The sequence below is a fragment of the Microbacterium testaceum genome (genome assembly GCF_029761935.1).
In the GTDB taxonomy this organism is placed as follows: domain Bacteria; phylum Actinomycetota; class Actinomycetes; order Actinomycetales; family Microbacteriaceae; genus Microbacterium; species Microbacterium testaceum_A.
The window spans coordinates 1,524,296-1,978,418 of sequence record NZ_CP121699.1 but is presented as its reverse complement, the minus strand read 5'-3'; the positions used below and the strand labels follow the sequence as shown (position 1 = coordinate 1,978,418).

The window sequence follows — 454,123 nt, the reverse complement described above, 5'->3', positions numbered from 1 at the left end:
AGGTGAACCTCGAGACCTACGACGTCCCCACCTACGGCCAGAAGGTCATCGGCAACGCGACCGTGCCGGCGACCGAGATCACCCGCAGCTTCGTCGACGTCGGAACCGTCGCCGGTGTCCTCACCTCACAGAAGAGGGGCGACGAGGACTGGTTCCGACTCGGCACCTCGGACGCGACGCTGAACGACCTCTCCACCCGCATCGCGACCGCGACCGATCGAGAGGCCCGGGCGAAGGTCGCCGACGAGCTGCAGGGATACGTCCTCGATCAGGCGTACTTCGTTCCGCTGACCCAGATCGTGCAGCGGGTCTACGTCCAGGCCCCCGAGGTGAGCGGTGTCACCTACAACGGCCTCGCGTACGCCTCCTACTTGAACGCGTGGCTCAACGGCTGACGCGGCCCGTCACCGGAAAAGACCGACACGAGAGGAGGAGGACATGCTGCGCACCTACGGCCGCTTCGCGCTGCGGCGCACCGGACAGGCTGTCGTCGTCGTGCTGCTGGCGTACCTGTTCACGTTCGTCGTGATCAGCATCCTGCCCGGCGATCCCGTCACGAGCACGCTGCGCAATCCCGACAACGGTTTCACCGAAGACGACATCGCGCGCATCGTGGCGTACTACGGGCTCGACCAGCCGTGGTGGGTGCAGCTGGGGTCTTCGCTAGGGCGATTCGTCGTGGGTGACCTGGGCGTCTCACTCCGCTCGAATCTGCCCGTCAGTGGGCTGGTGCTCGACGCACTCGGGTCGACCCTGAGCCTGGCCGCGGCGGCCCTCCTGGTCGCCGTGGTGCTGGCCGTGGCCATCGCGTACGGCACGCAGTTCCTGCCCCCGCGCTGGGGCCAGGGAGTGCTCCGCTCGCTGCCGTCGCTGTTCCTGTCCGTGCCGAACTTCGTGATCGGACTGCTGCTGATCCACGTCTTCGCGTTCGGACTCGGGCTGTTCAGCATGATCGACACCGAGACGCCGTGGGGCACCTTCTTCGCGGCGGTGGCTCTCGGCATTCCGGTCTCGGCGCAGCTGGCCGAGGTGCTCATCGCCTCGCTCGATCACGAGTCACGGCAGGAGTACGTCGCGGTGGCACGGTCGCGGGGACTGCGGTCGGGGGCGCTGTTCCTGCGCCACCTGGTCAAGCCCTCGGCGCTGCCGACGGTCACCGTGCTGGCGCTCATCGTGGGCGAACTGCTCGGGGGAGCTCTCATCACCGAGGCGATCTTCGGGCGCGTGGGCATCGGCACCCTGGTCGAATCCGCCGTGGCGAGCCAGGACCTCCCGGTGCTGCAGGCCGTGGTCTCGCTCGCCGCGATCGTCTTCGTGGTGGTGAACCTGCTCGCCGACCTCGCCTATCCCCTTCTCGACCCGCGGGTCGCCGTCGGCCGCAGCGGCCGGCCCGTCTCGGTCGCGCCCCGCGACGAGCCGACAACGCCCCTGCGCGAAGAAGTGAGCATCGTATGACCGCCGCACCCTTGCTCGCGCAACGGTCCGCGACCGCCCGGGTTCGTGGCATCCGCCTCTCCGTCCCTGTCAGCGTGCTCGTGTCGTTCGTCGTCGTGGCCTTCGTGCTGGCTTTCTCGCTCGCTCCCGCGCTTTTCACCTCGCAGAACCCGGCACAGGGGGTGCCCGCAAACAAGCTTCAGGCGCCGAGCGCCGCGCACCTGCTCGGCACCGATCACCTCGGCCGCGACCTGTTCACCCGCATCGTCTATGGCGCGCAGTCCTCGGTCACCAGCGCCCTCGTGGCCGTCGCGATCGGCGTCGTCGTTGGCGGGCTCATCGGGCTGCTCGCGGGCTTCCTGGGGTCGTGGACCGATGTCGTCCTCGCGCGCTTCGTCGACGTCCTACTCGCCATTCCGGCGTTCCTGCTCGCGGTCGTGATCGTCAGCTCCCTCGGGTTCCAGACCATCAACGCCGCCATCGCGACCGGCGTCTCTGCGGTGGCGGTCTTCGCTCGTGTCATGCGCTCCGAGGTGTTGCGCGTGCGCTCGTCGGTGTTCGTCGAGGCCGCGCGGCTCCAGGGCGGGTCGAACCTGCACGTGCTTTTCCGGCACGTGCTGCCGAACGCCTCGCGATCGCTGGTCCCCCTGGCCGTGCTGCAGTTCGGGCTCTCGATACTCGTGATCGCGGGGCTGGCGTTCCTGGGCTACGGCGATCCGCCCCCGGCATCCGACTGGGGTCTGCTCATCTCTGCGGGCAAGGACTACCCGCGCGCGCCCTGGCTCGTCGTCTGGCCGGCCCTGGTCACGGTGGCGACCGTGCTCTCGATCAACCGCATCAGCCGCTGGCTTCGGAGGACGTCATGACCCTCGCCCTGTCCCGTGCGGACGACGTTCCGCTGACGACCCCCGCGCTGCTGAACGTCAGCGGCCTGTCGGTCTCGTACGGTCGCACCCCCGTGGTGCACGACGTGTCGTTCGCGATACCCCGGGGCGGCAGTCTCGCGCTCATCGGAGAGTCGGGCTCGGGCAAGTCCACGATCGCCCGTTCCGTGCTACGGCTGCTCCCGCGAGGTACGGGGCGTGCCAGCGGGCGCGTCGAGCTCGACGGCACCGAGGTGCTGGGGCTCGCCGAGGCGCGATTCCGACCGTTCCGGGGCCGGCGTATCGGCTTCGTCCCGCAGGACCCCGCGCACGCCCTCAACCCCGTTCGCACCGTGGGCTCGCAAGCGCACGAGGCGGCGGCTCTCTCGGGCCTCGCCGATGCCGGCGAGCAGCGCCGCGCGGTGCTCGACGTGTTCGCCCGCGTCGGGCTTCCCGACCCGCGTCGCGTGTACGAGTCCTACCCGCACCAGCTGTCGGGCGGCATGCTGCAACGCGTGCTCATCGGATTGGCGGTGCTGCCGCGGCCCGAGCTGCTGGTCGCGGACGAACCCACGAGCGCCCTCGACGTCACGATCCAGAAACGCATCCTCGATCTCCTTGACGAGCTGCGCCGCGATCTGGGCATCGGGCTGCTGCTGATCACGCACGATCTCGCGATCGCCGCCGAGCGCACCGACGAGATCGTCGTGCTCAAGGACGGGCGCGTGCAAGAGGCCGGCCCGACTCACGAGGTCTTCACGGCGCCGACCTCGCCGTACACGGTGCAGTTGCAGGCCGACGCGCCGGCCCTGAACCCCGACCGCTATCGCCGCGGCGACGGTGATCGCGGCGTCGACGCGTGGATCCCCGACACCGCCTCCGCCCGCATCGACGTGCGTGCGGTGTCGAAGAGTTTCGACCGTGCGGCCCGCCCCGCGGTGTCGGAGGTGTCCTTCCGCATCCCCGCCGGAACGACGCACGCGCTCGTGGGGGAGTCGGGCTCGGGGAAGACGACGACCGTGCGCCTGCTCCTCGGGCTCGAAGACCTCGACGCCGGCGAGGTGCTCATCGACGGGGCGGCGGTGACGGGCCGTACGGCGGCCGAGCTCCGCGGCATCCGTCGGCACCTGCAGCTCGTCTATCAGAACCCCTTCACCTCGCTCGATCCCACGTGGAGCGTCGGACGCATCGTGCGCGAGCCGCTCGAGCGCTACCGCGTCGGCACGCGCGCCGCACGGACGGCGAAGGTGGCGGAGGCCCTGGATGCCGTGGGCCTGCCGCCCCACCTCGCCCGCCGCCGCCCGGACGCGCTGTCGGGCGGCCAGCGCCAACGCGTGGCGATCGCGCGCGCCCTGGTGCTCGAGCCCGACGTCATCGTGCTCGACGAACCGACCTCGGCCCTGGACGTGACCGTCCAGGCGGGCGTGTTCGACGTGCTCCGCCGCCTGCAGCGCGAGCGCGGCCTCACCTACCTCTTCGTCTCGCACGACCTGGCGCTGGTCCGCCAAATCGCCGACACCGTTTCGGTGCTCAAGGACGGCCGTGTCGTCGAGGCCGGCCGCGTCGCCGACGTGCTCTCGCACCCGCGTGAGGACTACACGCGCGCGCTGGTCGACGCCATCCCGTCCCCCCACCCCCGGAGCCCCCGATGACCCTGCTCTCCCCGACCCGTGCCCGCCCCGCGCTGATCGAGGCGTTCACCGCCCCGAGCGGATTCGGCGACCAGACCCTGCGCGATCGCCGACCCGACGCGATCGAGCTGCTCGGTGGCATCCCGGATCCTTCCGTCCTGCCCACCGCGGAACTCGCCGAGGCGACCGCCCGCGTGCTCGCGCAGCCGGGGGCGCCCGCGCTGCAGTACTCGCGGACCGAGGGCATTCCGGCGCTGCGCGAGTGGATCGCCGCGCGCGAGGGGGTCGCCGTCGAGCGGGTGCTCATCACCAACGGCGGCTTCCACGGTCTGGCGATCGCCGTGCAGGCGGTGCTCGAGCGGGGGGACCTCGTCGCGGTCGACAATCCCGTGTTCCCGCTGTTCCTGCGCGGTCTGCAGTTGGCCGATGCGCGGGTGCTGCCCATTCCCGTCGGTGCCGAGGGTCTCGACGTCGACGCGCTGGCCGCCGAGCTGCGCGCCGGTGCGCGCCCGGCCGCGGTCTACACGGTGCCCGAGTTCCACAACCCTTCGCAGTCGTCGCTGCCCACCGCGCGTCGGCGCCAGCTGGTCGACCTTGCCGAGCGGTACGGGTTCGTCGTGTTCGCCGATGACCCGTACCGCGAGCTCCGCTTCGCCGGCGAGCCCGAATCGCTCACGCCGTTCCACGAGTCGGATCACGTCATCCACGTCAACACCTTCACCAAGACCCTCGGCCCCGGCCTGCGGTTGGGCTGGGTCGTGCTGCCGGAGCGTTTGATCCCGGATGCCGTGGCCCTCCGCAGTCGTCAGGATTCGCACTCATCGACGTTCGTGCAGGCCGTCATCGCCGAGGTGCTGACCAGCGACGCGGGGCTCTTCGACCGCGTGCTCGGGCGCGCACGGTCGCTGTACGGGACCCGCGCCGGCGCATTGGCCGAGGCGCTCGAGGCCGAAGCCCCCGGGGAGTTCGAGGTCACCGTGCCCGAGGGCGGGTTGTTCCTCTGGCCACGCCTGCGCGACGACCGCATCGACCCCGACCGCCTGGCCGCCGACGCGAGCGCTGAGGGCGTGGAGTATCAAAGGGGCTCGTTCTTCCCCTCCGGCCCCGGCACCGATGCCAACCGCCACCTGCGCCTGGCATACGGCGACACATCCGAGGAGCGGCTGCGCGAGGCGGCAGCGCGGCTGGGGCGGGCGGTGGCGCGGCAGCGCTGACGCCGGGCGCGTCTCTCGTCCGCGGTTCGCGCAACCTCCGCGATTCGCGCAACCTCAGTCGAGTCGGGGCCTTGGTGACTGAGGTTGTGCAGATGACTGAGCTTGTGCGCGCGAACCCTGCCGCCGCGCCCGCCGCCCCATACCCTCCGCGTTCCTCACCCCGTCAGCCCCGTCGAACGGTGCCGACGGAGCCGGCGCAGATCGCTGAGTTTATGACGCGGCCGCCGGCGACCACCCCAACAGCGGCCCGAGGCGCCCCGCGATGTCCTCGAGGATCTGCTCGTAGTCAGCCGCAGCGAAATCGAACGGCAGCGCGAACGCGACCTCGTCGACCTGCGGAAAGGACCGCGACGACAGCAGCCGCTCAGCGATCTGCTCCGACGTGCCGATGAGGTCCTCCGCGAACAGCAGCCCGCGCGGCCCCTGAGGGATGCCGACCCTCCCGCGCCGCGACTCGGCGTACGCCTCATAGCGTCGGCGCTGTTCGGGCGTGGCGGTGTCGGTCGGTACCACGACGAGCCCCTGCGACACCCGCGCGTTCTCCCCGTGGGGGTGCGTCTCGCGGTAGAGGCGGATCTGCGCGTCCTGCTCGGCGTCGAAGTCGGTCGAGTGCACCGACTGGATGACGCTGCTGGTGAGCAGGTGGAAGCCGTTCGCGGCCGCCCAGGTCGTCGAGGTGGGACTTCCTGCGCCGTACCAGAGCCGATCGGCAAGACCCGCGGAGTGCGGCTCGACCCGCTCGGAGTACTCCTCGATCCCCTCTCTGCCGGCGAAGGGACTGACTCGCTCTCCGGCGAGAAGACGGCGCAGTCGGGCCAGCCGCTCGTACCCGAAGTCCTCGTGGTCGGCGGTGTCGGGGTAGAGCGCGGGGGCGATCTCGTCGAGACGTCGGGGCGGTCCGACCGAGAAGCCGGGCTCGAGGCGCCCGCCCGAGAGCACGTCGACGGTCGCGAGGTCTTCCGCGAGTCGCAGCGGGTTCTCCCATCCGAGCGGGATCACCGCGGTCCCCAAACGGATGCGGCTCGTACGTTGCGAGGCCGCGGAGAGCACCGCGACGGGGGAGGAGATGCCGTACTGCAGGTGCCGATCGCGCAGCCACGCGCTGTCGAAGCCGAGCCGCTCGCCGCGCTCGATGATCGACAGCGTCGTCTCGTGGCCGGTGCGCGGGTCGTCGCGATCGAAGAGGCCGATGGTGAGGAAGCCGAGGGAGCGCAGCGGGCGAGTCACACCGTCACGCTAGACCCGCGGGCCACGCCGGGCGCGACCGCGACGAAGCGTGACAGCGGGTGACGCCGCGTTTCCCCCCGCGCGCCCGAGACGGGCGTCGCGATGCATGCTGGAGGGGACCCGTCCTCGAGGGAGAACGATGACCGAGAACTTCGCCGAGCAGTGGACCGCTTGGCACGAGGCGCACGAGCGTCGCCGTGCCGACCCCCACGGATTCCTGGCCATCACGGGCCTGTACTGGCTGGGCGAGCGGCCCGCCGGCATCCCGGGCCTTCCGGGCATCTGGCACACCGGGGAAGACGGGCCCGTCGTCGATCTCGCGGAGGGGGAATCCCTCGAGGTCGAGGGTGGGACGCTGCGCGGCCGGTTCGCGTTCGGTCCCCTGGACGAGCGCGGCGACGTGACCGTCGGCTTCGATGGCGGGGTGATCGAGGTGGCCCGCCGGGGTGGCCGCGACCTCCTCCGACCCCGCCGGCCGGACGCGGACTACCTGTCGCGGTACGCGGGGACTCCCGCCTATCCGGCCGATCCCCGCTGGCGTATCGACGTGCGGTTCGAGGCGTACGCCCACCCACGGGCGTACGAAGTCGGAGCGGCCGTCGACGGTCTGACGCACGTCTACGACGCGCCGGGAGAGCTCGCCTTCGAGTTCGACGGCGTCTCTCATCGCCTCGTCGCCTTTCCCGGTCATCGACCGGGCGAGCTCCTCGTCCTCTTCACCGACGCCACCAGCGGCGTCACGACGTACGCGGCGAACCGGTCGGTCACGGTCACCGCACCGGACGCCGAGGGCCGCACCGTCATCGACTTCACCCGCGCGACGAACCTCCCCTGCGCCTACACCGACTTCGCGACCTGCCCCCTGCCGCCGGCCGAGAACCGTCTGCCGTTCGCCGTCGAGGCGGGCGAGAAGACGCCGCTGTCCCGCGCTGAGGGAGTGGCGACGGATGCCGGCATCCAGGCGGCCCGCTCATGACGGGTCGAACGACGATCGGCGCATGGGCGATCGAGAACGTCCCGTGGGAGGACGAGCGGGCCGTGGCCCTGCGCGCGGCGATGGACGAAGAGATCAGCCCGCGCTACGCCGAGGTGTACGCGGCCTTCGACGACGAGACGCGCGCCCTGCTGGCCGAGGACTTCGCCGTCGACCCGGTCACGATGGTCGAGGTGATCCTCGTCCGGGATGCCGAGGGCGTCGCGGTCGGTCATGCCGCGCTGCGTCAGCTCGGCGACGAGCTCGAGGTCAAGCGCGTCTTCGTCGACCCCCGCGCGCGCGGTCGCGGTGCGAGCCAGGTGCTCATGGGCGAGCTCGAACGCCTCGGTCGGGAGCGCGGCGCGGCGCGGCTCATCCTGCAGACGGGCAACCGGCAGCCCGAGGCCATCGCCCTGTACGTGAGGCTCGGGTACCGCCCGATCGACATCTACCCGCCATATCTGCGGTTCCCGGCCTCTCGGTGCTTCGAGAAGGTGCTGACGGACTGAGCCGCGCGCGCTCGCTCAGCGATCCGCGCAACCTCAGCCCGATCGGGGGGATGGCGGCGGAGTCTGTGCAGATCGCGGAGGTTGTGCGCCGCGCTCTACAGGTCGAACCCGAACGCCCGCAGGTCGAGGAACCGCCCGGGCTCCACCTCGACCGGATACTCGCGCTCGCTCAAGCGACGGAAGCCGAGCTTCGCGTAGAGCGCGTGCGCGCCGAGCATCTCGGGGCCGCTGTTCATCACCACGCGGGTCGCGCCGCGCTCGCGCGCGAGGTCGAGCACGTGCCGCGTGAGCAGCTCGCCGACGCCGCGGCCGCGCGCCGACGGTGCCACCGCGAGCTGGCGGAAGTCGAGCTCACCCTCGCGGGCCAGGGGCGAGAGCCGCTCGCCGGGCCGCGGGGTCCACACCGTGCCGACGATCCCGTCCCCGTCGAGCGCGACCCATACCTCGCCCTGCTCCACCCGGCCGGAGACGTCGGCGAGCGAGGCGAGGTACGCCTCCGACAGCCCGTCGTAGCTGGCACGGTAGGCCTCGGCGGTGATCCGCCCGGCCTCCGCGTACTCGTGCGGGGCCACGAGTCGGACGGTGAGGGTTGTTGTCATGGCATCCATTCCATCAGGCGTGCGAGGGGCCCGGCCTCGAAAGACCGGGCCCCGGCGAGTCAGGACTTCGGGAGTCCCGGCGGGTTGATCTGCGAGGTCGAGATGCCCTCGGAGTCGAGGTTCCAGGCCGTCAGCACCTCGGCGTACTTCCCGTCGGCGATGAGGTCGTTCAGCACGATCTGCACGGGCTCGACGAGGCCGTTGCCCTTTTTGGTACCCGCGGCGATGTCGGCCTGCAGCGGGTACCCGCCCGGAACCACGCCGACGACCCTCGTCTCACCGGTGTCGCGCGCCGCCCACGCGGCGGTCGCGTTCGGCCCGAACGTCGCGTCGACGCGGCCCGAGAGCAGGGCGAGGGTCGCTGCGGCGGTGTCGTCGTAGTACTGCAGGTCGGCGGGGGCCTTGCCGGCGGCGGCGAGCTCTTCGTTCCAGCTGAGCAGCACCTTCTCTTGGTTGGTACCCGAGCCGACGACGATCTTCAGCCCCGAGATGTCGTCGGCGGTCTCGATCTTCGCGATCGAGCTGTCGGCGCGCACGGCGAAGCCCAGCAGATCCTGCCGGTAGCTCGCGAAGTCGTACAGCTCTTTGCGCTCCTCGGTCACGGTGACGTTGGCGGTGATCAGGTCGTACTTTCCCGACTGGATGCCGAGGGGCCAGTCCGCCCACGCCACCACGACCGGGTTGTACTCGAGGCCGAGTCCTTCGGCGATGAGCGAACCGATGTTGGGTTCGGTGCCCGACGGCAGCGTCTCGCCCTCGGGCACGTAGCTGAGCGGGGGGACGAACGCGCCGACGGCGACCGTCAGCTTGCCCGGCTCGATGGGGGTGAAGCCGCTCGCCTTGAGGGCCGCCACGGCGTCGGGCACGGCGTCGGTGTGCACCCACTCCGCGGGGGTGTTCGTGGCGGATGCCGAGGGCTCGGGCGCCGCGACCGCATCGACCGGTCGGTTGAGGCCGACGGTGACGCCGACGCCGACGACGGCGACGAGGGCTGCGGCGATCACGCCGAGCGCGATCCCCTGCTTCTTGCTGAGTGCCATGCTGTGTCTCCTTGTGAGGGTGTGGAAGCCGCGGCGTCGGTGTCGCGCCGCGGGGTCGGGTGGGTCGGTGCGCTGAGGGTTCCGGTCCCTTCGACGGCTCAGGGACCGGGGTGGCGAGGTGGCCGAGCCTGCCGAAGCCACCGGGACGGCCGACGCGTCAGCCGAGCACCTTCGCGAGGAACTCGCGCGTGCGCGGGTGCTGCGGTCGGGTGAGCACCTCGTCGGGCGTGCCCTGCTCGACGATGCGGCCCTCGTCGAGGAAGACCACGCGGTCGGCGACCTCGCGGGCGAAGCCGATCTCGTGCGTGACGATCACGAGCGTGGTGCCGAGCTTCGCGAGGTCGCGGATGACATCGAGCACCTCGCCCACCAGCTCGGGGTCGAGGGCGCTCGTCGGTTCGTCGAACAGCAGCACCTTCGGCTGCAGCGCGAGGGCGCGGGCGATCGCGACGCGCTGTTGCTGGCCGCCCGACAACTGGCGGGGGTAGGCGTCGGCCTTCGCGGCGAGGCCCACCCGGTCGAGCAGACCGAGGGCGAGTTCGCGCGCCTCGCTCTTGTTCACACGCTTGAGAGCGAGTGGCGCCTCGGTGATGTTCTCGAGGGCGGTGAGGTGCGGAAAGAGGTGGAAGTTCTGGAACACGATCCCCACCTGGGTCCGCCGCTGCAGGATCTCGCGCTCGCGCAGCTCGTGCAGCTTCCCGTGGCGCAACTCGTACCCGATGAATTCGCCGTCGACCGTGACCGAGCCGGCATCCACGGTCTCGAGGTGATTGATGGTGCGCAGCAGCGTCGACTTGCCCGAACCGCTCGGGCCCAGCAGGGCCACGACTTCGCCGGGCTCGACGGTGAGGTCGATGCCCTTCAGCACCTCGACCCCGTGGAAGCTCTTGCGCACGCCATGCACCTCGACGAGTCCGCGGGTGGCGGTGACCGCGCTCATGCCCGGCCTCCCTTCGGGGCGGCGGGGGTCTCGGCATCCGGCCCTCTCGGGGGAGCGGGGGAGTCGCCGAGCCGCGCCCACTGCGTGCTCGCCCACGAACGGGCGCGCTGCGCCGGCGTCGGGGGGAGCGCGCGAGCCGACCCGCGGGCGTAATACCGTTCGATGTAGTACTGCGCGACGCTGAGGATCGTCGTGATGAGCGTGTACCAGACCACCGCGACCAGCAGCAGCGGGATCACGCGGCTGTTGCGGTTGTAGATGACCTGCACGGCGTAGAACAGCTCGGGGATCGCGATGACGAACACGACCGACGCGCCCTTCACGAGCCCGATGATCTCGTTCGTGGCGTTGGGCACGATCGAGCGCATCGCCTGCGGCAGGATGATGCGGAAAAGTCGACGGGATGCCGGGATCCCGAGCGCCGCAGCCGCCTCGTGCTGACCGGGGTCGACCGAGACGATCCCGCCGCGGATGATCTCGGCCGAGTACGCCGCCCGGTGCAGCCCGAGTCCGAGGATCGCGGCGGCGAAGGCGCTGACGAGCTGGACCGTGGGGAACTCCACGATCCAGAAATCGGTGGTGAAGGGGGTGCCGAGTCCCAGCGTCGGGTAGAGGTAGCCGAGGTTGTACCAGACGATGATCTGCACGACGAGGGGCACCGAGCGGAAGAACCAGATGTAGCCCCACGCCACCGCGCTCAGCAGCGGAGAAGCCGACAGTCGACCGAGGGCGAGCAGCGTGCCGAGCGAGAAGCCGACGACGGCCGAGATCGCGGTGAGCGAGAGCGTGTAGCCGATGCCGATCAGCACCGGCTCCGAGAAGAAGTACTGCGCGAACGTCCCCCACATGTAGCGGTCGTTCGTCACGAGGCTCCAGGCGAACTGGGCGACGACGAACAGCAGCAGGGCGCTAAGGATCCAGCGCCACCAGTGACGGGTGGGCACGACGGCGATGGTGCCGAGATCGACCTTGGCGGTCGACCGTGGCGCCGTCGCGGGCGCTGTCGAGCGGTCGGCGGGGGCCGGCGCGGTGGTGGTCATGACGTGCTCCTCGGGCTGTCCGAAACGGCACGGGGTGCCGGTGGGTGACCGAAACGCTATGACGGGGTCGAACGGCCCGCGAGGCGCCGATTCACACGTCGAAACGCCCCGCCACGCGCCGAAACCCACCGCCACGCGGGGTAACACGTCGGCGGTCGACGCCCTCGGGGCGGTACCGTCGCCGGTTGCGGACGCCGGCCGGTGCGAAACTCCGGAGAAATGGAGCGCGCGGGCGGCATGCAGCCCGAAAAACGACCCTCCCGCGCAGTTTTTCAGGAGTTTCGGCGCGCCCGGGATCGAGCATGTCGAAGGGACCGCGACCCGGGCGGACCGGTGGCTTCGACAGGCGTAGTCACCTCCGCGCCCAGGTCCCCGAGCCCGTCGGCGGGACCGGCCCCCGGCCCTACGCGTTGCGCAGGATCCGCGCCGTCACGCGCGTCCCGAAGAACAGGGCCTCCACCGGCACGCACTCGTCGGCCGTGTGGAACTGCCCGAATACGTCGAAGTCGGCCGGCACGCGCAGCGGCACGAAGCCGTAGCCCCGGATGCCGAGACGACTGAGGTGCTTGTTGTCGGTGCTGGCGGGCAGCAGGTACGGCACGACGGTGCCGTCGGGGTCTTCGGCGGTCACGGCATCCTGCAACACGTCCATCAGCCGCCCCTCGGCCGGAGCCTCGATCGCGGGGATGTACCGCGACCACGCGATCTCGATGTCGTCGCCGACGACGGCCGCAAGCTCGTCGCGCAGCGCGTCCGCCTGCCCGGGCACCACGCGCACGTCGAGCGTTGCGCTCGCAGAGGCGGGGATGACGTTGATCTTGCCGCCGGCCGTGAGCACGGTCGGCGAGACCGTGTTGCGCGCCCCCGCATCGATGACGGATGCCGAGAACCCCAGGCGAGAGAGATCTTCACCGTCGAGGGGCTCACCGCTGGTGCGTCCGTAGACCTCGAAGAAGCGGTCGAGTGTCGCGGTCCGCACGACGGGGAAGCGATGCGCGCCGACCGCGGCCACGGCCCGCGCGAGGCGCACGACCGCGTTGTCGGCGGTGGGGCGGGAGCCGTGCGACGCGACCCCGCGGGCGGTCAGCGTGGCGACCGTCACGCCCTTCTCCGCGGTGGCGACGAGGTACGCGCGGCGGTCGTCGGGCAGGGGGATCGAGAAGCCGCCGACCTCGCTGAGCGCCTCGGTGGCTCCGGCGAAGAGCTCGGGGCGGTTCTCGACGAGCCATCGCGCGCCCCACACGCCCCCGGCCTCTTCGTCGGCGAAGAACGCGAAGATCAGGTCGCGCCGCGGAACGACCCCGTCGCGGCGGAACGCCCTGGCGATGGCCAGCAGCATTCCGGCGAAGTCCTTCATGTCGACGGCCCCGCGACCGTAGAGCAGGCCGTCGTGGATCTCGGCGCCGAAGGGCGGGTGCGTCCAGTCCCCGGCGTCGACCGGTACGACGTCGAGGTGCGCGTGGGCGACAAGGGCGCCGGCATCCGGATCCGAACCGGCCAGCCGGGCGACCACGCTTGCGCGCCCCGGGCGGGGCTCGACCAGAACCGTCTCGTAGCCGACCTCGTCGAGGTGCTCCTTGACGTAGAGCGCGGCGCGCGTCTCGCCGTCGCCGATGGTCGCCGCCTCGCCCGTGTTGACGCTGTCGATCCGGATGAGCGCGCGGATGTGCTCCAGTGCCTCGGTCTCGAGCGTTCCGGGCTGCGAAGCTCCGGCCCCGGCAACCTGCGGCGTGGGCGCGTCGGTCACAGGATCGGTGCTCGTGCGGGCGGGCGTCGTCGGCGAGCTTGAACGCGAGGCGTCCGTGCGCGTAGCCGCCGCCCGCGCGGATGGCGGTCGCGACCCAGGCCGCCTCGGCGAGCTCGGCCTCGGTGGCGCCGGCCTTGACGGCGTTCTGCGAGTGGCCGTCGATGCAGTAGACGCACTGCGTCGTGATGCCCACGGCCAGGGCGATCAGCTCGCGGTACTTCAGCGGGATCGCGCGACCCTCGGGCGCGAACACGGCCTGGTCGAACGCGGCGAATGCGGCGAGGATGTCAGGCGTCTCGGCCTTGTAGACCTTGGTGTAGGTCTTATCGGCGGTGCGGTCGAAGTATTCGGACATGGTGCCTCCCGGCGGCGTGAGCGGTACGGATGCGTCGCCTCCACGGTGCCACGCGGGGTCGCCGGGGAAGGCGGGGGCGCGTCACACGGTGACATACCGTCGCGCTCAGGGTGGCGGTTTCGCCGAGGTGACGGACGGGGAGGGCAGCCCGCACGGTCGTCATGCTCATCCCCAGAGGCGAGTAACCAAGGCTTCCGCGGTCTCAAACGCCGAGCGCGCCGCGTCCATACCCGACGCGGCATCGTCTAGGTTCGCATTCATGCGCTCGAGCGCTTGCGACCATTGTCGATGGGCGGTGTCGTACGCCGTCCTCGCGTCCCCGGTCCACTCGTCTCTTCCCGCCGCGACAATTGCGTCGAGATTCTCGAGGTGACGTCCGATGGACTCGGTCGCGTCGCGAAGCACCTCGACGAGTTGGGCATGGCGGTCGCCATCGAATCGGATGGTCATGGCTGTGGTTTCGGCCAGGTGAGGTCGTACCAGCGCAGCTCGTAGCCGGACGGGATCTCACCGGTCTCGTAGTAGTGGAAGAAGATGTCGGTCGCTTCGTCGAGTGCGAAGACCTCGTCGGGGTACACGGTGGCCTTGCGTGTGCCGTCGAAGAAGGGGATGTCGACGGAGGGCTCTCCGGAGTGGTCGCCGCCGTGGCCAACGATGTAGTGCCGGTCTTGGCCGTCTTCGTCGATTTTGTGCCATTCGATCGTCATAGCGTCGGAGGTTCCCGCGCACTGCAGGTAGACGGGACTGCCGCCCTGCTTATGCAAATACGTGAGAAAGTCATTCCCGTCAGGGATTGGGGCTAAGAGGAGTGTCGATCGCCCCCCGGGTTTCATCAAGCTCAGCAACCGCTCGAGCATCGCTCTCGGAGGCCTGACGTCCGCGACGAATTCGCCCGAGCGTTGACCATCCACTGTGTAGTAAAAGCCCATCGTATTCACTCCACTTTCTGCACGCGCACGTTTGTGATTGAGACTCGTTCGCCATTCAACGTCACGCTCGCCGGGTTCTCCGGGGAGATTGCCTCGTCAAATGCTTTCTGATTCCCCTCGTTTCGCGGATATTTATCCAACGCGCTGCCGCTCTTGACTTCGACGGCCGTATAGCTGCCGTCAGCGTTCTTGTAGTAGCCGTCAAAGTATCGCTGCTGGGGAGACCCCTCGAGAGAACTGCGAGCCTTCAACCTGACAATTTTCTCGCCAAGCTCGTTCTCGATCTCGTCCAGCCCCTGCTTCTCCTTATCCACCCACGGCTTATTGCCTTGCCCGGGCGCGAAGTGCCCGTAATCGTCGCGCCCATCGCCACGGTCGACCCCACGCTGCTTCTCCATCAGCATGACACCGGCGCTGCCGGTTGCCTCACCGGCCAGCTTCGAGGCGCCCGCGGCCGCCAACGCGCCGCCGGTCCCCGCGACGGCGACGCCACCGACGACCGCAGCCCCGCCCGGAACGCTTCCCACCCCGGTCGCGGCCAGCCCTCCACCACCGAGAGCCGCCGCGCCGCCGCTGATCAACATCGCCCCGCCCCCCAGGAGCGCCAGGAGTGCGTCTGGGTTCCGCAAGATGGCGTTACCGACCGAGGCGGTACCGTTCACCAGATTCGCCAGAGTGTCCCAGTGGATCTGGCCTTGAACGACGAGCGCTCCCAGGAAGAGCGCGCCGGCCCCTTCCCAGGTGAGTGCTTCCGGCGGCGTGATGGCGGTCAGCGCGTGCGCCGCGGTCTCGCCCGCGTCTCGAACCTCCGACCGGGCGTAGGCGAGCAGACTCTGCGCGTCATTTCGGGTCGCTGCGCCTGCGTCTGTATAGAAGGGCACGATGCCTGTCGCGCCCGCCTGGCGTTCCGCCTGCCGGTAGCTCTCGATTCCCTCGGCCGTTTGCGCTTGCGCGGCCTGCCACATGGCGATGGCATCGCCCGCCTTCTGCTGTGCCCACCCGAGTACGGTTGCGTATTCATCCAGCGCGTCGGCTGCCGTGTTCAATGACTCCGCGAGTTGTTGCCATTGACTGCTGACGTCGGGGAGGCGGGCTGCAAAGCCCTCCGCGGCAGCCCCTTCCCAGCCTTCCGGCGCGGGGAGTTCCGTAAGCTGGGCGGCTATCTCGCCAGCAGTACGAGCGCGCTCACGCCACTGCCACACGAACTCATCGAGACCGCTCACCGATCCGGGGATGAGGTCGACGGGGTCGGACGTCTGCCCGAGTTCACTCACTTCGGGACCGCCCCGCCGGGCACGACGACATCTCGATCCGTCCTTTCGTAGAGATCGGCGCTCTGTCGGAGCCGCTCGACGAGATGAGCGAGATCTTCGACCGCGCTTTTCCACGAATCCGCCGTGTCCACCGCAAGACTCGAGACCGACCGTGCCACGTCGGCGTGGCCCACGTTTGCCGGACACGTCTCCGTGAACGCGCCAGCGGAGTCGCGCACGACCTCGAGGCGTGCGGCGGTCGTCCGCAGCGACTCGGGATCGACGGAGAGTTTCGACACGAGAGCCCCCTCTCGCCGATGAGGGTAGCGCCGTCAGCGGGCGTGCTTCGACTCTTCGTTCCGAAATTCACCCGGGTGAAATGCACCCCCTCCCCTCCCGCCCGGGGCAGCCTCATCCCAGGCCCGCCATCGGAACGGCAGCGCGGCCCCGGCGGCCGTCAGCGCAGCACGCTCGCGCCCAGCTCGACCGGGCTGCCCTCGATGTTGCCGACGATGCCGCGGATCACGCCCGTCCCGTCCTCGCGGCGCAGGCCGTCGTACCAGGCCTGGGTCGCGGCGACGTCGAAGGCGTGCGTCTCGTGCGCGCGCTTGCGGGCGCGCAGCACCAGGTCGCCCGCCCGCTCGGTGCGGATGCGCTCGTAGCGCTTCAGCGAGTCCTCGACGCCGAGGGTCGAGGTCGCGAACACGATGCCGAGCGCGAAGCTGTCCTCGAGCGCGGAGCACGCGCCCTGCCCGATGTCGGGGGCGGTGTTGTGCGCCGCATCTCCCAGGATCGCCACGCGCCCCCGCACCCAGGTGTCGAAGGGGTCGATGTCCCAGATCTCGACGCGGTTCAGCGACTCGTCGGGGTCGATGCCGTCGAGCAGCGCACGCACCCCGGGAGCGCCCCACGACCCGAACGCGTGCTCGAGAGCCGCCATGCGGTCCTCGACCACCCCCGATGGTCCGGGCACGTCGACGAAGAAGTAGAAACGGTTGCCCGCGACGGGCATGACGGCGCAGCGCTTGCCGTCGCCGACGTAGGTGGTCCACTGATCGAGCGGTCCGATCCGCTCGTCGGCAGCCACCAGGCCGTTGTAGTTGACGTATCCCGAGTAGGAGCGTTCGGGACGGATGCCGGTGGGCTCGGTGACGTAATCCCGCACGAGCGACCGGGCGCCGTCGGCTCCGATCAGCAGGTCGGCGGTGTTGACGGACCCGTCGGCGAAGGTGGCGGTGACCACCCCGTCGGTCTCGGACACCGAGGTCAGCGGCATCCCGAGCCTGAGGTTCTCGGTGCCCACGGCATCCATCATGAGCTCCTGCAGGTCGGCGCGCGCCACGGGGTAGGGACGCTGGCCGGTCTGCTCGGTGACGGGGCCGAGGCTGAAGCGGCAGAGCTCGTCGCCGGTGTGGCCGTCGTAGTAGGCCATGTCGTCCATGCGCCCGCCGAGGGCGGCGACCTGCGGCCCCAGGCCGAGCCAGTTGAGCACCTTCACGCCGTTCGACCACAGCGACAGGGCTGCACCGACCGGACGGTTCTCGCGCATGCGGTCGTACACGACGACCTCGTGCCCGAGCTTCTGCAGGGCGAGGGCGGCGGAGGTGCCGCCGACTCCCGCGCCGATGACGATGACCTTCATGTCGCTCCTCAGCTGCCGCGGTAGGTCGAATAGGCGAAGGGGCTCAGCAGCAGCGGCACGTGCAGGTGCGCCTCGCCCGAGACGGTGAAGGCGATCATCGCGATCGGGTGGAACGACGCGATGCCGCGCGAGCGGAAGTAGGCGCCCGTCGCGAACGTCAGGGCGTAGTCGCCGTCGGCGAGGACGTCGGGGCCGAGCGAGAGCCGCCCGTCGGCATCGGTGGTGGAGGAGTCGATGGTCGCGCCGTCGAGGTGCGACAGCGTCACGGCGACCCCGGTCGCGGGCGCGCCGGCCGTGGCATCCAGGACGTGGGTGGTGAGGTGCGTCATTCCGCGGCCTCCGGTTCGGCGGGAGAGTCGTCGGCGAAGGTCGTACGCAGGCGCAGCAGCGCGATCTCGGCGAGCTGGCGGGTGGCCTCGATGGTCTCGCTGTCGGGGTCGTTCGACAGGCGCCGTTCGAGCTCGGCGCGCATCTCGCCGGGTGTGCGGCCCGCCGCGCGGATGAGGAAGACGCGGCCGAACCGCTCCTCGTAGGCGGCGTTGCCGGCCGCGATGGCCGCCACGTCGTCGTCCGCGGCGGAGGCCATCGATCCCTGCTCACGACGGGATGCCGCAGCCTCGGCGCCGTCTCCCGCCACCTTCGCCCCGATGCGCGGGTGCGCGTGCAGGGCGGCCTCGAGGTCGTCCGGCGACCAGGCCGAGGCGAGGTCTCCCGCGTACGCGGCGAGGGCGTCGACGTCGGCGTAGGGCCGGCCGGCGACGACCGCGTCGACCCAGCCGGGGACGTCGGCCCACACGCGGGCGACCGCCCCAGAATCCGCCGTCGAGGCCGCGTTGAAGTCGTACAGGTGCATGCCGGTCAGGCTAAGCGCACCGCGTTACGGGGCTGTGGCGGGATGTGTCGGCGGTGTTGCTGTGGGGAACATTCGGCGGCGCCGGTTTCGGCGCCGGGCTCGACTGCCGACGGGATCTGCGACACAACGCAGGAGAACCCCGCGCCTGTGGGGCGGCGCGGACGGGGTGACGGGGGCGACGCCGAGCGGAGCCGCTTTTGTCCTGCGCGGTGTCTGGGCCGCTTCGGCCACGCGCGGGAGGGCCGAGCTGGGCCGGGCGCGCAGCGGGGTGTCCCGCCACCACTTCCGCCACCGGCGGAGGACACAACGCAGGAGACATCCCGGCGCTGGCGCCGGAAAAGGCGCGAGCAAGCCGATTGCGCACAGAGCTCCTGCGTCGTGTCCGCCGATCGCGCGGAACCGCTGCGCGTCAGGCGTGCACGATCAGCCAGTGCGCGACGGCATCCGCCTCGCCCGTGTTGTGCAGGCGGTGGGGCACCGAGCAGGGGTAGCTGATCGCGTCGCCCGCCCGCAGGATCACCCGCTCGGCCTCGAAGTCGATCGTGAGCTCGCCCGCGACGACCGTGCCGACCTCGTAGCCCTCGTGGTGGAACAGCCCGTCGGCGCCGTGGGCCGAGGCCCCGGGCGGGTAGATCGACTCGAAGTAGTCGACGCCGGGAGAGGTACCGGGGGTGAGCCGGCGGAACGACACCCCGCTGTCGAGCACGATGTCGGGCGATTGCCCGGCGCGCTGCAGCGTGAAGCCCGAGGGCCCGACGGGTTCGATCGGACGGTCGGATGCCGGGTCGAAGGCCGCCACGAGCGGGACGCCCAGGGCGTCGGTGATGGCGATCAGGCGCGAGACGCTCGGCTGCATCACTCCGCGCTCGATCTGCGACACGGCGCTGGGGGAGATGCCGAGCGATTTCGCGAGCGCCCGGGCGGAGATGCCGCGCGCCTGGCGTAGGTCGCGAATCCGAGCCCCGACCCCGACCGACCCCGGCTCGACGGCGGTGGCTTCGGCGACGGGCGGCTGCGACATGTCCCGAGTCTAGGGAGGCGGAAAGCGTGAAGGAGCGACTTCACACGCTCGTTACACGAGCGAAACCAGCGACGTTGTGTGAACCCATAACTTCACATCAGAGCTCCACTCCGGCCGCGGACTCCACGTCGTGGCATCCATCGTCCTGAGAGGAATGACATGACTTCCACCCCGCTCACCGGTCCCCACGATCTCGTGGAGGCCGCCGGCCACCCGCACGGGGGCGGCAACATGAAGCCGCACTACGACGACCGTCTCGCCAACGAAGACCTGGCTCCCCTGCGGAAGCAGAAGTGGTCGAGCTACAACATCTTCGCGTTCTGGATGAGCGACGTGCACTCCGTCGGCGGCTACGTCACGGCCGGATCGCTCTTCGCTCTGGGCCTGCAGTCGTGGCAGGTGCTCGTGGCGCTGATCGCCGGCATCGTCATCGTGCAGGTCTTCGCCAACATGGTCGCCAAGCCGAGCCAGAAGACGGGCGTACCCTTCCCTGTCATCAACCGCGTGGTCTTCGGCATCCGAGGCGCGAACATCCCCGCGATCATCCGCGGGCTCATCGCGATCGCCTGGTACGGGGTGCAGACCTTCCTCGCGGCCGAGTCGCTGAACATCGTGTTCCTGAAGTTCATCCCGGGTTCCGCAGCTCTCCTCGACGTGTCGTTCGCCGGGCTATCGGCGCTGGGCTGGATCTCGTACGCCATCCTGTGGACCGCGCAGTTCCTGCTCTTCTGGAACGGCATGGAGGTCATCCGCCGCTTCATCGACTGGGCCGGCCCCGCCGTCTACCTCGTCATGATCGTGCTCGCCGTGTACCTCGTGTCTCAGGCCGGTATCCAGAACATCTCGTTCACCCTGTCGACGGTGCAGCTCGACTTCTGGGCCTCGATCCCGGTGATGTTCGCCGCGATCGCCCTGGTCGTGTCGTACTTCTCGGGACCGATGCTGAACTTCGGCGACTTCGCCCGCTACGGCAAGAGCTTCGCCGCGGTCAAGAAGGGCAACCTCTGGGGCCTGCCGATCAACTTCGTCTTCTTCTCGCTGCTGACCGTCATCACCGCCTCGGCCACGGTCCCCGTGTTCGGATCCCTCATCACCGACCCGATCAAGACGGTCGAGCAGATCGACACGCCCTTCGCGATCCTGTTGGGCGGGCTCACCTTCGTCACGGCCACCGTCGGCATCAACATCGTCGCCAACTTCATCTCGCCGGCGTTCGACTTCTCCAATGTCGCCCCGAAGAAGATCTCGTGGCGCGCGGGCGGCATGATCGCCGCCGTCGGCTCCACCTTCCTCATGCCCTGGAACTGGTACTCCAACAGCGACGCCATCCACTACTCGCTGGGCGTGCTGGGTGCGCTGATCGGCCCGCTCTTCGGCATCCTGATCGCCGGCTACTACATCGCGGCCCGCCAGCGCGTGAAGGTCGACGCGATGTTCACGATGGATGCCGCCGGGCCCTACTGGTACCGCAACGGTTTCAACCCGAACGCGGTCAAGGCCGTCATCGCCGCGGGGGTTCCGACGGTACTGATCGCGGTGTTCCCGAAGCTCTTCGCCGACCTGGGGCTGTTCAACGTCTCGTGGGTCAGCGACTACAGCTGGTTCATCGGGTGCGGTCTGGGTTACGTGCTCTTCCTGCTCTTCGAGCGTCTCGATCCCCGCGTTCCGACCTTCGACGGTGAGACCGAGGGCATCTCCGACGGCACGGTCGACGCGGTCGCCGAGGCCCCGGTCGTCGAAGAGGTTCCCGTGCTCGCCCAGAAGGTTCGGGATGCCGAGACCCCGGCCGCACCCCCGCGCGAGGCGCTCGCGTGAGGATCCTGCTCATCAACCCCAACACCTCCCGGGCGATGACCGCGAAGATCGCGGACGCCGCCCGGGGGGTGGCGGGGCCCGACGTCGTCATCGACGCCGTATGCCCTTCTGCCGGTGCTGCCGCGATCGAGAGCCACGTCGACGAGATCGCGGCCGCCGCGGCCGTGGTCGAGCTGATCGCCGCCGATCGTGACGGCTCCGACCCGGCGGACGCCTACGTGATCGCGTGCTTCGGCGACCCGGGGCTCGATGCGGCCCGCGAGCTGGTGGACGCCCCGGTGGTGGGCATCGCCGAGGCGGCGATGCACCTGGCGGCGGTGTCGGGGCGGTGCTTCGGGGTCGTCACGACGCTCAGCCGCACGCTCGGGCGGGCGCACGACCTCGTCGCGCGGTACGGCATGGAGCGGGCCTGCGTGTCGCTCGCGGCGACCGGCATTCCGGTGCTCGACCTCGAGGACACGGCATCCGCCGCCGTCACCACCATCGCCGAACTCAGTGCGGAAGCTGCGGCCTCCGGCGCGGACGTCATCGTGCTCGGCTGCGCGGGCATGGCCGACCTGTGCGCGGAGCTCACGGCACGCGTCGGGGTGCCGGTCGTCGACGGGGTCGCGGCTGCGGTGGGCATGGCATCCGGAATGGTGCGCATGGGCCTGGGCACGAGCAAACGCGACGAGTACGCGCGGCCGCCGCGGGACTTCGCGGGCGCGGCCGCCGGTCACGCCCTCCACCGCGACGACGTAACTCGCGGCGCCGAGGTGTTCGCATGAATGTTGATGACGGTTACATTCGCGAAACGCGAGCGTCCTACCGTGACGCCATGACCACCCGGATCGCCGCCCGCCGCGTCTTCATCGGCGGGGCCTTCGCTCCCGCCACGGTCGTCATCGAGGAGGGGGTGATCGCCGCGCTCGAGCCGTTCGACGCCTTGGCCGACACGGTGCTCCCCGCCGACGCGGTGCTGCTTCCGGGCCTCGTGGATTCGCACGTGCACCTCGACGAGCCCGGGCGCACCGAGTGGGAGGGCTTCGCCACGGGCACGGCCGCGGCGGCCGCGGGGGGCGTGACGACCGTCGTCGACATGCCCCTGAACAGCCTCCCGGTCACGACGAGCGTCGAGGCTCTGGACGCCAAACGCCGGGCCTCCGTGGGAAAGCTCGCCGTCGACGTCGCCTACTGGGGCGGCGCGGTGCCCGAGAACCTCGGCTCGCTGCGAGAGCTCGCCGACGCGGGGGTCGTGGGGTTCAAGTGCTTCCTGTCGCCGAGCGGGATCGACGAGTTCGGCCACCTCGACGCCGAGCAGCTGGAGCGATGCCTCTCCGAGCTCGCGGCGTTCGACGGACTGCTCATTGTCCATGCCGAAGATCCGGCCCATCTGCACACCGACGGTGCGCTCGGCCCGCGCTACCGCGACTTCGAGGCCAGCCGTCCGCCGCTGAGCGAGCGCGCCGCGATCGAACGGGTCATCGACACGGCTCGCCGCACGGGCGCTCGGGCGCACATCGTCCACGTGTCCGACGGGGGAGCGCTCGACGCGGTGCGCGCAGCCAAGGCCGAGGGCGTCCGCCTCACGGTCGAGACGTGCCCGCACTACCTGACGCTCGACGCCTCGGCGGTGCCGGATGGCGCAGGGGCGTTCAAGTGCTGCCCCCCGATCCGCGGGGGAGACAACCGTGATCTGTTGTGGGCCGGGATCGTCGACGGCACGATCGATGCGATCGTCAGCGACCACTCGCCCGCGACCGTCGAGTTGAAGGGCAACCCCGACTTCGGTCTCGCGTGGGGCGGAATCGCGGGGCTGCAGACCGGTCTCTCGGCGATCCACTCCACGGCCCGAGGGAGGGGCCTCGCGTTCGAGTCGCTGCTGCCCCTGATGACGACCGGCCCCGCTCGCGTCGCGGGTCTCGAGGGGCTCGGTGTGGTCGAGGTGGGGGCTCCCGCGCACCTGGTGGCCTTCGCCCCCGACGAGCAGTTCACGGTGGATGCGGCGGCGCTCGAGTACCGCAATCCCGTATCCCCGTGGCACGGGCAGACGCTCACCGGCGTCGTCCGTGAGACGTGGCTCCGCGGAGAATCCGTCTACCGACGCGGAGCCCCGGTCACCGAGCGCGAGGGTCGAGAGCTGCTGCGCGCGACAGCGGTGGTGGAGGCGTGAGCGTGGTCGAGCCCGTCGAGGTTCCTGAGCCCATCGAAGGGGCCGACACCCGCCCGTTCCCGATCCTGCAGCCCCACGCCGGGCCGATCCCCGGGGATCGCTACGTCGCCGCGACCCTCGACACCGTCCTGTGGGGGCGCCTCCCGTGCGCGGCCGACACCCCCGTGCTCGAGATCTCCTCGGGCGAGAGCGTCACCTTCGATACCGTGAGTCACGAGGGCATCCTCGACGACCAGGGCAAGGATCCGCGCGCGTTCTTCGCGGGCCACGGCGTGCCCGCCGAGCAGGTGCTCGACGACGCGGTCGAAATCGCGGCATCCGCCCCCCGAGACCCCTTCGCCGACGGCCCCCACGTGGTCGTCGGACCCGTGCACGTGCGCGGAGCGCACCCCGGCGACCTGCTCAAGATCACGGTCGAGACCCTCGTGCCGCGCGTGCCATACGGCGTGATCTCGAACCGCCACGGCAAGGGCGCCCTGGTCGGCGAACTGCCGCGGGGCGAGCACAACGTCAGCGTGTTCTCGGCCGTCGTCGAGCGCGACGGCATCCTGCACGGCTCTCTGCCCGTGGTCGAGGGCGGTGATCCCGTGGTGTCGTTCCCGCTCGCGCCGTTCCTGGGCACGATGGGCGTCGCGGTCGCGGGGGAGGAGCGCCCGCACTCGGTGCCGCCGGGGGTGCACGGCGGCAACATCGACATCAACCTGCTCGTCGAGGGGACGACGCTCTTCCTCCCCGTGCAGGTCGAGGGCGCTCTGGCTTACGTCGGCGACCCGCACTTCGCACAGGGCGACGGCGAGGTGGCGCTCACCGCTCTCGAGGCCTCGCTGCGAGCGACCCTGCGCTTCGAGGTGATCCCCGCGGATGCCGCACGCGCGGCGTTCGGCGAGGTCACCGGGCCGCTCCTGCGCACGCCCGACTACCTCGTCCCGACCGGCATGGACCCCGACCTCGACGCCGCGATGCGCGCGTGCGTGCGCTCGTCGCTGGAGCTGCTGAACGGGCGCTGGGGCATGGACGAGCACCTCGCTTACGCCTATCTATCCGCCGCGACGGACTTCGACATCTCGCAGGTCGTCGACATCGTCTCGGGGGTGCACGCGCGCATCCGCGAGGCCGACTTCGCGGGGGTCGCAGCCATGGAGCCCGTGCCGCTGGCATCCGGAGTCGACGCCGTCGAGGCGCCCGAGCCCGTCAACACGGCGTCCCACGATGAAGGAGACGCCTCATGAGCCCCATCCTCGCCGCCGCACTGGCCCGTAACGAGGCGGCCGATGCCCTGCCCTTCGACGCCGACTTCGCGTCGGGCTTCGCCGCAGACGCGGCCGCCCCTCCCCGTCGAGTGTCCAGAACGCCCGGACGATTGTTCGGATCGTTCGGGTGGTTCGGGCACTCAGCGCGGCGCGGAGAGGGGCGGAGATCATGACGGATACCACCACGTCGGCGAACGAGACGGACACGCCCGTGCCCGCGACGCCCGAGCCCGCCGTGACCGTGCCCGCGACGCCCGAGCCCGCCTCGCCCACCGGCGCCCCGGCGATCCCCGCCGACCTGCGCGCGGCCTTCGACGCGTACGAGCGGGCGATCGTGGCGAACGACCTCGACGTGCTCGACGACTTCTTCGCTCCCGGGCCCGAGACGCTGCGCGGCGACACCGCGGGACTGCTCGTCGGGCACGACGCGATCAGCGGGTTCCGGGCCCTGCGCGGGGGAGTGCCCCCGCGCGAGATCGCCGAGATCCATTACCGCCCGCTCAGTCCCGACAGCGCCCTGCTCATGTCGGTGTCGCAGTTCGTCGGCGGAGGCCGGGGCCTCCAGACCCAGGTGTGGCAGCGCTTCGACGGCCGGTGGCTCATCACCGCCGCGCACGTCACGCCCCGCACTCCGGCGCTCGATCGCACGATCTGGCGCAGCGTCGGCGACCCCTTCCTCCAGGGATCGTGGGAGGGACCGCTGGCAGGGCTCACCGTCGCCGTGAAGGACCTCTTCGCGATCGCCGGGTTCCGCGTCGGCGCGGGCAATCCGACCTACCTCGAAGAGGCGCGGCCCGAGAAGGCCACGGCCCCGGCCGTCGCCGACCTGCTGCGAGCGGGAGCGTCGCTGCGCGGCATCGCGCGGACCGACGAGTTCGCCTATTCGATCGCCGGCGACAACGTGCACTACGGCACCCCGCCCAACGGCGCGGTGGTGGGTGCCCTCCCCGGCGGATCATCCAGCGGACCCGCCTCCGCCGTCGCCCTCGGCCACGCCGACATCGGCCTCGCCACCGACACCGCCGGTTCCATCCGCGTGCCTGCGTCGTACCAAGGACTCTGGGGCCTGCGCACGACCCACGACCTCGTACCGCGGCAGGGCATGCTGCCGCTCGCGCAGTCGTTCGACACGATCGGCTGGCTCACGCGCGACGGCGAGACCCTGCAGCGCGTGGCTGACTGGTGCCTCAGCTACGACGGCTCGAGCTCGACCGAGAACGTCTACGGAGCCTCGGGCGACGACCTGCCCTGGCGGTTCGTCGTGCCCGAAGAGGTGCTCGACTGCGTGGAATCTGCGACCCGTGAGGCGTTCAGCCGACTGCTCGCCGCGCTCGCGGCATCCGACGATCCTCCCTCGTTCCGCGCGGTGCACACGGGCGATCTGGATGCCACGTTCTCGGCCTTCCGCACCGTGCAGGGCGCCGAGGCGTGGCGCAACGACGGCGAGTGGCTGCGCGCGCACCCCGGCGCCGTGGGGCCGGCCGTGGCCGAGCGCTTCCGCATCGCGTCGCAGATCACCGCGAGCGACGAGGCCGCCGCGCGCGCCGAGCTCGAGCCGATCGCCGCCCATCTCGCCGAGGTCGTCGACGGGGCCGCGATGGTGTTCCCGACCGTGCCCGGACCCGCGCCACTGCGCACTGCCCACGTCGACGCGGTTCGCGCCGCGACTCTGCGTATGACCGCGCCGGCCGCCGCGGCAGGGCTCCCCGCCGTGACGATCCCGCTGCTGCGCGTCGGCGGCGCCCCGGTCGGCGTCTGCCTCGTCTCGCGCGCCGGCACCGACATCGCCCTCGTCCGCCTGGCTCGGCGGTTCGCCGCGCTCGCCCGGGCGGGGGTCGCCCGGTGAGCCGCGTCGTCCCGCCGTCGGGCCGTGCGAAACTCCTGACTTTCTCCCCCGCGACGGCGACGGCCCTCCCCGTGTCGGCGGCCGCCGCCGGTTCTTCAGGAGTTCGGCCCGCAGCAGGCCGTGGGTGGCCCCGCGGCCGGCGCCGCCCATCCGCGCCCCTCGGCAACCCGTCCCGAGCGAAACTCCTGAAACCTCGGCGCCGTCGCGCCGCGACACCGGTGCCGGGGGCTGTCGCCGCCGGTCTTTCAGGAGTTCGGCCCACTCCGCCGCCCGCACCGTGTCCTCCAGCCCGCCCGAAGTCCCGCCACCGCACCACGGAGTCCTGATGTCCCACCTCCCCGGCCCGATCGACCCGCCCGCGCGCCTGCTGATGGGCCCCGGCCCCATCTCGGCCTACCCGAGCGTGCTGCGCGCGATGGGGGCGCCGCTGGTCGGCCAGTACGACCCGTTCATGACGGCGACAATGACCGAGACGCAAGAGCTGTACCGGCAGGTCTGGGGCACGTCCAACGACGCCACGCTGCTGATCGACGGTACGAGCCGCGCCGGCATCGAGGCGGCGATGGTCTCGCTGATCCGCCCGGGCGATCGGGTGCTCGTGCCGGTGTTCGGCCGCTTCGGGCACCTGCTGGCCGAGATCGCCGAGCGCGCGCTCGCCGAGGTGCACACGATCGAGGTGCCGTGGGGGCAGGTGTTCCCGGTGTCGACGATCCGCGAGGCGATCGAGCGGGTGAAGCCGCACCTCGTCGCGTGCGTGCAGGGTGACACCTCGACCACGATGCTCCAGCCGCTGGAGGAGATCGGCGAGATCTGCCGCGCCCACGGCGCCCTGTTCTACACCGACGCCACCGCCTCGCTCGGCGGCAACCCCTTCGAGATGGACGCCTGGGGTCTGGATGCCGCGACCGCCGGCCTGCAGAAATGCCTCGGCGGGCCGTCGGGATCCGCGCCGCTGAGCCTCTCGGACCGCGCCGTCGAGGTGGTGCGTTCGCGCGCCCGCGTCGAGGCCGGGATCCGCGAAGAGGGCGACGCCTCGGCATCCGACTTCATCCGCTCGAACTACTTCGACCTCGCGATGATTCTCGACTACTGGGGGCCTCGCCGCCTCAACCACCACACCGAGGCGACGACCATGCTCTACGGCGCGCGCGAGTGCGCCCGAGTGCTGCTGCTCGAGGGTCGCGACGAGGTCATCGCGCGTCACCGGCTGCACGGCGACGCGATGCTCGCGGGGGTCGAGGGCCTCGGCCTGACCGTGTTCGGCGATGTCGCGCACAAGATGACCAACGTTGTGGCGGTGGAGATTCCGGATGCCGTCGTGGGCGACGCCGTGCGCAGCGAGCTGCTGAGCGACTTCGGCATCGAGATCGGCACGTCGTTCGGACCGCTGCACGGCCGCGTGTGGCGCATCGGCACGATGGGCTACAACGCGCGGAAAGACGCGGTGGTCACCACCCTCGCCGCCCTCGAGGCGGTGCTGCGCCGCCACGGTGCCGCGGTCGCGTCCGGCGGCGGGGTCGAGGCCGCGCAGGGCGTGTACGCGGGGGCGAGGGCGTGAGGGCGACCGGCACCGGGCTCGGCGCGCGCGATCCCGCGGCGGGTTGCGGCGGCCGCGGGGCCCGCGCGTGACGGCATCCACCCGCCTCCAGGCCGCCCCCGAGCGCATCGCCTCGGCGGCGCGCCGCGTCATGGGACGCTGCGAGGAGCTCGCGCGCGTCACCTCGACGCCAGGCTCGATCACCCGCGTCTACCTCTCGCCCGAGCACGCGCGGGTGAACCGCCTGGCGGCCGAATGGATGCGCGAGCTCGGCATGACCACCCGGCAGGACGCCGCGGGCAATCAGGTCGGCCGCCTCGTTCCGGCCGGGATGCCCGATGCTCCCGCCCTGCTGCTCGGCTCGCATCTCGACACGGTGCCCGACGCGGGACGCTTCGACGGCATCGTCGGGGTGCTCATGGCGCTCGAGGTCGTGCGGCTGCTGCGCCGCGTCGACGATGAGGGCACGGCGTCCAGCCCCTTTCCCTTCGCCCTCGAGGTCATCGCCTTCAGCGACGAAGAGGGCACACGGTTCGGCAAGGCCCTGCTGGGCTCGTCGGCCGTGGCCGGTCAGTGGGATCCCGAGTGGTGGGATCTGACGGATGCCGACGGGCTCACCCTGCGCGAGGCGTTCCGCGACTTCGGGCTCGACCCGGGCCGCGTGGGCGAGGCCGCGCGTCGCTCCGACGAGCTCGTGGCCTACCTCGAGGCGCACATCGAGCAAGGCCCCGAGCTGCACCGCAGCGGACAGGCTCTCGCCGCGGTGTCGTCGATCGCGTCGGCGCGGCGGTTCCAGCTCGTCGTCGAGGGCGAGGCGCGGCACGCGGGCGGCACGCCCTACGACATGCGGCGCGACGCCCTGCTCGGCGCGAGCGAGGCCGCGCTGTCGGTCGAGCGCATCTGCCGCGGCGAGCACCACATCGTCGGCACCGTCGGTCAGCTCGAGGCCTTCCCCGGCGCGGTCAACGTCGTGCCCGGCGAGGCGCACCTCTCGCTCGACCTGCGCGGAGAGTTCGACGCCACGCGCGACCACGTGTGGGACGAGATCTCGCGCGAACTCGACGCGATCATGGGGCGCCGGAGTCTGCGCTGGCACGCTCGCGAAGTGCACAGCGCGCCCGCCGTGTTCTGCGCTCCGCTGCTGCAGGACGTGGTGCGCGCGGGCATCGGCGGCGACGCCCCCACCCTCTTCAGTCGCGCCGGACACGACGCTATGGCGATCGGCGCGATCACCGACGTGGGCATGCTGTTCCTGCGCAACCCCGACGGCATCAGCCACCACCCCGCGGAGGCCGTCGCCGGGGCGGATGTAGCCGCGGGCATCCGCGCCCTGGCCGAGGCCGTGCTGCACCTGGGCGCCGAGCCGCGCTGAGGCGCGGGCGCGGAGTTGACGCTGACGCCGCCGCCCGGTGCGCGGCGTTTCGGGGCGCCGGTCGTGGCCCCGGGGCGCGGTGCGCGCGGGCGCGGTCGGTGGTGGGGCGTCGGACGTGGCCCCGGGGCGAGCTTCGTGACCCCGGGGCCACGAACGGTCAGGGACTGACGCACCGCCCGAACCGCGACCGTGACAGCGACGAACCGGCGCCGCCCGGGCCGCGCCTCACATGATCCAGATGCGCTCGCCGTGGTGCACGTCGAAGCACTCGTACGGGCCGAGGTCGTCGATCGCGCGGACGACCGTCCCGTTCTCGAACTCCAGCGCGAGGCTCGAGGGCGCGTCGACCCGCACCGCCGTCACGGTCAGCGAGAGCAGGTCGAGGAGCGGCGCGGCGAGGTCGCGGGCATCTTCGGCCGATTTCTCGTCGCCTCCCGCGACGGTCACGGCGAGCACCCCCTCGACGTCGAGACCCACGCCCTCGTCGAAGAACAGCGACACCTTGTAGCGGCCGAAGGTCACGGCATCCAGGCGCCGTCCCTCGAAGAAGCCGAACGTCTCGCCCGCGGTGATCCCGTACACGGCGGTCAGCCTACGCGGCACCCCCGCCGGCGAGCCTCCATACGCGGTCGCGCGAGAACGGCAGCTCGTACCCGCGGCGGCCGAGTGCGCGCGAGACGGCGTTGCCGATCGCGGCTCCGACCGGGTTGTACGGCGACTCGCTCATCGACTTGGCGCCGAAGGGTCCGAGGGTGTCGTCGGTCTCGGCGAAGTACACCTCGGTGTCGGGAACGTCGGCGAACTGTGGCACGCGGTACGTGCGGAACACCGGGTTCTGCACGACGCCGTCCTCGAGGTACACCTCTTCGTACAGCGCACCGCCGAGCGCCTGCGCGGCGCCGCCCTCGATCTGGCCGCGGCACTGGGCGGGGTTGATGACGACGCCCGCGTCGGCCGACTGGATCGACTGCAGCACCTTCACCGTCCCGGTCTCGGGGTCGACGGCCACGCGCACCGCGTGCACGTTGAACGCGAGTGAGCGGACCTCGCCGAACTCCGCCCCGTCGGCGGTGAGGCCGTCGGCGCCCCCGGCCTCGACGATGCGCGCCCACGCCACGGTCTCGCCCGCGAACGAGATTCCGGATGCCGTGACCTCGGCCTCCGCGGCATCCGCCCGCGACAGCTCGGCGGCGATGGCGATCATGCGGCGCTTCAGCGAGAGGCAGGCGCCGTACAGCGCCTTGCCGGCGACGACCGTCCCCGCGGAGGCGAACGCGCCGGTGTCGTGGCGCACCGCGTCGGTGTCGGCGGCCCACAGCTCGAGACGGTCGGGGGTGGCGTCGAGGACCGTCGCCGCGATCTGGCGGTGCACGGTCGCGGTGCCGTTGCCGAACTCGGCGGTGCCGACGCGCAGGAGGTACGTGCCGTCGGACCGAAGCGTCGCGCTGGTGTGGGCGATGTGTCCGCGCGGGGCCATGGTCGCGATCATCGCGGCGGCCATGCCCTCGCCCACGAGCCAGCCCGCCGGGGCCTCGGTGCCGTTGCCGCGCCGGAGCGCGTCCTGCGCGAGGTCGAGGCACTGGTCGAGGCCGTAGCTGCCCCAGATGAGGTCTTCCTCGTGCGACTCCTCGCCGTCGTCGGGGTGGAGCGAGTCGCCCTCGCGCACGGCGTTGATGCGGCGCAGGTCGAAGGGGTCGATGTCGAGCTCCTGCGCGAGGGCGTCCATCGCCGACTCGACGGCGAAGACCACCTGCCCGAGCCCGTATCCGCGGAACGCCCCAGAGGGCGGGTTGTTCGTATAGACCGCCTCGGCGTCGATCCACTTCGTGGGCACGCGGTACAGCGTCGTCGACTCGGCGCACGAGTGGAACAGCACGCCGATCGCGTGATTGCCGTAGGCGCCGGTGTCGCTCAACACGTCGAGCTTCATCGCGGTGAGGGTGCCGTCGGCATCCGCCCCCAGCGTCGTGCGGACGCGCATCGGGTGCCGCAGAGAAGCCCGGACGAACTGGTCGGTGCGTGAGAACTCGTAGGCGACGGGCCGGCCGAGGCGCAGCACCGCGAGCGCGGTGAGGTCTTCGGTGAAGAGCTCCTGCTTGCCGCCGAAGCCGCCGCCCACGCGGGCCGCGTACACCCGCACGCGATCTCGTTCGAGGTCGAACACGTGCGCGAGCTCGTTGCGCACGAGGAAGGGCACTTGCGTCGACGAGCGGATCACGAGGCGACCGCCCTCGTCGATCCAGCCGACGGCCCCGTGCGTCTCGAGCGCCGCGTGGGTCACGCGCGACGAACGCCACTCGCCCGTCACGGTGGTGTGGCTCGCGGCGAGGGCCGCGTCGATGTCGCCGCCGTGGCCGACGTGGAAGCCCGCCACGACGTTGCGGCCGGCGTCCATCACGCGCTCGTCGGGCGTGCGGTCGGGGTGCAGCAGCGGGGCTCCGGGCCGGCGTGCCTCTTCGGGGTCGAACACCGCGGGCAGCACGTCGTACTCGACCTGCACGGCACGACATCCGGCATCCGCCGCCTCGGCCGTCTCGGCGACGACCGCGGCGACCCGCTGACCGACGTGACGCACGACGTCATCCAGCATGCGCGTGTCGTCGGGGTCGTCGGTGCGGTGCTCGTGGCGGCCGGTCGAATAGCGCACGTCGGGCACGTCGTCGTGGGTGAACACGGCCACGACGCCCGGGACTGCCCGCGCGGCCGTCGTGTCGATCGAGACCACCCGGGCGTGGGCGTGCGGCGAGGTCACGACGCGCAGCACGAGCGGCGGGCCGCCGGGCACGGGCTCGTCGAAGGTGAACGGTTCGCGCCCCTGGACGATGCGGCGGGCCGCCTCGGGGATGACCGAGGTGCCGACGCGGCCGGTGACGGATGCCGCCGCCCCGGTCGGTGTGCACACCTCCTGCAGATCGGCAGGCGTGGGCGTCGAGGCAGCCGTGAGAGACGGATCTGCAGGAGGTGTGTCGTGCCCCGCGCAGGCACCGCCGCAGCCGGCGGAGGCCGCGGCCGGCGCTGCCGACCCGGTCTCACGCACGGGCCCCAGCACCGACGCCCGGATCGCCTCGCGGATCGGGCGGTACCCCGTGCACCGGCAGAGGTTGCCCTTCATGCGCCGGTCGAGGTCGCCGAGGTCGTCGGGGGTCAGGGTCGAGGCCGTCACGCTCATGCCGGGCGTGCAGAACCCGCACTGGAAGCCGAAGCCGGTCGCGAGGGCTTCCTGCACGGGGTGGAGGTCGTCGCCGGGAGCGAGACCCGCGGCGGTCGTGATCGCACGGCCCTCGAGCCGCATCGCGGGGATGAGGCACGAGTGCGTCGGCGTGCCGTCGAGCAGCACCGAGCACGCGCCGCAGTCGCCCGCGTCGCACCCCTTCTTCACCTCGGCGTGGCCCGCCTCGCGCAGCAGCGTGCGCGCACTCTGACCGGGGCGGGGGTCGGCCTCGACGGCGGTTCCGTTGACCTCGAACCTCACGCCGCGCCTTCCTGCAGTTCCCGGACGAAGCGCGTCCGCAGGCGCTCCGCGAGCACGACACTCACACCCCGACGCCAGTCGGCGCTTCCGAGCGGGTCGGTGTAGAAGTCGCTGGCGGCGGCCACGGCATCCCGCAGCTCTCCCGCCCCCGGCACGTGCGGAAAGCGCAGCACGCGGGGCCGACGCACCGCGGCCGTCACGACGAACACCGCGGTGCCGTCGGGATCGACCCGTGCCGTGACCACGGCGCCGGAACGGCCGAGTTCGGCCAGGGCGATCTTCTGCAGCCCGACCCGCGCCTCCAGGGCCCGCGCGGGAATGTCGAGGGCGCGCACGACCTCGCCCGGCGCCAGGGAGGTCGCGGCGTTGTCGACGACGAGCTCGGCGACTGCGATGCGCCGTTCGCCGCCATCGGGCGTCCACACGAGGGCCGTGGCATCCAGGGTCGACAGCAGGGCGATCATCGCGCCGGCCGCGAAGGCCTGGCAGACGTTGCCGCCGACGGTGGCGGTGTTCCAGATCTTGAACGACGCGAGCAGGGCGTCGGCCGAGGGGCGGGCGAGAGCGAGCGAGGTCCACGCGGACGGAGCCTCGGTCTCGACCCACGCGAGCAGGCGCGCGATCGTGCAGGTGGCGCCGATCCGCAGGCCCTCGTCGGTGATCTCGAGGTCGGGCCACCCGAGCGTGGTCAGGTCGACGAAGCCGGTTGTGCTGGGCTGCGGCTCGCTCATGATCCAGGTGCCGCCGGCGATGACGACCTCACCGGGCGCGAGCGCCAGGTCGGAGCGCGTCCGCGCGGCGCGGTACGAGGTGACGGTGGTGATGTCCACGACTCAGCCCGCCAGGACCCGGCCCGACCAGCGGCCGTCGGCGAGCGTGTAGTGCTGGCGCGTGCTCTGCCCGATCGGGTCGCCGCGCCAGAACGTCAGGGTGAGGGGGCGCAGGCGGAACCCCGCCCACCGCTCCGGCGGTTCCAGCTCGGGGTGGGCGTCGCCGAACTCCGCCCAGAGATGGTGCCGCGCCTCGACGGGCAGGTGGGCGTTCTCGTGCGTGTTGAGCCACGCGAGCATCTGCAGATACCGGGACCGCTGGCGGTACACCGCGGCGGCCTCCGCTGCGCCGACCCGCTCCACGATCCCGCGCACGACGAGCTGTCGACCGATCTCGGGCCACGCCACCGCCATCGCGGCGACCGGGTTCGCGGCGATCTCGGCAACCTTCGCGCTGGCCGAATCGGTGTGGAACGTGAGGCCCGCGGCATCCCTGTCGCTGATGAGCACGTGACGGAGCGAGGGGATGCCGTCCAGCCCGATGGTCGACAGGGCCGCGAGGGGCCGCAGTTCGCCGTCGTGGGGAGGGAGCCAGCGTTGCATCAGCGCGAGCGGGTCGTCGACGAGCACGTCGATGTCGGCGACGTCGGAACCGAACGTGGTGCCGGCCGTGATCATGGCCACCTCCGGGGGCTGCAGCGGGTAGGGCCGAGCGTAGGGACGGCGCGTTTCGGCGATGTTGCCGTCATGAACATTCGCTGAAACACGCGCTTTCTACACTCCGGTCATGACCCCGCTGCCGCTGATCGACGCCTGCCCCAAACGAATGGAGTACGGACCCTGCGGCGGGGTCGGCTTCGACGGGTCGTGCGAGATCGACGCGACGCACCGCTGCGCGTTCCTGCACCGACCGACCGTGCCGTGGAGGGGGATCGACCGTGCGGCGGTTCCGGCGCCGTTGCCGCGGACGACCGCGGCAGCGCAGACCCTCGCGGCCCTCGACACCCGGCCCTGGGTGGTGGCGGACCTGCCCGCGCGCGCCCTCAGCGTCTCGTCGATCGACACGTGCGCGGAGATCCTCGCCGGAGAAGTGGATGCCGTCCTCGCCGGCGACGCGGGAAGCTCGCGGGTGCAGTTCCCGCCGGCGTATCGCGCGCACCTGCTGCAGCGGCGGGGGCTGCGCGTGTGGACCGGCCTGAACATGCGCGACCGCAACCGTGTCGCGATCGAGGGGGAGCTCGCCGCTCTCGCTGTCGAGGGGGTGGCGGGCGTGCACTGCGTCACCGGTGACCACACGCGCACCGGTCACCGCCCCGACGCCGCGCCCGTCTTCGACCTGGACTCGACCGAGGCCACAGCCCTCGCCCGCGCCGCCGGGCACGTCGTCTCGGTCGCCGCCTCACCGGCGGCGCCGCCGGTCGACCGCCGCGCCGCGCGCCTGCGCGAGAAGGTGCGGGCCGGGGCCGACGTCTGCTTCGTGAACCACGCCGGGGGTGCGGAGCCCGTTCGGCGTTTCGTCGAGGACGTGGGAGGCGGCCTCCGGTTCATCCCGTGCGTCCCCGTCGTCGTCGACCACGCCTCGGCCGACCTGCTGGAGTCGTTCACCACGCTGGCGCTGCCCGAGGGGTTCCTCGAGCGCGTGCGCGGCGCCCGAGACCCACGGGCCGAGGGGATCGCCCTCGCCGTCGCTCTCGCCGAGGAGATGCTCGCGCTGCCCGGGGTCGTCGGCGTCAACCTCTCGGGCGGGCGCGACGGCGCCGAGGAGTCGTTCGCCGAGGCGATGGCGGAGGTGGCGCGGCGCCTGCGGTGACGGTCCGGCCGTGGGTCTCGGGCGGGCCGAACTCCTGAGATTCCGCCGCTCGGGTGCCTCGGCACGCCGAGTCTTGCGGCTCGAGCCGGCATCGCCGACGATTCTCAGGAGTTTCGCGCGCCCCGGGTGGATCACGGTGCGCGCCTCAGTGCATGATCATCCCGCCGGTGACGTTGATCGCCTGACCGGTCAGGTACCCGCCCGCGGGCGACGCGAGGAAGTGGGTCACCCCCGCCACGTCCTCCGGCGCGCCCAGTCGCCCGAGCGGCGACTTCGCGCTCCACGTGCGCACGTCGTCCTCGGATCGGGTGTCGGCGCCCATGTCGGTGAGCACGTACCCGGGGCACACGGCGTTGACGCGGACACCGTGGCATCCCCATTCCTGCGCCCCGGCGCGCGTGAGCGCGACGACAGCGGCCTTCGACGCGGCGTAGTGCCCCTCGCCGCCGCCTCCCTGTTTGGCGGCCATGCTGGCGATGTTGACGATCGAGCCCGCGCGCGCCTCGAGCATGACCGGGGCGACGGCCTGCATCGTCACGAGCGTCGCGCGCGCGTTGATGTCGAGCACGAGATCCCAGTCGTCGACCGAGATGTCGAGCAGCGAGACGTGCTGGAACACCCCCGCGCAATTCACGAGCACGTCGACGCCCCCGAGTGCCTCGATTGCCTCTCCGACCGCCCGACGCGTGTCGAGGGGGTCGCGCAGGTCGACGGAGAAGAAGAGGGATGCCGTATCCCCGGCGGGCGCACGACGATCGAGCACCGCGACCCGGGCGCCGTCCGAGACGAACCGCTGGACGATGGCGGCGCCGATGCCGCCGGACCCGCCCGTGACGATCACGCGCTGAGACATAAGGCTCCTTCCGCGGGGCGTCGGGTCGCCCTCAGCGGCACGGTACGCCCGTCGGTGACCGAGACGACGACGCCGCTGTTTCGGCGACGTAACGGGGCGGGCGGACGACGCCCGTGTTTCGGCGGCGTGAAAGATGGTCGTCCGCGCCGGGTCGGCGGCATCCCTCGCTCTACGCTCGACTCACCGCCGCCCACCGCCTTCCCGTCGAGTGTCCAGAACACGCCGCCACGGAAGAGCCCGCGCGGCGTGTTCTGGACACTCGACAGAAGGGCACCCGTGGCCGACGCCGTGCACCCCGCGATCACCGACCTCGCCGTGCGCGCTCATCTCGAGCGCCTCGCCGCCCGGGCGGGCTCGCTCCCCTCCGGAGCGACGGATGCCGAGGGCGACGACGCCGCGCGCCTCTCGGAGCTGCGGGCGAATCCGTCGTGGGTCCGCGTGCCCGACGACGACGGCCTCGAATCGATCGACCTCGAGGCCGAGGGCCTGGCCCTGCGCCTGTACCGCCCGCGCGCCGAACACCGCGGAACCCTGGTGTTCGCCCACGGCGGCGGATGGGTCGCCGGGAACCTCGACAACAACGACGCCCTGTGCCGCGCGCTCGCGGTCGCCACCGGCACGCAGGTGCTCAGCGTCGACTACCGCCTCGCGCCCGAGCATCCCTTCCCGGCCGGCCTCGACGACCTCGACCGCGCGCTGCGCTTCGCCGCGACGGGGGCGGACGGACTCATCGACCCCGCGCTCCTCGGCGTCGCCGGGCACAGCGCGGGCGGCAACCTCGCGGCCGCGCTCGCATTGCGTGCGCGGGACGGGCGGGCTCCCGGCATCCGGTGTCAGGTGCTGCTGTGCCCGGTGCTCGACGCGCCCGATCCGTCACGCCCCAGCTATCGCGCGCACACCGACGATCTGCCGCTGACCGCGCGCGGAATGGAGTGGTACTGGGGGCTCTACGTTCCGGATGCCGCGGGTGCGGTGCCCCTCGAGGCGGCGCCGCTGCGCGCCCCCGAGGTGGCGGGATCGGCCCCCGCCGTGATCGTCGCCGCGGCGGTGGACCCGCTGTCGGACGAGGCGGAGGAGTACGCGGAACGACTCGTGGCCTCCGACGTCCCGACGACGTTCCTGCGCCGCGAGGGCGTGCCGCACCTCTTCCTGGTGTTCCCCTCGACGCCCGCGCGCGACGAGGTGCTCGCGCAGATCGGGCCGGCCGTGCGGGCGGCGTTCGTGTGACCCCCGGAGACGCCGGATGCCACGAACCCGGCGGGGTCCGTGGCATCCGGCGTCTCGAAGGGGTCAGGCTCCGACGAGCTCGCGCTTGGCCTCCGCCTCGGCGACGTCGTCGGCCTCTCGGCGGCGGCGGCCGTTGGTCTCGGGAGTGAGGACGGCGGCGATGAGGCCGACCAGGCCGTAGAAGCTGAAGAGCACCGCCGGGCCCACCCACCCGAAGGCCTGGAAGAGGCTCACGGCCCAGAAGGCCGTGAAGCCCGACACGACCGCGGAGAGCTGATAGGCCAGCGAGGCACCCGAGGAACGCGTGCCGGTGTTGAACAGCTCGGGGAACCAGGACGCCTGCGTTCCGGCGAGGGAGTTCTGGCAGATCGCGAAGCTGAAGACGAACACCGCGACGATGAGCGGGAACACCCCGGTATTGGCGAGGAGGAACAGGGGGATGCCGGACAGCAGGATCATCGTCGTGCCGAAGACGTAGACGGGCTTGCGGCCGATGCGATCGGTGAGCCATCCCCAGAACAGTGTCGCGGGGAAGCCGACGAGTGCGGCGACGACGATCGCGAGGATGGTCTGCGACGGGTCGGCGAGCTGGTTGCTCTTGAGGTACGACGACATGTAGGTGATGGCGATCGCGTACCCGGCGGTCTCGGCGATGCGCATGCAGAAGGCGCGCAGCAGGTTCTGCCAGTCGGAGCGCAGGACGCTGAGGAGGGGGTTCTTCTCGATCTTGCCCTCCTCCTTGATCTCCTCGAATTCGGGCGACTCCTCCACCTTCAAGCGGATGTAGAGACCGGCGAACACCAGCAGGGCGGAGAGCAGGAAGGGCGTGCGCCACTTCCAGTCGTCGGGCAGTCCCGAGCTGGCGAAGAACGCCAGGTTGGCCAGCAGCAGCCCCAGCGGGAAGCCCGCCTGCGGCAGAGCGCCGAACGCACCCTTGCGTCGCCAGGGGGCGTGCTCGTACGTCATGAGGATCGCGCCGCCCCACTCGGCGCCGAACGCGAGGCCCTGGATGATGCGGGTCACCACGAGCAGGATGGGAGCGGCGACACCGACCGTGGCGTAGGTGGGCAGGATGCCGATCGCGAACGTCGCGAGGCCCATGATGAGAAGCGAGGCGATCAGCACCGGCTTGCGGCCGATCTTGTCGCCGAGGTAGCCGCCGATGATGCCGCCGATGGGGCGGGCGGCGAAGCCGACGCCGAGCGTCGCGAACGACAGCAGGGTGCCCGTAAGGGGATCGGCGTCGGGGAAGAACGCCGTTCCGAAGTACAGGGCTGCGGCGGTGCCGTAACCGATGAAGTCGTAGTTCTCGATGGTCGTGCCGACGGTGCTGCCGGCGGCAACGCGCCAGCGGTGGGGAGTGCCGAGCACCGGGGTCGACGTCGTGGCCTGTGCCATGGGTCTTCCTATCTTCTTCGATAGCCTCCGCGTGCTCCAGCGATGGAGACCGGCGGGCTGAACGCTCTGGGTTCGATTGTTAACAATGCAACAGTAGGACCCTGAGCGCAACACCTCAGCGGACATTTTTTTCCGGATGCCACTGGCCGCGGTCGCCGCGGGCGGGTTATCGTGCGCTCCGCTGGACGGCGTGCCGCAGAGACGCCCGAGGGCCCCCGCCCCGCCGGATGCCGCGCACCGCACTCCGCAGGACGGCGGGCCGACGAGGGGCAGGGGTGATCGCTTCGACGATCGCGCGATCGTCGGGTCAGCGTGAGAGGATCAGGCCTCGACGCGGTCGAGCAGGCGCTCGACAGCGGCATCCATGTGTCCGCGCAGGAATCGTCGCGCGGCGTCGGGGTCGCCCTCGACGAGGATGTCGACGAGGGGCATGTGCCGGTCGATCGACATGTTCGCCACCGCCACGTCGAGTCCGCCGCTGGTCAGCGCCGCGCGGGCGAGCCCGGCGACCCGCTGCCACGACTGCAGCAGCGTGGCGTTGCCGCTGAGCTCGCACAGGGTCTCGTGGAAGGCGAGGTCGGCGCGAACGCGCGCGGCGAACTCCTCGGCGGCGTTCAGCGTGTCGAGGCGTTCGCGCAGCACGGACGCCGCGTCGGAGCGGTCGTCGAACGCGCAGATCTCCTCGCACGCGAGCGACTCGAGCGCGTAGCGCACGTCGAAGATCTCGCGGATGTCGGCGGCCGACACCACCCGCACCGACAGGCGTCCGCGCGAGTCGGCGGCGAGCAGGCCCTCCTGCTGCAGATGGCGCAGGGCCTCACGCAGCGTGCCGCGCGACACCCCGAGCGAGTCGGCCAGCTCGATCTCGCCCAGGTGCGTGCCGGGGGCCAGCTCTCCCGACGACACCGCGTCGCGCAGGCGCGTGAGGATCTGCTCTCGCAGCGTGTTGCGACTCACACTGCCGAGACCGCGCAGAGCGCTCGAGGGGGAGGTCGGCATGGAGACCAACCTAGTCGCCGCTGCCGCGAGGGGCGTCACCAGGCGCCCGTCGCCCGCAGCCAGGACCGACGGGCGCGGCTCCTCACGCGGCTCCGGGTGCTTCGTACCCGCAGATCGCCGCGACCTTCTCGGCCGACGCCGACGACGGGTCGAAGCGGTACGTGAGCCACTCCCGCACGAGACGGCGCGCGAGTTCGAGTCCGATCACGCGCTGGCCCATGCACAGCACCTGCGCGTCGTTGGAGAGCACCGCGCGCTCGACCGAGAAGGAATCGTGTGCAGTCACGGCGCGGATACCGGGCACCTTGTTCGCCGCGATCGCGACCCCCAGGCCCGTTCCGCAGATGAGCAGCGCGCGGTCGGCGCGGCCGTCGGCGACCATGCGGGCCGCGTCCACCGCGATGTGCGGATACGCGGTGTGGCCGTCGGCGTCCACTCCCACGTCGACCACGTCGACGACGAGAGCGGATGCCGCGAGGTCGGCCTTCAGGGCCTCTTTGTAGTCGTAGCCGGCGTCGTCGCAGCCGATGACGAGGCGGAGGGGTTCGAGCGCGGTCATGAGCGTCCTTCCTGGATGAGCGGAAGCGCCGGGGTGGAGTCCCCGAGCGCGAGATCGGTGAGGGCGGCGATCGCCAGGGCGAGGGAGACGGCGCCGGCGTCGGGTGTGCCGACGCTGCGTTCGGCGAGCGGCCGGGCGCGGCCGAGGCGCGGGGTGAGGCCCGCCGTCTCCCGGGCCGCCGCGATGGCGGTGTCCCGCGCGGATCGGAGGGCAGTGGCATCCGCGGTCCCGCTCGACAGCACGCCGGACCAGGGCAGCAGCACGTCGACCATGGTCTTGTCGCCGAGGGTCGCGCCGCCGGTTCCGGTGATGGCGTCGCGTCCGGCGAGGAGGGCGGTGACGAGGCGCGCGGTATCGGCGGACGCGCTGTCGCCGAGAGACGCGCCGACGGCACGCAGGGCTCCCCCCCACAGGGCTCCCGACGTACCGCCGGCGACGTCCGACCAGGCGGTGCCGGCGCGCGAGAGCAGGGTTCCGGCCCCGGCTCCGCGCTCGGCGGCGGCTCGCGCGGCGTCGAGCGCCGCGCGGGTGCCGCGCTCCATGCCGATCCCGTGATCGCCGTCTCCGGCGACCGCGTCGATCCGGCCGAGCTCCGCGGCATGGGTGACCATCGTGGAGTGCAGCGTCTCGAGCGCGCGCAGCACCCCCGCGGCCAGGTTCTGGGACGCGGGGGTCCCGGGCTCGATCTCCGCGCCCGAGACGACGGCGCGCCGGCGCAGCTCGTCGCGTGCGGCGGCGTCCAGCTGCGCGGTGGGCCGGGCGCTGCCCTTGCGGTAGCCGGGCGTGAGGCTGGGCGAGGTCCACCGGCGCTCGAGTTCGTCGTCGAGCCAGACGAGCGTGAGCGAGATGCCCGCCATGTCCAGGCTCGTGCACAGTTCGCCGATGTCGGGGCTCACGACGGTGACGCCCGCGGCATCCAGGAGCTGCGAGACGCGGCGCCACACGACGAAGAGCTCTTCGTACTTGACCGTGCCGAGACCGTTCAGCAGCGCGGTGACGCGCTGGCCGCGGGCCTGATCGACGCCGTCGGGGAGCTCGTCGAGAAGCCGATCGACGAGCATCGCGGCGAGGTCGTCGGCCGAGGCGATGGGCACGTCCTTCACGCCCGGTTCACCGTGGATGCCGAGACCCAGCGACATCATCCCCTCGGGGACGCGGAAGAGCGGCGCATCGGCGCCGGGCAGCGTGCAGCCGTCGAAGGCGACGCCGAAGGTCCGGGTGCGATCGTTCGCGTGGCGCCCGGCGGCGACGACCTCGTCGAGGGGGAGTCCTTCGTCGGCGGCCGCGCCGAGCACCTTGAAGACGATGAGATCGCCGGCGATGCCGCGGCGTTTCTCGATCTGGTCGCGCGGGGCGCTGGCGACGTCGTCGGTGACGAGGACGATGCGCGCGTCAATGCCCTCGTCCGCGAGGCGGGTGGCGGCTTCGCCGAAGTGCAGGACGTCGCCGGCGTAGTTGCCGAAGGTGAAGATGACGCCCTGGCCGCGGTCCGCGGCGCGGCCGACCGACACCGCCTGCGACGCCGAGGGCGACGAGAAGATGTTGCCCACGACGGCGCCGTGCGCGAGGCCGGTCCCGACGAGGCCGCAGAACGCGGGGTAGTGGCCGGAGCCGCCGCCGGCCAGCACGGCGACGCTCTCGTAGGAGGTGCTGCGCACGACCCCGCCGGGGACGGGGGCGACCATGTCGGGGTAGGCGGCGGCGAATCCCTCGAGCATCTCGGCGGGGAAATCGGCCGGGTCATTGAACAGTCGGGTCATCGTCGACCTCCGGTGAGGAGCGGGTGGAACACGTTCAGTGTTTGAATGTTAACAATAGAACAGATAGTCTCGCCGTCAAGCCCGAACGGGCCGTCACACTCGAGGAGGAGAACCGTGGCCGCCACCGACCCCCGCATCACGTGCTCGACCATCACGCTGCGCCACCTGCCGCTCGCCGAGGCGCTCGCCGAGATCCGCGCCCGCGGCTTCGAGGGCATCGACCTCGGTGCCCTTCCGGGCGTCTGCGACCACGTGCCCTACGACCTCGACGACGCGGCCGTGACCGCCGTGGCCGCCACCGTCGTGGCATCCGGACTCCGCGTCCGCTCGGTGAACGCCGACGTGGGCGATCTCAACCGCCCCGACTCCGAGGGTTCGGCCGTCAGCCGTGCCGCGCACGTCGACCGCCTGCTCGACCTGTGCGTCGCGATCGGATCCGACGCCCTCGTGCTGCCCAACGGCGCGCAGGAGCACGCCCCCGTCGTCGACCTCGACGCCGACCTCGACCTCGTCGCCGCGCGGCTCGTCGAGATCTCCGCCGCCGCCCGTGCCCGCGGCATCGAGCTGTGGGTCGAGGCTCCGCACTTCTTCCGCCTCACGTACGACCTCGACCGCGCGGGGGCGCTGCTGTCGCGCCTGCCGGCCGAGATCGGCGTCGTGCTCGACACCAGCCACATCGTCGCCGGTGGGGGAGATCCTCGCGACTTCCTCTCCGCGCACGCCGCGCGCACCCGTCACGTGCACCTGAGGGATGCCGAGCCCGGGTACATCCACCACTCGATCGGCCGCGGGCGGGTGGACTTCGCCGACCTCGCCGCGGCGCTCGCCGAGGTCGGCTACACCGGCGACCTCGCTCTCGAGCTCGAGACCCGCGACACCGCCGACGCCGACCGGGCGGATGCCGCCCGCGCCGCCGCCGAGTATCTCAGCGCCCTGCTCGCCGCAGCGATCGTCCCCGTGTGACCAACGCCACCCGTTTCGAAGGAGAACACCCCATGTCCCAGCCCACCACCGCCGTCGTCACCGGCGCCGGCTCGCCCCGCGGTATCGGCCGCGCCACCGCTCGCGCGCTCGCCGCGACCGGCGCTCCCGTCGCCGTCATCGATCTGGATGCCGCCGCGGCCGAGGCCGTCGCTGCGGAACTCCGCGAGGAGTTCGCCGTCGAGGCGTTCGGCTACGGCGCCGACGTCACCGACGAGGCCGCGGTCGACGCCGTGGTCGCGCGCATCGAGAACGACCTCCCGCCCGTGGCATCCCTCGCCAACATCGCCGGGATCACCTCGCCCACCCGCTTCCTGCAGACGACGCTCGCCGAGTGGAACCGTGTCATGTCGATCAACGCCACGGGCACGTACATCGTGACCAAGCGGATCGCGGCGGGCATGGTCGAGCGCGGGTACGGCCGCATCGTGAACATGTCGTCGGTGTCGGCCATCCGCGGGGGCGGCGTCTTCGGCGGCGTCCCCTACTCGGCCGCCAAGGCCGCGATCCTCGGCTTCACCCGCGCCGTCGCGCGCGAGCTCGGACCGTCGGGCGTCACGGTGAACTCCGTCACCCCCGGCGTCGTCGCCACCGACATCCGCGCCGGTGCGACGAACGACGAGCTCGAGGCGAAGCTCGCCGCCGACGTGCCCCTCGGGCGCCAGGCGACGGCCGAGGACATCGCGAACCTCTTCGAGTTCCTCATGAGCGACCGGTCCGCCTACATCACCGGCGCGACCTACGACATCAACGGCGGCTCGCACATCTCCTGAGCCGCCCTGCCACGACGCCGCGCCCGCCCCTCGGGGCGGACGCGGCGTTCAGCGTGTGGGCGGTGCGCCGTCGTGCTCCGCCGGCACTCCGGTGCGCGCGGTCGGTCAGCCCGGGCCCACGCACTGCGCATAAGGGGGACGACGCTCTGCTCTGGCGCTGTGTTCGAGCACCCTCGTCCCACTTGTGGCGGGTTGAGGGGCGCTCCGTCGGCCATTTGTGGGACATACACCGGCGTAAAGGGGACGAGGGTCCCCGCAAACAACCCGCCCCACGCCCGGAACACCGCGGAAACACGCCATTGTTACCGTCATCAACATGTCGCTCCTGGTCACGAACGCACGTCTCATCACGGTCCCCGCGGGCACCGACGACCCCGGCTACATCGAGCGCGGCTACATGCTGGTCGAGGGCGGACGCATCACCGCGATCGGCGTCGGCGACCCCGCGCCGGGCACGACGGCCGACGAGATCCTCGACGTCGACGGCAAGTTCGTCGCCCCGGGCTTCGTCTCCTCCCACAGCCACCTCTTCACGAGCGGCTCGCGCGGACTCGGCGTCGACCAGACGCTCTACGGCTGGTGCACATCGATGTTCAGCGTGCTCAACAACGCCTCGCCCGACCAGATCTACTGGGCGACGCTGCACGGCTCGCTCGACTTCCTCGCGAACGGCGTGACGACGGCGTACAACTTCACCGACCCGCTCCTGCCCTGGGAGCCGATGGTTGACGGCAAACGCGCCGACGGCGGCGGCATCCTGCGCGATCACGCCTGGCACACCCGCCAGGCCGATGGATGCCATGACGCGGGGCTCCGCTTCGTCGACTCGATCGCCCTCGATGCCACCGTCGGCACCGACGAAGAGATCTTCGCGCGCTTCGAGGCCTCGCTCGATCACGTGCTCGCGATGGATCCCGACATCGCCCTCGGGGCCTCGATCATGGGCCAGGTGCAGTGGTCGACGCGTCCGGATGCCGCCGAGATCGAGGTCGCGGTCATGGACCGCTTCGGCGTCACCAACCAGGCGCACTTCCTCGAGACGTACGAGGCGATCGAGCACCAGCAGACCAAGTTCCAGCTGTACAAGAACGCCGGAGCGCTCCGCCCGGGCATGATGTTCGGCCACTTCATTCAGACGACGCCCGAGATCATCGCGGATGCCGCCGCCGGCGGCGCATCCATGTCGTGGCAGCCCGCGTCGAACGGGCGTCTGGCGTCGGGCATCGCCCACGTGCCCGAGATGCTCGAGCAGGGCATGAAGGTCGGCATGGGCCTCGATGACCAGGCCTGCACCGACGTGGCCGACCCGTGGCAGAACATGCGCATGGGCATGTTCATGCAGCGCGCCCGCACCCACGACCCGCTGTCGATGATGCCCGAGCGCGTCCTGCGCCTCCACACCCTCGGCGGGGCCGAGATCATGGGCGTCGACGACCGCGTCGGCAGCCTCGAGGTGGGCAAGTTCGCCGACTTCGTGGTCGTCGATCCGCGCACGCCCGACATCGGACCGCTGTGGAACCCCGTGCGCAGCTACGTGCTCGCGTGCGGCCTGCGCAATCTGCAGCAGGTCTACGTCGGTGGAATGCTCGTCAACGACCGGGGCGTCTCGACCAACCCGCTCGCGGTCGAGGCCTCGCGCGTGCTGCACGAGGAGCTCCCGGCGTTGGCCGAGGAGTTCGGCGTCATCCTCTGACCCCGCGTCTTTCCTGCTGAGCGTCCACTCCGCGTCCCGCGCGCCGGGGTGGCGTCTTCCGGACGCTCAACCTGCGCGGCCCCATCCCAATTGAGTGTCCAAAACACCCGGACGGGATGCCGCGATCATCCGGGTTTCTTGGACGCTCACGGACTCGAGAGCGCCCGCTATCCCGGCCCGCCCTCGCGCGCGACGGGACTCCGTGACAGCGTGGGGACATGCGCAGACGCATCGCGGAACTCGACGTCCACACCTCCGTCGACGAGGTCGCGGGGCGCGACGTACTGTTGTGGCACCACGGGTCGCCGCAGACCGGGGCGATCCTTGCTCCGGTCCAGAGTGCGGCCGATGCCCACGGTCTCGCCGTGGTCTCCGTCGCCCGCCCCGCCTACGCCGGGTCGCCGCGTCAGCCGGGCCGCACCGTCGCGGACGTCGCCGAGGGGCTCGTTGCGGTGCTCGACGCCCTTGGCGCGGCATCCGTCGTCTCGGTCGGCGCCTCTGGCGGCGGGCCTCACGCTCTCGCGTGCGCGGCGGAGATGCCGGAGCTGGTCCGCAGCGTCGTGACCTTCGCGAGCCCCGCGCCGTTCACCGGCGACGACGCCTGGTTCACCGGAATGCAGGCGCCGGGCGGGCTGCGGTCGGCCGTCGACGGAGAAGTGTCACGTCGCCGCTTCGCCGAGACCGACGAGTTCGATCCCGAGCAGTTCACGGATGCCGACTTCGCGACGCTCGAGGGCGAGTGGGCGTCTCTCGGAGCCGATGCCGGCGCGGCCGGAGTCGACGGACCCGAGGGGCTCATCGACGACGACCTCGCCTTCACCCGCCCCTGGGGTTTCGCGCTCGGCGAGGTGTCGGCATCCGTTCTGCTCGTCCAGGGCGAGCGCGATCGCGTCATCCCTCCCGCTCACGCTCGGATGCTCGAGGCCGGCCTCCCGCACGCGACGCTCGACCTGCACGCCGACGACGGCCACATCTCGGCGCTGCGCCACCTGGGTGCAGCGCTCTCCCGTTGACCGACGCGCGAGACGTCAGCGACGCCGCGTGATCCGCAGCAGCGCTTCGCCGACCGCGGCGATCGCCGCCGCGCACGCCAGCGAGACCGCGATGGTGACGAGAGCTGCCGCGGGGCCGGTGGAGTCCAAGGCGGCTCCGGCGATCACTCCGCCGATCGGCACGCCGAGTGACATCGCCGCGGTCGGGTAGGCGAGGGTCTCGGTTACGCGCCCCTCGGGGGCGCGGGCGGATGCCACCAGGATGCCCGACACCATCACCGGTGACAGCGCGAGCCCGAGGATGAGGATCACCCCGAACAGGAGGGGAGCGGACCCCTGCGCGAACGGCAGGGCGAGGGCGACCGCGCAGGCGAGCGCGGCGAAGAGGATGTACCGCGCGGCGGGGGAGAGCTTCCACGTCCGCGCTCCGGTGATGACCGAGCCGATCGCGATGGCCACGGCCAAGGCGCTGAACGCCGGGCCCGCGAGCCACGGCCGCTCGCTCAGCTCGGCCCAGCCGACGAGGCTCACGTCGAAGGCGCCGAACACTCCGCCGAAGGCGATGCAGGCCACCGCGATGGGGATCACCCCGGCGGGAGGCAGGACGAGGCCTCGGCGCGGCCCGCGCGGTGTCGGAGCGGGCTGCGTCGCGCGCTGCGATGCGAGCCACACGCCGCCGATCACTCCGAGCCCGAGCGAGCCGAGGACCGCCACCGCGGGGTCGAGGGCAGCGGCCACCGCGGTGATGGCGGGCGGCCCCGAGATGAACACCATCTGGTCGGCGATCGTTTCGAGGGCCAGAGCGGGGGTGCGCTGCGCCGGCGGTGCCAGCACCGTCCACCGCGCGCGGACGGCCGAGGTGAGGTCGGGGGTCGCCGCCCCCGTGACGAACGCGGCCACGAGCCACGTCCAGAACGGTGCACCCGTGAGCACGAGGGCGAGCAGTCCGGATGCCGCGAGCACGAGGCATCCGAGCGAGATCAGGATGACGCGGGCCTGGCCGTGCCGGTCCATGCGCGACGACCACAGGGGGGCCGCCACCGCCATGCCGACGACGAGGGGGGCGACGACGAGCCCGGCCGAGGCGAAGCTGCCGGTCGCGGCCGACACGAGCAGGATGATGCCGAGCGACAGGGTCGCCCGGGGGAAGCGCGCGAGGATCCCCGCGGCGACGAAGCTGCGGGCCCCGGGCAGGCGCAGCACCTGGCCGTAGGCGCGGACGCCCTGGCCCGTCTCGGCGGCGACGCTCACGCGGTGACCGCCGAGACCGCGGCATCCGGGATCGGAGCCGAGCCGGGTGCGGCACACCTCCTGCAGAACGGGCCGATCGAGCCGTACGGCTCGCGAAACCGCCACGTTTGCAGGAGTTGTGCCCGCCCCGAGCGGCTCACGCGGTGTAGTCGAATCGGCTGATCTCTTCGAGCGCCTCGACGACGAACGACACGCTGTCCTCGAACAGCTGCGCGCCGTGCGCGGCGTTCGCTCCGGTCGGATCGCCCAGCACCCCCGTAGGGCCGAAGTCGTTCGACAGCCAGCCGAAGGTCACGGGTTTGCCGTTGAAGCCGATGTGGCGGAAGTCGCCGATGTGCGCCGGAACGGTGGCCTCGAACTGCGTCGCGTCGACCAGCTCGGGGCGCAGGTGCATGATCATGCTCGTCTCGCCGTGGCCGGCGTGGATGCCGGTGCCGTGCTCATCGGGTCCGCCGTCGGTGCCGTCGAACGAGGGCACGCGCGCCGCGGGCATGAAGAACGTGCGCAGGCCGAAGCGGCGCCGCAGCTCGCGGTTGGCGACGTTCAGCAGGGCGACGTTTCCGCCGTGGCCGTTGAGGAACACGAGGGTGCGGGCCCGGGTGGTCAAGAGCGACCGGCCGATGTCGACGATCGTCTGCATCATCGTCTCGGGGGTGAGCCACAGGGTTCCCGGCGCCCACGAGTGCTCGTCGGACTTCGTGATCGACAGGGTCGGCAGCTGCCACACGTCGAGGCCCAGCGCGGCGGCGCGCGCGACCGCGACGGTGGCGGAGGCCTCGGCGACGATCGCGTCGGTCGCGAGGGGCAGGTGCGGGCCGTGGTGCTCGATCGCGCCGGTGGGCAGCACGACGATGGAGGTCTCGGTGAGGGCCTCGGCGGCCGCGGGGCCGCTCAGTTCTGCCAGCAGACGGGTCATGAGATGATCGCTCCCTTGCGCGCTCCGGTGTAGTCGGGGTTGAGCTTTCCGGGGTTCAACAGGCCGTTCGGGTCGGTGACGGCGGCGGTCTCGGCGGTCTGCTCGACGTTGAAGTCGACGTTCCACTGGTGCGGGTTGTGCACGCCGACACCGATCGCGTTGAGCTCGGCGATGCCGCGGTACACGTCCTCTTCGCTCACGTACGGCGCGGCGAGCATGCCGATCGGGAACGCCTTCGTCGACTCGATGTGGAGCTTGCCGCCCGCGAACACCGACTCGACGGCTTCGATGTCGTCGGCCAGCGGGGCGCCCGCGACCTCGAGGTGGAACACCTCGTACGCCTGGCTCTTCTGGTACCACTCGATCGGGTGGTTGTAGCTGAGCATCGACAGGCGGATGCTCGCCTGCGGGCCCTCCCGCACCGCTTCGACGCGGCCGCCCGCACCCTCGATGACCGCGGTGACCTCGTCGATGAGCGAGGCGTCGATGATCGCGCGCAGGCTCGAGCGCCCCTCGGGGATCGCCTCGTCGGAGGGGAGGGCCGCCGAGATCTCGACGCCGTCGCCCGAAACCAGGCGCGGGGTGGGGGTGAGGTTGCCGATCGTCTGCACGACGGAGAGGGTCCCGGCGAAGTCGGGGAAGCTCGCCCAGAGTCCCCGCCACTCGCGCAGCGGTTCGAGGCGCACGGTCGCGCGCACGATCACGCCCGCGGTGCCGTAGTTGTGCACGTACTTCTGGGCCTCGTCGCCCTCGACGTGGAGGATCTCGGCGCTGCCGTCGGCGTGGACGACGTCGAGGGCGGCGACGAAACCGCGGTCGTTCGAGCCGTGCTCGATCGATCCGGTGCCCCCGGACCCGCCCGAGAGGAAGCCGCCGATCGTCGACTGCGCGGTCGAGGGATACATCCACAGCGCCTGGCCGCTCGCCCACGCGGCCTGCTCGAGCATGACCATGGGGGTGCCGGCCTCGGCGGTGATGAAGCCGTCGCCGACCTCGACGATCGCCTTGGCCCGCGTGGTGTCGATGACGAGACCGCCCTGCATCGGGATGCCCTGTCCGTAGTTGCCGGTGCCCTTGCCGCGAACCGTGATCGGAACACCGTGACGGGATGCCGCGGCGACGGCCGTGGCGATCTGCTCGGCATCCGCGGCGAAGACGACGAGGTCGGCCAGGCCCAGCGGGAGCTTCGCGGCGATGATCGGCGACATCGGCGAGCCGTCGACGCTGGCGCGTTCGCGCACGCGCGGTTCGGTGCTGACGGCGGCGGGGCCGAGCAGGTCGAGCAGTTCGTCCTCGAGGGAGAGGACGCGGGTGGCGGTGTCGCTCATGGGGTGTGTCTCCTGGTGGAACGGGCGGGGGTGGGTGCCGCTGGGGGCGCCGAGCAGCGGTGCACAACGCAGGAGTGCTCCGACCGGCTGGCCCGGTTTCGCGCGTCAGTCGGCGCGGGGCAGCGGATCTCCTGCGTTGTGCACGCGACGGAGCGGTGACCGGGTTTCGGGGCGCGGGCGCGGCCGGACCGCCCCCCAGCGGCCCGGCCCGCACGAGGCGGACCGGGCCGGTCGGTCAGAACGAGATGCTCTTGTCGATGAACTCGTTCGTGTAGAGGTCGGCCGGGGTGTAGCCCGACGCGGGCGGGGTGCCCAGGTCGGTGTAGACCTTGCTCGCCTTGGTGAAGAAGTCCGAGAAGCGGCTGTCGTCGAAGTTGCCGTAGGTCGAGTCGGGGCCGTTGCCCACCAGGCCGAGGTCGACCTGCGTCTTGTCGGAGTAGTCCGCCACGCCCTGCGTGTAGGTCCAGCCGGTGGCGTACTCGTCGACGAGCTTGAGGATCAGGTCGTTCGCGGCCTTCGGGTCCTTGTAGTACGCGACGCCGGCCTTCTGCAGCACAGGTACCAGCTTCGACAGGCAGGGCGAGAGCTCGTCGAACTTGTCCGCCTTGACCGACACCGACGACTGGTAGGTCTGCCATCCGGAGTCGTGGATGAGGGCGAACTTCACCGGCTTGCCCCAGGCCGAGACCTCGTTCTGGTAGACGTACGGCTCGGCCGAGGCGAAGCCCTGCTGCATGTCCTTGCCGCCGGCGGCGACGAAGTTCGACGGGGTGCCGTCGTACGAACCGTCGAGCACGTCCGACGACGCGAGGCCGGAGCTCTTGAGGTACTCGATGTAGGCCGAGCCGTCGAAGTAGCGCCACACGCCCTTGTTCTTCTCGAGGGCGGGCTTGACGTCCTGGATGGTCTTGACGTCGGGGTAGGTCGCCGGGTCCCACATGACCATGGTCGGGCTGATGTCCAGCGGGGCGAAGACGGCCTTGGTGGGCGTCGTTCCCGAGAGCTGGATCGCCTCATCGGTGCTGACGTAGCCGAGGGTGATCTTGTCGTCCTGGTACATCTGCGCCGAGACCGTCTGGAAGCCGATCGCGGGGCCGCCCGCGCGGATCTCGAGATTCACGCCCGTGTACTCGCCGTCCGACATCAGCGGCCCGGTGACCGCCTTGGTGTTGGCGTCGATCGTGTAGTCGTCCTTGATCATCTCGTACAGGTGACCGTGTTCGGCCTCGGGGTTCCAGTCGGTCTGGACGACGACCGTCGAGGGGCAGTCGGCCGAGAGGTCGACGGAGCCGATCTTCAGGTCGGCCGAGGGAGCGGTCTCCGCGGCGCTGCCGGCGCAGGAGCTGAGCGTGAGGGCGATCGCGACGGCGCCGGTGACGGCGGTGCCGCGAAGGAGGGTGGAGCGCTGCATGCTGGTTCGCTTTCTGTGACGGGTGGAGCTCTCGGGTGCGGGGTGTTTCGGGTACGCCGGATGCCGCCACCCGCGCGGTGGCGCGAGCGGAGGGCGTGGCATCCGGAGGTCGGAGGGTCTGGGTCGGGTCAGAGGGTGCTGTCGTACCAGCGACCGACGGCCACCTTCGACAACCAGCCGAAGAAGGCGAAGATCGCAACTCCCAGCAGGCAGGCGGCCAGGATCGCCGCGAACAGTTCCGCGCTCTGCAGGCGCGACTGGTAGTTGGCGATGAGCGAGCCGATGCCCGGCTCGCCGCGGCGGAAGAAGTAGTCGCCGACGATCGCGCCGATGACCGACAGCCCCGCGGAGGTGCGCATGCCGACGAAGATCGAGGGGAGCGCGGCCGGGAGGGTGAGCTTGGTGAGCACGGTCCACTTGTCGGCCTTCTGCAGGCGGAAGAGTTCGCGCTGCGACTTGTCGACCGACTGCAGACCGAAGAGCGTGTTCGAGACCATCGGGAACAGGGCGATCAGGACGCAGACGATCACGCGGGCGAGGAACTCGTAGCCGAACCAGAAGCCCACCAGGGGCACGAGCGCGAGGATCGGGATGCACTGGAGCACCACCGCGTAGGCGTACGTGGAGCGCTCGACCCAGCGGGCGAGCGACATCGCGATGGCCCATCCGATGCCGATGATCATCGCGATCCCGAGGCCGGCGAGGGCGACCCCCGTGGTGCGGAACAGGGCGACCCAGATGTCGCTGCTCACCTGCGGGTCGAAGAAGCCCGAGGTGAACATCTCGTGCGGCATGGGCATGAGGAAGCCCTTGCCCGAGGCGCTCAGGGTGAGCGAGATCGCGTACCAGATGCCCAGCAGTACGACGAGGACGCCGAGGGGCGGGCCCAGGAGCGCGGCCCGGGCCCCGAACCCGCGTCGGGTCTTCGCCACGCGCGGGCGGGGCGGCTCGACGGGGGGAACGGATGCCGAGGACTCGGCCGTGTCGGAGACGACGGGCTCTGCGGAGGTGGTGCTCATGAGTGTCCTTCCCGGAGGGCGTGGGAGACCTCGCCGACGAGCTTCGCGAATTCGCCGGTGTAGCGGATCTCGGGATCGCGGGGCATGTCGAAGGGGACCTCGAAGGTGTCGACGAGGTGACCGGGGCGGCCCGACATCACGACGACCTTGGTGGAGAGGTAGACGGCCTCGGAGACCGAGTGGGTGATGAACAGCCCCCCGAACTTCTGCGCGACGAAGATCTTCAGCAGTTCGTCGTTCAGGCGTTCGCGGGTGATCTCGTCGAGCGCGCCGAACGGCTCGTCGAAGAGGAACAGCTCGGGGTCGAGCGTCAGGGAGCGGGCGAGCGAGGTGCGCATCTTCATGCCGCCCGACATCTGCTTGGGCAGGTGCTTCTCGAAGCCGTTGAGGCCGACGAGGTCGATCGCCCACTGCGCTTTCGGCGCGCGGACGCGCTTGGGCTGCCAGTTGAGCTCGGCGAGCAGCTCGACGTTGGAGCGCACATCGCGCCACGGCAGCAGGGTCGCGTCCTGGAAGACGTAGCCGATGCGGTCGGTGGCGACGGTGGCGGTGCCTTCGCTCGCCGTCTCGAGGCCGGAGGCGATGCGCAGCAGGGTCGACTTGCCGCAGCCGGAGGGGCCGACGACGCTGACGAACTCGCCGCGCTGGACGGTGAGGTCGACGCCGGAGAGGGCGGTGGTGCCGTTGGGGAACGTCATGGCGACGTTGCGGAAGTCCAGCAGCGGGGCGGTGGATGCCGCGACGTCTGCGGGAGCGGGAGAGGCCAAGGTCACGGGGGCGCTCGCTTTCCGTTCGGGTGGTCAGGAGGCCGTCGCGGGCGCGGCGGTCGGGGTGGGGACGGCGGTTCGGGTCGATACCGTGGTGCGGCTGACGAGCCGGCCCCGGTGCAGCACCACGCGGTCGGCGCTGGCGAAGGCCACGGTGTCGCCGAGCGAGTCGGCCTTCACCGCGACGAGGTCGGCGCGGGCGCCGGCGACGGGTCCGGCGAAGGGGAGGTTCATCACGTCTCGGGCGCCGACGGTCACGGCGTCGAGGGCGTCCGCGGGGGCGAGGTGACCGGCGCTGACCAGCAGGGAGGCGGTCTCGAGGTGGTCGCACCGGCCGACGGGGTTGAAGGGGTCGCGCACGTTGTCGGCACCGGCGGCGACGCGCACTCCCGCGTCCTTGAGGCGGCGGATCGGTGCGATACCGCGGGGGGTGGCGTGGTCGGCGCCCCAGCCCTGGAGGTAGAGGTTCGTGATGGGGAGGGCGATGATGCCGATGTCGGCGGCCCTGACGGCGGCCGCGAGGGGTTCGAGGTCGGTCGCGGGCATCATGCTCAGGCGCACGCAGTGCCCGGCGGTGCGAGGGCGATGCCACCCGGTGACCGCGCTCGCGTAGGCGGCGAGGGTGTCGGCTCCGGCGAGGCTCTCGTCGGTGTGCAGGTCGAGCCCGACGTCGCGACGGCGAGCCAGGGCGATGAGTCGTTCGAGATCGGCGATCGGGTCCTCGGCGAGGTGCGGAGCTCCGCCCACCAGGTCGATTCCCGCGTCCAGGGCGGCGTCGAAGACCTCGTCGGCCACCGTCGGTCCGCCGAGGGCGACGAGTTCGAGATCCATGATCCCGTCGAGCTCGGCGCGCAGGCGGACGAGCGCGCGCACGCCGGTCAGCGCGTCTTCTCCGCGCAGCAGATCGACGTGCGTCCGGATCGCGGTGATGCCCGATGCCAGCATCCGCGACGCCGTGGCGCGCGCCCGCTCGAGGGTGTCGTCCTCGTCGAGGGTCAGGGCGAAGGCGTGCCAGCTCTCGATCGCGCGCTCGAGGTCGCCGAACGGGGGGTCGATGGCATCCCAGGACTGGGACTTGTCGAGGTGCGCGTGCGGTTCCGCTCCCGCGGCCGTGACGACGTACCCGTCGAGGTCGAGGATCTCTCCGTCGGTCTCGGGGAGGGGGCTGCCGGCCGGCACCACGGCGAGCACCTCGTCGCCGTCGAGCGCGATGTCGACGAGGGCGCCCGAGGCCAGGCGCACGCCGCGCAGGGCGGCGATCGAGACGGGTGGAGCGGCAGACACGAGGGCCTCCGGAGGAGTCGAGAAGACAGGCGTCGAGACGGGAGCCACAGCAGCGGGGCGAGCCGCTCGAGGCGGCGGCGTCAGTGTTGGTGTGACCAACATCCGGCGATGTTCCGATGCTAGGAACCGCGCGTTTCCGCTGTATTTCCCCCGCGTGACCCTCTCGACAAAGTTGTCGGACAGGCGGTGGCATCCGTCGCGTCGGGTGCGACGAGAACAGGGGATGCCACGACGACAGGCTGTTTTTCGCTCGATCAACCTGTTCTCGTCGCCGCCCTCGCCCGCCCCGTGACCGCCGCCGCCGCCCCGCGTTCGCGAGTGGGAGGGACGGGATGGCAGGATCGTCCGGGCGGTCACCGCCCCCACCCCCGGAGATCGCCGTGCCCGTCATTCCCGCCCCGCCCCGTGCCGCCCGCATGCCGGTGCTGCTGGGAACACAGCTGCTGTTCAACGTGGGCTTCTTCGCCGTCGTCCCGTTCCTCGCGCTCGTGCTCACCGATGATTTCGGCCTGACCGCCGCCGCGATCGGTCTGATCCTCGGGGTGCGCACCTTCGCGCAGCAGGGCATGTTCCTGGTCGGCGGGGTGCTCGCCGACCGCTTCGGTGCGCGGCGGACGATCCTCGCCGGGTGTGCCGTGCGCGTGCTCGGCTTCGCCACGCTCGCCCTGTCGCTGCTGGCTCCGACCCCTCACCTCGCCCTCTTCATCGGGGGGACCGTGCTCACGGGTCTCGGCGGCGCGCTCTTCTCGCCGGGGGTCAACATCCTCGTGGCGGATGCCGAGCAGCGCCGTGCCCCCGCGAGTGCGAGGTCCCGCGCCTCGCTGTTCGCGTGGCTGAGCGTCGCGGGTGAGTTCGGGGCGGTGCTCGGCCCGCTGCTGGGAGCCGCTCTGCTCGGGTGGGGGTTCGTGGTGGTGGCTCTGGCCGGGGCCGCCCTCTTCGTGCTGATCGCCGTGTTCCTCGCCCTCGCTCTGCCGCGTCGGACGCCCGCGGCGACGGAGCGGGGGATCCGCGGACGGTGGTGGTCGCTCCGCGACCGACGGTTCGTGGCCTTTTCGGCCCTGCACGCGGCGGACCTGCTGGCCTTCAACCAGCTCTACCTCGCGCTTCCCCTCCAGCTCGCGCGTGCCGGCGCGGGCCCGGGGGTCGTCGCGGCGGTGTTCGCGTGGGTCTCGGCGCTCACGCTCGTGCTGCAGCTGCCGGTGTCGCGCTGGTGCCACCGGGTGGGCGCGGCCCGTGCTCTGCGGGCGGGGTACGGGCTCTCGTCCGCTGGATTCGTCGTGGTCGCCGCGAGTGTCGTCGTTCCGCTCGACGCCTCGGGGCGCGTGGTGGCCGTGTTCGTCGCCGCGGGGCTCGTCGTCGTCGGCCACCTGACGACGAATCCCACGGCGCAGGGACTCGTCCCGCGGTTCGCCGCGATGCTGCCGACCGGATCGTTCTTCGGTCTGCTCTCGACGTGCGGCGGCGTGGCCGTGCTCATCGGCAACGTCGCGGTCGGCGCGCTGCTCGGCTGGACCGCGGTTCCGGCCGCGGCCTGGCTACTGCTCGCCGTCCCGCTCGTGGTCGCCGCCGTCTGGGCCCCTCCGGTCGCGGCCTCCGCGGGGCGGGCCGACGTCGGAGCGCCTACAGCTCGAGCGTGATCCGCGGGCAGGCGGCGCGCGAGACGCACGGCATCATCGAGCGGTTGGCATCCTGCTCCTCGGGGGAGAGCACCGAATCGCGGTGCTCGATGTCGCCGTCGATCACGGCGACCTCGCACGTGCCGCAGGTGCCCACGCGGCAGCTCGAGGGGACGACGATGCCCTGCTCCTCGATCACGTCGAGCACCGACCGCTCGGGCGGCACCGTCACCGTCAGTCCCGACATCATGAGGTCGACCTCGAACGGTTCCTGCCACACGGGAGGGCCGAGCACCTTCGCCTCGAACCGCTCGACGTGGAGGCTCCCGCGGGGCCAGCCCGACATCGCGGCATCCAGTCCCTCGAGAAGGCGCGCGGGTCCGCACGCGTATACGACGGTGCGTGTCACGGGCGTCTCGAAACGGGCGGCGAGGTCGAGGCGGCGGCCCTCGTCCGCGGCGTACACCTCGACCCGCGGGCCGCACTGCGCCTCGAGCTCGTCGACGAAGGCCATGGTGGAGCGCGACCGCCCGACGTAGAGCAGGGTCCACTCGGCGCCCGCGGCCTCGGCGGCCTCGATCATCGGCACGATCGGGGTGATGCCGATGCCTCCCGCGACGAAGACGTACGAGCGCCCCGCGGTGGGGGCGAACAGGAAGTGGTTGGCGGGCCCGCGCACGCGCAGGGCCGACCCGACGTGGGCGTTCTCGTGCAACCAGACCGATCCCTCGCGCTCCCGCAGGACGCCGATCCGCCAGGTGCCGCGCTCGGTCGGCGAGCCGCACAACGAGTACTGCCGTTCGATCCCGCCGGGCAGGACGACGTCGATGTGCGCCCCGGGCGACCAGTGCGGCAGGGCGCCGGTCGACCGCTCGAGATCGAGGACGACGACACCGTCCGCGGCATCGCGCCGCCGGCGCACGACGGCTTCGAAGGTGACGCCTGCGCTCACGTGTTCTCCTGTTCGATCAGGTCGTCGGCCCCGCCGTGCACGAGCTCTTTCACGATGAGCAGTCGGTACGTCGAACCGTCGGGCGAGTGCCAGCGGTGCGGGGTGCCCGAGCGGCAGTAGACCGAGTCGCCGACGCGCAGAATGCGCTCGCCGAAGCCGCCGAACGAGATGACGATCGACCCCTCGAGGACCGTGAGGAACTCGTCTTCGTCGTGCACGTAATGGTCGCCGGCCGCGGCGTTCGATCCGGTGAACTCGAGGGGTTCGAAACGGCGCGGCCCCTCGGCGAGGAGCCGGGCGGTGCCCTCGGCGTACGGTCCGATGACGCCCTCGTCGGCGGCGACGAACGAGGGTTCGGCGTCGTGGTCGGCGCGCGGCGGCTCCGATCCCGCGAGCAGCTCGACGCGGCTGGTCCCGAGCGCCCGGGCGAGCCGTTCCAGGCTGGCCATGCTGGGCCGGGCCAGGCCCCGCTCCAACTGGCTGAGGAAGGGGTGCGACAGGGTCGCCGCCTCGGCGAGCTGGGTGAGGGTGAGTCCGCGCGCCTTGCGCAGACCGCGCAGGTGCGCGCCCAGGCGTTCGTCGCTGCTCGGGGTGTCCATCACGGGAGCCATGGTCGTCATCGTCCCACCCTCTCGAACAGTGCGCCGACGATCTCGCGCTCGTCGGCGCGCACGAGTCGCCCGTCGTCGACGACCGTGCGTCCACCGACGACGACCGTGCGAGGGCGACGACCGGGTGACGCCCAGAGCAGCCCCGCGACCGGATCGGCTACGCCGGCGTCGGCGACACCCGACACGTCCCACACGCAGAGGTCTGCGGCCGAGCCCGCGACGAGGCGGCCGAGCTCAGGTCGCCCGAGCCCGTCGGCCGAGCCCGCGCCGGCCATGGCCAGGACGTCGGATGCCGCGAGCTGCGGACCGACGAGGGCCGACACCTGCATCGCCAGGCGCGCGTCGGCGAGCAGGTGCCCCGCATCGTTGCTGCCCCCTCCGCTCGTCCCGAGTCCGACGGCGACGCCGGCGTCGAGGAGACGCCGCACCGGCGCGACCCCCCACCCCATGGGCACGTCGCAGCCGGGCGCATGGGTGGCGGAGGCTCCGGATGCCGCGACCCGGGCGATCTCGTCATCCGAGATGTCGCACAGGTGGGCGAGGGTGACGTCGGGGGCGAGCCAGCCCCAGTCGTCGAGCAGATCGAGGGGACGCCTGCCGTAGCGCTCGAGGGCGATCTCGACGTCGACGACCTCGTTGGCCTGCGTGCGCCGACGGAGCCCGTGGCGCCGGGCGACCTCGCCGAGCAGGGCGAAGGTCTCGCGGGGGTCGCTGTGCACACCGGCCGGGCCCACGGCGACCTGGAGCATGCCGTCGGCCGAGATCCCGCCGGGGCGGTCGGGGACGAGGGTCGAGACGATCGCCTCGGCCGACGCGGCCGCGGTCTGCGGGTCGTCGCGCGCCGCTCCTCGCACGAACACCAGGCGGGCGCCGAGGTCGGTCGCCGCGCGAGCCGCCGCTCGGGCCATCCCGACGCCATCCGCCTCGGCGGGCCAGGTCAGGTGGTGGTCGGCGACGGTCGTCACCCCGCTCAGCAGCGCTTCGGCGAGGCCGGCGCGGGCGGCGAGCCCGGTCAGTTCGGGATCGACTCGCGCCTCGGCGTAGGCCCCGGCCATGGCCGGGAGCCATTCGCGCATCGGGATGCCGCGGGTTCCCGGCAACGTCCGGAACGCGGTCTGCAGGAGGTGATGGTGGGCGTTGACCAGACCCGGTGTGACGACGCAGTCGGTGGCGTCGATGATCTCGGCATCCGTCGTGTCCGCTGCATCGGCGACCATCCCGTCGACGAGGACGACGTCGCCCCTGCGCACGCGACCGGGTCCCTCCACGACGGCGACCGCTCCGCGGACGACGACGACGCTCACGCGCTCCTCACCGCGCAGGACGCGCTGCCGCCCGCGATCGCGTGCAGGCGGCGTTCGCCGGCGTCGCGGAGCGGGCGGGCGTCGGCCGCGTTCCGGGATGCCACGATCTCGGCGATCACCGACAGGGCCGTCTCTTCGGGGGAGCGTCCACCCAGGTCGAGCCCCAGGGGGGAGTGGAGGCGCGAGAGCTCGGCATCCGTCACTCCGGCGGCGCGGAGCAGGGCGCCGCGGCGCGAGACGGTGGCTCGGGCTCCCATCGCGCCGACGAAGCCCACCGGCAGGCGCAGCGCCACGCGGATCGCGGGGACGTCGAGGCGTTCGTCGTGGGTGAGGACGCACACCGCCGTCCGTTCGTCGGGGGCGGGGAGAGCGGCGAGGACCTCGTGGGGTGCTCCGACGACGAGGTCGGCGGCGTCGGGGAAGCGGTCCCGCGTCACGAGCAACGCCCAGTCGTCGCATACGGTCACCGCGAAGCCGGCGGCGGCGCCCACTCGGCACAGGGCCGCGGCGTGCTCGCCGGCGCCGAGGATGATCAGCCGCGGGGGAGCGGGGCGGTGGAGCACCAGCGGCTCGCCGTCGAGCTCGAGGCGCAGCGACGCCTCGCGACCCTCTCTCGCCGCGATGAGCGCATCGCGGTGCGCGGCGTCGACCCGGTAGGCGACGACGTCGACGGCCCCGCCGCACGCGAGCCCGGCGGCGATCGGCGCGATCGCGTCGTCGTCGCCGAAACCGAAACGCGCTCGGCGCACGGTCCCGGTGCGCAGCGCGTCGAGACCGAGCATGACCGCGTCGCTCTCGACGCAGCCGCCCGAGATCGATCCGATCACCCGCGCGTCCCGCGTGACGGCAAGCGTCGCTCCCACTCCGCGGGGGGCGCTGCGCACGACGGCCGTGACGGTGACGGCCGCCACGGGTACGCCCGCGTCGATCAGCGGCACCAGGTCGGCGGCCAGTTCGAGCATGGATGCGACCGTAATCGGGGCGTGTTTCGCGCACGCTACGCTGTCGTGACCATGCCCGCCGCCCTTCCCGGAACCGTGTCGGGACTCGTGCTGGCCGCGGGCGCGGGGCGTCGGTTCGGGGGGCCCAAGGCCCTCGCGCGCACCTCCGCAGGCACCCCGTGGCTCGCCCTCGCCGTTCGGGCCCTGCGGGAGGGGGGATGCCGCGACGTCGCGGTCGCGCTCGGCGCCGGCTTCGACGAGGCCGCGGGTCTCGTCCCTGCGGGTACGGCGATCGTGCGCGTCGACGAGTGGGCCACCGGCGTGGCCGCGTCGCTGCGCGCGGGGCTCGAGGTCGTGGCATCCGGGTCCTCCGACGCCGTCGTGGTGCTGCCCGTCGACACCCCCGACGTCCCGGCGACAGCGGTCGCCCGCCTCGCCCGCCGAGTGGAGCCCGGCGCCCTCGCGCAGGCCACCTACGACGGCGCGCCCGGTCACCCGGTGCTGCTCGGCCGCGCGCACTGGGCGGGGATCTCAGCGGCGGTGACGGGTGAAATCGGGGCCCGCCCGTACCTCATCGCCCAGGAGGCCGACCTCGTGGAGTGCGGCGACCTCTGGTCGGGAGCCGACCGCGACACGCGCTGACGCGTGCTCAGCCGGGCGGCGACGGGGCCAGACGGTAGAGGATGCGCGGGCGCCCGCGGGCGCCGTACCGGTGCGCGAGGTCGATGACCCCGGTCGACACCAGGTGCTCGAGGTAGCGCTGAGCCGTGGCCCGCGACAGGCCGCAGGCGGAGGCGACGTCGGATGACGAGACGAAGGCGACCGGGTCGAGACTCGCCCGCACCCGGTCGAGGGTGACCTGGGCGAGGCCCTTCGGCAGCGGCGCCGGAGACGAGCGTTCGGGCACGCGCACCGTGCCCGTTCCGAGCAGGCGATCGATGTCACCCTGCGTCAGAGCGCGATCGCGATCGGCCTCGGCGCGCGCCTGCCGCTCGCGGCGGTACGTGTCGAGGCGACGCTGCAGCATCTCCTGCGTGAACGGCTTCACGAGGTAGCCCACGACGTGTGCGGCGAGCGCCTGCCGCACGGTCACCTGGTCCTGCGACGAGCTGATGACGAGCACGTCGAGCCCCTCGGCCCCCCGCGTCCGCAGGCGGTGCAGCACCTCGACCCCGCTGATGTCGGGCAGTCGCATGTCGAGCAGCACCAGGTCGACGTCCTGTCGCGCGCGTTCGACGGCCGCGATCCCGGTCGCCGCCGACCCGATCACCCGGAAGCCCGGTGTCTCATCGACGAAGCGGCCGTGCAGCGCGCGCGCCGCGGCGTCGTCGTCGACGACGAGCACCCGCACCGGATCGTCAGTCATCGCGGGACCGCCATCTCGAACGAGAAGCTCGCGCCGCCCCACGCCGATCGGCTGACGGTGACCTCGCCCCCGCGCTCGGCGACGGCGCGACGGACGAGCCCGAGTCCGAGTCCGCGCCCGGTGCCGGTGACGTCGGGCTTCGAGGAGTGGCCCACCGAGAACGCGCGCTCGACGTCGTTCGCATCAAGCCCCGGACCGTCGTCGTCGACCGCTCCGTGCAGCCGGTCGCCGATCTGCGAGAGCGTGCAGCGCACGCGCGAGGCACCCGCCTCGGCGGCGTTGCGACACAGGTTGGCGAGGACGACCAGCACCGTCTCGTCGACGGGCAGGTCGCGGTCGACCTGCACCTCGAGGTGCGCCCCGAGGGCGGCGACCTCCGCGCGCAGCGCCTCGAGACTCGCCCCCACGACCGACGGGCCGAGCCGGGTGTCCGAGGCCGGGCGGGCGGTGAGCGTCGGGGCGGCGTCGGCGATGTAGGCCAGTGCGTCGCGCGTGTCTCCGTGCGAGACCAGACCGTGCAGCACGTGCAGCCGCGTGCCGAACTCGTGCGCCTGCTCGCGCAGGGCCGCCATCGTCCGCGTGCTCTGCTCCTGCGCCGCCGCGAGCGCGTCGGCCTGCCGGAAGCGCCGTTCGATCGCGGCGGCCAGCAGCGACGACGCCAGGGTGCCGACCACGAGCGCCCCCAGCGCCCAGGGCAGCAGGGCGCCGAGGGCCTCGTCACGGTCCGCCAGCATGCGCGATTCGAGCACCCCCACCGCGACCATGCCGACGATCGTGCCGTCGGAGCTGATGGGGACCTTCGCGCGCACCGTGCTGCCCGAGGGCCCCGTCTCGATGCCGACGAACGGCGTCCCCGCCAGCACGCTCGCGTTGGCGGTCTCGACGAGCACGCCGCGTTGCGTGACCTCGGGGTGGGTGATGCGCACGCCCTCGTCATCGGTGATGACGACGTAGAACACCCCGGTCGTGCGCTCGACGAGGTCGGCCAGCGGTTGCAGCACCGCCGTCGCGGGCGAGAGGTCTCCGGCATCCGCGAGATCATCCGCCGTTCCGGCGCGCGACACGGATGCCGCGGCCAGGCGCACGTCGTCGAGCTCGGCGAGCCCGGAGGCCACGTCGTACACGCGCTCCACGGTGTCGTCGCGGATGCGGCGCTCCTGCACCGAGGCGGCGATCACGGTGGTCAGCCCCACGGCGAACAGAACGATGACGCTCGGCAGTACCACGAGCACGCGCCTCACCGCTCGCGGGGTGAGCGCCGGGGAGTACTCGCGCATGGTGGGCTTCCTGTCGCACGCAATATGAGCACAAAGCGCGCGGGGGCTGCGCCGTGCCACCCCTCCTGGGAGCGTCTTCACATTCCGCGGAACGACGACGTCCGCGAGGAGGAGCTGTGATGACGGAGCCTACGCCTTCATCTGTCCCCGACCATCCGCCGGCCGGCAGCGCCCGGACCGACAGCGCACCGGTCGACCGGCCGCGGCGCCGTTGGATCGGCCGCCTCGCGGGGGGAGCGGTCGCCGTAACCGCGATCGCCGTCGCTTCGTACGGCTCGATCACCTCGGCATCCGCCGGCGACGACATCCACGCGTCGATGACGATCATCGCGCCCGCCGCCGCCGGCGGCGGCTGGGACGGCGTCGCCCGCGAGCTGCAGCAGGCGCAGAAGGCCAACGGCCTGGTCAACAACGTGCAGGTGGTCAACATGCCCGGCGCCGGCGGCACCATCGCCCTCGGCAATGTCTCGGTGCTCAACGGGCAGGCCGGAAACCTCCTGGTCGGCGGCACGGGGCTCCTCGCCGCGACCGTGCAGTTCAACTCGGCCGCGACCCTCGACGACGTCACTCCGCTGGCCGTCATGGTCGAGGAGTACGACGTCATCGTGGTCCCGGCCGACTCGCCCTACCAGAGCCTCGACGACCTCGTGCAGGCCTGGAAGCAGGACCCGCGCGCCCTGCCCTGGACCGGCGGCGGCTCGTTCGACCAGCTCGTCGTGGCCGAGCTCGCGCTCGCCGCGGGCATCGCGCCGGTCGACATGACCTACATCTCGTCCGACGGTGGTGGCGAGGCCATCCAGGCCCTGCTCAACGGCACCGCCCGGGCGGCGGCCGGCGGCTACCCCGACAACATCGACCAGATCGAGTCGGGGCGCCTGCGCGCCCTCGCCCTCGTCGCGGCCGAGCCGATCGAGGGCATCGACATCCCCACCGCGGTCGACCAGGGCTACCAGGTGGGCCTGACCAACTGGCGCATGCTGGCCGCCCCGAGCGGGCTCGACGACGAGCAGGTCGACGGGCTGACCGAGCTCGTCCTCGACTCGATCGCGACGCCCGAGTGGGCCGACGCCCGCGCCCGCTACCACTGGACCGAGCGCGTCATCACCGGCGATGAGCTCGACGTCTTCCTCGCCGACGAGCGCGAGCGCATCGAGCGCCTGTACGAGGAGATGGGCCTGTGATGCCGTCGAACAACAACCCCACCTCCGTCTCGGCGACCGTCGGCAACCGCCTGCGGTTCCAGCGGGGGAGCGGCCCCCGCGGCATCGCGAAGGCGCTGATCATGCCCGCGATCCTCGCCGCCTTCGCGACGTACCTGCTGTACGGCATCGTCGTGATGAAGGTGCCGCCGAGCGCGGCCTTCCCGGGCCCGCAGTTCTTCCCCGGCATCATCGCGGCAGGGCTCTACACGTTCGCCATCATCCTCGGCATCCAGGCGGTGCGCGCGGCGCTGGTCACCCCCTCGATCGAAGAGGAGGAGGCCGGCGAGCGCGCGGTCGGCGTCGACTGGCGCTCGTTCGCATGGGTCGCGGGCTCATTCCTCGCGTTCGCGTTCCTGCTCGGCATCCTGGGCTGGATCATCGCCGCCGCCCTGCTGTTCACGGGCATCGCCCGCGGGTTCGGCCAGCGCAAGGTGCTGTTCGCCCTCCTGGTCGGGCTGACCATCAGCTCGCTCAGCTACATCGCCTTCGACATGGGGTTGGGTCTGTCCCTGCCCTCCGGAATCCTCGGATGGGCCTTCTGACATGGACGTTCTCGTTCTCCTCGGCGAGGGATTCGCCGGCGCCCTGACCCCCCAGAACCTCATCTGGGTGCTCGTGGGCTGCGTGCTCGGAACCGCGGTCGGCGTCATGCCCGGCCTCGGCTCCTCGATGGCGGTCGCACTGCTTCTGCCGGTGACCTTCTCGCTCGACCCGACCGCCGCGTTCATCATGTTCTCGGGTGTGTACTTCGGCGGGCTGTTCGGCGACTCGATCACCGGCATCCTGCTGAACACGCCCGGCCAGGCCTCGGCGATCGCGTCGACCTTCGAGGGCCACAAGATGGCGCTCAACGGACGCGCCGCGCAGGCGCTCGCCACCGCGGCGATCGGCGCCTTCATCGGCGGCATCATCGCCGCCATCCTGCTGGTGTTCTTCGCGCCCGTGCTCGCGGGGCTGTCGAGCAGCTTCGGACCGGCGGAGTTCTTCGCGCTCGCGATCTTCGCGTTCGCGGCGACCTCGTCGGTCGTGACCGACAACGCCGGCAAGGGCCTCGCGTCCCTGCTGCTGGGTCTCGGCATCGCGGTGATCGGCATCGACGGCGTCACCGGCGCCCCGCGCTTCACGATGGACTCGCCCAACCTGTTCGACGGCATCTCGTTGATCACCGTGACCGTCGGCATCCTGGCCCTCGGCGAGGTCATCTACGTCGCGTGCCTGGAGCGGCACATCAGCAACAAGCAGATGATCCGTCCGACTGGCCGACCGTGGCTGACCCGCCGCGAGTTCGTCGAGGCCACCCCGGCGTGGCTACGCGGAACGGCGATCGGTCTGCCGTTCGGTGTGATCCCCGCCGGCGGCTCCGAGATCCCCACGTTCCTCGCCTACGGCATCGAGAAGCGCCTCGACGGGCGGCGCAAGAAGCCGCGCTTCGGCACCGGCGCCATCCGGGGCCTCGCCGCCCCCGAGGCCGCGGGCAACTCGACCACGGGCATGGCGATGGGGTCGCTTTTGGCGCTGGGGCTCCCGGTGTCGGCGACGGCGGCCATCATGCTCGCCGCCTTCCGCCAGTACGGTCTGCAGCCCGGACCCCTGCTGTTCGAGCGGGCACCCGATCTGGTCTGGGCCCTCATCGCGAGCTTCTTCATCGCGATGGTCGTGCTGCTGATCCTCAACCTGCCGTTCGCGATGCTGTGGGCCAAGCTCCTGGTCATCCCGCGCCCGTACCTGTACGCCGCGATCGCGGTGTTCTGCGGGCTCGGCATCTACGCCACCTCGGGTGCGACGTTCGATCTCGTGCTGCTGCTCGCGGTCGGTCTGCTCGGCTTCGTGATGCGGGCGCACGACTACCCGCTGGCACCGCTCATCATCGGCATGGTGCTCGGGCCGCTGGCCGAGACCAGCCTGCGCGATGCCGCGATGAGCGCGAACGGCGACCTGACGACGCTCTTCCAGGGGCCGATCGTCATCGCCATCTACGCGGTGCTGCTCGTGGTGCTGGTCGCGGCCGGGCGCAATCGCGTGGTGGCGCGTCGCCGGGCGAAGGCGACGCAGAGAGAGACCGTCGGGGTCTGATCGACGGGGTCGGTGACGGGCGGGGCGCTTCGGCGGCCCGCCCGTTCTCGTGCGCCCGGGGGGTGGAAAATCACGCTCCGGTCACGGTGTGCGTAATTTTGACGCGGCTATAGACAAAACCCTCTCGGGTGGATATTTTTTCGGAGCCGTCATAATTCGACGGACCAGAGTGCCGGGAACGAAGACGTACCCGATCCGACGCCGGGGAGGGCGCGGGTACGGATCCGAGGATCCCTGCTGTTCAGAGAGGAACGCAGATCACATGCTGAAGAAAATCCTGACCGGTGCGGCCATCGCCGCACTCGCCGTCGGTCTCGGGGCGTGCAGCTCCACGCGTCCGGCAGACGGCGGTGGAGACGCCGCGGGCGGTGGCTCGACCGAGTGCAACGTCGGCATCGCGATGCCCACCCGCAGCCTCGAGCGCTGGATCAACGACGGCGAGCAGCTGCAGAAGAAGCTCCAGGATGCCGGGTGCACCGTCGACCTGCAGTACGCCGACAACAAGACCGACCAGCAGATCAGCCAGATCCAGAACCAGATCTCGGGTGGCGCGAAGATCCTCGTCATCGCCGCGATCGACGGTTCGACCCTCGGCCCGGTGCTGCAGGAGGCCAAGGCGCAGAACGCCAAGGTCATCGCCTACGACCGCCTCATCAACGGCAGCGAGAACGTCGACTACTACGCCACGTTCGACAACTACAAGGTCGGCACCCTGCAGGGTCAGTACATCGAGTCGCAGCTCGGCCTGAAGGACGGCAAGGGTCCCTTCAACCTCGAGCCCTTCGCCGGCAGCCCCGACGACAACAACGCGAAGTTCTTCTTCGCCGGTGCCTGGGACGTGCTCAAGCCCTACGTCGACAGCGGCAAGCTGGTCGTCCCCAGCGGCAAGTCGCCCGCCAACGACGACGCATGGGCGTCGATCGGCATCCAGGGCTGGGCGTCCGACAAGGCACAGTCCGAGATGGACAACCGCCTCTCGTCGTTCTACGGCGACGGTAAGAAGGTCAACGTGGTGCTCTCGCCCAACGACAGCCTCGCCATCGGTATCGAGGCGTCGCTGAAGTCGGCCGGCTACACCCCCGGCGCCGACTACCCGATCATCACGGGTCAGGACGCCGACAAGGCCAACGTCAAGGCGATCCTCGACGGCGCCCAGGCGATGACGGTCTGGAAGGACACCCGTGCCCTCGGTGACCGCGTCTTCACGATGATCCAGGAGATCAAGGACGGCAAGGACGTCGAGGTCAACGACACGAAGACCTACGACAACGGCAAGAAGGTCGTCCCCTCGTACCTGCTGACCCCCGAGGTGGTCACCAAGGGCGACGTGCAGTCGAAGCTCATCGACTCGGGCTTCCTGAAGGCGTCCGACGTCGGACTCTGATCCACCCTGCGGCGGGGCGGGTTCGCCCGCCCCGCCGCTCCACGTGCCGCCCCGGGCGGCCGAGCCGAAATGCCGCCCGGCGGGCGGCGGAGCCACAATGCCGCCCCGCGGGCGGCGGAGGGACAAGCACACATGACCGAACCGATCCTGCGCATGTCGGGGATCTCGAAGTCGTTCAACGGGGTTCCCGCTCTGGCTGACGTGTCGATCGACGTCTACCGCGGCGAGGTCCACGCGATCTGCGGCGAGAACGGCGCCGGCAAGTCGACCTTGATGAAGGTCCTCAGCGGCGTCTATCCCGCCGGGAGCTTCGAGGGGAGCATCACCCTCGAGGGCGAGCAGATGGCGTTCCGTTCGATCAACGACAGCGAGGCCGCCGGCATCGTCATCATCCACCAGGAGTTGGCGCTGAGCCCGTACCTCTCGATCGCGGAGAACATCTTCCTCGGCAACGAGAAGTCGCGTCGCGGCGTCATCGACTGGAATGCCACCAACACCGCGGCAGCCGAGCTGCTCAAGCGGGTGGGGCTGCGCGAGAACCCCGCGACGAAGATCTTCGAGCTCGGCGTCGGCAAGCAGCAGCTCGTCGAGATCGCCAAGGCCCTCGCGAAAGAGGTGAAGCTCCTCATCCTCGACGAGCCCACGGCCGCGCTGAACGACGACGACTCCGCCCACCTGCTCGACCTCATCGACCAGCTGCGCACCCAGGGCATCACCTGCATCATCATCAGCCACAAGCTCAAAGAGGTGCTGCGCATCTCGGACCGCATCACGATCATCCGCGACGGTCGCACGATCGAGACGATGCACCGCTCCGACGCCGACACCGACGAAGGGCGCATCATTCGCGCCATGGTCGGTCGCGATCTCAACAGCCTCTTCCCGCCGCGCGAACCCGACATCGGCGAAGAACTCTTCCGCGTCGAGAACTGGACCGTGCATCACCCCGTCGACACTGAGCGCGTGGTCATCGACGACGCCTCGTTCATGGTGCGCGCCGGCGAGATCGTCGGCTTCGCCGGTCTCATGGGTGCCGGTCGCACCGAGCTCGCGATGAGCATCTTCGGCCGCATGTACGGCACCGGCATCTCGGGCGAGGTCTACAAGAACGGGCAGCAGATCGACGTCCGCACCGTCGACGCCGCCATCAAGCACGGCATCGCGTACGCCACCGAGGACCGCAAGAAATACGGTCTGAACCTCATCGGCGACATCCAGGTCAACGTCTCGGCGTCCGCCCTCGCCCGTCTCGCGCGGCTGGGCGTGGTCGACCGCTACCGCGAGTACAAGGTCGCCGACTCGTACCGCTACAAGATGAACATCAAGGCGCCCAGCGTCGCCGCGATCACCGGGCGACTGTCCGGGGGCAACCAGCAGAAGGTCGTCCTGTCGAAGTGGATGTTCACCGGACCCGACGTGCTGATCCTCGACGAGCCGACCCGCGGCATCGACGTGGGGGCGAAGTACGAGATCTACGGCATCATCAACGAACTCGCGGCCCAGGGTAAGGCCGTCATCGTCATCTCGTCGGAGCTGCCCGAGGTCATCGGCCTCTCCGACCGTATCTACACGATCTCCGAGGGACGCATCACGGCCGAGGTCAGCCGCGACGACGCCACGCAGGAGAACCTCATGCGGCACATGACCGCCGGAAGGAACTGACAGCAATGGCCACCGCATCCACCCAGACGGTCGAGGCGCCGACCCAGCCGGGGCCGCGACGTCGCGGCATCCTGTCGCGCATCAACTTCCGGCAGTTCGGCATCCTCGCCGCCCTGGTCATCATCATCGTGCTGTTCCAGGTGCTCACCGGCGGTCGCCTGTTGATGCCCGGAAACGTCAACAACCTCATCCAGCAGAACGCGTACGTGCTGATCCTCGCGATCGGCATGGTCATGGTCATCATCGCCGGACACATCGACCTGTCGGTCGGTTCGGTGGTGGCGATGGTGGGCGCGATCGCGGCGATCGCCATGAACCAGTGGGGTCTGCCCTGGTACGTGGCGGTCCTGCTGTCGCTCGTCGTCGGCGCCGTGGTCGGTGCCTGGCAGGGCTTCTGGGTCGCCTTCGTCGGAATACCCGCGTTCATCGTGACGCTGGCGGGCATGCTGCTGTTCCGCGGTCTCACGCTCGTTCTGCTCACCGGCGGCACCATCAGCGGTCTGCCCGACGGCTTCACCGCGATCGGCGCGGGCTGGCTGCCGCCGTTCCTCGGCTACCTCGGCAACTGGGACGCCCTGACGCTCGCGCTCGGTGCCATCGCCAGCGTGCTGCTGGTCGTGCAGCAGCTGCGCACCCGCGCGACGCTGCGCCGCCTCGAGCTGCCGCGCGAGGTCGCCTGGTCGTTCTGGGCCAAGAACCTCGTCGCGGTCATCGCGATCATGGCCACCGCGTTCACGATCGCCGCGTACAACGGCACGCCGATCGTGCTGATCATCCTCGCGGTGCTCGTGCTGGCCTACACGTTCGTGCTGAATCGCACGACGTTCGGTCGTCACATCTACGCCATGGGCGGCAACCTCTTCGCGGCCGTGATGAGCGGCGTGAAGACGAAGTGGGTCAACTTCTTCATCTTCGTCAACATGGGTGCTCTCGCCGGTCTCGCCGCCGTGGTCAGCACCGCCCGCGCCGGTGGCGCGGTGGCCTCGGCCGGCCAGAACTACGAGCTGGATGCCATCGCGGCGGTGTTCATCGGCGGTGCGGCGGTCCAGGGTGGCATCGGAACCGTCGTCGGCGCGGTCGTCGGTGGTCTGGTCATGGGCGTGCTGAACATGGGTCTGTCGATCCTCAGCGTCGATGCCGCTTGGCAGATGGCCATCAAGGGCATCGTGCTGCTCCTGGCGGTCGCGTTCGACATCTTCAACAAGAGGCGCAACGGCGGTGCGTGATCGGATGGGGAGCGCGGCCCCGGGGCCCGCTCCCCATCCGCTCCGCTTCTTCACCCGCGATCCACGCTTTCGGCCCCGCCGCGTCGTGATGCGATGATGGGGGAGGTGCGCCTCTCATGACCCCTGCCGTGTTCGAGCCTGCAACCCCGCTCGCGCCGCCGGCTGGCCGTACGACGAACGATCTGATCCGTCAGCAGAACCTCTCGTCCGTCCTGTCGCTCCTCCACTCCCGGGGTGCCCTCTCGCGCGCGCAATTGGGCGCGACGACGGGACTGAACCGCTCCACCGTCACGGGTCTCGTGATGGAGCTGACCGAGCTCGGCCTCGTCCGCGAAGCGCCGAGCGGGGAGCGCACGGGCAAGGTCGGCCGCCCCACCCTCGACCTCGAGCCCGAAGACCACGTGGCCGCGCTCAGCGTCCGCGCCGAACCGCACGCGGTCACGGTGGCTCTCGTGGGTCTCGGCGGGGTGGTGCACGCGCGACTCCGCCACGACACCGCGACCGCCCCCTCGCCGAAGCGTTTCGTGCAGATCGTCGCCTCGTCCGTCGAGGCGATGCGCGCCGACATCGATCGGCACTACCGCGTGGTCGGGGCGGGCCTCGCGGTCCCCGGTCTCGTCAACGCCAACGGTTCCGTCCTCGTCTCGCCGACCCTCGGCTGGAAGCGCGATCCCGTCGCCGCGCGCTTGAGTGACGAGCTCGGGATGCCGGTGGCCGCGGGCAACGACGCCAGCATCGGCGCTCTCGCGGAGTCGCGGTTCGGCGTGGGGGTCGGCGTGGGCAACCTGCTGTACCTCGGCGGCGCGATGCACAGCATCGGCGGGGGACTGATCATCGACGGCACGCTCCTGCGCGGGACGTCGGGCTACGCCGGCGAGCTCGGCCACACCGTCGTCGATCCCCGCGGCCGGCCGTGCGTGTGCGGGCGGCGCGGGTGTCTCGAAGCCGAGGTCAGCCTCGACCTGATCGAACCGCTCCTGGGGCGGCGCAAGCTCGACGAGGACGAACTCGACGTCGAGCTCGGTGTCGCCCGCAACCCGCGGGTCATGACCGAGGTGACCCGCCAGGTCGAGATGCTCTCGCTCGCCCTGACGAACTTCGTCAACGCCTTCGCGCCCGAGACCGTGGTGCTCTCGGGCTATCTCGGAGCCCTGCTGTCGGTGAGTCGCGAGCGCCTCGCCGACGCGGTGCGCGTGCACCCGCTCGGTGCCGAGGGGCGCACGATCCGCCTCGAGAGGGCGCATCTGCGCTCGCGCCTCATGCTCGTGGGCCCGGCCGAGCTCGCGTTCGCCGACCTGCTGGCGAACCCCGCCGGCTTCCGCGGCTGACGCGGCGCCCCGCGTCGTATCCCGCCCGTTCACCGCGACGTCGCCGCGCGCGTCTACCGTCGCGGGGTGCGCTCGACCCGACGGGCGTCGGGAGGTGTCCGTGGACCTCGATCAGGCTCCGCGCCGGCCGTTCTGGCCGTGGGTGCTCGCCCTGCTCGTGGCGCTGGTGGCCGTCGGCGTCCTGTTCACTCAGGCGCAGGCGATGGCGCGCGTCGCCGAGCGCGGCGGCGTGGCGGCACCGTGGCCGGCTCCCGCGTCCCTCTCGTCGAGCGAGGCCGACGCGGCTCCGGCGGTTCCTGCGCAGACCGAGCGACGGACGCCGACCGCGGTCGCGGTCGACGCGCAGTGGAGCATCACGGTCGCGGGGCGCATCGGCATCCCGGAACGGGCTCTGCGGGCGTACGCGTCGGCGGCCCTCACCGTCCAGCGGGAGCAGCCCTCGTGCGGTCTGGGCTGGAACACCCTCGCCGGGCTCGGGGCGATCGAGTCGGGCCACGGCACCCATTCCGGCGGGACTCTGGATGCGGAGGGCTACCCGGATCCCCCGATCCGCGGGATCGCGCTCGACGGATCGCAGAGCGCGGTGATCCCCGACACCGACGGCGGCCGTTTCGACGGCGACGCGACCTGGGACCGGGCCGTCGGACCGCTGCAGTTCATCCCGGCGACCTGGGAACGATGGGGTGCCGACGCGAACGGCGACGGAATCGCCGATCCGAACCAGATCGACGACGCGGCCCTCGCGGCCGGTCGCTACCTGTGCGCCGCGGGCGAGATGACGAGCCCCGCGGGGTGGCGGCGGGCCGTCTTCTCGTACAACCACCTCGACAGCTACGTCGACGACGTCGCCGCCACCGCGAACGCCTACGCGCGCCTCGCCGGCTGACGTCGGGTCGCGGCGCGCGGGCGGAAAGCGGGGGCGATCAGCCGCCCAGCACCACGTTCAGCGGCTCCTCGCCGCGGTGCACGCGCTCGATCTGCCGCCGCACGAGTCGGGCGATGCGCGGGCGCATGGCATCCGTCGCCCCTCCCACGTGCGGAGCGATGAGCACCCCGTCGAGAGCCCACAGCGGGTGGTCCGCGGGGAGGGGCTCGGGGTCGGTGACGTCGAGGGCCGCGCGGATGCGGCCACGGCGCACGTGATCGACGAGGGCGTCGGTGTCGATGAGCGGACCCCGGCCGACGTTCACGACGAGCGCGCCGTCGGGGAGCGCCGAGAGCGCGCGGTCATCGATGAGGTGGCGGGTCGCGTCGCCGCCGGGAAGGGACGCGATCAGGATGTCGGTGTCGGCGAGCACCTCCTCGAGCTTGCCGAGGGGGAACACCTCCACGTCGTCCTGCAGTCGTCCGTGCGAGGCGACGGCGCGCAGCGTCACCTCGAACGGCGCGAGGCGGGCGGCGATCGCGCGGCCGACGCCGCCGAAACCGAGAAGGGTCACGCGGGCGTCGGCGAGCCCGGGGGTCATGCCGCCCGTCCACTCGCCGCGATCCTGCGCGCGGACGAAGTCCGGCAGGTGCCGCTGCGCCGCGAGGGCCAGGGCCACGGCGAGCTCCGAGGTGGCGGTCTCGTGGACGCTCGAGGCGTTGGAGAAGACGATCCCCTCGGGCAGGCGCCCCTCGACGTTGTCGTAGCCGATCGACTGGCCCTGCACGAGGCCGACCTCGATCTCGGAGAGGCGCCCGATGACGTCGTTCATCGACATGTACGGCGGGACGATCATGTCGAACCTGTCGCGCGGGGCCGGTCCCGTCATATCCCAGACGACCACCTCGACGCCCTCGGGCAGATCGCCGAGGTCGTCACGGAGTTCGTCGGTGGGCACGGACACGATGAGGGGGGTCGGGGTGGTCACCGGAGAGACGCTACTCCGGTCGCCTCGGCGGGCTGCGGAGGTTGCGGGCGGCGCCCGATGTGCACCCCGACGGGCACGTCGTAGGCGAGGTACTCCCGCAGCAGTTCGTCGGAACCGTGCTCGAACAGTCGCCGAGAGAGGGCGGCGGCCAGCTTGGTCGCTCCGCCGACGAGCCCGGGGATCTGGTGGCTCAGCATCCCCTGGCTGAGGCGCGCGCCGTGGTTGAACATGTGGATCCGCGACAGCGCCGAGGCGTCGGGAGCGCTCCGGCTGACGAGACCGAAGTCGTCGTCGAGATAGGGGAACGCGGCGAGCCCGGGGTTCTGCGCCGCGGCCTCCGGAGTGAGGCGGTCGCTCCACAGCGTGGCATCCGCGGCGATGGCCGACAGCTCCGGCCTCCGCTCCAGGTCGGCCACGATCCCGGTCGCCGACAGGACGACGTCGTAGTGATGGATGCCGTGCGGCGTTGTCACCGCGATGTCGCTGCCCGTCCACTGCACGTGCTGCCACGGCGACGACGTGAAGAAGCGGAAGGCGTCGAACGCGTGGGCGCGCCAGAGGGCGTTCTGCGTGGCGGGCTGGTCGACCGCCGACAGGTGCACGTTGAAGGCCCACTTCTGCGTGTCGCTGAAGGCGCCGTAGTTCTCGATGAGACCGGCGAACTCCATCCAGCGGTAGGGGCTGACCTGGGGCATGGCGGGGCGCCGCATGTGCACCTCGACGCTCGCGGCGCCGTGCTCGAGCGCGGTGGCGGCGTTGTCGAACGCCCCCGTCCCCGCGCCCAGCACGCCGATGCGCAGACCCGCGAGGGAGGAGAAGTCGATGTCGTCGTGCGTGTGGTGCACGCGGCCGGCGGGGAGCCCCTGCAGAAGGGCGGGGACATGCCGCCCCCCGGCTCCCTCGATCCCGGTGGCGAGGACGACGTGCCGAGCGGGCAGCATCCATTCACCGTCCGGGCCCTCGAGGTGCACCTCGATCGGCCCGTCCCCTCCGGTCGGGGTGAGCGACCGCACGCGCGTGGAGGGGACGACCGTGAGGGCGGACACCTCGCGGTACCACCGCAGGAAGCCCTGCCAGGCGACGGTGGGGAAGTACTCGATCGCGTCCCACGCGTCGGTTCCGTAGACGGCCTCGAACCAGGCGCGCGGGCTCACCGCGGGCGTTCCCCAGGTCGGCCAGGCGATGTCCTTGGGTGTGCGCAGCGTGTGCATGCGCGCGTAGGTGCTCCAGGGGCCGGTCGCATCGGCGGGCGCGGCGTCGATCACCACGACGTCGTCGATTCCGCGCCGACGCAGTCCGCGCGCCAGGACGAGTCCGGCCTGACCGGCCCCGACGATGACCACGGGACGGATGCCGACTCGCTGGCCGACCCACGAGCGTCCGTCGCCGGCGCTGAGGGCGCTCTGGTGCGCGGCCTCCCGTTCGAGCGCGGCGAGTCGGGCCGCCGCGTCGGGGAGCGGGGTCAGCACGGTCATTCCCCGTCGACCACGACGCGGACGCCGAGGGTGTCGTCGAAGCGGTGGTTGTGGTGGTCGGTGACGTTGGTGTCGTCGAGCTCGAGGTTGACGAAGTCCATGCTCGGCTCGGCGAAGAAGGGACCGGCGTGCCACGTGCCCTTGCGCATCGTGATGGCGGTGCGCGGCGGGATGCGGAACGCGCGCAGGTCGTCGAGAGCGGGGGCGTCGATGCCCGGGGCGGCCACGGCGATGGTCCACTCGACGTCGCCGACCGCCATGAGGGTCTGGGTGGTCTCGAGGTGGCGCGTCACGCGCACGAACTCGGGGGCCTTGTCGTCGAGGTGCATGAGGTAGAAGCGGGGGATGCCGTTCGACACGTCGAGTACGGCCTCTTCGGCCGTGAACGGGGTGCCGTCCTCCATGGGGGTCAGGATGACCCCGAAGGGGTCGAAGGTCGCGGGGGTGACGGTTTCGGCGGTGAGGCGGTGGACGGTGAGGGTGTCGGACACGGGAGCTCGCTTTCGTCGGCTCCCTCGACCGTACGCTTGTCCAACAAGCGGTGATGTCACTTGTCCGACATGTTCACCACGCTGTTACGCGGGGGAAACGCTCACGATCGCACCCGACGGATCAGCGCGTTGCGCAGGCCCGTCGGGGCGGCCAGCTGCACCTCGCGCGACCAGTACCCGATCGCGTCGTCGGCGCCGTACCCGCAGTAGGTCATCTCGATCACGGGCGTACCGGGTGCGCTCGACAGGATCCCCGCCCTCTCGGCGTCCAATCCGACCGCCTCCATCCACAGCGTCTCCCAGGCCACGCGGACGCCGTTCGCCGCCTCGGCGAGATCGAAGACCGGGCGATGAGGGTCGAGCGCGGCGTCACGTGCCACGGGGACGAGATCTTCCGCCAGGGCGTAGGGGGCGCCGTCCGCGCGCCACATCTTCACCGTCCGCAGTACGCGGGTGCCGTCGGGGAGATCGTCGAAGCGGTGCGCACCCGGGGCGAGGTCGAGGCGCTCGGACGAGACGAGGTCGAGGGACGCCTCGTACCCCGCGGAGCGGATCGAGAGCGAATGATCGAACTGCTGGTCGATGCGGCGGCCGACGCCCGCGAGTCGACGGTTCGACGTGGTCCGCGCCCCCTGGGTGCGGTGGACGTAACCCCGCTCCTCGAGTCGGATCAGCGCCTCGCGCACCGAGTTGCGGCTCGCCCCGAGCATCTCGGCGAGACGCGGTTCGGAGGGGAGGGGCGCTCCCTCGCTGCTCCAGAGGGCCAGGATGCCCTCGATGATCGGGTCGGGATCGGGTACGCGCACGGACTCATCCTCCCTGATCGACCCCGAGTCCATCACTCCCCGCGCGTCGCGGGAGTCCGAGGGGGCGCCGTCCTCCGGCGACGATCCCCGGCCCCCGTGCGGGGGGCGAGGTCGCGGGTGACGTCAGGCCGCGGCGCCCACCACGGCGGCGATCGCCGAGGTGAAGAAGCCCAGGCCGTCGACACCCGAACGCATGGCCGCGGTTGTTCCCGGGCCGAAGCCGGGCTCGACGGCGTGCTCGGGGTGCGGCATGAGGCCCACGACGTTGCCCCGCTCGTTGGTCAGCCCCGCGATGTCGTCGAGCGAACCGTTCGGGTTCACGCCGACGTACCGGAAGGTCACGAGCCCCTCGCCGTTCACGCGCGCCAGGGTCTCGGCATCCGCGATGTATCCGCCGTCGGCGTTCTTCAGCGGGATGACGATCTCGTCACCCTCGGCGAAGTCGCTCGTCCACGCGGTCGAGGCGTTCTCGACGCGCAGGCGCTGGTCGCGACGGATGAACTGCTGGTGGGCGTTGCGGATGAGGCCGCCGGGCAGCAGGTGCGCCTCGACGAGCATCTGGAAGCCGTTGCAGATGCCGAGGACCGGCATGCCCTTGTCCGCGGCGTCCTTGACCTCGGCCATGATCGGCGCGAAGGCCGCGATGGCGCCGGCGCGCAGGTAATCCCCGTAGCTGAAGCCGCCGGGCAGGACCAGAGCGTCGACGCCCTTCAGATCGTGCTCGCCGTGCCAGAGGGCGACGGGCTCGCCGCCGGCGAGACGGATGGCGCGCTGGGCGTCGCGGTCGTCGAGGGAACCGGGGAAGGTGATGACCCCGATGCGAGCGGTCACTCGACCACCTCGATGTTGACGACGTCCTCGATGACGGCGTTCGAGAGCATCTCGTCCGCGAGCTCGCGGACGCGGGCGAGAGTCGCCTCGTCGACCTCGCCCTCGACGGTGAGCTCGAAGCGCTTGCCGATGCGCACGTCGGAGAAGCGGTGCTCACCCAGGCGCGAGAGGGCGCCGGCCACGGCCTTTCCCTGGGGGTCGAGGAGCTCGGCCTTGGGCATGACGTCGACGACGATGGTGGGCATTGCAGCTCCAGGAGTCGGGTGGCGTGGTGAAGGCCAGTCTACGGGAGGCCCGCCTCCGTCTCCGCCCGGTCTGTCGGGGCTCTGGCGATGCCCCGGGTGACGTGAGGTAACGATCCGGATGCTTTTCCTTGACCTCGTGGGAGCGATCCCATAGCGTCTACCCCGATCGGTGAGAGCGCTCCCACGCCATGTTGGTGGAGTTCTCCGCAGCGCCGGTCAGCACCCACCACAAAGGAGTGATCTGTGAAAAACCGCGCCCTGCGTCGTGTGGCCCTTGTCGCCGCCGTCGCCTCCACCTCCGCCCTCGTGCTCGCCGGCTGCTCCGGCGGCGGGGGCTCCGCCTCGGGCGGTGACGGACCGGTGACGCTCACCGTCGCCACCTTCAACGACTTCGGGTACACCGACGCACTCCTCAAGGAGTACATGGACGCGCACCCGAACGTGAAGATCGTGCACAACAAAGCCGCGACGAGCAACGACGCCCGTGCCAACTACTTCCAGAAGCTCGGGAAGACCGGCCTCGCCGACATCGAGGCCATCGAGGTCGACTGGCTCCCCGAGGTCATGGAGTACGCCGACCTGCTCGCCCCCGTCCCCGACGACCTGAAGAGCCGCTGGCTCGACTACAAGGTCAAGGCCGCGACGAGCTCCGAAGGCAACCTCATCGGCTACGGCACGGACATCGGCCCCGAGGGCGTCTGCTACCGCTCCGACCTGTTCGCCGCCGCGGGCCTGCCCACCGACCGCGAAGAGGTCGCCAAGATGCTCCAGGGCGACTGGTCGACGTACTTCGCCGCGGGCGACAAGTACGTCGCCGCGACCGGCAAGCCGTTCTTCGACTCGGCCGGAGGCACCTACCAGGGGGCCATCAACCAGGTCGAGGACGCCTACGAGAACCCCGACACCGGCGAGATCACCGCCACCAAGAACCCCGAGGTCAAGAAGATCTACGACCAGGTTCTCAAGGCCAGCGCCACGCAGTCGGCGCACCTCGGCCAGTGGTCCGACGACTGGATGGCGGGACTGTCCAACGGCGCCTTCGCGACCATGCTCTGCCCGGGCTGGATGCTCGGCGTCATCGAGGGCAACGCGCCCGAGGTCAAGGGCTGGGACATCGCCAACGCCTTCCCCGGCGGCGGCGGCAACTGGGGCGGCTCGTATCTGACCGTCCCCTCGAACGGCAAGAACGTCGCCGCGGCGCAGGAGCTCGCGGACTGGCTGACCAGCCCCGACACCCAGATCAAGGCGTTCGAGAACGCGGGGACCTTCCCCAGCCAGACCGACGCGCTCAAGAACGACACGCTCTTGAGCAACACCAACGCCTACTTCAACAACGCCCCGGTCGGTCAGATCCTCACCGATCGCGCCGAGGCCGTGAAGGTGTCGCCGTACAAGGGCGCGTTCTACTTCCAGATCAACGACGCCATGCAGAAGGCGCTCACACGAGTGGAAGACGGAACCCAGGATGCCGCCACCTCGTGGCAGCAGTGGGTGACCGAGGTCGACGCCCTGAAGTGACCGACGCGGGCGGATACCGGGGGTCGCAGCACCGGCCCCCGGCATCCGCCCCTCGTCTCGAGGAGGAGACACCACCGTGACAAGCACACTCGAACGGCCCACTCGGTCGGCGCCGGCGCCCGCCGGCGCGCGGCAGCCGCGACGCATCGGCTTCGGCCAGCGCCGCAGCGCGTGGGACCTGAAGTTCTCGCCGTACCTCTACATCTCGCCGTTCTTCATCCTGTTCGCGATCACGGGCCTCTTCCCCATCGCGTACACGGCCGTGATCTCGTTCATGGACTGGGACCTGGTCCGCAATTCCGGCCACTTCATCGGCTTCGACCAGTACGCGTGGGTGCTCTCGCAGCCCAAGTTCTGGGTCGCTCTGCGCAACACCTTCAGCATCTTCCTGCTCTCGAGCGTTCCGCAGCTGATCCTCGCGATCTTCATCGCGGCGATGCTCGACCAGAACATCCGCGCCAAGACGTTCTGGCGCATGAGCGTGCTCATCCCCTACGTGATGGCCCCTGTCGCCGTCGCCCTCATCTTCAGCAACATGTTCGGCGACCAGTACGGCGTCGTGAACACCACCCTGCAGAACCTCGGTCTTCCCGCGGTGCCCTGGCACTCCGACGCGCTCGCGAGTCACGTCGCGATCGCGACGATGGTGAACTTCCGCTGGACCGGGTACAACACCCTGATCCTCCTCGCGGCGATGCAGGCCATTCCTCGGGAGTTCTACGAGGCGGCCACCGTCGACGGTGCCGGCAAGGTTCGTCAGTTCTTCTCGATCACCCTGCCCAGCCTCAAGCCGACGCTCATCTTCGTCATCATCACCTCCACCATCGGCGGACTGCAGATCTTCGACGAGCCCCGCATGTACGACCAGTACGGCACGGGCGGCGCCGACAACCAATGGCTGACCGTGACGCTCTGGCTCTACAACATCGGGTGGGGCGAGTGGAACTTCGGCCGGGCGGCTGCGCTCGCGTGGATCCTCTTCCTGATCATCCTCGTCATCGGCGCGATCAACATGCTCGTGACCCGCTCGCTCGTCCGCGACGAAGGCGGCCGCGACCAGCGGTCCCGTCGAGAGCGACGCGCACAGGCGCGCGCCGCACAGCAACGTCTCGAGGCGGACGCCGCCCGCCTGTCCACCCCCACGAAGGAGGCGCGTCGATGACCGCCGTGACCCCGGCCCCCGTGCCCGTGATCGATCGCGACCCGCCCGCCCGTGGGCGCCGCCGTCCGCGTGCCGTGCGCGGATCGCGCCCCGGCTGGTTCGTCTACGCCGCCCTCGGCGCCGTGCTGCTAGCCAGCGTGTTCCCGTTCTACTGGTCGCTGCTGATCGGCTCGGGCGACGCCTCCACCGTCCGCGACCCGAACATGTCGTGGATCCCGGGTGGGAACTTCCTCGCCAACGCCGCGGCCGTCATGGGCGACCCGGCGGTCAACTTCTGGCCCGCGCTGATGAACTCGGTGATCAGTTCCGGGATCATCGCGGCATCCGTCGTCTTCTTCTCGACGCTGGCCGGGTGGGCCTTCGCGAAGCTGACCTTCCGCGGCGGCCCGTGGCTGCTGCTGTTCGTGGTCGGCACGATGGCGGTGCCCATGCAGCTGGGCGTGGTGCCGCTGTACATCCTCTTCAGCGAGCTCGGGTGGACCGGTCAGCTCGGGGCCATCATCGTTCCGGCGCTCACGAGCGCGTTCGGGGTGTTCTGGATGACGCAGTACCTGCGCCAGGCCGTCCCCGACGAGCTCATCGAGGCCGCGCGCGTCGACGGGGCGACCTCGTTCCGCACGTTCCTCACGGTGGGCGTGCCCGCCGCGCGCCCGGCCGCCGCGATGCTCGGACTGTTCACCTTCGTGAGCGCGTGGAACAACTTCTTCTGGCCGTTCATCGTGCTCGATCGCCAGAATCCGACGCTGCCGGTGGCCCTGTCGCTCCTGCAGTCCAACTACTTCGTCGACTACTCGAAGGTCCTCGCGGGCGTGCTGTTGTCGACGATCCCGCTGCTGGTGCTGTTCGTCTTCGCGGGCAAGCAGCTGGTCAGTGGCATCATGCAAGGGGCGGTCAAGGGATGACCCTCGCGCCCACGGAAGGAACCCGATCCATGTCCCACTCCCGTTCGTTCCCCGAAGGCTTCCTCTTCGGCGCCGCCACCGCGGCCTACCAGATCGAGGGGGCGGCCTTCGAAGACGGCCGCACGACCTCGATCTGGGACGCGTTCAGCCGCGTGCCCGATGCGGTGATCAACGCCGACAACGGTGATGTCGCGTGCGATCACTATCACCGCTACGCCGGTGACGTGCAGCTGATGAAGAAGCTCGGCCTGCAGACGTACCGCTTCTCGACCTCGTGGTCGCGCGTGCGCCCCGACGGGGGAGAGCTCAACGCGAAGGGCGTCGACTTCTACAAGCGCCTCGTCGACGAGCTGCTGGATGCCGGCATCCTGCCCTGGCTCACCCTGTATCACTGGGACCTTCCGCAGGCGCTGCAGGACAGGGGTGGGTGGACCGTCCGCGAGACGAGCGACCGCTTCACGGAGTACGCGCTCGACATGCACGACGCCCTCGGCGACCGCGTCGACGTGTGGACCACCCTGAACGAGCCGTGGTGCTCGTCGTTCCTCAGCTACACCGCGGGGATCCACGCCCCGGGCCACTACTCGCAGGCCGAGGGCATGCTCGCCGCTCACCACCTGCTGCTCGGCCACGGCCAGACCGTGCGCGAGCTGCGCGCGCGCGACTCGTCGCTCAACCTCGGACTCACCCTGAACCTCACGGTCGCGGATCCCGTCGACCCGGCGAATCCCGCCGACCTCGACGCCGCGCGTCGCATCGACGGGCAGTTCAACCGGTGGTTCCTCGACCCGGTGTTCCGCGGGGAGTACCCGGCCGACATCATCAAGGACTTCCGCAAGACGGATGCCGAGGCGGTGGCGCGCTGGCAGGAGGCCGTGCAGCCCGGCGACCTCGACGTCATCTCGACTCCCATCGACTCGCTCGGCGTGAACTACTACCACGGCGAGTTCGTCGGCGGCACGGCGCCCGAGGTCGACCCGCCCGCGGGGGATGCGCCCACCCCGCGCCCGGTCGGCAAGCCCTTCCCGGCCCACGAGAACCTGTACTGGCACGACCGCGGCCTCGCCCGCACCAACATGCACTGGGAGGTGCAGCCCGAGGGGCTGACCCGCCTTCTCGAGCGGGTGAGCGAGGACTACTCGGCCGACGCGGGCGTGGCGCTGTACGTCACCGAGAACGGCGCGTCGTACGACGATGAGCTGGTCACCGACGGCGGCGAGGCCCGCGTGCACGACGTCGAGCGCGTGGAGTTCGTCGAAGCGCACCTCGGAGCGGTTCTGGATGCCGTGGACGAGGGCGTCGACGTGCGCGGCTACTTCTACTGGTCGCTCATGGACAACTTCGAGTGGGCCTGGGGCTACGAGAAGCGCTTCGGCATCGTCTACGTCGACTACGCCACGCAGGAGCGGACGATCAAGGACTCGGGGCTCGCGTACGCGCGGGTCATCGCCGACCGCGCACTGGAGTCGGCGACCGTCGGCTGACGGTCATCTCTCCGGGGCCGGTCACGCAACGGCCCAAACGCGACGCATAACGCGCCCCAGAAGCCGCATGCCCCCTTGCCGGGCATGCGGCTTCTGCTGCGCGCGCCCTGGCGGGTGAAACGGGACGGTGGAGCATGAGCGGGGCTGCACCGCGCTGTGTTCGACGGCGGGACAGGCGATGGGGTCGAACAGCGTCTCGAACGTTGCCGAGCCGGGGATAACGGCTCGACCATGCGGGGTGTCGGCGAACAGCTGGCCCTCGATATCGCCCCGATCCAATGTCGGAGGTCGGCGATAGCGTTCTGCCATGACCCGCCCCGCACCCTCCGCGCACCGGCCGATGCCAGCGCTTCGGGAGTGCGATGGAGCGCCGTGGCCGAGCGACGACGAGCTGGAGTTCGAAGCGGAGTGGGCGGCGTTTCGTGAGAGCGGCGATGTCGAGTGGGGGACGGATGCCGGCACCCCGGCGCCCGGCGACGGATTGGCCTCTCCTGTGCCGAGCGAGCCGCGCGGGTATGTGCCGCCCGACGGTCCCGGCGACGTCGATGCGTGGGAGGGGGACGGCTTTGTGCGCCCGCTCGACAGCACGGTTCTGGCGATGTCAGATGTCGATGCGCGGGTGGGGCACTTGGAGAATGTGGTCGCCGAGCGGCCGCGGGCCACTGCTGAGGAGTGCCGCCTGATCCTGGCGATCCTCGACGACGCCGCATTCGACCCCACCCCCTGGGTCGGGCCCGACCCCACGCTCGACCGTGCCTGGGTTGATTCCCGGGGCCGCACCCCGGGTGCGGTGCGCCCGGACCGCGTCGATCTCGCCGAGCGGGCCGCGGTCGCGGAGATTGCGGTGCGGCTTCACCTGTCCGAGCAGACGGTCCGCACGCGCGCGGCGCACGCGCAGACCTTGGCGGTGGGGTGCCCGAAGCTGTGGGCCGCGTTCGGTGAGGGGCGTCTCTCCGAGAAGCACGCGGTCGACGCGGCCCGGTTGGCGTCGACGCTTCCCGCCGGTGACGCCGACGCGTTCGAGCGTTTCGACGACGAGGCGTGCCCGCCGGCGCTGGTGCTGACCCCGGCGAAGTTCGCTGTCGCGGCGCGCGCGATCCGCGAACGCGTGCACGCTGAATCGATCGAGGCCCGCCATCGCCGCGCCGCGGTGGATCGGGGGGTGTGGATGAGAGCGGAGCTGGATGGCATGGCCTCCCTCCACGCGCTGCTCCCCGCTGACCGGGCTCGGGCCGTCATGTCGCGTCTCGACAAAGCCGCCCAGCACCTGCGCGCCGCGCCCGACGAAGAACGCACCCTCGCCCAACTCCGCGCTGACGCGTTTGCCGACCTCATCACGATGACGGTCGCCCCGGCTGTCTCGTCCACCACTTCCGCCCCGAACGCGACCGCGGACGCCCCGCCCATGGGGGACCGACCGCTGACGCCTCGGCCGAGAACGCAGCCACCCCATCCGCGGCACCAACCGGATTGGCCCCGGACGCCCCACGCACGTTCCGCTCCGCCCCGCCGGCGGCGGTCATCGTCACGGTTCCCGCGCTGACCCTCCTCGGCCACGACGCCGAACCCGCCACCCTCGAGGGCTACGGACCGATCGACCTCGACACCGCCCGACGCCTGGCTGGCACCGCGAGGTCGTGGATCCGGCTGCTCACCCACCCCGTCACCGGCGCACCGCTCGTGCTCGACCGCAGAACGTATCGGGTGCCCGTCGCCCTGCGGCGGTGGCTGGGCATCACCTCACCCATCTGCGTCTTCCCCGGTTGCGCTCGCGCCGCACGAGACTGCGACATCGATCACCTCACCGCCTGGGCCGACGGCGGCACCACCGACGACGACAACCTCGACCCCGAATGCCGCCATCACCACCGCGTCCGGCATGAGAGTCGCTGGGACATCGACGATCACCCGGACGGCGACACCGCCTGGATATCTCCTCTCGGCGGCACCTATAACACCGACCCACCACCCTTCTGAAGCGCAGCCCTCCCCGCTCCGCACGTGAGGGACCGACTCGTCCCTTTCCCTCCCCGCCACCGGGCGGGAACGGGTGCGCGGCCGCTCTTGGCCCCCATCGAAAGACGCAGTGGGCTCCTGGAATTCACCCGCCGATGCACCTGGTCGGGCGACGATGAACTCGTGCGCCCGCAGCGCCCGCAGTACGCTCGCAGCAGCGCTCAGCGCACCTGGCCACCCGAAGCGCGGTGCAACACCGCCGTCCCGAAGGAGGGAAGCGATGGATCTCGCATCCGTGCGGGGTGCCGCCACGATCGAAGAGGTCGCGGCGCGTGCCGGAGTATCGCGATCGACGGTGTCGCGTGTCGTCAACGGCTCCACCGCCGTCTCGCCCTCCGCCCTGGAGTCCGTGCGCCGGGCGATCGACGAGCTGCAGTACGTGCCCAACCGTGCGGCACGCTCTCTCGCCAGCAGGCAGACCCGCGCCATCGCCCTGGTGATTCCGGAGCAGACCGATCGCTTCTTCGGCGACCCGTTCTTCGCCTCGATCGTCGCGGGCATCGGCGAGGTGATCGGGGAGTCCGACTACATCATGAACATGCTCATCGCGAGCGACGACGCCAGCGCCAAGGCGCTCGGCTACCTTCGCGGCGGGAGCGTCGACGGGGCGATCGTCGCTTCGCACCACACGAGCGACACCTTCCTCGACCGGGTGGCCGACGTCGTCCCCGTCGTCTACGGCGGTCGGCCCGCCCGTATCCGCGCCGACGACTACTACGTCGACGTCGACAACGTCGAAGGCGGGCGCGTGGCCACGGCGTACCTGCTCGCGCGCGGTCATCGGCGCGTGGCGACGGTCTCGGGCCCGTCCGACATGCCCGCGGGCATCGACCGCCTGCAGGGGTTCCGCAACGCGATGGCGGAGGCGGGCATCGAACCGGCGGCCGTGGAGAACGGCGACTTCACCGAGATGGGAGGCGCCCTCGCGATGACGCGGATCCTGTCGAGCGGGGTCGTCCCCGAGGCGGTCTTCGTCGCGAGCGACCTCATGGCACGCGGCGTCTACGGCGTCCTGCGCGACAACGGCCTCGAACCCGGCCGCGACGTCGCCGTCGTCGGCTTCGACGACTCCGCGGTGTCGACCGCCGTCACCCCGGCGCTGACCACGGTCCGGCAGCCCTCTCTGACGCAGGGCCGGCACATGGCATCCGTTCTGCTCGACATCCTCGCCGGGCGTCCCGCGGCTCACGCGACGATCCTTCCGATCGAGGTCGTGGAGCGCGCCTCGGCCTGAGGACGTGATCAGGGCGCGGCGGGCAGGCGCAGGTCGATCTCGTACCCGCCGTCGGCGAGGGGGCCCGCGCGGAAGGACCCGCCGAGCATGTGCGCGCGCTCGGAGAGCCCTAGGTGTCCGAGCCGCGCCGTCGGAGCCGGGTCGGGGCGCGGACCCGGGGAGGCGGCGTTGCGGAGGGCGACGTGCACGGCACCCGTGTCCGTGCTGGTGGCCGTGACCTCGACGCGCGCCCCGGGGGCGTGCTTTCGCACGTTCGTGAGGCCCTCCTGGATCGTGCGGTAGACCGCGCGCTGCGTCGCCGGAGGCAGACCCTCGCGCAGGTCGATGCGTGCGTCGACCTCGAGATCGACGGGATGCAGGATCTCGTCGAGGTGACGCAGCGTCGGCTGCGGCCCGAGCGGGGCGGCCTCGGGGCCGTCGGCGCGGAGCACGAGCAGCATCTGGCGCAACTCCGCGAGGGTCGTGGAGGCGAGGGTGCGGATCGTGTCGGCCGTCTCGGCCACCTCGGGATCGTCGGCGCGCACCATCAGAGCGCCCGCCTGCACGGTGATCAGGCTCACCTGGTGCGAGACGACGTCGTGCATCTCGCGCGCGAGGTGTGCGCGCTCCTCAGCGACCGCCTCGCGGGCGACGCGCCGGTTCTCGTCGGCCCGAGCGCGGCGGAGTTCGTCGAGGCTGGCGGAAAGCCGACTCTGGTTCCGACGCAGTCGGCCGAGCGCCACGGCGCCGCCCGACGTCATCGTGGCGTAGACGATCGCGAGGACGTGGTCGTTGACCGAGGTGAAGGTGTCCCACGACAGACCCAGGCCCAAGAAGGTGATCGCGGTCGCGGCGACGAGCCAGATCATCCCCGTCGCCGCGCTGGCGACGGTGTACAGGGCGATGACCGAGGCGATCGGCCCTCCGGTGAGGAAGAGGGCGGGCAGGGCCAGGGCGAGCGAGAGCAGCGGCAGCCGCCGGCGCAGCAGCAGGCCCGCGGCCCCCACGAGCGTCAGCACCAGCTCGAGCATGTCGGTGGTGTAGAGCCCGAGCACCCCGTCGAGCGCGGCGACGGCGACGAGCCCCAGGTCGATCAGCACATCGCGGCGCTTCATCGCGCCTCCTCGTCGCGGAGCAGCCCCGCGCGCTCCGCCACGAGGGCCGCCTGCACGCGACCGTCGACGTCGAGCTTGCCCAGGATCGTGCTGATGTGCGCCTTGACGGTGGCGGGGCTGAGGAACATCGCCGCCCCGATCTGGATGTTCGACAGCCCCCGACCCAGCTGCACGAGGATCTGACGCTCGCGCGGACTCAGCGCGTCGATCAGGTGGGTGTCGGCGGCGGGCTCGGGGCGCAGATACCCGGCCACCACCGCGCGACTCACGGTGGGCGAGAACACCACGCCGCCGCCGTGGAGGGTGCGCACGAGCTGGGGGAGCTGACGCGGATCGGTGTCCTTCACCAGGAACCCGGCCGCGCCCGCGTCGAGAGCCGAGGCGATGTGGTCGTCGGAGTCGAAGGTGGTCAGGATCGCCACCGTCATGTCCCACCCGGCCGAGCGGATGTCGCGGAGCACGTCGAGGCCGTTGCGTCCCGGCATCCGGATGTCGAGCAGGACCACATCGGGGCGGGCCTCGGCGAGGACCGCCATGGCGTGGACGCCGTCGGCGGTCGCCACGACCTCGATGTCGCCGGCGGCGCTGAGGATGTGCGAGAAGCCCGAGCGGATGAGCGCCTCGTCGTCGATGACGACGACGCGGATGACCGGAAAGGCGGTGGATGCCATGCGACCAGGCTAGGCACTCCGGGGGCCGCCCGGATCACCCGATCGGCCCGCCGCCGGGGCCGACCGGCTGATGTGCGGGACGCGGGGTCTCGCGAGCATGGAGAGGATGCCGGTGGTCGGCGTGCGCACGCTCGGGGAGGACCGATGGTCGCGGTGATGGACAAGGTGCAGACGGCGCCAGAGGCGGCTCGGGCCCCGCGGCCGGAGCGCGGCGCGCCTCGGTGGGACATCCCCGGGCTCCTGCGCCGTCGTGTCGGAACGCTCGGAGTCGCCATGGCGATCCTCGTCGTCAGCGTGATCACCATCGTCACGCAGAGCACGTTCGAGGCGGGCCCGTTCGACCTGCGCGACATGCTGCTCGCCCTGGTGCGCGTCGACGACCCGCTCGTGCTCCTCGCGACCGTCGTGCTGACCCTCGTCGTCTGCGGTCTGGCCGAGGGGCTGATGGGCACGCGTCGACTGCTCGCCGCCTTCGTGGGCGGCGGCCTTCTCGTCTGCGCGATCGGCGAGGTCATCGGGTGGTTCGAAGAAACTGTCATCCCCGAGGTCTCGCTGAACGTCACCCCCGACACCGGAGCGCCGCCCATCGCGGCGCTGCTGTGCGTCGCGATCGCCGCGAGCTGCTTCGCCTCGCCGCTGTGGCGCCGTCGCATCCGCATCGGCGGGGCCGTCCTCGCCGTGACGATGTTCCTCTACGCCGCGTCGGCGTCGGACCTGTACACGCTCATCGCCCTGCCCGTGGGCATGGCGACCGGCCTCGTGCTCGGCGGGACGCGGGCCGTCGGCGTCCCGCGCAGCTCTCTCCGCGAGAAGCGCGTGCTGCTCGCCGCGCTCACCGCCATCACCGCGATCGGACCGGTCGTCGCGACCCTCTGGGGTTCGGGGGCCGGCGTGCTGTCGGTCTACAGCTGGCTGTCGTACGACCCTCTGAACGTGGCCGACGGGCTCGTGTGCGCGATCGGTTCGACGGGCGCCCCGTGCCCGAGCTTCGTCGCGACGTACACCGAGCTCCAGCCCGCCTCGGGGTGGATCGCCGCGCTTCCCCAGCTGGTGCTGCTGATCGCGGCCTGGGGGATCCTGCGGGGGCGGCGGGGTGCCCTCCACCTGGCCGTGGCGGTCAACGCCCTCACCTTCGTCGCGATGAGCATCCTGCTGATGCTGAGCGAGACCGACACGCTCGAGCAGCTCGCGACCGTGCGCGCCGCCTACGACGTCGCCGACGTCTGGCAGACGGTCGTCGGCATGGTCGTGGGCGCCGCCCTCCCGCTCCTCGTCGCCGCGCTGCTCATCCGGTTCCGCTCGGCCGTGCAGGTGCGCTCGACGCCCGCCGTGCGTCGGGCGTTCGTGCGGACGGTCGTGATCGCCGGCCTCGGGGCCCTGGCCCTGGCGCTGGTCGGGATCCTCGTGGCATCCGCCGACTTCCGTCCGTGGCCGAACGTGACGACGGTCCTCGCGACGCTGCCCCTGCGCCTCGTTCCGCCCTCGCTCCTTCCGCCCGAGGCGCTCGTGTTCGTGCCCATGACCGGGTTCGCGCAGGCCGTCTGGTACCTGCCGCCGCTGCTGTTCTGGGGGAGCGTGGTCGCCGCGACCGCCCGCTTCATCGTGCGCTCGGGGGCTGCCGAGGCCGCTCCGGATCGCGAGCGCGCGCGCTCGCTCCTCGCCGCGGGCTCAGGTGACACCCTCGGTCACATGACCCTCTGGCAGGGCAACGTGTACTGGTTCGCGGCCGAGGTCGAGGCGGCGATCGCCTACCGGGTGCGCGGAGGGTTCGCCGTGACCCTCGGCGGAGCCTTCGGACCGGATCGGGACGACCCCTCCGTCGGAGCGGGGTTCGTCGCCTTCTGCGAGGAGCACGGGTGGACGCCGGTCTTCTACAGCGTCGACGACGCCGAGCGCGAGCGGCTCGCCCCCTTCGGCTGGTCGGCGCTGCAGGTGGCCGAGGAGGCTTTCCTCGACCCGCAGACGTGGACGCCCGCCGGCAAGAAGCGTCAGGACGTGCGCACCGCGACCAACCGCGCCGCGCGTGAGGGACTGACCGCGAGATGGGCGCGGTGGAGCGAGCTGTCGTTCTTCGACCGCGGGCAGATCCGCGCGATCTCCGAGGCATGGGTCTCGGACAAGACGATCCCCGAGATGGGCTTCACCCTCGGCTCGACGGACCAGCTCGACGACCCCGAGGTGCGCCTGCTGGTCGCGCGAGACGGATCGGGGCGCATCACGGCGTTCACGAGCTGGATCCCGATCCACCGCGACGGGGCGATCGCCGGATACGCCCTCGACGTCATGCGCCGGCGCGACGACGCCATGCCCGGGGTCATGGAATTCCTCATCGGCGACGCCGTCGAACGGCTGCGCGAAGACGGGATGACCGTGATGAGCCTGTCGGGCTCGCCTCTCGCTCGACACTCGGTCGCCGACGAGGGTGCGCTCGGTCCCCTCGACCGCGGGTTGGACGTGATCAGCGGCCTTCTCGAGCCGGCCTACGGGTTCCGCTCGCTCGCGAACTTCAAGAAGAAGTTCCAGCCCGACTTCGCGCCGCTGTGGATGATCTATCCGGATGCCACGCAGATCCCCGCCATCGCCATCGCGCTGGTGCGCTGCTACATCCCGGGGCTCACCCTCCGCTCCGCCGCCTCGTTCGCCGCGCAGCTGCGTCGGCCGCGGGAGGCCGCCTCGCGATGACCCTGTCCGTCTCGTCACGAGGACACAGGGATGCCACGAGAGCATGCCGCGCGGTGGGGGCCGCGCCGGGGCGTGAGGCGACGCGCGAGCGGCGATACATTGAGGGCGGAATGAACGGGCGGCGCGGGGGTGCCGTCGCTTCCCAGAGGGGGGACTCGCCGTGCACAGAGCATCGATGCCGACCAGAGGGCGCGCGCCGATCAGAGGGGCGCTCGCCGCGGTGCTCGCCGCGACGATCGCCGTCGTGATGTCGGGTTGCTTCATGATCCCCCTCGTCGACGGGCGATCCCCATTCGACGACCCCTTCGGCTCGAGCGAGAGCGACATCGAGAAGGCGATCCCCCCGATTCAGGCGGCGCTCGACGAGAGCGGTGCCGGTGGTGACCGCTGGCACCTGGTGGCGGAGTCCGCGAGCGAGAACTGCGAGGGCCCGTGCAATCTCTACGTCGCGGTGCGCGTCGAGCCCGCCGACGTCGACGATCCCGACCGATGGGTGTCCGAGGAGGTGCTGCGCGAGACGCTGATCGCCGTGGTTCCGGTCGCGGAGAGTCAGCGCGTGGACGTTGCCGTGGTCTCCGGGTATCGAAAGAACGAGTACGGAGGCCCGATCAGCGCTGAGCTCTCGACCGCTGTCGAGTCGCTCTTCGGCGAACGAGTGCGTAGCGACCAGTTCTCTGCCACCTCGGACGAGAGCTACGGCGATGCGGAGGTGCACGCGTTCACGCGGACGCACACGAACGTCCTCGCGAGCATGGGCCTGGGCTGACCGGCTCCGTCGACGGCGGTCACGCCCACTCGGCGGTGGCGGGAACGACGCCGTGAGCGCGGTCGCTCGCCTCGGTCGCGTCGCGCAGCCATGCGGCCCCGCCGGGACGCACGCGGGCGTCCTCGGCGGTGAGACACTCGTCGGTGACGTCCATGCGCCCGAGGTGCACGTTCGTCTGCCGCGGAATCGGGTAGAGCGCCGATAGGGCCTCGCGGGGACGCTCGAGGGTCGAGTCACCGGTCGCAAGAACGGGCCGTTCCTGCGGAAATCGTCCTGTCCCGGTCGCGAAGCCTGGCCTCGTGACGTCGTCCGGCGCGCTCCGCTCAGCGGGCGTCGGGCCGCTGGTACACGTCGGGGACGTCGTCGCCATCGGCATCCACCGCTTCGTCCTGCGCGAGCTGCATGTAGCGGCGGTTGCGCACCAGCAGCACGGCGGAGGCGAAGACGGATGCCAGGATCGAGGCCGCCATGATCGCGATCTTCGCGTCGTCGGTGTGCGGGGAGCCCTCGGGGAAGCTCAGCTCGGCGATCAGCAGCGACACGGTGAATCCGATGCCGGCGAGCAGGCCGACGCCGGCGAGGTCGATCCACTTCAGCGCCGGGTCGAGCCGAACCTTCGTCACGAGGGTCAGGATGCGCACGCCGAGCAGGATGCCGATCGGCTTACCGAGAACGAGACCGGCCACCACACCGATGGTCACGGGGTCGGTGAGCGCCCGCATGACGCCCTCGCCCCCGCCGACCGCGACCCCCGCGGCGAAGAATGCGAAGATCGGCACCGCGATGCCGCTCGACAGCGGCCGGAAACGGTGCTCGAACTGCTCGGCGAGATCCATGCCGTGGTGCTCGGGCTGTCGGCGCGAGGCGGCGACGGGAATGGTGAAGGCGAGGGCGACACCGGCGATCGTGGCGTGCACGCCCGACGCGTGCAGGAAGGCCCACGCGGCGAAGCCGATCGGCAGCAGCACGACCCACGCCCCCCACGCGTGGCGCGAGAACCACGCCCGCGCCCGGTGGGCGATGACGCCGTAGATCACGACGAGCACCGCGAAGACGGCCAAAGGAAGCAGCGAGATGTCGCTGGTGTAGAAGATCGCGATGATCGCGATGGCGATGAGGTCGTCGACCACCGCGAGGGTCAGCAGGAAGATGCGCAGGGGCCCGGGCAGGTGCGAGCCGACGAGTGCGAGCACGGCGACGGCGAACGCGATGTCGGTCGCGGTCGGGATCGCCCATCCGGCCAGCAGGCTCGGCTGCGTGTGCACGATGGCGACGTAGATCAGGGCCGGAACGGCGACGCCCGCGAACGCCGCCGTGACCGGAACGATCGCGGTGCCGAAGCGACGCAGGCTGCCGCTGACGATCTCGCGCTTGAGCTCGAGGCCGACCATGAAGAAGAAGACCGCGAGCAGGCCGTCGGCCGCCCACGTGCCGAGGCTCAGGTCGAGGTGCCACGGCTCGTAGCCGAAGCGGAAGTCGCGCAGCGCGAAGTAGGCGTCGGAGGCCGGCGAGTTCGCCCAGACGATCGCGACGATCGCGGCGACGACCAGCAGCATGCCGCCGACGGATTCGCGGCGGAGCAGCGTCGTGACGCGGTGGACTTCGGCGTAGCCGGGCCAGCTCGGCGCGCGGGTGGTGTCGTGGCTCATGAGGCCTCCTGAGGGGTCGATCGACGAAATGTCGACCAGACTTCCCGACGCACCGGGAGCCAGTTTACCGTGCCGCCGCTGTCGCTTGCCGTGCGCCGAGATCACCGGCGATCGTCGAGATCACCCGCATGGCGGGTCGCCTCGCGAAACGCGGGTGACCTCCGCGCCGCGGCGGGCGACGAGGGGAGGGGATGCCGGGACCCCGGCGGCTCAGCTCGGGTCGCCGCCCAGGGGACCCACCGCGGGGATGGGGCCGCCGTCGTCGGCGCCGGTCTTGCGGGCGCGGGCGATCGCGTTGCCGAGGTGGTAGATCAGCAGGGCCGCGACCGATCCCAGCACGATGGCACCGAGCTGGAAGTCGCCCCATTGCATGGTGAACCCGGCGATCGCGAGCACCAGCGCGACCGCGCCGGTGTACTGGTTGACCGGGCGCGAGAAGTCGACGCGGTTGTCGACCCAGATCTTGATGCCGATGATGCCGATCAGGCCGTAGAGCGCCGTCGTGACGCCGCCGAGGACACCCGCGGGGATGGTGTTGAACACCGCGCCCACCTTGGGGGAGAGGCTCAGCACGATCGCGGTGATGCCGGCGACCCAGTACACCGCGGTCGAGTAGACGCGGGTCGCGGCCATGACGCCGATGTTCTCGCCGTAGGTCGTGGTTCCCGAGCCGCCGAAGGTTCCCGCGAGGGTCGTGGCGACACCGTCGGCGATGAGGGCGCGACCGGTGGAGCGGTTGGCCGTGGCATCCGTCATCGCCGCCACACCCCGCACGTGACCGACGTTCTCGGCCACGAGCACCAGCACGACGGGGAGGAACATCGCGATGACCGACCAGGTCGCCGGCGTCGTGAAGTCGGCGATCTCGAAGGTCGGCAGGCCCACCCACGGGGCCTGCGCCACGGCGTCGAAGTCGATGAGCGTCTCGCCCGAGACCGCCTGGATGATCACGGTCGCGACGTAGCCCACGATCACGCCGAGGAAGATCGAGATGCGACCGAGGAAGCCCCGGAACAGCACGCTGAACAGGATCACCGCGACGAGCGTGATCGTGCCCGGCAGGGGCTGCAGCTGAAAGTTCGACCATGCGACGGGGGCGAGGTTGAAGCCGATGAGGGCGACGATCGCGCCCGCGACCACCGGCGGCATGACCTTGTCGACCCAGCCGAGACCGACGAACTGCACGATGAAGCCGATGACGGCCAGCAGCACGCCGACGGCGACGATGCCCGCCAGGGCCGAGCCCGTCCCGGCCGTCGCCGTGGCGGCGGTGATCGGCGCGATGAACGCGAACGACGAGCCGAGGTAGCTGGGGAGGCGGTTCTTCGTGATGAGCAGGAACAGCAGGGTGCCCACACCCGAGAACAGCAGCGTCGTCGACACCGGGAAGCCGGTGAGCACCGGCACGAGGAACGTCGCGCCGAACATCGCGATGACGTGCTGGAGGCCGATCGCGATCGTCGCGCCCCAGTTCAAGCGCTCGCCGGGGGCGACGACGGCCCCGGGCTCGACCGTGCGGCCGTTGCCGTGCAGCTTCCAGCGGAACATGTGTCTCCTCAGGTGGGGGTGTGGCCGAGACCGTACGCGCTCGGCGAGAACGCACCGTTTCGTCGAGGATGCGATGCGGTTTCGGCGAACGGATGCGGTTTCGAGAGAGGGCGGGTCAGACGCCGGTCAGCAGACGCAGCAGCGTCGCGTAGCGCTCGCGCGTGCGCTCGACGATCTCGTCGGGAAGGACGGGCGGCTCGCCCTGCTTGTCCCAGTTCGCGGCGAGCCAGTTGCGCACGATCTGCTTGTCGAAGCTCGCCATGCGCTCGGCGGGCGTGGATCCGGTGCGCCAGGCCTCGGCGTCCCAGTATCGCGAGGAATCCGACGTGAGCACCTCGTCGGCGAGCGTCAGCACGCCGTCGGAGTCGTAGCCGAACTCGAACTTCGTGTCGGCGAGGATCAGCCCACGGGCCTCCGCCGTCGCGGACGCACGACGGTAGATCTCGAGCGACAGGTCGCGCAGGGCGGTGGCCGTCTCGACCCCGACGAGCTCGACCGAGCGCTCGAAGGTGATGTTCTCGTCGTGCTCGCCCATCGGCGCCTTGAAGGCGGGGGTGTAGAGCGGTTCCGGCAGGCGATCGCCGTCGGTCAGGCCTTCGGGCAGAGGGATGCCGCAGACCGTGCCCTCCGCCTGATACTCGGCCCAGCCCGAGCCGGTGAGGTAGCCGCGCACGACGCACTCGATCGGCTGCATGTCGAGGGACCGGACGAGCATCGAGCGCCCCTGCACGGCATCCGGGATCAAGGACACCGGGTCGTCGCCCCGCAGTGCGTGGTCGGCCGCCAGGTGGTTGGGGAGGGAACGGCCGCCATCGGCGCCGGCGAGCTGGTCGAACCACCACAGGCTGAGGGTGGTCAGCAGTTCGCCCTTGTCCGGGATGCCGGGGGAGAGGACCTGGTCGAAGGCGCTCACGCGGTCGCTGGCGACGACGAGGAGGTGCGCGGGGGCCTCGCCCTCGACGGTGTCCGAGGGTACGTAGAGGTCGCGCACCTTGCCGGAATAGACGTGGCGGAAGCCCGGGAGCTCGAGCGGGGGAGCGGAGGTCACCCGCTCATTATTGCGGGTGCGCGCGCCCCGCATCGGCGCGGATTGTGGCACACAGCCCGCGCGAGCGCCTGCCCCCCGGCCGCGACGACCCGCCTGACTACCCTCGGGAAAATGACCGATGACACCCCCGGACCCGCGGTCGCCATCGACCCCCACGCGGGCAGCAGCCACAAGACGATTCGCGGCTGGGTCTTCTGGCCTGCCGCGGGCATCGCCCTCGCGTTCATCGCCTTCGCGTTGTTCTTCCCCGCGGCCGCCGAAGCCACCTTCGCCTCGGTGCAGACCTTCATCGTGTCGACCTTCAACTGGTACTACGTGCTGATCGCGGCGTTCTTCGTCGCCTTCGCGCTCGCGATGGGCTTCAGCCGCTTCGGCAATATCACGCTCGGGCAGGACGACGACGAGCCGGAGTTCTCGACGATCTCGTGGTTCTCTCTCTTGTTCGCCGCCGGCATGGGTATCGGCCTGGTCTTCTACGGGGTGAGTGAGCCGCTGAGCCACTTCGTCTCGCCCCGCCCCGGTGTCGAGGGCACTCCCGCCGAGCTCGCGCAGCAGGCGATGTCGCAGACCTTCCTGCACTGGGGCGTGCACGCGTGGTCGATCTACGTCGTGCTCGGTCTCGCGCTCGCCTACGCCTTCCACCGCCGTCGTCGGCCGCGCACGATCCGCTGGGCTCTCGAGCCGATCCTGGGTGCGCGTCTGGTCCAGGGCGGGTGGGGCAACGCGATCGATGTCGCCGCCCTCGTCGGCACGCTGTTCGGTGTCGCCACCTCGCTCGGCCTGGGCGTCATCCAGATCAGCGCGGGCCTCGACTTCCTCGGCGTCGTCCCGCCCAGCATCATCAGCCAGGCGATCATCATCGGCATCATCACCGGGTTCGTCCTCTTCTCACTCCTGTCCGGCGTCGGCAAGGGCATGAAGTGGCTCTCGAACATCAACCTCGTGCTCGCGGGTCTCCTCATGCTGTTCCTGCTGTTCACCGGTCCGACGGAGTTCCTGCTGCGCGACGTGGTGCAGTCGATCGGCAACTACATCCAGAGCTTCGTCGGGCTCTCTTTCACCGTCAGCGCCTACGCGGGCGATGACGGTGTCGCCTGGCAGGGCGCGTGGACGGCGTTCTACTGGGGCTGGTGGATCTCGTGGGCGCCCTTCGTCGGCATCTTCATCGCGCGCATCTCGCGGGGTCGTACCGTGCGCGAGTTCGTGGTCGGCGTCATCCTCGTTCCGACCCTCGTCGGCATCCTGTGGTTCACGGTGCTCGGTGGCACCGCGATCTACGGCGAGCTCACGGGCACAGCGACCTACACCGGGCCCGACGGGTCGGTCGATGTGTCGACGGCTCTCTTCCAGATGCTCGAGAACGTCCCGGCATCCGGGATCTTGATCGTCGGCTTCCTCATCCTCATCGCGGTGTTCTTCGTGACGTCCGCCGACTCCGGTGCCCTGGTGATGAGCATGATCGCCACCGGCGGCGAAGAGGAGCCCAAGAACTGGGTGCGCGTGTTCTTCGCCCTCGCCACCGCGGTGATCGCGTTCGCCCTGCTCATCGCGGGTGGTCTGAACGCGCTGCAGACCGCGGCGATCAGCATCGCTCTGCCCTTCAGTGTCGTGCTGCTCGCGATCTGCTGGGCCACGGTGGTGGCGTTCCGCCGCGAGATGAAGGCGTACGACAAGGCCGAGCGGGCGCAGCTGCGCGACTCGATCGGCGAGCACTACGGCCTCGAGGTCGAGGAGCCCAACCAGCGGGGAATCTTCGGCATCCCGGTGCGCTGGCGTCAGCGTCGCGCGGTGACGGCACCGGCAGAGAGCCGGACGGAAGCGGACGCGCCTGCCGAGGTCGCGAACGATTCCTCGTCGGCCTGAGTCCCGGCATTCGGAACCTGTCCCGAGCACGCCGCGCCCCGACCGGGTGCGGCGTGCTCTGCGTCGGGCGCACGCCCTCGCCGCCGGCGGGCGTCCGCGGGATGACCGACCCCGCGCGGCGAGGCGGAGGTGCGTCGGACACCCGATGTTCATCCGCGCGGGTTCGCGAGGCGTGGCGAGACCGCGTATAGTCCATGTGGACTAGTCGACACGGACCATGAGGAGGATGGATGCTGCAGACCAGCCGCCTCACCCCCGTCGCCGTCATGATCCTGGCCACGCTCCGCGAGGCCGACATGCACACGTACGAGCTCGTGCGTTTGTTGAAGGAACGTCGCGACGACCGGCTCATCCCGCTGCAGAAGGGCACGATCTACCACACGGTCGCCCGCCTCGAACGCGACGGACTCCTCGCCGAAGCCGGCGTCGATCGCGACGGCAACCGCCCCGAGCGGACCACCTACACGCTCCGGGATGCCGGCCATCGGGCCCTCGAAGAGTGGGTGCGCGCCGAACTGCCCCGCATCGACAGGCCGAGTGAGTTCCGCGTCGCCCTCTCCGAAGCCCACAATCTCGACCGCGCCGAAGTCATCGACCTGCTCGACCAGCGTCGCGCCGAGCTCGTCGCCTCGGTCGAGGACCATCACGACGGGTTGACCGCCGCGGCCGAGCGCGAAACCCCCGAACAATTCCTCATCGAGCTGCGGCGCCAGTCCGCTCTGCTCGACGCCGAACTCGCGTGGCAGGACTCCCTGCGTGCGCGCCTCGCCGATCGCTCCCTCGCCTGGGGCATCGCCGAAATCCCCGAACACATCAAGAAGAAGCACCGCGTCTCAAAGGAGACCACCCCATGACCGACTCCCGCGCCGCCTCGGCATCCACCACCGGGTCTCACAAGACCCACGAACGCAGCCCCTGGCCGGCCCTCTGGGCCCTGGTCATCGGGTTCTTCATGATCCTGGTCGACACCACGATCGTCTCGGTCGCGAACCCCGCCATCAAGGCCGCCCTCGACCCCGACACCAACAACCTCGACAACGTCGTGTGGGTCACCAGCGCCTACCTGCTGACGTACGCGGTCCCGCTGCTGATCACCGGCCGTCTCGGCGACCGCTTCGGCCCGAAGAACATCTACCTCACGGGCCTCGCGCTCTTCACGCTCGCCTCGCTCGCGTGCGGTCTGGCGCCCTCCCTCGAGGTGCTGATCGTCGCCCGCGCCGTGCAGGGTCTCGGTGCCGCGCTGATGACGCCGCAGACCATGGCCGTCATCACCCGCACCTTCCCGCCGCAGAACCGTGGGGCGGCCATGGGCCTGTGGGGCGCCACCGCCGGTGTCGCGACCCTCGTCGGCCCTCTCGCCGGCGGCCTGCTCGTCGACGGCCTCGGGTGGGAGTGGATCTTCTTCATCAACATCCCCGTCGGCATCATCGGCTTCGTCGCCGCCGTCATCCTCGTGCCGCAGCTGCCGCGCACTGCGCACAAGTTCGACATCCTCGGCGTCGTGCTCAGTGCCGTCGGACTCTTCCTCATCGTGTTCGGCCTGCAAGAGGGCGAGCACTACTCGTGGGCCGCGTGGATCTGGGCGATGGTGGCCGCGGGTGTCGTCGTCATGGCGCTGTTCGTCTGGACGCAGGCGCGCAGCAAGGGCGAGCCGCTCGTTCCGCTCGCGCTGTTCCGCGACCGCAACTTCTCGATCGCCAACCTCGCGATCGCCGCGGTCGGCTTCACCGTGACGAGCATGGCGCTGCCGCAGATGTTCTACCTGCAGCTCGCCCGCGGTCTCACCCCGACCGAGTCGGCGCTGCTGCTCGTGCCGCTCGCGATCCTGTCGGGCGTGCTCGCCCCCTTCGCGGGCAAGCTTCTCGACCGCACCGACCCGCGCTTCCTGCTCGTGCCGGGACTCCTGCTGGTCGGCGGCTCGCTGGGGCTGTACGTGGCGCTCATCCTGAACGACGCCCCGATCTGGATGTTCCTGATCCCCTCCGTCTTCATGGGCATCGGAAACGCCGGCATGTGGGGGCCGCTCGCCACCACTGCGACGCGCAACCTGCCGCCGCGTCAGGCGGGCGCGGGCGCCGGCATCTACAACACGACCCGCACGGTCGGATCGGTCATCGGCTCGGCATCCATCGCCGCGTTCATGCAGGCCCGTCTCGAAGCGAACCTGCCCGGTGCTGCCGACGCATCGGCCAGCTTCGGCGGGGGCGCGCTTCCGCCCCAGGTCGTCACCGGCTTCTCGCAGGCCATGGGCGAGTCGCTCACCCTGCCGATCATTGTGATCGCCCTGGGCCTCGTCGCGGTGCTGTTCATGCGTCGGCCGTCGATGATCCGGCCGCACGGCGCTCCGCGCGACGCGGTTCCGGCCCAGGCGGCCCAGGCGGCTCCCGCCGCGGCGGGGGAGTAGCCCGCGCGATCGAACGCCGTCGTCCCTCCGCGGGGCGGCGGCGTTCGGCGTTTCATCGGGAGGGATGATGCGCGGATGCCGCGGACTCGGTCCTGCGCCCGGGGAGGGGCTTCTGCTCGCGATGCGAGGATGCGCGGCAGGATGGGGGGATGGCCCGGCAGCGCGCTTTTCCTCACCGTCCGCGCACGACCGTGACGATGCACGAGGGCGATGTCGTCGCGGTTCCGCTCGACGACTCCGCGTGGGGCGCGCTGCACGTCGTGTCGCTTCGGCGCTCGGGTCCGGTGAGTCGGTCGGCGTTCGTCGCCGGTGTACTGCCGTGGCGCGGGGAGGCTCCGCCGCGTGCGGACCAGGTGGAGGGGCTCGCCGTCGTCACTCAGGCCCTCGTGGGGAAGGAGCTGTTCACCGACGGTCTGCTCGAGATCGTGGCGAACACCCCCGTCGTTCCGACGTCGTTGCCGAACAACTTCCGCGACAACGGGATCGGTGTGCGGGTCAATGTCTGGGGGTGGCGCGCCGCGATCGATCAGGTGCGGGCCTGGCGACCTTCGCCGGACTGAGCGAACCGCACCGGGCGGTGCGCGGGAGGCGCCGCAACGGATTCTCGCCCACACCGCTTCCCCGGCACCCACGACACCCGACCGGTGCGGAGTTGGGGGGGGGGGGGGGCACCGGCCGGGCGGCCTCGAGGTCCGCATCGCGGAACACGACGAAGACGAGGCGGCGGGGCGTTTCGTCACGCCGCGGGGGGAAGTTACTCGGTGATCCGGCGTCCGCGCTGTCGGGACCCCGCGTCACGTACGCCGTTGAGGCGTCGAACGAGGACGAAGCTGGCAGTTGGTCGCCAATGTCTGCGCATCCGCCTAGGGAAAATGTGAGAGGCGCATACTTCGAAGACCGGAGATCATGTGCACGTCGTCGACGTTCGCTTAGTGCCTCTTCGTCATCAGACAGGGGCCACTCATGGCCACGTCCCGTTTTCTCCGCCCCCTCACTCTCTCCGCCACCGGTGTCGGCCTCGCAGCAGTCATGGGGGTCGCGTTGATCTCCCCCGCCTCGGCCGCGACCGTCATCGACGGCCCGGTCGATCTCGGTACCGCCAGCACCTACGGAGTGCTCGGTGCCAGCGCCGTCACCAACACCGGCCCCACACTCGTCAACGGCGACCTGGGGCTCTCTCCCGGGACGTCCATCACCGGCTTCGGTGGCCCGACGGACGGCGTGGTCAACGGCACCGTCCACCAGACCGATGCCGCGGCCGCCCAGGCGCAGCAGGACGCTCTGACGGCGTACGGCACCGCGGCCTCGCTGACGCCGACCCGCACAGGACTCGATGAGCTCAACGGGCTCTCGCTGTCGCCCGGCGTCTACTCAGGTGGCGCTCTGGCCCTCGCCGACACGGGCGCTCTGACCCTCGCCGGAGACGCCGACTCGGTGTGGGTGTTCCAGGCGGCATCCACTCTCACGATCGGATCCGGGAGCCGGATCACGATCACCGGCGGAGCGACCTCGTGCAACGTGTTCTGGCAGGTGGGCAGTTCGGCTACCCTCGGTACCGCCGCAGACTTCCAGGGAACGGTACTTGCACAGCAGTCCGTCACCGCGACCACCGGCGCAACCGTCCAGGGCCGACTCATCGCTCAGAACGGTGCGGTGACCCTCGACACCAACACGATCAACGCATCCACCGGTTGCCCTCCTCCCGGCACGGTGTCGGAGACGACCGCTCCGACCATCACCTCGCCCCCGCCGGGCGACGCCACCGTCGGTGAGGGCTACACCGCGACCATCACCGCCGCGGGGAACCCCACACCGACCGTCACCGTGACCGGGCTGCCTGGGGGTCTCGTCTTCGACGGCAGCACCGGCGTCATCTCGGGCACGCCCACGACCCCCGGCGACTACGTCGTGGTCATCACCGCGTCGAACGGCACCTCGCCCGACGCGACGCAGACCGTCACCCTCGTCGTCGGTCAGCCGGCCCCCGCGCCCAGCCCGTCTCCGTCGTCGCCCGGCGCGAGTCCGGCACCGTCGGCATCCACTCCGGCGGCTGGAAACGCGACTCCGCCCCCGGGAACGCGTGCGAACACTCCCGGTGGACTCGCCGTCACGGGTACCGATCCGACGATGGCGATGGCTCTCGCCGGCGGGTTGCTCGCCGCAGGGCTCGTGGTCGTCGTCATCGCCCGCCGCCGCGCGCGGCGCTCCTGATCGATTCCCCACGAACGCGAGGCCGGTGATCCCTGAGGGGTTACCGGCCTCGAGCCTTTTGCGCAGGGTGAGAGGACGTCCATCACGCATCTCCCGCCGTCCTCAGCGGGACGCCGGGGTGATCCAGCTTGACCGCGACGTGTCCTGCCACGTGATCGAGACGCGGTGGGAGTCCGCGTTCGACTTTGCCGAAGCCCGCGAGACGTGTCCGCCGGCCGAGAAGCGCATCTGTGGTCGCCGTTGTCGTCGTGGGCTCAGCCGTCGAACGCGTCGCGCCGGACGAAGGCCGCGTCGTCGGGCAGTTGCTCGACGAGATCCGGCGGGCACTCGGTGCCCAGTTCGCGGGTCGTCGTCGCGGGCGTCCGGCCGAACGTCGCGGTCACGTCCCAGCAGCTGTAGACCTCACTCGGACCGTTGTAGAGCCCGCCGCCATCGCGGGGGAGGTCCGGCCGGGGACCCGACGAAAGGAAGACGGAGAAGGTAGCGGTGGGCCCGACGATGTGCAGGTCGTAGACGACCATCGCGCCTTCGCGGACATCGGGTGGTGTCTGTCCCATGCGATCCCACGCGGCATTCCGGAGCCCCGTGAGCACGGTCCCGGTCTCGCGCTGCGAGACATCGAGGAGCGCCCCCACCTTCTCGTGCGCCATCGTCTGCCGCCAGAGCACCGCGTCGACGTCCTGGCGCCCCCTCTCCGAGGAGCACCCCGCGAGCCCCAGGACCACGGCGCTCAGCCCGAGCGCGACAACACTCCGCGCCCGCATCACGCCCGCCGCTCGCAAAGCAGCGCCCCCACCGGCCGGGCGCCGAGGGTCGCGCGCGTGTGGGTCTCGACGACGTCGAAGCCCGCGGCATCCGCTCTCCGCCCCAGCTCCGCGGCGGGCCAGCGATAGGCGCGGGTCACAGCGTGATCGAACGCCTCGATGCTCTCTCCGACGAAGAAGCCGAGCAGCAGCCGCCCGCCCGGACGGAGCGTTCGGGCGAACTCCCGCAGCGGGACAGCGATACGAGCGGACTCGTGGTGGATCGTCGAGAACCACGACAGGATGCCGCCGAGTGCCCCGTCCCCCACCTCGAGCTCGTCGATCGAGCCGAGATCGAACCGGATGCCGGCATGGGTCGCCCGCGCGTGCGAGATGAACCGCGGCGCGAGGTCGACGCCCCGCACGTCGAGGCCGCGCTGGGACAGATGGCCCGTCCAGTGGCCGGGGCCGCAGCCAGCGTCGAGGACCGGGCCGGTGACCGCGGTGGCCCAGGCGTCGACGACGCTCCGGTCGACCGGGTGGACGGCATCCATCGTCCCGAGGGTGGCGATGTACTCGGTCGCCCGGGCGTCGTAGGCGGTCGGACTCATTCGTCCGAGGGTACGGCGGTCGCGCCGAGCGCACGACGATCACCGCCGGCCCGTCACGTTGCGAGGTCCAGGCGCGAGAGCACCCGCGGCGGACGTCGCGCAGCGTGTCCCCCATATGGGGGACAAGCTGATAGTTTGAACGTCGGCTTCACCGTCCGGGTGTGCCCCCACGCATTCCGCCCGGGCGGTGAAGTCCTCCGACCGCCTCACGTTCGCGGCTCGCGGTCGGCAACCGTCGTCACGCCGACGCCCACGGCGAAGAGAGGGGGTGCGCGCTTTGTCAAGCACCCTCACCCCGAGCACGTCGTCACACCGCCGGGCGTACTGTCGAGAGTTCTGTATGGGATCGCGAGAACGAGAGAACCGGTGAGGGCATTCATGACCCCAGTTGCGGAGGCCGCATCGCCCATCGCGACGGCCCTCGAACGGTACATGCGCGAGCGTGACCGCTGTCTCACGCAAGCGCGACGCCTCCTCGATCTGAACAACGTAGACGTCCTCGCCATCGTTCACATCGCCGAGAACCCCGGTATCCGACCGGGGCAGCTACGCACTCATCTGAACCTCACCTCCGGCGGCATCACCACCCTCGTCGACCGACTCGAGCAGCGAGACATCCTGCGTCGAGAATTCGACCGCCACGACCGGCGGGTGGTCCGCCTCCACGCGCAGATCGACCTCTCCGTCGACCCGTGGAAGTGCCTCGTCCGCTTCGACTCCGCCTTCGAAGCCGCCCTCGCGGACATCGATCCGGACCTCGAGCGTGACATCGTCGCCGTGCTCACCGCCGCGACCGACTCGGCCGAGCTCAAATAGCCCGGCCCGAGGGGCGTCGCGCCCTCGTGAACGACGACGACGGCGCGCCGTCCCGTGCGCGCCAGCCGGAGCGGACCGCCGGGCTCAGCCCCGGGTCACCCGCGCCGCGATGTCGGTGCGGTACTGCCCGCCCTGGAGACCGATCCGCTCCAGGCCGGCGTAGGCCGCCGCGCGCGCCTCGGTGAACGTCGTGCCGGTGGCGACGACGCTGAGCACTCGCCCACCCGTCGCGACGAGGTCACCGTCGCGCAGCGCCGTCGCGGCGTGGGCGACGTGGACGCCGTCGACCTCTTCGGCCTCGTCGATCCCGGTCAGCACGCGACCGGTGAGAGGGGCCTCGGGGTATCCCTCGCTCGCGAGCACGACCGTGACCGCGGTCGCCTCGGCGAAAGCGGGACGCGCCAGGTCCTCGAGCGTGCCCGAAGCCGCCGCCAGCAGAAGGCGGGACAGGGGGTCGATCAGACGCGGCAGGACGACCTGCGTCTCGGGGTCGCCGAAGCGGGCGTTGAACTCGATGACCTTCACGCCCTGCTCGGTCAGGATGAGTCCCGCGTAGAGGAGTCCGATGAAGGGGGTGCCCTCGGCATCCATCTGGCGGATCACGGGCTCGGCGATGTCGCGCGTGACCTGCGCCACGAACTCGTCCTCGCCGCCGAAGCGCTCCGTCAGCCAGGGGAGGGGCGAGTACGCCCCCATGCCGCCGGTGTTGGGGCCCTCGTCGCCGTCGCGCAGGCGCTTGAAGTCCTGAGCGGGGCTGAGGGGGGCGACGTGGTCGCCGTCGCTCAGGAAGAAGAGCGAGACCTCGGGGCCCGAGAGGAACTCCTCGATCAGCACGGCGCCGCTCGGCAGGTAGCTCTCGGCGTGAGCCAGGGCCGCCGCGCGGTCGGAGGTCACGATGACGCCCTTGCCCGCGGCCAGACCGTCCGCCTTGACGACGTACGGGGAGCCGAACCGGTCGAGGGCGGCCTCGACGGCGGCGGTGTCGTGCGCGCGGACCGATCCGCCGGTGGGGACGCCCGCGGCATCCATGATCCGCTTCGCGTAGGTCTTCGAGCCCTCGAGCTGGGCCGCGGCCTTGCCCGGGCCGAACACGGGGATTCCGTGCGCGCGCAGCGGGTCGGCGACGCCCGCGACGAGGGGCGCCTCGGGGCCGACGACGACGAGGTCGATCGCCTCGTTCTTCGCGAAGGTCAGGACGGCGGTGGGGTCCATCGGGTCGACATCGACGAGGTGCGCTTCGCGGGCGATTCCGGCGTTGCCGGGGGCGGCGAAGATCGCGTGCGACTCCTCTTCGGAGCGCAGCGCGAGGATGATGGCGTGCTCGCGCGCGCCCGAACCGAGGACCAGGATTCTCACGCGGACAGCCTACCGAGAGCGGGATCGCACCCTCGCGCCGCGGGCGCTACGCAGGACGCGCGACCGGCCGGCCGCATCGGGCGGGCACGCTTGGCTTCGCAGGCGTACGTTCTCCTGCGTTGTGTCGCGGTGGGTCCCGAGGGGGCGTCCCGACACCACGCAGGAGACCCGGCGACAGGGCGCGCCCGGGCCGGCGGTTCTCCCGTGTTCGCGCGCCGATCTCCTGCGTCGTGCCGCCACGCTCCGCGCGGCGCCCCCGCCACTGGCCCGCGGGTAGCGTGGATGCCATGCCTCCCCGCCGCATCGAGACCGGAGACGGCCGTGCCGCGCTCGCCGCGGTCGCTGCCGGAGACGCGCCGCGCCCGGCGACCGCCACGGCCGTGCGCTACCTGCTGCAGCTGCTCGTCGAGAAGGCCCCGGGCAACTCGGTCGAGATGCGCGTGCCGCCCTTCGGCGCGGTGCAGGTGATCGAGGGCCCCCGGCACACGCGCGGCACTCCGCCCAACGTGGTCGAGACCGATGCCGCAACCTGGATCGCCGTCGCGACCGGTCAAGAGAAGTGGGCGGATGCCGTGACCGCCGGCCGCATCGTCGCCTCGGGCGTGCGCGCCGACCTCAGCGCGTTGCTGCCGCTGCGGCCGTAGCCCGGGTCGCGGCATCCGCGGCTCTTCATCGAGGGCACGCGATCCGCGCGAGATCACACGAACGATCCGTGCACCGTCGCGCGGAACGCGTGACCTCGGTCGGCGCCCACGTCAGCGCCGCACCGGATCCCCGCCGCCGGCGAGGAAACGCTCGAGGTCCCGGCGCGTGGGCGCGGCCTCCCAGTCGCCGGGCACGAGGCAGGCCATCGCGCCGCAGGCGTTGGCGCGCACCAGCGTGTCGGCCACGTCGAGGCCCTCGAGGTGGGCGCTGAGGTAGCCCGCGACGAACGCGTCGCCCGCGCCGACCGTGTCGAGCGGATCGATGACGAAGCCGAGGGCCTCGGTGTCGCCCGCCGTGGTCAAGGCGGTGGCTCCATCCGGGCCGCGCTTGACCACCACGTGCTGCACGCCGGAATCGAGCAGCGACTCGGCGGCATCCGGGCTCATCAGGGCGAACTCCTCGACCCCGCCGAACACGAGGGTCGACATCGCCGCGATCTCGCGGAGGATCGGACCCGCGACCGCGGAGGACGCCAGGGCGGAGCGGTAGTTGACGTCGAAGCTGACGGGAACGCCGGCGGCGCGGGCGCGCTCGACGGCTGAGAACACGGCGGCGCGAGCGGTGTCGGACAGAAGGGGAGTGATCCCCGTCACGTGCAGCAGATCGGCGTTCTCGATCCATCCCGCCGGAACGTCGTCGGGCGCGAGGCGTGAGCCCGCCGAACCGCGGCGGTAGTAGTGCACGGCGGTGGATACCGCGGACGGGCGCTCCTTGAGCATCAGGCCCGTCGGGGCCTCGGCGTCGACGATCGCGTGCACGTCGAGTCCTTCTCCGCGCAGCTCCCGCGCGATGCGCTCGCCGAGCGGGTCGTCGCCGACGCGGCCGAGCCACGCGGCGTCGACGCCCAGACGGCGCAGGCCCACGGCGACGTTGGTCTCGGCACCCCCGATGCCGAGGGCGAGGCCCGCGGCGTGGCGGAGCGAGCCGACCTCGGTCGTCCGGGCGAGCGCCATCGTCTCGCCGAGGGTGACGACGCGGGTCACGCGGGTACGTCCGATCCCGCGCACACCGCGACGAACCGCTCGGCCCGCTCGCGGAGCGCGCCCAGGTCGCCGCCGCGGAACGCGTCACCGAGAAGCGGACCGCCGACGCTGACCGCCACGGCGCCCGCCGCGAGCCAGGCGGCCGCGCTGTCGGCATCCACCCCTCCCGAGGGGACGACGGCGATGTCGGGGAACGGTCCGCGCAGGTCCTTCAGGTAGCCGGGGCCGACCTGACCGGCCGGGAACACCTTCACCGCCGAGGCGCCCACCGCCCACGAGGCGAAGAGTTCGGTGGGGGTGAGGCCGCCGGGGACGATCGGCATGCCCGCGGCGACCGCGCGTTCGACCAGCACGGTCGAGGTGATCGGGGTGACGACGTAGTCCGCGCCGACGGCGATTGCGCGTTCGAGCTGGTCGAGGTTCGTGACCGTGCCGATGCCCAGGTCGCCGTCGAACGACGAGCGCAGATCCGCGAAGGCGTCGAAGGTGCCGGGGGTCGTGAGCGTCAGCTCGACGCTGCGCACGCCCGCCTCGGCGAGCGAGGCCAGCACGGGCGCGTAGTCCGACGCGGCGGATGCCCGCGCGACGACGACGAGCTTCGACGAGACAGTGCGGGAGGGAAGCTCACCAGTCATGGACGGTCCCGTCGAGCAGGCGGTTCACGGGCAGGTACGCCTTCGTGTACTCGAACGCGCCGGCGGCCTCTTCGTCGAGCTCGACGCCGAGACCGGGCTGGTCGCCCGGGTGCAGGAAGCCCTTGTCGAAGGTGAACGACGTTCGGAACACCTCGAGCGTCTGCTCGTTGTGCGGCATGTACTCCTGAATGCCGAAGTTGTGGATCGCGAGATCCAGGTGCAGCGCCGCCGCCATACCGACGGGCGAGATGTCGGTCGGACCGTGGATGCCGGAGCGGATGCCGTAAATCGCGGCGAAGTCGAGCAGCTTCTTCATCGCGGTGATGCCGCCGGTGTGGGTCACGGCCGAGCGCACGTAGTCGATCAGGCGCTCGGTGATGAGCGTCTGGTAGTCGTACACGGTGTTGAACACCTCGCCGATCGCGAGCGGGGTCGTCGAGTGCTGGCGGATGAGGCGCAGCGCCGTCTGGTCTTCGCCGGGGGTGGCGTCTTCGAGCCAGAACAGGTCGTAGGGCTCGACGTCCTTGGCAAAGCGCGCCGCCTCGATCGGCGACATGCGGTGGTGACCGTCGTGCAGGATGCGCAGGTCGGTGCCGAACTCCTCGCGGATCTTCGAGAAGACCCCGGGCATGTGGTTGAGGTACTGGCGCGTGTCCCAGGTCTCTTCGGCGGGGCGGTCGCCCGAGCGCTTAGCGGGCTCGTAGTCGTAGCGCACGCCCGGGCCGGCGGCCGAGACGCCGTAGATCTGTCCGAGGCCGGGGACGCCGGTCTGCACGCGCACGGCGGTGAAACCGAGCTCGCGGTATCCGGTGATCGCGTTAGAGAGGGCCTCGAAGTCGGTGCCCGAGGCGTGGGCGTAGACGCGCACGCCGTCGCGGCTCGCACCTCCGAGCAGTTGGTACAGCGGCATCCCGGCCTTCTTGGCCTTGATGTCCCAGAGCGCCATGTCGACCGCGGCGATCGCGGCCATGGTCACCGGTCCTCGGCGCCAGTACGCCCCGCGGTACAGGTACTGCCAGGTGTCTTCGATGCGGTCCTCGTCGCGGCCGATGAGCATCGAGGCGAGGTGGTCGGAGAGGTACGCCGCCACCGACAGCTCGCGGCCGTTCAGGGTGGCATCGCCCCAGCCGACGATGCCGTCGCTCGTGGTGATCTTCAGGGTGACGAAGTTGCGGCCGGGGCTGGTGACGATGACGTCGGCGGAGGCGATGCTCATATGCGGACTTTCTGGCGAAGGGAGGCGGCGGGTCGGAGCGGGGCACGATTCGTGGCCCCGGGGCGCTGGAGGGGGCAGCGCCCCACACGCGGGGGCGTCGGAGCTGGCCCCGGGGCGTCGAACGTGGACCCGGGGCCACGCCGGACGCCCCGGGAGGACGCGCGAGGGGAGAGGGATGCCGGGCGGGCCCGCCGTGACGAACCCGCCCGGGTGCGGGGCCGCCCGAGAGGGGCCCCGCGGGAATCACATCGCGGGGCGGGGATCCCGCAGATCGCGACCGGTCCACTCGGGGGCGACGATCGCGGCGACCAGGGCCGACGCGGTGAAGACGCCCATGAGCACCATGATCGGCACGATGCTGCCGGTGGCAGCGGCCACCCACGCGGCGGCGATGACCGGGCCGATGCCGGTGGCGACGATCGCGGCGACCTCGCGCACGACGGCGGTGAGGGTGTAGCGGTTGCGGGCGCCGAAGATCTCGGGGATCGAGATGTTCTCCATCGACGCCAGGCCCAGCACCGAGATGTTGTGGATGAGCGCGTAGCCGACGAAGATCGCACCGACCTCGCGGGAGTTGATCATCAGCAGCGTCGGCACGATCAGCACGAGCGACAGCGCCGACATCACGATGTACATGCGGCGGCGGCCGAACTTGTCGCCGAGGAAGCCGACGAGCGGAATCGTGAGGAACCCGATCAGCGACGAGACGATGACGATCTCGGGGCCGACCTCCTTCGAGATCGCGAGGGTGATCGTGATGAACGAGATGAGGTAGGTCTGCACGATGCCGGAGTTGCCGGCCTGGCCGAAGCGCAGGAAGAACGACACGAGCACGGCCTTGAGGGGCTTCTTCTGCAGCGACTCGAGCGTGCGGATGTCGTTGGTCTCGGTGGCGACCTTGCGCAGCTCGGTGCGCGAGAGCGCCTTGCCGTCGACGACGTCGGTGCGCTCTTCGAAGACGGGGCTCTCCTTGAGGTTGAAGCGCACCCAGAGAGCGAAGAGCATGATGATCGCGCTGCCGATGAAGGGGATGCGCCAGCCCCACGCGATGACGTCGCTCTCCATCATCACGGCGAGCAGGATCGCCCAGATGCCCGAGGCGAACAGCGTTCCGCAGTTGGTGCCGAGCGCGACGAGCGAAGCGACGACGCCGCGGCGGTTGTCGGGGGCGTACTCGGCGAGCATGACGCCCGCGCCCGAGATCTCGGCTCCGGCGCCGAAGCCTTGGGCGAGGCGGAGGACCACGAGGAGGATCGGAGCCAGGATGCCGACCTGCTCGTAGGTGGGCAGTATGCCGATCAGGGTGGTCGCGGCGCCCATGAGCAGGATCGTGTAGAACAGCACCTGCTTACGGCCGATCTTGTCGCCGATGCGGGCGAAGAAGAAGGCGCCGACCGGGCGGGCCACGTAGCCCACGCCGTAGGTGGCCATCGCCAGAACGACCGCCATCGCGGCGTCGCCCCCGGCGAAGAAGATCTGGCTGAACACGAGGGCCGCGGCGAGCGAGTAGAGCTGGAAGTCCATGAACTCCAGCGCGGTGCCGAGCCAGCCCGAGACGGCGGCGCGGGCGAGGTCGCCGACGGACCGTTTGGCGACGGGCGGCGACGTCGAGGCGTCGACGCCGGGGGCGGATGAGCTGCTCATCGGATTACTCCTTCGTAGGTGATGCGTAGCGGGATCGCTGGGTGTCGGGGGATGTTCGAGGGGCCCGCTCAGAGAGCGAGCAGGACTTTGGCGGATGCCGAGGAGTCCCGCGCCACGGCGAACGCGCTGACCGCGTCGGCGGCGGGGACGACGTGCGACACGACGGTGTCGAGCGCGTCGGTCGAGGCGAGCATCGCGATGGCATCGTCGATCTCGGTCGAGAAGCGGAAGGCTCCGCGCAGCGTCAGCTCCTTCGCGAGCATCGGGGCGAGGTTCACCCCGAGTTCGGCATCCGGCAGCATGCCGACCTGCACGACGGTGCCGGCGCGGCGGACGGCGCGGACCGCCTGGGTGAGGGCCACTCCGACGCCGGAGCACTCGAAGACGACGTCGAACGACTCGTTCTCGATCGCGTCGGTGCCCACGAGGAAGGTCTCGGCCGCACCGAGGGCGCGGGCGCGCTCGAGCGGTTCGGGGCGCACGTCGCTCGCGCCGACCAGCTCGGCTCCCGCGTGCACGGCGGCCGCCGCGACCAGCAGGCCGATAGGGCCGGACCCGATGACGAGCGCCCGCTTGCCGGAGAGGTCGCCCGCGAGGCTCACCGCATGGATGGCGACGGCGAGGGGCTCGGCGAGGGCGGCGCGCTCGAGCGACAGCCCCTCGGGCAGGACGCGGATCATCTGTTCCTCGACCACGAGCAGCTCGGCGGCTCCGCCCTGTCGGTGGGGGAAGCCCGCGGCGCTGCCGAGGTAGTCGCCGCCCGCGCGCAGGTGCGGGCGCTCCTCGAGGCCCGGCACCGAGGGGCCGAAGCGCGCGGGGTGCACGGTGACGGGCGTGCCCGGCGCGAGGCGACCCGAGGGGTCGAGGTCGACCTCGGCCGACAGCTCGTGACCGGGGGTCAGGGGCTCTCGCACCGCGTACTCGCCGTTCTTGCCGTGGAAGTAGTAGTGCAGGTCCGACCCGCAGATGCCGACGTAACGCACGCGCAGCCGCACCTCGCCGTCGCCGGGTTCGGGGGCGGGGCGGTCTTCCCAGCGGATGTCCTCCGCGGCGTGGATCGCGAGAAGCTTCATCGCGTCTCCTTCGGGTCTGTGCGCCCGGGCGGGCGCGGGTGGGTTCAGGGGGCGGTGGGGGAGAGGGTGCCGGATGCCGAGAGACTCTCGGCGATCGCGCTGTCGACGCCCCGCTCGACGATCGTGTCGAGCAGGTCGCCGACGCGGTCGACGAAGGCGGTGCGGTGCGCGAGGTCTTCGCCGAACAGCTGGAGTTCGACGATGGCGCGGGCGGCGAGGTCGCGCCCGCCGCGGGTCGCAGCGGCGGCGAGGCGCTCGCGAGCCGGGTCGGTCATCGCCGCGGCGTGGGGGCCGGGGTCGAAGCCCGTGGGCGGAGCGATGCAGGCGAGGTACGCGGCCACCGTGAGGGCGATCAGGTGCGGGAACTCTCCCCGCTCGAACGCCTGGGCGACCGGGCCGGGGATGCGCTGACCGAGCTTGACCGACCCGTCGGAGCCGACCTGGCTCGTACGGTGTCCGAGCGCGCTGTTGCCCCAGCGGGCGAACAGGTCGCGCTCGTACGCGGCGATGTCGACCCCGCGCGGGGCGGTGACCGAGGGCTCGTACTCGCTGCGCAGGATCGCGGTGGCGGCGGCTTCGACGTCGGTCAGGCCGATGGCATCCGGGATCGTGGGTACCCCGCGCAGAGCGCCGAGGTAGGCGATCAGCGAGTGCGTGCCGTTGAGCAGGCGCACCTTGAGCAGTTCGTACGCGCCCACCTCGTCGGTGAACACCGCGCCGCCGGCCTCCCACGCGGGGCGACCACCCGCGAAGCGGTCCTCGATCGCCCACATCGTGAAGGGCTCGGCGGGCACGGGCACGTCGTCGCGGACGCCGAGGAGAGCGGCGACGCGCTCCGTGAGCTCGGGGGTGGTCGACGGCACGATGCGGTCGACCATGCTCGAGGGGAAGGTCACCGCGCGGTCGAGGTACGCCAGGGCATCGGCCGATTCGGCATCCGGGAGCTCCTGCAGGAACGCGCGCACCAGCTTCTCGGTGTGCGAGCCGTTCGACAGCAGGTTGTCGCAGCTGAGGATCGCGATCGGTTCACCGCCCGCCGCGGCCCGGCGCTGCAGGCCGCGGGCGAGCTGGCCGATGGTCGAGCGGGGGGCGCCGCCGCGCAGGTCGGCGGCGACGATCGGGTCGGCGACGTCGAGGCGCTGGGTGGCGTTGGAGTAGCTGTAGCCGTTCTCGGTCACCGTGAGCGTCGCGATGCGGATGCGCGGATCGGCGAGGTCGGCGACCACGCGGGCCGGGTCGTCGGCGGCGACGTACGAGTCGGTGTGGACCCCCGGGATGTCGAGGGTCGTGCCCGCGGGTGAGACCGTCGCGACGGAGTACAGGTGGTCCTGCGCGTGCAGGGCGCCGACGACTCGGCGCGAGCGCGAGGCGACGCCGACGATGCCCCAGTCGCCGCCCTCGGCGCGCAGAGCGGCGGCGGTGTAGACGGCCTGGTGGGCGCGGTGGAAGCTGCCGAGTCCGAGGTGCAGGATGCCGGCGCCCGAGGGGGCGGCGGGGACGGCCGCGGGGAGAGTGGCGCCACGGCTCAGGATCGCGCTCATGCGTGGGCTCCCGTCGCAGCGGCGGGGCTCGACCGGGGGAGATCGTCGATGATCGGCATGAAAGCAGTGTGCAGTGTTTGTACAAACTTGTCAACAGTTTTCAGGTCGGCATGCACGATGATGGAACGACGGCAGAGAGACGGTGGTGATGGCGGCGAACCTGACCGAGGTGGCACGGCACGCGGGGGTGTCGATCGCCACGGCGTCCCGCGCCTTCGGCGAGCCCGACCGGCTCGCCCCCGCGACCCTCGAACGCGTGCGCCGCGCTGCGGCCGAACTCGGCTACGCCACGCCGCAGGCCGCCGTCGGCACGCGCACGATCGCGGTGGTCGTCCCGGATGCCGCGAACCCCGTCTATGCGACCCTGCTCAAGGCGATCCAGGGGCAGGCGTGGCACGGCCGCCATCGCATCGTGCTGTTCGACGCCGACGAAGACCTGCGCCGCGAGCGCGAGGCGATCGAACTCGGATGCCGAACCGACGGGGTGCTGCTGTGCTCGCCGCGCCTCCCCGAACGGGAGGTGCTCGATCTCGTCGGCGAGACGCCGCACGTCATCGTGAACCGCGTCATCGACGGCGCCGTGTGCGTGGTGATGGACGCCGAGCGCGGACCGACCCAGGCGGTCGAGCACCTCTCGGCCCTGGGTCACGACCACATCGCGTACGCGTCCGGACCGCACGGCTCGTGGGCCGACGAACAGCGCGCCGACGCCGTGGCGCGCGCATGTGAGAGCTTCGGCATCCGGCTCACCCGCCTGAGCAACCACGCGGCGTCCATTCAGGGCGGGCGAGCGGGAGCCGCCGCGGCCGTCGCCAGCGGCGCCACCGCGGTCATCGCCTACAACGACCTCGTCGCTCTCGGGCTCGAGGCCGGCATGGCCGAGCTCGGGCGCGTGTGTCCCGACGACGTCAGCCTCGTGGGCATCGACGACATCGAGCTCGCCGGAGCGGTGACGCCGAGCCTCACGACCGTGCGGATGCCGATCGCCCGCTCGGGGGCGCTCGCCGTCGATCTGCTGCTGCAGGCGATGGGCGGCTCCCCCTCGCCGCACGAGACGGTCCTGCCCTCCCAGCTCATCGTGCGCAGCTCGACGGCGCCGCCGCGCGCCCCGCGGTGACGCACCCCGCCCCGCACCGCACGCGATAAACGCCTGCGGCGCCGACAAACGCCCGCGGAGGGCGTTTCCCGGTGCAGTGAGCGTTTATCGCCATCAGGGCCCCGGCTCGCGTCCCGGCCCCGTCCCGCCCCCGCCCCGCACGCCCGCCGCCCCGCCCTCTCGACGCCGAGACAGAGCGACCCCGAAACGGTGCGGCGGTGGGACAATAGGCGTATGGCCGAGCAGCCCGCCCCCGAACGACCGTCCGCCGCGCGCGATGAGCGTCAGACGCTGACGGTCCGTCGCGCCCCGAAGTACGGCGTGTTCCTGGCGGCCGGCGCGTTCCTCGGCATCCTCGTCGCTCTCCTGCTCACCGTCTTCATCGACGGTTCCGACATCAGCCCGTACACGCAGGTCGTCTACTCGCAGATGCAGGTCTTCGGCTTCACCGCCCTGATCTTCGTCGTGCTGGGCGTCGCGGTGGGCGCGATCGTCGCCCTGATCTTCGAGCGCACCGTCGGCGGCCGGACCCGCCAGGTCACCGTCGAGCACGAGCAGCACGGCATCTGACCGGCACAGCGCCCCTCACGCCAGTTCGGCGATGATCGGGTGGATCGCGGTGTCGAAGGCGGCCACGTCGCCGCGCAGACCGTCGGTCACCGCCACCGTCAGAGAACCGATCCACCACACGCCCCGCTGGGCCAGCGGGAGCACCTGCACGTTCAGCTCGAACGAGTGCGCGCGCCGCCCCACGGCCCGCTCGTGCGCGGCGATCGCGCTCGCGTAGGCGCGGTACGAGACCCCGGGTCGGGCGGCGGCCTCGCGGGCGTAGCGGTCGTGAGCGAGCCGGGCGAAGTCCACCGCGTCGTCGGCGTGCGCCCCGATGGCCGCACGCAGGGTCTCGGATCCTTCGACCGGCAGGGTGACGAGCGTGTCGAAACCGTCGATCAACTCGAGGGGAACGGGCGAGGGGTGCGCCTGCGGCTCCACCGTCATCGCCCAGTACTCGCGCCACTCGCGTTCGAGCTGGGCGTGCCGGGCATCCGTCCGCTCGTCCACCCACGGGGGCGGCACGCGACGCAGGGCGGGGAGCTCGTCGGGAGACCGGATGCCGAGGACCTGGCGCAGATAGAGCGCCACGAGAACCGTTTGCGCCGCGTCTTCGCGGATCACCCACTCCGGCTGACCGCCCGTCATGGCGTCATTGTAGGGACGGGGAGAGGCCTCGGGGTGGGCCTTGCGTCGCGGGCGCGGTGCCCGCGCGTGTTCGCCCCGGGTAGTCTGTTGCGGTGGCCTCCGCTCCCCACGAAAACCCGTACTCCGCCGCAGGCGTCGATACCGCCGCCGGAGATCTCGCCGTCGAACTGATGAAGTCGGCCGTGCGTCGCACGCACGGGCCCGAGGTGCTCGGCGGGGTCGGCGGTTTCGCCGGTCTCTTCGACGCCTCCGCGCTCCGCGACTACGCGCGCCCCCTGCTCGCGACCAGCACCGACGGCGTCGGCACGAAGGTCGCGATCGCGCAGGCGATCGACAAGCACGACACGATCGGCGAAGACCTCGTCGGCATGGTCGTCGACGACATCGTCGTGGTCGGTGCGCGTCCGCTGTTCATGACCGACTACATCGCGTGCGGCAAGGTCGTGCCCCAGCGCATCGCCGACATCGTCGCGGGCATCGCGCGCGGCTGCGCGATGACCGGCACGGCGCTGGTCGGCGGCGAGACCGCCGAACACCCCGGCCTGCTGGGCATCGACGACTACGACGTCGCGGGAGCGGCGACCGGCGTGGTCGAGGCCGATCGTATCCTCGGCGCCGATCGCGTGCGCAGCGGCGACGTCGTACTGGCGCTGGCCTCGAGTGGCCTGCACTCCAACGGCTACTCGCTCGTGCGCCACATCATCACCGGCGCCGGCATCGCCTACGGCTCCGCCTCGGCCGAGCTCGGCGGCACGTGGGGCGAGGCGCTGCTCGAGCCCACGCGCCTGTACACCTCGCCGCTGCTGCGCCTGTTCGACGACGGGGCCGTGGGAACCGGCATCCACTCGCTCAGCCACGTCACGGGCGGCGGCATCGCGGCGAACCTCGCGCGCGTCCTGCCCCAGAACACGTGGGTCGACGTGGACCGCTCGACCTGGAGCCCGTCTCCGGTGTTCCGCGTGCTCGCCGACATGGGCGGTCTCGAGCTCACGGCGACCGAGGGCACCTGGAACCTCGGCATCGGCTTCCTCGCGGTCGTCGCCCCCGAGGTCGCCGACGCTGCGATCGCGGCGTTGCAGGCCGAGGGCATCGCCACGTGGCAGGTCGGCGTCGTGCGCGACGGAGCCCGCCCCGAAGGCGAGTACGAACAGGGCGCCAAGGGCGTCGACGGCGGCGCCGTGCGCCTGGTCGGAACCTACGCGGATGCCGGCACGCCGGCGAACGGAGCGAGCTAACTCCTCATGTGCGGCATCGTCGGCATGGCCGGGCAGGGCCCGGTCAACCAGGAGATCTACGACGCGCTCCTCCTCCTCCAGCACCGAGGCCAGGACTCGACGGGCATGGCCACGGCCGAGTCCAGCGGCGTCTTCCACATCCACAAGGCCCGCGGCCAGGTGCGCGAGGCCTTCCGCACGCGCGACATGCGCGCCCTGCTCGGCGACATCGGCCTCGGTCACGTGCGCTACGCCACCAAGGGCACCGCGTCGAACGAAGAAGAGGCCCAGCCCTTCTACGTCAACGCGCCTTACGGCATCGTGCTCGTGCACAACGGCAACCTCACGAACACGCGAGAGCTGACCACCGAGCTCTTCCACAAGGACCGTCGGCACCTGAACACCAGCAGCGACACCGAACTGCTCGTGAACATCCTCGGCTCCGAGCTGCAGTCCGAGATCACCGGTCCCGACCTCGACCCCGCCCAGGTGTTCCGCGCGGTCGCCCGCGTGCACGAGCGCGTCGAGGGCTCGTACGCCTCGATCGCCCTCATCGCCGGCTACGGTCTGCTCGCGTTCCGCGACCCCTTCGGCATCCGTCCCCTCATCCTCGGCAAGCGGCCCGCAGCTCACGTGCCGGGCGGCGAGCCGCGCGACGAGTACATCGTGGCGTCCGAGTCGCTGGTGCTCGAGAACGCCGGCTTCGAGGTCGTGCGCGACGTGCTCCCCGGCGAAGCGGTGTTCATCAGCCTCGACGGGACGCTGCACTCCCAGCAGTGCGCCGAGAACCCGACGCTCGCGCCGTGCTCGTTCGAGTACGTCTACCTCGCGCGCCCCGACTCGGTCATGAACGGCGTCTCGGTGTACGAGACGCGCCTGCGCATGGGCGAGCGCCTGGCCGACACGGTGGCGAAATACACCCCCGCGGGGACGATCGACGTGGTCATGCCGATCCCCGACTCCGCTCGTCCGGCCGCGATGCAGGTGGCCCGCAAGCTCGGCATCGAGTACCGCGAGGGCTTCTACAAGAACCGCTACGTCGGCCGCACCTTCATCATGCCGGGGCAGGCGGTGCGCAAGAAGAGCGTGCGCCAGAAGCTCAACGCCATGTCGACCGAGTTCCAGGGCAAGAACGTCCTGCTCGTCGACGACTCGATCGTCCGCGGCACGACGAGCCGCGAGATCATCCAGATGGCACGGGATGCCGGGGCCAAGAGCGTGACGTTCGCTTCGGCGGCCCCGCCGGTGCGCTACCCCCACGTGTACGGCATCAACATGCCCTCGCGCCACGAGCTCGTCGCCCACGGCCGCACGATCCCCGAGATCGCCGAAGAGCTCGGCTGCGACTACCTCGTGTACCAAGAGGTCGACGATCTCAAGGCGGCGATCATGGAGGGGACCGACCTGGTCGATCTCGACATGAGCTGCTTCGACGGCCGCTACGTCACGGGAACCGTGTCGGAGGAGTATCTCGCCTGGGTCGAGGGCAGCCAGGAGTCTTGACCCGCCGCAGCGCGGGAACCATCGCCCTCGCCGCCGCGGCGATCGTGCTGCTGGCGTTGACCCTGCGCATCGCGGTGGCCTCGCTGTCGCCACTCCTGACGCGCATCGGCGAGGAGTTCCCGCTCCCGGCGGTGGTGGTGGGCCTGATCGGCATGGCTCCTCCGGTGGCGTTCGCGCTCGCCGGAACGGTGACGCCGGCCATCGAGCGGCGTTGGGGTCTCGAGCGCTCGGTGCTGATCGCCGCGATCACGGCCGCGGTCATGCTGGGGCTTCGTGCGGCGTCGGTGGACGCGTGGGCGCTCCTCGGGGCGACGGCCGGGGTGTTCGCGGCGGTGGGCGTCGCGAACGTGCTCATCCCGACCGTGGTGAAGAAGTACTTCCCCGAGCGCATCGGTCTCATGACGACCGTCTACAGCACCGCGATGGCGGTGGCGACGTTCACGCCCCCGCTCGTCGCCGTGCCCCTCGCCGATGCCGTGGGATGGCGCGGCTCGTTCGTGACGTGGGCCGTCGTCGCACTGGCCGCGGTCGCCCCCTGGGTTGCTCTGAACCTGCGCGCGCGGGCGTCGCGACGCGACGCGCTCGACGAGCCGCGCACGGCCGTGCTGTCGCGGCTCGTGCGTGTGCCGCAGACGTGGGCCCTCGTGATCACGTTCGGCGTGAACTCCTCGGTCGCCTACGGGATGTTCGCGTGGATGCCGCCCCTGCTCATCGACGTCGCCGGAGTGGATGCCGCGGAGGCGGGCGGACTGCTCGCGCTCTTCTCCTTCATGGGCCTACCGGTGTCGCTCCTCGTACCCCTGCTGGTGGCGCGGCTCGGCCGCACCACCCCGTTCTACGTGGTGGCGGTGGGGTGCGGGGTGACGGGGGTGCTGGGGCTGATCGTGGCTCCGGCGACCGCGACCGTGCTGTGGGTCGTGCTCATCGGCATCCCGCCCCTGATGTTCCCCCTCGCACTGGTGCTGTTCGGGCTGCGCACGCGCTCGCACGAGACGACGGTCGCCCTGAGCGGGTTCGTGCAGAGCGTGGGGTACGCCTTCGCCGCCCTGATGCCGCTGGCCATCGGGCTCACGCACGAGGTGACCGGGGGCTGGATCGCGGGTCTCTCTCTTCTCGGCGTCGCTCTGCTGCTCGTCGTTCCCGCCGCGATCGTCATGGTGCGCCGCGAGAGCGTCGAAGAGGCGTGGGAACGTCGCACGGGCCTCACCTGGTGACGACGCGACGCGAACGCGAGCGAAGGGCGGCGACGGAAACGTCGCCGCCCTTCGGCGTTCTGGCTTCTGCGGGTACGACGATCAGACGACCGCGGCACCGAGGTACGAGCGGTACGAGAACGAGCGGGAAGGCGTCAGGCCTTCTCGTTGTCGTATTCGTCGCTGTACTGGTCGGCCCACTTGTCGACGTACGCGTCTTCACCCGGAGCGGGTGCACCCAGTTCGCGCTCGAGAGCCGAGTAGTTCACCGAATAGGTGTCGTACTTCAGCTCACGGGCGATCTTGGTGTTCTTCGCCTTCTGACGGCCACGCCCCATGCGAGACCCCCTCACGATCGACGTCGAGGGCCGACTGTAGGCCCTGCGTATTGCGGTTCCGGACCGAGCCGGTAAGAGTAACAGCCAGGATATCACGGCGCATTCCGGCCGAGCCGTCGAGGGGCGGCGACCGGGCCGCGGCCGTCGTCGAGAGGAGACTCCATGACCGATCAGCCCCGCGCGAGCGTCGGTGCCGGAAAGGTGATCGCCGCGGTCGTACCCGGGCAGTCGAGCCGGATCGTGCGCGAGGCGGCCCACTACGCGGCCCTCTCGCACGCCGAGTTGATCGTCGCCCACGTCGACACCACGCGATTCGTGGCCTTCGAAGACCCCGACGGATACGTGCACTCCTCCACGGTGGACGTGGCCGGGGCGGCGGCGAAGGCCGCCCTCGACGAGGTGCGCCGCGCGACGGCCGAAGCTCTCGGCGAGAGCACCGTCACCTGGAGCGTGCGCCAGATCATCGGAGACCCCGCCCTGGCACTGATCCAACTCGCCGACGAGATCGACGCGTCGCTCATCGTGGTCGGTACGCGCAAACGCGGCCTCGGCGAATCGCTGCGCGAGTTCCTCACGGGTTCCGTGGCGGCACGGCTGAGCCATCGGCAACGCCGACCGGTCCTCATCGTCCCGCAGGGAGAACCGGTCGGCGCCGAGGATGATCTGCCGTGGGAGTGACGTCCTAGCCGCGCATCGCCCGCGTGACGGCCTCGGACGCCTGGCGCAGTGCTGCCTCGATGTCGTCGACTCCGGATGCCGCGAGCTCTCCGCCGCGCGCCACGTGCGCCCGCAGTTCGGAGCGCACCCGCCCGCGGAACTCGTTGATGGCGGCATCGGCCCGGGATAGCTGTTCCCGGCTGCGGGATCGCGGGTCATGGGCGGGGGCCGGTTGCGCCTGCTCGCGCTCCTCGCGCGAGGCGGCGGCCAGATCGGCGCGGAGGCTGCGCATCGCGTCCCGGACGCTGCCCCGCACCTCGTCCGCGATGAGACGCACGCTGTCGGCGAGGCCGGCCTGGATCCCCTCGAGGTCGCCCGTGCGCGCGGCGACCTCGGCGCGACCGGCATCCGTGATCTCGTAGACGGTCTTGCGGCCGTCGACGGTCTTGGTGACCAGGCCCTCCTCTTCGAGCTTCGAGAGTCGGGGGTAGATCGTGCCGGCGGAGGGCGAGTAGGTGCCGCCCGTGCGCTCGGAGAGGGCCTGCATGAGGTCGTAGCCGTGGCGCGGGGCCTCGTCGAGCAGGCTCAGGATGTACAGGCGCAGATCGCCGTGCGAGAAGACGGGGCTCATCACCACTCCTCCTCTCCGGCGAGTTCCTCGGGACGCAGGCCCGAGATGCCACGGCGCAGCACCGTGATCTCGCCCGAGACGGTGTTGGCGCGCACGTCGACGAACTGGCCCGCGAGCGCGCCGGTCGACCCGGTGAAGTTGGTCGGGCCCTTGCCGGAGCGCACCTGGCCGTCGATCTGCACGCGGCCGCTGACCGACCGCGACACGTAGTTGGCGGGCAGCGAGCGGTCGAGGCGGATGGTGGCGGTGCCGCTGACCGAGTTGAGCGAGACGGACTGCGTCGGTCCCGTCGAGTCGACGAGCATGGCGCCCGAGACGGTGTCGATCGAGGCCTTCGTGATGCGGCCGGTCGCGGCGACGTCGCCCGAGACGCTGTTGGCGCTCAGGGCGCCATCGAGCTCGCGCACCTGCACGTCGCCCGAGACGGCGTTGAGATCCACGTCCCCCGTGAGGCCGTCGACGATGATGTCGCCCGAGACGGTGTTCAAGCGCACATCGGTGTGAAGCCCCGAGACGAGCGCGCTGGCGCTGACCACGCCGAGGGTGAGGGCGACGGTGCGCGGCACCGCGACGCTGACCTCGGCCTTCGGGCCACCCGCGCCGAAGTTGCGGAACACCTCGAGGAAGTTGTCCCACCGCAGCTGGGGGTGGTTGATCTCGAGGCGGCCGTCGACCATCTCGATGCGCAGGTCCTTCACGGTGACGCCGTGCACCTCGATGCGGGCGTCGGGTTCGTTGTGGGCGATCACGTCGACCTGGCCGCCGACGAGTCCGATCTTCAGCTCGCGCAGGGCGTCGACGTCGATGACGCGGGTCTCGCCGGGGTGGACGATCCATTTCTCCATGGCTGTTTCTCCTCACTCGCGATATATCGCGTTGTTCAAGTATCGCGATATATCGCGAGTTGGTCAACCCCGGTTCGACGAGACGGTGCGAACCGGTTGTCAAGCCAAGTGCGGCGGGAGTCGCTCCCCCCTAGCGTCGGGATTCCCGACGGAAGGAGACGGCCATGCCGCAAGGGCGAGGATCGAACAGCCTGAAGGACCCCGACCTGTACGAGGAGCTGCGGAAGCAGGGCGACTCGAAAGAGAAGGCCGCGCGCATCTCCAACGCCGCAGCCGCTCGAGGCCGCGAGGCGGTCGGCGAGAAGGGCGGGCACGCCGAGAACTACGAGGACCGCACGGTCGCCGAGCTGAAGAAGCGCGCGAAGGAGCTCGGGCTGACCGGGTACTCGGGCAAGAAGAAGGCGGAGCTCATCGACATGCTCCGCACGCACTGACGCGATGGCCCGTCTCGTCCGGGTCCGCCCCTACGAAGACCCCGGGTACCGCCGGGTACGCTCCGGCTCGGGTTTCCGATTCGTCGATCACACCGGGGCCTCCGTGCCCGAACGCGAGGCCGAACGCGCGCGCGGGCTGGTCATCCCTCCCGCCTGGCGCGAGGTGTGGATCGCCCGCGAGCCCAACGCGCACATCCAGGCCGTCGGCACCGACGAGGCCGGGCGGCGGCAGTACACGTACCACGCGGATTGGTCGAAGCGTCAGGACAAGGGCAAGTTCGCCCGTGCCCTGCAGCTCGCCGAGACCCTGCCCCGAGCGCGCGCCCGCGTCACGCAGTCGCTTCGCCGCGCCGAGGTCGACCGCGAGCGGGTGCTGGCGGTGTCGTTCCGCTTCCTCGACCTGGTCGCCCCGCGCGTGGGCAATGCCCGATACTTCGTCACGAACGGGAGCAGGGGGCTCACGACTCTGCAGAGACGCGATGCCACGGTCGACGGCGACCTGATCCGTCTGTCGTTCCCCGCCAAGAGCGGCAAGCGCGCCGAGCTCTCGCTGCGCGATGCGGAGCTGGCATCCATCGTCGAAGAGCTCGCCCTTGGACGCTCGCGGGCGGCGCTGTTGAGCTACAAACGCGGGCGACGACGCGTTCCCCTGACCCCGGGCGACGTGAACGCGTACGTCCGCTCCCTGACGGGCGGCCCGTTCAGCGCCAAGGACTTCCGCACCCTGCGCGGCACGATCCTCGCGGCGGAGTCGCTCGCGAACGCGGGCACGACGGGCGGGAAGAACGAGCGCAAGAAGGCCGAGGTCGCCGCGGTGCGCGCCACAGCCGAAGCGCTCGGCAACACGCCGGCCGTGGCGAAGGCGAGCTACATCGACCCGCGCGTGTTCTCGCTGTACCGCAAGGGCCGCACGATGGAGCTGGGCGGCTCGAAGGACGCCGCGATCAGGCGGCTGATCCTGGGCGAGTGACTCCGGCTCGCGGCATCCCGGCGGGTCGATCCGGCTGGTCGCCCGATAGCGTGAAGGCGTGCGAGACGAGACCCCCGACGACGGTCGCCGCTCGGCCCGTCGCGCCACACCCCGCTCGACCGGGGCCGCCCCCACCATCCATGACGTGGCCGCGGCCGCGGGGGTGTCGAAGTCGGTGGTCTCGCGGGCGCTCTCGGGGGCGTCCGGGGTCGCCGCGCACACCATCGATCGCGTTCGGCAGGCGGCGGCCGAGCTCGGGTACGTCGCCAACGCGCACGCGCGGGGGATGTCGGCCCACCGCAGTCACACGCTCGGCGTCTTCGTCCGCGACGCGTCGACCCCGTTCTACGGTCATCTGCTGACCGCGTTCCAGGAGCAGGCGGCGGCTCGCGGGTACCGGGTCGTCACCGCGACCGGGGCCGGATCCTTTTCGGTCGACGACGAGCGCCGCGCTCTGGAGACCCTCGTGGCGCTGCGGGTGGAGGGGCTGATCGTCTGCAGTGGCGCCCTCCCCGTCGAGGACATCACGCCCTTCGCGCGGCGCATTCCCGCCGTCGTCGCGGGGCGCCCGGAAGAGGACCCGACGATCAGCAGCGTGTACTGCGACGAGGTGGGGGGTGGTCGTGCCCTCGCCGACCACGTGGCCGACCTCGGGCATCGCCGGGTCGCGGTGATGACGTTCACCCCGGTCTTCTCGATCACTCAGTCGAGGCGCACGCACGCGATGGCGGAGCGCCTGCGCGAGCGGGGTATCGACGTCGTGACCTTCAGCGGCGACGATGCCGGGCCGGGCTTCGACGGCGCCGACGCGATCGTCGCGGCGGTGCTCGCGGCCGGCGGGGTGACCGCCTTCATGGCGCCGAGCGACGCCTGGGCGGTGGCGGCCCTCGAGGCGCTGCGCGTGCGCGGGGTCGCCGTTCCCTCCGAGATGTCGGTGACGGGTTACGACGGCGTCACGCCGTTCATGACGTCGCTGCTGGGCCTGACGTCGTGGCGTCAGCCGCTGTGGACGATCGGCCGGTTGTCGGTCGACGCGGTCGTCGATCAGATCGATGGACTCGCCACCATGGTGACGCACCACGCGATCGACGGCGAACTGGTCCCCGGGCGCACGGCCGTCGCCCGCTGACGTCGTCACCGTCCGTTCACCCACCGGATGCCGCGGCGTCGATCGCGTCGCACCCGTTCCGCGCACAATAGGGAACGTTCCCTATCGGCACCACGGAGAGACCGCATGAACGACCACATCGCCCACAAGCTGCCCCGAGACGACAGCGATCCCTTCCGCTACGGCATCTACCTGCGCCCCGACGCGCAGACCTGCCGCGCGGTGACCGCGGTGACCGACCAGCTGCGCGCGCAGTACGGCTTGCTCTCCGCGGGCGCGTTCCCGCCGCACGCCACCCTCGTGGGCAGCCAGCCGTTCGGGTTCTCGGAGCCCGCGGTCGTCGGCGCGCTGACCGACCTGCTCGATGGCCGCGCGGCCTTTCCCGTGCACAATGCCGGCGTCCGGGCGCAGGGTCGGGGCTACGTCTACGACGTGAGCGAGAACCCCGACGGCTCGGTCAACGACGACCTGGTGGGCCTGGCCCGTGACATCGAGGCGACGGTCGCCCCGTTCCGCTCCCCGATGAACAATCCCCTGCCCAACGACTTCGTCCCCGAGCTCTACCGCGGGCACCTCTCGCTCGCCTCGCACGACCTGTACGTGCGTCCCGATCTCTACGAGGAGGTGGGGGAGTTCATCCGAGAGCTCGCCGTCCCCGTGCCCGGCGGCTTCTCGGGACGCACGGTGGTGATGTACCGCACCTCGAGCCCCGACTGGTCGGGACGCTGGTGGCAGACGATGACGTGGGAGCACGTGCGCACCTGGGCTCTCGCCGGCGCGTAGCCCGATCCGAAGAGTCCGGATGCCGCACGGTCGCGGCATCCGGACTCTCTCACTGCCCGGCCGGCATCCACTGCCCGGAGAGGGCCCGCAGGTGCCGGATGAGCACTCCGTGCTCTCCGCCCGCTCCCTCGGCGACGTAGTCGAGGCTCTCGTGGGCGCGGGCGACCTCGACGCCGGAGCGGAATCCCGTGTACGTGCCGCCGGCCCGCTGGAGGATGTGGGCTCCGGCGGCCACGTCCCAGGGGTGGGTGTCGAAGCCCATCGTGGCATCCGCCCATCCGGCTGCGACATGAGCGAGGTTCAGGGCTCCGCTGCCCGTGCTGTGGTGGTGCTGGTACGTGCGCGTGATCTCGGCGAGCAGGTCGAAGGCGCCCTCGCCGAGCAGGTCGACGTCGTGTTGCCCGGGGAAGCTCGTGAGCAGGGTCGAGAGCTCGGCGGGGCCGGACGTCGATCGAATCGGTGCTCCGTTCAGGCGGGCGAGCTCGGCGCCCGCCGAGAACATGTTGTCGGCGACGGGGTCGAACACGACGCCCGCGACGACTTCTCCGTCGAGCTCGGCGGCGATCGAGATGCACCAGTAGGCGAGACCGCGTGCGAAGTTGGCGGTGCCGTCGATCGGGTCGATGATCCAGCGCAGGGGGGCCTCGCCCGAGCTGCCGGTCTCTTCGCCCAGGATGACCGAGCCGGGTGCGCCCTTCTGGAGGATCCCGGCGATGGTGGCCTCGGCTGCTCGGTCGTGGATCGTCACGACGTCGTGCACGTCGCGCTTGAACGACACGCTCATGTCGGAGCGGAAAGCGGCGAGCAGGGCCGGCGCGGCGGTTCGCGCGGCCGTCTCGGCCAGGGAGCGAAGGTCGTCGGGGGAGGGGTGCGTGGTCATGGTTCTCCTCGGGGTCAGGGGGATTGATTCAGGTGCTCGTGAACGCCGCGTGAACGCTCGGCGACCGCTCGCCGGTCGCCTTGACCCCGTCTCTCGTGGTGTCGCAGAGTGAGTCCGTCATCAGAAAAGGGAACGTTCCCTATGACGGAAAGGTAGCCGATGTCGCTCTCGACACTCGACCGCCGGCCGACGCTCGCCGACCGCCGTCGGCCGGCCTCGACCCTGGCCTGGCGGCGCGCCGACCGACGCGTGGGCGCCACCCTGATGGTCCCCGCGCTCGCGGTCTTCGCCGTCTTCGTCTTCTACCCCCTCGGCAAGGTCGTCTGGCTCAGCACGCAGGGGACCGACATCTTCGGCCAGGCCGCCGGGTTCGTGGGAACGAAGAACTTCGCGACGATCTTCACCGACCCGCAGTTCGCCGACACGCTGTGGCGCACGGCCGTCTTCTGCGTCGCGGTCGTCGTCGGTCGGATCGTCGTCGGGCTGCTCATCGTCATCCCGCTGACCGCGAAGCTCCGCGGCATCCGCATCTTCCGTGCCCTGCTGACCTCACCCCTCGTGGCCTCGGTCTCGGTGGCCTCGGTCGCGTTCGCCGCGATGCTCGCTCCGGCCGGCGGACTGGTGAACTCCGTCATCGCGCGCTTCGGGGGGATTCCCGTGCCGTGGTTGACCAGCACCCAGTGGGCCATGCCGAGCGTGATCGCCGTCACGGTGTGGGGCTCGCTCGGCTTCACGGTGCTGCTGCTGCTCGGGGCGTTCGGCGCCATCGATCCCGACGTGATCGAGGCGGCGCACCTCGACGGGGCGGGGCCGTTGCGCACGCTGTGGTCGATCTCGCTGCCGTTGATCACGCCGACCCTGTTCTTCATCGTGGTAACCGGTGCCGTCGAGGCGCTCACGACGTTCGGGCAGATCCAGATCCTCACCGGCGGAGGCCCGGCGAACTCGACGACGACGCTGGTCTACACGATCTATCAAGCGGCGTTCGGGGCGGGGAGCGCCAACTTCGGCATCGCCGCGGCGGTGGGAGTCGTGCTGTTCCTGCTCGTGCTCGGCCTCTCGCTCGTGCAGTTCGGCGTGCTCGAGAAGCGGGTGAATTACTGATGGCGCGGTCCCTGTCCGCCCGGGCTCGCGTGCGAAGCGCCCTGCTCTACCTCTGGCTCGTCATCGCGGTGATCGTCGTGTGCTTCCCGCTCTATTACATCTTCGAGGGCGCGCTCACGCCGACCGCCTGGCTCGACGAGGGTCTCGAAGGTCTCCTGCCCATCCACCTGACGCTCGACAACGTGATCCGCGCCACTCAGGTCATCCCGCTCGGCCACCAGTTCCTCAACAGCGTCGTGGTGACGCTGGTGCAGACCTTCTTCCAGGTCGCCATCGGCGTCGCCACCGCCTACGCTCTCGTCTTCTGCGGGCTGCGGGGCACGCGTGCCCTCTTCCTGCTGATCCTGTCGAGCATGATGGTGCCGGGCGAGACGATCCTCATCGCCAACTATCTGACGATCTCGTCGTGGCGACTGATCGACACCCTGCCGGCGGTGTTCCTGCCGTTCCTGGCCTCGGCGCTGAGCATCTTCCTGTTCCGGCAGGCGTTCCTCAGCTTCCCGGGAGAGCTGCGCGACGCCGCCCTCCTGGACGGTGCCGGGCATGTCCGCTTCATCCGGTCGATGCTGCTGCCGATCGTGCAGCCGACCCTCATCTCGGTGACCCTCGTGAGCGCGACCGCCGCGTGGAACGGGTTCTTCTGGCCGCTGCTCGTGACCAACTCGCCCGAGAACCGCACGGTGCAGGTCGGCATCGCCCAGCTGTCCAGCGCCGAGGCCGCCGACGTCGGCGTCATCCTCGCCGGTGCGGCCATGGTCACCCTCCCCGTTCTTGTCCTGGTGCTGCTCGCGCAGCGCTTCCTCGCCGGTGGGATCACCGCCGGCGCCCTCAAATAAGACCCGACAGAAAGAAACCCGAGCCCATGTCTCTGCGCCCCCGCACCACGATCGCGGCGACCGCCGCGGGAGCCGCCCTCCTCCTCGCCCTCGCCGGGTGCACGGCATCCGGATCCTCTCCCGGAGCCGACTCCGGCCCCGTGACCCTGCAGTTCTGGCACGAGATGAGCGGACCGGCGGCGACCGAGCTCGACGCCCTCGTGTCGCAGTTCAACAGCGAACATGACGGCGAGATCACCGTCGAGTCCTCGTTCCAGGGGTCGTACGCTGACGCCCAGACGAAATACACCGCCGCCGTGCAGTCGGGCACGACGCCCGACCTGCTGATGATGAACGACATCTCGACGGGCTTCATGGTCGACTCGAAGAAGACCGTCCCCCTCTCGACCTTCACCGCGAGCGACACCTCGTTCTCGCTCGACAGCTTCCCCCCGGCGGTCAGTGCCTACTACGGCGATGGCGCGGGCGGGCTCGCCGCCATGCCGTTCGCCGTGTCGCAGCCGGTCATGTACCTCGACCGCGACCTCGTGACGCGCTCGGGGCTGGATCCCGACTCCCCGCCGCGCACGCTCGCCGAGGTGGCCTCGTGGGCCGAGAAGATCCACGCGGCGACCGGCGCCTCGGGCCTGACGATGAACATGTCGGACTCGTGGATGATCGAGCAGATGTCGGCCGCGGGCGGGGTGGACTTCTGCACCCCCGACAACGGTCGCGGCTCCGACCGCGTCACCGGACTGCAGCTCACCTCGCCGACGCAGGTGGGCTTCATGGAGCGACTGCAGAAGCTGTTCCAGGACGGCTCGATGCTCAACCCCGGCACCGACAACAGCGCGATGGTCTCGGCCTTCGCGAGCGGCAAGGTGGGCATCATGCTCACCTCCACCGGCGCCTACACGACGGCCGATCCGAAGAAGGCCGCGTCGACGGTCGCTGCCTTCCCCTCCACCGCCGAGTCCGACGACGCGGGCGTGGTCATCGGCGGCAACGCGCTCTGGATCTCGGGTGACGGGCACTCCGACGCGCAGCAGCGCGCGGCCTACGCCTTCGTGAGCTTCCTGCACTCGGCCGAGGTGCAGGCGGCGTGGGCGAATGCCACCGGGTACCTCGCGTCGAACACGGAGGCGGCCTCCACCGCGACCGGCGCGGCCTCGCTCGCCGATCCGAACGTCAAGGCCATGGCCGACCAGCTCGCGAACACTCCGGCGTCGAACGCCGCGGCGGGCTGCCGCACGGGCGCTTTCCCCTCGCTGCGATCGACCGTCATCGGGGCGTTCACCCAGGTCGCCGAGGGTGCCGACGTGACCTCGACCATGTCGGATGCCGAGACGAAGGCCGCGTCGCAGATCGCCGCCTACAACACGGCGGCGGGCTGAGCCGGGAGCTCTCCGCCCGCGCTCCCGGTCTGTCAAGGCGGCCGGGAGCGCGGGCGATCGCGACGACGGACTGAGAGGATCGACGCGTGACGGACGACCTCTCGCCCTCGGACGCGTCCCGCGGATCCCTCCGGAAGACCGGCGTCGGTGACCCTGGCGAATCCCCCACGCGTCTGTACGGGCTTCTCTCGCCCGAAGCTCGCGCGCTGTACGAGCTGGTCCCCGGCGCGCAGGAGCTGTTCCGCCCGACGGTCGCATCGCGGGGGGCACTCCGGCGGGGGTTCCGGCAGGACGACGCCTTCCGCAACCTGCTCCGCGCGGCGATGGATGAATCCGCTCGTCCACGCGGATGGCGCCGCGACGAGTGGTCCGACGAAGAGGTCGCCCGAGCGGCCGCGGACCCGCAGCTGCTCGAGACCGCCCGGACGATGTCGAAGAGCGCGGCTCCGAACGGCTGGAAAGCGACGTGGAAGAGACGTCGGCAGCGCGAGACGGCGATCCTGGCGGTCTTCACGTACTCGCTGTTGTCCATCCCGACGGCCTTCGTGCTGAACATGGCGTGGCTCGCGGTCGTGGGAGCCGTGGGCGTGCTCGCCGCGGTGGGGTACCTGATCTTCCGTCGGCGCATCGAGAACCGGCCGGCGCTCGCGCCCCACCCCCTTCCCGCCGAGAGCGATCCCCCCGCGGACGACGGCGCCCCTCGGCCTCTCTTCGTCGTCGAACGCGCCCCCTCGCAGCATCTGATCGCGCGCGGCACCGGTCTGGTCTTCCTGGCGGGCGCCATCGTCCTCGCGATCGGAGAGGTCATCGAGGGCGGCCCGCTCGCCGCCGTCGGGGTCACCGTGTGGCTGAGCACCCTCGGCGTTCTCGGTGCGGTCATCTTCGTGTGGGCTCTTTCGGTCGGGCGCGCGCGCATCGTCGGCTTCGACGATCACCTGGTCGTCCGCCCGGGGCTCCGTCGGTCGCGGGTGGTCGCGGCATCCGAGATCGTGTCGCTCTCGTGGCTGTCGGGCGGACGGCTCCGGGGCGCGGACGCGCGGGGCCGCACGCTGTTCACGGTGATGAGCGTCTACGACGACTTCCCCGATCTCGTCGCCTGGCTCGAGGCGAGGGTCCCGCAGGGGTGGGTCGACCGCGCGTGACCTCGCCGAGTCGGCGGGGGCCGCGGGCGTAAGGTGGCGCGGTGAGCATGTGGCGGGATGTGGGCCTCGTCGCCGTCGGCGGCGCGATCGGTACGGCCGTACGCGCCGGTCTCACCCTGGCGCTCGGCGAAGACCTGGGCCCGGCCCTCGTGCCGCTGATCAACGTCGTCGGGGCGTTCGCGATCGGCATCCTGTACGGCTGGAGAGCACGGATGCCGGAATCCTCGCGTGCGCAGCGCGTGCAGCTGTTCATCGGGACCGGCATCCTGGGCGGGTTCACCACCTACAGCTCGCTCGCCGTCGAGTCGGCCGACCTCGGCCTGCTCTGGTGGGGGGTGGCGACGGTCGTCGTCGGGACGGCGGCGGCCTGGGGCGGCGTACTCCTCGGCCGTGGTGGGCGGGCTTCGCGCTGACGCTTGTCGAACCCGGCGAGAAAGTGGTACAAATGTGCCACTTACCGTCGTGGGTTCGCCGCGCCGGTCACCCGACCCGGAGGTTCGACGATGAACGCCGCCCCCTCGATCGTCACGCTCGGAGCCCACGTGCTCGACACGATCGTCCAGCCCGTCGATGAGATCCCCGAGGGGCAGGGCTCGCTCCTCGTCGACGAGATCGTGATGTCCGCAGCGGGACCCGCCGGCGGCACCGCGCTCGTGCTCAACAAGCTCGGCGCGCGCGTGGTCACGAGCGGGGCCGTGGGCGACGACGTCGCCGGACGCGTGCTGGTCGGCCTGCTCGGCGACGCCGGCATCGACGTGTCGAACCTGCGCACCGACGAACTGCCGACCTCGGCATCCGTCCTCCCCATCCGCTCCGACGGGTCGCGACCGGCGCTCCACGTGGTCGGGGCCAACGCGCTCGCCGCCGACGTCGTGCCCTGGGACGCGCTCGCCGCCGCCGACCACGTCCACGTCGGAGCGCCCGAGCTGCTCGGTCCCGAGAACGTCATCGAGATCCTGGAGTACGCCCGTCGGCACGGAGCGACGACGTCGCTCGACTTCCTCATCGGCGGCGACCCCGCGTTCTACGCGCTCATCGAGCCCCTGCTCGCGCACACCGACTACGTGCTCCCCAACGCCGAGCAGGCCATCGGCTGGACCGGCGCCGACGACCTGCCCGCCGCCGCCCGCGCCCTGCACGCGGCGGGAGCAGCGGTCGTCGCGTGCACCAACGGCGGCGACGACATCGTGGTGGTCGACGGCGGCGACCTCGAGTTCGTCCCCATCGTGCCCGCGGAACCGGTCGACACCAGCGGCGGCGGAGACGCCTTCTCGGCCGGCTTCGTCTTCGCCAAACTCCGCGGGTGGTCCTCGCGCGACGCCGCGCGCTTCGGATCGGCCACCGCCGCACAGGTCGTCGCCGGCGTGGGTACCGATCACGGCGCGTACGACGCGGCATCCATCGATGCTCTGCTCTCGGCGGGAGTGCTGTGATCGCGAGCGGTGTGCGAGAAGCCGTGGCGGACGCCTGCCGTTCTCTCGCCGCGCAGGGCCTGGTCAAGGGGACAGCGGGCAACGTCAGCGTGCGCGTGGACGGGGGCATCGCGATCACGGCGACCGGAGTGGTCTTCGCCGAGGCGGTCGCCGACGACGTCGTGATCGTCGACGGCGAGAAGAGAGTCGTCGAGGGGGCGCTCGCCCCGAGCTCCGAGCTCGACCTGCACCGCGCGGCCTACGCCGACGAGGCCGTCGGGGCCGTCGTGCACACGCACGCCCCCGCGGCGATCGCCCTCTCACTCGTCTCGGACCGACTGCCCTGCGTGCACTACCAACAGCTCGCCCTCGGGGGCGAGATCGAGGTGGTGCCCTTCTCGGTCTTCGGCTCGGCCGAGCTCGCCGCGGCCACGGGCGACGCCCTCGCCGCAGCCAATGCCGCGATTCTCGCCCACCACGGCGCCGTCACCACGGGCCGAGACCTCGCCGACGCGGTGACGAACACCGCCCTGCTCGAGTGGGCGTGCGACATCTACCTGCGCGCGCGAGCGGTGGCGGTGCCCGCCGAACTCAGCCCCGAGCAGCAGGCCGCGGTGCTCACCGCCGCGGTCTCGACCGGGTACGGACAGAAGCACGGAGCGTGACATGGATGCCGTGACCACCGACACCTTCGACTCGCTGAGCCCTCTCGATGGGCGGGTCGTCGACACCTTCCCGGTGCGGGGCCCCGCCGAGGTGGTGTCGGCGGTGGACCGCGCGCGGCGCGCGGCGCGCGAGTGGCGGTCCCTCGGTTTCGAGGGGCGGCGGCGCGCGCTGCAGGCCTGGCGGCGCGACATCGTGGCGCACCTCGACGACCTCATCGCCGTGGTGCGCGCCGAGACCGGCAAGCCCCGTGGCGACGCCCGGCTCGAGATCATGCTCGCCCTCGACCATCTGGCCTGGGCGGCGACCCACGCGCGCCCGGTCCTGCGTCGGCGTCGCGTGGGCGCGGGGGTACTGATGCTCAACCAGTCGGCGAGCGTCGGCTACACCCCGTACGGCGTGGTCGGGGTCATCGGCCCGTGGAACTACCCGGTCTTCACGCCCATGGGCTCGATCGCGTACGCGCTCGCCGCGGGCAACGCCGTGGTGTTCAAGCCCAGCGAGTACACCCCCGGCGTGGGCGTGTGGCTGCAGCGCTCCTTCGTGCGCGCGGGCGGGTCGGCCGATGTCTTCGCCGTGGTGACCGGTCTCGGGCCCACCGGCGCCGCCCTCTGTCGCGCGGGTGTCGACAAGGTGGCCTTCACCGGATCGACCGCGACGGGCAAGGCCGTCATGGCCGCGTGCGCCGAGAGCCTCACCCCGGTCGTGATCGAGGCGGGCGGCAAAGACGCCCTCCTCGTCGACGAGGACGCCGATCTCGCGGCCGCGGCCGAGGCGGCCGTCTGGGGCGCGTACTCGAACGCGGGTCAGACCTGCATCGGCATCGAGCGCGTCTACGCGCACGCGAAGATCTACGACCGCTTCGTCGAGGCCGTCGCCGAGCGCACGCGCGAGCTCCGCGCCGGCGCCGACGACGCCGCGACGCTCGGTCCGCTCACCATGCCGCGCCAGGCCGACGTGGTCCGGGCGCACGTCGCCGACGCGCTCGCGCGGGGCGCGAGGGCGCGCGTCGGATCGGCCCCGGCGCCCGGGGTCACCCTGCAACCCGTCCTCCTCACCGACGTCGACGAGAAGGCGGACGCCGTGCGCGAAGAGACCTTCGGCCCGACCCTGGTCGTCAACCGCGTGGCATCCATGGACGAGGCCGTCGAGAAGGCCAACGCCGTGCGGTACGGACTGTCGGGCTCGGTGTTCTCTCGGAGGCGGGGGAGCGAGCTCGCCCTGCGCCTGCGCGGAGGCATGATCGCGATCAACTCGGTCATCTCGTTCGCCGCGGTCCCCGCCCTCCCCTTCGGCGGGGTGGGCGATTCCGGATTCGGGCGCATCCACGGGGCGGACGGTCTGCGTGAGTTCGCGTACCCGAAGGCGCTGACCCGTCAGCGCTTCCCGCTGCTGACGTTGACCACGATGCGGCGCACCGCGAAGGTCGACCGTCTCGTCGAGCGCATCATCCGGCTGCTCTACGGCTGAGCCGGAACGGCGCGGATGCCGCGGGCTCCCGGCATCCGTCGACGATCACCGCACCGAGCGCACCCGCATGATGATGACCGAGCCGAGCAGGCCCGCCAGCCCGCTCGCGAGGAACAGCCCCGAGAACCCGCCGAACAGCACCACGGCCCCCGCCCCGAGCAGGGGACCGAACGCCTGCGGGCCGGCGAGGGCGATATTCATGATCCCGACGTCCTTGCCGCGCGTCTCGGCCGAGGGCAGCACCTGCGTGGCCAGGGCCTGGTCGACGGCGAAGAAGCACCCCTGACCGAGCCCGAGCAGCACGGCGCCGATCACCGCGGTCGACTCGGCCGGGGCGACGGCGAGGAGCAGGGCCGAGACGGCTTGGGCGACCCCCGAGGCGAGGACGAACACGCGACGGCGCTGAACCACGTCGCTGAGTTTGCCGAGGGCGACGGATGCCACGATCGTCACGACCATGTAGATCACCGTCGTGAAGACGAGGAAGCCGGTCGGATCGGCCACCCTCAGCGCGAAGGTGAAGAAGTACAGCAGCATCGTCGTGGCGATCGCGTTGCCGAGGTTGATGAGCACACGGCTCGCGACGGTCCACGCGAAGTCGGGGTGACGCCGGGGGTCGACCCAGATCGACGAGAGGATCGTGCGGACGGTGAGCGGACCCAGCAGCGCCGCCTCGGACGTCGTCAGCGGAACGTCGCGCAGAACGAGCAGGAACGGCACGGCCAGGCCTACGCAGCACACGGCCAGCGCGAGGTAGCCCGAAGCCGTCGTGGTGAACACCGCGGTGACCAGCACGATCCCCAGCAGGATGCCGATCGCGTTCGGTGCCGAGATCCAGCCCGACACGAGCCCCCGCTGCCCCGCGGGCACGCGGTCGGCCATGACGGCGGTGAGGGCGGCGGAGGCCATGCAGAAGCCCATCATCACCGCGGTCCACATCGTCACCGTGCCGAGCGACTCGGTCTGGACGCCGAGCAGCGCGAGACCGACGGCCGCGAGCACGACACCGCCGAGGATCCAGGGGCGACGGCGTCCGAACCGAGACCGGGTCCGGTCGCTCAGCGCACCGACGATCGGGTAGGCGATGACCACGAACGTCCCCGCCACGGCGCTGACCAGGCCGTAGGTGAGGAGCGAGACGAGCCAGTCGTCCGAGGCGTGCTGCGCGGCGATCTGCAGGGGCAGCAGCACCTGCACCGGGACGAGCTGCGCCATCCACAGTCCGAGCCACACCCCGGCGAAGGCCGCGATCCAGCCCGCACGAACGGGGCGGGTGGGTTCGGCGTAGGCGGTGAGGGTGGCGGGCGTCGCGTCAGCGGTCACCGGATGCCGCCCGTCCGCGTCGCCGCGAGCGTCGTCACGGCCCACCGGCCGGCATCCGCCACGGCGTCGCGCGCGTCACGCAGCGCTCCGCAGGCGTTGAAGAACCCGTGGATCTGGCCGGTGTGGGTCACGAGGTGCGTGGCGACGCCGGCGGCCTCGAGACGCTCGGCGTAGGCGACGCCCTCGTCGCGGAGCACGTCGAAACCCGACACCGCGACGTACGCCGGGGCCAGGCCCGAGAGGTCCTCGGCCCGCAGGGGCGATACCAGCGGATCATCGGCGCTTCCGCCGCCGCTCAGGTAGTGCGCGGCGTACCAGTCCATCTGCGCCTCCGTGAGGAAGAAGCCGTCGGCGAACAGCTCGTACGAGCGGTGCTTGCGCGAGAGGTCGGTGACGGGACAGAACAGGATCTGGAACGCCGGTGCGCCCTCGGCATCGTCGCGCGTGACCGAGGCCACGACCGCCGAGAGGTTGCCGCCCGCGCTCTCGCCGCCGACACCGACCGCGTCAGCGGTCCCGCCGAACCGCGAGGCGTTGTCGCGGACCCACCGGAAGGCGTCGACGCTGTCGTGGAGCCCCGCCGGGAACGGCGCTTCGGGGGCCAGCCGGTAGCCGACCGACACCACCGTCATGCCCGAGGTCTTCGCGAGGGTGCGGCACATGGCATCCGCGCTGTCGACCGATCCGAGTACCCAGCCGCCGCCGTGGAAGCAGACGATGATCCCGGATGCCGCACGGTCGAGGTCCGCGCGGTACACGCGTCCCGGAACCCGCCCGGCGCGCGTGGGGATCTCGATGTCGTCCCTCTGCGCGAGCTTCGTGTTCCCGGCGAACGTCCACGCCTCGAGTTCGATGTGCGCGCGGGCCTCGTCGAGGGGGAGCCGCTCGAAGTGTGCGCCGGGCGCGTCATTCATCACGCGCAGAGACGTCTGCACGGCGGGGTGCAGGGTGTTGCCGTCGATCACGACGGGGCGGCCGTTCACCGCGCGGAGGGCCGCGGGCGGAAGCGACCCGAGGGCGCGCGCGCCCCAGCGGAGCAGGTGGTCCTGGGGACGGGGACGGAGCATCGCGGAACCCTTCTGTCGATCACGGCAATGGGATCGACTATCGGGTCACTTTATTGCACACACGTACCGTTTTGTGTGACAAAGATGTGAATTCAACTCTGCGAGGAGGCGACGGGCGCAAGAAACCTGTACGTTTGTGCCAACTAAGCGGGGGAGTGATCCCCCTCGCCCAGCGAAGAGGTCGCGGCGAGGGTCACGAACCCCACGATGGCGGCACGCAGGGCGTGCGCCAGCGACTGGAACTGGACCTCCTCGGAACGGGCGATGCGATGCAGGGCGAAACCGTCGATCAGGGCGACGACCGCAGCGGCGGCGTGCGGATCGGTCACGCCGTTCGTCTGCAGCACGGCCGCCGCGAGCGCCCGCGTCTCGTCGAGGATCTTCTCGACGTGAACACGCAGGGCCGGATGACGCGAGGCGAAGAGGTAGATCTCGAACTGCGCGACCGTGTGGTCCTGCGATTGGCTGCGCACGATCTCGACGAACTCGTCGATCGCCGCCCCGGGGCTGTTCGCGCCCGAGACGAGGACGGAGCGGAACTGCTCGAGCCGCTCGAGCTCGGCCGCCATCGCGTGCGCGACGGCCTCGCCGATCATGTCGTCGAGCGAGTCGAAGAAGTACGTCGTCGACGAGTGCGGCACCCCCGCCGCGGCGGCCACCGACCTGTGCGTGACGGCCGCGATGCCCCCCTCGGCGATGATCGCGATCGTGGCGTCCAACAGCAGCTCGCGACGCGCGCGACCGCGCGCCCGCATCGGCCGGCTCGTCGTCTCGCTCACGCTGTCCTCCTCGCCGACCGGGGTGGTCGGTGTCGCCTTCGGAACGGAGTAAGCCTATGACCGCCTCCCCGCCCTCTGCGGACCGGGCCCCGGCCCCCGACGTCGACGTGGTCGTGGTCGGCGCAGGTCTCTCGGGCCTGACCGCCGCTCACCGGCTTCGCCAGTTCGGCGCGACGGTGACGGTGTTCGAAGCGGCGCCCCGCGTGGGCGGACGCGTGTCGTCGGCGGAGGTGGCGGGGGTGCACGTCGACCTCGGCGGGACGTTCGTCGGCCCCGGCCAGGATCGCATCCTGGCGCTCGCCGACGAAGTGGGCGTCTCGCGCTATCGGACCTACGCCGCGGGTCGCAACGTCATCCGGTGGCGCGGCGAGCATCGGCGCTACCGGGGCACGGTGCCTCCGGTCGGCGCGAGCCTGCTCGACGTGGGACGGATCCAGCTCACTCTCGACCGCCTGGCGCGCACCGTCCCCCGGGGGAACCCCGCCGCCGCCCCGCAGGCCGCGAACCTGGATGCCGAGAGCCTCGGCTCGTGGCTGCGCCGCTCGCACGCTTCTCCCGCGGCGCGAGAGCTCATCGCGATCGCCGGCCGGACGACGTGGGGGTGCGAGCCCGACGAGATCTCGTTCCTGCACGCTCTGCACTACATCCACCAGGCGGGTGGACTGTCGTCGATGCTCGACACCGAGGGCGGCGCGCAAGAGGAGCACTTCGTCGAGGGCTCGCACGCGATCGCCGTGCGTCTCGCCGACGCGCTCGGGGCTGCTCTGCGGGTGAGCGCTCCGGTGCGACGCATCGAGACCGCCGCCCAGGGGGTGCGCGTGTCGACGGCCGACGAGACGGTGACCGCTCGCGCCGTCGTCGTCGCCGTGCCACCGGCGCTGCGCGGCAGGATCGACTTCGCGCCGGCCCTTCCCCCCTCTCACGCCCAGATGGCCCAGCGCTGGCCGGCGGGGGTGCTGTCGAAGGCCTACGCCGTGTACGAGCGGCCGTTCTGGCGCGACCACGACCTGTCGGGGCAGGGGCTCTCCGACACCGGCCCGGTCTTCATCACCTTCGACGCCGGTCCCGCTCACGCCGGCGCCCCCGGCGTGCTCCTCGGCTTCGTCGGCGGGGTCTACGCCCGCGAGTGGGACGAGCTGGCACCCGCCGAGCGCGCAACGCGGGCGCTGTCGTCCTTCGCCGACCTTTTCGGCCCCCGGGCGCTGGATGCCATCGGCTACATCGACCAGCGCTGGGGCGCCGAGCCCTGGGTCGGCGGCGGCCCCACGGCCGCCCCGGGGCCGGGAGCGGTCGTGCCCTACGCCGGTGCCCTGGCCGCCCCCGTCGGGTCGATCCTCTGGGCAGGGACCGAGACGGCCGATCGCTGGACGGGATTCATGGACGGCGCCGTCCGCGCCGGTGAGCGCGCGGCGCTCCAGGCCCGCGGCATCCTGAGCTCCTCCTCGACCGACCACGAACAGACAGGAGTCGTCCGATGACCTGGCGCCGCGAGTACACGCACCTCACCACCGCCACCGCCGACGCGGTGTGGAAGAGGTGGACCACGCCCGAGGAGTGGGCCGTCGACGATCCCGATCTGCGCGAGGCCACCTTCCCCGTGCCCCCGCGCGTCGGTGCATCGGGCCGCGTGGTCAACCACGGAACCCCCGCGCAGCGCTTCACCTTCACCGAGCTGCAGCCGGGGGTCGCGATGAACTTCCGGATCGGCTTGCCGGGGGCGGTGCTGTCGTTCCCGCACCGCATGCGCCAGACGCCGAACGGGCTGTCGGTGACGCACGCCGTCGAGATCTCCGGTCCTCTCGCGCTGGTGTTCGGCCCCCTTGTGGGGCGCAAGATCGCCGCGGGCCTGCCGGCTGTCGTCCGCTTGGTGACGACGAACGCGCTCGCCGACATGGCCGCCGACGCGCGCGGGGAGTAGTCGGTGTCGCTGTCGATGACGCTCACGACCGCGGCGATGTGGGTGAGCGCGCGGCCGATCCGCCTCGCGCTGGCTCGTGACGACTACCTCGAGACGCTCGACCCGGGCCGCCGTCCGGCCGATCCGCCGGCGCGCCTGCGACGCTCGGGCCGTGTCGTCGTCTCGCGTGAGGGCGGGCTGCCCGTCTACCGCTACGAGCCGGCGGCGCGCACCGCGGGCCTCGAGCTGATGTACCTGCCCGGTGGGGGATTGGTGAATCCCCTCGTCGCCGAGCACTGGTGGATCGTCGAGCGTCTCGCCCGGGCGACCGGGGCGGCGATCACGGTGGTCTGCTACCCCCTGGCGCCCGAGCATCGGGCCGACGACACCCTCGCCGTGATCGACGCCCAGTACGAACGTCTCGCCGCGCGGGCGGGGACCTCCCGCCTCCTCGTGGCGGGCGACTCGGCCGGAGGGGCCGTGGCGGTGGGGCTCGCCCTGCGCGCCGCGCGTCGACCGGACGGGCTCGTGCTGTTCTCGCCGTGGCTCGACCTCGCTCTCGTCGACCCGGGGATCGCGCGTCGGATGCCGCGGGATCCCTCGCTGCGCGTCCCCGGCCTTCGAGCGGGCGCGCAGGCGTGGGTGGGCGATCGGGGGCTCGACGACCCGGAGCTCAATCCCGCGCGGATGGAGCTCGCCGGGCTGCCGCCGACCCTCGTGTTCCAGGGGGGTCGCGACATCTTCTTCGACGACGCCGTCGCCTTCGCTCGACGGGCGCGCGCCGAGCGGGCGTCGGTGCGTCTGGTGACCGCTCGGGCGGGATTCCACGTCTACGTCGGGGCGTTCTGGACGCCCGAGGCGCGCGCGGCCTACGCGCTCGTGGGGGCTTTCTCGCGCGATCCCGAGCGATCGATGACATAACGGGACATATGTGCAACAATCTGCCGAGGGCGCGACGGTGCGCCCCGTTCAAGGAGGACCGATGACCGCTCGCTACGACCTGGCAAAGATCAAGCTCGGCAAGCTCATGACCGACCCCGATGCCGAGGGCATCATCCTCGACGTCATCCCCGACCTCAAGGCGAGCCCCACCTACCTCGTGGCCCGCACGCTCACCGCGAGCGCCGCGCTCAAGCTCGCCGAAGCGCAGATCGGCGCCGAGAAGGCATCCGAACTGCGTCGTCGCGTCGAGGCGCTCGAGGCGTGAGGGGCTCGCGCGGCGAGGGGTAGATTGGCGGCGTGATACCGCTCGTCTTCCTCGCCGTGGCCCTCGCCGGCGGCGTGGGGGCGGCGCTGCGCTATCTGCTCGATGTGGCTGTGCGGCGCCGCACGGGGGAGCGGTTCCCGTGGGGCATCCTGGTCGTGAATCTCACCGGGGCGCTGGTGCTCGGCATCCTGACCCCCCTTCCCGCCGACGAGTCGTGGCGGTGGGTCCTCGGGACGGGTCTGCTCGGCGGGTACACGACATTCAGCGCGGTGGCTGTGACCACGGCGCTGCTCGCCGAAGAGGGGCGCTCGCGCGCGGCGGTGTCGTACGCGGTGGTGTCGTTCGTCGGGTCCGTCGTCGCGGCGGCACTGGGTCTGTCGCTCGGATCGGCGCTCTGAGGCAGCCGCCCGCCGGGCGGTCCGAGGGGCGGGTGCGCATGGGATACTGAGCTTCGATACATTCCTGTATCGGACTTACCCGGAGGGTCCCCCCGTGTCGTACCTGGCCGTCCTGAGCCTGAAGAACCGCGCCCTCATCGCCCTCGTCACGATCGTCGCGGCGGTCTTCGGCGGGCTCGCGCTCACCAGCCTCAAGCAGGAGCTCATCCCCTCGATCGAGTTCCCCCAGCTCGCCGTTGTCACGACCTACCCGGGCGCCTCGCCCGAGGTTGTCGAGACCGATGTCTCGACCCCGATCGAGAACGCCATCCGCGGTGTCGAGGGACTCGAGTCCACGACCGCGACGAGCACGACGAACTCCTCGATCGTCTCGGCGGAGTTCACCTACGGCACCGACCTGGCGGGGGCGCAGCAGAAGATCCTCGCCGCGATCGCGCGCATCAAGGACCAGCTCCCCGACTCCGCCGACACCACCGTCGCGTCGGCGAGCATCGACGACTTCCCCGTCATCCAGCTCGCCGTCACGGGATTCACCGACGCCGAGGCGACGCAGTCGATCCTGCAGACGAGCGTGGTCCCCGACCTCGAGGACGTCGCGGGGGTCAACGGCGCGCAGATCGTGGGCGGCACCGCCCAACGCGTGACGATCACCCCCGACACCGCCAAGCTCGCCGAGCGCGGCTTCAGCCAGCAGGCGATCACCGACGCCCTCGATGCCAACGGCGTGCTCTTCCCGGGTGGCTCCCTGACCGAGGGCGACCAGACCCTCACCGTGCAGACCGGGTCGAAGCTCACCAGCGTCGACGAGATCTCGGCCCTCCCGCTCGTGCCCACCGACGCCGCCCAGTTCCAGGCGGGGCGGACGAAGATCAGCGATGTCGCCACGGTCGCCCTCGAGCCCGACCCCGTGACCACGCTGTCGCGTGTCGACGGGCAGCCGGCCCTGACCATCGCGGTCACCAAGCTCCCGGCCGCCAATACCGTCGACGTCTCGCGCGGCGTCCTCGATGCGCTCCCGGGGCTCGAATCGCAGCTCGGTCAGGGCGCCAAATTCACCGTCGTCTTCGACCAGGCGCCGTTCGTCCAGCAGTCGATCGAGGCCCTGGCGCAGGAGGGGCTCCTCGGTCTGGTCTTCGCGGTCGTGGTGATCCTCGTCTTCCTCATGTCGGTGCGCTCGACGCTCGTGACGGCGATCTCGATCCCCACCAGCGTCCTCATCACCTTCGTGGGGCTCCAGGCCTTCGGGTACTCGCTGAACATCCTGACCCTCGGCGCGCTGACGATCGCAATCGGCCGCGTCGTCGACGACTCGATCGTGGTGATCGAGAACATCAAGCGCCACTACGTCGGTGACGCCGACAAGATCCCCACGATCGTGCGTGCGGTGCGCGAGGTGGCGGCCGCCATCACGGCATCCACCATCACCTCCGTCGCGGTGTTCCTCCCGATCGCCTTCGTGGGTGACGTGACGGGAGAACTCTTCCGACCGTTCTCACTGACCGTGACGATCGCCATGGCGGCCTCGCTGCTCGTGTCGCTCACGATCGTGCCCGTGCTGGCGTCGTGGTTCCTGAAGCCCGGGAAGGTCATCCGCGATGCCGAGGGGAATCCGATCGACCCCGAGTCGCCGACCGCGCCGCCCTCGCGCCTGCAGAAGGCCTACGTCCCGGTCCTTCGCTGGACGCTGAAGCACTCGTGGGTCACCCTCACCCTGGCCGTGCTCGTGCTCGGCGGGACGCTCGCGTCCGTCCCCCTGCTCAAGACGGACTTCCTCGGCGACTCCGGTCAGAACACCTTCACCGTCACTCAGAAGATCGGCTCCGCCCCGAGCCTGGATGCCGAGGACGCGGCGGCCCAGAAGGTCGAGGCCGTGCTGCTCGACACCGACGGCGTGCAGACGGTGCAGACCTCGATCGGCTCGAGCGGGTCGGCGCTGCGCGACGCCTTCTCGGGCGGCGGCTCGGGCATCACGTACTCGATCACCTCCGCCTCCGGCGTCGACCAGGTCGAGCTCCGCGACCGCGTCCGCACCGAGCTCGAGGCGCTTCCCGACGCGGGCGAGATCGAGGTCGCGGCCTCCGGCGGCGGACTCGGCTCGGCCGGCATCACCGTCGACGTCACCGCCGCCGACGGACAGTCGCTGCAGCAGGCGAGCGACGCCGTGGTCGCGGGCCTGCAGGGGCGCGACGGCATCGGTCAGGTCACCAGCAGCCTCTCGGCATCCCTCCCCTTCATCTCCGTGCGCGTCGATCGCGATGCGGCCTCCGAGCGCGGACTGTCCGAACGTGCCGTGGGTGCGCTCGTCTCGGCGACGCAGCAGCCGCGGCAGGCGGGCACGGTGGAACTCGACGGACGCGGGGTGACCGTGTACGTCGCCACCGCCAACCCGCCGAAGACCATCGACGACCTGCGCGCCCTCGAGATCCCGAGCGCGCGCGGCAACGTCCGCCTCGACCAGATCGCCACGGTCGAGCAGAGCGAGACCCCGCCGTCGATCTCGACCTCGCGCGGGCTGCGCACGGCCACGATCACGGTGACGCCGACGACCGACGACCTGGGCAGTTCGTCGGCCAGCGTCACCTCGGCCCTCGCCGACACCTCGCTGCCGCAGGGGGCCACCGCGAAGGTGGGCGGTTCGGTGACCGACCAGCGCGACGCGTTCAGCCAGCTCGGCCTCGCGTTGCTCGCGGCGATCCTCATCGTCTACGTCGTGATGGTCGCGACCTTCAAGTCGCTGCGCCAGCCGCTCGAGCTGCTCGTATCGGTGCCGTTCGCGGCGACCGGAGCGATCCTCATGCTGCTGATCACCGGTGTGCCGCTCGGTGTCGCGGGCATGATCGGTGCGCTGATGCTCGTCGGCATCGTGGTGACCAACGCGATCGTGCTCATCGACCTCGTGAACCAGTACCGCGCCCGCGGTCTGAGCGTCTTCGAAGCGACGGTCGTCGGAGGCGCGCGACGCCTGCGTCCCATCCTGATGACGGCCCTCGCGGCGATCTTCGCCCTCGTGCCGATGGCCCTGGGGATCACCGGCCACGGCGGATTCATCTCGCAGCCGCTGGCGGTCGTCGTGATCGGCGGGCTCGTGTCGTCGACGTTCCTGACGCTGCTGGTGCTGCCGACGCTCTACAACCTCATCGAAGGAGCGAGCGAGAGGCGCCGTGAGCGGCGGGCGGCGCGAGAGGCAGGGCACGTCGAGCCGACGGCCGACGACGGGCACCCCCTGAGCCGCCGAGAACTGCGCGAGAAGCACTGACGCGGAACGGGCGGGATGCCGACACCCGGCGTCCCGTCCCTCTCGTGGTGCTCATCCCGAAGTGTCGGCGGTCACCGGTCGGGGTGAGCGTCGATGCGCGATCGGGGCGAGGCGACGAGCCCTCGACGGGGTGACCGGGCGCGACGCGCGGGGCGCGCTGCGCCGCCGAGCGGGCGGGTCGGCGGGTGGCCGTCGGCCGGGCGAGCGGGAGGCGGGGGCGTCGACGGGGGGCGTGGTGCGCCGCGGCGGGAGTCTGGGCGGTCGGGTGCGAGGTGGCCGCAGTCGCCGCCGACGCGAGGATCTGCGTGAACATCCCCGACCACGCGAACATCGCCGCGCACGAGATGGTCTCGAACAGTGCCAGGTTGATGGTCGCCGAAACGAACAGCGTGATCGAGACGATCAGCCAGACGGTCGCGATTCCCGTGCCGATCGCCATCCGCTTGCCGAGGCGGTGGAAGAGGAACGGCGCGCTCAGCAGCAGGGCGAGGAACCCCAGGACCATCGAGCCGGCGACCTTGTCGTGAAGGTCCTTGTCGGTGTTCAGGGGAATGCAGCCCACCAGAGCGAGATTCACGCCCACGACGTTCAGGCAGATGAAGGCCACCGTCGCGGCGCCGCGACGGACGGGACCGCGACCCACGCGTCGCACATCGCGCCGGACGCGGAAGGCGAAGACCACGACGATCATCCCGCTGATCTTGAGCGTGGTGTTGAAGAACGCGCTCGAGAGGTCGCCGAAGATCCCCAGCTGGCTGAAGTGCAGCTGCCACCACAGCGGGTCGCTCGTGGTCGCGATCGACAGCAGCAGCCCGCTGACCAGGACGATCAGGGCCGCCGCGCCGACGTGCATCGTCGGGACGGCGTTCAGGCGGCGCGCGAGGGCGCCCAGACGCGGCACCGGGAGCGAAAAGGGGACAGCGGAGCGGAGCGCGGTGCTCATGTGGGGGATCTTTCCTCAGGACGGAACGAGGATCCCCCCACACCGCGGGACCCTCGGCCCCCGTCGGCTCATTCGGGCAATGAGCCAGGAGAAACCTTGGTCCTTTGCCTCCCCCGGCCTTGACGGAAACCGTCAGGGCACATGGTATCGTTCGCGCCGCCTTTTCAGGTAAGGGCTTGTCTGAGAAATCCCCAGATCATATGCGCATTTTCTTGTCCCCCATTTGGGGGACAAGAAAGCCTCATGCCCCGTAGGAAACACCCCATTCCCTGGTCATTTCTGCGCCCGGTTCGAGTCGCTCCAGGTCCATTCCGGTTGCGAAAGCGTTCGCCGGAGCCGTCATCGGCTCGATTGCCACCGCGAGGGATTGCCCGGGGTAGCGGTCGGTCGTGAACACCTGCGCCCAGCGGAACCCGGCATCCTGCCACAGCTGCACACGCCGACCGTCGGGAGCGGTAAGGGTGTGGTGCGCTCGGCCGTCGGCATCCCGCTCCAATCCGCGGTAGCCGTTGTCGAGCGAGGCATCGCCGAGACGGCGACCCTCGCGCAGGTCGGTGGCGGCGTCGACCGGCACCTCGTCGACGGGGATGTTGCGGTCGTCGAGGACGAGCGTGGTCGTGCCGGTCGAGTGCACCACCAGATCCTCGGTCGGCACCCCGCCGATCTGGAGATAGGGGTGCACGCCCAGGGCGACGGGGGCGGCCTTCGCCCCGATGTTCTCGATGGTGTGGGTCACGTGCAGACCGTCGGCGCGGAGGGCGTACGTGACCCGCGTGCGCAGGTGAAAGGGGTAGCCGGTCTGCGGCACCACGTCGGCGCCGAGTACGAGGCGATCGTCGGTGTGCTCGATGGCCTGGTAGGTCCCGAAGCGCAGCAGGCCGTGGCTGGCGTTGCCGAACTTCGGCTCGCTGATCGCGAGCTGCAGATCCTCGCCGTCGAAGCAGTACCGGCCGTCGCGGATGCGGTTCGGCCAGGGGACGAGGACGACCCCGGATGCCGCGGGCGTGGGCAGGTCGTCGGGGTAGCGCGGTACGAGGTCGACGCCGTCGACCGTCAGCGCGCGAAGGGCGGCACCCACCTGGGCGATCTCGGCGGAGGAGTGCTCGCCGCGGAGGTGGAAGCGGGATCCGGTGGGGTCGGCGGTCATGGCGTGGCCTTTCGCGATCGGCGCGGGCGCTGCAGCCAGGGCTGCAGCATGCGGGTGACCCACGGGAGGACCGCGTAGGTCATGACGGGGGTGAGCATGAGGGTGGTCGCGAGCACGCGCAGCACGAGGGGGATCTCGGCGAACCCGGGGACGAAGCCCAGCAGCCATGACGCCGCGAGGTTCGTCGGGAAGAACCCGACCCAGATCGTCACGGCCTGCTTCCACCGCGGGGGAGCCGCCGGGACCGGCTGTTGGATCGGCTGGGTGCCGGCCTCCGTCACCGTCGCAGCTTCCAGGATCGAGCCGTGCGGGGCGTCGAACCAGCCCTCGATCCCGGTGCGGCGCTCGCTGCGCTCCTCGCGCGCGAAGGGGCGGCCGGAGTCGAGCCACCACTGGCGCTGCGTGGAGCTCTCCCACTCCTCGAGCGTCGTGATGTCGCGAAAGCGGTACAGCATGTACCAGAGGTCGCTGTCTTCGCCCGCGCGCACCCACCCCGAGCCGAGGAAGCCCGGGAAGGCGGTCGCGAGGTCGGTGCCGGCCTGCATCCAGGAGGTCGCTTCGGCGGTGCGCGTCGGGTCGATGCGCCGCTCGATCGCCACCGTGATGGGGTGGGCGTCGGTGTCTGCCATGCGTCTATCTTCCGTCACGGCGACCCTGGGTCCTTCTCCGTGGAACCCGTCCCGCTCTCGACCGCCTCTGTCCCTCTCTCGACGAACCTCGTCCCACTTTCGGCGGGGTGATGTCCCAGGTATGGCTGTCTGATGCGCCGCGAAAGCGCCATAAGCGGGACACGGGTCATCGGAGGGGCATGGATGCCATTCCCAGGCGCGACCTGTAGCGTGGTGCGGTCGGCTCTGGACACCGTGCGTGATGCGCGGATGGGTTTGTGAGTCCAAGGGGCCGATGGACAGGACACGATCGCGGCCTCGACCATCACTAGTGAATTGGCCCCCGGCCCACGAGCGTCCGGGTATCGCACCGCCACGAGCGGTGTCGCTGTTTCGCGCGAACAGAACCCAGGAAGTTTCTCCATGCCCAAGAACAAGAAGCCCGCCGGCGGCCGCGCCGCCAAGAATTTCGAGCCCCGCTACGGCGCCAAGACCTCGTTCCAGGACCGCAAGCGTCGCCCCGGCACCGAGGCGCCCGCCAAGCCCGGCAGCAAGAGCCCCAGCCACCGCGGTTACCGCCCCGAGGCCGAGGCCACAGCCGACAAGGGTCGCTGGAACGCCGCCGATCGCGCCGGCCGTACTGAAGCCCGCAGCATCCGCACCTCCGCCCGTGACGACCGTCCGGCCCGTTCGTTCGACGACCGCCCTGCGCGTTCGTTCGATCGTGACGAGCGTTCCCGTCGCGATGCCGGTGAGCGTTCCGCGCGTTCGTTCGACCGCAGCGACCGTCCTGCTCGTTCGTTCGACCGCAACGAGCGCCCGGCGCGTTCTTTCGACGACCGCCCCGCGCGTTCGTTCGACCGGAACGACCGTCCGGCTCGATCGTTCGACCGCAGCGACCGTCCTGCCCGTTCGTTCGACCGCAACGAGCGCCCGGCGCGTTCGTTCGATCGTGACGAGCGTCCCCGTCGCGATGCCGGTGAGCGTCCCGCGCGTTCGTTCGAGCGCAGCGACCGTCCGGCTCGTTCGTTCGACCGTAACGACCGTCCCGCGCGTTCGTTCGATCGTGACGAGCGTCCCCGTCGCGATGCCGGTGATCGTCCTGCCCGGTCCTTCGACCGCAGCGACCGTCCGGCTCGTTCGTTCGACCGCAACGAGCGCCCGGCTCGTTCGTTCGATCGTGACGAGCGTCCCCGTCGCGATGCCGGTGAGCGTCCCGCGCGGTCCTTCGACCGCAGCGACCGTCCGGCTCGTTCCTTCGACGACCGCCCGCGCCGCAACGACGGCCCGAGCCGGAGCGATTGGACCAACACCCCGCAGCGCTCCGCCGAGCACGAGCAGCGCGTCGACGTCGTGCACGAGCGCCTGCAGGCCGAGGCCGTGGACGCCGCGACCGTGACCGGTGCCGGTTTCGCCGAGCTGGGTCTGGGCGACAACCTCGTCCGCGCGCTGGCCGGTCTGGGCGCGGCGAGCCCGTTCCCCATTCAGGCGGCCACGGTCGCCCCGATCCTCGAGGGACGCGACGTCCTCGCTCGCGGCCGCACCGGCTCGGGCAAGACCATCGCCTTCGGTGCGCCGCTGGTCGAGAGCATCCTGCGCTCGCAGGCGGGTCAGCGCCGCGAGTTCGGTCGCGCCCCCAAGGCGATCATCCTCGCCCCCACGCGCGAGCTCGCCCTGCAGATCGACCGCACGGTACAGGTGCTCGCGCGCAGCGTGGGCCTGTTCACCACCCAGGTCTACGGCGGTGTGCCCCAGGCGCGCCAGGTCGGTGCGCTCAAGAAGGGCGTCGACATCGTCATCGGCACCCCCGGACGCATCGAAGACCTGCTGAACCAGGGCAAGCTCGACCTCTCGCAGGTGCAGGTCGCCGTCCTCGATGAGGCCGATCACATGTGCGAGCTCGGCTTCCTCGAGCCCGTGCAGCGCATCCTCCGCGCGACCAAGAAGGACAGCCAGAAGCTCCTCTTCTCGGCCACGCTCGACCGCGAGGTCGCGGCCCTCGTCGATGAGTTCCTCGTCGAGCCGGCTGTCTACGAGGTCGCCGGCGAGGATCAGGACTCGAGCACCATCGAGCACCGCGTTCTCGTCATCGAGCACCGTGACAAGGCGCAGATCCTCGACTCGCTCGTCGACCGCGAAGGCAAGACCCTCGTCTTCGCCCGCACCCGCGCGTACGCCGAGATGCTCGCCGAGCAGTTCGACGACGCCGGTATCGCGGCGGTGGCGCTGCACGGCGACCTGAACCAGCAGAAGCGCACGCGCAACCTCGAGAAGCTGACCTCGGGTCGCGTCAACGTGCTCGTCGCCACCGACGTCGCCGCCCGTGGCATCCACGTCGACGACATCGACCTGGTCATCCAGGCCGACGCCCCCGACGAGTACAAGACGTACCTGCACCGCTCCGGCCGCACCGGCCGCGCCGGCCGCGCCGGCACCGTGGTCACCCTGATCACGCGCCAGCGTCGCCGTCGCATGACCGAGCTGCTCGACCGCGCCGAGATCCAGGCTCCCTTCGAAGAGACCGCGCTCGGCGACGACGTGCTCGAAGAGCTCTCGGGTCGTCAGCTGTCGAACGTCGACGCCTAATCCCCCTCGAAACCCCCGTCGCGACCGCGGCGGGGGTTTCGTGCATCGCGGGCGCGGAGACGCGACGCTCGCGCGAGCAGAGCGGGCACGATGCTGAGCGGGCTGCTCCTAGCTGACATGTCGGGGCGCGAGGCCTCAGAACAGCGTCGGCTCGCTCGCGGGCGCGACGCGCGGACGAGTGGATGCCGAGACCCCGACCGTTCGCACGGGTCCGAGGCTGCTCGTCGGCGCAGTGCGCGCCGCGAGGCCGGGCTGGGGTCGTCCGCGCGGGTGGTCGTCCTCATCCCATCCGTCCAGCCGGTGCATGCGCAGGAGGGGGCGCATGCGTTTGCCGAGCCACGTGCGGTACGCCTTCGGCGCCGAGGTCGAGACACCCGGGTACAGCCCGCGGTACGACGAGACCAGGTGCGGATGCTCGCGCTCGAGCCACTCGAAGAACCACTGCTTCGCCCCGGGCCGCAGGTGAAGCGCTCCGTAGACGACGCGCGCCGCGCCGGCGGCGCGAATGCGGGCCAGGGCGTCGTCGAGCGCCGCGACCGAGTCGGTGAGGTGCGGCATGACGGGCATGAGGAACACCGTCACGCGGAAGCCCGCGGCGGTAGCCGCGCGAACGGTCTCGAGCCGCGCCTCGGCGCTCGGGGTCCCGGGCTCGATCGAACGCTGGAGCGCGTCGTCGAAGACCGCGATCGACGTGGCCAACGACACCGTGACCTGTTGTGCCGCCTCGGTCAGCAGCGGGAGGTCGCGCCGCAGCAGCGTTCCTTTGGTGAGGATCGAGAACGGTGTGCCGTTGTCGGTGAGAGCCCCGACGATGTCGGGCATGAGGCGGTACCGTCCCTCGGCGCGCTGGTAGGGGTCGGTGTTCGTCCCGAGCATCACGGGTTCGCGCGCCCACGATCCCCGGCGCAGCTCGGTGCGCAGCACCTCGGCGACGTTCACCTTCACCACGATCTGCGAGTCGAAGTCGGCCCCGTAATCCAGGTCGAGGTACTCGTGCGTTTTCCGAGCGAAGCAGTTGTGGCTGATGACCCCGTTCGCGACGAAGTCTTCGGTACCCGTCGTTATGTCGATCATGTCGATGTCATAGCCGATGTCTTCGACTTTGACGACCCTCAGGTCCGAGCTGGTCTTGACCGCTGTTCCTGAGACGTCGACCTTGCGGGTGATAGACGGCCGGGCGATATCGAAGAAGCGCTGTCGCGAGGCTAGCCCCCCGCGAAGACGGATGGAGGACACGCCGTTCGGGCGGGCGGGTTCGCGAACAGCATCGAAGTGGAACGCGGCGAGAGCCTCTTCCGTCAGCGAGAGGAGCTCCTCATTCGCATTGCTGATTCGCACGATCCCGCGCGAACTCGAGCCCTCCGCGTCGAAGATGCCCCCGAGGAAGCCCGCCATCCAATCCCGACTTCGCGTGCTCGGTATCGCTGTGTAGTCCTCGATGCGCGCAACATCCCGCATCTTGGCCGTGTGCAGAGCCGTCATGGGTCGGCGATGCGCGGGCACGGGGAAGGGCCGGACCATCGTGACGATGCCGATCTGCTCGAGAAGCTCCTTCGAGAGGTCGAGCGCTTCGCGATCGGCGAGGGCGAGTCGGAATCGATGAATCGCGCGGACTCGGTTTCCGTCGTCGTAGGTCTTGTGAAGGATCATCGCGTCACCGCGCACCATGCCCGTCAGATACCCCTGGCGCCAGTCGGGACCCATCGCCTGTGCGTAGGGGCGGGCGCCCGTTCCGAAACCTTGCAGACGGTTCGACACCGTGAGGTGAGGGCGCTGTTCGCCCGCGAGGGGCGAGTCGGTGACATGCTTCCACCCGCGTTCCGTCAGGAACCGGTGTTCTGCGCTGCCCTCGATCTCGGTTCCATCAGCGAGGGTGACGCGATGGAGGCGTTTGCGAGTGGTCCACTTCGCGCGAACCGTTGTTCGGACATAGTGGCGATATCGCGCTCCCTGCTCGGTGCCGATGATCTCGTCTCCGACGCGGATCTCGGACAGCGGGACCTGGCGGCCGTCCGCTTTCAGAATGAGGGTGTCCGGGGAGAGGCAGTACGAACAAGCATGGCTGCACCCCCGGTAAGGATTCACCGTCCAGTCGAACGGCATGGCCGAGACACCGGGAACGCGGTTCAACGCGCTCTTGCACAGCACCTCGTGGAATGTCATTCCGGCGAATTCCGGCGTGGTCACCGACCGCACGAGGCCGTCCATGCGCTCCATGCCCGGGAGTGCCGCGGTGTCCTCCACGCCCAGCTGCTGTCCCTGCCATCTCATGCGAACAGTCGAACACATGTTCGACGAATCGGCAACACTGCGCCCGAGTCATTCGCGGAGAGGGCCGAGCGCCCTCGCCCCCGCCCCCGCCTCCACCCGGGTCGACCGTTCAGGATGCACCCGCGAGAATGGAAGCGTGACCAGCCACGACCCCGAGACCTCGCCCCGCCGCGCCGCGCGCGCGGAGGCCGAGCGACTCGCGACCGCGGCCCTCACCCTTCCCGTCGTTCCCGGCGGCGACGACTCCGCCGCAGCGCCTCCGACCCGTCGCGCTCTGCGGCGCGACGCGGACGCCCCTGAGGCAGGGGAGTCCGGGGCCCGTGGCATCCGTCGACTCGCCCCCGTCCTCCTGCGCCGCCGCCTGGCGGTGGTCGCCGCGGCGGTCGTCGTGGTGGCCGGTTGCGTGGTGGCGATCGGGGCCGCCGCCTCGGGAGGCGGGCCCGACGGGTCCACCGACGCCGTCGCGCAGATCGTCGGCCCCCCGGCGGTCGCCGACGACGGAATCCCCGTGCCGCAGCTCGCGGCCGTCGCCGCCACGGCGACCCCGTGCGACGACCCCGCCTTCACCTCCGCGCTGGCCGCGGGAGACGACGCCGCCGTCATCGACGCGGCGGGGGGCGGGCAAGCGTTCCGCGCAGCGGTGGCATCCGGGATCGCCCCCTGCGTCTCGCTCTCCGACCCGAACCGCGAGTGGCTCGTGGTCAACAAGCAACGTCCCTACGACCCGGTCGACTACCAGCCCGGCGACCTGGTCATGCCCGCAGACGTCCGCGCCCTCGAGGATTCCGCTCTGCGCGCCCCCGCCGCGCGCGCGCTCACCTCGCTCGTGAAGGCCGCATCCGCCGCCGGCGTCGGCGAGATCGGCTACCTCAGCGCCTACCGCTCGTACACGACGCAGAAGTCGACCTACGCCGGGCGCGTGGCGGTCGGGGGTGTCGCCGAGGCCGATCGCGAGAGCGCGCGGCCCGGCTTCAGCGAGCATCAGTCGGGCATGGCCGTCGACATCGTCCCCTGCAACGGTTCGTGCAAGACGCTCGACGACGTGGCGGCGTCTCCGCAGGGCGCGTGGGTGCGCGATCACGCGTGGGAGTTCGGCTTCATCACGCGGTACGCCGAGGGGCGCGAGAGCGTCAGCGGGTACGAGCCCGAGGCGTGGCACCTGCGCTACATCGGTCCCGAGCTCGCCCGGGCCTACCACGAGGGCGGTTTCACGACCCTCGAGGAGTTCTTCGGGCTGCCTGCGGCGCCGACCTACTGACTCAGTTCACGACGCCCGCGCTGCAGGTCTGCTGCGCGGCGCTCGATCCGGTGATGGCGGGCGGGAGGGCGACGGCTCCCGTGTTCGGATCGACCTCGCCGGGCTCCGGCGCGGGGCCCTCCGTCGGCGCCGGCTGTTCTCCGGGGGCCGGCTCGGCGATCACCGTGCCGTCGTTGACCGCCACGCCTCCGGTCACCTCGATCGACCGGTTCTCTCGCAATGCGTCCCAGAGCACCTCGGCCGCGGCGTAGTCGGGCGCCACACGGTTGATATCCGAGCGGGCCTCGACGGTCGGGTACTGCACGAAGACGATGTCTTCGAAGGGCACGTCCTTCACCGCGGAGGCGACCTGGACGAGGGTCAGGGGGTTCGTGAGGCTCTGCGTCGGCGTGACGTTCCGAAGGCCCGTCGAAGCCAAGCGCAGCACCGTCGAGGGGTTCGACAGCACCTCCTCGCTGACGAGCTTGCGCGCGAGGCGGGACATGTACTGCTGCTGGTTGCTCACGCGCGCCAGGTCGCTGCCGCCCACTCCGTATCGGGTGCGCAGGAACTGCAGCGCCTCGAGGCCCTGGATGCTCCGCGGTCCCGCTTCCCAGTCGATGCCCGTGTTCGCATCGCGCATGTCGCTCGCGAGGCAGATCTCGACGCCGCCGATCGCGTTGGTGATCTCGATGACGCCGCCGAAGGTGACCATGGCGCCGAATTGGATCTGCTGGCCGCTCATGTCGGCGATGGCGGTGATCACGCACGAGAGTCCGCCGTACGTGTAGAGCTCGTTGATTTGCAGGGTGCCGCCGCCGAAGCGGCCCCCGTCGGCGGTGTCGCACGCGGGGGCGTCGAAGATGAGGTCGCGCGGGAACGAGACGACCGTGACCTTCCGGGGTTCCTCCGAGATGTGCACGAGGATGTTCACGTCGTTCAGGCGTCCGCCCGCGTCCGCACCCTCGCACCGGTCGCCCAGGAGGGCGATGAGCTCTTCTTCGCACTCGTCGATGCCGACGAGCATCATGTTCACGCCGCCCGAGAGCGCCCCGAGGTCGGGCGGGACGGCCGGCTGATTCTCGACGACCACGGCTTCTTCGACGAAGTCGGCGGTGAGGTCGTACGCCGTGTAGGACACGACTCCGATCACCGCGACGGCGCCGACCACCGCGGCGACGGCGAGGAGCTTCGCGAGCTGGCCGAACGGGTTCGGCAAAGGCAAGCGGGCGTGCTGCGCGACGGTGCGACGGCGCCGGGGCATGGCTCCTCCTCGGGTTTCGTCGAGTCTAGGGGGACCGGATGCCGGGACCCCGGCGCGACGACAGGGGGGGGGCGAAGCGAGGGTCGCCGTTTTCGGACCCCGTCCAAACTGAACGTTGGTGATGAAACCTCTCTGAGTTATGTTTGTGCAACGCGCGCCACCGATGTCGCGCAGATCGCTCAATTCATCCCCCCGTTTGGAGCGCACGATGGGTCGAACCCTGCGTTCGGTCGCGGCCATTTCCCTGGCCGGACTGTTCACCGTTGCCGGAGCCACAGCCGTTCAGGCTGCCGACGTGGGCGAGGAGGTGACGCCTCCCACACCCATCGAATCCGCGACGGGCCGGTACATCGTGGTCCTCGACGAGGCCCCCGTCGCCACGTACCAGGGCGGCGAGCCGGGCCTCGACGCCACGAAGTCCGACGAGGCGCGGCTCGATGCCGACTCCCCGCAGGCGCGGAAGTACTCCGCCTTCCTCGAGGAGCGTCAGCAGAACGTCGCCGACGAGGCGGGCGTCCGCCCCGATGCCACCTACACGATCGCCGTTAACGGCTTCAGCGCGAGCATGGACCCGAACCAGGCCGCCAAGCTCGCCGCGACCAAGGGCGTGCAGAAGGTCGTCCCCGACGAGATTCGCCACCCGGTCGCCGTCCCCTCGACCGAGTTCCTCGGCCTCGAGGGCGACAACGGCGTCTGGCAGAAGATCGGTGGCGTCGGTTCGGCCGGCGAGGGCGTCGTCGTCGGTGTCGTCGACACCGGCATCGCGCCCGAGAACCCCGCCTTCGCGGGCGAGCCGCTGGGCACCACCGCCGGTTCAGAGCCGTACCTCGACGGCAACGACGTGGTCTTCCGCAAGGGCGACGGCACCGACTTCCGCTCCCCGCGCGTGGCCGAGGGCAACGGGTGGTCGCTGTCGGACTACTCGACCAAGCTCGTCGGCGCCCGGTACTTCGACCAGGGTGCCGCCGCCACGGGCTTCACCTTCGAGGCGGACTACCGCTCGCCCCGCGACGGCGACGCGCACGGCTCCCACACCGCCAGCACCGCGGCGGGCAACAACGGAGTCGACGCGAGCGTCGAGGGCATCGATTTCGGTGCGATCTCGGGCGTCGCCCCGGCGGCCAAGGTCGCCGCCTACAAGGCGTGCTGGGCGGGTCCCGACCCGCTCGTCACCACCGACGACGTCTGCGCTCTGAGCGACCTGCTCGGCGCGATCAACGCCGCGGTGTCCGACGGCGTCGACGTCATCAACTACTCGATCGGCGGAGGCGCGGCCACCACCACGCTCTCCCTCGAGGACCAGGCGTTCTTCAACGCCGCCGCAGCCGGCGTCTTCGTCTCGGTCTCGGCCGGCAACTCCGGCCCCGGCGCTTCGACCGCCGACCACGCCTCGCCCTGGTACACCACCGTCGCGGCATCCACGATCCCGACCTACGAGGGAACCGTGAAGCTGGCCGACGGGTTCCAGGCCGCGGGGGCATCGGTGTCGGTGCGCGAGGGTCAGGACGTGACGGCACCCGTCGTCTACGCCGGCGACATCGCGGCATCCGGAGCCGATCCCGCGAACGCCGCGCTGTGCCTGATCGGGTCGCTCGATCCCGCGAAGGCTGCCGGCAAGATCGTCGTGTGCGATCGCGGTCAGAACGCGCGCATCGAGAAGTCGCAGGCGGTGAAGGATGCCGGTGGCGTGGGCATGATCCTCGTCAACGTCACGCCGGCCTCGGTCGACAACGACTTCCACTCCGTGCCCACCGTGCACATCGACGCGCGCTACCGCGACGCGCTGCTCGCCTACGTGCGCGGCACGGCGGACGCCACCGCGACCCTCGTCGGCGAGAACGTCACGGGCGAGACGACGCCGACTCCCCAGGTCGCGGGCTTCTCGAGCCGCGGACCGATGCTCGCCGACGGCAGCGACATCCTGAAGCCCGACGTCTCGGCTCCGGGTGTCGCGATCCTCGCGGCGGCGGCCAACGCGCCCGGCGCCACCCCGACGTTCGAGTTCCTCTCGGGCACGTCGATGTCGTCGCCGCACGTGGCGGGACTCGGGGCCCTCTACCTGGGCGAGCGCCCGCTGGCCACTCCTGCCGAGGTGAAGTCCGCGATGATGACCACCGCGTACGACACCGTCGACGTCGAGGGCGCTCCGGCTCAGGACCCGTTCGCGCAGGGCGCGGGCCACGTCGATCCGACGAAGTACTTCGATCCGGGTCTGCTGTACCTGAACGGTCCGGCGGACTGGGCGGCGTTCCTCCAGGGCAAGGGCCTCGAGGACTTCGGCGTCGCCCCGATCGACGGCAGCGATCTGAACCTCGCGTCGATCTCGATCGGCTCGCTCGCGAAGCCGCAGACCATCACGCGCACGGTCACCTCGACGAGGGCCGGATCGTTCTCGGCATCCATCGACGTCCCCGGAGTGGATGCCACGGTCGAGCCGGCCACGCTCGAGTTCGCCGCGGCGGGCGAGCAGAAGACGTTCACCGTGACCTTCTCGCGGACGGACGCGGCTGCGGAGCAGTGGACGAGCGGGTTCCTCACCTGGACCGGCGACGGTACGCAGGTGCGCTCGCCGATCGCGATCCGTCCGGCCACCGCCGAGGCTCCGGCCGAGGTCTCGGGCACCGGTCTGTCGGGATCGACGTCGGTCGAGATCCTTCCGGGCGTGGGCGGCGAGCTGCCGCTGAGCGTGTCGGGTCTCGCGGCCCAGACGCTGCTGGCCGATCCGGACAACCCGGTCGCCGGTCACAGCGGTAACCAGGACTCGGGCGACGCCGACGGATACGTGCGGTGGACCGTCCAGGTGCCCGAGGGGACGACCCTCTCGCGCTTCGACCTGGACTCGTCGGACGACACCGGCAGCGACCTCGACTTGTTCGTATCGCGCGTGGTCAGCCCCGACGACCTGCGGTACTACGAGCGGTTCACCTCCGCGACGGCCTCGGCCGACGAGCGGGTGACACTGACGAACCCCACCGCCGGCACGTACCTGATCGAGGCGAACCTCTACTCCTCGACCGGACCGTTCACGTGGGACATGACCTACGCGAACGTCACCCCCGGCGGCGAGGGGCAGCTGACGGCGACGCCGAACCCGATCCCCGTGCAGCAGGGCGCCGCCGTCTCGTACGACCTGTCGTGGCAGGGGCTCGCGCCCCAGACGCGTTACCTCGGTGTCGTGCGGTACGGCGACTCGGACGTGCAGACGGTGCTGACCGTCGACTCGGGCGAGGCTGCTCCGGCCGTGGTCGAGGCTCCGACGGTGTCGGGCACGGCCAAGCTCGGTCGCACCCTGACCGCGACTCCCGGCACGTGGAACCCGGCCGATGTGACCACCGCGTACCAGTGGCTGCGGGACGGTGAGCCCGTGAACGGCGCCACCTCGGCGACGTATCGTGTGCAGCGCGCCGACCTCGGCCGGGTGCTCAGCGTGCGCGTGACGGCGACGGCACCCGCCAACGGTCTGACGGGCACCGCCGACAGCGCCGGCGTGCCGGTCGTCGTGGGCTCGTTCACGACGGTGAGCGTCGACCCGTGGGTCGGTCGCACCGGTGACGCGTACACGCTCACCGTCAAGGTGCGGCCGCTGAGCGGACCCGCGCCCCAGGGAGACGTGACCGTCACGGTGGCGGGCAAGGAGTACGTCGCCACCCTGCAGGACGGGAAGGCCACCATCGTCCTCGACCCGCAGACGCGCGGCGTGAAGCTGGTCAAGGCCGTCTACGGCGGCAGCGCGACGGTGGAGGCCTCGCGCGCCAGCAGCGCGTTCATCGTGTTGCGTTAGTCGTCGCCGAACCATCGCGGCGCTCGGGCTTCGGCCCGGGCGCCGCGAGTGGTCTTGTCAGCCCCGCCGCTTCCGCGGCGTGAGCCGCACCGCCGGTAGGGGAGGAGCGGGAATCCGCTCGGGGCCGTGGTCGATCACGGCCCCGAAGCGCGGCGCCTGGGCTTCCCACGCCTCGCGTGCCTCGACGATCTCGTCGTGAGACCGCCCCACGAAGTTCCACCACATGACGATGTCGGCCTCGAACGGCTCCCCGCCCAGCAAGAACACGCGGGCGCCCTCTGCACTCCGCAGCTCCAGGTGGTCGCGCCCCTTGCCGAGATAGACCAGCCGCGAAGGGTCCAGGGATGCCGTGGGCCCGGCTTCGGGCGTGGAACCCGGGCGTCGCGCGGCGTCGGCATCGGTGGCATCCATCCCCGTCACCGCCTCGGCGGTACCCGTCATGCCGGAGACCGCGTACTCCCAGTCGGGGTGCAGGGGGATGCGCACGGCGACACCCGGCGGCAGGCGCAGCTCGGCCCCGACGATGGGCGTGTGGACGGTCGCGGGCGAGGCGACTCCGTCGAGCTCGCCCATCACCACGATCGCGTCGGCCCCGTGGCCCAGATCGAGGACGGGGAGGTCCTCGTGGCGCTCGAAGGCCGGAGCTCCGTGCCGCCGGGTCTCGGGCAGCGCCACCCAGAGCTGCAGGGCGTCGAGGGGGATGGGCCCCTCACCGACCGAGTACTCGGAGTGCGCGATGCCCGCGCCACTCGTCATGAGGTTCAGGGCGCCGGGACGCACGATGACGTCGCTGCCCACGGCATCCCGGTGTCTGACCTCACCGATGATCGGCCACGTCACCGTCTGCAGCCCGATGTGCGGGTGCGGTTCGACGCGCATGAGCGTGTCCTGTGGGCCGAAGCGGTCGAGGAAGCACCACGCGCCGACCATCGGCAGGGCACGGTGAGGGAGGGTGCGGTGGACCTCCATTCCGCGGACGCCTCCCAACGGCACCTCGCGCGCTGCCACGATGAGCGCGCGCGGACCGTCGCACGCGACCGGACCCTCCGCCTCGGGAGGCTCGACGTCGAGTCGCGTCACGAGGGTTCGCCGGGGCCCGCCGAGTCGGCGGCGTCGTTGTCGTTCGGCCACTCCACGACAAGGCCGGGCACATCGTGCTCGCGCAGGTAGTGCGCGACGAAGGGGCAGGAGGGAATGACGCTGCCGCCACGACGAGCCAGGTCGGAGAGCGCCTCGCTCGCAAGAGCGGAGCCGAGCCCGCGCCCCTTGTAGGAGGGGTCGATCTCGGTGTGGGGGAGCACGGTGCGGTCGTCGTCGATCGCGCGGAACTCGAGGAAGCCGCCGAGCTCGTCGCCCACGTGGATCTCGTAGCGGCGGGCGTCGTCGTTGCGGGTCACGGTCAGTTCGTCGGCCATGGGGTCTCCTGTCGTCGGTAACGACAGCAACGTACGTGTGAGGGCGGATGTTCCGCCATCCCCGCGGTGCCTCGGCCGTCGTTTGCTAGGACGCCTCGCGCGCTCGATGGCGGCGCACGGCGGCGCGGTTGGCGCAGCGCACCGAGCAGTACCGCTGCCGGCCGTTGCGCGTGACGTCGACGACGACGTTCGTGCACGGTTCAGCGGCGCATCGGCCGAGCCGGGTCATCCCGCGCGTGACGAGGTGCAGAGAGGTGCCCACCGAAATGACGGCGGCGAGCACGCGGGGGAGCGCCTCGTCGCTGTCGCGGTAATGCAGGTGCCACCCCTCCCCGTCGTGGTCGGTGAGGCGGGGGTATGCCGTCACGGCCGCCATCTGCGCGTTGAGGAGAGCCGCGCGGGCGTCGGGGTCGGTCTCGTCGACCACGCGGAGCCACTCGTCGATGACGGCGCGGGTGCGCGGATGATCGTCGGATGCCGCGGGGAAGGTCATCGTCATCCCCATCTCGATCGTGCGCGCTTCGATGCCCGCGCGGTCGGCGGGCCAGTCGTTCGCCAGCGATGCCGCGAGCAGGACGGCGTACTCCCCGTAAGGGTTGAGATGCATAACGGCATTACATCACGCTGGATCCATGACCGCCCCGCACACGATCCCCCTGGCCCCCTCGGCATCCGTCCACGAACACGCGTGGGTCACGGAGTCGATCCACCTCACCAGCGACGGGCGCGTGCGGTACGTGCTGTGTGCCGGGTGTTCCGTGCGACGCGTCGACGTCGACGCGGCCGCGGTCGTTCCCCCGACCGCACTGACGCGTGAAATCGGCTGACGGCACACCGCGCCGCACGGTAGCGTCGAAGCAGACTGCTGACGGGGGACGCATGCTTGTTCTGAGCCTGATCGCGGCGATCGCGGGTGCGATCCTCGTGCCGGTGATCGCGCTGCACGTCTGGTACGCCATCGGGTTGTCGCGTGTCTTCGCCACGCACGGGGGAGAACCCTGGCGCGCCTGGATCCCGCTGGTCAACGAGGCCGAGCTGTTCCGCTTGGGGCGGCTGGACCCGGTCCGCGCCGTCCTGCTCGTGGTTCCCGGCGTCAACATCTACGGTCTCGTGCTCAAGGCCACCGCCGCTCACCGCCTCGGCCAGACCGCGGGGCGCGGCGCCGGCACGACCGCTCTCGCGGTGATCTTCCCGCCCGTGTGGGCGACGATCCTCTCGGCACGCCCGCGAACGGATGCCGCGCCTGCCGGCGACGTCGCCGACGAGAGCCCGATCGTTCTGAGCGAGACGGCATCCGGCCCGATCACCACCATCCCCGGTACGAGCGCGGCCGAGGTCGCGACCGCGGGACGGCGACGTTCGACCGCCGTCGCGGCTGAGCCCGTCGCGGTGCCGGTGCTACCCGGTCCGGTCGACATCGATGACGACGTCGAGCACACGTCCCTTCACCCGTCGCGGCGTGCCGCTGCGGAGGCGGCCGCCGTGGACGCCGCGGAGTCGGGTGCCATCCCCGCGGGGCCTCAGGTGCCCGCGGCTGCTCCGGGCGGCGAGCCGCCGCTGACGCGCGCCCCCGCGATGCCGATCGCAGCCGCGGCCCTCGACACCGGCGCTGCGGGGGTGGTTCCTCCCGCCGCCTCGCGGGCCTCGGCGCCCGTGAGCGCGTCGGCGGAGGTGGCGACGGGCGCACCGGCGGAGACCCCTGCTCCCGAGCCGGACGCGGCTCCCGGTTCGACGGTGACGGCTCCGCCGTCCCCCGCGGCCGCCTCCGCCGTGCCGCCGGTCGACGCCGGACAGCGGACTTCCTCGGCTCCGAATACGACCCCCGCCGTCGACGACACCGGCATCGATCGGGTGGGCGAGACGACGGATGCCACGGCCGCTCCCCGAACAGACGGTGACTCCGCCCCCGCTGCCCCCATCGACGAGTTGACGCAGACGGCGCGCCCGCGCTCGCGGCGACGCGGGGAATGGACCCTGGCCCTTCCCGACGGCAACCAGGTCGCGTTGACCAGCCGCACCGTGATCCTCGGACGGAAGCCCGGCAGCGGAGAAGACGCGGTGCAGTACATCGCGGTCGCCGACGACACGCGCACCATGTCGAAGCAGCATGCACGCCTCGAGTGGACCGTCACCGGCTGGAGCATCACCGACCTCGACTCGACGAACGGCGTGACACTCATCCACGACGACGGGCGCACCGAACGGGTCGGCGGCGGGGCGACCGCGATCGCGACCTCGCGCTTCCGCCTCGGTGACGCGAACATCGAGCTGCGGCCGGCATCGGTGGCCTGAGCGCTGGGTCCGCGACGGTGTCGCAATTCGCAGTACCGCTCCGCTGTTCGCGCTGACGACCGGCGCCGGATCTCCACGCTGACGGGCTGCCGGCGCGGCGCGGGCGCCGGCTACTCCTGCTCTTCTGGCCCGTAGAGGCCACGGCCCGTGGGTGCTGCGCGCCGGGGAGCTGTCTCTTCGCGGCGACGGCTGACGTAGATCGCCAGAGCCCCGATCGCGCCGAGGGCGATCAACCCGGCGACACCGATCCCGGTCGCGGTCGTGATGGCCGCGGCATCCGGTCCGGGTCCGATGACCACGGCGACGGGCTCCGGCGTGGCGCTCGGCGAGGCGGAGGGGCTCGCGGCGACGAAGGGGCTCTTCGGACCGCGCAGGCCGGTACCCGGAACCAAGACAATCGCGTCGTAGGGCTGCACGACGCCCCACCCCGAGATGTTGGAGCGGATGTCGGGCTGCGCGCGGACGGCGGTCGCTTCGAGCCGGTACGCCCACTGCACGGGGGTTTCGGAGGGATGGGCGGATGCCACGAGAGCCGCGGCCGCAGAGACGTACGCCGTCGCCCAACTGGTCGCCGGCTCGTCAGCGCCGACGACGCAGTCGCCTCCGAGCGGCCACGACGAGGCGATGGCCTGGCCGGGCGCGGACAGGCTCACGTGGGGGCCGTGGATGCTCGCCGTGGTGACGACTCCCTCCGACCCGACCGCGGCGACGCCGATGACTCCGGAGAAGCCCGCCGGGTAGCGCGCTCCGTCCTTGTCATCCTGCTCGGGGGAGTCGTTGTTCGACCGGTTGCCCGCGCTGGCGACCACCAGACTGCCGCGTTGCTGCGCGTAGGCCACGGCATCCGCGAGGGTGGCGTTCTTCTCGCTCGTGCTGATCGAGACGTTGATGATTTGCGCGCCCTGGTCGGCGGCGTACCGGATTCCCTCGGCCAACCGTTCGGTGTTCGGTCCGAAGCCCGCCTCGACGAGCTGCTTCTCGATACCGGCGTAGACACGAACGGGCAGGATCTTCGCGTCGGGGGCCAGGCCTTCTACGCCGGAGCCGGAAATCAGCTGGGCTGCGATCTGGCCGGCGATCACCGTGCCGTGCGCGTAGTTGTCGGTGCGGCCCGCCCCATCGGTGCCGTCGGGCACGAGGTTGACGCCCGGGAGCACGATCCCGTCGAGGTGGGGATTCGCGGCGACACCCGAGTCGACGATGGCGACGGTGACACCCGCCCCCCGGGTGAGCGGCCAGGCCGACGAGCTCTGCAGCGAGGAGAGAGCCGCCGGGGTCTCGGGGACCCGCGTGGAGGCCGTGCACTGGCTCTGCGTGGTCGCCGCCACGACGGTTTTCGAGGGTCCGGCGGCGGACGCGGGGGAGGGGATTCCGATCAGCAGGATCCCCGCGGCAGCCGCGACGGCGGCCACTCGCGCGGCGCGTGAGCGCAGGGTCACTTCGTCTCCGGCGTCTGCTGCGCGGCGCTCTCACTGAGTGAGGGACCGGTACGCAGAAGCGCGGTCCACCCGTCGGGGATCGAGCCGACGTCGTTCGTCGAGTAGCCGAGGCGGGCGATGGTGTCGTCGGTCGCTCCCGGGAGCGGGAAGGCCGTGCCCGTGGCATCCACCAGCGTCAGGATGCTCGTGTTGTCGTCACCGCGGCCTCCCGCTCGCACGAGTGCCCCGTGACTGGGGTCGACGCGCACGCCCGCGGTGACGGCCGTGGACGACGGTTGCGTGGCGAGGGTGGTCGTGGCCTGGCCCTCGCCGCCGGTGAGCACGGCACAGGGGCGCTGGCCGGCGGCGACGGTTTCGAAGCCGACGGGGGGCCACTCGTCGCCGAGACCCTGCTTGGCTGTGGCGAGCCCGCGGATCTCGTCGGCCGTCACCTCGGTGACCTTGCCCTTCAGCGCTTCGCCGCTGCCGAGCTGGTAGAGCTGCCACGCGAGGGGCGAGAGCGATTCGAGCACTCCGCCCGTCTGAACGAGGAAGCGCTCGTCTTCGGGGGCACCCGCCTGACGGATGACCTGGCCGACGCGCAGGGACGTGTTCGCCACGGGCTGGCCGTAGTTCTTCAGGGTGATCGGGGTGAGCGCCGTGCCGGCGGTGAAGAGGTCGAGCCAGGATGCCGGGACGGTCACGGGCGACAGCGAAGAGATCCCGGCGGCGCGCAGCACCGCGTCGGCGACCTCGCTCGACACGGCGAAGCTGCGGCCGCCCTGCACGACGTGGAGGATGCCGTCCACCGACACGACGACGGCGCGGTCGGTGGCGGGGGTCGGGCCCGCGGCGGACGAGATGCGCACATCGAGACCGGCGTCGTCGGACACGCAGGCGCTCCAGCCGGTGTTGATGAGGCCCGACACCGGGGGCAGCTCGTCGGGCGCCCCGGTGATGCCGAGGGTGTCGCCCACGGGGGTCCCGCCGAGGGTGGACGAGTCGGTCGAGATCACGCCGTACTCGTTCGCCGGAAGCAGCAGGCGGGCGCTGGCGGTGTTGATCACGGGGTGGAGCACGCCGTCGACCGTGACGAAGCGGGCGCCCGTATCGGAGACGAGGACGAGCTTGCCGTTCTCCCAGCCGGTGGGCAGGCCGGGGCGGATGAGGCCGTAGAAGACGCCGACGAGCACCACGATGACCGTGAGCGCGATCGCGGCGATGACCGCCCGCAGGGGCGAACTCGGCTGAAGCTCTTTTCCTCCCGGGGCGCCGCTGACGAACGCGGTGAGGAGGCGTCGGCGCGAGAAGTTCTGCGCCTCGATCAGGTCGCCTTTGGTGGCCATGCGTCAGGCCAGACCGGACGAGATGACCGCGAGGGGCAGGAGAGCGGCCAGCACGAGGAGCTCGGCCGTGTCGGCGAGACGGATCAGCCGCAGCCGCGTCTTGGGGGCGAGCAGCGTGACGGTGACGACGCAGACGGTGGCCACCGCGAGCACGACCAGGATGCCGACGCGCAGGCCCGGTTGCGCGAGCGAGGCCACGACCCCGGCGACGACGAGCCCGATGATGCCGGTCGCCATGACGGTCAGTACTCCGGAACGAGCGAAGGTCTGGCGCGAGGGGAACATCATGCCCGCGAAGGCGAGAGCGCACACGAGGGCGCCGGTCGCGTTCTGCGCTGCGACGAGAGGCGTCGCCACGAGGACCGCCGCGGCGAGGGCGAGGCGCAGGCCGATCAGGATGCGCTTGCCCTGGGCGACGCGGGCGGCGATGTCGTCGGCGTCGATCGGCTGGGGGTCGGCGAACATCTCGGCGTCGCTCTGGGGGGAGACGACCCGCAGTCGCGTCGTTCCGAGAGCGAGCCACGGCAGCGCGCCGCCGAGGGTGGCGATGACGCCGACCATGAGCGTCCAGACGGCGGCCGCCGGGAAGAACGCGGCGAGGGTTCCGGTAACTCCGATCGCGCCCCCAGCGACGAGGGGCGCGAGCTGGAGCTCGGCACGGTCGCGGGTGAGGGCGAGCGAGACGCCCGCGATGAGGAATGCGCCGCCGCCGGCCGCGGCCATCGGCCATCCCCACATGGTGAGCGAGGCCGGGACGGCGATGAAGCCCGCGACGGCAGCGAAAATGGATGCCGCCATCCCCAGCCCCTGACCGGCTTCACGCTGGCCGAGTCGCGACACGACGGCCGAGACGACGAGCAGGACGACGGCCCCGCCGCCCGCGACGAGGGCGCCGAAGGGAAGGGCGCGGCCGGCGGCGAGGAGGAGGACCGCGCAGACGCCGAGGAGCGCCAGGCTGACCGCCAGGGCCGTGCGCGCGTTGTCGCGCGTGGTCCACGGGCGATTCTGCTGGGTGGTGGCGTCGATCACGGCCTCGACGATGTCGTCGTAGACGCGCGGTTGCGCGACGAGCCCGCCGCGGACGAGGGTGAGGACTTCGCCGTCGACGATGCCCTGCGCGGCGGCCCCGCGCGAGGGGTCGACGCTGGTTCCGTCGGAGCGCTGGAGCGCGTAACCCGCCGAGGTCATCGACGGGTCGAGCACACCGAGAGACCGTGCGAAGCCCGGTAGGAACTCGATGACCGGCACCTGCGCGGGAATCGCGATGTCGAGTCGGCGTCCCTCGCTCTGCACCGACAGCCGCAGCAACGCTCGTGTCGCATTCATGACGTCAGCCATCTGCGGCCCCCTCTTTCCGGACCGAAGCCCCCTGCGGTCAGACCCCGAAATCCTATCGGTGGGTCAGGGGTCGGATGTCAGTGGAAACGCGCCGCCGACGCGCGATCGGCGGAAACGTAGTCGTCCGCGATCGAGTCGGTGGCGTTCGAAATGCGCTGGAGCACGTCGCGCATCTGCTCGAGCGTGGCGCTCCACTGCTGCTGGGCGTTGTTGTACGCCGCCTGCGCCGCGCCCTCCCACTGTCCCCGCAGACGAGTGACCTCGCTGTCGAGACCGCTCAGGGTCGAGTCGATTCGCGCACTCTCGGAGCGGAGTCGAGCAGCCGCAGCGTGCAGCGACTCAGGGGTGACGCGGAAGTCGCTCATGACTGGCCTCCCAGCATCGTTCCGAGACCATGGATGGTCGTGCGGTGTTCTTCTTCGACGGCTTCTTGGTCGCGGGCCGTGGCCTGAAGCGCGGCGCTGAGGGTGATGAGCACGTCGTTCAGCTTCCGGGCTCCCGCCGTCCACTCCTCGACGAGGACGCCGTAGGAGCTTGCTGCGTCGCCCGACCAGTTGCCGCGCAACTCGTCGAGTTCCGCGAGCACCCGCCTGGTGCTGTCGGCGATGTCGGCGTGAGCGCCGTTCACCACCTCGGAGCCCCGGGCAAGGGCTCCCTCTTCCGCGGAAATGCGGTCAGACATGTCGTCTTCTCCTGTCGGAACCGTTCGATGTGTCGATAGCCGGATCACTCGTCGCGTCCGCCAGCCTGGGCGTTCTGGGAGCGGGGGCCGATCTCTTCATCGTCCTCCATGCGAGGAGCGATGGGACCGCCGAGCCCGCGGGATGCGTCGTCGCGACGGTCGGAGCGAGAGCCGGGCCCGCCCATTCCCCCGACGCCACGGCTACCGGCACCGGCGCTGCGAGCCCCACCGCCAGCGGCTGCGCCGCCCGCCGAGCCTCCGCCACCGACGCCACCGGCTCGCATACCCGCGCCCTTCGCCGTCGATTGTGCGGGCGCGCCGCCTCCGGCAGCACCGCCCATTCCGCCGACGCCACGAGTACCGAGACCAGATCCGGCAGCAGCAGTCTTACCGAGCAAGCCACCTGAGCGACCGGCTGCACCGGAAGCTGCCGTTCCGCCGGCGCCGCTGAACAGGCTGCCGCCCGGAGCGCCCGCGCCACGCGCAATGCTGCCGAGTGCGGCCGCACCGCCACCGCCGGCGATCAGACCCGCGCCGAGACCCGAGCCGATGCCCGCTCCCGCGCCGCCGGAACCCCCGAGAAGGCCTCCTCCGGGCGCCGAGGGGATGGCCCCGGGCAAAGTCGGAGTGCCGATGATCGAGCCGTCCGGAGTGGGCTCGGGCTTGATGTTGTCGAGATCGATGATGGGAATGTCGCCGTGAATAGGGCCATGCGGTCGCGGCCCGATCTCGATCGGCAGCGGCATCGTGTGGTACTCGGGCTGCGGCTCCCCGCTGTCGACACCACCGGGGTCCGTCACGGTGGGGTTCGGGTTCCACTGGGGGTACTGCTCGATGCTGCGGCCACCCGAGCGGCCGCCGCCACCGCCGCCGCCACCGCTGCTGCCGCCCTGGCCGCCGCCGTCATCTACCTCGTCCTCGAATGATTCCGGTCGGAATATGGGGGGAGTAGTGATCTCAACCTTGTCCAGGTCGTCTGCGGCCGTCATCATCGCCGCCTGGGCTGCGTCTTCGCGGCGCTGCGCCAAGTACGAATTCGCTAGTCCGACAGCACCCTCCCCGGCCAAGAAAGAAATCGGCCCCAGCATGAAAGTCGTCCCCATGGCGGCCCCGCGAACGACCATCTCCTGCTGACCGTTCATACTCCCCGCGGGGAGCGCCGCCAGAGCCTCCCGGGCATTGTCCCGAATGCGGTTTGCATCCTCGATGCCCTCGGTCAGGGGACCAGTGATGTAGTCGATCTGCTTCTGAATTTCGCTGGCATTGTGCGTGAACGCGCCTGCGGCGGCGTCTCCCGCAAGACCCGCAATACCGGGTTCTTGAGCGACTCGTCCGACGACGTCTTTCAGTGTCGACAGCGCGCTATTCAATTCGGCATACGAGGTGAGACCCCACGGGATGGTGGGCTCGACCAACTCACGGAGACTCTCTTCCCAGGGGCCGGTCATGCCGCTTGCTCCTTCCGCGCCTTCCGACGCTGACTGCTGATGATGAGAACGGTGACGACGATCGCGACGACGACGATCGCCACCAGACCGACGACCACCCAGAGGACAATCGTCGACACGTCGAGCAAAGACGTTCCGGATGCTGCGGAACCGTTCTGCTCGAGAAGCTGATCCGCGGAGCTCGGGCGCTTTTCGGGGCTGTAACCGTTGGCTTGCGCGGTGGCGATCTGCTCCGCGGTGGGCGCTCCGAACCCGAACGCCTTATCCATGAGGGGGTTCGAGTCCGGGAGAGTGAGCGGATCGACGGCCAGAAGAGTCGACAGCCACGCGGCCCCGTAGCCGTAGCCATCATCCGTACGGGAGGGAGTGTGCTGCCCGCCATTCGTCGTGGAGATCAAGGCCTGAAGAAGCTGGTTCGCCGAGGCATCCGGGGTCTTCTGCGACGCAAGCGCCAGCATCCCCGCGACGATCGGGGACGCGAATGACGATCCCGTTCCGGTGCCTCCCGTCTGCCAATCCCCCGACTTGCCGACAGCCGGGAGGCGGAAACCCGCCGCTACCACGGTGGTTTGCGGGATGACGAACGGGGCGCCGTCAAGCTGTTGCAGGTTGCCGTCGCGGTCGACGGCGGCTGTGGACACCACGCCGTTGTACGCCCCCTGGTCACCTTCTCGCGCCCCAAGCTGGCGCGGATTGATGGAGGCGGAGACGATGACCGCTCCGCGCGCAAGGGCATAGGCGATCGCCGGGGCATCGTCTTTTCTCGCCGAGCCGCCGATGGCCGTGTAGATGATCTTCGCGCCGTCGTCGACGGCCATCTTCACCCCGGCGCCGAACGCTGTCAGCTTGTTTCCGTCAGCGGTCTCGCACTGAGGTCCATCGTCCGGACCGTAGCCATAGAAGGTCAGGTCCGCATCGGGAGCAATTCCTCGCACGGCCCCCGCGCCGGTGCCGTTTCCGACGATATATGCAGCCATCGTCGTCCCGTGAATGGATGCATCGTTGGCGTCTGTCGTTGTCACAGCCGGCTTGTTTACGCACACCGGACTCGCCGACACGTGAAGGTTGGTTCCCTGAAAGACGGGCAGATCAGGATTGATCTGTTTCTCCAGCACAGCGACTTTCACACCTTTACCCGTCAGCCCCGCAGTGTGCGCCTGATCGATCCCGTACTCCCCCCACCAAAATTCAAAATTCTGTTGACTAGTCGCCTCTCCGGTGGAGGCGGCGACCGCAGGTGCCACTGAACCGCCGATGAGGCAGAGGAGCAGGGTGGAAGCTGCGACGAGGCGCGCCAAAACGGGCTTCATCACTGGGGCGCTCCCAGTGCGGAGCGCACGCCAGCCGCGCCCCCGTTCGATGGGGTATCAGTCGCGAGTGTGGAGGCGGCCTCAATCAAAGATGCCGTTTGATCCGCCACCGCTGCACTCAGCTCGTCCCGTTCGCGAAGGGTCGCGACCGCGGTCGCGAGAGCCTGCGCGTTCTTCCGGACGTATTCCTGCACCGACGCGACCTCGGCTGCCAACTCCTGCGCGCGCGTACGGACATGAGCCACGAAACTCTCGGCTGCCGAGCCTTGAGAAGGGCCATCCACCTGACATATGTCACTCTGCGACGGGATGTCGTCGGCCACCGAGGTGACCAACTGCGCGTTGTAGTTGGCGAGGTCGCCGTCGAGGCGGATCACGTTGCTCATGAGGATCACTCGTTTCTTCGCGATCGAGAGGGTGCTGTCCGACGGCTGACGCCGCCGAAAAATGTGGAGCGGCCCGAACCGGCCGCAAGAGCCGGCGGCCGCCTCAGCGACCGCCGGCTCGAGGCGACTCAGACGAAGCGGCCGGCTGCGGACTTGTCGGTCGAGGTGTAGCCCTGGGCGATCTCGTCGGTCTTGCCGGCGATCTGCTGCAGGAGCTCGTTCAGGCGGGTGATGGACTGGGTCCACTGGGCCTGAGCCTGGTCGTAGGCGGTCTGCGCCTCACCATCCCACGAGGAGCGGAGGGCGTTGACCTGCGACTCGAGCTCGTCGAGGCGGGTGCGGATGCCGGAGGCACCATTGCGGATCTGACCCGAGAGCGCGATGACCTGCTCGGGACGAACGGACATGGACTGCATGAGAGTTCCTTCTTTCGTGTCGAGCGGGGTCAGCCGAGCAGGGAGCCCAGGTTGCCGATGGTCTGCTGGTGCGACTCTTCGGACGCGGCCTGGTCGCGCTCGGTGCCGCGGAGGGCATCCTCGAGCGTGACGAGCACGTTGTTGAGCTTGGTGGTCTCTTCGTTCCACCGCTGCATGAGCTGCGTGTACGAGCCGGCTGCGGCGCCGGTCCAGAAACCGGCCACCTGGTCGAGCTCGGTGCGAACCTTGCGCACCTGCTCGTCGATGCCCGACTTCGCGGTGTTGACCGCTTCGGCCCCTCGACGAAGCGCACCCTCCTGGGCTGCGATGAGATCTGCCACTGTGTCTCCTCGATGTTCCTCCGGGCGCGCCCGGGCGTTGCGGATCGAATACGCGCACGGGAATAGATGACCCGCGCACGGCGTCGATGGAGGAACCGGAGCCCCCCACCGGACTTCGAACTTACGTAAAGCATCCCCCCGGTTCAAGCCTCTTGCGCATTTTGAAAGATGACAAAACTCTCATCTTTATCCCCGGTGAACGGTGGAAAGGCGAACACGGCTCCGCGCGGGACGGATACGCTGGTGCGGTTGCGGCCTGCGGGTCGGAGAGCGCGAGAACGAGGGGGACCGTTGAGCGCAGAGGTGATGCAGGGGCGTCGTGTGGCGCTCATCGATGGCGAATCCCGGTTCGACCTGGTCGTTCCTCTTCGCGCCCGCGTCGACGACGTCCTCCGCGCGGCCGGGTCCGACACCGCCCGCGGCACCCGCGTCGTGGGGATCTCGGGCCGCGAGATCGACCGGTCGACGGCGATGACCTCTCTGGAAGACGGAGTGGTCCTCGTGCTGGTCGACCCCGGTGCCTCTCTTCCCGACGCTGTCGCCCGCGCCGCTGCGGCGCCGAGCGCGATGCGCGTCTCGGCCGCGTGGTGGGTACTCGCCGCGGGCGGTGGCATCCTGGCCCTCCTCCGTCTTGTCGGAGGCGATGGCCTTCCGGCCTCTGTGCGCGGGCCCGTCGCGGTGCTCGCGCTCCTCGCCGCCCTGTCCGCGGGCGCGGTGTTCGCGCTGCGCGCCCGTTCGCGCACGCCGATCCTCGCTCCCGTGGTGGGGGTGATCGGTCTGGCTTTCGGCGGCGGTGTCGCGGTGGTCCCCGGCCTCCCCGCCTCCGCCCCGCTCGTCGCGATTTTCACGGGTCTTCTGTCGGGGGCCGTCGTCGCCGGCGTCGTCGGGGTGCTCGGCGCCACCGAGACCTTGCGGGCGCAGAGTCGCACGGCGACGATCGTGCTCGCCGTTCTAGCCGCCGTCTGGGGCCTCTCGCTGCTGATGCACCTCGACCCGTCGGCGCCGGCCGCCGTGACCCTCGGTCTGGTCCCGGTGGCGCAGCGCGTACTGCAGTCGAGCCTCGTCGACGTGGCCCCCGGTACGTTCATCGACTACGGCCGTTTCCAGAGCACGCGCTGGACGGTCCGCCAGAACCTCCCCGACGAGGTCCGCACCATCGAAGCCGACGACGCCGACGCGCTGGTCGAACGCTCCACCGCCCGCCTCACGATCGGTGTGGTCTTGCTGATCGCCGCCGGCGCGGCCAGCGCGTTCACCGCGCTGCCGACCTTCGACACCGACAATCCGGTCGTCCTCGGTGGGCGCATCGCTCTGGCGACGACCGTCGTCCTCGCCCTCCTGCTCAGCTCCCGCCGCAGCACGGTGCCGTTCCTGCGGTGGGTGGAGCGGCTGGGGGCGGCCGCCGTGGTGGTCGCCGTGCTGATGGCGTTGCTGCCGAGGGTCTCTCCCGACATGCTGGTCGTCTTCGCCGGCATCCTCCTGGTGGCCGGTCTGGGGTCGGCTCTGCTGGTCGTCCCCGTCGGTCGCGGATTGCGTTCTCTGGGCTGGTCGCGCACCGGCGACATCTTCGAGGCGCTGGCGACGGCGCTGTCTCTTCCGGCGGGCATGCTCGCCGCCGGAGCGGTGGAGATCGCGCGTGCGATGATGGCGACATGACGCAGCTGACGCCGTTTGGCGCGCCCGCGACGGTGGGGGTGCGCGTAGGAGCCTTCAGTGTCGACGCGGCCCTCGTGGTCATCGCCTCGGGCGTGGCATCCCTTCTCGCTTCTCCCGTGCTGGGAGCGGTGATCGCCGCTGAGGCCCTGCTCGGCCTGTGGATCCTCCAGGCGCGACGTGGCGTCACGCCGGGGGCCCTGCTTTTCGGGCTGCGCACCGCGCGCGCCGAGGAGCCCGTCGTGCCCGGTGCCGGTCGCGCCTTCGTCCGGGGCCTTCTCGTGCTGTTGGGCGGCTTCGTCCTCCTCGCCGGCGCGTGGGTCGTCGTCGCTTCGGCGGCGTTCGACAAATCGGGCCGTCGGCGCTCCTGGGCCGATCGCGCCGCGGGAACCGTTCTGCTGTCCGTGCCCCGCGGAAAGCAGACTCCGGATGCCGACGAGCCCCGCAGTCTGTCGGAGCCCACCGTCCAGCGCACCGGCGCAGCCCGCGAGCCGCTGCGCATGGATTCGTCGGCGGCGGCCCTTCCGCTCGCGCAGGCGTGGGACGCCCCCATCATCGCGATCGAGGCGCCGAGCGTCGCGGGTGAGCGGCCCGCGACCATCGCCCCCGAGCCCGTCGCCCCGTCGCCGGCTGCCCCCGCGCGCAGCCCGGGCGTCGGCCGCGCGCAACTGCTCGTCGTCTTCGACACCGGCCAGCGCGAACAATTCGACCTCCCCGCCGCCGTCAACTTCGGTCGCGCTCCCGTCGCGGATCAGCCGAACGACGTGCTCATCTCGGTCGACGACCCCGACCGCCTCATCTCGAAGACCCACCTGCGTCTCGAGCACGACGGCGAGACCGCGTGGGTCACCGACGCCGGATCCACGAACGGATCGGAGCTGATCGACGACGACGGCACCGTCCACGTGCTGCGCCCCGGTTCCCGCACCCTGCTCGAGGAGGGCACCCGCGTGCGCCTCAGCGAACGCGTCTTCACCTTGAGTCGTCTGATCGGAGGTCCGGTGTGAGCACGGGTCCGCGCATCGCCCCGCCGTCCTTGCCCAACGGGCGGATCGTGCTCCAGCCGCCACCCGAACTCGTGCCGAACGAGGGGGGCAGCGGCATCCTGACCTCCCTCCTGCCGATGCTCGGCAGCGTGGGCGCCATCGTGATGGTGACCATCTCGAACAGCGGGCCGACGGGCTTCCTCATCGGTGGCATGTTCCTGCTGTCGTCCCTCGGCTTCGTGGCGGTCAACGGGTGGCGTCAGCGCGCCCAGCGCAATGCGCAGGTGCTCGGCAATCGCCGCGAGTACCTCGCCTACCTGTCCGACCTGCGTGACACCGTGCGCGTCGCGGCTCGCAAGCAGCGCCGCCATGGCGGGTGGATCATGCCGGCCCCGGCCGCTCTGCCGTTCATTGCCGAGGAGCGCTCGCGCGTGTGGGAGCGCCAGCCCGGCGACGAGACGTTCCTCCTCGCCCGCATCGGCGTCACCGACCAGCCGCTCAGCCTCACGCTCGAGGCGCCCGAGCTCCCGCCCCTGGCCCAGCTCGACCCGGTGGCCGCCTCGGCCGCGCACCGCTTCATGCTGACTCACGAGATGCAGCGCGATCTGCCGCTGGGGTTCCCCCTCGGCGACTACTCGCGCATCGAGCTCGTGGGCTCCGACGAAGACGCCGTCCGCAGTCTTGCGCGCTCGCTGGTGGCCTCCGCCGCGACCCTGCACGACCCCGAGGACGTCATCATCGCGATCCTCGCCGGTCCCGCGCAGATGCCCGCGTGGGACTGGGCCAAGTGGCTCCCGCACGCGATGTCGTCGCGTGTGCAGGACCGGCTCGGCCCCGCGCGCATGATCTCGGCATCGCTCGACGAGCTCGTCGACATGCTGCCCCCGCAGCTCTCCACTCGTCCCCGCTTCACTCCGGGCGGGGGAGTGACCCCGCACGTGGTGCTCATCGTGGACGGGGTCGAGATCCCCACGAACAGCCCGCTCGTCGGCCTCGAGGGTGCGCAGGGCGTGACCGTGATCGACCTGCCCCCGCGCTGGGACGAACTCGACGACCCCCACGTCGCGCGCGTCGCGCTCGCAGAGGCGCCCGTTGTCGCGCGGGGCCGTCGCTCCGCGTCGAAGCCGGTCGTCGCCCCCGCCGAGTTCATCGACGGAGCGGGTCGGGCCCAGACCTTCATTCCGGATGCCATGACCATCGCCGAGGCGGAGGCGACCGCCCGTCGGCTCATGCCGCTGCGGCCGGCGCCCATGGTCGTCGTCGACGCGCCGACCACACAGGGGCAGCTGGAGCTCACCGAGCTGCTCGGACTGCCGGACGTTCGCACGGTGAACTTCGATCAGGCGTGGGCGCGCCGCCTCGAGCGCGACCGCCTGCGCGTGCCGATCGGTCAGGAGCCCTCGGGTACCCCGCTCATCCTCGACCTCAAGGAGTCCGCGTCGCAGGGCATGGGCCCGCACGGCGTCATGGTCGGCGCGACCGGTTCGGGTAAGTCCGAGGTGTTGCGCACGCTCGTGCTCGCGCTGGCGATGACGCACTCGCCCGAGCAGCTGAACTTCGTGCTCGTCGACTTCAAGGGTGGCGCGACGTTCGCCGGCATGGCCGAGATGCCGCACGTGTCGGCGGTCATCACCAACCTCGGCAGCGAGCTCGCGCTCGTCGACCGCTTCCAGGACGCCCTGCAGGGAGAGGTCGTGCGGCGCCAGGAGCTGCTGCGCGCCGCGGGCAACTTCGCGAACGTCGGCGAGTACGAGACCGCGCGCCTCGGCGGTCGGTCCGACCTGGCCCCGTTGCCGGCCCTGCTCGTCGTCGTCGATGAGTTCTCGGAGCTGCTGACGGCCAAGCCCGAATTCGTCGACAGCTTCCTCAACATCGGTCGCGTCGGTCGATCCCTGCACGTGCACCTGCTGCTGGCTTCCCAGCGCCTCGAAGAGGGAAAGCTGCGCGGTCTCGACACGTACCTGTCGTACCGGATCGGTCTGCGCACCTTCTCGGCCGCCGAATCGCGCACGATCATCGGAACCCCCGACGCATACACGTTGCCGCAGGAGCCCGGAGTCGGATTCCTCAAGAGCGACACCGAGAATCTCGTGCAGTTCCGCGCGGCGTACGTCTCGGGCCGCCCGAAGGGCAACGCCCGTCTGAACGTGGACGACCTGGAGTCCGGGTCGACGGGCCCGGCCCGCGTCGAGGTGTTCACCGCCCTCGCCCAGCCCGACGACGAGCCGGTCGAAGAGAATACGGATGCCACGCCCGCGGCGCTCGCCACCCCGGCCACCGACAAGCGCTCGACCTTCCAGATCGCCGTCGACCGCATGAAGGACCGCGGACCCGAGGCGCACCAGGTGTGGCTGCCGCCGCTGGCCGATCCCGCCCCGCTCGACGAGCTCATGCCCGACCTCGCGGAGGACCCGGCCCTCGGACTCGTCTCGCGTCGTTGGCGCGAAGCGGGAGCGCTCACCGTGCCGATCGGCGTCGTCGACATCCCCCTCGAACAGCGTCGCGATCACCTCACGGTGTCGCTCGGAGGCGCCGCCGGTCACGTGGCGATCGTCGGCTCCCCGCTGAGCGGAAAGTCGACCCTCGCGCGCACCCTCGTCTCGGCCCTGGCATTGACCGGAACCCCGCAGGAGTTCCAGTTCTTCGTGCTCGACTTCGGCGGCGGTGGCTTCACCGCGATGCAGAAGCACCCGCACATCTCGGGCGTTGCCACCCGCACCGAGCCCGAGGCCGTCCGCCGTGCGATCGCCGAGGTCGAGGCCGTGCTCGACGCGCGCGAGCAGTATTTCCGCCGCAACGCCGTCGACTCGATCGAGACCTATCGCTCGCGGCGGCGCGACGGGCGTCTCGACGACGGGTTCGGCGACGTGTTCCTCATCATCGACGGCTGGTCGACGCTCCGGTCGGAGTTCGAGCCGCTCGAGGCGCGAGTGCAGACGATCGCCGCTCGAGGCCTCAGCTTCGGCGTGCACGTCGTCGTCACCGCGAACCGGTGGCTCGAGATCCGCGCGAACCTCAAGGACCTCATTCAGACGCGCCTCGAGCTGCGCTTGGGCGACCCCACCGACTCGGACGTCGACCGCAAGCAGGCGGCCAACGTCCCGGTCGGCCAGCCCGGCCGCGGTCTCGCCGTGTCGAAGTTGCAGATGCTCACGTCCGTCCCGCGCATCGACGGTTCGGACGACCCCTCGACGATCGCCGACGGTGTCGCCGACATGATCGGCAGGATCACGAACGCCTGGCACGGGGAGCCGGGGCCGAAGCTCCGCCTCCTGCCCGAGAACATCTCGCTCGACGAGGTGCGCGCCCTCGCCGAGCCGGGCGATCGCCGGATGCTGCTCGGCATCGAAGAAGCGCAGCTGTCGCCCTTCGGCATCGACCCCCGCGTCGAACCGCACCTGTTCGTCTACGGCGACTCGGGGATGGGCAAGTCGTCGTTCCTGCGCGGCGTGGCCAAAGAGATCCAGCGGCTGTACACGCCCGCCGAGGCGAAGATCTTCGTCGTCGACTACCGCCGCGCGTTGCTGGGCGAGATCCCCGACGAGTACCTCGGCGCGTATCTCACCTCGCACGATCTGGCCACGGGTGGGATGAACGACCTGTCGCAGTATTTCTCGACGCGCATCCCCGGGCCCGACGTCACACCGACCCAGCTGCGGGAACGCAGCTGGTGGAAGGGCGCCGAGGGGTTCATCCTCATCGACGACTACGACCTGGTCGCCACCAGCCAGGGCAACCCGATCGCGGTGCTGCAACCCCTGCTGGCCCAGGCCGGCGACCTCGGTCTGCACGTCATCCTTACCCGCCGTTCCGGCGGTGCCAGCCGTGCCGCGTACGACCCGATCATCCAGCGCTTCACCGACCTGGGCGTCACCGGCATCCTGCTCGGTGGAAACCCCGAGGAGGGGGCGCTCATCGGTCGAGTGAAGCCGGAGCGAGCGGCCCCCGGCCGTGCGCAGATCGTCAGCCGCGAGCAGGGCCTCCTCGCCTCGCAGCTGGTGTTCGCGCCGCCCACGCACTGATCCGACGATCCTTCACAGGAGCGTCTTCCGCCCCGGCCTCCCCCGATGGATGCCGGGGCGGTGTGCGTGTCGGTGGCCCGGGTTACCGTTGGGGGGTGACTTATCCCGGCGCCGCATCCGAGTCGTACGCCGACGCGCCGCCCGAGCCGTACGACCTCCCCGACGACCCCTACGCCGGCGCCGACTGGGACCCCGACCAGTTCGCTCCGCCCGAGGACTTCGACGCGCCGCCGCCGCCGGTCGACCCGTCGTCCCCGTTCGCGCGCGCGGTGGCCGTCACCGGCACCGCGCGAGAGCTCCCGGCCGTTCGCGACTTCACGGGCCGGGACCCGCGCGAGGTCCTGCACGAGGTGTACGGGTACGACGCCTTCCGCGGCGACCAAGCCGAGATCGTGCAGCACGTCGTGAACGGCGGAGACGCCGTCGTGCTCATGCCCACCGGTGGCGGAAAGAGCGTCACCTACCAGGTGCCCGCGCTCGTACGCCCGGGCACGGGTCTGGTCGTCAGCCCCCTCATAGCCCTGATGCACGACCAGGTCGAGGCCCTCATCTCCAACGGCGTGCGCGCGGGCTACCTCAACTCCACGCAAGCGCCCTCCCATCGGCAGGCCGTCGAGCAGGCGTATCTCGCGGGTGAGCTCGACCTTCTCTACGTCGCGCCCGAGCGGCTCAACGGCGCGCAGACCCTGGCCTTCCTCGCGCGCGGTCGGCTCAGCGTCATCGCCATCGATGAGGCGCACTGCGTGTCGCAATGGGGCCACGACTTCCGGCCCGATTACCTCGCCCTCGGCGACCTCGCCGACCGGTTCCCCGATGTCCCGCGCATGGCCCTCACCGCCACGGCCACCCCCGCGACCGCGCAGGAAATCGTCGAGCGGCTGCGCCTGCGCGACGCGCGCGGGTTCGTCGCGAGCTTCGATCGCCCCAACATCCAGTACCGCATCGACGCCAAAGTCGACCCGCGGCGGCAGCTCGTGCAGTTCATCCGCTCGCAGCCCGAGGGCTCCGCCGGCATTGTCTACGCGTTGAGTCGCAAAAGTGTGGAGCAGACGGCGGCCTATCTCAGCGCTCAGGGCCTCGACGCTCTGCCGTACCACGCGGGTCTCGACGCCTCCGTGCGCGCAACCAATCAGTCGCGCTTCCTCCGCGACGACGGCGTGATCATGGTCGCCACGATCGCGTTCGGCATGGGGATCGACAAGCCCGACGTGCGTTTCGTCGCGCACATCGACCTGCCCAAATCGGTCGAGGGGTACTACCAAGAGACCGGCCGCGCCGGGCGCGACGGCGATCCCTCGACCGTATGGATGGCGTACGGTCTGGGCGACGTGGTCCAGCAGCGTCGGATGATCGACCAGTCGCCGGGCGATCGGTCGTACAAGGTGCGTCTCGGCCAGCACCTCGACGCGATGCTCGCCCTCTGCGAGACGGTCGGATGCCGTCGGCAGAACCTCCTCGACTACTTCGGGCAGCGATCCGAGCCGTGCGGCAATTGCGACACGTGTCTGACGCCGCCCGACACCTGGGACGGCCTCGTCGCGGCGCAGAAGCTTCTCTCCACGATCGTGCGGCTGCAGCGCGAGCGCGGCCAGGCGTTCGGCGCGGGACATCTCATCGACATCCTGCGCGGAGCGAAGACCGAACGCATCGCGCAGCAGGGCCACGACCGGCTCAGCACCTACGGCCTCGGCGCCGATCTGTCCGATCAGGACTGGCGCAGCGTCATCCGCCAGCTCCTCGCTCGCGGCATCATCGTCGCGCAGGGCGACTACGGCACGCTCGCCCTCAGCGAGGCCTCGGCCGGCGTCCTGCGCGGCGAGACGCCCGTGCCGTTGCGCCGCGACGCTCTCGGACGCACCGGGGGAGGCGGGGGTGGCAGCCGTCAGCGCACGTCCAGCGCCGACGACGTCGCCGCTGGTGACCGCGACCTGTTCGAGGCGCTCCGCGCGTGGCGCGCCGAGAAGGCTCGCGAGCAGGGCGTACCGGCCTACATCGTGTTCGGCGACGCGACTCTGCGAGCGATCGCGGCCGCGCGCCCGAGCTCGGTCGGCGACCTCGACGGGATCACCGGCATCGGCGCGAAGAAGCGAGAAGCGTACGGCGACGGGATCCTGACCGTCGTCGCCGCGAACTGACGCGACCCGCCGCGCGCCAACAGGCGCGCCGCACGGGGCTCGCCGCCGACCGCGCCCACGGCATCCACTCGGCGCTCAGCGCGCACTCGGGAATGTTGACCACCCACAACGACCCGTCGAGACGAGACGCGGCGTTGTTGTCGGTATCGCACAGGGCGTTTGGGCTCGCGTTGTGGGACATCTACCGTAGTGAGAGTCCTTTGCAACGTCGAAAGGTGCCGAAATGACCGACGCCGCCGTCCGTCCCACCACGCCCGCCACGAGCACGCGTACGCCCGTCGGGGGTGCCCCGACCGCACCGCACAGTGCCGCGGAGGCCTCCGAAGCCCGCATCGACACCGAGCGTGTCACCGACCTGCTTCTCGGCACCTGGGGCGACACCCGTCGCCAGGCGCGCGAGATGATCAAGGATCCCGCCCTGTGGCGCGACGACAGTCTCGGGATGGACGCGCACCGCGAGCGCACCCTCAGCCAGCTGCACCTGCTCGTCCAGAACAAGGCCGTGCACCGCGCGTTCCCCAAGCGTCTGGGCGGCGAAGAGAACAACGGTGCCAACATCGCCGGCTTCGAGGAGCTCGTCGCCGCCGACCCGAGCCTCCAGATCAAGTCGGGGGTTCAGTGGGGCCTGTTCGGCTCGGCGGTCCTCCAGCTCGGAACCCGGGAGCACCACGACAAGTGGCTGCCGGGCATCATGAGCCTTGAGATCCCCGGCGCCTTCGCGATGACCGAGACCGGCCACGGATCCGACGTCTCGGCGATCGGCACGACGGCGACCTACGACCCCGAGACCGAGGAGTTCGTCATCCACACGCCGTTCCGCGGCGCCTGGAAGGACTATCTCGGCAACGCCGCCGTGCACGGCAAGGCGGCAACGGTATTCGCCCAGCTCATCACCCAGGGCGTGAACCACGGAGTGCACTGCTTCTACGTGCCCCTCCGCGACGACGACGGCAACTTCCTTCCCGGTATCGGCGGCGAAGACGACGGGCTCAAGGGCGGCCTGAACGGCATCGACAACGGGCGCCTGCACTTCGACCAGGTGCGCGTGCCCCGCACGAACCTGCTCAACCGCTACGGCGACGTCGCCGCCGACGGCACCTACTCGAGCGACATCGCGAGCCCGGGTCGTCGCTTCTTCACCATGCTCGGCACCCTCGTGCAGGGTCGCGTCTCGCTCGACGGCGCCGCCGCGTGGGCCTCGGCCATCGGCCTCATCATCGCGATCACGTATGGCAATCAGCGGCGCCAGTTCGACTCCGGCAACGGCACCCCCGAGGTGACCCTGCTCGACTACGGCAAGCACCAGCGTCGTCTGCTCCCGCGTCTGGCGACCACGTACGCGCAGATCTTCGCGCACGACGAGTTCCTGCAGAAGTTCGACGGCGTCTTCAGCGGCCGCCTCGACACGGATGCCGACCGCGAAGACCTCGAGACCCTCGCCGCCGCGCTCAAGCCGCTGTCGACCTGGCACGCCCTCGACACCCTGCAGGAGTCGCGCGAGGCATGCGGTGGACAGGGCTTCCTGTTCGAGAACCGCCTCGTGGGCCTGCGCGCCGACCTCGACATCTACGTCACCTTCGAGGGTGACAACAACATCCTGCTGCAGCTGGTCGGCAAGCGACTTCTCGCCGACTACGCCAAGCAGTTCAAGGGCAAGGATGCCAAGCAGCTCGCCGCCTTCGCCGTCGGTCAGACCGCCGGCAAGCTGTTCCACGGTGCCGGGATGCGTCAGCTCGGGCAGGCGGTCAGCGACTTCGGGTCGACGGCGCGCTCCGTCGAGAAGGGGCTCCGCGCCGAGCAGCAGCACGAGCTGCTGGCGGGACGCGTCCAGCAGATGATCGCCGACATCGCCGGGCGTCTCCGTCCGGCATCCAAGCTCTCCCGTGAAGATGCCGCCGCGCTCTTCAACGAGAACCAGGCGCAGCTGATCGAGGCCGCGCGAGCTCACGGCGAGCTGCTCCAGTGGGAGGCGTTCACCGATGCGATCAACCGCATCACGGACCGCGACACCCTGGCGGTGCTCACCTGGCTGCGCGACCTGTTCGGCCTGCAGCTCATCGAGAAGCACCTCGCCTGGTACCTGATCAACGGACGCCTGTCGACGCAGCGCGGCGCGGCCGTATCGAGCTACATCGACCGCCTCTGCACGCGGCTCCGTCCGCACGCGCAGGACCTCGTCGACGCGTTCGGCTACGGCCCCGAGCACATCCGTGCCTCGATCGCGTCGGGCGTCGAAGACGACCGTCAGAACGAAGCCGCGTCGTACTACGCGGCGCAGAAGGCCGCGGGCACCGCTCCGATCCCGGAGAAGAAGCCCGCCAAGTGACGCGCGAAGCGGGCGGCGGTCGGAAGGGGGGCGCCGCCGTCCGCTTCGCGTCTCTTCGCGCTGCCGCGCCGTGTCGGTGGTCGCCTCTAGCCTGAGGTGATGAGCGACGTCCTGATCGGTCTCGACGGCACCGCCCGCTGCGCGTGGGCCGGCGCCGACGCCGAGTACCAGCGGTATCACGACGAGGAGTGGGGTACCGCTCTGCACGGCGACCGTCCGCTGTTCGAGAAGATGAGCCTCGAGGGCTTCCAAGCGGGGCTGTCGTGGATCACGATCCTGCGCAAGCGTCCGCGCTTCCGCGAGGTGTTCGACGGGTTCGACCCCGCCGCGGTGGCGGCGTTCGGCCCCGACGACGTCGAGCGGTTGATGCAGGATGCCGGCATCGTCCGCAACCGTGCGAAGATCGAGGCCGTGATCGGGAACGCCGGCATCGTCGCGGAGATGGCCGAGGGTGAGCTCGACGCGCTCATGTGGTCGTTCGCGCCGGCCGCGCACACCCCGCCCCGCGTGTTCGCCGATGTCCCCGCCGTCACCCCCGAATCGGCAGCCCTCAGCAAGGAGCTCCGCCGCCGCGGTTTCCGCTTCGTCGGCCCGACCACGATGTACGCGCTCATGCAGTCATCGGGCATGGTCGACGACCACGTGGCCGGCTGCTGGCGCGCGGCCGCGTGACGCACCGCTAGACTGGGCTCATCGGGAGCATTCGCTCCCTGCGTCGTCGAACGCACCGGCCCCCTTTACGTTGGGCCTTTGACCTTCACGGCGAACGGATGCGCCACCCGGCGCCTTCGCCCCCTGCAGCCGCAGCATCGCGGCATCCCGAACCGCCGTGCGCGCGTGCGCCGCGGCTGGAGTATTCATGACGTCCCAGACTTTCGCCGACCTCGGCGTGCCCGCCCCCCTCGTCGACGTTCTCGCCTCGCAGGGCAAGAACGACGCGTTCCCCATCCAGGCAGACACCCTGCCCGACACCCTCGCCGGCCGTGACGTGCTCGGCCGCGGTAAGACCGGCTCGGGCAAGACCCTCGCCTTTTCTCTTCCCCTCGTCGCGCGCCTCGCCGGCAAGAACGACCGCCGTCGCGGCCGCAAGCCCCGCGCCCTCGTGCTCGCTCCCACCCGCGAGCTCGCCAACCAGATCGACGAGGTCATCAAGCCCCTCGCCGCGGCCTACGGCCTGGTCACCACCACCGTGTACGGCGGCGTGAACCAGAAGCGCCAGGTCGACGCGTTCAACGGCGGCGTCGACATCCTCGTCGCGTGCCCCGGTCGCCTCGAAGACCTCATCGGTCAGGGCCACGCGAGCCTCGACGACGTCGAGATCACCGTGCTCGACGAGGCCGACCACATGGCCGACCTCGGCTTCCTCCCCGGTGTCACGCGTCTGCTGTCGCGCACGCCCGCCAACGGCCAGCGCATGCTGTTCTCGGCCACCCTCGACAACGGTGTGGACAAGCTCGTCAAGCGCTTCCTGCGCAACGAGGTGCTGCACTCGGTCGACGAGGCGCACTCGCACGTCGCCGCCATGACCCACCACGTGTTCGCCCCCGCCGACGCCGACGCCAAGAAGGAGCTCGTGCAGACGCTCGCCTCGGGCACCGCGCGCCGCATCCTGTTCATGCGCACCAAGCACCAGGCCAAGAAGCTGGCGAAGGCCCTGACGGCCGCGGGTATCCCCTCGGTCGACCTGCACGGAAACCTGTCGCAGCCGCAGCGCGACCGCAACCTCGCCGCCTTCGGCGACGGCCGCGCCAAGGTGCTCGTCGCGACCGACGTCGCCGCCCGCGGCGTCCACGTCGACGGTGTCGAGCTCGTCGTGCACGTCGACCCGCCCGTCGAGCACAAGGCGTACCTGCACCGCTCGGGCCGTACCGCCCGTGCCGGCACCGCCGGTGACGTCGTCACGATCATGCTCCCCGAGCAGCGTCGCGACACCCTCGACATCCTGCGCAAGGCCAAGATCTCGGCCACGCCCACGGCCGTGACGCCGACCTCTCCCGAGGTCGTCGCCCTGGTCGGCGAGGTCGCTCCGTACGTCAAGCCCGAGCCGATCGTCGCGCAGCCTCAGGGCGGCGGACGCTCGCAGGGCGCGAACGCCCAGCGCAAGCGCGCCGAGCGCGCCCAGGGTGCGGACGCCGCATCCGCCGGCGGCGGACGTCGTCGCCGCGGCCGTGGCGCCGGCGGTCCCTCGGCCGATGCCCCCGCCGCTGCGGGCCACGCGCCCCAGGGCGGGCGTAGCCAGGGCCAGCGCTCCGGTGCCGGTCGCGGCCAGGGCACCGGTGGCGGACAGCGCGCCGGAGCGGGCGCCTCGCGTTCGCAGGGCGCGGGCCGTTCGGCATCCGGAACCCCCACGACCGGGATGGTCGTCGGCGCGCGCAGCCCCCGCACGAACCGTCGCGCCCAGGGCTGATCCACGTCACGAGGCCCCCGCAGATCCGTCTGCGGGGGCCTCGTCGTTTCTCTGGTCGTTCACGGGGTTTCGTCGGCGCACGCGGACGGGATCATCGACCCCGGTCCCGGTGCGGGCCGCGACGGCGGTACGGTCGTTTCGCGGGTACTCCGCCCGACCTGGTCGCGGCGGGCTCGAGGTCGACCGTCGAGCATCTTGCGCGGTACGTCGGATTGTGACGTCATCGCCGGGACCTGCGGCCGTTGTGAAGAAAGGAACCGCCCCAGATGACTCCCGGTGAACTCGTCGATCGCTATCTCGCCGCTCTGCAGAACGCCGACCTTGAGGCGGTGTTGGCGCTGTTCGCGCCGCAGGCCCGAGTGAACTCGCCGCTGTACGGGACGCTCGCACCCGAGAACTTCTACCCCGTCCTCTTCGCCGACACGCAATCGTCGAAGCTCACGCTGCGCAGCGTGATGGGAGATCTTTCGGGCGCGCCGATCCTCAGCTTCTGGTTCCGGTTCGACTGGGTGCTGGCCGACGGTTCCCCCGCGCCGTTCACGGTCGTCGATGTGGCTGAACTCGCCCCCGACGGACGCATCGAGACGCTGCACATCGTCTACGACACCGCCGAGGTACGCCAGACGTTCGAGGCGGGGCGCGTCAGCGATCCCTCCTGATCACCGCCCACTCCATCGGGCGGAGACGGCGGCCTCAGCCGCGCGGCGGAAGGGTCGCGTCGTGCAGGTGGCGATCGCCGTGAGAGAGGACTTTGACCATCACGCCGCGTCGACGGAGGTCCGCGACGGCACGCGTCTCGTCCTCGCGCGTCAGGCCGAGAGCGTGCACGCTCGCGACGACGAGAACGTCACCGCGCGTCAGCGTTCCGAAGAACCGGTCGAGTCTCTTCGACCATCCCTCGAGGGTCTCGGGCGCGGGGTGGCGGAAGCCCTCGATCGGCACGCCGAAGCGAGTGAGATCGTCGCGTTGCTGCTTGACGGTCTCCATGTCGGGGCGCGAGACCACGAGGCCGACCAGCCGCGAGCCGGCGGGGCGTGCACGCCACCAGTCGCGATCGCTCTGCAGCTCGGTGAAGCACTTCGGGCACTCGGCCGCCGCGTGCACGAGTGGCACGGGGCGGGTCCCGGCGGCATCCGCAGATGACGGCATCGTCGGGATCGGATCGCTCATGGAAACCTCCGCGTCCATTGTGCCGCACGAGCCTGCGAAACGTCCCCTCTCGCCCGGCGTCCCGCGTGTGACGGGGCATCTCTCGAGAGCGATGTCCGACGCGCTCGCACACTGCCCGAGGCTCGCGCAGCACCGGGCCCGCCGCGGCGGGCCCGGTGGGTTCGGCTCAGTGGGCGGAGTATCCGCCGTCGACGAGGTGGTAACTCCCCGAGATGAACGACGCGTCGTCGCTCAGCAGGAACAGCGTGAGGGCGGCGACTTCGTCGTCCGTGCCGAGGCGGCCGGCGGCGTGCTCGTTCTCGAGGTGGGTCAGAGCCTCGGGCGACAGGCTCGCGCGCACCAGGGGCGTGTCGATGAATCCGGGGCCGACGGCGTTCGTGCGCACGCCCTGGGCGGTGTACTCCAGCGCGGCGACCTTGGTCAGCCCGACGAGGGCGTGCTTGGCCGCCACATAGGCGGAGCTCTGGGCGATGCCCACCGAGCCGAGGACGGATGCCATGTTCACGATCGCTCCGCCACCGGAGGCGACGATCGCGGGCAGCTGGAACTTCAGCCCGTAGAACACGCCGTCGAGGTTGATCGCGCGCACGCGGTCCCACGACTCGATGTCGTAGTCGCCGATGGTCGCGGCCTGACCGCCGATGCCGGCGTTGTTCACCGCCACGTGGAGTCCGCCGTAGGTCTTCTTCGCGAATTCGACGGCCGACTCGGAGTCCTGCCACTTCGCGGTGTTCTGGGCGAACGCGGTGGCGGTGCCGCCGACGACGGTGATCTCCTGGGCGACGCGTTCGGCGGCCTCGAGGTTGATGTCGGTGACGATCACCGAGGCGCCTTCTTTGCCGAGCTGCCGCGCGATGGCGGCTCCGATTCCGCTTCCTCCGCCGGTGACAAGGGCGACTTTCCGGGCGAACCTGCTCATGGGGTACTTCTCTCCCGCAGTCGAGTCACCCCGGCTCTCGCGGTGACCGCATGCGCGTGGATGGAAACCGAAACACCGGTCGCGGTATTCCGCGTCAATCGTCCGCGCCGTCGTCGATGCGCAGCTCGAGACTCAGCTGGTCGGCGTCCAGCTCGGCGAGGGCGTGACGCAGCGCCGCCGTGCTGAAACGCCCGTCGCGGCTCAGCTCGCCCAGGCGCTTGCGCATCGCCTCGATGGAGGCCAGACGCAGCTCCAGCAGGTCTCGCACCCGTGCGTTCGCGTCGTCGTCGTCGTCCGGCGGCTGCACGAGCCGGGCGCCGGCGCGCTCGACCAGGTCGGCGGGGAAGGGCTCGCCGTCGCGCCGCGCGAGCGAGCCCGACTGAACGGCCGTGATCGCGGCATCCCGAAGCTCCGAACTCAGGGCTCGCTGCTCGTCGCGCGTGGGGCCTTCGCCGCCGTCGCCGCTCAGGCCCACGCCGCGCACGACCGGCGACAGCGTCAGCCCCTGCAGGACCAAGCTGAACAGTGCGACGAGGAAGGCGACGAAGATCAGGAGCGGACGTTGCGGGGTGTCCACCGGGAGCGTCTGAGCCGCCGCGAGGGTCACGACCCCGCGCATCCCCGCCCAGACGATCACGGTCCCGTGACGCGCGGTCAAGGGCGAGTCGCGGTAGTAGTCGAGATCGGCCATCGTGCGCGAGATCCGCGCGCGCATCCACCCGATGCGGCGCTCGGTGCGGGCGGGGTCGGCACGCCCCTCGCCGAACTGCTCGGGTGCCTCCCGGTACGCCTCTTCGAAGCGGTCGAGGCGCTGCTGCGCACCCTCGATCCGGTCCTGGTGGCGAACGTGTCGTCGGCTGCGCCGAGCCTGCACCGCGATCAGCCCGGTCACGTACAGCGCGCGCACGAGCAGCACGATCCCGAGCGCGGAGAGGGCGAGCCACGTTCCGTGCCAGAGCCCCTCGTGCTCCCTGAGGTTGGCGACGACGATGTCCTTCAGCTCGAGGCCGAAGACGAGGAAGACTCCGCCCTCGAGGATCAGCTCGACCGTGCGCCAGTTGAGCCTGTCGCTGATGCGTTGCTCCGGGGTGAAGCGCCGCGCCGCGCCCTGGCCGGTGACGATGCCCGCGACCACCGCGGCGACCAGACCGGATCCGCCGAGGTGCTCGGTCGGGAGGTAGGCGAGGAAGGGGATGGTGAAACTCAGCGCGGTGTTCGCGGCGGAGTTCGAGACGCGCTCGCGCACGCGCAGGTTGGCCCAGCCGACGACCGCGCCGAACACGAGGGCGATCATGACGGCCCACGCGAAGTCGGCGAGGGCGTCGCCGAACGCGAATCCCGAAGCCACGGCCGCCACAGCCGTGCGCAGCAGCACGAGAGCGGTGGCGTCGTTGAGCAGGCTCTCGCCCTCGAGCATCGTCACCACGCGCGGCGAGATCCCCAGGCGTTTGGCGATCGAGGTGGCCACGGCATCCGTGGGGCTGAGGATCGCGCCCAGGGCGATGGCGAGAGCGAGGCCGAGACCGGGGATGACGGCCCAGAAGAACAGACCGAGGACGAGCGAGCTGAAGACGACGAGAAGCACAGAGAGCCCCGCGATGGGGGCGAAGTCGCGACGGAACTCGATGGCCGGAAGCTGCACGGCCGCCGAATAGAGCAGCGGGGGCAGAACCCCGACGAGGATGACCTCGGGGTTCACCGAGAACGGTTCGACGAAGGGGAGCAGGCTCACCCCCGCGCCCACCGCCAGAAGGACGAGCGGGCCGGCGACGTTGAAGCGCGGCCCGATCACCGTGGCGAGGGCGACGACCACCACTCCGGCGAGGACGAGGAGGAGGGGATCGATCACCCTTCGAGGCTATCCCTCGGGCTTCGCTCGGCGGAGCGGCACCGGGCCGACGAGACGAGCGGGGTCCTCGATGCCGTCCGGCCCTCAGCTCTCCGCGCGCACGGCGGCGGCCACGGCCTGCAGTCCCGCCAGGGTCTCGGCGAAGCTCGTCGAGAGGGGCGCGAGTCCGATGCGCAGCCCGCGCGGGTCGCGGTAGTCGGGGATGACGTCGTCGCTCCACAGGCGGGCCGTCACCGCCCTCATCGCGGGGTGCGAGAGCGTCACGTGTCCGCCGCGTTCCGCCGGGTCGCGCGGAGAGGCGAGCCGCACGCCGAGCGGACTCAGGATGCCGTCGGCCACCCGCACCGCGAACTCGGTGAGAGCGATCGATTTCGCCCGCACCGCCTCGATGCCGGCAACGTCGAGAAGGTCGAGGGTGTCCTGCATGGCGACCATGGCCAGCACCGGGGGTGTGCCGGAGAGGAAGCGGCGCATGCCCTCGGCGGGGCGGTACTGCGGCCCCATCGAGAAGACGTCGGCGGCCCCCATCCATCCCTGGACCGGCTGGGTCAGGGTCGCGTGATGACGAGACGCGACGTACGCGAACGCGGGGGAGCCGGGCCCGCCGTTGAGGTACTTGTAGGTGCAGCCGACCGCGAGGTCGGCGTTCCACGCGTCGAGCTCGACCGGCACGGACCCGGCCGAGTGGCAGAGGTCCCACAGCACGAGCGCTCCGGCCCGGTGCGCGATCGCGGTCAGCTCGGGTCCGTCGGCGAGGAAGCCCGACCGGTACGAGACGTGGCTCAAGAGCACCACCGCGGTGCGCGGTCCGACCGCGGCGCGGAGGGAGTCGGCATCCACTCCGCGTGCGGTGTCGACCTCGACCCAGACCACGCGCGCTCCCCGTTCTGCCGCGATCCCCTCGACGAGGTAACGGTCGGTGGGGAAGTCGTCGCGCCCGACGACGATCTCGACGCGTTCGGGATCGCGTGCCGTCTGGGCGTCGAGGGCGGCGCGCAGCATCTTGTAGAGCAAGACGGTGGTCGAGTCGCCGATCACCGTCTGACCGGATGCCGCGCCCAGCGCCAGGGCACCGATCCGGTCGCCGATCACGAAGGGCAGTTCCATCCACGTCTCGTCCCACCCGCGGATGAGACGTCCACCCCACTCGTCGGTGACGAAGCGTGCGAGCCGATCGGCGGTGGCGCGGGGAGGCCGCCCGAGCGAGTTGCCGTCGAAGTAGATCAGCGACGTCTCGCTGCCGACGAAGGCGTCGCGGTGGTGCGCGAGGGGATCGGCCTCGTCGAGGTGCCGCGCCTCGGCGGCGAAGGAGTGGGCCGGGACCTCGAGCCGGTCCACGGAGCCGGAGTCGGGAGAGGGGTCAGTCGACACGGGTGAGCTCCTCGGTCGGAACGACGGTCGCCCGGCTGAGCCAGCTCGCGACCTCGTCGTCGTCGGTGGGGGCGGCGCCGGCGACGAAGGTCGAGACGGCGTCGAGAGGCCGGGCACGGGGCCAGGGGTCGGTGAGGGCGGTCACGAGAGCGTCGCCGCGCACGCCCGCCTCGGTCAGGGCGAGCAGCTCGCGTCGATTGACGCCCGCGGGCAACGAGCCGTTGCCGAGGTCCGTGCCGTAGAGCACGCGGCCGCCGCGCGCGGCGAACGCGCGGAGATTCGAGATCGCGCGCTCGCGATCGGCGCCGCGGTGGATGTCGAGCGTCGAGATCCACGCGTGGCCCGCGGCGACGGCGCGCGCCACCTGGCGTCGAGAGACGAGGGCGTCGAAGGGGGCGTGAGCGAGGGCGGTCACGCCCGCATCGATCGCCCGGTCGACCTGACCGGGGCCTTGGGCGTGCGCGACGACGGGGAGGCCCCGCTCGGACGCCGAGGCGACCACGGCGGCGAGGGCGGCGTCGGACAGCACCGGACCGGCGTCGGCGTGGAGCGCGACCTTGATGAGTGACGCTCCGGCATCCGCCTGCTCATCCACCACGGTGCGGGCTCCGCCCTCGACTCCCGGATGCCGCGAAGGATCGGTGACGAACCGGACGATCGACGGCGGAGCCCACGAGCGACCGTCGGGGTACCCGCCGGGGACGGTGAGGAAGGCCCCGGCGAACGCGGTCCGAGGCAGACCGGACGGCCGGCGCGCGAGGGCGAAGGGATCGCCGCCGAGGTCGACCACGGCGGCGATCCCTCGACGCCCGAGGGCCGCGGGATCGATCAGGTGCAGGTGCACGTGGTGATCGACGAGCGCGGGCAACGCGCTTCCCGTTTCAGCGGTGAGCGCGCGCCGCACGGGCCACGCGGCGGAGAGGATCACGCCGTCGCGATCAGATCAGCGACAGCTCGCGGAGCTTGCTCTCGACGTCGGCGTTCGACGGCTCGACGTGGTGGCTGGAGTCGGGGTAGACGACCACCGGGATGCTGGTGCGCCCGGAGATCTCTTTGGCGACGTCGGCCGCGGCGGGGTCGGCCACGAGGTCGATGTACTCGTAGTCGATGCCGAGCTCGTCGAGTTGCTTCTTGGTACGGATGCAATCGCGGCACCAGTCGGCGCCGAACATACGGATGGTTGCGTCGGAGGACATGCCTCCAGCGTACGCCGCAGCGCGACGGTGAGCGCCGGGGGTCAGGCGGTGACTTCGTCCTCGAGGGGCTCGATCGCACGGACGGCCTTGCCGACGCGGCTCTTCTTGGGCGCGTAGACCACGAGGGCGTGGAAGACGAAGCGCACCACGAAGGCGGCGATGAGCGTAAGGGCCGCGGCGATGACGCTGGGCATGTGGGCCTGGCTCACGAGAACCCAGATCACCGGGATGCGCACGATGGCCTCGACGCCGTTGAACGTGAACGACTTGATGAAGCGATGCCGCATGAGGCCGGACTCGGCGCGCATGTCGGCGAACACGAGGTACTCGAGCGCGATGAAGTTCGCGACGATCGTGACGATGCTGGCGATGACCGCGGCGACGAGGTACTGAACGCCGAAGGCCTGCAGGGCCCACATGATCGCGAGGTTGGCCACGGCTCCCAGCCCGCCGACGAGGGCGAACGCCGACATACGTCCGAAGCGGAGCATGGTCAGCTGGGTGAGGAAGCGCATGCCCTGACTGAAGGTCGCCTTGGACTCACCGGCGAACCGGGGGGCGAACGAGAACGGCACCTCGGCCACGCGCATCTGCTTGCGCGCGAGGATCTCGAGCAGGATCTTGAAGCCGCGCGGCTGCAGGGTCTCGATCTCGAGCGTGCGGCGGTCCACGAGGAAGAAGCCCGTCATCGGGTCGGTGCAGTTGTTGAGCTTCTTGGGGAACATCGCCTTGGTCAGCAGCGTCGACGCGCGCGACACGGTGGTGCGCACCGCATTGGCGAGACCGTCGGAGGTACCGCCGGCGACGTAACGCGAGGCGACGACGACGTCGGCGTCGCCGACCTCGGCGCGCGCGAGCATGTCGGCGATGACCTCGGGCGGGTGCTGCAGATCGCCGTCCATGACGACGCAGCGGTCGGACTCCGCGGCACGGATGCCCTCAACCACGGCGCCGCCGAGACCGCCCACCGGGTTGTCGCGGTGGATGAGGCGGACGGGGACCTCGGATGCCGCGGCGACGGCCCGGATGATGTCAGGGGTGTCGTCGGTGGAGTCGTCGACGAAGATCACTTCGACCGTACGACCGAGCAGCGCGTGTGTCGTCCGTCGGACGAGCTCGGCGACGTTCGGACCTTCGTTGAAGGTCGGAACGATGACGGAAAGGTCCATAGCAGCTCGCGTTTTCTCGGTAAGACAGAAGTGAACAGCGCAGAGCGGTCGGCGCGTGCCCGATCTGAAAGTCTGGCGTACTTACCTGAGAGATCACGGATGCCCACCTCGGTGGGCCATGAGCGACTGCTCGTGAGCGGGTGTTCCCGCCGATTCTCTCCGGCAGGGGGAGGTCAGCCGATCTCCTTCTTGAGATCGTCGACCGTCATTCCGTAATTCACGCGGATGACGGGCAGGGCGAGTTTATCGGTTCCGACGCGCACGTATCCGTGTTCGATCGTGCGACCCAGCTCGAAGCCGGCGCGACGCAGTCCCTCCTTCGTCGTGTCGTTGTAGTGCCCGAAGGGGTAGGCGACGACCTCTTTCGCTCCGAGGATCTGCGCCGACCGTTCCAGATCGGCGGCGATCGTGTCGGCGTCCTCGTTGACCATGCGCCCCTTCCCGTTCGCTCCGGCGCGGTGCATGTCGTGGGTGTGCGACCGTTGCAGGACGAAGGGGTTGGGTGTGCCTTCCGTCCGTGCCGAGGTGATGACGAACGAGGTGGTCAGGAGCTTCCGGTCGCCGACGATCGGGGCGGCCATCTCGAGCCAGGTGCTGTCGGCGTCGTCGTCGGTGATGACCACGGAGTGCTTCGGCAGGAAGAGCTTTCCGTCGATGAACGCGCTCAGCTCGTCCCAGGTGGGCAGGTAGAAGGCGGACTGCTGGATGTGGGCCATCTGCGCGTCGAAGTCGCCGACGTAGGTGTAGTTCAGCCGCAGCCAGTTGTCTTCGCCGTTCGGGTTCCGCGTGAACTGGTGGTACATGAGGATGGGGATGCCGGCGGCCTCGGCTGCGTTCGCCTCGGGGGTCGTCCACCCGGCGTGGAGCGTCCGCTGCCGGTCGATGCAGGCGACGAGGTCGGCGCCGTTCAGGCGCGCGGTCTGCGTCATCGCCGAGGCCGCGGTCGCGTCGTCGTACCACCCGGCGAAGACGCGGCCGTCGGCGCGCGGGATGGGCAGGTTCTGGTATCGAGCGCCCTGCGTCTGCAGCTGCGGGTCGAGGGCGATGCCGTCCCCGGCGAACGAGACGGCGCAGGCGTGCGGGTCGGTCGAGCCGGCGAGTAGCGCTTGCGCGGGCGTCAGGGGCGTCGCCGTCGGGGTCGGTGTCTCTGTGGGTGCGGCGCTCACGGAGGTGTCGTCGGCGACGAGGGGAGCCTCGGGGGTGCGGGTCAGGGCGATCGCGACGACGCCCGCGCCGATCAGGGCGACGGCGATGACGGCGCTGATCGTGCGGCGCCGACGGGTACGGCGGGCGGCGCGGCGACGATGCTCGGCTCGGGTGGTGTTCATGGTGCCTCGGGCTTCGGACGGGTGATTCGGCGCGATCCTATCGACGTGAAAAGCCACACCCGTGAACGAGGGGACCGTGCGGCGCGGCGTTCGCGGGAGGATGAGGGCATGATTCGCATCGGCATCGTCGGGACCAGTTCCATCTCCGAACGCTTCGCGGACGCGGTCGCCGTCGTCGCGGGCGTCGAGGTCTCGCGGGTGGCGTCTCGAGACGCGGAGCGCGCCCGGGCCTTCGCCGACGCGATCGGGGCGCCACGCACCGCGGTTGGCCTCGCGGACCTCCTCGCGGCTCCCGACGTCGACGCCGTCTATCTCGCCAGCCCCAACGCGGTGCACGCGGAGCAGGTGCGCGAGGCGGTGGATGCCGGCATCCCGGTGCTCGTCGAGAAGCCCGCGGTGCTGTCGGCGGAGGCATGGGATGCCGCGGTGTCGCACGCTCGCGAGCGCGGCGTCGTCCTGCTCGAGGCGATGCGCTCGGGGTACGACCCGGGACTCGACGCGGTCCGCGGGCTGATGCCGCGGTTAGGCGTGGTGCGCCGCGTCTCGCTGCGATACGAGAAGCGCTCGGCGCGGTACGACCACGTGCTCGCGGGCGAGCAGACGAACATCTTCGATCCGGCGCTGGGTGGGAGCGCCCTGCGCGACCTGGGGGTCTACCCGCTCCACGCGTTCGTGCGGCTCTTCGGCGCGCCCCGCTCGATCGACGGCGTGCGCGTCGGGATCGCCTCGGGGACGGACGGGCTCGGGAGCGCGATCGCCGCATACGACGGGTTCGTCGCCGACGTCGCCTGGTCGAAGATCACCGATAGCGCCCTGCCCAGCGAGATCCAGGGGGAGGACGCGTCGCTCTCGATCGACGCGATCGACGCTCCCCGCCGGTTGGTGCTGACTCCGCGCTCGGGGCCGGCCGAGGTCATCGAGGTGGACGCTCCGGCCAACCCGATGGTCGGAGAGGTCGAACGTTTCCGCGACGCGGTGGCGGGGGCCGACATCGCCGACGATCAGCGCGTGACCGGCGTCACCCTGGCGCTGGTAGACGCGCTGCTCCGTCCCCGTCTGGTGTGACGATTCACCCGTCGTTTCCCCCGCTGCGCCAGGATGGGGCGGTGCAGCGGCCCGGTTCCGTTCGCGAGGTGTTCCTCGCCTTCCTTCGTCTTGGCGTCACCTCGTTCGGTGGGCCCGTCGCGCACCTCGGGTACTTCCGCGACGACCTCGTCGTGCGCCGGAAGTGGATGGACGACCGGGCGTACGCCGATCTCGTGGCGCTCTGCCAGTTCCTCCCCGGTCCGGCGTCGAGCCAGGTGGGCTTCGCGATGGGGCTCCAGCGGGCCGGAGTGTTCGGCGCGCTCGCCGCCTTCCTCGCTTTCACCCTTCCCTCCGCCGTCCTTCTCGTCGCGTTCGCCGGGGGAGCCGCCGTGCTCGGCGGCCCCGTCGCCGCTGGCGTGATCTCGGGTCTGCAGGTCGTGGCGGTGGCGATCGTCGCCCAGGCCGTGTGGGGGATGACCCGCACGCTCGCGCCCGACGCCCCGCGGGCGGGTATCGCCGTCGTCGGCCTCGCCCTCGCGCTGCTCCTTCCGGGGGCTCCGGGGCAGCTGTGCGCTCTCGCCGTCGGGGTGCTCGGTGGGCTCGCGCTCCTGCGCGGTGTCGTCGAGCCCTCTGCGCCGGCGCTGCCGTCGTTCGGCGTGCCCCGCGTCGTCGCCGTGACCTGTCTGGTCCTCTTCGTGGGCGGGCTCGTGGGCCTTCCCGTGCTCGCGGCGGCGACCGGGTCGGGGGTGGCCGCCCTGATCGACGCGTTCTTCCGTTCGGGTGCCCTGGTGTTCGGCGGCGGCCACGTGGTGCTGCCCCTGCTGCAGGCGGGGGTGGTCGAGACCGGGTGGGTCTCCCCCGAGGCGTTCCTCTCGGGGTACGGCGCCGCCCAGGCGGTGCCCGGCCCGCTCTTCACGTTCTCCGCCTATCTCGGTGCGGTGTCCTCCATCGGTCCCGGGGGGATCGCGGGTGCGGCCGTCGCGCTCGCCGCGATCTTCGTGCCGGGCTTCCTCGTGCTCACCGGCGTCCTGCCGTTCTGGGATGCGATGCGCTCGAAGCCCCGCGTGCGCGCCGCGATGCGCGGGGCCAACGCCGCCGTGGTCGGCATCCTCGGTGCCGCTCTCTACGCTCCCGTCTTCACGACCGCCGTCACCGGTGCGGGATCGTTCCTGCTCGCGGTGGTGGGATTCGTGCTCCTCACCGCGTTCCGCGTTCCGGCGTGGGCGGTCGTCATCGTCGGGGCCGTCGGGGGCGTGGTGCTCGCCTTCACCTGAGCGGGCGCCGAGAGCCGGTCCCGTCCGGGATGACACCGCGTCCCACGGATGCCAGGATGAGCGCACGGCACCGTCGCCGCGGCAGTTTTCGAGGGAGAGAACCGTGTTCCAGAGCCCGTACCCGAGCATCGAGATCCCCGACCAGAGCATCTACGACTATCTCTTCGCATCGCTCGAGGAGTCCGATCTCGATCGCGCCGCGCTGGTGGATCCCGCCGGGGGTGCCGAGACCACCTACCGCGCCCTCCGCGCCCAGGTCGACGCGTTCGCCGGGGCCCTGGCCGCCCGCGGTGCCGACACCGAGACCGTCGTCGCGATGCTGTGCCCGAACGTCCCCGCGTTCGCGACGGTGTTCCACGGCATCCTGCGTGCGGGGTCGATCATCACCACGATCAACTCCCTGTACACGGCGAACGAGATCGAGAAACAGCTGAGGGATGCCGCGGCCACCTGGCTCGTGACCGTGTCGCCGTTGCTGCCTCAGGCGCATCAGGCCGCGCGCGCCGTCGGCATCCCGGACGAGCGCGTCATCGTGCTCGACGGCGCGGAGGGGCATCCCGATCTGCGCTCGCTGGTGGGCGAGGGCCGCACCCCGCCGGAGGTGTGCTTCGACCCCGCGACCCACATCGCGGTGCTGCCGTACTCGTCCGGCACCACCGGGGTCCCCAAGGGCGTCATGCTCTCGCACCGCAACCTCGTCGCGAACGTGCACCAGTGCCGGGCCGTCATCGAGATCGCCCGCGACGATCGGGTGCTCGCCGTGCTGCCCTTCTTCCACATCTACGGGATGACGGTGCTGTTGAACCTCGCGCTGCGCCAGCGCGCGACGCTCGTCACCATGCCGAGGTTCGACCTGATGGAGTTCCTGCGCACCGTGCAGGATCACCGGTGCACGTTCCTCTTCATCGCCCCGCCGATCGCCGTCGCCCTGGCCAAACACCCCGCCGTCGACCAGTTCGACCTCTCGAGCGTGCACAGCGTCTTCTCGGGAGCGGCTCCGCTCGACGGCGAGACAGCCGAGACCGCCGGGCGGCGCATCGGCGCGCGTTTCTATCAGGGCTACGGCATGAGCGAGTTGAGCCCGGTGTCGCATGCCATCCCGGCGGGTACCGACATGCCGGTCAGCTCGGTCGGCGTGCTCATACCGAACTGCGAGGGGCGGCTCGTCGACCCCGAGACCGGAGCCGACCTCGAGGAGCACGGCGACGACGGCCTCACGGCACCCGGGGAGATCTGGGTGCGCGGCCCCAACGTCATGCTCGGTTACCTCAACCGTCCGGACGCCACCGCCGAGACGCTGGATGCCGACGGCTTCCTGCACACCGGAGACATCGGCGTCCACCACGTCGACGGGTACTTCACGATCGTCGACCGGCTCAAAGAGCTCATCAAATATCACGGTTACCAGATCGCCCCGGCGGAGCTCGAGGCCCTGCTGCTGTCGCACCCGAAGATCCAGGATGCCGCCGTCATCGGCGTCCGCGGCGACGACGGCGAGGAGATCCCGAAGGCGTTCGTGGTGGCCGCCCCCGGGGCCGGTCTGAGCGCCGACGACGTGATGGCCTTCGTCGCCGGCGAGGTGGCCCCGCACAAGAAGGTGCGCCGCGTCGAGTTCATCGACGTCATCCCCAAGTCGACCTCGGGGAAGATCCTGCGCAAGGACCTGCGGGCCCGCGAGATCGTGTGAGGTCATCTCGTCCCGTGGCGGATGCGAGAAGGGCGGGGGCGTCTCACGACGACCCCGCCCTTCTTCTGCGGAGTGATCGCCGCTCAGGGAGCGATCAGCGCGCCGGTCTGGGCGGCAGCCTCTTCGGCGCGCTCGTCCTCCTTGTCCTTGCCGCGGCGCTCGTCGGCGGCCTCCTGCAGGGCCGACTTCGACCGCAGCGGCGGGGTGCGGAAGAACAGCGACAGCACGAAGGCCAGCAGCACGACGCCCATCGCGGTCCAGTACACCGTCGTCGCCGAGGAGTTGAAGCCGACGAGGAACGGCTTGGTCAGCCGCGCGTCGGCTCCCACGAGGAACGAGGTGTCGTCGAGCGTCGAACCGCCGATCGAGGTGTTCTCATCCCCCGCGGTGAACTGGTCCTCGATCGTCGTGGCCGCGGTGTCCACGAAGGCCGCACGCTGCGCGGCATCCGAGAAGTCCAGGCTGACCGTGCCGTCGGACGAGACGCGCGCGACCGGCACCTGCTGCTGGATCTGCGTCGTGGCCGCGGTGAGGGCCTGGGCGACGGCCGTCTGCGTGGCGGCGGCCTGCGCCGACGCCGGGATGCGACCAGCCGCGACCTGCTCCGCGACGGCCTGGGTCGCGGCATCCTGAGCCTGCTTCACTCCGGCCTGCAGCTGCGTCGTGGTCCCCTCGACGATCTGCGACACGATCGGGGTGTAGATGCCCGACATGATCTTCTCGTTCGCGGGGGCCGAGGCCACGGTGGGGTCGAGGGCCGCGTCGAGAGCATCGGTGAGCGTCGCGCGGTCGGCGAAGGAACCGATGATGTTCGTCGGCATGAGCGTGAACAGCAGCGACAGCAGCACCGCGGTGCCGAGCGTTCCACCGATCTGGCGGAAGAACGTCGATCCGCTCGTGGCCACGCCCATGTCGCGCAGGCCCACCGAGTTCTGGCTGGCGATGGTCAGCGTCTGCATCAGCTGGCCGAGGCCGAGGCCGATGACGAGCATCGCGATCGCGACGTGCCAGTAGGGGCTGTCGTACTTCAGGAACGTCAGCAGGAAGAAGCCGACCGACATCAGCGCCGTACCCAGGATCGGGAACATGCGGTAGCGACCGGTGCGCGCGATGATCTGACCGCTCGCGATCGAGGCGATCATCAGGCCGAGGATCATCGGCAGCATCTCGAAGCCGCTCTGCGTCGGCGAGGAGCCGAGCACGAGCTGGAGGTACAGCGGCAGGGTCAGCATCGCTCCGAACATGCCGAAGCCGACGAGCACGCCGATGATGGTCGCCATCGAGAACGTCGGCGAGCGGAAGAGCTTCAGCGGGATGAGCGCGTCGTCCTTCATCGCGGTCTCGGCGATGACGAAGGCCAGGATGCCGAGCGCGCCGATGACGTAGCAGGCGATCGCGATCGGCGAGCCCCAGCCCCACTCGCGACCCTGCTCGGCCACGAGGAGCAGCGGGACGAGCGCGACGATGACCGTCGTGGCGCCCCACCAGTCGATGCGCACCGAGTGCCGCGGCTGCTTGGGGATGTGGAGGAAGCGCCAGACGATCGCGAGCGCGACGATGCCGATCGGCACGTTGATGAGGAACACCCAGCGCCATCCGGTGATGAAGAGGATCTGGCTGGCTCCGGCGAACAGACCGCCCACGAGCGGGCCGATGACGCTGGAGATGCCAAAGACGGCGAGGAAGTAGCCCTGGTACTTCGCGCGCTCGCGCGGGGCGAGGATGTCGCCCATGATCGCCAGCGGCATCGACATCAGACCACCGGCGCCGAGGCCCTGGATGGCGCGGAAGGCGGCGAGCTCGACCATCGAGGTCGAGAAGCTCGCGAGCACCGATCCGATGATGAAGATGAGGATGGCGATGAGGAACAGCGGGCGCCGACCGAAGATGTCGGAGAGCTTGCCGTAGATCGGCGTCGAGATGGTCGACACGATCAGGTAGGCCGTCGTGACCCAGGCTTGAAGGCTCAGACCCTGCAGGTCGTCGCCGATCGTGCGGATCGAGGTGCCGACCACGGTCTGGTCGAGGGCGGAGAGGAACATGCCGGCCATGAGGCCGAAGATCACGAACATGATCATGCGGTGGGTCATGACGGTGTTCGTGCCGCCCGTGGCGGGGGGCGGAGTATGGGCGCGCCTGGTTCGAGTGGTGATGTCTGACATCGGGGCCTCTTCGTGAGAAGGCCTGGCGGACGGCTCGGGAAAGCTCAGTCGAGCGCCAGGTGTTTGCTAAAAGTCAACTAATAGTAGCGCTGTCTGACCGCGTCCGGAACCACTCGCGGCTGTGGGGGCACTATGCGGGCGGCGCCGCGCGGCACGCGGTGGGCGCGGCGCCGGGGCCGGTCGCGGGGAGCGGGGCCGTCACGAAAACAGGGGATGCCACGAGAGCGGGGCGTCATCGCGAAGAACGGCCTGTTCTCGACGCGTGTCCTGTTCTCGGTGCGGCGTGAGACGCCGGCTCGCGAGGCGGAAGCGAGTGAGGGATGCCGACGCAGAGCGGCATCCGGGAAAAGCAAAACCCCCGCCATGTAGAAGCTAGGCGAGGGTTTCTGGGATGACTGTAATGATCATCCGTGTGGCTCCGACGGGCGTCGATCCCGTGACCTCACGATTTTCAGTCGTGCGCTCTACCAACTGAGCTACAGAGCCGAGCGGCATGTCTGCCGCTTCCTAGACGAAAGGCCTCCTCGAAAGAAGGCCCGTCGCTGTGGAGCGACCCTGACGGGACTTGAACCCGCGACCTCCGCCGTGACAGGGCGGCACGCTAACCAACTGCGCTACAGGGCCATGCATTTTCAATTGTACTTCACCGGAAAGTGACCCCAACGGGATTCGAACCCGTGCTACCGCCGTGAAAGGGCGGCGTCCTAGGCCGCTAAACGATGGGGCCGGATGAGCCTGAAACCTTGCGATTTCATCCTCGCTTGCCGACGACCGAGCCTACTTCACATCTTCGGAGATTGCCAATTCGGGGCGTGGCGTGCGGCTCCCGCGCGTGTCGAGGGCGCAGGATGGGCCGCGGCAGCGGGAACTCGCCCTGTTGTGCGTGTGACTCGTGTTGCTACTGTTAGCCGAGTTGCGACCCGGTGAGATGAGGTAGTCCCGTGACGCTCGTGCCCCCTGATAAGACTGACGACTGCGGCTGCGCCCCCACGGCGAGCGAGCAGCGGCGTTTGTGGCCCACCTTCGACCGGCGCAGTGCGCTGAAGTACGGCGCCCTCGGTGCTGTCGCTCTGGGCGCCTTCGGCGCGGCGACGTCCGGCTTCTCCTCTCCCGCCGTCGCGGCCGATTACCCCTCGTGGGACGACGTGCAGGCCGCCAAGGCCAACGAAGCAGCCAAGGCCGGCGAGATCTCGCGCATCCAGGGGCTGATCCAGGGCTTGCAGTCCGAGGTCGCCCGCACGCAGGCAGAGGTCCAGGCCCGCTCCGACGAGTACTACGCCGCACAGCAGGCCTTCCAGGATGCCGACTACCGGGCCCAGCTGATTCAGCAGCAGGCCGATGCCGAAGCGGCGAAGGCGATGGATGCCGCCAGCAAGGCCGGGAAGGTCGCGGCGCAGCTGTACCGCTCCGGCGGCGACGACACCTCGCTCGACCTCTTCTTCTCAGGCTCGGCCGCATCCGCGGACGACCTGCTCGCCAAGCTCGGCACGATGGACAAGCTGCTCGAGCGGAACAAGTCGGTGTACGCCGCGGCCGTCTCGGCGCGCGACAACGCGAAGAACCTCAGCAACCAGGCCAACGACGCCCGGGCCGAGCGCGACCGTCTGCAGAAGATCGCCGAAGAGAAGATGGCGGCTGCTCAGCAGGCGGCCCAGGCGGCCCAGGAGGCCCTCGCCGCACAGCAGGCCAACCAGGCTGTGCTCGAGGCGCAGCTCGCCGCCCTCCAGGACACGACCGCCAAGACCGTGGCTGATTACCAGGCCGGCGTCGAAGCCGAGCGCAATGCACGCGAAGAGCGCGAGCGCAAGGCCCGCGAAGAGGCCGCAGCCCGTGACGCGGCCGAGCGCGCCCGCCGCGAGCAGGAAGCCCGCGACAACCAGAACAGTGGTGGTGGCGGAGGCGGCGGCGGTGGAGGCGGCGGCGGCGGTGGCGGTGGCGGCGGAAGCGTCGGCGGATCCGGCTGGGCTCGTCCCTCGTCGGCCTACACGTCGTCGGGCTACGGCCCCCGCTCCGGCCAGTGCAATTCCAGTTACTGCGCCAGCACGTGGCACCTCGGACTGGACTTCGGCGCGAGCTGCTGGTCGCCCATCTACGCCGCGGCCTCAGGTCGAGTGACCTACGCCGGCGTCAACGGTGGTTTCGGAAACTACATCCGCATCCAGCACGACGACGGCTCGGGAACGGGCTACGGCCACATCGTCAACGGCGGCATCTACGTGTCGTACGGTCAGCGCGTCTCGGCCGGCCAGCAGATCGCCGCGACCGGTCAGACCGGCAACTCCTTCGGCTGCCACCTGCACTTCGAGGTCTACCCTCCCGGGGGCGGCACCACCGACCCCGCGCCCTGGTTGCGCGCCCGCGGCGTCTCGGTCTGACCGAGCCCACGAGAAAACCCCCGGTCGATGGACCGGGGGTTTTCTCGTCTGGAGAAGATCAGAGGGTGTTCGGCGCCTCGCCCGATCCCTGCGTCTTGGTCTGAGCGTCGTGCTCGTCGAAACGCGTGAAGGCCTCGGCCACGAGACGCTCGGCCTCAGCGGCATCCGCCCACTCGTCGACCTTGACCCACTTGTTGGGCTCGAGGTCCTTGTAGTGCTCGAAGAAGTGCGAGATCTCCTTCTTGGTCCACTCGTCGATGTCGCCGACGTCCTGGATGTGGTCCCAACGCGGGTCCTTCGCGAGCACGGCCACGACCTTGTCGTCGCCGCCGGCCTCGTCGCTCATCTTGAGCACGCCGACCGGGCGCACCTTGGCGAGGATGCCGGGGTGCAGGTCGCGGTCGAGCAGCACGAGCACGTCGAGCGGGTCGCCGTCTTCGCCGAGGGTGTTCTCGAAGAAGCCGTAGTTGGCGGGGTAGCCGAACACCGTGTAGAGGATGCGGTCGAGGTAGACACGGCCGGTGCCGTGGTCGACTTCGTACTTCACGCGGCTTCCGCGGGGGATCTCGATGACGGCGTCGAAAGCGCCCATACTCGTGCTCCTTAGATCTGTGGATTTCCGCGGCCCAGCCTAGTCCGGCGGGCGCGTGCCGCCCACGCGGAACCACACGGCAGGAGTTCGCGGTCGACGGGCGGTGACGAGGCGCAGCGGCGAGGCATCGCCGCGGGAAACTCCTGCGTCGTGTCCGGGGCCGCGCAGGCGGCGGCGTCGCGGCCCGGCGATAGCGTGGAGGCATGGATCACCGCCCCGGCCTGGACCCCTCCGTCGCCGAGGTGCGCCGCGCCGTCCGCGCCGCGCTCCCGCGGGCCGGCGGCCCCGTCGTCATCGCCCTGTCGGGCGGCCCGGATTCGCTGGCGCTGGCGGCGGCGACCGCCTTCGAGGCGTCGCGTGCCGGCATCCGTGCCGTCGCCATCGTGATCGACCACGGCTTGCAGGAGGGATCGGATGCCATCGCCACGGCCGCCGCGAACGCGGCGCGTGGTCTCGGTCTCGAGGCGCGGGTCGTGCGGGTCGAGGTGGGCTCGGCCGACGGGCCCGAGGCCGCGGCGCGTGCGGCTCGATACGCCGGCTTGGCCGAAGCGGCGGCCGACCTCGGCGCCGAGATCGTCCTGCTCGGACACACCCTCGACGACCAGGCCGAGACCGTCCTCCTCGGGCTCGCGCGCGGCTCCGGCGCGCTCAGCCTGGCGGGCATGCCCGCGCAGCGGAGGGATGCCACGGGCCCGGTGTGGGTGCGCCCCCTGCTGACGGTCCGCCGACGCGCCACGGTCGCGGCGTGCGCGGCCGCGGGGCTCGACCCCTGGACCGACCCCCACAACGCCGACCCGGGGTTCGCGCGCGTGCGGGTACGCGATCGCGTGCTGCCGGTGCTCGAGGCCGAGCTCGGACCGGGCGTCACCGAGGCGCTCGCGCGCACCGCCGAGCAACTGCGCGAAGACGCCGACGCCTTCCAGGACATGATCGACGAGACGATCGAAGACATCGTCGAGCACGCTGAGGCGGGGATCTCGATCTCGGTCGCCGCCCTCGCCGCGAACCCCGCCGCTCTGCGCAACCGGATCATCCGCTACGTCGTCGACAGCGAGTTCGGCGTCTCGCTCTCGCGCACCCAGACCCTCGAGGTCGCCCGTCTGGCGACCGACTGGACGGGGCAGGGGCCCATCGACCTGCCCGGGTGCCTCGCTCGACGCGTCGGCGCCCGGATCGAGGTCGTCGCGCGCACGGCATCCTGATCCGCCGACGTAGACTTTCCGAATGCGCGCGGCCGACATCTCCGACGACATCAGCGAAGTCCTCCTCACCGAGGAGCAGATCCACGAGAAGCTCGCCGAACTGGCGACGCGGGTGGCCGCCGACTACGAGGGACGCGACGTCGTCCTCGTGGGCGTGCTGAAGGGCGCGGTCATGGTCATGGCCGATTTCGCCCGGCACTTGCCGATGCACGTGTCGATGGACTGGATGGCCGTGTCGTCCTACGGCGCGTCGACCCGCTCGAGCGGCGTCGTGCAGATCCGCAAAGACCTCGACACCGACATCACCGGAAAGCACGTGCTGATCGTCGAGGACATCATCGACTCCGGCCTGACCCTCAGCTGGCTGCTCGAGAACTTCGCCTCGCGCGGAGCCGAGTCGGTCGAGGTGCTGGCGCTGTTGCGCAAGCCCGACGCGATGAAGGTCGAGGTCGACTGCCGCTACGTGGGCTTCGACATCCCCAACGACTTCGTCATCGGATACGGCCTCGACTACGCAGAGCGCTACCGCAACCTGCGCGACGTCGCGGTGCTCGCACCCCACGTCTACTCCTGACGACACACCGTCTCCACGGCGGACGGGCCGGTGGCATCCGGAGCCTTGTACGCCCATGACGAACGCACAGGCCCGGCATAGTCCGTGGGCGTTAGCCTGATGCGACCGCATTTCTGCGGAGGATCACGAAAGGGCTGGGCTCGCCCACCATGAATTTCAAGAAGATCACGCGAAATCCGATCATCTACGTTCTGCTGGTCGGTCTGCTTCTCGTCATCGGTTTCTCCCTCATCACGAACCTGAGCGGTGCCCGTCAGGTCTCCACCAAAGAGGGTCTCGACCTGCTCAAGGGCGGCACCGTGACGCAGGTGGTCACCAACGACCCCGATCAGCGCGTGGACCTGAAGCTGTCGCAGCCCTTCGAGGGCGCCAACGACGTGCAGTTCTACTTCAGCCAGGCCCGTGCGAACGAGGTGGCCAGCGCGATCGACTCCGCGAACCCCTCCGACGGCTTCAACGATGTCGTGCCCAAGCCCAGCTGGTTCGACGGTCTTCTCGGACTCCTGCTCCCGCTCGTGCTGCTCGGTCTGCTCTTCTGGTGGCTGCTCTCGAGCGCCCAGGGCGGCGGCAGCAAGGTCATGCAGTTCGGCAAGTCGCGCGCCAAGCTCGTGACCAAAGAGACTCCCACCGTCACATTCCAGGACGTCGCGGGCTCCGACGAGGCCATCGAGGAGCTCGACGAGATCAAGGAATTCCTCAAGGACCCGAAGAAGTTCGAAGAGGTCGGCGCCCGCATCCCCAAGGGCGTGCTGCTGTACGGCCCTCCGGGAACCGGTAAGACCCTGCTCGCCCGCGCTGTCGCCGGCGAGGCCGGCGTGCCGTTCTACTCGATCTCGGGTTCGGACTTCGTCGAGATGTTCGTCGGTGTCGGTGCGAGCCGCGTGCGCGACCTGTTCAACCAGGCCAAAGAGAGCTCCCCGGCCATCATCTTCATCGACGAGATCGACGCCGTCGGACGCCACCGCGGCGCCGGCATGGGCGGCGGTCACGACGAGCGCGAGCAGACGCTGAACCAGATGCTCGTCGAGATGGACGGCTTCGACCCCAAGGTCAACGTGATCGTCATCGCGGCGACCAACCGTCCCGACATCCTCGACCCCGCTCTACTGCGCCCGGGCCGCTTCGACCGTCAGATCGGCGTCGACGCCCCCGACCTCAAGGGCCGCCAGCGCATCCTCGAGGTGCACGGGCGCGGCAAGCCGCTGTCTGACTCGGTCGACCTCGAGGTCGTCGCGCGCAAGACGCCCGGCTTCACCGGTGCCGACCTGGCGAACGTGCTCAACGAGGCCGCTCTGCTGACCGCGCGCTCGAACGCCCAGCTCATCGACAACCGCGCCCTCGACGAGGCCATCGACCGCGTGATCGCTGGCCCCCAGCGCCGCACCCGCGTGATGAAGGACAAAGAGAAGCTCATCACCGCGTACCACGAGGGCGGCCACGCCCTCGCTGCCGCGGCGATGAACCACACCGACCCCGTCACGAAGGTCACGATCCTCCCGCGCGGCAAGGCCCTCGGCTACACGATGGTTCTCCCGCTCGACGACAAGTACTCCGTCACCCGCAACGAGCTGCAGGACCAGCTGACCTACGCGATGGGCGGACGCGTCGCTGAAGAGATCGTCTTCCACGACCCCACCACCGGCGCCTCGAACGACATCGAGAAGGCCACGAGCATCGCCCGCAAGATGGTCACCGAGTACGGCATGACCAACGAGGTCGGTCCGGTCAAGCTCGGCGGATCGTCGGGCGAGGTCTTCATGGGCCGCGACATGGGCCACGGCCGTGACTTCTCGGAGCGCATCGCCGAGCGCGTCGACGCGCAGGTGCGCGCGCTCATCGAGCAGGCGCACAACGAGGCCTACCAGGTCATCAACGACAACCGCGAGGTGCTCGACCGCCTCGCGCTGGCGCTGCTCGAGAAAGAGACCCTCGACCACAACGAGCTGGCCGAGATCTTCACCGACGTCAAGCGTCTGACGCCGCGCCCGCAGTGGCTGTCGTCGGGAGACCGCCCCGTGTCGACCCAGCCGCCCGTCGAGGTCCCGCGTCGTCAGCAGCCCGCCGGCATCGCGGCGTCCACCGAAGCGGAGTCGCAGGCCGCGGCCAAGGCGCAGCCCCGTCCGAGCGGACAGACGCGCCCGGCCACCGCCTGAGGCGCCGTGGCCGTCGATCGTGAACGCGTCGCCGTCCTGGTGCGCGAGCTCCTGGAGGCGATCGGGGAAGACCCCGATCGCCCCGGGCTCCGCCAGACCCCGACGCGCGTGGCAGACTCCTGGGCCGAGTTCTTCGGCGGAGTGAATCAGGATGCCGGCGCCCCGCTGCAGCACACCATCTCGGTGTCGCGTGGCCCGGCGCCGGACACCCTCCCCTCGGGTGCCGTGATGCTGCGCGACATCGCGTTCCGGTCGATGTGCGAGCATCACCTGCTGCCCTTCCGCGGCCGGGCGCACGTGGCGTACCTCCCGGGTGAGGAGGTCGTCGGACTCGGCGCCCTGCCGCGGGTGATCGACGTCCTCGCCGCCCGCCCGCAGGTGCAGGAGCGTCTCGGCGAACAGGTGGCCGACACCATCGCCTCGGCCCTGGACGCGCGGGGCGTTCTCGTCGTCCTCGATGCCGTGCACGAGTGCGTGACCATGCGCGGGGGCCGACAGCCCGACGCCTCGACCGTGACGATCGCCGCCCGCGGCGTCTACGGCGACCCGGTCGCTCGTGCCGAGCTCGTGGCCCTGATCGGAGCGCAGGCGTGACCCTCATCATGGGGATCGTCAACGTCACCCCCGATTCGTTCAGCGACGGCGGCCGATACCTCGATCCCGACGTCGCACTGGCCCACGCTCGACACCTCCGCGCCCAGGGGGCGGAGATCCTCGACGTCGGCGGCGAGTCCACCCGGCCCGGGGCCCAGCGTGTAGCGCCCCGCGTCGAGCAGCAGCGCGTGCTGCCGGTCGTCGAGGCCCTGGCATCCGAAGGCTCCTTCGTGAGCATCGACACCATGAACGCCGCCACGGCGGTCGCCGCCGTCCGCGCGGGCGCACGGCTCGTGAACGACGTCTCCGGTGGGCTGGCCGACCCCGACATGCTCGCCGCCGTCGCCGAGACCGACGCCGACATCGCCCTCGGGCACTGGCGCGGTCCGTCGACGGAGATGTACGCCCGCGCCGACTACGTCGACGTGGGGCGCGAGGTGTCCGCCGAGCTCGCCGAAAGGGTCGAGTCCGCCCTCTCCGCGGGTATCGATCGGTCGCGCCTCGTCGTCGACCCGGGCATCGGGTTCGGCAAGCGCGGAGCGCAGAACTGGCAGACGTTGAGCGCGCTCCCCGCGATCTCGGCACTCGGACTGCGGGTGCTCGTGGGCACGAGTCGCAAGAGGTTCCTCGCGGACGCGATCGGCGAAGACGCCGACCTGGCTCGCCGTGACTTGGCGACGGCCGTCACGAGCGCCCTGTCCGCCCGCGCCGGCGCGTGGGCCGTGCGCGTGCACGACGTACCGTCCACCCGCGACGCACTCGCCGTCGCCCGCGCTTGGGAGACCTGATGGATGCCGACACGATCACTCTGACGGGGGTGCGTGCCGTGGGTCACCACGGGGTCTACCCCGACGAGAAGCGCGACGGGCAGGAATTCGTGGTCGACGCGACCCTCTCGCTCTCACTGCGGCGCGCGGCCGAGACCGACGACGTGGTCGACACCGTGCACTACGGCGAACTCGCCGAGCGCCTCGTGCGGATCGTCGGAGGCGAGGCGGTCGACCTGCTCGAGACCCTCGCCCAGCGACTGGCCGACGCCGTGCTCGCCGACCGCCGCGTGGACGCGGTGACGATCACCGTGCACAAGCCGCAGGCTCCCATCCCCGTTCCCTTCGGCGATGTCGCCGTGACCATCTCGAGGTCGCGCCCGTGAACGTGCGGCTGGCGCACGGGATGGACGCTGCTCCGCGCCCCACGCCCGTCCACGCGGTCGTGGCCCTGGGAGCCAACCTCGGCGAGCGTTTCGAGACCCTCGCCGCCGCGGTCGACGAACTGCGGCGGCTCCCGCTCACCAGCGGGGTCCGGGTGTCCGCTCCGATCGAGACGGTGGCCGTGACGCTTCAGGGTGAGGACGAGGAAGCGCCGCGCTATCTGAACGCCGTCGCTGTTCTCGAGACGCGCCTGGCGCCGGGGGAGCTGCTCGCCTCGCTCCACCGCATCGAAGCTCGACACGGGCGCGTGCGCCGGGAACGGTGGGGTGACCGCACCCTCGATCTCGACCTGCTCGCGTACGGCGACGAACGCATCGATCGCGACGACCTCGTCGTCCCGCACCCCCGCGCGCACGAGCGGGAGTTCGTCCTGGCGCCGTGGCTCGACGTGGATCCGAATGCCGTGATCCCCGGGGTGGGCCGTGTGGCCGACTTGCTCGTCGCGCTGCGGGGAGGACTCTCGTGAGGCGCACGGGCGCGGGCATCCTCACGGTCGCCGTCGTCGCGGGCCTGGTGATCGGGTTCCTCCTGGACACCGTCCTCACCGCGATGGGCCGACCGACCTTCGCGCCCGCGGCGAGTCTGCCGACGATCCTCGCTCTGCTGGGGGTCGTGGTGGTGGCACTCGCCATCCCGATCCACCGGGCGACGCGCGGGCGGAGCCCGCGACGGATCGATCCGTTCCGTGCTGTGCGCATCGCGATGCTGGCGAGAGCGTCGTCGATCCTCGGGGCCGCTGCGGCGGGATTCGCGGGCGGACTGCTCGCCTTCCTGTTGAGCCGGCCGGTGGTGCCCTCGGTAGGCTCGATGGGATCGATCATCGCGACGCTCGTCTGCGCGGTCATCCTCGTCGTCGCGGGACTCGTGGCCGAGCAGCTCTGCACCCTCCGGAAGGACGACGATGACGACGCCCCAGGGAACACCCCCGCAGGACCCGTCGGAATCTGAGGCCCGCAACGTCGACGACGCCGACCGGACGGTGCTCGACGACACCACCTACGACCGCATCCTCGAACCGCGCTCGTCCCGCCGGCTCCCCCTCGGCGACGGCACCTGGCATCAGCTCGCCCGCGCGTACGTCCGCGTGCAGCTGATCTCGCAGGGGGCGGTCTTCGTGCTCGTGCTCGCGGCCGCCGTGATCGCCCAGATCATCACGGGCGTGCAGTGGCAGTGGATCCCGGCTGGGATCATCCTGCTGATCACCGCCGTCGGCCTCTTCATCACCCCGCGGCAAGCGCGGTCCTTCGGGTACCAGTTGCGTCGCGATGACCTCGTGTTCCGCCGGGGCATCCTGTGGCAGCGGGTCGTGGCGGTTCCCTACGGCCGGATGCAGCTCGTGGACATCACGCACGGCCCCCTCGACCGGGGCTTCGGCATCGCCCAGCTCAAGCTCGTGACCGCCGCGGCCTCCACCGGAGTGACCATCCCCGGATTGACGCAGGAGGCGGCCGAACACCTGCGCGACACGCTCGTGGCCGTCGCCGAGACCCGTCGGACAGGGCTGTGACCGACCCGCACGCGGCGGGACCGCCCCTCGACCCGCAGCCCCGGCCGCAGCGAGCGGTCGTCCGTTCGCCCTACAGCGACGGCGAGTGGCATCGCCTGCACCCCCTGACGCCGCTCCTGCGCGGTGGACTGACCCTCCTCGTGATCATCGGCGTGATCGTCGCGAATCTGCGGGAACGTCTCGTCGAGTGGATCTTCCCGGTCTTCACCGAGATCCCCCCGGGGGAGCTCCCGCCCGACCCGGTCGACTTCCTCTTCGCGAACAACCTGATCCTCGTGGCGGGGGGAGCGACCCTGGTCGTCCTCATCGTGCTGCTGGTCCTCTTCCGTCTGTCGTGGCGTTTTCACACCCTGCGCATCAGTGATGACGACGTCGAGGTGCGTTCGGGCGTGCTGTTCCGCACTCATCGTCGTGCTCCCCTCGACCGGGTCCAGGGCGTCAACCTGACTCGTCCGATGATCGCCCGCCTGCTGGGGCTCGCGAAGCTCGAGGTGGTCGGAGCGGGACTGGATGCCAACGTCAAACTCGAGTACCTGTCGGGGAAGGACGCCGAGGCCATCCGCGGCGACATCCTCCGTCTCGCCTCGGGCCGGCGTCTCGCCGAGGGGCGGACCGAATCGGGCGCCCGCGCCTCGCTCGCCCGGCAGGCGGCCGAGGCCGTGGGGTCGGGGCTGCAGGGCATCGTCGACGGGGAGGACTTCTCCGACGCCGAGCCGGAGAGCATCGTGCGCATCCCGATCGGTCGGCTCGTGGCATCCCGTGTCCTGAGCGGATCGAGCCTCGTCCTCGTCGCCCTGGTCGTGGGGATCGTCGTCGCGGCGTCGCTGTCGACACTGTGGCTGCTGTTCACCGTGGTCCCGATGTTCCTCGCCTTCGGCGCGTACTACGTGCGCTCGATCGCCCAGGGACTGCGGTACTCGATCGCCCCGACGGCCGACGGGGTGCGCGTGACCTTCGGCTTGTTCACGACGGTGTCGGAGGTCGTGCCGCCGGGTCGCGTGCACGCGATTGAGGTGCGCCAGCCCCTGATGTGGCGTCCGTTCGGATGGTGGACCGTCTCGGTGAACCGACTTTCGGGGCGGTCGTCCACCGACACGAGCAACGATCAGTTGGCGGCGGTGCTGCCGATCGGGACACGAGCCGATGTCGAGCGCGTCCTGCGGATCCTCGTCCCCGACCTGTCGAGCGACGAATGGACACTCGTGTTCCGCGACGGCATCCTGGGTCCGGTGGAGAACGACCCCTACGTGACGACCCCGAAGAGCGCCCGGTGGCTTCGCCCGCTGTCGTGGCGGCGGAATGGCGCGCTTCTGACCTCGGACGCCCTGCTTTTGCGCCGCGGGTGGGTGTGGCGGTCCTTGAGTGTGGTTCCGCTCGCCCGCTTGCAGTCGGTCGGCCTGCATCAGGGCCCGTTGGCACGCGCCACGGGGACGGCGACCCTGGTGGCCCACGTGATCGCGGGCACCGTCCAGACCTCGATCGGCGTCCTTGGCCGCGACGACGCCCTCGGGCTGTTCGAGCGGACCGCGCGAGCCGGCGTCGATGCGGCGGCGATCGACCGCACGCACCGGTGGGCCGGATGAGTGCCGGTCGCGACGGGCGCCTCGGCGTCGGGGTGATCGGCGCGGGACGTGTCGGCCCGGTCGTCGCGGCGGCGCTCGCCGGTGCGGGCCACGCCCTGACCGGGATCACCTCCGGCTCGGACGACGATCGCGTGGAGGCGATCCTGCCGGGCCTGCCGGTCCTGACGGCCGACGAGGTCGCTCGACGCAGCGAGCTCGTGGTCGTCGCGGTTCCGCACGACCAGCTCCCGGGCCTCGTCTCGGGCCTCGCCGAGGTCGGAGCGTGGCAGCCCGGCCAGCTGGTGCTGCACACCGACGCCGCGTACGGATCGCGCGTCCTGGATCCCGCCGCGAGGAGCGGCGCCATCCCGCTCGCCATCCACCCCGCCATGGCCTTCACAGGGGTGTCGTCCATCGACCTGCGCCAATTGGCCCAGTCGTATGCCGCCGTGACCGCACCGGCCCCTGTCCTCCCCATCGCCCAGGCTCTCGCGGTCGAGCTGGGGTGCGAGCCCCTCGTGGTCGCCGAGGACGACCGGGCGACGTACGCCGAAGCCATCGCGACGGCCACGGAGTTCTCTCGTTCGATCGTCCGGCAGTCATCGGCGCTGCTCGAGCGCATCGGTATCGACAACCCCGGCGCATACCTCTCGGCCCTCGTGCGTTCGAGTGTCGACCAGGCGCTCGTCGAGGGCGGGCGCCGTGACCACCTCGACGGCACCGCTACGATCGACGGATGATCCGCTCCCTCGAGGATCTGCGCACCCGACTCGGCGAGATCCGAGGCGCAGATCGATCGGACGCCGGCCCGCGCGTCGCCCTCGTGTCCACCCTCGGTGCCCTGCACGACGGCCACGTCGACCTCATCCGCGAGGCGCGCGAACGCGCGGACGTCGTGGTGGTGTCGACCTTCGTCAACCCGCTGCGCTTCCGCTCCGCCGACGACACCGCGGCCTACCCCCGGTCGCCCGAGTCCGACGCGCGCGTGCTCGGTGAGCTGGGCGTCGACGTCGTCTTCGCGCCGTCGGCGGCGGAGTTCCTCCCCGCGGGAACGGCGACGACCCGCGTCTCGGCAGGCGATGTGGGTCTCCGCTACGAGGGGCGTGTGCGCCCCTTCTACTTCGACGGGGTGCTGACCGTCGAGGCGAAGCTCTTCCACCTCGTTCGACCCGACGTGGCCGTCTACGGGGAGCGCGATCGGCAGCGCATCTTCCTCGTGCGCCGCATGGTGCGAGACCTCGACTTCGGCATCGACGTCGCGACGGTTCCGACGGTGCGCACCGACGACGGGCTGCCCGTGTCGAGCCGCGTCGCGCTGCTCGACGATGCCAATCGCCGCGCCGCCGCAGCCCTTCCGCGAGCCCTCGAGGCGGCGGCATCGAACGCCGATCTGGGGGTCGACGCCTGCATCGCCGCCGCGCAGTCGGCGTTGATGGGCGAGCAGCGCATCACGCTGGAGTACCTGAGCGTGGTCGATCCCGAGACGTTCCTGCCCGTCGACGACGGGCACCGCGGGCGCGCGTTCGCGCTCATCGCCGCCACGGTCGGCGGTCACCGCTTCATCGACAACGCCGAGATCTCGCTGCGCTGAGGGCCCTCGGGCGGCCGGTGACTCCGGGGCGGCCGAGGACGACGAATAGACTGGGGGAGACCCCGAGGAGCCTTCCTGATGACCGACGCGCCCGCGAACGACGCCGCCGAACCGACCGAAGACGAGGTCTTCGAACAGAAGGCGGTGCGTCTGGCCAAGCGCGAGCGTCTGCTCGCGGAACGCTCCGACGCCGCCGGCGGTCCCTACCCGGTGGCCGTGCCCATCACGACGACGATCCCCGAGCTGCGTGCGCGCTTCGGTGATCTCGAGGCCGGGGCCGAGACCGGTGAGACGGCCGGGGTCGCTGGGCGCGTGGTGTTCAGCCGCAACACCGGCAAGCTCTGCTTCGCGTCGCTGCAGTCCGGCGACGGAAGCCGCATCCAGGCCATGGTCTCGCTCGCGAGCGTCGGGGAGGAGTCGCTCCAGGCGTGGAAGGAGCTCGTCGACCTGGGCGACCACGTCTTCGTCTCGGGTGAGGTCATCTCGAGCCGCCGCGGCGAACTGTCGATCATGGTCGCCGAGTGGACCATCGCGGCGAAGGCCGTCCTGCCCCTTCCCAACCTCCACACCGAGCTCAGCGAAGAGAGCCGCGTCCGCAGCCGCTTCCTCGACCTCATCGTGCGCGATCGCGCCCGCGAGACCGTGCTGGCCCGCGCGAAGGTCAACGCGAGCCTGCGCCGCACCTTCACCGAGCGCGACTTCGTCGAGGTCGAGACGCCGATGCTGCAGGTGCAGCACGGCGGCGCGAGCGCCCGCCCCTTCACCACGCACTCGAACGCCTTCGACACCGAGCTCTTCCTGCGCATCGCGCCCGAGCTGTACCTGAAGCGCGCCGTGGTCGGCGGTATCGACCGGGTCTACGAGATCAACCGCAACTTCCGCAACGAGGGCGCCGACACCACCCACAGCCCCGAGTTCGCGATGCTCGAGGCCTACCAGGCCTACACCGACTACAACGGCATCGCCGACCTCACGCAGACCCTCATCCAGGACGCCGCCGTCGCGGTGGCCGGGTCGACCACGGTCACGTGGGCGGACGGCACCGAGTACGACCTCGGCGGCGAGTGGGACCGCATCTCGATGTACGACTCTCTGTCCGCCGCCTGCGGCCGGTCAATCACCCCCGACACCTCGGTCGAGGACCTCCGCGCGCTCGGAGCAGAAGAGGGAGTCGACGCCCCGCCCCAGGAGACCCACGGCAAGTGGGTCGAGGAGCTGTGGGAGCACTTCGTGAAGGGCGGTCTCACCCGCCCCACCTTCGTCATGGACTTCCCCGTCGACACCAGCCCGCTCGTGCGCGAGCACCGCTCGATCCCGGGCGTCGTCGAGAAGTGGGATCTCTACGTGCGCGGATTCGAGCTCGCCACGGGCTACTCCGAGCTGGTCGACCCCGTGATTCAGCGTCACCGCTTCACCGAGCAGGCGAAGCTCGCCGCGCGCGGAGACGTCGAGGCCATGCCGATCGACGAGGAGTTCCTGCGCGCGCTCGAGCACGGGATGCCGCCCACCGGTGGCATGGGGATGGGAATCGACCGTCTGCTCATGGCCATCACGGGCCTGGGTATTCGCGAGACGATCCTGTTCCCGCTCGTGAAGTAGACCGCTCGAACACCCACTCCGGGAGGCGCCCGGCGTCGATGATGTCGAGCATGAGGGCGCCGAGCCCGTGGTCGGGGTCGATCTCGAGAGCCGTCTCGGCGTACAGGAGGGCGTGAGAGGAGCGACCGGTCGCCCACGCGAGCCACGCGCACGCCGACAGCGGGCCAGGGCGACGCTCCCGGGGGAGGACGGACGCGACTCGGCGGCACAGTTCGAGCGCTCGTCGAAGGCGGTCAGGGTCGGGCAGGGCGCCTTCTCCCCACATCGGCCGGGCGAGGTCGTCGGGGAACGGCTTGCCGCGGTGGAAGGCGGTCTGCGCCTGCAGAACCGCATCACCCGTGGCGAGATCCGCCACCCACTGCATCAACGCGACATCGCGCAGCGACGGTCGGGCGAGGCAGAAGGCCAGGGCGGCGAGCTGCGCGGGGTCGAGTTCTTCGGGCGGCGTGGCCAGGGCGTCCTCGATCAAGACCGGCGGATCCGCGAGCGCCACGGTGGCCGGATCTCCGGTCGCCGCGCGCTTCAGCAGGGGGAGCTTACGGCGTTCCTGCGGGCCTCCGAGCACACGCTCGATCGCGCGGAGGTCGGTCATCACCCGCCGAGAGACGGCGGCGTCGAGCGGCGGCAGCTCGGCGGCGGCGAACTGGTCGTCGACGACCGGGCCGGTCGGCTCCGCGAGCGTGTGCGTCGCGAGGTCGCTCAACGGGTGCGGCATCGACGACGAGGGGGACACGTAGCTGTCCCATCCGTCCGAGCCGACGACGAGGGCGTCGACGACGCGGAGGCCGCAGATCTCCGCTCGCCCCATCGCCGCATCGACGAGCGCGCGGTGGGGCGCCGCCGGAAGGTCGGCGAGGACCTCGTCGGCATAGACGACGATCGCCACGGCATCGGTCCGGGCGACCTTGCAGGCCATACCGATCACGGTCGAGGCGACGCTCTCGTTCGCGGAGGCGTCGTCGGCGGCCGGGAGGTCGACGCGCATGGCGCCGAGGGAACGCGACTCGGCGAACGGGACGAGCACGAGACTCTCGCGCGGGGTGCATTCGAGCAGGTGCGGGACGAGAGCGAGGAACGCGGAGGACGAGGTGGCGGAGACGACGGTGGGTGTCATGCCTCGAGAGTGGCCGGGCGGGCGGGGCTCGCGCCGGGCGGGATAGCTCGACGGTGGATGAATCCCCATATCCACTGCCTGTGGAGGAGCCCGCGCGAACCGCGCGCCCAGGCAGCGCGGGTATTCTCGGAGCATGGACGAAACCTGGACCGCGATGCTGTGGGCGATCCTGCCGACCCTCGTGGTGTCCGTGGTGTTCTTCTTCATCCTCCGCAACGTCATCCGGATGGACCGGACCGAGCGCAAGGCCTACGCCCGTATCGAGGCCGAGGAGCGCGCCAAGCGCGGCCTCCCGCCGGTCGTCCGCACCGGCGACGGTCCCGCGAACTGACGATCGCACGGCCTCCGTCGGAGGCCGTCGCTACGCTGGGTCCACAACCCGCCCAGGAGGACCCGTGATCAACGCCACGTTCGACGCGAGCTGGCTCGTCATCACGCTCTTCATCGTCGACCTGGTCGTGCGCATCGCCGCGATCATCATCGTTCCGCGAAACCGTCGCCCGACCGCGGCGATGGCGTGGTTGCTCGCGATCTACTTCATCCCCTTTGTCGGGGTCTTCCTGTTCCTGCTCATCGGCAATCCGCGCCTGCCCCGCAAGCGTCGGCGCAAGCAGGCCGCGATCAACGAGTACATCCACGACACGAGCGCGTCGCTCGAGTTCGGCACACTCCGGCCCAACGCTCCGCAGTGGTTCCGCGCCCTCGTGCAGCTCAACCGCAACCTCGGTGCCATGCCGATCGCGGGAGACAACGCCGCGACCCTCATCGCCGATTACCAGCAGAGCCTGGATGCCATGGCCGAGGCGATCCGTCGGGCTCAGCGCTACATCCACGTCGAGTTCTACATCCTGCAGTCCGACGACTCGACGGACAACTTCTTCCGCGCCCTCGAAGAGGCCGCGGAGCGCGGCGTCGTGGTCCGTGTGCTCCTCGACCACTGGGCGAACCGCGGAAAGCCCTTCTACAAGCAGACGCTGCGCCGGCTCGACGCGATGGGGGCGCACTGGCACCTCATGCTCCCCGTGCAGCCGCTGCGAGGGCGTTACCAGCGACCCGATCTCCGCAACCACCGCAAGCTGCTCGTGATCGACGGCGACGTGGCGTACATGGGATCGCAGAACGTCACCGACTCGTCGTACAACCTCCGCAAGAACATCCGCCGCGGCCTGCACTGGGTCGATCTGATGGTGCGCGTCGAGGGCCCGGTCGTCGCGAGCATCAACGCCGTCTTCCTGTCGGACTGGTACAGCGAGACCGACGAGACGCTGCGCGACGAGATCGATCTGTTCAGCGTCACGTCGGGTCCGGGAGACCTCGACTGCCAGGTGGTGCCCTCCGGCCCCGGCTTCGATTTCCAGAACAACCTCAAGCTCTTCCTGGGCCTGCTCTTCGCGGCCAAAGAGCGCATCATCATCGTCAGCCCCTACTTCGTGCCCGACGAGGCCCTGCTGCTCGCGATCACCACCGCCTGCCAGCGTGGCGTGCACGTCGAGCTCTTCGTCTCGGAAGAGGGTGACCAGGCGATGGTGTACCACGCGCAGCGGAGCTATTACGAGGCTCTCCTGCACGCGGGCGTCACGATCTGGATGTACCGCAAGCCGTACATCCTGCACAGCAAGAGCGTCACGATCGACGAAGAGGTCGCGGTCATCGGCTCGAGCAACATGGACATGCGCTCCTTCGGTCTGAACCTCGAGGTGTCGCTCTTGGTCCGCGGCGAAGAGTTCGTCCGCGACATGCGCGAAGTCGAGGGCGCGTACCGCACCCTGAGCCGCCAGCTCACGATCGAGGAGTGGCGTCGGCAGCCCCTGCGCTCGACGATCCTCGACAACCTGGCGCGCCTCACCTCCGCGTTGCAGTGACGCGCCGCCCCCCTCGCCGCCGGCATCCAGGTATCTCCGACATCATGGGCTCAACTCGCCCCCGGAGGTCCGCATGTCACGTCACCGTCTCGCCGTCATCGGAATGATCGGCGCGTCCCTCATCGCCGCTGGAGCCCTCACCGGCTGCGCCACCGGTGCCCCGGCTCCCGAGGGGATGGCTCCGACTCCGGATGCCACCGCCTCCGCGCCCGCGAGCGAGCTCGGCGCCGCGTGGGTCAGCGGTGGCCGTGCCATCGCTCTAGTCACCACCGGCAGCTCTTCGTGCCCGCCGGTGCTGAGCGGCGAGCCGACCGTCAGCGGATCCACGGTGACGGTCGACCTCACCGAGTCGCCGCGACAGGACTGCACGCGCGACCGGGCTCCGCGTGCGACCCTCATGAACGTGCCCGCGGGCGTCGACCCGAGTGCGGGCCTCGCCCTCACGGTGACGGGTGTCGCCCAGGGCAAGGTGATGCTCGCCGGGCTGGGCTCCGTTCCCGCCGCCCCCGCGGAATTCACCCCGTCGGCGGGCTGGGTGAACGACTCCCTGGTCGCCATCGTCACGTACGGCAGCTCGACCTGCGTGCCCTCGGTCGAGGCGGTCACCGCGGCCGGCCCGAACGTCGAGATCCAGTTCGCGACGCCGCCGTCCGACCAGGTTTGCACGATGGATCTCGCGCCCCGCGTCACTCTCGCCGACATCGGTCGAGAGGCCGGGTCGGGCGCGGTGTCGCTCGTCCTCACCGGCGGGAACGTCGACGCCGGCGACCCCATCCCCGTGCTCGGCTCCCGCTGACGGTCGTACCCCCGCTCGTGGGGCGGGGCGAACGTGGTCAGCGCTCGGCGACGAGAAGCTCGCCCACCTCGCACTCGAGCACGCGGCAGATCGCGGACAGCGTCGAATAGCGGATCGCCCGGGCTCGATCGTTCTTCAGCACCGACAGGTTCACCACCGAGACTCCGACGAGTTCGCTCAGGCGGGTCAGCGTCATGCCGCGCGCTTCCAGAAGCTCGTCGAGACGACAGTGGATGCCGGTGGGCCCGTCATCCGTCGCCGCCGGGGTCATACGAGACCCTCGGTGTCGCGCTGCAGGCGGTCACCGACCGCGAAGGCGGTCCCGGCGAGAGCCGCGACGAAGGCGACACCGATGAGGGAGGGCAGGTCGATCAGCTGTACATCTCCGCGGTCGTAGGTGCGCTCGGACAGCCAGGCGATCGCTCCGTTCGCCACCATGTTCTGGAAGAACGGCACTCCGGCGATCCCGACCAGGGCCGCGATTCCTGCGGCCGATACCAGGGCGGTGTTGCGACGGCTGAAGATGCGCCCGCGCAGGATGTCGGCGGTGAGGAGGAGGAGCAGGGTCACGACGGTGATCACGACCGCAGCGAAGAGGCCCTCCGCGATGAACAGCGACCACAGTGAGGCCGGCGGAAGGGAAGGGGCGGTCACCACGCCTCCGGTGAGCTCGATCGCGACGGGTGCACCGTTGGGGCCGAGTGGCGCCTCGGCGGGTGAATCGAGGAAGGGCACCGCGACGCGGACGTCGCGGTTCGGCGCGGCGGCGATGATGTTCGCGATGCTGCGGACGACCGCCCAGATCGCGATGGCGGCGCCGGCGACGATGAAGAACCAGAGGGAGGCAGTGTCGCCGCGGGAGAGGACGCGGGGAGGTCGGGGGGAAGCCATTATCGCTCCTTATCGATGATCGTTGTTATCGGTTGTCGATAAGGTAACGACTATCGATGTGTTCCGCAAGGTCGAGCGCGCAGGCGGTATGCCCACGGCGAACACGGGGCTCTGGCATCCGGCCGCTGGTTACTCTCGATGTACGGCGCGCGGAGGCGTGCCTGTCAGCCCATTTTTGGAGGGACTGAGGATGTTCGAAAGATTCACCGATCGTGCTCGTCGTGTGGTGGTGCTCGCCCAAGAAGAGGCGAAGATGCTGAACCACAACTACATCGGCACCGAGCACATCCTTCTGGGCCTCATCCACGAGGGTGAGGGCGTGGCTGCCAAGGCGCTGGAGTCGCTGGGCATCTCGCTCGATGCCGTCCGCGAGCAGGTGCAGGACATCATCGGCCAGGGGCAGCAGCAGCCGACCGGCCACATCCCCTTCACGCCGCGTGCGAAGAAGGTCCTCGAGCTGTCTCTGCGCGAGGCGCTGCAGCTCGGCCACAACTACATTGGCACCGAGCACATCCTGCTCGGCCTCATCCGCGAGGGTGAGGGCGTTGCCGCCCAGGTGCTCGTCAAGCTCGGCGCCGACCTCAACAAGGTCCGCCAGCAGGTCATCCAGTTGCTCTCGGGCTACCAGGGCAAGGAGCCCGCGGGCGTCGCCTCGGGTGCCGGTGAGCAGACCCAGGGCGCTGCCCAGGGTGGATCGGCCGTGCTCGACCAGTTCGGGCGCAACCTCACGCAGGCCGCGCGAGACAACAAGCTCGACCCCGTCATCGGGCGCGAGAAAGAGATCGAGCGCGTGATGCAGATCCTCTCGCGCCGCTCGAAGAACAACCCCGTCCTCATCGGCGAGCCCGGCGTCGGCAAGACCGCTGTCGTCGAGGGCCTCGCCCAGGCCATCGTCAAGGGCGATGTGCCCGAGACGCTGAAGGACAAGCAGGTCTACTCGCTCGACCTCGGTTCGCTCATCGCCGGATCCCGCTACCGCGGTGACTTCGAAGAGCGTCTGAAGAAGGTCACGAAAGAGATCCGCACGCGCGGCGACATCATCGTCTTCATCGACGAGATCCACACCCTCGTGGGTGCGGGTGCCGCCGAGGGTGCGATCGACGCCGCGTCGATCCTCAAGCCCCTCCTCGCCCGCGGTGAGCTCCAGACCATCGGTGCCACCACGCTCGACGAGTACCGCAAGCACTTCGAGAAGGACGCCGCTCTCGAGCGCCGCTTCCAGCCGATCCAGGTGGCCGAGCCGAGCCTCCCCCACGCGATCAACATCCTGAAGGGCCTGCGCGACCGCTACGAGGCTCACCACAAGGTGCAGATCACCGACGGTGCGATCGTGGCCGCGGCGAACCTCGCCGACCGCTACATCAGCGACCGCTTCCTGCCCGACAAGGCCATCGACCTGATCGACGAGGCCGGCGCCCGCCTGCGCCTGTCGATCCTGTCGTCGCCGCCGGAGCTGCGCGAGTTCGACGAGAAGATCGCCAAGGTCCGCGAGCAGAAGGAGCAGGCCTCCGAGGAGCAGGACTTCGAGAAGGCCGCCGCCCTGCGTGACGAAGAGAAGTCGCTCCTCGCCGAGCGTCTGCGCCTCGAAAAGCAGTGGCGCTCGGGCGACGTCGCCTCCCACGCGGTCGTCGACGAGGGTCTGATCGCCGAGGTGCTCGCCCAGGCGACCGGCATCCCGGTGTTCAAGCTCACCGAGGAGGAGTCCAGCCGCCTCATGTTCATGGAGAAGGCCCTGCACCAGCGGGTCATCGGCCAGGAAGAGGCGATCGCGGCCCTCTCGCGCACGATCCGTCGTCAGCGCGCGGGCCTCAAGGACCCCAAGCGCCCCTCGGGCTCGTTCATCTTCGCCGGCCCCACGGGCGTCGGAAAGACCGAGCTCGCCAAGGCGCTCGCCGAGTTCCTCTTCGACGACGAGGGCGCGCTGATCTCGCTCGACATGTCGGAGTTCGGCGAGAAGCACACGGTCTCGCGTCTGTTCGGTGCCCCTCCCGGGTTCGTCGGGTTCGAAGAGGGCGGCCAGCTCACCGAGAAGGTGCGTCGCAAGCCGTTCTCGGTCGTGCTCTTCGACGAGATCGAGAAGGCCCACCCCGACATCTTCAACTCGCTGCTGCAGATCCTCGAAGAGGGTCGCCTGACCGATGGTCAGGGTCGCGTCATCGACTTCAAGAACACCGTGATCATCATGACCACGAACCTCGGTTCGTCGGCGATCGCCGGTGGTCCCGTCGGTTTCCAGGTTGAGGGCAGCGCCCAGACCTCGTACGAGCGGATGAAGGGCAAGGTCGACGAAGAGCTGAAGCGTCACTTCAAGCCCGAGTTTCTCAACCGCGTCGACGACGTCATCGTCTTCCCGCAGCTGAACAAGGACGAGCTCCGTCAGATCGTCGGCCTGTTCGTGAAGCGTCTGGCCGATCGCCTGCTGGATCGCGACATGACCGTCGAGCTGTCGGACGACGCGAAGGACAAGCTCATCGAGATCGGGTTCGACCCGACGCTCGGAGCGCGCCCCCTGCGCCGCGCCATGCAGCGCGAGGTCGAGGACCGTCTCAGCGAGAAGATCCTGCACGGCGAGCTCGAGTCGGGCGACCACGTCAAGGTCGGCGTCGAGAACGGCCAGTTTTCGTTCGAGACCAGCCCCCGTGGCGAGAAGGTCGCGATCGGTGTCGGAACGGCCGGCGAGATCGCCGCGACCCCCGACACGCTCGCCGGCAACTGATCGCATAGCGAACGAAGGGCCCGGATGCCACGGCATCCGGGCCCTTCGTCGTTGCGGCGTACGCTTGTCGAATGACCTCATCCGCGCCGTTCGTCGTCCGCCCCGCCGGAACCGCCGACGTCCGCCGCATCCACGAATTGCTCGAGCCGTACGTGCAGAAGCGCATCCTGCTCGGCAAAGACCTGGTCGTGCTGTACGGATCGGTGCAGCAGTTCGTCGTCGCCGAGGCCGATGGCGTGGTCATCGGGTGCGGGGCCCTGCACGTCATGTGGGAAGACCTGGGCGAGATCCGCACCCTGATCGTCCACGATGACTGGCTGCACCACGGCGTCGGACGGGCCATCGTCGAGACCCTCGAGGAGCGCGCGCGGGAGGTCGGGGTCTCGCGCCTGTTCTGCCTGACCTTCGAAGTGGACTTCTTCACGCGCCGGGGCTTCTCCGAGATCGGTGAGCAGGTCGTCGATCCCGACGTGTACTCCCAGCTCGTGCGCAGCCCCGATGAGGGCGTCGCCGAGTTCCTCGATCTGGCGCACGTGAAGCCGAACACGCTGGGCAACACCCGGATGCTGAAGCAGCTGTGAGCCCGCGCTCCTGAGCGTGCCGTGGCGCGAGCGCACAGCCGCGCCGCCTACCCTGGATGTATGACCGATGCCCCCCGTAGGCGGAGGCAGTCCCCGGCGGTCTACCGTCGTCGTCGTCTCGCCGCAGGGCTTCTGGCCCTGCTGGTGATCGGCCTCGTCGTGTGGCTCGTGGCGGCTCCTCCGTGGCGTGCCGCCCCCACCGCCGAGGCGCCCCCCGCTCCCGCTGCGAGCACTCCGCCCGCCGCTGCGTCCGCGTCCGCGCCGGCGGCATCCGAGACCCCCTCCGCCGCGCCGTCCGCGTCGCCGACGGCGACCGCTCCCGCCGGGCCCGTCGAGTGCACGGCGTCTGACATCACCGTGGCGGCGCTGTCGGACAAGAGCGAGTACGGGCAGGGTGAGAATCCGCAGCTGTCGATCAAGCTCACCAACACCAGCGCGAACCCGTGCACGATGAACGTCGGCACGAGCGCGCAGTCGTTCACCGTGACGAGCGGCTCCGACGTGTGGTGGCGATCGACGGACTGCCAGGCCGAGCCGAGCGACATGGAGGTGACGCTGGCCGCCGGCCAGGTCGTCACGAGCTCCGCGCCGCTCACCTGGGACCGTACGCGTTCCTCGGTGAACTCCTGCGGCGGGGAGCGGCCGTACGCCCCCGGCGGGGGAGCGACCTATCACCTGAGCGTCTCGATCGGCGGCATCCCTTCGTCGGGGACGGCGTCGTTCATCCTGCGCTGAGCATCACGAGGGGCGGATGCCGGTCGCACCCGCCCCTCGTCGTTCCCGGACTCAGGAGCCGGGCTTCGTGCCGAACACCTCGCCCTCCATGGCGTCGTAGCCCTCCTGCTGCGGGTCGCCGTGCAGCCCGCCGGACAGGGCGTACTCCTCTTCGGGCGAGAGGACGAGGCGGTGACGACCGTAGACGGCGAAGGCCACGAAGATCACCGCGTAAACCACGATGATGGCGACGATCGCGAGCAGGTAGGCGGGGTTCAGCAGCAGACCGAAGAACACCACGGCGGCGATGATGGCGGCCGAATACGCCCCGAACAGCCCCCACGGGCTCTTGTACGGGCGGACCGCGTTCGGGAACTTCCGGCGGAGCACGATGAACGACACCATCTGCAGGAAGTACGCCAGTACCGCGCCCCACACGGCGATGTTGAGCACGATCGCTCCGGCCGGGCTCGCGTCGCCGCCCGCGGCCTGCACCACCACGAGGGCGACGAAGCCGAGCACCGCGCCGAAGACGAGGGCGACCCACGGGGTCTTGCGCGTGCCGGTGAGCGAGAGCCAGCGGGGGTAGTACCCGGCGCGCGAGAGCGAGTACATGTTGCGGCCGTAGGCGAACATGATGCCCATCAGTGAGGCCAGGAGTCCGACGAGGGCGAGGAGCGACAGGAGGGCCGCGGCCTGGTCGCCGACCATCGCGCGGAAACCGTCGAGGAGGGGCTCGAGCGAGCTGCCGGTGGCGTCGGCGCCGAGCACTCCGGTGTTGAGGAACAGCACGATGAGACCCGTGACGATGAGCGTGCCGCGGGCCCAGAGCCCCGCGCGGGGGATGTCGCGGGCGGGATCGTGCGACTCCTCGGCGGCGAGCGGGAGCTCTTCGATGCCGAGGAAGAACCACATCGCGAAGGGGAGTGCCAGAAGGATCGATCCCACACCGAAGGGGAGGAACTCGGTGTTGCCGTCGGTGGGGGCGATGTTCCACAGCGAGCCCCAGTCGAAGGCTCCCGTCATGAGCGACATCGCGCCGAAGACCACGATGATGCCGATCGAGATGATCGAGACCACGATGGCGAAGCCGAAGGAGATGTTCGCGCCCGCGGCGTTGAGAGCGATGAACAGCGCGTAGAGGATGATCCACCAGACGAAAGCGGGCAGGCTCACCCCCGTCAGCAGCTCGAGGGCCGAGTCGGCGTACTGGCCCGAGAAGTAGACCACCACCGCGGTGGTGGCGACGTACTCGATCGTCTCGGCGAGGCCGGTCGCGAGGCCGCCCCACGGCCCCATGGCCGATCGTGCGAAGGAGTAGGCGCCACCGGTGTGCGGCATGGCGGCCGCCATCTCGCCGATCGAGAAGGTGAGCCCGTAGTACATCACCACGAGGATGACGAAGGCGATGAGCATGCCGCCGAAGCCGGCGAAGCCGATGCCGAAGTTCCAGCCCGAGAAGTCGCCCGAGATGACCGCGGCGACGGCGAGGCCCCACAGGCCCCAGACGCCGGCGGAGCGTTTCAGGGTGCGTTTCTCGAAGTACGAGGCATCGGTGGCCGTATAGGTGGCTCCGGCGACCTTTTTACGGGAGTTGCTCGAGGTGGACATGGGACCTCCAGACGGATGCGGACAGGCTTCGGGGTCGCCTTGCGGGAAATCATGGCCTTCTATTGGTCGACCTGTCTACCTTTGCCGTGTAAGTTCCTCGTTACGTCCTCCGCACGCGAGGGCGTCGACACCGCGAGAGGGAGACCATGGCGGGCAATCTCAGCAGCGAAGAATTGGATGCCGCGATCGAGGCGGGCGAGATCGACACCGTCGTCGTGGCCTTCCCCGACGCCCAGGGTCGACTCGTCGGCAAGCGCGTGGCCGCGCGATTCTGGCGCGACGAGGTCCGAGGCCACGGCGCGGAGGCCTGCAACTACCTGCTCTCGGTCGACGTCGACCTCAACACCGTCGACGGGTACGCCATGTCGAGCTGGGAGAAGGGCTACGGCGACATGCTGCTCGTCCCCGACCTCGACACGCTCCGCCGTATCCCCTGGCAGCCCGGGACCGCTCTCGTCTTCGCCGACCTCGCGTGGGAGGACCGCGCGCACGTCAGTCAGTCGCCCCGTGGCATCCTGAACGCCCAGCGTGCCCGCCTGGCGGAGCGCGGCCTCACCGCCTACGCCGGGACGGAGCTCGAGTTCATCGTCTTCGACGACTCGTTCCGCGACGCCTGGGCGAAGGGATACACGAATCTCACGCCCTCGACCGACTACAACGTCGACTACAACCTGCTCGCCACCACCCGGCTCGAGCCGCTGCTGCGCGACATCCGCCTCGGCATGGACGGAGCGGGAATGTACTGCGAGGGCGTGAAGGGCGAGTGCAACTTCGGCCAGCAAGAGATCGCCTTCCGCTACGCCGAGGCCCTCGAGACCGCGGACAACCACACCCTGTACAAGAACGGCGCCAAGGAGATCGCCGACCGGCACGGCAAGTCACTGACGTTCATGGCGAAGTTCAACGAGCGCGAGGGCAACAGCTGCCACATCCACCTCTCTGTTCGCGGCGACGGCGGCGCGGCGGTCATGGCGGGTGACGGCGAGCACGGGTTCAGCCCGCTCATGGGGCACTGGATCGCCGGCATCCTGTCCACTCTGCGCGAGTTCACGCTGCTCTACGCCCCCACGATCAACTCGTACAAGCGCTACGCGAAGGGCTCGTTCGCCCCGACGGGGGTGGCGTGGGGCGTCGACAACCGCACCTGCGCGCTGCGCGTGGTCGGTCACGGTTCGTCACTGCGCGTCGAGAACCGCGTGCCCGGGGGAGACGTGAACCCCTACCTCGCGATCTCGGCCATCATCGCGGGCGGCCTGCACGGCATCGAGAACGAGCTCGAGCTGCCGGCGCCCCTCACCGGCAACGCCTACGCGGCCGGGGTCGACACCCTGCCGACGACGCTGCGCGAGGCCGCGCGCCTCTTCTCGGAGTCGACGGTCGCTCGCGCCGCCTTCGGCGACGAGGTCGTCGAGCACTACCTCAACCAGGCGCGCATCGAGGTCGAGGCCTACGACGCCGCCGTGACCGATTGGGAGCGGGTGCGTGGTTTCGAGCGCCTCTGATCCGAGCAGGACCCCCGTGGTGGGACTCACCACCTATCTCGAGCGTGCGAAGCAGGGGGTGTGGGACGTGCGCGCCTCGTTCCTTCCGCAGCAGTATTTCGACGCCGTGACCGCCTCGGGAGCAACGGCGGTGCTGCTGCCCCCGCAGCCGCGGCCCGAGCAGGCCGCGGCCGCGGTGCTCGACGGCATCGACGGGCTCATCCTCACCGGCGGCCTCGACGTGCAGCCCGAGCTCTACGGCGCCGAGCGCCACCCGTTGACCGACCCCGCCCGCGCCGACCGCGACGCGTGGGAGATCGCGTTGCTCGCGGGGGCGCGGGAGCGCGGCATCCCGGTCTTCGGGATCTGCCGCGGCCTGCAGCTGATCAACGTCGCGATGGGCGGCACGCTGCACCAGCATCTGCCCGAGGCGCTCGGCACCGAGAGGTACCGCATCGGCGGCGGCGTCTTCGCCGAGAACGTCGTGGAGGTGGATGCCGGCACCCGGCTCGCCGGCCTCGTCGGGGCCGGGGCGCTCACCGTCCACAGCTACCACCACCAGGGCGTCGACCGGGTCGCCGACGGCCTGCACGTCACCGCGTGCACCGACGACGGGCTCGTGCAGGCCGTCGAAATGGACGGCGACGACTACCTGGTCGCCGTGCAGTGGCATCCGGAAGAGAACGCCGAGGACCGGCGGCTCTTCCTCGGACTCGTCGCCGCGGCGGCGCGACACCGGGCGTCCCGGACCGGCGTCCCCGAATCCCCCGAGCACCACGGAGTTCCCGCATGAGCACCTTCACCGTCATCGACCCCTCGACCGGATCGCCGATCACGACCCTCGAGCGCGCCGAGATCGACCACGTGGACGCGGCGGTCGCGAGCGCCGTCCGCGCGCAGCGCGCGTGGGCCGCCCTCGCCCCGGTCGCCCGCGCCGACGCGCTCCGCGCGTTCGCGCGCGTCGTCGAGGCGCACGTCGACGAGCTCGCCGCGCTCGAGGTGAAGAACTCCGGGCACCCGATCGGCTCCGCCCGGTGGGAGGCCCAGCACGTCGCCCAGGTGCTCAACTATTACGCAGGTTCGCCCGAGCGCCTGATCGGGTCGCAGATCCCGGTCGCGGGCGGGCTGGATGTGACGTATCACGAGCCCTACGGCGTGGTCGGCATCATCGTGCCGTGGAACTTCCCCATGACGATCGCCGCGTGGGGCTTCGCCCCGGCGCTCGCCGCCGGGAATGCCGTGGTGCTCAAGCCCGCCGAGCTCACCCCGCTGACGGCGATCCGCCTCGGCGAGCTCGCGCTCGAGGCGGGGCTCCCGGAGGGACTGTTCACCGTCGTCGTCGGCTCGGGATCGGTCGTGGGTCAGCGCTTCGTCACCCATCCCGACGTGCATAAGGTCGTCTTCACCGGGTCGACCGAGGTCGGCACCGAGGTGGCGGCCGGGTGCGCGCGCCTGCTCAAGCCCGTGACCCTCGAGCTCGGCGGTAAGAGCGCCAACATCGTCTTCGCCGACGCCGACCTCGACAAGGCCGCCGCGGGCGTCCCCGGCTCGGTGTTCGACAACGCCGGTCAGGACTGCTGCGCGCGCAGCCGCCTGTTGGTGCAGCGGAGCGTCTTCGACCGGTTCCTGGAGATGCTCGAGCCGGCGGTCGCGGCGTGGAGGGTCGGCGACCCCCACGACGAGGGGACGCAGATGGGGCCGCTCATCTCGGCATCCCACCGATCGAGCGTGCAGAGCTTCGTCGACGGCGCCGACGTCGCCTTCCGCGGGTCGGCACCCGAGGGCGACGGCTTCTGGTTCGCCCCCGCCGTCGTGCTCGCCCAGCCGGGCGACCGCATCGCCCGCGACGAGGTGTTCGGTCCCGTCCTGGCGGTCATGCCGTTCGACGACGAGGCGGATGCCATCCGCCTCGCCAACGACACCGCCTATGGCCTCGCGGGCTCGATCTGGACCGAGAACCTGGGTCGCGGCATCCGGGTCTCGCGTGGTGTGCGCAGCGGGGTGCTGTCGGTGAACTCGCACTCGTCGGTGCGGTACTCCACCCCGTTCGGCGGCATGAAGGCCTCGGGCCTCGGTCGCGAACTGGGTCCGGATGCCGCCGAGCACTTCACCGAGACCAAGAACGTCTTCTACGCCACCGAGTGACCGCGCCTCTCCCGACTGCCCGCCGCCCGACCCCCTCGTCCCACTTATGACGGTCCTTGTCCCACTTATGGCTACTCGAGAGGCTCTGAACCAGCCATAAGTGGGACGAGGTTCGGCTCGAAAGGAACCACCGCACCATGACCATCGACCTCACCCAGCGTCTGCGCGACCGCGTCGCCATCGTCACCGGAGGAGCCAGCGGCATCGGCCTCGCCACCGCCCGCCGTTTCGCCGCCGAAGGCGCGCGCGTCGTGATCGCCGATCTCGACGAGACGACGGGAACCGCCGCCGCCGCCGAGGTGGGCGGTGTCTTCCGTCAGGTGAACGTCGCCGACGAGGACTCCGTGAACGCCCTCTTCGACGGCGTCGCCGCCGACCTCGGCAGCGTCGACATCGCCTTCAACAACGCCGGCATCTCGCCCGCCGACGACGACTCGATCGAGACCACCGAGCTCCCCGCGTGGGACAAGGTGCAGGACGTCAACCTCAAGAGCGTCTACCTCTGCTCGCGCGCGGCGCTGCGGCACATGGTGCCGGCCGGTCGCGGGTCGATCATCAACACCGCCTCGTTCGTCGCGCTGCTCGGCTCGGCGACCTCGCAGATCTCGTACACCGCGTCGAAGGGCGGCGTGCTCGCGATGACCCGCGAGCTCGGCGTGCAGTTCGCGCGACAGGGCATCCGCGTCAACGCGCTCTGCCCCGGACCCGTCAACACCCCGCTCCTGCAGGAGCTCTTCGCGAAAGACCCCGAGCGCGCGCAGCGCCGCCTCGTCCACGTGCCGATGGGCCGTTTCGCGGAGCCGGAAGAGATGGCCGCGGCCGTGGCCTTCTTGGCATCCGACGATGCGTCCTTCATCACCGCGACGGCCTTCGTGGTCGACGGGGGTATCACCAACGCGTACGTCACGCCCCTGTGAACCGGTGACGTGACAGGCTGAGAGGGTGACAGACGCGCCGCTCGACGACCTGCGCCGGGCCGTGTACCGTCCCGTGCGCACCGGCAACGCGCTCGAAGACACCACCGCGCGCATCGTGCAGACCGTCCGGCTCGGGCTCGTCGCCCCGGGGGAGTCGCTCCCCGCGGAACGCGAACTCGCCGCCCTGTACGGCGTGAGCCGCGACACCGTCCGCGAGGCTCTGCGGGAACTGTCGGACGCCGGGTGGCTCGAGACACGGCGCGGTCGTTACGGTGGCACCTTCGTCGTCGACCCCGTGCCGCGGCCGTCGGAACCGGCGGTCGTCTCGCCCGCCGAACTCTCGGACGTCATCGCCCTGCGCGGCGTCCTCGAACCCGGAGCGGCGTGGGCGGCGGCGGGACGCTCGCTGTCGGCGGAGGAGCGCGACGTGCTCTGGGCGCGGCACGAAGCGGCCGCGCTCGCCGAGGGGGAGGACTACCGCCGACTCGACACCCTGCTGCACCTCACGATCGCGGAGTTCGCCGGCATCCCGTCGCTCGTTCCGCTCGTGGCCGACAATCGCGCGCGGGTGAACGCGTGGCTCGACACCTTTCCGCTGCTGCCGCGCAACATCGAACACTCGACCTCGCAGCACGCGGCGATCGTGTCGGCAATTCTCGCCGGGAGACCGGATGCCGCCCACGCGGCGATGCGCGACCACCTCGCCGGATCCGAGGCGTTGCTGCGGGGGTTCCTGGCGTAGGGGGTCGCGTGGGGCCGCGCGGACCGGGGGTCTTGGCGCCGCGCTGGCTGCGTTCGGGGCGGGTCCTGCGCTGTGGGGCGAGGATCGTCCGCCCCGAACGGCGAGATCCGCCCCGAACCGGCGATGCGGCCCCGGCGCCGCGCGCGATTAGGCTCGGAGGATGGCCGCAGGCAAGAAGCGCAAGGGGAAGAAGCTCGACGTGGACTTCAAGAACACCGCGCTCGTCGACGCCCTGCAGACGCAGGACATGGCCGCGATCGCCTTCGCACTGCGGCACGGGCCGACGGTCGTGCCGCTGATGACCCCCGGCGACGCCGACAACCCGCTCAGCGTCGGCGAGGTGTGGACCTACCGCGACCCGAACACCGGCCAGCTGGCGCTGCTGCTCTTCAGCGACGCGGCGCACAAGCCCGAGACGCTGCCGCCGCACGTGGCCCTGCAGTCACCGCAGTGGCTGCGCACGTTCCTCGGAACGCATCAGAATGCCATCACGACGGTGTTCATCGACATCGCCGGCCCGCACCCGATCCAAGCGTCGCCCGCCGATCTGATCGCTGCCCTCGACGCCTGAACAGCGGGCCGGTTCGAGAGCGGGCGCTGCGAACTCGCGCGCGAGGGCGGCGCGTGTAAGACTCGGGGCCATGGAGTACCTGATCGCCGGTGCCGTGTGCGCCGCCGGACTTGTCATCCCCGCCGTGCTGGGAATGACCTCCCCGCACCGCCGTCGCCGGTCGGCGCCTCCCGGTCGCTGACCGGGCAGGGCATCGCTCGAGGTAAACCCGCCGATCCCGTCGGCTCGCGCCTGCGTTGACGCCTGAGAGGACCTCCGGGGCTCGCCGGTCGCGGCGTCAGAACCCCGGCTCGCTGTCGTCGCGCGGCATGCCGCGCACCTGCAGCTCGTTGAGCGCCTGCGCGAGTTTGCGCGACGAGGAGTCGAGCACCGTGTGGTACCCGAGGCGCTTGGCCTCGGACGCGCGCTGGGCGGCCTGGGTGACGTTACGGATCTCGCCCGTGAGGGTGAGTTCGCCGATGGCGGCGAGACGCTTCGAGACCTTGCGGTTCTTCACCGCGTTGGCGACGGCGATCGCGATCGCCAAGTCGGCGGCGGGTTCGACCAACCGCACCCCGCCGACGGTCGAGACGTAGACGTCGCGGTCGGAGAGCGTGAGCCCCATGCGGCTCTCGAGGACCGCGAGCACCATCGCGACGCGTGAAGAGTCGACGCCGTTGACGATGCGGCGCGGGTTGGGAGCCGTCTGGCGCACGGCCAGGGCTTGAATTTCCACGGGCAGAGCGCGCCGGCCCTCCATCGCGATCGTGACGCACGTGCCGGGTTCGGGCTCGCCGTGACCGAGGAACAGCGCGCTCGGATCGGCGACCTCGGCGATGCCCGTGCCGGTCATGTCGAAGCAGCCGACCTCGTCGGTCGGCCCGAAGCGGTTCTTCAGCGCGCGCACGAAGCGCAGCGAGGTCTGACGGTCGCCCTCGAAGTGGCAGACGACGTCGACGAGGTGTTCGAGGATGCGCGGGCCCGCGATCGAGCCGTCTTTCGTGACGTGGCCGACGATGATGATCGGCAGGCCCCGCTCTTTCGCGACGCGGATGAGGGCGGATGCCACTTCGCGCACCTGCGCGGGCTGACCGGCGGCGCCGTCGCTGTGCGCCGACGACACCGTCTGCACCGAGTCGACGATGAGCAGGCCCGGCTCGACCTGGTCGATGTGCCCGAGGATCGTGGCGAGGTCGGTCTCGGCCGCGAGAAACAGCTCGTCGTGCAGGGCGCCGGTGCGCTCGGCGCGCAGTCGCACCTGCGCCGCGGACTCTTCACCGCTCGCGTAGAGCACGCGTCGGCCGGCGCGGGCGCTCTGCGCGGCGACCTCGAGCAGCAGTGTCGACTTGCCCACGCCCGGTTCGCCGCTGAGCAGGATGGCGGCGCCGGGCACGATCCCACCCCCGAGCACGCGGTCGAACTCACCGACTCCGCTCGTGCGGCGCGGGGCGTCTTGCGTGTCGATCTCGGTGATGCGGCGTGCGTCGCGCCCGGCCCCGGGCGCGACCGGCGTGATCGAGCGGACGATGCCGGTCTGCTCCGCCGCTTCGACGACCGTGCCCCACGACTGGCACTCCCCGCAGCGGCCGACCCACTTCAGCGTCGTCCATCCGCATTCGGTACACCGGTACGGTGCGGGGGCTGCAGCGGGACGTCGGGATGCCATGTGCTCAGGCTACGCGGGGCCTCCGACATCGCCGGTCGCCGGGGTTCCGGCATCCGGTGGTCGCGCGTTCGCTCGGGGTCCCGGCATCCGGACCCGATCCGACCAATGAGGCCGCGCCCGTTGCCATAAACGCCCCCAGCGATGAGAAACGCCGTCGGAGTGCGTTTCTCATCGCAGAGAGCGTTTATCGCGGCGGCGCCTCGTGGCTCAGCCGCGCAGCGACCCCGCGACCGTCATCAGAGCGTCGGCGGAGCGGCGCAGCAGCGTCAACTCGTCGGCCGCGAACGGCGTCGCCGCCAGCGGCACCGCCCCGCGCGCCGAGACGATCGAGGGCACGGAAAGCGCCATTCCGCTGATGCCGTGGACGTCGTCGAGCACCGTGCTGACGGGGAGGATCGCGTGCTCGTCTCGCAGGACCGCCTCGACGATGCGGGCGCTCGAAAGGCCGATCGCGTAATTCGTCGCCCCCTTGCCCCTGATCACCTTGTAGGCGGCGTCGCGCACGTCGACGGCGATCGCATCGAGCTCGGCCTTGTCGAAGCGGGTGCCGTCGGGCAGCTCGAACTGCGTGATCGGGACCGAGCCGATCGTCGCGGTCGACCACAGCGGGAACTCCGTGTCGCCGTGTTCGCCGACGATCCACGCGTGCACGCTCGAGGTCGCGACCCCCGCGCGCTGGGCGATCTTCCACCGCAGGCGCGAGGTGTCGAGCACCGTGCCCGAGGCGAAGATGCGGCGGCTAGGCAGCCCCGTCACCTCTTGCGCGAGGACCGTGAGGACGTCGCAAGGGTTCGTGACGATCACGTAGATCGCGTTCGGGGCGACCGCGAGGAGCTTCGGCATCATGTCGCGGATGATCGCGGCGTTGGTGGCGGCCAGCTCGGTGCGCGTCTGGCCGGGATTCTGCTTCGCGCCCGCGGTGATCACGACCACGTGCGAGCCCTCGGCGACCGCGACGTCGCTGCCGCCGGTGATGTCGCTCGACCCGGTGAACGGGGTCCCGTGGGCGAGGTCGAGCACCTCGGCCTCGACCTTCTCGGCGGCGATGTCGTAGAGGGCGACGTGTCGCGCGGACCCGCGGATGAGCGCGGCGTACGCGACACTCGCGCCCACGCTGCCTGCTCCCACGACCGTCAGCTTCGAGTTCTCGATCACGCTCATGGCTCGATCCTGGCAGCGGGCGAGGGCGGCATCCAGCGGGGTCGTTCGACGGTGGATGAACCGATGCCGGGGCCCGGCGTGAGGCGCCGATTCGCGGCATCCGCAAGTCTGTCGTAAGCTATTCGGCGGTGACGTGTCCGAGCGGCCGAAGGTGCAACACTCGAAATGTTGTGTAGGTTCACCCCTACCGTGGGTTCAAATCCCACCGTCACCGCCACCACGAAGGCCCCGGATCCTCACGGATGCGGGGCCTTCATCGTTTTCACGCGACGTTGTTCGCGGTTTTGAGGCTGATGTTTAAGAGCGCGTGGGATGGTTCAACCCCCCTCGTCCTGCTCATCCGGGGCAAATCCAGAGGCCTTGCTCGGCGCTGACGGCGGTGTTGAAGAGGGGCCGGTCTTCCGGCGCCATGGAGCTCGTCGGGCGCGGTCACTGGGGCGGGTCTGATGACGTGGCGGTGTGCGCAGTCGACGGAGATTTCGTGCAGCGGCTGGAAGCATCGACGGCTTCGCGGCGGCGATCGGTGGGTATGCCGCGATGGTGGTGCAAGAGGTGTTGGATCTGACTGGCCGATCCTTCAAGGCGCGAAGCAATCCGAGGAGTGCCATGGCGCGGAGCGGTGAAGACGTGCCCGCTTTCGAAAGCGCGGTGGGTGGGGGTATCCCAGGCGCGGCGGAGCTTGGCGTGGAACCGCGATCACAAGTTCAAGATCGCTCGTGTAGAAAACGGCCTCGAATCTCCCGCATGATTCGAGTTGACCCGCGAACCGCTCGGCTCACTGCAGATGACCGCCTCCTCGATTAGCTTGATGAGTGCAGCGCGAGGATCTGGCACTACGCGACAAGAAGCCTGTCTATGTGCAGCGTGATCATCAGGCGCTCCTTGATCTCGGTCCACCCATCGAGAGCTCGTTGAAAGCGCAAAGTAGCTGTCTGCATGAGACCCCGAAGATCACGGGAGATCAGATTGTGGGCGACGTAGTCGATGTCACCTGAGACTCTCGCCGATCGATGCTGAGCGTATTCACCCACGTCTCATCCGCGCTCCCGACGCTAGCATCGGTGCTACGACGCGGTGAAGATCGCCGCCGTCGCTGATCAGGGGGGAATTAATTTGCACACTCTCACAGGTAAACGCGTCGCCAAGTTCGCTCGCGACTTCGGCTTCGTGGTATCGGAGGACAAACAGTTCGAGCTTTATGTAGCGGCCAACTATCTTTACCCCTATCTGAGGGACGATGTGGAAAAGATCGAGCGGTCGGTCCGCGGAGGAGGCTCGGACGAGGGGATCGACATCGCCGCCGTGGTCGTGAACGGGCAACTCGTGTTCGAACCCTCGGAGATTGATGAACTGATCTCCGAGCAGACATCGAACACCGCGCGGGTTGTCTTCATCCAGGCCAAGACGAGCGAGTCTTACGACGCGAAGCTGATCTCGAAGTTCCTCCACGGGATCGAGTCAGTCACGAAGTATGCGATCAACCCCCAAAACATCGCTCTTCCCGCCGCCTTGGTGGATCTCGCAGCTCTGATCGACAAGATCGCCGAGAACGGTGACAAGTTCCAGGAGACGAGGATCCCGTGTGAGGTGTTCTATGTCACGACCAGCGGCCACGACGGGGCCGATGCGCGCAAGGAACTACAAGTCACCGAAGCGGTCCGCCGGATCAATGAGCTAGGGGTGTACTCGGAGCCCTTCGAGTTGAAAACTCACGGACACGATGCGCTCGCGGCGAAGCTCAAGGAACGACACGGACCTCAAAACATCCGGTTCGATTTCACGAAGCGGCAGACCATCCCCGCCACCGAACGCGTGAGCGAGGCTTACATCGGGCTGCTGTCTGGTGCGGAAGCTTTGAAGCTCCTGACGGACGAGACTGGTGCTATTCGTCCCGGCATCTTCGATGACAACGTGCGGCTCGATCTCGGAGCGCACAACACCGTGAACATGCGGATCGCTCGCACCCTCGACAGTGAGGAGCGCGAGCAATTTCCGTTTCTAAATAACGGCCTCACAATCATCGCTAGCTCCCTCAGAGGTGCTGGGGACAAATTTTTCATCTCTGGCTACCAGATCGTGAACGGTGGACAGACGAGCCACCAGTTGGTGAGGTGGGCGGTAAGTCAGAAGGTCAAAGACAACCCGGCACTCTTGGCCGACCTTTGGATTCCGGTGAAGATCGTCAGCTCAGACGATGCAAGCGTGCGTACCAGCGTAGCGATTGCTACAAATCTCCAAACCGCGATCGCTTCGACGGACATCCAAGCGAGTTCGCAGATTGCTAAGGACGTCGAGGAATACTTCACCCAATCAGGTGCAGATGGTCTGCGATACCTGCGCCAGGTTCAGCACACTACTCTGGACTTTCCGAGGACGAGGGTCGTTACTACGCCGGAACTCAATCGGGCAGTCGCCGCCACCCTCTTCGGTGAATCCTTCCGAGCGATCGGTTCGCCAAAGGAACTCGAAGCCGAGGATTCCTTCGTGTGGGGCAGCTACTCAGTTGAGGCGTATTATTACGCCGCATGGATCCTCTATCGGGTGGATCGGTACTTTGCTCGCACCCCCGACTCCACGACCCTGAAGGCGGCGAAGTACCACATCGCCATGATGGTGTCCGTCATCATCAATCCTCAGATAGCGGCGGTGTTTGAAGCGAATGATCTTGAGTCTGCGAGGCGCCGGCTTGCCTCCGCGAAGAAGGTTCAATTCAAGGTCACCGATTCCGATCGGATTGAACTCGCTATCTCAAAGGCCATGGAGTTAGCAACGGAGCAGTTCCAGAGCGTTCTCTCCGAGGGTCGGAGCCTCCGGAAGGACGATGTGCGGAACCGACGGCATCAGGAGGCTCTCCTACAGAAGGCGAAGGCGGTGAAGCCGAAAGCCTAGGGGCGCTGACAGCTGAAGAAGGCCGGGGACCGGCCCTCATCGAAATCCCCGGCCTTCTGGTCTGCGCGGCCTACCGGAAAGTTCACCAACGGCCGCGACGGTCGCGCAGGGCGGCTGCGTCGACCTCACCGTGACCGGCGCCGACGTCTCAGGCAACTCCGTCGACACCTCCGATGTCGTTCTCCGCCCGTCCCTGGACCCGGACGTCGTCGCGGGTTCGGCGGTGACGTTTCAGTACGCCAGTCCGAACACGATCACCGCGACGATCGGCGCGGTGTCCGCGAGTGTCACGATCCAGGTCATGGCCGCCGCGGCGCCGTCGCCCGGTCCGACCCCCGCCTGGCTCGTGCGAAGCGGTGTCGACGGCGGTGCAGTGCGGCTTGGTTCTGTTGTAGCGCTGACGCATCTGCTTGCCGGAGGCGTCCTCCTCGCATTTCGACGTACTAGGCGTCACACGCGATGACGAACCCTCATTTGGTGCGCCGTCCGCCTCGACCTGCCACCATGGCTCCATGCCCGTCATCGAGTCCCGCTGCGTCGTCCCGGTCGACGTGAGCGTCGCGTTCGCCGTCTCGCAGACCACGGGAGAGACCCGCAAACGGTGGGATCCGTTCATCGGCGCCAGCACTTCGTCGATGGGGCGACCGCTCCGGCGAAGGGCGTGCGGACCTACACCGTGCAGCGTCTCGGCTTCCGGATGGAGAGCGAGTACGTCTCGTACAATCCGCCATCGAACGTCGGCATGAAGATGACGAAGGGGTCCTGGTTCTTCGCGCGTCTCGCCGGCGGGTGGAAGTTCACCCCCGTCGCCGACGATCCCGGCAGCACTCTCGCCGTCTGGCGGTACAACTTCGCCTGTCGCCCCCGGTGGCTGGCACCGCTCGCCGAACGGATCGGCGCCGTCGTCCTGCAGTACGACATGGATCGGCGCATCCGCGGCTTCGCGAAAGGATGCTCCGACCCGCTCGTGCTCGCCGCGGTGCGGTGAGCGGGCTCCCGACCAGCCAGGGCGTGGGCCCCGGTCGCCGCGTCGACGCCACGGCACGATATCGGCCGCCCCGCCGCACCGAGGACCCCACCTCGGAACAAGCGCATCGGCTCGTTACGCAGCCGCTTCAGTGACCCGATAGTAGGGCTGGACTCTTCCGGGCCTGCACGAGGTGCGCGCGTGAAGACGCTGACCCGCGACGTCCACGCCCTCGTTCCGATCGGAGCCGCCGCATGACCGCCCCCGCCACCCGCGAGCATCGAGTCTTCCCGGTGCTCACCCTTCCCGTGTTCGATCTACGGGTGGGGGATGTCGTGGTCGGCACCGACTCCGAGATCATCGGAATCGATGCGGAGAACCCGTGGACCCGTCGTCTCACCGAGCGGCATCCGGACGGGCAGATCACCCACTTCGCGTACGACTGCGCGGACGAGCTCGCGGTCCATCGCCGACCCGCGCCCGCTCCTGTTGTCCCCGCGGCGGCGGCGGAGGCAGCCTCCAACACCGGGCGTCTCGCCGGGATCCGCTGCCCGCGCTGCGGGTACGAGCGGGCGTTCGTCGTTCAGATCACCCTCGACGTCGTCATGCTCGACGACGGCGTGGATTCGGCCGCGCCCGGTCAGCCGACGGCGGGGCACGTCCCCGTCATCGATACGCAGAGCGGATTCTCCGACGGCGACCCCATCCAGTGCCACAAAGGTCGGGGCGGCTGCGGCCACCGCGGGACGGTCGAAGAGTTCCGCATCCGCACGGGCGCTGACGCCGCGGGGTGACCCCCGCCGGGCGGTCGCGCCGCCGGGCGTGGATACGCTCGACGCATGGACGAGGACTCACCGTCGGTAGCGCCGCCGCGCGAGATCCTCCGCCACCCGGCGTTCGCCTTCTTTTGGACCGCGACGACGCTGCGTGCCTTCGGTTCCACCATCGCCGGGGTCGCCTTCCAGGTCTTGATCGTGACGGTGATCGGCGCGACGCCCGGGCAGGTCGGCATCCTGAATGCCCTCAGCGTCGTTCCGTACCTGTTCCTCGGTCTCGTGGTCGGCGCATGGATGGATCGCTGGCGACGGCAGCGGGCTCTGGTGGTCACCACGATCGGCCGGGCGGTGGTGCTCGCGATCGTCCCCGTCTTCGTTCTGGCGGGGGCGCTCGATTTCTGGTCGTTGGCGGCGATCACCCTGGTGCTCGGAGTGCTCACCCTGTTCGGGGATTCCGCGGCGCAACCTCTCCTGCCACGACTCGTGCCGCGGGCGTCGCTTCCCGCCGCCAATGCCCGACTCGGCCAGAGTCAGACCGTCGCCCAGACGGCGGGGCCCGCGATCGGCGGCGCGCTACTCGCGATCGTGGGTGCGCCGATCCTCCTCGTGATCGACGCCGTCATCGCGGCCGTCGCCGCTCTTCTGCAATCGCGCATCGTCGTGTCCGAGAAGAGGGCCGCGCCGCGAGCCGCCGGGCGACACGTCGGGCACGAGATCGCGCAGGGCATGCGCTACACCTATCGGCATCCGACGCTCCGGCCCCTCGCCCTGTCGATCCACGTGTGGTTCCTCGGCAACAGCATCGTGGCGACGGCATTCGTCGTCTTCGGGCTGCGAGAACTCGCCCTGCCACCCTGGGCCTACGGGGTCGCCCTCGCACTCGGGGGAGTGGGCGGTTTCGTGGGAGCGGTCATCGCCCCGCGCCTCGGCGCCCGCCTCGGGGCGGGACACGCGATCCTGCTCGGCCGCGTTCTGGTCGTGCTGCCCTGGGCCGCACTCGCGCTCGTGCGGCTCGGCCCCGACAGCGGTATCGGGGTGACCCTCGGCGTCGTCGCCGCCGCCCAGTTCGTCTACGGACTGGCGATGGGGATCGAGGACACCAACGACATCTCCTACCGTCAGTCGGTCGCACCCGATGGCATCCAGGGGCGGATGAACTCCACGATCCGCACCGTGAACCGCTCGGTGTTCTTCGTCGGAGCGCTCCTGGCGGGGCTGCTCATGACGGTCACCGGTCTTCCCGCGACGCTCGGTGTGGGCGCCGGTTTCTTCGCCGTCGCGGCCCTCGTCATCGCCTGCTCGCCGTTGCGGGGTGCGCGGCATGGCGGATCTCGGCGCCGCCGCTGACCGCGGGCACGCCGCTGCCGGAGCGACCTCGGCGACCGATCAGACTCGCGGCTGCTGCTGCGTGATGCAGTGGATGCCGCCGCCGCGGTCGAAGATCGGGCGCGAGTCGACCGTGACCACCCGGCGACCCGGGTAGGCATCGGACACGACCTCTCGAGCGCGCGCGTCGGCGGTCTCGTCGCCGAAGCCGCACAGCACGACACCGTCGTTGGTGACGAGGTGGTTGATGTAGCTCCAGTCGAGCCAGCCCTCGTCGTCGCGCAGCGTTGTCGGGGCGGGGATGCCGGTGATGCGCACCTCGCGGCCGCGGGCGGCGAACGCGTCCGAGAGCTCGCGGCGCACCAGACGTGACACCTCGAAGTCGGGGTGGGTGGCATCCGTCTGCTCGTGGATGAGGACGTGCTCGGGCGAGGCGAACGTGGCCACGATGTCGACGTGTCCGTTGGTGCCGAGGTCGTCGTAGTCGCGGGTCAGGCCGCGGGAGAGCCAGATGGCATCCGTCGCTCCGATCGTGCGGGCCATCTCGGTCTCGACGCGGGCGCGGTCGGCGAAGGGGTTGCGGCGCGGGTCGAGCTGCACGGTGTCGGTGAGCAGCACCGTGCCGGTGCCGTCGACGTGCAGACCGCCGCCCTCGGCGACGAGCAGCGAATCGATGCGCTCGGCGCCCAGGTGTTCGGCGACGACGCGGGCGATCCCCGCCGACTTCTGCCACTCGGCCCAGTCGGGGGCGCCCCAGCCGTTGAAGATCCAGTCGACCGCGCCGAGGACGCCGGGGCGGTCGGGGTCGACGACGAAGGTGGGGCCCATGTCGCGCATCCAGAACTCGTCGAGAGGGGCCTCGACGATCTCGATGGCAGACGAGAGCATGCGCCGGGCTCGGGTCATCTCGGTGGGGTCGACGACCATCGTGACGGGCTCGAACTCCCGCACGGCGTGTGCGACGTCGGTCCAGGCCTGGTAGCCCTGTTCGCGGAACTCCGCGCCCTCGCCGAGGGTGATGCCCTCGCGCGGGAACGCCATCCAGGTGCGCTCGTGCGGGGCGGATTCAGCGGGCATGCGCCACATGGCGTGCTCCTTCTCGGGTCAATCGGGTCAGTAGCCGGTGGTGAGGACGCGGTCGAGCGCGTCGACGAAGACGTCGACCGAGGCCCGCGTGACCACCAGGGGCGGTTTGATCTTGAGGACGTTCTGGAAATCGCCGGTGGGCTGCATGATCACACCGAGCTCGAGCAGGCGATCGCAGATCGCCGCGGTCTCGGCGGTCGCCGGTTCGAGGGTCTCGCGGTCGCGGACGAACTCGACGCCGAGGTACAGCCCCGAGCCGTGCACGGTGCCGATGAGGTCGTGCTTCTCGCCGAGCTCTTCGAGGCGCCGCTTGAGGTGGCCGCCGACGACCCGCGCGTTCTCTTGCAGGCCTTCCTGTTCGATCACGTCGAGCACGGCCATGCCGATCGCCGACGAGACGGGCGAGCCTCCGGTGGAGGAGAAGAAGTACCCCTGCGTGCGGTAGCGGTCGGCGATCTCGCGCCGCGTGATCACCGCACCGAGCGGGTGACCGCCGCCGATGGACTTCGCCACCGCGACGATGTCGGGCACGGCCCCCTGCTGCTGAAAGCCCCAGAACCACTCGCCGAGGCGGCCGTAGCCGACCTGCACCTCGTCGGCGATCGCGAGCCCGCCGTGGCGGCGGATCGCGGCGTACACCTCGGTGAGGTAGCCGTCGGGAAGAGCGACCCCGCCCGCGTTGCCGAAGTATGTCTCGGCGATCATCCCCGCCGGAGGGCGACCGGATGCCGCGAGCTCGTCGATGACCGCGACGGCCTCGGGCGCGTACTTCCCGGCATCCGCCCCCCGGTGCTTCCCCCGGTAAGAGTTCGCCGCGTCGACGGTGTGCACCCAGTCGGGACGCGTCTCGAGGGCGAAGGGGTTGTCGGCGATCGAGGTGGAGACGGCATCGCTCGCGTAGGTCCACCCGTGGTACGCCTCGCGCATCGCGACGATGTCGGGGCGGCCCGTCGCCGCCATCGCGAGGCGGATCGCGAGGTCGGTGGCCTCGGAGCCGGAGTTGACGAAGAACACGGTGTCGAAGCCGTCGGGGAGGGTCGCCGCGATCCGGTCGGCGAAGTCGGTGATCGCGCGGTAATGGAAGCGCGAGTTGGTGTTCAGCAGGTGCATCTGGCGGGAGCCGGCTTCGACCACTCGGGGGTGCGCGTGGCCGACCGAGGCGACGTTGTTGACCATGTCGAGGTAGACCCGGCCGTTCACGTCGATCAGGTGTTCGCGCCACCCGCGCTCGATGCGGGGAGGGGCCGCGTAGTAGTGCTCCTGCACCTCGGCGAGCACCTCGTGGCGTCGCTCGAGCACGTCGTCGTCGACCGGGGCCGCGGCGGGCGCGCCGATCACGGCGCCGGGGTCGCCGGCCACCTCGCGCCAGGCGGCGGCGAGGGCGGGCGTGGTGCGCGTCGGGGGGACGAGTCCGCCGAGCGAGCGGCGCATCGACAGACGGGTGCGCGCCGGAAGGGTTCCGGATGCCGCGGCGGCGGGCACTCCGCCGATCGCCAGGGTCCCGGCATCCGTCGTCACGATCTGCGACCCGTGCTCGTTGCGCTCGCTCCGATCGAGGGTGACCGGTGACGCGAGCCACACGAGCACGTCCGTCGGCACGGTCTCGGGCGTCGAGGGAAGCGGGTCCGTCGTTCCGGTCAACCGCGCGCGCCACGCGGGCACGGTCACGACGTCGGCGCCCGCGTCGAGGGCGGCGAGAGCCGCGTCGTCGAGGGTGGCGGCGTCGAGCCAGGCGCCCGCGTCGTTCAGCGGTGACTCCGTCGAGGCGTCGAGCTCGACGTGGTGGCCGAGCGACAGCACCGAAGTGCCGGTCCACGCGGGCGCTTCGGCGCGGGAACGCCCCAGCGCCGCCCGGGTCGCGGCGGTGATCACGGGGATCGGAACGGATGCCGCCTGCACCAGGATCCGGAACTCGCGGTCGAGCGCGACGGTGGCGTAGGCGTTCTCGTCGTCGAGGCGCACCTGCGCGCGCCCGCTGAGCACGAGCACCGCGCCGCGGAGGATGACGAGCGGCCAGAGCGCCGTGAGCTCGTCGTCGCTCAGGTCGCGCAGGCGGTCGAACGCGCGGATGGCGGGGAAGGCGCTCTCGGGGGTCGCGCCGTCGTGGTGCAGTACCGACGACACGGTCACGGCGATCTCGCCCACGCGCCACGACGCGCACACGTCGCCGAAGTCGATGACCGCGTCGGGCACCGTCTCTCCGGGGGCGGGCAGCACGTTGTCGTCGGTGACGTCGAAGTGTCCGGCCTGCACGGGCAGGGCGTCCTGCACGGGGGCGAGGGCCGCGCGGGCGGCGTCGGCGGCGCGCTGCACGACGTCTCGCACCTCGGCATCCGGTTCGAGCGGGAGCAGGGTGTCGATGACGCGCCCGGCGTGGCGGAGGTCCCACTGCAGCACCCGGCCGCTCGCGGGGTGGGTGAAGTCGGCGAGCGACAGGCTCACCGCCCCCGACAGGGCGCCCATCCCCTCGACGACGGCGGGGGAGAGGTAGCCCGAACCCATGAGCGTGCGCCCGGCGATGTTCTCGATCACGCGTGCGTGGATGCTGCCCTGGCTCGACTCCCACCACGTCGACATCGCGCCGCGCGGCCCCTCGACGATGCGCGGGATACGCACGTGGGGGCTCCGCTCGGCGACGAGAGCCGCCGCGGCATCCTGCATCTCGATCTCGGCCTCGCTGAAGACGGGGTTGCTGAGCTTCAGTACGCCGAGAGGGTCGGTCGAGCCCCGGGCGAAGACGCGGAAGTTCTGGTCCTGCTGGCTGCCGAGCGCCTGCACGTCGATCTCGACGCCGAACGTGTCGGCGAACAGACGCTGCACCTCGTCGTCGGAGAGCGTCGGGGTGGGCAGGTCGACCTGGCTGAAGTAGTCGAAGACGGGGGTCGGGGCGGTCTCGGTCACGGTGTGTTCCTCGGGTGATTCGGGTGTCACAGGGGAGAGTCGGATGCCGTGGCGACGGCGCCCGCGACGGCACCCCCGGCATCGCGCACGACGACCACGACCAGCGGGCCGTAGGGGGCGATCCATTCGCTCACGGGCTCGCCGGACGGCTCTGGGGCGGCGTCGGCGGTGACCCGGCCGTTCTCGAGTCGCGCGGGAACGCGCACGCCGTCGACGAAGAGGGCGTGATCGACCGCGACGCCTCCGCTGACGGTGGCCGAGACGGTCACGCGCCCGCCGTCGCGCGAGACCTCGTCGACGGTGACCGACAGCTCGCCCTCGGCCGCGGGGCGGGGCTCGGCGAAGGCCGCCTCATCCGGCAGGGCGGGGGTGCGCGGAGGCGTCGTGCGGCGCTCGCCGAGGGCGGTGATCGCCTGGGCCAGTTGCACGAGGCGCGTGTCGCTGTAGGCGGGACCGGCGAGGGTCAGACCCACCGGCATCCGGGTGTCGGCCATCGTCCCCATCGGCACCGTGACAGTGGGGATGCCGAGGTGACGCGGAACCAGGTTGCCGTTGGAGACCCACACGCCGTTGCGCCACGCGATGTCGGCCGAGGCCGGGTTCACGTCGGCGTCGGCGGGACCGACGTCGGACTGCGTGGGGAAGATCACGGCGTCGAGGCCCTCGGCATCCATCCACTCCTCGAAGTCGACGCGGCGGGTGTGCTCGAGACCGCGCAGGCCGTGCTCGAGGCTGGCGACGGCGCGCCAGTCGGGCTCCCACTCCTGCGCGCGGGCGACGTACTCGCCGATGTCGTACGAGATGTCGTAGTGCCAGATGCCGTAGCGGTCGGGGAGCGCCCCCGGCGGGTGCGGGAAGATCAGGGCCGCCTCGGCGTCGGCGAGACGGGGCAGGTTCGCGTCGCCGTTGGTGCGGAGGAAGGTGTCCATCGCCCAGACCGCGAGGTCGCCGACCTCGTCGTCGAGGAAGGCGCGCGTGACGAATCCGCGATCGAGGAAGTCCTCGTCGCCCGCGTGCAGCTTCTCGTAGCGATCGACCGCGGGGAAGTCCGTCTCGACGACCTCGGCGCCGGCGGCCTCGAGGTCGGCGCGCAGGTCGTTCCAGAGCGCCATCACGCTGTCGCGCGTGACGATGGGCGAGGCGTTGTCCGGGTCGCCGTTGACGTAGATGCGCGGTACGGCGAGGCGCAGCCCCGCGAGCGGCAGCGGCTCGAGTGCGGCGAACGAGGCGGGACGCACCTCGGACGGGCGCGGGAGGTCGATGAACGACTGCGTGCGCCAGAGGTCGCCCTCGGTCTCGGCGTCGTCGGCGACGACCGCGTCGAGCACGTGCTGCAGGTCGCCGATCGTGCGCGTGTGGGGGACGACGACGTCCATCGTCGGGACGAGCGGCCAGTTGCCGCGCACCGAGATCACCCCGCGGGAGGGCGTGTAGGCGACGAGGGCGTTGTGCGAGGCGGGGGCTCGACCCGACGACCACGTCTCTTCGCCGAGTCCGAACGCGCAGAAGCTCGCCGCGGTGGCGGTGCCCGATCCGTTGGACGAGCCGGAGCCGAAGGCGGATGACAGGTAGTCGCCGTTGTAGGGGGATTCGGCGCGGCCGTACACCCCGCGCTGCATGCCGCCCGCGGCCATGGGCGGCATGTTGGTGAGCCCCAGGAATATGGCGCCGGCTGCGCGCAGGCGCTCGATGGCGAAGGCGTCGTCGCCGGCGATCAGGTCGCGGAAGGCGGGGGACCCGGATGCCACGGGCAGGCCCTCGACGCGGTAGCTGTCCTTCGCGGTGAAGGGGATGCCGTCGAGGGGGCCGAGCGTGCGCCCCTGTGCGCGGCGCAGGTCGGAGGCGCGGGCCGCGGCGAACGCGCGGGAGTCGAGCACGGGCACGCTGTTGAGCCGGATGCCGGAGCGGTCGTAGGCCGCGATGCGGTTGAGGTAGCGGGCCACGAGCTCGACGCTGGTGAGCTCGCCGACCTCGAGTGCTGCACGCAGGCGGTCGATGTCGGCGTCGACGACGGTGAGGGCCTCGGTGGTCATGGCGGAAAACCTACACTGTTTGTTTTGAGGTTTCGAGAAGAATCTTCGCCAGAAGTGTTTCGCGTGCGCGGGGCAATGGCTAGCCCGCGTCGCGTCCTTCCTGACACGATTCCCGAATGGATGCCACCACCGACGAACCAGCGATCCTGCCCGATCGACCGAGGGTCGACGCGCGTCGCCCCGTCGCCCTGATCGTGGGCGTGGTCGCGACGGTGCTTTTCGTGGCGCTGCGCGTGGCCGTGGACCTCGACGGCGGCGCTCCGTTGGCCTTCGACCAGTGGTGGGATGACGCGATGGCCGCGCTGGCGAATCCCGTGGCGGTGATCATCGCGTGGATCCCGGCCACCGTCGGCGGAACGATCGGCATGATCGTCATCGGCATCTCGACCACGATCGTCTTCCTCCTGGTGAAGCGGCCGTGGGATGCCCTCAACGTCGCGGGGGCGATCGCGCTCGTCGTGCTCATCGGCGCTCCGCTCGCGTCCATGATCGCCCGCGCCCGACCGTCCGATTCTCTCGCCGAGACCCAGGCGACCTCGTTCCCCTCGGGGCACACCGCCGTGGCGACCACCATCGCGATCACCCTGGCTCTCATCCTGCGCCGCGGGTGGGTCTGGGCGGCCGGTGCGGTGTGGGTGCTGCTGATGATGTGGAGTCGCACGTACCTCCACGCGCACTGGCTCTCCGACGTGACGGCGGGGTTCCTGGAGGGTGTGGCGGTGTCGACCTTGGTGTGGGCTCTCGTCGAAGTGTGGCGAGTGCGTCGCGCGCAACGGGTGGTCGGCGCGTCCGCGTGAGCGCTATCGTGCCCGGATGACTTCCGCCTCCGCCTCTGCTTCCGCCGCCGCCGACAAAGCGCAGGACTCCACCGCGTTCCGCGTGGCGGCGCGCGTCGGCTACGTGGTGCTGGGCCTGCTGCACCTGCTCATCGGGGTGATCGCGATCTCGATCGCCACCGGCAGCGGCGGTGAGAGCGCCGACCAGAGCGGGGCGCTCGGGCAGGTCGCGCAGGCTCCCGCGGGGATGCTGCTGCTGTGGGTCATCGTGATCGGCCTCGCCGCCCTCGCCGTCTGGCAGGTCGCCGAAGCCGTCGCCGAGCGCGACCCGGACGGCAAGAAGCGCTGGGCGCACCGCGCCAAGGACGTGGGGACCGCCGTCGCCTACGGGGCGATCGCCGTCACCGCTTTCACCGTCGTCTCGGGCGGCCGCTCCGACTCGGGGGAGCAGACGCGCACCCTGAGCGCCCAGCTGATGGCGACGCCCGCCGGAGTCGTGCTCCTCGTGATCATCGGCGTGGCGGTGGCCGTCATCGGTGTCGCCTTCGTCGTCCGCGGCGTCACCAAGGCGTTCATGAAGAACATCTCGAGCCCCGGCGGGACGGCGGGACGCGGCATCCGGACCTTCGGCATGGTGGGCTACGTCGCCAAGGGCATCGCGGTGGGCGTCGCGGGGATCCTCTTCCTGGTCGCGGCGTTCGCGCACGACCCGAACGCGGCCGGCGGGCTCGACGCGGCGCTGCGCTCGCTGGCGGGGCTGCCCTTCGGTCAGATCGTGCTCTGGCTCGTGGGCGCCGGGCTCGTCGTGTACGGCCTGTTCTGTTTCGCTCGCGCGCGCTACGCGCGCATGTGAGTCGGGCTCACGCGGCAGGGCGGGGGCGGGCTCCCGCGATCAGCAGCGAGAGGCCGAGTTCGAATGCCCGCGTGGCGACCGGATCGGCCGGGTCGTGGCGCTCGAGAGTGGCATAGGCCGCGGCGAAGCGCGGCACGTCCGCCTCTTGTCCGGTGGGGTCGAACATCACCGACGGGCCGCTCATGTCGAGCACGCTGCCGAGGATGAACGATTCGAACGCCGTGAGCAGGGGCAGGATGTCGTCGCTCGTCCACCCCGCGCGCTCTGCGGCGATGGCGAAGTCCTCGTACTGCGACATCAGCAGCGGCGTCGACGAGCTGTGCGACATGAGCAGGGGGATCGTCTTCGGATGCCGGCGGAAGGCGTCGCGGTACGACCGGGCCCACAGCGCCAGCCCCTCCTCCCATTCGCGCTCCCGCAGGAACGACGAGTCGATGCGCGAGGAGACCAGCGCTCGCACGTCCTCGATGAGCGCGGCGAGGTTGGGGACGTGGTTGTAGAGCGAGGTCGGGTGCACCTTGAGGCGGTCGGCGACCCGGCGGATGCTCGCGCCGTCGGTCCCGTCGCGGTCGACGAGGGCGAGGGCGGCGCGGGCGATCGCCTCGCGCGAGAGCTTGGGCTGGGACGGCCGGGCCACGGCGGAGCCTTTCGGTCGGGTCTGCCCACGCTACGCGATGGTGTGTGTTTCGGGCGTGTAAGACCTCGGTGACGACCTGACGAAACTCGTCCGGCCGATGACGGTGAAGCCGTAGCGTTCCTTAAACCTACGCTGTATGTTTCTCGCAGCGCAGGACACGAGGGAGTCTCCATGGCGATCGTCTTCACGGGCGGAACGATTCGGATCGACGGGCACGAAGCCGACGTCGATCGACTCGTCGTCGTCGACGGTGCGGTGGCCGAGGCTCGGCATCCGCTGCCCGACGACGCCGAGCACATCGACCTCGAGGGCGGGCTGCTGCTGCCCGCTTTCGGCGATGGTCACGCGCACCCGCTGCTCGCCGGTCGAGAGCGCACCGGCCCTGCCCTGCGCGACGCCGGCAGCGTCGACGAGATCGTCGAGCGCGTCCGCGCGTGGGGCGCGCGCAGCGACGCCCCCTGGCTCATCGGCGGAAGCTACGACGCCACCGTCGTCCCCGGCGGGATGTTCGACGCGCGCTGGCTCGACGCGGCCGTTCCCGACCGCCCGGTCGTGCTGCACGCGTGGGATTACCACACCGCCTGGGTCAACACCGCGGCGCTGCGAGAAGCGGGAGTGGATGCCGACACCCCCGACCCCGAGCTCGGACGACTCGTGCGCCGAGCCGACGGATCCCCGTCGGGAACCCTCGTCGAGCGTCCGGCGATCGACCTGGTCCTCAACCGCGCCCCCCGCCCCTCGATGCGCGACGACGTCGAGGCGCTCGCCGCGGCCACCGAAGTTCTCGCGGCCCACGGAATCGCCTGGGTGCAGGAAGCGTGGACCGAGACGCACGACGTTCCGGCCTGGATCGCCGCGGCGCGGTCCGGACGCCTGCGGGTCGACGTCGATCTGGCCCTGCGGGCCGATCCGGCACGGTGGCCCGACCATCTCGACGAGCTCGTTCGGATCGCGGCGATCGTCCGGGGCGAGCCCGGGCTCACCTGCCGCACGGTGAAGTTCTTCGTCGACGGCATCGTCGAGAACCGTACGGCCCACCTGCTCGAGTGCTACCACGACGCTCGAACACGGGGACTTCCCAACTGGGATCCCGATCAGCTCGTCGACGCGGTCGCCGCGTGCGACGCCGCCGGTTTCGATGTGCACCTGCACGCGATCGGCGACGCGGCCGTCCGCGCCGCCCTCGACGCCGCCGAGGGGATCCGCGAGAGCGTGCGCCGCGGTCGGCGGTTCACCATCGCGCACGCGCAGGTGATCGACCCCGTCGACCTGCCGCGGCTCGCCGACCTCGACGTGACGTTCTGCTTCCAACCGCAGTGGGCGATGGCCGACGCGGTCATGACCGAGTTGACGCTGCCGCGCCTCGGCCCCCTCCGCGAGCGGCAGTACCGCATGCGCGCGGCCCACGACGCGGGAGCCCGCCTCAGTTTCGGCAGCGACTGGCCCGTCACCTCACCCGACGTGCTGCTCGGCCTGCGCACCGCCGTCACCCGTCAAGACCCCGACGGTCAGCCGGCCGGGGGCTGGCAGCCCGACGAACGTCTCACCGTCTCCGAAGCCATCGACGCCGCCACGAGCGGCGTGGCCCACCAGGCCGGCGATCACGCCACCCGCGGGACCCTGCGTCCAGGCATGCGCGCCGACCTCGTCTGGCTCGACCGCGACGTGCGCCGCGGCCCCGCCGACCGCATCGCCGATGCCCGAATCCGGGGCACCTGGCGACGCGGCATCCGCACCTTCTGAACCGCTCTTTCCGACCCGAACAGGAAACCGCATGTCCTCATCCGACACCTCGCTGCGGCGAGTCATGGGAGTCCCCTCTCTCGTCATCTTCGGCTTGGCGTACATGGTGCCCCTCACCGTGTTCACCACCTACGGCCTCGTCGCCGTCACCACCGGCGGTCACGTGCCGACCGCCTACCTCGTCACCCTCGTGGCGATGCTGTTCACCGCGTTCAGCTACGCCGCCCTCGTCAAGGCGTTCCCGCGCGCGGGCAGCGCCTACACCTACGCCCGGCGCGCGTTCGGCGGCACCGTCGGCTTCCTCACCGGCTGGTCGCTCATGATCGACTACCTGCTGCTCCCGCTCATCAACTACGTGCTGATGGGCATCTACCTCAACGCGCAGTTCCCCGGCATCCCGCCGTGGGTGTTCGCCCTCGCCGGCGTGCTGCTCATCACGGGTCTCAACATCGTCGGTATCACGGTTGTGCGGAACGCCAATCTCGTCCTGGTCGGCCTGCAGCTGGTGTTCGCGGCCGTCTTCGTCGTGTGCGCCGTGCTGCACGTCGCGCAGAACCCCGGTGTTTCGCTGCTGCAGCCGCTCTACGACGCGGGCCTCACCTTCCCGGGCCTGCTCGCGGGAGCCGCGATGCTCGCCCTGTCGTTCCTCGGTTTCGACGCGATCTCGACCCTCTCCGAAGAGGCCCGCGACGCCGAGCGCACCGTGCCTCGCGCGATCATCCTCACCACGATCATCGGCGGACTCATCTTCACCGTGATCGCCTACGTGTCCACTCTGGTGATCCCGAACGTGGCCGACATCGAGAATCCGGATGCCGCGGCCAACCAGATCATGGAGGTCGCCGCCGGGCGCTGGCTCGAGGTCTTCTTCCTCGTCGCGTACATCGCCGGGTGCATCGCGGCGGCCCTCGCCTCGCAGGCGAGCGTCTCGCGCATCCTCTTCGCGATGGGGCGCGACGGCGTGCTGCCGCGCTTCTTCGCCCGACTGAGCCGGCGCTATCAGACGCCGATCGGTGCGGCGATCTTCGTCGGCGTGGTCTCGCTGGCCGCGCTCTTCGCAGACCTGAACACGGTGGCATCCCTCATCAGCTTCGGAGCCCTCGCCGCGTTCTCGCTCGTCAACTTGTCGGTGATCAAGCACTTCCTCGTCGACGAGCGTCGTCGGGGAGCAGCGGCCGTGCTGCGCTTCGGCGTGCTGCCCGCCCTCGGCTTCGCGCTCACCGCGTGGCTGTGGTTCAGCCTGTCGGCGCTGGCGCTCACGGTCGGTCTCGTGTGGATCGGCGTGGGCATCGTGTGGCTCGCGGTGCTGACCCGTGGGTTCCGCCGCCGCCCGCCCGAGGTGGAGTTCGACGACGAGGCACCCGCGCCGGAGCGCGTGGTCGCCTGACGGGAGGGGGGCGAGGCCGGGTGCGGCCTCGCCCCCCTGTTGCGAGGTGAACGCCGCGAAGACCGCGTCGGGGTCCGGCGAGCTCCTTCGCGTAACCCCGGTCGCGTCCGGATCAGGGGGTCAGGACGGTGACTCCGGCGTCGGCGAGGGCGGCCGCCAGCTCGGGTGAGGGCTCGGCGTCGGTGATGAGGTAGTCGGCTTTGTCGAGCGGGGCGACCTGGGCGAAGAGGCGGCGGTCGAGCTTCGAGGAGTCGGCGAGGATGGCGGTGCGATCCGCACGCTGGATCATCTCGCTCATCATGGTGGCGTCGCCGAGGTTGCTCGTCGAGAAACCCGATCCGTCGACGGCGCCGACGGCAATGAGCGCGTAGTCGCAGCGGATGTCGACTTCGGGTGTGTGGGAGTTCATCGCCAGGGTCACCGGCCCGGTGGTCGCCTGGGTGATGGTGCGGACGGCGCCGCCGAAGATGTAGAGATCGCGGAAGACGCTGGGCGAGATCTCGGCGGGGATGCGCAGGTTGTTCGTCGCGATCGTCAGGTTGCGGTGGTTGCGCAGGGCACGGGCGACCGCGAGCGTCGTGGTCCCGGCGTTGAGCATCAGCACCGATCCGTCTTCGACGAGGTCGGCGGCCAGGGCGGCGATGCGCTCCTTCTCGGAGATCTGCATCTGCAGCCGCACGTCGAGTCCGCGATCGCGACCGGGTACCGACATCGCGCTCACGGCGCCGCCGTGGGTGCGGACGACGATCCCCTCGCGATCGAGCTGGTCGAGGTCGCGGCGGACTGTGTCGATCGAGACGCCGAAGTGCGAGGCGAGGTCGACGACGGTCACCTGACCTGATTCGGCGACGTACGCCGCGAGCTCGGCCTTGCGCCCGGCCGGGAGGCGCCGCTTGACCGTGGCTGTGGATGCGTCCATGCCGTCATCTCTAGCACAGCGGCGTTCGCTCGTCCTCAGATTTTGTGGAAAAACCGCAAAGAACGGCACGGGTTCCGCGCTTTTTGCTGCCAGTAGCGCCGCTATGCGCTCGAATAATCACGAATGTGCATCGAACTCTTGCGAGACCCGGCAACGAAGCGCATACTCGTGCTGAAAGACGCAAGAACGCGCAGAACGGCGCGAAATGCGGCAGATCTCAACGAGGAGAAACGATGGACAACAGCGGGCGCCGGCGTCGGAACGCCATCAAGCTCGTCGGTGTCGCAGCAGCGGCCACGACCCTCCTGGCGATGGCGGGGTGCTCGTCGAACAGCTCGGGCACGTCCTCCGACGGGAACGTCACGATCGAGTTCGCCCAGTGGTGGGAGCCCGAGCTGGGAGACGGACAGTTCCGCGGGCTCATGGATCAGTTCGAAAAAGAGAACCCGGGCATCAAGGTCGACTTGGTGAGCGGACCCTACGCCTCCACCAAGGAGCAGCTGTTCGCCGGGGCGGCATCGGGCACGATGCCCGACGTCGTCGGCCTCGACGGCGCGTGGGTCAGCGACTTCGCCAAGCAGGGCGTCATTGCCGACCTCTCGAAGCTCATGAGCGACTCCGGCTACGACGAGAGCCAGCTCGCCAGTCAGGTCAAGGTCGACGGCAGCACGTACATGATCCCGGTGGTCAATTTCGTCTACCCCATGTTCACGAACGACGGCCTGCTCGCCCAGGCCGGAGTGTCGGCCCCGCCGTCGACGCGGACCGAGTTCGCCGACGCGGCCAAGAAGATCACGGCCCTCGGCGGCGACGTGTCGGGCTGGGTGCTCCCGTTGTCGCTCGAAGCCCCCAACGGCGTGCAGAACGACGTCATGTCGTGGGTCTGGGCCTCGGGCGGCTCGATGCTCAAGGACGGCCAGCCCGACCTGACCAACAGTGACGTGTCATCGGCCACCGACTTCATCCAGCAGATGTGGGATGACAAGGTCATCGCCCCGGGTTCCTTCACGATGAAGGAGCAGGACAAGGTCGAGGAGTTCACCAACGGTCGCGTCGGCATGATGATCGACTCGCTCGCGCACATCAACCTCATCCGTCAGTCCAACCCGGATCTCACATTCTCGATCTCGGCGATCCCCGCGAAGGACGGGTTCACCGGCGAGCGCGGGATCCCCTACGCCTCGTGGGGCATCGGCGTCGCCGAGAACTCCGAGCACAAGGACGCCGCTTTCAAGCTGGTTCAGTTCCTGATGGGCAAGGACGTCAACAGCGAGCTGTCGACCATGGCCAAGGCCTTCCCGGGCAACACCGAGAGCGTGCCGACCTTCGTCGAAGACGACGCGCTGTTCAAGACCGCCTTCGACATCTACAAGAAGGGCTACCCGGCGAACGAGTTCACCGGTCTGCCCGTCGCAGAGGAACTGATGCGCCAGTTCGGCACGGAGTTCCAGTCGGCGCTCGACGGCCAGGAGTCGATGAGCGACGCCCTCAAGAAGACGCAGGACGAATGGACGTCGGAGTTCTGATCCGACCCCGAACCGGGATGCCGCACCGCCACCGCTCGCGGTGCGGCATCCCGCTCAGCGAAAGCCGCACCTCATGACCATGCGCACCCTCACGCCCCCCGATACCGAGCTGATCGTCACCGGACGGCCCGCCTCGCGCCGCACCCGGCAGCTCCGCAAGGCCGGCGAGGCATACGTCTTCCTCTCACCGACCCTCATCCTTCTCTTCGTCCTGATGATCGTCCCGATCGTCATGGTGATCGGGTACTCCTTCCAGGACAACGTGATCCTGAACAAGAGCCCCGACCTGGTGGGGGCCGACAACTACGTCGCGATCCTCACCGACCCGGGCTTCTGGAAGGCCACCGGCAACACCCTCTTCTTCACCCTCACCAGCGTCGCCGCGCACCTCGTGCTCGGACTGTCGTTCGCCCTGCTGCTGAACAGCCGACTGATCGGCGCCGTCCCCCGGGCGATCTTTCGCGGCCTCTACGTCTTGCCGTGGCTGTTCACGGTGGCCGTGATCGCGGTGCTGTGGCGCATGCTGCTCGCCCCCAACGGCATCGTCAACTTCCTGCTGAACACGAACATCGAGTGGCTCGCCTCGCCGCAGCTCGCTCTCGGCACCGTCACCTTCATCAACATCTGGGCCGGCTACCCCTTCTTCATGGTGAGCCTGCTCGCGGGTCTCCAGGGCATTCCGAGCGATCTGTACGAGGCCGCCACCGTCGACGGCGCCAGCCCCGTCCAACGGTTCTGGAACGTCACCGTTCCGCAGCTGCGCCCGATCATCGTCAGCCTCGTGCTGCTCGACCTGATCTGGACCTCCCAGCAGTTCGCGCTCATCTGGCTGACCACGGGCGGCGGTCCGATCGACGTCACCGAGATGCTCAGCACCTTCACCTACAAGCTCGCGTTCGCGAAGTACGACTTCTCGATGGCCTCCACCTCGGCGGTGCTGGTCCTGGCGATGTCGATGATCGTCGCGGTGCTCTACGTCCGCCACCAGAAGGCGAGGGACTGACCATGGCCCTGACCACCCCCGCGCGCCCGCGCGCCACCCGCACGGCCACGCGCCGTCGCTTCGCCCAAGCCGGCGTGCTCGTCGGCCTGCTCATCGGCGCGGTGTTCGCCGCAGGTCCCGTGCTGTGGATGCTGTCGAGCTCGTTCAAGTCGAACACGCAGATCTTCGAGCTGCCGCCGCGGCTGATCACCGACACGTTCTCGCTCGACGCGTACATCTCGATCTTCACCAACCCCGAGACGGTGCGGTTCTTCATCAACAGCTACGTCGTGGCGGGAGCGGTGACGATCCTCACGCTCCTGGTCGCGATTCAGGCCGCCTACGCGTTCAGCCGCTTCGAGTTCCGGGGCAAGCGGATCGTCAACGTCATCATCGTCAGCGTCCAAGCGGTCCCGCCCATCACGCTGCTCATCCCGTACTTCGGCCTGATGGTCGGGCTCGGCCTCTACAACACCTATCCGGGCCTGATCTTCACGTACATGGTGTTCACGCTGCCCTACGCGATCATCATGATGACCGGGTACTTCAACACGCTCCCGAGGGAGCTCGACGAGGCGGTCCGCGTCGACGGCGCCGGCTCCTTCACGGCCCTGTGGCGCGTGCTCGTGCCGATCTCGATCCCGGGCATCGTCTCGGTGGGCATCTACACGTTCATGATCGCGTGGAACGAGTTCCTCTTCGCCCTGACCCTCACGCGCACCATCGACATGCGCACGGTGCCCATCGGCATCCAGTTGCTCATGGGCCAGCACTCCTACGAGTGGAACCAGATCATGGCGATGAGCATCCTCGGCTCGATCCCGGTGCTGGTGCTCTTCCTCTTCTTCCAACGCTTCTTCATCAGCGGCCTCACGGCCGGCTCGGTGAAGAGCTGACCGCCGCCTACCCAACCCCGAACAAGGAGTCATCCGTGCTTTACACCGGCAAGTCCATCCTCGACGTCGCCAACGCCCACAGCTTCGCCATCCCGGCCTTCAACATCAGCGACTGGGCGATGTTCACCGGGATCATGGACATCAGCGAGGAGAAGAACGCTCCGGTCATCATCGCCATCCACCCCGACGAGGTCTCGCACATCACCACCGACCTGATCCCGGCGATGCACGCCCGCGCGCACCGCTCGAGCGTGCCCGTGGCCATCCACTGGGACCACGGCGGAACGTACGAGCAGATCATCACCGCGATCAAGGCCGGCTTCACCTCGGTCATGATCGACGCCTCGCTCGAGCCGTTCGAGCAGAACGTGGCGCTCACCCGCAAGGTCGTCGAGGCCGCCCACGCCGTGGGCGTGCAGGTCGAGGGGGAGCTCGGAACCATCGGCGCGAACGACAGCTACGGAGAGTCGGGCGCGGCCGAGATCATCTACACCAACGTCGACGATGCGGTGCGCTTCGTCGAGCAGACCGGGGTCGACAGCCTCGCCATCGCCATCGGCACCTCGCACGGGCTCTACCCGGCCGAGAAGAACCCCGAGCTGCGCCACGACCTGCTCGAGCAGATCAAGGCGGCCGTCGGCATCCCGCTCGTGCTGCACGGCGGCTCGAGCAACCCCGATGCCGAGCTCGCCCGCGCGGTGTCGCTCGGCATCAACAAGATCAACATCTCGAGCGACATCAAGGTGGCGTACCACGACCGTATGCGCGAGGTACTCGGCACCGATCGCCGTCTGCGCGAGCCCAACGCCATCCAGCCCGAGTGCATCGCGGCGATGAAGGTCACGGCCGCTGAGAAGATCGACCTGTTCGGCGCCGCCGGCAAGGCCGACCTCTACTGATCGGACGGTGATCGACGTCATGGCGGAAGACCTCGTCCTCGGACTCGGCGGCACCGTCGACTACGAGATCCGGTGGGATGCCGAGGTGCTCACGGCCCTGGCTGCGCAGCACGGCATCCGTCTCGACGAGTTGACCACCACGACGCCGATCATCGACGAGCGCGCGCTCGTCGTCACGGTGCTCGCCTTCCTCGCCACGGGCGGGGGAGGCGAGCGCTTCGTGCTGTCATCGGAGATCGTCGAGACCTTCGCGGCGCACTTCGACAAGACGATCACGCTCGGCGGAACCGGGGTGCGGGCGGGCATCGCCCTCGATCGCATCGGCGTGCCCACCGTGCAGCACCTCGTGAGCATCGACGACAACGTGAGGCGCCTGCTTCCGGCCTCGATGAGCATCGTCTCGTCGGCCACGCGAGACACCCTCGATCCGCACCTCATCGTGCAGTATCCCGCGGGCGCCACGGTGCGCCTCGTCGACGGGGCGGTGACGGCGCCGGCGTCGAACCGCCTGATCTTCGCCAACGACGCCCCCAACCGCGAGATGGCTATCGCCCCCGATCTGGGCGACGCCCTCGAGGGGGCTGCGGCGTTCCTCGTCTCGGGGTTCAACACGATGCAGGATGCCGACCTGCTCGAGGCCCGGCTCGACGATCTCGTCTCGGCGATGAGACGCCTGCCCGCCGAGGCTCTCGTCTACTACGAGGACGCGGGCTTCTACCACCGCGAGCTCGCCGCCCGGGTGCGCGCGCGGCTCCTCGAGCGCATCGACGTGTACGGCATGAACGAGGACGAGCTGCAGGAGTACCTGGGGCGACCCGTTGACCTGCTCTCGCCCGACGACGTCGTCGCCGCCCTCGCCGAGGTGCACGCGCTCATCCCGGCGCGGACGCTGGTCGTGCACACGACCTTCTGGGCGATCGCGGTCGGTCCCTCGGCGGCCCGGCACGCGGCGGGACTCGAGAGCGCCGTGCGCACCGCCGCGACGCGCTACCGCCTCGGCGACTCCTGTACCGCCGCCGATCTCGAGGTCACCGCCCGGTCGCTCCGTCACGCGGGCGGTGCGGCGGTCGTCGAAGCCGCGCGGCAGCGCAGCGGAGCGGTCGGGGTCGCGGCCTACGTCGTCGACACCGCGCAGCCCACCACGATCGGTCTCGGAGACACCTTCGTCGGCGGCTTCCTCGCCGCGGTGCCCGCGGCTGCGCGCCGTGCGACAGCCGTCGCCCTCGACCGCGCGCTGGATGCGGTGACCGGGCGCGTGGATTGATCCAGACGCAGATTCCCGTCACCGCGCCGCGGTGTCGGCATCCGGATCCGAGAACGGTCCGCATGCCGCGATGACGCGGCGCAGACTCACGGCGGCCTCCCACGCGTCGAGAGGTTCGTCCTGCGCGTCGAGGGAGCGCAGGCTCTCGGTGTAGCGGGTCAGGGCGGTCTCCGCGGCGCGCAATTCGCCGTCCGTGGCCTGCGGCTCGGGCGGCGTGGTGGCCAGGCGGGACACCCTCTCGATCGCATCGGCGAGGAGGCGTCGCGCGTCGCCCGGCAGGCGGGTGTCGACGTCGGGGCCCGCGGTGAGCCGCGCCAGAGCGGCGGCGAGCTCGCGGGTCGCGTCGGCCGTGCCCGTCAAGGCGTCGAGTCGTCGCCGACCCAGGTCGCGCGGCGTCTTCAACCGTCGCCCGCGCGGGTTGTAGCGGCGACTCTCGTCGGCGAGATCGACCTCCTCCCGCACCTCGACGAGGGTCCCCTCCAGGTCGGCGGCGGCCCGGTCCGCGGCCTCGGGGTCGAAGGAACGTCCCGCGAGCGACGACGACATGGCACGGAGGACGTCGCCGAGCGCGTCCCGAAGCCGGCTCAGCCGGTCGTCGGCCTTCTTGACGCGCAGCGGCGGGACCACGACGAGGTTGACCACGACGCCGACCACGACACCGAAAGCCATCGTCACCAGGTACGACACCGAGTATCCGTCGGGATCGGCGCCGCCGAGCAGTAGGACGAAGAGACCGGCGATCGCCACCCAGTCCCGCCCGACGCCGAGGGCCCGCACGCCCGCGAGCAAGACTCCGATCAAGATGACGAGGGCGACGGCGACGATACGGGGTATACCCGTGCCCACGACGGCGAGGCTGCCCAGTCCTAACCCGATGCCGAGTGCGAGACCGATCACGGCCTGCGCGCCGCTCGACGCGGAACGCGCGACCGTCGGATACATGCTCACGAGCACCCCGAGCGGGGCGTAGTACGAGTACTCGCTCTGCGCGAAGGGCACGAGAGGGGCGAGGTACCAGGCGAGAGCGGCGGCCGCGGCCGTCTTGGCGGCGAGCAGCAGGCGATCGGCGGTGACCGCGTCGGACCACCATCGGCGCGGGTCGAGGGAGGCGGGAACGGTCATGAGCGGGTGGTGCGCGGGCGAGTCGACACCCCTCCATGCTCCGCGTCGGCCTCGCCGCCGTCGCGGGGGTTGCCCCGGGGGAATCCCCGGGTTAGTGCCGTCTCAGCGGCCCGGACGGTAGGCGTCCCACAGCACGCGGGCATGACGCGCTTTCGCCCGCTCGACGCCGTCGTCGTCGTGGCGTGCCGCGCTGATCCACTCCGCCAGACGACTGAACACGGCGCCGAGCACCATTCGCAGGTCGGAGTGCGCGGCGGGCGGCACGGCGGCCTCGGCCGCCGGCATCCGTCCTTTCGGGGGAAGCTCGTCGTCGGCGTGCCGGAGGGCGAGACGCGCCACCCCGACGGCGTGGCTGTTCACGACGCAGTGCGCGGCTCCCTCGATCTCCCACCGTCGGGCGCGATGCGCGCGGGCGACGAGGCGGGAGTGCAGGCGGCGCGGCGACGGGCGGTCGAACTCGCCGCGGATGAGCAGCAGAGTCGCCCGGCCCTCGCCGATGCGGTCGGAGATGCGGTAGCGCAACATGTGGGGCAGGGCTTCGAAGAAGTAGAGGAAACCGCACAGGAGATACGCCGAGACCGCCAGGAGCGCGATGTGCAGCGACTCCCGCACCGTCGACTGGACGAATCGCACGCCCTGGATGATCGCAGAGGACTCCGCTTCGTCGACGACGGGGCTCACCAGCACCGCGTGCGAGAGTTCGGGACGCCGCGCCAGAATCTCGGTGACCACCTGCGTCCCCATCGAGTGTCCGATGAGTACCGGATTCTCGAGACCGTAGTGGTCGAGCACTCCCTCGACCTGGTCGGCGAAATACGCGGCGGTGGGGGATTCCCCGGATGCCGGGACCCCGCCGAAACCCGGGAGATCGAGGGCGTAGACCTCGCCCTTCTCGGCGAGCAGCGGTGCGAGGAATTCGAAGTAGGTCGACGCGACGCCGATACCGGCGATGAGGACGAACGGGCGCCCGGTCCCCGAGCCCGTCGAGACACGCGTCACCCGGGTCTGTGAGGGCCCCCGGCGGAGCGTGTCGACCTCGACGTCGGCGGGTCGCGAGTCTTCGGGCATCCGACCAGAATGCCCTACCCGGCTGAGCGTCCTGTCAATCCCGGCCCCGGTGTCGTCGGCCCCGCCTAGCCTTCCTGCATGAGCGATACCTCCCGCGAAGAAGAGACCCTGGGTGCCGTCCGCGAGGGCGACAACCCCGCCGAGAAGGACCCGTCCGACTGGGTGACCGGCGACGAGCCCATGACCGCCCCGCAACGCAGTTACCTCGACACCCTCGCCCGTGAAGCCGGCGAGGAGATCCCCGCCGACCTGACGAAGGCGGAGGCGTCGGAGCAGATCGATCGCCTGCAGAACGAGACCGGTCGCTCCACCGAGTGACCCTCGAGGCGTCCCGGGTCCTGCTCGTCAGGACGCGCGGGGCGCCTCTTCGTCTGCCGACATGTTGTCGATGTCCTGCTTCTCACCGCGAGCGATGTCGTCGAGGAAGTCGGCGACGATCCGCCGTTCGGCGGGGCCGAGCCGCCCGGCGGCCGCGGCGGCCGACGCGCTGCGCACCGACAGCACGCGGCGGGCGGGCGAGTCGGCGGGAATCGTCTCGCGGACGACGATAGAGCGTCGATCACCCGGGTACGGCTCTCGTTCCACCCACCCCGCGTCGGCGAGGCGGTCGATCAGCGCCGTCGTGGCCGCCGACGAGATGCTCAGCATCGAGGCGAGGATGCGGGGGGTGACAGGCTCGTCGTCGGCGGAGCGCTGGAGGAGGAAGCGCAGCACCTTCGCGTCGTTCGGGCCGATGCCCAGGGAGTGCAGCGCCGCGCGCTCGGAGGCGACACCGGAATCGGTGAGGTCGTTGAGAGCCTTGACGACGTCGTCGGCGGAAGCCGCGTCTTTCATCTCTCCTCCTCGCGTTCCTCGGTGAGCTACTGTCTTTCACGCCAATCAAGTAGATAGCCGTTCTAGTTAGATGCTACCTGTCCTTCCCGTGCACCGGCAGGGGGCTGGACGCGGAGCCTGACATAGGATGCCCTGGTGGAAACAGGGTCCGAGTCGCGCTACTGGTACGGCGCGAGCGAAGAGGATCGCCGCCGTCGAGCGGTCGAAGTCCTTCAAGCCTTCCGCGTGTACCGCGCCGCCGAGGTCGCGATGCGGCGTCGCACGCGCGAGTCGATGTCCATGGGCGAGAACGAGCTGCTGGTGCTGCGCTACCTCATCAAAGCGGCGGGGCAGCAGCGTCAGGTCTCGCCGAGCGAGCTCACCCGTTACCTCGGGGTGTCCACGGCATCCACGACCGCAATCGTGGACCGCCTCGAGAAGACCGGTCACGTCACCCGCGTGCCGCACCCGACCGATCGTCGGAGCATCTACATCGTGGCCACGGCTGCGAGCGACGAAGAAGTGCGCGCGACTCTCGGGTCGATGCACACGCGCATGATGGCGGCGGTCGTCGATATGACCCCCGAAGAGAGCGCTGCGGTGATCGCGTGCCTCGGTCGGCTCCAGGATGCCGTCGACCAGGTCGACCCGCACCCGGTCGACGCCGAAGCCGCGCACTGACCACGCGCCGAGCTCGCCCGCGCTCTCCGTCGGGACGGCCGAGCACGCAGGTCGGGCGTGAGAGCATGGGGGCCATGGATGAGAGCGCAAGCAACGCGGTTTCCCCCGCTACCGGCGCCGACCTCGTCCATCAGGTGGACGGAATCGAGGTCGCCTCTTTCCGCGCCGTCATCGCCCGGCTGAGGACCGACTATCCGCTCGAGGATCCGTCGCGGATCGAAGCCGTCGTGCTGCGCGAATGGGAGGCCTTCTCGGCGGGGCGACCCCTGGTCGTGCCCACCGCCGTCGAAGAGGGGGCTCGCGAGATCCTGGGCCTCCCGCGGGACTGATTCAGGAGCCGCGGGGCTCCGGCTCGTCCACCAACAGCAGGCCGCCCGACGAGTTCGCCGAGGTGGCCAGCGCTTCGATCCACGCGCGACTGAGCAGCGCGGGTTCGGGCTCGTCGAAGACGAACCGCAGCGGAATCGAGGGGTGCAGCCACACGGTGCTGCGCCCCACCTCCTGGGCGGGTCCGTGCGTCCACGACAAGGTGAAGCTCTCGCCGCGGCGGAGCTTGGTTGCGATGACGACCTTGACGTGAGCCAGAGCGCGATCCTCGATCTCGATCGGCGTGGCGACGTCGCCGTAGTAGAGCGTTCCCACACGGGTACGTTAGTCGGGCCCCGAGACGCCCCCCGGCGGGGTTGATTCGCGCGACGCGACGTGGCATCCCGGAAAGCGGCTGACGGTGCGTTCCTCGGATAGGCTCGGTCGCATGGGCAGATTCATCTACGACACCGTTGCCAATGCGGTCGACATCGATGACCGCACGCTTGCGCACTTGCGCATCGTCGTGATGAACAAGCTTCGGCGCTCCGAGTCGTTCATGTTCGACGTCGAGGTCGGCGACGGCAGCGGTCGCCGCAGCTTCTGGATGCACCCCTCGGTGCCGATCCAGTTCCACTTCTACGGCAGCCGCCAGCCCCGCATCAACCGCGTCTGGGTCGAAGACCTCATGCTCGCGGCCTCGGGCCCCAACGGCCTGGCGATCACGCCCGAGCCCAGCGAAGACGCCCTCGTCGAAGAGGGCTGAGCGCTAGCTCTTCTCCGTCTGCTCCGCCGGGGTGATGTCCTCGGGCACGAGCATGATGCCGCCCGAGGAGTTCGCCGAATCGGCCAGCCGCTCGATCCACTCGCGGCTCAGCGTCGTCGGCTCGCTGTCGTCGAAGACGAAGCGCAGCGGGATGGCGGGGTGCAGCCAGAGCGTGCTGCGACCGCGTTCCTCGTCGTCGCGGTGCCGCCACGACAGCGTGAAGCTCTCGCCGCGGCGCAGCTTGGTCGAGATGACGACTTTCAGGTGAGCCAGGGCGCGGTCTTCGATGTGCACCGTCGTGCCGCTGCCGCCGTAGTGAATGGTCCCCATGCGGCCCACGATACGCCAGGGGGCGTCGCAGGTACGCGGCGGGATGCCAGGTGTCAAGACGGCCGGGCGTGGCGGCGGCTCCTGGCACAGTAGGGGTTGTTGCACGGAAGGAGGGCGCCGTGACAAATCCCCCTATGCCTCGGAACCCCGAATCGGGGAACGACCCGGACGATCTACCCGAGGTGTTCCACGGCTTGATCGGCATCGACGTCGTCGACGGCGAGTTGCTGCCGCGTGCCGGCGGCATCGAACCCCGCCGGAGCTGACGCTCCCAGCGACCTCGTAGTCGTGTTCGCTAGCGTCGACCGCATGTCGGACCCGCTGGACGAACAGCAGATCACCGTCTCGAGTGCGGACCTGCGGGCGATGCGCGACGAGTTCCAGCGGTTCCTGATGGAGTACCGCTTCGGGCTCGCCGAGGTCGAGACGAAGATCTCGATCCTGCGCGAAGAGTTCCAGGAGATGCACGCGTACAACCCCATCGAGCACGTCTCGAGTCGCGTGAAGTCGCCGGACAGTCTGGTCGACAAGGTGCGGCGCAAGGGCATCGAGACCGACTTCGACTCCATTCGCGCGTCGATCACCGACATCGCCGGCATCCGCGTGACCTGCAGCTTCATCGACGACGCGTATCGACTCTCGAAGCTGCTCACGCGGCAGGACGACATCACCGTCCGCGACGTCAAGGACTACATCGCGAATCCCAAGCCCAACGGGTACAAGAGTTTGCACGTGATCGTGGAGGTGCCCGTCTTCCTCTCGACCGGCCGCGTGGACGTTCCCGTCGAGGTGCAGTTCCGGACGATCGCCATGGACTTCTGGGCGAGTCTCGAGCACAAGATCTATTACAAGTACGACCGGCTGGTTCCCGACGACCTTCTCGCCGAGCTGAAGAACGCCGCCGATACCGCGGCCGAGCTCGACACGAGGATGGAGCGCCTGCACCGCGAGATCCGCGGCGCGCACCCCGGGGTGGTCTCGCTCTGACGAGGGCGACACAATGGACCGATGAGCGACGACGACGCCCGCCTGGACGAGGTCGCCGCCGAACTTCTCGCTCTTCCGCCCGCGAGGTTCACTGCCGCCCGCAATGACCGCGCCGCCGAGGGCGGGGTGCTGGGGCGGAGGATCGCCAAGCTGCGCAAGCCCACGGTCGCCGCGTGGGCGGTCAACCTGCTCGTACGCGACGGTCAGCTCGGCGAGGCCGTGGAGCTGTCCCGCGCTCTGCACGAAGCTCAGGACGACCTGGATGCCGCGGAGCTCGGGCGACTGGGGCGGCAGCGTCGACAGCTGGTCGCCGCCCTCGCCCGCCGCGCGGGTGAGCTCGCCGCCGAGGCCGGGACCCCCCTGAGTGCGGCGATGTCGGATGCCGTCGAGAAGACCGTGAACGCCGCGGTGGTCGACGAAACGGTCGCGGCGGCCGTGCTGACGGGGCGTTTGACCTCGGCGATCGACCTCGCCGAGACGGGCGACGGAACGCTCGCGGAGGCGGTGGCCGGCTCCGTTCCCGCGGCCGTCCCACAGGCTGCCGCCGCGCGCGACGACCTCGCCGCGCGTCGCGCGCGGAAGGCCGCGGAACGGGCCGTCCGTGAGGCGGAGCGGGCCAGAGCCGACGCCGAGCGCGAGAGCACCGCCGCCGGGCGGCGTGTGGATACAGCGGCGGAACGGGCCGCCCGGGCTCGAGAGCGCGTGGACGGCCTGCGAGCCGATCTCGCGCGCGCCGAGAAAGAGGCGGCCGCGGCCGACGAGGTGCTGACGCAGCGCCAGGATGAGCTAACTCGTGCTCGCGAGTCCGTGCGTGCGGCGTCGGAAGCCGTCGAGCGCGCCGAAGCCGCTCGTGACGAAGGAACGGATCGATGAGCGACTCACCCCTCTCCGCAGTACTCGACGAGGCGCGCGCGCGTTTGTCCGGGGCGCCGCGAGAGCGTCTCGGCGAACTGCAGGAGGGGCGCCGGCTGCTCGGCATCCCTCGTTCGGCCCGTATCGCGCCGCGCGGCACGGCCTGGCATCTCGGAGTCCTGCTGCTGACCGATGACGCTCTGCTGGCGACCGGCGACATCGTGCGCTCGCGTGCGGAAGTGCGTCGCGGGTTCGCCGCCGAATCGCAACGCCGTCGCGCCGAACTCGCCGCCGCTGCCGCACGGGGAGGAGTCCCCGAGGGCGAGACGGTCCACATCGAGTGGCGCACCATCGATCCGGACGCGGTGGGGGAGTCGTCCACCCCCGTGGCGATCCGCGGAGGCGAGCCCCTCGTGCGGTGGAGCGCCGCCGGAGGGCTCATGCCCCTTGACCGGTATCTCGCGGAACGCGTCGAGCTGCTGCGGCATCCGCCCGAACGCGCATAGAGACCCGCGCGCATAGTCGGGGGCGGGGTGGGTGTCAACTGCCGTGACCACGGAGGTTCGCGGAAACGACGCTGGTCTATCGTGAGCGACGTGCAGCAGGTATGGCCAGGATCCAGTTATCCCCTCGGGGCCACTTACGACGGTAACGGGACGAACTTCGCCCTGTTCAGTGAAGGAGCAGAGAAGGTCGAGCTCTGCCTCTTCGAGGAAGACGGAACGGAGACGTGCTTCGAGCTGATCGACGTCGACGCGTTCGTCTGGCACGCCTACCTCCCCAACATCCAGCCGGGGCAGCGCTACGGCTACCGCGTGCACGGGGAGTACGACCCCGCGAACGGCAAGCGCTTCAACCCCGCGAAGCTGCTCCTCGACCCGTACGCGAAGGCCGTCGAGGGCCAGGTCGACTGGGGGCAGGCGGTCTTCAGCTACGAGTTCGGCGACCCCGACTCGTTCAACGACGAGGACTCCGCCGCCCACATGATGAAGGGCGTCGTCATCAACCCGTTCTTCGACTGGTCGGGCGACCGCCAGCCGAAGATCCCCTACGCCGAGTCGTTCATCTACGAGGCCCACGTGCGCGGCCTCACCCAGTTGCACCCCGACGTGCCCGAGGAGCTGCGCGGCACCTACGCCGGCATCGCCCACCCCGCCGTCATCGAGCACCTCCAGAAGCTCGGCATCACCGCGATCGAGCTCATGCCGGTGCACCAGTTCGTCAACGACTCCACCCTCGAAGAGAAGGGGCTGTCGAACTACTGGGGCTACAACACCATCGCGTTCCTCGCCCCGCAGAACACATACTCCTCGACCGGCGACCACGGTCAGCAGGTGCAGGAGTTCAAGGCCATGGTCAAGGCTCTGCACGCCGCCGGCATCGAGGTCATCCTCGACGTGGTCTACAACCACACCGCCGAGGGCAACCACATGGGCCCGACCCTGTCGATGCGCGGCATCGACAACGAGGCCTACTACCGCCTCGAAGACGACGACAAGCGGTACTACACCGACTACACCGGCACCGGCAACAGCATGAACGTGGGCAACCCCCACACGCTGCAGCTGATCATGGACTCGCTGCGCTACTGGGTGCTCGAGATGCACGTCGACGGCTTCCGCTTCGACCTCGCCTCGACCCTCGCGCGCGAGTTCTACGAGGTCGACCGTCTCGCGGCCTTCTTCGAGCTCGTGCAGCAGGACCCGATCGTCTCGCAGGTCAAGCTCATCGCCGAGCCGTGGGACGTGGGCCCCGGCGGCTACCAGGTCGGCAACTTCCCGCCCCAGTGGACCGAGTGGAACGGCAAGTACCGCGACACCGTCCGCGACTTCTGGCGTGGCGAGCCGCAGGCCCTGGGCGAGTTCGCCTCGCGCCTCACCGGCTCGGCCGACCTGTACGAGCACTCCGGTCGTTTCCCCGTGGCATCCATCAACTTCGTCACCGCCCACGACGGCTTCACGCTGCGCGACCTCGTGTCGTACAACGAGAAGCACAACGACGCCAACGGCGAGGACAACAACGACGGCGAATCGCACAACCGCTCGAGCAACATGGGCGTCGAAGGTCCCACCGACGACCCCGAGGTGCTGAAGCGCCGGGCCCAGCAGCAGCGCAACTTCATCGCGACGCTGCTGCTCAGCCAGGGCGTGCCGATGCTGCTGCACGGCGACGAGCTCGGTCGCACGCAGGGCGGCAACAACAACGGCTACGCCCAGGACAACGAGATCACCTGGGTGGACTGGTCGAACATCGACGCCCCGCTCATCGAGTTCACCGCGGCCCTCGCCCGTCTGCGCAAGCAGCACCCCACCTTCCGTCGCAGCCGCTTCTTCGACGGCCGCCCCGTGAAGATGGAGGAGGGTGCGCCGATCCCCGACGTGGTGTGGACGCGGCCCGACGGCTCGCTCATGCAGCCCGAGGACTGGGACAACGGCTTCGGCCTCGCCGTGGGGGTCTTCCTCAACGGTCAAGGCATCCGCGAGCGCGACCGCCGCGGAGAGTCGATCAGCGACGACCACTTCCTCGTGCTGTTCAACGCGGGCGACGACAAGGTCGACTTCCAGCTGCCCGACTTCGAGTACGCCCCCAAGTGGGACGCCTACGTCGACACCGCGGGGGAGCGCGCCAACACCGAGCCGCTCAACCCCGGCGAGACGCTGCCGCTCGAGCCGAAGTCGCTGATCGTCCTGCGCGAGCACCACCTGCCCGAGCCCGAGATCGACCACTCGGTCGCGGCCTCGCTCACGGCGCAGATCCAGACCATCGGCACCGACGACCTGCCCGGCCAGGCGCCCAAGCCGGAGCTGTGACCGAGATGCGGCATCCGCTTTCGTCCTACCGCCTGCAGATCCGCGAATCGTTCACCCTCGACGATGCCGCCGAGGTCACGGACTATCTCCGTGACCTCGGGGTCTCGTGGGCGTACCTCTCGCCGATCCTCGAGGCCACCCCGGGCTCCGACCACGGCTACGACGTCGTCGACGTCACCCGCGTCGACCCCGCCCGCGGCGGTGCCGAGGGTCTCTCGCGCTTCGTCGAGGCGGCGCGCGCGAAGGATCTCGGCATCCTGATCGACATCGTGCCCAACCACATGGGCGTCTCCGAGCCGCGCGCGAACGCGTGGTGGTGGGACGTTCTGCGCCAGGGGCGCGCCTCGGCGCACGCCGACGCGTTCGACATCGACTGGGAGTTCGGCGGCGGCAAGGTGCGCGTCCCCGTGCTCGGCGATCACCTCGACGCGGTGATCGATGAGATCTCGTACGACCCGACGCCGGCCGACGACGCCCCCGACGGGCTGATCCGCTACTACGACCACGAGTTTCCGGTCGCCCCGGGAACGGGGTCGTCGGACATCAGCATCCGGGCTCTGCTCGATGCGCAGAACTTCGAGCTGCGCTTCTGGCAGGACGAAGCGGCCGACCTCAACTACCGCCGCTTCTTCGCCGTGACGACGCTCGCGGGCGTGCGCGTCGAGCGGCCCGAGGTGTTCGAGGCGACCCACGCCGAGATCCTGCGCTGGGTGCGCGAGGGTCTGGCCGACGGCCTGCGCGTGGATCACCCGGACGGGCTCGTCGACCCCGGCGGGTACCTCGACCGCCTCTCGGCAGCCCTGAGGGACGCGAGTGACGACGAGGTCGGCTACGTGCTCGGCGAGAAGATCCTCGAGCACGGCGAAGCCCTGCCCTCGTGGTGGAAGACCGCCGGCACGACCGGATACGACGCGCTCGCCGAGATCGACCGCGTGCTCACCGATCCCGCGGGCGAGGTGCCGCTCGACGCCCTCGATGCGCGACTGCGCACCGAGAGCGACCTGCCCGCCCTGACCGGCTGGCACGACCTCATCCACGACACCAAGCGCAAGATCGCCGACTCCATCCAGGTGTCAGAGATCCGCCGCATCGTGCGCGGCCTTCCCGAGGCGCTGCGGACGGAGTTCGAGGCCGAGGTGCTGCAGGACGCCCTCGCCGAGATCCTCGCGTGCTTCCCCGTCTACCGGTCCTACCTCCCCGCGGGCCGCGCGCACCTCGACGCCGCCGCGGGCGAGGCGGAGATCCGCCGCCCCGAGCTCGACGACGTGATCGAGAAGCTCGTGCCGGCGCTCTCCGACACCGACCTCGAGATCGCGTGGCGATTCCAGCAGACGACCGGGCCCGTGATGGCGAAGGGCGTCGAAGACACGGCGTTCTACCGCTACACGCGCCTCGGTTCGCTCACCGAGGTGGGCGGCGATCCGGGTCAGTTCGCGCTCGACGTGCACGGCTTCCACACCGCGCAGGCGCTGCGCCACGCGTCGTGGCCGACCGCGATGACGACCCTCTCGACGCACGACACCAAGCGTGGCGAGGACACGCGTGCGCGCATCGCCGTGCTCGCCGAGATCCCCGAGAAGTGGGCCGCGCGGCTCGAGGAGTTCCGCGGCATCGCCTCGACCGGGCACGGTCCCTTCGACGCCCTGCTGTGGCAGGCCATCGTCGGGGCGTGGCCGGCATCGGCCTCCACCCCCGAAGGTCTCAAGGACTACCGCGAACGCCTGCACGCCTACGCCGAGAAGGCCGCGCGCGAGGCGTCGGAGGTCACCGGCTGGTGGGAGCAGGACGAGGCCTTCGAAGAGCGCATGCACGCGCTGGTCGATGCGGCCACCGGTCCCGCCGCCGAGCGCGTGCGCGCGTTCGTCGACGAGATCTCGGCCGACGGCTGGTCGAACGGCCTCTCGGCCAAGCTGCTGCAGATCATGGGCCCGGGCGTCCCCGACGTCTACCAGGGCTCGGAGCTGTGGGAGCAGTCGCTGGTCGACCCCGACAACCGTCGCCCGGTCGACTTCGCCGAGCGTCGACGTCTGCTCGCCTCGATCGACGGGACGGATGCCGTGCGCCCGCCCATCGACGGGACCGGGGCCGCGAAGCTGCTCGTGACCTCTCGCGCGCTCCGGGTGCGGAACGATGTGCCGCTCGACGTCTACCGTCCGCTCGAGGCCGCCGGCGTGGCATCCGATCACGTCGTCGCGTTCGATCGCGGCGGGGTGTTCGCGGTCGCGACGCGTCTGCCCCACGGATTGCGCACCGCGGGCGGCTGGCGCGACACGGTGCTGCTGCTGCCCGACACGCTGGTCATCGACGCGCTCACGGGCAAGCAGTACCAGGGCGGTCCGACCCGCCTGGCCGACCTGCTCGCGACCTACCCGGTCGCTCTGTTGATCTCCTGACCCGTCCCTCGCGTGAGTCGCCAGGATTTGTCGCCTCACGCGCCTCCGAAGCGACAATTCTTGGCACCTCACGCGAAGGAAGAACCCACATGAGCATCGACGTCTGGGCACCCAAGGCCGACCGAGTGCGACTGCGCCGACTCGACGACAGCGGCGACACCGTCGTCGAAGACGTGGAGATGTCGGCGAATGCCGGCGGGTGGTGGACCGCTCCGGTCGATCTCTCCGACGGGGAGCGCTACGGCTTCGTGCTCGGCGACGGAGACGACCTTCGTCCTGACCCGCGCTCGCGGCGCCAGCCCGGCGGCGTGCACGAGGCGTCGGCGTGGTTCGACCCCTCGGTCTACGCGTGGAACGACGCCGCCTGGACGGGCAAGCAGCTCGCGGGCGGACTGATCTACGAGCTGCACCTCGGCACCTTCACCCCCGAAGGGACCCTGGATGCCGCGATCGGCCGCCTCGACCACCTCGTCGACCTGGGCGTGACCCACGTCGAGCTGCTCCCGGTGAACGGCTTCAACGGCACCTGGAACTGGGGCTACGACGGGGTGCTCTGGTACACCGTGCACGAGGCCTACGGCGGGCCCGAGGCCTACCAGCGCTTCGTCGACGCGGCGCACGCCGCGGGTCTGGCCGTGATCCAGGACGTCGTCTACAACCACCTCGGCCCCTCGGGCAACTACCTGCCCCTCTTCGGCGAGTACCTCCGCGAGGGCAGCCGCAACACCTGGGGCGACTCGGTCAACCTTGACGAAGACGCGGTGCGCGCCTACATCGTCGAGAACGCGCTGATGTGGATGAGCGACTACCACGTCGACGGTCTGCGCCTCGATGCGGTGCACGCGCTGCTCGACCACCGCGACCCGCACGTGCTGCAGGAGATCGCCGAGCGCACCGACGCCCTGTCGGCGCACCGCGGCGTGCCGCTCACGACCATCGCCGAGAGCGACATGAACGACCCGAAGCTGATCCTCCCGCGTGAGGCCGGCGGCTACGGACTCACCGCGCAGTGGTCGGATGACTGGCACCACACCGCCCACGTCGCCCTGACCGGAGAGGCGATCGGGTACTACGAGGACTTCGCCGACCTCGACGCGTTCCGCAAGGTCAGCGAGGGCGGCTTCTTCCACGACGGCACCTACTCGAGCTTCCGCGAGGAGAAGCACGGCAAACCGATCCCGGAGGACGTGCCGAACTGGCGTCTGGTGACCTTCGCACAGGACCACGACCAGATCGGCAACCGCGCCGCCGGCGACCGCCTCTCGCAGACGCTCGGTTACGACCGTCTCGCCGCGGCCGCCGTGCTCACGCTGACGGCCCCCGGCACGCCGATGCTGTTCATGGGCGAGGAGTGGGGCGCCACCACGCCGTGGCAGTTCTTCACCTCGCACCCCGAGCCCGAGCTCGGCAAGGCCACCGCCGAGGGGCGCATCGCCGAGTTCGAGAAGATGGGCTGGGACGAGTCGACCGTGCCCGACCCGCAGGACCCCTCGACCTTCGAGAACTCGAAGCTCGACTGGGACGAGGTCGGAGAGGGCGACCACGCGCAGCTGCTCGGCCTGTACCGCGAGCTCGCGAAGATCCGCCGCGAGCGCCCCGAGCTCACCGACCCCTCGCGCGAGGATCTGTCGGCGGCAGCCCGTGAGGCCGACGGTGGGCGCGTGTACGAGCTACGTCGCGGAGACCTCCTTGTCGTGGTGAACCTGTCGGATGCCGAGGCCTCGGCCTCCGCGGCATCCGGGGCCCGTGTGCTTTTGGCCACCGCCGAGGGGGTCGTGCTCGACGGGACCACGCTGACCGTGCCCGCCGGCGCGAGTGCGATCGTGGCGCCGGCTCTCTGACCCCCGGTCGACGGCCCTGTCCCCTCGAGGGGCGGGGCCGTCGGCGTGCGCGGGTCAGTCGCTGAGCGAGATGCGGCCCATCGCGGCCTGGATCGCCACCGCCGCGGCTCCTCGCGCCCAGGCGGAGAATCCCGAGCGGTCCACGTGGATCGAGACGGCGGATGCCGAGCCCTCGCGGCCGCGCGCGAGAGACGCCTCGACCCGGTCGCGCACCAGATCGAACGCCTCGACGCCCTCGCCCGCGAGGACGATGTCGGACTGCAGCGACAGGTTGGCGGCGAGGGCGCACAGGGTTCCGAGGGCGTCGCCCGCGGCATCCATGACGGTGCGTGCGGCGGGGTCGTCGGCGCGGGCGAGCGAGAGGGAGTCGTCGTACGAGACGGAACGGCGGAGTGCCTGGGACACCTGCGAACTGATCGCGGTGGTCGTCAGCAGGGCGGCGGCGCAGCCACGGTGCCCCTCGGGGCAGGGGGGTCCGTCCGCGACGAGCGGGAGGTGGCCGACGGTGCCGACCCCGGCATCGGGCGTGCGCACGGTGCGCCCGTCGATGACGAGGCCGAAGCCCACCCCCGCGCCGACGGTCACGATCGCGAAGCCCGGCAGGGCGCGGCCCACCCCGAACCAGCGCTCGGCCTCGGCGAGGGCGACCACGTCGTTCTCGAGGGCGACCGGCACGTCGAGGCGCGCCGCGAGCGCGTCGGCGAAGGCGACGTCGCGCCAGCCGAGGAAGGGGGCGTTGACGGCGATCCCGTCGCGCACGGCACCGCCCAGGCTCACGCCGACCCCGCGGACATCGCGTAGCCCCAGGGCGCCGACCACGGCGACGATCTCGTCGATCACGTGCTCGGGCGTCGAGCCCGTCAGGCGACGGTCCGCGCGCTCGCACACCTCGGCACGGATGTCGGTGGCGGCGAGGTAGAGGTGGTCGCCCGTGAGTTTGACGCCGACGAACGTGCCCGCGGTGGGCGAGATGTCGAGGGGTCGCGAGGGGCGACCGACCGAGCCGTCCACCTCGTCGTCGAGTTCGATCAGGATGCCGGCGTCCACCAGGGGGCGGGTCAAGCGGGTGAGGCTCGGCGGCGACAGGTGCAGGCGCGCGGCGAGGGCGCGGCGCGAGACGGGGCCGTGGATCAGTACGGCGCGGGCGACGGCGGCCTCGCTCTCGGTGAGCATCTCGCCCCTCCCGCTCTCCCGCGGCAGGCGGGCATTTGTTCCGTGGTAGAAATAATGCCATGTCGCACACCGTCGTCGCCCTCGAGACCGCTTCGGCGGCGCACCTCCGCGCCGGAGGCACCAGCGTCGTCGTCGACCTCACCGCGCAGCCCGCGCCCGCCATCATCCATTGGGGGCCCGACCTCGGCGCCCTCGATGACGAGAGGCTTTCGTCGATGGCCGTTGCGGCGCGTCCGCAACGCGTGTCGGGGGGCATCGACCAGACGCCCCGCCTCACGATCGTGCCGACGGCCGCGGCTGGCTGGCCCGGCGCTCCCGGATACGAGGGAGGGCGCGGCGGCGTCGTGCAGGGAACGGTGTTCTCGCTGGCATCCATCCACTCCGCCGTCGATGCCCTGACGCTGCACCTCGTCGACGAGCAGCGCGCTCTGCGTCTGCGCGCGGAGCTGCGAGTGAATGCCGCGGGCCTGTTCTCGCAGAAGCTCACCGTGGTCAACGACGGAGCCGACGATCTCGTCGTCTCGACGCTGCAGCCGAGCTTCCCGCTGCCCTGGGAGGCCACCGAGATCCTCGACGCCACCGGCCGCCACCTGCGCGAGCGCTCGTCGCAGCGCCACGCCTTCACCTTCGGCACGCACCTGCGCGAGAGCCGTCGCGGTCGCCCCGGTGCCGACGCGACCCTGCTGCTGGCCGCGGGGCGCCCCGGCTTCGGGTTCGAGGCGGGTCTGGTCCACGGCATCCACGTCGCCTGGAGCGGCAACCAGCGCGTGTTCGCCGAGCGGCTGCCGCTGGGCGAGGCGCTGCTCGCCGGCGGCGAGATGGCCGCGTGGGGCGAGATCGTGCTCGCACCGGGCGCCGAGGTCTCGTCGCCGCTCGTCTACGGGTCGTGGGGCGACGGTCTCGACCAGCTCGCCGCGCGCTTCCATGACACCTGGCGCGCCCGGCCGCAGCACCCCGAGCGTCCGCGCCCGATCACGCTCAACACGTGGGAGGCGGTGTACTTCGACCACCGCCTGCCGAAACTGCGGCAGCTCGCCGACGTCGCCGCCGAGATCGGCGTGGAGCGGTTCGTGCTCGACGACGGCTGGTTCCGCGGCCGTCGCGACGACACCGCGGGTCTCGGCGACTGGTTCGTCGACGAGGGCGTGTGGCCCGAGGGGCTGAGCCCGCTCGCCGACCACGTCACGGGCCTGGGCATGGAGTTCGGGCTGTGGTTCGAGCCCGAGATGCTCAACCCCGACAGTGACGTCGCCCGCGCGCACCCCGAGTGGATCCTGCGCGGACGCGACGAGCTTCCGCCGTCGGCGCGCCAGCAGCAGGTGCTGAACCTCGCCCACCCCGGCGCCTACGCGTACATCCTCGAGCGGATGACCGAGGTGCTGCGGGCCTACCCGATCGCCTACGTGAAGTGGGACCACAATCGGGATCTCGTGGATGCCGCGACCGGCCCCGGCGGAGGCTCGGCCGTGCACGCCCATACCCTGGCCGTGTACCGGCTCATCGACGAGCTCAAGGCGACCTTCCCGGGTCTCGAGATCGAGAGTTGCGCCTCGGGTGGGGCGCGAGTCGACCTCGGCATCATGGACCGTACCGACCGGATCTGGACGAGTGACTGCCTCGACCCGGTCGAGCGGCTCGAGACGCAGCGCTACACGGCGCTGGTGGTGCCGCCCGAGATGATGGGCATGCACCTGACCACCCCGCACGTGCACTCGACCGGACGCACGGTCTCGCTCGCGTTCAGCGGCGCCGTCGCGCTGTTCGGGCACTTCGGCATCGAGTGGGACCTCACCACGCTCGACGAGCGCGACCGCGCCGTCGTGGGGGAGTGGGTGGCTCTCGCGCGGCGCGTGCGCCCGCTGGTGGCGACGGGGCGTCTCGTGAACGTCGACGTCGTCGACCCCGGCCTCGACGTGCGCGGCGTGGTCGCGGCCGATCGCGATCACGCCTTCTTCACGATCGCGCAGACGCAGACCCTCATCGCCTCGCCCGCGGGGCGCGTGCGCCTGCCGGGTCTCGACCCCGACCGCGCGTACCGGGTGCGGCTCGTGACGCCGGGCGGTCTGGTGCAGGAGCCCGCTCAGTCGCCCCTGCCGTGGGCGCACCACGACACCGTGCTCACCGGGCGCCAGCTCGCGGCATCCGGAATCCGCCCGCCCGTGCAGAACCCCCAGCAGGCGGTGGTGGTGGAGCTGACGGCCGGCTGAGCCCCGTCAGGCGGAGATGGCGAACAAGCCGCCGATGCCCACGGCATAGAGCACGAGGACGACGAACGAGTCGACGCCCATCCCGAGCAGGCGTCGCTGCGGGCGGAAGATCAAGCCGACCACGTACACGAGGGTCAGGAGAGCCGCGAGAGCCGTCAGGTAGATGTCGGCTCCGTTGGCCTGGGGGAGCACCGCCGCGCCCGAGATGACGGTCGCGAGCAGGAAGAGCACCGGCAAGAAGGCATTGCCGCCGAAGATGTCGCTGATCGCGAGGTTGTCGTCGCCCTGACGGATAGCCTGCAGGCCCGTGGAGATCTCGGGAAGAGAGGTCGCGAGAGCGAGCACGGTCGCACCGAAGAGCACCCCCGAGAGCCCGATCTGCGACGACGCCGCATCTCCCGCGCGCTCGAGCACCACGCCCGCGACGAGGGTGGCGAGGGCAGAAATCGAGAAGACGAGGGCCGCCCTCTTCGTGCTCATCGCCTTCGCCGGATCCTTCTTCTGCGACTTCGGTGCGGCATCCGGTGCTCGCCCGTCCTCGTGCCAGGGCAGGTGCTTCCCGGCCCGCTGAACGAGGACCAACCCCACGATCCACAGGGCGGCGATCAGCACGACGTCGGGGGTGAGCCGCAGCGCCTCGAGCCCGCTCGGAAGCTGGCTTCCCGCGATGACGACGGCGAGGACGGCGACGACGACGAGGCCCTCCAGAACGACGGTGAGGGATGCCGCGCGGTAGGTCAGCGGCTTCACGCCGCGGCCGCGCTTTCCGAACGCGTCGAGGATGACGAGCACGACCGTCTGCAGGGCGATCCCGCCCAGGATGTTGCCCACCGCGACCTCGAGGTTGCCCGACACGGCCGCCGACACCGTGATCGCGATCTCGGGCAGGTTGGTCGCCACGGCGAGAACGATCAGGCCTCCGAGCGCGCTGCCCAGGTGCAACCGGGCATCGAGCACGTCGGTCGCCTTCGACAGCTGGATTCCGGCGACCCACACCACCGCCGCCGCGGCGACGAAGATCACGACGAGCAGGAAGAACGGCAACGAGTCCACCGCCCGATTACACTCCCCGCGCCCCTGGCATCCGATCCGCTTGCGCACGAGGCGTCGGAGGCGTATCCCCAGCGGGGTTGACCTCCCCGGCGGGGGGTGGAAGCGTGGGCCGTCACCTCACGAAGGAGCGGAACATGGATGCCGGACTCGTCGCAGCCCTGTCGACAAGTGGTCTCGTGGTGATCGCCGTGACCGTGGTGATCCTCGCCGCGGTCAACCGACCGGGGGAGCGCGAGGCGCGTCACGCCATCGTCCCGACAGCGAGCTCGGCCGAGCCCGTGAGGAGATCCAGCGTCAGATCGACCTCGGTCGAGGCATCTGAGGGCTGCGACCGCGCGCAGAACCGTCGACGACGAGGCCGCCGGGCGGATCCGGGTCAGTCGACGTTCGGCCGGATCAGACGCAGCACGCTAACGATCGCCGGCGGCAGCAGTACGACCGCGGCCACGACGATCGCGGTCGCACCGATCGGGCCGCTCTGCGGCTCCCCGGTGAAGCGCTCCACGGCGAGCCAGCTCAGACCCCACGCGAGGGCGATCGCGGGTGTCACGCGCCACGAACTGCGCCACGCGATCGCCAGGCCGATGAGGGCCACCACGATCAGGACCGCGATGCCGATGGCATCCGCTGCGCTCTCCCACTCGGCGGGCACGATGGTCGTCAGCCACGCGGCAGTGTTGGCGACGGTCGCCAGGGTGACCCAGCCGAGGTGCAAGCCCGTGACGCCGTCGATGAGCACGGAGTCGACGACACCGCCGCGCGGCTCGCGGGTGGCGACGGCGACTCGGAAGGCCCAGCCGAGAGCGGCGAGCAGGAGCACGATCACGACGACGGTGACGACGAGCGTGCCGAAGCGCGCCGCCACGAGCCACAGTCCGTTCAGCGTCATCGTCAGGGCGATCAGCCAACCGAGGGCGCGCTGCCGCGGGTTCGTGCGCTGGCGGGGAAATGCCTGCCAGATGGAGTAGACGATCAGGCCGAGGTAGATGACCGACCAGATCGAGAACGCGGGGCCGGCGGGCGCGAGGTACGAACCGTCGGTGTTGAGGGCGCCGCCCTGCTGGTCCTGCACGGCGGTGTTGCCGAAGGCGCCCGCGCCGATGACGGCCGCGATCAGCATGAACGACACCGCGGAGAGGACGACGATCTGACGAGCGAGGTCCGAGCCCCGCCACTGTGCTGCTGCGTTCATACGTAGAACACTAGAAAAGCTAGGTAAATGTGGCTCTCGGGGTTGACATCGGCCCGGACGGCGCCGCCGCCCCTCGATCCCCCTCGTTTCGAGCCCCCACCGGGGGCTGCGCCGCATCAGGCCGCGACGGAACGCGCGGCGAACGAGCGCAGCAGGCGCGTGGGCTGCTCGACCGAGGCGGTACGCACGTGAGCGGACACCTCGTCGAACGCGTCGGCATCGAAGTAGCCCGCATCGCGATAGACGACCATCCGCTCCACGAAGGCGTCGGTGGTCGGCTCGGGATGGAACTGCGTGGCCCACAGCCCGGCCCCCGCGCGATACGCCTGCACCGGGCAAGCGTCGTTCTCGGCGAGCAGGACGGCGCTCGGCGGCACGGTCGCCGTGCCCTCTTTGTGCGCGGTCAGCGCCTCGAAGCGAGGTTCCAGGATGCCGAACAGCTCGTCGTCTCGGCCGGCCGCGGTGAGCGCGATGTCGGTGGGACCCGTTCCCTCGGGGTGCAGGAGACTCACACGACCGCCGAGGAGGCGCGTCACGACGCCGATGCCGAAGCAGGTGAACAGTGCGTTCGTGCGGCCCTCGATCGCCACCGCGGCGAGGCGTTCCAGATCACGCTCGAGACGACGCTGGTCGTCGGTCTTGTCGGGGTCGGTGACGTTGAAAGGGCTGCCCCCGACGACCACTGCAGCGTATCGGTCCAGGTCCTCAGGGAGCGGAGCGCGGACGAGATCGTGGTGCACGAGGTCCTCATCGCGCACGCCGAGACCGTCGCGGAAAGACGCCCACTCGGCCACGGCCGCCTCACGCTGCGGGCGGACGCAGACGTAGAGAAGAGAACCGGTCATCCCGGAATTCTACGCGCGCGCTCTCGCGTCGGATCGGGGGGTGACACGCGGCGAAACGTGGGTGCGCGGCCCCCACGGACGCAGGGTCAGCGGGACGATCGCGCCGTGCGACCGCGCACGACGCCCACGAACGTCTCCACATCCGGGGTCGTGCGGTCGCGAAGCCACGCAAGAGCGACGGTGGAGCGCGGGCCATCGCGCAGTACGCGGTATTCGACGTCCCGTCGCTGATGCGCACGAGCGAGCGACATCGGCACGACCACCACCCCCACCCCCGCGGCGACGGTCGCGATCGCCTCAGCGGTGTCGCTCGGGGGCGCGAACGCCGGGGCGACGGCATCCGGAACCGACAGGTGCAAGACGTCGTCCGCTGCCGCGATGACGACCTCACCACGCAGGTCGGCGATGTCGAGCTCGTCGGCGGCGGTCAGATCGGAGTCGGTCGACATGACGACGACGGGCTCCTCTTCGTAGAGGGGGATGACGTGGAGATCGTCGGACTCCTCGACGGGGAGGCGGACGAGCGCCGCATCGACCTCGGCGAGCGCCTCGAGTTGGGCGGAGACGGCGATCTCACGGAGTTCGAGGGAGACGTGCGGCATGCGCTCCCGCCACAGCCCGATCCACTTGCCGGGCGTCGCGCCGGGGATCGCGCCCAGCACGAATTCACGTGGCTCCTCGCGGGGCGGCGCAGCGGGGCGTTCGGCCTTCTGCTTCGGTTTCGGTGAGCGCGACCGTCCCGCCGCCGAAGACTTCGCGCCGACGGTGCGTCGAGGCGCGCCACCTCGTCCGCGGGAACCGCTGCCTTTCGCCATGGCTCCAGGCTAGCCGCGGGACTAACGTTGAACGCATGATCGGCATCCTGGCGCTCGTCTTCGCGGGACTCGCAGCCCTGCTCCACGTCTACATCTTCGTGCTCGAGAGCGTCCGGTGGACGCAGCCGAAGACGTGGAAGGTCTTCGGCATCGCCGACCAGCAGGCCGCCGACGTGACCAAGCCCATGGCGTACAACCAGGGTTTCTACAACCTCTTCCTCGCGGTCGGCGCGGCGATCGGCATCGTGTTCTGGGTGGTCAACGGCATCGGCGACGTCGCCGGACGGACGCTGCTCATCTTCTCGCTCGGGTCGATGCTCGCCGCAGCGCTCGTCCTCGTCACCTCGGGCAGGAAGTACCTCCGCCCCGCGAGCATCCAGGGGACGCTGCCGCTCATCGGTCTGATCCTGGCGATCTTGGCCTGAGGCGGACGAACCGCCGGCGCAAACGAAAACCCGCACGCTCCGAGGAGTCGTGCGGGTCGTTGCGCCCTTCGGGCGATGGTCAGGCGGCCAGGCGCAGGCCCCGCCGGTCGGTGGCGACCGCCTCACCATCGTTGATGATCTCGTCGTCGCCGATGAGCGAGCCCACCGCGATCCGAGCGTTGTGGCCGACCTGTGTGCGGACGCCGATGTGGGCGCCCGCGCCGATCACCGCTCCGGCGCAGATGTGCGCGTGCGGCTCGATGTGGGCCTCCGGGCCGATCACGGCGTCTGACTCGATCCAGGCACCGCGGCCGACACGAACACCCGCGGCGATCTGCACGCCGGGTTCGACGTACGCGCCGTTCTCGACCAGCGCCGACGGGTGGACCTTCGCGCCGTGCGCGACGAGTCCGCGACCATTGACGTGCTTGCGGTAACGCAGCGTCTCGCCGTGGTCGTTTTCGATGTCGATGTAGTTCTTTCCCACGATCCCCTCCGGTCGGCCATCGGGTTGAGCCGACATGTATCACAACGGGTCGGGAATGGCGTTCATTCCCTCGAATGCTTCTTCGTCGCCGGTACCGTGATCGGTTTCCTCGATGTCGAGGAAAGGGAAACGTCGGGGTGCGGCGTGGAGTTGTCCCCCTGTTTTCGCATGCTCGACGAGGCGAGCCGGGCGGGTTGACATGCGCCGTCGAATCAGTTGCTCACGCCCGCCCTCGCCCGTTCAGCCTGGCTGGCAGGTCGGGCACCAGTACACGTTCCGTTCGCTCGTCGCGGTGGCGCCGAGTGAGGTGGCCCGAATGGGAGTGCCGCAGCGGCGGCACGGTGCCCCCTCGCGCCCGTACACCCAGAAGCGGCGCCCGGGACGGCTGTCGCCGGTGAAGGTGCGCTCGGGACGGGGAAGATTGGCGCGGATCATGCGCTCGCCGAGGGCGATGGTCGCCTGGGCATCGATCTCGGTGGCCGGGGTGGTCGGCGCGATACCGCGGACGAACAGCAGCTCGTTCGCATAGACGTTGCCGAACCCCGCCACGTTCCGTTGGTCGAGGAGAGCGACGTGGGCGGCCCTCTCGTCGGCGGACACGCGTCGCACGGCCTCGGCTTCGTCCCAGTCGTCGGCGAGCAGATCGGGACCGAGGTGCCCGATCACGGTGTGCTCGTCGGCCGTGCGCAGAACCTCGACCATGGCCAGGTCGAAGCCGACGGCATCGGCGCCCGTCACACCGACGATCGCCCGAGCCTTGAAAGCGGGGCGTCGCCAGCGCTCTCCCGGCCGATAGACGTCCCACCGGCCCTCCATCTTGAGATGCGAGTGCAGCGTGTACCCGCCGATGCGGTGGAGCAGATGCTTGCCCCGCGCCGCCACCTCGTGCACCGTCTCGCCGCGGAGATCCGCGGTGGCGCTCCCGGGCACGCGGATGTCGAACCGCGTGACCACCTTGCCCGTGAGCGCCGCGGAGAGCTTCGCCGCGGCGCGGTACACGGTGTCGCCCTCAGGCACGAGCCGCCTCGCGCAGGGTGTCGCCCGCGGTGAGCTTCCGCAGGGTCAGCCCCTTCGGGGACTCGACGAATCCCGCCTCGCGCAGCGCTCGGCCGACCGCGGTGCCGTAGACGAACTCGCCGTTCACCTGCTCGACGGTGAGCGTCTCGAGCCGTCTCTTCTTCGCCGTCTCGGCGAGGTGACGTGCTGCCGCCTGCAGCGCGGGCTCCGCGTCGGTGAAGGCGAGGGCGCTGCGCCCCCCACGCTCGAGGTAGAGGGTCAGCTCGCCGTCGACGAGCACGACGAGACCTCCGGCCTTGCGGCCCGGTCGGTGGGTGACCCCTTCGATCGCGGGCCATCCGAGGGCGGCGCCGTACGGGTTGGCGGGGTCGGTGGCGGCGAGCGTCACGGTCCGCAGCGGTGGCGGGTCCGCGACCGCTGCGAACTCGCGCAGGCGATCGACGGTGGCAGACGCGGCGAACTGCGCGGCGCCGAGCTTCTCGATCACGTATCCGCGTCGGCAGTGGCCCGCCTCTTCGAAGCCGGCGAGGATGCGGTACACCTGCGCGAAGCCGCCGGGAACCCCCTCGGACTGCACGGCCCCGCGCGTCACCACCCCGTAGCGATCGAGGAGGAGGCTCGCGGTCGCTGTGGCTCGGGCCGCCGGGTCGGCTTCGCGTTCGGGCAGCAGCGACCATCGACCGCCGAGGGACGGGGGTCGCGGCGCGGAGGTCGCGCGCGGCATGGTGGCTCCCCGGTACATGCGCGCGCGGGGGGCACGCCGTGCCACGCGGTGCGACTGACCACCGCCGCTCAGCAGGGTGCGAACCGGGGCGAAGGTGTCGTTCGTCACACGTCCGGCCCAGGTGAGGGCCCACAGGGCGTCGTTGACGGACTGCTCGTTCTGAGCTCCGGCGAGTTGCGTGAGCTGGGTGGCGAAGTAGGCGCCCCCGCCCTCGAGCGCGGCGAGGATGCGCGCCTCGAGCGAGTCGGGTGCGGGGTCGTCGGCGTCCTCGGGATCCTGCAGGGTGAACGGCGCTGCCTCCGCCGGGTGCAAGGCGATCCACCCGTCGCGACCGGGAAGGGTGCCGTGCCCCGACCAGACCACTTCGCCGGTGGCGGTGAGCTCGTCGAGCAGGGCGGGGGAGTAGTCGGTGACGCGTGAGGGCAGGACGAGCGATTCCCAGGCGCTGGCCGGGATCGGGACACCCGCGAGCTGCTCGATCACCGCCAGCACCCCGTCGATGCCCTCGAGGGGGCGCCCGAGGTGCTGCCAGACGGGGAGGAAGCGCGCGTACGCGGCCGGAGGAACGGGCTCGACGCTGCCGCGGATGGCCGCGAGGGAGCGCATTCGCAGTCGCCGGAGGACCTCGACGTCGCACCACTCGGTCTCGTCGCCCCGGTTTCCGCCCGAGGCTTCGGGCAGGAAGAAGCCGCTGGACAGGCGCCCCTGCGACTCGAGGCGCTGCAATGTCCGCCGCGCGACCGCCACGCCGACGCCGAGGCGTTCGGCGACGGCATCGGTCGTGAACGGCGCGTGCGTGCGGGCGAAACGCGCGACGAGGTCGCCGAGCGGATCGGGGAACGGTTCGAGGAACGCGTTCGGGATGCCGACCGGAAGCGCCGCGCCGAGAGCGTCGCGGAGTCGCCCGGCGTCTTCGATCCCGGCCGTGCGGGAGACGCCCGCGATCGTCACGCGGATGGCGCGCCGGTCGTCGACCAGGCTGGCGAGGTGCTGCTCGGCCTCGGCGAGCGCGTCGCCCTCGGTGTCGAGTCTCGCGGCCACCTCGGTGGCGTCGAGCGGACCGAGGATGCGCAGCAGATCGGCCACGCCTTCGACGCCGCGGGCACGACGGTCGGGATCGAGGCGCTGGGCCTCGCGCTCGAACTGCGCGATGACGTCGGGGTCGAGCAGCTCGCGCATCTCGACCTTGCCGAGCAGCTCGCTCAGCAGTGCCGGGTCGACCGACAGGGCCGCGGCACGACGCTCGGCCAGCGGGGAGTCGCCCTCGTACATGAAGGCGCCCACGTAGCCGAAGAGCAGATCTCGGGCGTAGGGAGACGGCTGCGAGGTGGTGATCTCGACGAGGCGGATCTTGCGCTCGCCGATCTGTCGGGTCACGCGCAGAAGGGCGGGCAGGTCGTAGACGTCCTGCAAGACCTCGCGGAGGGTCTCGAGGATGATCGGGAATGCCGGATGCCGCTTGGCCACCTCGAGCAGCTGAGCGGAGCGTTGCCGCTGCTGCCACAGCGGCGACCGGCGGTTCGGGTTCAATCGCGGCAGGAGCAGCGCACGGGCCGCGCACTCCCGGAAGCGCGAGGCGAACAGCGCGGATCCGCCCACCTCATCGGTGACGATCTGCTCGAGTTCGTCGGCCTCGAAGACGAACAGGTCGGCCCCGGGCGGCTCGGCCGCGGCATCCGGAACTCGGGCGATGATGCCATCGTCGCTCGCCACGGCCGCGCCCTCGACGCCGAGGCGCTCTCGGATGCGGGCGTTCACCGCGAGGGCCCAGGGGGAATGGACCTGCATGCCGTACGGGGAATGCAGGATGATGCGCCAGTCCCCGACCTCGTCGCGGCTGCGTTCGACGGTCAGCGTCCTGTCGGTGGGGAGGCTGCCGGTGGCCTCGCGCTGCTCGGCCAAGTACGCCAGCAGGTTGGTGATGGCGTTGTCGTCGAGGCCCGATTCGCGCAGGCGCTCCTCGGCCTTAGCCCGGTCGACGCCGGCGATGTCGCGCGAGAACTTGCCGAGAGCTTCGCCGAGTTCGGCCGGGCGACCGATGCCGTCCCCGTGCCAGAACGGGAGCTTGCCGGGCTGGCCGAAGGCGGGCAGCACGTTGACGCGGTCGTGGGTGATCTCGACGATGCGCCAGCTCGTGGTGCCGAGGGTGAAGACGTCGTTGACGCGCGACTCGTAGACCATCTCTTCGTCGAGCTCTCCGACGCGGGCGTTCTGCGACTCGCCCGCGACGAACACGCCGAAGAGGCCCCGGTCGGGGATCGTTCCGCCGCTGGTGACCGCGACGCGCTGCGCTCCGGGCCGGCCGGTGAGGGTGCCGGCGTCGCGATCCCAGACCAGGCGGGGGCGCAGCTCGGCGAACTCGTCAGAGGGATAGCGACCGGCCAGCAGGTCGAGGGTGGCCTCGTACGCCGACCGGGGGAGCGAGCGGAACGGCGCGCTGCGCTTGACCGTCTCGAACCACTCCTCGACGTCGATCGCGCCCAGCGCCGAGGCGGCGACCGTCTGCTGCGCGAGGATGTCGAGCGGGTTCTGCGGGACCGAGATGGCCTCGATGCGCCCGGCGAGCATGCGCTCGGTGACGACGGCGGTGTGCAGGACGTCGCTGCGGTGCTTGGGGAAGAGGGCCGCCCGGCTGACCTCGCCGACCTGGTGGCCGGCGCGTCCCACGCGCTGGAGGCCGGATGCCGCGCTGGGCGGCGACTCGACCTGGATGACGAGGTCGACCGAGCCCATGTCGATACCGAGCTCGAGGCTGCTGGTCGCGACGACGCAGCGCAGCGCTCCCGACTTGAGCTCGTCCTCGACCTGGGCACGCTGTTCTTTCGACACCGATCCGTGGTGAGCCTTGGCGAGAATCGCGGCGACCCCGGCGGACGAGCCCGCCTGAGCCATCGTGGCCGCGGGAACCGTCGGCTCGGGCACGTCGATGCCCTGCCGCTCGGCGTAGATCTCGTTGAGTCGACCGGTCAGTCGTTCGGCCAGACGCCGCGAGTTCGCGAACACGATCGTCGAGCGGCGCTGGAGGATGCGGTCGACGATGGCCTCTTCGACGTGCGGCCAGACCGAGCCGGCCACCTCGGTGCTCTCGGGGCGCTCGGAGAACCACTCGCCGTCACCGGCTTCGTCGGGAGCCGGCGACCCCGGGGGCGGCGGCGGGTTGAGCATGTCGTCGATCGGCACCACGACCGAGAGGTCGAAGGCTTTGGTCGCCTTGGGGGCGACGATGTCGACGGGCTGCGCTCCGCCGAGGAAGCGGGCCACCTCGTCGATCGGACGCACGGTCGCCGAGAGTCCGATGCGCTGAGCCGGCGCGTCGAGCAGGGCGTCGAGCCGCTCGAGGCTCACGGCCAGGTGTGCGCCGCGCTTGGTGGCCGCGACCGCGTGCACCTCGTCGATGATCACCGTGTGCACGCCGCGCAGCGTCTCGGCCGCCTGGCTCGTGAGCATGAGGTACAGCGACTCGGGCGTGGTGATGAGGATGTCGGGAGGTGCGGTCACCAGCTTGCGGCGGTCGCTCGAACTCGTGTCGCCCGAGCGGACGCCCACGGTCACCGAGGGCACCTCGATCCCGAGGCGGCGCGCGGACTGCCCGATCCCGACGAGCGGCGAGCGGAGGTTGCGCTCGACGTCGACGCCGAGGGCCTTCAGCGGCGAGATGTAGAGGATGCGCGTCGTGGTCGGGGGTGCCTTCGGGGCGGTCTTCTTGCCTCGGCGTGCGGGAGCGGCATCCGGGACCTCGGGGCCCTTCTCGCGGAACACCCGGTCGATCGCGAAGAGGAAGGCCGACAGCGTTTTTCCCGAACCGGTGGGCGCGACCACGAGCGCGTTGCGGCCCGACGACACGGATTCCCACGCGCCCTTCTGGGCGTTGGTCGGCGCCGAGAACGCTCCACGGAACCAGTCCTGCGTCGCAGGACCGAATCTCTCCAACACGTCGGCCATGCCGACATCCTCTCCCGGACCTCCGACATCGGGTCGGGGTTGACGTTCGCCCGCCGCGGAAGGGCCTGTCGACGGTGGTGCCATGGGTGTTTCTTCGCGAGCCTCAGCGGTGGCGAATCCGACCGCTGAGAGCTAGCTGCCGACAAGGCCCCCGGTGGTCACCGCGATCCGGTGCCGGCCCGGTCGGCGAGACGCTCGTCGAGGAATGCCCGCACGTCATCGAGCTCGTCCGGAGAGATGGAGTGGGTGAGGCCCGGGTATACCCGGCCTCGGAGCTCGCTGTGGCGGGGCAGCCATTGCGAAGTCGCGTCGATCAGCAGCGGGGGGATCACGTCGTCCGCCGCGCCACGCCCCCAGAACACCGGAGGGCGCCGCTCCGCGAGAACGGCGTCGCCGGGCAACTCGCCACTCGCGGCGTACCCGGCCAGGACGACGGCGAAGGACACGGCATCCGGGTTCACGCGGAGGGTCTGCAGAGCGACCGCCCCACCCTGTGAGAACCCGAGCAGTCCCACGGGGCTCTCGCCCACGGTGGAGCGGATCCAGGCCAGCACCGCGTCGGCCGCGCGGGTGACGGCGGCCGGATCGCGGCCGTCGAGGCCCTCGATCGGGTACCACGAGGCCCCGGGCATGGGCCACGGCGGGGACAGCGGAGCGCGCACGCTCGCGACGACGAAGGCGTCGGGGAGATACGGCACGAGACCGAACAGGTCGTTCTCGTCGGAACCGTAGCCGTGCAGCAGGACGAGAACCGGTCGGTCGCCGCGTTCCGCGGGCGGCGCCGACCACCGCACGACGGACGGATCGAGGGAGGGCGTGGTGCTCATGCGGCCATTGTCGCAAAGGCCTCCGACATCGCCCCGCGGGGTCGGACACGCGGCATCCGGAGCGGAGCGTTGATATACAGGGAGCATGCCCGTGCGCACTCCCGATCCCGAACCCGGCGACAACGGCGATGAGCGCGAGCCGCTCTCGGCGCCCTTCTCAGGAGCTCAGGGGGGTCCCAACCCCAACCCGGGCTGGCTGAGCGAGGTCGAACTCGCTGAGGCGCGGCGACGCCTGCCGATGCTCTACGTCGAGGCCCTGCCGGTGCGCACCGATGGCATGGGCGTCGTCACCCAGGTCGGCATCCTGCTGCGTGCCACCCCGCTCGGCGAGATGACCCGCACCCTCGTCTCGGGCCGCGTCCGCTACGGCGAGACGGTGCGCGACGCGCTCTTCCGGCACCTCGAGAACGACCTCGGACCGATGGCCTTCCCGCTGCTTCCGCCCTCGCCCACGCCGTTCACGGTCGCCGAGTACTTTCCCCTGCCCGGGGTCAGCGCGTTCCACGACGACCGCCAGCACGCTGTGGCCCTCGCCTTCGTCGTCCCCGTCACGGGTACGTGCGAACCGCGCCAGGACGCGCTCGAGGTCACGTGGCTGTCGCCCGAAGAGGCGGCATCCGACGCCCTGTCCGATGAGATGGAGGGCGGCCGCGGCACCCTCATCCGTCAGGCGCTCGCATCGGTCGGCGCCCTGCGCTGACCCGGGAGGACGGGTTCCGGCGCTCGGATGATTGCCTGTGTCGGAGGCCCTGCCTAGGGTCGAAGCATGCTGCATCCTCCCCTGGAACCTCTGACCCTTCCGCGCGACCTCGACGGGTGGCGAGCATTCGCCGAAGACCGTCCGACCGAGCGCCTCGCGCGCGTGGCCGAGATCGACGCCCGGCTCACCGCCGAGTCCGATCTCCCGCTGCAGGAGCGTCTCGCGCTGTGGAACGAAGCCGAGATCGCCCTGAGCGAGGCCGCCGCGCCCTCCCACCTGGTGAGCGAATCGCATCCCGATGGCGAGGTGCGGGACGCCGCAGAGAAGCAGGCGCAGGCGGTCGACGCCGTGCAGTCGCGCCGGCTGCTGGACCGCGCGCTGTGGGCCGTCTTCGCCGACGCCACCGCCGACGGACTCGACGCCGACGAGCAGCGCCTGCTCGCCCAGATCCAGCGCGACTTCCGTCGCGGCGGCGTCGACCTCGACGAGGCCGACCGCGAGCGCGTGCGCGAGCTGACCGACCGCGACACCGAGCTCTCGCTGACCTTCTCGCGCAACATCCGTGAGGGCCGCCGCGAGATCCGAGTGCCCGCGTCGTCGCTCGACGGTCTCCCCGACGACTTCCTCGCAGAACACCCGGCCGATGCCGACGGGATGGTGACGCTCACCACCGAATACACCGACCTCATGCCGGTGCGCGAGTACGCGCGAGACCGCGCGGTGCGCCACGAGCTCATGGGCGCGTACAACGACCTCGCGTGGCCCGTGAACGAGCCCGTGCTCGCCGAGATGCTCGCCGTCCGTGCCGAGCGCGCGGCGCTGCTCGGGTACGGCGACTGGGCCGACTACGAGACCGAGACCCGCATGATCGGTTCGTCGGCCGCGGTGAAGACCTTCCTCGAGAAGGTGGCGGATGCCGTGGCTCCCGCCGCCGCCGTCGAATACGACCGCGTGCTCGAGCGTCTCCGCCGAGACGAGCCCACCGCCGACGCCGTCACGATCGCCGACTTCTGGTACGTCCTCAGTGCCCTCAAGCGCGAGGAGTACGACGTCGACTCGCAGCTCGTGCGCTCGTACTTCCGCTTCGACCGCGTGCTCGAGGGGGTCCTCGCGACCACCGCGCGCCTGCTCGATGTGGAGTACGTCCCCGTCGACACGCCGTCCTGGCACGACGACGTGCGCAGCTACGACGTCGTGCGCGGCGAGGAGCGCCTCGGGCGCATCCACCTCGACCTGCACCCGCGCGACGGCAAGTACAACCACGCCGCGTGCTTCGGTCTGGCCCCGGGCATCACCGGTCGGTCGCTGCCCGAGTCGGTGCTGCTGTGCAACTTCTCGCGCGGCCTGCTCGAGCACGACGAGGTGGTGACGTTCTTCCACGAGTTCGGTCACCTCGTGCACGACATCCTCGGCGGCCACCAGAAGTGGGCGCGGTGGACGGGCGTGGCGACGGAGTGGGACTTCGTCGAGGCGCCCAGCCAGTTGCTCGAGGAGTGGGCGTGGGATGCCGAAGCGCTCGCCGCCTTCGCCGTGAACGACGAGGGCGAGCCGATCCCGGCCGACCTCGTCGCGCGCATGCGCACGGCCGACGCCTTCGGTCGGGCCCTGGAGGTCACACGTCAGCTCGGCCACGCCACGACCTCGTACCGCCTGCACGTCGACCGGCCCGCCGACCTCGCCGAAGCCGTCGACGGCTACTACCGCGCCGCGAGCCCCGTCACGCCGCTCGACGGCTCGCACTCCTACGCCGGGTTCGGACACCTGACCGGCTACGGCGCCTGCTACTACACGTACCAGTGGAGCCTCGTGATCGCCCGCGACCTGTTGTCGGCCTTCGGCGACGACCTGTTCGACGTCGACACCGCCACGCGCTATCGGCGCGAGATCCTCGAGCCGGGCGGCACCCGTGACGCCCGCGACCTCGTGAAGGCGTTCCTCGGTCGTGAGTCGACCTTCGACGCCTACCGGGACTGGCTCGCCGGCGCGTGAACGTCGAGGGCCGCGGCATCCCTTTCCGGATGCCGCGGCCCTGGGTGCGACGTGAGTGCGTGCGGGCGCGAGCTCAGGCCGTCGTTTCGCGCGCGATCGCCGCGATGAAGGCGTCGATGTCGGCCTCGGTCGTGTCGAACGAGCACATCCACCGCACCTCGCGGCGCAGTTCGTCCCAGTCGTAGAAGCGGAAGCTCTGACGCAGGCGGTCGGCGACGCCGGCCGGCAGGATCGCGAACACGCCGTTGGCCTGCGTCGGCTGGGTGAACTCGACGCCCTGGATCGAGCCGTCGGAGAGACCCGCCTCGATGCCCTTGCGCAGGCGCTGCGCCATCGCGTTGGAGTGACGCGCGTTCTTCAGCCACAGGTCGTTCTCGAGCAGAGCGACCAGCTGCGCCGAGACGAACCGCATCTTGCTCGACAGCTGCATGTCGAGCTTGCGCAGGTACGTGAGCCCGGTCGAGGCCTCGGGGTCGAGCACGACGATGGCCTCGCCGATCATCGCGCCGTTCTTCGTCCCCCCGAAGCTCAGCACGTCGACGCCGGCGTCGCGCGTGAAGGACCGCAGGGGAACGTCGAGGGCCGCGGCGGCGTTCGAGATGCGCGCGCCGTCCATGTGCAGGCGCATGCCGTGGCCGTGGGCGTGGGCGGCGAGCTCGCGGATCTCGTCGACCGTGTAGAGGGTGCCGAGTTCGGTCGACTGCGTGATCGAGACGACCAGCGGCTGCGCGCGGTGCTCGTCTCCCCATCCCCAGGCCTCGCGGTCGACGAGCTCGGGGGTCAGCTTGCCGTCGTCGGTCGGGACGGTCAGCAGCTTGATGCCGCCGACTCGCTCGGGAGCGCCGCCCTCGTCCACGTTGATGTGCGCGGTGGATGCCGAGATCACGGCGCCCCAGCGGGGGAGCATCGACTGCAGGCCGACCACGTTGGCGCCGGTGCCGTTGAAGACCGGGTAGGCCTCGACGCCGTCGCCGAGCAGCGAGACGAACAGCTCCTGGAGGCGGGAGGTGTAGACGTCTTCGCCGTAGGCGACCTGGTGGCCTTCGTTGGCGGCGGAGATCGCGGCGAGGACATCGGGGTGGATGCCGGAGTAGTTGTCGGAGGCGAAACCGCGCACCGAGGAATCGTGGAGGGTGGTCACTCCTCCAGCGTAACGACCGGGGGACATGACCCTCCTCCCCAGGGATGCGTCTCGGAGCGTTCTCCCCTTTCGCGTCCCCGGCGGCGCCGGGATGTCGGTGGGGCCCGGAAGAATGGCGGAGTGCACATGGACCCCGAGGCGCTCAGCATCGCCGGCGAGATCTTCTCCCCGGCGGCGATGTCGCGCGCCGACCGGCTCCTCATCTACGGCTCGGTCGAAGTCGGCGACGTGAAGGCGTTCGACGGTGTTCTCGTCGTCTCCGCGCAGTCCTTCGGGGCAGCCGGGTACGAACACCTCGAACTGCGCGTGCCCACGGAATTCACGCGCGTGTCCGGCTGGTGCTCGTGCGGCCGCGGTCCCGAGTGCGAGCATTCGTGCGCCGCAGCGGTGGTGCTCTTCGACCGGATGATCTCGGCCGGCCGGCCGCCGCGCCCCGAGTGGCAGCGCACCCTCGACGAATTGCTCACGGTCGGCGCCCGGGTCGACGACGAGCAGGCCGTCGACCTGTGCCTCTTCCTCGCCATCCGGCGCGGTGGAGGCCACGGACGCAGCACCGCGCTGACGCTCACCGCCCGCCCCGGCATGCGGGGGACGCGCGGTACCTGGATCAAGGGGCGCGCCGGATGGTCGGGGCTGCCGCTCCTCTCCGCCGACCCGCGGGCGCGCGCCGCCCTCGACAGCCTGGGCCGCCTCGGCCGCTCCGGGAACGGCGCGTTCCTCTCCGACGAATGGATGCCGCTCTCCGCCGTCCCCCCGCATTCCCTCTGGATGCAGCTCGAAGCCGTCGTCGCGGCCGGGGTGCCACTCGTGGCGGCCTCGGGTGCGAATCACCCGGTGCGGATTCTCGAGCCCGAGGTGACGGCTGCGGTCGCCGTCGACCGACGCGGCTCGGCCCTGCACGTGAGGGGGATCCTCGAGGGCGTCGACGACGACGTCGCGTCGCTGCCGTCGTGGGTGGTGGGCGACCCTGCCGTCGCCGTCGCTTTCGTGGCGGATCGCGACGGCGACGACGAGAGGTTCACCCTCGCGCGCCTGGCGACGCCGGTGACCGGTGCCGTCCGCGGGCTGCTGGCGCGACCGGGCGCCCTCGCCGTCGACGGGGGTTCCGAGGTCTTCCTGCGCGACTATCTTCCGCGCTTGCAGCTCGAGGCCCCCGTGGTGTCCCCGAGGGGCACGGTCGACCTGCCGCCTCCGCCACGTCCGGTCCTCGAGGTCGACCTCGACCATCGCGGCGGTCGTGCGTCCATCACCGTCCGGTGGGACCGGTCGTCCACCAACGGCCGTCGCGACGAGGCGCACGAGTCCGCGGTGTGGGACGCCGTGGCGGCCATCGCGACCGAGCTCGGCGTCGGTGTTCCGCAACCTTTCCCCTCGGGTGCCACCCCGCCTCGGGCGTGGACTCCCGCCGACGCGGCGATCTTCGTCGCCGAGGGCGTGCCGCGAATGCAGGCTCTGGCTCACGTCCGAGTGAACGTCGCCGACGGCGCCGCGCCCTATCGCGCGGCGGCCGAGCCGGCTGCCGTGGAGCTTCGTACCGGTGACGACGACGGCAGCGACTGGTTCGACCTGCACGCGCGCGTCACGGTGGGCGAGACCGAGGTCGACTTCTCCGCGCTCTACACCGCACTGGTCGTGGGCGACCGGGCTCTCTTCCTGGACGACGGGTCCTACGTGCGACTGGACACCCCCGCCTTCGACCGCCTCCGCGCGGTCATCGACGAGGCGCGGACACTCGCCGATCGCCCGGAGGGCGGGTTGAAGCTCAACCGCTACAACGTCGGTCTCTGGGACGACCTGTCCGAGCTGGGCCTCCTCGCGGCGCAAGAGGCGGAGTGGTGGCTGCGCGTGCGTGGTCTCACCGACGAAGCCGCCCTCGCCCCTGTCGCATCCCCCGCGGGTCTGCGCGCCACGCTGCGCGACTACCAGCGCTCGGGCCTGGACTGGCTGCACTTCCTCCGCACGCAGGGGCTCGGGGGCGTCCTCGCCGACGACATGGGCCTCGGCAAGACCGTGCAGGCGATCGCGATGATGGAGGTCGCCCGCGAGTCCGACTCCGAGATGGCCCCGTTCCTGATCGTGGCGCCGACGAGTGTCGTGGGCAACTGGGCTCGCGAGTGCGCCGCATTCGCTCCGGGACTGCGAGTGGCGACCATCGCCTCGACGCAGGCGCGACGCTCCACCCCCATCTCCGAGGTCGCCGCCGGTGCGCACGTGGTGGTCACGAGTTATGCGCTCTTCCGTCTCGAGCAGGAGCAGTACGCCGAGGTCGAGTGGTCGGGACTCGTGCTCGACGAGGCACAGCAGATCAAGAACCCCTCCTCGCGGGGCTACCGCGCGGCGCGCTCTCTCTCGGTGCCTTTCACGCTCGTCATCACGGGCACGCCGATGGAGAACAACCTCCTCGAACTCTGGGCCCTCATGTCTCTCGTGGCGCCGGGGCTTCTGGGCACTCGCGAGTCCTTCACCGCGATGTACCGCACGCCCATCGAGAAGCACTCCGATTCCGCGCGCCTCGACCTGCTCCGTCGACGGATCCGCCCGTTCCTGTTGCGACGGACGAAAGAACTCGTCGCGTCCGAGCTCCCCTCGAAGCAGGAGACCGTGGTCGAGGTGACCCTGCACCCGACGCATCGCAAGCTGTACGACCGGCGCTTCCATCGCGAGCGTCAACGCCTCCTGGGCCTGCTCGACGATGCCGAGGGCAATCGCTTCGCGATCTTCCGCTCGCTGACGATGCTGCGCCAGCTCGCTCTCGATCCGGCGTTGGTCGACGAGGGAGAGGCCCCGTCCGCCAAACTCGACGCCCTGGTCGAACTCGTGACCGAGGCCGCTGCCGAGGGACACCGTGTCCTCGTCCTCAGCCAGTTCACGCGCTTCCTTCGCGCGGCTCGAGACAGATGCACCGAGGCGGGTCTTCCGTCCGGCTACCTCGACGGTGCCACCACGCACCGACAGGTCGAGATCGACCGCTTCCGCGAGGGCGACGACCCGGCGTTCTTCATCTCTCTCAAAGCCGGCGGAGTGGGCCTCAATCTCGTGGAGGCGGACTACGTGGTACTCCTCGACCCGTGGTGGAACCCCGCGGTCGAAGACCAGGCCATCGACCGCGCGCATCGTATCGGGCAGACCCGCCCCGTGATCGTGTACCGGCTCGTGGCCGCCGACACCATCGAGCAGAAGGTGGTGACCCTGCGCGAGACGAAGGCCGAGCTCTTCTCCCGCGTGCTCGACGGCGGTGAGGGCGAGACGTTCGGTGGCGGCACCCGCCTGACGGCGGCGGACATCCGCAGCCTCATCGACTGACCCCGCGGATCCGTCGTTCGACCGGGCCCTGGTCAATGTCGGACCCCCGGTCTACCGTGGCGCTATGTCCGAGAGTCCGGCCCCCGTCGCCCCGGTCGACGCGGTCGCGTCGTCCGGGCGCCGCACCTTTCTCGCGGTGCTCGTCAACACCGCCGCCGCCAACGTGACCACGAGCTTCCTCTGGTTCGCCCTCACGTTCTGGGTCTATCTCGAGACCCGCTCCGTCCTCGCCACTGGCATCGTCGGCGGTGCGTACATGTTGCTCCTCGCGGTGTTCGCGATGGTGTTCGGATCGCTCGTCGATCGCCATCGCAAGCACCGGGTCATGGTGGTCTCGGGGTTCGTGACGCTCGTGGCGTTCCTTCTAGCGGGGGCGCTCTGGCTGGCGTTTCCCGAGGCCGCGCTCCTCGACCTGGGCGGACCGTGGTTCTGGCTCTTCTCGGGCATCATCCTCGCCGGGGCCGTGATCGAGAACCTTCGCAACATCGCTCTGTCGACGACCGTGACGCTCCTCGTCCCCGTCGAGCGTCACGCCAACGCGAACGGCCTGGTCGGCACCGTGCAGGGGCTCGCGTTCGTCGTGACGAGCGTGTTCAGCGGGCTGTCGGTCGGGTTCCTCGGCATGGGATGGACGCTCGCCATCGCGCTGGCGCTGACCGTCCTCGCGCTCGCCCACCTGTTGACGATCCGCATCCCCGAGGAGCGCCCCGCCGCCGGCACGGCTCCCGGTCCCGTCGTCGATCTCCGCGGGGCGGTCCGGGCCGTGCGCCGCGCCCCGGGCCTGTTCGCCCTCATCGTCTTCTCGACGTTCAACAACCTCATCGGCGGCGTCTACATGGCGCTCATGGATCCGTACGGCCTCGAGATGTTCGACGTGCAGATCTGGGGCATCGTCCTCGGGGTGACCGCGACCGGATTCATCGTCGGCGGTGGTCTTGTCGCGAAGTTCGGCCTCGGAAAGAACCCCATCCGCACGATGCTCTGGATCGTCATCGCGATGGGGGCCCTCGGGGCGCTCTTCACCCTGCGCGAATGGTGGTGGCTGTACGCGATAGGTATTTGGGTCTACATGGCCCTCATCCCGCCGGTCGAGGCGGCGGAGCAGACGGTCATCCAGAAGGTCGTCCCCTTCGAGACCCAGGGGCGCGTCTTCGGTTTCGCCGCGGCGTTCGAGTCGGCTGCGGCGCCCGTGACGTCGTTCCTCATCGCGCCGATCGCGCAATTCCTGATCATCCCGTACATGGACGCAGACGACGGCCGCGCGACGTGGGGCTGGCTGCTCGGTGAGGGGGAGTCCCGCGGCATCGCGCTGGTGTTCGCCGTCTCGGGCGTCGTGATGGTGGTCGCGGGTGCGCTGGCTTTCTCCACGCGTTCGTATCGGACGCTCTCCCGGCAGTATCGGACGGCCGAGGTCGACGCCGAGGGGGGTGCGGTCTAACCGCCGGCCTCGATCTCGACGACGACGTCGTTCCACGCCGCGGCGTCGTCGTCCCACAGGGCCACGACGGCCGAGGCCAGGGCGTGCTCGAGACCGTCCAGGCTCCGCACCCGGAAGATGACGCCGGCGGCCGAGAGCTCGCGTCCCCCGTCTCGCGCGTGCTTCGCGTAGCCCTGCGCGGCGGCTCGCGTCCAGGCCTCGCTCGCGGCCTTCATCGCCGCGTAGTTGGCGCCCCCGGCGAGGGGGCGCGCCACGGCCGTGGACGAGACGATCGCCAGGCGCCCGGCATCCGAGGAGCGCAGATCGTCGTCGAAGGTGCGGCTCACGTTGCGCAGTGCGGTGAACGATCGCAGCAGCACGGCGAGATCCTCGTCGCTCTGCCCGGCCAGCCCGCCTCCGCCGCGCCACCCGCCCACGAGGTGCACGACACCGTCGACCGGGCCGTGCGCGTCGCTCACGCGCGTGCGCAGGGCCGCCACGGCATCCGGATCGGTCAGATCGCACTGCTCGGTCGCCGCCCCCGGAGCGGACGCGGCGGAATCGGCCAGCCGATCGGCGTTCGACCCGACGATCACGACGCGCGCCCCCGCCGCGACGAGGGCGAGCGCACAGGCCCGGCCGGCCGCGCTCGTTCCGCCGGCCAGCAGCACGAGACGCCCCCGCACCCGCTCGTGCGGGGCGGGTGCGGGGACGGTCGCGAGGGAGCTCATGCGACGGTCAGTCCGTGCCGCGGATGCCCGCGGTCGACGCGATGACCGGGCGCATCTTCTTCTCGAGCGCTTCGAAGAACATCGACAGGGGGAACTCATCGTCGAGCACCGCGTCGGTGTAGCCCTTCGGCAGTCCCGCGAGCACCTCGTCGGACAGTCCGCGCGCCCACACCGAAGCGGGGTGGGGTGTGACGACTCCGCGAACGAGATCGTAGGCGGCGAGCCAGTGCGCGACCTTGGGGCGGTCGATCGAGCGCCAATACAGCTCGTCGATCGCGTCGGCGAGGGCGATGACCGCGGCGGGCACCTCGTCCCAGTCGAACGCGAGGGAGGTGTCGGTCCAGTGCAGCACGCGGTGCTGGTGCAGCCAGGCGAACAGCAGCTGTCCGCCGAGGCCGTCGTAGTTGCGTACCCGGGACCCGGTGATGGCGAAGCGGAAGATGCGGTCGAAGATCACCGCGTACTGGACGAGCTCGGCGTGCTCGAGCATCGCCTTCTCGGTCGCATCGAGGTCGTCGCGCGCCGACAGCCGCGCCTGCAGCGAGACGCACTCGCGGAAGGCGGTGAGGTCGCAGCGCAGCTCTTCGAGCGAGTAGAGGAAGAACGGCATCCGCTGCTTGATCATGAACGGGTCGAACGGAAGGTCGCCGCGCATGTGCGTGCGGTCGTGGATGAGGTCCCACATCACGAACGTCTGCTCGGTGAGCGACTGGTCGTCGAGCATGCGGGCGGCGGCCTCGGGGAGGTCGAGCTTGGTGATCTCGGCAGCGGCGCGGGTCACGCGGCGGTACCGCGCCGCTTCGCGGTCCTGGAAGATCGCGCCCCAGGTGAAGGTCGGGATCTCGCGCATGGCGACGGTCTCGGGGAAGAGCACGGCCGAGTTCGTGTCGTAGCCCGAGGTGAAGTCGATCAGACGCAGCGAGACGAACAGGCGGTTGGTGTACTCGTGCTCGAGTCGCGCAATGAACTCGGGCCAGATCGCCTCGACGAGCACCGCCTCGACGTGCCGTTCGTTGGAGCCGTTCTGCGTGTACATCGGGAACACGACGAGGTGGCGGATGCCGTCGACTCGGTGCTCCTGGGGCTGGAAGGCGACCAGGGAATCGAGGAAGTCGGGCACGTCGAGGCCGTCGTCGCGCCACCGGCGGAAGTCGGCGACGGAGGCCGCGAGGTAGGACCGGTCGTGGGGGAAGAGGGGGGCGAGTGCCTCGATGGCGATGATGAGGTCGTCGAGCAGGGGTGCGGCCGCGGCGGTGTCCTCGATGGAGCCGTCTTTGGCCTGCAGCGCCTGCAGGGCGGTGGCCGCGCTCTTCAGCTGGGTCCAGGCGGGGGTCTGCTCGACCGTGTCGACGCCGTGGTCGGCGATCAGATCGTCGGCGGCACGGGTGGGCGTGGCGATGGTCATGGCATCCTCCATTCGGTGCTGTAAAAATTCCTGCTGAACGTGGATACTAACGGAAAACTTACGGACCTCGCCAGAGTGGTCCGTGGCGCCGCTGGTACTGTCGACCGCATGACCGAGGCCTCTTCCCGCGCCCCTCGCCTCGAGGACTCCGTCGATGCGGCCATCGTGCGAGAGATCTCCCTCGACGCGCGGGCGACGCTCTCGCACCTGTCGGAACGCGTGGGGCTCTCGGTGTCGGCGGTGCAATCCCGTCTGCGCCGGCTCGAGGCACGCGGCATTGTGAAGGGCTACCGTCCGATCCTCGATGCCGAGGCCCTCGGGCGACCCCTCGCCGCGTTCGTCGAGATCACCCCCCTCGACCCCGCCCAGCCCGACAACGCCCCCGAGCTCCTGGCCCACCTGACCCCGATCGAGGCGTGCCACTCCATCGCGGGCGAGGCCGCATACATGCTGTTCGTCCGCGTGCCGACGCCCCGAGATCTCGAAGAGCTGATCCGCGACATCCGCGCCGCGGCCCAGGTGAACACGCGCACGACCGTGGTGCTGCAGACGTTCTTCGAGGCGCGACCGATCGAGCCCGCCGACTATCCGGCGTGACCCCCCGGCCACGGGGCCCGGTCCCGAGGCCATCCGCACGACGGCCGACGGTGGGATACATCCCGCGACGGATGCCCCGCCCCCGTCGGCCCGCGTAGCGTGGCCATGATGTTCGCTCTGCGCTCGCTCACCCGCTATCAGCTGGTCACCGACCTCGGTATCGCCGTGGTGTTCTTCCTGGTGGCCATAGCGATCGAGCTCGTCGCAAGCGCCACCCCGATCGACAACGTCGCGGGATTCTTCATCGCGCTCGCCTTCGCGGGGGCGGTGGCTCTGCGACGGCTTCATCCGGGCCTCGCCCTCTGCGTGGCGTGGGCGGCCGCCCTCGCGCAGATGGGGTTCGGCCGGCAGCCGTCGCCGTCCGACCTCGCGATCTTCGCCGTCCTCTACACGACGTCGGCGTACGGCAGTCGTCCCGTGTTCTGGTTCGGGTTCGTCTCGGCGATCGTCGGAGCGGCCGTGGTTCCGCTGTACCTCGTGGGTCGCGGGCTGCAGGCCCCGCCGAACGGGAACGACTGGTTCGCCGTCATCGCGCTCTTCCTCGCGGCCGGTTTCGCGCTCATGCTCGCCTGGGTCTCGGGTGCACTGGTGCGCACGGCCATGAGGGCCGCGGCGAACAGCCGTGCTCAGCGGGCGGCCGAGGCCGAGACGATCGCCGAGCAGGAGCGTGTCCGCATCGCCCGCGACATGCACGACGTCGTCGCGCACTCCCTGGCGGTGGTCATCGCCCAGGCCGACGGTGCCCGGTACGCCGCGGCATCCGATCCGCGGGCGAGCGCCGAGGCGCTGACGACGATCTCGTCGACCGCGCGCGCCGCGCTCGCCGACGTGAGGTTGCTCCTCACCCAGTTGCGGCACTCGCAGGCCGAGGGGCCCCAGCCGACTCTCGCCGACCTCGAGACCCTCTTCGAGCGGATGCGGGCGGCGGGCGTGGCCCTCGAGGTCGAGGTCGACCCGTTGCCCCCGGGCGAGCCCCCCGCGGCCATCCAGCTCGCGGTCTACCGCATCATGCAGGAGGCGCTCACCAACGCCCTGCGGCACGGAGTCGACCCGCGCGTGCGCGTGCACCTGGGATGGTGGCCCGACCGGGTCGTCGCCTCGGTGCGCAATGCCCGGGCCACGGCATCCGTCCCCGCTCCGGCTTCCCCTCCATCGGGTGGACACGGGCTGATCGGCATGCGCGAGCGTGCGCAGCTCGTCGGCGGTCACCTGACCGCGGGGCCCGAGTACGGCGAGTTCGTCGTGCGTGCCACCCTCCCGATCGGCTCCCCGCTGTGAACGCCCGATCGAGAGGGCAGAGCGGATGCCGAGCCACCCCCGACCCGCGAGAGGAGCCGTCGTCATGACCGCCCCCGTCCGCATCGTCCTCGTCGACGATCAAGCCCTGTTCCGCGCCGGAATCCGCATGGTGATCGACTCGCAGCCCGACCTCGAGGTGGTGGGGGAGGCGTCGGATGGCCGCGAGGGCGTCGAGGTCGTCCGTTCCACGCGTCCCGACCTCGTGCTCATGGACGTGCGGATGCCGGTCATGGACGGTCTGGCGGCGACGGCCGAGATCCTGCGCGAGCCCGAAGCGCCGCGCGTCGTGGTGCTGACGACGTTCGACCTCGACGAGGCGGCCGCCCGCGCCATCCAGGGCGGGGCCAGCGGGTTCCTGTTGAAGGATTCCGAGCCGGAGTTCCTGCTGTCGGCGGTGCGCACCGTGCACGCCGGCTCGGCGGTGATCGCCGCCGAAGCGACGCGCGAGCTCTTCGCCCACATCGCCGACGGCGGGGGAGGCGAGCCGGTTCCGGCGGCCTACGGCGCGCTGACCGATCGCGAGCGCGAGATCTTCGCCCTCGCCGCGGCGGGGCTCAGCAACGCCGAGATCGCGGAGCGCGAGTTCCTCTCCGAGGCGACGGTGAAGACGCACATCAGCCGCATCCTCACCAAGCTCGCCCTGCGCGATCGCGTGCAGCTCGTGGTCTTCGCCTATCGCCACGGCCTCGCCTGAGCGGCGGGCGCCTCAGGCGTCGTCGTTCTCCGGGTCGTGCGCCCACGTGGGGGCGAGGGCCTTGATGCGCGTCGCGCGCCACTGCCACGTCGCCCAGAGCGCCGGCCACAGGGCCGGGGCCGCGGCGCCGCCGATGGTCAGCCTCTCTCGCCAGAGGGTGCGCCCGGGCTCTCCGGGGGCGGCTGACACGGCCATCTGGTGATCCCACACGTCGAGCACCGACAGCGGTCCGGTCAGGGGGACGCCCCAGTCGCGGAAGACGCGGACGCGCCCGTGTCCGTCGCTCGTCTCGCGGTCGGCGACCGAGATGAGCTGGCGACCGACCGGAATGAGCCCCGCGACGCTCATCTGCACGGGAACGTCGTCGCCCGATGAGAACGAGGTCGGCATGTCGCCCAGTGCCTCCACGTCGAGGAGCGGACCGTACAGCTCTGCGACGGCGCGGGGGGAGTGCAGTGCTCGCCACGCGGCGTCCGGGTCGCAGTCGATGACGAACTTCAGCAGGATGCGCATGACCTCGATCGTGCCCGATCCCGGCCGTCGGCGGGCACGGCTTGACGCGAGGGGTGCACTCCGGGCGTTTTACGATCGAGGGATGCCGTCTTCTCCCGCCCTCGCCCAGTCCGACTACCAGGTGCGTCTGGACTGGGGCCGCTCGGGGCTGGAGCGTCTCGCCCCCGCTCACGTCGTCATCGTCGTGCAGACGCTGGGGCTGTCGATGCGCGCGCTGGACGCGATCGAAGGAGGCGAGACGTTCCCCCTCGAAGGCGATGAGGCCGCGGGGCTCGCCCTCGCCGCCGGGAGCGACGGCGCCCATGTCGTCGTCGGCGGGCTGCGCAACGCGGCCGCCGTCGCCGCCCACGTGCTCGAGGTGCAGCGGTCGCGAGGTGAGCGCACCCGCATCTCGGTGATCGCCGCCGGTTACCCCGACGACGACGGCCTCCGCTTCGCCGTCGACGACCTGCTCGGCGCGGGCGCCGTCATCGCCGCTCTCGGAGATCTCGGCATCGACCACGCCTCTCCCGACGCCGCCGTCGCGGGAGAGGGATTCCGCGCCCTCGGCGGAGCGGTCCGGCACCTGCTGACGGCCAGCGGCACCGGCCGCGCGCTCGCCGCCGACGGACGACGCGAGGCGGTGCTCGCCTCGGCCGCGCGCGACGCGACATCCGTCGTCCCGACCCTGCGCGACGGGGTGATCGTCTCGGCCTGAGCTCTCGCCCTAGCGGGGTGTCGAGGCCGCGAGCCGCGTCGCGCGGCTGATGTCGCGGTGCACCCACGACAGAGCGAAACGCGGGTCGAACGACGGGGCGCACTTCGCGCACGAGGTGGGCCGGGTCGCACGCCGGTGCCGATAGGCGACGTGGCCCGCCGGGCACGTGCCGACCCACGGGGCGAGTTCGTTGGCGGTCTCGCCGGCGTGGGTCGTCCCGCCCACGTAACCCAGCTCGCGTGCCGTCCGCTTCCACACCGGTCCGTGCCCCGCGGCCGGGCCCGCGACGGCGTGCGCGATCTCGTGCAGCAGCGTCTGGTGATTCGTGTCGTCGTCGTAGCGCGCGGAGAGGTAGCGCGAGACGCTGATGCGCTGACGGCCGTAGTCGCACAGGCCCGCGCGCCGCTTGGCGTTGTCGAAGGCGAAGGTCCACGACGGATCGAGGTGGAGGGCGATCAACGCCTCGGCCCAGATGCGGACGCGCTGCAGATCGGACATGAGCGGAAGCCTAGAAGGGACCTACGACACTCAGCTCGCGACGACCTCGCGCGTGCGGCGACGCTCCGCGGCGTCGATCGCGAGCAGGGTCGATTCGAGCTGCGCGTCGGTGGCACCGGCGTTCTGCCGCAGGAACAGCGCCTGCTTGAAGTCGCGGCGGGCGGCGTCGAAATCGCCCTCGTCGTAGTGCACCTTGCCGCGGTGCTGGAGGGCGAAGGCGGCGATGCTCGCCCAACCCTGCCCTTCGGCCTCTTCGGCGCACATGGTGAGTTCCTGCTCGGCGGCGGCGTAGGCCCCGCGGCACTGCATGATCGTCGCGTGGAGGATGCGCGCGCGCAGCAGGTCGCGACGGGTGCCGGCCATGCGGGCGACCCGCACCGACTGCTCCGAGATCGCGAGCGCCTCGTCGAATCGGTCGAGCACCTTGAGCAGCCACACCCGCTCGAGGAGGGCGTGGAGGCTGCGCTGGGAACCGATCTCCTCGAGACGTTCCGCGCACTCACGGGAGTCGGTGACCTCGCGCAAAGTGTCGGGGTCGTACCCGTGGATGTAGCTCACCATCGCTCCTCTCGTTCCGGCAGGACTTCCAGTGTGCGCCGCACGGGCGTCGAGGGGTGCCTCGCCACGCGGTCGGGCGGCGAAGACGCCGGGATCATCTCTCGAACAGGGATGCCGAGGGCTTCGGAGACGCGGTCGCATCGGCGTCCGTGGCCGGTCGCGACCCGCGTATGAACTCCTCGATCTCCGCGCCCTGAGCGACCTTGGCGGGGTGGGGGCCGGCCGCCATCAGTCGCGGGAGCCACTCGACCGGCAGGGGCGCTGCGGAGGCGGCGACGACGAGGTTGCCGAATCGGCGTCCCTTGAGCACCTGCACCTCGGCGAGGACGATGACCTCGGGCAGGACCTCGCGGATCGTGGCGACCTGGCGGCGGGCGAAGGCCAGTCCGGGTCCGTCGGACACATTCACCAGGAGCACCCCCTCGGGGGCGAGCAGGGCCGCCGCCTCGCGGTAGAACTCCACGGTGGTGAGGTGGGCGGGGGTCTGGGCGCCGGAGTACACGTCGCTGATGAGGAGGTCGACGGCACCCGAGAGTCCCGCCGGCAGTCTCGACAGCCCGGCACGCGCGTCGCCGATGCGCACGCGTATCGACGCGCCGCGGGGGAGGGGGAGGTTCTCGCGCACGAGGTCCCACAGCGCCGGCTCGAGCTCGATGACCTGCTGGCGCGAGTTCGGTCGGGTCGCCTCCACGTAGCGCGGCAGCGTGAGGGCGCCCGCGCCGAGGTGGACCGCGGTGAGGGGCTGTCCCGGCATCCGGAGTCGATCGATCACGGCGCCCATGCGCGCCACGTACTCGAAGTGCAGGTGCGTGGGGTCGTCGAGGTCGACGTGCGACTGGGGTGTCCCGTCGACGACGAGCTCCCATCCCGACACGAACCCCGAGGGCGAGACGCGGGCGAGGGCGCCGTCGGACAGCCGCGCGGTCGGGGCGTCGTCGGGTTCGATGCGCATGCGGGCCATGAACCCACGCTAGGCCCTCGGGGCGGCGGTACCGTGGCCGCATGCGGGTGGATCTCAACGCCGACCTGGGCGAGACCGTCGACGGAGTGCCGACGGCCGACGACGACGCCATGTTCGCGGTGATCTCCAGCGCCAGCATCGCCTGCGGCGGGCACGCGGGGGACGCCGGCGCGATGCGCGCCTCCGTCGAGAGGGCGCAGCGTTTCGGGGTCGCCGTCGGCGCACATCCCTCGTACGAGGACCGCGAGAACTTCGGTCGCGTGGCCCGCTCGCCCGGCTCCGCCGATCTCCGCGCCAGTGTGATCGGGCAGATCGCCGCGCTCGCCGCGGCCGGTGCCGACCTGCGGTACGTCAAGCCGCACGGGGCGCTCTATCACGCGGTCACCGTCGACCGACGGCAGGCCGACGCGGTCGTCGCGGCGGTGGCCGACCACTCCGCGCGGCTCGGACGCGCGCTCCCGATCCTCGGCCTTCCCGGCGCGATCGCCGAGGCCGCGGCATCCGCGGGTCTTCCGTTCGTGCCCGAGGCCTTCCTCGACCGCGGGTACACGGCGACGGCGACGCTCGTGCCCCGGGGGGCTCCCCGAGCCCTCGTCGACGACCCGGCCCTCGTGGCCGAGCGGGCGGTGCTCCTCGTGCGCGACCGCGAGGTCGAGGCCGTCGACGGGACGCGGCTCGCCGTCGAGGCCGCCTCGCTGTGCCTGCACGGGGACACTCCCGCCGCAGTGGCGATGGCGCGGGCCGTGCGCGCGGCCCTGGACGACGCGGGTGTCGAGGTGCTCGCTCCGTGGTGACGCTGCGGGCGATGGGCGAGAGGGCCGTGCTGGCCGAGGTCGCCGATCTGCCCGCGGTCGTGCGGTTGCACGCCGCGCTCGCCGCGGATCCGCTCGGCGGCGTCGACGATCTCGTACCCGCGGCGCGCACCGTGCTCATCGCCTTCGATCCGGTCCGCACCTCGGCGTCCGCGGTCACCGCGTGGGTCCGGGCGGCCGCGACCGGGGATCCGGATGCCGCCTCACCCGGCCCCCTCGTCGAGATCGCGACGCGGTACGACGGCGCCGACCTGGACGACGCGGCCGAGCTGCTCGGCATCCGAGCGGACGACCTCGTCGCGCGCCACCGTGCCGCGGAGTGGACGGTGGCCTTCACCGGCTTCGCGCCGGGGTTCGCCTATCTCGTGAGTGCGGACTGGCCGTTCGACGTCCCTCGACTCGACCGACCCCGCCTTCGCGTCCCCGCCGGAGCCGTGGGTCTCGCGGGGGCGTTCAGCGGGGCCTACCCCCGTGACACCCCGGGCGGCTGGCGGCTCATCGGGTCGACGGATGCGGTCCTCTTCGATCCCGAGGCCGTCGACCCGGTGCTCCTCCCGCCCCGCACCCGCGTGCGTTTCGTCCCGATCCGCGAGCGCGCGCACGTCGTCGGGCCGCGGGAGTCCGACAGGACGCCGCCGACGAGCGGACGACCGGATGCCGCGGCCCCGCCGTTTCCCGCCGGATCCTCGCTCGGTGGGGCGCGTTCCTCGACCGCCGGGGCGGCGCCCGGCCCGGCGCTCCGCATCCTCGCCTCCGGTCCGCTGGTCACGGTGCAGGACCTCGGCCGACCCGGTCGAGCGGCGCTGGGGGTGGCCCGCTCGGGCGCCCTGGATCGCGGCGCCCTGCGCATCGCGAACCGTCTGGTCGGAAACGACGAGAGCGCGGCGGCTCTCGAGATCACGCTCGGCGGGTTCTCGGCGCGAGCCGAACACGACTGCTGGGTCGCGGTGACCGGTGCTCTCGCCGACGTGCGCGTCGACGGGCGCGGCGTCCCCGTCTACGAGCCGGTGCGACTCGTGAGGGGCGCGGAGCTGACGATCGACCCCGCCCGCGCGGGCCTGCGACTGATCCTCGCCGTCCGCGGGGGAGTCGTCGCCGAGTCCGTGCTCGGCTCGCGCTCCACCGACGTTCTCGCGCGGCTCGGCCCTCGACCCCTCCGTGCCGGCGACCTCGTGCACGCGGGATTCGAGACCGGGGAGGTGCCCGCGGTGGACGGGTTCCCCTGGTCCATCCCTCCGGCCGTGCTCGAGGTGGGGCTGCGGCCGGGGCCGCGGGCGGACTGGTTCACCCCCGCCTCGGTCGATGCGCTGACCGATGCGTCCTGGACCGTGTCGGCCGACATCGACAGGATCGGCATCCGTCTCGACGGTCCGGTCCTCGAGCGCACCCGTCACGACGAACTCCCCAGCGAAGGCATGTGCCCGGGAGCGCTCCAGGTTCCACCGCACGGGCGCCCGGTGATCCTGCTCGCCGACGGTCCCGTGACCGGGGGCTATCCCGTGATCGGGGTGATCCCGGATGCCGCCCTCGACGCTCTCGCACAGGTGCGGCCGGGTGACCGGGTGCGGTTTCGCCGGGCCTGACGGGGCGGGAGCGAGGAATGCCGGGCGAGCGCACGCGGTTATACCGCAGGTCCGAGAACGCGTCAAGAATTGGACTGGACACGGCGAGTCCTCCCGCGTATGCTTGGACTTTGCGCTCCTCGATTCCCCCTGCCCTCATATGGTGGTCGGCTGAGCCTGCCCGTCCCCGCTTCACCGCGGTGTGCGACGTGCAGGTTATCGGGGCAGGAACGCACTCCACCTGACGACAAGGAATCACGAGCCCCTCGCCCGGGCTTCTGGAGGTTATTCCCTTGGCTGCTGCGAGCAACGCATCCACCACCACCACCCCGAAGAGCGGACGCGGCGCATCTCGCCTCTCGTTCGCGAAGATCTCCGACAAGCTGACCGTTCCCGATCTGCTCGCGCTGCAGACCGAGTCGTTCGACTGGCTCGTCGGTAACGAAGCATGGAAGGCGCGCGTCGCCGAGGCTCAGGCCGCCGGTCGCACCGACGTCCCCGAGATCAGCGGACTCGAGGAGATCTTCGAGGAGATCTCGCCGATCGAGGACCTGAGCGAGACCATGCAGCTCTCGTTCACGAACCCCTACCTCGAGCCGGAGAAGTACTCGATCGAGGAGTGCAAGGAGCGCGGCAAGACCTACGCCGCCCCCCTGTACGTCGAGGCCGAGTTCATGAACCACCAGACCGGTGAGATCAAGACCCAGACGGTCTTCATGGGCGACTTCCCGCTCCAGACCAACAAGGGCACGTTCATCATCAACGGCACCGAGCGTGTCGTCGTGTCGCAGCTCGTGCGTTCGCCCGGCGTCTACTTCGACAAGACGCCCGACAAGACCTCCGACAAGGACATCGTGTCGGCCCGCGTCATCCCCTCGCGTGGTGCCTGGCTCGAGTTCGAGATCGACAAGCGCGACCAGGTCGGCGTGCGCATCGACCGCAAGCGCAAGCAGTCTGTCACCGTCTTCCTCAAGGCCCTCGGCCTGACCAGCGAGGACATCCTCGCCGAGTTCTCCGGTTTCGACTCCATCGAAGAGACGCTGTCCAAGGACACGATCCTCACGAAGGAAGACGCCCTCCGCGACATCTACCGCAAGCTCCGTCCGGGCGAGCAGGTCGCCGCCGAGGCTGCGCGCGCGCTGCTGGACAACTTCTACTTCAACTCGAAGCGCTACGACCTCGCGAAGGTGGGTCGCTACAAGATCAACCAGAAGCTCGGTCTCGACAAGCCGCTGAGCGACTCGGTCCTGACCGTCGACGACATCGTCGCCACGATCAAGTACCTCGTCCGCCTGCACCGCGGTGACGTCACGTTCGACGGCGTCCGCGGTGGCCAGGCCGCCGAGATCCGCCTCGACACCGACGACATCGACAACTTCGGCAACCGTCGTATCCGCGCCGTCGGCGAGCTCATCCAGAACCAGGTCCGCACCGGTCTGTCGCGCATGGAGCGCGTCGTCCGCGAGCGCATGACCACGCAGGACATCGAGGCGATCACGCCGCAGACCCTGATCAACGTGCGCCCCGTCGTCGCCGCGATCAAGGAGTTCTTCGGAACCTCGCAGCTGTCGCAGTTCATGGACCAGAACAACCCGCTCGCGGGTCTGACCCACAAGCGCCGCCTGTCGGCGCTGGGCCCCGGCGGTCTCTCGCGTGAGCGTGCCGGCGTCGAGGTCCGCGACGTCCACCCCTCGCACTACGGCCGCATGTGCCCCATCGAGACCCCCGAAGGCCCGAACATCGGTCTGATCGGCTCGCTGGCCTCGTTCGCCCGCATCAACGCCTTCGGCTTCATCGAGACCCCGTACCGTCGCGTCGTCGACGGCCGGGTGACCGACCAGATCGACTACCTCACCGCCAGCGAAGAGAGCGACCACATCGTCGCTCAGGCCGGTGTCGCCCTCCAGGCAGACGGACACTTCGTCGAGGATCGCATCCTCGCCCGTCGTGGCCAGGGTGGCGAGGTCGACCTCTTCCCGAACGACGAGATCGGCTACATGGACGTCTCGCCGCGCCAGATGGTGTCGGTGGCGACCTCGCTCATCCCGTTCCTCGAGCACGACGACGCCAACCGCGCCCTCATGGGTGCGAACATGCAGCGCCAGGCCGTGCCGCTCGTGCGCAGCGAGTCGCCCGTCGTCGGTACCGGCATGGAGGGCTTCGCGGCCATCGACGCCGGTGACGTCGTGACGGCTGAGAAGTCGGGCGTCGTCCTGGAGGTCTCGGCCGACGTCGTGACCATCCAGCTCGACGAGGGCGGCACGCAGGACTACTTCCTGCGCAAGTTCGACCGCTCCAACCAGGGCACGTCCTACAACCAGCGCGTGGTCGTCTCGGCCGGCGAGCGCATCGAGGCCGGCGAGGTCATCGCCGACGGTCCCGCGACCGAGAACGGCGAGCTCGCGCTCGGCAAGAACCTCCTCGTGGCGTTCATGACCTGGGAAGGTCACAACTTCGAGGACGCGATCATCCTCAGCCAGGACCTCGTGAAGGACGACACGCTGTCGTCGATCCACATCGAGGAGTACGAGGTCGACGCGCGCGACACGAAGCTCGGCAAGGAGGAGATCACCCGTGACCTCCCCAACGTCAGCCCCGACCTGCTGAAGGACCTCGACGACCGCGGCATCATCCGCATCGGCGCCGAGGTCCGCCCCGGTGACATCCTCGTCGGCAAGGTCACGCCCAAGGGCGAGACCGAGCTGAGCGCCGAGGAGCGTCTGCTCCGCGCGATCTTCAACGAGAAGAGCCGCGAAGTCCGTGACACCTCGCTGAAGGTGCCCCACGGCGAACAGGGCACGATCATCGCCGTCAAGGAGTTCAACGCCGAAGACGGAGACGACGAGCTCGGCTCGGGCGTCAACCGCCGCGTCGTGGTCTACATCGCCCAGAAGCGCAAGATCACCGAGGGCGACAAGCTCGCCGGTCGCCACGGCAACAAGGGCGTCATCGCCAAGATCCTCCCGATCGAGGACATGCCCTTCCTGCCCGACGGCACGCCGGTCGACATCATCCTCAACCCGCTCGGTATCCCCGGTCGAATGAACTTCGGTCAGGTCCTCGAGCTCCACCTCGGCTGGATCGCCCAGCAGGGTTGGAAGGTCGAGGGCACCCCCGAGTGGGCCGCCCAGCTGCCCGAGTCGGCTCGCGAGGCCGCCCCCGGCACGAAGGTCGCGACCCCGGTGTTCGACGGCGCCTTCGAGGCCGAGATCGCGGGTCTTCTCGACTCGACGATCCCCAACCGCGACGGCGACCGCATGGTCGACTCCACGGGTAAGACGCTGCTGTTCGACGGTCGCTCCGGCGAGCCGTTCCCGGCGCCCATCTCGGTCGGCTACATGTACATCCTGAAGCTGCACCACCTCGTCGACGACAAGATCCACGCGCGTTCGACGGGCCCGTACTCGATGATCACCCAGCAGCCGCTCGGTGGTAAGGCGCAGTTCGGTGGTCAGCGCTTCGGTGAGATGGAAGTGTGGGCGCTCGAGGCCTACGGTGCCGCTTACGCGCTGCAGGAGCTCCTCACGATCAAGTCCGACGACATCCTCGGCCGCGTCAAGGTGTACGAGGCCATCGTCAAGGGCGAGAACATCCAGGAGCCCGGCATCCCCGAGTCCTTCAAGGTGCTCATGAAGGAGATGCAGTCGCTCTGCCTGAACGTCGAGGTCCTCTCGGCCGACGGCACCGCGGTGAACCTGCGCGACACGGATGACGACGCCTTCCGCGCTGCGGAAGAACTCGGCATCAACATCTCCAGCCGCTTCGAATCCTCGTCGATCGACGAGATCTGAGCTTCCAGCTCAGCGACCCAGCTCAGATTTCAGAGAATTCCGACACAGGAGAACCAGTGCTCGAATCAACCACTTTCGATCAGATCCGTATCGGTCTGGCCACCGCCGACGACATCCGTCGTTGGTCCTTCGGTGAGGTCAAGAAGCCCGAGACGATCAACTACCGCACGCTGAAGCCCGAGAAGGACGGACTCTTCGGCGAGCAGATCTTCGGACCCTCCCGCGACTGGGAGTGCGCCTGCGGCAAGTACAAGCGGGTGCGCTTCAAGGGCATCGTCTGCGAGCGCTGCGGCGTCGAGGTCACCAAGAGCTCGGTCCGCCGCGAGCGCATGGGCCACATCGAGCTCGCCGCGCCCGTCACGCACATTTGGTACTTCAAGGGCGTGCCCTCGCGCCTCGGCTACCTGCTCGACATGGCGCCGAAGGACCTCGAGAAGGTCATCTACTTCGCCGCCTACATGGTGATCTCGGTTGACGAGGATGCTCGTCACCGCGACCTGGCCACGCAGGAGAACAACATCCGCCTCGAGCTGAAGACGCTCGGCGACCGTCGCGACGCCCGCGTCGCGGCCCGCCTCGCCAAGCTCGAGGAGGAGCTCGCCGCCCTCGAGGCGGAGGGCGCCAAGGCCGACCAGAAGAAGAAGGTCAAGGACGCCGCCGAGAAGGACATGACGGCGGCCCGCAAGAACGCCGACGAGCAGATCGCCAAGCTCGAGCGCGTGTGGGAGGACTTCCGCACGCTCGAGGTGGGCGCCCTGAAGCCCGAGGACGACGTGTTCCACGAGCTGCAGGACCGCTTCGGTCAGTACTTCGAGGCCCACATGGGCGCGGAGTCGATCAAGCGTCGCCTCGAGGCCTTCGACCTGCAGGCCGAGGCCGACAGCCTCCACCTGCAGATCTCCGAGGGCAAGGGCCAGCGCAAGATCCGCGCGATCAAGCGCCTCAAGGTCGTCAACTCGTTCCTGCAGACCGGCATGAGCCCGGCCTCGATGGTGCTGGATGTCGTCCCGGTGATCCCGCCGGAGCTTCGTCCCATGGTCCAGCTCGACGGTGGCCGCTTCGCGACCTCCGACCTGAACGACCTCTACCGTCGCGTGATCAACCGCAACAACCGCCTCCGTCGCCTGATCGACCTCGGTGCCCCCGAGATCATCGTCAACAACGAGAAGCGCATGCTGCAGGAGGCCGTCGACGCGCTGTTCGACAACGGCCGCCGTGGTCGCCCCGTCACCGGTACCGGCAACCGCGCCCTGAAGTCCCTGAGCGACATGCTCAAGGGAAAGCAGGGTCGTTTCCGCCAGAACCTGCTCGGAAAGCGCGTGGACTACTCGGGCCGTTCCGTCATCATCGTCGGACCCCAGCTCAAGCTCCACCAGTGCGGTCTGCCCAAGCAGATGGCCCTCGAGCTGTTCAAGCCGTTCGTGATCAAGCGCCTGATCGACCTCGGTCACTCGCAGAACATCAAGGCCGCCAAGCGCGCCGTCGAGCGCTACCGTCCCGAGGTCTGGGACGTGCTCGAGGAGATCATCCGCGAGCGCCCCGTGCTGCTGAACCGTGCACCCACCCTGCACCGCCTCGGCATCCAGGCGTTCGAGCCCCAGCTCGTCGAGGGCAAGGCGATCCAGCTGCACCCGCTCGTGTGCGCGGCGTTCAACGCCGACTTCGACGGTGACCAGATGGCCGTCCACCTGCCCCTGTCGGTCGAGGCCCAGGCCGAGGCGCGCGTGCTGATGCTCGCCTCGAACAACATCCTGAAGCCGTCGGACGGTCGCCCGGTGACCCTGCCCTCGCAGGACATGATCATCGGTCTGCACCACCTCACCACCCTCAAGGAGGGTGCGAAGGGCGAAGGCCGCGCGTTCGGTTCCGTGGGCGAGGCGATCCTGGCCAAGGACGAGGGCACCCTCGACCTGCAGGCCAAGGCGCGCATCCGCATCCCCGGCCTGACGTTCCTCGAGGGCCAGGCGCCCGAGGGTTACGACGTGCACGGTCTCGTCGACGCCTCGCTCGGACAGGCGATCTTCAACGACACGCTCCCCAAGGGCTACCCGTTCGTTCGCGAGCAGGCCGACAAGGGCAAGCTGTCGCAGATCGTCAACAAGCTGGCGGAGGAGTACCCCAAGGTCGAGGTCGCAGCATCGCTCGACCGGATCAAGGACGCCGGCTTCTACTGGGCCACCCGTTCGGGTGTCACGGTGGCGCTGAGCGACATCCTCACCCCGCCGAACAAGGCCGAGATCGTCGCCGGCTACGAGAAGCAGGCCGCGAAGGTCCAGGGCCAGTACGAGAAGGGTCTCACCACCGACGCCGAGCGTCGTCAGGAGCTCATCAAGATCTGGACCGAGGCCACCGACGAGGTCCAGAAGGCTATGCGGGACAACTTCCCCGCCGACAACACCATCAACCGCATGGTCTCGTCGGGCGCCCGTGGTAACTGGCTGCAGATCCGCAACATCGCGGGTATGCGAGGCCTGGTGAACAACCCCAAGGGTGAGATCATCCCGCGTCCGATCATCTCCTCGTACCGCGAGGGTCTGTCGGTCGCCGAGTACTTCATCGCGACGCACGGTGCCCGTAAGGGTCTGGCCGACACGGCTCTCCGTACGGCCGACTCGGGGTACCTCACCCGTCGTCTGGTCGACGTCTCGCAGGATGTCATCATCCGCGAGGAGGACTGCGGCACGTCGAAGGGTCTCGAGCTCCCGATCGCCGCGGCCGACTCGACCGGTTCGCTGGTCAAGGACGCCAACGTCGAGAACTCGGTGTTCGCTCGTACGCTCGCCACGGCGGTCGTCGACGCGCAGGGCACCGTGCTGGCCGAGGCCGGCGATGACGTGGGCGACGTGCTCATCGACAAGCTGGTCGCGGGTGGTGTCGAGACCATCAAGGTCCGCTCCGTCCTGACCTGCGACTCGGCGGTCGGTGTCTGCGCGAAGTGCTACGGCCGTTCGCTCGCCACCGGCAAGATCGTCGACATCGGCGAGGCCGTCGGCATCATCGCGGCCCAGTCGATCGGTGAGCCCGGTACCCAGCTGACGATGCGTACCTTCCACACCGGTGGTTCCGCCTCGGCGGACGACATCACGCAGGGTCTTCCCCGTGTGCAGGAGCTCTTCGAGGCCCGTACCCCCAAGGGTGCGTCGCCGATCGCCGAGGCCGACGGCCGCATCACGATCGACGAGACCGACAAGGCCAAGAAGGTCATCCTGACGCCCGACAACGGCGACGAGCCGGTGGTCTACCCCGTCCTGAAGCGCGCGACGCTCCTGGTCGAGGACGGCCAGCACGTCTCGGTCGGCGAGCCCCTCCAGGTCGGAACGCTCGACCCCAAGGAGGTCATGCGCGTGCAGGGTGCCCGCGAGGTGCAGAAGTACCTCGTCAACGGCGTCCAGGGCGTGTACCGCTCGCAGGGTGTGCCGATCCACGACAAGCACATCGAGGTCATCGTCCGACAGATGCTCCGCAAGGTCACTGTCGTCGATCACGCCGACACCGATCTGCTGCCCGGTGAGCTGGTGGACTTCAAGCGCTACCAGACCATCAACCGCGAGGCGGTCGGCGAGGGCAAGCGTCCCGCGTCGGGTCGTCCCGAGCTGATGGGTATCACGAAGGCGTCGCTCGCGACCGAGTCGTGGCTGTCGGCGGCATCGTTCCAGGAAACCACCCGCGTCCTGACGCAGGCGGCCATGGAGGGCAAGAGCGACCCGCTCGTCGGCCTCAAGGAGAACGTCATCATCGGAAAGCTCATCCCCGCCGGAACCGGACTTGCGAAGTACCGCAACGTCACGGTCGAGGCGACGGAAGAGGCGAAGAGCGAGCGGTACCCCAACCGCATCTTCGCTTCGGACGGCGCGTACAGCGACGCCGACCTGAGCTACGTCGACTTCGACAGCTTCTCGACGGACGACTTCACGCCCGGCACATACAACTGATCGAGGCTCGGGAGGGCGGGTCGCCCGTCCTCCCGGTCTCGACGGGAGGGATGCCACGCCCCGGCGCGGCATCCTGATCCCCGAAGGCCCCCGGCTCACGCCGGGGGCCTTCCTCGTGCTCGCGGCGTGTCGAGGCGCGGGGGAGGCACCTCGGTGCGCCTACCGTTGTGGTGGAGGGACGCATGGCCCGCATCGGGGGACGCAGCTTATGGCTGGCATGGCCGGCGGGTCTGCTGTGCGCGGCGGCCGTCGCCGCTCTGGTGGTCATCGCCACCCCCGGCGTGCCGATGGCCGTGGGATTCGTGGGCGACACGCTGAGGGCCGCCACGGGGCGGCACGCGGCGGTCGAGACCACCCCTCCCGCGCCGGCTTCGGACTGCCGACACCTGTACTCGCAACCGCTGTGGTCCTCCCTCGTGTGGTCTCCGCAGGCGTTGCTCTCCCAGCGGCGTACCGCGCCGGCGTCGACGCCCGAGGCGGTCGCCGCCGCCGCTCCGACGGTCGTGATCACCTGCCACTGGCGGGGCGAAGCCGGGCGTTCGATCGAGACGACCGTCTCGACGGTGACGCCCGAGGGGGCCGCAGCGGTCTCGACCACGCTCGCCGCACAGGGTTTCACGTGCTCGGTCGCGGCCGACACCACGCACTGCGAACGCGCCTCGGGCGAGCTCCTCGAGGTCCACGATCTGCGTGCCGACCGGTGGGTGTCGTCGACGCTCTCCGGGTGGATGCCCGACGGGTACGCCGCGATCGTGGCATCCCACGCCTTCTACGGCGAGTGACGGGGGAGCCCCCTCGCGGGGTCAGCCGCCGAAGACGGAGGCGATGATGCTGCCGGTGTATCCCGTGGGGGCGAGGTTCGAGTACTGCGTGTCGATCAACACGCCGTCGCGCCAGTAGAGCGTCCGACCGTCGTTGACGGGGTAGGTCGGGTTGATCCAGGTCTTCTCGCAGCGCGTCCCCGCGTCGGGGGTGTAGCAGCTGAAGCCCTGGGTGTCGACGAGACCGTTCAGCATGTCGAGCGCGGGGCCGCGGTCCATGCGCGAGATGTGCGTGACGAGGCCTGTGGTGTCCGCCGCCGGATCGCGCCAGATGCAGATCAGCGAGCCGTCGGACTGCACGCCCGAGGGCCCGAGCGCGGGGTCGTTCAACGGAGTTTGGCCGAGCTGAGCCAGGACGTCGGTCGAGAGCATCGAGCGGCAGTCGGCCGGGATGCGGACGGCCGGTGCCGTCTGGGTGATCGTCGGGATGGGGGTCGGGCTGGCCGACACGACCGGTGCCGCGGGGGTGGGCGCGGCGTCGTCTGCGGCGGGGGCGCACGCGCTCACCGCGAGGAGGGTGGCGCCGGCGAGAGCCGCTGCGACGGCCGGACGGAGCAGGCGACGGGACATGGGAACACCCTAAGCCGCCCCACCGATACGGTCGAGAAGGACATCCCACGGCACGCCTGCACGATGCCGCGGGATACCCGGGTTAGCCTTGCGCCGCAAGCACCGCGTGAGGAGACCCCATGAGCGACAACACGTCGGGCAGTGACCCCGTCGCTGAACCGAAGGCTTCGTACGGCGACCCCGTCGTCGAGCCGAAGGACGAAGCGCAGGATGTCGTCGGCCGAGCCCACGAGGGTCTCGCCGATGCCGAGGCCGCCCGCCGCGACGCGGTCGACCCCGCGGCGGCCGAAGCCGCGTGGGACGAGCGTGAGGCGCGCGAGCACGCCACCTCCGCTCCGACGACGGCCCGCAGCGAGCACGCGGCTCCCGTCGTGCACGACGCGTCGCCGGTCGCCCCGCAGGGGTCCACGGCGTCCTCCGGGTCGGTCGACCTCGAGGACGAAGACGCCCGCTGGGCCGCGTACGCCGCCTCCGCGGAGCCGGCGCGCGACGACGTCCGCCGCGACGACGTCCGTCACGACGACACGACCGCGTCGTCGCGCTACGACGACGCGAGCACGACGGCGTACCCCGCCGCCGGTGCCGCCGCCGCGGCCGCCGCCGCTCCCGTCGCCGAAGAGCCCACCCGCACGGTGGGCGGGGCGCAGCCGATCTTCGTGCAGGCGCCCGAAGCCCCTCGTCCCCGCAACAACCGGGGTGCGGCCGGTGCCATCGGCCTTCTCGCCGCTCTGGTCTTCGCGGTGCTGTATCTCGCCGCGACTCTCGGCCTGGGGCTGTTGACCGGCCGCACCGCCACCGCCGACCTCGGTCAGGCGGCCCTCTCGGCGCTGGCCACGTGGGACCTGTGGGTGCCCACCGTGGCGTTCTACTTGGGGTTCTGGTTCCTCGGCGCCCTGATCAACCGTGGGCGCTGGGGTCACTGGGTGGTCTGGGGTCTCGTCGTCGGTGTCGTGGCCTGGGCCGGGCACCTGCTCGGCGCCCTCTTCGCCGCGCCGTTCTGGGAGATCTCCCCCCGCCAGTCGGTCGAACTGCTCCAGAACAACGTCCTCGCCCCGCTCGCGATCGTCGCCTTCGTCCTCGGCCGCGAACTCACCATCTGGTTCGGCTCGTGGGTGTCGGCACGCGGTCGCCGCGTGACCGAGATCAACGCCGAAGCCCAGCGCGAGTACGAGCGCACCCTCGAGGCCGGTCCGCAGCTCTCGCAGCGCTGAGCCGGAGTCGATGACCAACGAACAGCGACCGGCGGGGGTTTCCCCGCCGGTCGCTGTCGTCTTCGCGTCCGTCGTCTTCATCGCCCTCTCGATCGGCGGCCTCGGGGTGACGAGCCTCGTCGTCGATGCCGATGTCATCCCCGTCCGCGGTCTCGGCGCGATCCCCGGCGTCATCGGTCAGGTGCTGGCCCTCGCGGGATTCGCGGCGACGCTGTGGTGGGGCCTTCGGACCGATCCGCCCGGCTGGTTGACCGCCGTCCCGTGCGCCATCGCGGCCTATCTGGGTGAAGTGCTCGGGGTCGTGCTCGGCGCTCTCGTCAGCGGGGCCGATCCGGTTCGCGGCGTCGCCGCGGCGCAAAGCGTCGCCCTGGGATTCCCCGGTCCGGTGGTGGCCGGCGCGGCTGTGCTCGCGGGACTCTTCGGCATCCTGCTCGTGCGGGCTCGCACGACAGGCCCGCGCTGGCGCTGGGAAGACGAGGACGAGGGCCCGTGATGCGACCCGTGACGCGCGGGTCCGCCCGCATCCGCGTGTTCCCGGGCGTGTCGGGCTAGCGTAGGGGCGTGGAGCGGTCGCTCGAGAGCCAGGTCGGTCAGGCGGTGGACGCCTGGCTCCGTTGGCTGCCCCGGTGGGAGCCCGCGAACCACCGCGGACGTGTCGCTCCGTGCCGTCGGTGCTTCGGCTCGCCGGTCCTGTCGGCCGCGGGCCTCGGGTCCGATGTCCCGCATGGGGTGCAGCATGGCCTGTCGACGCGGGTGAAGGCGATCGTCGATCATGCGGTCGCCGAGTACACGTCCCGCAACCTCCCGATGCTGCAGGCCGAGCTCGACCAGCAGGCCGAACGCAACCGACGACGTTCCTACCGTCCGGCAGAGGGACTCGAACCCGAGTTCGACGGGATGCCGCTCGACCCCGACCCCGAGCCCGGATCGCCCTTCCTCTTCACCCTGTCGGGCCTCGCGGCCGAAGAGGATGCGGCCATCCCCGCTCTTCCCCCGCTGTCGGATGCCGCGAAGGCGGCGCTGCGACAAGAGGTGGGCCTCGCCGACGATTACGCCAACATGATCGGGCGCGAAGTGTGCACGATCCTCCTCCATCACCGCCTCCGGATCCAGGCGGCGGTGGCGGAATTCGTCGAGCCGCAGATCGCCGCGCTGCTGGACGACCTCACCCGCTCGCTCGATGCGCCGTTCGACCCGCGCGACGTGGAGCCTCCGGCATCCTGAAGCTCTGTTCACAAGGGCACGGCGGGAGGCCGCGCTTTTGTTAGCATCAACGGGTTGTCCGCTTATCGAGTCGCGGACGCGTCTCAGGGGGAGGGGGCTCGATGCCGCAGCGCCTGCCGTCTTCACCGCCCATCTTGCCCGGGCTCGCGTACATCCGACCGCTGGGGTCCGGAGGATTCGCCGACGTCTTCCTGTACGGACAGGACATGCCGCGCCGCGACGTCGCGGTCAAGGTGCTTCCGAGCGATGTGCGCGACGCCGATCTGCTGCGCATGTTCAATGCCGAGGCCGACGTCCTCGCCCATCTCTCGGCCCACCCCTCGATCGTCACCGTCTACCAGGCGGGGATCTCGGCCGACGGCCGGCCGTACATCGTCATGGAGTTCTGCCCGGGCTCGCTCGCTCAGCGTTACCGCGTCGAGCGCATACCCGTGCCCGAGGTCCTCTCGATCGGCGTCCGCATGTCGGGGGCCCTCGAATCGGCGCACCACGCGGGACTCATCCACCGCGACGTGAAGCCGAGCAACATCCTCGTGACGACGTTCGGAGCCCCCGTCCTCGCCGACTTCGGTATCTCCTCGTCCCTCGTGCGCCAGGGGGCGGACGAGATGCTGGCCATGTCGGTGCCGTGGAGCGCTCCCGAGGTCGTCGCCGAGCAGACGGCCGGAACCGTGTCGAGCGAGGTGTGGAGCCTCGGCGCCACGATCTACTCGCTGCTGGCGGGGCAGAGCCCGTTCGAACGACGCGAGAAGGGGCAGAATTCCCGCGAGCAGTTACGACGCCGCATCGCCCGCGCGACCTATACCGACATCACCCGCAGCGACGTCCCCGCCTCGCTGCAGGCGGTGCTCGCGAAGTCGATGTCCCGCAACCCCGCCGACCGGTATGCCAGCGCGCGTGAGTTCGGCGAGGCGATCCAGGCCGTCCAGGTCGAGACCGGCCTGCCCTCGACACCGCTCGAGGTCCCCGCCGCCGAGTGGGCGCCCGCCGCGCGGGCGGTCGATTTCGCCGACGGGACGTTGCGGGGCCCGGCGCGGTCGCGCATCGAGCGCGAGGGCGGGCGCAAGCTCCGCGGTACCTCCGGCATGGCGGGCTACGTCCGCGACGAAGACACCGACATCGCCGCGCCGGCCTCGACCGGCTCCAAGGCGCTGCCGTGGATTCTCGCCTCGGCGACGCTCGTGACCGCGGGGGCCGTCGTCGTCGCCGCTTTGTTCGCCACGGGAGTCCTCCGATGAAGCGCTCGACGATCGCGGGGTTGGCCTCGACCCTCGCCGCCGCCGCCCTCGTCATCACGGCGAGCATCGTGTGGCCCGGTCTGGACGCCCAGCAGACCCCCGAGGTCGACACGTCGGTGTGGGCGCTGCAGACCGGTGACGGCCAGCGCTACGCCCGCGTGAACACCACCGTCGGCGAACTCGACACCGTGCGCACGGCGGGCAACCCCAGCCAGGTGGTGCAGAGCGGTGACGGTGCCTACCTCTTCACCGACAGCTTCAGCAAGCTCACCCGGATCAACGAGGCCCAGCCCGTCGACCTGTCCGACGATCAGCTCGAGGCCGCCCCCGACACCCCGCCCGGTACGACATCGGTGGTCACGGCGGGCGACTACGCGGTGTATCGCACCGACACCGGCACGCTCTTCGCGAGCCGCCTGAGTCAGGCGGGGCAGAAGCCCACCGAGCTCGACCCCTTCGACACCTCGCAGGACGAGAACGCGCCGTCCTACACCGCGGATGCCATCGCCCTCGACGCCCGCGGCATGCTCTTCGCCTACTCTTCCGCCGACGGCTCGGTCATCCGGTACGACATCGATGCCGACGAGCTGCGCGGCCGCGACGCGCTCGAGGCCGAGGTCGCGGCTCCTGTCCTGTCGGCGGCCGGGGACACCTGGGTCCTCGTCGACGCGGACGCCGGGCGAGTGTGGGTGCGCGGCGCGGACCCCGTCACCATCGACGCGGGCGATCAGCTCGTGGTCGCCGATGCCGACGCCGACGCACGCGCGGTGTACGTGGCCGACGACCAGTCGCTATGGAGCATCCCGGCAGACGGTTCCGAGCCCCGGCGCGAGGTCGGCGGCGGCGGCAACGTCCTCGGTCAGCCGGCCCGCCCCTTGTCGCACCAGGGCGTCGCGTACGCCGCCTGGCTCCTGCCGGGGGATGCACGCGGCACGCTGTGGCGCTCCGACCAGGGCGAGACCGACCTCGACTACGGCGGAGCGACCATGCCCGACCAGCGGCGGCCGGTCTTCGTCGCGACCGACCACGCCGTGATCCTGAACGAGACGCGCACGGGGTGGGTCTGGACCGTGCCCGACGGGGCCCTCGTCGCGTCCAGCCAGAACTGGTCGCTCGACGACCGCACCGAGCAGACCGCCGTGCAGAGCGACGAGAAGCTGAGCGTCGTCCTCGACCCGAAGCCGCCGATCGCCGAACCCGATTCGTTCGGCGTGCGGCCCGGTCGTCTCACGACGCTCCCCGTGCTCTTGAACGACCACGACCCCAACGAGGACGTCCTCAGCATCATCGCCGAGAGCGTCACGGGACTCGATCCGGGCTTCGGAACCCTCACGGTGACCGACGCCGGTCAGCGTCTCGCCGTGCGCGTCGCACCGGGCGCGACCGGTAGCGCCACCTTCTCGTACGCGGTCACCGACGGTACCGCCGCCGATGGCTTGAACTCCGCCCCCGCCTCGGTGACCCTCTCGGTCTCGGCGCCCTCGTCGAACGCGGCACCCGTGTGGTGTGGCGTCGACAAGTGCCTGCAGCCGTGGCCGACCCCCGAGGTCGCTCGCGGCGGCACCATCACGGTCCCCGTCCTGCCCGGCTGGGTGGACCCCGACGGCGACCCGCTGCTGCTGCTCTCGGTTGACAACCCCGGCGGCGTGGGCACGGTCGCCGCGACCCCCGCGGGAGATGTGGTCTACCAGCACGCCGACGACGGCTCGGGCGGAGAGCAGAACATCCAGCTCGACGTCACCGTGGCCGACACCGAGGGGGCCGTGACGACCAAGCCCCTCGTCATCCGCGTGGCTCCCGATCCCACGTTGGCCGTCCAGTCCTTCGCGAAGATCGACACGGTCGGGTCGTCGGTCGCGGTCGATGTGGGCCCCCACGTGACCGGGACCGCCGGCAATGTCAGCCTCACCTCGGTCCGGGTCCTCGACGACGCCACCGCCACCGCGACGGTGGTCGGCGGCAGCACCACGTTCGACTTCTCGGCGAACCAGCCCGGCGTCTACCGCGTCGACTTCACCGTCAACGGCGGGGGTCGCGACGCGACGGGGACCGCGCGCATCACCCTGCTCCCCGCTGACGCGCCGGCGCAGCTGGCGACCTCCCCGGTCGTCGCGTTCGTCCGACCTCAGGAGGACGCCACGCTCGACGTCTTCAGCGCGGTGTCGAATCCCACCGGTCGCGTGCTCCTGCTCAGCGACGTGGCCGGGACGGCCCAGGAGGGCGCCTCGCTCACCGTCGACACCGTGGGCCAGAACGACCTACGCGTCTCGGGCAGCACCGCCGACGGCTCGGCGGGGCTGCTCGGCACCGTCGCGTACACCGTCAGCGACGGAACGGACGACGAGGGCTCGCGGGTGACGGGTGAGGCGACGGTCTATTTGCTCCCGCCGGCCCCCGAGATCGCTCCGATCGCGGTCGACGACAACGTCACGGTGCGCGTGGGCGCGCAGATCGACATCCCCGTCCTCGACAACGACATCTCGCCGGCGGGCGGACGCCCGACGCTCGACCCCTCGAGCGTGCAGACCCAACCGGCCAGCGATGCCCTCGCCTTCACCTCCGGGGGAGTGCTGCGCTATCTCGCCCCGACGACGCCGGGTTCGTACGAGGTGACGTACCGCGTCTACACGACCGGTACTCCGGCTCTCTGGGACGAAGCGACCGTGCACGTCACGGTCCTGGGCGGAGAGGCGAACCGCGCCCCCCTGCCCGACACCCTCGAGGGCCGCGTCCTCAGCGGCGGCACCGCCTCGATCGACTTCAAGGGTTTCGGTGTCGACCCCGACGGTGACGCCGTCACGCTCGACCGGATCGTCGCGCAGCCCAACCGCGGCACCGCCTCGATCTCGCCGGACGGGTCCAGCATCCTGTACTCCTCCGTCCCCGGTGACCGTGGTCAGGTGTCCTTCCGGTACCGCGTCTCGGACTCCTCGGGAGCGACGGGCGAGGGGACCGTCCGCATCGGCGTGCTCGACGCGCAGGCCAACCCCAGCCCCATCACCTTCACCGACTACGTGCAGGTGCAGGCCGGCGCTGACCGTACGATCCGCGTGAGCCCGTTGGCGAACGACATCGACCCCACGCAGGGGCGGCTCACGCTCACCGGCGTCCGTCCCGACCTGCCCGAGAAGCTCGTCGACGAGAGCGACAACCCTGAGTACGCCCGCCTGAAGGGATACATCGACGCGGTTTCCGACACCGGCGTCGTCATCGAGGCGGGCGAACAGCCGGGAACGATGTCGTTCCTCTACGACGTCGCCTCCGACTCGGGAAACACCGGCCGCGGTCTCATCGTGGTCAAGGTCGTCAGAGAGAACGTGCCGGACTATCCCGTCGTCACCGACACCGTGCTGACGGTCGAGAACCGCGACGATTTCACCTCCGGCGTCGATGTGCTCGCGGGCAAAGCAACGTGGTCCGGCGGTGACGTCAGCGACCTCGACGTCTCGCTGTGGGGCACGCCCGCAGACGTCACGTTGAACGGTCGCCAGATCTCGGGCACCCTGCCCGCGACGCGACGCGTGATCCCGTTCGCCATCACCGGCCGCGTCGGCGACTCCGACGTGACCACCTATGCGTTCCTGCGCATCCCCGGTGACGACGACCTCAGTCTCTCCCTGCGCCCGGGCGCCGCTCAGCGCGTCGACGAGCTCGCCTCGGTCGAGTTCGACATGGCAGGGCTCGTCGCGCTCCCGCGCCGGGCGACGCTCGAGGTCGGCACCGATGTCTCGGCGACCGGGGTGCGCGCCGAAGGACGGTGCTCCGTTACGGGGACGGTCGTCCGCTACGACGCCGGCGCCGGCTCCCCGTACACCGATGCCTGCCAGGTGCCGGTGCGCATCGCGGGCACCGAGGAGTGGACGGTGGTGTCGGTGCCCATCGGCGTCGTCGCGCGCGACCCTCAGCCCGAGCTCAAGCCGGGAGCCCTGACGGTCGGGCCCGGCGAGACGGCCACCTTCGATCTGCGCAACATGACGAGCTGGCAGCTGGGTCGCGAGGACTGGGACGGCATCCGCTACGCGCTGGACTACGGCGGATCCGCCTTCGGCGTGTCGCTCGACGGGTCGATCGTGACCGTCACCGGCAACGACCGCTCCGTTCCCGGCACCGAGAACGCCGCGATCATCTCGGTGACGAGCCACAACGCGGTCGCCCCGGCCCGCTTGGTGCTGCGCGTGGGTGCTGCTCCCTCGACCCTTCCGCAAGGAGGCACCACGTCGCAGCAGTGCTCGCAGGCCTCGGGCTCGAGCTGCACGATCGGTGTCGTCGGCACGAGCGGCGAGGTCAACCCGCTGCCGCGCACGCCCCTCGAGGTCGTCGACGTGCGCCCGACGGCTGCCTGCGCCGGCGTGAGCTTCGGCGTCGCCTCGGCCTCGGGCATCGTCGCCTCGTGGAGCGATGACGCCCCCGGCGCCACCTGCAGCGCGAGCGTCACGCTCCGCGACGCGCAGGGGCGCACGACGGCGTCGACGCGCGACGCCCGCGTGGTGCTCGACCTGCTCGGGTTCCCGCGCCCGCCGGGGAGCGTGCGACAGACCGCTTACGCCGACGGCTCGCTCACCCTCCGCGTGGACCCGGGCGAGGCGCGACGCGCCTACCCCGCGATCTCGGGCTTCACCGTGCGGTCCAACGGCGCGGTCGTCGGCCAGTGCGGCGCGGACGGCACCTGTCCGCCGATCGCTGCTCCCAACGGCGAACAGCGCGAGTACGTCGTGACCGCGGTGAACAGCGTCGGCGAGTCCAAGACGGCCGTGCGCACGACCGGGTGGGCGTACCGCCCGCCGAACGCACCGCAGGGCATGGACTTCACGCCGACGCAGACCGGGGGAGAGGGAAACCTCGCCGACCTCGTCATCAAGGGCGTCGACAGCGCCGAGACGGGGACCCTCGAGATCGCGAGCGCCGCGGGCGACAAGATCCAGGTGAGCGTCGGCCGCAACCAGGAGGTCGTGCAGGTCGCCCGCTTCCGCGTGGGTTCCAACTCGTCGACGCAGGTCACCGTCACCCCGATCTCGCGCTTCACCGTGCCGCCGGGTCTCGGTGGCGCCTCGGCGGGCAACCAGTACGTCGGCACGGCGCACGGCGTCGGAGCACCGACCAATCCGACCCTCACGCTGACCTCGACCTCGAACGGGAACGGCACCTCGACCGTCGACGCCCGCGCGACCGCGCAGCAGAACGGCACGGATTCCGAGGTGCGGTTCAACATCGTGCAGAAGGGTCTGCCCTGCATTCCCCGCAGCGGCGGCGACTCGCAGAAGTTCACGGCTCTCGGCGACGGCGAGACGTACACGTTCACGATGTGCGCGGAGTCGTGGTTCAACGGCCGGTCGTACGGCTCGGTGAGCCTGGACCAGCAGGTGAACGCCGAGCAGAGCAAGGCGGCGCCGAAGGGGTACACCTTCCGGGTCGGAGCGAAAGAGACGATCAAGGGCAATGAAGCACGGTGGTACATCGACCGCATCAACGACGGCGATCCGCCGCCGCGCTTCAACGACAAGAGATTCGTCAACTGGGGTCCGGGTAACTCGATCTTCGACCGCGACCCGGAGATCCAGGTGTACTTCCAGCATCAGGTGTGGGGTACCCAGTCGCAGTACGGCGCCGTGACACCTGCGAGTGGGAGCGCCCCCTACCAGGTCCAGGCGTCATGGAAGGTGGCGAGCTGCGAGGGCGGCAAGACCCTCTCCGCGAACGGCTCCTCGAGCAATGACAAAGCCAAGGTCACCTTCAACTACGACAACGCCCGCTACTTCGACAAGAACGGCAATCAGCTCCCGCGTGCCGAGGGTGCGGCCGCAACGGACGTCCCCGCCGAGGCCGCGAGCGTCGACAAAATCCGCGTCTCCGTCGATTGGTCCGCTCAAGGCTGGAACCTCGATTCCGCGTCCACCGACTTCGGCGGCGAATGCAAGCCCAGCGCCTCCGCCCCGAAGCCCTCGTCCTGAGCCCTCCCGGCATCCCCATTCCCGCTCTCGCCCACCGAAGGATTTCGACATGACGATCACCCAGGAGCAGGCCACCTGGTTCTCCCAGACCTTCTCGCAGATCGCCGACAACGTCGAGCGCGCCGTTCTCGGCAAGCGGCACGTGGTCGAGCTGGTGCTCACCGCCATGCTCAGCGACGGCCACGTCCTCCTCGAGGACGTCCCCGGCACCGGCAAGACCTCGCTCGCGCGGGCGGTCGCGTCGTCGGTCCAGGGCACGAACACGCGCATCCAGTTCACCCCCGATCTCCTCCCCGGTGACATCACGGGCATCACGGTCTACGACCAGAAGACGGGGACCTTCGAGTTTCACACCGGCCCGATCTTCGCGAACATCGTCCTGGCCGACGAGATCAACCGCGCGAGCCCCAAGACCCAGTCGGCGCTGCTCGAGGTCATGGAAGAGGGCAAGGTCACCATCGACGGCGTCTCTCGAGAGGTGGGCGTGCCCTTCCTCGTCCTGGCGACCCAGAACCCCGTCGAGCAGGCGGGAACCTACCGTCTCCCCGAGGCCCAGCTCGACCGCTTCCTGCTGCGCACCTCGCTCGGGTACCCCGACCACGCGGCGACCGTCCGCATCCTCGACGGTGCGCCCGTCGCCACGGCCGAGCTGCACGCGATCATCACGCCGCAGGCCCTGGTCGGAATGGCCGACCTCGCGGCATCCGTCTACGTCGACGCGCTCGTGCTCGACTACATCGCGCGTCTCGTGGATGCCACCCGCACGGCCGACGAGGTCCGCCTCGGCGTGAGCATCCGCGGGGCCCTCGCCCTCACGCGTGCCACGCGCGCCCGTGCCGCGTCGCAGGGGCGGACCTACGCCACCCCCGACGACGTCAAGGCCCTGGCCGTGGCGGTGCTGGCGCACCGGCTCATCCTGCATCCCGAAGCCGAGTTCGACGGGGTCACCCAAGAGGCCGTCATCGGCCAGGTGCTCCTCGACACCCAGCCGCCCTCGCAGCGCGAGAGCGCCTGACGGTGGCGCGTCCCGTGGCGTCCGCACCCCGCTCGGGGGGTGAGCCGTGCCCGATCTGAATCTGACCGAGTCGCGTCTCACGCGGACCTCGGCGGGCACGATGGTGACCGGCTCGCGCACCTCGGTCACGTCGACCTCGGTCCGTCGACAGCGTCGGATCGTGCGCGCGGTGGTCCAGGTCGCGGAGTGGTGGCGGATCACGACCGAGGCCGTCGCCGCCGCGGTGCGATGGGCCGGTCGGACCGTGCGGCCCGCCGGGGCGGTGGTCGTGGTCGCCGCGACCGTCGGCCTGCTGCTGGGCGCGCTGTTCGGGTGGGTCGAGTGGATGGTCGCGGGGAGCGCGGCGCTGATCCTGCTGGTCATGAGCGTGCCGTTCCTGTTCGGTGCTCGGGCCTACGAGGTCGACCTGGCGCTCGAGCACGAGCGCGTGACCGCCGGCAACGGTGTGACGGGACAGATCGTGGTGCGCAACGAGAGCGCGCGTCCCGCGCTGCCCGGCCGCCTCGACATCCCCGTCGGCCGGGGCCTCGTGGAGTTCGGGGTGCCCTTCCTCCGCCCCGGGCAGAGCTCCACCGAACCGCTCGAGATCCCCCCGCTCCCGCGCGGAGTCGTCCGGGTCGGGCCCGTCACGACGGTGCGCAGCGACCCCGTGGGCCTGCTTCGTCGCGAGCACGCCTTCGACGATGTGCACGACTTGTTCGTGCACCCGCGCACGGTGGGGCTGCCCTCCACGAGCGCGGGTCTCGTGCGCGACCTCGAGGGCAACGCCACGCGCCGACTGGTCGATGCGGACATGTCGTTCCACGCCATCCGCGAGTACGTCCCCGGGGACTCCCGCCGGCAGGTGCACTGGAAGTCCACCGCGAAGACGGGCCGGCTCATGGTGCGGCAGTACGAAGAGTCGCGCCGCTCGAGGATGGCGGTCGTGCTCGCTGCGGCGACGCAGGAGTACACGGACGCCGACGAGTACGAGCTCGCCGTCTCGGCCGCGGCCTCCCTGGGCCTTCGGGCCGTGCGCGACGCGCGTGACATCGACATCGTCACCGGGTCCGAGATCCCGCGTGTCGTGAAGGGGCGCCTGCGCGCCATCCGCCACATCCCCGTCGTGGCCCCGCGCACGATGCTCGACGGTTTCAGCGCGATCGAGCGGCACGAGAACACCATGCCGGTCGAGGACGTCTGCCGATTGGCATCCGAGGCGAACGAACGCCTCTCGATCGCCTTCGTGGTCGTGGGCGCCACGGTGCCGCTCACCCGCCTGCGCCAGGCGGCCCTCGCGTTCCCGGCCGACACGGCCGTCGCCGCCGTGATCTGCGACGAGCGCGCGCACCCGCGGATGCAGAACATCGCGGGCCTGAGGGTGCTGACCATCGGCACTCTCGACGACCTCTCGGGTCTGCTGGTGAGGGGGGCGACCTCGTGAGCGGGCGTCGGAGCACGCGCGCGGGGATGCGCCGGCGCGAGACGAACCTGCCGCGCAATGCGGCCGCTGTCGTCTACACCGTGCTGTCGGTCGCGCTGGCCACCGTCGCCGCCTGGCCCGTTTACGCGTCGGGCTCCTTCCTGCTGCTGGTGGCGGTGTCGGTCATCGTCGCCGGAGCGGTGGTGGGGGTTGTGTCGTGGCGCCGGTGGAGCGGGTGGATCCTCGCCGCCGGTCTGCTGGGGGCGTTCACGGTGCTCGCGGTTCCGCTGGCCGTCCCCTCGCGGCTCACCTCTCCCCTCGACGTCCTGCGCGGCCTGGGCGAGTCGTTCGCGGGCGTCATCGTCGCCTGGAAGGACCTCGTCACGGTCGATCTGCCGGTGGGGGCCTACCGCAACCTGTTGATCCCCGCGCTCGTGATCTTCCTCGTGGGGACCGCCCTCACCTTCGCTCTCGCCACCCGCGGCGATCGCTGGGCGCCGTTCGCGGTCGTGGGCGGTCTGGGCATGACCGGGTTCGGCCTCTTCTTCGGGCGCACCTCGACCAGCGCGCCCCTGTCGATCGGCTCGTTCGAGCTGCCGGCGCCGGTGGAGACGTTCGTGGGTCTCAGCGCACTGCTGGTCTCGGTGCTGTGGTTGGCGTGGAGGGCGCAGGACGAGCGCGGGCGAGCCCTCCGCCGAGCGAGCGACGTCTCGGCCGTTCCCGTGGGCCCTGGGCGCTCGCGTGCGGATCGCCGACGGCTGGGCCTCGGCGCGGGGATGCTGGTGGTCGCGGTGGCCGTCACGGTCGCCGTGGTCCCTGCGGCCGCGCGCGACGCGGATCGCCAGGTCCTCCGATCGGCCGCCGGTCCGGAGCGACTGATCGCCGAGGCCGTGAGTCCCCTGTCGGAGTACCGCTCGATGTTCTCCGACGCGCGCTCGGACCAGGTGCTGTTCCGCGTCGGCGGGACGGGGGCGGAGCCCGAGCGCATCCGCATCGCGACCCTCGACGCCTACGACGGCGAGATCTTCCGGGCTTCCGGCAACGAGGGTGCCGGGTTCGTGCGCCTTCCGTCGACGCGCGATGCGGGGGAGGGCAGGCCCGTCGAGGCGGAGGTCGAGATCGTCGATCTCGGAGGCATTTGGATGCCGACCGCCGGCCGTCTCGCGTCCGCTACGTTCGAGGGAGACCGCCGCGGCCTTCTTGCCGACCGGTTCTACTACAGCTCCGACGCCGAGGCGGGCGTGCAGACCGCTGACGGCGGGCTCGTCGAGGGGGATCGCTACCGCCTCGACGCCGTCGAGCCCGTCACCAACGACCTCGCCACGATGACCCCGCCGGGCGCGGGAGACGGCGTCGCCGGGGGAGACAACCTCCGTCGCTGGGTCCAGGAACACGCCAACGGCAACGACGGCGCGGCCCTGCAGAGCCTGGTCCAGATGCTCCGTCAGCGGGGCTACCTCAGCCACAGCCTCGCCCCGGAGGGTGGGCCGACGCCGAAGTGGGCGGCCGGTCTGCAGGGGTACCAGCTCCAGCCCAGCGCGTCCGGACATTCCCTGGCCCGTATCGACCGCATGTTCGAGCGTCTGCTCGAGCGGGAGGACGACCCGCGAGCCGCCGCCTCGGGTAACTTCGTCGCCGCCGTCGGCGATGACGAGCAGTTCGCCGTCGCCACGGCGCTCATGGCCCACGAGCTCGGCTTCCCGGCTCGGGTGGTCGTGGGCACGCGGTTGGTGTCCACGGACGCGAAGCTCTCCACCTGCGAGGCGGGGGAGTGTCGAGCGCGCGATCTCACCGCGTGGACCGAGGTGCAGGGATCCGACGGCCGATGGGCTCCCATCGATGTCACCCCGCAGTGGGAGCAGTCGCCGAGCCTCGAGGTTACTCAGCAGCAGGATCCCGAGAACGTCACGGAGGTGCGGCCCGACACCGTTCAGGAGGTCGTGCCTCCCGAGCCGGTCCAGGAGGACAACGCCCAGAACGACGACCCGCGCACCGACGACGGGGTCGACCTCGCCTGGCTGTGGGCGAGCCTGCGCATCGCGGGGATCTCGCTGCTCGTCCTGCTCGTGCTCTTCGGCCCGTTCCTCGCGGTCGTCATCGCCAAGGCGGTGCGCCGTCGTGGGCGGCGCCGTGACGCGGATCCGCGGACGGCCATCGCCGGAGGCTGGGACGAATACGTCGACGCGGGCGTCGATGCGGGTCGCACCCTTCCGCGCGCGCCGACGCGTCTCGAGGTGGCGGAGGCCTTCGCCACCCCCTCCGGAACGCTTCTCGCCGAGGGTGCCGACCGGGCCGTGTTCTCGTCGGAGCAGGTGGATTCCGACGAGGTGGAGGCGTTCTGGCGCATCGTCGACGAGGAACGCCGTACTCTCACCCGTGAGCGGGGCTTCTGGCGGCGCCTGCGTGCGGCCGTATCGTTGAGATCGTTCCTGCGGTTCCTCGCTCCACGCCCTTCGCGGCGGGGGTCGCCGCACCGCGACGAGAGGGGGAAGCGCTCCACCGCCCTGGTGGAACGCGACACGACATGAACGATTCGACCATGGTGGTGCTCGGGGCGACGTCATTCGCCCTCGTCGTCGTCCTGTACGTCTGGCTCGCGCTCGCCCTCGCGGCTCTTTTCCGCAAGGTCGGAGAACCCGTCTGGAAGGCGTGGGTGCCGTTCCTGAACGTGGCCACCGTGCTCAAGCTCGGCGGGTTCTCGCCGTGGCTGATCCTGTTGAACCTCGTGCCCATCTTCGGAGGGATCGCCTTCATCGCGGTCTTCATCGTGGCGGTGCATCGCATCAACACGGGGTTCGGGGTCGGAGCGGGCCTCACCGTCGTGGGGGCGTTGTTCCCCGTCATCTGGGCGAGCATCCTGGGCTTCGGGTCCGCGCGGTGGCACGGGGAGCGCCGTACGAGCCGCCCCGACGAGAACTCCGCTCCCGTCCGTCGCGGCAAGGACTTCGACGGTCCGTACGTCCCCCTCATCGGCGGATGGACCCCGGAACAGGGCCCCTCGGCTCCCGCCCCGAATGCCGCGGCTCCCTCCGCGCCGCCCGCGCCGGTATCCGCCCCGGTCACCCTTCCCTTCGCCGCTCCCTCGCCGTCGCTCGCCGACGCGGTTCCCTCGGTGAACGACTGGGCCCCGCCGGCTCACGTCCCCGCGCCCGCGGCGGAGCGCCCTCGTGCAGAGGACGAGCGGGTCGGGCAGTCCCGCGACGCCGCGCCCGCGACGTCCGTCTTCGAGGTGCTCGACGCCCTGCGCGACGGCTCACCTGTCGAGGACGACCGTCCCGCAGCCGCCCCCGCCGCCCCGTCGGTTCCGTCCGCGGCGCCCGAGGCTCCGCGCTCCCACGTCGCCGAACCGCCGGCGGTCGTCCCTACCTGGGCGCCGCCCGTGGTCGCACCGACGCCCTCGCCCGCTCCGACCGACGAAGTGGAGGAGGAGTCCGACCCCGTCGCTCCGTGGGCCAACCCGCCGCGTCGTTCCTCGCAGGGCGCCGCGTCGGCGCCCATCGCGGACGTGCCCCTCACCCGCCCCGCACCCGACGTGGTCCCCGCTCCTCGCCCCTCGGTGGCCGCGGCCCTCGACGAGTTCCCCGAGTTGTCCGAGGCGGTCTCCGCGGTGGCTGAGGCTCCGGATGCCGGCTCCCCCCGCTCCGCGCGCACGTCGGTGTCGGCGCTCTACACGCAGCCCGAGGTTCCGGCGGTGTCGGCGGAGGACGACTTCGACGCCCTCGATCGGACCGTCGTCACGCGTCGCAAGCGGATCCCGTGGGCTCTCGTGCCACCGAGTGGCACGCCCGTCGATCTCACCTCCGCGGTGGTGATCCTGGGTCGCCGTCCCGGCCCCGACTCCGCCTATCCGGATGCGCAGCTCGTGCCGATCTCGGACGAGACGCGGACGGTCTCCAAGACCCACGCGCGTCTCGAGCTCCGCGGCGACACCTGGTACGTCACCGATCTGCACTCCACCAACGGCGTCCTCTTCGCCACGCTCATGGGTACCGAGGTCGAGGCCCCTCCGGGCGAGGAGATCGAAGCCGGTGAGCGCTTCTTCCTCGGTGACGCGGAGGTGCGCCTCTCGCGGAGCGACGCGTGAGCGGCCCGTACGACCGCCCGGACGACCCCGACGAGGTCACGCTCTGGGCAGGGCGACTCCGATCGTGGCCGACCCCGCCGCCGGCGGAGGACGACGAGCTCGCCGACGAGACGGTCCTGTCCCGTCGGGACACCCCGGACGACGACACGGTTCTGTCGGCGGCCGACGCCCCCGAGGGCGAGACGTACGTCTCGCGGCGGACGCCGGGGGAGGGGTCCTCGGCTTCGCGGGTGGAGCGTGCGGACGAGGCGACGGTCGTGTCGCGTCGTGAGGCGCCGGGGGAGGAGTCCTCGGTTTCGCTGGTGGAGCGTGCGGACGAGGCGACGGTCGTGTCGCGTCGTGAGGCGCCGGGGGAGGAGCCCTCGGTTTCGGGGGTGGAGCTTCCGGACGACGAGACGATCGTGTCGCGCGCGGAGGTGCCGGCGGGTGAGATGTCGCGATCGCGGGTGGATCTTCCCGACGACGCGACGGTCGTCTCGCGTCGTGAGGCGCTTGACGACGCGACCATCGCTACGCCCCCGACGCGACCCGCACTTCCCGGCCGGGCCGGTCCCGCCGACGACGAGGTGGGCACCACGGCTCCGCGGCGCGCCACCACGCGTCCCCCGCTCGACGCGGCCGTTCCCGACGAGGCGACGCGGAGCCGATCGACGCCGGAGGCGGAGGGTGTGGTCCCCGACGAGCTCACCCGTCGCCGGAGCTCCGACCCGGATCCGCTCGACGAGGCCACGCGCGCGCGTCCCGCCGCGGACGTCGACGACGAGACCGCCTCGGGCTCGCGCCGTCGTCGTCGCGAAGCGGCAGGGGAGCGGACGGAACCGGTGGTCGAGGGAGCCGTTCGCGATGCCCGTGTTCCCGCCGCTCTCGCCACGGAGTCGTACGGACCGCGACGCGAGGCGCCCGCGCGAGTGGAGCGTGTCGCCGCCGTCCGAGCGCCGTCGGCCCCGGACGTCGGGACGGTCCGTCCGCGCGCGAACCGGGGCGCCGGCCGCGTCATCGTCCTCGTCGCGGTCGTCGCAGTGGTGCTCGTCGCCTCGATCGTCGGGGCCGTCCTGCTGCTGACAGGCTGAGGGGCACGGCATCCGGGATACTCCCAGTGACCGGACCCGTACTCGTTTGCCCACGTCCCGGGGAACGCGTATCATTGACCGGGTGTGCGTTCACGCGCGCCGTGCGTCATGCCTTCGGGTGGGTCGTTCGGATCAACGCTCGCACCATCTCAGGGATCGGCCTGCGAACAGGTCGCCCCCACGGCATATCCACCACGAATCGCGCTAGATCATTCTGGCGCGCGGTGGATCACACGTGAGCCCGACACGTCACGATTCGCAAGATGAGCGACATGACGGGGGAGACACGACGCTGTCACCGTGCAGCACCCTGGGCGCCACCGCGAGGAAACGTCCAGCCAATCAAGGAGAGAACGTGCCAACCATTCAGCAGTTGGTTCGCAAGGGCCGCTCGCCGAAGGTCTCGAAGACCAAGGCTCCCGCGCTGAAGTCGAACCCCCAGCAGGCCGGCGTGTGCACCCGCGTGTACACCACGACCCCCAAGAAGCCGAACTCGGCCATGCGCAAGGTCGCCCGCGTGAAGCTGCGCAACGGCACCGAGGTCACCGCCTACATCCCCGGCGAGGGCCACAACCTGCAGGAGCACTCGCTCGTGCTGGTTCGCGGCGGTCGCGTCAAGGACCTCCCCGGTGTCCGTTACAAGATCGTCCGCGGTGCACTCGACACCCAGGCTGTCAAGAACCGTAAGCAGGCTCGCAGCCGCTACGGCGCGAAGAAGGGCTGAGAAACATGCCTCGTAAGGGTCCTGCCCCGAAGCGTCCCGTCGTCAACGACCCGGTGTACGGCGCTCCCGTCGTCACCCAGCTGGTCAACAAGATCCTCGTCGACGGAAAGAAGTCCATCGCCGAGTCGATCGTCTACGACGCCCTCAAGGGTGTCGAGGCGAAGAACAGCCAGGACGCCGTCGCCACGCTCAAGAAGGCGCTCGACAACGTCCGTCCCACCCTCGAGGTCAAGAGCCGCCGCGTCGGTGGCTCGACCTACCAGGTTCCCGTCGAGGTCAAGCCGCACCGTGCGAACACCCTCGCGCTGCGCTGGCTCGTGAGCTACGCGAAGGGTCGTCGTGAGAAGACGATGACCGAGCGTCTGCAGAACGAGATCCTCGACGCCTCGAACGGCCTCGGTGCCGCGGTCAAGCGCCGCGAAGACACCCACAAGATGGCCGAGTCGAACCGCGCCTTCGCGCACTACCGCTGGTAAAACCCGCGGAGGGTCCGTGACCGCACCCCGGTCGCGGACCCTCCGATGGGCCCGGCATCAACCTCCCAACAGGTAAGGAAGACACCCGTGGCACAAGACGTGCTCACCGACCTTCACAAGGTCCGCAACATCGGCATCATGGCCCACATCGATGCCGGCAAGACCACGACGACCGAGCGCATCCTGTTCTACACGGGCGTCAACCACAAGATCGGTGAGACGCACGATGGTGCGGCGACCACCGACTGGATGGAGCAGGAGCAGGAGCGTGGCATCACGATCACCTCCGCTGCTGTGACCTGCTTCTGGGACAAGAACCAGATCAACATCATCGACACCCCCGGTCACGTCGACTTCACGGTCGAGGTCGAGCGCTCGCTGCGCGTGCTCGATGGCGCCGTCGCCGTCTTCGACGGCAAAGAGGGCGTCGAGCCCCAGTCCGAGACCGTGTGGCGTCAGGCCGACAAGTACGACGTCCCCCGCATCTGCTTCGTCAACAAGATGGACAAGCTGGGCGCCGACTTCTACTTCACGGTCGACACCATCGTCAACCGCCTGAAGGCCAAGCCGCTGGTCATCCAGCTGCCGATCGGTGCCGAGAACGACTTCGTCGGCGTCATCGACCTCGTCGAGATGCGCGCACTGGTGTGGCCCGGCGACGCCAAGGGTGACGTGACCATGGGCGCCAAGTACGAGATCCAGGAGATCCCGGCCGACCTCGCCGACAAGGCGGCCGAGTACCGCCAGCAGCTCCTCGAGACCGTCGCCGAGTCCGACGACGCCCTCCTCGAGAAGTTCTTCGGTGGCGAGGAGCTCACGGTCGCCGAGATCAAGGGCGCCATCCGCAAGATGACGATCAACTCGGAGCTCTACCCCGTGCTCTGCGGTTCGGCGTTCAAGAACCGCGGCGTGCAGCCCATGCTCGACGCGGTCGTCGACTACCTCCCCTCGCCCCTGGACGTGCCGGCCATCGAGGCCCACGACCCCAAGGACGAAGAGATCGTCATCGAGCGCCACGCCGACCGCGAGGAGCCCTTCGCGGCTCTCGCGTTCAAGATCGTGACGCACCCGTTCTTCGGTCGCCTCACCTACATCCGCGTGTACTCGGGTCACCTCGACTCCGGCGCCCAGGTCGTCAACGCGACCAAGGGCAAGAAGGAGCGCATCGGGAAGATCTTCCAGATGCACGCCAACAAGGAGATGCCGGTCGACTCGGTCACCGCCGGTCACATCTACGCGGTCATCGGCCTCAAGGACACCACCACCGGTGACACCCTGTGCGACCCGGCCAACCAGGTCGTCCTCGAGTCGATGACGTTCCCGGAGCCGGTCATCGAGGTCGCCATCGAGCCCAAGACCAAGGCCGACCAGGAGAAGCTGGGTGTCGCCATCCAGAAGCTCGCGGAGGAAGACCCGACGTTCCGCGTCGAGCAGAACTCCGAGACCGGTCAGACCGTCATCAAGGGCATGGGCGAGCTACACCTCGACATCCTGGTCGACCGCATGAAGCGCGAGTTCAAGGTCGAGGCCAACGTCGGAAAGCCGCAGGTCGCGTACCGCGAGACCATCCGCAAGTCGGTCGAGCGCCACGACTACACGCACAAGAAGCAGACCGGTGGATCGGGTCAGTTCGCGAAGATCCAGTTCGCGATCGAGCCCCTCGAGGTCACGGCCGACAAGACCTACGAGTTCGAGAACAAGGTCACCGGTGGTCGTATCCCGCGCGAGTACATCTCGCCGACCGACCAGGGCTTCCAGGACGCCATGAACGTCGGCGTGCTCGCCGGCTACCCCATGGTGGGTGTCAAGGCGATCCTCCTCGACGGCGCCTCGCACGACGTCGACTCCTCGGAGATGGCGTTCAAGATCGCCGGCTCCATGGGCTTCAAGGAGGCCGTCCGCAAGGCGAACCCCACGATCCTCGAGCCGATCATGGCCGTCGAGGTCCGCACTCCCGAGGAGTACATGGGCGACGTCATCGGCGACCTGAACTCGCGTCGTGGCCAGATCCAGTCGATGGAAGACGCCGCCGGCGTCAAGGTCGTCCGGGCCAACGTGCCGCTGTCCGAGATGTTCGGCTACATCGGTGACCTGCGCTCGAAGACCTCGGGTCGCGCCGTCTACTCGATGGAGTTCGACAGCTACGCCGATGTCCCGAAGGCCGTCGCCGACGAGATCATCCAGAAGAACAAGGGCGAGTAAAACCGCTCTCATGGATGCCGGGAACCCCGGGTTCTGCTCAGGTTCCCGGCATCCGCTCAAACTGAATACCGACTCTCTAGTAATCTGAGAACCATCCCCGCGAAGAACCGGTCGCAATCCAGTGCCCGAGACCTCGCAACCAACGTCCTGAGGAGGACCCAGTGGCTAAGGCCAAGTTCGAGCGGACCAAGCCGCACGTGAACATCGGAACGATCGGTCACGTCGACCACGGCAAGACCACGCTCACCGCTGCCATCTCGAAGGTGCTCGCCGACAAGTTCCCGTCGGCCACCAACGTTCAGCGCGACTTCGCGTCGATCGACTCGGCGCCGGAAGAGCGTCAGCGCGGTATCACGATCAACATCTCGCACGTCGAGTACGAGACCCCGAAGCGTCACTACGCTCACGTCGACGCGCCCGGTCACGCCGACTACATCAAGAACATGATCACCGGTGCCGCTCAGATGGACGGCGCGATCCTCGTGGTCGCCGCCACCGACGGCCCGATGGCTCAGACCCGTGAGCACGTTCTGCTCGCCAAGCAGGTCGGCGTTCCCTACCTGCTGGTCGCGCTGAACAAGAGCGACATGGTCGACGACGAGGAGATCCTGGAGCTCGTCGAGCTCGAGGTCCGCGAGCTGCTGTCGTCGCAGGACTTCGACGGCGACAACGCCCCCGTCGTCCGCGTCTCGGGCCTCAAGGCTCTCGAGGGCGACGAGCAGTGGGTCAACGCGATCGTCGAGCTCATGGAAGCCGTCGACGAGTCGATCCCCGACCCGGTGCGTGACAAGGACAAGCCGTTCCTCATGCCCATCGAGGACGTCTTCACCATCACCGGTCGTGGAACGGTCGTCACGGGTCGCGCCGAGCGCGGTACCCTCGCGATCAACTCCGAGGTCGAGATCGTCGGCATCCGCCCGACGCAGAAGACCACGGTCACGGGTATCGAGATGTTCCACAAGCAGCTCGACGAGGCCTGGGCCGGCGAGAACTGTGGTCTGCTCCTCCGCGGCACCAAGCGTGACGACGTCGAGCGCGGCCAGGTCGTCGTGAAGCCCGGTTCGGTCACCCCGCACACCAACTTCGAGGGCACGGCGTACATCCTGTCCAAGGAAGAGGGCGGCCGCCACAACCCGTTCTTCACGAACTACCGCCCGCAGTTCTACTTCCGCACCACCGACGTGACCGGCGTCATCACGCTGCCCGAGGGCACCGAGATGGTCATGCCCGGTGACACCACGGAGATGTCGGTCGAGCTCATCCAGCCGATCGCCATGGAAGAGGGCCTCGGCTACGCGATCCGTGAGGGTGGCCGCACCGTCGGTGCCGGTACCGTCACCAAGATCCTCAAGTAAGTCCTTCCAGACTTCACTCGGCACAGGCCGGGCCTTCGGGCCCGGCCTTTGTCGTTCCCGCGAGGGATTTTCCCTCGAGTGCGATCTCCGAAGCCGGGGGTTCCGTTCCACGCCGGTCCGTGACCACAATGAGGCGAGAGTCGGCGGAATCGCCGGCCGTGTCTGCGAAGGAGATGCGCATGGGAGTGGACGACATCATCGCCAAGGGCAAGAAGCTCCTGGACGAGAACCGCGACAAGATCGAAGAGGCTCTGAAGAGCGAGAAGGCCGAAGAGGTCAGCGACAAGGTGCTCGACGGAGCGGCCGACGCCATCAAGAAGGTCGTTCCCGCGGAACACCACGCGAAGGTCGACGAGACCCGAGCGAACGTCGACAAGCACATCGGCAACGCCTGACGAACGCAGCCTGGAGCGGCGCCGTCCCCGAGCGTCGGGGCGGCGCCGCTGTCGTTCGGACTGCGGTTTGCTGAGCATCGGCCGGGCGCGACACGCCCGGGTTTGCGACTCGCCCGAGCGGTACGTAGACTAGTCCAGTTCCACACTCCGGTGCGCGCTCGGCGTGCGCCAGGATCACTGTCTCGGCAGTGCACAGGCGGCGCGTCAGCGCAGGGTCCTGGGCCGCGGGCAGCAGAACGCCACACCGAACCCCCTTCATCTTCTCGTGAGATTCGCGCGCGTGCGTGCGAGGGGCGGGCCGGATGCCATGGCATCCGGTTTCACAGCTGAACAGCGGTGCAGCATCTCTCGCGAAAGCGAGGGGAAGTGCCAGGGCGCGACAGCGCCACCGTGCGTCCAATGCCCCAGGTCGGGTAAGACGCGAGAAAGAGAGAGAGCAGACAATGGCGGGACAGAAGATCCGCATTCGCCTGAAGTCGTACGACCACGCCGGGCTTGACTCGTCGGCGCGCAAGATCGTCGACACCGTGACCCGTGCCGGTGCCACCGTGGTGGGCCCGGTTCCCCTTCCGACCGAGAAGAACGTCGTGTGCGTCATCCGGTCGCCCCACAAGTACAAGGACAGCCGCGAGCACTTCGAGATGCGCACCCACAAGCGCCTCATCGACATCATCGACCCGACGCCCAAGGCCGTCGACTCGCTGATGCGCCTCGACCTTCCTGCCGATGTCAACATCGAGATCAAGCTCTGAGGTTCGACATGGCTGACATCAACTCCAAGATCTCCAAGGGCCTCCTCGGCACCAAGCTCGGCATGACCCAGGTGTGGGACGAGAACGGCAAGCTCGTTCCCGTCACCGTCATCGAGGTCGCGCCGAACGTCGTGACCCAGTTGCGCTCGCTCGAGAAGGACGGCTACAACGCCGTTCAGATCGGCTACGGCCAGATCGACCCCCGCAAGGTGAACAAGCCGCTCACGGCTCACTTCGACGCCGCGGGCGTCACCCCTCGCCGCCACCTCACCGAGGTGCGCACGGCTGACGCCGCAGACTACGCGCTGGGCCAGGAGCTCACCGTCGACGGTCTGTTCGAGGCCGGCCAGCTGGTCGACGTCGTCGGCACCAGCAAGGGCAAGGGCACCGCCGGTGTGATGAAGCGTCACAACTTCAAGGGCGTCTCCGCATCGCACGGTGCGCACCGCAACCACCGCAAGCCCGGCTCGATCGGCGCCTCGTCGACCCCGAGCCGCGTCTTCAAGGGCATGCGCATGGCCGGCCGTATGGGTGGCGAGCGCGTGACCGTCCTCAACCTCACGGTGCACGCCGTCGACGCCGAGAAGGGACTCATGCTCGTCAAGGGCGCCGTCCCCGGTGCTCGTGGCCGCATCGTCTACGTCCGCAACGCAGTGAAGGGTGCCTGATCATGGCTGACTCGACTCTCGCGCTCGACGTCGTGAAGGCCGACGGCAAGAAGGCCGGCTCTGTCGAGCTGCCCGCCGCGCTCTTCGACGTCAAGACGAATATCCCGCTGATCCACCAGGTCGTCGTGGCGCAGCGCGCCGCGGCTCGCCAGGGCACGCACTCGACCAAGCGTCGTGGCGAGGTCTCCGGCGCCGGTCGCAAGCCCTTCAAGCAGAAGGGCACGGGTAACGCCCGCCAGGGCTCGATCCGCGCGCCGCACATGACCGGTGGTGGCATCGTCCACGGCCCCAAGCCCCGCGACTACAGCCAGCGCACCCCCAAGAAGATGATCGCGGCCGCCCTCCTGGGTGCGCTCAGCGACCGTGCTCGTGGGCAGCGTCTGCACATCGTCGACAGCTTCGCCATCGAGGGTGCCCCCTCGACCAAGGCCGCTGCCGCCGCGCTGAAGGCCTTCGGTGCCGTCAAGAACGTCCTCGTGGTCATCGACCGCGACGACGAGCTGACGATCAAGAGCGTCCGCAACCTCGCGTACGTCCACGTGCTGACCGTCGGCCAGCTGAACACCTACGACGTGATCGTCTCCGACGACATCGTCTTCACCAAGGCCGCCTACGACGCGTTCGTCGCGTCGAAGTCCGCAGCCACCGAGGAGGTCTCGGCATGACCACCGTCAACAAGGACCCGCGCGACATCATCCTGAAGCCGGTCGTCTCGGAGAAGAGCTACTCGCTCATCGACGAGGGCAAGTACACCTTCCTGGTGGACCCCCGTTCGTCGAAGACCGAGATCAAGCTCGCCATCGAGAAGATCTTCGGCGTCAAGGTGGCCTCGGTCAACACGATCAACCGCGTCGGCAAGGCCCGTCGCACCCGCTTCGGCATCGGCAAGCGCAAGGACACCAAGCGCGCCATCGTGTCGCTCAAGTCGGGCACCATCGACATCTTCACGTCTGTCGGCTGACGGTCGGGATAGAGGACAAGAACAATGGCTATTCGCAAGTACAAGCCCACGACCCCCGGTCGCCGCGGCTCGTCGGTGGCCGACTTCGCCGAGATCACCCGATCGACGCCTGAGAAGTCGCTGCTGCGCCCGCTGTCGAAGACCGGTGGCCGCAACAACCAGGGCCGCATCACCACCCGCCACATCGGTGGTGGACACAAGCGTCAGTACCGTCTGATCGACTTCCGTCGTAACGACAAGGACGGCATCGACGCCAAGGTCGCTCACATCGAGTACGACCCCAACCGCACCGCGCGCATCGCGCTGCTGCACTACGCCGACGGTGAGAAGCGCTACATCCTCGCTCCGGCGAAGCTGTCGCAGGGCGACGTCGTCGAGTCGGGTGCCGGTGCTGACATCAAGCCCGGCAACAACCTGCCGCTGCGCAACATCCCCACCGGTACCGTGATCCACGCGATCGAGCTCCGTCCCGGTGGCGGCGCGAAGATGGCCCGTTCGGCCGGCGCCTCCGTGCGTCTGGTCGCGAAGGACGGCCCCTACGCGCAGCTGCGTCTGCCCTCCGGCGAGATCCGCAACGTCGACGTCCGCTGCCGCGCGACGATCGGCGAGGTCGGCAACGCCGAGCAGTCGAACATCAACTGGGGCAAGGCCGGCCGCATGCGCTGGAAGGGCGTCCGCCCGACCGTGCGTGGTGTCGCCATGAACCCGGTCGACCACCCGCACGGTGGTGGTGAGGGTAAGACCTCCGGTGGTCGTCACCCTGTGTCGCCGTGGGGTAAGGCCGAGGGCCGCACCCGCCACGCGAACAAGGAGAGCGACAAGCTCATCGTCCGCCGTCGCACCGCCGGCAAGAAGCGCAAGTAGGAGTAGAGGAAGATGCCTCGCAGCCTTAAGAAGGGCCCCTTCGTCGACGAGCACCTGCTTCGCAAGGTCGTCTCGCAGAACGAAGCCGGTTCGAAGAACGTCATCAAGACCTGGTCGCGCCGTTCGATGATCATCCCCGCCATGCTGGGACACACCATCGCCGTGCACGACGGTCGCAAGCACATCCCCGTGTTCGTGACCGAGACCATGGTCGGCCACAAGCTGGGCGAGTTCTCGCCCACCCGCACCTTCCGCGGCCACGTGAAGGACGACAAGAAGGGCCGTCGCCGCTAAGGCGACCGAGGAGGAGAGAGAAATGGTGGAGTCCATCGCACGTGTGCGACACATCCGCGTGACCCCTCAGAAGGCTCGTCGCGTCGTCGCCCTCATCAAGGGCAAGCAGGCCGAAGAGGCCCTCGCGATCCTGAAGTTCGCGCCGCAGGGCGCGAGCGAGCCGATCTACAAGCTCGTCGCCTCGGCCATCGCGAACGCTCGCGTCACGGCCGACAAGACGAACGAGTACCTGGATGACGCCGACCTGTACGTGAAGAACGCGTACGTCGACGAGGGCACGACGCTCAAGCGTTTCCAGCCCCGCGCTCAGGGTCGCGCCTTCCAGATCAAGAAGCGCACGAGCCACATCACGGTCGTGCTCGCGACGCCCGAGACCGCTGAAGCGGCCCCGGCTCGCGCCAACAAGAAGGCGAGCAAGTAATGGGACAGAAAGTCAACCCGTACGGCTTCCGCCTCGGCATCACGACCGACCACGTGTCGCGGTGGTTCTCGGACTCGACGAAGGCCGGTCAGCGTTACGCCGACTACCTCGCCGAGGACATCAAGATCCGTCGCCTGCTGACCACCTCGCTCGACCGCGCCGGTGTCAGCAACATCGAGATCGAGCGCACGCGTGACCGTGTCCGCGTCGACATCCACACCGCCCGTCCGGGCATCGTGATCGGTCGCCGCGGCGCCGAGGCCGAGCGCATCCGTGCCGACCTCGAGAAGCTCACCGGAAAGCAGATCCAGCTGAACATCCTCGAGGTCAAGAACCCCGAGGCCGACGCTCAGCTGGTCGCTCAGGGTGTCGCGGAGCAGCTCACCGCTCGCGTGGCGTTCCGTCGCGCGATGCGCAAGGGCCTCCAGGGCGCGCAGCGTGCCGGTGCCAAGGGTGTCCGCATCCAGGTGTCGGGCCGCCTGGGCGGCGCCGAGATGAGCCGCTCGGAGTTCTACCGCGAAGGCCGTGTGCCCCTGCACACCCTGCGCGCGAACATCGACTACGGCTTCTACGAGGCCAAGACCACCTTCGGCCGCATCGGCGTGAAGGTCTGGATCTACAAGGGTGACCTCACCAACAAGGAGCTCGCCCGCGAGCAGGCCAACGCGCCCAAGTCCCGCGGTCGTGACGACCGCGGCGGCGACCGTCGTCGTGGCCCTCGTAACGAGGCCCCCGTGGCAGAAGGAGCGTCGGCGTAATGCTCATCCCCCGCAAGGTCAAGTACCGCAAGCAGCACCACCCCGGCCGTTCGGGCCAGGCCACCGGTGGCACCCAGGTGTCGTTCGGTGAGTTCGGGATCCAGGCGCTGACCCCCGCATACGTGACCAACCGTCAGATCGAGTCCGCTCGTATCGCCATGACGCGTCACATCAAGCGCGGTGGAAAGGTGTGGATCAACATCTACCCCGACCGCCCCCTCACGAAGAAGCCCGCCGAAACCCGCATGGGTTCGGGTAAGGGTTCCCCCGAGTGGTGGGTTGCGAACGTCAAGCCGGGCCGCGTCCTCTTCGAGGTCGCGGGCGTCGACGAGCAGCTCGCTCGCGAAGCTCTGACCCGAGCAATTCACAAGCTGCCCCTGAAGGCACGCATCATCAAGCGCGAGGAGGGCGACGCGTAATGGCGATCGGCACCAAGCAGCTCGCCCCGAGCGAGCTCGACACGTTCGAAGACCAGCGCCTCGTCGAGGAGCTGCGTAAGGCCAAGGAAGAGCTGTTCAACCTGCGCTTCCAGTCGGCCACCGGCCAGCTCGAGAGCCACGGTCGCATCCGTGCAGTCAAGCGCGACATCGCGCGTCTGTACACCGTGATCCGTGAGCGTGAGCTCGGCATCCGCGCCACCCCGGCCCCGGTCGAGGCGACGAAGGCGAAGAAGAGCAAGGCGAAGAAGGCGGACTCCGCTGACGACGCCGCGAAGGAAGAGGCGGAGTAATGGCTACCGCGAAGAAGGCCGAGGCGCAGGTCGCCGGTCACGAGCACTCCGAGAACGACGTTCGCGACGAGAACGCCCGCGGTTACCGCAAGGCGCGTCGTGGCTACGTCGTCAGCGACAAGATGGACAAGACCATCGTCGTCGAGGTCGAGGACCGTGTGAAGCACCCGCTCTACGGCAAGGTCATCCGCCGCACCTCGAAGGTCAAGGCGCACGACGAGTCCAACTCGGCGGGCATCGGCGACCTCGTCGTCATCAACGAGACCCGTCCGCTGAGCGCCACCAAGCGCTGGCGCCTGGTCGAGATCCTCGAGAAGGCCAAGTAAGCCTCGCGGCTTACTTGGAATCCAAGGAGTAAAAAGTGATTCAGAACGAATCCCGGCTGAAGGTCGCCGACAACACCGGCGCCAAGGAGCTGCTCACCATTCGCGTGCTCGGCGGGTCCAACCGTCGCTACGCCGGCCTCGGTGACGTCATCGTCGCCACGGTCAAGGACGCGATCCCCGGTGGAAACGTCAAGAAGGGCGACGTGGTCAAGGCCGTCGTCGTCCGTGTCGTCAAGCAGACCCGCCGTCCCGACGGCTCGTACATCAAGTTCGACGAGAACGCCGCCGTGATCCTGAAGAACGACGGGGAGCCCCGCGGCACCCGTATCTTCGGACCGGTCGGCCGTGAGCTTCGCGACAAGAAGTTCATGAAGATCGTCTCGCTCGCCCCGGAGGTCATCTGATCATGGCGAAAATCAAAAAGGGCGACCTGGTTCAGGTCATCTCGGGTGCCAAGCCCGAGCGCGGCGGCGACCGCGGTAAGCAGGGCAAGGTCCTCGAGGTCCTCGTCGAGCAGAACCGCGTCATCGTCGAGGGCGTGAACCACGTCACCAAGCACAACCGCGTGGGTCAGTCCCAGCGCGGCACCAAGACCGGCGGCATCGAGACCTTCGAAGCTCCGATCCACATCTCCAACGTCGCGATCGTCGACCCCTCGACCAAGAAGCCGACCCGTGTCGGTCGCCGGGTCGAGGAGCAGGTGAAGGACGGCGTCAAGCGCACCGTCCGCGTGCGCTTCGCGAAGAAGTCAGGCAAGGACCTCTGAACATGAGCACCTCGACTGCCGCGGCGGCTGGCAAGATCCAGCCCCGCCTGAAGCAGAAGTACAACGCCGAGATCAAGAAGGCGCTGCAGGACGAGTTCGGCTACAAGAACGTCATGCAGATCCCCGGTCTGGTCAAGGTCGTCGTGAACACCGGTGTCGGTGAGGCGGCTCGTGACAGCAAGGTGATCGATGGGGCGGTCGACGACCTCACCAAGATCACCGGTCAGAAGCCCATCGTCACCAAGGCCCGCAAGTCCATCGCGCAGTTCAAGCTGCGCGAGGGCCAGGCCATCGGTGCGCACGTCACCCTCCGTGGCGACCGTGCGTGGGAGTTCGTGGACCGCCTCGTCAACCTCGCCCTGCCCCGCATCCGCGACTTCCGCGGACTGTCGGCCAAGCAGTTCGACGGCAACGGCAACTACACCTTCGGTCTCCAGGAGCAGTCCGTGTTCCACGAGATCGATCAGGACCGCATCGACCGCGTGCGTGGTTTCGACATCACCATCGTCACCACCGCCAAGACCGACGACGAGGGTCGCTCGCTGCTCCGCCAGCTCGGCTTCCCCTTCCAGTCGGCCGACGCGCAGGCCTGACACCTCGGGCCCCCGGGTTTCCGGGGGCCCCTCATAGAAGGTCGACTGTCGCGTAACGGCAGTCGAAACCTCATGATCGAAAGAAGCAACACATGACGATGACAGACCCGGTCGCAGACATGCTGACCCGTCTGCGCAACGCGAACTCGGCGCACCACGACTCCGTGTCGATGCCGAGCTCCAAGCTCAAGACGAACATCGCCGCCATCCTCAAGCAGGAGGGTTACATCGCCGACTGGAGCGTCGAAGACGCTCGCGTCGGCCAGACCCTCAACATGACGCTGAAGTACGGCCCGAACCGCGAGCGGTCGATCGCCGGCATCAAGCGCGTGTCGAAGCCCGGCCTCCGCGTGTACGCGAAGTCGACCGAGGTCCCCACGGTCCTCGGTGGCCTCGGCGTCGCCATCCTGTCCACCTCCTCCGGTCTCCTCACCGACCGTCAGGCCGAGCAGAAGGGCGTGGGCGGAGAAGTTCTCGCCTACGTGTGGTGATCTGACATGTCGCGTATTGGACGTCTTCCCATCGACATCCCCGCCGGTGTCACCGTTTCGGTGAACGGCCGGGAGGTCTCCGTCAAGGGCCCCAAGGGCGAGCTCGCGCTCACCGTTGCCCAGCCCCTCGAGGTCGCGGTCGAAGAGAACCAGGTTCTCGTCACGCGTCCCGACGACGAGCGCGAGTCGCGGTCGCTCCACGGCCTGACCCGCACTCTCATCAACAACAACATCATCGGTGTCACCGAGGGCTACACCAAGGGCCTCGAGGTCGTCGGTACGGGTTACCGCGTGGCGCAGAAGGGGAGCTCGATCGAGTTCGCCCTCGGCTTCTCGCACCCCGTCCTGATCGACCCGCCCGCCGGCATCACCCTCACGGTCGAAGGCAACAACAAGGTCACCGTGAGCGGCATCGACAAGCAGGCCGTCGGCGAGGCCGCCGCCAACATCCGCAAGATCCGCAAGCCCGAGCCCTACAAGGGCAAGGGTGTGCGGTACGCGGGCGAGGTCGTGCGCCGCAAGGCCGGAAAGAGTGGTAAGTAGCCATGGCTGTCAAGACAAAGTCCGTCGCTCGCTCGCGTCGCCACCTTCGTCTTCGCAAGAAGATCGTCGGTACCGAGCTACGCCCCCGCCTCGTGGTGACGCGTTCCGCTCGCCACGTCTTCGTCCAGGTCGTGGACGACAGCAAGGGCCACACCGTGGCCTCCGCCTCCACCCTCGAGACCGACCTGCGCGGCTTCGACGGTGACAAGACCGCCAAGGCCCGCAAGGTCGGCGAGCTCGTCGCCGAGCGTGCGAAGGCCGCCGGCGTGTCCGACGTCGTGTTCGACCGCGGCGGTAACCGTTACGCCGGTCGTGTCGCCGCGATCGCCGACGGAGCTCGCGAAGGAGGGCTGAACCTGTGAGTGACAACAAGGAGACCGAAGTGACCGAGCAGACTGCACCGGCTGAGGGTGCGGCTGCGGCTCAGGCCCCCGCCGAGCGTGAGCGCGAGCCGCGTCGCGGTGGTCGCGAGCGCAACACCAACCAGCGCGACCGTGGTTCGCGCGACCGCAACGAGAGCCAGTTCCTCGAGCGCGTCGTGACGATCAACCGCGTGTCGAAGGTGGTCAAGGGTGGCCGTCGCTTCAGCTTCACGGCGCTCGTCGTCGTGGGCGATGGCAACGGCGTCGTGGGTGTCGGTTACGGCAAGGCCCGCGAAGTCCCCCTCGCCATCTCGAAGGGTGTCGAAGAGGCCAAGCGCAACTTCTTCCGCGTCCCCCGCTCGGGCTCGACCATTCCCCACCCCGTCCAGGGTGAGGCCGCTGCCGGTGTGGTGCTCCTGCGCCCCGCCGCTGCCGGTACCGGTGTTATCGCCGGTGGTCCCGTCCGCGCCGTCCTCGAGTGCGCCGGCATCCACGATGTCCTCTCGAAGTCGCTCGGCTCGTCGAACACGATCAACATCGTGCACGCGACCGTCGAGGCGCTGAAGTCGCTCGAGGAGCCCCGCGCCGTGGCCGCCCGCCGTGGCCTGGAGTTCGACCAGGTCGCCCCGGCCCGCCTCGTGCGCGCCGAGGCCGCCGCTCAGAAGGTAGGTGCCTGATGGCCGAGCGTCTGAAGGTCACGCAGATCAAGTCCAAGGTGAGCGAGAAGCAGAACCAGCGTGACACGCTGCGTTCGCTCGGTCTCAAGCGGATCGGCGACTCGGTCGTCCGTCCCGACGACGCGCAGACGCGCGGTTACGTCAAGACCGTCGCCCACCTCGTCAAGGTTGAGGAGATCGACTAATGGCTGCCAAGAAGGACGAGACCGCCACGGTCGACGCCCCGAAGAAGGCATCGGCTCGTAAGACGGCCGAGAAGAAGGAAGCCCCCGCGGCGCGCCCCGGCGTGCTCAAGGTCCACCACCTGCGTCCCGTCCCGGGCGCCCGCACCGCCAAGACCCGTGTGGGTCGCGGTGAGGGCTCGAAGGGTAAGACGTCGGGTCGCGGTACCAAGGGAACCAAGGCCCGTTACCAGGTCAAGGTCGGCTTCGAGGGTGGGCAGATGCCGCTGCACATGCGCACCCCGAAGCTCCGCGGCTTCAAGAACCCGTTCCGCGTCGAGTACCAGGTCGTGAACCTGGACAAGCTCGGCGAGCTCTACCCGCAGGGTGGCGACGTGACCGTCGCCGACCTGGTGGCCAAGGGCGCCGTCCGCAAGAACGAGAAGGTCAAGGTGCTCGGCACCGGCGACATCTCGGTCGCGCTGACCGTTTCGGTCGACAAGGTCTCCGGCTCCGCTGAGCAGAAGATCGTCGCCGCTGGCGGCTCCGTCAACTGACGCCCGACCCTGGAGGGGCCGGCGGCCTTACGGCCGTCGGCCCCTTCTGGGTTAGTCTGATTTGGTGTGCGCCCCGTCGCGTGCCGAGATCGTTCTGGAGGAATCTCCCTTGTTCAGCGCCATCGCGCGGGTTTTCCGCACGCCCGACCTGAGGCGGAAGATCGCCTTCACGCTGGGCATCATCGCCATCTACCGGCTGGGTGCCCACGTGCCGACGCCCTTCGTCGACTTCCCGAACGTTCAGCAGTGTCTGAACCAGTCGGGTGGTACCGAGGGTCTGCTCTCCCTGGTCAACCTGTTCTCCGGTGGCGCTCTGCTGCAGCTGTCGATCTTCGCCCTCGGGGTGATGCCGTACATCACGGCGACCATCATCGTGCAGCTGCTGCGCGTGGTCATCCCGCACTTCGAGACCCTCTACAAAGAGGGTCAGGCGGGTCAGGCCAAGCTCACGCAGTACACCCGCTACCTCACGATCGCGCTCGCTCTTCTGCAGTCGACGACGCTCGTCACGGTGGCGCGCTCGGGCCAGCTCTTCGGCTCCGCCGGTGTGCCCGAGTGCCAGCAGCTCCTCACCAACGACATTTGGTGGGCGCAGCTGCTCATGATCATCACGATGACCGCCGGCACCGGCCTGGTCATGTGGTTCGCCGAGCTCGTCACCGAGCGCGGCGTCGGCAACGGCATGTCGATCCTCATCTTCACCTCGATCGCCGCCACGTTCCCCGGCGCGATGATCTCGATCCTCAACGCCCGCGGCGTCGAGGTCTTCCTCCTCGTGCTCGCCGTCAGCATCGTGATCGTGGCGCTCGTGGTGTTCGTCGAACAGTCGCAGCGTCGAATCCCGGTGCAGTACGCCAAACGCATGGTCGGACGCCGCACCTACGGCGGCACGAACACGTACATCCCGATCAAGGTCAACATGGCCGGTGTCGTGCCGGTCATCTTCGCCTCGTCGCTGCTGTACATCCCGGCGCTCATCGCCCAGTTCAACCAGCCGCAGGCGGGCCAGGAGCCAGCCCCGTGGGTGACCTGGATCTCCCAGTACCTGACGCGTGGCGACCACCCGCTGTACATGCTCGTGTACTTCCTCCTGATCATCGGCTTCGCGTACTTCTACGTGGCGATCACGTTCAACCCGGTCGACGTCGCCGACAACATGAAGAAGTACGGCGGGTTCATCCCGGGCATCCGCGCCGGACGCCCCACCGCCGAGTACCTCGACTACGTGCTCACCCGCATCACGCTGCCGGGCTCGATCTACCTCGGTCTGATCGCGCTGCTGCCTCTGGTGGCGCTGGCCACGGTAGGCGCCAACCAGAACTTCCCCTTCGGCGGAGCCTCGATCCTCATCATCGTGGGTGTCGGCCTCGAGACGGTGAAGCAGATCGACGCGCAGCTTCAGCAGCGCCACTACGAAGGGCTGCTGCGATGACCGCTCGCCTTCTGATCGTCGGGCCGCAGGGCTCGGGCAAGGGAACCCAGGGCGTCCGCGTCGGCGACGCCTTCGGCATCCCGGTCGTCTCCACGGGTGACGTGTTCCGCGCCAACGTCAAGGACGGCACGGAGCTCGGCCTACAGGTGAAGTCCATCATCGATGGAGGCGACCTCGTTCCCGACGAGCTGACCAGCGCCGTCGTGCGCGACCGTCTCGCGCAGGACGACGCCGCCGGGGGATTCCTGCTCGACGGGTACCCCCGCAACCTCGCGCAGGTCATGCACCTCGACGAGTTCCTCGAGGGCCGCGGCGAGTCCCTCGATGCCGTGATCGCGCTCGTGGTGCCCCGAGAGGAGTCGCTGTCGCGTCTCACCGCCCGCGCCGCTGAGCAGGGCCGCGCCGACGACACCGAAGAGGCGATCGCGACCCGTCTGGGGATCTACGAGCGCGAGACGGCTCCCATTCTCGACGTCTACGGCACGCGCGGCATCGTCGACGAGATCGACGGGGTGGGCAGCCTCGACGAGGTCACGGCCCGGATCTTCGCTGCCCTCGAAGCGCGCGGCATCGCCGCGACCCCGGCCGCCTGACGTGGGGTTGCGCTCCTCGATCTACAAGAAGCCCGCGCAGCTGCGGTCGATGGTCGAACCCGGACTCATCACCGCCGATGCACTGGATGCCGTCCGCGCACTGATCGCGCCGGGCGTCACGACGCTTGAGCTCGATGCGGCGGCGTCCGCGCTGATCACGGCGCGCGGAGCGGTGTCCAACTTCCAGATGGTGCGAGGCTATCGGCACACCATCTGCGCCTCCGTGAACGAAGAGGTGGTCCACGGCATCCCGAAAGATCGTCCTCTGCAGGCGGGTGACATCCTCTCGATCGACGCGGGAGCGGAGTTCCGCGGATGGAACGGCGATTCCGCCTTCACGATGATCGTGCCGGGAGAGGCGCCCGAAGAACTCGTGGCACCGCGTCGGCGACTGTCCGAGGTGACCGAGGGATCGCTGTGGGCGGGGATCGCGGCGCTCAGCCGCGCCAGCCACCTCTCCGAAGTCGGCGCGGCCATCGAGCAGTACATCCAGGAGCACGCGCCCGCGGGGGGCTACGGCATCCTGCGGGATTACGTGGGTCACGGCATCGGCCGCAAGATGCACGAGTCGCCGAGCATTTTCAACTACGCGGTTGCGGACCGCGGACCCGAGGTGCGCCCCGGCCTGGCGGTCGCGATCGAGCCCATGGTCGTCATCGGCGACCAGGAGACGTTCACCGAGGACGACGGGTGGACCGTCTCGACCGTCGACGGCACGGCCGGCTCCCATTGGGAACATAGTGTCGCCGTGCATGATGGAGGCATCTGGGTCCTCACCGCGCATGACGGCGGTGCCGAGAAACTGGCGCCGTTCGGTGTGGTGCCGAAGGAGATCGACTGATGATGATGGCCGCCGCGCGGAAGACCACCAACTGGTTCGCGATCGGCGTGACCGCCGCCGCTCTGGTCGTGGTCCTGATCGTCGGGGGAGTGGTGTGGTTCGCCAACAGCCAGGCGACCTCGCCCGGCACGCTGCCGCAGGCCTCCGCGGTCGACACCGAGACCGGTGCGATCTCCGTCGGATCGGGTGAGAAGACCGTCGACACCTACATCGACTTCATGTGCCCCGTGTGCAACTCGTTCGAGCAGGCGTACGGCCCGACCCTGCAACAGCTCGTCGACGACAGCACGATCACGCTGAAGATCCACCCGATCGCCATCCTCGACCGTCTCTCGCAGGGCACCCAGTACTCGACCCGTGCGGCCAACGCCGCGTACTGCGTCGCGGTGGACAACTCCGCGAACATTCCGGCGTTCGTGAAGGCGCTCTACGCCCAGCAGCCCAAGGAGAACACCGCGGGCCTCGATGACGCGACCCTCGCCTCGATCGCGACGTCAGCGGGAGCATCGGATGCCGTGTCCTCTTGCATCACGTCGGGCACGTACTCCAAGTTCGTGACGGCGATGACGCAGAAGACCCCGTTGCAGCCGAACGCGACGAGTGTGGCCACGCCGACGATCGCCGTCAACGGCACCGTCCTGCAGAACCAGACCGACCTGTCGGGCGACCCGCAGAAGGACATCGTCGCCCGCCTCAACGGCTGACGACACTCCCGGCGAGTTGCCGGGTCAGGCGATACCACGTATGCTTGATCTTTGGTGCGTTGCGCCTTCATTGGCGTGTCGAAGCACCGAATCCCCATCCACCGCAGACCGGCCGGTCTGCAACTGAGCGTGAGCGAGTTTATGGCGAAGAAAGACGGTGTCATCGAGATCGAGGGCACGGTGTCCGAAGCACTGCCCAACGCGATGTTCCGTGTCGAGCTGACGAACGGGCACAAAGTGCTCGCGACCATCTCGGGCAAGATGCGGCAGAACTACATCCGCATCATCCCGGAGGACCGCGTCGTCGTCGAACTGAGCCCCTACGACCTCACCCGTGGTCGTATCGTCTACCGCTACCGCTGAGTCCGGCCGAGAAGTAACGAGCCGCTTCCGCGGTCTCGAAGACAGCGAAATCAGGAACATCATGAAGGTCAACCCCTCCGTCAAGCCCATCTGCGACCACTGCAAGGTGATCCGTCGTCACGGGCGCGTGATGGTGATCTGCAAGAGCAACCCGCGCCACAAGCAGCGCCAGGGCTGAGCTTCCAGCTCGACACCTTTTCCAACTGAATACGCAACGGCAGGATCAGATCCCGTCCGCGAAGGCGGATGGGGGACACCTCGGGTCGGAGGCCCGAGCACCGATCCTGCTCCACACCTCCACGACACTCTGAGGAGAGCCGCATGGCACGTCTCGCCGGCGTCGACATCCCGCGCGACAAGCGCGTGGTGATCGCACTTACTTACATCTACGGCGTGGGTCGCACCCGCTCCGTCGAGATCCTGAACGCAACGGACATCAGCCAGGACATCCGCGTCAAGGACCTCACCGACGACCAGCTGGTCGCTCTGCGCGACCACATCGAAGGCACTTACAAGGTGGAGGGTGACCTCCGTCGCGAGGTCGCCGCCGACATCCGCCGCAAGGTCGAGATCGGTTCCTACGAGGGCCTGCGCCACCGCCGCGGCCTCCCGGTGCGCGGTCAGCGCACGAAGACGAACGCGCGTACCCGTAAGGGTCCCAAGCGCACCGTCGCCGGCAAGAAGAAGGCGCGCTAAGCCGCGGGCTGAGCGTCAGGATTCAGGAGAACGCACATGGCACAGGCCAAGTCCGCCGCGCGCAAGCCGCGCCGCAAGGAAAAGAAGAACATCGCCGTGGGTCAGGCCCACATCAAGTCGACGTTCAACAACACCATCGTTTCGATCACCGACCCCTCGGGTGCCGTCATCAGCTGGGCTTCGTCCGGCGGTGTCGGGTTCAAGGGCTCGCGCAAGTCGACGCCCTACGCCGCCGGCATGGCCGCGGAGTCGGCCGCTCGCCAGGCGCAGGAGCACGGCGTCAAGAAGGTCGACGTCTTCGTGAAGGGTCCGGGTTCGGGTCGTGAGACCGCGATCCGTTCGCTCACCGCGGCCGGCCTCGAGGTCGGCTCGATCCAGGACGTGACGCCGCAGGCCCACAACGGCTGCCGTCCGCCCAAGCGTCGCCGCGTCTGATGCGTCTCGTTCCCGGGGAGTGCTCGTCACTCCCCGGGAACGCCGCGCTCCCGCGCGATTCAGACTTCCGGATGCCCCGAGCGACCGTCGAGGTCACGCGGCATCCCGCGAGTACAACTCAACACCTCACCCCATTACACGTGTCATATAGCGGGCACGTGATCGAAAGGAACACATAGTGCTCATCGCACAGCGTCCCACTCTGACCGAGGAGAAGATCGGGGAGTTCCGCAGCCGTTTCGTCATCGAGCCGCTGGAGCCCGGCTTCGGTTACACGATCGGTAACGCGCTGCGTCGCAGCCTCCTGTCGTCGATCCCCGGCGCGGCCGTCACGAGCATCCGCATCGACGGCGTCCTGCACGAGTTCAGCACCATCCCGGGCGTGAAGGAAGACGTCACCGAGATCATCTTGAACATCAAGCAGCTGGTCGTCTCGAGCGAGCGCGACGAGCCCATCACGGCGTACCTGCGCAAGACCGGCGCCGGTGAGGTCACCGCCGCCGACATCTCCGCTCCCGCGGGTGTCGAGGTGCACAACCCCGAGTTGGTCATCGCGACGCTCAACGACACCGCCAAGTTCGAGCTCGAACTGACGATCGAGCGTGGCCGCGGCTACGTCTCGGCGACCCAGAACCGCAACGAGTACGCCGAGGCCGGTCAGATCCCGATCGACTCGATCTACTCGCCCGTGCTCAAGGTCAGCTACCGCGTCGACGCCACCCGTGCGGGTGAGCGCACCGACTTCGACAAGCTGGTGCTGGACGTCGAGTCGAAGGCCTCCATTGCCCCGCGCGATGCCGTGGCCTCCGCCGGTCGTACCCTCGTCGAGCTCTTCGGCCTCGCCCGCGAGCTGAACGTCGAGGCCGAGGGCATCGAGATCGGCCCCGCGCCGGTCGAGACCGTCCTCTCGAACGAGCTGTCGATGCCGATCGAAGACCTCGATCTGTCGGTCCGCTCGTACAACTGCCTCAAGCGCGAGGGAATCAACACCGTTTCGGAGCTGGTCGCCCTTTCCGAGACGCAGCTGATGAACATCCGCAACTTCGGTCAGAAGTCGGTCGACGAGGTGCGCGACAAGCTCACCTCCCTCGGCCTGTCGCTCAAGGACTCGGTGCCCGGTTTCGACGGCGCTCAGTTCTACAGCGGCTACGACGAAGAAACCGTCTGACCCCGTCGGACCCGACCGAACCTTCTCCTGGAGTAATAAGACATGCCCAAGCCCACGAAGGGTCCCCGCCTCGGAGGCGGCCCGGCCCACGAGCGTCTGCTTCTCGCGAACCTCGCGGCAGCCCTCTACACGCACAAGTCGATCAAGACGACCGAGACGAAGGCCAAGCGCCTCCGCCCGCTCGCTGAGCGCCTCATCACCTTCGCCAAGCGTGGCGACCTCCACGCGCGTCGTCGCGTGCTGAGCGTCATCGGCGACAAAGAGGTCGTGCACACCCTCTTCACCGAGATCGCGCCCCTGGTGGCCGAGCGTGACGGCGGCTACACCCGCATCACCAAGGTCGGCAACCGCAAGGGCGACAACGCCCCCATGGCCGTGATCGAGCTCGTGCTCGAGCCCGTCGCGAAGAAGGCGTCGAACAAGACCGCTGCGGCCCCCGCCGCCGCTGCCGCCCCGGCCGCCGCCGAGCAGCCCACCGCCGACGAGACCGCTGCTGAGGAGACCTCGAACGACGAGGCCGCCGAGGCCGGCGCCGAGTCGCCAGAGGAGGGCGCTGCCGCCGAGGCCGCCGCCGACGACGCCGTCCAGGACGACGCCAAGGCCTGAGCCTCCCCGCTCATACGAAGCCCCCACCCGATCAGGGTGGGGGCTTCGTCGTTCGCGCACGGTTGTCGCCCGCTCGCGTTCGCGAGCGCCCCTCGGCGCTCGTAGGCTGGAGGCGTGCGCATCCGTCTCGACATCGCCTACGACGGCTCGCACTTCCGCGGCTGGGCCCGCCAGCCCGGGTTGCGCACGGTGCAGGGCGATCTCGAGACCGCGCTCGAGCGCATCGTCGGGGGCTCACCGCGACTGGTCGTGGCCGGGCGAACCGATGCAGGTGTACACGCGAGCGGACAGGTCGCGCATCTCGACCTCGACGAGGAGCAGGCGGCCCGTCTGCCCCGCCGCAGGCGTGACAACGACGAGGGGGATGCCGTCGCTGCCCTCGCCGGCCGCGTGCGGGGAGTCCTCGGTGCGTATCCCGACGTGACGGTGCGTCGCACCTCGATCGCCCCCGAAGGGTTCGACGCACGATTCTCGGCCGTCTGGCGCCGGTACAGCTACCGTCTGGCCGACGCGACGACCGGCTACGACCCCCTCGACCGGCTGCGGACGACCACACTGCGAAGCACGCTCGACGTCGAGGCGATGGATGCCGCCGCGGGGCGCTTGATCGGACTTCATGACTTCGCCGCGTACTGCAAAGCGCGCGAGGAGGCCACGACGATCCGGACCTTGCTCGAATACGACTGGCGGCGCGGTGACGACGGTGTGTTGGTCGCCAACGTGCGCGCGGACGCCTTCTGCCACAGCATGGTGCGCGCCCTCGTCGGCGCGTGCGTCGCCGTGGGGGAGGGGCGGATCGGAGTCGACGATGTCGTCGCCATCCGGGACGCGCGCCTGCGCATTCCGGAGACAAAGGTGCTGGCAGCCCGCGGTCTCGTGCTTGCCGAGGTCGGCTACCCCGCGGATGACCTGCTCGCCGCGCGGGCCGAGCAGACGCGCAACCGTCGCGACGCCGACGACGCGGCATCCTGAATCCGCCTCGAGCGGCGTGAGCGCAACCCTCGCCCCGCTCTTCGACGCCGGTCGTATGCTGTGTGGGCCATGAAGGTCATCTCGTACAACCTCAACAAGCACCGCGCCGCCGGTGAGCTCGTCGCCCTCGTCGACACGCACGAGGTCGACGTGCTCTGCCTGCAGGAGTGCGACTCCACCGACATCCCCGAGCATATCGGCGGTCTCCGGCTTGCGGAGGCGACTCAGCGCAACCGCCTGGGTCTCGCCGTCTATTACCGCGAGAACACCTTCCGCGCCGAAGAGGTCCGTGCCATCGGGCTGAAGAAGTCCCTGCACGACTACGTCCTCAAGCCCGCGGAGGAGCGCATGCTGGGCGTGCGGTTGCGCGACATCGACGGTGGGCGCGACGTCATCGTCGCGTCGTTCCACGCGGCGCCGCTGACCGCGCTCAACTCCCTGCGCCGCCACCAGATCCGCACCGCTCTGGCTGAGTTGCAGAACCTCGGCCCCGGTCTGCCCGCGCTGATGGTGGGCGACTACAACTATCCGGTGTTCAAAGAGAACCTGGGGCAGAAAGTACGAGACCAGGGGTACGAGCTCACCCTCAGCGATGCCCGCACCTACACCCGCTACCGCTTCTTCCGGGGCCACTACGACTTCGCGACGTCGATCGGGTTCGACATCGCGCACATCAAGACGCTGCCCCAGGGGCTCAGCGATCACCTGCCCATCCTCATCACCGCAGAGGTGACGCAGGGCCACAGCTTCGCGGCGTCGTGAATCGGTACGGCGATGATTCCCGCGCCCCCGGCGCCAACGAGGCCAGCACCTGTGGTCGGCGGTACCCGACTCCACGCCACCTACACTGGGGGGAAAGGTCCGGGGGAGGATTCATGCGTCTCGCAGCGCGTCGCCGCAGAGCGGTTTTCGGCACGGCCGTGGCGGTGACGGCCGTCCTCGGTCTCACCGGGTGCGGAGCTCCTCCGTGGGCTCAGGGTGGCGGTCAAGCGCCCGCGTCCGCGTCGCCCACGGCCACGATGACGACGGTCCCGCAGCCCGTCCGCAACGACCTGTCGAGCGGGTCCACGCAACGTTCGCTCACGGCAGGATCCGTCGCCGCCACGGTGAACTACTGGTCCACGCTCTCGATGGACCGCTGGACGGCGACCGCTCTCAAGCCCGTCAACCTCTCGATGGAGACGACGGTGACGCCCAACGACGGGCAGAAGGTGTACCTGCAGCGGGCAACGATGACGGCGGTACCGGGCAACGCGTCGCAGTCGTTCGCTGCGCTCTCGCCCCAGAGCGACCAGACGGATGCTCCGGGTTACCTGGTCCTTTCGCCGTACAGCTACTCGCAGACGTTCAACGTCGGAGAGGTTCCGGCGGAGGCGACATTCGTCACCCTTCAGTTCACCTTCGAGTTCTTGGTTCAGACCACCCCCACGTCGAACGAGTTCGCGAAGCAGACGGCCAGCGATTCGCTGACCGTGGCGATCGCGGGGGGCGGAGACGCCGGCACCGGCGGCTGATCAGGCTCTGACGCGCTCCCACCGGTCGCCGCCGTGGCGCGTCGCCTCCCCGGCCGCCGCGTCCGCTGCGGCGATGAGCGAGGTCAGATCGTAACCGCCGGTCGCCGCCGGAACCCATCCGACGCTCGCGGAGAGCTGGATGTCGATGAAGGCGGAGACGTCGAGTTCGGTGACCCGGCGCAGGACGGAGCGCACGTGCTCGCGGAGTACCGAGTCCGGACGGGAGACGACGACCACCACGCGGCCGCGGATCTCCCGGCCCAAGTCCGCCTCGGCGGGAAAGGTATCGGCCACGATCGCCTCGAACCGCGCGACCAGGCTGAGCCAACCGCTCTCGCCCGCAGCACTCCGCAGCTGGGCGGGGTCGTCGAGACGGACGCTCAAGACGGCCCACGATTCCTCGTGCGCGCGCTCCGCGCGGGACAGGCGGTCGGTGGCGGTGACGACGAAGTGCGGCCAACTCGATGCCGCGCGTCGGCCACTCGGGGAGACCGAGGTGAAATACAGCAGTGAGACCGTGGCGCACACGAGGAAGATCAGCATCCCCAGCCCGTTGAGGACTCGCGGCAGTTCGAGATCGCCCAGCGTCGTGGGCGCGGCGAGCCCCGAGATCAGCGTCCCGACCCCCAGCGCCACGAAGGCGGCCGAGACGATCGTCAGGGGGAGCGCCAAGCGTTCAAGGCGGTCGGCGGCGAGCCGCAACTCCCACACGGTGAGACCCGCGAAGACCGAGGAGCCGACGAACGCCAAGCGGAACACGAGACCGTAGGCGTTGAGATCGGTGACGAGGACGAAGACGAGCGCCGTCGCCACGGCCTGGGCGGCCCCGACCCAGGGAAGGGCGCGCGCCCCGCGACGCGCACGGAAGCCCGACCAGATGAGGGCGGGGGCCCCCAGCATGAGACCGAGGCCGGCGCGACGGACGGTCTCGTCCCCGAGGATCGCCCCGGTGACCGAGACCCAGGTGCTCGACATCGCCAACACGAACGCCAGCGACCACAGCAGCGCGGACCGGGAGGGACGGTGCAAGAAGCCCAACCCGATGATCATCACGGTCCCGAGGGTCGCGACCGTCGCCTGCGCCAAACCAAGATTGGACAGGACGTCCGACGGCATCAGGCGGCTCCGGCTTCGGCGCGGGCGGGCAGGATCACCGTGACCGTCGTGCCTGCGCCCAGCTCGCTCTCGAGGAAGAGCGAACCGCCCTGATCCTCGACGATGCTGCGGATGATGCCCATTCCGAGCCCGGTCCCGGGTGTGGGGCTCTCGCGGACGGACTGCGCGCGGAAATACGGATCGAAGACGCGCTCGAGGTCATCGGGGTGGATGCCGATCCCCGTGTCCGCGAAGTGCAGGATCACGTCCTCCTCCGAGACCTCGCCCGAGATGCGGATCGTTCCCCCCGCCGGGGTGTACTTGATGGCATTGCTCAGGATGTTGTCGAACGCCTGGCGGAGACGGAAGGCGTCTCCGCCGACCTCGGCCGATTCCGGCAGATCGTCCACGACGCTCACCCGACGCGCTGCGGCCGCGGGGCGGAACGACGCCAGCGACGACGCGATGATCCGACTCGCGTCGGCGGCGACGGGGGAGGAGGTCTCGCGGAACACACCTCGAGACGTCGCGAGGATCTCGGAGATGAGCTTCTGCATCCGCTCGCCGGCGCCAGCGATCACCTCGAGCTGCTCCCGGACCTTGGGGGACAGGTTCGGATCGTCGAGGGCGAGATCCGCGTGTCCGATGATCGCCGTCAGCGGGTTGCGCAGCTCGTGGGACACCGTGGCGGCGAGGCGTTCACGGGCGCGCTCCGACTCGATCAGTGCGGTGATGTCGTGGACGATCAGCAGCGTGCTCTCGGGCTCGTCTGAAGAGATGAGTCGTCGGGTCGAGGCGGACAGGGCGTGCCACTCCCCGTGCGGATCGAACAGCCACACACGCTCGTCGTCGAACTGCTCGCCCCGCGACGCGCGCGCGAAGGGTCGCTCCGCCTCGGGCAGAGGCTCGCCCCTCAGCGTCGCGTATTCGACAGCCGACCCGGGGCGCTGCGGTTCGTCGCGCTCGACCCCGTAGAGGGCGACGTAGGTGTCGTTCAGGGCGAGCACCTCGCCGTCGACCGACAGGCGCGCGATGCCGGTGTCGAGCCCGTTCAGCATCTGCGAGACGCGCCGTTCCTGACCGGACACGCGCTGGAGAGTCCCCTGCAGACGGCTGGCCTGCCGTCGCAGCAGCTGCTTGAACGCCCTCGTCTGCCGGGCCGAGAGGAACGACGTGATGGCGATGAAGGCGAGCGACAGGAGGACGACGATCAGTCGGAGCGCCGTCACCGGGCCGGACGCGTTCACCGTGGCATCCACGACGATGATGACGCCGACCGCGCTGATCGCCGAGATCAGGTAGACGAGGGTGAAGTGGGTGGCGATCCAGATGATGGGGAAGACCCAGAAGTAACCGAAGCGGAGGTCGGTTCCGAAGCTCAGCAGACCGATGCCGATGATGTCGCCGAACGGGATCGCGGCGACCGCCGACCGGGGCAGCTTCTGCCAAGGCACCACGATGGCGATCGCCGTGAGCGCGATGATGACGCCCACCCCGGACGAGAACGGCCACAGCGAGAAGAGGGAGGGCTCGAGAGCCTGGACCAGCAGCACCGTGATGACCACACTCGCGCCCAGCACCAACTGCAGGAGCCACACCGAACGCGTGCGACTGCCCGGATTCGTCGTGTCGTCGTCGGGAATGCCCTCCGGAGGAACCGCCGGGGGGACGCTCCTCAAGGATGCCATTCTCCGAGTGTATAGAGAGTGGTGTAGTCTTCTGCGCGCCATCCTGTCTCTGCTCGCCGCGCGTGATCCCGATCGCGTCGCCCGGTCAGACTCCCCCTGAGGCCTGCATCCTGCAGCGTGATGGTCGATCATCGACCTCTCGCGCGTTTCGCGCTCGTTCCTCAGGAGATACCTGTGAGCATGCCCTCTCGCCGTCGTGCACGCGTAACGGCAACCGCCGCCGCCCTCGCCCTCGTCCCGACGATGCTGTCCGGCTGCAGCCAGATCGCCGACGTCATCGGACAGTTCCCCGGACAGGCCGGAAGCAATGCGTCCGTGGTCGTACCCACCCCCGTGCCGCAGTCGTCGGCGGGCACGAAGCCCTTCGACTCGCAGTTCACCTACGACGGGTCCGTGCGTCTGACGTCGCAAGTCGCCGACGGCCTCGAGCTGCGCCTCGATGTCTGGGCGGTCGATCCCAAGCGGACGATGGAGTGGACCGCGACGAACGAGAAGCAGCTCGGGTTCGCGATCAACATCGTCGACAACCGCGTGGACGAGAAGGCCGTCCTCGCCCAGAAGCGTCGCGTCTACGTCTCGTCCATCTCGATCACTTCACAGACCGCGCAGACCAGCGGCCAGGTGTCGAGTCCCTTCCAGTTCAGCGCCGACCCGCGGACCTTGGTTCCCTCCGACACCCTGCGCTCCGACCGGGGACTGCTTCTAAACAGCTTCCAGGGTGGTCTTCTCGTGCCGACCACCTCGATCCGGCAGCTTCCGACGGACACCTACGGCATCACCTTGGAGTTCGCGCTGAACGTCGCCGTCGAGGGAACGGCCAACACCGACACCTCGTTCAGTCAGCAGACCGTCTACCAGTACCTCCCGATCGCGATCTTCGCCGACGAGGGACAGTCCACGAACGGGCAGAGCACGGGTACATCGAGCACGAACGGACGCGCGCCCGGCTGGGGACAGACCACGAACCAGGGCTGACCCTGCGCGTCGGACTCAGTTGCTTCCGGACTGCGTCCGACGCGGTCGCGACCGCCGGCTCTCCATGAGCCACGAGAGGTCGTCGACGTCTCTGAGCAGATGGTGCTCGAAGGCAAGATCGGGGACGTCGTCGTAATCGATCGACGGCATCCGGCGCGCGAAGGCGTTGCGCAGCGACTCCTCGACCCCGGCTGCGTCCGTCGCTGCGGGGGCGACGACGAACACCGTGTCGCGCGCCGGCATCCCGGTGACGGCACCGGGCACCGCATCCATCGCGGCGTCGGCCACGGTGCGCAGCATCGTCTCTCCCCGCTCGCCGCTGTGGGCGGCGCGGATCAGGTCGATCTCGGGGACGCGGACGAGGGTCGCGCGGATGATGGCGTGCTCCGAGAGCAGGCGACTGGTCTCACGGCGGAGGGCTCCCCGCGCGAAGGCCCGCGTTCCGGGCGCGGGGGCGTCGTCGAGCTGGCGACCGACCCAGACGGCGCCCACGGAGACCAGGGCGATCGCGACCGCGCTCACGGCCGCCGTGGTCTCAGCCGATACCGGGCCGGGCCGAAGCAGCGGCCCCATGCCGAAGGCGGCGGCGACGGTGAGGCGGGCGAGGTTGTAGGCGGCGTAGAGGCTCAACGTCCAGGAGAGGAGCCGTGCCCCGCCCAGCTGCCCGACCGGTGGGCGCGCGCATTCCAGCGCGCACAGCGCCGAGAACACGACGAGACCGGCCGTTTTGAGGAGAGTCGCGTCGTCCAGGGGGACGAGGAAGGTCAGGCCGAAGAGGAGGATGCCGCCGGCGCCCGTGCTCACGGCGCCGATCGCACGTCGACCGTTCAATCGACGTGCGCCGGCCCACAGCAGTCCGACCGCCACGATGTTGGTCGCGTTCCCGGCGGCCGCGGCGGCGACCGAGTCCCACGCGGTCTCCATGACGTTCATCGCCCCGCACACGAGGGCGGCGATCGCAGACATACCGAAGTACCGGACCATGTCGGCGCGTTCTCCGCCCCGATCGTCGTCGGGTCGACCGTGGGCCAGGAAGAGCATCGTGAGGGCGACTCCCGCGGCGGCGATGGATGCCAGCAGGGCGAGGACGATCACGGACGGACGTCTCCTTCGGGTGCCGCCGCAATCTTGAGCAAATCTTGCGGCGACGGTGGTCGTGTACAGCGGTCGTCTTGCGGCGAACCTACCAGAGTAGGACTCGGCCGATACGCCGCGAGAACCGACAGGAAGACACCGCCATGACCGATGCGCGCAGCTTCACCCCCCACACGAGGGACTTCGACATGCACCAGGGTGCGCTCGAGGCCGCGGGTGAGCACGGTTTCGCCGACGACTTCGCGGCCGTGCTGGAGAACACCTCCGTGCACCGGTCCACCATCGGCTGCGTCATCCCGGCCTACAACGAGGAGGAGTCGATCGCGGACGTGATCGAGGCCCTCCTCGCTCAGACCCGTGTGCCCGACGTCATCCACGTGGTCGTGAACAACACCTCGGATGCCACGGTGAAGATCGCGTCGGAGTTCAGCGGACCGCACGAGCTGCACACCGAACTCGGCGAGCAGTTCACCGAGGTCTTCGTGCACGACATCGGCAAGAACCCCGACAAGAAGGTCGGCGCGCTCAACTACGGCTACTCGCTCGTCGAGGGGTACGACTACCTCCTCGGCGTCGACGGTGACACCATCGCCGACTCCAAGGCCGTCGAGTACCTCGAGACCGAGGCGATCTCGGACTCGCGCATCGGTGGTATCTCGGCGATCTACACGATCGACGACAAGCCCATCAAGGGTCTCGTCGCGCGGTTCCTCACCGCGGGTCAGCGCACGCAGTTCGCGGCATTCAACCTGCAGAACATGCTCCGCGGCCGCAACATGGCCGTGCTCGGTGGGCAGTTCTCGATCTTCTCGACGAACGCCCTGCGCGACGCGATGAAGCAGAACCACCAGTCCACCCCCTGGGTGAAGGACTCCGAGGTCGAGGACTCGCTGCTGTCTCTGCAGATCAAGAGCGCGGGCTACCTCACGAAGATCAGCCCGTACGCCCGCGCCGACGTGGGCGGCATGACCACCCTCTCCGGCTACGACGCCCAGCAGGTGAAGTGGACCTATGGTGCCATCGAGCTGATGTGGCCGGGCCAGCGCGGCGATACGAAGGGCCAGCCGTTCCACCCCAACCTGCGCCTGCGCTGGTTCGAGAACTTCGGCATGCTGACGAACCTCTTCGTCCGCGTGGCCTTCCTCACGTTGCTGGCGGGTTCGCTCTCGATCGGCGCCTTCGTGTTCTCGCCGCTGTGGCTCATCCCGCCGGTGATCGCGATGCTGCTGAACCTGCGCATCGCCCGCACGATGAAGAACGTCGATCGCACGGACGTGCTCTTCGCCGTCCTGTTCTTCCCCGCCGAGATCTTCATGTGGATCCGCATCAGCCACTTCGTGCGCTCCTGGACCCGATTCCTCTCGCGCAAGAAGGTCGACAACTGGGCCATGCAGGCCAAGGCCGAACGCGGTGGCGGTCTCGGCCACTGGACCCCGATGGTCGTGCTGGTCGCCGTCGCGATCGCGCTCGCCGTGATCTGGGTGATGGTCGGTCCGATGGTGCAGTCGTCGATCCTATGGATCGGTTGGCCGATCGTCGGCGTCGTGACCGTCCTTCAGACGCTCCTCATGTTCTCCAAGCTCGTCCGTCGCCACCACGGGTTCAAGGTCTGACGGACACCCGGTCTGATACGCCCGAACGCATCAGAGAAAACGGATGCCTCGGCCCTGGGGAGGGTCGAGGCATCCGTTGTCTGCGCGGAGCGTCAGGGCGTCGCGAGCAGCTCCGAGGTGAGCCGATAGCCCACTCCGCGAACGGTCTCGATGTAGCGCGGGTTCGCGGGGTTGTCGCCGAGCTTGCGACGCAGGTTCGTCATGTGCGCCTCGATGGCGCGCTTGTCCGCCTCGCCGACGAAGTAGCTCGTGACGTAGGACTCCCCGCGGAGCACCAGGGTGAGATCGGCCTTGCTGCGGACGCGTCGCTTCGATTCCATGAGGGTCGCGAGAAGGTCGAACTCGGTCCGCGTGAGCTCCAGCTCTTCCCCACCGACCCGGACGAGCCGGCTGTCGGGGTCGAGAAGCAGGTCGCGGTGCGCGACCCAGGCGCCGCCGGTCGGAGTGAGCTCTCCCGGTGCCGACCGCGGGACGACCTCTCCACCCGGAGCGGCCTGTCGAGGCTCCGGTCCCTGCGACGACGGGACGATGACGGCCGCCGTGGGACCGGTGGCGGCGGGCTGCACGCTGGGGGCCTCGGAGCGGCCCGCCGGGAAGGACGGGCCGACGCTGTCCTGGCGCGGTGCCGACGAGACGGCCGACTCTCCGCCCCGGGGGCGACGCAGCAGCGCCTCGATACGCGCGCGCAGCTCGCGCGGGCGGAAGGGCTTCACGACGTATTCGTCGGCGCCGGCGCCGAGACCGAGGACCACGTCGGCCTCTTCTTCGAGACCGGTGAGCATGATGATGTAGGTGTCACTCTGCTGGCGGATCCGGCGCGCGGCTTCGAAGCCGTCGATGCCGGGCATGTTCACGTCCAGCGTGGTGATGAGCGGTTGATAGGCGATGACCGCGCGCACCCCGTCGATCCCGTTGCCGACGGACACGGTGGAGAAGCCCGCTGATTCGAGCACCTCGACCAGCAGGTGGCGGATATCGGGATCGTCTTCCACGATTACGGCTGTCTTCAGCATCTCGGTGCTGTCGCTCATGTCACCCACTCTTCCGGCTTCGCACGGGACCGTGCCCGCGTTCTCCCCCGAGTCGCGGTGTCGCAGCGCGACGAGCGCAATTTTGACACACTTCCCGGCACGGTCGCGGTCGACCCCTGGGTCAGCGCTGTTCGCGGGTCAACTCCGCCGCTGCGGCCGGCCACCATGCGCCGGCGACGGGACCCCCGTTGCACTCGCCGTCGCTCTCACCGGCCGGCTTGATCCACAGGTTGGTGTCGACCACTCCATCGCCGTAGGAGCCGCCGGGGCTGCCGACCAGGCGGCCCGAGGGGTTGCACCACTCCGACCCGGCGGGGCCAGCGCCATTGCGCGAGGTGTCGATGACCGCGTGAGTTCCGCCGAGAAGATCGGACAGCTCGTGGGCGTAGGCGAACTCCGCGGCGGTGTCCTGGTAGTTCGAGACGTTCAGGGCCACGCCTCGGACGTCGGGGAGGACTCCCATCGCCGAGATCAGGCTCGCCATCTCGGCGGCGGGATGCCACGCGGAGTGGCCGCCGTCGACGTAGATCCAGGTGTTCGTTCCACGGATGTTCTGAACCGCCTGCTGCAGGTAGCCCGCGCGATCGCTCACCGACCCGCACGAGGAGGACAGGGCGATGGAGTCCGGCTCGAGCACGACGATCTTCTGGATGTCGGAGGCGTTGCGGAGGGCGTCGCCGATGCGCTTGGTCCACTGCGCGTACGACGCGGGGTCGAGGCCCCCCGCGGAGTGATTGCCGCAATCGCGGTCCGGGAGTCCGTACACCGCGACCGAGATGGATGCCTTCTGGTCGCGCGCCTCGGCCGCGAGGTGAGCGATTCGGTCCCACACCTCATCGATGGGGTCGAGCTCAGGCGTGAGCCAGTACGTGGTGGGCTGCGTGGAGAGCCACTGCGCGGCCGCCACCTGGTCGGTGTCGCCCTCTCCCGAGCGTGCGGCCTGCGCGGCCTTCGACTCGTCCGGCGCGATGATCCGGGTGCCGACCGCCGGCGGCTTCGCCGACAGCGTCTGGAAGAGGTTCGTGACCAGGCTCCCGACGACGCCGATTCCGACGATGAGAGCGACGACGGCGACGATCGCACCGGCGACGATGAGCGCGCGCGGGACCCGCCGTCGGGGCCGCCTCGGCCGGGGTGATCTCGCCACGTTCAGGACTCTAGTCGAGGTGAGCGGGGCCAGGGCCGAGGTAGTTAAGGGGGTGAAGCGTTATAGACTGAAGCCGTGGGCAAACTGGTTTACAACACCCTCGGGCATTCTTTCGACATCGAGGACCGGACCCTGTCCCACCTCCGAGTGGTCTTCATGAACAAGCTGCGCCGCGGCGAACCCTTCATGTTCCAGTTCCCGATGGGGGACGGCAGCGGGACCCGCACGCTCTGGATCTCGCCGTCGATCCCGCTGGTCTTCCACTTTTACGGCAGTCGAGCGCCGCAGCTCAATCGTCGGTGGGTTGAAGCTCTCATGGACGAGGCGAGTTCCCCGCAGGGACTGAGCATCACGGCCGAGCCCGACCCCGACGCGGTTTCCGCCTCGATGGGCTGAGCTCCCTCAGGCGCACTCGGCGTCGACGACCTCGCGCACACGGTCCAGGAACACGGCGAGTTGATCCGCGGTGTCGTCCGGAAGGCCCAGGGCGAATTCGCGGATGCGGGCGGTCACCGGGTCGATGGCATCCGGGTCGGTGCCGCGATCGAAGGGGACGACGAACTTGCTCCGGCGGTCCGAGGGGTTCGCGACGAAATCGATCAACCCGCCCGCGCGCAGGCGGTCCAGCATCCCCGTGACCGAGGCGGTGGAGATTTCGAGCGCCTGGGCGATCTCGGTGGGGGTGACAGTGACTCCGGCATCGGCGCGTTCAAGGATCAGACGCATTGCCGCGCGGGCGTTCTCGCTAGGACCGCAATCCGTCTGCCGCCGCCGAGCGAGCCGGGCTTCCGCCAGGCGGAGCCTTTCGACCGCGCGCGCCGCCGTCATCGCGTGATCGTCTTGCGTCTCGAGCGTCATAAGTCTCCTCGGGGTAGAGCCCCCGTGTAGGCATTGTAGTTAGGTCGCCGAGATTCCAGCCGACCGATGTATTCCGGCTCGAGTCCGACAAGGGAGATCACGCTCAGACTTCCCTTTCGGTTCATGTGCTCAGCGGGGCGGATCTCGTATGATCAGAAGACCGGAATCACCCGGAAGGAGACGCCGATGGGCTCACTGTTCTATGGGTCTTCTCCGAGCCCGATCCGCATCCCCGATCGCGTCCTCGCGCACGTCAAGGTCGTCATCGCGACCAAGTTGCGTCGCGGCGAGAGTTTCACCGTCTCATGGCGGCATCCATCGGATGAACCCGCCGGGCGGAGCACTCTCTGGATCCAGCCGTCGATTCCCCTGCGGTTCGTGTTCGGATCTGCGGAGCCCGAGGTGCTCGACCCCGCCCTGCTGCAGAGCCTGGCGAATGCGGCGAATTCATCGAGCGGTCTCACGCTCGATCTCGGCGACAGCACCACTGCACTCGTCGCGGACGCCCGCTGAGGCTCACCGCGGCGCCGTGGCGTGGCGGTGAGCGATGGCCGACATCCACTCCATTCCGGGGCACGGGGGAGCCGAGCGCCCGCGCATGCGCTCCCACGCCTCGACGTAGATGCCCTCGAGGAGCGCGTCGGCGCGCGCCGCGATCCCCGTGAGGGAGAGCAGCACCGCATAGACGCGGGGTGAGGTGGCGTCGTAGAACTCGACGAAGGCGTCGCAGTCGCCCGAAGCTGCGCGCACGAGGAGAGCGTCGAGATCCTGCTCTCGACTCTCGCGGGTCGCGGTATCGGTCATGGTCACGGTGCACCTCCTTCGTCCGTGGTGCCAGTCAACCGCCGTGCGCCGTCGGCGGCCCGGGGTTGCGCAATCGGGATGTATGCCGTAGCGATTCTTGAGGGGGGGCACAGAACCGCCGGAACGTGGCGTCAAGCCTGCCCGCGGCGACCGAGGACCGTCGTACGGTGTCTCCATGAAATCTGTCGTGCGCTGGGCTCTCGCCCTGGCAATGCTGTTCGCCGGTGTCTCGCACCTGACCTTCGCCCGCCGCGACTTCCAGGCCCAGGTGCCCGACGTGCTGGTCGAGAACGGTCCGCTCGATCGCGACGCGGTGGTCGTGGCATCCGGCGTGGTGGAGGCGGCCTTCGGGCTTGCGCTCCTCGTCCTCCCGAAGGAGCGGCGTCGGATCGGAGCCGCGCTCGCCGCCTTCTTCGTAGCGATCTTCCCCGGCAACATCGACCAGTGGCGCAAGGGTCGTTCGGCGTTCGGGCTGGACACCGACCAGAAGCGTTTCGGGCGGTTGTTCTTCCAGCCCGTCCTGGTGGCGGCCGCGTGGTGGTCCACCCGGTGACGCGACGATGACGGATGTGGTCAGCCTCGAGCTGATCTTCGACGACGAGACCGACTCCGCCGTCCGCGCAGAGTGGGACGCCCTCGTCAGCGCCGACCTGCCCAGTCAGGCCCGTCACCGTGGCGAGAGCAATCGCCCCCACGTGACCCTCCTCGTCCGACCGGACCTGGCGCCGTTCGATGCCGCGCCCCTGGAGGCGGCTCTTCCGCTCGCGCTACGCCTCGGGGCCCCCGTCCTGTTCGGGAGGGGACGCAACCGGGTCATCGCGCGCTCCGTGATCCCGACGGAGGAGCTCCTCTCGCTGCACGCCCGGGTGCACGAGCTCGCCGGGCCGGGGGCCGACGTCGACCACACGGTTCCCGGCGCGTGGACGGCGCACGTGACACTCGCCCGGCGGGTGCCCCTGGAGCGCCTGGGCGACGCGCTCGGCGTCCTCGAGGAACGGAGCGGCGAGGATCTCGCAGCGCGAGCGGTCGGCATCCGCCGGTGGGACGCTGCGACGAAGACGGTCACGGATCTCGTGGGACGTGGCACCCTGGAATCGTGCTGACCGACGACGCCTTCGAGTTCCTCCGCGAGTACCACCTGGCCACCCTGTCGACCATCGGGCGGTCGGGGCGGGTGCATTCCGTCCCGGTCGGGTTCACCTATGAGGACGGCGTCGTCCGCGTCATCGGATCGCGGGGAACGCAGAAGTTCGTCAACGCGGAGCGCAGTGGCCGGGCCTCCATCTGCTCGGTCGACGGGGCGAAGTGGATCAGTTTCGAGGGTGCGGCGCGGGTGAGCGATGATCCGGATGCCGTGAGCCACGCGGTCGAGTTGTACGCCGCCCGCTACCGGCAGCCGCGGCTCAACCCCGATCGGGTCGTCCTGGAGATGACCGTCGAGCGTATCCTCGGCTCGGCCGCCTTCCGAGGCTGAGAGGCGTATGGTGGGGTCCATGTCCCCCTTCACCTCGTCGATGCCCTCCGGGCGTGAGGGGGTCGTCGGCGCGCGGAGCGCCGACGGCACAGGCGCCGTGCACGCCGCCTTCCTCGCCGGGTGACCGGCGCGGGCGCTCGGCTTCGCCGCGCGCGCCCACCTCGCCCGTCCTCTCGAGACGGGCCCATCGCCGCGCGATTTCTCGCGCGTTCGTCGCCGCTCCGCCCCGCGCGACGCGGTTCACCGACGGGACTCTCCATGCACGCCTTCTCTGCCTCCGATCTCCGCTCCAGCTTCGTCAACGTCTCCACACGTGAGCGCAGCTCCATCGTCATCCCCACCGACCTCGACGCGGCTCCGTGGGACCGCCTCGACTACTTCGGCTGGCGTGACGCCAAGACCCCGCTCCTCGGATTCGTGGTCGCCGACATTGACGGGAGCCCCGTCGGTCTTCAACTGCGACAAGCGGAGCAACCGACGCGCACGCGCCCGCAATGCTCGTGGTGCTCCGATGTGACGTTGCCGAACGACGTCGTGTTCTTCGCCGCCCGCCGCGCCGGGAAGGCCGGGCGCGCGGGCAACACCGTCGGAACCCTCGTGTGCGCGCGGTTCGAGTGCTCGCGGAATGTTCGGCGGCTCGATCCGCCCGCCTACCTCGGGCATGACGCCGCGGCCGCTCGCGATCGACGGGTCGAGGCGCTGCGCGCCCACGTCGACACCTTCTTCCGCGACCTACGCGACGGCGCCTGAAGACGAACCGGACTGACCGCCGACGAGTCGTCGGCGGTCAGTCCGGTGGGGCGGCGCCGGCGGAGCGGGCGCCGCGCCGGCGCACACGAGGGGGTGCGCGCGGCGTTCACACGGCGATCGTCGGACGCGATAGTGTTCAGTGTCTCCCCCGGACATGAGTCGACGGCTTGGTGCCTGAGGGGGAGAATGGTGTCGGCACGATCACACGGCGCGGTCGAGGCGGGTTCTGCGACTCGAGACCGGCGTCCTTCGGGGCCATGTCCCGCGCGGAGCGCGGTATCGATGCCGTGCACTGAGGCCGGAAGGTGACCTCGATGTCCGTCGACGACCGCCTCGACGCCGTCCTGAACACCCTCGCTGACCGAGTCCGTGGTCTGCGGCGCGAGCGCGACCTGTCCGTCACGGCTCTGTCGTACGAAGCCGGGATCTCGGAGTCGCGTGTTCGTGCGATCGAATCCGGACGCACGACGGCCTCGCTGGCGACCCTCGTCGCTCTCGCGGAAGCCTTCGAGATCGATCTGTCGGAGCTGTTCGGCGAGACGGCTCGGGACCGGAGCGATCGAGAACCCGAGAGCCCGTACGTCGTGCCGAGCGAGGTGACCTGGGGCGGGGACCTCCCTCCGGCGCCGTGGATGACGTCGGCCGCGCCCGCACCCGCGTCGAGCCCCCGTGTCGTGCCCAGTGAGGTGATCTGGGGAGGGGAGCTCCCCGCCGCCCCGTGGGTGAAAGGCACCCCGGCACCGCAGACGACCTCCGTCACGCCGCCGCGAGTCGACCCCGCGCCCGCGTCGCCCCCGATCGAACCGACGGAGAAGTCGTGGGAAGGCGCTCTTCCTCCGGCGCCGTGGATGGGAAGCGCCCCGGCGGCGACGACCGTCGTCTCGCCCGCGTCCACCGCCACGATCGTCCGAACGGAGATCGGCGTGGCGCCTCCGGCTCCTCTTGTGGCCGAAAGCGACGTGCCCCCGCTCACTTCGCGCTACGTCCTCGTCGCTCAGGATGCGGGTGTCGCCCGCGAACCGCGGACCTTCTCCGATCTGCGCGAGGGGGTTCTCGCAGGTCGAGAGTTCCGCTCCCTCCGGGAATTCGCGGTCGCGGCCGTCGCCGAGGCGGACTACAACGTGGTCACCGTCGCCCGGATCTTCCGCTTCCCCGTCTGGAAGCTCGAGCGGTGGGTCGCCGAGGCGGGATACGTCGGACGCGCGTGATGCCGGGGTGCGCGCAGTGCGCACCCCGACCCGTCACAGCGCGCGGAGCTTCTCGAGAAGCGGGGCCGCGATCTCGTCGACGAAGCGCTGCTGCTGCTCGTCGCCCACCTGGACGATCGCGATGTCGGTGAACCCCGCGTCGATGAAGGGGCGGACGCTCTCGGCGAGCTCGTCGAGGTCCGGGCCGCAGGCGATCGACTCCGCGACGTCCTCGGGCCGCACGAACTGCGACGCACCCGCGAAGCCGGCCGGAGTGGGCAGGTCGGCGTTCACCGCCCAGCCGCCGGCGAACCACCGGAACTGATCGTGGGCACGGGCGACCGCGGCATCCTTGTCCGGATCCCAGCTGACCGGGATCTGGCCGATCTTCCGCGAGGGGCCCTCGTGGTGCGCATCCCATCCGGCGATCAGATCGCCGTCGGGTTCGGTGGTGATCAGGTGGTCGCCGAGCGGGGCGAAGCGTTCGATCGAGTGCTCGCCCGACACAGCCACACCGATGGGGACGCCACCGTCGGGGGCATCCCACACGCGTGCGGAGTCGACGCGGAAATACTCGCCGTCGTAGGTGACGAGGTCGCCCGTGTGCAGCGCGCGGATGATCTCGATCGCCTCGACGAGCATGTCCTGACGCGCGTGGACGGCGGGCCACCCCTCACCCACGACGTGCTCGTTCAAGTTCTCGCCGGACCCCAGGCCCAGAGTGAAACGACCGTCGGACAAGAGCTGAAGGGTCGCCGCCTTCTGGGCCACCACGGCGGGGTGATAGCGAACGGTCGGGCAGGTCACGTACGTCATCAGCTCGACGTCGGTGGTGGCCTGTGCGACCGCTCCGAGCACCGTCCAGGCGTAGGGCGCGTGGCCCTGGCTGGTGAGCCACGGGGAGTAGTGGTCGCTCGAGACGAGGAAGTCGTAGCCGGCGCGCTCGGCACCGACGGCGTAGTCGACGAGGGCCTTGGGGCCGCTCTGCTCGGTCATGAGGGTGTAGCCGAATCGCGTCATGTCGGCCACGGTAGGGCGGGGGAATAGCGCGCTCGCCGGGGTTGCGTTCGCCACGCAGATGCGGCAGACACGACGAAGGGCCCGCGGTGCGGGCCCTCCGTGACGAGGTCAGTCTTCGGGAGCGTGGATGACCTTCTCGCCCTCGAAGGTCTCCCGCTCCTTCTTCTTGTCGTCGTTGCGGGTCTTGCGCAGGCTGAGGAAGGTCGCCACTGCCACCGTCGCCGCGATGAACAGCAACGAGAACCAGATGGGGATTTCGGGCACCCACAGCAGCGGTTCGCCGCCGTTGATGAACGGCAGCTCGTTCACGTGCAGAGCGTGGAAGACGAGCTTGACGCCGATGAACGCCAGAATGACCGCGAGGCCCTGCGCGAGGTAGACCAGGCGCTCCAGCAGGCCGCCGATGAGGAAGTAAAGCTGACGCAGACCCATCAGCGCGAACGCATTGGCGGTGAAGACGATGTACGCCTCGTTCGTCAGGCCGTAGATCGCGGGGATCGAGTCGACGGCGAAGACGAGGTCGATGAAGCCGATGGCGATGATCACGAGCAGCATCGGGGTGACGAATCGCTTGCCGTTCTTGCGCACGGTCAGCTTGTCGTCGTTGTACTCCTCGCTCACCGGCAGGACGCGGCGGACGAACTTCATGAATCTGCCGTTCGCGGGGTCGCTCTCACCGTGTGCGAACGCCTGACGATAGGCGAGGAACAGCAGCAGCGCGCCGAAGATGTAGAAGATCCAGGAGAAGTTCTCGATGAGGGCGGCGCCCACGGCGATGAAGGCACCGCGCATGATCAGAGCGATCACGATGCCGATCATCAGCACCTTCTGCTGGTAGATCTTCGGCACGGCGAACCCGGTCATGATGATCAGGAACACGAAGAGGTTGTCGATCGACAGCGCCTTCTCGGTCAGATAACCGGCGAAGTACTCCCCACCGAACGTCCAACCGGAGAACACTCCGATGCCGACGCCGAACAGGAGCGCGAGGCCGATGTAGAACGCCGACCAGCGGGCGGATTCGGCGATCGAGGGCTCGTGGGGCTTCCGGACGTGCGCGAAGAATTCGAACACGAAGAAGGCGATGGTGATCGCGATCGTGATGATCCAGATCAGAGGGGTGACGCCCATGGCGGCCTCCAAGGGAAATAGGTGTACGACAAGACACCAAGGTCTCCTCCACCCGGCGAGATGGGCCGACGTCCCGGGCTCACGATGGCGTGATCCGTATTGACGAGAACGTCGCGGTGGGAGTACTCCCCTTGCTGGGCTCGATTCTACGGCATCCGGCTCTGCGTTCCGGGACTGGACGACGATCCGCCCGCTGTGCTATCCGGGGGTGGATGCCGGACCCCGGCGTTCGACGGCGGTGCGCCTCAACGCGGGGGAGCGCCGCCCACGACGGCGTCGACGAGGGCCAGCATGTCGGCGGCGTCGAACTGCTCGCGGCTGAGGGCGCGCAGGATGACCGCCCCCACCAGGGCGTCGGCGGCGGCGTCGAGCCGCGGGCCCGAGACGCCACCCATGGCCTGCGAGAGGCTCTCGACGAGAGGGGCAGCGAGGATCTCCGCGCGGAGCCGCCGGCCGGTTTCGGCGCTGCCGGCGGCCGCAGCGACGAGAGAACGAAGCATTCCCTCGCCGTCCGCGCTCGCCCGCAGAGTGAACAGGTCGGTGAGCCACGCAGCGAGATCGGTCCGCGGGTCGCCGGTGTCGGGCAGATCGCGTCGGCCGCCGAGCAAGCGGCCCTCGAGAATCGCCTCGGCGATGACGTCGCCCTTACTCGCCCACCAGCGGTAGATCGTCTGCTTGCCCACGCCCGCGCGTCGGGCGATCCCCTCGATCGTGAGGTGGTCGTATCCGCGTTCGACGAAGAGCGCCACCGCGGCATCGAGAATCGCAAGGCGCGCCGCCTCGCTGCGCACGGGGCCACTGCGCGGAAGAGTCATGCCACACATTCTGGACGATCGCGGGGCAAAGCGAGACGAGACGGTGCGTGTTATCTTTGCCCGGACTGGTCGGAGCCGACGGTGCTCCCTCGCGCGCACCGCACGAGAGGAACACCCCGCATGGCTGAACTGCTGCACCGCCTCGGAACTTTCGCGGCTCGTCGCGCGTGGACGGTGATCGTCGCGTGGCTGGTCATCCTCGGGATGGTCGTGGGCGGCTTCCTCGTCGGATTCAAAGGCCTCAGTTCGAGCTTCGACATCCCGGGAACGGCATCCGGAGAGGTGATCTCCGAACTGCAGGGGGAGCTTCCCGATTTCGCGGGCGCCTCGGGCGCCGTGGTCTTCCGTACCGATGACGGCTCGCCCCTCACCGACGAGCAGAAGACCGCGATCTCGGCGCTGGTGACCTCGGCGGGCGACCTCCCCGACGTGGCCCGTGTCACCGACCCCTTCACCGCCCAGCAGCAGCTCGACGCGCAGCGGCAACAGATCGTCGACGGCAGGCAGCAGATCGACCAGGCCCGAGCGCAGGCGGAGTCCGGTCAGCAACAGCTCGACGCCGGAAGGTCTCAGCTCGAGGCGGGACAGCAGAAGCTCGACGAGGCGAAGGCGCAGATCGAATCCGCGCCGCTCCCGGCCGCGCAGAAGCAGGCCCAGCTGACGGCCCTCGAGGCGCAGCAGCAGCAGATCGACCAGCAGCGGTCCGGCCTCGAGCAGCAGCAGACTCGGCTCAGCGACGGCCTCGTCCAGATCGACGCCCAACAGACGCAACTCGATGACGGGTCGGAGCTGCTCGGCTTCGCGGATGCGATCCGCCTGGTCGCGGCGGACGGATCCACGGCCATCGTGAACGTTTCGTTCAGCGAACCCCGTCTCGAGCTCTCGCAGGCGTCCAAGGACGCCGTGGTCGAGCACTTCACCGCCGCACCCGTCGACGGGGTCGAGGTCGCCTTCAACACCGAGATCTCGCAGGGGGTCCCGGAGATCCTCGGCGTGGGCGAGGCGATCGGCGTCGCGATCGCCGCGATCGTTCTGATCGTCGTGCTCGGATCCCTCCTCGCGGCTTCGTTCCCGATCATCACCGCACTGGTCGGGGTCGCGATCGGCGCGATGGCCACGTTGTCGTTCTCGGGTCTGGTGCAGATGGCATCCGTCACGCCGATCCTGGGCGTGATGCTGGGGCTGGCCGTCGGCATCGACTACTCGCTCTTCATCCTGTATCGGCACCGGCGCCAGCTCCTGCAGGGCGCGGACGTCGTCGACTCGATCGGCCTCGCCAACGGCACCGCCGGCAATGCGGTGGTGTTCGCCGGCACCACGGTCATCGTCGCCCTCCTGGCGCTGAACATCACCGGCATCCCGTTCCTCGGGCTGATGGGGACGGCGGGTGCGGTGAGCGTCCTCGTCGCCGTGCTCATCGCCGTGTCGTTGACGCCGGCCCTGCTCGGCCTCGCGGGAACGCGCATCCTGAGCCGCCGCGCGCGCGGGCGACTCGTCGCCGCAGCGGCCGAAGCGCACCCTCGCCGGGCGGCCCGCGAGGGCATCGCGCCCTCGGACGTCCAGGAGCACCCTCGACGCGCCGCTCGCACGGGTGCCGTCCCGGTCGCCGCGGCCGGGGTGAAGCCGATGTCGACGTTCCGTGCCGTCGTCACGATGGTCGTGGCCACGATCGTCCTGCTGGTCGTCGCGATCCCCGCGCTGTCGATGCGCCTCGGTCTTCCCGACGGCGGATCGGAGGCCGAGGACTCCACGGCGTACAAGGCCTTCACCTGGACGGAGCAGGCGTTCGGTGCCGGTGCGAACGCCCCGCTGCTCGTGACCGCCGCCCTTCCCTCGGGGACCGCCGAGGACGAGGTGCGAGGTGTTCAGCTCGACGTCGCCCGCGAGCTGTTCTCGCAGAACGATGTCGCCGCTGTCGCCCCGGTCGCGGTCTCCGACGACCGCACGCTCGCGGCGTTCCAGGTCATCCCGAAGGAGGGGCCGAACGCCGTCTCCACCGAACAGCTCGTGCGCGACCTGCGGGCCATCCCGCCCGTGGACGGTGACATCCACCTGGGGGTGGCGGGCGCCGCGGCGATCAACATCGACATCTCCGAGGGTTTGGCGAGCGTCCTGCCGATCTACCTCGTCGTGGTGGTGGGGCTGTCGTTCCTCATCATGGTGATGGTCTTCCGCTCGCTCCTCGTGCCGCTGATCGCGACCCTCGGCTTCGTCCTGTCGCTGTTCGCGACCTACGGCGCCGTGACGGCGGTGTTCCAGTGGGGGTGGCTCGGTGGCGTGCTGGGCGTGCACAACCCCGGCCCGATCCTGAGCTTCCTGCCGGTGATCCTGGTCGGCATCCTGTTCGGGCTCGCGATGGACTACCAGCTGTTCTTGGCCACGGGGATGCGCGAGGCGTGGGCGCACGGAGCGGCGCCGCGCGTGGCCGTCGCCCAGGGCTTCCGAGCCGGGCGCACGGTCGTGACGGCGGCCGCCATCATCATGGTGGCGGTGTTCTCGGGCTTCATCGCCTCGGACTCCGTGATCATCAAGTCGATGGGCCTCGGTCTCGCGCTCGGCGTGCTCTTCGACGCGTTCATCGTGCGGATGCTGCTCATGCCGGCGATCATGCACGTGCTCGGCGGGTCCGCTTGGTGGCTTCCGAAGTGGCTGGACCGGATCGTTCCCGACGTCGACGTCGAAGGGTCCGCTCTCGAGCGGCGCCACCCCGGGCATCACGGGTCCTGAGCACCCGCGGCCGGGCGGCGCAAGCCCCGGCTCCCGTGGGGGCGGAAGCAACAGGATGCCGGGAAGGACCGATTCCGAGGAGGACGACGATGACCGATCGTGAAGAGACGCAGGACGCCCCCGTCATGGACGGCGCCACCGACGCCGGCGTGGAGGAGAAGAAGGCCGGAGCGCAGCAGCAGCGCGCGGCGGACGCCGCCGTTCACGACGACGAGCCCGCGCAGCAGGACCTGAAAGACGACCTCCGCAGCATTCGCGGATACGGCGAGGACCGCTAGGCGGACGACGACTCCCGTCCGGAGCCGAGTGGGGGACGGGCTCGACGGGCGGGAGTCGTCGGGGACGCCGGAAGTGGCGTCATCCGCGCCGGCGATGCCGGGGCCGGGTACCGGCAGGCTACGCCGGTGCCCCACTCCGGCCGCGTTCTCTCAGACGATACGAAGGCGGTCCCGCGGATTCTCACGGGACCGCCTTCGTCGCTCGGGGTTCAGGATGTCGTGGGGATCTCGCCCGCCGCGATCGCGTCGGCGTAGGTGCGGATGTCGGGGCCGGGCTCGTAATCGATGAAGCGGTCCTTGATGCGCGCGTTGATCTGCGCGAAGGCCTCGTCCGACGAGATGCCCTCGCTGTCCCGGGCGATCGCGACGACGGCTTCGCGCAGGACGGCGTCGGCGTCGTCGAGGATCTTCTGGCGGGCGGTTTCGTTCCAGCGGATGTCTGAGATGTCCATGGCCACACGGTACGGTCCGCGCCCTTCCCGCGATCCCGGGCTTGTGTCGCACGAGCCGATGTGCGCGGCAACCCGCCCCTATCGTCGTCCCGAGCGCGACACGATGGGAATATGACGAGGGATGCCGTGACGACCCTGCCGCAACGAGTGCGCGCCGCCGCGCGCGACGCCGGGTGGTGGGCGCAGGACTACGTCTACGCGGTGCGGGCGCAGGCGCGCGCTCTGCGGGATCGTGGTGCCCCCGATTCCCTCGCCGCGGGGGAGGGCACCCCGATCGTCCTGCTTCCGGGGATCTACGAGACGTGGCGGTTCATGGAGCCGCTCGCGCGTGCCCTTCACGACCGCGGCCATCCCGTGCACGTCGTGACGGAGCTCGGCGGCAACCGTCGGCCGATCGTCGAATCCGCCGGGCGCGTGGCGGAGCTGTTGATCGCTCGCGGCCTCGATGACGTGCTGCTCGTCGCGCACAGCAAGGGCGGGCTCATCGGCAAGCACGTCATGGCGTTCAGCCCCGCAGGCGCTCGCGTGAGGGGGATGGTCGCCGTCGCCACCCCGTTCGGCGGGTCGCGCTACAGCAGGCTCATGCCGACCCCCTCGCTGCGCGCCTTCGCCTCGGGTGACGCGACCATGCGCGCGCTCGCCGCCTCAGCGGACGTGAACACTCGCATCGTCTCGATCTTCGGCCCGTTCGACCCCCACATTCCCGAGGGGAGCGAGCTTGCGGGGGCGAGGAACATCGTCCTGGCGCGCGGCGGGCACTTCCGCGTTCTGGAGGATCCGCGGGTGATCGCCGAAGTGTTGCGCGCCGCGGAGTGACCGGTCGGTTCAGCGCCCTCCGCCGCCTCCGCCGCCCATTCCGCCGCCCGAGAAGCCGCCGCCGAACGAGCCGCCGGAGAAGCTCCCCGACCCGCTCGTCGTCGCCACAGCCGGGGCGCTCGCCGTGTGCAGCGAGCCCATCATGCCCGTGAAGGCCACGGGCGAGAACCCGCTGCCGCCGCTGTACCACCCCAGATCCGCGCCCGCTTCGCGAACGCGGGTGTCGAGGGCCTCGGCCCACTCCTTCTCCACGCCCCACACGACCGCCCAGGGGAGGAGCCGTTCGTACAGGTGCAGCACCTGCGTCGGGTCACCCGGGTCGAGCGAGGTTTTCTCGGCGCCTTCCGGGCTCTGCAGGACGCGGAGGCGATCCGCTTCGGCGAGGCTCAGGTAGTCGCGCAGGCCCCGAAGGTGATCGCGTGCCGGGGCTCCGGCATCCGTGATCCGATCCCGATAGCGCAGGACGACGAAGGTCAGGATGCCGAGAACCACCGTCGCGGGGATCGCGACGATCTGCCACCAGGCCGGTGCACTGCCTGCTGCGGCGAGGACCAGGGCGGCCACCGAGATCCCGAAGGCCAGGACGACGATGCCCGCGGCCAGGATCGCGGTGCCCGGTCTCTGCTTCTCGGTCCAGCCGCGCGAGCGGAGCTCCGCCGAGGCCGCGGCCGGCAGCCGCCGCAGAGCGAGGGCGACATCCTGACGGGCGGGCCCGGGCTTCACTCGTTGCCCGGCGGCGGGGGCGTCGCCGAAGACGGCGTGGACGACGGCGGCCCGAAGCGGTGTCGCCCCCGCGTCGTCGACGAACTCGAGCTCGAGCGAGCCGGGTTCCCCCGGTGTCTCGATGATGCGCAGATGGCCCGCGATGGCCGTGTCGAGAAGGGCGGCCGGGATGCCGGCACCCGACCGGTGCACCAGTTCGGCGCCCTCGATCACGTCGACTCCGGAGGGCGGCCCGTACTCGGGAACGATGATGCCGCGTCCGTCCGCATCGCGACCGCGCCGACGAGCGACGGCGGCGACGCCGACCCCCGCGAGGCCGATCCCCACCGCCGCGATCGAGCTGCCGGCCAGCGCGGGGGCCGCGTCGACCGAGAATTGCTCGAGGGGTGTTCGCTCCACCTCCCCGGGGATGAACGTCCCGCGGGCGAACCCGATGGCGACGGTGACGTTCTCGCCGGGGCCGAGCGACTGCTCCTGCGATGAGAACACGACGCCGGCGGCGCCGGATCCGCTCGCGATATCGCACCGACGGTCCGATCCCTCCGAGCCGACGTAGCAGGCGGCCGCCCCCTCTCGCAGGAAGGGGACGAGCGCCGCGTCGACCGACAAGCGCACAGAGACTGCGCCGAAGGGCTGCTCCCACTGCGTGCCGTTCACGTCGCGGTAGAACTCATCGGCGTCCGTATCCGCGAAGGAGCGGATGGTGTCGCGCTGTGTGTAGGAGATCACGTACGTCTGCACGCCACGGACGTAGGAGTCGTCGCCGGTGAGCACCCTCACCTCGCGGCGGTCGGACTCGACCTCGAAAGGAACTGCCGCGCCCGCGGCGTCCACGACCGAGACGACACGGGTCTGCAGGGGCACCCCGTCGTAGTCATCGGGTATCGACCGGATGATGCCGCGGTTCTGGTCCTCGTCGGGGAACCGCGCGACGAGCGTTTCGGTCACCGCGAGCTCGGCGTGACCGTCGGCCGCCCGAGTGAGCGTCATCTGCGCGTCGAAGGAGTCGAAGGTGAAGTCGCTCGTGTCGGCCGAAGCGAGACGAGGCGATGCGAGCGCGATGAGCAACGCCAACGCGACGACGGCGACGGCCGCCCACGAGCGGCGGACCCGGAAAGGCGAGGAGGCGAGGCTCGGCATGCTCAGACGCTATCCGGCCGCCCGTTGCGAGCGGATCCCCCCTGCGGCGAAGTCTGGTGCGCGGTCGAGGGAACGCAGCGCTCAGGCCGCGGCGCTGGGGGTGGCCGCCGCGACCGTCCGAAGGATCGAGGGCGCGGCAGCAGGGGGAGCGAACAGCGCACAACAGGAGCGGCCCGAGACCTCGCAGGCATCGGCGACGGCGCATCGCATGCGCTGGAGGAACGCCGTCACGGCCACCGTCTCGCTCTCGGACATCCCGCGGGTCGCCTGCATCATGCGCGCGTGCATCGACCGGAGGGTCTCGCGCATCTCCTCGTCGGCGTGCGGGGTGGCGGTGATGACCACCTTGCGGCGGTCGGAGGGGTGCGGCGTGCGCCGGAGGTGCCCCGACCGCTCGAGCCGATCGAGCAGGGCCGTCACGGACGCCGTCGACACGCCGAGATGGCGGGCGAGGTCGATGGGGGTGACGTCCCGGCCCGCGCCGCTGGCCCTCGCGAGGAAGCGCAGGACGAGGAGTTCGTTCTCGCCCATCGACATGGAGTCCTGAGTGCGGCGACGCATCGCCATCTCCGCTGAACGGTACGCGCGCATCGCCTCCATGACGCGCGCCCCGCGCTCGTCTTCGACGCTGTCGCTGTACCAGTACGACGGCGGTGCCGCGTTCTCGCTGGACATCGATCTCCTAATATCTCGCTTGCCTATTCGCTAGTCTACCTAGTAAGTTCTTCAGTGAGCAACGAGCAGAGGGGTACATCATGGCGAAGCTCTACTACGGCACGACGACCGAGCCGATCCGCATCGACGACCGCATGTTGGCGCACGTCAAGGTGGTCGTCGCCACCAAGCTCCGCCGCGGCGAGAGCTTCACGCTCTCGTGGGTGCACGGGCCCGACGAGCCGGTGGGACGGTCGACGATCTGGCTGCAGCCGTCCATTCCTCTGCGGTTCGTCTTCGACTCGGAGCAGCCGGAGGCGCTCGACCAGAACCTTCTCAAGCGCATGGCCAACGATGCCAACTCCTCGCGGGGCCTCAGTCTCGACATCGCCCTCGAGGAGCCCGCGGAGAAAGTCGTCCCGCCGCGGGTGTCGGCCTCTGCGTCGAAGTCGACGCGTTCCCTCGTCCGCGCGGCGTGACCCCTTCTGCGCCGCACGCGTCGAACGGGGCGGTCGTTTGGTCACGGGTAGACGCCGACCTCTCTGTCGCCACGCGCGACGGCGACTTCGCCGGGTACGTCGATCGCCGCTCCCTCGGGACGTTCCTCGCCTTCGACCGGCACGGGCGGCACATCGGCACCTTCGACCACGCCGATGCGGCGCGATCGGCATTGGGCGGCCACGCCCGGGATCGACGCGAGAACCCGGCCGTCCGCGGGATGCAGTTCCTCCGCGAGGTCAGGCGCAGTGCGACAATCGCCAGACTCTTCAGAGCGCAGTCATGATCGAAATCCCGACGTGGGACGCACCCGCGGGACGATCCGCATCACCGACCCGGGGGATCCTCCGGTTCCCGGTTCTCGGTGACGTCCTCGCCTGACCGGTCGACGGGCCCCCGCGCCGCGGGCTCTTTTCGCACGAGCAGAACGGCGACCGCGAAGCAGACCCCTCCCAGGGCTCCGAAGATCAGTCGGGGCCCGGTGGGCGAATCGGCGGGGAAGACCAGGGTCGGGGCGGCCAGAACGGCTATTGCGATGACGCAGAGCGCGAAACCCATCGGACGTGGCGATCGCGAACTCATCGGACCCCTCCGGATGCGGACTTGACGACAGCCTAGACGAGTGCCGGGAGGAGCGGCGTGAATAGACGCGAGTCGGGGCCATTCCCGACGTCACGAGGGCTGGCCCGAGCGCGACGCTGACCTCTTCCTTGAGGCCGAGGCTTTCCCTGCCGGAACGAGCTCATCGGCCGGCGTTCACGGAGGGACACCTCTTCGCCGAGGCTGATGCGGCCATCGATGACGGGTGCGCGCGATCGAAGCGATAGGGTGGCCGAGCCCGTTGCAGGAGGAGCCGATGACCGAAACCGCCGAGCGGCCCCTCGCTCGGACGCAGGGGCTCCGAAGCGCACCACCCGCCCTCGCGGCGACGATCGGCGGTTCGGCCGCTTTCGTCAGCGCTGCGCTCATCTGGTTATGCCGCCTCTGGGAGCCCGGTGTGCAGTATGTGAGTCAGCTCGGTGCGACGGCGATGCCCACCGCGCCCTTGTTCAACACGGCGCTGCTTCTGCTCGCGATCGCCACGGTCCTGCTCGATAGATCGCTCGCCGGGCGGGGCGAAGGTTACGGTGCCGGGTGGCCCGTCGCCACGACCCTGCTCGTGTGCGGGTTGTGCTTCGCCGTGGCATCCGTCGTCACCTGCTCGCCCGGATGCCCCATTCCATTCACCGAGGGCGCCCTCCCCCAAGACCTGATCCACATCTCCTTCGCCGTCCTCGGGTTCCTGTCGGCGATCGTCGCCATGGGACAGGTTGCCGCGGGGCCTCGGCGTCCCTGGATGCGCGCGGCCTCCGTCTTCACGCTCGTCGCGGTCGGTGCCACATCGCTGACCGGCGCGATGATCGCTCTTTCCCGTGGTAACACGGTGCTCGGCGGCAACCTGGAGTTCGCCGCGGCGACGCTCGCCATCGCGTGGTTCGGGGTCTGGGGCCTGCAGGTCGCCTCTGATATTCGGCGAAGCCACCCGGATGCGTTCGGCGTGCGCGCGTGAGTACTCCCGGAGATACGTTCCGGCGACTGCGCCGCATCGCGGGGTGGCTTGCACCCCTGGCCGCGTTCGCCGTCATCCTCGCGGTTGTCCGGTCAGCGGGCGTGCCGCTGACGCTCCCCGGCATCCTGCTCGTGATCATCCTTCTCGGTGCGGCGCGCCTGATGATCGGACGAGCTCGCCGTCACCGGCGCGACCGCTCCGTCACACGTCCTCGGGGCTCTCGATGAGTCCCCACGCGTGGGCCGCTCGGATCGCACTCGACCGATCCGACGCCTCGAGCTTCCGGTAAAGACTCCGCAGCTGCGTCTTGACCGTGTTCGGAGAGACCGAGAGCTCGCGGGCGATGACGGCGATCGTCGCCGACGGCGTGAGGTGGTCCAACACCACCTTCTCGCGGGCGGTGAGTTGGGGCACGCTCGCCGATGACACGAAGTAAGACGCGCGCGCTTCGATGTGAGCGCGCGACGTGGACGACAGCGTCTTCGCGACCACCGCGCGGTCTTCTGGCGCCAACGCGCTCCAGGGGCTCCACAGATCGTGTCGGATACTCAGCGCTTCGGCGCGCTCCAGGGTGGGGCGGCGGGAGGCCGCCCCACGCAGGCGCACCTCGGCCACGATACTGACGACGAGGCTCTCGAGAGTCGTGCGTGGGGAGGGCTCGTGCTGGGAGCCCCACTTAACGCTCAGGACGAAGGCGTCGTGCGCTCGCCCGGCGTACAGCTGAGACAGCGCGATGGCGGGAGCGGTGAGGGGGGAGAGCATGAACGGGCCCTCGAACAGGGCGAGAGCGTCCCGTGCTCGCCGGAGGGCGATGAGCACTTTCGCTCGCGTCGTCAGGAGAAGCGTCGACTGGAAGTGCGATGGGGGTGTGCTGCGTATTGCCGTCGTCCACGTGCGCAGCACTTCGAGCGCGTCGGATGCGGCGCCCGACACGAGGAGCGTCAGGACGTGGGCCGACGCCGCGTAGGGCCACAGCTCGCGAGCCGCGGCGGTGGACGGCAGAGCGTCGAAGAGCGGGCGCGCCTCTTCCGCTTCGCCGGCCTCGAGGAGGACCCACGCGGACGCCAGTCGGAGGCCTTCACCCCAGGGAGACGCCACCCAGGTGTCCGAGCACTCCGCCTCGACGAGTGCTCGAGCGGTGCGCACGTCACCTTCGAGCAGAGCGATGACGGCGAGGGCGCCGCGCGCCCGCAGCCGCTGCGCAGGGAGCGCCGTCTGCTCGGCCCGTGACATGCACTCGCTCGCCGCGCGCAGCTGCCCCATGGCGAGGAAGGTCATCGCGACCTGATACCACCCCTCGGCCTTCGTCTCGAGTTTGAGATCTCGCGCGCGGCCGAGGGCGTCGGAAAGCATGTCCGACGCTTCGGAGGCGAGTGCGAATCGCCCCGCGGCGCGAAGAAGACTCACACGGATGATCAGGGCGTCGGGGCGGCCCGCTGTGACGCTCGAGACATCGGGCAGGCGGTTGAGAGCGGACGCCACGAGCGAGGGCGTCTCTGCTGACACGGCGGTCTCGGGGTCGAGCGAGAGCAGCGCCTCGACGACCACCGGAGCTGATGACGCGCTCGATCGGAGCCGCGCGAGGGCGCTCGAAAAGCCGTCGGCGCTGCGCGCCCAGACCTCGGACCCCGACCTGCGCAGGATCCCGGCCAGGGTCGTCCACTGTCGCGCGTCCGCGGCGAGCCGGGTCGCCAGCAGGGACTCGCCGTTCGACACGAGATGCTCGAGCAGCCGGAGCCGGGCTGCGGACACCCGGGAAGGCTGCTTCGCGGTGATCTCCTGGAACCACTGCTCGCGAATCGGCTCGGCCAACAGCGCGCGCGTCGTCCCGGGCCAGACCACACCCGCGCTCTGGAGCCGATCGAGAAGATCGGGGGTGGCCCCATTCTGCGAGTCGACGCCGAGGGCGCGGGCGAGGGGCTCGGTGACGTAGGGGGCGAGAGCCAGGAGGCGGAGATCGTCCGTGACCGGTGCGCCCAGTCGCGCCTCCATGTCGCGGGTGAGCGCGGCGCTCGCATAGGCGGCCGCCGTGGCGGCTTCGCCGCGCGTGTAGAGGGGGAGGCCCTCCAGGCGGAGCCGAGTGCTGGCCAGCTGGACGAGGGCGGGCCACCCGTGCGTGAGTGCGGCGAGCTCGTCGGTGGCGATGTCGGTCGACTCGACCCCGTTCACGGCGAGGACCGATGCGACCTCCTCTCGGGTCATGAGCAGGTCTCCTGAGGGGAGCGCCTGCACATCGAATTCCAGTGCGACGAGGGGATTCTCGAAACCCGTCGGCTGACGGGTGGCGACGACGAGTCGGAGGTTGCGGTCGGCGCGCAGCAGATCGAGCAGATGGTGGGTCGAAACCCCTCGTCCTTCGACGTGATTGTCCACGAGGAGGACATGGGAGGCGGGCCCGTCTGCGAATGCCTCCGCGACATGCGGGAGGGATTCCGGCGAGGTGAGGGCGCCGTCGATGAGCTGTACGCCATGCTCGGTGTCCGATGCAAGAGCGTCGGCGAATTGGCGCAGCAACGCGGTCTTTCCCACGCCGGTCGGCCCACGGAGCAGGACGACATCGGTGCGCAATGCCGCTTCGAGACGGCCCAGCGCCTGTGGACGCGGTGCCCAGAACCTGCTCGTGCGGCGGGCGGATCGAACGCCGATCACCATGTCATCCACACCGATCAACATCGGGACCTCCAGGAGCGAAAGGACTGCCGCCCTTCTGAGGTGGGGCTGCGGTCGACGCGGTGAACTCCCACCCCGTCGAGAAGATCCTGCGGGTTTTGCGCACGATGGTCGGACGAATCTCGCAAGTTTCATCCCCCGCGTCATCCCCGATTCACCCCCTCCGCATCACCCTCTCGGGCCGGTACGTCCTTCGCCTGGTCGCTCGCCGTTCTCGCGCCGAGAGCGGCGTCGCCTCGCCGTGCTCGGAAGGGGGGCGTTGGGTGAGCCCTTGTCGGCCGTCCGGGTGATGCCGCGGGTGAAATATTTGCCGTCTCTCGTGGTCCGCGTCCGATGCGCGGTGGCTTCCCGGCGCTCTGATCAGGGGAGTGGGCGGGCGCGGGGGCGTGGTGCCGCCCCGGCGCCCGCGCCCCATGGGCTGTTGCGCCGCGCGGGGGCGATGACGCGGGAATGACCGGCTCGGGCTCCATTCCGGGGGCTTCGCTCTCTGCGCGGGGGCGGGGCGGCCGGGTGACGGCACGAAGACGGCCTAGCGCGTTCCACCTTCGGCCGCCCGTCCTTCGCCCGCCTCGATCCCTACCGCGGGGGTCGCGCCCGCCGGCCGGGCATGTATGCATGTTCATGTGAGCGTTGACTTCCGATCAAGCTGGTCTCATGAACGACGCGCCCGACCCCTGGACAGAGTTCGCCCGCGAGTTGGGCGTGCGCATGCTCCGCGCCCGCGCCGAGAAGCAGATGTCTCAGGAGCAGGTCGCCCACGAAGCGGGGCTCGCGACCTTCACCTATCGGAAGCTCGAGAAGGGGGAGTCCAATCCCGGGACCGCCGCGAACCCGCGCCTGCGCACCTTGGTGGCCCTGTCGGATGTCCTCGGGATTGCTTTGCCCGACCTGATCCCCACCCCGCCGAAGGGGCTCCCGCCCGGACGGTGACGGCGGTGTCGGAGGTTCGCGATCTAATGCGTTCGTGCCCACCAGTGTTCGGTTCGCCGCCCCCGGCGACCCCGACGGAAAGGTGTCATGCATGACTCGGCAGTCTCGCGCCAAACGGACCTCCGGTGCCCCAAGGTGTGCCTTCCGCTGGTGCGTCACAGAGCACGGCTCGACCGCTCATCCCGACGACGAAGATCACCGCAGCGCAGGCGTCGGAGTCAGCGCGAGGGTGCGAGACGCGGTGGGGTTCGGCCCCGGCCTCCTCGCGGAGGTGGAGATCGGTCTGCTGCGACGGACCACCGATGCCGAGACGTGGGTGATCGTGGAGACCGGGATCGGGGCATCCGTTTCCCTCCCGGTCAGCGCGGTCCGCGAACTCGCGATCGGCCTCCAGGAGGAGGGGGAACTCGTCGCCCTCCTCGCTCCCGAACCCGAGACCCACTGATCTCCCGCGCAGGAGGGACAGCGCGCCGACGGCGGAGGCGTCGACGGGACCGTTCGTCGGTCCGCGACGAGTCAGCTGCGGCGTCCGAACGTCTTACGCACGATGCGGAGGAGGCCGAGGAAGCCGAACAGGCCGACGACGGCACCCAGGACGGCGAACAGGGTGATGGACCCGTCGAGAACGGGCCCGCCCCCCGCGATCACCAGGACGACGGCGATCACGACCGCGGCGATCGAGACCAGCGTGCTGGCGATCTCGCCTGTCGCCCGGCCGAGGATGCCGCTGACGTCCTCCCCATCGGAGCTGCGCAACGTGATCCCGATGGACCCCTTCTCGACACCCGTGAGCAGGGCGTCGAGGCGACGGGGGATCTGTTCGAGGCGAGCGAAGGCGATGACCGTTTGCGCCTGGAGGTCGGTGGCCATGCGCTTGACAGACACCGTCCGACGAAGGAGGCTCGGCATGAGCGGGAGCGCTCGACCGACCATGTCGAAGTCATCGACGATGACGCGCAGGCACCCTTCGAGAGTGGCGAAGCTCCGGAAGGCCGAGGCGAGTTCGCCGGGCAGAGCGATGTGGTGCTGGCGGATCACGTCGACCATTCGCGTGAAGATCGATCCGTGCCCGCTGGTGCGCAGGTGCTCGGTGGTGAGGACCACTCCCACGTCGTGTCGGAAGGCGTCGAGGTCGGCGTCGTCGGGGGCGTCGACGATGAGGAGCAGGGCGTCCGTCGCCGCGACATCGTTCTCGCTGAGGGCGGCGAGGAGGAAAGCCGTCATGTGCTGACGTCGACTGCGCTCGATGACGCCGACGGCGCCGAAGTCGATGAGCCCCAGGGTCCCGTCGCTCTTCAGCAGCACGTTGCCGGGATGGAGGTCCGCGTGGAAGACCCCGTACACGAGGATCTGCTCGAGGACGGTCGCCATCAGTGTCTCGGCGAGGCGATCGCGCTGCGGTGGATCGAGGTCGGCGATCAGCGGCGCCGCGTCGCTCAAGGCCGTTCCGTCGACGAGACCCATCGTGAGCACGCGTTGGCCGGACGCGTCGGAGAAGATGCGCGGAACGCTCACGAGCCCGCGGCGTCCGGGTTCGGCGCGATCGATCAATTCGAGGGTCGAGCCGATCATCTGCGTGTTGCGGGCCTCGATGCGGTAGTCGAGTTCTTCGAGGAGGGTGGTGGTGAAGCCGCGGGCGACCGATTCGATGCGGAGATCGCGTCCGACGCGTGTGCGCGCCTCGGCCCGGTGCGCGAGGCGGCCGATGATGTCGGCATCCGCCTCCACCTGCGCCCGCGCGGCGGGCCGCTGGACCTTGATGACGACGTGGGTGCCGTCGAGCAGCCGCGCGCGGTGTACCTGTGCGACGGAGGCGGCGGCGAGGGGGACCGGATCGACCGCGGCGTAGACCGCATCGATCGGCTGGCCGAGGTCGCTCTCGATGACCGCGCGCACCGTTTCCCAGGGAAGCGTCGTCGCGCTCGTCTGCAGGGAGGCGAGGGCGCTCAGATACGGCTCGGGGACGAGGTCGCGACGGGTCGAGAGCACCTGGCCGAGCTTGACGAAACTCACCCCGGCATCGTTGATCGTCGCCACGATGGCTCGCGCCCGTTCCTCCGAGGTGCTCAGTTGCTCCTCGACGCGCGCGCGGCCGCCGTGGAAGAGCCACCCGACCCCGTGCCGAGAGGCGATCGCGAGGATCTCCAGGTAGCGCCGGGTCCGTTTGCGCTGGCGGAGCGCTGCGCGCACGACGTCGATCGGATTCGGGAGGGGGCGCGTCGGGAAGATCGCCTCGCTCGCCACGAGGGCGGCGACGCCGAGGGCGAAGACCCATGCCAGCGAGAGCGCGATCAGGCCCGCCCAGATCCAGCCGTCCTCCGCAGGAATGGATGCCGAGGAATCGGGGAACCCGGTCTGTCGCAGCGTCCATCCGGCCGAGGGTACTCCGAGGAGGAAGACCAGCAGGCCGACGACGATACTGCGGGGCCAGCCCACCGCGGTGCCGAGGACTCGACGCGCGACGAACCCGACGAGGAGCGCCGAGACGACGGCGGTGATCGAGATGAGGAGGCTGGCCATCACGTGGTCAGCGTAGCCGGGCGAAGCTCAGGCGATCCGGGCGAGCCCGCAGCGGTGGCAGGCCCACCAGGCTGCAGAGCCTCGCTGGACGGGTTCGGTCACGCCCCCGCAGGACGCGCAAGCGGGGGCGAAGCCCGCGATCTCGTCGTCGCCGTCGACCTGAAGCACGGGTCGGTCGCCAGGAGCCAAGATGGACATGAGGCATTTTTACATGCGCATGTTCGGGTAACGGTACTATCCACAGGCCGCTGCTCAGAAGATCCCCGACACCTGCTCCCACAGGATCGCGACGACCGGTCCGATCTCGCCGACGCGCTGGGCCGACCCGACCACGACGGCGACGAGCGGAAAGGCCGTCACGGCCAGCGCCACGAGAACGCTTATGACCGCCAGCGTCCATGCGGCGGGTGCCCGGCGCCGCGTGATCGCGAGGGCGAGAAGCCCCGCGATCACGACGGCACCGACGACGGTGATCGCGAGGACGCTGAGGGCGGGGAAGGGCACGATACCGGCTGTGCTCGCCGTCGCCCCGCCGAGAAAGCCGACGAGTGGCAGGTACAGGGCCAGCGCGATGATCGCGACGGCGACGGCCCCGACCGCTCCCGCGATGACGCTGCGCCGCGATTGCAGCAGGGTCCCGCTCGAGGAGGAACGAAACATGGGGAGCCTCCGTTCGAGGGTCGGGCGGATCACTTCCGGAGGTCGTGAAACGTCTTCTTCGCGCGCTTCTCCGCAGCGGCGGCAGCCTTCCTCGCCGCCTTCTGGCGACGCTTGCGGGCGCGCGGGTCGTTCCACAGCCGGACGATCTGGTGGCCGACGGACTCCCGGTTCTTCACCTGGACGCGCGGGGTCCGGGTGCCGACCGCGTAGGCGATCAGGGCGACGGCGCCGATCACGATGAGCTTGTTGCGCATGGCATCCTCCTTGTCGTCGAGGATCTCGATGCACTCCGCAGGGAGGGGGCCCTCGGCGCGAGATCCGTCACCGAGGAGACGTGGCGAGCGGCTGATTCGTCACGCGCCGTGGAGGAAAGGTCGACGGCGCCGACGTCTGTCATCGCGCGCGCGGGGCGCGACGCCCTTCGGAGCAGACGCGTTCACGTTGAGGCGGACCGTGTCCGGGTCAGGGGCGCCCCATGCCGTGATAGGTCCAGCCGGCTGCGCGCCACGCCGCCGGGTCGAGGCAGTTGCGTCCGTCGATCACGACGCGGCCTCGCGCGAGCGAGGCGGCGTGCTCCGGGCTCAGCTCGCGTCGGTACTCGTCCCACTCCGTCACCACGATGACCGCGTCCGCGTCGCGGAGGGTTGCGTCCAGGTTGGTGTCGTAGGTGAGCTGCGGGTGCACCCGTCGCGCGTTCTCGATCGCCGCGGGGTCGGTCAGGGTGATCTGAGCGCCCAGACCATGCAGTCGGACGGCCACATCGAGCGCGGGGGAGTCGCGGATGTCGTCGCTGTGCGGCTTGAATGCCGCTCCCAGCACGGCGATCTTCTTCTCGAAGACGGATCCGTCCAGCGCGCTCACGACGAGTTCGACAGCGCGGTCGCGGCGGCGGAGGTTGATGGCATCCACTTCTCGGAGGAAGGCGACGGACTCGCCGCGGCCCAGTTCTTCCGCCCGAGCGGAGAAGGCTCGAATGTCCTTCGGGAGGCACCCTCCGCCGAACCCGATGCCGGCTCCGAGGAAGCGGCGTCCGATGCGGGCGTCGTGGCCGATGGCGTCGGCGAGCGTGGTCACGTCGGCCCCTGTCACTTCGGCGATCTCGGCCATCGCGTTGATGAAGCTGATCTTCGTGGCGAGGAAGGCATTCGCCGCGACCTTGACCAGCTCCGCCGTGGCGTAGTCGGTCACGATGAAGGGCGTTCCCTTCGTGATCGAGGGATGGTACACCTCGCACAGGACCTGCGCGGTACGCTCTCCCTCCGCGGTCGGAGAGCCGTCGAGCGAGGGAACGCCGGCGACGAGTCGATCGGGGTCGATGGTGTCCTGCACCGCCCAGCCCTCGCGCAGGAACTCCGGGTTCCAGACGAGGACCGCGCCGCGCTCGGACACCCGGGGTGCCAGACGGGCGGCGGTACCGACCGGGACGGTCGACTTGCCCGCGACGACGTCGCCGGGAGCGAGGAAGGGGAGCAGCGCGTCGACCGCCGCATCGACGTAGGTCAGATCCGCAGCGTGGCCGCCCGCCTGCTGGGGGGTGCCGACGCCGATGAAGTGCACCGCGGCACCTCGAGCCGCCGACATGTCCGTCGTGAACGAGAGCCGTCCCGAGGCGATTCCCTCGGTGAGGATCTGCTGAAGGCCCGGCTCGAAAAACGGCGCCTCTCCTCGCGAGAGCGTCGCGATCTTGCGCTCGTCGACGTCGATGCCCACCACGTCGTGGCCGATGGAGGCCATCGCCGCCGCGTGAACAGCTCCCAAATACCCGCAACCCACGACAGACAGACGCACGATTACAGCCTTTCAGATATCCGCGGCGAGAACCGACGGCGACGGTCCGAAGACCGGAACGGGGTGGTGGCGACCGTCACGCCGCGGTCTCGCCGGGAGCGAGGGCCGCGCGGGCGGTCTTGCCGAGGATGACGAAATCGCCCAGGAGGGTCCAGTTTTCCACGTATGACAGGTCGAGTCGTACGGACTCCTCCCAGGACAGCGAGGACCGCCCGCTGACCTGCCAGAGACCGGTGATGCCGGGCTTGGCGAGGAATCGCCGGTGCACGTGGTCGGCGTAGACGGCTACTTCCGAGGGCAACGGAGGGCGCGGTCCGACCAGAGACATCGAGCCCCCCACCACGTTGAACAGCTGAGGGAGCTCGTCGAGGCTGAACTTGCGCATCACCCGACCGATGGGGGTGACCCGCGGGTCGTTCTTCATCTTGAACAGCACTTCGTTCCCGGAATCCCGCTGCTGCGCGATCAGCTGCGCGCGCAACTCCTCGGCGTTGACCACCATCGAACGGAACTTGAACATGGTGAACTCGCGGCCGCGGAAGCCGACGCGGGTCTGGCGGAACAGGACCGGCCCCTCGCTCGACAGTCGCACGGCGACGGCCAGGAACAGCAGCAGGGGGCTGAGCAACACCACCCCGAGGCTCGCCGCGGCGAGGTCGACGGATCTCTTCAGGAAGCTCTGTCCCCTCGAGAACTTCGGGGTCTCGACGTGGATGAGGGGGAGGCCGGCGACGGGCCTGGTGTGCAGTCGTGGCCCGGCGATGTCGACGATGCTCGGGGCGAGGACGAGGTGCTGGCGACCCGCTTCCAGGCTCCACGAGATCTCTTTGACCTTCTCCGCGGGCAGCTCGTCGGCACTGGTGATGGCGACCGTGTCGGCGCCGGTCGCGGCCAGGGCCCGCGACACGTCGCCGACGTGACCCATGATCGGAATCTCGGTGCCCGGGATGGTGTCGGCCGTCTTGGCGTGGGGCACGCAGGCGCCGACGACGCGGTAGCCGGCGCTGGGCGTTCGGGCGAATTCGCGCGCGAGCTGCGTCACCGAGGGGAGCGAACCGACGAGGAGGACGTGCGCGGAGTACCGACCGCGGGACCGCTGCACGACGAGCCACTGCCTCCACATCCATCGCGTGAAGCAGAGGACCAGGATGCCGGACGGCAGGCTGACCAGCAGGTAGCCGCGGGCCACGTCGATCTGGGTCAGGAAGGCGATGATCGCCACGGCACCGAACAGGCGGAAGCTGGCGTCGGCGATGCGCACGTACTCGGCCGAGCCGGTGCCGATGACCCGGTCGCTGCGGGACTCGACGAAGGCGAGCGCCCACATCCAGGTCACGATGAGGATGGCGGAGAAGGCCCAATACGAGAGATCGCTGATGCGGCTGTCGCTGCCCGCGGCGAGTTGCGCATTCCCGAGGCCGAACCAGAGCAGCTGGGTGCCGTAGACAACCCAGACGAGCGCGGCGAAGTCGGTGAGGACCAGATTGCGCCGGTACCGACCGCGCCAGCGGTCTTTCACGTGCGACGGAGGAGGTGCCGTCACCGGTATCACCCCGGCGGAGACCTCGGTCGGTACGGTCCGGGATGCCGGGGCGGTGGCACCGACCGGATCCGCATCTGCGGAGGACGCGCCGGGGCGCAGGTCGGACATCGCCATGCCTCTTCCTCCCCCCATCCCACGCGTGCGTGGGAGCCCTCCCGCGAACAGTAACAGGCGAAATTCACCCGTCAAGTCACCCTGCATCTCTTGTCATACGGAGGAAACCTGAACGATAGGCGTGTGCAATTCACCTGGCGGATGAAGTGTTGGTCCGGTATGGACGTTCCTCTACACTCGGGCGCGGATCAGCCGAACTCGGCTGTCTCGAGATCGTGCCGCACGGTGGGGTCGTCACACCCCGTCCGAAAGGTTCCGATGCCACGCGCCTCGTCGTCGATTTCTCGCCCCCGTCGGGTGCAGGCCGGGCTCGTCGTCGCGATCGCGATCGCCGCCGTGGTGGTCTTGGCGGTCGGCGGCGTCTTCGCCTTCGCACTGTTCCGTCCGGAGCCCGCGTCGACGCCGACGCCGACCCCCTCCGCGGCGGCAACGACGGCCACGCCGTCCGCGTCGGCCTCACCGACCGCGACGATCCCGCCGCCGCCCCCGCCCGTCCCGTCGTCGCCCGCCGCGCAGGGATGCGAGGGGGCGTCGACCCTGATGACCATCTGGGCGCACCCCGACGACGACATCATCTTCGCCAACCCGACCATCTCGGACGCCATCGCCGCCGGTCGGTGCGTGCGGACGGTGTTCGTGACCGCGGGCGACGCCGGTAAGGGCCTGGACTACGTGGCGGCGCGGGAGCTCGGCATCCTGCGCGCGTACAACGCCATGCGCGGCAAGGACGGCGAGTGGGATGCCGCCGAGATCACGCTCGGCACGGGAATGCAGGTCCGGCGGCTCGTTCCGAAGGACGATCCGCGCCTGTCGGTTCTGTATCTCCGCCTCCCGGACGGGAACCTCACCGGCGAGGGATTCGACGCGACGGCGCACGCGACCTTGAGCAAGCTCTACGACGGAGCCGCGGGGACCCTCGCACCCGTCGGCGGGGGACCGGCCGTGACCCGCGATCAGCTCATCGCGTCCGTCCGGGAGCTGGTGTCGGCATTCCACCCGGAAGGGACGCTCACCCATATCCCGCGTGGCAGCGCCTTCGCCCCCGGGGACCACCCGGATCACTCGGCGGTGGGAACCCTGATCCGCGACTCACTGACCTCCGACGCGGCGGTGGGGCCCGGCATCCGGTACTTCGTGGGGTACCCCTCCGAGAACCTGCCGGCGAATCTCGAGGGCGCGGTGCTCGACACCAAGGTCGACACCTACCGCATCTACACGCAGCAGGATCAGGTGGTCCGGTGCGCCGATCGCAGCGCGTGCCTGAAGACCCGGAAGTTCGGGCAGTGGCTGCAACGGTCCTATCCGAAGGCCGAAGCCGACCTGCAGATGGGGTGAATCGGTCCCGGTGCCCGAACTCAGGAGTCGGCGGCGAGCGATTCCTCGACGGCCGCGCGGGCCTCACGCTCGGCGATGATGTCGACGAAGTCCTTGACGGGAGCTTCGGCGTACTTGTCCACCGCGACGACGGCCTCTTCGTGAACCACCTCCGGCTCGGCGTCGGGGAAGCGCGCCTGGACGCGCTCCTCGACTCCGGCGACCGTCTCGTCCTTGTCGAAACCTTCGCTGCGCTTCGTCATGGTAGGGATCCTCAGTGCTGGTAGGTGCCGTGCAGGATCGCCCGCCCCAGCGTCTTGAACGCCAGATTGAACGAGACGAAGGCCGGGGAGGCATCCGAGTCGACGCCGAGCGTCTCCTCGCCTACGGCGTGCACGACGAAGAAGTACCGGTGGGGCTGGTCGCCCTGCGGGGGAGCCGCCCCGAGGAACCCCTTCTCGCCGCCGTCGTTGCGAACGTGGAAGGCCGCGCCGGGGAGCTCTCCGGAAGCGGCGCCCGAGGCCACTTCGCGGACATCCGCCGGAACGTCGACCAGGACCCAGTGCCAGAAGCCGCTCGGGGTCGGCGCGTCGGGGTCGAAGCCCGTGATCACGAACGACTTGGTGCCCTCCGGGACCTCCGACCACGCCAGGTGCGGGGAGGTGTTGCCCTTGTCGGCGACCTGGTCGTCCTGCAGGGGCTGACCGTCGGCGATGTCGTGGCTGGTCACCGCGAAGGACGGCACGGATGAAAGGAGCGGGTACGGATCGGGGGTCTGCGGGCGGGAGAGATCGGCCATGCAGGCACGCTAGAACGGCCCGGTGGCCGGGGAGCAGGGCTTGCATCCCGGCCCGACGCCGGATAGCGCTCAGCCGTGCAGGCGGAGAAGAGAGTGCGCGGTCTCGCGGCACCCCTCGGGAGCAGGAAGGCCGTAGTCGTTCTCGACGACCGTCTGCAGCTCCGCGGCCAGTTCATCGACCGAGGGCCTTGTGTCGAGTGCCTCGAGGATCGGCAGGATCAGGTCGTCGTACTCGTCATCGGGCCAGCCCTGACCGATGTGGTGGACCCCGATGGGATCCCACTCGTTGAGGACGGCGCGGATGCGCAGGGCTACGGGCGACAATGACCGCGGCGGTGTGGACGTCTGCATAGGGTGAGTGTCGTCACCCTCTCTAGGTGCGCGCTGAGGATCGTCGATGCGTCCGGTGCGCGGCGTCCTCATCGCGCCGCCCGTGTGGGAGCGTGATCCGCCGATCGGTTTCACCCCACCCCGCCGGGTGGCGGGGCTGTGGGGTTTCAGATCCGCAAACCGGCACCGTCGCGATAGCGTCGGAAGGCGCCCGAGGGCGAGGGGGAACCCGCAATCCGTCGCCGGGGGGCGAAGTACAGGACGGAGTCGCCGTGAGTGACATCGACGAGCCTTCGGGCGCCGATCAGGCGCCCGTCGACCCCGCGGCACCGCGTCGCTCCGGGATCTCCCGCAGAGCCCTCGTGTTCGGCGGCATCGCCGTGGGCGGCCTCGCCGCGCTCGGCGGCGGCGCGCTCGTCTACCGCGAGATCCGTCGCTCAGCGCCGCCGGAGGGGACCTGGGTGAAACTCAGTCCCATCGTCCCGGTGCCCGAAGCCTCACCGCGGCCCGTGTCGCCGGCCTTCGAGGAGCCGGGAAGCGACACCACGGTGGCGGTCTGGGCGCACGCCGACGATGACATCATCTTCGCCAACCCGCACCTCGCCGGAATCATCGGCTCCGGTGCGACCCTGCGCACGATCTTCGTCACCGCCGGTGACGCCGGCCGCGGCCTCGATTACGCGAAGCAGCGCGAGGCCGGCATCCGGGCCGCGTACGACGAGATGCGCGGCAGCACGCAGCCGTGGAACACCGCCCAACTGACCCTCCGGAGCGGTGCACGCGTCACCCGATTCGTGCCGTCCGATGACCCGCGCCTGTCGATCACGGTGCTGCGCCTCCCCGACGGCAACCTCAGCGGAAAGGGGTTCGCGACCACGGGCGAAGCGGGACTCACCCAGCTCATCAACGGCACGGTCCCCGCGCTCGCCCCGATCGACGACGGGCCGACGCTCGACGCGAGCAGACTGGCCGAGACGGTCGCCGAGCTCATCCACGCGGGTCGCCCCGACCACATCACGACCAATATCCCGCACGAGAGCGCCTTCGCGCGCGGCGACCACCCCGACCACTCGTGCGTCGGCTCGCTCGTCCGCGCCGTCGCCCCCGTGTCGGGGATCGCCCCGGAAGCGGTCACGTACTACATCGGGTATCCCTCGCTGCACGAGCCGGTCAACGTCGAGGGCGACGCTCTCGATGCCAAGGTCGACGTGTACGCCACCTACGCCGCCCAGGACCCGGTGGTCACGTGCGACGGCGCCGCCGCCTGCCTCGCGCAGCCGGGGTTCGGGCAGTGGCTGCGTCGTTCGTACGGAAAGACCGAGGCCGAGCTGCGTCTCACCTGACGCCTCGCGGTTCGAGGCGGGTCAGCGTCGCGAAGCGGGAGAGCCCGCGCGCTCCGCGATGAGAGCGGCCTCGACCCGGGACGAGACCGACAACTTGCTCAGGATCGAGCTGACGTGGTCTTTGACCGTGGCGGAGCTCAAGTGCAGCCGGCGCCCGATCTCGGCATTGGAGTCTCCGGTGGGGAGGCACTCGAGCACGTCGCGCTCGCGCTCCGTCAGCAGAGCGACGCGGCGCGCGGAGTCGAGGTCGGGGCCGCCTGAGAACCCGTCGACGAGGGCCCGAGAGACCTCCGGAGAGAGCACGACGCCGCCGGCCGCGAGCGAGCGGACCATCGCGGCGAGGTGTTCCGGGTCGGTGTCCTTGACGAGGAAACCCGTCGCGCCCTCTCGCAGGGCTCTCGCGATCGACTCGTCCGCCGCGAACGTCGTGAGGATGCCGACCACGGGCGGATCGTCATCGCCTCGCACCTCGGCGAGGATCTCGAGGCCGGTGAGTCCCGGCATCCGGATGTCGAGGAGCACGACATCGGGGCGGAGCGCCCGGATCGCGTCGAGCGCGTCGGGGCCGTCGACGGCCGCGACGACCTCGATGTCGTCGGCGGCGTTGAGGATGAAGGCGAAGCCGGAGCGGACGAGGGCCTCATCGTCGACGACAACAACCCGGATCACGCCAGTCACTGTACGCCGATACGACGAAGCCGCCCCGCGGGATACGGGGCGGCAGGCCGGGACGAGGCACGATACGTGGGGCTCAGCGCCTCGCCCCGGGGTCGGGGAGAGGTCAGTCCTCCGAGACGGTGACGGTGACCTCGATGTTGCCGCGCGTCGCGTTCGAGTACGGGCAGACCTGGTGCGCCTCGTCGGCGAGCTGCTGAGCGAGCTCGGACTCGATGCCGGGCAGGACGACCTCGAGCAGGACGGCGAGCTGGTAGCCGCCCTGGCCATTGGGGCCGATGTGGACGCGGCCACCCACGGACGAGTCCGCGATGGCGACCTTGCGGGCGCGGGCCACGGAGTGCAGCGCGCTGTGGAAGCAGGCGGCGTATCCCGCGGCGAAGAGCTGCTCGGGGTTGGTGCCGGCGCCGGAGCCGCCGAGCTCCTTGGGGGGAGCGACGTCGAGGTCGAGGTAGGTGCCGGCGGTCACGTGGCCGAGGCGGCCCTGGCCGGTGGAGACGGCTTCGGCGGTGTAGAGAACGTCCATGGTGTTCCTTTCTGGGGACGGAGGGGGGTGCGGCCGTCAGGCCGGGTGGCGCGCCGCGTCGGCGTCGCGCACCTCGTCGGGGTGGTCTCGCAGGCCTTTCATAGCCTCGGTGAGCTGGTGCAGTGCGTCGATGAGCTCTCGGGCGCTGTCGGCGTCGGTGATCCCCGACCCCGCGGCGATGCACCGGGGGATGTGGGCGAGTTCGGTGCGCAACTCGGTGCCGCGGTCGGTGAGCGTGACGGACACCACGCGCTCGTCATCGGCGCGACGTGATCGGGTCAGATAGCCGGCGCTTTCCATGCGGGCGAGCATGGGGGAGAGAGTCCCGGAATCGAGCTGCAGGGCCTCGCCGAGACTGCCGACCGTCTGATCGCCGTCGTTCCAGAGCGTCACGAGGGCGATGTACTGCGGGTACGTGAGGTTCCACGGTTCGAGCAGCGCCCGATACGCCTGCGTGGTCGTGCGGTTGGCGGCGTAGAGCGCGAAGCACACGAGCTGATCGACGGCGGGCATGCGAAAACTATTGCACACAACTTAATTGCGCACAACTTAATCGAGAGGATCAGCCCCACGCCGACGATGTCAAGCCCTGACATCGAGCCCCGTCACGACGGAGCATGGGTCCCATGATCAGCCGCAGCGACGCGAGCGCATCCGCGCCCCCGGGGTTCCTCCCCGACGGGGACCGGGATTTGTTCGCCATCAACGGGCACCACTTCGACCTGGGCGGCCCGATCGCCCCGGTCGCCGGCGACCTCGCCTGACCACCACCCGTGCGGGCCGACGAGCTCGCGTCCTCGGCCCGCCCCGGGCGATCAGTCGGCGGTCGAGTCGTCGCGTTCCTCCGCGGGCTCGTCGACGGGATGCCGGGTCACCAGCAGCTCGGCCACCCGGCGACGATCCACCGCGCTCACCTTCAGTGTCGCGCCCTCGACCTCGACGACATCGCCGACGTGGGCCAGGCGGCCGAGTCGCTCGACCACGAAGCCGGCCACGGTGTCGGACGCCCCGCGCGGAAGCGGGACCCCCGTCGCCTCCTCGAAGTCCTGCAGGTTCAAACGCCCCTCGACGGTGCCGTGCTCTCCCTCGGACAGCGGCTGTTCGGCATCCGTGTCGTACTCGTCGAAGATCTCTCCCACGACCTCTTCGACGAGGTCTTCGAGGGTGACGATGCCGTCCGTCCCCCCGTACTCGTCGACGACGACCGCGATGTGGCTCCCTTCCGCGCGCATGGACGTGAGCGTCGGGAGGACGCGGGCGGTGGAGGGGATGTACCGGATCTCGCGCATGACGGCGCTGAGCGCGCGTTCGGGATCGTCGGTCAGGTCGCGGACGTGCACGAAACCCACGACGTCGTCGATCGTCTGCTCCGCGACCGGGTAGCGCGAGAAGGGGAGGTCGCGGATCTGCTCGTAGGCCTCGGCGACCGTGCCGCCGGCGTCGAGGGTCACCACTTCGGGGCGGGGCCGCATGACCTCGCTCACGTGGCGATCACGGAGCGAGAGCACGTCGTCGAGGATGCGCCGCTCGTCGGCGGGGAGTCCTTCGTGACTGGAGACGATGTCGCGGAGCTCTTCTTCGGTGAGTTCCTCGCCGGTCTTGTTCGGGTCGCCCCCGAGGAGGCGCACGAGCACGTTCGTCGAGATCGACAGCAACCAGATGACGGGGCGCATGAGCGTGGCGAAGCCGTTGAGGACCGGCGCGACCGCGTACGCGAACGCGGCGTTGCGCTGGATGGCGAGCCGCTTGGGGACCAGTTCGCCGAGAACCAGAGACAGGTACGCGATGACCAGGGTGAGGGCGATGGTCGCGACCGTGGCGGCGACCCCCTGCTCGAGACCGAGACCGGTGAACAACGGCGTGACCGAGGGGGCGATGGAAGAGGCCCCGTACGCCGCCGAGGCGAATCCGGCGACCGTCACGCCGATCTGCACGGCGGAGAGGAAGGTGTTGGGATTGCGCGCCAGATCGGCGACCTTCTGGCCGCGGCGACCGCGGGCCGCGAGGGCGTTCACCTGGCTCTCGCGCAAGGTGACGAGCGCCATCTCGGTGGCCGCGAACACCCCGCCGATCAGGACGAAGACGACGACCAGCACGATGTTGAGGACGAGATCGTTCATCGGCGCACCGCCCCGGCGGGTGAGAGAGCGTCGCCCGGGGTCACCCGGGCGCGTGGACTGTGGCCGTCGGCATCGGGGGCGTGGTTCATGCGCCGAGTGTAATGAGCGCCGCGCTCGCCACCGGGAGAGACCGGCGGGCTTGCGTCGATGCGCGGATTCTGCTCAGCCCACGCTGCCGTCGGCCGCCGAGACGCGCACCGTGACGCCGCCCGCGAGGTCGACGCTCCAGCGAGCGGTGGCGTCGTCCCGCTCGAGTTCGGCATCCTCGACGGCGCCGCCCGTGCCCTGGGCCGCGGCGATGCGGACGGCGTCGGCGAGGGTGGTGCTCGCCGCATCGAGCGCCGCGCGATCCTCGGCGTCGAGGGCCCCACCGTCCGAGGAGGAACGCACCGAACCTCCGTCGGCGCTCACGCGCACCTCGACCTCGCGATCGCCGGATGCCACGTGCACCTCCCACGCTCCGTCATCCGCCTCGAGCTGGATGGCTCGTCCGCCCGCGGTCGACTCGGCGGTCGTGATCGCGCGAACGGCTTCGCGATCGTTCGCGGCGGCACTCCCGGAGGTGTCGGAACCGCAGGCGGTCGCCACCAGGGCGACCGCGGCGATCAACAGGGCGGCGGCAGGAATGCGACTCGGGGCCATGGGGGAAGGCTAGTCAGTGGACGAGCGCCCTCCCGAGGTGTTGCGCGTCGACCGTGACCTGTGCGTAGCCCGGGCATATCAAGCGAGCCGCGAGTCGTCAACAGGTGCCGAACGTTCAGGTGGGACTCGAATCATGACGTCCATGAGCGAGATCACTGCACACCACGGACTTCTGACCGACATCGACCTCCACGTCGACGACACCGGCGGCTCGGGACGCCCTGTCGTCCTGATCCACGGTTGGCCCCTCTCGGGCGAGTCGTGGGCGCACCAGGTCCCCGCCCTCGAGGGCGCCGGATATCGGGTCGTGACCTATGACCGGCGCGGGTTCGGCCGCAGCGACAAGCCGCGCACCGGGTATGACTACGACACGTTCAGCAACGACCTCGAGGCGGTGCTGGAGGCCCTCGACCTGCGCGACGTCACGCTGGTCGGGTTCTCGATGGGAGGCGGCGAGGTCGCTCGTTACCTGACGCGTCACGGCTCCGACCGAGTGCACAGCGTCGTCTTCGCCGCGGCGGTTCCGCCCTACCTGGCCCAAACCGACGACAACCCGGAGGGGCCGCTCGACGACGCGACCGCCGACGGGATGAAGCAGGGGCTGAAGGGTGACGAGAAGGCCTTCTACCACCAGTTCACGACCGACTTCTTCTCGGTCGACGGCAAGCTCATGGTTTCGGAGGCCGACCGCGCGGAGGCCGAGCGCCTGGCGAACCAGGCCGACCACCACGCCGCGCTGAAGGCGATGGAGGCGTTCGCGACCACCGACTTCCGCGACGACCTGCCGAACGTGACGGTGCCCACCCTGGTCATCCACGGCGACAGCGACGCGACGGTCCCTTTCGAGGGCTCGGGTAAGCGGACCCACGAGGCGATCGCCGGGAGCGAGCTCTACGTCGTCGCGGGCGCTCCGCACGGAGTGAACGTCAGCCACGTCGACGAGTTCAACCGCGTGCTTCTCGACTTCCTGAAGCGCTGAAACCCGCCTCCGCTCACGCCCTCACCTGTCGCCCGCACTCGCGGAGGGCATGGGCGGATGCCATGATGCCCCGTCGCCGCATCGGTGACGGGGCATCACGGCGTTCGGGCGAGAAGTTCGAGCAAGCGGGTGAGGCGCTGGGTGACACTCCGCCCCCCCGGGGGTGGACCGAGCGCGATCGGTTCTGTTTGGTCATGGCATCCGGATGACGTAGTCTTGATTTTTGGTGCCTGCCTCTCTGCGAGCGGGTCACCCGAACGTGAGCCCTCCACCGGCCCTGTTCCATCGCCCTCAAGCGGTGAACGGACCACCGGAGCGGGATTCACGAACTCCTCCGTTCGATCAAGAAAGCAGCACTATTGTGACGCGCACTTTCACCCCCAAGGCCGCTGAGGTCACGCGCGAGTGGGTCGTTATCGACGCCACCGACGTCGTTCTCGGCCGTCTGGCCTCGCACGCGGCGGTCCTCCTCCGCGGCAAGCACAAGGCGACCTTCGCCAACCACATCGACTCCGGCGACTTCGTCATCGTGATCAACGCCGAAAAGGTGGCGCTCACGGGTCAGAAGCTCACCCAGAAGAAGGCGTACCGCCACTCGGGCTTCCCGGGCGGCCTCAAGTCCGTCACCTACGACGAACTCCTCGAGAAGAACCCCGTCCGCGCGGTCGAGAAGGCCATCCGCGGCATGCTGCCCAAGAACAGCCTCGGCGCGGCGCAGCTCAAGAAGCTCAAGGTGTACCGCGGCGCCGAGCACCCCCACGGTGCCCAGCAGCCCACGGCATACACCTTCGACCAGGTCGCCCAGTAAGCGCCGCCGGATAAGGACGAAACAGTGTCGAACATCGACTCCAGCAACTACAGCACCGAGACGCCGGCCGAGCAGTCGGCCGTCGCCACCGAGCGCCCCGTGCTCTCGGTTCCCGGCGCAGCCGTGGGCCGTCGCAAGCAGGCCATCGCCCGCGTGCGTCTCGTCCCCGGTTCGGGCACGATCACGGTCAACGGCCGCACGATCGAGGACTACTTCCCGAACAAGCTGCACCAGCAGCTGATCAACGACCCGTTCACGGTGCTCGAGCTCGCGGGCTCGTACGACGTGATCGCGCGCATCTCCGGTGGCGGCCCCTCGGGTCAGGCCGGCGCGCTGCGCCTGGGCATCGCCCGCGCGCTCAACGAGATCGACGCCGAGAACAACCGCCCGACCCTCAAGAAGGCCGGCTTCCTCTCGCGCGACGCTCGCGTCAAGGAGCGCAAGAAGGCCGGTCTCAAGAAGGCCCGCAAGGCGCCTCAGTACTCCAAGCGCTGAGTTCGAACCTCCGTATGCCTCTCTTTGGCACGGACGGGGTGCGGGGGCTGGCCAACGGCCTCCTCACCGCCGAACTTGCGCTGCACCTGGCCCAGGCGACTGCTGTCGTCCTGGGCCAGGGCCGTTCTGCGGAGGCGCGAAAGGCCGAGGGTCGTCGACTCACGGCCGTCGTCGCGCGCGACCCGCGCGTCTCGGGAGAGTTCCTCTCGGCCGCGGTCGCCGCAGGACTGGCCTCCTCGGGGGTCGACGTCCTCGACGCCGGCGTCATCCCCACCCCGGCGACCGCCTTCTTGATCGCCGATCACGACGCCGACTTCGGTGTGATGGTCTCGGCCTCCCACAACCCGGCGCCTGACAACGGCATCAAGATCTTCGCCCGTGGCGGGACGAAGCTCCCCGACATCGTCGAGCAGCGCATCGAGCGCGCCCTCGAGGGGGAGCGTCTGCAGCCCACCGGTGCCGGTGTCGGCCGCATCCGTCGCTTCGCCGACGCGGAAGACCGCTACGTGCTGCACCTCCTCGGGTCGCTGCCGCACCGTCTCGACGGCATCCACGTCGTCCTCGACTGCGCGCACGGCGCCGCGGCCGGGGTCTCTCCCGAGACCTTCAAGGACGCGGGCGCCCAGGTCACCGTGATCGGGGCCGAGCCCGACGGCCTGAACATCAACGACGGCGTGGGCTCCACGCACCTCGACGTGCTCGCTGAAGCCGTCGTCCGGCTGGGAGCCGACGTCGGCATCGCCCACGACGGCGACGCCGACCGCTGCCTCGCCGTGGACGCGCAGGGCAACATCGTCGACGGCGACCAGATCATGGCGATCCTCGCGGTCGCGATGAAGCAGCGCGGTGCGCTCGTCGACGACACGCTCGTCGCGACGGTGATGAGCAACCTCGGCCTGCACCGCGCCATGGAAGACCATGGCATCCGGGTCCTGCAGACCGGGGTCGGCGACCGCTACGTGCTCGAGGCCATGAACGAGGGCGGCTACTCCCTCGGCGGCGAGCAGTCGGGGCACGTCATCATGAGCGAGTTCGCGACCACCGGCGACGGGCTGTTGACCGGCCTCCACCTGGTGGCCGAGATGGCCCGCCAGGGTAAGACCCTCGCGGAACTCGCCTCGATCATGACCGTCTACCCGCAGGTGCTCGTCAACGTGCGCGGCGTCGACCGCGACGGGGTGAGCGACGAGGGCGTCCAGGAGGCGGTGGCCGTCTCGACCGCCGAACTCGGTGATTCGGGTCGCGTGCTGCTGCGCGCGTCCGGCACCGAGCCGCTCGTTCGCGTGATGGTCGAAGCGGCCGACGAACACACCGCACGGGCGCACGCCGACCGGCTCGCCGACGTCGTCCGGGAACGTCTGGCGCTGTAGGTCCCGTTCCCTTCGACAGGCTCAGGGTCCTCCGTTCATCGGAGCCCTGGGCCTTCGTCGTCTCAGTACTCGAGCGATTCGATGTAGCGCAACAGGACGCCCTCACGCAGGGCCCAGGGCGACACCTCGAGCTCCTCGACGTCGAGGGCTTTCATCGCGCGCTCGACGACGATCGCCGCGGCCACGATCTGGAAGGTGCGGTCGGCGGTGATGCCCGGCAGGGCTTCGCGCGCATCGGCGGGGATGCGGGCCAGGCGCGGAATCCAGTCCTTCAGCTCTCTGCGCGGGAGCACCATGCGATCGATCCCCGACCAGCCCGGCACGGGGTAGCCCGCCAACTTCGCGAGGGATCGGATCGCCTTCGACGACCCCACCACGTGATCGGGGCGGGGGAGCGCCGCAAATCGCTCGGCGACAGGAGCGAGGACGGATGCCGCATGCTGGCGGAGCGCATCGATCTCGTCGTCGCTCGGAGGATCGTGGGGCAGGAACTGCACGGTGGACCGCCCCGCTCCCAGCGGGACCGATTCGGCGAGGTCGGGGAGTTCGTCCGCGCCACCGGCGATCTCGAGGGATCCCCCACCGATGTCGAACAGAAGGATCTGTCCCGCCGACCACCCGAACCAGCGCCGGACCGCGAGGTAGGTGAACCGCGCCTCGGTCTCGCCGCCGAGCACCTGGAGCGGTTGTCCGAGCGCCTCCTCGATGAGAGCGATCACCTCGTCGCCGTTGGTCGCCTCCCGGACCGCGGAGGTCGCGGTGGCGAGCAACTCGTCGACCCCCTCGGCGCGAGCGCGATCGCGCGCGGCGGTCACGGCATCCACCAGTCCCTGCACACCCTCCGCCGAAATCGATCCGTCCGGCAGCAGATAACGCATGAGGCGGAGCACGGAACGGTGCGAGGTGGTGGCGGTGGGGCGCCCTCCCGCTCGGGCGTTCGCGACGAGCAGGTGGACGGTGTTCGAACCGATGTCGAGGACTCCCAAGCGCACGGTCCGAGCGTAGTGGCCGCGGTGCGCACGGCTCCGACCGCGGGGGAGGGCGACGCCCCGGGTAGCATGAGCGGGTGTCCGCAGCCGAGACCACCGCTCCCGCACCGTCGCTGAGCCCCTACCGTCAGATCGACCGCGACGACTGGGCTCGCATGGCCGGCGGGCTGACACAGCCGCTGACCGAGAACGAGATCGTCCAGTTGCGCGGGATCGGCGACCGGCTGGATCCGCGCGAAGTCGCCGAGGTCTACCTCCCCCTCAGCCGGCTGTTGAGCCTCTACGCCCGCGCCACGCGCCGCCTCGGCGCCGACACGAGCAGCTTCCTGGGCGAACCGGACGCCACGACCCCCTTCGTCATCGGGGTCGCGGGATCCGTGGCCGTCGGGAAGTCGACGATCGCGCGATTGCTGCGCGAGCTGATGAGCCGCTGGCCCGACACCCCTCGCGTCGAGCTGGTCACCACCGATGGGTTCCTCTACCCGAACGCGGAGCTCGAACGCCGCGGCCTCATGGACCGCAAGGGATTCCCCGAGTCGTATGACAGGCGGGCGCTCGTCGAGTTCCTCAGCGAGGTGAAGTCCGGTGCCGAGGAGGCGCGCGCGCCCTTCTACTCGCATGTGCGATACGACATCATGCCGGACGCGCACGTGACCGTGCATCGGCCGGACGTGGTCATCGTCGAGGGCCTGAACGTGCTCCAGCCGCCGCCGTCTCCGAACGAGGTCGCGGTGAGCGACCTCTTCGACTTCTCGATCTACGTCGACGCGGACGCCGCGCACATCGAGCGGTGGTACGTGGACCGGTTCCTCGCGCTCCGAGACAACGCCTTCACCAACCCGACGTCGTTCTTCCGCGTCTTCGCCGACATCAGCGATGAAGAGGCCGTCGAGCGAGCGCTCGGATACTGGCGCGAGATCAACCTCCCGAACCTCGAAGAGAACGTGCTTCCGACGCGACACCGCGCGAAGCTCGTGCTGCAGAAGGGTGCGGATCACACCGTCGAAACGGTCCTGCTCCGCAAGCTCTGAGGTGCCCGCCGTGGTGCGGGCACGGTAGTGAGTCGGTATACCGAGGGCCACCGGTATCGGTGGCGACGGCGAGTTGCGCGCGGCCGGTTGCGCGTCGATCCGGGCGGTTCTCGAGAGTGGTCGCATGCCCGTCGAGGTCGGTACTACCGGGAGCGCGGACCCGTACCGATCCCCGTAGCTCAGCAGGTTCTCAGGTTTCTCATAGCCCCCTTGAATGTCCCGTACGGCTGTCGGAAGGCCGCAGAGGGCGTCGCACACGCGCGTCCCGAGCACCACGTACAGGAGTGTTTTCATGGATCACGAGAATCAGGGGACGTCGGGCTTCTCGCCCGGGCGGACCGCCACGCGCAGACGGAGCGGGGTCTGGACCCGTTCTCGCATCGGACGGGCCTCCGTCAAGACGGCCGCAGCGGTAGGGGCCGCTTCCCTGACCCTGTTCGGCGGCGTGACCGCCGCGAACGCCGCCCCCGGTGACCTATCGAACGCCTCGGGCACGTTCTTGGGCGGGTCGATCCTCACCCTCGTCGACCTCGACGACCTGGCGCAGCTCCAGGGCGCGGTCGCCACCAACGCCGGGTCCGTCCCGACGGTGACCGACCAGAACACCCTCGACCTCACGGCCCTCGACGTGATCAACGTCACCGTGCCCGGCGGCATCCAGGTTCCCATCGACTTCGGATCGCTCGGCGTCGTCGGCCAGTACGCGAGCGCGGATCCCGATGGCTCGTCGGTCGGGGCCTCGGGCGCCGTGGGCGACGGCGGCGTCATCGGTACCGGCGGCCCGGCGACCGGCCCGCTGAGCATCAGTCTGGGCGGCGCGGTCGATTCCCTCGCGGGATCCCTGGCCGCTGAGCTCGTCGACGAGATCGCCGCCGTGGATCTGACCCTGGGCGCCGTCTCGGCGAGGGCGTCGCAGGACGCTCCCGACGACGCGACGAGCAGCTACACGATCGCGGGCGGTCAGCTCGTCGTCGACAGCGCGACGCTGTCGACCTTGACCGCGGAGCTGAACACCGCGGTGGCCGGCCTCCAGAACTCGCTCGACGGGGTGGACGGTCTGGTCAACACCGCTGTGGGCAGCGCCCTCGGACTCCTCGGCGTGCAGGCGAACCTGGAGGTGGGCACGACCAGCCTGACCGACGCGATCAGCGGTCTCCTGACCGGCCAGATCACCTCGGACGACTACCCGGGCGTGGTGATCGATCTGGGAACGGGCGAGATCACGGTCGACCTCGACGAGATCACCGGGCTGAACGACCTCCCCGCGGGAACGGAACTGCTCGGTTCGCAGACCCTTCCCTACATCCAGGACGCCGTCGTGGACGCCGTCAGCGGTCTCGCCGACCGGATCGATACGGCAGTCCTGAACGCCGTGCGCGGTCTCTCGGTCCTCGGCGGGGTCGTCATCCCGCCGACCCTGATCACCCCGCAGATCCCGGTCCTCAGCGTGAACACCACCATCGGGCAACTGCTCGACGGGAACACCTCCGGGATCCAGGTGCTGGGCGGAATCACCCTTCCGGTCGGCCTCGGTGTCGTGGCGGGCGCGATCCTCGCTCCGGTGCAAACCGTGATCGGGAACGTCGGCGCTGCGGTCGACACGACCGTCACCCCGGTGACGACGCTGCTCTCGCCCGCGCTGGGCGCCGTGCTCCCCGCCGTCGCGAGCGTGACCGTCAACAACCAGTCGACGACTGCCGAGGGTGTCTTTTCGATCACCGGGGCCATCGTGACGGTCCTGCCGGGTTCGGCGGCCACGACGATCGAACTGGCGAACGCCACCGTCGGACCGAACGCGCTCGATGAGAACGCCGACGTGACGATCACCGCTCCCGAAAGCGGCGACGAGTTCGTCGTTCCCGGTGCCGACGACGTCTCGGACGTGACCGTCTCCGGAACCGGCGAGCCCGAGGCCGTGATCACGGTCTCGATCCCCGGTCAGGAGGATCAGGACGCCACGGTCACCCCCGAGGGCACCTGGACGGTCACGTTCCCCGACCTCCCGGTCGGCGACTACACGGCCACCGCGACTCAGGATGCCGACGGCACCACCGCGACCGTCGACTTCTCGGTCATCGAGGCCCCGGACGTGGTCATCACCGCTCCGACCCCCGACCAGATCATCGTCGTCCCCGGGGCCGACGACACCTCGGACGTGATCGTCACCGGAACCGGCTACGCGGGTTCGGATGTCGACGTCGAGGTCGGCGGCTCCACCCAGACGGTCACCGTGACCGCGGAGGGAACCTGGACGGCGACGTTCCCGGGTCTGCCCATCGGCGATTACTCGGTGACCGCGACGCAGGAGTTCGACGGGTCGATCGACACCGTCGACTTCTCGATCGCCGAGACGCCCGATGTCGTGATCGAGGAGCCCGCTGACGGAACAGAGATCGCGGTCGGCACTGCTGAGGGTGTCACCACGGTGACCGTCTCGGGAACGGCTTCGCCGGGGGCGACCGTCACGGTCGAGCTCGACAACGGCGCCGTCGAGACGACGACCGCAGCCCCGGACGGTACCTGGAACGTGGTGTTCGACGGTCTGCCGATCGCCGACTACACGGCGACGGCGACTCAGGATGCCGACGACTCGGTCGACACCGTCGCGTTCAGCGTCGTGCTCGCCGAGGCCGTCGACATCACGGCACCCATCGCCGGCACGGAGTACGAGGTCGGAGAGCCGGATGCCACGCGCTCGGTGACCGTGACCGGTTCCGGCCAGGCCGGCGCCGAGATCGCCGTCTCGATCCCGACCCTGGGCGCGCAGACGACGACCGTCTCGGGCCTCGGCCTCTGGTCGGTCTCGTTCGCGGAGGTTCCGGTGGGCGACTTCACGGTGACCGCGATCCAGGACATCGACGGCTCGGTCGACACGACGTCGTTCTCGGTGACCGCGGTCGCGGCTGACGCCGACGCGGACGCTGATGCGATGGATGCTGACGCGGCTGATGCTGACGCCGTGGACGCTGATGCGATGGATGCTGACGCCGTGGATGCTGACGCGATGGATGCGGACGCCACGGACGCTGACGCTGACGCTGTGGACGCTGACGCCGTGGACGCCGATGCGACCGATGCTGACGCGACGGACACCGACGCAGCCGATGCTGACGCGACGGACGCCGACGCAGCCGATGCAGACGCCGTGGACGCTGACGCTGACGCTGTGGACGCTGACGCCGTGGACGCCGATGCGACCGACGCTGACGCAACCGACACCGACGCAGCCGATGCTGACGCCGTGGACGCTGACGCTGCGGACGCCGACGCTGTGGATGCTGACGCGACCGACGCTGACGCGACGGACGCCGACGCCGTGGACGCCGACGCGACCGACGGCGACGTCACCACGCAGGCGCGTGCCGATGTGCTGCTGCCGCAGATCGTGCGCGGCACCGGGGTCAGCCAGACCGTGGTCGTCCAGGGCTTCCAGCCCGGCGAGACGGTCTCGGCGACGGTGAACTCCACTCCGTTCGAGCTCACGCCCGTGATCGCTGACGGCGCGGGTACGGCGCGCATGACCTTCGCGGTCGGCGCCGACTTCGAGCTCGGCGCACACCGGGTCGAGGTGCGCGGTTCGGTCACGGGTGAACTCCCGGCTGATCGGGAGAACACCGCCTTCACCGTCACGGCGCAGCCCGCCGCAGCGGGGACCGGCGGGGGCTCCTCGCTCCCGGGGACCGGCAGGGGCTCGTCACTCCCGGCCACCGGTCTGGATCTCGACGGTCCTCTGGTCGGCGGCGTGGCTGCGGCACTGATCCTCGCGGGTGCGACTCTGTGGACCCTGCGTCGACGGAGCGCCAGCGGAGAGCAGCGCTGACGATGACCACCACGGCGGAGGAGGCCCCCGAAGCGGGGGTGTCGGAGGGGCCTTCCTCCGCCCGGCGGTCGGGTGGGGTCATGGCGGCGGTCGCCGCCGCCATGACCCTCGCCATCGTCCTCGGCTACGCCTTCGTGGCGGTGTCGTTCACGATCCCCTCGAGCCCGACGCGTCCCGCCGTGTCGGCCGCCTTCGCCCCATACTTCCAGCAACGGTGGAACGTGTTCGCTCCGAACATCATGAAGGTGAACCGCTCGCTCCAGATCCAGGTGCAGTGGCGGGAGGATGGCGAGCTCCAGCGCAGCGAATGGGTCGACGTCACCGACGCGGAGTTCTCCGCGGCGCGCGGCATCCCGACTCCGTCGCGGATCTCGAAGAACAGCTTCAACGCCGCTCAGACCTACCTGACGCGGTACCAGGCGCTCAGCGCCGACCAGAGGGATCGCGTCCGCGACACCTTCATCCGCCGCGTCAACGACGGCGCCTTCGCGCCGATGGACCCGTCGGCGTTGCTCGAGGAGCTCGACGATCTCGGGGGCAGCCGCGCCGCTCTGGTGAGCTACCTGCGGTACGACTACATGCTCGTGCGCTTCTCGTCCGCCTTCGGCAGTGCGTACTTCGACCACGACGTGGAGCGCGTCCGGTGGCGCATCGAGCACGATCGGCCCAACGACTTCACCCACCGCTTCGACACGAAGCGCCAGACGGAACCCTCGTACACGACGTTCGGGTGGCGGCAACCTGCGGTCGAGCCGTCGGATGAGGTGCAGGCCATCTACGACGAGGTCATCGAGAGGTACACGGGACGATGAGCCGATCGGCATCCGTCGACGACGAGAAGACCATCGCGACGACCGGCCGGCGAGACCGCGTCGCGCTTTCGACGCTGTGGCCGCGCCTGCAGCTCTGGCTGACCGGGCGGAAGCATTCGACGATCGGCTTCTCCGTCCTCCGCGTGCTCTTCGGCGTCGCGATGCTGATCGTCCTGGTGCCGAGCTACGCCGACCGCCACTACCTCTGGGGCGCCGGAGCCTGGTGGGTCGACCCCGAAGCCAACCGGCGAGGGTGGTGGGAACCGCTGCGGATGCTCTTCCCGAAAGACAACGCGGTGGTCTTCGACCTCTCGTTCCACGTGCTGCTGGCCCTCGCCGTCCTGTTCGTCGTGGGGTTCCGGACGCGGTGGGTGACCCCGCTCCTGCTCGTGTTCTGGGTGGGGCTCTCGACCAACAGCACGCTGCTCGGCAACGGCGGAGACACGCTCATGCGGATCGTGCTCTTCTTCGTCGTCTTCGCCGACCTGAGTCGGCACTTCTCGGTGGATGCGTGGATGCGCCGGCGCCGCGGCATCCGGCCCTCCCGTCTTTCCGGACGGATGCCGACATGGGTGCCGCCGTGGCTGGCGATCTGGGCCCACAACACGGTGCTCATCCTCTGCGTGTTCCAGATCCTGCTCGTCTACCTCGTCTCGAGCGTGTTGAAGTTCCAGGGGGAGGAATGGCTGGACGGGACGGCGATCTACTACGCGCTGAGCATCGAGCAGTTCCACGTCCTCCCCGCCCTCAGCCAGCTCGCCTGGCAGTCGGCGCCCGTCGTGGCGCTCGCGACCTGGACCGCGCTCTGGGTGCAGATGCTGTTCCCGGTGCTCATCCTGTGGAAGCCGACGCGCTACGCGGCGGTGTTCGTCATCACCGGAATGCACCTGAGCATCGCGATCCTGCTGGGGCTGTGGCCGTTCTCGCTCGCGATGATCGCCCTCGACCTGCTCCTCGTCCGCGACGAGTCATGGATCAGGCTGGGTTCGCGCCTCGGCTCGGTGCGGAGGGGTTTGCTCAGCCCCGCCACGTAGAATCGACCCCATGTGCGGAATCATCGGTTACGTGGGTCCTCGGCAGAGTCAGGACATCCTTCTGGCGGGTCTGTCGCGTCTGGAATACCGGGGGTACGACTCCGCCGGCATCGCCGTGATCGACGGTGACGGCCAGCTCGACATGCGCAAGCGCGCGGGTAAGCTCGCCGTCCTGCGTGACGACCTCGAGTCCACGCCCATGCCCAACGGCACCACGGGCATCGGCCACACCCGCTGGGCCACACACGGTGGCCCCACCGACGCCAACGCCCACCCCCACCTGGCCGACGACGACAAGCTCGCCGTCATCCACAACGGCATCATCGAGAACTTCGCCGAGCTCAAGAGCGAGCTCGTGGGTGACGGCTTCGCCTTCCGCAGCGAGACCGACACCGAGGTCGCGGCGGTCATGATCGGCCGCGAGTACGCACGGACGAAGGACCTCGTGCAGGCCTTCCGGTCGGTCGTCTCGCGCCTCGAGGGGGCCTACACGCTCCTCGCGATGCACGAGGACCACCCCGGTCTCGTCGTCGGTGCGCGCCGCAACTCCCCGCTCGTGATCGGTCTCGGCGAGGGCGAGAACTTCCTCGGCTCCGACGTCGCCGCCTTCGTCGAGCACACGCGCAACGCGCTCGCCATCGGCCAGGACGAGATCGTCGCGATCACCCCCGAGGGCGTCGAGGTCACCGACTTCTCGGGCGCTCCTGTCGAGGTCGAAGCCTTCGAGGTTACGTGGGACGCGTCGGCCGCCGAGAAGGGCGGCTGGTCGTCCTTCATGGCCAAGGAGGTCTCGGAGGAGCCCGAGGCCGTCGCCAACACCATCCGCGGCCGTATCCACGAGGGCCGTGTCGAGATCCCCGAGCTCGAGGGGATGGACGACTTCCTCGCCGACATCGATCGCATCCTCGTCATCGCGTGCGGCACCGCCGCCTACGCGGGCATGGTCGGCAAGTACGCCCTCGAGACCTGGACCCGTGTTCCCGTCGACGTCGAGCTGGCGCACGAGTTCCGCTACCGCAACCCCGTGCTCACCCCCCGCACGCTGGTCGTGTCGATCAGCCAGTCGGGCGAGACCATGGACACGCTCATGGCGGTCAAGTACGCGAGCTCGCGCGGTGCGAAGACGCTGTCGATCTGCAACACGCAGGGGGCGACGATTCCGCGCGAGTCCGACGCGATCGTCTACACCCACGCGGGTCCCGAGGTGGCCGTCGCCTCGACCAAGGCCTTCGTCGCGCAGATCACCGCCCTGTATCTGCTGGCCCTGCACGTGGGTCGCGTGCGCGGCGCGATCGACCCGATGGCCGCCGTCGAAGCCGTGACCGAGCTCGAGGCCGTCCCGGGCAAGATCGCCCGCGTGCTCGAGACCGAGCAGGCCCGCATCGAGCAGCTCGCGCACTGGATGGCCGACACCCGCTCGGTGCTGTTCCTCGGCCGCAACGTCGGCTACCCGATCGCCCTCGAGGGCGCGCTCAAGCTCAAGGAGCTGGCCTACATCCACGCCGAGGGCTTCGCCGCCGGAGAGCTCAAGCACGGCCCCATCGCGCTGATCGAGCCCGGCCAGCCCGTGTTCGTCGTCGTTCCGAGCCCCCGCGGCTCGGGCGAGATGCACAAGAAGGTCGTCTCGAACATCGAGGAGATCCGCGCCCGCGGCGCCCGCGTCATCGCGATCGCCGAAGAGGGCGATGTCGCCGTGCTGCCCGCCGCCGACGAGGTGCTGCGAATCCCGCTCGCGGCCCCCCTCTTCGAGCCGCTCCTGGCCGTCGTTCCGCTGCACATCTTCGCGATGGGCCTCGCCGAGGCGAAGGGTCTCGACGTCGACCAGCCGCGCAACCTTGCCAAGTCGGTGACGGTCGAGTAGACCTCGCGTCGAAAAGGGGCCGGATGCCGTGGCATCCGGCCCCTTCGTCGTCTCGGTGTCGGCGGGCACCGGCAGAATAGAGGGATGGCAGGAGGGGAGGGCGCATGATCGTCGGTATCGGCGTCGACCTCGTCGACGTGCCGCGGTTCGAGGAGCACCTGGAGCGGACGCCCCGGCTGCTGCCTCGTCTGTTCTCGGCCTCGGAGCGCGTGCTGAAGCCCCGTTCCCTGGCCGCCCGGTACGCCGCGAAAGAGGCCTTGATCAAGGCGCTCGGCGGGTCGGACGGCGTGCACTGGACCGACATCGAGGTCACCTCTGAGGCGTCCGGACGCCCCGTCTTCTCGCTGAGCGGAGAGACCGCCGCGACGGTCGCCGCGCGGGGCATCACCGCCCTGCACCTGTCGATGTCGCACGACGCGGGCCTGGCGACGGCGTACGTCATCGCCGAGGCGCGTGCCGGCGCCGAGTCGTCGGCATCCCGAATCCCGCCCCTCCGAGAGGACCGCGCATGACGATGCAACCGGGAGTGCTGCGCGAAGCCGTCATCGACGTCGACGCGATCACCGAGAACGTGCGTCACCTGCGCGCGCTGACGGGGTCCGAGATCATCGCGGTGGTCAAGGCCGCCGGCTACGGGCACGGGGCGTACCGCGCCGCGACTGCTGCTCTGCGCGGGGGAGCGACGCGCATCGGCGTGTCCGACATCGACGAGGCGTTGGCGCTGCGTCGCGCGGGCATCACCGCGCCCCTGTTCGCCTGGCTGCACGCACCGGGGGCCTCGTTCGTCGAGGCCGTGCGCGAGGAGGTCGAGCTGGGGATCTCCGACATCGATCAGCTCCTCCGCGCGGCCGACGCCGCCCATGGTGAGCGTCCCGCCGTCGTGCACCTGAAGATCGAGACGGGGCTGTCGCGCAACGGCATCGCTCCGGCCGACTGGCGCACGGTGTTCTCCGAGGCCGCGCGACTCGAACGCATCGGGCGACTTCGGGTCGTCGGTTTGTTCTCGCACCTGTCGAACACGAGTGTCGACGACGATCGTGCCGCCCTCGCGCGCTTCGAAGAGGGCGTGGTGCTTGCGGCCTCGGTGGGGCTGAACCCCCCGCTGCGTCATCTCGCGGCCACGAACGCCGCCATCGCCCTGCCCGAGACCCGCCTGGGGTGCGTGCGCATCGGCATCGGCCTGTATGGCATCTCGCCCTTCGACGACCGCTCGTCCGCCGACCTGGGGCTGCGCCCCGCGATGACCCTGCGCGGCGCGGTCGCGGCGGTGCGGCGCGTGCCCGCGGGCACGGGCGTCTCGTACGGCTACGACCACCGCACGGAGCGCGAGACGACGCTCGCCCTGGTGCCGCTCGGCTACGCCGACGGCGTGCCCCGGCAGGCCTCGGGGCGCGGGCCGGTGTCGATCAACGGTCGCCGTTTCGAGGTGGCGGGGCGGATCGCGATGGATCAGTTCGTCGTCGACGTGGGCGATCACCCGGTCGCGGTGGGCGACGAGGTGGTGCTCTTCGGCGATCCGACGCTGGGCGTCCCCGCCGCACGGGACTGGGCGGATGCCGCCGGAACCATCGATTACGAGATCGTCACGCGCGTGGGAGCGCGCGTGCCCCGACGGGAGGTCCGCGCGTGAGCGTTCCCGAGATTGTGCTGGGCGAGAGGATCGTCGAGGGCCCGGGCGACATGGAGGAGCTCGGACGGAGCATCGGCCGCGCTCTCGAGCCGGGCGACGTCGTCGTGCTCACCGGTCCGCTCGGTGCCGGCAAGACGACCCTGACCCGCGGAATCGGCGAGGGTCTCGGCATCCGGGGTCCCGTTCAGAGCCCCACGTTCGTGATCGCCCGCACTCACCCCTCTCTGGTCGGCGGGACGCCGCTGGTGCACGTGGACGCCTACCGGCTCGGAGCCGCCGTCGAGCTCGACGACCTCGACATCGACGTCGCGGGGTCGGCGGTGATCGTCGAGTGGGGTCGCGGTGTCGCCGAATACCTCGCCGATTCGTGGTGGGAGATCGAGATCGATCGTCAGGTCGGGGGCCGAGGCGTCGACAACGCGTGCGGCGAGATCGCGGTGCACACCGTCGAACTCGACGCCGACGCCCCGCGCCGGGTCACGATCTCGCGTCGCCCCTGAGGTTCGAGCGCCGCGCGATGGACGAGCGGGGACGTCCGGATCCTCCGCGAGGCGCCGGAGCGCGGTCGGCCGCCCACACCTCGCGCAGGGCCTGGAGCGTCTCGACCGGCTGCTCGACGTGGGCGAAGTGCCCGCTGTCGTCGAGGACGCGATCGTCGTAATCGTTCATGAGGCGCCCCCATTCCCGAGCGTCGCGCTCGGCGACGAACACGTCGTGCGCGCCCCGCACCGATCGCACCGGACAGGTGATCCGACGCCAGACGCCGTCGTCGTGGCCGGTCGAGAGGTGCGCCGCGGCGAGAAAGGCCGACGGGCGGATCTCCTCGGCGAGGTCGTCGGTCACCGACCGATCCACACGCTCGGGGTGCCGGAACAGCGGTCGCGCGAGACGACGCAACGCGCCGGTACGACGCAGCAGGCGCAGCAGCGGGCGGGCGAGGGGGCCGAGCCCGCGCAGCACCCGCATCGCGAGCACCATGCCCGCCAACCAGGGCAGCCGGGCGGCGCTGCGGACAGGGTGCCGCGCGATGGCCCGCGCCCCCGCTCCGCTCGGTGAGACGACCCCGACCGCGACGGTTTCGCGGGGGAAGCGGGCGGCGACGTCGAGAGCGATCACGCCGCCGAGGGAATGCCCGACCACGCGCCAACGCGGGTAGCCGAGCGCGCGAGCGGCTGCAGCGACCGCCACGGCGATCTCGGCCGGCTCCGGCACGGGCCCAGGCGTCTCGCCCCAGCCGGGCAGGTCGATCGCGACGATGTCCGACAGGGGGAGCCGGAGACCGTCGGATGCCGTGATCAAGTCACCCCAGGTGCGCCACGACCCCGCGGCGCCGTGCACCAGGATCGTCGCCACCGGGCTGCCCGACCGACGGCCGGCGTGCACCACCAGCGGCCCCACCCCGGTGGGGACCACGACGCGCCGTAGCTCCAGGTCGTCGGCATCCATGCCCTTTCTTCGGAGCGGAGGGCGCGGTCGGATGCCGTGGAGAGGGGGCGGATACCCTGGAACCGTGATTCTCGGCATCGACACCTCGCTCGGCACCGCCGTCGCCGCGATCGCCCGCGACGGGGAAGTGCTCGCCGACGAGCAGAGCGGCAATCCTCTCGGCCACGCGGAGATGATCGGCGATCTGCTGGTCCGCGCGACCGCCGGAGCGCCCGCCCCCACGCACGTCGCGATCGGCATGGGCCCCGGGCCGTTCACCGGGCTGCGAGTGGGCATCGCCACGGCCCGCGTCTACGCCCTCGGGCGCGGGGTGCCCGTCGTCCCCGTGCCGAGCCACGACGGTGTCGCCCTCGGAGTTCTCCTCTCCGACGCGTTGACGGGCGGCGACACCGGTCGGTTCGCCGTCGTCACCGACGCCCGCCGCAAGGAGTTCGCCTACAGCGTCTACGAGGGCATCGACGACGACGGTCTTCCCGTTCGGGTCTCCGGCGCGCAGCTGAGCCCCCGTGACGACCTCGACGCCCGGCTCGATGCGGCCGGTGCGCGTCGGTACGACGCCACGATCGTGTCGGCCGCGATGATCGCGCTCGCCGCGGCGCGAGCCCTCGACGCCGGCCGCACGCTCGCGGACTCGGAGCCCCTGTACCTGCGCAGCCCCGACATCGTCGCCGCCCACGCGCCGAAGCGGGTGAGCTGATGGCGACGCGGACCGCCACCGTCGCCGACCTCGACGGGATCATGGCGCTCGAGCACGCCTCGTTCCCGACCGACGCGTGGAGCCCGGCGATGATGCGTGAGGAGCTCGCGTCGCCGCACGGCTGGTACGTCGTCGCCGAAGAGGCAGGGCGGGTCCTCGGCTACGCGGGTCTGCGCGCCGTGCGCGGGGCTCGGGATGCCGACATCCAGACCATCACGGTCTCCGAGGCCGCGCGGGGTCGGGGGCGGGGCCGAGCCCTGCTGACCGCTCTGCTCGACGAGGCCGCGCGCCGCGGGGTCCACGACGTGTTCCTCGAGGTGCGCGCCGACAATCCCGTCGCCCAGAAGCTGTACCTCTCGGAGGGGTTCGCCGAGGTGGGGCGTCGCCCCCGCTACTACCAACCCGACGACGTCGACGCGATCGTGATGCAGTTGAACCTGCGCGGCTGGGTCGCCCGGCGGGCGGAGCCGACGGCCCCCGCATCCGCCTCGCCCGAGAGCTCTCCGCCCGTCGACGGCGCGGAGGCGCCGTCCTCCCCGACCACCACCGGAAAGGGCTGGTGCTGATGAACGCGCCTGTCGTGCTCGGCATCGAGACCAGTTGCGACGAGACCGGTATCGGGATCGTGCGCGGCAGGCAGCTGCTCAGCAACACGATCGCCTCGAGCATGGACGAGCACGCCCGCTACGGCGGGGTCGTGCCCGAGGTCGCCGCGCGCGCCCACCTCGAGGCTCTGCAGCCCTCGATCGACGCGGCTCTCGCCGAGGCCGGTGTGACCCTGGCCGATCTCGACGCCGTGGCGGTGACGAGCGGGCCGGGCCTGGCGGGTGCCCTGATGGTCGGCGTGGGTGCCGCCAAGGGGCTCGCGGTCGCCCTCGACAAGCCGCTGTACGCCGTCAACCACCTCGTCGGGCACATCGCCGCCGACATCCTCGACGCCGACGCGGGGGAGCTGGAGTACCCGACCGTCGCCCTGCTCGTCAGCGGCGGGCACACCTCGCTCCTGCTGGTGCGCGACCTGACGAGCGATGTCGAGCTCCTCGGCGAGACGATGGACGACGCGGCCGGCGAGGCGTTCGACAAAGTCGCCCGCCTGCTGAAGCTCCCGTACCCCGGTGGCCCCGAGATCGATCGTGCCGCGGCCGAGGGCGACCCGACGGCGATCCGCTTCCCGCGCGGCCTCTCCCGCGCCTCCGACATGGCATCGCACCGCTACGACTTCTCGTTCTCGGGGCTGAAGACGGCCGTGGCGCGCTGGGTCGAGCAGCACGAGGCCGCGGGGGAGCCCGTTCCGGTCGCCGATGTCGCCGCGTCGTTCCGCGAGGCCGTCGTCGATGTGCTCGTGACGAAGGCCCTCGACGCGTGCGCGCGGCACGGCGTGCCGCGTCTGCTGCTCGGCGGTGGCGTGATCGCCAACAAGCGCCTGCGCGATGTCGCTCTCGAGCGTGCGGCGGCCGCCGGGGTCGCCGTGCGCATCCCGCCGCTGCGGCTGTGCACCGACAACGGCGCGATGATCGCGGCGCTCGCTGCGGAGCTCATCTCGTCGGGCCGTCGCCCCTCGACCCTCGCCTTCGGGGCCGATTCGACGCTCCCCGTCACCGAGATCCAGGTGGCGGAGGATCCGGATGCCGAGACCCCGGCGCCGCGCGCGGGAGCCACCCCGTGACCGAGGTGCCACCGCCCACGCGTCGGGCCCGCAAGGAGGACGTCGCCCCCGCGGTCGAGCTGCCTCCCGTGCCACCTCTGCCCGCCGACGTCCGGGCGGCGGGTTCCGAGATGACGACCCCCGACGCGGGTGACGATGACGACGGTCGCCTGCCGACCGCTCAACTCGAGATGGCCGCGTTCGGCGATCATCTGATCCCGTACGCGCCGCCCGTTCCGCCGAAGCCGCCGTCCGTCGCGCCCTGGGCCCTGGGGGTGGCGATCATCGCCCTCGCGGCGGCGCTGTTCACCGGGTGGCTGGTGCCGATCGGTGTCGTCGGGGCGATCCTCGCGACCGTCTCTCTTCGCCGGGCGCACGACAGTCGCCGGGGCGCCGTCTGGGCTCTCGCTCTCGCGGTGGTGTCGATCGCGTTCAGCGTCGGATGGTTGATCTGGGGTTTCTCGCAGCTCTCGGTCGGGTGACCCGGGTCGTCAGACGCGGTCGGCCAGGAGGGCGAGCCGCTTCGACCCCACGCGCGTGAGGATGAGCGTGGCGGCTGCGTCCCCGCGGAGCGCGAGCTTCTTGCGGAGCACCGCCGGATCCACGTCGACACCGCGCTTCTTGATCTCCAGCGTGCCGATGCCCCGGGTGCGGAGGGCCTGAGCGAGTTTCTTCGGGTCGGCCGGCAGCTGCTCGCGCACGCGGAACGACGACACGAACGGGCTCGTCAACGCCGCGTCGGAGGTCAGGTACGCGATGCCGGGCGCGAGCATGCCGGCATCCAGGGCTCGTCCGACCTCGCCGATGAGCCGTGCGCGGATGACGGCGCCGTCGGGCTCGTGGACGAACGCGCCGAGTTCGCGGTCCGCGACGTCGGCGCTGTCGGCCGGGGCGGTGAGCTCCCAGGCGTCTCCGCCCCGCACCACGAGCGCGGCCCGTCGCACGCCCGCGCGGGCGAGGGATCCGGCCCAGAGGACGAGTTCGATGGTCGAGCCGTCGGCGCTGATCCACTGCGCCTCGACGTCGTCGGGGATCTGCGTGCGATCGAATCCCGGTCCGAGCTTCACCCCACCCGGCTTCGTCTTCAGCAGCTCGAAGACCCACTCGAGAGACGGCGACCACTCGGCGGACGACACCTGTCGCGTCTCGGCGTGCCCCGCGGTGCGGCGCGCGGGATCGAGCCAGACGGCATCCGTCCCGCTCAGGTCGACGTCCTCGGCCCGCGCGTGCTGCACCGTGGCCGCGTCGCCGAAGGGGGCGAGGTTGTAGGCGGCGATCGCGGCGGTCACCTCGTCGGCGTCGACGGCGTGCACCCGGATGCCGAGACCCGCCATCCCGAGGGCGTCCCCGCCGATCCCGCAGCCGAGGTCGGTCACGCGGTCGATCCCCGCGGCGCGGAAGCGACCCGCGTGTCGGGCGGCGATGGACAGGCGCGTGGCCTGTTCGAGGCCGGCCTTGGTGAAGAGCATCCGCTCGGCGAAGGGGCCGAACTTCGCGGCCGCACGGACGCGGAGGCGCGCTTGCCCGACGACGGCCGAGACGAGATCGGGGGAGTGCCCGGCGGCTCGCAGGCGCGAGACGGCTCGGGCGACCTCGTCGGTCGAGCCGAGGGCGCCCACCTCGTCGAGGAGTCGCAGGCCCTCGGGTGTGAGCAGGGCGGTCAGCTCGGTGGTATCCACCGATTCAGCCTAGGCGCGGGTCGTTGCTGGCACTCGCGTTGCGTGAGTGCCAGCGCTTCTCTACACTCGAATTAGCACTCTCCCCGCGTGAGTGCTGACAAGTCTTCTGTAACGAGAAAGAAGAGGTAGACCGTGTCGGTTTCCATCAAGCCGCTCGAGGACCGCATCGTCATCAAGCAGGTCGAGGCTGAGCAGACCACTGCGAGTGGTCTCGTCATCCCCGACACCGCCAAGGAGAAGCCGCAGGAGGGCGAAGTCGTCGCCGTCGGCCCCGGCCGCATCGACGACAACGGCAACCGTGTCCCCCTCGACGTCGCCGTCGGCGACCGCGTGCTCTACAGCAAGTACGGCGGCACCGAGGTCAAGTTCGGCGCCGAGGAGTACCTCGTGCTCTCGGCTCGCGACGTCCTGGCGGTCGTCGTCCGCTGATCGAGTGAGATCGTTCGAAGGCCCCGGATGCCACGGCATCCGGGGCCTTCGTCGTCCCCGGCGCTCATCGGCTCCCTCTGGCAGGAAAGGCGCGATGGTCGGCGGCCCGACGCGCGAGCGGAGCCCTAGGCTGGATCGGTGACCTCCGCTCCCTCCGCTCCGACCGGCGGGAGCACCCGCGGTGCGCTGTACGCCCTCGGCGCCTACCTGTTGTGGGGCGTCCTGCCGATCTACTTCCTGCAGCTCAAGCCCACCGGCCCGTTCGAGGTCGTGGCCTGGCGGATCATCCTCGCGTTCGTCTTCTGCCTCCTGCTGTTGACGGTGCTGCGCATGTGGCGGCCGTTCCTCGCGATCGTGCGCCAGCCGCGTCTGATGGGGCTCACCGCCGTGGCCGGCGTGCTCATCTACGTGAACTGGCAGACCTATCTGTTCGGCGCGCTGACCGATCGGGTCATCGAGACGAGCCTGGGTTACTTCATCAACCCGATCGTGACCGTGCTGCTCGGAGTCATCGTGCTGCGCGAGCGGCTGCGCCTCGTGCCGTGGATCGCCATCGGTCTCGCCGTCGTCGCGGTCGCGGTGATCGTCATCGGCTACGGCGCGTTCCCCTGGATCGCGCTGACCCTCGCCTTCTCGTTCGGCTTCTACGGTCTCGTGAAGAAGCAGATCGGGCCGGCGGTGGATGCCGTCAGCGGACTCACTCTCGAATCACTCTGGCTCCTGCCGGTCGCCGCCATCCAATTGGTGTTCGTCGCGAATCTCACGGGGATCACCCTGGGCACGGCGGGAACGCTGCACACGGTTCTCCTCCTCTCGGCGGGGGCCGTCACGGCCGTCCCCCTGCTGCTGTTCGCCTCGGGAGCTCGGCGCGTGCCGCTCACCGTCATCGGCCTGCTGCAGTTCGTCGCCCCGATCATCCAGTTCGCGATCGGGGTGTGGGTGCTGCACGAGCCCATGACCGTCGAGCGCTGGACCGGTTTCGCCCTCGTCTGGGCGGCTCTCGCGATCCTCAGCGTCGACTCCGTCGTCGCCTCGCGTCGTCATCGACGGGCTCCGGTCGATGTCGTCGAGCCCGTGTGACGCCTTTTCCTTCGTTTCTCGGCCCGGAATTGCCGCGCGAAAGTAACGATTAGGTCGCGTAATCGACCGTTAACACATTGCAACATCACGGCTACAAGTGCGCCATTAGGTTTGTCACAATCCGAGCGGGTTATCCGCGCGGTTCCATCTCACCAAGGAGCACCCATATGAGTGTCCTCTCCCGTTCGCGTGCGGCGAAGATCATCGGCGGCTTCGCCGTGGTCGGCGTCACCGCGCTCGTCCTCGCCGGTTGTACCGGCACCAGCACTCCGTCCGACTCCGGCAACGCCGCCGGTGGGGGCGACTTCCCGATCGACTGCAACGCCGCCGAACCCGCCTCGTACACGCCCGAGTACTCGTCGACCTCGACCGGCCCCGCCAAGGACCTCACGTACAACATCGGTACGGCCCTGCCCGTCACCGGTAACCTCGCCTTCCTCGGCCCGCCCGAGATCGCGGGCACCGAGCTCGCGGCATCCGACATCAACGCCGCCAACAAGGGCGTCAACATCAACCTCATCCAGGGCGACTCGGGTGACACCGACAACAAGGCCTACGAGACCGAGATCCCGCGCCTGCTGGGCGCCGGTGCCACGGCCATCGTGGGTGCGGCGTCGTCGGGCACCTCGCTGCAGTTCATCGACCAGGTCATCGCGGCCAATGCCGTGCAGATCTCGCCGGCGAACACCTCGGCGGCCTTCACGGGCTACAACGACAAGGGCCTGTACTGGCGGACTGCTCCCTCGGACGTGCTCCAGGGTGAGGTCCTCGGCAACCTGATCGCCTCCGAGGGCAACGAGACCCTCGGCATGATCGTGCTGAACGACTCGTACGGCACCGGCCTCGCGTGCTTCACCAAGAAGGCGTTCGAGGGGGCGGGCGGATCCGTCGTCGCCACCAGCCTCTACAACACCGGTGACACGAACTTCTCGGCGCAGATCGAGGACGTCCTGGCCCAGAAGCCCGACGCGATCGCCCTGATCACGTTCGACGAGGTCTCGACGATCATCCCCGACCTGACGGCCAGCTTCGCGAAGGACAAGCTGTTCTTCGTCGACGGCAACCTGAAGAACTTCGGCACGCAGTTCCCCAACGGCACCCTCACCGGCGCCAAGGGCACGTACCCCAGCGTCGACCCCGACTCGACGGCGACCTTCCGCAGCACGCTGGATTCGTTCTGGACGGGCAAGGGCAACGCCAAGCTCGAGGACTACACCTACGCCCCCGAGTCGTACGACTCGGTCGTCCTCCTCGCCCTCGCGGCGCTGAAGGCGGGCTCGGCTGCCGGTCCCGACGTGGCCGCGAACATGCAGGCGGTCTCGGGCGGCAAGGGCGGCGGCACGAAGTGCACCAGCTACGCCCAGTGCGCTGACATCATCGTCGGCGGCGGCGAAGCCGACTACGACGGCGTCTCGGGCCCCATCACGTTCAACGACGTGGGCGACCCGACGCAGGCCACCATCGGTGTCTTCGAGTACGGCGACGACAACAACTACAGCTGGCTCCGCGCCGGTTGATCGGTTCCCTCTGAGAGGCCCCGGGACTTCGGTCCCGGGGCCTCTTGTCGTGCGCGCAGCGGCGCCGAGGGCGGTTCGAGGCCGTCGGTGGCGCCTGGAGTGGACCTGTGGGCGCGGGGCGGAGCGGGGGCGGGACGTCGCGGCATCCGGGAAGGACCCGCGGACGAGGGACGCGCCCGTCGGCGGGGCGTCGCGGCATCCTGGATCGGTCACCGACGGGGGTCGCAGGACGCGGACGGCGCGATGCGGATTCCGCGGGCTCGTCCCCGGTGTTCGAGTCGGACGGACCGGGGATGGATGCCGTGGCCCGTGGCCGCGACGGGCGCATGAGCGCGCTGCTCGTCGGCAGGGGCGGGCGGCCAGGTTCACGGCGCGACGGGCGGATGCGCGAGTCGGCTCGTCGATAGAGGCGGATGGCGGAGCCCGCGGCCGCACCGGGTGCACGGGTGCGCTGCTCGTCGGCAGGGGCGGGGGAGCGCCGCCTCACGGAACGAAGAAGGCCCGAGCCCCCGGGGGGACTCGGGCCTTCCGGCGGGAGCGCGGCTCAGGTGCCGAGCGTGCCCAGGTACAGGCCGATCACGGCCGGGTCGTCCATGAGCTCGCGGCCCGTGCCCGTGTAGGCGTCACGGCCCTGGTCGAGCACGTAGCCGCGGTCGCAGATCTGCAGGCAGCGGCGGGCGTTCTGCTCCACCATGATGCAGGTCACGCCGGCCTTGTTGATCTCGGAGACGCGGATGAACGCCTCGTCCTGACGGACGGGAGAGAGACCGGCCGACGGCTCGTCGAGCAGCAGCACCTTCGGGTCCATCATGAGCGCGCGGCCCATGGCGACCATCTGGCGCTCACCGCCCGACAGCGATCCCGCCCGCTGCTTGAGGCGCTTGGCGAGGTCGGGGAAGATGCTCGTGACGAAGTCGACGCGCTCGGTGAACCCCTTCGGTCGCTGGTAGAGACCCATCTGCAGGTTCTCGGCGATCGTGAGGCTCGGGAAGACGTTGTTCGTCTGGGGGACGAACCCGACGCCCTTCGCGACGAGCTTGTTCGCCCGCAGGCCCGTGATCTCCTCGCCCTGCAGCAGGACCGAGCCCGAGCGCACCTTCACCTGACCGAAGATGGCCTTGAGCATCGTCGACTTGCCGGCGCCGTTGGGGCCGATGATGCCGATCAGCTCGCCGGGAGCGGCGGTGAGGTTGGCGCCGTTGAGGATGTTCACGCCCGGCAGGTAGCCGGCGTGAACGTCGCGGAGCTCGACAACGTTGGCGGTCATCGACCGTCCTCCTTCTCGTGCGACGACTCGTTGTCGATCGCGGCGTCGACCTGCTGAGCGGTCTCGAGCAGCTCGGCGGCGGCGGCGGAGTCGACCGTCCCCTCGTGGCGACCCGTGACGACGCCGAGGTCGACGTCCTGATGGGCTCCGAGGTAGGCGTCGATCACGGCCTGGTCCTTCATGACGGTGTCGGGCGGTCCCTCGGCGACGATCTTGCCCTCGGCCATCACCACGACCCAGTCGGCGATGTGGCGGACCATGTGCATGTCGTGCTCGACGAAGAGCACGGTCATCCCGAGATCCTTCAGGTCGAGGATGTGGTCGAGCAGCGACTGCGTCAGCGCCGGGTTGACCCCGGCCATCGGCTCGTCGAGCATAACCAGCGTCGGGTCACTCATGAGCGCTCGCGCCATCTCGAGAAGCTTGCGCTGACCGCCCGAGAGCGACGCGGCGAAGTCCGTCTCCTTGGAGTCGAGCTTGAACCGCTTCAGCAGATCGCGCGCCTTCTCGTCGTTGGCGGTCTCCTGCTTGCGCCAGACGAAGGGGAGGATGCTCGAGAGCAGGCTCTCGCCCTTCTGCTTCGTGGCGCCCAGCTTCATGTTCTCGAGCACGGTCAGAAGGCCCAGCGCTTTGGTGAGCTGGAACGTACGGACCTGGCCCATCCGGGCCGCCTTGAACGCGGGGATGCCGGCGAGGTTGCGACCGTCGAACGACCACTGGCCGCTGTTGGGCTTGTCGAAGCCGGTGAGCAGGTTGAACAGCGTCGTCTTGCCCGCACCGTTGGGCCCGATCAGCGCCGTGATGGCGTTGCGCGGGATCTCGAGGTGCTTCACGTCGACGGCGGTGTTGCCGCCGAAGTCGCGACGGACGTTGTCGGCGACGATGATCGGATCGACTTTGGCGACGCCGGGGGCGATCTCGCCCTTGTGCAGTCCGGTCGCCTTCACCCGTTGCGCGGGAGCGCTGGGCACGACCGGCGTGGACTCATCGGACAAAGGTCATCTCCTTCTTGCTGCCCAGGATTCCCTGGGGGCGGAAGATCACGAGCAGCATGAGCGCGACGCCGACGATGACGAAGACGAGCATCTGGGACTGGTCGGCGGTGAGGAAGGGCAACAGTCCGATCGAGGACAGCGCCGGCAGCAGGTTCGACAGGAACGCGCGCACGACCCAGAACAGCACCGCGCCGAGCACCGGGCCGAAGATCGTCGCGGCCCCACCGAGGAGCAACGCCGTGTAGACGAAGAACGTCTGCGACGTGACGTACACGTTCGGGTTCACGTTCGTGTCCATCGCGGTGATGATGCCGCCCGCCGCGATGATCACGCCGCCGATGACGAGCGCCTGCATCTTGAAGGCGAAGACGTTCTTGCCGAGCGCGCGCACGGCGTCCTCGTCTTCTCGGATGCCGCGGATGACACGACCCCAGGGGCTGCGCATGAGCATCCAGACCAGGAGCACGGCGACCACGACGGCGAGCAGGCCGAGGATGATGACGTACCACCGGTTGGCGTTGTAGGTCCACGGGCCGAAGCCGTAGTCGCCCGCGGGGAGCGGGTTGTTCTCGCCGCGCCAGCCGGACTGGAAGTTGAACAGACCGTCGGCCGAGCCCGTGACGCCACGGAAGGTCGAGGTCAGGAACACCAGACGGAGGATCTCGGCGGCCGCGATGGTGACGATGGCGAGGTAGTCGCCTCGCAGTCGCAGCGTCGGGATGCCCATGATGAGCGCGAACACGACGGCGGCGGCGAAACCGATCAGGGCCGCGATCGGCCACGCGAGACCGAACGTCAGGATCGAGATCGCGAAGCCGTACGCGCCGATGGCCATGAAGCCGGCGACGCCCATGTTGAGGAGGCCGGCGAAGCCGAAGTGCATCGACAGGCCGATGGCGGCGAGGGCGTAACCGAACGTGGCCGGCGCGAGGATCTGCGAGGCCGTGTTCGAGAGGATCTGCAGGAAGTCCATGGTTTACCTACCCGATTCGCTCTCGGCGGCCGAGGATGCCCTGCGGCCGGAAGAGGAGGATGACGATGAGCACGACGAGGGCGCCCACATACTTCATGTCGGAGGGGATCCACAGGGTGGACACCTCGACGAGGAGGCCGACCACGATCGAGCCGATGAGGGCTCCGAACGCGGTACCGAGTCCGCCGAGCACGACGGCGGCGAACATGAGAAGCAGGATGCCGGAACCCATGTCCCAGCGGATGCCGGGGCGGAAGTAGGCCCACAGCACGCCCGCGAGACCGGCCAGAGCCGACGACAGGATCCAGACCATGCGCACGACGTTGTCGACGTCGATGCCGCTCGCAGCGGCCAGCGACGGGTTGTCCGACACCGCGCGCGTGGCGCGCCCCAGTCGCGTGCGGGTGAGGAACCACGCGAACGCCGCGATGACGACGATCGAGATGCCCATGCTGGTCAGGTCGGTGACGCTGATGCGGATCGACCCGAGGCCCGGGATGATGTCGCTCGACGCCCCCGGGAGCTGCTGCGTGCCACCACCGATGAAGATCTGGAAGATGTAGCGCAGCGCGAGCGAGAGACCGATCGAGACGATCATGAGCTGGACGATGCCGAGGCCCTTGCGCCGGAGGGGCCGCCAGATCCCGGCATCCATCGCGAGTCCGAAGACCCCCGAGAGGATCACCGCGAGCGGGATGGCGATCCAGATCGACCACCCGGTGCCGGCGCTCAAGAAGAGGGCGGCGATGGCGCCGAAGGTCACCATCTCGCCGTGCGCGAAGTTCGACAGGCCCGTCGTGCCGAACACGAGGGAGAGGCCGATGGCGGCGAGGGCGAGCATGAGACCGAAGTTCAGGCCGTTCACCGTGCGAGAGAGCAGCTGGTCCATGAAGCCGACCGTCTGACGCTCTGCGGCGCCGAGGGTGAAGTTGCTCGAGACGGTGCTGGAGCTGCCGAACTGCACCTGCCGCTCGAACTCCTGCCCGTCGGGGACGCTGACTCCCGAGGGAAGCGAGTTGCGGTCGAGGTCGACCGTCCACGCCCCCTCTTTCGTGGGGACCTTGATCGTCGCGCGACCGCGCTCGTCCGTTGTGGCCTCGCCGGTGAAGGAACCGTCTGTGGCGGTCACCTTCGCTTGAGCGACGGGCTCACCTTCGGAGCGCACGTTCACCGTGATCGAATAGGGAAGATCCTCATCGTTGACGGCTGCCGTCGATGCCGGGGCGAACCCGAGCACCAGGGCGGCAGCGAAGAGTCCTGACAACAGCGTCAGGATCGAGCGTCGACGGCGAGGCATCCGTGGGGATGCTTGCCGAGTGGTCACGAAACCTCCTGGTCGTTCGACGACGTGGACCGTCGCCGCCCGGACACCGTAGTCCGGGAATATTGCCGCGTTGTTTCCATCGCAGCAGTCGATGCGAGAACGATACCTGGATGCGATGGATTCGCTGTGCGTTGCGCATTCCCGACGCCGTCGAGAATGCGCAACGGGGGTAGAGGGAAGAGCGCAGGGTGGGGTATACCGCGCGGGCGGGGAAGAAAAGACGCCCCTCCGGCGCTTACACTTTCAGGCGGAGCGCCTCGCACGCGCCCCAGCCGACGACGTCCCTTTTCGAGCAGGCGCCGCGCGCGCAGGAGGATTCATGGAGCAGCACGACCCGTTCGGATTCATCGGACTGACTTACGACGACGTGTTGCTGCTTCCCGGCCACACCGACGTCATCCCGAGCGAGGCCGACACGTCGTCGCGTCTGAGCCGCCGCATCACGGTGGCGACGCCCCTGCTCTCGAGCGCGATGGACACCGTCACCGAAGCGCGCATGGCGATCGCGATCGCGCGCCAGGGCGGTATCGGCATCGTGCACCGCAATCTCTCGATCGAGGATCAGGCCGGCATCGTCGACCAGGTCAAGCGCAGCGAGTCGGGCATGGTCTCGAACCCCATCACCACGAACCCGGATGCCACGGTGGCCGAGGTCGACGCGATGTGCGCGCAGTACCGCATCTCGGGTCTGCCGGTGGTCGACCCCGACGGGGTCCTCGTCGGCATCATCACCAACCGCGACATGCGCTTCGTCTCGGGCTTCGAGCGTCAGACCACCAAGGTCAAGGACGTCATGACCAAGGACGGTCTGATCACCGGGCACGTCGGCATCCACGCCAACGACGTCATCGCGACCTTCGCCAAGCACCGCGTCGAGAAGCTGCCGCTCGTCGACGACGACGGCAAGCTCGCCGGCCTCATCACCATCAAGGACTTCGACAAGAGCGAGAAGTACCCGCTCGCCACCAAGGACGAGCAGGGGCGCCTGCGCGTGGGCGCGGCGATCGGCTTCTTCGGTGACGCGTGGCAGCGTGCCGAGGCCCTGCGCGACGCGGGCGTCGACGTGCTCGTGGTCGACACCGCGAACGGCCAGTCGGCCGGCGTGATCGACATCGTTCGTCGCCTGAAGGCCGACCCCACCTTCGACCACGTCGACGTCATCGGCGGCAACGTCGCGACGCGTGAGGGCGCCCAGGCGCTCATCGATGCGGGGGTGGATGCCGTGAAGGTCGGCGTCGGACCGGGCTCCATCTGCACCACCCGCGTCGTCGCCGGCGTCGGTGTGCCGCAGGTCACCGCGATCTACGAAGCGGCGAAGGCGGCGATCCCCGCCGGCGTGCCCGTGATCGCCGACGGCGGCCTGCAGTACTCGGGCGACATCGCCAAGGCCCTCGTGGCGGGCGCCGACACCGTCATGCTCGGCTCGCTCCTCGCCGGAACCGACGAGTCGCCGGGTGAGATCGTCTTCCAGGGCGGCAAGCAGTTCAAGCAGTACCGCGGGATGGGCTCGCTCGGCGCTCTGCAGACGCGCGGCAAGAAGACCTCGTACTCGAAGGACCGCTACTTCCAGGCGGACGTCCCCAGTGACGACAAGCTGATCCCCGAGGGCATCGAGGGCCAGGTGCCCTACCGCGGCCCCGTGGCGGCCGTGGCCTACCAGCTCATCGGCGGGCTGCGTCAGTCGATGTTCTACGTCGGCGCTCGCACGGTCGAGGAGCTCAAGACCAAGGGCAAGTTCGTCCGCATCACCTCGGCGGGACTCAAGGAGTCGCACCCGCACGACGTGCAGATCGTCGTCGAGGCGCCGAACTACAAGAAGTAGGCGTTCTGCACGAACGGGCCGGGCAGGCGACTGCCCGGCCCGTCGTCGTTTCGCCGCGGCTCCTCGGCGGTAGCGCCCGAAGCGCGGGTGGTCGCTGGGGACACGGCATCCGGATGCCGATAAGCTGGTCGGCTCGCCAGCCGCGGGCCGACGTGGGACTGCCGTGGGCATCCGACGTCGCCTCCGCCGCCACGAGCGGCCGACCCGGAATTCGCCATGGAATACCTCGACCTCGCCGCCCTCTCGTTCACGCTGCCCGACGGCAGGCCCCTGCTCGACGAGGTGACGTTCCGCGTCGGCGAGGGGGTGACGACCGCTCTGGTCGGTCCCAACGGCGCGGGGAAGACGACGTTGCTGCGCATCATCCGCGGTGACGAGAAGGCGCACGGCGGTGTCGTGTCGATGGGCGGCTCGCTCGGAGTGATGGACCAGTTCGTCGGGCACGGGCGCGACGAAGAGAGCGTCCACGACCTCCTCGTGTCGGTATCGCCGACCCGCATCCGACGTGCGGCGATCGAGCTCGAGGCGTCCGAGAACGCCCTCATCGAGCGCGACGACCTCGACACCCAGCTGCGGTACGCCTCGGCGCTCGCCGACTACGCCGACGCGGGCGGCTACGAGCACGAGACGGTCTGGGACACCTGCACGACGGCCGCCCTCGGGCTGCCGTACGAGCGGGCGCGGTTCCGCGACCTGTCGACGCTGTCGGGCGGCGAGCAGAAGAGGCTCGCCCTCGAGGCCCTGCTGCGCGGACCCGACGACGTGCTCCTGCTCGACGAGCCCGACAACTACCTCGACGTGCCCGGCAAGCGCTGGCTCGAGGAGCAGCTGCGGGCGACGGCCAAGACCGTGCTGCTCGTCTCGCACGACCGCGAACTGCTCGCCCGCGCCGCCGACCGCATCGTCACCCTCGAGACGGGGGCCGCGGGGAGCACCGCCTGGGTGCACGGTGGGGGATTCAGTACGTACGGCGCCGCGCGGGAGGACCGCATGGCCCGCCTCGAGGAGCTGCGTCGCCGCTGGGATGAGGAGCACGAGAAGCTGCGCGCGCTGGTCGCCCGCATGAAGGTGGCCGCGGCCGCCAACGACGGCTTCGCCTCGCGCTACCAAGCGGCGGTGACGCGCCTGTCGAAGTTCGAGCAGGCAGGTCCCCCCGAGCAGCGCCCGCCCGAGCAGGATCTGCAGCTGCGCCTCCGCGGAGCGCGCACGGGCAAGCGCGCGGTGGTGACGGAGGGGCTCGAGCTGTCGGGGCTCATGAAGCCGTTCGACCTCGAGGTGTGGTTCGGCGATCGCGTCGCCGTGCTCGGCTCGAACGGGTCGGGCAAATCCCACTTCCTGCGTCTTCTCGCCGGCGGAGGCACCGACCCCGACGCGCGTCTCGGGCACGTCACCACCGTGGGCGCCGGGCTCGATCGGGTCGCCCACTCCGGTCGCGCCATCCTGGGCGCCCGGGTCGTCCCCGGGTGGTTCGCCCAGACGCATCGGCATCCGGAGTTCGTCGGGAGGACCCTCTTGGACCTGCTTCATCGCGGTGACGACAACCGGGCGGGGATGCCGAGGGATGCCGCGAGCTCGGCGCTCGATCGCTACGGCCTCATCGCGCAGGCCCAGCAGGCGTTCGACACGTTGAGCGGCGGGCAGCAGGCGCGGTTCCAGGTGCTGCTGCTGGAACTCTCGGGCACGACACTCCTGCTGCTCGACGAGCCGACGGACAACCTCGACCTCGCCTCGGCCGAGGCGCTGGAGGACGCGCTGTCGCGGTTCGAGGGCACCGTGCTGGCCGTCACGCACGACCGGTGGTTCGCGCGCTCGTTCGACCGGTTCGTCGTGTTCGGCTCGGACGGAGAGGTGTACGAGGCAGCGGAGCCCGTGTGGGACGAGAAACGGGTCGTGCGGGCCCGGTGACGAGAACCGCCCCGGCGTCGAACCGTTCGCCGACGGCGATGTCGGAGGGCGCGGGTAGGCTGGTCGAGTGACCATGGAGATCGATCTCGGCCGCGCCAAGCGCGCCCGCCGCGCGTACACCTTCGACGACATCGCCGTCGTGCCGTCGCGGCGCACGCGCAACCCCGAAGACGTCTCGACCGCGTGGACCATCGACGCGTTCCCGTTCGAGATCCCGGTGCTCGGTGCGCCCATGGACTCCGTGGTCAGCCCGCGCACCGCGATCGAGCTCGGGCGCCTGGGTGGGCTCGGCGTCCTCGACCTCGAGGGCCTGTGGACGCGCTACGACGACCCCGAGCCGCTGCTGGCCGAGATCGCGACGCTTCCCGAGGCCGACGCCACTCGCCGCATGCAGCAGCTGTACGCCGAGCCGATCAAGCCCGAGCTCGTGCGCGACCGCCTCGCCGAGGTGCGCGCCGCGGGCGTCACCGTCGCCGGTGCCCTCACCCCGCAGCGCACGAACGACCTGTACGAGACCGTCGTCGCCGCGGGCGTCGACCTCTTCGTCATCCGCGGGACCACCGTGTCGGCGGAGCACGTGTCGAAGGTGGCCGAGCCCCTCAACCTCAAGAAGTTCATCTACGACCTCGACGTCCCCGTCATCGTGGGCGGCGCCGCCACCTACACGGCGGCTCTCCACCTCATGCGCACCGGTGCCGCGGGCGTGCTGGTCGGCTTCGGCGGCGGCGCCGCTTCGACGACGCGCGCAACGCTCGGGCTGCACGCGCCCATGGCCACGGCCGTGGCCGACGTTGCCGGGGCCCGACGCGACTACCTCGACGAGTCGGGCGGACGTTACGTGCACGTCATCGCCGACGGCGGCGTGGGCACCTCGGGTGACATCGTGAAGGCCCTCGCCATGGGCGCCGACGCCGTCATGCTGGGTGTCGCGCTCGCCCGCGCCACCGACGCCCCCGGGCGCGGGTATCACTGGGGTCCTGAGGCGCACCACCCCGAGCTTCCCCGCGGACGCCGGGTCGAGGTCGACCGCGTGGGTCCTCTCGAGCAGGTCCTCTACGGCCCCGCCCCCGTCGCCGACGGCACCGCCAACCTCATCGGTGCGCTCAAGAAGTCGATGGCCACTACGGGCTACTCCGACCTCAAGGAGTTCCAGCGCGTCGAGGTCGTCGTCGCCCCCTACGGGCACTGATCACGAAAGCCCCATGACCTCCACCCCCACGACCGAGCCGGCACCGCCGCAGATCTTCCCGCCGACGCTACGGGAGGTCATGCTGCGGCCGCGCTGGATCGCGCTCCTGGCGTTCTCTCTGGTCGTCGCGGGTGTGCTCGCCTGGCTCGGGCAGTGGCAGCTCGGACGCGCGGTCGACACCTCTCCTCCCGAGCCGGGGCTGACCGAGGTCGTGCAACCTCTCGCCGACGTTGTGAAGCCGGGCGATTACCTGCCGGAACCTCTCGTCGGTCAGCGGGTCGAGACGAGTGGCACGTGGGTGGCATCCGATTTCATCGTCGTCTCGTCGCGCTTCAACAACGACGTGCAGGGCTACTGGGTGACCGGTCAGCTGCGCGTCTCGGGAACGACCATACCGACGTCGATCGCCGTCGCGACCGGATGGACGAGCAGCCTCGACCAGGCCGACGCCGCCGCCGACGAGCTGCGCGCCCAGGCCGAAGCGGACCCGACAGCGGTCGTGGACGTGACGGGACGACTCATCTCCGACGAAGGGGCGTCGATACCGCCGGCGAATGCCGACCCCCTCACGCTCGTGAAGATGTCGCCCGCCATGCTGCTGGGCCGATGGCACGACACCCAGAACCTCGACGTCTACCGCCAGTACATCGCCTCGCAGACGGCGATCGGCCCCCTCGACGCCATCGCCTCCCCGGCGCCCGACGAACGCTCGCGGGTCAACTGGCTGAACATCTTCTACGCCGCCGAGTGGGCCATCTTCGCCGGCTTCGCGCTGTACCTCTGGTACCGCCTCGCGCGCGACGCGTGGGAGAAAGAAGTCGAGGATCTCGAGGACGAACAGGCCGAGCCCGTCGCGGAAAGCTCCGCGTCGAGCAGTCCGGCGGGAGCCGCGGGATCCCGCGACTAGACTGGCCTCCATGCCCCGCGCCCCCAAGCTCGCCTCGTTCCCGGCGATCCGCGGAGCCCTGAAGTTCTACCAGATCTGCTCGATCATCACGGGTGTCGGCCTGCTTCTGCTGGTCGCCGAGATGATCCTGAAGTACACGCCCATTCACGTGGAGCTGTTCCTCGGCGGATCCGGTGGCTTGCTGTGGTTCGCGGATGCCGTGCCCGGCCCCGACTGCCAGTGGTTCTCGCTCTTCGTTCCGGGCGGCAACGGGTGTTCGATCCTGTCGACCGGCGACGGTGTGAACATCTCGCTGGCGATCCTGGTGGTCCACGGCTGGTTCTACGTCGTCTACCTCATCTCGTGCTTCCGCGTGTGGAGCCTCATGCGGTGGCCGTTCCGTCGGTTCGTCTTCCTCGCCCTCGGTGGCGTGGTGCCGTTCCTCTCCTTCATCCTCGAGGTGCGCACCGCCCGTCGCGTGCGCGCCTACCTCGCCGAGCGTGAGGCCGCGAAGGCCTCCGCTCCCGTTCCCGCCCCGGAAGGCAACCGGTGACCGAACAGACCGAAACGTCCCAGCGCCCCGTCCTCGTCGTCGACTTCGGCGCCCAGTACGCCCAGCTGATCGCGCGCCGCGTGCGCGAGGCCGGCGTGTACAGCGAGATCGTCCCGCACACCGCATCGGCGGAAGAGATCGCGGCGAAGAACCCCGTGGGCATCATCCTGTCGGGTGGCCCCTCGTCGGTGTACGAAGAGGGAGCCCCGAGCCTCGACTCCGGCGTCTTCGACCTCGACGTCCCGACCCTCGGCATCTGCTACGGCTTCCAGGTCATGGCGAAAGCACTCGGCGGAGAGGTGGCGAACACGGGCCTCCGCGAGTACGGAGCGACGGATGCCACGGTCGTCACCGAGGGCACGCTGCTCGAGGGGCAGCCCGCCGAGCAGAACGTGTGGATGAGCCACGGCGACCAGGTCTCGCGCGCCCCCGAGGGCTTCGAGGTCCTCGCCCGTACGGCGCACACCCCCGTCGCCGCGTTCGCGAACGACGCGCGCCGGATGTACGGCGTGCAGTGGCACCCCGAGGTCAAGCACTCCGACCACGGTCAGCACGTGCTCGAGAACTTCCTCCACAAGGCTGCAGGACTCCCGGCCGACTGGAACAGCGGAAACGTCATCGCCGAGCAGGTGGAGCGCATCCGCCAGCAGGTCGGTAGCAGCCGCGTCATCTCGGCGCTGTCCGGCGGCGTCGACTCCGCCGTGTCGACCGCTCTCGTCCACGAGGCCGTCGGCGACCAGCTCATCGCCGTGTTCGTCGACCACGGGCTGCTCCGCCAGGGCGAGCGCGAACAGGTCGAGAACGACTACGTCGCCTCGACGGGCGTGAAGCTCATCACCGTCGACGCGCGAGAGACGTTCTTGAACGCCCTCGCCGGTGTCAGCGACCCCGAGCAGAAGCGAAAGATCATCGGCCGCGAGTTCATCCGCGCGTTCGAGAAGGTGCAGGCCGACCTCGTCGCCGAGGCGAAGGCCGAGGGCGAGCAGGTGCGCTTCCTCGTGCAGGGAACCCTCTACCCCGACGTCGTCGAATCGGGCGGCGGAGCCGGTACCGCCAACATCAAGAGCCACCACAACGTCGGTGGCCTGCCCGAAGACCTGCAGTTCGAGCTCGTCGAGCCGCTGCGCACCCTCTTCAAGGACGAGGTGCGCGCCATCGGACGCGAACTCGGACTGCCCGAAGCGATCGTCGGCCGCCAGCCCTTTCCGGGGCCCGGCCTTGGCATCCGCATCGTGGGTGAGGTCACCGCTGACCGTCTCGAGATCCTGCGTGAGGCCGACGCCATCGCGCGCGCCGAGCTGACCAAGGCAGGCCTCGACAACGAGATCTGGCAGTGCCCCGTCGTGCTGCTCGCCGACGTGCGCTCGGTCGGCGTGCAGGGCGACGGCCGCACCTACGGCCACCCCATCGTGCTGCGCCCCGTCTCGAGCGAAGACGCGATGACCGCCGACTGGACGCGCCTGCCCTACGACGTGCTGTCGAAGATCTCGAACCGCATCACCAACGAGGTACGCGACGTCAACCGCGTGGTTCTCGACGTGACGTCGAAGCCGCCGGGGACGATCGAGTGGGAGTGAGCATCTAGCCTGCTCCCGCGCCGACGTCGTCGGCCGGCTCCGGGGCACCGCCTTCGGGTCGAGAGCGGGGCCCTACCCCGATCGACCCGAAGACGGTGCCCCTTCGCCGTCCGGCGCCGGCGGCGCTCTGTCTGGACGCGGAGGTAGGGGGAGGGCCCCTACCCCGACCGACTCAGGAGGGCGTGCCACTTCGCGTCGCGTGCGCGGCGAGTCCCGCGCCGCCTGCCCGGGCTGTGGGGATTGGGGCGGGATTTCTCGTTCGGCGCGAGAGAAATACGCCCCGAATGACGGGATACGCCCCACACCACGTTCACAGGTGGCCCCGGGGCTTCGTCTGGCGCCCCGGGGCCACGCTCGGCGCCCCGGCGATGTCGGCAACTGCATGGGCGGCGCCCCGGGGGCCACCGCCCGCGACCCGATGCGCACGTCGGGGCGACCGCGGCTCCGGCATGCCGCGGGGCGCGCGGCGGGTGGGGGAGGATGGGGGCGTGACTTCCGGTGACTTCCCCGACGCGTGGTACCTCATCCTGTCGAGTCGGCTGATCCCCGACCTCGACGGCGGATACACGATCGCCACGCTCGCGCGGGCGCGACAGATGGCGGATGCCGGTGCGGAACCGCTGCTGCTGACCGTCGACCCCGGGGACGCCGACGCCCACTCCGCGCAGCGCGCGACCTTCGTCGAGCGGGGGGCGGCCTCGGCATCCGGGATCTTCCGCAACCTGTTCGACGAGGCCGTCGACGCCGACGGGGGAGCCGCGGGATGGCTGCGCGAAGCGGCGCACGCGGGCGATGCCGATCCGATGCTCGAGTACCGGAGCGTGGCCGGGGGAGCGGTCGAGCTGCCCGTGGTCATCGACCCCGACTGGCACCTCACGACCGCGCCGATCGTGATCCGGGATGCCGCGGGCGAAGCCGCCGGCGTGATCGACGGATTCGGGGCGCTGTACCGCGCGTGGCTGACCTCCCTGGCCGATCGGCTCCGCGCCGAGAACGACCGGCCCATCGTCGTCATCTGCGAGTCCAGGCAGCTCGGCGAACTCCTCGCGGGCTGGGGCGACGACGCTGTGCGGATCGTGCACACCGTGCACACGATCCACCTCGAGCCGCCGTTCCAGGCCGACTCCGAGCTGAACCCCCTGTGGACGCGGTGGTTCGACATCGCGCCGCGGTTCGACGCCGTGCTGTGGCCGACCGCGTACCAACGCGATGACGTGCGGGCGCGCTTCGGCACTGCCCCGAACGACGTGGTCGCACCGCACGGCGTGGAGGCTCCGGATGCCGGGGTGCCGGCGTCGCAGCGCGAGAGTGGCCTCGTCGTCGTGCTGGGGCGGCTCGCCCCCGGCAAGCGGCTCGACCGGGCGATCGAGGCCTTCGCGCGCGTTCTCGCCGACGTGCCGGACGCCCGACTCGAGCTCTGGGGCGAGGGGGCGCAGCGCGGGGCGCTCGAGGCCCTCGTCGCCGAGCGCGGACTCGAGCACGCCGTCTCGCTGCCCGGGCTCACCACCGAGCCGGGTGCCGTGCTCGACCGTGCGGCGGTGTACCTCACGACGTCCGCCTTCGAGGGGCAGGGGCTCGCCCTCGCCGAAGCGCTCGCGCACGGCACGCCGGTGGTGGCGTGGGACATCCGGTACGGCCCGCGCGACATGCTGGGGGACGGTGGCGGCATCCTGGTTCCGGACGGCGATGACGACGCCCTGGTCGACGCGCTGCGGCGGGTGCTCACGGACGAGGCGCTGCGCGAGAGTCTCGCGGCCGAGGCGCGGCAGGCGGCGGAGGCCGTGAGCCCGGCGCGCGCGATGCGCACGCAGGCCGCGGTCGCACGCGAGGTGCTGGGCAGGCCGCGCCGGCGCTGACGCCGGGCACCCGCGACAGCCGCGCGATCTTGCGCACCGCGTTGCCGCATCGGCCGGAGAGCCGCGGTACGCCGGGCAGCACCCAGCCGGCACCTAGGCCCCCGACACGATCGATGAGGCAAGCGCCTCCACCGGGCCGTCGATGAAGGGCGGCGCGTCCGCTCCGACCGACATGGTCCGCGCCGGCTCAGCCGCGCGCGACCTTTCGCACCGCATCCGCCGCATCCGCCGGAGAACCACGGAACGCCGGGCCGTGTCCGGGCAGCACCCAGTCGGCATCCACTCCCGCGATGCGATCGAGCGAGGCGAGCGCCTCGGCCGGGTCGTCGGTGAAGGGCGCGGGTCCGGGTCCGGTGCGACCGGTGAGAACGTGGCGCGTCGTAAGGGCGTCGCCGACGAACACGGCGCGCACTGCGGGGGAGAAGACCGCGACGCTGCCGGGGGAGTGGCCGGGCATGCCGACGATGCGGGGGCTCCCGGGCAGGTCGAGGGTCTCGCCGTCGGCGACCTCTCGCACCTCGGTCAGCCACTGCGGGCGCATGCCCTTGCGGATGCCGAAGGCGGCGAAGCGCAGCAGTGGGCCGAGGCGGAACGGGCCCATCGCGCTCTTCGGCTTGTCGCCCCCGCGGGCGCGATCGGCGTCGGCCGCGTGCACGAAGACGGGCACGCCGCGCTCGCGGCGGAGGCGCTCGGCGAAGCCCACGTGGTCGCTGTCTCCGTGGGTGAGGATGACGCCGCGGATGTCGTCGAGCGACCGGCCGGTGGCGTCCACCTCCGCGCGAAGGTCGGCGTACATGCCGGGGAGGCCGGCATCGACGAGGGTGATGCCCTCGGTTGTGACGATGAGGTACGAGGCGACGATGTCGTTGCCGATGCGGTGGAGCGATGGCGCGAGTCTCATGGGAGCCTTCCTGGATGGCTATGGGTGTTAGCCATGATAGCTTATAGTCGTAGCCATGAGGAGGGGACGTGCCCACACCGGAGAGAACGTCGCTCGACGAGATCGTCGAGGCGGCGGCGCGCCTGCTCGAAGAGGGCGGACCCGGCGCCGTGACGATGCAGGCCGTCGCCCAGGCGGTCGGCGTCAAGGCTCCGTCGCTGTACAAGAGGGTGCGCGACCGCGAGGCCCTGCTCGGGCTCGTCGGGGCGGCCGCGGCCGACGACCTGACGTCGCGGCTCGAGAGGGCATCCGACGACCTCGACGGCCTGTTGGTCGCCTTCCGTGCGTTCGGGCACGACCGGCCCGAGGCGTTCCGTCTGCTGTTCACGACGGTGGTGGATGCCGACCGCCTCGCCGCCACGAGCGCTCCGGTGCTGCGGGCGACGACCGTCGCCGTGGGCGAGGCTCATGCGCTCGAAGCGGCGAGGCTGCTGACGGCGTGGGCCACCGGGTTCGTCACCATGGAGCTCGCGGGGGCCTTCCGCCTCGGCGGCGACATCGACGAGGCGTACCGATACGGCCGGCGCCACCTGGTCGCCTCACTCACGCCGGATCAAGGGGCGGAGCGGCCGGCCCAGGGATCGTAGTCGGCGATCAGATCCTCTTGCGCCGGGCGCTCGGCATCCGGAACGTGCTGGAGGTTCACGCGAACGCGGTACCAGAGCGAGCTCGACCCGCGCATGCCGTCGACGAGGACATCGGCGGGGTGAAGCTGCGATGTCGCTTCCGGATGCCGCTGCTTCCACGTCTCGAGAGCGTCGAGGGCCTCGGGCTTGGTCTTGGTGCGCGCGACCTCGACGAGCGGCATCGTCGAGGCGCGGCGTCCGGAACCGTCGGATTCCCGCGGAGGCTTCTCGGCGGGGCCGAGCTGTTTCGCCAGGGACAAAAGGGCGTCGAGAGACCCCGCGGCGTCGTCGATGCCCGCGTGCGGGTCTCCGATGCTGCGGAACCGGTCGGGCACCGTGAGCACGGTGAACTCCTCGGGGCGACGGTCGCGGACCTCGTCCCATGTGAGGGGAGTCGAGACGCGGGCATCGGGCAGCGCGCGGATCGAGTACGCCGAGGCGACCGTGCGGTCCTTGGCGTTCTGATTGAAGTCCACGAACACGCTCTCGCCGCGCTCCTCCTTCCACCAGCGGGCGGTCGCGAGTCCCGGCGCGCGGTTCTCGACCTCGCGCGCGAGCGTTTCGGCGGCGAGACGGACGCCGGTGTAGTCCCACTCGGGGCGGATGCGCACGAGGATGTGGAGGCCGCGCGAGCCCGAGGTCTTGGGCCAACCGACGAGACCGTGGTCTTCGAGCGCATCGCGGGCAATGAACGCGACATCGACGATCTGCGACCAATCCACGCCGGGCATCGGGTCGAGGTCGACCCGCAGCTCGTCGGGGTGATCGAGGTCTTCGGCACGGACGGGATGCGGGTTCAGGTCGAGGCAGCCGAGGTTGACGACCCAGGCCAGGCCCGCGGCATCCCGGATCACCGTCTCTTCGGCGGAGGTGCCCGAGGCGTAGCGCAGGGTCGCGGTGTCGATGAAGTCGGGGTGGTTCTCGGGAACGCGCTTCTGGAAGAACGGCTCCTGGTCGAGACCCTTCGAGAAGCGTTTGAGCACCATCGGTCGACCGCCCGCTCCGCGAAGGGCGCCCTCGGCGACCGAGAGGTAGTACCGCACGAGGTCGAGCTTGGTCAGACCCGGCCCGGGGAAGACGACGCGATCGGGGCTCGTGACGCGTACCTCGTGGCCGTCGACATCGAGGATCTCGGGCGGCGTCTTCGCGGGACTCATGGCGCGAGGCTAGCGCCGCGGCATCCGGGGTTCGCACCCCTTGCGGCGGGGTGCGGGGGTGTGGCGCGCCGTTGCGTGTCCCAGAAACCCGGACGAGATCGCGGTGATATCCGGGTGTTGTGGACACTCAACAGGGGAGGGCAACGCGTGGGGCGGGGGCTTCGCCCGGGCCGACGCGCGCGGGCCGCGCACGACGAAGGGCCGCCCCGAGACGGGACGGCCCCTCGTGTGAAGCGAGTGCGTCAGTTGTTGCCGCGCAGGATCGCGATCATGCGCAGGATCTCGACGTACAGCCACACGACGGTGACCATGATGCCGAAGGCGCCAACCCAGCCGTAGACCCGGGCAGCGCCGTTGCGGACGCCGCGCTGGATCTGGTCGAAGTCGAGCACCAGCGAGTACGCGGCCATGATGACCACGAAGACGCCGATGATCAGGCCGAGCGGGATGCCCGCAACCTTCATGCTGTAAAGGCCGAAGGCGCCGCCAGCGATCGGGGCGTTGAAGAGCATCAGTCCCACGTTGAGGAGGGCGAACACCAGATAGCCGACCATCGCGATCATGAAGATCTTGGTGGCGCGGGCCGAGGCGCGGATCTTGCCGCTCGCGAACAGGGCGAGGGTCACGCCGACCACGGAGAGCGTGGCGAGAGTGGCCTGGAGGACGATGCCCGGGAAGATGAACTCGAAGTAAGCCGAGATGCCACCGACGAACAGGCCCTCGAACGCCGCGTAGGCGATGAAGACGGGGACGGAGGGCTTCTTCTTGAAGGTCGCGACCATGGCCAGCACGAAGCCGACCAGCGCACCGATGATCATCGGGGCCGCGCTCGGGTTCGGGTTGGCGACGCTGACGCCGGCCATCGACCAGATCCAGCCGACGACGGCGGTCACGACGAGGATGCCGAACAGCGCGAGGGTCTTCATGACGGTGTCTTCGACCGTCATGCGACCGGTCTCGACGGCGCTCGCCGACGGGGCGGCGTACGCGCCTTCGATCGAGGCGGCGGCGGCGGGATCGACGGCCGGGGGCGGGCTGTAGCGCGTGTTAGCGCCACCGGCTCGAGGGTCCTGGAACGCCGGGTTGTTGAATGCCGGGTTGTTGAGGGCCACGGGAACTCACACTCCAAAGATGGTGATCACAGCACCGTGCTGTCAGACAACACTAGCCGAGCGGGGCGGTGGATTCCTTGTGCTGACTGGGATTCTGCTCTGAGCGCACTCGCTGTTCACCCCGTGCCGTTAGCGTGTCGAGGTGCCTCTCGTCATCGGTCATCGCGGTGCGCCCGGGTACCTGCCCGAGCACTCCCGCAGCTCGTATCTGCGGGCGATCGCGGAGGGGGTGGATGCCGTCGAGCCCGACGTCGTCCCCTCGAAGGACGGCGTGCTGGTCGTGCGGCACGAGAACGAGATCTCCGGCACCACGGACGTGTCGACGCGACCGGAGTTCGCGGGGCGACGAACCTCGAAGGTCGTCGACGGCGAGCACCTGACCGGCTGGTTCGTCGAGGACTTCACGTGGGATGAGCTGCGGACGCTGCAGTGCCGCGAGCGGATCCCCGCCCTCCGCCCCGACAGCGCGGCGCACGACGACTCCGAACCCGTGCTGCGCCTTCGCGACGTCCTCGACCTCGCCCGGCAGGGCGGGGTGGCTGTGGTGCTCGAGATCAAGCACGCGGCATCGTTCGCCCGACTCGGGTTCGACCTGGCCGAGCTCGTCGACGCCGAGCTGCGCGCCGCGGGATGGCGGGATGCCGAGGACGCGCTCGTCATCGAGTCGTTCGAGCCCCTGGTCCTGGCGCGGCTGCGAGAGCGCGGCATCCGGGTTCCGCTCGTGCAACTCATTGAAGCGGAGGGGACGCCGTGGGATCTGCGGGAGCGGGACGGGGCGGACGCCGCCTCGTACGCCTCGATGCGGACCGCGGCGGGTCTCCAGGCCCTCGCCGGCGAGGTGCAGGGCATCAGCCCGGACAAGCGCTCGGTGCTCGCGCTCGACGAGCGCGGCGTCGCGCGGGGGTCGGCGCGGTTCGTGCGCGAGGCGCAGGATCGGGGCCTGCGGGTGTTCACCTGGACGTGCCGACCCGAGAACGCCTTCCTGCTACCCGCCTTTCGCGGGCCGGGCGGTGAGGGGGCGCTCGGCGACTGGCGAGGCGAGTGGGCCGTGCTGCGCGATGCCGAGCTCGACGGGGTGTTCGTCGATCATCCCGATCTGGGGGTGGGGTTCTTCGGGACGGCGCGAAACTCCTGAGTCCCGACCCACGTGCCGGGCGTTGCAGCTCCTGGACCGCGTCGAGGCGACGATCCTCAGGAGTTCCGGCTCGCGCAACCCCGACCCCCGGCGTGCGCGCAGCCGACAGGATGGCCGCATGACGACGGATGTGACGGTGGTCGGCGGCGGGATCTCGGGCCTCGCGTGCGCGCGGGCGGTTCAGGATGCCGGTCGCTCGGTGCGCGTGCTCGATCGCGGGCGCCGGGTGGGCGGGCGTCTGTCGAGCCGCACGATCGACGGTCGACCCGTGGACCTCGGAGCCTCGTACTTCGTGGTCGGCGAGGCCGAGGGCTTTGCGCGCGTCGTCGCCGACTGGGAGGAGCGCGAGCTCGCGCGGCCGTGGACCGACACGTTCCAGGTGATCGACGCCGACGGCGGGTGGACGCCCAAGCCCGGACCGATGCGGTGGGCCGCTCCCGCCGGGTTGCGTTCGCTCGCCGTCGACCTGGCCGGGGGCCTCGACGTCTCGTCGGAGCGCGTCGTCGAGAGCGCGGCGCCGTTCCGCGTCGACGGCGAGGATGCGGGTGAGGTCGTCCTGGCGATGCCGGCCCCGCAGGCGGCACGGCTGACCGGCGAGGCGCCCGGCGGCGCGCAGGAGTGGGAACCGGTGATCGCGGTCGTCCTGCGCTGGGACCGACGGCAGTGGGATGCCGACGTGCACGGCGCCTTCGCCGACGGCGACGCGGACGTGTCCTTCGTCGCCGACGACGGCGATCGCCGCGGCGACGACGCCCCCGTGCTCGTCGTCCACACCACGGCGGACCGCGCCCGACAGCACCTCGACGACCCCGAATCGGCGATCGCGCCGGTGCTCGCGGCGACCCGGCGGCTGCTGCGCATCGACGTCGAGCCGGTGTCGACGCACGCGCATCGCTGGACCTTCGCCCGGCCCGCCGGAACGACCGGACAGCCGTTCCTCCGCTCGCCGGGGCTCTCCGCGTGCGGGGACGCGTGGGGCGACAGCGCCGCCGTCCGCACCGCGTGGGCGTCGGGCGATGCCCTGGGGCGGGCGCTCGCGGCATCCTGAATCACGTCGAGGACACGCGCGGGCGGTGAGCGCGCGCGAATCCCGGGCGCGCCGCGGAATCGCCGAGGACGGACGGGGGGATCGACGTCGGTGGCCCTCGGGGGTGTCGAGGGCTCCCTCTATGGTGAGGCTATGGATGCCGGTATCGACGTCGCAGGAGTCAAACGGTCCTTCGGCGCGGTGCACGCCGTGCAGCAGGTGACGTTCACGGCCCTCCCCGGTCGGGTCACCGGGCTCGTCGGGCCCAACGGCTCGGGCAAGACGACCCTCATGCTCATGCTCGCGTCGCTGCTGCGGCCCGATGAGGGCGAGATGCGCATCGGCGGCATCGACCCCGTCTCCGACCCGGCCGGCGCGCGTCGCCTTCTCGGATGGATGCCGGACTCCCTGGGCGCGTGGCCGAGCCTCACCTCGCGCGAGGTGCTGGTCGCCACGGCGCAGCTCTACGACCTGTCGCGAGACGACGCGCGGGCCCGGGCCGACCACCTGCTGGAGCTCGTCGACCTCGGTGCGCTCGCCGCCTCGCCCGCTCGCGTGCTGTCTCGCGGGCAGAAGCAGAGACTGGCGCTCGCGCGTGCTCTGGTGCACGACCCCCGGGTGCTGTTGCTCGATGAGCCCGCGTCGGGCCTCGATCCCCAGGCGCGTATCGCCTTGCGCGTGCTGCTGCGGCGGCTGGCGGGCGAGGGGCGCACGATCCTCATCTCGAGCCACGTGCTGTCCGAACTCGAAGAGGTCGTGGACGACGCCGTGTTCATGGTCGACGGGCGGACCGTCGGCACCGATCGCGTCGCCGCCGCGGCGACCCGCGTGCGGGTGTGGCGTGTGCGTGTCGCCGCAGACCTCGCTCGGTCGACCGAGTCCGTGCGGGGCGACGTTACGGCCGCCCTCGGGCGGACGGCCGAAGAGGTGCGGGTCGACCGGCGCGACGTCCTCGTGCCCTTCTCCGACGAGGCGGCAGCGGTCGCGGGGCTGCGCTCGCTCGTGAGCGCGGGGCTCCCGATCGTCGAGTTCGCCCCGGCAGTGGGCGACCTCGAGCACGCGTTCCTCGACCTGAGGGCCGAGGCCTCGCCTCCGACACCCGACCTCCCCGATGGCCCGGCGGGGCCGCGAGATGCGTCTCCGCCCGGCTCCTGGGCGCCGCCCGCCGCGCATCCTGTGACGGATGCCGATCGCACCGACGACGGGAGCACCTCGTGAACCTGCATCGCCTGCGCACGATCATCGGCATCGAGCTGCGCCAGCGCGTGCGCTCCGTCGGGTGGTACGTGCTCCTCGGCATCTTCGCCGTCATCCTGGTGGCTCTGCTGAGCCTCTCGTTCGCCGCGTTCTCGCTGACGACCGGCGGCAGCGAGTGGTTCTTCTCGCTCGTCATCATGCTCGTCCTGCTGCTCACGCTGTTGGTGTCGCCCACTTTGAGCGGGAGCGCGGTGAACGGCGATCGGGATGCCGCGACCCTCGCACCCGTGCAGGTCACCCTGGTCACCACGAGCGAGATCGTGATCGGCAAGTTCCTCGCCGCGTGGATCTCGGGACTGGCGTTCCTCGTCGTGGCGCTGCCGTTCCTTGTCGTGGCCACTCTTGCCGGCGAACTCAACGCCGCAGCGATCGTCACGTCGCTGCTGATCCTGATCATCGAGGTCGGCGTCGTGGCGGCGATCGGGGTGGGGCTGAGCGCGGTGATCGCCCGGCCGATCTTCTCGGTCGCGTCGACGTATCTCTTGGTGGCGGCGTTGACGGTGGGCACGCTCATCGCCTTCGGGCTGGGCGGGGCGGCTCTGCGCACGCAGACGACGACGATCAGCCGCGACGTCGATGGGAACGCGGTGCCCCTGGGGTGCGACCTGAGTTCGCCCTCGACCTCGCCGAATTGCCCGAGCTACGACGAGCTGCCGTGCGTGGAGTCGAGCTATGTCTCCGAGCAACCCCGGTTCGATCGCGTCTGGTGGATCCTCGCGGCCAACCCCTTCGTCATCCTCGCCGACGCGACTCCGCCGACGTACGAGAACGGCAACCCGACCGATCTGTTCTCTCAGATCGCGTCGGGCGTCCGCCTGGCGCAGATCGCGCCCGATGCGACCACGTCGTTCGACGGGTGCGCTCTCTCGCGCGGGTCGAGCGTCGAGTCGTATCCGAGTACCGAGCAACGGATCGCGGGCACCGCGCCGAGCTGGTTCGTGGGGCTGTTCTTCCAGCTGCTGCTGGCCGGTGGGCTGCTCGCGTGGGGCATCTCCCGCACGCGGACGCCCGCGAAGCGGCTGCCGCCCGGGACGCGCATCGCCTAGCTGCCCACGCGGTCATCGAGACCGAGCGAACGAAGGGGCGCCCCCTGCCGCAGCAGAACGGGCGCCCCTCTCGAGTGCGGGGAAGGTCAGGCGTGACCTTCGGCGGCGGGGAAGCCGGGGTCGTCGGCGGGAGCGGCGTCACCGTCGAGGGCGTCGCCGGTGCGGTCGTCGAGGTTCACGTGCTCCTCGGCCTGGGCGGCGTCTTCGCGGACCTCGTCGGTGACGGCGTCGGTGGGGGCGGCCGAGTCGGCGCGGGCGTCGTCGGAGTGGCGGGAGGGGATGTCAGGAGTGCTCATGCGTTCACGTTCCTCCCCCCGGACGGTGCGGGCGACCGGCTTGACACGGTCAGTCGGTGGCATCCGGGATCGATGACTCCACCGCGGGCCATGCCGGCAGGGGGTCGTCGAAGGCGAGCCAGGTCGCGGGGCCGCCGGCGAACTCCTCGTCGGTCAGGACGGCGTGGTCGAGGAGGTGAGCGAGCTTGGGCGCCGAGAGGTCGAGACCGGTGAACACGATCTCCTGCCCCAGGCCCATGCGGCCGTCGTCGGCGCCGAGCGGTTCGATCCACATCGCGGACCCGACGTGTTCCCAGCGGGCCAGGATGCCGGGGCGCGATGCCAGGCGGCAGAACCCGGCCGAGCGCACCAGCCGGCCGGCGGCGCCGGCGTCGAGGCGATCGAGGGTCGCCGAGAGGCGCGCGGGGTGGAACGGCCGCACCTGCTCGTACGCGAGCGTCATCACGCGGTTGTCGCGCATGTAGGGGTCGTGTTCGCCGTTCAACGCACGCACCCACCCCGCCCGCTCGAGGATCTCGCCCTCGTGCGTCGCGGCCGAGCGCAGGTCGCTGAGCGGGTCGCGCGACAGGCGCACGACGGCGGCGGGGTTCAGGTGCGACGCCAGCGCCATCTGGACGGCGAGCGCCGGCGTGGGCACCTGCTCCCAGTTGACCCAGACGATGCGCGTCGCAAGCTCCAGCGCCAGCGCGGCCTGGCGCGCCCGGGCGCCGATGTCGCCGCGGGTGTCGCCGGGTCTCGCGGATGCCGAGAGGGCGGCGTCGTCGAGGAGGTCGCCGATCATGTGGCGGGCGTCGACCACGCACACCGCCTCGACCTCCGACCCGCCGCGCGCCGCGATCGCGTGGATCAGGTCGACGTCGGTGCCGAGGTCGACCACGGTCTGCGCGTCGTTCGCCCGCGGGCGGGGGAGGGGGAGCGCGTGGGACACGCGCAGGTCGGCGTAGCGAAGCAGGTGAAGGGGGCGTGAGAGCGCGACGGCGGTCCGTTCCGCGTAGGTGCGGCGCTCGGGGGCGCACACGCCCATGATGGCGATCGTGCGGGGCATGGCATCCACCTCTCATTTGTCAGGGGAGTGGGGACACTCTAGCTTGTTATTGATAACGCTTATCAACAAGGAGGATGCCATGAAGGTCCGCGCGTCGATCAGATCCCTGAAGAAGCAGCCCGGTGCGCAGGTCGTGCGTCGACGCGGCAAGGTGTTCGTGATCAACAAGCTCAACCCGCGCTTCAAGGGGCGGCAGGGGTGATCGTCGCCCTGCCGCGATAACGGAAACGAGAACCGTTCCCGAATAGGTGAACACATTGCAATTTGTGCATGTGTGTGGTGATCTGGATGCCGTGGACAAGATCGCGGGGCTCGAGGAGGCCGCCGAGCTGTTCAAGGTTCTCGGCAACGAGTCGCGCCTGGCGCTCGTCTGGCTGCTGAGCCGCGAACCGCTCACGGTCGGGGCGCTCGCAGAGCTTGCCGGATTGTCGCAGCCGCTGGTGTCGCAACACCTGCGGATTCTGCGGCAGTCGGGACTCGTGAGCTCGGAACGCGAGGGCAAAGAGATCCGTTACGCCCTCGCCGACCAGCACGTCGCTCACGTCGTGCTCGACGCGATCGCCCACGTCACCGAACCGACCGATCAGGGGAACGAAGAATGAGCACTGCTGAGACCCACGCCGAGCACTCCGTCGACGAGCACGCGCACGGCGACGACTGCGGCCACCAGAAGATCGAGCACGGCGACCACGTCGACTACGTGCACGGCACGCACCACCATGCGCTGCACGGCGATCACTACGACGAGCACGAGTCGAAGGCGGAGCACGGCGTCGACGAGCACCGTCACGGCGACGACTGCGGCCACGAGAAGGTGACGCACGACGACCACGCCGACTACGTGCACGACGGCCACCGCCACGCGCTGCACACCGATCACTACGACGAGCACTGAGCTCGAGCGGCATCCCGTGTCACGAGCGCGGGGTGTCTCGAGGCCCGCTTCCCCCTCGGGGTGGCGGGCCTTTCGCGTGGGCTCCGTCAGGCCTGGACGCGGAAGGAGCGACCCTCGAACGTCACGACGTCGCCCACCTGCAGCTGGCGGCCGCGGCGGCGGTCGACCTCGCCGTTTACCTCGACGTAGCCGTCGATGATGGCCTCTTTGACGTCTCCGCCCGAGTCGAGGATGCTGGCGAACTTCATGAACGGGCCGAGGCGGATGCCCTCGCTTCCGACGGGCACATCCTGGGGCGCGGAGGAGGTCATGCGTCCAGTCTGACAGCAGTCACGAGATCGTCGCGGATGTCGGAACACTGCTCCATCGCGTCGGCACGTCGCGCATGAGGAGGGCGTGGTCGAACTGCGCTGCGCCGTCGGGCAGGGCGTCGAAGAAAGTCGAGGAGAGGGCGGTGACGGCGATCGGCTCGACCTTCCACGCGTCGGTGTCGAGCCGGAGCCCCTCGAGCGCACCGGAGCGGGTGGGCGACCAGCCCACGGCATCCTTCCGGAAGAAGGTTGAGGACTGCTCGAGGGTCTCGAAGAGGGTGCTGCGGAACGGGATGCCGGGACCCCGGCGCGCGGCGACGCGGACGCGCAGATCGTCGGCCTCGACGCGGACCTCGAGGTCGTCGGCGGTGGAGCGGAAATCGACGCGGGCGGCGGCGTGCGTTCCGGGGAAGACACGTCCGCCGACCAGTCGTGCGAGAAGAGATGAACTGTGTCGACGGGGGATGTAGACGCCTGTCTGCGGGCCCTCGGCAGTGTCCCCCTCGACCGCGATGCGGTGGGCGGCGTTGCGGCTGTGGTGGCCGATCGCCGGAGCGAACCACGCGGGGCGGAAGGCGGTGAGGTGGATCAGGCAGACGCCGGCCACGGCGCTCCCGTCGACGAGCTGGGGGCGGATGCCGTCGGGCAGCAGCGACCGGGCGACGTCGGGGTCGACGCGGTAGTTCACGAGCACGCGCTGTGCGATCGTCGCGGCCATCCGGGGGATGGGGGCCACGGGGCGCCTGCTCGCCGTCCATCGACCCAGGGTGTCGGTCTGCGTCGTCATCGGAACTCCTTCGCTATTTAGCGAAGAAGCTACACGCAATTTAGCTTGAGTGCTAGATTGAGGATCGTGACCGACGCGGCATCCGACATCTTCGCGGCTCTCGCGCACCCCACCCGCCGCCAGATCCTCCAGGACCTGAAGGACGGCGAGATGGCCGCGGGTGAGATCGCGGCGCGGTTCGACGCCAGTGGGCCCACGATCTCTCGGCACCTCGGTGTGCTGCGCCAAGCCGGTCTCGTCTCCGAGCGACGTGACGCGAACCGCATCCTGTACTCGCTCGTGGGGGAGCGTCTGGCACTGTCTGTGGGCGATTTCCTGTCGACGGTGTGCCCCGAGCAGATCGTGCTGCGCGAGGTACGCAAGAGGCGTCCCGCCCGAGGCGGAGCGCTGCCGGCGGAGGCGTAGGAGCGCCGCGGGTCAGTGTGACGGGGAGTCCTCGGCCGCGCGTCGCCACGAGGCGATGTGCGGGGGAAGCTCGACCGTCAGCGTGACCCAGAAAAGATCGTCGTTCATCGCCCGGTATCCCGCGTGCGACGCGATGTTGCGCATCGTTCGGAGGGCGGTGACGACCTCGGCGGGGGTGTCGGCGACGAACGGCGCGAACTCGTCGGTCTCGAAGAGCGCTGCGGCTCGGATGATCGCCATCGAGCCGGACGCGTACGACGGCGAGGTGCGCCGGAACGCGCTCCTCCCTCCGCTTGTCGCGTGGCCGAGGAAGGCCCCGATCGCGTCGCGACGCTCTCGAGGAAGTTCGCCTGGGCATGCGGTGCAGGAGGCTGCTCCGCCCTCGGTGCGCGCCGGAAGCGCGCGGCCGGTTGCGACTCGGATTCCGTCACAGGGCGGCCAACGCCGTCGAGTCGAGGAAGGAAGGCCGGTGCTCGTCGTCGACGATCACGTCGACGGCGAAGCCCGTGAGCTCTTCCACGGTGTGCGTGAAGGCTGCGATGTCGAAATAGCCGCGTCCGGCGTCGACGCGAGCGAGAAGGTCGATGTCCGACGTGAAGTGATCGGCGCCGGTCGCGACCGAACCGAAGACGCGGATGTCGCGGAGTCCGTGCCGCAGCCCTGCCTCGACGATCGCTTCGGCTTTCTCTTCGACGGCCAGGCTGGGTCGGTAGTCGGCGGCCCGCAGCAGGCGCTCGAAGGCGTCGTCGCTGGGGTTTCTCGTCCCGTTCTCGATGGCCGCCACATTGGGCTGGCTCATCCCGGCCGCTCGCGCGAGATCTGCCTGAGACATCTTGCGGTCGAGGCGCGCAGCTCGCACGAGGTGCGACGCGCGGCTGCGGTCGAAGCTTCGGGTCACGGCTATACCTCCGTGATATACCCTAGCGATCCGTCGATCTGCCAAGGGGTGTCGACGCGACGGCGGGAGTCGAACCCGCCACGCCTTCGGTTATGAGCCGAGGCCCGGGACCGCCCGGATCGCCGCGATGTGCCCCCACGCTAACCCGGGGCGCGCGAGCGGCGAAGGGGCGTTGCGCGAGGTGACGGGATGTGTCGCCGTGTGGCGGTGGGGCCTCGATCAGCGCCCGGATCGCCCGTCGATGATCGCCCTCGTTGAGTGCTCGAGGTGCGCGCGCACGACCCGCTCGGGGTCGCGGAGCGCCTCTTCGACGTACGCGCGGTGCTCCGCGGTCAGCGCCCCGGGCGCGTAGGCGGGCCGCACGTGCGTGAGCAGCAGGCGCATCTCGCCGTCGAGGCGGCGGTACTCCTCGGTGATGCGCGGAGACCCCGCCGCGGCGACCAACGCCAGGTGCACGCGGGCGTGCGCGTCGAGGGTTCCCGCCCAGTCGCCTGCGGCCTCGGCGTCGGCGAGAGCGTCGAGGGCACTGTCGACCTCGGAGGGGCGGATGCCGCGATGCCGCACGATCCGCAGCGCCTCGGTCTCGAGAGCGCAGCGCAACTGCTGCAGGGCGATCAGGGCGTCGTCGTCGAGCTGGGACACGCGGACGCCGCGGTAGGGCTCGGCCGTGGCGAGCCGCTCCGCCGTGAGGCTCGCGAGCGCCGTGCGGGCGGTGTGCCGCGAGATGCCGTGGGTCGCGCTGAGCTCCTCCTCGCGCAGGGGGGTGCCGGGGGCGAGCTCGCCCGACAGGATCGCGGCGCGCAGGGTGTCGGCGACGGCGTCCGCGGTGCGGGGACCGGGCAGGGGCGCGTCACGGCGGCGCGGGTGCGTCTCGCCCATGCCCGCCGCGGTGCCGTCACTGGTGTCACGCGCGGGCCGTGGCATCCGGGACCTCCTCACGCCTGCGAGACGGAGCCGACACCACGGCGAGACCCACCGCGATGAGGGCCAGGCCGATGCCGCTCACGAGAGTGAGGTGCTCGCGCAACACGAACAGGCCTAGAAGCGTGGCGCCGAGGGGCTCGGCGAGGGTCAGGGTCGACACCGTGACGGCGCTCAGGCGGGCGAGCCCCCATCCGAACAGCAGGTACGCGATCGCCGTGGTCACGACCCCGAGCCAGAGGGCGAGGGCCAGGCCGTTCGGGGTGAGCAGCCACGACGTCCCGGCGAGGACGAGGACGGGAAGGCTCGCCACGGCGGCGACGCCGAATACCGCTCCCATGACCCGTGTGGAGTTCCACCCCCTCTCGATCAGTGCTTTGCCGCACACCGTATAGAGGGCGTACGACATTCCCGCGCCGGCCGAAGCGAGCAGGCCGCCGGGCGCGAGAGCGGTCGCCCCGCCCGTCACACCCGACACGAGGACCACGCCGATCAGCGCGACGGCGGTCGCGAGCATCCAGCGCGGCGTGGGAGCGCGGCGCAGGCGGACGGCATCGACGATCCCGGTCGCGATGGGTGCCGAGCCGAGGGCGACCACCGTGCCGATCGCGACGCCGTTCTCGCGCGTGCCCAGGAAGAACAGCGGTTGGTACGCGAGGACGCCGAGGGCTCCAACGGCGATCAGCGCCGCGGTGGACGCGCGGGATCCGCTGCGCGCGCGGCCGGGCGAACGCTGAGCGAGAGCGAGAAGGCCCAGGATGCCGCCTCCCACCACGATCCGCGCCGCTCCGACCGCGAGGGGGGAGGCGTCGACGCCCGCGAGGGCCTGCGCCGTGCCAGTGGTGGAGAAGCACAGCGCCGCGGCGAGGATCGCGAGGGCGGGAAGCATGTATAGATTGTTACACAATCCGGCTCTTGGCGTGAGTCAGCTGCCAAGCGACGTCACCATCGATCGCAGGGCTTGCAGGGCGGCCGCCTGCTCGGCATCCGTCATTCCGCTCAGCATGCGCTTCTCCACCGAGCGCACGGCCGCGCTCGCGGCGTCGAGGGAGCGCCGCCCCTTCGCGGTGAGGCGGGTGGGGAGGGCCTTTCCGACCGGAGGGGCATCGGGGCGTTCGACGATCCCGTCGCGCTCGAGGCTCTGCAACAGCACGTTCATCGATTGCCGCGTGACGAAGGCGCCGCGCGCGAGCTCGGAGTTCGACAGGCCCGGCCGCTGGGCGAGGAGTTCGAGGCAGGAGTAGTGCGTGATCGTCATGCCGAGGGGGCGCAGCACGTCTTCCATCGCCGCGCGCAGCGCGCTCGCCGCCTCTTTCAGGAGGTAGCCCAGGGAGGTGTCCAGGTCGATCGCCTCTTGCGTCATGTCAGTATTCTGACATACAGTGGGTGTCAGATAACTGACACGTAAGGAGACTCTCATGCCCGTCACCGGACCCGACTTCATCTCACTGCAGGTGCGCGATCTCGCCGCCTCGCACGCCTTCTACGAGAAGTACCTCGGCCTGCGCCGTTCACCCGCCGGCCCGCCCCACGCGGTCGTCTTCGACACCGCGCCGATCGCCTTCGCACTGCGCGACCTCGCTCCCGGCACCGACCTCACCGGGGTCGCCCAGCCCGGTGTTGGCGTCGCCCTGTGGCTCCACGGCACCGAGGTGCAGCAGATGCACGACGCGCTCGTCGCCGACGGGCACCGCATCGTGATGGAGCCGATCGACGGCCCCTTCGGGCGCACCTTCACCTTCGCCGACCTCGACGGGTACCACGTGACCTTGCACGACAAGGCCTGAGTCCCGTCGCGCACGCGCGTGGTGTCGGCATCCTGGATCGCCGTTCGGAGAAGGATGCCGGCACCCCGGCGCTCGCGCGAACTCACGCGTGCCGCTGCTCACCGCTGACCGGTCGGGAGCCCTGAATCCGACGGGTAACGTAGGCATATGGCGACGACGGCGGGGCGAGGCATCCTGGCCCTCAGCGTCGCCGCGATCCTCCTGGCGATCGGCACGGTTCTCGCCGTGATGGTCGACCCGTTCGCGCGAGAGCAGATGACGGTCGACCCGGCGACGGAATGGATCGCCCGGGTGCTCCTGGCCCTCGGCGTGGTCTGGCTGCTGATCGGAGCGGTCGCCGCCCGCACCCGTCTGGTCCGCCGCCCCGGGGCCGCCGCCGCGCGCGCGTCGTGGATCGCGTCGACCCGGCCCTGGCGGGCGCGCGAATCGAGCCTCGGCCTGCTGCCCCTCGATCGCTGGCTCATGATCGTCGTGCCGGGCGGACTGCTCGTGCTCACGCGCGTGGTGCAGACTCCGCGCGACGGGCTGTGGGGAATGGCCATCGCCGTGGCCGGCTGGCTCCTGTTCGCCGCCGCGGTGCGGCTGCTCCTCGGGCGACGCTCGCCGTGGCCGATCATCGCGGCCGTCGGCGGCGCGCTCGTCCTGCGCTGCGTGGTGGCGTTGCTGGCTGTATCGCTGTCGGGTCCCGAGGGGATCTGGGAGGCGATCTGGGCGCAACCGTGGGTGCGCATCCTCTACCTCGCGGTCGCTTTCGCGCTCGTCGCGTGGGTCTTCGTCGTGGCCGGCTGGTCGCTGTCGGCGCAGCTGGGTCGGCGCCGCGCGGCCGGCGTCGCGCTCGCCGGCATGGGCGTCGGGTACGCCCTACCCGCGGTGACCATCGCCGTGGTGGGCGCGCGGGACGCGCTGCGCTCGTGGAACGAGCAGATCGGCATCCTGCCCTGGGATCTGGCCCGCTTCGCGGGGGTGCGCGACGGGGCGTTCCCCATCGAACTCATGACGGTCACGGCGGTGGTCGGGGGGATCGCGACGGTGGTCGGCATCCTGCTCGCCCTGCCCCGCCGGGTGTACGTGCGCTCCGCGCGCTGAGCCCTACCGGCCGAGCGTCTGGTCGAACGGTCCGCCGCGACCGATCTCGCGCACCTCTTTGCCGAGCGGCATGAGCGACACGGGGACGAGCTTGAAGTTCGCGATGCCGAGCGGGATGCCGATGATCGTGACGCACAGCAGCAGCCCGGTGAAGATGTGCCCCAGGGCGAGCCACCAGCCCGCCAGGATCACCCAGACCACGTTCCCGAGGAACGAACCGACGCCGGCCGAACGCTTCGCGACGATCTCGCGGCCGAACGGCCACAGGGCGTACAGCCCGATGCGGAAGGACGCGATCCCCCACGGGATCGTGAGGACGAGGACGCACAGGACGATCCCCGCGGCGAGATAGCCGAGGAAGAGCCAGAAGCCAGAGAGCACGAGCCAGAGGACGTTGAGGATCAGCCGCATGGATCCATCATCGCGGTGTCGGCTGAACGGCATCCGGGGTGTGACTCTGCGACGCTAACCGGGGCCCGGCCCGCGCGCAACCGCCCCGCGCGGTGCGGGCGGCGTCGTTAGCGTGGGTCACCGAGGGAAGGAACCCGCCATGTCCGACATCACCCGTGCCACGCCCGAGCGCCGCGTCCTCTCGAGCTTCAGCGACTACACCGGGGCGCAGGCCGCCGTCGACCGCCTGTCCGATGCCGGGTTCCCGGTCGAGCACACCGCGATCGTGGGAACGGGTGTGCGCATCGTCGAGCAGGTGACCGGACGCCTCACGCGCGGCCGCGCCGCGGGTCTCGGCGCCGCCTCGGGTGCGTGGTTCGGCCTCATGATCGGGGTGCTGATCGGTCTGCTCAGTGTCGGTGGCTTCCTCGGTTTCGTCCTCCTGGGGCTCGTGCTCGGTGCCGTGTGGGGCGCGGTCTTCGGCTTCGTCGGGCACTCCTTCACGGGCGGGCGCCGCGACTTCTCGTCGGTGCAGGGCTTCGAAGCCGAGCGCTGGGACGTGACGGTGGATGCCGAGCACTTCTCGCGCGCGCAGTCGCTGCTGTCGTCGGGGGCGGCGGGCGAAGCACGCAGCTGAGGCGTTCGCGGGGCCGAAGAGCTGGGGTGCGGGGGCCGTTGGCCGGTCCCGGGGCGTCGTTCGTGGCCCCGGGGCGCGATCCGCGGCCCCAAGCCCACGGTTGCACGCCGCGAACCCGCGGGCGTGGCCGCCGACGGGGCCGATGTCGGAGGCCCCGCCTAGACTTGACCACGCCATGACCGACGCCTCCACGCCTCTCATCGTCGACGGTCCCGGACCGTCGGCATCCCGACCCGACGCCGACCTCCTCGAGGGGCTGAACGGTCCGCAGCGCGAGGCCGTGACCTATCGCGGCCAGGCGTTGCTCATCGTCGCGGGCGCCGGCTCCGGCAAGACGAGCGTGCTCACGCGCCGCATCGCGTCGCTGCTACGCACGCGCGAGGCGTATCCCAGCCAGATCCTCGCGATCACCTTCACGAATAAGGCCGCGGGCGAGATGCGCGAGCGCGTGCACCAGCTGATCGGGCAGAAGGCCGACGGCATGTGGATCTCGACGTTCCACTCGGCGTGCGTGCGCATCCTGCGACGCGAGGCCGAGCAGTTCGGTTTCACCAAGTCGTTCACGATCTACGACTCCGGCGACTCGCGCGCCCTCATCAAGCGGCTCGTCAAGGAGCACGAGGGCGATTCGTTCGGCCTCACCCCCGCCGGCACGCAGAGCCGCATCTCGAAGCTGAAGAACGAGCTGGCGGATGCCGAGTCCTACGCGCGGTCCGCGAACATGAGCGACCCCGCCGAGCGTGTGTTCGTCGAGATCTTCGGCTCGTA

Annotated in this window: 430 protein-coding genes, 5 tRNA genes and 4 pseudogenes (2 of these 439 cut by a window edge); 261 read left to right on the top strand and 178 right to left on the bottom strand. The window is 70.2% G+C overall.

Annotation, left to right across the window (positions count from 1 at the left end; genetic code table 11):
* The 5 genes in view from QBE02_RS09565 to QBE02_RS09545 are tightly spaced (at most 43 nt apart) and all read left to right on the top strand, a layout consistent with a single transcriptional unit that may run on beyond the window.
* On the top strand, positions 1-395 hold the 3' portion of the coding sequence (locus tag QBE02_RS09565; protein ID WP_279365516.1) for an ABC transporter substrate-binding protein. The gene continues 1,258 nt to the left of window position 1, outside the view; the window shows 395 of its 1,653 coding nt (coding positions 1,259-1,653); its start codon lies off the left edge, out of view; its stop codon occupies positions 393-395.
* A 43-nt stretch (positions 396-438) separates the two neighbouring features.
* Positions 439-1,455 (top strand): ABC transporter permease, encoded by a 1,017-nt coding sequence (locus QBE02_RS09560; protein WP_279365515.1) that lies wholly within the window; start codon positions 439-441, stop codon positions 1,453-1,455.
* Positions 1,452-2,300 (top strand): ABC transporter permease, encoded by an 849-nt coding sequence (locus QBE02_RS09555; protein ID WP_279365514.1) that lies wholly within the window; start codon positions 1,452-1,454, stop codon positions 2,298-2,300. The genes QBE02_RS09560 and QBE02_RS09555 overlap by 4 nt, the downstream gene beginning before the upstream one ends.
* Entirely contained in the window at positions 2,297-3,949 is a 1,653-nt protein-coding gene (locus tag QBE02_RS09550) for an ABC transporter ATP-binding protein (protein ID WP_279365513.1), read from the top strand. Before QBE02_RS09555 ends, QBE02_RS09550 begins: the two co-directional genes overlap by 4 nt.
* A complete protein-coding gene (locus QBE02_RS09545) occupies positions 3,946-5,142 on the top strand; it encodes a PLP-dependent aminotransferase family protein (RefSeq protein WP_279365512.1) in 1,197 nt (398 codons plus the stop codon). Before QBE02_RS09550 ends, QBE02_RS09545 begins: the two co-directional genes overlap by 4 nt.
* A gap of 210 nt (positions 5,143-5,352) precedes the next feature.
* Here the strand turns inward: QBE02_RS09545 and QBE02_RS09540 are convergent, their stop codons facing one another.
* Positions 5,353-6,369, bottom strand: coding sequence for an LLM class flavin-dependent oxidoreductase (locus QBE02_RS09540; protein WP_268102978.1), 1,017 nt, complete (start codon positions 6,367-6,369; stop codon positions 5,353-5,355).
* A gap of 139 nt (positions 6,370-6,508) precedes the next feature.
* Between QBE02_RS09540 and QBE02_RS09535 the strand changes: the two genes are divergently transcribed.
* Positions 6,509-7,345, top strand: a complete 837-nt coding sequence (locus tag QBE02_RS09535; RefSeq protein WP_279365511.1) for a DUF1684 domain-containing protein — start codon at positions 6,509-6,511, stop codon at positions 7,343-7,345.
* The gene (locus tag QBE02_RS09530; protein ID WP_279365510.1) at positions 7,342-7,851 is read left to right on the top strand and encodes a GNAT family N-acetyltransferase; all 510 of its coding nucleotides are present in this window, start codon (positions 7,342-7,344) and stop codon (positions 7,849-7,851) included. Before QBE02_RS09535 ends, QBE02_RS09530 begins: the two co-directional genes overlap by 4 nt.
* Positions 7,852-7,946: 95 nt before the next feature.
* On the opposite strand, the gene QBE02_RS09525 is transcribed toward QBE02_RS09530, so the two are convergent.
* The 14 genes and pseudogenes from QBE02_RS09525 to QBE02_RS09460 form a co-directional block, all read right to left on the bottom strand.
* Positions 7,947-8,450 (bottom strand): GNAT family N-acetyltransferase, encoded by a 504-nt coding sequence (locus tag QBE02_RS09525; protein ID WP_279365509.1) that lies wholly within the window; start codon positions 8,448-8,450, stop codon positions 7,947-7,949.
* Between the two features lie 59 nt (positions 8,451-8,509).
* Positions 8,510-9,490, bottom strand: a complete 981-nt coding sequence (locus tag QBE02_RS09520) for an ABC transporter substrate-binding protein (protein WP_279365508.1) — start codon at positions 9,488-9,490, stop codon at positions 8,510-8,512.
* A gap of 157 nt (positions 9,491-9,647) precedes the next feature.
* Positions 9,648-10,430, bottom strand: a complete 783-nt coding sequence (locus tag QBE02_RS09515) for an amino acid ABC transporter ATP-binding protein (RefSeq protein ID WP_279365507.1) — start codon at positions 10,428-10,430, stop codon at positions 9,648-9,650.
* Positions 10,427-11,470, bottom strand: coding sequence for an amino acid ABC transporter permease (locus tag QBE02_RS09510; RefSeq protein WP_279365506.1), 1,044 nt, complete (start codon positions 11,468-11,470; stop codon positions 10,427-10,429). Before QBE02_RS09510 ends, QBE02_RS09515 begins: the two co-directional genes overlap by 4 nt.
* 403 nt (positions 11,471-11,873) lie before the next feature.
* Positions 11,874-13,217, bottom strand: coding sequence for a M20/M25/M40 family metallo-hydrolase (locus QBE02_RS09505; protein WP_279365505.1), 1,344 nt, complete (start codon positions 13,215-13,217; stop codon positions 11,874-11,876).
* Positions 13,218-13,272: 55 nt separating this feature from the next.
* Positions 13,273-13,572: pseudogene (locus tag QBE02_RS09500) on the bottom strand (carboxymuconolactone decarboxylase family protein); the annotation flags it as partial.
* A gap of 165 nt (positions 13,573-13,737) precedes the next feature.
* Complete coding sequence (locus QBE02_RS09495) at positions 13,738-14,022, bottom strand: WXG100 family type VII secretion target (RefSeq protein ID WP_279365504.1); 285 nt, start codon at positions 14,020-14,022, stop codon at positions 13,738-13,740.
* Positions 14,019-14,279 (bottom strand): hypothetical protein, encoded by a 261-nt coding sequence (locus QBE02_RS09490; protein WP_279365503.1) that lies wholly within the window; start codon positions 14,277-14,279, stop codon positions 14,019-14,021. Before QBE02_RS09490 ends, QBE02_RS09495 begins: the two co-directional genes overlap by 4 nt.
* Positions 14,280-14,506: 227 nt before the next feature.
* The gene (locus QBE02_RS09485) at positions 14,507-15,775 is read right to left on the bottom strand and encodes a putative T7SS-secreted protein (protein ID WP_279365502.1); all 1,269 of its coding nucleotides are present in this window, start codon (positions 15,773-15,775) and stop codon (positions 14,507-14,509) included.
* Entirely contained in the window at positions 15,772-16,053 is a 282-nt protein-coding gene (locus tag QBE02_RS09480) for a type VII secretion target (RefSeq protein WP_279365501.1), read from the bottom strand. Before QBE02_RS09480 ends, QBE02_RS09485 begins: the two co-directional genes overlap by 4 nt.
* 158 nt (positions 16,054-16,211) lie before the next feature.
* Positions 16,212-17,396, bottom strand: a complete 1,185-nt coding sequence (hpxO, locus tag QBE02_RS09475; protein ID WP_279365500.1) for an FAD-dependent urate hydroxylase HpxO — start codon at positions 17,394-17,396, stop codon at positions 16,212-16,214.
* Between the two features lie 8 nt (positions 17,397-17,404).
* Positions 17,405-17,725 carry a hydroxyisourate hydrolase gene (uraH, locus tag QBE02_RS09470; RefSeq protein ID WP_279365499.1) on the bottom strand — a complete coding sequence of 107 codons (321 nt, stop codon included), beginning with the start codon at positions 17,723-17,725 and terminating at the stop codon, positions 17,405-17,407.
* Positions 17,722-18,249 (bottom strand): 2-oxo-4-hydroxy-4-carboxy-5-ureidoimidazoline decarboxylase, encoded by a 528-nt coding sequence (gene uraD, locus QBE02_RS09465; protein WP_279365498.1) that lies wholly within the window; start codon positions 18,247-18,249, stop codon positions 17,722-17,724. The genes uraH and uraD overlap by 4 nt, the downstream gene beginning before the upstream one ends.
* Positions 18,250-18,658: 409 nt before the next feature.
* Positions 18,659-19,270, bottom strand: coding sequence for a helix-turn-helix domain-containing protein (locus tag QBE02_RS09460; protein WP_056225550.1), 612 nt, complete (start codon positions 19,268-19,270; stop codon positions 18,659-18,661).
* Positions 19,271-19,429: 159 nt separating this feature from the next.
* Between QBE02_RS09460 and QBE02_RS09455 the strand changes: the two genes are divergently transcribed.
* The 8 genes from QBE02_RS09455 to QBE02_RS09420 all read left to right on the top strand — a co-directional run bounded on the left by QBE02_RS09455 (position 19,430) and on the right by QBE02_RS09420 (position 29,242).
* Complete coding sequence (locus tag QBE02_RS09455; protein ID WP_279365497.1) at positions 19,430-21,085, top strand: NCS1 family nucleobase:cation symporter-1; 1,656 nt, start codon at positions 19,430-19,432, stop codon at positions 21,083-21,085.
* Positions 21,082-21,852: an aspartate/glutamate racemase family protein gene (locus QBE02_RS09450; RefSeq protein WP_279365496.1), complete on the top strand. Its 771-nt coding sequence runs from the start codon at positions 21,082-21,084 to the stop codon at positions 21,850-21,852. Before QBE02_RS09455 ends, QBE02_RS09450 begins: the two co-directional genes overlap by 4 nt.
* Before the next feature lie 50 nt (positions 21,853-21,902).
* Positions 21,903-23,237 (top strand): allantoinase AllB, encoded by a 1,335-nt coding sequence (gene allB, locus QBE02_RS09445; RefSeq protein WP_279365495.1) that lies wholly within the window; start codon positions 21,903-21,905, stop codon positions 23,235-23,237.
* Positions 23,238-23,239: 2 nt separating this feature from the next.
* On the top strand, positions 23,240-24,466 hold the full coding sequence (locus QBE02_RS09440; protein WP_279365494.1) for an acetamidase/formamidase family protein: 1,227 nt from the start codon (positions 23,240-23,242) through the stop codon (positions 24,464-24,466).
* On the top strand, positions 24,463-24,660 hold the full coding sequence (locus QBE02_RS09435; RefSeq protein WP_279365493.1) for a hypothetical protein: 198 nt from the start codon (positions 24,463-24,465) through the stop codon (positions 24,658-24,660). The genes QBE02_RS09440 and QBE02_RS09435 overlap by 4 nt, the downstream gene beginning before the upstream one ends.
* Complete coding sequence (locus tag QBE02_RS09430) at positions 24,657-26,333, top strand: AtzH-like domain-containing protein (protein WP_279365492.1); 1,677 nt, start codon at positions 24,657-24,659, stop codon at positions 26,331-26,333. Before QBE02_RS09435 ends, QBE02_RS09430 begins: the two co-directional genes overlap by 4 nt.
* 325 nt (positions 26,334-26,658) lie before the next feature.
* Positions 26,659-27,891 (top strand): pyridoxal-phosphate-dependent aminotransferase family protein, encoded by a 1,233-nt coding sequence (locus QBE02_RS09425; RefSeq protein WP_279365491.1) that lies wholly within the window; start codon positions 26,659-26,661, stop codon positions 27,889-27,891.
* Positions 27,892-27,958: 67 nt separating this feature from the next.
* Positions 27,959-29,242 carry an allantoate amidohydrolase gene (locus QBE02_RS09420; RefSeq protein ID WP_279365490.1) on the top strand — a complete coding sequence of 428 codons (1,284 nt, stop codon included), beginning with the start codon at positions 27,959-27,961 and terminating at the stop codon, positions 29,240-29,242.
* Between the two features lie 225 nt (positions 29,243-29,467).
* On the opposite strand, the gene QBE02_RS09415 is transcribed toward QBE02_RS09420, so the two are convergent.
* From QBE02_RS09415 to QBE02_RS09400, 4 genes are read right to left on the bottom strand one after another with little or no spacing between them, the layout of a single operon-like run.
* The gene (locus QBE02_RS09415) at positions 29,468-29,824 is read right to left on the bottom strand and encodes a DUF6188 family protein (protein WP_279365489.1); all 357 of its coding nucleotides are present in this window, start codon (positions 29,822-29,824) and stop codon (positions 29,468-29,470) included.
* A gap of 10 nt (positions 29,825-29,834) precedes the next feature.
* Entirely contained in the window at positions 29,835-32,714 is a 2,880-nt protein-coding gene (locus QBE02_RS09410) for a molybdopterin-dependent oxidoreductase (protein WP_279365488.1), read from the bottom strand.
* Complete coding sequence (locus QBE02_RS09405; RefSeq protein WP_279365487.1) at positions 32,711-33,544, bottom strand: FAD binding domain-containing protein; 834 nt, start codon at positions 33,542-33,544, stop codon at positions 32,711-32,713. Before QBE02_RS09405 ends, QBE02_RS09410 begins: the two co-directional genes overlap by 4 nt.
* Positions 33,545-33,547: 3 nt before the next feature.
* Complete coding sequence (locus QBE02_RS09400) at positions 33,548-34,162, bottom strand: pyridoxine/pyridoxamine 5'-phosphate oxidase (protein ID WP_279365486.1); 615 nt, start codon at positions 34,160-34,162, stop codon at positions 33,548-33,550.
* A 109-nt stretch (positions 34,163-34,271) separates the two neighbouring features.
* Here QBE02_RS09400 and QBE02_RS09395 point away from each other — a divergent pair, with 109 nt between their 5' ends.
* Positions 34,272-35,294: a methylenetetrahydrofolate reductase C-terminal domain-containing protein gene (locus QBE02_RS09395; protein WP_279365485.1), complete on the top strand. Its 1,023-nt coding sequence runs from the start codon at positions 34,272-34,274 to the stop codon at positions 35,292-35,294.
* A 145-nt stretch (positions 35,295-35,439) separates the two neighbouring features.
* Here the strand turns inward: QBE02_RS09395 and QBE02_RS09390 are convergent, their stop codons facing one another.
* On the bottom strand, positions 35,440-36,147 hold the full coding sequence (locus QBE02_RS09390) for an SDR family NAD(P)-dependent oxidoreductase (RefSeq protein ID WP_279365484.1): 708 nt from the start codon (positions 36,145-36,147) through the stop codon (positions 35,440-35,442).
* Positions 36,148-36,423: 276 nt separating this feature from the next.
* On the opposite strand from QBE02_RS09390, the gene QBE02_RS09385 reads away from it, so the two are divergent.
* Entirely contained in the window at positions 36,424-37,374 is a 951-nt protein-coding gene (locus QBE02_RS09385) for an alpha/beta hydrolase (protein WP_279365483.1), read from the top strand.
* Positions 37,375-37,437: 63 nt separating this feature from the next.
* Here QBE02_RS09385 and QBE02_RS09380 read toward each other — a convergent pair whose 3' ends face one another.
* The 4 genes from QBE02_RS09380 to QBE02_RS09365 all read right to left on the bottom strand — a co-directional run bounded on the left by QBE02_RS09380 (position 37,438) and on the right by QBE02_RS09365 (position 42,090).
* Positions 37,438-38,772, bottom strand: a complete 1,335-nt coding sequence (locus tag QBE02_RS09380; RefSeq protein WP_103206993.1) for an MFS transporter — start codon at positions 38,770-38,772, stop codon at positions 37,438-37,440.
* A 321-nt stretch (positions 38,773-39,093) separates the two neighbouring features.
* Positions 39,094-39,771, bottom strand: a complete 678-nt coding sequence (locus QBE02_RS09375) for a GntR family transcriptional regulator (RefSeq protein WP_058623079.1) — start codon at positions 39,769-39,771, stop codon at positions 39,094-39,096.
* Positions 39,772-39,853: 82 nt separating this feature from the next.
* On the bottom strand, positions 39,854-40,330 hold the full coding sequence (locus tag QBE02_RS09370; protein ID WP_279365482.1) for a ribose-5-phosphate isomerase: 477 nt from the start codon (positions 40,328-40,330) through the stop codon (positions 39,854-39,856).
* Positions 40,327-42,090 (bottom strand): dihydroxyacetone kinase family protein, encoded by a 1,764-nt coding sequence (locus QBE02_RS09365; RefSeq protein ID WP_279365481.1) that lies wholly within the window; start codon positions 42,088-42,090, stop codon positions 40,327-40,329. The genes QBE02_RS09370 and QBE02_RS09365 overlap by 4 nt, the downstream gene beginning before the upstream one ends.
* Positions 42,091-42,204: 114 nt before the next feature.
* Between QBE02_RS09365 and QBE02_RS09360 the strand changes: the two genes are divergently transcribed.
* From QBE02_RS09360 to QBE02_RS09345, 4 genes are all read left to right on the top strand, one after another.
* A complete protein-coding gene (locus QBE02_RS09360; RefSeq protein ID WP_279365480.1) occupies positions 42,205-43,053 on the top strand; it encodes a sugar phosphate isomerase/epimerase family protein in 849 nt (282 codons plus the stop codon).
* Between the two features lie 32 nt (positions 43,054-43,085).
* The gene (locus QBE02_RS09355; protein WP_279365479.1) at positions 43,086-43,844 is read left to right on the top strand and encodes an SDR family NAD(P)-dependent oxidoreductase; all 759 of its coding nucleotides are present in this window, start codon (positions 43,086-43,088) and stop codon (positions 43,842-43,844) included.
* Between the two features lie 316 nt (positions 43,845-44,160).
* Positions 44,161-45,537, top strand: a complete 1,377-nt coding sequence (locus tag QBE02_RS09350) for an amidohydrolase family protein (RefSeq protein ID WP_279365478.1) — start codon at positions 44,161-44,163, stop codon at positions 45,535-45,537.
* A gap of 218 nt (positions 45,538-45,755) precedes the next feature.
* Entirely contained in the window at positions 45,756-46,550 is a 795-nt protein-coding gene (locus QBE02_RS09345) for an alpha/beta fold hydrolase (protein ID WP_279365477.1), read from the top strand.
* 15 nt (positions 46,551-46,565) lie between these two features.
* On the opposite strand, the gene QBE02_RS09340 is transcribed toward QBE02_RS09345, so the two are convergent.
* The 7 genes from QBE02_RS09340 to QBE02_RS09310 all read right to left on the bottom strand — a co-directional run bounded on the left by QBE02_RS09340 (position 46,566) and on the right by QBE02_RS09310 (position 54,505).
* The gene (locus QBE02_RS09340) at positions 46,566-47,885 is read right to left on the bottom strand and encodes an MFS transporter (RefSeq protein ID WP_279365476.1); all 1,320 of its coding nucleotides are present in this window, start codon (positions 47,883-47,885) and stop codon (positions 46,566-46,568) included.
* 31 nt (positions 47,886-47,916) lie between these two features.
* Positions 47,917-48,696, bottom strand: coding sequence for a creatininase family protein (locus QBE02_RS09335; RefSeq protein ID WP_279365475.1), 780 nt, complete (start codon positions 48,694-48,696; stop codon positions 47,917-47,919).
* On the bottom strand, positions 48,693-50,024 hold the full coding sequence (locus tag QBE02_RS09330) for an FAD-binding oxidoreductase (protein WP_279365474.1): 1,332 nt from the start codon (positions 50,022-50,024) through the stop codon (positions 48,693-48,695). Before QBE02_RS09330 ends, QBE02_RS09335 begins: the two co-directional genes overlap by 4 nt.
* 235 nt (positions 50,025-50,259) lie before the next feature.
* Positions 50,260-51,435 carry an ABC transporter substrate-binding protein gene (locus tag QBE02_RS09325; RefSeq protein ID WP_279365473.1) on the bottom strand — a complete coding sequence of 392 codons (1,176 nt, stop codon included), beginning with the start codon at positions 51,433-51,435 and terminating at the stop codon, positions 50,260-50,262.
* A gap of 128 nt (positions 51,436-51,563) precedes the next feature.
* On the bottom strand, positions 51,564-52,454 hold the full coding sequence (locus QBE02_RS09320; RefSeq protein WP_074696152.1) for an ABC transporter permease: 891 nt from the start codon (positions 52,452-52,454) through the stop codon (positions 51,564-51,566).
* Positions 52,451-53,227 carry an ABC transporter ATP-binding protein gene (locus QBE02_RS09315; protein ID WP_200914124.1) on the bottom strand — a complete coding sequence of 259 codons (777 nt, stop codon included), beginning with the start codon at positions 53,225-53,227 and terminating at the stop codon, positions 52,451-52,453. The genes QBE02_RS09320 and QBE02_RS09315 overlap by 4 nt, the downstream gene beginning before the upstream one ends.
* A gap of 27 nt (positions 53,228-53,254) precedes the next feature.
* Positions 53,255-54,505, bottom strand: coding sequence for an amidohydrolase family protein (locus QBE02_RS09310; protein WP_279365472.1), 1,251 nt, complete (start codon positions 54,503-54,505; stop codon positions 53,255-53,257).
* A gap of 380 nt (positions 54,506-54,885) precedes the next feature.
* On the opposite strand from QBE02_RS09310, the gene QBE02_RS09305 reads away from it, so the two are divergent.
* Positions 54,886-56,142 (top strand): MFS transporter, encoded by a 1,257-nt coding sequence (locus QBE02_RS09305; protein WP_279365471.1) that lies wholly within the window; start codon positions 54,886-54,888, stop codon positions 56,140-56,142.
* On the opposite strand, the gene QBE02_RS09300 is transcribed toward QBE02_RS09305, so the two are convergent.
* Genes QBE02_RS09300 through QBE02_RS09285 form a run of 4 tightly spaced genes read right to left on the bottom strand, consistent with a single transcriptional unit; the run spans position 56,126 to position 59,950 of the window.
* Positions 56,126-57,073 carry a PDR/VanB family oxidoreductase gene (locus QBE02_RS09300; protein ID WP_279365470.1) on the bottom strand — a complete coding sequence of 316 codons (948 nt, stop codon included), beginning with the start codon at positions 57,071-57,073 and terminating at the stop codon, positions 56,126-56,128. The two genes, QBE02_RS09305 and QBE02_RS09300, sit on opposite strands and share 17 nt — an antisense overlap.
* Positions 57,070-57,693, bottom strand: a complete 624-nt coding sequence (locus QBE02_RS09295) for a helix-turn-helix domain-containing protein (protein ID WP_268103020.1) — start codon at positions 57,691-57,693, stop codon at positions 57,070-57,072. The genes QBE02_RS09300 and QBE02_RS09295 overlap by 4 nt, the downstream gene beginning before the upstream one ends.
* On the bottom strand, positions 57,690-58,988 hold the full coding sequence (locus tag QBE02_RS09290; protein WP_279365469.1) for an amidohydrolase family protein: 1,299 nt from the start codon (positions 58,986-58,988) through the stop codon (positions 57,690-57,692). Before QBE02_RS09290 ends, QBE02_RS09295 begins: the two co-directional genes overlap by 4 nt.
* Positions 58,985-59,950: an XdhC family protein gene (locus tag QBE02_RS09285; protein ID WP_279365468.1), complete on the bottom strand. Its 966-nt coding sequence runs from the start codon at positions 59,948-59,950 to the stop codon at positions 58,985-58,987. Before QBE02_RS09285 ends, QBE02_RS09290 begins: the two co-directional genes overlap by 4 nt.
* A 51-nt stretch (positions 59,951-60,001) precedes the next feature.
* On the opposite strand from QBE02_RS09285, the gene QBE02_RS09280 reads away from it, so the two are divergent.
* On the top strand, positions 60,002-60,571 hold the full coding sequence (locus QBE02_RS09280) for a nucleotidyltransferase family protein (RefSeq protein WP_279365467.1): 570 nt from the start codon (positions 60,002-60,004) through the stop codon (positions 60,569-60,571).
* A 7-nt stretch (positions 60,572-60,578) separates the two neighbouring features.
* Here the strand turns inward: QBE02_RS09280 and QBE02_RS09275 are convergent, their stop codons facing one another.
* Entirely contained in the window at positions 60,579-61,295 is a 717-nt protein-coding gene (locus QBE02_RS09275) for a response regulator (RefSeq protein ID WP_279365466.1), read from the bottom strand.
* Positions 61,292-62,572, bottom strand: coding sequence for an ATP-binding protein (locus QBE02_RS09270; RefSeq protein ID WP_279365465.1), 1,281 nt, complete (start codon positions 62,570-62,572; stop codon positions 61,292-61,294). Before QBE02_RS09270 ends, QBE02_RS09275 begins: the two co-directional genes overlap by 4 nt.
* A 119-nt stretch (positions 62,573-62,691) precedes the next feature.
* Here QBE02_RS09270 and QBE02_RS09265 point away from each other — a divergent pair, with 119 nt between their 5' ends.
* From QBE02_RS09265 to QBE02_RS09230, 8 genes are all read left to right on the top strand, one after another.
* Complete coding sequence (locus QBE02_RS09265) at positions 62,692-63,753, top strand: tripartite tricarboxylate transporter substrate binding protein (protein ID WP_279365464.1); 1,062 nt, start codon at positions 62,692-62,694, stop codon at positions 63,751-63,753.
* Entirely contained in the window at positions 63,753-64,316 is a 564-nt protein-coding gene (locus tag QBE02_RS09260; protein WP_279365463.1) for a tripartite tricarboxylate transporter TctB family protein, read from the top strand. The genes QBE02_RS09265 and QBE02_RS09260 overlap by 1 nt, the downstream gene beginning before the upstream one ends.
* A gap of 1 nt (position 64,317) precedes the next feature.
* The gene (locus QBE02_RS09255) at positions 64,318-65,847 is read left to right on the top strand and encodes a tripartite tricarboxylate transporter permease (protein WP_279365462.1); all 1,530 of its coding nucleotides are present in this window, start codon (positions 64,318-64,320) and stop codon (positions 65,845-65,847) included.
* A gap of 262 nt (positions 65,848-66,109) precedes the next feature.
* Positions 66,110-67,231 carry a multiple monosaccharide ABC transporter substrate-binding protein gene (chvE, locus tag QBE02_RS09250; protein ID WP_268103028.1) on the top strand — a complete coding sequence of 374 codons (1,122 nt, stop codon included), beginning with the start codon at positions 66,110-66,112 and terminating at the stop codon, positions 67,229-67,231.
* Between the two features lie 132 nt (positions 67,232-67,363).
* Complete coding sequence (mmsA, locus tag QBE02_RS09245; protein ID WP_268103029.1) at positions 67,364-68,893, top strand: multiple monosaccharide ABC transporter ATP-binding protein; 1,530 nt, start codon at positions 67,364-67,366, stop codon at positions 68,891-68,893.
* Between the two features lie 5 nt (positions 68,894-68,898).
* Complete coding sequence (gene mmsB, locus QBE02_RS09240; protein ID WP_056225649.1) at positions 68,899-70,119, top strand: multiple monosaccharide ABC transporter permease; 1,221 nt, start codon at positions 68,899-68,901, stop codon at positions 70,117-70,119.
* Positions 70,120-70,235: 116 nt separating this feature from the next.
* On the top strand, positions 70,236-71,447 hold the full coding sequence (locus QBE02_RS09235; protein ID WP_056225652.1) for an ROK family protein: 1,212 nt from the start codon (positions 70,236-70,238) through the stop codon (positions 71,445-71,447).
* Positions 71,448-71,547: 100 nt separating this feature from the next.
* Positions 71,548-72,333, top strand: coding sequence for a lytic transglycosylase domain-containing protein (locus QBE02_RS09230; RefSeq protein WP_268103030.1), 786 nt, complete (start codon positions 71,548-71,550; stop codon positions 72,331-72,333).
* 37 nt (positions 72,334-72,370) lie between these two features.
* Here the strand turns inward: QBE02_RS09230 and QBE02_RS09225 are convergent, their stop codons facing one another.
* From QBE02_RS09225 to purS, 6 genes are all read right to left on the bottom strand, one after another.
* Positions 72,371-73,300, bottom strand: a complete 930-nt coding sequence (locus tag QBE02_RS09225) for a 2-hydroxyacid dehydrogenase (protein WP_268103031.1) — start codon at positions 73,298-73,300, stop codon at positions 72,371-72,373.
* Entirely contained in the window at positions 73,297-74,775 is a 1,479-nt protein-coding gene (locus tag QBE02_RS09220) for an NAD(P)/FAD-dependent oxidoreductase (RefSeq protein ID WP_279365461.1), read from the bottom strand. The genes QBE02_RS09225 and QBE02_RS09220 overlap by 4 nt, the downstream gene beginning before the upstream one ends.
* Positions 74,772-75,266: an ureidoglycolate lyase gene (locus tag QBE02_RS09215; protein WP_268103033.1), complete on the bottom strand. Its 495-nt coding sequence runs from the start codon at positions 75,264-75,266 to the stop codon at positions 74,772-74,774. Before QBE02_RS09215 ends, QBE02_RS09220 begins: the two co-directional genes overlap by 4 nt.
* Before the next feature lie 101 nt (positions 75,267-75,367).
* Positions 75,368-76,072, bottom strand: a complete 705-nt coding sequence (locus QBE02_RS09210; RefSeq protein ID WP_056225667.1) for a GntR family transcriptional regulator — start codon at positions 76,070-76,072, stop codon at positions 75,368-75,370.
* A gap of 123 nt (positions 76,073-76,195) precedes the next feature.
* Positions 76,196-76,903, bottom strand: a complete 708-nt coding sequence (gene purQ / locus QBE02_RS09205) for a phosphoribosylformylglycinamidine synthase subunit PurQ (protein ID WP_279365460.1) — start codon at positions 76,901-76,903, stop codon at positions 76,196-76,198.
* A complete protein-coding gene (purS, locus tag QBE02_RS09200) occupies positions 76,900-77,148 on the bottom strand; it encodes a phosphoribosylformylglycinamidine synthase subunit PurS (protein ID WP_243497100.1) in 249 nt (82 codons plus the stop codon). The genes purQ and purS overlap by 4 nt, the downstream gene beginning before the upstream one ends.
* Positions 77,149-77,391: 243 nt before the next feature.
* Here purS and QBE02_RS09195 point away from each other — a divergent pair, with 243 nt between their 5' ends.
* From QBE02_RS09195 to QBE02_RS09165, 7 genes are all read left to right on the top strand, one after another.
* A complete protein-coding gene (locus QBE02_RS09195; RefSeq protein WP_279365459.1) occupies positions 77,392-78,666 on the top strand; it encodes an ABC transporter substrate-binding protein in 1,275 nt (424 codons plus the stop codon).
* A 76-nt stretch (positions 78,667-78,742) separates the two neighbouring features.
* Positions 78,743-79,828, top strand: a complete 1,086-nt coding sequence (locus tag QBE02_RS09190) for a carbohydrate ABC transporter permease (RefSeq protein WP_279365458.1) — start codon at positions 78,743-78,745, stop codon at positions 79,826-79,828.
* Positions 79,825-80,730 (top strand): carbohydrate ABC transporter permease, encoded by a 906-nt coding sequence (locus QBE02_RS09185; RefSeq protein ID WP_279365457.1) that lies wholly within the window; start codon positions 79,825-79,827, stop codon positions 80,728-80,730. Before QBE02_RS09190 ends, QBE02_RS09185 begins: the two co-directional genes overlap by 4 nt.
* 29 nt (positions 80,731-80,759) lie before the next feature.
* Positions 80,760-82,214 (top strand): GH1 family beta-glucosidase, encoded by a 1,455-nt coding sequence (locus QBE02_RS09180; RefSeq protein ID WP_279365456.1) that lies wholly within the window; start codon positions 80,760-80,762, stop codon positions 82,212-82,214.
* 307 nt (positions 82,215-82,521) lie between these two features.
* Positions 82,522-83,757, top strand: a complete 1,236-nt coding sequence (locus QBE02_RS09175) for a DUF222 domain-containing protein (RefSeq protein WP_279365455.1) — start codon at positions 82,522-82,524, stop codon at positions 83,755-83,757.
* On the top strand, positions 83,685-84,191 hold the full coding sequence (locus QBE02_RS09170; RefSeq protein ID WP_279365454.1) for an HNH endonuclease signature motif containing protein: 507 nt from the start codon (positions 83,685-83,687) through the stop codon (positions 84,189-84,191). Before QBE02_RS09175 ends, QBE02_RS09170 begins: the two co-directional genes overlap by 73 nt.
* A 259-nt stretch (positions 84,192-84,450) precedes the next feature.
* Positions 84,451-85,464, top strand: a complete 1,014-nt coding sequence (locus QBE02_RS09165) for a LacI family DNA-binding transcriptional regulator (protein WP_074696118.1) — start codon at positions 84,451-84,453, stop codon at positions 85,462-85,464.
* An 8-nt stretch (positions 85,465-85,472) separates the two neighbouring features.
* On the opposite strand, the gene QBE02_RS09160 is transcribed toward QBE02_RS09165, so the two are convergent.
* Positions 85,473-86,558, bottom strand: coding sequence for a sensor histidine kinase (locus QBE02_RS09160; protein ID WP_279365453.1), 1,086 nt, complete (start codon positions 86,556-86,558; stop codon positions 85,473-85,475).
* Positions 86,555-87,229: a response regulator transcription factor gene (locus tag QBE02_RS09155; RefSeq protein WP_279365452.1), complete on the bottom strand. Its 675-nt coding sequence runs from the start codon at positions 87,227-87,229 to the stop codon at positions 86,555-86,557. Before QBE02_RS09155 ends, QBE02_RS09160 begins: the two co-directional genes overlap by 4 nt.
* Before the next feature lie 273 nt (positions 87,230-87,502).
* On the opposite strand from QBE02_RS09155, the gene QBE02_RS09150 reads away from it, so the two are divergent.
* Positions 87,503-89,911: a bifunctional lysylphosphatidylglycerol flippase/synthetase MprF gene (locus QBE02_RS09150; RefSeq protein ID WP_279365451.1), complete on the top strand. Its 2,409-nt coding sequence runs from the start codon at positions 87,503-87,505 to the stop codon at positions 89,909-89,911.
* Positions 89,912-90,086: 175 nt separating this feature from the next.
* Positions 90,087-90,677, top strand: a complete 591-nt coding sequence (locus QBE02_RS09145) for a hypothetical protein (RefSeq protein WP_279365450.1) — start codon at positions 90,087-90,089, stop codon at positions 90,675-90,677.
* A gap of 19 nt (positions 90,678-90,696) precedes the next feature.
* Here QBE02_RS09145 and QBE02_RS09140 read toward each other — a convergent pair whose 3' ends face one another.
* The 4 genes from QBE02_RS09140 to QBE02_RS09125 all read right to left on the bottom strand — a co-directional run bounded on the left by QBE02_RS09140 (position 90,697) and on the right by QBE02_RS09125 (position 94,955).
* On the bottom strand, positions 90,697-90,831 hold the full coding sequence (locus QBE02_RS09140) for a hypothetical protein (protein WP_279365449.1): 135 nt from the start codon (positions 90,829-90,831) through the stop codon (positions 90,697-90,699).
* A 169-nt stretch (positions 90,832-91,000) separates the two neighbouring features.
* Positions 91,001-92,326, bottom strand: coding sequence for a Na+/H+ antiporter NhaA (gene nhaA / locus QBE02_RS09135; RefSeq protein WP_279365448.1), 1,326 nt, complete (start codon positions 92,324-92,326; stop codon positions 91,001-91,003).
* Between the two features lie 210 nt (positions 92,327-92,536).
* Positions 92,537-93,874 carry a uracil-xanthine permease family protein gene (locus QBE02_RS09130; protein ID WP_074696106.1) on the bottom strand — a complete coding sequence of 446 codons (1,338 nt, stop codon included), beginning with the start codon at positions 93,872-93,874 and terminating at the stop codon, positions 92,537-92,539.
* Positions 93,875-93,989: 115 nt separating this feature from the next.
* Positions 93,990-94,955 carry a phosphoribosylaminoimidazolesuccinocarboxamide synthase gene (locus tag QBE02_RS09125; RefSeq protein WP_279365447.1) on the bottom strand — a complete coding sequence of 322 codons (966 nt, stop codon included), beginning with the start codon at positions 94,953-94,955 and terminating at the stop codon, positions 93,990-93,992.
* Positions 94,956-95,033: 78 nt separating this feature from the next.
* Here QBE02_RS09125 and QBE02_RS09120 point away from each other — a divergent pair, with 78 nt between their 5' ends.
* The 5 genes from QBE02_RS09120 (at position 95,034) to QBE02_RS09100 (ending at position 101,400) form a co-directional block, all read left to right on the top strand.
* Positions 95,034-96,785: a BCCT family transporter gene (locus tag QBE02_RS09120; RefSeq protein WP_279365446.1), complete on the top strand. Its 1,752-nt coding sequence runs from the start codon at positions 95,034-95,036 to the stop codon at positions 96,783-96,785.
* Between the two features lie 230 nt (positions 96,786-97,015).
* On the top strand, positions 97,016-97,639 hold the full coding sequence (locus QBE02_RS09115) for a PadR family transcriptional regulator (RefSeq protein WP_279365445.1): 624 nt from the start codon (positions 97,016-97,018) through the stop codon (positions 97,637-97,639).
* Positions 97,636-99,189 carry a DHA2 family efflux MFS transporter permease subunit gene (locus QBE02_RS09110; protein ID WP_279365444.1) on the top strand — a complete coding sequence of 518 codons (1,554 nt, stop codon included), beginning with the start codon at positions 97,636-97,638 and terminating at the stop codon, positions 99,187-99,189. The genes QBE02_RS09115 and QBE02_RS09110 overlap by 4 nt, the downstream gene beginning before the upstream one ends.
* A gap of 149 nt (positions 99,190-99,338) precedes the next feature.
* Complete coding sequence (locus QBE02_RS09105; protein WP_279365443.1) at positions 99,339-99,749, top strand: hypothetical protein; 411 nt, start codon at positions 99,339-99,341, stop codon at positions 99,747-99,749.
* A 403-nt stretch (positions 99,750-100,152) separates the two neighbouring features.
* Positions 100,153-101,400 carry an ice-binding family protein gene (locus tag QBE02_RS09100; RefSeq protein ID WP_279365442.1) on the top strand — a complete coding sequence of 416 codons (1,248 nt, stop codon included), beginning with the start codon at positions 100,153-100,155 and terminating at the stop codon, positions 101,398-101,400.
* 254 nt (positions 101,401-101,654) lie between these two features.
* On the opposite strand, the gene QBE02_RS09095 is transcribed toward QBE02_RS09100, so the two are convergent.
* Together QBE02_RS09095 and QBE02_RS09090 are read right to left on the bottom strand one after the other, a co-directional pair.
* Complete coding sequence (locus QBE02_RS09095) at positions 101,655-102,164, bottom strand: hypothetical protein (RefSeq protein WP_268103057.1); 510 nt, start codon at positions 102,162-102,164, stop codon at positions 101,655-101,657.
* Entirely contained in the window at positions 102,164-102,754 is a 591-nt protein-coding gene (locus QBE02_RS09090; RefSeq protein ID WP_279365441.1) for a class I SAM-dependent DNA methyltransferase, read from the bottom strand. The genes QBE02_RS09095 and QBE02_RS09090 overlap by 1 nt, the downstream gene beginning before the upstream one ends.
* A gap of 135 nt (positions 102,755-102,889) precedes the next feature.
* Here QBE02_RS09090 and QBE02_RS09085 point away from each other — a divergent pair, with 135 nt between their 5' ends.
* Entirely contained in the window at positions 102,890-103,570 is a 681-nt protein-coding gene (locus QBE02_RS09085; RefSeq protein ID WP_279365440.1) for a MarR family winged helix-turn-helix transcriptional regulator, read from the top strand.
* An 84-nt stretch (positions 103,571-103,654) separates the two neighbouring features.
* Here QBE02_RS09085 and purD read toward each other — a convergent pair whose 3' ends face one another.
* Complete coding sequence (gene purD, locus QBE02_RS09080; RefSeq protein WP_279365439.1) at positions 103,655-104,926, bottom strand: phosphoribosylamine--glycine ligase; 1,272 nt, start codon at positions 104,924-104,926, stop codon at positions 103,655-103,657.
* 287 nt (positions 104,927-105,213) lie between these two features.
* On the opposite strand from purD, the gene QBE02_RS09075 reads away from it, so the two are divergent.
* Positions 105,214-105,570 carry a sterol carrier family protein gene (locus QBE02_RS09075; RefSeq protein ID WP_056225751.1) on the top strand — a complete coding sequence of 119 codons (357 nt, stop codon included), beginning with the start codon at positions 105,214-105,216 and terminating at the stop codon, positions 105,568-105,570.
* Between the two features lie 111 nt (positions 105,571-105,681).
* Here the strand turns inward: QBE02_RS09075 and QBE02_RS09070 are convergent, their stop codons facing one another.
* The 6 genes from QBE02_RS09070 to QBE02_RS09045 all read right to left on the bottom strand — a co-directional run bounded on the left by QBE02_RS09070 (position 105,682) and on the right by QBE02_RS09045 (position 112,723).
* The gene (locus tag QBE02_RS09070) at positions 105,682-106,614 is read right to left on the bottom strand and encodes a sugar kinase (RefSeq protein ID WP_279365438.1); all 933 of its coding nucleotides are present in this window, start codon (positions 106,612-106,614) and stop codon (positions 105,682-105,684) included.
* Entirely contained in the window at positions 106,611-107,249 is a 639-nt protein-coding gene (locus tag QBE02_RS09065; RefSeq protein ID WP_279365437.1) for a bifunctional 4-hydroxy-2-oxoglutarate aldolase/2-dehydro-3-deoxy-phosphogluconate aldolase, read from the bottom strand. Before QBE02_RS09065 ends, QBE02_RS09070 begins: the two co-directional genes overlap by 4 nt.
* Positions 107,239-108,465, bottom strand: coding sequence for a D-mannonate dehydratase ManD (gene manD, locus QBE02_RS09060; RefSeq protein ID WP_279365436.1), 1,227 nt, complete (start codon positions 108,463-108,465; stop codon positions 107,239-107,241). The genes QBE02_RS09065 and manD overlap by 11 nt, the downstream gene beginning before the upstream one ends.
* A 243-nt stretch (positions 108,466-108,708) precedes the next feature.
* Positions 108,709-110,109, bottom strand: coding sequence for an MFS transporter (locus tag QBE02_RS09055; RefSeq protein WP_279365434.1), 1,401 nt, complete (start codon positions 110,107-110,109; stop codon positions 108,709-108,711).
* Between the two features lie 68 nt (positions 110,110-110,177).
* On the bottom strand, positions 110,178-111,182 hold the full coding sequence (locus QBE02_RS09050) for an L-idonate 5-dehydrogenase (RefSeq protein WP_279365433.1): 1,005 nt from the start codon (positions 111,180-111,182) through the stop codon (positions 110,178-110,180).
* Between the two features lie 44 nt (positions 111,183-111,226).
* Positions 111,227-112,723, bottom strand: a complete 1,497-nt coding sequence (locus QBE02_RS09045; RefSeq protein ID WP_279365431.1) for a mannitol dehydrogenase family protein — start codon at positions 112,721-112,723, stop codon at positions 111,227-111,229.
* A gap of 148 nt (positions 112,724-112,871) precedes the next feature.
* Here QBE02_RS09045 and QBE02_RS09040 point away from each other — a divergent pair, with 148 nt between their 5' ends.
* Both QBE02_RS09040 and QBE02_RS09035 read left to right on the top strand, forming a co-directional pair.
* Entirely contained in the window at positions 112,872-113,840 is a 969-nt protein-coding gene (locus tag QBE02_RS09040) for a LacI family DNA-binding transcriptional regulator (protein WP_279365429.1), read from the top strand.
* A gap of 213 nt (positions 113,841-114,053) precedes the next feature.
* Positions 114,054-114,389, top strand: coding sequence for a potassium transporter Trk (locus QBE02_RS09035; RefSeq protein ID WP_268103063.1), 336 nt, complete (start codon positions 114,054-114,056; stop codon positions 114,387-114,389).
* 15 nt (positions 114,390-114,404) lie between these two features.
* On the opposite strand, the gene QBE02_RS09030 is transcribed toward QBE02_RS09035, so the two are convergent.
* Positions 114,405-115,016 carry a zinc-binding alcohol dehydrogenase gene (locus tag QBE02_RS09030; protein ID WP_279365427.1) on the bottom strand — a complete coding sequence of 204 codons (612 nt, stop codon included), beginning with the start codon at positions 115,014-115,016 and terminating at the stop codon, positions 114,405-114,407.
* A 92-nt stretch (positions 115,017-115,108) separates the two neighbouring features.
* Between QBE02_RS09030 and purM the strand changes: the two genes are divergently transcribed.
* From purM to QBE02_RS09015, 3 genes are read left to right on the top strand one after another with little or no spacing between them, the layout of a single operon-like run.
* On the top strand, positions 115,109-116,251 hold the full coding sequence (gene purM, locus QBE02_RS09025; protein ID WP_279365426.1) for a phosphoribosylformylglycinamidine cyclo-ligase: 1,143 nt from the start codon (positions 115,109-115,111) through the stop codon (positions 116,249-116,251).
* A 6-nt stretch (positions 116,252-116,257) separates the two neighbouring features.
* Positions 116,258-117,733: an amidophosphoribosyltransferase gene (purF, locus tag QBE02_RS09020; protein ID WP_279365425.1), complete on the top strand. Its 1,476-nt coding sequence runs from the start codon at positions 116,258-116,260 to the stop codon at positions 117,731-117,733.
* Positions 117,730-118,947 (top strand): MFS transporter, encoded by a 1,218-nt coding sequence (locus tag QBE02_RS09015; protein WP_279365424.1) that lies wholly within the window; start codon positions 117,730-117,732, stop codon positions 118,945-118,947. Before purF ends, QBE02_RS09015 begins: the two co-directional genes overlap by 4 nt.
* A gap of 134 nt (positions 118,948-119,081) precedes the next feature.
* Here the strand turns inward: QBE02_RS09015 and QBE02_RS09010 are convergent, their stop codons facing one another.
* Positions 119,082-119,264, bottom strand: coding sequence for a DUF3073 domain-containing protein (locus QBE02_RS09010; RefSeq protein ID WP_056225789.1), 183 nt, complete (start codon positions 119,262-119,264; stop codon positions 119,082-119,084).
* 162 nt (positions 119,265-119,426) lie between these two features.
* Between QBE02_RS09010 and QBE02_RS09005 the strand changes: the two genes are divergently transcribed.
* On the top strand, positions 119,427-119,942 hold the full coding sequence (locus tag QBE02_RS09005; protein ID WP_074696069.1) for a universal stress protein: 516 nt from the start codon (positions 119,427-119,429) through the stop codon (positions 119,940-119,942).
* 4 nt (positions 119,943-119,946) lie between these two features.
* Here QBE02_RS09005 and QBE02_RS09000 read toward each other — a convergent pair whose 3' ends face one another.
* Together QBE02_RS09000 and QBE02_RS08995 are read right to left on the bottom strand one after the other, a co-directional pair.
* On the bottom strand, positions 119,947-120,552 hold the full coding sequence (locus QBE02_RS09000) for a PadR family transcriptional regulator (RefSeq protein ID WP_279365423.1): 606 nt from the start codon (positions 120,550-120,552) through the stop codon (positions 119,947-119,949).
* Complete coding sequence (locus QBE02_RS08995) at positions 120,552-121,397, bottom strand: DUF4097 family beta strand repeat-containing protein (RefSeq protein ID WP_279365422.1); 846 nt, start codon at positions 121,395-121,397, stop codon at positions 120,552-120,554. Before QBE02_RS08995 ends, QBE02_RS09000 begins: the two co-directional genes overlap by 1 nt.
* Before the next feature lie 164 nt (positions 121,398-121,561).
* Between QBE02_RS08995 and QBE02_RS08990 the strand changes: the two genes are divergently transcribed.
* The 4 genes from QBE02_RS08990 (at position 121,562) to QBE02_RS08975 (ending at position 124,692) form a co-directional block, all read left to right on the top strand.
* Positions 121,562-121,831 (top strand): DUF7218 family protein, encoded by a 270-nt coding sequence (locus QBE02_RS08990; RefSeq protein ID WP_279365421.1) that lies wholly within the window; start codon positions 121,562-121,564, stop codon positions 121,829-121,831.
* Between the two features lie 4 nt (positions 121,832-121,835).
* Positions 121,836-122,801, top strand: coding sequence for a DNA topoisomerase IB (locus tag QBE02_RS08985; RefSeq protein WP_056225803.1), 966 nt, complete (start codon positions 121,836-121,838; stop codon positions 122,799-122,801).
* 58 nt (positions 122,802-122,859) lie between these two features.
* Positions 122,860-123,930, top strand: coding sequence for a LacI family DNA-binding transcriptional regulator (locus QBE02_RS08980; protein ID WP_279365420.1), 1,071 nt, complete (start codon positions 122,860-122,862; stop codon positions 123,928-123,930).
* A 105-nt stretch (positions 123,931-124,035) separates the two neighbouring features.
* Positions 124,036-124,692 (top strand): heme utilization protein, encoded by a 657-nt coding sequence (locus QBE02_RS08975; RefSeq protein WP_279365419.1) that lies wholly within the window; start codon positions 124,036-124,038, stop codon positions 124,690-124,692.
* 49 nt (positions 124,693-124,741) lie between these two features.
* Here QBE02_RS08975 and QBE02_RS08970 read toward each other — a convergent pair whose 3' ends face one another.
* A complete protein-coding gene (locus tag QBE02_RS08970; RefSeq protein ID WP_279365418.1) occupies positions 124,742-125,572 on the bottom strand; it encodes an inositol monophosphatase family protein in 831 nt (276 codons plus the stop codon).
* A 159-nt stretch (positions 125,573-125,731) separates the two neighbouring features.
* On the opposite strand from QBE02_RS08970, the gene QBE02_RS08965 reads away from it, so the two are divergent.
* From QBE02_RS08965 to QBE02_RS08930, 8 genes are all read left to right on the top strand, one after another.
* A complete protein-coding gene (locus QBE02_RS08965; RefSeq protein WP_279365417.1) occupies positions 125,732-126,676 on the top strand; it encodes a carbohydrate ABC transporter permease in 945 nt (314 codons plus the stop codon).
* Positions 126,676-127,512, top strand: a complete 837-nt coding sequence (locus tag QBE02_RS08960) for a carbohydrate ABC transporter permease (protein WP_279365416.1) — start codon at positions 126,676-126,678, stop codon at positions 127,510-127,512. The genes QBE02_RS08965 and QBE02_RS08960 overlap by 1 nt, the downstream gene beginning before the upstream one ends.
* Positions 127,513-127,538: 26 nt before the next feature.
* Positions 127,539-128,885, top strand: a complete 1,347-nt coding sequence (locus QBE02_RS08955; RefSeq protein WP_279365415.1) for an ABC transporter substrate-binding protein — start codon at positions 127,539-127,541, stop codon at positions 128,883-128,885.
* An 86-nt stretch (positions 128,886-128,971) separates the two neighbouring features.
* Positions 128,972-130,027: a hypothetical protein gene (locus QBE02_RS08950; RefSeq protein ID WP_279365414.1), complete on the top strand. Its 1,056-nt coding sequence runs from the start codon at positions 128,972-128,974 to the stop codon at positions 130,025-130,027.
* Between the two features lie 47 nt (positions 130,028-130,074).
* Complete coding sequence (locus QBE02_RS08945) at positions 130,075-130,440, top strand: fluoride efflux transporter FluC (protein WP_074696312.1); 366 nt, start codon at positions 130,075-130,077, stop codon at positions 130,438-130,440.
* 90 nt (positions 130,441-130,530) lie between these two features.
* Entirely contained in the window at positions 130,531-131,460 is a 930-nt protein-coding gene (locus QBE02_RS08940) for a carbohydrate kinase family protein (RefSeq protein ID WP_279365413.1), read from the top strand.
* A 23-nt stretch (positions 131,461-131,483) separates the two neighbouring features.
* On the top strand, positions 131,484-132,104 hold the full coding sequence (locus QBE02_RS08935) for a class II aldolase/adducin family protein (protein ID WP_279365412.1): 621 nt from the start codon (positions 131,484-131,486) through the stop codon (positions 132,102-132,104).
* A 1-nt stretch (position 132,105) separates the two neighbouring features.
* Positions 132,106-133,572, top strand: coding sequence for an aldehyde dehydrogenase family protein (locus tag QBE02_RS08930; RefSeq protein WP_279365411.1), 1,467 nt, complete (start codon positions 132,106-132,108; stop codon positions 133,570-133,572).
* Positions 133,573-133,617: 45 nt separating this feature from the next.
* Here the strand turns inward: QBE02_RS08930 and QBE02_RS08925 are convergent, their stop codons facing one another.
* The 3 genes from QBE02_RS08925 to QBE02_RS08915 all read right to left on the bottom strand — a co-directional run bounded on the left by QBE02_RS08925 (position 133,618) and on the right by QBE02_RS08915 (position 136,741).
* Positions 133,618-134,940 carry an MFS transporter gene (locus QBE02_RS08925; protein ID WP_258027876.1) on the bottom strand — a complete coding sequence of 441 codons (1,323 nt, stop codon included), beginning with the start codon at positions 134,938-134,940 and terminating at the stop codon, positions 133,618-133,620.
* Positions 134,892-135,962 (bottom strand): alpha/beta hydrolase, encoded by a 1,071-nt coding sequence (locus QBE02_RS08920; protein ID WP_279365410.1) that lies wholly within the window; start codon positions 135,960-135,962, stop codon positions 134,892-134,894. Before QBE02_RS08920 ends, QBE02_RS08925 begins: the two co-directional genes overlap by 49 nt.
* Positions 135,963-136,105: 143 nt before the next feature.
* Positions 136,106-136,741, bottom strand: coding sequence for a TetR/AcrR family transcriptional regulator (locus QBE02_RS08915; RefSeq protein WP_218026333.1), 636 nt, complete (start codon positions 136,739-136,741; stop codon positions 136,106-136,108).
* Between the two features lie 56 nt (positions 136,742-136,797).
* Between QBE02_RS08915 and QBE02_RS08910 the strand changes: the two genes are divergently transcribed.
* The 6 genes from QBE02_RS08910 (at position 136,798) to QBE02_RS08885 (ending at position 143,499) form a co-directional block, all read left to right on the top strand.
* Positions 136,798-138,219 (top strand): flavin monoamine oxidase family protein, encoded by a 1,422-nt coding sequence (locus QBE02_RS08910; RefSeq protein ID WP_279365409.1) that lies wholly within the window; start codon positions 136,798-136,800, stop codon positions 138,217-138,219.
* Complete coding sequence (locus QBE02_RS08905) at positions 138,216-138,659, top strand: hypothetical protein (protein WP_279365408.1); 444 nt, start codon at positions 138,216-138,218, stop codon at positions 138,657-138,659. Before QBE02_RS08910 ends, QBE02_RS08905 begins: the two co-directional genes overlap by 4 nt.
* A gap of 3 nt (positions 138,660-138,662) precedes the next feature.
* Positions 138,663-139,559, top strand: coding sequence for an alpha/beta hydrolase fold domain-containing protein (locus QBE02_RS08900; protein ID WP_279365407.1), 897 nt, complete (start codon positions 138,663-138,665; stop codon positions 139,557-139,559).
* A gap of 61 nt (positions 139,560-139,620) precedes the next feature.
* Complete coding sequence (locus QBE02_RS08895) at positions 139,621-139,845, top strand: hypothetical protein (RefSeq protein ID WP_074696036.1); 225 nt, start codon at positions 139,621-139,623, stop codon at positions 139,843-139,845.
* 32 nt (positions 139,846-139,877) lie between these two features.
* Positions 139,878-140,243, top strand: a complete 366-nt coding sequence (gene crcB, locus QBE02_RS08890) for a fluoride efflux transporter CrcB (RefSeq protein ID WP_279365406.1) — start codon at positions 139,878-139,880, stop codon at positions 140,241-140,243.
* Between the two features lie 94 nt (positions 140,244-140,337).
* Positions 140,338-143,499 (top strand): efflux RND transporter permease subunit, encoded by a 3,162-nt coding sequence (locus QBE02_RS08885; RefSeq protein ID WP_279365404.1) that lies wholly within the window; start codon positions 140,338-140,340, stop codon positions 143,497-143,499.
* A gap of 319 nt (positions 143,500-143,818) precedes the next feature.
* Here the strand turns inward: QBE02_RS08885 and QBE02_RS08880 are convergent.
* The 3 genes and pseudogenes from QBE02_RS08880 to QBE02_RS08870 all read right to left on the bottom strand — a co-directional run.
* Positions 143,819-144,352, bottom strand: a pseudogene (locus tag QBE02_RS08880) (DUF998 domain-containing protein); the annotation flags it as partial.
* Positions 144,353-144,683: 331 nt separating this feature from the next.
* On the bottom strand, positions 144,684-145,589 hold the full coding sequence (locus tag QBE02_RS08875) for an aldose 1-epimerase family protein (RefSeq protein ID WP_279365402.1): 906 nt from the start codon (positions 145,587-145,589) through the stop codon (positions 144,684-144,686).
* Positions 145,586-146,218 carry an antibiotic biosynthesis monooxygenase gene (locus QBE02_RS08870; protein WP_279365401.1) on the bottom strand — a complete coding sequence of 211 codons (633 nt, stop codon included), beginning with the start codon at positions 146,216-146,218 and terminating at the stop codon, positions 145,586-145,588. The genes QBE02_RS08875 and QBE02_RS08870 overlap by 4 nt, the downstream gene beginning before the upstream one ends.
* A gap of 402 nt (positions 146,219-146,620) precedes the next feature.
* On the opposite strand from QBE02_RS08870, the gene QBE02_RS08865 reads away from it, so the two are divergent.
* Entirely contained in the window at positions 146,621-148,783 is a 2,163-nt protein-coding gene (locus tag QBE02_RS08865) for a DEAD/DEAH box helicase (RefSeq protein ID WP_279365400.1), read from the top strand.
* A 135-nt stretch (positions 148,784-148,918) separates the two neighbouring features.
* Here QBE02_RS08865 and QBE02_RS08860 read toward each other — a convergent pair whose 3' ends face one another.
* Positions 148,919-151,054: an intein-containing Rv2578c family radical SAM protein gene (locus QBE02_RS08860; protein ID WP_279365399.1), complete on the bottom strand. Its 2,136-nt coding sequence runs from the start codon at positions 151,052-151,054 to the stop codon at positions 148,919-148,921.
* A gap of 136 nt (positions 151,055-151,190) precedes the next feature.
* On the opposite strand from QBE02_RS08860, the gene QBE02_RS08855 reads away from it, so the two are divergent.
* Positions 151,191-152,312, top strand: a complete 1,122-nt coding sequence (locus tag QBE02_RS08855; protein ID WP_279365398.1) for a M15 family metallopeptidase — start codon at positions 151,191-151,193, stop codon at positions 152,310-152,312.
* Position 152,313: 1 nt separating this feature from the next.
* On the opposite strand, the gene QBE02_RS08850 is transcribed toward QBE02_RS08855, so the two are convergent.
* A complete protein-coding gene (locus QBE02_RS08850; protein ID WP_279365397.1) occupies positions 152,314-153,555 on the bottom strand; it encodes an LCP family protein in 1,242 nt (413 codons plus the stop codon).
* Between the two features lie 208 nt (positions 153,556-153,763).
* Between QBE02_RS08850 and QBE02_RS08845 the strand changes: the two genes are divergently transcribed.
* A complete protein-coding gene (locus tag QBE02_RS08845) occupies positions 153,764-157,336 on the top strand; it encodes a S8 family serine peptidase (protein WP_279365396.1) in 3,573 nt (1,190 codons plus the stop codon).
* 57 nt (positions 157,337-157,393) lie between these two features.
* Here QBE02_RS08845 and QBE02_RS08840 read toward each other — a convergent pair whose 3' ends face one another.
* From QBE02_RS08840 to QBE02_RS08830, 3 genes are all read right to left on the bottom strand, one after another.
* A complete protein-coding gene (locus QBE02_RS08840; protein ID WP_279365395.1) occupies positions 157,394-158,416 on the bottom strand; it encodes a pirin family protein in 1,023 nt (340 codons plus the stop codon).
* Entirely contained in the window at positions 158,413-158,751 is a 339-nt protein-coding gene (locus tag QBE02_RS08835; RefSeq protein WP_279365394.1) for a GNAT family N-acetyltransferase, read from the bottom strand. Before QBE02_RS08835 ends, QBE02_RS08840 begins: the two co-directional genes overlap by 4 nt.
* 85 nt (positions 158,752-158,836) lie before the next feature.
* Entirely contained in the window at positions 158,837-159,358 is a 522-nt protein-coding gene (locus QBE02_RS08830; RefSeq protein WP_279365393.1) for a CGNR zinc finger domain-containing protein, read from the bottom strand.
* Positions 159,359-159,383: 25 nt separating this feature from the next.
* Between QBE02_RS08830 and QBE02_RS08825 the strand changes: the two genes are divergently transcribed.
* Positions 159,384-159,578 (top strand): hypothetical protein, encoded by a 195-nt coding sequence (locus tag QBE02_RS08825; protein ID WP_279365392.1) that lies wholly within the window; start codon positions 159,384-159,386, stop codon positions 159,576-159,578.
* A gap of 52 nt (positions 159,579-159,630) precedes the next feature.
* Complete coding sequence (locus QBE02_RS08820; RefSeq protein ID WP_279365391.1) at positions 159,631-161,043, top strand: FHA domain-containing protein; 1,413 nt, start codon at positions 159,631-159,633, stop codon at positions 161,041-161,043.
* 110 nt (positions 161,044-161,153) lie between these two features.
* Here QBE02_RS08820 and QBE02_RS08815 read toward each other — a convergent pair whose 3' ends face one another.
* The 10 genes from QBE02_RS08815 to QBE02_RS08770 all read right to left on the bottom strand — a co-directional run bounded on the left by QBE02_RS08815 (position 161,154) and on the right by QBE02_RS08770 (position 169,728).
* Entirely contained in the window at positions 161,154-162,482 is a 1,329-nt protein-coding gene (locus QBE02_RS08815; protein WP_279365390.1) for a S8 family serine peptidase, read from the bottom strand.
* Complete coding sequence (gene eccB, locus QBE02_RS08810) at positions 162,479-163,807, bottom strand: type VII secretion protein EccB (RefSeq protein WP_279365389.1); 1,329 nt, start codon at positions 163,805-163,807, stop codon at positions 162,479-162,481. The genes QBE02_RS08815 and eccB overlap by 4 nt, the downstream gene beginning before the upstream one ends.
* Positions 163,808-163,810: 3 nt before the next feature.
* On the bottom strand, positions 163,811-165,145 hold the full coding sequence (gene eccD, locus QBE02_RS08805) for a type VII secretion integral membrane protein EccD (protein WP_056225862.1): 1,335 nt from the start codon (positions 165,143-165,145) through the stop codon (positions 163,811-163,813).
* A 77-nt stretch (positions 165,146-165,222) separates the two neighbouring features.
* Positions 165,223-165,510: a WXG100 family type VII secretion target gene (locus QBE02_RS08800; RefSeq protein WP_056225865.1), complete on the bottom strand. Its 288-nt coding sequence runs from the start codon at positions 165,508-165,510 to the stop codon at positions 165,223-165,225.
* Complete coding sequence (locus QBE02_RS08795; protein WP_056225868.1) at positions 165,507-165,827, bottom strand: WXG100 family type VII secretion target; 321 nt, start codon at positions 165,825-165,827, stop codon at positions 165,507-165,509. The genes QBE02_RS08800 and QBE02_RS08795 overlap by 4 nt, the downstream gene beginning before the upstream one ends.
* 44 nt (positions 165,828-165,871) lie before the next feature.
* Positions 165,872-167,275: a hypothetical protein gene (locus QBE02_RS08790; RefSeq protein WP_279365388.1), complete on the bottom strand. Its 1,404-nt coding sequence runs from the start codon at positions 167,273-167,275 to the stop codon at positions 165,872-165,874.
* Positions 167,272-168,585, bottom strand: coding sequence for a S8 family peptidase (locus QBE02_RS08785; RefSeq protein WP_279367877.1), 1,314 nt, complete (start codon positions 168,583-168,585; stop codon positions 167,272-167,274). Before QBE02_RS08785 ends, QBE02_RS08790 begins: the two co-directional genes overlap by 4 nt.
* Positions 168,585-168,971 carry a hypothetical protein gene (locus tag QBE02_RS08780; RefSeq protein WP_279365387.1) on the bottom strand — a complete coding sequence of 129 codons (387 nt, stop codon included), beginning with the start codon at positions 168,969-168,971 and terminating at the stop codon, positions 168,585-168,587. The genes QBE02_RS08785 and QBE02_RS08780 overlap by 1 nt, the downstream gene beginning before the upstream one ends.
* Before the next feature lie 128 nt (positions 168,972-169,099).
* Positions 169,100-169,378, bottom strand: coding sequence for a WXG100 family type VII secretion target (locus QBE02_RS08775; protein ID WP_056228207.1), 279 nt, complete (start codon positions 169,376-169,378; stop codon positions 169,100-169,102).
* A gap of 38 nt (positions 169,379-169,416) precedes the next feature.
* Positions 169,417-169,728, bottom strand: coding sequence for a WXG100 family type VII secretion target (locus QBE02_RS08770; RefSeq protein WP_055831852.1), 312 nt, complete (start codon positions 169,726-169,728; stop codon positions 169,417-169,419).
* A gap of 291 nt (positions 169,729-170,019) precedes the next feature.
* Between QBE02_RS08770 and QBE02_RS08765 the strand changes: the two genes are divergently transcribed.
* The 8 genes from QBE02_RS08765 to QBE02_RS08730 all read left to right on the top strand — a co-directional run bounded on the left by QBE02_RS08765 (position 170,020) and on the right by QBE02_RS08730 (position 183,916).
* Positions 170,020-171,384: a hypothetical protein gene (locus QBE02_RS08765; RefSeq protein ID WP_279365385.1), complete on the top strand. Its 1,365-nt coding sequence runs from the start codon at positions 170,020-170,022 to the stop codon at positions 171,382-171,384.
* Positions 171,381-172,388 (top strand): RDD family protein, encoded by a 1,008-nt coding sequence (locus QBE02_RS08760; protein ID WP_279365384.1) that lies wholly within the window; start codon positions 171,381-171,383, stop codon positions 172,386-172,388. Before QBE02_RS08765 ends, QBE02_RS08760 begins: the two co-directional genes overlap by 4 nt.
* Positions 172,385-176,389: a type VII secretion protein EccCa gene (gene eccCa, locus QBE02_RS08755; protein ID WP_279365383.1), complete on the top strand. Its 4,005-nt coding sequence runs from the start codon at positions 172,385-172,387 to the stop codon at positions 176,387-176,389. Before QBE02_RS08760 ends, eccCa begins: the two co-directional genes overlap by 4 nt.
* A gap of 95 nt (positions 176,390-176,484) precedes the next feature.
* Entirely contained in the window at positions 176,485-178,524 is a 2,040-nt protein-coding gene (recQ, locus tag QBE02_RS08750) for a DNA helicase RecQ (protein WP_279365382.1), read from the top strand.
* 223 nt (positions 178,525-178,747) lie between these two features.
* Positions 178,748-180,850 carry an acyl-CoA dehydrogenase gene (locus tag QBE02_RS08745; RefSeq protein ID WP_279365381.1) on the top strand — a complete coding sequence of 701 codons (2,103 nt, stop codon included), beginning with the start codon at positions 178,748-178,750 and terminating at the stop codon, positions 180,848-180,850.
* A 99-nt stretch (positions 180,851-180,949) separates the two neighbouring features.
* On the top strand, positions 180,950-181,522 hold the full coding sequence (locus tag QBE02_RS08740) for a DNA-3-methyladenine glycosylase I (protein WP_279365380.1): 573 nt from the start codon (positions 180,950-180,952) through the stop codon (positions 181,520-181,522).
* A gap of 187 nt (positions 181,523-181,709) precedes the next feature.
* The gene (locus QBE02_RS08735; protein ID WP_056225904.1) at positions 181,710-183,257 is read left to right on the top strand and encodes a DEAD/DEAH box helicase; all 1,548 of its coding nucleotides are present in this window, start codon (positions 181,710-181,712) and stop codon (positions 183,255-183,257) included.
* A gap of 266 nt (positions 183,258-183,523) precedes the next feature.
* Positions 183,524-183,916 (top strand): nuclear transport factor 2 family protein, encoded by a 393-nt coding sequence (locus tag QBE02_RS08730; protein ID WP_279365379.1) that lies wholly within the window; start codon positions 183,524-183,526, stop codon positions 183,914-183,916.
* A 34-nt stretch (positions 183,917-183,950) separates the two neighbouring features.
* Here the strand turns inward: QBE02_RS08730 and QBE02_RS08725 are convergent, their stop codons facing one another.
* The 8 genes from QBE02_RS08725 to QBE02_RS08690 form a co-directional block, all read right to left on the bottom strand.
* Positions 183,951-184,427 (bottom strand): dehydrogenase, encoded by a 477-nt coding sequence (locus QBE02_RS08725; RefSeq protein WP_279365378.1) that lies wholly within the window; start codon positions 184,425-184,427, stop codon positions 183,951-183,953.
* Between the two features lie 166 nt (positions 184,428-184,593).
* Positions 184,594-185,346 (bottom strand): SDR family NAD(P)-dependent oxidoreductase, encoded by a 753-nt coding sequence (locus QBE02_RS08720; protein WP_279365377.1) that lies wholly within the window; start codon positions 185,344-185,346, stop codon positions 184,594-184,596.
* Between the two features lie 94 nt (positions 185,347-185,440).
* The gene (locus tag QBE02_RS08715) at positions 185,441-187,195 is read right to left on the bottom strand and encodes a cation:proton antiporter (RefSeq protein WP_279365376.1); all 1,755 of its coding nucleotides are present in this window, start codon (positions 187,193-187,195) and stop codon (positions 185,441-185,443) included.
* A gap of 84 nt (positions 187,196-187,279) precedes the next feature.
* Entirely contained in the window at positions 187,280-188,533 is a 1,254-nt protein-coding gene (locus QBE02_RS08710; protein ID WP_279367876.1) for a kynureninase, read from the bottom strand.
* A 22-nt stretch (positions 188,534-188,555) separates the two neighbouring features.
* Positions 188,556-189,494, bottom strand: coding sequence for a hypothetical protein (locus QBE02_RS08705; protein ID WP_279365375.1), 939 nt, complete (start codon positions 189,492-189,494; stop codon positions 188,556-188,558).
* 10 nt (positions 189,495-189,504) lie between these two features.
* Complete coding sequence (locus QBE02_RS08700) at positions 189,505-189,762, bottom strand: glutaredoxin family protein (RefSeq protein ID WP_056225922.1); 258 nt, start codon at positions 189,760-189,762, stop codon at positions 189,505-189,507.
* A 41-nt stretch (positions 189,763-189,803) separates the two neighbouring features.
* Positions 189,804-190,931, bottom strand: coding sequence for a glycosyltransferase family 2 protein (locus QBE02_RS08695; RefSeq protein WP_279365374.1), 1,128 nt, complete (start codon positions 190,929-190,931; stop codon positions 189,804-189,806).
* A gap of 173 nt (positions 190,932-191,104) precedes the next feature.
* Positions 191,105-192,259 carry a polysaccharide deacetylase family protein gene (locus QBE02_RS08690; RefSeq protein ID WP_279365373.1) on the bottom strand — a complete coding sequence of 385 codons (1,155 nt, stop codon included), beginning with the start codon at positions 192,257-192,259 and terminating at the stop codon, positions 191,105-191,107.
* Between the two features lie 108 nt (positions 192,260-192,367).
* Between QBE02_RS08690 and QBE02_RS08685 the strand changes: the two genes are divergently transcribed.
* The 3 genes from QBE02_RS08685 to QBE02_RS08675 all read left to right on the top strand — a co-directional run bounded on the left by QBE02_RS08685 (position 192,368) and on the right by QBE02_RS08675 (position 196,246).
* A complete protein-coding gene (locus QBE02_RS08685; RefSeq protein ID WP_279365372.1) occupies positions 192,368-193,324 on the top strand; it encodes a Gfo/Idh/MocA family protein in 957 nt (318 codons plus the stop codon).
* A gap of 41 nt (positions 193,325-193,365) precedes the next feature.
* Entirely contained in the window at positions 193,366-194,559 is a 1,194-nt protein-coding gene (gene chrA, locus QBE02_RS08680; RefSeq protein ID WP_279365371.1) for a chromate efflux transporter, read from the top strand.
* 103 nt (positions 194,560-194,662) lie between these two features.
* Positions 194,663-196,246 carry an AMP-binding protein gene (locus QBE02_RS08675; RefSeq protein WP_279365370.1) on the top strand — a complete coding sequence of 528 codons (1,584 nt, stop codon included), beginning with the start codon at positions 194,663-194,665 and terminating at the stop codon, positions 196,244-196,246.
* An 83-nt stretch (positions 196,247-196,329) separates the two neighbouring features.
* Here QBE02_RS08675 and QBE02_RS08670 read toward each other — a convergent pair whose 3' ends face one another.
* The 4 genes from QBE02_RS08670 to QBE02_RS08655 form a co-directional block, all read right to left on the bottom strand.
* The gene (locus QBE02_RS08670; protein WP_279365369.1) at positions 196,330-198,336 is read right to left on the bottom strand and encodes an MDR family MFS transporter; all 2,007 of its coding nucleotides are present in this window, start codon (positions 198,334-198,336) and stop codon (positions 196,330-196,332) included.
* A gap of 485 nt (positions 198,337-198,821) precedes the next feature.
* Positions 198,822-198,894 (bottom strand) — tRNA-Phe (locus tag QBE02_RS08665).
* A 64-nt stretch (positions 198,895-198,958) separates the two neighbouring features.
* A tRNA-Asp gene (locus tag QBE02_RS08660) sits at positions 198,959-199,032 on the bottom strand.
* A 30-nt stretch (positions 199,033-199,062) separates the two neighbouring features.
* A tRNA-Glu gene (locus QBE02_RS08655) sits at positions 199,063-199,135 on the bottom strand.
* 214 nt (positions 199,136-199,349) lie between these two features.
* Here QBE02_RS08655 and QBE02_RS08650 point away from each other — a divergent pair.
* The gene (locus QBE02_RS08650) at positions 199,350-200,783 is read left to right on the top strand and encodes a M23 family metallopeptidase (protein WP_279365368.1); all 1,434 of its coding nucleotides are present in this window, start codon (positions 199,350-199,352) and stop codon (positions 200,781-200,783) included.
* 58 nt (positions 200,784-200,841) lie between these two features.
* On the opposite strand, the gene QBE02_RS08645 is transcribed toward QBE02_RS08650, so the two are convergent.
* Positions 200,842-201,375, bottom strand: coding sequence for an inorganic diphosphatase (locus QBE02_RS08645; protein ID WP_056225941.1), 534 nt, complete (start codon positions 201,373-201,375; stop codon positions 200,842-200,844).
* A 203-nt stretch (positions 201,376-201,578) separates the two neighbouring features.
* Here QBE02_RS08645 and tilS point away from each other — a divergent pair, with 203 nt between their 5' ends.
* The 13 genes from tilS (at position 201,579) to lysS (ending at position 213,368) form a co-directional block, all read left to right on the top strand.
* Positions 201,579-202,577: a tRNA lysidine(34) synthetase TilS gene (tilS, locus tag QBE02_RS08640; protein ID WP_279365367.1), complete on the top strand. Its 999-nt coding sequence runs from the start codon at positions 201,579-201,581 to the stop codon at positions 202,575-202,577.
* Positions 202,578-202,599: 22 nt separating this feature from the next.
* Complete coding sequence (gene hpt, locus QBE02_RS08635; RefSeq protein WP_056225947.1) at positions 202,600-203,151, top strand: hypoxanthine phosphoribosyltransferase; 552 nt, start codon at positions 202,600-202,602, stop codon at positions 203,149-203,151.
* A gap of 149 nt (positions 203,152-203,300) precedes the next feature.
* Positions 203,301-205,304 carry an ATP-dependent zinc metalloprotease FtsH gene (ftsH, locus tag QBE02_RS08630; RefSeq protein WP_268103134.1) on the top strand — a complete coding sequence of 668 codons (2,004 nt, stop codon included), beginning with the start codon at positions 203,301-203,303 and terminating at the stop codon, positions 205,302-205,304.
* A gap of 6 nt (positions 205,305-205,310) precedes the next feature.
* Positions 205,311-205,898, top strand: a complete 588-nt coding sequence (gene folE, locus QBE02_RS08625) for a GTP cyclohydrolase I (protein ID WP_279365366.1) — start codon at positions 205,311-205,313, stop codon at positions 205,896-205,898.
* On the top strand, positions 205,895-206,686 hold the full coding sequence (gene folP, locus QBE02_RS08620; RefSeq protein ID WP_279365365.1) for a dihydropteroate synthase: 792 nt from the start codon (positions 205,895-205,897) through the stop codon (positions 206,684-206,686). The genes folE and folP overlap by 4 nt, the downstream gene beginning before the upstream one ends.
* Positions 206,686-207,051, top strand: coding sequence for a dihydroneopterin aldolase (folB, locus tag QBE02_RS08615; RefSeq protein ID WP_279365364.1), 366 nt, complete (start codon positions 206,686-206,688; stop codon positions 207,049-207,051). Before folP ends, folB begins: the two co-directional genes overlap by 1 nt.
* Positions 207,048-207,575 (top strand): 2-amino-4-hydroxy-6-hydroxymethyldihydropteridine diphosphokinase, encoded by a 528-nt coding sequence (gene folK, locus QBE02_RS08610; RefSeq protein WP_279365363.1) that lies wholly within the window; start codon positions 207,048-207,050, stop codon positions 207,573-207,575. Before folB ends, folK begins: the two co-directional genes overlap by 4 nt.
* Positions 207,572-208,057: a DUF3180 domain-containing protein gene (locus QBE02_RS08605; protein WP_279365362.1), complete on the top strand. Its 486-nt coding sequence runs from the start codon at positions 207,572-207,574 to the stop codon at positions 208,055-208,057. Before folK ends, QBE02_RS08605 begins: the two co-directional genes overlap by 4 nt.
* The gene (locus QBE02_RS08600; RefSeq protein WP_279365361.1) at positions 208,011-208,616 is read left to right on the top strand and encodes a PH domain-containing protein; all 606 of its coding nucleotides are present in this window, start codon (positions 208,011-208,013) and stop codon (positions 208,614-208,616) included. The genes QBE02_RS08605 and QBE02_RS08600 overlap by 47 nt, the downstream gene beginning before the upstream one ends.
* Positions 208,613-210,199 carry a PH domain-containing protein gene (locus tag QBE02_RS08595; protein ID WP_279365360.1) on the top strand — a complete coding sequence of 529 codons (1,587 nt, stop codon included), beginning with the start codon at positions 208,613-208,615 and terminating at the stop codon, positions 210,197-210,199. Before QBE02_RS08600 ends, QBE02_RS08595 begins: the two co-directional genes overlap by 4 nt.
* A complete protein-coding gene (locus QBE02_RS08590; RefSeq protein ID WP_279365359.1) occupies positions 210,196-210,918 on the top strand; it encodes a DUF2520 domain-containing protein in 723 nt (240 codons plus the stop codon). The genes QBE02_RS08595 and QBE02_RS08590 overlap by 4 nt, the downstream gene beginning before the upstream one ends.
* The gene (gene panC / locus QBE02_RS08585; RefSeq protein ID WP_279365358.1) at positions 210,915-211,769 is read left to right on the top strand and encodes a pantoate--beta-alanine ligase; all 855 of its coding nucleotides are present in this window, start codon (positions 210,915-210,917) and stop codon (positions 211,767-211,769) included. The genes QBE02_RS08590 and panC overlap by 4 nt, the downstream gene beginning before the upstream one ends.
* A 78-nt stretch (positions 211,770-211,847) precedes the next feature.
* A complete protein-coding gene (gene lysS, locus QBE02_RS08580; RefSeq protein ID WP_279365357.1) occupies positions 211,848-213,368 on the top strand; it encodes a lysine--tRNA ligase in 1,521 nt (506 codons plus the stop codon).
* On the opposite strand, the gene QBE02_RS08575 is transcribed toward lysS, so the two are convergent.
* On the bottom strand, positions 213,319-214,482 hold the full coding sequence (locus QBE02_RS08575) for a DUF4192 family protein (protein WP_279365356.1): 1,164 nt from the start codon (positions 214,480-214,482) through the stop codon (positions 213,319-213,321). The genes lysS and QBE02_RS08575 overlap by 50 nt on opposite strands.
* A gap of 133 nt (positions 214,483-214,615) precedes the next feature.
* On the opposite strand from QBE02_RS08575, the gene QBE02_RS08570 reads away from it, so the two are divergent.
* The 3 genes from QBE02_RS08570 (at position 214,616) to QBE02_RS08560 (ending at position 217,140) form a co-directional block, all read left to right on the top strand.
* Complete coding sequence (locus QBE02_RS08570; protein WP_056225986.1) at positions 214,616-214,813, top strand: hypothetical protein; 198 nt, start codon at positions 214,616-214,618, stop codon at positions 214,811-214,813.
* A 64-nt stretch (positions 214,814-214,877) separates the two neighbouring features.
* Positions 214,878-216,344, top strand: coding sequence for a cardiolipin synthase (cls, locus tag QBE02_RS08565; protein ID WP_279365355.1), 1,467 nt, complete (start codon positions 214,878-214,880; stop codon positions 216,342-216,344).
* 73 nt (positions 216,345-216,417) lie between these two features.
* Entirely contained in the window at positions 216,418-217,140 is a 723-nt protein-coding gene (locus QBE02_RS08560) for a hypothetical protein (RefSeq protein WP_279365354.1), read from the top strand.
* Positions 217,141-217,177: 37 nt separating this feature from the next.
* On the opposite strand, the gene QBE02_RS08555 is transcribed toward QBE02_RS08560, so the two are convergent.
* Positions 217,178-217,411 carry a helix-turn-helix domain-containing protein gene (locus QBE02_RS08555; protein ID WP_056225996.1) on the bottom strand — a complete coding sequence of 78 codons (234 nt, stop codon included), beginning with the start codon at positions 217,409-217,411 and terminating at the stop codon, positions 217,178-217,180.
* The gene (locus QBE02_RS08550) at positions 217,408-218,031 is read right to left on the bottom strand and encodes a hypothetical protein (protein ID WP_279365353.1); all 624 of its coding nucleotides are present in this window, start codon (positions 218,029-218,031) and stop codon (positions 217,408-217,410) included. The genes QBE02_RS08555 and QBE02_RS08550 overlap by 4 nt, the downstream gene beginning before the upstream one ends.
* Before the next feature lie 190 nt (positions 218,032-218,221).
* On the opposite strand from QBE02_RS08550, the gene QBE02_RS08545 reads away from it, so the two are divergent.
* From QBE02_RS08545 to QBE02_RS08535, 3 genes are all read left to right on the top strand, one after another.
* On the top strand, positions 218,222-220,747 hold the full coding sequence (locus QBE02_RS08545; protein ID WP_074695936.1) for an ATP-dependent Clp protease ATP-binding subunit: 2,526 nt from the start codon (positions 218,222-218,224) through the stop codon (positions 220,745-220,747).
* A gap of 71 nt (positions 220,748-220,818) precedes the next feature.
* Positions 220,819-221,328, top strand: a complete 510-nt coding sequence (locus tag QBE02_RS08540; protein WP_056226007.1) for an amino-acid N-acetyltransferase — start codon at positions 220,819-220,821, stop codon at positions 221,326-221,328.
* A gap of 60 nt (positions 221,329-221,388) precedes the next feature.
* Entirely contained in the window at positions 221,389-222,063 is a 675-nt protein-coding gene (locus tag QBE02_RS08535) for a hypothetical protein (RefSeq protein WP_268103152.1), read from the top strand.
* 51 nt (positions 222,064-222,114) lie between these two features.
* Here the strand turns inward: QBE02_RS08535 and QBE02_RS08530 are convergent, their stop codons facing one another.
* Positions 222,115-223,653: an amino acid permease gene (locus QBE02_RS08530; RefSeq protein WP_279365352.1), complete on the bottom strand. Its 1,539-nt coding sequence runs from the start codon at positions 223,651-223,653 to the stop codon at positions 222,115-222,117.
* 146 nt (positions 223,654-223,799) lie between these two features.
* On the opposite strand from QBE02_RS08530, the gene QBE02_RS08525 reads away from it, so the two are divergent.
* The 6 genes from QBE02_RS08525 to QBE02_RS08500 all read left to right on the top strand — a co-directional run bounded on the left by QBE02_RS08525 (position 223,800) and on the right by QBE02_RS08500 (position 229,509).
* Positions 223,800-225,155: a glutamine synthetase family protein gene (locus QBE02_RS08525; protein WP_074695930.1), complete on the top strand. Its 1,356-nt coding sequence runs from the start codon at positions 223,800-223,802 to the stop codon at positions 225,153-225,155.
* Positions 225,136-225,927: a gamma-glutamyl-gamma-aminobutyrate hydrolase family protein gene (locus QBE02_RS08520; RefSeq protein ID WP_279365351.1), complete on the top strand. Its 792-nt coding sequence runs from the start codon at positions 225,136-225,138 to the stop codon at positions 225,925-225,927. Before QBE02_RS08525 ends, QBE02_RS08520 begins: the two co-directional genes overlap by 20 nt.
* The gene (locus tag QBE02_RS08515; protein ID WP_279365350.1) at positions 225,924-227,279 is read left to right on the top strand and encodes an aldehyde dehydrogenase family protein; all 1,356 of its coding nucleotides are present in this window, start codon (positions 225,924-225,926) and stop codon (positions 227,277-227,279) included. Before QBE02_RS08520 ends, QBE02_RS08515 begins: the two co-directional genes overlap by 4 nt.
* Positions 227,280-227,416: 137 nt before the next feature.
* Complete coding sequence (locus QBE02_RS08510; RefSeq protein ID WP_144782986.1) at positions 227,417-228,196, top strand: 3-oxoacyl-ACP reductase; 780 nt, start codon at positions 227,417-227,419, stop codon at positions 228,194-228,196.
* Between the two features lie 25 nt (positions 228,197-228,221).
* Positions 228,222-228,938, top strand: a complete 717-nt coding sequence (locus QBE02_RS08505) for a FadR/GntR family transcriptional regulator (RefSeq protein ID WP_056226024.1) — start codon at positions 228,222-228,224, stop codon at positions 228,936-228,938.
* 160 nt (positions 228,939-229,098) lie between these two features.
* Entirely contained in the window at positions 229,099-229,509 is a 411-nt protein-coding gene (locus tag QBE02_RS08500; protein WP_279365349.1) for a dehydrogenase, read from the top strand.
* 277 nt (positions 229,510-229,786) lie between these two features.
* On the opposite strand, the gene radA is transcribed toward QBE02_RS08500, so the two are convergent.
* Both radA and QBE02_RS08490 read right to left on the bottom strand, forming a co-directional pair.
* Positions 229,787-231,154, bottom strand: a complete 1,368-nt coding sequence (radA, locus tag QBE02_RS08495) for a DNA repair protein RadA (protein ID WP_279365348.1) — start codon at positions 231,152-231,154, stop codon at positions 229,787-229,789.
* Between the two features lie 207 nt (positions 231,155-231,361).
* Positions 231,362-232,315 carry an L-lactate dehydrogenase gene (locus tag QBE02_RS08490; RefSeq protein WP_279365347.1) on the bottom strand — a complete coding sequence of 318 codons (954 nt, stop codon included), beginning with the start codon at positions 232,313-232,315 and terminating at the stop codon, positions 231,362-231,364.
* 127 nt (positions 232,316-232,442) lie between these two features.
* On the opposite strand from QBE02_RS08490, the gene QBE02_RS08485 reads away from it, so the two are divergent.
* The 6 genes and pseudogenes from QBE02_RS08485 (at position 232,443) to QBE02_RS08460 (ending at position 238,294) form a co-directional block, all read left to right on the top strand.
* Positions 232,443-232,532 (top strand) — tRNA-Ser (locus QBE02_RS08485).
* An 857-nt stretch (positions 232,533-233,389) separates the two neighbouring features.
* A complete protein-coding gene (locus QBE02_RS08480) occupies positions 233,390-235,204 on the top strand; it encodes an AIPR family protein (protein WP_279365346.1) in 1,815 nt (604 codons plus the stop codon).
* A gap of 130 nt (positions 235,205-235,334) precedes the next feature.
* On the top strand, positions 235,335-235,667 hold the full coding sequence (locus QBE02_RS08475) for a hypothetical protein (RefSeq protein ID WP_279365345.1): 333 nt from the start codon (positions 235,335-235,337) through the stop codon (positions 235,665-235,667).
* 49 nt (positions 235,668-235,716) lie between these two features.
* A pseudogene (locus QBE02_RS08470) lies at positions 235,717-236,192 on the top strand (SRPBCC family protein).
* Between the two features lie 233 nt (positions 236,193-236,425).
* Positions 236,426-236,965: a hypothetical protein gene (locus tag QBE02_RS08465; protein WP_279365344.1), complete on the top strand. Its 540-nt coding sequence runs from the start codon at positions 236,426-236,428 to the stop codon at positions 236,963-236,965.
* Between the two features lie 45 nt (positions 236,966-237,010).
* Positions 237,011-238,294 (top strand): MFS transporter, encoded by a 1,284-nt coding sequence (locus QBE02_RS08460; protein WP_279365343.1) that lies wholly within the window; start codon positions 237,011-237,013, stop codon positions 238,292-238,294.
* A gap of 39 nt (positions 238,295-238,333) precedes the next feature.
* On the opposite strand, the gene QBE02_RS08455 is transcribed toward QBE02_RS08460, so the two are convergent.
* The 3 genes and pseudogenes from QBE02_RS08455 to QBE02_RS08445 form a co-directional block, all read right to left on the bottom strand.
* Positions 238,334-239,359, bottom strand: coding sequence for an agmatine deiminase family protein (locus QBE02_RS08455; protein ID WP_279365342.1), 1,026 nt, complete (start codon positions 239,357-239,359; stop codon positions 238,334-238,336).
* Positions 239,360-239,386: 27 nt separating this feature from the next.
* Positions 239,387-242,260, bottom strand: coding sequence for an aminotransferase (locus tag QBE02_RS08450; RefSeq protein WP_279365341.1), 2,874 nt, complete (start codon positions 242,258-242,260; stop codon positions 239,387-239,389).
* A 356-nt stretch (positions 242,261-242,616) separates the two neighbouring features.
* Positions 242,617-244,293: pseudogene (locus QBE02_RS08445) on the bottom strand (amidase); the annotation flags it as partial.
* A gap of 116 nt (positions 244,294-244,409) precedes the next feature.
* Here QBE02_RS08445 and QBE02_RS08440 point away from each other — a divergent pair.
* Both QBE02_RS08440 and QBE02_RS08435 read left to right on the top strand, forming a co-directional pair.
* Positions 244,410-245,090, top strand: a complete 681-nt coding sequence (locus QBE02_RS08440; RefSeq protein ID WP_279365340.1) for a phosphatase PAP2 family protein — start codon at positions 244,410-244,412, stop codon at positions 245,088-245,090.
* 16 nt (positions 245,091-245,106) lie between these two features.
* Positions 245,107-245,922 (top strand): DUF1206 domain-containing protein, encoded by an 816-nt coding sequence (locus QBE02_RS08435; protein WP_279365339.1) that lies wholly within the window; start codon positions 245,107-245,109, stop codon positions 245,920-245,922.
* 7 nt (positions 245,923-245,929) lie between these two features.
* On the opposite strand, the gene QBE02_RS08430 is transcribed toward QBE02_RS08435, so the two are convergent.
* Positions 245,930-246,559 (bottom strand): TetR/AcrR family transcriptional regulator, encoded by a 630-nt coding sequence (locus QBE02_RS08430; protein ID WP_279365338.1) that lies wholly within the window; start codon positions 246,557-246,559, stop codon positions 245,930-245,932.
* 171 nt (positions 246,560-246,730) lie between these two features.
* Between QBE02_RS08430 and QBE02_RS08425 the strand changes: the two genes are divergently transcribed.
* Both QBE02_RS08425 and QBE02_RS08420 read left to right on the top strand, forming a co-directional pair.
* Positions 246,731-248,302, top strand: coding sequence for an amidohydrolase (locus tag QBE02_RS08425; RefSeq protein ID WP_279365337.1), 1,572 nt, complete (start codon positions 246,731-246,733; stop codon positions 248,300-248,302).
* A 31-nt stretch (positions 248,303-248,333) separates the two neighbouring features.
* Positions 248,334-249,689, top strand: coding sequence for an APC family permease (locus QBE02_RS08420; protein ID WP_279365336.1), 1,356 nt, complete (start codon positions 248,334-248,336; stop codon positions 249,687-249,689).
* A gap of 112 nt (positions 249,690-249,801) precedes the next feature.
* Here the strand turns inward: QBE02_RS08420 and QBE02_RS08415 are convergent, their stop codons facing one another.
* The gene (locus QBE02_RS08415) at positions 249,802-250,608 is read right to left on the bottom strand and encodes a DeoR/GlpR family DNA-binding transcription regulator (RefSeq protein WP_279365335.1); all 807 of its coding nucleotides are present in this window, start codon (positions 250,606-250,608) and stop codon (positions 249,802-249,804) included.
* 233 nt (positions 250,609-250,841) lie between these two features.
* Between QBE02_RS08415 and QBE02_RS08410 the strand changes: the two genes are divergently transcribed.
* The 5 genes from QBE02_RS08410 to QBE02_RS08390 all read left to right on the top strand — a co-directional run bounded on the left by QBE02_RS08410 (position 250,842) and on the right by QBE02_RS08390 (position 256,175).
* A complete protein-coding gene (locus QBE02_RS08410) occupies positions 250,842-252,134 on the top strand; it encodes an ABC transporter substrate-binding protein (RefSeq protein ID WP_279365334.1) in 1,293 nt (430 codons plus the stop codon).
* 73 nt (positions 252,135-252,207) lie between these two features.
* Complete coding sequence (locus tag QBE02_RS08405) at positions 252,208-253,137, top strand: carbohydrate ABC transporter permease (protein ID WP_279365333.1); 930 nt, start codon at positions 252,208-252,210, stop codon at positions 253,135-253,137.
* Positions 253,138-253,139: 2 nt separating this feature from the next.
* Positions 253,140-254,012, top strand: a complete 873-nt coding sequence (locus QBE02_RS08400; protein WP_279365332.1) for a carbohydrate ABC transporter permease — start codon at positions 253,140-253,142, stop codon at positions 254,010-254,012.
* 35 nt (positions 254,013-254,047) lie between these two features.
* Positions 254,048-254,911 carry a ketose-bisphosphate aldolase gene (locus QBE02_RS08395; RefSeq protein ID WP_056226082.1) on the top strand — a complete coding sequence of 288 codons (864 nt, stop codon included), beginning with the start codon at positions 254,048-254,050 and terminating at the stop codon, positions 254,909-254,911.
* Between the two features lie 7 nt (positions 254,912-254,918).
* Complete coding sequence (locus QBE02_RS08390) at positions 254,919-256,175, top strand: ADP-dependent glucokinase/phosphofructokinase (protein WP_279365331.1); 1,257 nt, start codon at positions 254,919-254,921, stop codon at positions 256,173-256,175.
* 18 nt (positions 256,176-256,193) lie between these two features.
* Here the strand turns inward: QBE02_RS08390 and QBE02_RS08385 are convergent, their stop codons facing one another.
* Positions 256,194-257,297, bottom strand: coding sequence for an FUSC family protein (locus tag QBE02_RS08385; RefSeq protein WP_279365330.1), 1,104 nt, complete (start codon positions 257,295-257,297; stop codon positions 256,194-256,196).
* A 102-nt stretch (positions 257,298-257,399) separates the two neighbouring features.
* A complete protein-coding gene (locus tag QBE02_RS08380; RefSeq protein ID WP_279365329.1) occupies positions 257,400-258,365 on the bottom strand; it encodes an alpha/beta fold hydrolase in 966 nt (321 codons plus the stop codon).
* 78 nt (positions 258,366-258,443) lie between these two features.
* On the opposite strand from QBE02_RS08380, the gene QBE02_RS08375 reads away from it, so the two are divergent.
* Entirely contained in the window at positions 258,444-258,683 is a 240-nt protein-coding gene (locus QBE02_RS08375; RefSeq protein WP_056226090.1) for a DUF3072 domain-containing protein, read from the top strand.
* 27 nt (positions 258,684-258,710) lie between these two features.
* Here the strand turns inward: QBE02_RS08375 and QBE02_RS08370 are convergent, their stop codons facing one another.
* Positions 258,711-259,199 carry a MarR family winged helix-turn-helix transcriptional regulator gene (locus QBE02_RS08370; protein ID WP_279365328.1) on the bottom strand — a complete coding sequence of 163 codons (489 nt, stop codon included), beginning with the start codon at positions 259,197-259,199 and terminating at the stop codon, positions 258,711-258,713.
* Positions 259,200-259,334: 135 nt separating this feature from the next.
* On the opposite strand from QBE02_RS08370, the gene QBE02_RS08365 reads away from it, so the two are divergent.
* On the top strand, positions 259,335-259,859 hold the full coding sequence (locus QBE02_RS08365) for a MarR family winged helix-turn-helix transcriptional regulator (RefSeq protein ID WP_268103202.1): 525 nt from the start codon (positions 259,335-259,337) through the stop codon (positions 259,857-259,859).
* A 74-nt stretch (positions 259,860-259,933) separates the two neighbouring features.
* Positions 259,934-260,188 (top strand): hypothetical protein, encoded by a 255-nt coding sequence (locus QBE02_RS08360; protein ID WP_279365327.1) that lies wholly within the window; start codon positions 259,934-259,936, stop codon positions 260,186-260,188.
* Position 260,189: 1 nt separating this feature from the next.
* Here QBE02_RS08360 and QBE02_RS08355 read toward each other — a convergent pair whose 3' ends face one another.
* Positions 260,190-260,501 carry a hypothetical protein gene (locus tag QBE02_RS08355; RefSeq protein ID WP_279365326.1) on the bottom strand — a complete coding sequence of 104 codons (312 nt, stop codon included), beginning with the start codon at positions 260,499-260,501 and terminating at the stop codon, positions 260,190-260,192.
* A 112-nt stretch (positions 260,502-260,613) separates the two neighbouring features.
* Here QBE02_RS08355 and QBE02_RS08350 point away from each other — a divergent pair, with 112 nt between their 5' ends.
* Complete coding sequence (locus QBE02_RS08350) at positions 260,614-260,931, top strand: hypothetical protein (RefSeq protein ID WP_056226105.1); 318 nt, start codon at positions 260,614-260,616, stop codon at positions 260,929-260,931.
* A gap of 3 nt (positions 260,932-260,934) precedes the next feature.
* Here the strand turns inward: QBE02_RS08350 and QBE02_RS08345 are convergent, their stop codons facing one another.
* Positions 260,935-261,261, bottom strand: a complete 327-nt coding sequence (locus QBE02_RS08345) for a hypothetical protein (protein ID WP_056226107.1) — start codon at positions 261,259-261,261, stop codon at positions 260,935-260,937.
* Between the two features lie 119 nt (positions 261,262-261,380).
* Here QBE02_RS08345 and QBE02_RS08340 point away from each other — a divergent pair, with 119 nt between their 5' ends.
* The 7 genes from QBE02_RS08340 to treZ all read left to right on the top strand — a co-directional run bounded on the left by QBE02_RS08340 (position 261,381) and on the right by treZ (position 270,144).
* Positions 261,381-261,527 carry a hypothetical protein gene (locus tag QBE02_RS08340; RefSeq protein WP_268103206.1) on the top strand — a complete coding sequence of 49 codons (147 nt, stop codon included), beginning with the start codon at positions 261,381-261,383 and terminating at the stop codon, positions 261,525-261,527.
* Between the two features lie 43 nt (positions 261,528-261,570).
* Positions 261,571-262,248: a GTP pyrophosphokinase gene (locus QBE02_RS08335; protein WP_268103207.1), complete on the top strand. Its 678-nt coding sequence runs from the start codon at positions 261,571-261,573 to the stop codon at positions 262,246-262,248.
* A 21-nt stretch (positions 262,249-262,269) separates the two neighbouring features.
* On the top strand, positions 262,270-263,121 hold the full coding sequence (locus tag QBE02_RS08330) for a transposase (RefSeq protein WP_279365325.1): 852 nt from the start codon (positions 262,270-262,272) through the stop codon (positions 263,119-263,121).
* Positions 263,118-263,606 carry a glutaminase gene (locus tag QBE02_RS08325; RefSeq protein ID WP_279365324.1) on the top strand — a complete coding sequence of 163 codons (489 nt, stop codon included), beginning with the start codon at positions 263,118-263,120 and terminating at the stop codon, positions 263,604-263,606. Before QBE02_RS08330 ends, QBE02_RS08325 begins: the two co-directional genes overlap by 4 nt.
* A gap of 81 nt (positions 263,607-263,687) precedes the next feature.
* On the top strand, positions 263,688-265,910 hold the full coding sequence (gene glgX / locus QBE02_RS08320; RefSeq protein ID WP_279365323.1) for a glycogen debranching protein GlgX: 2,223 nt from the start codon (positions 263,688-263,690) through the stop codon (positions 265,908-265,910).
* A gap of 5 nt (positions 265,911-265,915) precedes the next feature.
* Entirely contained in the window at positions 265,916-268,303 is a 2,388-nt protein-coding gene (treY, locus tag QBE02_RS08315; RefSeq protein ID WP_279367875.1) for a malto-oligosyltrehalose synthase, read from the top strand.
* 56 nt (positions 268,304-268,359) lie between these two features.
* Positions 268,360-270,144 carry a malto-oligosyltrehalose trehalohydrolase gene (gene treZ, locus QBE02_RS08310; protein WP_279367874.1) on the top strand — a complete coding sequence of 595 codons (1,785 nt, stop codon included), beginning with the start codon at positions 268,360-268,362 and terminating at the stop codon, positions 270,142-270,144.
* Positions 270,145-270,198: 54 nt separating this feature from the next.
* Here the strand turns inward: treZ and QBE02_RS08305 are convergent, their stop codons facing one another.
* Positions 270,199-271,317: an ROK family transcriptional regulator gene (locus QBE02_RS08305; protein ID WP_279365322.1), complete on the bottom strand. Its 1,119-nt coding sequence runs from the start codon at positions 271,315-271,317 to the stop codon at positions 270,199-270,201.
* Positions 271,318-271,376: 59 nt separating this feature from the next.
* Between QBE02_RS08305 and QBE02_RS08300 the strand changes: the two genes are divergently transcribed.
* Complete coding sequence (locus tag QBE02_RS08300; RefSeq protein ID WP_279365321.1) at positions 271,377-273,524, top strand: alpha-galactosidase; 2,148 nt, start codon at positions 271,377-271,379, stop codon at positions 273,522-273,524.
* Between the two features lie 6 nt (positions 273,525-273,530).
* Here the strand turns inward: QBE02_RS08300 and QBE02_RS08295 are convergent, their stop codons facing one another.
* The 4 genes from QBE02_RS08295 to QBE02_RS08280 form a co-directional block, all read right to left on the bottom strand.
* Positions 273,531-274,577: a sodium:calcium antiporter gene (locus tag QBE02_RS08295; protein ID WP_279365320.1), complete on the bottom strand. Its 1,047-nt coding sequence runs from the start codon at positions 274,575-274,577 to the stop codon at positions 273,531-273,533.
* A gap of 376 nt (positions 274,578-274,953) precedes the next feature.
* On the bottom strand, positions 274,954-275,769 hold the full coding sequence (locus QBE02_RS08290; protein ID WP_279365319.1) for a tryptophan-rich sensory protein: 816 nt from the start codon (positions 275,767-275,769) through the stop codon (positions 274,954-274,956).
* A 116-nt stretch (positions 275,770-275,885) separates the two neighbouring features.
* On the bottom strand, positions 275,886-276,614 hold the full coding sequence (locus QBE02_RS08285; RefSeq protein ID WP_279365318.1) for a GMP synthase: 729 nt from the start codon (positions 276,612-276,614) through the stop codon (positions 275,886-275,888).
* A gap of 86 nt (positions 276,615-276,700) precedes the next feature.
* Positions 276,701-277,276 carry a LysR substrate-binding domain-containing protein gene (locus QBE02_RS08280; RefSeq protein WP_279365317.1) on the bottom strand — a complete coding sequence of 192 codons (576 nt, stop codon included), beginning with the start codon at positions 277,274-277,276 and terminating at the stop codon, positions 276,701-276,703.
* A gap of 188 nt (positions 277,277-277,464) precedes the next feature.
* On the opposite strand from QBE02_RS08280, the gene QBE02_RS08275 reads away from it, so the two are divergent.
* A complete protein-coding gene (locus QBE02_RS08275) occupies positions 277,465-277,854 on the top strand; it encodes a DUF1304 domain-containing protein (protein ID WP_279365316.1) in 390 nt (129 codons plus the stop codon).
* A 79-nt stretch (positions 277,855-277,933) separates the two neighbouring features.
* Here the strand turns inward: QBE02_RS08275 and QBE02_RS08270 are convergent, their stop codons facing one another.
* The 4 genes from QBE02_RS08270 to QBE02_RS08255 all read right to left on the bottom strand — a co-directional run bounded on the left by QBE02_RS08270 (position 277,934) and on the right by QBE02_RS08255 (position 284,851).
* On the bottom strand, positions 277,934-278,341 hold the full coding sequence (locus tag QBE02_RS08270) for a transferase (protein WP_056226142.1): 408 nt from the start codon (positions 278,339-278,341) through the stop codon (positions 277,934-277,936).
* A gap of 240 nt (positions 278,342-278,581) precedes the next feature.
* Positions 278,582-279,358 carry a DNA-formamidopyrimidine glycosylase family protein gene (locus QBE02_RS08265; RefSeq protein ID WP_279365315.1) on the bottom strand — a complete coding sequence of 259 codons (777 nt, stop codon included), beginning with the start codon at positions 279,356-279,358 and terminating at the stop codon, positions 278,582-278,584.
* Positions 279,351-284,024: an ATP-dependent helicase gene (locus QBE02_RS08260; RefSeq protein WP_279365314.1), complete on the bottom strand. Its 4,674-nt coding sequence runs from the start codon at positions 284,022-284,024 to the stop codon at positions 279,351-279,353. The genes QBE02_RS08265 and QBE02_RS08260 overlap by 8 nt, the downstream gene beginning before the upstream one ends.
* 158 nt (positions 284,025-284,182) lie before the next feature.
* Positions 284,183-284,851 carry an alpha/beta hydrolase gene (locus QBE02_RS08255; protein ID WP_279365313.1) on the bottom strand — a complete coding sequence of 223 codons (669 nt, stop codon included), beginning with the start codon at positions 284,849-284,851 and terminating at the stop codon, positions 284,183-284,185.
* A gap of 85 nt (positions 284,852-284,936) precedes the next feature.
* Here QBE02_RS08255 and QBE02_RS08250 point away from each other — a divergent pair, with 85 nt between their 5' ends.
* Both QBE02_RS08250 and QBE02_RS08245 read left to right on the top strand, forming a co-directional pair.
* Positions 284,937-285,551: an NUDIX hydrolase family protein gene (locus QBE02_RS08250; protein ID WP_279365312.1), complete on the top strand. Its 615-nt coding sequence runs from the start codon at positions 284,937-284,939 to the stop codon at positions 285,549-285,551.
* A gap of 66 nt (positions 285,552-285,617) precedes the next feature.
* Positions 285,618-287,540: a M3 family metallopeptidase gene (locus QBE02_RS08245; protein WP_279365311.1), complete on the top strand. Its 1,923-nt coding sequence runs from the start codon at positions 285,618-285,620 to the stop codon at positions 287,538-287,540.
* A 73-nt stretch (positions 287,541-287,613) separates the two neighbouring features.
* Here QBE02_RS08245 and QBE02_RS08240 read toward each other — a convergent pair whose 3' ends face one another.
* Entirely contained in the window at positions 287,614-288,681 is a 1,068-nt protein-coding gene (locus tag QBE02_RS08240) for a threonine aldolase family protein (protein ID WP_279367830.1), read from the bottom strand.
* A gap of 126 nt (positions 288,682-288,807) precedes the next feature.
* Between QBE02_RS08240 and QBE02_RS08235 the strand changes: the two genes are divergently transcribed.
* A complete protein-coding gene (locus QBE02_RS08235; RefSeq protein WP_279367873.1) occupies positions 288,808-291,984 on the top strand; it encodes a DEAD/DEAH box helicase in 3,177 nt (1,058 codons plus the stop codon).
* A 64-nt stretch (positions 291,985-292,048) separates the two neighbouring features.
* Complete coding sequence (locus tag QBE02_RS08230; RefSeq protein WP_279367829.1) at positions 292,049-293,422, top strand: MFS transporter; 1,374 nt, start codon at positions 292,049-292,051, stop codon at positions 293,420-293,422.
* Here QBE02_RS08230 and QBE02_RS08225 read toward each other — a convergent pair.
* Both QBE02_RS08225 and QBE02_RS08220 read right to left on the bottom strand, forming a co-directional pair.
* The gene (locus tag QBE02_RS08225) at positions 293,419-294,132 is read right to left on the bottom strand and encodes an SDR family NAD(P)-dependent oxidoreductase (protein ID WP_279367828.1); all 714 of its coding nucleotides are present in this window, start codon (positions 294,130-294,132) and stop codon (positions 293,419-293,421) included. The two genes, QBE02_RS08230 and QBE02_RS08225, sit on opposite strands and share 4 nt — an antisense overlap.
* Before the next feature lie 7 nt (positions 294,133-294,139).
* Positions 294,140-295,537: a DUF6421 family protein gene (locus tag QBE02_RS08220; protein WP_279367827.1), complete on the bottom strand. Its 1,398-nt coding sequence runs from the start codon at positions 295,535-295,537 to the stop codon at positions 294,140-294,142.
* 108 nt (positions 295,538-295,645) lie between these two features.
* Here QBE02_RS08220 and QBE02_RS08215 point away from each other — a divergent pair, with 108 nt between their 5' ends.
* The 3 genes from QBE02_RS08215 to QBE02_RS08205 all read left to right on the top strand — a co-directional run bounded on the left by QBE02_RS08215 (position 295,646) and on the right by QBE02_RS08205 (position 298,127).
* Positions 295,646-296,134, top strand: a complete 489-nt coding sequence (locus tag QBE02_RS08215; protein ID WP_056226175.1) for an Lrp/AsnC family transcriptional regulator — start codon at positions 295,646-295,648, stop codon at positions 296,132-296,134.
* A gap of 108 nt (positions 296,135-296,242) precedes the next feature.
* Positions 296,243-297,412, top strand: a complete 1,170-nt coding sequence (locus tag QBE02_RS08210) for a sensor histidine kinase (RefSeq protein ID WP_279367826.1) — start codon at positions 296,243-296,245, stop codon at positions 297,410-297,412.
* Positions 297,413-297,476: 64 nt separating this feature from the next.
* On the top strand, positions 297,477-298,127 hold the full coding sequence (locus QBE02_RS08205) for a response regulator transcription factor (protein WP_279367825.1): 651 nt from the start codon (positions 297,477-297,479) through the stop codon (positions 298,125-298,127).
* A 12-nt stretch (positions 298,128-298,139) separates the two neighbouring features.
* On the opposite strand, the gene QBE02_RS08200 is transcribed toward QBE02_RS08205, so the two are convergent.
* Complete coding sequence (locus tag QBE02_RS08200; RefSeq protein WP_268103235.1) at positions 298,140-298,640, bottom strand: hypothetical protein; 501 nt, start codon at positions 298,638-298,640, stop codon at positions 298,140-298,142.
* A gap of 82 nt (positions 298,641-298,722) precedes the next feature.
* Here QBE02_RS08200 and QBE02_RS08195 point away from each other — a divergent pair, with 82 nt between their 5' ends.
* Positions 298,723-299,337 carry a 2-phosphosulfolactate phosphatase gene (locus QBE02_RS08195; protein WP_279367824.1) on the top strand — a complete coding sequence of 205 codons (615 nt, stop codon included), beginning with the start codon at positions 298,723-298,725 and terminating at the stop codon, positions 299,335-299,337.
* 9 nt (positions 299,338-299,346) lie between these two features.
* On the opposite strand, the gene QBE02_RS08190 is transcribed toward QBE02_RS08195, so the two are convergent.
* The 3 genes from QBE02_RS08190 to QBE02_RS08180 all read right to left on the bottom strand — a co-directional run bounded on the left by QBE02_RS08190 (position 299,347) and on the right by QBE02_RS08180 (position 301,354).
* Positions 299,347-299,835 (bottom strand): SprT-like domain-containing protein, encoded by a 489-nt coding sequence (locus QBE02_RS08190; protein ID WP_056226188.1) that lies wholly within the window; start codon positions 299,833-299,835, stop codon positions 299,347-299,349.
* A 30-nt stretch (positions 299,836-299,865) separates the two neighbouring features.
* The gene (locus tag QBE02_RS08185) at positions 299,866-300,393 is read right to left on the bottom strand and encodes a hypothetical protein (protein ID WP_056228266.1); all 528 of its coding nucleotides are present in this window, start codon (positions 300,391-300,393) and stop codon (positions 299,866-299,868) included.
* Positions 300,394-300,487: 94 nt separating this feature from the next.
* A complete protein-coding gene (locus tag QBE02_RS08180) occupies positions 300,488-301,354 on the bottom strand; it encodes a spermidine synthase (protein ID WP_279367823.1) in 867 nt (288 codons plus the stop codon).
* A 41-nt stretch (positions 301,355-301,395) separates the two neighbouring features.
* Here QBE02_RS08180 and QBE02_RS08175 point away from each other — a divergent pair, with 41 nt between their 5' ends.
* From QBE02_RS08175 to QBE02_RS08155, 5 genes are all read left to right on the top strand, one after another.
* Positions 301,396-302,148, top strand: a complete 753-nt coding sequence (locus tag QBE02_RS08175) for a 5-oxoprolinase subunit PxpA (RefSeq protein ID WP_279367822.1) — start codon at positions 301,396-301,398, stop codon at positions 302,146-302,148.
* Between the two features lie 11 nt (positions 302,149-302,159).
* Complete coding sequence (locus QBE02_RS08170; RefSeq protein ID WP_279367821.1) at positions 302,160-303,749, top strand: 5-oxoprolinase/urea amidolyase family protein; 1,590 nt, start codon at positions 302,160-302,162, stop codon at positions 303,747-303,749.
* Between the two features lie 272 nt (positions 303,750-304,021).
* Positions 304,022-307,519 carry a DNA-directed RNA polymerase subunit beta gene (locus tag QBE02_RS08165; RefSeq protein WP_056226197.1) on the top strand — a complete coding sequence of 1,166 codons (3,498 nt, stop codon included), beginning with the start codon at positions 304,022-304,024 and terminating at the stop codon, positions 307,517-307,519.
* A 56-nt stretch (positions 307,520-307,575) separates the two neighbouring features.
* On the top strand, positions 307,576-311,451 hold the full coding sequence (gene rpoC, locus QBE02_RS08160; protein WP_056226200.1) for a DNA-directed RNA polymerase subunit beta': 3,876 nt from the start codon (positions 307,576-307,578) through the stop codon (positions 311,449-311,451).
* 182 nt (positions 311,452-311,633) lie between these two features.
* On the top strand, positions 311,634-312,233 hold the full coding sequence (locus tag QBE02_RS08155; protein WP_279367820.1) for a hypothetical protein: 600 nt from the start codon (positions 311,634-311,636) through the stop codon (positions 312,231-312,233).
* Between the two features lie 21 nt (positions 312,234-312,254).
* Here QBE02_RS08155 and QBE02_RS08150 read toward each other — a convergent pair whose 3' ends face one another.
* Complete coding sequence (locus tag QBE02_RS08150; RefSeq protein WP_279367819.1) at positions 312,255-312,842, bottom strand: hypothetical protein; 588 nt, start codon at positions 312,840-312,842, stop codon at positions 312,255-312,257.
* Between the two features lie 119 nt (positions 312,843-312,961).
* Between QBE02_RS08150 and QBE02_RS08145 the strand changes: the two genes are divergently transcribed.
* From QBE02_RS08145 to QBE02_RS07910, 48 genes are all read left to right on the top strand, one after another.
* Complete coding sequence (locus QBE02_RS08145; protein WP_279367818.1) at positions 312,962-314,053, top strand: ABC transporter; 1,092 nt, start codon at positions 312,962-312,964, stop codon at positions 314,051-314,053.
* A gap of 10 nt (positions 314,054-314,063) precedes the next feature.
* Entirely contained in the window at positions 314,064-314,546 is a 483-nt protein-coding gene (locus QBE02_RS08140; protein WP_279367817.1) for a hypothetical protein, read from the top strand.
* Between the two features lie 68 nt (positions 314,547-314,614).
* A complete protein-coding gene (locus QBE02_RS08135) occupies positions 314,615-315,277 on the top strand; it encodes a hypothetical protein (protein ID WP_056226214.1) in 663 nt (220 codons plus the stop codon).
* A gap of 101 nt (positions 315,278-315,378) precedes the next feature.
* Positions 315,379-316,515, top strand: coding sequence for a serine/threonine-protein kinase (locus tag QBE02_RS08130; RefSeq protein WP_279367816.1), 1,137 nt, complete (start codon positions 315,379-315,381; stop codon positions 316,513-316,515).
* Positions 316,512-322,463: an Ig-like domain-containing protein gene (locus QBE02_RS08125; protein WP_279367815.1), complete on the top strand. Its 5,952-nt coding sequence runs from the start codon at positions 316,512-316,514 to the stop codon at positions 322,461-322,463. Before QBE02_RS08130 ends, QBE02_RS08125 begins: the two co-directional genes overlap by 4 nt.
* Before the next feature lie 49 nt (positions 322,464-322,512).
* A complete protein-coding gene (locus tag QBE02_RS08120; RefSeq protein WP_279367814.1) occupies positions 322,513-323,478 on the top strand; it encodes an AAA family ATPase in 966 nt (321 codons plus the stop codon).
* A 46-nt stretch (positions 323,479-323,524) separates the two neighbouring features.
* Positions 323,525-324,901: a DUF58 domain-containing protein gene (locus tag QBE02_RS08115; protein WP_347710276.1), complete on the top strand. Its 1,377-nt coding sequence runs from the start codon at positions 323,525-323,527 to the stop codon at positions 324,899-324,901.
* Positions 324,898-327,408, top strand: coding sequence for a DUF3488 and transglutaminase-like domain-containing protein (locus QBE02_RS08110; protein WP_279367813.1), 2,511 nt, complete (start codon positions 324,898-324,900; stop codon positions 327,406-327,408). The genes QBE02_RS08115 and QBE02_RS08110 overlap by 4 nt, the downstream gene beginning before the upstream one ends.
* The gene (locus tag QBE02_RS08105; RefSeq protein WP_279367812.1) at positions 327,405-328,964 is read left to right on the top strand and encodes a DUF5684 domain-containing protein; all 1,560 of its coding nucleotides are present in this window, start codon (positions 327,405-327,407) and stop codon (positions 328,962-328,964) included. Before QBE02_RS08110 ends, QBE02_RS08105 begins: the two co-directional genes overlap by 4 nt.
* Complete coding sequence (locus QBE02_RS08100) at positions 328,961-330,034, top strand: hypothetical protein (RefSeq protein ID WP_279367811.1); 1,074 nt, start codon at positions 328,961-328,963, stop codon at positions 330,032-330,034. The genes QBE02_RS08105 and QBE02_RS08100 overlap by 4 nt, the downstream gene beginning before the upstream one ends.
* Before the next feature lie 355 nt (positions 330,035-330,389).
* Positions 330,390-330,758, top strand: coding sequence for a 30S ribosomal protein S12 (gene rpsL / locus QBE02_RS08095; protein ID WP_013584051.1), 369 nt, complete (start codon positions 330,390-330,392; stop codon positions 330,756-330,758).
* A gap of 5 nt (positions 330,759-330,763) precedes the next feature.
* Positions 330,764-331,234 carry a 30S ribosomal protein S7 gene (gene rpsG / locus QBE02_RS08090; protein WP_013584050.1) on the top strand — a complete coding sequence of 157 codons (471 nt, stop codon included), beginning with the start codon at positions 330,764-330,766 and terminating at the stop codon, positions 331,232-331,234.
* A gap of 87 nt (positions 331,235-331,321) precedes the next feature.
* Complete coding sequence (gene fusA, locus QBE02_RS08085; protein WP_056226235.1) at positions 331,322-333,436, top strand: elongation factor G; 2,115 nt, start codon at positions 331,322-331,324, stop codon at positions 333,434-333,436.
* Positions 333,437-333,597: 161 nt separating this feature from the next.
* A complete protein-coding gene (gene tuf / locus QBE02_RS08080; protein ID WP_056226238.1) occupies positions 333,598-334,791 on the top strand; it encodes an elongation factor Tu in 1,194 nt (397 codons plus the stop codon).
* 179 nt (positions 334,792-334,970) lie between these two features.
* Positions 334,971-335,186 carry a hypothetical protein gene (locus QBE02_RS08075; protein WP_056226241.1) on the top strand — a complete coding sequence of 72 codons (216 nt, stop codon included), beginning with the start codon at positions 334,971-334,973 and terminating at the stop codon, positions 335,184-335,186.
* Between the two features lie 443 nt (positions 335,187-335,629).
* Positions 335,630-335,938 (top strand): 30S ribosomal protein S10, encoded by a 309-nt coding sequence (gene rpsJ, locus QBE02_RS08070; protein ID WP_013584016.1) that lies wholly within the window; start codon positions 335,630-335,632, stop codon positions 335,936-335,938.
* Between the two features lie 8 nt (positions 335,939-335,946).
* A complete protein-coding gene (gene rplC, locus QBE02_RS08065; protein WP_056226244.1) occupies positions 335,947-336,606 on the top strand; it encodes a 50S ribosomal protein L3 in 660 nt (219 codons plus the stop codon).
* Between the two features lie 2 nt (positions 336,607-336,608).
* Complete coding sequence (gene rplD, locus QBE02_RS08060; protein ID WP_056226247.1) at positions 336,609-337,271, top strand: 50S ribosomal protein L4; 663 nt, start codon at positions 336,609-336,611, stop codon at positions 337,269-337,271.
* The gene (rplW, locus tag QBE02_RS08055) at positions 337,268-337,567 is read left to right on the top strand and encodes a 50S ribosomal protein L23 (protein WP_056226248.1); all 300 of its coding nucleotides are present in this window, start codon (positions 337,268-337,270) and stop codon (positions 337,565-337,567) included. Before rplD ends, rplW begins: the two co-directional genes overlap by 4 nt.
* 24 nt (positions 337,568-337,591) lie before the next feature.
* Positions 337,592-338,431, top strand: coding sequence for a 50S ribosomal protein L2 (rplB, locus tag QBE02_RS08050; protein WP_013584012.1), 840 nt, complete (start codon positions 337,592-337,594; stop codon positions 338,429-338,431).
* Positions 338,432-338,443: 12 nt separating this feature from the next.
* The gene (gene rpsS / locus QBE02_RS08045) at positions 338,444-338,725 is read left to right on the top strand and encodes a 30S ribosomal protein S19 (RefSeq protein ID WP_013584011.1); all 282 of its coding nucleotides are present in this window, start codon (positions 338,444-338,446) and stop codon (positions 338,723-338,725) included.
* A 22-nt stretch (positions 338,726-338,747) separates the two neighbouring features.
* Entirely contained in the window at positions 338,748-339,146 is a 399-nt protein-coding gene (gene rplV / locus QBE02_RS08040; protein WP_013584010.1) for a 50S ribosomal protein L22, read from the top strand.
* On the top strand, positions 339,146-339,904 hold the full coding sequence (gene rpsC / locus QBE02_RS08035) for a 30S ribosomal protein S3 (protein ID WP_013584009.1): 759 nt from the start codon (positions 339,146-339,148) through the stop codon (positions 339,902-339,904). Before rplV ends, rpsC begins: the two co-directional genes overlap by 1 nt.
* Positions 339,904-340,323: a 50S ribosomal protein L16 gene (rplP, locus tag QBE02_RS08030; RefSeq protein WP_056226254.1), complete on the top strand. Its 420-nt coding sequence runs from the start codon at positions 339,904-339,906 to the stop codon at positions 340,321-340,323. The genes rpsC and rplP overlap by 1 nt, the downstream gene beginning before the upstream one ends.
* Entirely contained in the window at positions 340,323-340,634 is a 312-nt protein-coding gene (rpmC, locus tag QBE02_RS08025) for a 50S ribosomal protein L29 (protein WP_056226256.1), read from the top strand. Before rplP ends, rpmC begins: the two co-directional genes overlap by 1 nt.
* Positions 340,634-340,960 (top strand): 30S ribosomal protein S17, encoded by a 327-nt coding sequence (gene rpsQ / locus QBE02_RS08020; protein ID WP_056226259.1) that lies wholly within the window; start codon positions 340,634-340,636, stop codon positions 340,958-340,960. Before rpmC ends, rpsQ begins: the two co-directional genes overlap by 1 nt.
* A gap of 35 nt (positions 340,961-340,995) precedes the next feature.
* The gene (gene rplN, locus QBE02_RS08015) at positions 340,996-341,364 is read left to right on the top strand and encodes a 50S ribosomal protein L14 (protein ID WP_013584005.1); all 369 of its coding nucleotides are present in this window, start codon (positions 340,996-340,998) and stop codon (positions 341,362-341,364) included.
* A gap of 2 nt (positions 341,365-341,366) precedes the next feature.
* On the top strand, positions 341,367-341,726 hold the full coding sequence (gene rplX / locus QBE02_RS08010) for a 50S ribosomal protein L24 (RefSeq protein WP_279367810.1): 360 nt from the start codon (positions 341,367-341,369) through the stop codon (positions 341,724-341,726).
* Positions 341,727-341,728: 2 nt separating this feature from the next.
* A complete protein-coding gene (gene rplE, locus QBE02_RS08005; protein ID WP_279367809.1) occupies positions 341,729-342,319 on the top strand; it encodes a 50S ribosomal protein L5 in 591 nt (196 codons plus the stop codon).
* Between the two features lie 92 nt (positions 342,320-342,411).
* Complete coding sequence (gene rpsH, locus QBE02_RS08000) at positions 342,412-342,810, top strand: 30S ribosomal protein S8 (RefSeq protein ID WP_013584002.1); 399 nt, start codon at positions 342,412-342,414, stop codon at positions 342,808-342,810.
* Between the two features lie 6 nt (positions 342,811-342,816).
* The gene (rplF, locus tag QBE02_RS07995) at positions 342,817-343,353 is read left to right on the top strand and encodes a 50S ribosomal protein L6 (protein WP_056226268.1); all 537 of its coding nucleotides are present in this window, start codon (positions 342,817-342,819) and stop codon (positions 343,351-343,353) included.
* 2 nt (positions 343,354-343,355) lie between these two features.
* Entirely contained in the window at positions 343,356-343,715 is a 360-nt protein-coding gene (gene rplR, locus QBE02_RS07990; protein ID WP_056226271.1) for a 50S ribosomal protein L18, read from the top strand.
* On the top strand, positions 343,712-344,392 hold the full coding sequence (gene rpsE, locus QBE02_RS07985) for a 30S ribosomal protein S5 (RefSeq protein ID WP_056226274.1): 681 nt from the start codon (positions 343,712-343,714) through the stop codon (positions 344,390-344,392). The genes rplR and rpsE overlap by 4 nt, the downstream gene beginning before the upstream one ends.
* Complete coding sequence (gene rpmD / locus QBE02_RS07980) at positions 344,392-344,577, top strand: 50S ribosomal protein L30 (RefSeq protein ID WP_013583998.1); 186 nt, start codon at positions 344,392-344,394, stop codon at positions 344,575-344,577. Before rpsE ends, rpmD begins: the two co-directional genes overlap by 1 nt.
* Positions 344,577-345,110, top strand: a complete 534-nt coding sequence (rplO, locus tag QBE02_RS07975; protein WP_074696429.1) for a 50S ribosomal protein L15 — start codon at positions 344,577-344,579, stop codon at positions 345,108-345,110. The genes rpmD and rplO overlap by 1 nt, the downstream gene beginning before the upstream one ends.
* Before the next feature lie 109 nt (positions 345,111-345,219).
* Complete coding sequence (gene secY, locus QBE02_RS07970; RefSeq protein WP_056226277.1) at positions 345,220-346,542, top strand: preprotein translocase subunit SecY; 1,323 nt, start codon at positions 345,220-345,222, stop codon at positions 346,540-346,542.
* Positions 346,539-347,135 carry an adenylate kinase gene (locus tag QBE02_RS07965; RefSeq protein WP_279367808.1) on the top strand — a complete coding sequence of 199 codons (597 nt, stop codon included), beginning with the start codon at positions 346,539-346,541 and terminating at the stop codon, positions 347,133-347,135. Before secY ends, QBE02_RS07965 begins: the two co-directional genes overlap by 4 nt.
* A 1-nt stretch (position 347,136) precedes the next feature.
* Positions 347,137-347,976, top strand: coding sequence for a type I methionyl aminopeptidase (gene map / locus QBE02_RS07960; RefSeq protein ID WP_279367807.1), 840 nt, complete (start codon positions 347,137-347,139; stop codon positions 347,974-347,976).
* Positions 347,976-348,680: a DsbA family protein gene (locus QBE02_RS07955; protein WP_279367806.1), complete on the top strand. Its 705-nt coding sequence runs from the start codon at positions 347,976-347,978 to the stop codon at positions 348,678-348,680. The genes map and QBE02_RS07955 overlap by 1 nt, the downstream gene beginning before the upstream one ends.
* 141 nt (positions 348,681-348,821) lie before the next feature.
* Positions 348,822-349,043 (top strand): translation initiation factor IF-1, encoded by a 222-nt coding sequence (infA, locus tag QBE02_RS07950; protein ID WP_013583992.1) that lies wholly within the window; start codon positions 348,822-348,824, stop codon positions 349,041-349,043.
* Between the two features lie 61 nt (positions 349,044-349,104).
* Entirely contained in the window at positions 349,105-349,221 is a 117-nt protein-coding gene (rpmJ, locus tag QBE02_RS07945) for a 50S ribosomal protein L36 (RefSeq protein ID WP_005050492.1), read from the top strand.
* Positions 349,222-349,364: 143 nt separating this feature from the next.
* A complete protein-coding gene (rpsM, locus tag QBE02_RS07940; RefSeq protein ID WP_056226287.1) occupies positions 349,365-349,739 on the top strand; it encodes a 30S ribosomal protein S13 in 375 nt (124 codons plus the stop codon).
* A gap of 36 nt (positions 349,740-349,775) precedes the next feature.
* Positions 349,776-350,174, top strand: a complete 399-nt coding sequence (gene rpsK, locus QBE02_RS07935; protein WP_013583990.1) for a 30S ribosomal protein S11 — start codon at positions 349,776-349,778, stop codon at positions 350,172-350,174.
* Positions 350,175-350,352: 178 nt separating this feature from the next.
* Positions 350,353-351,342, top strand: a complete 990-nt coding sequence (locus tag QBE02_RS07930; RefSeq protein WP_056226291.1) for a DNA-directed RNA polymerase subunit alpha — start codon at positions 350,353-350,355, stop codon at positions 351,340-351,342.
* A gap of 42 nt (positions 351,343-351,384) precedes the next feature.
* Entirely contained in the window at positions 351,385-351,948 is a 564-nt protein-coding gene (gene rplQ / locus QBE02_RS07925; protein WP_279367805.1) for a 50S ribosomal protein L17, read from the top strand.
* A 114-nt stretch (positions 351,949-352,062) separates the two neighbouring features.
* Complete coding sequence (gene truA / locus QBE02_RS07920) at positions 352,063-352,920, top strand: tRNA pseudouridine(38-40) synthase TruA (protein WP_279367804.1); 858 nt, start codon at positions 352,063-352,065, stop codon at positions 352,918-352,920.
* A gap of 69 nt (positions 352,921-352,989) precedes the next feature.
* Positions 352,990-353,682, top strand: coding sequence for an endonuclease/exonuclease/phosphatase family protein (locus QBE02_RS07915; RefSeq protein ID WP_074696433.1), 693 nt, complete (start codon positions 352,990-352,992; stop codon positions 353,680-353,682).
* Between the two features lie 113 nt (positions 353,683-353,795).
* A complete protein-coding gene (locus tag QBE02_RS07910) occupies positions 353,796-354,434 on the top strand; it encodes a hypothetical protein (protein WP_279367803.1) in 639 nt (212 codons plus the stop codon).
* On the opposite strand, the gene QBE02_RS07905 is transcribed toward QBE02_RS07910, so the two are convergent.
* Both QBE02_RS07905 and QBE02_RS07900 read right to left on the bottom strand, forming a co-directional pair.
* Entirely contained in the window at positions 354,435-355,550 is a 1,116-nt protein-coding gene (locus tag QBE02_RS07905) for a hypothetical protein (RefSeq protein WP_279367802.1), read from the bottom strand. It lies immediately after the preceding gene.
* On the bottom strand, positions 355,550-357,217 hold the full coding sequence (locus tag QBE02_RS07900; RefSeq protein WP_279367801.1) for a sensor histidine kinase: 1,668 nt from the start codon (positions 357,215-357,217) through the stop codon (positions 355,550-355,552). Before QBE02_RS07900 ends, QBE02_RS07905 begins: the two co-directional genes overlap by 1 nt.
* A gap of 180 nt (positions 357,218-357,397) precedes the next feature.
* Between QBE02_RS07900 and QBE02_RS07895 the strand changes: the two genes are divergently transcribed.
* On the top strand, positions 357,398-358,192 hold the full coding sequence (locus QBE02_RS07895; protein ID WP_279367871.1) for a fructose 1,6-bisphosphatase: 795 nt from the start codon (positions 357,398-357,400) through the stop codon (positions 358,190-358,192).
* A 15-nt stretch (positions 358,193-358,207) separates the two neighbouring features.
* Here the strand turns inward: QBE02_RS07895 and QBE02_RS07890 are convergent, their stop codons facing one another.
* Positions 358,208-359,287 carry a hypothetical protein gene (locus QBE02_RS07890; RefSeq protein WP_279367800.1) on the bottom strand — a complete coding sequence of 360 codons (1,080 nt, stop codon included), beginning with the start codon at positions 359,285-359,287 and terminating at the stop codon, positions 358,208-358,210.
* 143 nt (positions 359,288-359,430) lie between these two features.
* Between QBE02_RS07890 and QBE02_RS07885 the strand changes: the two genes are divergently transcribed.
* Complete coding sequence (locus QBE02_RS07885) at positions 359,431-360,900, top strand: glycosyltransferase family 2 protein (protein WP_056226312.1); 1,470 nt, start codon at positions 359,431-359,433, stop codon at positions 360,898-360,900.
* 92 nt (positions 360,901-360,992) lie between these two features.
* On the opposite strand, the gene QBE02_RS07880 is transcribed toward QBE02_RS07885, so the two are convergent.
* Both QBE02_RS07880 and QBE02_RS07875 read right to left on the bottom strand, forming a co-directional pair.
* Complete coding sequence (locus QBE02_RS07880; protein WP_279367799.1) at positions 360,993-361,931, bottom strand: response regulator transcription factor; 939 nt, start codon at positions 361,929-361,931, stop codon at positions 360,993-360,995.
* Positions 361,932-362,052: 121 nt separating this feature from the next.
* Entirely contained in the window at positions 362,053-363,078 is a 1,026-nt protein-coding gene (locus QBE02_RS07875; RefSeq protein ID WP_279367798.1) for a glycoside hydrolase family 6 protein, read from the bottom strand.
* Between the two features lie 75 nt (positions 363,079-363,153).
* On the opposite strand from QBE02_RS07875, the gene QBE02_RS07870 reads away from it, so the two are divergent.
* On the top strand, positions 363,154-363,474 hold the full coding sequence (locus QBE02_RS07870; protein WP_279367797.1) for an ATP-dependent DNA ligase: 321 nt from the start codon (positions 363,154-363,156) through the stop codon (positions 363,472-363,474).
* Between the two features lie 6 nt (positions 363,475-363,480).
* Here the strand turns inward: QBE02_RS07870 and QBE02_RS07865 are convergent, their stop codons facing one another.
* The gene (locus QBE02_RS07865) at positions 363,481-363,804 is read right to left on the bottom strand and encodes a MarR family winged helix-turn-helix transcriptional regulator (RefSeq protein ID WP_279367796.1); all 324 of its coding nucleotides are present in this window, start codon (positions 363,802-363,804) and stop codon (positions 363,481-363,483) included.
* A gap of 318 nt (positions 363,805-364,122) precedes the next feature.
* On the opposite strand from QBE02_RS07865, the gene QBE02_RS07860 reads away from it, so the two are divergent.
* Positions 364,123-364,449: a hypothetical protein gene (locus QBE02_RS07860; protein WP_279367795.1), complete on the top strand. Its 327-nt coding sequence runs from the start codon at positions 364,123-364,125 to the stop codon at positions 364,447-364,449.
* Between the two features lie 3 nt (positions 364,450-364,452).
* Here QBE02_RS07860 and QBE02_RS07855 read toward each other — a convergent pair whose 3' ends face one another.
* Complete coding sequence (locus tag QBE02_RS07855) at positions 364,453-364,746, bottom strand: hypothetical protein (protein WP_279367794.1); 294 nt, start codon at positions 364,744-364,746, stop codon at positions 364,453-364,455.
* A 169-nt stretch (positions 364,747-364,915) separates the two neighbouring features.
* Here QBE02_RS07855 and QBE02_RS07850 point away from each other — a divergent pair, with 169 nt between their 5' ends.
* From QBE02_RS07850 to QBE02_RS07830, 5 genes are all read left to right on the top strand, one after another.
* Positions 364,916-365,293, top strand: a complete 378-nt coding sequence (locus QBE02_RS07850) for a DoxX family protein (RefSeq protein WP_056226325.1) — start codon at positions 364,916-364,918, stop codon at positions 365,291-365,293.
* Positions 365,294-365,300: 7 nt separating this feature from the next.
* On the top strand, positions 365,301-365,843 hold the full coding sequence (locus QBE02_RS07845; protein ID WP_279367793.1) for a 2'-5' RNA ligase family protein: 543 nt from the start codon (positions 365,301-365,303) through the stop codon (positions 365,841-365,843).
* On the top strand, positions 365,837-366,214 hold the full coding sequence (locus QBE02_RS07840) for a PPOX class F420-dependent oxidoreductase (RefSeq protein ID WP_279367792.1): 378 nt from the start codon (positions 365,837-365,839) through the stop codon (positions 366,212-366,214). The genes QBE02_RS07845 and QBE02_RS07840 overlap by 7 nt, the downstream gene beginning before the upstream one ends.
* A 258-nt stretch (positions 366,215-366,472) precedes the next feature.
* The gene (locus QBE02_RS07835) at positions 366,473-366,964 is read left to right on the top strand and encodes an FBP domain-containing protein (protein ID WP_056226331.1); all 492 of its coding nucleotides are present in this window, start codon (positions 366,473-366,475) and stop codon (positions 366,962-366,964) included.
* A gap of 314 nt (positions 366,965-367,278) precedes the next feature.
* Positions 367,279-368,172, top strand: a complete 894-nt coding sequence (locus tag QBE02_RS07830) for a helix-turn-helix domain-containing protein (RefSeq protein ID WP_279367791.1) — start codon at positions 367,279-367,281, stop codon at positions 368,170-368,172.
* A 33-nt stretch (positions 368,173-368,205) separates the two neighbouring features.
* Here QBE02_RS07830 and QBE02_RS07825 read toward each other — a convergent pair whose 3' ends face one another.
* From QBE02_RS07825 to QBE02_RS07815, 3 genes are all read right to left on the bottom strand, one after another.
* Positions 368,206-369,171 carry an LLM class F420-dependent oxidoreductase gene (locus QBE02_RS07825; protein WP_279367790.1) on the bottom strand — a complete coding sequence of 322 codons (966 nt, stop codon included), beginning with the start codon at positions 369,169-369,171 and terminating at the stop codon, positions 368,206-368,208.
* Positions 369,172-369,279: 108 nt separating this feature from the next.
* Positions 369,280-370,302, bottom strand: coding sequence for a TerC family protein (locus QBE02_RS07820; protein ID WP_056226338.1), 1,023 nt, complete (start codon positions 370,300-370,302; stop codon positions 369,280-369,282).
* A gap of 245 nt (positions 370,303-370,547) precedes the next feature.
* Positions 370,548-371,117, bottom strand: a complete 570-nt coding sequence (locus tag QBE02_RS07815; RefSeq protein ID WP_279367789.1) for a TetR/AcrR family transcriptional regulator — start codon at positions 371,115-371,117, stop codon at positions 370,548-370,550.
* Positions 371,118-371,237: 120 nt separating this feature from the next.
* Between QBE02_RS07815 and QBE02_RS07810 the strand changes: the two genes are divergently transcribed.
* Both QBE02_RS07810 and QBE02_RS07805 read left to right on the top strand, forming a co-directional pair.
* Positions 371,238-373,844, top strand: coding sequence for an MMPL family transporter (locus QBE02_RS07810; RefSeq protein WP_279367788.1), 2,607 nt, complete (start codon positions 371,238-371,240; stop codon positions 373,842-373,844).
* A gap of 89 nt (positions 373,845-373,933) precedes the next feature.
* Positions 373,934-374,122: a hypothetical protein gene (locus QBE02_RS07805; protein ID WP_056226347.1), complete on the top strand. Its 189-nt coding sequence runs from the start codon at positions 373,934-373,936 to the stop codon at positions 374,120-374,122.
* 209 nt (positions 374,123-374,331) lie between these two features.
* On the opposite strand, the gene QBE02_RS07800 is transcribed toward QBE02_RS07805, so the two are convergent.
* The gene (locus QBE02_RS07800; protein WP_279367787.1) at positions 374,332-374,574 is read right to left on the bottom strand and encodes a hypothetical protein; all 243 of its coding nucleotides are present in this window, start codon (positions 374,572-374,574) and stop codon (positions 374,332-374,334) included.
* Positions 374,575-374,685: 111 nt separating this feature from the next.
* On the opposite strand from QBE02_RS07800, the gene QBE02_RS07795 reads away from it, so the two are divergent.
* A complete protein-coding gene (locus QBE02_RS07795) occupies positions 374,686-375,390 on the top strand; it encodes an esterase/lipase family protein (RefSeq protein WP_279367786.1) in 705 nt (234 codons plus the stop codon).
* Between the two features lie 9 nt (positions 375,391-375,399).
* Here the strand turns inward: QBE02_RS07795 and QBE02_RS07790 are convergent, their stop codons facing one another.
* Both QBE02_RS07790 and QBE02_RS07785 read right to left on the bottom strand, forming a co-directional pair.
* Entirely contained in the window at positions 375,400-377,253 is a 1,854-nt protein-coding gene (locus QBE02_RS07790; RefSeq protein WP_279367785.1) for a DUF2207 family protein, read from the bottom strand.
* A gap of 81 nt (positions 377,254-377,334) precedes the next feature.
* Positions 377,335-377,928, bottom strand: coding sequence for a MarR family winged helix-turn-helix transcriptional regulator (locus tag QBE02_RS07785; protein WP_268103276.1), 594 nt, complete (start codon positions 377,926-377,928; stop codon positions 377,335-377,337).
* 80 nt (positions 377,929-378,008) lie between these two features.
* Between QBE02_RS07785 and QBE02_RS07780 the strand changes: the two genes are divergently transcribed.
* From QBE02_RS07780 to QBE02_RS07770, 3 genes are all read left to right on the top strand, one after another.
* Positions 378,009-378,386, top strand: coding sequence for a hypothetical protein (locus tag QBE02_RS07780; protein ID WP_279367784.1), 378 nt, complete (start codon positions 378,009-378,011; stop codon positions 378,384-378,386).
* Between the two features lie 875 nt (positions 378,387-379,261).
* Positions 379,262-379,954, top strand: a complete 693-nt coding sequence (locus QBE02_RS07775; RefSeq protein ID WP_279367783.1) for a DUF998 domain-containing protein — start codon at positions 379,262-379,264, stop codon at positions 379,952-379,954.
* Positions 379,951-380,181, top strand: coding sequence for a hypothetical protein (locus QBE02_RS07770; protein ID WP_279367782.1), 231 nt, complete (start codon positions 379,951-379,953; stop codon positions 380,179-380,181). Before QBE02_RS07775 ends, QBE02_RS07770 begins: the two co-directional genes overlap by 4 nt.
* Here the strand turns inward: QBE02_RS07770 and QBE02_RS07765 are convergent.
* Positions 380,156-382,606, bottom strand: a complete 2,451-nt coding sequence (locus tag QBE02_RS07765) for a LuxR C-terminal-related transcriptional regulator (protein WP_279367870.1) — start codon at positions 382,604-382,606, stop codon at positions 380,156-380,158. The two genes, QBE02_RS07770 and QBE02_RS07765, sit on opposite strands and share 26 nt — an antisense overlap.
* Before the next feature lie 672 nt (positions 382,607-383,278).
* Here QBE02_RS07765 and QBE02_RS07760 point away from each other — a divergent pair.
* Positions 383,279-383,554, top strand: a complete 276-nt coding sequence (locus QBE02_RS07760; protein ID WP_056226374.1) for a helix-turn-helix domain-containing protein — start codon at positions 383,279-383,281, stop codon at positions 383,552-383,554.
* Positions 383,555-383,795: 241 nt separating this feature from the next.
* Positions 383,796-383,999, top strand: a complete 204-nt coding sequence (locus tag QBE02_RS07755) for a hypothetical protein (RefSeq protein WP_074696459.1) — start codon at positions 383,796-383,798, stop codon at positions 383,997-383,999.
* A 71-nt stretch (positions 384,000-384,070) separates the two neighbouring features.
* Here QBE02_RS07755 and QBE02_RS07750 read toward each other — a convergent pair whose 3' ends face one another.
* The 5 genes from QBE02_RS07750 to QBE02_RS07730 form a co-directional block, all read right to left on the bottom strand.
* Positions 384,071-386,074: an ABC1 kinase family protein gene (locus QBE02_RS07750; protein ID WP_279367869.1), complete on the bottom strand. Its 2,004-nt coding sequence runs from the start codon at positions 386,072-386,074 to the stop codon at positions 384,071-384,073.
* Between the two features lie 252 nt (positions 386,075-386,326).
* The gene (locus tag QBE02_RS07745; protein ID WP_279367781.1) at positions 386,327-386,734 is read right to left on the bottom strand and encodes an MFS transporter permease; all 408 of its coding nucleotides are present in this window, start codon (positions 386,732-386,734) and stop codon (positions 386,327-386,329) included.
* 29 nt (positions 386,735-386,763) lie between these two features.
* Complete coding sequence (locus tag QBE02_RS07740; protein WP_279367780.1) at positions 386,764-386,988, bottom strand: hypothetical protein; 225 nt, start codon at positions 386,986-386,988, stop codon at positions 386,764-386,766.
* A gap of 208 nt (positions 386,989-387,196) precedes the next feature.
* Positions 387,197-388,522, bottom strand: a complete 1,326-nt coding sequence (locus QBE02_RS07735) for a UDP-glucose dehydrogenase family protein (RefSeq protein ID WP_279367779.1) — start codon at positions 388,520-388,522, stop codon at positions 387,197-387,199.
* A gap of 76 nt (positions 388,523-388,598) precedes the next feature.
* On the bottom strand, positions 388,599-390,179 hold the full coding sequence (locus tag QBE02_RS07730; RefSeq protein ID WP_279367778.1) for a sugar transferase: 1,581 nt from the start codon (positions 390,177-390,179) through the stop codon (positions 388,599-388,601).
* 258 nt (positions 390,180-390,437) lie between these two features.
* Between QBE02_RS07730 and QBE02_RS07725 the strand changes: the two genes are divergently transcribed.
* Positions 390,438-391,514: a PIG-L family deacetylase gene (locus tag QBE02_RS07725; RefSeq protein ID WP_279367777.1), complete on the top strand. Its 1,077-nt coding sequence runs from the start codon at positions 390,438-390,440 to the stop codon at positions 391,512-391,514.
* 20 nt (positions 391,515-391,534) lie between these two features.
* Here the strand turns inward: QBE02_RS07725 and QBE02_RS07720 are convergent, their stop codons facing one another.
* From QBE02_RS07720 to QBE02_RS07710, 3 genes are all read right to left on the bottom strand, one after another.
* The gene (locus tag QBE02_RS07720; protein WP_279367776.1) at positions 391,535-391,756 is read right to left on the bottom strand and encodes a three-helix bundle dimerization domain-containing protein; all 222 of its coding nucleotides are present in this window, start codon (positions 391,754-391,756) and stop codon (positions 391,535-391,537) included.
* 11 nt (positions 391,757-391,767) lie between these two features.
* Positions 391,768-392,292: a YbhB/YbcL family Raf kinase inhibitor-like protein gene (locus QBE02_RS07715; RefSeq protein WP_279367775.1), complete on the bottom strand. Its 525-nt coding sequence runs from the start codon at positions 392,290-392,292 to the stop codon at positions 391,768-391,770.
* 69 nt (positions 392,293-392,361) lie between these two features.
* Entirely contained in the window at positions 392,362-392,643 is a 282-nt protein-coding gene (locus tag QBE02_RS07710; RefSeq protein WP_279367774.1) for a hypothetical protein, read from the bottom strand.
* A 251-nt stretch (positions 392,644-392,894) separates the two neighbouring features.
* On the opposite strand from QBE02_RS07710, the gene QBE02_RS07705 reads away from it, so the two are divergent.
* Entirely contained in the window at positions 392,895-393,965 is a 1,071-nt protein-coding gene (locus QBE02_RS07705; RefSeq protein WP_268103288.1) for a PIG-L family deacetylase, read from the top strand.
* 21 nt (positions 393,966-393,986) lie between these two features.
* On the opposite strand, the gene QBE02_RS07700 is transcribed toward QBE02_RS07705, so the two are convergent.
* The 3 genes from QBE02_RS07700 to QBE02_RS07690 all read right to left on the bottom strand — a co-directional run bounded on the left by QBE02_RS07700 (position 393,987) and on the right by QBE02_RS07690 (position 395,679).
* On the bottom strand, positions 393,987-394,634 hold the full coding sequence (locus QBE02_RS07700; RefSeq protein WP_074696474.1) for a response regulator: 648 nt from the start codon (positions 394,632-394,634) through the stop codon (positions 393,987-393,989).
* 112 nt (positions 394,635-394,746) lie between these two features.
* Positions 394,747-395,166 carry an organic hydroperoxide resistance protein gene (locus QBE02_RS07695; protein ID WP_056226410.1) on the bottom strand — a complete coding sequence of 140 codons (420 nt, stop codon included), beginning with the start codon at positions 395,164-395,166 and terminating at the stop codon, positions 394,747-394,749.
* A gap of 36 nt (positions 395,167-395,202) precedes the next feature.
* Positions 395,203-395,679 (bottom strand): MarR family winged helix-turn-helix transcriptional regulator, encoded by a 477-nt coding sequence (locus tag QBE02_RS07690; protein WP_279367773.1) that lies wholly within the window; start codon positions 395,677-395,679, stop codon positions 395,203-395,205.
* Positions 395,680-395,792: 113 nt separating this feature from the next.
* Between QBE02_RS07690 and QBE02_RS07685 the strand changes: the two genes are divergently transcribed.
* Complete coding sequence (locus QBE02_RS07685) at positions 395,793-395,930, top strand: hypothetical protein (protein WP_176786380.1); 138 nt, start codon at positions 395,793-395,795, stop codon at positions 395,928-395,930.
* 51 nt (positions 395,931-395,981) lie between these two features.
* Here QBE02_RS07685 and QBE02_RS07680 read toward each other — a convergent pair whose 3' ends face one another.
* The gene (locus QBE02_RS07680) at positions 395,982-397,286 is read right to left on the bottom strand and encodes a hemolysin family protein (protein WP_279367772.1); all 1,305 of its coding nucleotides are present in this window, start codon (positions 397,284-397,286) and stop codon (positions 395,982-395,984) included.
* 162 nt (positions 397,287-397,448) lie between these two features.
* Positions 397,449-397,928, bottom strand: a complete 480-nt coding sequence (locus QBE02_RS07675) for a PepSY domain-containing protein (protein WP_279367771.1) — start codon at positions 397,926-397,928, stop codon at positions 397,449-397,451.
* A gap of 142 nt (positions 397,929-398,070) precedes the next feature.
* Here QBE02_RS07675 and QBE02_RS07670 point away from each other — a divergent pair, with 142 nt between their 5' ends.
* The 4 genes from QBE02_RS07670 to glmM all read left to right on the top strand — a co-directional run bounded on the left by QBE02_RS07670 (position 398,071) and on the right by glmM (position 401,580).
* Positions 398,071-398,907 carry an alpha/beta fold hydrolase gene (locus QBE02_RS07670; RefSeq protein WP_279367770.1) on the top strand — a complete coding sequence of 279 codons (837 nt, stop codon included), beginning with the start codon at positions 398,071-398,073 and terminating at the stop codon, positions 398,905-398,907.
* 361 nt (positions 398,908-399,268) lie between these two features.
* Entirely contained in the window at positions 399,269-399,715 is a 447-nt protein-coding gene (gene rplM / locus QBE02_RS07665; RefSeq protein WP_094734663.1) for a 50S ribosomal protein L13, read from the top strand.
* 24 nt (positions 399,716-399,739) lie between these two features.
* Positions 399,740-400,210: a 30S ribosomal protein S9 gene (rpsI, locus tag QBE02_RS07660; RefSeq protein ID WP_074696481.1), complete on the top strand. Its 471-nt coding sequence runs from the start codon at positions 399,740-399,742 to the stop codon at positions 400,208-400,210.
* Positions 400,211-400,224: 14 nt separating this feature from the next.
* Entirely contained in the window at positions 400,225-401,580 is a 1,356-nt protein-coding gene (gene glmM, locus QBE02_RS07655; RefSeq protein WP_279367769.1) for a phosphoglucosamine mutase, read from the top strand.
* Between the two features lie 62 nt (positions 401,581-401,642).
* Here glmM and QBE02_RS07650 read toward each other — a convergent pair whose 3' ends face one another.
* Positions 401,643-402,572, bottom strand: a complete 930-nt coding sequence (locus tag QBE02_RS07650) for a Ppx/GppA phosphatase family protein (RefSeq protein ID WP_056226429.1) — start codon at positions 402,570-402,572, stop codon at positions 401,643-401,645.
* 74 nt (positions 402,573-402,646) lie between these two features.
* Between QBE02_RS07650 and coaA the strand changes: the two genes are divergently transcribed.
* The 8 genes from coaA to tsaE all read left to right on the top strand — a co-directional run bounded on the left by coaA (position 402,647) and on the right by tsaE (position 413,257).
* Complete coding sequence (gene coaA, locus QBE02_RS07645; RefSeq protein ID WP_056226432.1) at positions 402,647-403,600, top strand: type I pantothenate kinase; 954 nt, start codon at positions 402,647-402,649, stop codon at positions 403,598-403,600.
* Between the two features lie 445 nt (positions 403,601-404,045).
* A complete protein-coding gene (locus QBE02_RS07640) occupies positions 404,046-407,420 on the top strand; it encodes a choice-of-anchor G family protein (protein ID WP_279367768.1) in 3,375 nt (1,124 codons plus the stop codon).
* A 2-nt stretch (positions 407,421-407,422) separates the two neighbouring features.
* Positions 407,423-408,232: a DUF5819 family protein gene (locus QBE02_RS07635; RefSeq protein WP_279367767.1), complete on the top strand. Its 810-nt coding sequence runs from the start codon at positions 407,423-407,425 to the stop codon at positions 408,230-408,232.
* Positions 408,229-409,266 carry an HTTM domain-containing protein gene (locus QBE02_RS07630; RefSeq protein ID WP_279367766.1) on the top strand — a complete coding sequence of 346 codons (1,038 nt, stop codon included), beginning with the start codon at positions 408,229-408,231 and terminating at the stop codon, positions 409,264-409,266. Before QBE02_RS07635 ends, QBE02_RS07630 begins: the two co-directional genes overlap by 4 nt.
* Positions 409,267-409,276: 10 nt before the next feature.
* Positions 409,277-411,127 (top strand): glutamine--fructose-6-phosphate transaminase (isomerizing), encoded by a 1,851-nt coding sequence (gene glmS / locus QBE02_RS07625; protein WP_144782708.1) that lies wholly within the window; start codon positions 409,277-409,279, stop codon positions 411,125-411,127.
* Positions 411,128-411,231: 104 nt separating this feature from the next.
* Positions 411,232-411,639 carry a holo-ACP synthase gene (locus QBE02_RS07620; protein ID WP_279367765.1) on the top strand — a complete coding sequence of 136 codons (408 nt, stop codon included), beginning with the start codon at positions 411,232-411,234 and terminating at the stop codon, positions 411,637-411,639.
* Positions 411,636-412,757: an alanine racemase gene (gene alr, locus QBE02_RS07615; RefSeq protein ID WP_279367764.1), complete on the top strand. Its 1,122-nt coding sequence runs from the start codon at positions 411,636-411,638 to the stop codon at positions 412,755-412,757. Before QBE02_RS07620 ends, alr begins: the two co-directional genes overlap by 4 nt.
* Complete coding sequence (gene tsaE / locus QBE02_RS07610) at positions 412,754-413,257, top strand: tRNA (adenosine(37)-N6)-threonylcarbamoyltransferase complex ATPase subunit type 1 TsaE (protein WP_431844586.1); 504 nt, start codon at positions 412,754-412,756, stop codon at positions 413,255-413,257. Before alr ends, tsaE begins: the two co-directional genes overlap by 4 nt.
* On the opposite strand, the gene QBE02_RS07605 is transcribed toward tsaE, so the two are convergent.
* Positions 413,235-414,203 carry an alpha/beta fold hydrolase gene (locus QBE02_RS07605; protein WP_279367763.1) on the bottom strand — a complete coding sequence of 323 codons (969 nt, stop codon included), beginning with the start codon at positions 414,201-414,203 and terminating at the stop codon, positions 413,235-413,237. The two genes, tsaE and QBE02_RS07605, sit on opposite strands and share 23 nt — an antisense overlap.
* A gap of 64 nt (positions 414,204-414,267) precedes the next feature.
* Here QBE02_RS07605 and tsaB point away from each other — a divergent pair, with 64 nt between their 5' ends.
* The 4 genes from tsaB to QBE02_RS07585 are packed head-to-tail and all read left to right on the top strand — an operon-like array spanning position 414,268 to position 417,027.
* Positions 414,268-414,900, top strand: coding sequence for a tRNA (adenosine(37)-N6)-threonylcarbamoyltransferase complex dimerization subunit type 1 TsaB (tsaB, locus tag QBE02_RS07600; protein WP_279367762.1), 633 nt, complete (start codon positions 414,268-414,270; stop codon positions 414,898-414,900).
* Positions 414,900-415,466 carry a ribosomal protein S18-alanine N-acetyltransferase gene (gene rimI / locus QBE02_RS07595; RefSeq protein WP_279367761.1) on the top strand — a complete coding sequence of 189 codons (567 nt, stop codon included), beginning with the start codon at positions 414,900-414,902 and terminating at the stop codon, positions 415,464-415,466. The genes tsaB and rimI overlap by 1 nt, the downstream gene beginning before the upstream one ends.
* Entirely contained in the window at positions 415,466-416,566 is a 1,101-nt protein-coding gene (gene tsaD, locus QBE02_RS07590) for a tRNA (adenosine(37)-N6)-threonylcarbamoyltransferase complex transferase subunit TsaD (protein WP_279367760.1), read from the top strand. The genes rimI and tsaD overlap by 1 nt, the downstream gene beginning before the upstream one ends.
* Positions 416,563-417,027, top strand: coding sequence for a hypothetical protein (locus tag QBE02_RS07585; protein ID WP_268103304.1), 465 nt, complete (start codon positions 416,563-416,565; stop codon positions 417,025-417,027). The genes tsaD and QBE02_RS07585 overlap by 4 nt, the downstream gene beginning before the upstream one ends.
* A 9-nt stretch (positions 417,028-417,036) precedes the next feature.
* Here QBE02_RS07585 and QBE02_RS07580 read toward each other — a convergent pair whose 3' ends face one another.
* Positions 417,037-418,224: a THUMP-like domain-containing protein gene (locus QBE02_RS07580; RefSeq protein ID WP_279367759.1), complete on the bottom strand. Its 1,188-nt coding sequence runs from the start codon at positions 418,222-418,224 to the stop codon at positions 417,037-417,039.
* Positions 418,225-418,356: 132 nt separating this feature from the next.
* Between QBE02_RS07580 and groES the strand changes: the two genes are divergently transcribed.
* The 3 genes from groES (at position 418,357) to QBE02_RS07565 (ending at position 421,250) form a co-directional block, all read left to right on the top strand.
* The gene (groES, locus tag QBE02_RS07575; protein WP_013583903.1) at positions 418,357-418,653 is read left to right on the top strand and encodes a co-chaperone GroES; all 297 of its coding nucleotides are present in this window, start codon (positions 418,357-418,359) and stop codon (positions 418,651-418,653) included.
* A 138-nt stretch (positions 418,654-418,791) separates the two neighbouring features.
* Positions 418,792-419,733, top strand: coding sequence for an EamA family transporter RarD (gene rarD, locus QBE02_RS07570; protein ID WP_268103306.1), 942 nt, complete (start codon positions 418,792-418,794; stop codon positions 419,731-419,733).
* A 167-nt stretch (positions 419,734-419,900) separates the two neighbouring features.
* The gene (locus QBE02_RS07565) at positions 419,901-421,250 is read left to right on the top strand and encodes an ABC transporter substrate-binding protein (RefSeq protein ID WP_144782696.1); all 1,350 of its coding nucleotides are present in this window, start codon (positions 419,901-419,903) and stop codon (positions 421,248-421,250) included.
* Positions 421,251-421,794: 544 nt separating this feature from the next.
* Here QBE02_RS07565 and QBE02_RS07560 read toward each other — a convergent pair.
* From QBE02_RS07560 to QBE02_RS07545, 4 genes are read right to left on the bottom strand one after another with little or no spacing between them, the layout of a single operon-like run.
* Complete coding sequence (locus QBE02_RS07560) at positions 421,795-422,517, bottom strand: ABC transporter ATP-binding protein (protein ID WP_141375095.1); 723 nt, start codon at positions 422,515-422,517, stop codon at positions 421,795-421,797.
* Positions 422,514-423,488, bottom strand: a complete 975-nt coding sequence (locus QBE02_RS07555; RefSeq protein ID WP_143017967.1) for an ABC transporter ATP-binding protein — start codon at positions 423,486-423,488, stop codon at positions 422,514-422,516. Before QBE02_RS07555 ends, QBE02_RS07560 begins: the two co-directional genes overlap by 4 nt.
* A gap of 13 nt (positions 423,489-423,501) precedes the next feature.
* Entirely contained in the window at positions 423,502-424,485 is a 984-nt protein-coding gene (locus tag QBE02_RS07550) for a branched-chain amino acid ABC transporter permease (RefSeq protein ID WP_056226471.1), read from the bottom strand.
* 7 nt (positions 424,486-424,492) lie between these two features.
* Positions 424,493-425,782: an ABC transporter permease subunit gene (locus QBE02_RS07545; protein ID WP_279367758.1), complete on the bottom strand. Its 1,290-nt coding sequence runs from the start codon at positions 425,780-425,782 to the stop codon at positions 424,493-424,495.
* Positions 425,783-426,128: 346 nt separating this feature from the next.
* On the opposite strand from QBE02_RS07545, the gene guaB reads away from it, so the two are divergent.
* The 7 genes from guaB to QBE02_RS07510 all read left to right on the top strand — a co-directional run bounded on the left by guaB (position 426,129) and on the right by QBE02_RS07510 (position 435,597).
* Positions 426,129-427,631 carry an IMP dehydrogenase gene (guaB, locus tag QBE02_RS07540; RefSeq protein ID WP_056226477.1) on the top strand — a complete coding sequence of 501 codons (1,503 nt, stop codon included), beginning with the start codon at positions 426,129-426,131 and terminating at the stop codon, positions 427,629-427,631.
* A gap of 216 nt (positions 427,632-427,847) precedes the next feature.
* Positions 427,848-429,536 (top strand): ABC-F family ATP-binding cassette domain-containing protein, encoded by a 1,689-nt coding sequence (locus tag QBE02_RS07535; protein ID WP_279367757.1) that lies wholly within the window; start codon positions 427,848-427,850, stop codon positions 429,534-429,536.
* A 73-nt stretch (positions 429,537-429,609) separates the two neighbouring features.
* Positions 429,610-430,725, top strand: a complete 1,116-nt coding sequence (locus QBE02_RS07530) for a GuaB3 family IMP dehydrogenase-related protein (RefSeq protein WP_141375816.1) — start codon at positions 429,610-429,612, stop codon at positions 430,723-430,725.
* A 13-nt stretch (positions 430,726-430,738) separates the two neighbouring features.
* The gene (locus tag QBE02_RS07525) at positions 430,739-431,632 is read left to right on the top strand and encodes an SURF1 family protein (protein ID WP_279367756.1); all 894 of its coding nucleotides are present in this window, start codon (positions 430,739-430,741) and stop codon (positions 431,630-431,632) included.
* A 10-nt stretch (positions 431,633-431,642) separates the two neighbouring features.
* On the top strand, positions 431,643-432,164 hold the full coding sequence (locus tag QBE02_RS07520; protein WP_279367755.1) for a DUF3817 domain-containing protein: 522 nt from the start codon (positions 431,643-431,645) through the stop codon (positions 432,162-432,164).
* A complete protein-coding gene (gene guaA / locus QBE02_RS07515; protein WP_056226495.1) occupies positions 432,161-433,741 on the top strand; it encodes a glutamine-hydrolyzing GMP synthase in 1,581 nt (526 codons plus the stop codon). Before QBE02_RS07520 ends, guaA begins: the two co-directional genes overlap by 4 nt.
* Positions 433,742-434,229: 488 nt before the next feature.
* On the top strand, positions 434,230-435,597 hold the full coding sequence (locus QBE02_RS07510; RefSeq protein ID WP_279367754.1) for a glycosyltransferase: 1,368 nt from the start codon (positions 434,230-434,232) through the stop codon (positions 435,595-435,597).
* 187 nt (positions 435,598-435,784) lie between these two features.
* Here the strand turns inward: QBE02_RS07510 and QBE02_RS07505 are convergent, their stop codons facing one another.
* Positions 435,785-436,498, bottom strand: coding sequence for an MBL fold metallo-hydrolase (locus QBE02_RS07505; protein WP_279367753.1), 714 nt, complete (start codon positions 436,496-436,498; stop codon positions 435,785-435,787).
* 68 nt (positions 436,499-436,566) lie between these two features.
* Between QBE02_RS07505 and QBE02_RS07500 the strand changes: the two genes are divergently transcribed.
* Complete coding sequence (locus tag QBE02_RS07500; RefSeq protein WP_279367752.1) at positions 436,567-437,124, top strand: TetR/AcrR family transcriptional regulator; 558 nt, start codon at positions 436,567-436,569, stop codon at positions 437,122-437,124.
* On the opposite strand, the gene ligD is transcribed toward QBE02_RS07500, so the two are convergent.
* Together ligD and QBE02_RS07490 are read right to left on the bottom strand one after the other, a co-directional pair.
* Positions 437,091-438,320 (bottom strand): non-homologous end-joining DNA ligase, encoded by a 1,230-nt coding sequence (gene ligD, locus QBE02_RS07495; RefSeq protein ID WP_279367751.1) that lies wholly within the window; start codon positions 438,318-438,320, stop codon positions 437,091-437,093. The two genes, QBE02_RS07500 and ligD, sit on opposite strands and share 34 nt — an antisense overlap.
* 242 nt (positions 438,321-438,562) lie before the next feature.
* On the bottom strand, positions 438,563-439,432 hold the full coding sequence (locus QBE02_RS07490; RefSeq protein WP_279367750.1) for a Bax inhibitor-1/YccA family protein: 870 nt from the start codon (positions 439,430-439,432) through the stop codon (positions 438,563-438,565).
* Positions 439,433-439,574: 142 nt separating this feature from the next.
* Here QBE02_RS07490 and QBE02_RS07485 point away from each other — a divergent pair, with 142 nt between their 5' ends.
* From QBE02_RS07485 to QBE02_RS07470, 4 genes are all read left to right on the top strand, one after another.
* Entirely contained in the window at positions 439,575-440,567 is a 993-nt protein-coding gene (locus tag QBE02_RS07485; RefSeq protein ID WP_279367749.1) for a glycerophosphodiester phosphodiesterase family protein, read from the top strand.
* Positions 440,568-440,685: 118 nt separating this feature from the next.
* On the top strand, positions 440,686-441,615 hold the full coding sequence (locus tag QBE02_RS07480) for an NAD(P)/FAD-dependent oxidoreductase (RefSeq protein WP_279367748.1): 930 nt from the start codon (positions 440,686-440,688) through the stop codon (positions 441,613-441,615).
* Positions 441,616-441,747: 132 nt separating this feature from the next.
* Positions 441,748-442,812 carry an ABC transporter ATP-binding protein gene (locus QBE02_RS07475; protein WP_268103315.1) on the top strand — a complete coding sequence of 355 codons (1,065 nt, stop codon included), beginning with the start codon at positions 441,748-441,750 and terminating at the stop codon, positions 442,810-442,812.
* Entirely contained in the window at positions 442,809-443,897 is a 1,089-nt protein-coding gene (locus QBE02_RS07470) for an ABC transporter permease (RefSeq protein WP_279367747.1), read from the top strand. Before QBE02_RS07475 ends, QBE02_RS07470 begins: the two co-directional genes overlap by 4 nt.
* Before the next feature lie 86 nt (positions 443,898-443,983).
* On the opposite strand, the gene QBE02_RS07465 is transcribed toward QBE02_RS07470, so the two are convergent.
* Together QBE02_RS07465 and QBE02_RS07460 are read right to left on the bottom strand one after the other, a co-directional pair.
* On the bottom strand, positions 443,984-444,193 hold the full coding sequence (locus QBE02_RS07465; RefSeq protein WP_268103317.1) for a hypothetical protein: 210 nt from the start codon (positions 444,191-444,193) through the stop codon (positions 443,984-443,986).
* 49 nt (positions 444,194-444,242) lie between these two features.
* Positions 444,243-445,238, bottom strand: coding sequence for a GTP-binding protein (locus QBE02_RS07460; protein ID WP_279367746.1), 996 nt, complete (start codon positions 445,236-445,238; stop codon positions 444,243-444,245).
* Positions 445,239-445,317: 79 nt separating this feature from the next.
* On the opposite strand from QBE02_RS07460, the gene ykgO reads away from it, so the two are divergent.
* The 3 genes from ykgO to QBE02_RS07445 all read left to right on the top strand — a co-directional run bounded on the left by ykgO (position 445,318) and on the right by QBE02_RS07445 (position 446,133).
* Positions 445,318-445,440 carry a type B 50S ribosomal protein L36 gene (gene ykgO, locus QBE02_RS07455; RefSeq protein ID WP_268103319.1) on the top strand — a complete coding sequence of 41 codons (123 nt, stop codon included), beginning with the start codon at positions 445,318-445,320 and terminating at the stop codon, positions 445,438-445,440.
* Positions 445,441-445,531: 91 nt separating this feature from the next.
* Positions 445,532-445,840, top strand: a complete 309-nt coding sequence (locus QBE02_RS07450; RefSeq protein WP_279367745.1) for an ArsR/SmtB family transcription factor — start codon at positions 445,532-445,534, stop codon at positions 445,838-445,840.
* The gene (locus QBE02_RS07445) at positions 445,837-446,133 is read left to right on the top strand and encodes a hypothetical protein (protein WP_279367744.1); all 297 of its coding nucleotides are present in this window, start codon (positions 445,837-445,839) and stop codon (positions 446,131-446,133) included. Before QBE02_RS07450 ends, QBE02_RS07445 begins: the two co-directional genes overlap by 4 nt.
* 86 nt (positions 446,134-446,219) lie before the next feature.
* Here QBE02_RS07445 and QBE02_RS07440 read toward each other — a convergent pair whose 3' ends face one another.
* Positions 446,220-446,444: an RNA-binding S4 domain-containing protein gene (locus QBE02_RS07440; protein ID WP_279367743.1), complete on the bottom strand. Its 225-nt coding sequence runs from the start codon at positions 446,442-446,444 to the stop codon at positions 446,220-446,222.
* A gap of 19 nt (positions 446,445-446,463) precedes the next feature.
* Positions 446,464-447,231: a DUF2071 domain-containing protein gene (locus QBE02_RS07435; RefSeq protein ID WP_279367742.1), complete on the bottom strand. Its 768-nt coding sequence runs from the start codon at positions 447,229-447,231 to the stop codon at positions 446,464-446,466.
* A 66-nt stretch (positions 447,232-447,297) separates the two neighbouring features.
* Between QBE02_RS07435 and QBE02_RS07430 the strand changes: the two genes are divergently transcribed.
* On the top strand, positions 447,298-447,636 hold the full coding sequence (locus QBE02_RS07430; protein WP_279367741.1) for a metalloregulator ArsR/SmtB family transcription factor: 339 nt from the start codon (positions 447,298-447,300) through the stop codon (positions 447,634-447,636).
* 12 nt (positions 447,637-447,648) lie between these two features.
* Here QBE02_RS07430 and QBE02_RS07425 read toward each other — a convergent pair whose 3' ends face one another.
* The 6 genes from QBE02_RS07425 to QBE02_RS07400 all read right to left on the bottom strand — a co-directional run bounded on the left by QBE02_RS07425 (position 447,649) and on the right by QBE02_RS07400 (position 450,818).
* Complete coding sequence (locus QBE02_RS07425) at positions 447,649-447,876, bottom strand: hypothetical protein (RefSeq protein WP_279367740.1); 228 nt, start codon at positions 447,874-447,876, stop codon at positions 447,649-447,651.
* A gap of 187 nt (positions 447,877-448,063) precedes the next feature.
* Positions 448,064-448,534, bottom strand: a complete 471-nt coding sequence (locus tag QBE02_RS07420; RefSeq protein WP_279367739.1) for a helix-turn-helix domain-containing protein — start codon at positions 448,532-448,534, stop codon at positions 448,064-448,066.
* 54 nt (positions 448,535-448,588) lie between these two features.
* Positions 448,589-448,661: transfer RNA gene (locus QBE02_RS07415), tRNA-Met, on the bottom strand.
* 92 nt (positions 448,662-448,753) lie between these two features.
* Positions 448,754-449,458, bottom strand: a complete 705-nt coding sequence (locus QBE02_RS07410) for a GntR family transcriptional regulator (RefSeq protein WP_279367738.1) — start codon at positions 449,456-449,458, stop codon at positions 448,754-448,756.
* Positions 449,439-450,344 carry a DMT family transporter gene (locus tag QBE02_RS07405; protein ID WP_279367737.1) on the bottom strand — a complete coding sequence of 302 codons (906 nt, stop codon included), beginning with the start codon at positions 450,342-450,344 and terminating at the stop codon, positions 449,439-449,441. The genes QBE02_RS07410 and QBE02_RS07405 overlap by 20 nt, the downstream gene beginning before the upstream one ends.
* A 36-nt stretch (positions 450,345-450,380) precedes the next feature.
* Positions 450,381-450,818 carry a MarR family winged helix-turn-helix transcriptional regulator gene (locus QBE02_RS07400; RefSeq protein WP_279367735.1) on the bottom strand — a complete coding sequence of 146 codons (438 nt, stop codon included), beginning with the start codon at positions 450,816-450,818 and terminating at the stop codon, positions 450,381-450,383.
* Positions 450,819-450,873: 55 nt separating this feature from the next.
* Here QBE02_RS07400 and QBE02_RS07395 point away from each other — a divergent pair, with 55 nt between their 5' ends.
* Positions 450,874-451,242 carry a VOC family protein gene (locus QBE02_RS07395; RefSeq protein WP_279367734.1) on the top strand — a complete coding sequence of 123 codons (369 nt, stop codon included), beginning with the start codon at positions 450,874-450,876 and terminating at the stop codon, positions 451,240-451,242.
* A 147-nt stretch (positions 451,243-451,389) separates the two neighbouring features.
* Entirely contained in the window at positions 451,390-452,328 is a 939-nt protein-coding gene (locus QBE02_RS07390; protein ID WP_279367733.1) for a hypothetical protein, read from the top strand.
* Between the two features lie 3 nt (positions 452,329-452,331).
* Here the strand turns inward: QBE02_RS07390 and QBE02_RS07385 are convergent, their stop codons facing one another.
* A complete protein-coding gene (locus QBE02_RS07385; protein ID WP_279367732.1) occupies positions 452,332-452,739 on the bottom strand; it encodes a YccF domain-containing protein in 408 nt (135 codons plus the stop codon).
* Between the two features lie 139 nt (positions 452,740-452,878).
* Between QBE02_RS07385 and QBE02_RS07380 the strand changes: the two genes are divergently transcribed.
* Positions 452,879-453,355 (top strand): general stress protein, encoded by a 477-nt coding sequence (locus QBE02_RS07380; protein WP_074696539.1) that lies wholly within the window; start codon positions 452,879-452,881, stop codon positions 453,353-453,355.
* A gap of 175 nt (positions 453,356-453,530) precedes the next feature.
* Positions 453,531-454,123 carry the start of an ATP-dependent helicase gene (locus tag QBE02_RS07375; protein WP_279367731.1) on the top strand. It continues 1,843 nt past the right edge of the window, so 593 of the gene's 2,436 nt are visible here — the first part of the coding sequence; its start codon is at positions 453,531-453,533; its stop codon lies off the right edge, out of view.

What these genes read in the sequence shown, in the direction of transcription:
- QBE02_RS09560 (WP_279365515.1), top strand. Translation starts at nt 439, where the DNA reads ATGCTGCGCACCTACGGCCGCTTCGCGCTGCGGCGCACCGGACAGGCT.
- QBE02_RS09555 (WP_279365514.1), top strand. Translation starts at nt 1,452, where the DNA reads ATGACCGCCGCACCCTTGCTCGCGCAACGGTCCGCGACCGCCCGGGTT.
- QBE02_RS09550 (WP_279365513.1), top strand. Translation starts at nt 2,297, where the DNA reads ATGACCCTCGCCCTGTCCCGTGCGGACGACGTTCCGCTGACGACCCCC.
- QBE02_RS09545 (WP_279365512.1), top strand. Translation starts at nt 3,946, where the DNA reads ATGACCCTGCTCTCCCCGACCCGTGCCCGCCCCGCGCTGATCGAGGCG.
- QBE02_RS09535 (WP_279365511.1), top strand. Translation starts at nt 6,509, where the DNA reads ATGACCGAGAACTTCGCCGAGCAGTGGACCGCTTGGCACGAGGCGCAC.
- QBE02_RS09530 (WP_279365510.1), top strand. Translation starts at nt 7,342, where the DNA reads ATGACGGGTCGAACGACGATCGGCGCATGGGCGATCGAGAACGTCCCG.
- QBE02_RS09525 (WP_279365509.1), bottom strand. Translation starts at nt 8,450, where the DNA reads ATGACAACAACCCTCACCGTCCGACTCGTGGCCCCGCACGAGTACGCG.
- QBE02_RS09520 (WP_279365508.1), bottom strand. Translation starts at nt 9,490, where the DNA reads ATGGCACTCAGCAAGAAGCAGGGGATCGCGCTCGGCGTGATCGCCGCA.
- QBE02_RS09515 (WP_279365507.1), bottom strand. Translation starts at nt 10,430, where the DNA reads ATGAGCGCGGTCACCGCCACCCGCGGACTCGTCGAGGTGCATGGCGTG.
- QBE02_RS09510 (WP_279365506.1), bottom strand. Translation starts at nt 11,470, where the DNA reads ATGACCACCACCGCGCCGGCCCCCGCCGACCGCTCGACAGCGCCCGCG.
- QBE02_RS09495 (WP_279365504.1), bottom strand. Translation starts at nt 14,022, where the DNA reads ATGACCATCCGATTCGATGGCGACCGCCATGCCCAACTCGTCGAGGTG.
- QBE02_RS09490 (WP_279365503.1), bottom strand. Translation starts at nt 14,279, where the DNA reads ATGACGATCGAATGGCACAAAATCGACGAAGACGGCCAAGACCGGCAC.
- hpxO (WP_279365500.1), bottom strand. Translation starts at nt 17,396, where the DNA reads ATGAAGGTCATCGTCATCGGCGCGGGAGTCGGCGGCACCTCCGCCGCC.
- uraH (WP_279365499.1), bottom strand. Translation starts at nt 17,725, where the DNA reads ATGACGCACCTCACCACCCACGTCCTGGATGCCACGGCCGGCGCGCCC.
- uraD (WP_279365498.1), bottom strand. Translation starts at nt 18,249, where the DNA reads ATGCACCTGTACGACTTCAACGCGGCCTCGACGGCGGATTCTGGGGCG.
- QBE02_RS09460 (WP_056225550.1), bottom strand. Translation starts at nt 19,270, where the DNA reads ATGTCGCAGCCGCCCGTCGCCGAAGCCACCGCCGTCGAGCCGGGGTCG.
- QBE02_RS09455 (WP_279365497.1), top strand. Translation starts at nt 19,430, where the DNA reads ATGACTTCCACCCCGCTCACCGGTCCCCACGATCTCGTGGAGGCCGCC.
- allB (WP_279365495.1), top strand. Translation starts at nt 21,903, where the DNA reads ATGACCACCCGGATCGCCGCCCGCCGCGTCTTCATCGGCGGGGCCTTC.
- QBE02_RS09435 (WP_279365493.1), top strand. Translation starts at nt 24,463, where the DNA reads ATGAGCCCCATCCTCGCCGCCGCACTGGCCCGTAACGAGGCGGCCGAT.
- QBE02_RS09430 (WP_279365492.1), top strand. Translation starts at nt 24,657, where the DNA reads ATGACGGATACCACCACGTCGGCGAACGAGACGGACACGCCCGTGCCC.
- QBE02_RS09425 (WP_279365491.1), top strand. Translation starts at nt 26,659, where the DNA reads ATGTCCCACCTCCCCGGCCCGATCGACCCGCCCGCGCGCCTGCTGATG.
- QBE02_RS09400 (WP_279365486.1), bottom strand. Translation starts at nt 34,162, where the DNA reads ATGATCACGGCCGGCACCACGTTCGGTTCCGACGTCGCCGACATCGAC.
- QBE02_RS09395 (WP_279365485.1), top strand. Translation starts at nt 34,272, where the DNA reads ATGACCCCGCTGCCGCTGATCGACGCCTGCCCCAAACGAATGGAGTAC.
- QBE02_RS09390 (WP_279365484.1), bottom strand. Translation starts at nt 36,147, where the DNA reads ATGTCTCAGCGCGTGATCGTCACGGGCGGGTCCGGCGGCATCGGCGCC.
- QBE02_RS09380 (WP_103206993.1), bottom strand. Translation starts at nt 38,772, where the DNA reads ATGGCACAGGCCACGACGTCGACCCCGGTGCTCGGCACTCCCCACCGC.
- QBE02_RS09375 (WP_058623079.1), bottom strand. Translation starts at nt 39,771, where the DNA reads ATGCCGACCTCCCCCTCGAGCGCTCTGCGCGGTCTCGGCAGTGTGAGT.
- QBE02_RS09370 (WP_279365482.1), bottom strand. Translation starts at nt 40,330, where the DNA reads ATGACCGCGCTCGAACCCCTCCGCCTCGTCATCGGCTGCGACGACGCC.
- QBE02_RS09365 (WP_279365481.1), bottom strand. Translation starts at nt 42,090, where the DNA reads ATGACCCGACTGTTCAATGACCCGGCCGATTTCCCCGCCGAGATGCTC.
- QBE02_RS09355 (WP_279365479.1), top strand. Translation starts at nt 43,086, where the DNA reads ATGTCCCAGCCCACCACCGCCGTCGTCACCGGCGCCGGCTCGCCCCGC.
- QBE02_RS09350 (WP_279365478.1), top strand. Translation starts at nt 44,161, where the DNA reads ATGTCGCTCCTGGTCACGAACGCACGTCTCATCACGGTCCCCGCGGGC.
- QBE02_RS09345 (WP_279365477.1), top strand. Translation starts at nt 45,756, where the DNA reads ATGCGCAGACGCATCGCGGAACTCGACGTCCACACCTCCGTCGACGAG.
- QBE02_RS09335 (WP_279365475.1), bottom strand. Translation starts at nt 48,696, where the DNA reads ATGACCCGTCTGCTGGCAGAACTGAGCGGCCCCGCGGCCGCCGAGGCC.
- QBE02_RS09330 (WP_279365474.1), bottom strand. Translation starts at nt 50,024, where the DNA reads ATGAGCGACACCGCCACCCGCGTCCTCTCCCTCGAGGACGAACTGCTC.
- QBE02_RS09325 (WP_279365473.1), bottom strand. Translation starts at nt 51,435, where the DNA reads ATGCAGCGCTCCACCCTCCTTCGCGGCACCGCCGTCACCGGCGCCGTC.
- QBE02_RS09320 (WP_074696152.1), bottom strand. Translation starts at nt 52,454, where the DNA reads ATGAGCACCACCTCCGCAGAGCCCGTCGTCTCCGACACGGCCGAGTCC.
- QBE02_RS09295 (WP_268103020.1), bottom strand. Translation starts at nt 57,693, where the DNA reads ATGACGACCATGGCTCCCGTGATGGACACCCCGAGCAGCGACGAACGC.
- QBE02_RS09285 (WP_279365468.1), bottom strand. Translation starts at nt 59,950, where the DNA reads ATGCTCGAACTGGCCGCCGACCTGGTGCCGCTGATCGACGCGGGCGTA.
- QBE02_RS09280 (WP_279365467.1), top strand. Translation starts at nt 60,002, where the DNA reads ATGCCCGCCGCCCTTCCCGGAACCGTGTCGGGACTCGTGCTGGCCGCG.
- QBE02_RS09275 (WP_279365466.1), bottom strand. Translation starts at nt 61,295, where the DNA reads ATGACTGACGATCCGGTGCGGGTGCTCGTCGTCGACGACGACGCCGCG.
- QBE02_RS09270 (WP_279365465.1), bottom strand. Translation starts at nt 62,572, where the DNA reads ATGCGCGAGTACTCCCCGGCGCTCACCCCGCGAGCGGTGAGGCGCGTG.
- QBE02_RS09265 (WP_279365464.1), top strand. Translation starts at nt 62,692, where the DNA reads ATGACGGAGCCTACGCCTTCATCTGTCCCCGACCATCCGCCGGCCGGC.
- QBE02_RS09260 (WP_279365463.1), top strand. Translation starts at nt 63,753, where the DNA reads ATGCCGTCGAACAACAACCCCACCTCCGTCTCGGCGACCGTCGGCAAC.
- QBE02_RS09255 (WP_279365462.1), top strand. Translation starts at nt 64,318, where the DNA reads ATGGACGTTCTCGTTCTCCTCGGCGAGGGATTCGCCGGCGCCCTGACC.
- chvE (WP_268103028.1), top strand. Translation starts at nt 66,110, where the DNA reads ATGCTGAAGAAAATCCTGACCGGTGCGGCCATCGCCGCACTCGCCGTC.
- mmsA (WP_268103029.1), top strand. Translation starts at nt 67,364, where the DNA reads ATGACCGAACCGATCCTGCGCATGTCGGGGATCTCGAAGTCGTTCAAC.
- mmsB (WP_056225649.1), top strand. Translation starts at nt 68,899, where the DNA reads ATGGCCACCGCATCCACCCAGACGGTCGAGGCGCCGACCCAGCCGGGG.
- QBE02_RS09235 (WP_056225652.1), top strand. Translation starts at nt 70,236, where the DNA reads ATGACCCCTGCCGTGTTCGAGCCTGCAACCCCGCTCGCGCCGCCGGCT.
- QBE02_RS09220 (WP_279365461.1), bottom strand. Translation starts at nt 74,775, where the DNA reads ATGACCGTGCTGACCCCGCTCCCCGACGCGGCGGCCCGACTCGCCGCG.
- purS (WP_243497100.1), bottom strand. Translation starts at nt 77,148, where the DNA reads ATGCCCACCATCGTCGTCGACGTCATGCCCAAGGCCGAGCTCCTCGAC.
- QBE02_RS09185 (WP_279365457.1), top strand. Translation starts at nt 79,825, where the DNA reads ATGACCGCCGTGACCCCGGCCCCCGTGCCCGTGATCGATCGCGACCCG.
- QBE02_RS09180 (WP_279365456.1), top strand. Translation starts at nt 80,760, where the DNA reads ATGTCCCACTCCCGTTCGTTCCCCGAAGGCTTCCTCTTCGGCGCCGCC.
- QBE02_RS09175 (WP_279365455.1), top strand. Translation starts at nt 82,522, where the DNA reads ATGACCCGCCCCGCACCCTCCGCGCACCGGCCGATGCCAGCGCTTCGG.
- QBE02_RS09165 (WP_074696118.1), top strand. Translation starts at nt 84,451, where the DNA reads ATGGATCTCGCATCCGTGCGGGGTGCCGCCACGATCGAAGAGGTCGCG.
- QBE02_RS09160 (WP_279365453.1), bottom strand. Translation starts at nt 86,558, where the DNA reads ATGAAGCGCCGCGATGTGCTGATCGACCTGGGGCTCGTCGCCGTCGCC.
- QBE02_RS09155 (WP_279365452.1), bottom strand. Translation starts at nt 87,229, where the DNA reads ATGGCATCCACCGCCTTTCCGGTCATCCGCGTCGTCGTCATCGACGAC.
- QBE02_RS09150 (WP_279365451.1), top strand. Translation starts at nt 87,503, where the DNA reads ATGGCGATCCTCGTCGTCAGCGTGATCACCATCGTCACGCAGAGCACG.
- QBE02_RS09145 (WP_279365450.1), top strand. Translation starts at nt 90,087, where the DNA reads ATGCCGACCAGAGGGCGCGCGCCGATCAGAGGGGCGCTCGCCGCGGTG.
- QBE02_RS09140 (WP_279365449.1), bottom strand. Translation starts at nt 90,831, where the DNA reads ATGGACGTCACCGACGAGTGTCTCACCGCCGAGGACGCCCGCGTGCGT.
- nhaA (WP_279365448.1), bottom strand. Translation starts at nt 92,326, where the DNA reads ATGAGCCACGACACCACCCGCGCGCCGAGCTGGCCCGGCTACGCCGAA.
- QBE02_RS09130 (WP_074696106.1), bottom strand. Translation starts at nt 93,874, where the DNA reads ATGTTCCGCTGGAAGCTGCACGGCAACGGCCGCACGGTCGAGCCCGGG.
- QBE02_RS09125 (WP_279365447.1), bottom strand. Translation starts at nt 94,955, where the DNA reads ATGCGGGGCGCGCGCACCCGCAATAATGAGCGGGTGACCTCCGCTCCC.
- QBE02_RS09120 (WP_279365446.1), top strand. Translation starts at nt 95,034, where the DNA reads ATGACCGATGACACCCCCGGACCCGCGGTCGCCATCGACCCCCACGCG.
- QBE02_RS09115 (WP_279365445.1), top strand. Translation starts at nt 97,016, where the DNA reads ATGCTGCAGACCAGCCGCCTCACCCCCGTCGCCGTCATGATCCTGGCC.
- QBE02_RS09110 (WP_279365444.1), top strand. Translation starts at nt 97,636, where the DNA reads ATGACCGACTCCCGCGCCGCCTCGGCATCCACCACCGGGTCTCACAAG.
- QBE02_RS09105 (WP_279365443.1), top strand. Translation starts at nt 99,339, where the DNA reads ATGGCCCGGCAGCGCGCTTTTCCTCACCGTCCGCGCACGACCGTGACG.
- QBE02_RS09100 (WP_279365442.1), top strand. Translation starts at nt 100,153, where the DNA reads ATGGCCACGTCCCGTTTTCTCCGCCCCCTCACTCTCTCCGCCACCGGT.
- QBE02_RS09095 (WP_268103057.1), bottom strand. Translation starts at nt 102,164, where the DNA reads ATGCGGGCGCGGAGTGTTGTCGCGCTCGGGCTGAGCGCCGTGGTCCTG.
- QBE02_RS09090 (WP_279365441.1), bottom strand. Translation starts at nt 102,754, where the DNA reads ATGAGTCCGACCGCCTACGACGCCCGGGCGACCGAGTACATCGCCACC.
- QBE02_RS09075 (WP_056225751.1), top strand. Translation starts at nt 105,214, where the DNA reads ATGCCTCCCCGCCGCATCGAGACCGGAGACGGCCGTGCCGCGCTCGCC.
- QBE02_RS09065 (WP_279365437.1), bottom strand. Translation starts at nt 107,249, where the DNA reads ATGACTGGTGAGCTTCCCTCCCGCACTGTCTCGTCGAAGCTCGTCGTC.
- manD (WP_279365436.1), bottom strand. Translation starts at nt 108,465, where the DNA reads ATGAGCATCGCCTCCGCCGACGTCATCGTCACCAGCCCCGGCCGCAAC.
- QBE02_RS09055 (WP_279365434.1), bottom strand. Translation starts at nt 110,109, where the DNA reads ATGAGCAGCTCATCCGCCCCCGGCGTCGACGCCTCGACGTCGCCGCCC.
- QBE02_RS09050 (WP_279365433.1), bottom strand. Translation starts at nt 111,182, where the DNA reads ATGAAGCTTCTCGCGATCCACGCCGCGGAGGACATCCGCTGGGAAGAC.
- QBE02_RS09045 (WP_279365431.1), bottom strand. Translation starts at nt 112,723, where the DNA reads ATGAGCGCGATCCTGAGCCGTGGCGCCACTCTCCCCGCGGCCGTCCCC.
- QBE02_RS09040 (WP_279365429.1), top strand. Translation starts at nt 112,872, where the DNA reads ATGGCGGCGAACCTGACCGAGGTGGCACGGCACGCGGGGGTGTCGATC.
- QBE02_RS09035 (WP_268103063.1), top strand. Translation starts at nt 114,054, where the DNA reads ATGGCCGAGCAGCCCGCCCCCGAACGACCGTCCGCCGCGCGCGATGAG.
- QBE02_RS09030 (WP_279365427.1), bottom strand. Translation starts at nt 115,016, where the DNA reads ATGACGGGCGGTCAGCCGGAGTGGGTGATCCGCGAAGACGCGGCGCAA.
- purF (WP_279365425.1), top strand. Translation starts at nt 116,258, where the DNA reads ATGTGCGGCATCGTCGGCATGGCCGGGCAGGGCCCGGTCAACCAGGAG.
- QBE02_RS09010 (WP_056225789.1), bottom strand. Translation starts at nt 119,264, where the DNA reads ATGGGGCGTGGCCGTCAGAAGGCGAAGAACACCAAGATCGCCCGTGAG.
- QBE02_RS09005 (WP_074696069.1), top strand. Translation starts at nt 119,427, where the DNA reads ATGACCGATCAGCCCCGCGCGAGCGTCGGTGCCGGAAAGGTGATCGCC.
- QBE02_RS09000 (WP_279365423.1), bottom strand. Translation starts at nt 120,552, where the DNA reads ATGAGCCCCGTCTTCTCGCACGGCGATCTGCGCCTGTACATCCTGAGC.
- QBE02_RS08995 (WP_279365422.1), bottom strand. Translation starts at nt 121,397, where the DNA reads ATGGAGAAATGGATCGTCCACCCCGGCGAGACCCGCGTCATCGACGTC.
- QBE02_RS08990 (WP_279365421.1), top strand. Translation starts at nt 121,562, where the DNA reads ATGCCGCAAGGGCGAGGATCGAACAGCCTGAAGGACCCCGACCTGTAC.
- QBE02_RS08985 (WP_056225803.1), top strand. Translation starts at nt 121,836, where the DNA reads ATGGCCCGTCTCGTCCGGGTCCGCCCCTACGAAGACCCCGGGTACCGC.
- QBE02_RS08975 (WP_279365419.1), top strand. Translation starts at nt 124,036, where the DNA reads ATGAACGACCACATCGCCCACAAGCTGCCCCGAGACGACAGCGATCCC.
- QBE02_RS08970 (WP_279365418.1), bottom strand. Translation starts at nt 125,572, where the DNA reads ATGACCACGCACCCCTCCCCCGACGACCTTCGCTCCCTGGCCGAGACG.
- QBE02_RS08965 (WP_279365417.1), top strand. Translation starts at nt 125,732, where the DNA reads ATGTCGCTCTCGACACTCGACCGCCGGCCGACGCTCGCCGACCGCCGT.
- QBE02_RS08960 (WP_279365416.1), top strand. Translation starts at nt 126,676, where the DNA reads ATGGCGCGGTCCCTGTCCGCCCGGGCTCGCGTGCGAAGCGCCCTGCTC.
- QBE02_RS08955 (WP_279365415.1), top strand. Translation starts at nt 127,539, where the DNA reads ATGTCTCTGCGCCCCCGCACCACGATCGCGGCGACCGCCGCGGGAGCC.
- QBE02_RS08945 (WP_074696312.1), top strand. Translation starts at nt 130,075, where the DNA reads ATGTGGCGGGATGTGGGCCTCGTCGCCGTCGGCGGCGCGATCGGTACG.
- QBE02_RS08940 (WP_279365413.1), top strand. Translation starts at nt 130,531, where the DNA reads ATGAACGCCGCCCCCTCGATCGTCACGCTCGGAGCCCACGTGCTCGAC.
- QBE02_RS08930 (WP_279365411.1), top strand. Translation starts at nt 132,106, where the DNA reads ATGGATGCCGTGACCACCGACACCTTCGACTCGCTGAGCCCTCTCGAT.
- QBE02_RS08920 (WP_279365410.1), bottom strand. Translation starts at nt 135,962, where the DNA reads ATGCTCCGTCCCCGTCCCCAGGACCACCTGCTCCGCTGGGGCGCGCGC.
- QBE02_RS08910 (WP_279365409.1), top strand. Translation starts at nt 136,798, where the DNA reads ATGACCGCCTCCCCGCCCTCTGCGGACCGGGCCCCGGCCCCCGACGTC.
- QBE02_RS08905 (WP_279365408.1), top strand. Translation starts at nt 138,216, where the DNA reads ATGACCTGGCGCCGCGAGTACACGCACCTCACCACCGCCACCGCCGAC.
- QBE02_RS08895 (WP_074696036.1), top strand. Translation starts at nt 139,621, where the DNA reads ATGACCGCTCGCTACGACCTGGCAAAGATCAAGCTCGGCAAGCTCATG.
- QBE02_RS08875 (WP_279365402.1), bottom strand. Translation starts at nt 145,589, where the DNA reads ATGACCGCCGACCCCACCGGATCCCGCTTCCACCTCCGCGGCGAGCAC.
- QBE02_RS08870 (WP_279365401.1), bottom strand. Translation starts at nt 146,218, where the DNA reads ATGGCAGACACCGACGCCCACCCCATCACGGTGGCGATCGAGCGGCGC.
- QBE02_RS08865 (WP_279365400.1), top strand. Translation starts at nt 146,621, where the DNA reads ATGCCCAAGAACAAGAAGCCCGCCGGCGGCCGCGCCGCCAAGAATTTC.
- QBE02_RS08860 (WP_279365399.1), bottom strand. Translation starts at nt 151,054, where the DNA reads ATGAGATGGCAGGGACAGCAGCTGGGCGTGGAGGACACCGCGGCACTC.
- QBE02_RS08850 (WP_279365397.1), bottom strand. Translation starts at nt 153,555, where the DNA reads ATGCCCCGGCGCCGTCGCACCGTCGCGCAGCACGCCCGCTTGCCTTTG.
- QBE02_RS08845 (WP_279365396.1), top strand. Translation starts at nt 153,764, where the DNA reads ATGGGTCGAACCCTGCGTTCGGTCGCGGCCATTTCCCTGGCCGGACTG.
- QBE02_RS08835 (WP_279365394.1), bottom strand. Translation starts at nt 158,751, where the DNA reads ATGGCCGACGAACTGACCGTGACCCGCAACGACGACGCCCGCCGCTAC.
- QBE02_RS08830 (WP_279365393.1), bottom strand. Translation starts at nt 159,358, where the DNA reads ATGCATCTCAACCCTTACGGGGAGTACGCCGTCCTGCTCGCGGCATCG.
- QBE02_RS08825 (WP_279365392.1), top strand. Translation starts at nt 159,384, where the DNA reads ATGACCGCCCCGCACACGATCCCCCTGGCCCCCTCGGCATCCGTCCAC.
- QBE02_RS08820 (WP_279365391.1), top strand. Translation starts at nt 159,631, where the DNA reads ATGCTTGTTCTGAGCCTGATCGCGGCGATCGCGGGTGCGATCCTCGTG.
- eccB (WP_279365389.1), bottom strand. Translation starts at nt 163,807, where the DNA reads ATGGCCACCAAAGGCGACCTGATCGAGGCGCAGAACTTCTCGCGCCGA.
- eccD (WP_056225862.1), bottom strand. Translation starts at nt 165,145, where the DNA reads ATGGCTGACGTCATGAATGCGACACGAGCGTTGCTGCGGCTGTCGGTG.
- QBE02_RS08800 (WP_056225865.1), bottom strand. Translation starts at nt 165,510, where the DNA reads ATGAGCGACTTCCGCGTCACCCCTGAGTCGCTGCACGCTGCGGCTGCT.
- QBE02_RS08795 (WP_056225868.1), bottom strand. Translation starts at nt 165,827, where the DNA reads ATGTCTGACCGCATTTCCGCGGAAGAGGGAGCCCTTGCCCGGGGCTCC.
- QBE02_RS08790 (WP_279365388.1), bottom strand. Translation starts at nt 167,275, where the DNA reads ATGACCGGCCCCTGGGAAGAGAGTCTCCGTGAGTTGGTCGAGCCCACC.
- QBE02_RS08785 (WP_279367877.1), bottom strand. Translation starts at nt 168,585, where the DNA reads ATGAAGCCCGTTTTGGCGCGCCTCGTCGCAGCTTCCACCCTGCTCCTC.
- QBE02_RS08780 (WP_279365387.1), bottom strand. Translation starts at nt 168,971, where the DNA reads ATGAGCAACGTGATCCGCCTCGACGGCGACCTCGCCAACTACAACGCG.
- QBE02_RS08775 (WP_056228207.1), bottom strand. Translation starts at nt 169,378, where the DNA reads ATGTCCGTTCGTCCCGAGCAGGTCATCGCGCTCTCGGGTCAGATCCGC.
- QBE02_RS08760 (WP_279365384.1), top strand. Translation starts at nt 171,381, where the DNA reads ATGACGCAGCTGACGCCGTTTGGCGCGCCCGCGACGGTGGGGGTGCGC.
- QBE02_RS08745 (WP_279365381.1), top strand. Translation starts at nt 178,748, where the DNA reads ATGACCGACGCCGCCGTCCGTCCCACCACGCCCGCCACGAGCACGCGT.
- QBE02_RS08740 (WP_279365380.1), top strand. Translation starts at nt 180,950, where the DNA reads ATGAGCGACGTCCTGATCGGTCTCGACGGCACCGCCCGCTGCGCGTGG.
- QBE02_RS08735 (WP_056225904.1), top strand. Translation starts at nt 181,710, where the DNA reads ATGACGTCCCAGACTTTCGCCGACCTCGGCGTGCCCGCCCCCCTCGTC.
- QBE02_RS08730 (WP_279365379.1), top strand. Translation starts at nt 183,524, where the DNA reads ATGACTCCCGGTGAACTCGTCGATCGCTATCTCGCCGCTCTGCAGAAC.
- QBE02_RS08725 (WP_279365378.1), bottom strand. Translation starts at nt 184,427, where the DNA reads ATGAGCGATCCGATCCCGACGATGCCGTCATCTGCGGATGCCGCCGGG.
- QBE02_RS08720 (WP_279365377.1), bottom strand. Translation starts at nt 185,346, where the DNA reads ATGAGCAGGTTCGCCCGGAAAGTCGCCCTTGTCACCGGCGGAGGAAGC.
- QBE02_RS08700 (WP_056225922.1), bottom strand. Translation starts at nt 189,762, where the DNA reads ATGTCCTCCGACGCAACCATCCGTATGTTCGGCGCCGACTGGTGCCGC.
- QBE02_RS08695 (WP_279365374.1), bottom strand. Translation starts at nt 190,931, where the DNA reads ATGGACCTTTCCGTCATCGTTCCGACCTTCAACGAAGGTCCGAACGTC.
- QBE02_RS08690 (WP_279365373.1), bottom strand. Translation starts at nt 192,259, where the DNA reads ATGAACACCACCCGAGCCGAGCATCGTCGCCGCGCCGCCCGCCGTACC.
- QBE02_RS08685 (WP_279365372.1), top strand. Translation starts at nt 192,368, where the DNA reads ATGATTCGCATCGGCATCGTCGGGACCAGTTCCATCTCCGAACGCTTC.
- QBE02_RS08670 (WP_279365369.1), bottom strand. Translation starts at nt 198,336, where the DNA reads ATGACCCACCGCATGATCATGTTCGTGATCTTCGGCCTCATGGCCGGC.
- QBE02_RS08645 (WP_056225941.1), bottom strand. Translation starts at nt 201,375, where the DNA reads ATGGGCGCTTTCGACGCCGTCATCGAGATCCCCCGCGGAAGCCGCGTG.
- tilS (WP_279365367.1), top strand. Translation starts at nt 201,579, where the DNA reads ATGGATCACCGCCCCGGCCTGGACCCCTCCGTCGCCGAGGTGCGCCGC.
- hpt (WP_056225947.1), top strand. Translation starts at nt 202,600, where the DNA reads ATGCGCGCGGCCGACATCTCCGACGACATCAGCGAAGTCCTCCTCACC.
- ftsH (WP_268103134.1), top strand. Translation starts at nt 203,301, where the DNA reads ATGAATTTCAAGAAGATCACGCGAAATCCGATCATCTACGTTCTGCTG.
- folB (WP_279365364.1), top strand. Translation starts at nt 206,686, where the DNA reads ATGGATGCCGACACGATCACTCTGACGGGGGTGCGTGCCGTGGGTCAC.
- QBE02_RS08600 (WP_279365361.1), top strand. Translation starts at nt 208,011, where the DNA reads ATGACGACGCCCCAGGGAACACCCCCGCAGGACCCGTCGGAATCTGAG.
- QBE02_RS08590 (WP_279365359.1), top strand. Translation starts at nt 210,196, where the DNA reads ATGAGTGCCGGTCGCGACGGGCGCCTCGGCGTCGGGGTGATCGGCGCG.
- panC (WP_279365358.1), top strand. Translation starts at nt 210,915, where the DNA reads ATGATCCGCTCCCTCGAGGATCTGCGCACCCGACTCGGCGAGATCCGA.
- lysS (WP_279365357.1), top strand. Translation starts at nt 211,848, where the DNA reads ATGACCGACGCGCCCGCGAACGACGCCGCCGAACCGACCGAAGACGAG.
- QBE02_RS08575 (WP_279365356.1), bottom strand. Translation starts at nt 214,482, where the DNA reads ATGACACCCACCGTCGTCTCCGCCACCTCGTCCTCCGCGTTCCTCGCT.
- QBE02_RS08570 (WP_056225986.1), top strand. Translation starts at nt 214,616, where the DNA reads ATGGACGAAACCTGGACCGCGATGCTGTGGGCGATCCTGCCGACCCTC.
- QBE02_RS08560 (WP_279365354.1), top strand. Translation starts at nt 216,418, where the DNA reads ATGTCACGTCACCGTCTCGCCGTCATCGGAATGATCGGCGCGTCCCTC.
- QBE02_RS08555 (WP_056225996.1), bottom strand. Translation starts at nt 217,411, where the DNA reads ATGACCCCGGCGGCGACGGATGACGGGCCCACCGGCATCCACTGTCGT.
- QBE02_RS08550 (WP_279365353.1), bottom strand. Translation starts at nt 218,031, where the DNA reads ATGGCTTCCCCCCGACCTCCCCGCGTCCTCTCCCGCGGCGACACTGCC.
- QBE02_RS08545 (WP_074695936.1), top strand. Translation starts at nt 218,222, where the DNA reads ATGTTCGAAAGATTCACCGATCGTGCTCGTCGTGTGGTGGTGCTCGCC.
- QBE02_RS08540 (WP_056226007.1), top strand. Translation starts at nt 220,819, where the DNA reads ATGACCTCATCCGCGCCGTTCGTCGTCCGCCCCGCCGGAACCGCCGAC.
- QBE02_RS08535 (WP_268103152.1), top strand. Translation starts at nt 221,389, where the DNA reads ATGACCGATGCCCCCCGTAGGCGGAGGCAGTCCCCGGCGGTCTACCGT.
- QBE02_RS08530 (WP_279365352.1), bottom strand. Translation starts at nt 223,653, where the DNA reads ATGTCCACCTCGAGCAACTCCCGTAAAAAGGTCGCCGGAGCCACCTAT.
- QBE02_RS08525 (WP_074695930.1), top strand. Translation starts at nt 223,800, where the DNA reads ATGGCGGGCAATCTCAGCAGCGAAGAATTGGATGCCGCGATCGAGGCG.
- QBE02_RS08515 (WP_279365350.1), top strand. Translation starts at nt 225,924, where the DNA reads ATGAGCACCTTCACCGTCATCGACCCCTCGACCGGATCGCCGATCACG.
- QBE02_RS08510 (WP_144782986.1), top strand. Translation starts at nt 227,417, where the DNA reads ATGACCATCGACCTCACCCAGCGTCTGCGCGACCGCGTCGCCATCGTC.
- QBE02_RS08500 (WP_279365349.1), top strand. Translation starts at nt 229,099, where the DNA reads ATGGCCGCAGGCAAGAAGCGCAAGGGGAAGAAGCTCGACGTGGACTTC.
- radA (WP_279365348.1), bottom strand. Translation starts at nt 231,154, where the DNA reads ATGGCATCCCGACGTCCCGCTGCAGCCCCCGCACCGTACCGGTGTACC.
- QBE02_RS08490 (WP_279365347.1), bottom strand. Translation starts at nt 232,315, where the DNA reads ATGAGCGTGATCGAGAACTCGAAGCTGACGGTCGTGGGAGCAGGCAGC.
- QBE02_RS08465 (WP_279365344.1), top strand. Translation starts at nt 236,426, where the DNA reads ATGACCGCCCCCGCCACCCGCGAGCATCGAGTCTTCCCGGTGCTCACC.
- QBE02_RS08460 (WP_279365343.1), top strand. Translation starts at nt 237,011, where the DNA reads ATGGACGAGGACTCACCGTCGGTAGCGCCGCCGCGCGAGATCCTCCGC.
- QBE02_RS08455 (WP_279365342.1), bottom strand. Translation starts at nt 239,359, where the DNA reads ATGTGGCGCATGCCCGCTGAATCCGCCCCGCACGAGCGCACCTGGATG.
- QBE02_RS08440 (WP_279365340.1), top strand. Translation starts at nt 244,410, where the DNA reads ATGGATGCCACCACCGACGAACCAGCGATCCTGCCCGATCGACCGAGG.
- QBE02_RS08435 (WP_279365339.1), top strand. Translation starts at nt 245,107, where the DNA reads ATGACTTCCGCCTCCGCCTCTGCTTCCGCCGCCGCCGACAAAGCGCAG.
- QBE02_RS08425 (WP_279365337.1), top strand. Translation starts at nt 246,731, where the DNA reads ATGGCGATCGTCTTCACGGGCGGAACGATTCGGATCGACGGGCACGAA.
- QBE02_RS08420 (WP_279365336.1), top strand. Translation starts at nt 248,334, where the DNA reads ATGTCCTCATCCGACACCTCGCTGCGGCGAGTCATGGGAGTCCCCTCT.
- QBE02_RS08415 (WP_279365335.1), bottom strand. Translation starts at nt 250,608, where the DNA reads ATGGACGCATCCACAGCCACGGTCAAGCGGCGCCTCCCGGCCGGGCGC.
- QBE02_RS08410 (WP_279365334.1), top strand. Translation starts at nt 250,842, where the DNA reads ATGGACAACAGCGGGCGCCGGCGTCGGAACGCCATCAAGCTCGTCGGT.
- QBE02_RS08405 (WP_279365333.1), top strand. Translation starts at nt 252,208, where the DNA reads ATGACCATGCGCACCCTCACGCCCCCCGATACCGAGCTGATCGTCACC.
- QBE02_RS08400 (WP_279365332.1), top strand. Translation starts at nt 253,140, where the DNA reads ATGGCCCTGACCACCCCCGCGCGCCCGCGCGCCACCCGCACGGCCACG.
- QBE02_RS08385 (WP_279365330.1), bottom strand. Translation starts at nt 257,297, where the DNA reads ATGACCGTTCCCGCCTCCCTCGACCCGCGCCGATGGTGGTCCGACGCG.
- QBE02_RS08380 (WP_279365329.1), bottom strand. Translation starts at nt 258,365, where the DNA reads ATGCCCGAAGACTCGCGACCCGCCGACGTCGAGGTCGACACGCTCCGC.
- QBE02_RS08375 (WP_056226090.1), top strand. Translation starts at nt 258,444, where the DNA reads ATGAGCGATACCTCCCGCGAAGAAGAGACCCTGGGTGCCGTCCGCGAG.
- QBE02_RS08370 (WP_279365328.1), bottom strand. Translation starts at nt 259,199, where the DNA reads ATGAAAGACGCGGCTTCCGCCGACGACGTCGTCAAGGCTCTCAACGAC.
- QBE02_RS08360 (WP_279365327.1), top strand. Translation starts at nt 259,934, where the DNA reads ATGGATGAGAGCGCAAGCAACGCGGTTTCCCCCGCTACCGGCGCCGAC.
- QBE02_RS08350 (WP_056226105.1), top strand. Translation starts at nt 260,614, where the DNA reads ATGGGCAGATTCATCTACGACACCGTTGCCAATGCGGTCGACATCGAT.
- QBE02_RS08345 (WP_056226107.1), bottom strand. Translation starts at nt 261,261, where the DNA reads ATGGGGACCATTCACTACGGCGGCAGCGGCACGACGGTGCACATCGAA.
- QBE02_RS08335 (WP_268103207.1), top strand. Translation starts at nt 261,571, where the DNA reads ATGTCGGACCCGCTGGACGAACAGCAGATCACCGTCTCGAGTGCGGAC.
- QBE02_RS08330 (WP_279365325.1), top strand. Translation starts at nt 262,270, where the DNA reads ATGAGCGACGACGACGCCCGCCTGGACGAGGTCGCCGCCGAACTTCTC.
- QBE02_RS08325 (WP_279365324.1), top strand. Translation starts at nt 263,118, where the DNA reads ATGAGCGACTCACCCCTCTCCGCAGTACTCGACGAGGCGCGCGCGCGT.
- treY (WP_279367875.1), top strand. Translation starts at nt 265,916, where the DNA reads ATGCGGCATCCGCTTTCGTCCTACCGCCTGCAGATCCGCGAATCGTTC.
- QBE02_RS08305 (WP_279365322.1), bottom strand. Translation starts at nt 271,317, where the DNA reads ATGCTCACCGAGAGCGAGGCCGCCGTCGCCCGCGCCGTACTGATCCAC.
- QBE02_RS08300 (WP_279365321.1), top strand. Translation starts at nt 271,377, where the DNA reads ATGTCGCACACCGTCGTCGCCCTCGAGACCGCTTCGGCGGCGCACCTC.
- QBE02_RS08290 (WP_279365319.1), bottom strand. Translation starts at nt 275,769, where the DNA reads ATGAACGCAGCAGCACAGTGGCGGGGCTCGGACCTCGCTCGTCAGATC.
- QBE02_RS08285 (WP_279365318.1), bottom strand. Translation starts at nt 276,614, where the DNA reads ATGACCGGTTCTCTTCTCTACGTCTGCGTCCGCCCGCAGCGTGAGGCG.
- QBE02_RS08275 (WP_279365316.1), top strand. Translation starts at nt 277,465, where the DNA reads ATGATCGGCATCCTGGCGCTCGTCTTCGCGGGACTCGCAGCCCTGCTC.
- QBE02_RS08260 (WP_279365314.1), bottom strand. Translation starts at nt 284,024, where the DNA reads ATGGCCGACGTGTTGGAGAGATTCGGTCCTGCGACGCAGGACTGGTTC.
- QBE02_RS08255 (WP_279365313.1), bottom strand. Translation starts at nt 284,851, where the DNA reads ATGAGCACCACGCCCTCCCTCGATCCGTCCGTCGTGCGGTGGTCGGCG.
- QBE02_RS08250 (WP_279365312.1), top strand. Translation starts at nt 284,937, where the DNA reads ATGCCCGTGCGCACTCCCGATCCCGAACCCGGCGACAACGGCGATGAG.
- QBE02_RS08245 (WP_279365311.1), top strand. Translation starts at nt 285,618, where the DNA reads ATGCTGCATCCTCCCCTGGAACCTCTGACCCTTCCGCGCGACCTCGAC.
- QBE02_RS08235 (WP_279367873.1), top strand. Translation starts at nt 288,808, where the DNA reads ATGGACCCCGAGGCGCTCAGCATCGCCGGCGAGATCTTCTCCCCGGCG.
- QBE02_RS08230 (WP_279367829.1), top strand. Translation starts at nt 292,049, where the DNA reads ATGTCCGAGAGTCCGGCCCCCGTCGCCCCGGTCGACGCGGTCGCGTCG.
- QBE02_RS08225 (WP_279367828.1), bottom strand. Translation starts at nt 294,132, where the DNA reads ATGAGCTCCCTCGCGACCGTCCCCGCACCCGCCCCGCACGAGCGGGTG.
- QBE02_RS08220 (WP_279367827.1), bottom strand. Translation starts at nt 295,537, where the DNA reads ATGACCATCGCCACGCCCACCCGTGCCGCCGACGATCTGATCGCCGAC.
- QBE02_RS08215 (WP_056226175.1), top strand. Translation starts at nt 295,646, where the DNA reads ATGACCGAGGCCTCTTCCCGCGCCCCTCGCCTCGAGGACTCCGTCGAT.
- QBE02_RS08210 (WP_279367826.1), top strand. Translation starts at nt 296,243, where the DNA reads ATGTTCGCTCTGCGCTCGCTCACCCGCTATCAGCTGGTCACCGACCTC.
- QBE02_RS08205 (WP_279367825.1), top strand. Translation starts at nt 297,477, where the DNA reads ATGACCGCCCCCGTCCGCATCGTCCTCGTCGACGATCAAGCCCTGTTC.
- QBE02_RS08200 (WP_268103235.1), bottom strand. Translation starts at nt 298,640, where the DNA reads ATGCGCATCCTGCTGAAGTTCGTCATCGACTGCGACCCGGACGCCGCG.
- QBE02_RS08195 (WP_279367824.1), top strand. Translation starts at nt 298,723, where the DNA reads ATGCCGTCTTCTCCCGCCCTCGCCCAGTCCGACTACCAGGTGCGTCTG.
- QBE02_RS08190 (WP_056226188.1), bottom strand. Translation starts at nt 299,835, where the DNA reads ATGTCCGATCTGCAGCGCGTCCGCATCTGGGCCGAGGCGTTGATCGCC.
- QBE02_RS08180 (WP_279367823.1), bottom strand. Translation starts at nt 301,354, where the DNA reads ATGGCCCGCATGCGCATCGAACCCGACGACGCCCCGACCGCGCGGCTG.
- QBE02_RS08175 (WP_279367822.1), top strand. Translation starts at nt 301,396, where the DNA reads ATGCGGGTGGATCTCAACGCCGACCTGGGCGAGACCGTCGACGGAGTG.
- QBE02_RS08170 (WP_279367821.1), top strand. Translation starts at nt 302,160, where the DNA reads ATGGGCGAGAGGGCCGTGCTGGCCGAGGTCGCCGATCTGCCCGCGGTC.
- QBE02_RS08155 (WP_279367820.1), top strand. Translation starts at nt 311,634, where the DNA reads ATGGCCCGCATCGGGGGACGCAGCTTATGGCTGGCATGGCCGGCGGGT.
- QBE02_RS08150 (WP_279367819.1), bottom strand. Translation starts at nt 312,842, where the DNA reads ATGTCCCGTCGCCTGCTCCGTCCGGCCGTCGCAGCGGCTCTCGCCGGC.
- QBE02_RS08145 (WP_279367818.1), top strand. Translation starts at nt 312,962, where the DNA reads ATGAGCGACAACACGTCGGGCAGTGACCCCGTCGCTGAACCGAAGGCT.
- QBE02_RS08140 (WP_279367817.1), top strand. Translation starts at nt 314,064, where the DNA reads ATGACCAACGAACAGCGACCGGCGGGGGTTTCCCCGCCGGTCGCTGTC.
- QBE02_RS08130 (WP_279367816.1), top strand. Translation starts at nt 315,379, where the DNA reads ATGCCGCAGCGCCTGCCGTCTTCACCGCCCATCTTGCCCGGGCTCGCG.
- QBE02_RS08125 (WP_279367815.1), top strand. Translation starts at nt 316,512, where the DNA reads ATGAAGCGCTCGACGATCGCGGGGTTGGCCTCGACCCTCGCCGCCGCC.
- QBE02_RS08120 (WP_279367814.1), top strand. Translation starts at nt 322,513, where the DNA reads ATGACGATCACCCAGGAGCAGGCCACCTGGTTCTCCCAGACCTTCTCG.
- QBE02_RS08105 (WP_279367812.1), top strand. Translation starts at nt 327,405, where the DNA reads ATGAACGATTCGACCATGGTGGTGCTCGGGGCGACGTCATTCGCCCTC.
- rpsG (WP_013584050.1), top strand. Translation starts at nt 330,764, where the DNA reads ATGCCTCGTAAGGGTCCTGCCCCGAAGCGTCCCGTCGTCAACGACCCG.
- QBE02_RS08075 (WP_056226241.1), top strand. Translation starts at nt 334,971, where the DNA reads ATGGGAGTGGACGACATCATCGCCAAGGGCAAGAAGCTCCTGGACGAG.
- rpsJ (WP_013584016.1), top strand. Translation starts at nt 335,630, where the DNA reads ATGGCGGGACAGAAGATCCGCATTCGCCTGAAGTCGTACGACCACGCC.
- rplC (WP_056226244.1), top strand. Translation starts at nt 335,947, where the DNA reads ATGGCTGACATCAACTCCAAGATCTCCAAGGGCCTCCTCGGCACCAAG.
- rplD (WP_056226247.1), top strand. Translation starts at nt 336,609, where the DNA reads ATGGCTGACTCGACTCTCGCGCTCGACGTCGTGAAGGCCGACGGCAAG.
- rplW (WP_056226248.1), top strand. Translation starts at nt 337,268, where the DNA reads ATGACCACCGTCAACAAGGACCCGCGCGACATCATCCTGAAGCCGGTC.
- rplB (WP_013584012.1), top strand. Translation starts at nt 337,592, where the DNA reads ATGGCTATTCGCAAGTACAAGCCCACGACCCCCGGTCGCCGCGGCTCG.
- rpsS (WP_013584011.1), top strand. Translation starts at nt 338,444, where the DNA reads ATGCCTCGCAGCCTTAAGAAGGGCCCCTTCGTCGACGAGCACCTGCTT.
- rplV (WP_013584010.1), top strand. Translation starts at nt 338,748, where the DNA reads ATGGTGGAGTCCATCGCACGTGTGCGACACATCCGCGTGACCCCTCAG.
- rpsC (WP_013584009.1), top strand. Translation starts at nt 339,146, where the DNA reads ATGGGACAGAAAGTCAACCCGTACGGCTTCCGCCTCGGCATCACGACC.
- rplP (WP_056226254.1), top strand. Translation starts at nt 339,904, where the DNA reads ATGCTCATCCCCCGCAAGGTCAAGTACCGCAAGCAGCACCACCCCGGC.
- rpmC (WP_056226256.1), top strand. Translation starts at nt 340,323, where the DNA reads ATGGCGATCGGCACCAAGCAGCTCGCCCCGAGCGAGCTCGACACGTTC.
- rpsQ (WP_056226259.1), top strand. Translation starts at nt 340,634, where the DNA reads ATGGCTACCGCGAAGAAGGCCGAGGCGCAGGTCGCCGGTCACGAGCAC.
- rplX (WP_279367810.1), top strand. Translation starts at nt 341,367, where the DNA reads ATGGCGAAAATCAAAAAGGGCGACCTGGTTCAGGTCATCTCGGGTGCC.
- rplE (WP_279367809.1), top strand. Translation starts at nt 341,729, where the DNA reads ATGAGCACCTCGACTGCCGCGGCGGCTGGCAAGATCCAGCCCCGCCTG.
- rpsH (WP_013584002.1), top strand. Translation starts at nt 342,412, where the DNA reads ATGACGATGACAGACCCGGTCGCAGACATGCTGACCCGTCTGCGCAAC.
- rplF (WP_056226268.1), top strand. Translation starts at nt 342,817, where the DNA reads ATGTCGCGTATTGGACGTCTTCCCATCGACATCCCCGCCGGTGTCACC.
- rplR (WP_056226271.1), top strand. Translation starts at nt 343,356, where the DNA reads ATGGCTGTCAAGACAAAGTCCGTCGCTCGCTCGCGTCGCCACCTTCGT.
- rpmD (WP_013583998.1), top strand. Translation starts at nt 344,392, where the DNA reads ATGGCCGAGCGTCTGAAGGTCACGCAGATCAAGTCCAAGGTGAGCGAG.
- rplO (WP_074696429.1), top strand. Translation starts at nt 344,577, where the DNA reads ATGGCTGCCAAGAAGGACGAGACCGCCACGGTCGACGCCCCGAAGAAG.
- QBE02_RS07965 (WP_279367808.1), top strand. Translation starts at nt 346,539, where the DNA reads ATGACCGCTCGCCTTCTGATCGTCGGGCCGCAGGGCTCGGGCAAGGGA.
- QBE02_RS07955 (WP_279367806.1), top strand. Translation starts at nt 347,976, where the DNA reads ATGATGATGGCCGCCGCGCGGAAGACCACCAACTGGTTCGCGATCGGC.
- infA (WP_013583992.1), top strand. Translation starts at nt 348,822, where the DNA reads ATGGCGAAGAAAGACGGTGTCATCGAGATCGAGGGCACGGTGTCCGAA.
- rpmJ (WP_005050492.1), top strand. Translation starts at nt 349,105, where the DNA reads ATGAAGGTCAACCCCTCCGTCAAGCCCATCTGCGACCACTGCAAGGTG.
- rpsM (WP_056226287.1), top strand. Translation starts at nt 349,365, where the DNA reads ATGGCACGTCTCGCCGGCGTCGACATCCCGCGCGACAAGCGCGTGGTG.
- rpsK (WP_013583990.1), top strand. Translation starts at nt 349,776, where the DNA reads ATGGCACAGGCCAAGTCCGCCGCGCGCAAGCCGCGCCGCAAGGAAAAG.
- rplQ (WP_279367805.1), top strand. Translation starts at nt 351,385, where the DNA reads ATGCCCAAGCCCACGAAGGGTCCCCGCCTCGGAGGCGGCCCGGCCCAC.
- QBE02_RS07915 (WP_074696433.1), top strand. Translation starts at nt 352,990, where the DNA reads ATGAAGGTCATCTCGTACAACCTCAACAAGCACCGCGCCGCCGGTGAG.
- QBE02_RS07910 (WP_279367803.1), top strand. Translation starts at nt 353,796, where the DNA reads ATGCGTCTCGCAGCGCGTCGCCGCAGAGCGGTTTTCGGCACGGCCGTG.
- QBE02_RS07905 (WP_279367802.1), bottom strand. Translation starts at nt 355,550, where the DNA reads ATGCCGTCGGACGTCCTGTCCAATCTTGGTTTGGCGCAGGCGACGGTC.
- QBE02_RS07900 (WP_279367801.1), bottom strand. Translation starts at nt 357,217, where the DNA reads ATGGCATCCTTGAGGAGCGTCCCCCCGGCGGTTCCTCCGGAGGGCATT.
- QBE02_RS07895 (WP_279367871.1), top strand. Translation starts at nt 357,398, where the DNA reads ATGCCCTCTCGCCGTCGTGCACGCGTAACGGCAACCGCCGCCGCCCTC.
- QBE02_RS07885 (WP_056226312.1), top strand. Translation starts at nt 359,431, where the DNA reads ATGACCGATGCGCGCAGCTTCACCCCCCACACGAGGGACTTCGACATG.
- QBE02_RS07880 (WP_279367799.1), bottom strand. Translation starts at nt 361,931, where the DNA reads ATGAGCGACAGCACCGAGATGCTGAAGACAGCCGTAATCGTGGAAGAC.
- QBE02_RS07865 (WP_279367796.1), bottom strand. Translation starts at nt 363,804, where the DNA reads ATGCGTCTGATCCTTGAACGCGCCGATGCCGGAGTCACTGTCACCCCC.
- QBE02_RS07860 (WP_279367795.1), top strand. Translation starts at nt 364,123, where the DNA reads ATGGGCTCACTGTTCTATGGGTCTTCTCCGAGCCCGATCCGCATCCCC.
- QBE02_RS07850 (WP_056226325.1), top strand. Translation starts at nt 364,916, where the DNA reads ATGAAATCTGTCGTGCGCTGGGCTCTCGCCCTGGCAATGCTGTTCGCC.
- QBE02_RS07845 (WP_279367793.1), top strand. Translation starts at nt 365,301, where the DNA reads ATGACGGATGTGGTCAGCCTCGAGCTGATCTTCGACGACGAGACCGAC.
- QBE02_RS07835 (WP_056226331.1), top strand. Translation starts at nt 366,473, where the DNA reads ATGCACGCCTTCTCTGCCTCCGATCTCCGCTCCAGCTTCGTCAACGTC.
- QBE02_RS07830 (WP_279367791.1), top strand. Translation starts at nt 367,279, where the DNA reads ATGTCCGTCGACGACCGCCTCGACGCCGTCCTGAACACCCTCGCTGAC.
- QBE02_RS07825 (WP_279367790.1), bottom strand. Translation starts at nt 369,171, where the DNA reads ATGACGCGATTCGGCTACACCCTCATGACCGAGCAGAGCGGCCCCAAG.
- QBE02_RS07820 (WP_056226338.1), bottom strand. Translation starts at nt 370,302, where the DNA reads ATGGGCGTCACCCCTCTGATCTGGATCATCACGATCGCGATCACCATC.
- QBE02_RS07815 (WP_279367789.1), bottom strand. Translation starts at nt 371,117, where the DNA reads ATGACTCTTCCGCGCAGTGGCCCCGTGCGCAGCGAGGCGGCGCGCCTT.
- QBE02_RS07810 (WP_279367788.1), top strand. Translation starts at nt 371,238, where the DNA reads ATGGCTGAACTGCTGCACCGCCTCGGAACTTTCGCGGCTCGTCGCGCG.
- QBE02_RS07805 (WP_056226347.1), top strand. Translation starts at nt 373,934, where the DNA reads ATGACCGATCGTGAAGAGACGCAGGACGCCCCCGTCATGGACGGCGCC.
- QBE02_RS07800 (WP_279367787.1), bottom strand. Translation starts at nt 374,574, where the DNA reads ATGGACATCTCAGACATCCGCTGGAACGAAACCGCCCGCCAGAAGATC.
- QBE02_RS07795 (WP_279367786.1), top strand. Translation starts at nt 374,686, where the DNA reads ATGACGAGGGATGCCGTGACGACCCTGCCGCAACGAGTGCGCGCCGCC.
- QBE02_RS07790 (WP_279367785.1), bottom strand. Translation starts at nt 377,253, where the DNA reads ATGCCGAGCCTCGCCTCCTCGCCTTTCCGGGTCCGCCGCTCGTGGGCG.
- QBE02_RS07785 (WP_268103276.1), bottom strand. Translation starts at nt 377,928, where the DNA reads ATGTCCAGCGAGAACGCGGCACCGCCGTCGTACTGGTACAGCGACAGC.
- QBE02_RS07780 (WP_279367784.1), top strand. Translation starts at nt 378,009, where the DNA reads ATGGCGAAGCTCTACTACGGCACGACGACCGAGCCGATCCGCATCGAC.
- QBE02_RS07775 (WP_279367783.1), top strand. Translation starts at nt 379,262, where the DNA reads ATGACCGAAACCGCCGAGCGGCCCCTCGCTCGGACGCAGGGGCTCCGA.
- QBE02_RS07765 (WP_279367870.1), bottom strand. Translation starts at nt 382,606, where the DNA reads ATGGTGATCGGCGTTCGATCCGCCCGCCGCACGAGCAGGTTCTGGGCA.
- QBE02_RS07760 (WP_056226374.1), top strand. Translation starts at nt 383,279, where the DNA reads ATGAACGACGCGCCCGACCCCTGGACAGAGTTCGCCCGCGAGTTGGGC.
- QBE02_RS07750 (WP_279367869.1), bottom strand. Translation starts at nt 386,074, where the DNA reads ATGGCCAGCCTCCTCATCTCGATCACCGCCGTCGTCTCGGCGCTCCTC.
- QBE02_RS07745 (WP_279367781.1), bottom strand. Translation starts at nt 386,734, where the DNA reads ATGTTTCGTTCCTCCTCGAGCGGGACCCTGCTGCAATCGCGGCGCAGC.
- QBE02_RS07740 (WP_279367780.1), bottom strand. Translation starts at nt 386,988, where the DNA reads ATGCGCAACAAGCTCATCGTGATCGGCGCCGTCGCCCTGATCGCCTAC.
- QBE02_RS07730 (WP_279367778.1), bottom strand. Translation starts at nt 390,179, where the DNA reads ATGGCGATGTCCGACCTGCGCCCCGGCGCGTCCTCCGCAGATGCGGAT.
- QBE02_RS07725 (WP_279367777.1), top strand. Translation starts at nt 390,438, where the DNA reads ATGCCACGCGCCTCGTCGTCGATTTCTCGCCCCCGTCGGGTGCAGGCC.
- QBE02_RS07720 (WP_279367776.1), bottom strand. Translation starts at nt 391,756, where the DNA reads ATGACGAAGCGCAGCGAAGGTTTCGACAAGGACGAGACGGTCGCCGGA.
- QBE02_RS07715 (WP_279367775.1), bottom strand. Translation starts at nt 392,292, where the DNA reads ATGGCCGATCTCTCCCGCCCGCAGACCCCCGATCCGTACCCGCTCCTT.
- QBE02_RS07710 (WP_279367774.1), bottom strand. Translation starts at nt 392,643, where the DNA reads ATGCAGACGTCCACACCGCCGCGGTCATTGTCGCCCGTAGCCCTGCGC.
- QBE02_RS07695 (WP_056226410.1), bottom strand. Translation starts at nt 395,166, where the DNA reads ATGGACGTTCTCTACACCGCCGAAGCCGTCTCCACCGGCCAGGGCCGC.
- QBE02_RS07690 (WP_279367773.1), bottom strand. Translation starts at nt 395,679, where the DNA reads ATGCCCGCCGTCGATCAGCTCGTGTGCTTCGCGCTCTACGCCGCCAAC.
- QBE02_RS07685 (WP_176786380.1), top strand. Translation starts at nt 395,793, where the DNA reads ATGATCAGCCGCAGCGACGCGAGCGCATCCGCGCCCCCGGGGTTCCTC.
- QBE02_RS07680 (WP_279367772.1), bottom strand. Translation starts at nt 397,286, where the DNA reads ATGAACGATCTCGTCCTCAACATCGTGCTGGTCGTCGTCTTCGTCCTG.
- QBE02_RS07675 (WP_279367771.1), bottom strand. Translation starts at nt 397,928, where the DNA reads ATGGCCCCGAGTCGCATTCCTGCCGCCGCCCTGTTGATCGCCGCGGTC.
- QBE02_RS07670 (WP_279367770.1), top strand. Translation starts at nt 398,071, where the DNA reads ATGAGCGAGATCACTGCACACCACGGACTTCTGACCGACATCGACCTC.
- glmM (WP_279367769.1), top strand. Translation starts at nt 400,225, where the DNA reads ATGCCTCTCTTTGGCACGGACGGGGTGCGGGGGCTGGCCAACGGCCTC.
- QBE02_RS07635 (WP_279367767.1), top strand. Translation starts at nt 407,423, where the DNA reads ATGACCACCACGGCGGAGGAGGCCCCCGAAGCGGGGGTGTCGGAGGGG.
- QBE02_RS07630 (WP_279367766.1), top strand. Translation starts at nt 408,229, where the DNA reads ATGAGCCGATCGGCATCCGTCGACGACGAGAAGACCATCGCGACGACC.
- glmS (WP_144782708.1), top strand. Translation starts at nt 409,277, where the DNA reads ATGTGCGGAATCATCGGTTACGTGGGTCCTCGGCAGAGTCAGGACATC.
- QBE02_RS07620 (WP_279367765.1), top strand. Translation starts at nt 411,232, where the DNA reads ATGATCGTCGGTATCGGCGTCGACCTCGTCGACGTGCCGCGGTTCGAG.
- alr (WP_279367764.1), top strand. Translation starts at nt 411,636, where the DNA reads ATGACGATGCAACCGGGAGTGCTGCGCGAAGCCGTCATCGACGTCGAC.
- QBE02_RS07605 (WP_279367763.1), bottom strand. Translation starts at nt 414,203, where the DNA reads ATGGATGCCGACGACCTGGAGCTACGGCGCGTCGTGGTCCCCACCGGG.
- rimI (WP_279367761.1), top strand. Translation starts at nt 414,900, where the DNA reads ATGGCGACGCGGACCGCCACCGTCGCCGACCTCGACGGGATCATGGCG.
- tsaD (WP_279367760.1), top strand. Translation starts at nt 415,466, where the DNA reads ATGAACGCGCCTGTCGTGCTCGGCATCGAGACCAGTTGCGACGAGACC.
- QBE02_RS07565 (WP_144782696.1), top strand. Translation starts at nt 419,901, where the DNA reads ATGAGTGTCCTCTCCCGTTCGCGTGCGGCGAAGATCATCGGCGGCTTC.
- QBE02_RS07560 (WP_141375095.1), bottom strand. Translation starts at nt 422,517, where the DNA reads ATGACCGCCAACGTTGTCGAGCTCCGCGACGTTCACGCCGGCTACCTG.
- QBE02_RS07550 (WP_056226471.1), bottom strand. Translation starts at nt 424,485, where the DNA reads ATGGACTTCCTGCAGATCCTCTCGAACACGGCCTCGCAGATCCTCGCG.
- QBE02_RS07545 (WP_279367758.1), bottom strand. Translation starts at nt 425,782, where the DNA reads ATGCCTCGCCGTCGACGCTCGATCCTGACGCTGTTGTCAGGACTCTTC.
- guaB (WP_056226477.1), top strand. Translation starts at nt 426,129, where the DNA reads ATGGAGCAGCACGACCCGTTCGGATTCATCGGACTGACTTACGACGAC.
- QBE02_RS07535 (WP_279367757.1), top strand. Translation starts at nt 427,848, where the DNA reads ATGGAATACCTCGACCTCGCCGCCCTCTCGTTCACGCTGCCCGACGGC.
- QBE02_RS07530 (WP_141375816.1), top strand. Translation starts at nt 429,610, where the DNA reads ATGGAGATCGATCTCGGCCGCGCCAAGCGCGCCCGCCGCGCGTACACC.
- QBE02_RS07525 (WP_279367756.1), top strand. Translation starts at nt 430,739, where the DNA reads ATGACCTCCACCCCCACGACCGAGCCGGCACCGCCGCAGATCTTCCCG.
- QBE02_RS07520 (WP_279367755.1), top strand. Translation starts at nt 431,643, where the DNA reads ATGCCCCGCGCCCCCAAGCTCGCCTCGTTCCCGGCGATCCGCGGAGCC.
- QBE02_RS07505 (WP_279367753.1), bottom strand. Translation starts at nt 436,498, where the DNA reads ATGAGACTCGCGCCATCGCTCCACCGCATCGGCAACGACATCGTCGCC.
- ligD (WP_279367751.1), bottom strand. Translation starts at nt 438,320, where the DNA reads ATGAGTCCCGCGAAGACGCCGCCCGAGATCCTCGATGTCGACGGCCAC.
- QBE02_RS07480 (WP_279367748.1), top strand. Translation starts at nt 440,686, where the DNA reads ATGACGACGGATGTGACGGTGGTCGGCGGCGGGATCTCGGGCCTCGCG.
- QBE02_RS07475 (WP_268103315.1), top strand. Translation starts at nt 441,748, where the DNA reads ATGGATGCCGGTATCGACGTCGCAGGAGTCAAACGGTCCTTCGGCGCG.
- QBE02_RS07465 (WP_268103317.1), bottom strand. Translation starts at nt 444,193, where the DNA reads ATGAGCACTCCTGACATCCCCTCCCGCCACTCCGACGACGCCCGCGCC.
- QBE02_RS07460 (WP_279367746.1), bottom strand. Translation starts at nt 445,238, where the DNA reads ATGCCCCGCACGATCGCCATCATGGGCGTGTGCGCCCCCGAGCGCCGC.
- ykgO (WP_268103319.1), top strand. Translation starts at nt 445,318, where the DNA reads ATGAAGGTCCGCGCGTCGATCAGATCCCTGAAGAAGCAGCCCGGTGCG.
- QBE02_RS07445 (WP_279367744.1), top strand. Translation starts at nt 445,837, where the DNA reads ATGAGCACTGCTGAGACCCACGCCGAGCACTCCGTCGACGAGCACGCG.
- QBE02_RS07440 (WP_279367743.1), bottom strand. Translation starts at nt 446,444, where the DNA reads ATGACCTCCTCCGCGCCCCAGGATGTGCCCGTCGGAAGCGAGGGCATC.
- QBE02_RS07435 (WP_279367742.1), bottom strand. Translation starts at nt 447,231, where the DNA reads ATGACGACGCAGACCGACACCCTGGGTCGATGGACGGCGAGCAGGCGC.
- QBE02_RS07425 (WP_279367740.1), bottom strand. Translation starts at nt 447,876, where the DNA reads ATGGCGATCATCCGAGCCGCAGCGCTCTTCGAGACCGACGAGTTCGCG.
- QBE02_RS07410 (WP_279367738.1), bottom strand. Translation starts at nt 449,458, where the DNA reads ATGCCACGGCCCGCGCGTGACACCAGTGACGGCACCGCGGCGGGCATG.
- QBE02_RS07405 (WP_279367737.1), bottom strand. Translation starts at nt 450,344, where the DNA reads ATGCTTCCCGCCCTCGCGATCCTCGCCGCGGCGCTGTGCTTCTCCACC.
- QBE02_RS07400 (WP_279367735.1), bottom strand. Translation starts at nt 450,818, where the DNA reads ATGACGCAAGAGGCGATCGACCTGGACACCTCCCTGGGCTACCTCCTG.
- QBE02_RS07395 (WP_279367734.1), top strand. Translation starts at nt 450,874, where the DNA reads ATGCCCGTCACCGGACCCGACTTCATCTCACTGCAGGTGCGCGATCTC.
- QBE02_RS07390 (WP_279367733.1), top strand. Translation starts at nt 451,390, where the DNA reads ATGGCGACGACGGCGGGGCGAGGCATCCTGGCCCTCAGCGTCGCCGCG.
- QBE02_RS07385 (WP_279367732.1), bottom strand. Translation starts at nt 452,739, where the DNA reads ATGCGGCTGATCCTCAACGTCCTCTGGCTCGTGCTCTCTGGCTTCTGG.
- QBE02_RS07380 (WP_074696539.1), top strand. Translation starts at nt 452,879, where the DNA reads ATGTCCGACATCACCCGTGCCACGCCCGAGCGCCGCGTCCTCTCGAGC.